Source organism: Priestia sp. SRI_019 (assembly GCF_057586255.1).
On sequence record NZ_JBYCZN010000001.1, the window covers coordinates 173,014 to 634,386 of the forward strand.

Annotated in this window: 481 protein-coding genes, 6 tRNA genes, 1 other RNA gene, 2 pseudogenes, 3 riboswitches and 6 other annotated features (2 of these 499 cut by a window edge); of the genes and pseudogenes, 435 read left to right on the forward strand and 55 right to left on the reverse strand. The window is 38.9% G+C overall.

Annotated elements, in window-relative coordinates:
- The 8 genes from AC2YJL_RS00845 to AC2YJL_RS00880 form a co-directional block, all read left to right on the forward strand.
- Positions 1-317: the 3' portion of an AMP-binding protein gene (locus AC2YJL_RS00845; RefSeq protein WP_195695837.1), read on the forward strand. The gene continues 1,381 nt to the left of window position 1, outside the view; the window shows 317 of its 1,698 coding nt (coding positions 1,382-1,698); its start codon lies beyond the left edge, outside the window; it ends in the stop codon at positions 315-317.
- Positions 318-429: 112 nt separating this feature from the next.
- Positions 430-1,014, forward strand: coding sequence for a fatty acid metabolism transcriptional regulator FadR (fadR, locus tag AC2YJL_RS00850; RefSeq protein WP_013059408.1), 585 nt, complete (start codon positions 430-432; stop codon positions 1,012-1,014).
- An 80-nt stretch (positions 1,015-1,094) separates the two neighbouring features.
- Positions 1,095-1,868, forward strand: coding sequence for an enoyl-CoA hydratase (locus AC2YJL_RS00855; RefSeq protein WP_195695838.1), 774 nt, complete (start codon positions 1,095-1,097; stop codon positions 1,866-1,868).
- 18 nt (positions 1,869-1,886) lie between these two features.
- On the forward strand, positions 1,887-2,660 hold the full coding sequence (locus tag AC2YJL_RS00860; protein ID WP_016765685.1) for an electron transfer flavoprotein subunit beta/FixA family protein: 774 nt from the start codon (positions 1,887-1,889) through the stop codon (positions 2,658-2,660).
- A gap of 26 nt (positions 2,661-2,686) precedes the next feature.
- Positions 2,687-3,667, forward strand: coding sequence for an electron transfer flavoprotein subunit alpha/FixB family protein (locus AC2YJL_RS00865; RefSeq protein ID WP_050688591.1), 981 nt, complete (start codon positions 2,687-2,689; stop codon positions 3,665-3,667).
- Between the two features lie 409 nt (positions 3,668-4,076).
- Positions 4,077-4,391 (forward strand): thioredoxin, encoded by a 315-nt coding sequence (gene trxA, locus AC2YJL_RS00870; RefSeq protein ID WP_013059404.1) that lies wholly within the window; start codon positions 4,077-4,079, stop codon positions 4,389-4,391.
- A 224-nt stretch (positions 4,392-4,615) separates the two neighbouring features.
- Complete coding sequence (gene uvrC / locus AC2YJL_RS00875; protein WP_060745466.1) at positions 4,616-6,382, forward strand: excinuclease ABC subunit UvrC; 1,767 nt, start codon at positions 4,616-4,618, stop codon at positions 6,380-6,382.
- A 65-nt stretch (positions 6,383-6,447) separates the two neighbouring features.
- A riboswitch (Lysine riboswitch) is annotated at positions 6,448-6,625 on the forward strand.
- 141 nt (positions 6,626-6,766) lie between these two features.
- On the forward strand, positions 6,767-7,999 hold the full coding sequence (locus AC2YJL_RS00880; RefSeq protein WP_251568864.1) for an aspartate kinase: 1,233 nt from the start codon (positions 6,767-6,769) through the stop codon (positions 7,997-7,999).
- A gap of 50 nt (positions 8,000-8,049) precedes the next feature.
- Here the strand turns inward: AC2YJL_RS00880 and AC2YJL_RS00885 are convergent, their stop codons facing one another.
- On the reverse strand, positions 8,050-8,577 hold the full coding sequence (locus tag AC2YJL_RS00885; protein WP_013059401.1) for a YslB family protein: 528 nt from the start codon (positions 8,575-8,577) through the stop codon (positions 8,050-8,052).
- A 489-nt stretch (positions 8,578-9,066) separates the two neighbouring features.
- On the opposite strand from AC2YJL_RS00885, the gene AC2YJL_RS00890 reads away from it, so the two are divergent.
- The 13 genes from AC2YJL_RS00890 to ssuD all read left to right on the forward strand — a co-directional run bounded on the left by AC2YJL_RS00890 (position 9,067) and on the right by ssuD (position 20,135).
- Positions 9,067-9,675 carry a succinate dehydrogenase cytochrome b558 subunit gene (locus tag AC2YJL_RS00890; RefSeq protein ID WP_013059400.1) on the forward strand — a complete coding sequence of 203 codons (609 nt, stop codon included), beginning with the start codon at positions 9,067-9,069 and terminating at the stop codon, positions 9,673-9,675.
- Between the two features lie 29 nt (positions 9,676-9,704).
- Positions 9,705-11,492, forward strand: a complete 1,788-nt coding sequence (gene sdhA / locus AC2YJL_RS00895) for a succinate dehydrogenase flavoprotein subunit (RefSeq protein ID WP_013059399.1) — start codon at positions 9,705-9,707, stop codon at positions 11,490-11,492.
- Between the two features lie 3 nt (positions 11,493-11,495).
- Entirely contained in the window at positions 11,496-12,269 is a 774-nt protein-coding gene (sdhB, locus tag AC2YJL_RS00900; protein WP_013059398.1) for a succinate dehydrogenase iron-sulfur subunit, read from the forward strand.
- Between the two features lie 63 nt (positions 12,270-12,332).
- Positions 12,333-12,782: an acyl-CoA thioesterase gene (locus AC2YJL_RS00905; protein WP_251568863.1), complete on the forward strand. Its 450-nt coding sequence runs from the start codon at positions 12,333-12,335 to the stop codon at positions 12,780-12,782.
- A gap of 173 nt (positions 12,783-12,955) precedes the next feature.
- On the forward strand, positions 12,956-13,180 hold the full coding sequence (gene gerE / locus AC2YJL_RS00910) for a spore germination transcription factor GerE (RefSeq protein WP_013059396.1): 225 nt from the start codon (positions 12,956-12,958) through the stop codon (positions 13,178-13,180).
- 200 nt (positions 13,181-13,380) lie between these two features.
- Complete coding sequence (locus tag AC2YJL_RS00915; RefSeq protein WP_230933660.1) at positions 13,381-13,710, forward strand: hypothetical protein; 330 nt, start codon at positions 13,381-13,383, stop codon at positions 13,708-13,710.
- 148 nt (positions 13,711-13,858) lie between these two features.
- Positions 13,859-14,359: a cation:proton antiporter regulatory subunit gene (locus AC2YJL_RS00920; RefSeq protein WP_050688587.1), complete on the forward strand. Its 501-nt coding sequence runs from the start codon at positions 13,859-13,861 to the stop codon at positions 14,357-14,359.
- Complete coding sequence (locus tag AC2YJL_RS00925) at positions 14,360-15,571, forward strand: cation:proton antiporter (protein WP_025750630.1); 1,212 nt, start codon at positions 14,360-14,362, stop codon at positions 15,569-15,571.
- 136 nt (positions 15,572-15,707) lie between these two features.
- The gene (locus tag AC2YJL_RS00930) at positions 15,708-16,505 is read left to right on the forward strand and encodes an ABC transporter ATP-binding protein (RefSeq protein WP_407818571.1); all 798 of its coding nucleotides are present in this window, start codon (positions 15,708-15,710) and stop codon (positions 16,503-16,505) included.
- 33 nt (positions 16,506-16,538) lie between these two features.
- Positions 16,539-17,525 carry an aliphatic sulfonate ABC transporter substrate-binding protein gene (locus AC2YJL_RS00935; protein WP_251568861.1) on the forward strand — a complete coding sequence of 329 codons (987 nt, stop codon included), beginning with the start codon at positions 16,539-16,541 and terminating at the stop codon, positions 17,523-17,525.
- Between the two features lie 10 nt (positions 17,526-17,535).
- A complete protein-coding gene (locus tag AC2YJL_RS00940) occupies positions 17,536-18,390 on the forward strand; it encodes an ABC transporter permease (protein ID WP_153254661.1) in 855 nt (284 codons plus the stop codon).
- A 69-nt stretch (positions 18,391-18,459) separates the two neighbouring features.
- A complete protein-coding gene (gene ssuE / locus AC2YJL_RS00945) occupies positions 18,460-19,014 on the forward strand; it encodes an NADPH-dependent FMN reductase (RefSeq protein ID WP_251568859.1) in 555 nt (184 codons plus the stop codon).
- Positions 19,011-20,135, forward strand: a complete 1,125-nt coding sequence (gene ssuD, locus AC2YJL_RS00950; protein ID WP_251568857.1) for an FMNH2-dependent alkanesulfonate monooxygenase — start codon at positions 19,011-19,013, stop codon at positions 20,133-20,135. Before ssuE ends, ssuD begins: the two co-directional genes overlap by 4 nt.
- Before the next feature lie 66 nt (positions 20,136-20,201).
- On the opposite strand, the gene AC2YJL_RS00955 is transcribed toward ssuD, so the two are convergent.
- Entirely contained in the window at positions 20,202-20,408 is a 207-nt protein-coding gene (locus AC2YJL_RS00955; RefSeq protein ID WP_013059387.1) for a hypothetical protein, read from the reverse strand.
- A gap of 240 nt (positions 20,409-20,648) precedes the next feature.
- Here AC2YJL_RS00955 and AC2YJL_RS00960 point away from each other — a divergent pair, with 240 nt between their 5' ends.
- The 24 genes from AC2YJL_RS00960 (at position 20,649) to yihA (ending at position 48,280) form a co-directional block, all read left to right on the forward strand.
- Positions 20,649-22,667, forward strand: a complete 2,019-nt coding sequence (locus tag AC2YJL_RS00960) for a penicillin-binding transpeptidase domain-containing protein (protein WP_195695846.1) — start codon at positions 20,649-20,651, stop codon at positions 22,665-22,667.
- Positions 22,668-23,109: 442 nt separating this feature from the next.
- On the forward strand, positions 23,110-23,742 hold the full coding sequence (locus AC2YJL_RS00965) for a DUF47 domain-containing protein (RefSeq protein WP_218039679.1): 633 nt from the start codon (positions 23,110-23,112) through the stop codon (positions 23,740-23,742).
- 15 nt (positions 23,743-23,757) lie between these two features.
- Complete coding sequence (locus tag AC2YJL_RS00970; RefSeq protein WP_050688581.1) at positions 23,758-24,756, forward strand: inorganic phosphate transporter; 999 nt, start codon at positions 23,758-23,760, stop codon at positions 24,754-24,756.
- Between the two features lie 113 nt (positions 24,757-24,869).
- Positions 24,870-25,484 carry a PH domain-containing protein gene (locus AC2YJL_RS00975; protein WP_487374613.1) on the forward strand — a complete coding sequence of 205 codons (615 nt, stop codon included), beginning with the start codon at positions 24,870-24,872 and terminating at the stop codon, positions 25,482-25,484.
- Between the two features lie 186 nt (positions 25,485-25,670).
- On the forward strand, positions 25,671-26,114 hold the full coding sequence (locus AC2YJL_RS00980; RefSeq protein WP_013059382.1) for a MarR family winged helix-turn-helix transcriptional regulator: 444 nt from the start codon (positions 25,671-25,673) through the stop codon (positions 26,112-26,114).
- Between the two features lie 10 nt (positions 26,115-26,124).
- Positions 26,125-26,919, forward strand: a complete 795-nt coding sequence (gene racE / locus AC2YJL_RS00985) for a glutamate racemase (protein WP_013085145.1) — start codon at positions 26,125-26,127, stop codon at positions 26,917-26,919.
- Between the two features lie 113 nt (positions 26,920-27,032).
- Positions 27,033-28,118, forward strand: coding sequence for a GerMN domain-containing protein (locus tag AC2YJL_RS00990; protein WP_487374614.1), 1,086 nt, complete (start codon positions 27,033-27,035; stop codon positions 28,116-28,118).
- A gap of 134 nt (positions 28,119-28,252) precedes the next feature.
- A complete protein-coding gene (gene rph, locus AC2YJL_RS00995) occupies positions 28,253-28,999 on the forward strand; it encodes a ribonuclease PH (RefSeq protein ID WP_013059379.1) in 747 nt (248 codons plus the stop codon).
- A gap of 9 nt (positions 29,000-29,008) precedes the next feature.
- Positions 29,009-29,602 (forward strand): XTP/dITP diphosphatase, encoded by a 594-nt coding sequence (locus AC2YJL_RS01000; RefSeq protein ID WP_195695847.1) that lies wholly within the window; start codon positions 29,009-29,011, stop codon positions 29,600-29,602.
- Between the two features lie 15 nt (positions 29,603-29,617).
- On the forward strand, positions 29,618-30,130 hold the full coding sequence (locus AC2YJL_RS01005) for a metallophosphoesterase (RefSeq protein WP_013059377.1): 513 nt from the start codon (positions 29,618-29,620) through the stop codon (positions 30,128-30,130).
- 125 nt (positions 30,131-30,255) lie between these two features.
- A tRNA-Arg gene (locus AC2YJL_RS01010) sits at positions 30,256-30,329 on the forward strand.
- A 323-nt stretch (positions 30,330-30,652) separates the two neighbouring features.
- Positions 30,653-30,906: a binding site (T-box leader), on the forward strand.
- A gap of 68 nt (positions 30,907-30,974) precedes the next feature.
- Positions 30,975-32,702 (forward strand): acetolactate synthase large subunit, encoded by a 1,728-nt coding sequence (ilvB, locus tag AC2YJL_RS01015; protein WP_153254654.1) that lies wholly within the window; start codon positions 30,975-30,977, stop codon positions 32,700-32,702.
- Positions 32,699-33,211, forward strand: a complete 513-nt coding sequence (gene ilvN, locus AC2YJL_RS01020) for an acetolactate synthase small subunit (protein WP_195695848.1) — start codon at positions 32,699-32,701, stop codon at positions 33,209-33,211. The genes ilvB and ilvN overlap by 4 nt, the downstream gene beginning before the upstream one ends.
- 64 nt (positions 33,212-33,275) lie before the next feature.
- Complete coding sequence (gene ilvC, locus AC2YJL_RS01025; protein WP_013085141.1) at positions 33,276-34,301, forward strand: ketol-acid reductoisomerase; 1,026 nt, start codon at positions 33,276-33,278, stop codon at positions 34,299-34,301.
- Complete coding sequence (locus AC2YJL_RS01030; RefSeq protein ID WP_230933654.1) at positions 34,288-35,823, forward strand: 2-isopropylmalate synthase; 1,536 nt, start codon at positions 34,288-34,290, stop codon at positions 35,821-35,823. The genes ilvC and AC2YJL_RS01030 overlap by 14 nt, the downstream gene beginning before the upstream one ends.
- A gap of 19 nt (positions 35,824-35,842) precedes the next feature.
- Positions 35,843-36,952, forward strand: coding sequence for a 3-isopropylmalate dehydrogenase (gene leuB, locus AC2YJL_RS01035; protein WP_013059372.1), 1,110 nt, complete (start codon positions 35,843-35,845; stop codon positions 36,950-36,952).
- A 58-nt stretch (positions 36,953-37,010) separates the two neighbouring features.
- Positions 37,011-38,426, forward strand: coding sequence for a 3-isopropylmalate dehydratase large subunit (gene leuC / locus AC2YJL_RS01040; protein WP_195695850.1), 1,416 nt, complete (start codon positions 37,011-37,013; stop codon positions 38,424-38,426).
- Positions 38,427-38,440: 14 nt separating this feature from the next.
- The gene (gene leuD, locus AC2YJL_RS01045) at positions 38,441-39,031 is read left to right on the forward strand and encodes a 3-isopropylmalate dehydratase small subunit (RefSeq protein WP_013059370.1); all 591 of its coding nucleotides are present in this window, start codon (positions 38,441-38,443) and stop codon (positions 39,029-39,031) included.
- Positions 39,032-39,132: 101 nt separating this feature from the next.
- Positions 39,133-40,134, forward strand: coding sequence for a tetratricopeptide repeat protein (locus AC2YJL_RS01050; RefSeq protein WP_195695851.1), 1,002 nt, complete (start codon positions 39,133-39,135; stop codon positions 40,132-40,134).
- A gap of 221 nt (positions 40,135-40,355) precedes the next feature.
- Complete coding sequence (tig, locus tag AC2YJL_RS01055; RefSeq protein WP_121946049.1) at positions 40,356-41,642, forward strand: trigger factor; 1,287 nt, start codon at positions 40,356-40,358, stop codon at positions 41,640-41,642.
- A gap of 384 nt (positions 41,643-42,026) precedes the next feature.
- On the forward strand, positions 42,027-43,292 hold the full coding sequence (clpX, locus tag AC2YJL_RS01060) for an ATP-dependent protease ATP-binding subunit ClpX (RefSeq protein ID WP_013059367.1): 1,266 nt from the start codon (positions 42,027-42,029) through the stop codon (positions 43,290-43,292).
- Positions 43,293-43,444: 152 nt separating this feature from the next.
- On the forward strand, positions 43,445-45,112 hold the full coding sequence (gene lonB / locus AC2YJL_RS01065; RefSeq protein ID WP_013085136.1) for an ATP-dependent protease LonB: 1,668 nt from the start codon (positions 43,445-43,447) through the stop codon (positions 45,110-45,112).
- 259 nt (positions 45,113-45,371) lie between these two features.
- Positions 45,372-47,696 carry an endopeptidase La gene (gene lon / locus AC2YJL_RS01070; protein WP_195695852.1) on the forward strand — a complete coding sequence of 775 codons (2,325 nt, stop codon included), beginning with the start codon at positions 45,372-45,374 and terminating at the stop codon, positions 47,694-47,696.
- Positions 47,693-48,280, forward strand: a complete 588-nt coding sequence (gene yihA, locus AC2YJL_RS01075) for a ribosome biogenesis GTP-binding protein YihA/YsxC (protein WP_013059364.1) — start codon at positions 47,693-47,695, stop codon at positions 48,278-48,280. Before lon ends, yihA begins: the two co-directional genes overlap by 4 nt.
- 93 nt (positions 48,281-48,373) lie before the next feature.
- Here the strand turns inward: yihA and AC2YJL_RS01080 are convergent, their stop codons facing one another.
- Entirely contained in the window at positions 48,374-48,859 is a 486-nt protein-coding gene (locus AC2YJL_RS01080; protein WP_013059363.1) for a LiaF transmembrane domain-containing protein, read from the reverse strand.
- A 329-nt stretch (positions 48,860-49,188) separates the two neighbouring features.
- Between AC2YJL_RS01080 and hemA the strand changes: the two genes are divergently transcribed.
- The 8 genes from hemA to ysxE all read left to right on the forward strand — a co-directional run bounded on the left by hemA (position 49,189) and on the right by ysxE (position 57,850).
- Entirely contained in the window at positions 49,189-50,529 is a 1,341-nt protein-coding gene (gene hemA / locus AC2YJL_RS01085) for a glutamyl-tRNA reductase (RefSeq protein WP_195695853.1), read from the forward strand.
- A 14-nt stretch (positions 50,530-50,543) separates the two neighbouring features.
- Positions 50,544-51,377, forward strand: a complete 834-nt coding sequence (locus AC2YJL_RS01090; protein ID WP_025750612.1) for a cytochrome C assembly family protein — start codon at positions 50,544-50,546, stop codon at positions 51,375-51,377.
- 13 nt (positions 51,378-51,390) lie between these two features.
- A complete protein-coding gene (gene hemC / locus AC2YJL_RS01095) occupies positions 51,391-52,323 on the forward strand; it encodes a hydroxymethylbilane synthase (protein WP_016765662.1) in 933 nt (310 codons plus the stop codon).
- The gene (locus AC2YJL_RS01100; protein WP_251568855.1) at positions 52,323-53,096 is read left to right on the forward strand and encodes a uroporphyrinogen-III synthase; all 774 of its coding nucleotides are present in this window, start codon (positions 52,323-52,325) and stop codon (positions 53,094-53,096) included. Before hemC ends, AC2YJL_RS01100 begins: the two co-directional genes overlap by 1 nt.
- A gap of 17 nt (positions 53,097-53,113) precedes the next feature.
- Positions 53,114-54,094 (forward strand): porphobilinogen synthase, encoded by a 981-nt coding sequence (gene hemB, locus AC2YJL_RS01105; RefSeq protein WP_050688573.1) that lies wholly within the window; start codon positions 53,114-53,116, stop codon positions 54,092-54,094.
- 16 nt (positions 54,095-54,110) lie between these two features.
- Entirely contained in the window at positions 54,111-55,400 is a 1,290-nt protein-coding gene (gene hemL / locus AC2YJL_RS01110; RefSeq protein WP_251568853.1) for a glutamate-1-semialdehyde 2,1-aminomutase, read from the forward strand.
- A 147-nt stretch (positions 55,401-55,547) separates the two neighbouring features.
- Positions 55,548-56,723 carry a stage VI sporulation protein D gene (spoVID, locus tag AC2YJL_RS01115; protein ID WP_487374615.1) on the forward strand — a complete coding sequence of 392 codons (1,176 nt, stop codon included), beginning with the start codon at positions 55,548-55,550 and terminating at the stop codon, positions 56,721-56,723.
- A 77-nt stretch (positions 56,724-56,800) separates the two neighbouring features.
- Positions 56,801-57,850 (forward strand): spore coat protein YsxE, encoded by a 1,050-nt coding sequence (gene ysxE, locus AC2YJL_RS01120; RefSeq protein WP_195695857.1) that lies wholly within the window; start codon positions 56,801-56,803, stop codon positions 57,848-57,850.
- 11 nt (positions 57,851-57,861) lie between these two features.
- Here ysxE and AC2YJL_RS01125 read toward each other — a convergent pair whose 3' ends face one another.
- On the reverse strand, positions 57,862-58,059 hold the full coding sequence (locus AC2YJL_RS01125; protein WP_013059354.1) for a hypothetical protein: 198 nt from the start codon (positions 58,057-58,059) through the stop codon (positions 57,862-57,864).
- A 230-nt stretch (positions 58,060-58,289) separates the two neighbouring features.
- Positions 58,290-58,534 (forward strand) — a binding site (T-box leader).
- A gap of 82 nt (positions 58,535-58,616) precedes the next feature.
- Here AC2YJL_RS01125 and AC2YJL_RS01130 point away from each other — a divergent pair.
- From AC2YJL_RS01130 to pheA, 23 genes are all read left to right on the forward strand, one after another.
- A complete protein-coding gene (locus tag AC2YJL_RS01130; protein WP_013059353.1) occupies positions 58,617-61,259 on the forward strand; it encodes a valine--tRNA ligase in 2,643 nt (880 codons plus the stop codon).
- 96 nt (positions 61,260-61,355) lie between these two features.
- Complete coding sequence (locus tag AC2YJL_RS01135; RefSeq protein WP_195695859.1) at positions 61,356-62,654, forward strand: bifunctional folylpolyglutamate synthase/dihydrofolate synthase; 1,299 nt, start codon at positions 61,356-61,358, stop codon at positions 62,652-62,654.
- A 156-nt stretch (positions 62,655-62,810) separates the two neighbouring features.
- Positions 62,811-63,368 (forward strand): DUF420 domain-containing protein, encoded by a 558-nt coding sequence (locus tag AC2YJL_RS01140; protein ID WP_013059351.1) that lies wholly within the window; start codon positions 62,811-62,813, stop codon positions 63,366-63,368.
- A gap of 187 nt (positions 63,369-63,555) precedes the next feature.
- Positions 63,556-63,750, forward strand: a complete 195-nt coding sequence (locus AC2YJL_RS01145) for a hypothetical protein (RefSeq protein ID WP_153254643.1) — start codon at positions 63,556-63,558, stop codon at positions 63,748-63,750.
- Positions 63,747-64,502, forward strand: a complete 756-nt coding sequence (locus tag AC2YJL_RS01150) for a prepilin peptidase (protein WP_050688568.1) — start codon at positions 63,747-63,749, stop codon at positions 64,500-64,502. Before AC2YJL_RS01145 ends, AC2YJL_RS01150 begins: the two co-directional genes overlap by 4 nt.
- A 118-nt stretch (positions 64,503-64,620) precedes the next feature.
- A complete protein-coding gene (locus tag AC2YJL_RS01155; RefSeq protein ID WP_230933648.1) occupies positions 64,621-65,694 on the forward strand; it encodes an SPOR domain-containing protein in 1,074 nt (357 codons plus the stop codon).
- 110 nt (positions 65,695-65,804) lie between these two features.
- Positions 65,805-66,374 carry a Maf family protein gene (locus AC2YJL_RS01160; protein WP_251568852.1) on the forward strand — a complete coding sequence of 190 codons (570 nt, stop codon included), beginning with the start codon at positions 65,805-65,807 and terminating at the stop codon, positions 66,372-66,374.
- 15 nt (positions 66,375-66,389) lie between these two features.
- On the forward strand, positions 66,390-67,076 hold the full coding sequence (radC, locus tag AC2YJL_RS01165; RefSeq protein WP_013059346.1) for a RadC family protein: 687 nt from the start codon (positions 66,390-66,392) through the stop codon (positions 67,074-67,076).
- A 229-nt stretch (positions 67,077-67,305) separates the two neighbouring features.
- A complete protein-coding gene (locus AC2YJL_RS01170) occupies positions 67,306-68,331 on the forward strand; it encodes a rod shape-determining protein (RefSeq protein ID WP_013059345.1) in 1,026 nt (341 codons plus the stop codon).
- A gap of 19 nt (positions 68,332-68,350) precedes the next feature.
- On the forward strand, positions 68,351-69,232 hold the full coding sequence (gene mreC, locus AC2YJL_RS01175; RefSeq protein ID WP_013059344.1) for a rod shape-determining protein MreC: 882 nt from the start codon (positions 68,351-68,353) through the stop codon (positions 69,230-69,232).
- Positions 69,232-69,750: a rod shape-determining protein MreD gene (gene mreD / locus AC2YJL_RS01180; protein ID WP_013059343.1), complete on the forward strand. Its 519-nt coding sequence runs from the start codon at positions 69,232-69,234 to the stop codon at positions 69,748-69,750. Before mreC ends, mreD begins: the two co-directional genes overlap by 1 nt.
- 116 nt (positions 69,751-69,866) lie before the next feature.
- On the forward strand, positions 69,867-70,550 hold the full coding sequence (minC, locus tag AC2YJL_RS01185; RefSeq protein WP_013059342.1) for a septum site-determining protein MinC: 684 nt from the start codon (positions 69,867-69,869) through the stop codon (positions 70,548-70,550).
- A gap of 2 nt (positions 70,551-70,552) precedes the next feature.
- Positions 70,553-71,353: a septum site-determining protein MinD gene (gene minD / locus AC2YJL_RS01190; RefSeq protein WP_013059341.1), complete on the forward strand. Its 801-nt coding sequence runs from the start codon at positions 70,553-70,555 to the stop codon at positions 71,351-71,353.
- Between the two features lie 120 nt (positions 71,354-71,473).
- The gene (locus AC2YJL_RS01195; protein WP_028410565.1) at positions 71,474-72,256 is read left to right on the forward strand and encodes a M23 family metallopeptidase; all 783 of its coding nucleotides are present in this window, start codon (positions 71,474-71,476) and stop codon (positions 72,254-72,256) included.
- Positions 72,249-73,115 carry a M50 family metallopeptidase gene (locus AC2YJL_RS01200; RefSeq protein ID WP_050688563.1) on the forward strand — a complete coding sequence of 289 codons (867 nt, stop codon included), beginning with the start codon at positions 72,249-72,251 and terminating at the stop codon, positions 73,113-73,115. Before AC2YJL_RS01195 ends, AC2YJL_RS01200 begins: the two co-directional genes overlap by 8 nt.
- 83 nt (positions 73,116-73,198) lie before the next feature.
- Complete coding sequence (locus tag AC2YJL_RS01205) at positions 73,199-74,668, forward strand: Rne/Rng family ribonuclease (RefSeq protein WP_251568851.1); 1,470 nt, start codon at positions 73,199-73,201, stop codon at positions 74,666-74,668.
- Between the two features lie 78 nt (positions 74,669-74,746).
- Positions 74,747-74,818, forward strand: a sequence feature (ribosomal protein L21 leader region).
- A 14-nt stretch (positions 74,819-74,832) separates the two neighbouring features.
- On the forward strand, positions 74,833-75,141 hold the full coding sequence (gene rplU / locus AC2YJL_RS01210; RefSeq protein ID WP_013059337.1) for a 50S ribosomal protein L21: 309 nt from the start codon (positions 74,833-74,835) through the stop codon (positions 75,139-75,141).
- 9 nt (positions 75,142-75,150) lie between these two features.
- The gene (locus AC2YJL_RS01215) at positions 75,151-75,483 is read left to right on the forward strand and encodes a ribosomal-processing cysteine protease Prp (protein ID WP_013059336.1); all 333 of its coding nucleotides are present in this window, start codon (positions 75,151-75,153) and stop codon (positions 75,481-75,483) included.
- A 16-nt stretch (positions 75,484-75,499) separates the two neighbouring features.
- Positions 75,500-75,793 (forward strand): 50S ribosomal protein L27, encoded by a 294-nt coding sequence (rpmA, locus tag AC2YJL_RS01220; RefSeq protein ID WP_013059335.1) that lies wholly within the window; start codon positions 75,500-75,502, stop codon positions 75,791-75,793.
- Positions 75,794-75,964: 171 nt separating this feature from the next.
- Complete coding sequence (locus AC2YJL_RS01225) at positions 75,965-76,489, forward strand: Spo0B C-terminal domain-containing protein (protein WP_336072750.1); 525 nt, start codon at positions 75,965-75,967, stop codon at positions 76,487-76,489.
- Positions 76,490-76,540: 51 nt separating this feature from the next.
- Positions 76,541-77,827: a GTPase ObgE gene (gene obgE / locus AC2YJL_RS01230; protein ID WP_013085117.1), complete on the forward strand. Its 1,287-nt coding sequence runs from the start codon at positions 76,541-76,543 to the stop codon at positions 77,825-77,827.
- Between the two features lie 33 nt (positions 77,828-77,860).
- On the forward strand, positions 77,861-78,310 hold the full coding sequence (locus tag AC2YJL_RS01235; protein ID WP_013059332.1) for an ACT domain-containing protein: 450 nt from the start codon (positions 77,861-77,863) through the stop codon (positions 78,308-78,310).
- Positions 78,311-78,338: 28 nt separating this feature from the next.
- Positions 78,339-79,211, forward strand: coding sequence for a prephenate dehydratase (pheA, locus tag AC2YJL_RS01240; protein ID WP_230933645.1), 873 nt, complete (start codon positions 78,339-78,341; stop codon positions 79,209-79,211).
- A 28-nt stretch (positions 79,212-79,239) separates the two neighbouring features.
- Here pheA and AC2YJL_RS01245 read toward each other — a convergent pair whose 3' ends face one another.
- Together AC2YJL_RS01245 and AC2YJL_RS01250 are read right to left on the reverse strand one after the other, a co-directional pair.
- Positions 79,240-79,785: a transcription repressor NadR gene (locus AC2YJL_RS01245; RefSeq protein ID WP_251568850.1), complete on the reverse strand. Its 546-nt coding sequence runs from the start codon at positions 79,783-79,785 to the stop codon at positions 79,240-79,242.
- A 15-nt stretch (positions 79,786-79,800) separates the two neighbouring features.
- On the reverse strand, positions 79,801-80,937 hold the full coding sequence (locus tag AC2YJL_RS01250; protein WP_195695861.1) for an IscS subfamily cysteine desulfurase: 1,137 nt from the start codon (positions 80,935-80,937) through the stop codon (positions 79,801-79,803).
- An 89-nt stretch (positions 80,938-81,026) separates the two neighbouring features.
- Between AC2YJL_RS01250 and nadB the strand changes: the two genes are divergently transcribed.
- The 6 genes from nadB to AC2YJL_RS01280 all read left to right on the forward strand — a co-directional run bounded on the left by nadB (position 81,027) and on the right by AC2YJL_RS01280 (position 87,780).
- Positions 81,027-82,571 carry an L-aspartate oxidase gene (nadB, locus tag AC2YJL_RS01255; protein WP_251568849.1) on the forward strand — a complete coding sequence of 515 codons (1,545 nt, stop codon included), beginning with the start codon at positions 81,027-81,029 and terminating at the stop codon, positions 82,569-82,571.
- Positions 82,572-82,607: 36 nt separating this feature from the next.
- Positions 82,608-83,501, forward strand: a complete 894-nt coding sequence (gene nadC / locus AC2YJL_RS01260; protein ID WP_195695863.1) for a carboxylating nicotinate-nucleotide diphosphorylase — start codon at positions 82,608-82,610, stop codon at positions 83,499-83,501.
- Positions 83,458-84,558: a quinolinate synthase NadA gene (gene nadA / locus AC2YJL_RS01265; protein ID WP_195695864.1), complete on the forward strand. Its 1,101-nt coding sequence runs from the start codon at positions 83,458-83,460 to the stop codon at positions 84,556-84,558. The genes nadC and nadA overlap by 44 nt, the downstream gene beginning before the upstream one ends.
- A 214-nt stretch (positions 84,559-84,772) precedes the next feature.
- Positions 84,773-86,071: a SafA/ExsA family spore coat assembly protein gene (safA, locus tag AC2YJL_RS01270; RefSeq protein WP_369361640.1), complete on the forward strand. Its 1,299-nt coding sequence runs from the start codon at positions 84,773-84,775 to the stop codon at positions 86,069-86,071.
- Positions 86,061-87,026, forward strand: coding sequence for a phosphotransferase (locus tag AC2YJL_RS01275; RefSeq protein WP_251568847.1), 966 nt, complete (start codon positions 86,061-86,063; stop codon positions 87,024-87,026). The genes safA and AC2YJL_RS01275 overlap by 11 nt, the downstream gene beginning before the upstream one ends.
- A gap of 94 nt (positions 87,027-87,120) precedes the next feature.
- Positions 87,121-87,780, forward strand: a complete 660-nt coding sequence (locus AC2YJL_RS01280) for a YhcN/YlaJ family sporulation lipoprotein (protein WP_013059324.1) — start codon at positions 87,121-87,123, stop codon at positions 87,778-87,780.
- Positions 87,781-87,883: 103 nt separating this feature from the next.
- Here the strand turns inward: AC2YJL_RS01280 and AC2YJL_RS01285 are convergent, their stop codons facing one another.
- Entirely contained in the window at positions 87,884-88,963 is a 1,080-nt protein-coding gene (locus tag AC2YJL_RS01285; RefSeq protein WP_251568846.1) for a YsnF/AvaK domain-containing protein, read from the reverse strand.
- A 290-nt stretch (positions 88,964-89,253) separates the two neighbouring features.
- Between AC2YJL_RS01285 and AC2YJL_RS01290 the strand changes: the two genes are divergently transcribed.
- The 7 genes from AC2YJL_RS01290 to yajC all read left to right on the forward strand — a co-directional run bounded on the left by AC2YJL_RS01290 (position 89,254) and on the right by yajC (position 94,465).
- The gene (locus AC2YJL_RS01290) at positions 89,254-89,790 is read left to right on the forward strand and encodes a BofC C-terminal domain-containing protein (protein WP_050688554.1); all 537 of its coding nucleotides are present in this window, start codon (positions 89,254-89,256) and stop codon (positions 89,788-89,790) included.
- A 297-nt stretch (positions 89,791-90,087) separates the two neighbouring features.
- Positions 90,088-90,699, forward strand: coding sequence for a Holliday junction branch migration protein RuvA (gene ruvA / locus AC2YJL_RS01295; RefSeq protein ID WP_251568845.1), 612 nt, complete (start codon positions 90,088-90,090; stop codon positions 90,697-90,699).
- A gap of 16 nt (positions 90,700-90,715) precedes the next feature.
- Complete coding sequence (ruvB, locus tag AC2YJL_RS01300) at positions 90,716-91,717, forward strand: Holliday junction branch migration DNA helicase RuvB (protein ID WP_013059320.1); 1,002 nt, start codon at positions 90,716-90,718, stop codon at positions 91,715-91,717.
- Positions 91,714-91,914, forward strand: a complete 201-nt coding sequence (locus tag AC2YJL_RS01305; protein ID WP_251568844.1) for a DUF2905 domain-containing protein — start codon at positions 91,714-91,716, stop codon at positions 91,912-91,914. Before ruvB ends, AC2YJL_RS01305 begins: the two co-directional genes overlap by 4 nt.
- A 23-nt stretch (positions 91,915-91,937) precedes the next feature.
- Positions 91,938-92,966, forward strand: coding sequence for a tRNA preQ1(34) S-adenosylmethionine ribosyltransferase-isomerase QueA (gene queA / locus AC2YJL_RS01310; protein ID WP_025750588.1), 1,029 nt, complete (start codon positions 91,938-91,940; stop codon positions 92,964-92,966).
- Between the two features lie 23 nt (positions 92,967-92,989).
- Positions 92,990-94,129: a tRNA guanosine(34) transglycosylase Tgt gene (gene tgt / locus AC2YJL_RS01315; RefSeq protein ID WP_013059317.1), complete on the forward strand. Its 1,140-nt coding sequence runs from the start codon at positions 92,990-92,992 to the stop codon at positions 94,127-94,129.
- 72 nt (positions 94,130-94,201) lie between these two features.
- On the forward strand, positions 94,202-94,465 hold the full coding sequence (gene yajC, locus AC2YJL_RS01320) for a preprotein translocase subunit YajC (RefSeq protein WP_013059316.1): 264 nt from the start codon (positions 94,202-94,204) through the stop codon (positions 94,463-94,465).
- 37 nt (positions 94,466-94,502) lie between these two features.
- Here the strand turns inward: yajC and AC2YJL_RS01325 are convergent, their stop codons facing one another.
- On the reverse strand, positions 94,503-94,886 hold the full coding sequence (locus AC2YJL_RS01325; RefSeq protein WP_013085105.1) for a TIGR04086 family membrane protein: 384 nt from the start codon (positions 94,884-94,886) through the stop codon (positions 94,503-94,505).
- A gap of 146 nt (positions 94,887-95,032) precedes the next feature.
- On the opposite strand from AC2YJL_RS01325, the gene AC2YJL_RS01330 reads away from it, so the two are divergent.
- The gene (locus AC2YJL_RS01330; RefSeq protein WP_407818572.1) at positions 95,033-95,686 is read left to right on the forward strand and encodes a DUF421 domain-containing protein; all 654 of its coding nucleotides are present in this window, start codon (positions 95,033-95,035) and stop codon (positions 95,684-95,686) included.
- Positions 95,687-95,706: 20 nt separating this feature from the next.
- On the opposite strand, the gene spoVB is transcribed toward AC2YJL_RS01330, so the two are convergent.
- Positions 95,707-97,317, reverse strand: a complete 1,611-nt coding sequence (gene spoVB, locus AC2YJL_RS01335; protein WP_230933639.1) for a stage V sporulation protein B — start codon at positions 97,315-97,317, stop codon at positions 95,707-95,709.
- A 64-nt stretch (positions 97,318-97,381) separates the two neighbouring features.
- Between spoVB and AC2YJL_RS01340 the strand changes: the two genes are divergently transcribed.
- The 6 genes from AC2YJL_RS01340 to dtd all read left to right on the forward strand — a co-directional run bounded on the left by AC2YJL_RS01340 (position 97,382) and on the right by dtd (position 105,922).
- Positions 97,382-97,675 carry a post-transcriptional regulator gene (locus tag AC2YJL_RS01340; RefSeq protein ID WP_025750585.1) on the forward strand — a complete coding sequence of 98 codons (294 nt, stop codon included), beginning with the start codon at positions 97,382-97,384 and terminating at the stop codon, positions 97,673-97,675.
- A 137-nt stretch (positions 97,676-97,812) separates the two neighbouring features.
- Entirely contained in the window at positions 97,813-100,050 is a 2,238-nt protein-coding gene (gene secDF, locus AC2YJL_RS01345; protein ID WP_028410582.1) for a protein translocase subunit SecDF, read from the forward strand.
- A 140-nt stretch (positions 100,051-100,190) separates the two neighbouring features.
- Positions 100,191-102,533 (forward strand): single-stranded-DNA-specific exonuclease RecJ, encoded by a 2,343-nt coding sequence (recJ, locus tag AC2YJL_RS01350; RefSeq protein WP_251568843.1) that lies wholly within the window; start codon positions 100,191-100,193, stop codon positions 102,531-102,533.
- A gap of 15 nt (positions 102,534-102,548) precedes the next feature.
- Entirely contained in the window at positions 102,549-103,061 is a 513-nt protein-coding gene (locus AC2YJL_RS01355; protein WP_013059309.1) for an adenine phosphoribosyltransferase, read from the forward strand.
- Between the two features lie 185 nt (positions 103,062-103,246).
- Positions 103,247-105,445, forward strand: coding sequence for a RelA/SpoT family protein (locus AC2YJL_RS01360; RefSeq protein WP_013059308.1), 2,199 nt, complete (start codon positions 103,247-103,249; stop codon positions 105,443-105,445).
- A gap of 15 nt (positions 105,446-105,460) precedes the next feature.
- A complete protein-coding gene (dtd, locus tag AC2YJL_RS01365; RefSeq protein ID WP_043976137.1) occupies positions 105,461-105,922 on the forward strand; it encodes a D-aminoacyl-tRNA deacylase in 462 nt (153 codons plus the stop codon).
- On the opposite strand, the gene AC2YJL_RS01370 is transcribed toward dtd, so the two are convergent.
- Positions 105,913-106,797, reverse strand: coding sequence for an N-acetylmuramoyl-L-alanine amidase family protein (locus tag AC2YJL_RS01370; protein ID WP_230933636.1), 885 nt, complete (start codon positions 106,795-106,797; stop codon positions 105,913-105,915). The genes dtd and AC2YJL_RS01370 overlap by 10 nt on opposite strands.
- 166 nt (positions 106,798-106,963) lie before the next feature.
- On the opposite strand from AC2YJL_RS01370, the gene AC2YJL_RS01375 reads away from it, so the two are divergent.
- The 8 genes from AC2YJL_RS01375 to pstA all read left to right on the forward strand — a co-directional run bounded on the left by AC2YJL_RS01375 (position 106,964) and on the right by pstA (position 115,060).
- Positions 106,964-107,140 (forward strand): hypothetical protein, encoded by a 177-nt coding sequence (locus AC2YJL_RS01375; RefSeq protein ID WP_013059305.1) that lies wholly within the window; start codon positions 106,964-106,966, stop codon positions 107,138-107,140.
- Between the two features lie 87 nt (positions 107,141-107,227).
- Positions 107,228-107,460 (forward strand) — a binding site (T-box leader).
- 68 nt (positions 107,461-107,528) lie between these two features.
- Positions 107,529-108,797, forward strand: a complete 1,269-nt coding sequence (hisS, locus tag AC2YJL_RS01380; protein WP_487374616.1) for a histidine--tRNA ligase — start codon at positions 107,529-107,531, stop codon at positions 108,795-108,797.
- 12 nt (positions 108,798-108,809) lie between these two features.
- Positions 108,810-110,588 (forward strand): aspartate--tRNA ligase, encoded by a 1,779-nt coding sequence (gene aspS, locus AC2YJL_RS01385; protein ID WP_251568841.1) that lies wholly within the window; start codon positions 108,810-108,812, stop codon positions 110,586-110,588.
- 118 nt (positions 110,589-110,706) lie between these two features.
- Positions 110,707-110,888: non-coding RNA, 6S RNA (ssrS, locus tag AC2YJL_RS01390), on the forward strand.
- A gap of 162 nt (positions 110,889-111,050) precedes the next feature.
- A complete protein-coding gene (locus tag AC2YJL_RS01395; RefSeq protein ID WP_121946033.1) occupies positions 111,051-111,815 on the forward strand; it encodes a tRNA threonylcarbamoyladenosine dehydratase in 765 nt (254 codons plus the stop codon).
- Between the two features lie 422 nt (positions 111,816-112,237).
- Positions 112,238-113,122 (forward strand): phosphate ABC transporter substrate-binding protein PstS family protein, encoded by an 885-nt coding sequence (locus AC2YJL_RS01400; RefSeq protein ID WP_251568840.1) that lies wholly within the window; start codon positions 112,238-112,240, stop codon positions 113,120-113,122.
- Between the two features lie 124 nt (positions 113,123-113,246).
- Entirely contained in the window at positions 113,247-114,134 is an 888-nt protein-coding gene (pstC, locus tag AC2YJL_RS01405) for a phosphate ABC transporter permease subunit PstC (RefSeq protein WP_013059300.1), read from the forward strand.
- On the forward strand, positions 114,131-115,060 hold the full coding sequence (gene pstA / locus AC2YJL_RS01410; RefSeq protein ID WP_014458145.1) for a phosphate ABC transporter permease PstA: 930 nt from the start codon (positions 114,131-114,133) through the stop codon (positions 115,058-115,060). Before pstC ends, pstA begins: the two co-directional genes overlap by 4 nt.
- Before the next feature lie 46 nt (positions 115,061-115,106).
- On the opposite strand, the gene AC2YJL_RS01415 is transcribed toward pstA, so the two are convergent.
- The gene (locus tag AC2YJL_RS01415; RefSeq protein ID WP_251568839.1) at positions 115,107-116,384 is read right to left on the reverse strand and encodes a replication-associated recombination protein A; all 1,278 of its coding nucleotides are present in this window, start codon (positions 116,382-116,384) and stop codon (positions 115,107-115,109) included.
- Between the two features lie 226 nt (positions 116,385-116,610).
- Here AC2YJL_RS01415 and cymR point away from each other — a divergent pair, with 226 nt between their 5' ends.
- The 21 genes from cymR (at position 116,611) to AC2YJL_RS01520 (ending at position 137,781) form a co-directional block, all read left to right on the forward strand.
- Positions 116,611-117,027, forward strand: coding sequence for a cysteine metabolism transcriptional regulator CymR (gene cymR, locus AC2YJL_RS01420; RefSeq protein WP_013059297.1), 417 nt, complete (start codon positions 116,611-116,613; stop codon positions 117,025-117,027).
- A 23-nt stretch (positions 117,028-117,050) separates the two neighbouring features.
- Positions 117,051-118,193 (forward strand): cysteine desulfurase family protein, encoded by a 1,143-nt coding sequence (locus AC2YJL_RS01425; RefSeq protein WP_230933633.1) that lies wholly within the window; start codon positions 117,051-117,053, stop codon positions 118,191-118,193.
- Positions 118,194-118,299: 106 nt separating this feature from the next.
- Positions 118,300-119,412: a tRNA 2-thiouridine(34) synthase MnmA gene (gene mnmA, locus AC2YJL_RS01430; RefSeq protein WP_050688543.1), complete on the forward strand. Its 1,113-nt coding sequence runs from the start codon at positions 118,300-118,302 to the stop codon at positions 119,410-119,412.
- A gap of 157 nt (positions 119,413-119,569) precedes the next feature.
- Positions 119,570-120,229: a tetratricopeptide repeat protein gene (locus AC2YJL_RS01435; protein ID WP_013085089.1), complete on the forward strand. Its 660-nt coding sequence runs from the start codon at positions 119,570-119,572 to the stop codon at positions 120,227-120,229.
- 24 nt (positions 120,230-120,253) lie between these two features.
- The gene (gene recD2 / locus AC2YJL_RS01440; protein WP_251568838.1) at positions 120,254-122,611 is read left to right on the forward strand and encodes an SF1B family DNA helicase RecD2; all 2,358 of its coding nucleotides are present in this window, start codon (positions 120,254-120,256) and stop codon (positions 122,609-122,611) included.
- 141 nt (positions 122,612-122,752) lie between these two features.
- Positions 122,753-122,944 (forward strand): hypothetical protein, encoded by a 192-nt coding sequence (locus AC2YJL_RS01445; RefSeq protein ID WP_013059292.1) that lies wholly within the window; start codon positions 122,753-122,755, stop codon positions 122,942-122,944.
- Positions 122,945-122,969: 25 nt separating this feature from the next.
- Positions 122,970-123,104 (forward strand): YrzQ family protein, encoded by a 135-nt coding sequence (locus tag AC2YJL_RS01450; RefSeq protein WP_013059291.1) that lies wholly within the window; start codon positions 122,970-122,972, stop codon positions 123,102-123,104.
- Positions 123,105-123,218: 114 nt separating this feature from the next.
- On the forward strand, positions 123,219-124,280 hold the full coding sequence (locus tag AC2YJL_RS01455) for an AI-2E family transporter (protein ID WP_487374617.1): 1,062 nt from the start codon (positions 123,219-123,221) through the stop codon (positions 124,278-124,280).
- 51 nt (positions 124,281-124,331) lie between these two features.
- Positions 124,332-124,543, forward strand: a binding site (T-box leader).
- Between the two features lie 125 nt (positions 124,544-124,668).
- Complete coding sequence (alaS, locus tag AC2YJL_RS01460; protein ID WP_230933631.1) at positions 124,669-127,302, forward strand: alanine--tRNA ligase; 2,634 nt, start codon at positions 124,669-124,671, stop codon at positions 127,300-127,302.
- 84 nt (positions 127,303-127,386) lie between these two features.
- Entirely contained in the window at positions 127,387-127,656 is a 270-nt protein-coding gene (locus tag AC2YJL_RS01465; RefSeq protein ID WP_013059287.1) for an IreB family regulatory phosphoprotein, read from the forward strand.
- Entirely contained in the window at positions 127,657-128,073 is a 417-nt protein-coding gene (ruvX, locus tag AC2YJL_RS01470) for a Holliday junction resolvase RuvX (RefSeq protein ID WP_013059286.1), read from the forward strand.
- A 154-nt stretch (positions 128,074-128,227) separates the two neighbouring features.
- Positions 128,228-128,512 (forward strand): DUF1292 domain-containing protein, encoded by a 285-nt coding sequence (locus AC2YJL_RS01475; protein ID WP_013059285.1) that lies wholly within the window; start codon positions 128,228-128,230, stop codon positions 128,510-128,512.
- Between the two features lie 412 nt (positions 128,513-128,924).
- Positions 128,925-130,028: an endolytic transglycosylase MltG gene (mltG, locus tag AC2YJL_RS01480; RefSeq protein ID WP_230933629.1), complete on the forward strand. Its 1,104-nt coding sequence runs from the start codon at positions 128,925-128,927 to the stop codon at positions 130,026-130,028.
- Positions 130,029-130,209: 181 nt separating this feature from the next.
- A complete protein-coding gene (locus tag AC2YJL_RS01485) occupies positions 130,210-130,866 on the forward strand; it encodes an O-methyltransferase (protein ID WP_050688538.1) in 657 nt (218 codons plus the stop codon).
- Positions 130,863-131,792, forward strand: a complete 930-nt coding sequence (locus AC2YJL_RS01490) for a peptidase U32 family protein (RefSeq protein ID WP_014458158.1) — start codon at positions 130,863-130,865, stop codon at positions 131,790-131,792. Before AC2YJL_RS01485 ends, AC2YJL_RS01490 begins: the two co-directional genes overlap by 4 nt.
- 39 nt (positions 131,793-131,831) lie before the next feature.
- Positions 131,832-133,094 (forward strand): peptidase U32 family protein, encoded by a 1,263-nt coding sequence (locus AC2YJL_RS01495; RefSeq protein WP_013059281.1) that lies wholly within the window; start codon positions 131,832-131,834, stop codon positions 133,092-133,094.
- A 7-nt stretch (positions 133,095-133,101) separates the two neighbouring features.
- Positions 133,102-133,737, forward strand: coding sequence for a uridine kinase (gene udk, locus AC2YJL_RS01500; RefSeq protein WP_028411675.1), 636 nt, complete (start codon positions 133,102-133,104; stop codon positions 133,735-133,737).
- A 218-nt stretch (positions 133,738-133,955) separates the two neighbouring features.
- Complete coding sequence (greA, locus tag AC2YJL_RS01505; protein WP_098626978.1) at positions 133,956-134,432, forward strand: transcription elongation factor GreA; 477 nt, start codon at positions 133,956-133,958, stop codon at positions 134,430-134,432.
- A gap of 119 nt (positions 134,433-134,551) precedes the next feature.
- On the forward strand, positions 134,552-135,109 hold the full coding sequence (locus AC2YJL_RS01510; protein ID WP_372586385.1) for an isochorismatase family protein: 558 nt from the start codon (positions 134,552-134,554) through the stop codon (positions 135,107-135,109).
- 122 nt (positions 135,110-135,231) lie between these two features.
- Positions 135,232-136,998: a peptidoglycan D,D-transpeptidase FtsI family protein gene (locus AC2YJL_RS01515; protein WP_251568836.1), complete on the forward strand. Its 1,767-nt coding sequence runs from the start codon at positions 135,232-135,234 to the stop codon at positions 136,996-136,998.
- 117 nt (positions 136,999-137,115) lie between these two features.
- Complete coding sequence (locus AC2YJL_RS01520; protein WP_013059276.1) at positions 137,116-137,781, forward strand: YrrS family protein; 666 nt, start codon at positions 137,116-137,118, stop codon at positions 137,779-137,781.
- 13 nt (positions 137,782-137,794) lie between these two features.
- On the opposite strand, the gene AC2YJL_RS01525 is transcribed toward AC2YJL_RS01520, so the two are convergent.
- The gene (locus AC2YJL_RS01525; RefSeq protein ID WP_230933627.1) at positions 137,795-138,010 is read right to left on the reverse strand and encodes a DUF2536 family protein; all 216 of its coding nucleotides are present in this window, start codon (positions 138,008-138,010) and stop codon (positions 137,795-137,797) included.
- A gap of 138 nt (positions 138,011-138,148) precedes the next feature.
- Here AC2YJL_RS01525 and AC2YJL_RS01530 point away from each other — a divergent pair, with 138 nt between their 5' ends.
- From AC2YJL_RS01530 to AC2YJL_RS01555, 6 genes are all read left to right on the forward strand, one after another.
- The gene (locus AC2YJL_RS01530; RefSeq protein WP_230933626.1) at positions 138,149-138,790 is read left to right on the forward strand and encodes a class I SAM-dependent methyltransferase; all 642 of its coding nucleotides are present in this window, start codon (positions 138,149-138,151) and stop codon (positions 138,788-138,790) included.
- A 17-nt stretch (positions 138,791-138,807) separates the two neighbouring features.
- Positions 138,808-139,503: a 5'-methylthioadenosine/S-adenosylhomocysteine nucleosidase gene (mtnN, locus tag AC2YJL_RS01535; RefSeq protein ID WP_013059273.1), complete on the forward strand. Its 696-nt coding sequence runs from the start codon at positions 138,808-138,810 to the stop codon at positions 139,501-139,503.
- Positions 139,504-139,645: 142 nt separating this feature from the next.
- Entirely contained in the window at positions 139,646-140,569 is a 924-nt protein-coding gene (locus tag AC2YJL_RS01540) for a PLP-dependent cysteine synthase family protein (protein ID WP_050688529.1), read from the forward strand.
- 1 nt (position 140,570) lies between these two features.
- Positions 140,571-141,704: a bifunctional cystathionine gamma-lyase/homocysteine desulfhydrase gene (locus AC2YJL_RS01545; protein ID WP_230933625.1), complete on the forward strand. Its 1,134-nt coding sequence runs from the start codon at positions 140,571-140,573 to the stop codon at positions 141,702-141,704.
- A gap of 81 nt (positions 141,705-141,785) precedes the next feature.
- Positions 141,786-142,016 carry a YrhC family protein gene (locus AC2YJL_RS01550; RefSeq protein ID WP_050688527.1) on the forward strand — a complete coding sequence of 77 codons (231 nt, stop codon included), beginning with the start codon at positions 141,786-141,788 and terminating at the stop codon, positions 142,014-142,016.
- Between the two features lie 391 nt (positions 142,017-142,407).
- Positions 142,408-142,548, forward strand: coding sequence for a YrzI family small protein (locus AC2YJL_RS01555; protein WP_013059269.1), 141 nt, complete (start codon positions 142,408-142,410; stop codon positions 142,546-142,548).
- Positions 142,549-142,717: 169 nt separating this feature from the next.
- Here the strand turns inward: AC2YJL_RS01555 and sigK are convergent, their stop codons facing one another.
- Complete coding sequence (gene sigK, locus AC2YJL_RS01560; protein WP_013059268.1) at positions 142,718-143,446, reverse strand: RNA polymerase sporulation sigma factor SigK; 729 nt, start codon at positions 143,444-143,446, stop codon at positions 142,718-142,720.
- A gap of 216 nt (positions 143,447-143,662) precedes the next feature.
- On the opposite strand from sigK, the gene AC2YJL_RS01565 reads away from it, so the two are divergent.
- Positions 143,663-143,812 (forward strand): hypothetical protein, encoded by a 150-nt coding sequence (locus AC2YJL_RS01565; protein ID WP_014458166.1) that lies wholly within the window; start codon positions 143,663-143,665, stop codon positions 143,810-143,812.
- Positions 143,813-143,987: 175 nt separating this feature from the next.
- Here AC2YJL_RS01565 and pssA read toward each other — a convergent pair whose 3' ends face one another.
- Positions 143,988-144,527 (reverse strand): CDP-diacylglycerol--serine O-phosphatidyltransferase, encoded by a 540-nt coding sequence (gene pssA / locus AC2YJL_RS01570; protein ID WP_013059266.1) that lies wholly within the window; start codon positions 144,525-144,527, stop codon positions 143,988-143,990.
- 114 nt (positions 144,528-144,641) lie between these two features.
- On the opposite strand from pssA, the gene AC2YJL_RS01575 reads away from it, so the two are divergent.
- Complete coding sequence (locus AC2YJL_RS01575) at positions 144,642-145,424, forward strand: phosphatidylserine decarboxylase (protein WP_230933624.1); 783 nt, start codon at positions 144,642-144,644, stop codon at positions 145,422-145,424.
- 73 nt (positions 145,425-145,497) lie between these two features.
- Here the strand turns inward: AC2YJL_RS01575 and AC2YJL_RS01580 are convergent, their stop codons facing one another.
- The gene (locus AC2YJL_RS01580) at positions 145,498-145,638 is read right to left on the reverse strand and encodes a sporulation histidine kinase inhibitor Sda (protein ID WP_013059264.1); all 141 of its coding nucleotides are present in this window, start codon (positions 145,636-145,638) and stop codon (positions 145,498-145,500) included.
- 549 nt (positions 145,639-146,187) lie between these two features.
- On the opposite strand from AC2YJL_RS01580, the gene AC2YJL_RS01585 reads away from it, so the two are divergent.
- Genes AC2YJL_RS01585 through AC2YJL_RS01620 form a run of 8 tightly spaced genes read left to right on the forward strand, consistent with a single transcriptional unit; the run spans position 146,188 to position 151,280 of the window.
- Positions 146,188-146,700, forward strand: coding sequence for a YqeG family HAD IIIA-type phosphatase (locus tag AC2YJL_RS01585; protein WP_013059263.1), 513 nt, complete (start codon positions 146,188-146,190; stop codon positions 146,698-146,700).
- Between the two features lie 3 nt (positions 146,701-146,703).
- Positions 146,704-147,810, forward strand: a complete 1,107-nt coding sequence (gene yqeH, locus AC2YJL_RS01590) for a ribosome biogenesis GTPase YqeH (protein ID WP_230933623.1) — start codon at positions 146,704-146,706, stop codon at positions 147,808-147,810.
- 19 nt (positions 147,811-147,829) lie between these two features.
- Positions 147,830-148,669, forward strand: a complete 840-nt coding sequence (aroE, locus tag AC2YJL_RS01595; protein ID WP_251568834.1) for a shikimate dehydrogenase — start codon at positions 147,830-147,832, stop codon at positions 148,667-148,669.
- An 18-nt stretch (positions 148,670-148,687) separates the two neighbouring features.
- On the forward strand, positions 148,688-148,987 hold the full coding sequence (gene yhbY / locus AC2YJL_RS01600; protein WP_013059260.1) for a ribosome assembly RNA-binding protein YhbY: 300 nt from the start codon (positions 148,688-148,690) through the stop codon (positions 148,985-148,987).
- 60 nt (positions 148,988-149,047) lie between these two features.
- Positions 149,048-149,620 (forward strand): nicotinate-nucleotide adenylyltransferase, encoded by a 573-nt coding sequence (locus tag AC2YJL_RS01605; RefSeq protein WP_025750563.1) that lies wholly within the window; start codon positions 149,048-149,050, stop codon positions 149,618-149,620.
- Entirely contained in the window at positions 149,607-150,179 is a 573-nt protein-coding gene (gene yqeK, locus AC2YJL_RS01610) for a bis(5'-nucleosyl)-tetraphosphatase (symmetrical) YqeK (protein ID WP_251568833.1), read from the forward strand. The genes AC2YJL_RS01605 and yqeK overlap by 14 nt, the downstream gene beginning before the upstream one ends.
- Positions 150,172-150,525, forward strand: a complete 354-nt coding sequence (rsfS, locus tag AC2YJL_RS01615) for a ribosome silencing factor (protein ID WP_013085071.1) — start codon at positions 150,172-150,174, stop codon at positions 150,523-150,525. Before yqeK ends, rsfS begins: the two co-directional genes overlap by 8 nt.
- Entirely contained in the window at positions 150,522-151,280 is a 759-nt protein-coding gene (locus AC2YJL_RS01620; RefSeq protein WP_251568832.1) for a class I SAM-dependent DNA methyltransferase, read from the forward strand. The genes rsfS and AC2YJL_RS01620 overlap by 4 nt, the downstream gene beginning before the upstream one ends.
- A 41-nt stretch (positions 151,281-151,321) precedes the next feature.
- Here AC2YJL_RS01620 and comER read toward each other — a convergent pair whose 3' ends face one another.
- Positions 151,322-152,152, reverse strand: a complete 831-nt coding sequence (gene comER, locus AC2YJL_RS01625) for a late competence protein ComER (protein WP_230933620.1) — start codon at positions 152,150-152,152, stop codon at positions 151,322-151,324.
- Between the two features lie 96 nt (positions 152,153-152,248).
- Between comER and AC2YJL_RS01630 the strand changes: the two genes are divergently transcribed.
- The 3 genes from AC2YJL_RS01630 to AC2YJL_RS01640 all read left to right on the forward strand — a co-directional run bounded on the left by AC2YJL_RS01630 (position 152,249) and on the right by AC2YJL_RS01640 (position 155,907).
- Positions 152,249-152,884, forward strand: a complete 636-nt coding sequence (locus AC2YJL_RS01630; protein ID WP_285852900.1) for a helix-hairpin-helix domain-containing protein — start codon at positions 152,249-152,251, stop codon at positions 152,882-152,884.
- Between the two features lie 96 nt (positions 152,885-152,980).
- Positions 152,981-153,547: a ComE operon protein 2 gene (locus tag AC2YJL_RS01635; protein WP_025750557.1), complete on the forward strand. Its 567-nt coding sequence runs from the start codon at positions 152,981-152,983 to the stop codon at positions 153,545-153,547.
- 68 nt (positions 153,548-153,615) lie between these two features.
- Positions 153,616-155,907 (forward strand): DNA internalization-related competence protein ComEC/Rec2, encoded by a 2,292-nt coding sequence (locus tag AC2YJL_RS01640; protein WP_251568830.1) that lies wholly within the window; start codon positions 153,616-153,618, stop codon positions 155,905-155,907.
- Between the two features lie 57 nt (positions 155,908-155,964).
- Here the strand turns inward: AC2YJL_RS01640 and AC2YJL_RS01645 are convergent, their stop codons facing one another.
- Positions 155,965-156,099: a YqzM family protein gene (locus tag AC2YJL_RS01645; protein ID WP_013059251.1), complete on the reverse strand. Its 135-nt coding sequence runs from the start codon at positions 156,097-156,099 to the stop codon at positions 155,965-155,967.
- Positions 156,100-156,426: 327 nt separating this feature from the next.
- Here AC2YJL_RS01645 and holA point away from each other — a divergent pair, with 327 nt between their 5' ends.
- The gene (gene holA, locus AC2YJL_RS01650; protein ID WP_230933617.1) at positions 156,427-157,443 is read left to right on the forward strand and encodes a DNA polymerase III subunit delta; all 1,017 of its coding nucleotides are present in this window, start codon (positions 156,427-156,429) and stop codon (positions 157,441-157,443) included.
- Between the two features lie 34 nt (positions 157,444-157,477).
- On the opposite strand, the gene rpsT is transcribed toward holA, so the two are convergent.
- Positions 157,478-157,744 carry a 30S ribosomal protein S20 gene (gene rpsT, locus AC2YJL_RS01655; protein ID WP_013059249.1) on the reverse strand — a complete coding sequence of 89 codons (267 nt, stop codon included), beginning with the start codon at positions 157,742-157,744 and terminating at the stop codon, positions 157,478-157,480.
- A 256-nt stretch (positions 157,745-158,000) separates the two neighbouring features.
- On the opposite strand from rpsT, the gene gpr reads away from it, so the two are divergent.
- The 35 genes from gpr (at position 158,001) to AC2YJL_RS01830 (ending at position 192,410) form a co-directional block, all read left to right on the forward strand.
- The gene (gene gpr / locus AC2YJL_RS01660) at positions 158,001-159,113 is read left to right on the forward strand and encodes a GPR endopeptidase (RefSeq protein ID WP_013059248.1); all 1,113 of its coding nucleotides are present in this window, start codon (positions 158,001-158,003) and stop codon (positions 159,111-159,113) included.
- Between the two features lie 84 nt (positions 159,114-159,197).
- Entirely contained in the window at positions 159,198-159,533 is a 336-nt protein-coding gene (locus tag AC2YJL_RS01665; RefSeq protein WP_013085063.1) for a DUF3679 domain-containing protein, read from the forward strand.
- A 128-nt stretch (positions 159,534-159,661) separates the two neighbouring features.
- Positions 159,662-161,485, forward strand: coding sequence for a translation elongation factor 4 (gene lepA, locus AC2YJL_RS01670; RefSeq protein WP_013059246.1), 1,824 nt, complete (start codon positions 159,662-159,664; stop codon positions 161,483-161,485).
- A gap of 175 nt (positions 161,486-161,660) precedes the next feature.
- Positions 161,661-162,800, forward strand: a complete 1,140-nt coding sequence (gene hemW, locus AC2YJL_RS01675; RefSeq protein WP_251568828.1) for a radical SAM family heme chaperone HemW — start codon at positions 161,661-161,663, stop codon at positions 162,798-162,800.
- Positions 162,801-162,891: 91 nt separating this feature from the next.
- Positions 162,892-163,920, forward strand: a complete 1,029-nt coding sequence (hrcA, locus tag AC2YJL_RS01680; RefSeq protein ID WP_013059244.1) for a heat-inducible transcriptional repressor HrcA — start codon at positions 162,892-162,894, stop codon at positions 163,918-163,920.
- 105 nt (positions 163,921-164,025) lie between these two features.
- Complete coding sequence (gene grpE, locus AC2YJL_RS01685) at positions 164,026-164,586, forward strand: nucleotide exchange factor GrpE (RefSeq protein WP_251568827.1); 561 nt, start codon at positions 164,026-164,028, stop codon at positions 164,584-164,586.
- Positions 164,587-164,616: 30 nt separating this feature from the next.
- Positions 164,617-166,434: a molecular chaperone DnaK gene (gene dnaK, locus AC2YJL_RS01690; protein WP_013059242.1), complete on the forward strand. Its 1,818-nt coding sequence runs from the start codon at positions 164,617-164,619 to the stop codon at positions 166,432-166,434.
- A 235-nt stretch (positions 166,435-166,669) separates the two neighbouring features.
- The gene (dnaJ, locus tag AC2YJL_RS01695; RefSeq protein WP_013059241.1) at positions 166,670-167,800 is read left to right on the forward strand and encodes a molecular chaperone DnaJ; all 1,131 of its coding nucleotides are present in this window, start codon (positions 166,670-166,672) and stop codon (positions 167,798-167,800) included.
- Positions 167,801-167,917: 117 nt separating this feature from the next.
- Positions 167,918-168,859 (forward strand): 50S ribosomal protein L11 methyltransferase, encoded by a 942-nt coding sequence (gene prmA / locus AC2YJL_RS01700; protein ID WP_230933740.1) that lies wholly within the window; start codon positions 167,918-167,920, stop codon positions 168,857-168,859.
- 19 nt (positions 168,860-168,878) lie between these two features.
- Positions 168,879-169,631 carry a 16S rRNA (uracil(1498)-N(3))-methyltransferase gene (locus AC2YJL_RS01705; RefSeq protein ID WP_043976188.1) on the forward strand — a complete coding sequence of 251 codons (753 nt, stop codon included), beginning with the start codon at positions 168,879-168,881 and terminating at the stop codon, positions 169,629-169,631.
- Positions 169,632-169,636: 5 nt separating this feature from the next.
- Positions 169,637-170,995: a tRNA (N(6)-L-threonylcarbamoyladenosine(37)-C(2))-methylthiotransferase MtaB gene (gene mtaB, locus AC2YJL_RS01710; protein ID WP_251568826.1), complete on the forward strand. Its 1,359-nt coding sequence runs from the start codon at positions 169,637-169,639 to the stop codon at positions 170,993-170,995.
- A gap of 226 nt (positions 170,996-171,221) precedes the next feature.
- Entirely contained in the window at positions 171,222-171,395 is a 174-nt protein-coding gene (gene rpsU, locus AC2YJL_RS01715; RefSeq protein ID WP_013059237.1) for a 30S ribosomal protein S21, read from the forward strand.
- A 15-nt stretch (positions 171,396-171,410) separates the two neighbouring features.
- Positions 171,411-171,854 carry a GatB/YqeY domain-containing protein gene (locus AC2YJL_RS01720; RefSeq protein ID WP_013059236.1) on the forward strand — a complete coding sequence of 148 codons (444 nt, stop codon included), beginning with the start codon at positions 171,411-171,413 and terminating at the stop codon, positions 171,852-171,854.
- A gap of 178 nt (positions 171,855-172,032) precedes the next feature.
- A complete protein-coding gene (locus tag AC2YJL_RS01725) occupies positions 172,033-173,364 on the forward strand; it encodes an NfeD family protein (RefSeq protein WP_050688516.1) in 1,332 nt (443 codons plus the stop codon).
- Positions 173,364-174,347: a flotillin-like protein FloA gene (floA, locus tag AC2YJL_RS01730; RefSeq protein ID WP_013059234.1), complete on the forward strand. Its 984-nt coding sequence runs from the start codon at positions 173,364-173,366 to the stop codon at positions 174,345-174,347. The genes AC2YJL_RS01725 and floA overlap by 1 nt, the downstream gene beginning before the upstream one ends.
- 31 nt (positions 174,348-174,378) lie before the next feature.
- Positions 174,379-174,840: a hypothetical protein gene (locus AC2YJL_RS01735; protein WP_028410622.1), complete on the forward strand. Its 462-nt coding sequence runs from the start codon at positions 174,379-174,381 to the stop codon at positions 174,838-174,840.
- Positions 174,841-174,899: 59 nt separating this feature from the next.
- Positions 174,900-175,184 (forward strand): sporulation protein YqfC, encoded by a 285-nt coding sequence (gene yqfC / locus AC2YJL_RS01740; protein WP_013059232.1) that lies wholly within the window; start codon positions 174,900-174,902, stop codon positions 175,182-175,184.
- A gap of 16 nt (positions 175,185-175,200) precedes the next feature.
- A complete protein-coding gene (gene yqfD, locus AC2YJL_RS01745; RefSeq protein ID WP_230933612.1) occupies positions 175,201-176,388 on the forward strand; it encodes a sporulation protein YqfD in 1,188 nt (395 codons plus the stop codon).
- Positions 176,389-176,391: 3 nt separating this feature from the next.
- Positions 176,392-177,366: a PhoH family protein gene (locus AC2YJL_RS01750; protein ID WP_028410624.1), complete on the forward strand. Its 975-nt coding sequence runs from the start codon at positions 176,392-176,394 to the stop codon at positions 177,364-177,366.
- A 63-nt stretch (positions 177,367-177,429) separates the two neighbouring features.
- Positions 177,430-179,538 carry an HD family phosphohydrolase gene (locus AC2YJL_RS01755; RefSeq protein ID WP_372586390.1) on the forward strand — a complete coding sequence of 703 codons (2,109 nt, stop codon included), beginning with the start codon at positions 177,430-177,432 and terminating at the stop codon, positions 179,536-179,538.
- Positions 179,535-180,005, forward strand: coding sequence for an rRNA maturation RNase YbeY (gene ybeY / locus AC2YJL_RS01760; protein ID WP_025750544.1), 471 nt, complete (start codon positions 179,535-179,537; stop codon positions 180,003-180,005). The genes AC2YJL_RS01755 and ybeY overlap by 4 nt, the downstream gene beginning before the upstream one ends.
- Positions 179,989-180,360: a diacylglycerol kinase family protein gene (locus AC2YJL_RS01765; RefSeq protein WP_025750543.1), complete on the forward strand. Its 372-nt coding sequence runs from the start codon at positions 179,989-179,991 to the stop codon at positions 180,358-180,360. The genes ybeY and AC2YJL_RS01765 overlap by 17 nt, the downstream gene beginning before the upstream one ends.
- Before the next feature lie 91 nt (positions 180,361-180,451).
- Positions 180,452-180,850 (forward strand): cytidine deaminase, encoded by a 399-nt coding sequence (locus AC2YJL_RS01770; protein ID WP_013059226.1) that lies wholly within the window; start codon positions 180,452-180,454, stop codon positions 180,848-180,850.
- Entirely contained in the window at positions 180,843-181,748 is a 906-nt protein-coding gene (gene era / locus AC2YJL_RS01775) for a GTPase Era (protein WP_013059225.1), read from the forward strand. Before AC2YJL_RS01770 ends, era begins: the two co-directional genes overlap by 8 nt.
- A 155-nt stretch (positions 181,749-181,903) precedes the next feature.
- Complete coding sequence (locus AC2YJL_RS01780) at positions 181,904-182,047, forward strand: YqzL family protein (protein ID WP_014458193.1); 144 nt, start codon at positions 181,904-181,906, stop codon at positions 182,045-182,047.
- Positions 182,048-182,074: 27 nt separating this feature from the next.
- Positions 182,075-182,839, forward strand: coding sequence for a DNA repair protein RecO (gene recO, locus AC2YJL_RS01785; protein WP_013059224.1), 765 nt, complete (start codon positions 182,075-182,077; stop codon positions 182,837-182,839).
- A gap of 258 nt (positions 182,840-183,097) precedes the next feature.
- Positions 183,098-183,736, forward strand: coding sequence for a transcriptional regulator CcpN (gene ccpN, locus AC2YJL_RS01790; protein ID WP_025750542.1), 639 nt, complete (start codon positions 183,098-183,100; stop codon positions 183,734-183,736).
- Between the two features lie 33 nt (positions 183,737-183,769).
- Positions 183,770-184,573, forward strand: coding sequence for a pyruvate, water dikinase regulatory protein (locus tag AC2YJL_RS01795; protein WP_230933611.1), 804 nt, complete (start codon positions 183,770-183,772; stop codon positions 184,571-184,573).
- Positions 184,574-184,884: 311 nt separating this feature from the next.
- Complete coding sequence (locus AC2YJL_RS01800) at positions 184,885-185,355, forward strand: YaiI/YqxD family protein (RefSeq protein ID WP_080564741.1); 471 nt, start codon at positions 184,885-184,887, stop codon at positions 185,353-185,355.
- A gap of 41 nt (positions 185,356-185,396) precedes the next feature.
- Entirely contained in the window at positions 185,397-187,205 is a 1,809-nt protein-coding gene (gene dnaG / locus AC2YJL_RS01805) for a DNA primase (protein ID WP_016765586.1), read from the forward strand.
- Positions 187,206-187,270: 65 nt separating this feature from the next.
- Positions 187,271-188,404: an RNA polymerase sigma factor RpoD gene (rpoD, locus tag AC2YJL_RS01810; RefSeq protein WP_014458197.1), complete on the forward strand. Its 1,134-nt coding sequence runs from the start codon at positions 187,271-187,273 to the stop codon at positions 188,402-188,404.
- Positions 188,405-188,788: 384 nt separating this feature from the next.
- Complete coding sequence (locus tag AC2YJL_RS01815; protein WP_251568825.1) at positions 188,789-189,928, forward strand: acyl-CoA dehydrogenase family protein; 1,140 nt, start codon at positions 188,789-188,791, stop codon at positions 189,926-189,928.
- 131 nt (positions 189,929-190,059) lie between these two features.
- Positions 190,060-190,419, forward strand: coding sequence for a cytochrome c550 (cccA, locus tag AC2YJL_RS01820; protein ID WP_013085044.1), 360 nt, complete (start codon positions 190,060-190,062; stop codon positions 190,417-190,419).
- Positions 190,420-190,587: 168 nt separating this feature from the next.
- Positions 190,588-191,292 carry a tRNA (adenine(22)-N(1))-methyltransferase gene (locus AC2YJL_RS01825; RefSeq protein WP_251568824.1) on the forward strand — a complete coding sequence of 235 codons (705 nt, stop codon included), beginning with the start codon at positions 190,588-190,590 and terminating at the stop codon, positions 191,290-191,292.
- Positions 191,289-192,410: a Nif3-like dinuclear metal center hexameric protein gene (locus AC2YJL_RS01830; RefSeq protein WP_230933609.1), complete on the forward strand. Its 1,122-nt coding sequence runs from the start codon at positions 191,289-191,291 to the stop codon at positions 192,408-192,410. The genes AC2YJL_RS01825 and AC2YJL_RS01830 overlap by 4 nt, the downstream gene beginning before the upstream one ends.
- 43 nt (positions 192,411-192,453) lie before the next feature.
- Here AC2YJL_RS01830 and AC2YJL_RS01835 read toward each other — a convergent pair whose 3' ends face one another.
- Together AC2YJL_RS01835 and AC2YJL_RS01840 are read right to left on the reverse strand one after the other, a co-directional pair.
- On the reverse strand, positions 192,454-193,404 hold the full coding sequence (locus tag AC2YJL_RS01835; protein WP_114896763.1) for a 4-hydroxy-3-methylbut-2-enyl diphosphate reductase: 951 nt from the start codon (positions 193,402-193,404) through the stop codon (positions 192,454-192,456).
- A gap of 128 nt (positions 193,405-193,532) precedes the next feature.
- A complete protein-coding gene (locus AC2YJL_RS01840; RefSeq protein WP_013059213.1) occupies positions 193,533-194,237 on the reverse strand; it encodes a YqfQ family protein in 705 nt (234 codons plus the stop codon).
- A gap of 185 nt (positions 194,238-194,422) precedes the next feature.
- Here AC2YJL_RS01840 and AC2YJL_RS01845 point away from each other — a divergent pair, with 185 nt between their 5' ends.
- On the forward strand, positions 194,423-195,742 hold the full coding sequence (locus AC2YJL_RS01845; RefSeq protein WP_013059212.1) for a DEAD/DEAH box helicase: 1,320 nt from the start codon (positions 194,423-194,425) through the stop codon (positions 195,740-195,742).
- Positions 195,743-195,770: 28 nt separating this feature from the next.
- The gene (locus AC2YJL_RS01850; RefSeq protein WP_251568823.1) at positions 195,771-196,658 is read left to right on the forward strand and encodes a deoxyribonuclease IV; all 888 of its coding nucleotides are present in this window, start codon (positions 195,771-195,773) and stop codon (positions 196,656-196,658) included.
- 49 nt (positions 196,659-196,707) lie between these two features.
- Here the strand turns inward: AC2YJL_RS01850 and AC2YJL_RS01855 are convergent, their stop codons facing one another.
- The gene (locus tag AC2YJL_RS01855; RefSeq protein WP_230933607.1) at positions 196,708-196,959 is read right to left on the reverse strand and encodes a DUF2624 domain-containing protein; all 252 of its coding nucleotides are present in this window, start codon (positions 196,957-196,959) and stop codon (positions 196,708-196,710) included.
- Positions 196,960-197,232: 273 nt separating this feature from the next.
- Here AC2YJL_RS01855 and AC2YJL_RS01860 point away from each other — a divergent pair, with 273 nt between their 5' ends.
- From AC2YJL_RS01860 to AC2YJL_RS01870, 3 genes are read left to right on the forward strand one after another with little or no spacing between them, the layout of a single operon-like run.
- Complete coding sequence (locus AC2YJL_RS01860) at positions 197,233-198,012, forward strand: metal ABC transporter ATP-binding protein (protein ID WP_230933606.1); 780 nt, start codon at positions 197,233-197,235, stop codon at positions 198,010-198,012.
- The gene (locus tag AC2YJL_RS01865; protein ID WP_013059208.1) at positions 198,009-198,851 is read left to right on the forward strand and encodes a metal ABC transporter permease; all 843 of its coding nucleotides are present in this window, start codon (positions 198,009-198,011) and stop codon (positions 198,849-198,851) included. The genes AC2YJL_RS01860 and AC2YJL_RS01865 overlap by 4 nt, the downstream gene beginning before the upstream one ends.
- Positions 198,848-199,261, forward strand: a complete 414-nt coding sequence (locus AC2YJL_RS01870; protein ID WP_013059207.1) for a Fur family transcriptional regulator — start codon at positions 198,848-198,850, stop codon at positions 199,259-199,261. Before AC2YJL_RS01865 ends, AC2YJL_RS01870 begins: the two co-directional genes overlap by 4 nt.
- Before the next feature lie 30 nt (positions 199,262-199,291).
- Here AC2YJL_RS01870 and AC2YJL_RS01875 read toward each other — a convergent pair whose 3' ends face one another.
- Positions 199,292-199,867: a 5' nucleotidase, NT5C type gene (locus tag AC2YJL_RS01875; RefSeq protein ID WP_251568821.1), complete on the reverse strand. Its 576-nt coding sequence runs from the start codon at positions 199,865-199,867 to the stop codon at positions 199,292-199,294.
- Positions 199,868-200,126: 259 nt separating this feature from the next.
- Here AC2YJL_RS01875 and AC2YJL_RS01880 point away from each other — a divergent pair, with 259 nt between their 5' ends.
- Positions 200,127-200,492: a G protein-coupled receptor family protein gene (locus tag AC2YJL_RS01880; RefSeq protein ID WP_050688510.1), complete on the forward strand. Its 366-nt coding sequence runs from the start codon at positions 200,127-200,129 to the stop codon at positions 200,490-200,492.
- 37 nt (positions 200,493-200,529) lie between these two features.
- On the opposite strand, the gene ispG is transcribed toward AC2YJL_RS01880, so the two are convergent.
- Together ispG and AC2YJL_RS01890 are read right to left on the reverse strand one after the other, a co-directional pair.
- A complete protein-coding gene (ispG, locus tag AC2YJL_RS01885) occupies positions 200,530-201,633 on the reverse strand; it encodes a flavodoxin-dependent (E)-4-hydroxy-3-methylbut-2-enyl-diphosphate synthase (protein ID WP_201763664.1) in 1,104 nt (367 codons plus the stop codon).
- Positions 201,634-201,784: 151 nt separating this feature from the next.
- A complete protein-coding gene (locus AC2YJL_RS01890) occupies positions 201,785-202,117 on the reverse strand; it encodes a hypothetical protein (RefSeq protein ID WP_195695893.1) in 333 nt (110 codons plus the stop codon).
- A 76-nt stretch (positions 202,118-202,193) separates the two neighbouring features.
- Here AC2YJL_RS01890 and AC2YJL_RS01895 point away from each other — a divergent pair, with 76 nt between their 5' ends.
- Positions 202,194-203,405, forward strand: a complete 1,212-nt coding sequence (locus AC2YJL_RS01895; RefSeq protein WP_251568819.1) for an MFS transporter — start codon at positions 202,194-202,196, stop codon at positions 203,403-203,405.
- Positions 203,406-203,692: 287 nt separating this feature from the next.
- Here the strand turns inward: AC2YJL_RS01895 and AC2YJL_RS01900 are convergent, their stop codons facing one another.
- Positions 203,693-204,484, reverse strand: coding sequence for a DUF1189 domain-containing protein (locus AC2YJL_RS01900; protein WP_230933604.1), 792 nt, complete (start codon positions 204,482-204,484; stop codon positions 203,693-203,695).
- A 114-nt stretch (positions 204,485-204,598) separates the two neighbouring features.
- Here AC2YJL_RS01900 and AC2YJL_RS01905 point away from each other — a divergent pair, with 114 nt between their 5' ends.
- The 23 genes from AC2YJL_RS01905 (at position 204,599) to AC2YJL_RS02015 (ending at position 223,761) form a co-directional block, all read left to right on the forward strand.
- Positions 204,599-204,730, forward strand: coding sequence for a hypothetical protein (locus AC2YJL_RS01905; RefSeq protein ID WP_269067684.1), 132 nt, complete (start codon positions 204,599-204,601; stop codon positions 204,728-204,730).
- A gap of 85 nt (positions 204,731-204,815) precedes the next feature.
- A complete protein-coding gene (locus AC2YJL_RS01910) occupies positions 204,816-205,301 on the forward strand; it encodes a DUF456 domain-containing protein (RefSeq protein WP_013059199.1) in 486 nt (161 codons plus the stop codon).
- Between the two features lie 62 nt (positions 205,302-205,363).
- A tRNA-Asn gene (locus AC2YJL_RS01915) sits at positions 205,364-205,438 on the forward strand.
- A gap of 1 nt (position 205,439) precedes the next feature.
- Positions 205,440-205,513, forward strand: a tRNA-Met gene (locus tag AC2YJL_RS01920).
- Between the two features lie 40 nt (positions 205,514-205,553).
- Positions 205,554-205,628 (forward strand) — tRNA-Asn (locus AC2YJL_RS01925).
- A gap of 3 nt (positions 205,629-205,631) precedes the next feature.
- Positions 205,632-205,708 (forward strand) — tRNA-Ile (locus AC2YJL_RS01930).
- 11 nt (positions 205,709-205,719) lie between these two features.
- Positions 205,720-205,812 (forward strand) — tRNA-Ser (locus tag AC2YJL_RS01935).
- Positions 205,813-206,009: 197 nt separating this feature from the next.
- Positions 206,010-206,618: a superoxide dismutase SodA gene (sodA, locus tag AC2YJL_RS01940; protein WP_013059198.1), complete on the forward strand. Its 609-nt coding sequence runs from the start codon at positions 206,010-206,012 to the stop codon at positions 206,616-206,618.
- Positions 206,619-206,747: 129 nt separating this feature from the next.
- The gene (locus AC2YJL_RS01945; RefSeq protein ID WP_050689133.1) at positions 206,748-208,025 is read left to right on the forward strand and encodes an MFS transporter; all 1,278 of its coding nucleotides are present in this window, start codon (positions 206,748-206,750) and stop codon (positions 208,023-208,025) included.
- 161 nt (positions 208,026-208,186) lie between these two features.
- The gene (locus AC2YJL_RS01950) at positions 208,187-210,364 is read left to right on the forward strand and encodes a peptidoglycan D,D-transpeptidase FtsI family protein (RefSeq protein WP_230933602.1); all 2,178 of its coding nucleotides are present in this window, start codon (positions 208,187-208,189) and stop codon (positions 210,362-210,364) included.
- A gap of 596 nt (positions 210,365-210,960) precedes the next feature.
- Positions 210,961-211,758 carry a phosphate ABC transporter ATP-binding protein PstB gene (gene pstB / locus AC2YJL_RS01955; protein ID WP_370506071.1) on the forward strand — a complete coding sequence of 266 codons (798 nt, stop codon included), beginning with the start codon at positions 210,961-210,963 and terminating at the stop codon, positions 211,756-211,758.
- Positions 211,759-211,780: 22 nt separating this feature from the next.
- The gene (gene phoU / locus AC2YJL_RS01960; RefSeq protein ID WP_013059193.1) at positions 211,781-212,440 is read left to right on the forward strand and encodes a phosphate signaling complex protein PhoU; all 660 of its coding nucleotides are present in this window, start codon (positions 211,781-211,783) and stop codon (positions 212,438-212,440) included.
- 193 nt (positions 212,441-212,633) lie between these two features.
- Complete coding sequence (locus tag AC2YJL_RS01965; protein WP_025750525.1) at positions 212,634-213,128, forward strand: DUF4912 domain-containing protein; 495 nt, start codon at positions 212,634-212,636, stop codon at positions 213,126-213,128.
- Entirely contained in the window at positions 213,121-215,439 is a 2,319-nt protein-coding gene (locus tag AC2YJL_RS01970; protein ID WP_230933601.1) for a glycosyltransferase, read from the forward strand. Before AC2YJL_RS01965 ends, AC2YJL_RS01970 begins: the two co-directional genes overlap by 8 nt.
- Positions 215,436-217,715: a sugar phosphate nucleotidyltransferase gene (locus tag AC2YJL_RS01975; RefSeq protein WP_230933600.1), complete on the forward strand. Its 2,280-nt coding sequence runs from the start codon at positions 215,436-215,438 to the stop codon at positions 217,713-217,715. The genes AC2YJL_RS01970 and AC2YJL_RS01975 overlap by 4 nt, the downstream gene beginning before the upstream one ends.
- Before the next feature lie 242 nt (positions 217,716-217,957).
- Positions 217,958-218,107: a 50S ribosomal protein L33 gene (gene rpmG / locus AC2YJL_RS01980; RefSeq protein WP_013059189.1), complete on the forward strand. Its 150-nt coding sequence runs from the start codon at positions 217,958-217,960 to the stop codon at positions 218,105-218,107.
- Between the two features lie 46 nt (positions 218,108-218,153).
- Positions 218,154-218,720, forward strand: a complete 567-nt coding sequence (locus tag AC2YJL_RS01985; RefSeq protein WP_195695898.1) for a 5-formyltetrahydrofolate cyclo-ligase — start codon at positions 218,154-218,156, stop codon at positions 218,718-218,720.
- Positions 218,707-219,504, forward strand: coding sequence for a DUF92 domain-containing protein (locus AC2YJL_RS01990; protein WP_230933599.1), 798 nt, complete (start codon positions 218,707-218,709; stop codon positions 219,502-219,504). The genes AC2YJL_RS01985 and AC2YJL_RS01990 overlap by 14 nt, the downstream gene beginning before the upstream one ends.
- 51 nt (positions 219,505-219,555) lie before the next feature.
- The gene (locus AC2YJL_RS01995) at positions 219,556-219,732 is read left to right on the forward strand and encodes a hypothetical protein (RefSeq protein WP_013059186.1); all 177 of its coding nucleotides are present in this window, start codon (positions 219,556-219,558) and stop codon (positions 219,730-219,732) included.
- A gap of 135 nt (positions 219,733-219,867) precedes the next feature.
- Positions 219,868-221,388 carry a rhomboid family intramembrane serine protease gene (locus AC2YJL_RS02000; RefSeq protein ID WP_230933597.1) on the forward strand — a complete coding sequence of 507 codons (1,521 nt, stop codon included), beginning with the start codon at positions 219,868-219,870 and terminating at the stop codon, positions 221,386-221,388.
- A gap of 181 nt (positions 221,389-221,569) precedes the next feature.
- Positions 221,570-221,776 carry a YqgQ family protein gene (locus AC2YJL_RS02005; protein WP_195695901.1) on the forward strand — a complete coding sequence of 69 codons (207 nt, stop codon included), beginning with the start codon at positions 221,570-221,572 and terminating at the stop codon, positions 221,774-221,776.
- Positions 221,777-221,778: 2 nt separating this feature from the next.
- Entirely contained in the window at positions 221,779-222,747 is a 969-nt protein-coding gene (locus tag AC2YJL_RS02010; RefSeq protein ID WP_013059183.1) for an ROK family glucokinase, read from the forward strand.
- A gap of 111 nt (positions 222,748-222,858) precedes the next feature.
- Positions 222,859-223,761 (forward strand): M14 family metallopeptidase, encoded by a 903-nt coding sequence (locus AC2YJL_RS02015; protein WP_230933596.1) that lies wholly within the window; start codon positions 222,859-222,861, stop codon positions 223,759-223,761.
- A 35-nt stretch (positions 223,762-223,796) separates the two neighbouring features.
- On the opposite strand, the gene AC2YJL_RS02020 is transcribed toward AC2YJL_RS02015, so the two are convergent.
- The gene (locus AC2YJL_RS02020) at positions 223,797-223,973 is read right to left on the reverse strand and encodes a DUF2759 domain-containing protein (protein WP_013059181.1); all 177 of its coding nucleotides are present in this window, start codon (positions 223,971-223,973) and stop codon (positions 223,797-223,799) included.
- A gap of 208 nt (positions 223,974-224,181) precedes the next feature.
- On the opposite strand from AC2YJL_RS02020, the gene AC2YJL_RS02025 reads away from it, so the two are divergent.
- Positions 224,182-224,814 carry an MBL fold metallo-hydrolase gene (locus AC2YJL_RS02025; RefSeq protein WP_195695903.1) on the forward strand — a complete coding sequence of 211 codons (633 nt, stop codon included), beginning with the start codon at positions 224,182-224,184 and terminating at the stop codon, positions 224,812-224,814.
- 37 nt (positions 224,815-224,851) lie between these two features.
- Here AC2YJL_RS02025 and AC2YJL_RS02030 read toward each other — a convergent pair whose 3' ends face one another.
- The gene (locus AC2YJL_RS02030) at positions 224,852-225,088 is read right to left on the reverse strand and encodes a DUF2626 domain-containing protein (RefSeq protein ID WP_013059179.1); all 237 of its coding nucleotides are present in this window, start codon (positions 225,086-225,088) and stop codon (positions 224,852-224,854) included.
- Positions 225,089-225,349: 261 nt separating this feature from the next.
- Between AC2YJL_RS02030 and AC2YJL_RS02035 the strand changes: the two genes are divergently transcribed.
- The 9 genes from AC2YJL_RS02035 to AC2YJL_RS02075 all read left to right on the forward strand — a co-directional run bounded on the left by AC2YJL_RS02035 (position 225,350) and on the right by AC2YJL_RS02075 (position 230,191).
- On the forward strand, positions 225,350-225,733 hold the full coding sequence (locus AC2YJL_RS02035; RefSeq protein WP_013059178.1) for a Spx/MgsR family RNA polymerase-binding regulatory protein: 384 nt from the start codon (positions 225,350-225,352) through the stop codon (positions 225,731-225,733).
- A gap of 269 nt (positions 225,734-226,002) precedes the next feature.
- Positions 226,003-227,055, forward strand: a complete 1,053-nt coding sequence (gene comGA / locus AC2YJL_RS02040; protein ID WP_013059177.1) for a competence type IV pilus ATPase ComGA — start codon at positions 226,003-226,005, stop codon at positions 227,053-227,055.
- A complete protein-coding gene (gene comGB / locus AC2YJL_RS02045; RefSeq protein WP_487374618.1) occupies positions 227,046-228,092 on the forward strand; it encodes a competence type IV pilus assembly protein ComGB in 1,047 nt (348 codons plus the stop codon). Before comGA ends, comGB begins: the two co-directional genes overlap by 10 nt.
- A 14-nt stretch (positions 228,093-228,106) precedes the next feature.
- Positions 228,107-228,418: a competence type IV pilus major pilin ComGC gene (comGC, locus tag AC2YJL_RS02050; RefSeq protein WP_013059175.1), complete on the forward strand. Its 312-nt coding sequence runs from the start codon at positions 228,107-228,109 to the stop codon at positions 228,416-228,418.
- Complete coding sequence (comGD, locus tag AC2YJL_RS02055) at positions 228,360-228,842, forward strand: competence type IV pilus minor pilin ComGD (protein WP_230933593.1); 483 nt, start codon at positions 228,360-228,362, stop codon at positions 228,840-228,842. Before comGC ends, comGD begins: the two co-directional genes overlap by 59 nt.
- The gene (locus tag AC2YJL_RS02060) at positions 228,826-229,164 is read left to right on the forward strand and encodes a type II secretion system protein (protein WP_116514861.1); all 339 of its coding nucleotides are present in this window, start codon (positions 228,826-228,828) and stop codon (positions 229,162-229,164) included. Before comGD ends, AC2YJL_RS02060 begins: the two co-directional genes overlap by 17 nt.
- Positions 229,161-229,598, forward strand: coding sequence for a competence type IV pilus minor pilin ComGF (comGF, locus tag AC2YJL_RS02065; protein ID WP_251568818.1), 438 nt, complete (start codon positions 229,161-229,163; stop codon positions 229,596-229,598). Before AC2YJL_RS02060 ends, comGF begins: the two co-directional genes overlap by 4 nt.
- Positions 229,588-229,962: a competence type IV pilus minor pilin ComGG gene (comGG, locus tag AC2YJL_RS02070; RefSeq protein WP_195695906.1), complete on the forward strand. Its 375-nt coding sequence runs from the start codon at positions 229,588-229,590 to the stop codon at positions 229,960-229,962. The genes comGF and comGG overlap by 11 nt, the downstream gene beginning before the upstream one ends.
- Before the next feature lie 43 nt (positions 229,963-230,005).
- Positions 230,006-230,191 carry a YqzE family protein gene (locus AC2YJL_RS02075; RefSeq protein ID WP_013059170.1) on the forward strand — a complete coding sequence of 62 codons (186 nt, stop codon included), beginning with the start codon at positions 230,006-230,008 and terminating at the stop codon, positions 230,189-230,191.
- A gap of 24 nt (positions 230,192-230,215) precedes the next feature.
- On the opposite strand, the gene AC2YJL_RS02080 is transcribed toward AC2YJL_RS02075, so the two are convergent.
- Positions 230,216-231,040, reverse strand: a complete 825-nt coding sequence (locus AC2YJL_RS02080) for a YqhG family protein (protein WP_195695907.1) — start codon at positions 231,038-231,040, stop codon at positions 230,216-230,218.
- Positions 231,027-232,700 (reverse strand): DEAD/DEAH box helicase, encoded by a 1,674-nt coding sequence (locus AC2YJL_RS02085; protein ID WP_195695908.1) that lies wholly within the window; start codon positions 232,698-232,700, stop codon positions 231,027-231,029. The genes AC2YJL_RS02080 and AC2YJL_RS02085 overlap by 14 nt, the downstream gene beginning before the upstream one ends.
- Positions 232,701-232,880: 180 nt before the next feature.
- A riboswitch (glycine riboswitch) is annotated at positions 232,881-232,973 on the forward strand.
- Between the two features lie 212 nt (positions 232,974-233,185).
- Between AC2YJL_RS02085 and gcvT the strand changes: the two genes are divergently transcribed.
- Genes gcvT through gcvPB form a run of 3 tightly spaced genes read left to right on the forward strand, consistent with a single transcriptional unit; the run spans position 233,186 to position 237,124 of the window.
- Complete coding sequence (gene gcvT / locus AC2YJL_RS02090) at positions 233,186-234,286, forward strand: glycine cleavage system aminomethyltransferase GcvT (RefSeq protein WP_251568817.1); 1,101 nt, start codon at positions 233,186-233,188, stop codon at positions 234,284-234,286.
- A gap of 20 nt (positions 234,287-234,306) precedes the next feature.
- Positions 234,307-235,653, forward strand: coding sequence for an aminomethyl-transferring glycine dehydrogenase subunit GcvPA (gcvPA, locus tag AC2YJL_RS02095; RefSeq protein ID WP_251568816.1), 1,347 nt, complete (start codon positions 234,307-234,309; stop codon positions 235,651-235,653).
- Positions 235,646-237,124 (forward strand): aminomethyl-transferring glycine dehydrogenase subunit GcvPB, encoded by a 1,479-nt coding sequence (gcvPB, locus tag AC2YJL_RS02100; protein ID WP_230933590.1) that lies wholly within the window; start codon positions 235,646-235,648, stop codon positions 237,122-237,124. The genes gcvPA and gcvPB overlap by 8 nt, the downstream gene beginning before the upstream one ends.
- Before the next feature lie 44 nt (positions 237,125-237,168).
- Here the strand turns inward: gcvPB and AC2YJL_RS02105 are convergent, their stop codons facing one another.
- Positions 237,169-237,552 carry a rhodanese-like domain-containing protein gene (locus tag AC2YJL_RS02105; protein ID WP_013085006.1) on the reverse strand — a complete coding sequence of 128 codons (384 nt, stop codon included), beginning with the start codon at positions 237,550-237,552 and terminating at the stop codon, positions 237,169-237,171.
- 230 nt (positions 237,553-237,782) lie between these two features.
- Between AC2YJL_RS02105 and AC2YJL_RS02110 the strand changes: the two genes are divergently transcribed.
- From AC2YJL_RS02110 to AC2YJL_RS02135, 6 genes and pseudogenes are all read left to right on the forward strand, one after another.
- On the forward strand, positions 237,783-238,616 hold the full coding sequence (locus tag AC2YJL_RS02110) for a lipoate--protein ligase family protein (protein ID WP_013085005.1): 834 nt from the start codon (positions 237,783-237,785) through the stop codon (positions 238,614-238,616).
- A 312-nt stretch (positions 238,617-238,928) separates the two neighbouring features.
- A pseudogene (locus tag AC2YJL_RS02115) lies at positions 238,929-239,717 on the forward strand (ribonucleotide reductase N-terminal alpha domain-containing protein); the annotation flags it as partial.
- 218 nt (positions 239,718-239,935) lie between these two features.
- Positions 239,936-240,811 (forward strand): LAGLIDADG family homing endonuclease, encoded by an 876-nt coding sequence (locus tag AC2YJL_RS02120; RefSeq protein WP_230933589.1) that lies wholly within the window; start codon positions 239,936-239,938, stop codon positions 240,809-240,811.
- Positions 240,812-240,874: 63 nt separating this feature from the next.
- Positions 240,875-242,653, forward strand: a pseudogene (locus AC2YJL_RS02125) (vitamin B12-dependent ribonucleotide reductase); the annotation flags it as partial.
- A 285-nt stretch (positions 242,654-242,938) separates the two neighbouring features.
- Positions 242,939-243,370 (forward strand): transcriptional regulator MntR, encoded by a 432-nt coding sequence (gene mntR / locus AC2YJL_RS02130; protein WP_013085004.1) that lies wholly within the window; start codon positions 242,939-242,941, stop codon positions 243,368-243,370.
- A 102-nt stretch (positions 243,371-243,472) separates the two neighbouring features.
- Positions 243,473-244,354 (forward strand): patatin-like phospholipase family protein, encoded by an 882-nt coding sequence (locus tag AC2YJL_RS02135; protein WP_016765549.1) that lies wholly within the window; start codon positions 243,473-243,475, stop codon positions 244,352-244,354.
- A gap of 30 nt (positions 244,355-244,384) precedes the next feature.
- On the opposite strand, the gene AC2YJL_RS02140 is transcribed toward AC2YJL_RS02135, so the two are convergent.
- Together AC2YJL_RS02140 and AC2YJL_RS02145 are read right to left on the reverse strand one after the other, a co-directional pair.
- Positions 244,385-244,783, reverse strand: coding sequence for an SA1362 family protein (locus tag AC2YJL_RS02140; RefSeq protein WP_013059160.1), 399 nt, complete (start codon positions 244,781-244,783; stop codon positions 244,385-244,387).
- A gap of 48 nt (positions 244,784-244,831) precedes the next feature.
- Positions 244,832-245,788, reverse strand: coding sequence for a DUF1385 domain-containing protein (locus AC2YJL_RS02145; RefSeq protein ID WP_013085002.1), 957 nt, complete (start codon positions 245,786-245,788; stop codon positions 244,832-244,834).
- A 298-nt stretch (positions 245,789-246,086) separates the two neighbouring features.
- Here AC2YJL_RS02145 and AC2YJL_RS02150 point away from each other — a divergent pair, with 298 nt between their 5' ends.
- The 29 genes from AC2YJL_RS02150 (at position 246,087) to AC2YJL_RS02290 (ending at position 269,928) form a co-directional block, all read left to right on the forward strand.
- Complete coding sequence (locus AC2YJL_RS02150; RefSeq protein WP_050689215.1) at positions 246,087-246,623, forward strand: YqhR family membrane protein; 537 nt, start codon at positions 246,087-246,089, stop codon at positions 246,621-246,623.
- A gap of 121 nt (positions 246,624-246,744) precedes the next feature.
- Entirely contained in the window at positions 246,745-247,182 is a 438-nt protein-coding gene (gene aroQ / locus AC2YJL_RS02155) for a type II 3-dehydroquinate dehydratase (protein WP_013059157.1), read from the forward strand.
- A 1-nt stretch (position 247,183) separates the two neighbouring features.
- Positions 247,184-248,242 (forward strand): M24 family metallopeptidase, encoded by a 1,059-nt coding sequence (locus tag AC2YJL_RS02160; protein ID WP_028410654.1) that lies wholly within the window; start codon positions 247,184-247,186, stop codon positions 248,240-248,242.
- Between the two features lie 19 nt (positions 248,243-248,261).
- Entirely contained in the window at positions 248,262-248,819 is a 558-nt protein-coding gene (gene efp, locus AC2YJL_RS02165; RefSeq protein WP_013059155.1) for an elongation factor P, read from the forward strand.
- 138 nt (positions 248,820-248,957) lie between these two features.
- Positions 248,958-249,239 (forward strand): YqhV family protein, encoded by a 282-nt coding sequence (locus tag AC2YJL_RS02170; RefSeq protein ID WP_013059154.1) that lies wholly within the window; start codon positions 248,958-248,960, stop codon positions 249,237-249,239.
- A gap of 65 nt (positions 249,240-249,304) precedes the next feature.
- Positions 249,305-250,252, forward strand: a complete 948-nt coding sequence (gene spoIIIAA, locus AC2YJL_RS02175) for a stage III sporulation protein AA (RefSeq protein WP_230933585.1) — start codon at positions 249,305-249,307, stop codon at positions 250,250-250,252.
- A 6-nt stretch (positions 250,253-250,258) separates the two neighbouring features.
- Positions 250,259-250,771, forward strand: coding sequence for a stage III sporulation protein SpoIIIAB (gene spoIIIAB, locus AC2YJL_RS02180; protein WP_230933584.1), 513 nt, complete (start codon positions 250,259-250,261; stop codon positions 250,769-250,771).
- A gap of 19 nt (positions 250,772-250,790) precedes the next feature.
- Positions 250,791-250,997 (forward strand): stage III sporulation protein AC, encoded by a 207-nt coding sequence (gene spoIIIAC / locus AC2YJL_RS02185; protein WP_013059151.1) that lies wholly within the window; start codon positions 250,791-250,793, stop codon positions 250,995-250,997.
- 20 nt (positions 250,998-251,017) lie between these two features.
- Positions 251,018-251,401 carry a stage III sporulation protein AD gene (gene spoIIIAD, locus AC2YJL_RS02190; protein WP_013059150.1) on the forward strand — a complete coding sequence of 128 codons (384 nt, stop codon included), beginning with the start codon at positions 251,018-251,020 and terminating at the stop codon, positions 251,399-251,401.
- 24 nt (positions 251,402-251,425) lie between these two features.
- Positions 251,426-252,610 (forward strand): stage III sporulation protein AE, encoded by a 1,185-nt coding sequence (spoIIIAE, locus tag AC2YJL_RS02195; RefSeq protein WP_230933583.1) that lies wholly within the window; start codon positions 251,426-251,428, stop codon positions 252,608-252,610.
- The gene (spoIIIAF, locus tag AC2YJL_RS02200; RefSeq protein WP_369361631.1) at positions 252,607-253,236 is read left to right on the forward strand and encodes a stage III sporulation protein AF; all 630 of its coding nucleotides are present in this window, start codon (positions 252,607-252,609) and stop codon (positions 253,234-253,236) included. The genes spoIIIAE and spoIIIAF overlap by 4 nt, the downstream gene beginning before the upstream one ends.
- Positions 253,233-253,895, forward strand: a complete 663-nt coding sequence (gene spoIIIAG / locus AC2YJL_RS02205; RefSeq protein ID WP_251568815.1) for a stage III sporulation protein AG — start codon at positions 253,233-253,235, stop codon at positions 253,893-253,895. Before spoIIIAF ends, spoIIIAG begins: the two co-directional genes overlap by 4 nt.
- A gap of 7 nt (positions 253,896-253,902) precedes the next feature.
- Positions 253,903-254,553: a SpoIIIAH-like family protein gene (locus AC2YJL_RS02210; RefSeq protein ID WP_285852898.1), complete on the forward strand. Its 651-nt coding sequence runs from the start codon at positions 253,903-253,905 to the stop codon at positions 254,551-254,553.
- Between the two features lie 352 nt (positions 254,554-254,905).
- Complete coding sequence (gene accB / locus AC2YJL_RS02215) at positions 254,906-255,412, forward strand: acetyl-CoA carboxylase biotin carboxyl carrier protein (protein ID WP_028410660.1); 507 nt, start codon at positions 254,906-254,908, stop codon at positions 255,410-255,412.
- Positions 255,413-255,424: 12 nt separating this feature from the next.
- Positions 255,425-256,777, forward strand: a complete 1,353-nt coding sequence (gene accC, locus AC2YJL_RS02220) for an acetyl-CoA carboxylase biotin carboxylase subunit (RefSeq protein ID WP_013084993.1) — start codon at positions 255,425-255,427, stop codon at positions 256,775-256,777.
- Positions 256,778-256,806: 29 nt separating this feature from the next.
- The gene (locus AC2YJL_RS02225; RefSeq protein WP_251568814.1) at positions 256,807-257,208 is read left to right on the forward strand and encodes an Asp23/Gls24 family envelope stress response protein; all 402 of its coding nucleotides are present in this window, start codon (positions 256,807-256,809) and stop codon (positions 257,206-257,208) included.
- 221 nt (positions 257,209-257,429) lie between these two features.
- A complete protein-coding gene (nusB, locus tag AC2YJL_RS02230) occupies positions 257,430-257,822 on the forward strand; it encodes a transcription antitermination factor NusB (protein ID WP_013059142.1) in 393 nt (130 codons plus the stop codon).
- A gap of 84 nt (positions 257,823-257,906) precedes the next feature.
- On the forward strand, positions 257,907-259,247 hold the full coding sequence (xseA, locus tag AC2YJL_RS02235) for an exodeoxyribonuclease VII large subunit (protein ID WP_251568813.1): 1,341 nt from the start codon (positions 257,907-257,909) through the stop codon (positions 259,245-259,247).
- Positions 259,248-259,250: 3 nt separating this feature from the next.
- The gene (locus AC2YJL_RS02240; RefSeq protein WP_013059140.1) at positions 259,251-259,484 is read left to right on the forward strand and encodes an exodeoxyribonuclease VII small subunit; all 234 of its coding nucleotides are present in this window, start codon (positions 259,251-259,253) and stop codon (positions 259,482-259,484) included.
- The gene (locus AC2YJL_RS02245) at positions 259,484-260,380 is read left to right on the forward strand and encodes a polyprenyl synthetase family protein (RefSeq protein WP_251568811.1); all 897 of its coding nucleotides are present in this window, start codon (positions 259,484-259,486) and stop codon (positions 260,378-260,380) included. Before AC2YJL_RS02240 ends, AC2YJL_RS02245 begins: the two co-directional genes overlap by 1 nt.
- A 320-nt stretch (positions 260,381-260,700) precedes the next feature.
- On the forward strand, positions 260,701-262,602 hold the full coding sequence (dxs, locus tag AC2YJL_RS02250; protein WP_028410662.1) for a 1-deoxy-D-xylulose-5-phosphate synthase: 1,902 nt from the start codon (positions 260,701-260,703) through the stop codon (positions 262,600-262,602).
- A complete protein-coding gene (locus AC2YJL_RS02255; RefSeq protein ID WP_014458249.1) occupies positions 262,599-263,426 on the forward strand; it encodes a TlyA family RNA methyltransferase in 828 nt (275 codons plus the stop codon). Before dxs ends, AC2YJL_RS02255 begins: the two co-directional genes overlap by 4 nt.
- 161 nt (positions 263,427-263,587) lie before the next feature.
- The gene (ahrC, locus tag AC2YJL_RS02260; RefSeq protein WP_013059136.1) at positions 263,588-264,037 is read left to right on the forward strand and encodes a transcriptional regulator AhrC/ArgR; all 450 of its coding nucleotides are present in this window, start codon (positions 263,588-263,590) and stop codon (positions 264,035-264,037) included.
- A 16-nt stretch (positions 264,038-264,053) separates the two neighbouring features.
- A complete protein-coding gene (gene recN, locus AC2YJL_RS02265; protein ID WP_230933578.1) occupies positions 264,054-265,781 on the forward strand; it encodes a DNA repair protein RecN in 1,728 nt (575 codons plus the stop codon).
- 182 nt (positions 265,782-265,963) lie between these two features.
- On the forward strand, positions 265,964-267,244 hold the full coding sequence (gene spoIVB, locus AC2YJL_RS02270) for a SpoIVB peptidase (RefSeq protein ID WP_230933577.1): 1,281 nt from the start codon (positions 265,964-265,966) through the stop codon (positions 267,242-267,244).
- A 227-nt stretch (positions 267,245-267,471) separates the two neighbouring features.
- Positions 267,472-268,260, forward strand: a complete 789-nt coding sequence (gene spo0A / locus AC2YJL_RS02275; RefSeq protein WP_013084985.1) for a sporulation transcription factor Spo0A — start codon at positions 267,472-267,474, stop codon at positions 268,258-268,260.
- Between the two features lie 367 nt (positions 268,261-268,627).
- Positions 268,628-269,161, forward strand: a complete 534-nt coding sequence (locus AC2YJL_RS02280) for a DUF2247 family protein (RefSeq protein WP_230933576.1) — start codon at positions 268,628-268,630, stop codon at positions 269,159-269,161.
- 24 nt (positions 269,162-269,185) lie between these two features.
- The gene (locus tag AC2YJL_RS02285) at positions 269,186-269,560 is read left to right on the forward strand and encodes a hypothetical protein (RefSeq protein WP_230933575.1); all 375 of its coding nucleotides are present in this window, start codon (positions 269,186-269,188) and stop codon (positions 269,558-269,560) included.
- Positions 269,561-269,604: 44 nt separating this feature from the next.
- The gene (locus AC2YJL_RS02290) at positions 269,605-269,928 is read left to right on the forward strand and encodes an Imm8 family immunity protein (protein WP_251568809.1); all 324 of its coding nucleotides are present in this window, start codon (positions 269,605-269,607) and stop codon (positions 269,926-269,928) included.
- A gap of 37 nt (positions 269,929-269,965) precedes the next feature.
- Here AC2YJL_RS02290 and AC2YJL_RS02295 read toward each other — a convergent pair whose 3' ends face one another.
- Complete coding sequence (locus AC2YJL_RS02295) at positions 269,966-271,297, reverse strand: peptide MFS transporter (RefSeq protein WP_013084983.1); 1,332 nt, start codon at positions 271,295-271,297, stop codon at positions 269,966-269,968.
- A 312-nt stretch (positions 271,298-271,609) separates the two neighbouring features.
- Positions 271,610-271,762: a YycC family protein gene (locus tag AC2YJL_RS02300; protein WP_013059130.1), complete on the reverse strand. Its 153-nt coding sequence runs from the start codon at positions 271,760-271,762 to the stop codon at positions 271,610-271,612.
- Positions 271,763-271,886: 124 nt separating this feature from the next.
- On the opposite strand from AC2YJL_RS02300, the gene AC2YJL_RS02305 reads away from it, so the two are divergent.
- Positions 271,887-272,615 (forward strand): glycerophosphodiester phosphodiesterase, encoded by a 729-nt coding sequence (locus AC2YJL_RS02305; RefSeq protein ID WP_251568808.1) that lies wholly within the window; start codon positions 271,887-271,889, stop codon positions 272,613-272,615.
- Between the two features lie 12 nt (positions 272,616-272,627).
- Here AC2YJL_RS02305 and AC2YJL_RS02310 read toward each other — a convergent pair whose 3' ends face one another.
- Positions 272,628-272,879, reverse strand: coding sequence for a DUF2627 domain-containing protein (locus AC2YJL_RS02310; protein WP_230933573.1), 252 nt, complete (start codon positions 272,877-272,879; stop codon positions 272,628-272,630).
- A gap of 175 nt (positions 272,880-273,054) precedes the next feature.
- Here AC2YJL_RS02310 and AC2YJL_RS02315 point away from each other — a divergent pair, with 175 nt between their 5' ends.
- From AC2YJL_RS02315 to AC2YJL_RS02395, 17 genes are all read left to right on the forward strand, one after another.
- On the forward strand, positions 273,055-275,124 hold the full coding sequence (locus AC2YJL_RS02315) for a sigma-54 interaction domain-containing protein (protein WP_251568807.1): 2,070 nt from the start codon (positions 273,055-273,057) through the stop codon (positions 275,122-275,124).
- A gap of 238 nt (positions 275,125-275,362) precedes the next feature.
- Positions 275,363-276,274 (forward strand): phosphate butyryltransferase, encoded by a 912-nt coding sequence (gene yqiS, locus AC2YJL_RS02320; protein WP_028410667.1) that lies wholly within the window; start codon positions 275,363-275,365, stop codon positions 276,272-276,274.
- A 12-nt stretch (positions 276,275-276,286) separates the two neighbouring features.
- On the forward strand, positions 276,287-277,390 hold the full coding sequence (bcd, locus tag AC2YJL_RS02325; RefSeq protein WP_013059125.1) for a branched-chain amino acid dehydrogenase: 1,104 nt from the start codon (positions 276,287-276,289) through the stop codon (positions 277,388-277,390).
- A gap of 96 nt (positions 277,391-277,486) precedes the next feature.
- Positions 277,487-278,566, forward strand: coding sequence for a butyrate kinase (gene buk, locus AC2YJL_RS02330; RefSeq protein WP_372586389.1), 1,080 nt, complete (start codon positions 277,487-277,489; stop codon positions 278,564-278,566).
- Between the two features lie 28 nt (positions 278,567-278,594).
- Entirely contained in the window at positions 278,595-280,016 is a 1,422-nt protein-coding gene (lpdA, locus tag AC2YJL_RS02335; protein WP_028410669.1) for a dihydrolipoyl dehydrogenase, read from the forward strand.
- Positions 280,017-280,036: 20 nt separating this feature from the next.
- On the forward strand, positions 280,037-281,029 hold the full coding sequence (locus AC2YJL_RS02340; protein WP_013084976.1) for a thiamine pyrophosphate-dependent dehydrogenase E1 component subunit alpha: 993 nt from the start codon (positions 280,037-280,039) through the stop codon (positions 281,027-281,029).
- 12 nt (positions 281,030-281,041) lie between these two features.
- The gene (locus AC2YJL_RS02345; protein WP_013084975.1) at positions 281,042-282,025 is read left to right on the forward strand and encodes an alpha-ketoacid dehydrogenase subunit beta; all 984 of its coding nucleotides are present in this window, start codon (positions 281,042-281,044) and stop codon (positions 282,023-282,025) included.
- Between the two features lie 15 nt (positions 282,026-282,040).
- Positions 282,041-283,300: a dihydrolipoamide acetyltransferase family protein gene (locus AC2YJL_RS02350; protein WP_251568805.1), complete on the forward strand. Its 1,260-nt coding sequence runs from the start codon at positions 282,041-282,043 to the stop codon at positions 283,298-283,300.
- 278 nt (positions 283,301-283,578) lie between these two features.
- Entirely contained in the window at positions 283,579-285,615 is a 2,037-nt protein-coding gene (locus AC2YJL_RS02355) for an acyl-CoA mutase large subunit family protein (RefSeq protein WP_251568804.1), read from the forward strand.
- Positions 285,608-287,758, forward strand: a complete 2,151-nt coding sequence (gene scpA / locus AC2YJL_RS02360) for a methylmalonyl-CoA mutase (protein WP_230933568.1) — start codon at positions 285,608-285,610, stop codon at positions 287,756-287,758. Before AC2YJL_RS02355 ends, scpA begins: the two co-directional genes overlap by 8 nt.
- Positions 287,759-287,774: 16 nt before the next feature.
- The gene (meaB, locus tag AC2YJL_RS02365) at positions 287,775-288,770 is read left to right on the forward strand and encodes a methylmalonyl Co-A mutase-associated GTPase MeaB (protein WP_251568803.1); all 996 of its coding nucleotides are present in this window, start codon (positions 287,775-287,777) and stop codon (positions 288,768-288,770) included.
- A 193-nt stretch (positions 288,771-288,963) separates the two neighbouring features.
- On the forward strand, positions 288,964-289,401 hold the full coding sequence (locus AC2YJL_RS02370; protein ID WP_028410674.1) for a BrxA/BrxB family bacilliredoxin: 438 nt from the start codon (positions 288,964-288,966) through the stop codon (positions 289,399-289,401).
- A gap of 281 nt (positions 289,402-289,682) precedes the next feature.
- The gene (locus AC2YJL_RS02375) at positions 289,683-290,486 is read left to right on the forward strand and encodes a transporter substrate-binding domain-containing protein (protein ID WP_372586388.1); all 804 of its coding nucleotides are present in this window, start codon (positions 289,683-289,685) and stop codon (positions 290,484-290,486) included.
- 31 nt (positions 290,487-290,517) lie between these two features.
- On the forward strand, positions 290,518-291,177 hold the full coding sequence (locus AC2YJL_RS02380) for an amino acid ABC transporter permease (RefSeq protein ID WP_013059114.1): 660 nt from the start codon (positions 290,518-290,520) through the stop codon (positions 291,175-291,177).
- On the forward strand, positions 291,170-291,892 hold the full coding sequence (locus AC2YJL_RS02385; protein ID WP_230933566.1) for an amino acid ABC transporter ATP-binding protein: 723 nt from the start codon (positions 291,170-291,172) through the stop codon (positions 291,890-291,892). The genes AC2YJL_RS02380 and AC2YJL_RS02385 overlap by 8 nt, the downstream gene beginning before the upstream one ends.
- Before the next feature lie 160 nt (positions 291,893-292,052).
- The gene (locus AC2YJL_RS02390) at positions 292,053-293,003 is read left to right on the forward strand and encodes an aromatic acid exporter family protein (RefSeq protein ID WP_013059112.1); all 951 of its coding nucleotides are present in this window, start codon (positions 292,053-292,055) and stop codon (positions 293,001-293,003) included.
- Positions 293,004-293,099: 96 nt separating this feature from the next.
- Positions 293,100-293,624: a L,D-transpeptidase gene (locus AC2YJL_RS02395; protein ID WP_251568802.1), complete on the forward strand. Its 525-nt coding sequence runs from the start codon at positions 293,100-293,102 to the stop codon at positions 293,622-293,624.
- 75 nt (positions 293,625-293,699) lie between these two features.
- Here AC2YJL_RS02395 and prli42 read toward each other — a convergent pair whose 3' ends face one another.
- Positions 293,700-293,795: a stressosome-associated protein Prli42 gene (gene prli42, locus AC2YJL_RS02400; RefSeq protein WP_149917156.1), complete on the reverse strand. Its 96-nt coding sequence runs from the start codon at positions 293,793-293,795 to the stop codon at positions 293,700-293,702.
- Between the two features lie 148 nt (positions 293,796-293,943).
- On the opposite strand from prli42, the gene mce reads away from it, so the two are divergent.
- The 12 genes from mce to rnz all read left to right on the forward strand — a co-directional run bounded on the left by mce (position 293,944) and on the right by rnz (position 308,113).
- Entirely contained in the window at positions 293,944-294,369 is a 426-nt protein-coding gene (mce, locus tag AC2YJL_RS02405; protein WP_028411573.1) for a methylmalonyl-CoA epimerase, read from the forward strand.
- Positions 294,362-295,912, forward strand: a complete 1,551-nt coding sequence (locus AC2YJL_RS02410; protein WP_251568801.1) for an acyl-CoA carboxylase subunit beta — start codon at positions 294,362-294,364, stop codon at positions 295,910-295,912. Before mce ends, AC2YJL_RS02410 begins: the two co-directional genes overlap by 8 nt.
- 25 nt (positions 295,913-295,937) lie before the next feature.
- Complete coding sequence (locus AC2YJL_RS02415) at positions 295,938-297,056, forward strand: tripeptidase T (protein ID WP_050688173.1); 1,119 nt, start codon at positions 295,938-295,940, stop codon at positions 297,054-297,056.
- 225 nt (positions 297,057-297,281) lie between these two features.
- Positions 297,282-298,643, forward strand: a complete 1,362-nt coding sequence (locus AC2YJL_RS02420) for an NAD(P)-dependent oxidoreductase (RefSeq protein WP_230933563.1) — start codon at positions 297,282-297,284, stop codon at positions 298,641-298,643.
- 21 nt (positions 298,644-298,664) lie between these two features.
- A complete protein-coding gene (gene preA, locus AC2YJL_RS02425) occupies positions 298,665-299,945 on the forward strand; it encodes an NAD-dependent dihydropyrimidine dehydrogenase subunit PreA (RefSeq protein WP_164796470.1) in 1,281 nt (426 codons plus the stop codon).
- A gap of 19 nt (positions 299,946-299,964) precedes the next feature.
- Positions 299,965-301,383 carry a dihydropyrimidinase gene (hydA, locus tag AC2YJL_RS02430; RefSeq protein ID WP_251568800.1) on the forward strand — a complete coding sequence of 473 codons (1,419 nt, stop codon included), beginning with the start codon at positions 299,965-299,967 and terminating at the stop codon, positions 301,381-301,383.
- Positions 301,384-301,416: 33 nt separating this feature from the next.
- Positions 301,417-301,629 (forward strand): hypothetical protein, encoded by a 213-nt coding sequence (locus AC2YJL_RS02435; protein ID WP_013084958.1) that lies wholly within the window; start codon positions 301,417-301,419, stop codon positions 301,627-301,629.
- Between the two features lie 394 nt (positions 301,630-302,023).
- Positions 302,024-302,215: a hypothetical protein gene (locus tag AC2YJL_RS02440; RefSeq protein ID WP_098249282.1), complete on the forward strand. Its 192-nt coding sequence runs from the start codon at positions 302,024-302,026 to the stop codon at positions 302,213-302,215.
- 139 nt (positions 302,216-302,354) lie between these two features.
- Entirely contained in the window at positions 302,355-303,986 is a 1,632-nt protein-coding gene (locus AC2YJL_RS02445) for a PucR family transcriptional regulator (RefSeq protein WP_195695923.1), read from the forward strand.
- A 207-nt stretch (positions 303,987-304,193) separates the two neighbouring features.
- The gene (locus tag AC2YJL_RS02450; RefSeq protein ID WP_195695924.1) at positions 304,194-305,663 is read left to right on the forward strand and encodes a CoA-acylating methylmalonate-semialdehyde dehydrogenase; all 1,470 of its coding nucleotides are present in this window, start codon (positions 304,194-304,196) and stop codon (positions 305,661-305,663) included.
- Positions 305,664-305,756: 93 nt separating this feature from the next.
- Positions 305,757-307,115, forward strand: a complete 1,359-nt coding sequence (locus AC2YJL_RS02455) for an aspartate aminotransferase family protein (protein ID WP_195695925.1) — start codon at positions 305,757-305,759, stop codon at positions 307,113-307,115.
- 68 nt (positions 307,116-307,183) lie between these two features.
- A complete protein-coding gene (rnz, locus tag AC2YJL_RS02460) occupies positions 307,184-308,113 on the forward strand; it encodes a ribonuclease Z (protein ID WP_195695926.1) in 930 nt (309 codons plus the stop codon).
- 28 nt (positions 308,114-308,141) lie between these two features.
- Here the strand turns inward: rnz and namA are convergent, their stop codons facing one another.
- Both namA and proI read right to left on the reverse strand, forming a co-directional pair.
- Positions 308,142-309,158 (reverse strand): NADPH dehydrogenase NamA, encoded by a 1,017-nt coding sequence (gene namA / locus AC2YJL_RS02465; RefSeq protein ID WP_230933560.1) that lies wholly within the window; start codon positions 309,156-309,158, stop codon positions 308,142-308,144.
- Positions 309,159-309,294: 136 nt separating this feature from the next.
- Complete coding sequence (gene proI / locus AC2YJL_RS02470; protein ID WP_251568797.1) at positions 309,295-310,143, reverse strand: pyrroline-5-carboxylate reductase ProI; 849 nt, start codon at positions 310,141-310,143, stop codon at positions 309,295-309,297.
- Between the two features lie 268 nt (positions 310,144-310,411).
- Here proI and AC2YJL_RS02475 point away from each other — a divergent pair, with 268 nt between their 5' ends.
- Positions 310,412-311,368, forward strand: a complete 957-nt coding sequence (locus AC2YJL_RS02475; protein ID WP_016765515.1) for an MBL fold metallo-hydrolase — start codon at positions 310,412-310,414, stop codon at positions 311,366-311,368.
- 23 nt (positions 311,369-311,391) lie between these two features.
- Complete coding sequence (locus AC2YJL_RS02480; protein WP_251568795.1) at positions 311,392-312,186, forward strand: SDR family NAD(P)-dependent oxidoreductase; 795 nt, start codon at positions 311,392-311,394, stop codon at positions 312,184-312,186.
- 73 nt (positions 312,187-312,259) lie between these two features.
- Here the strand turns inward: AC2YJL_RS02480 and AC2YJL_RS02485 are convergent, their stop codons facing one another.
- A complete protein-coding gene (locus AC2YJL_RS02485; RefSeq protein WP_013059094.1) occupies positions 312,260-312,475 on the reverse strand; it encodes a CDGSH iron-sulfur domain-containing protein in 216 nt (71 codons plus the stop codon).
- Positions 312,476-312,605: 130 nt separating this feature from the next.
- Between AC2YJL_RS02485 and AC2YJL_RS02490 the strand changes: the two genes are divergently transcribed.
- Positions 312,606-312,944, forward strand: coding sequence for an iron-sulfur cluster biosynthesis family protein (locus AC2YJL_RS02490; RefSeq protein WP_028410692.1), 339 nt, complete (start codon positions 312,606-312,608; stop codon positions 312,942-312,944).
- Here AC2YJL_RS02490 and AC2YJL_RS02495 read toward each other — a convergent pair.
- Both AC2YJL_RS02495 and AC2YJL_RS02500 read right to left on the reverse strand, forming a co-directional pair.
- Positions 312,941-313,852, reverse strand: coding sequence for an alpha/beta hydrolase (locus AC2YJL_RS02495; RefSeq protein ID WP_153255366.1), 912 nt, complete (start codon positions 313,850-313,852; stop codon positions 312,941-312,943). The genes AC2YJL_RS02490 and AC2YJL_RS02495 overlap by 4 nt on opposite strands.
- A gap of 68 nt (positions 313,853-313,920) precedes the next feature.
- On the reverse strand, positions 313,921-314,817 hold the full coding sequence (locus tag AC2YJL_RS02500) for a hydroxymethylglutaryl-CoA lyase (RefSeq protein ID WP_115654891.1): 897 nt from the start codon (positions 314,815-314,817) through the stop codon (positions 313,921-313,923).
- Between the two features lie 177 nt (positions 314,818-314,994).
- On the opposite strand from AC2YJL_RS02500, the gene AC2YJL_RS02505 reads away from it, so the two are divergent.
- From AC2YJL_RS02505 to AC2YJL_RS02520, 4 genes are all read left to right on the forward strand, one after another.
- The gene (locus AC2YJL_RS02505; protein ID WP_028410695.1) at positions 314,995-316,182 is read left to right on the forward strand and encodes an acetyl-CoA C-acetyltransferase; all 1,188 of its coding nucleotides are present in this window, start codon (positions 314,995-314,997) and stop codon (positions 316,180-316,182) included.
- A 235-nt stretch (positions 316,183-316,417) separates the two neighbouring features.
- Entirely contained in the window at positions 316,418-317,107 is a 690-nt protein-coding gene (locus AC2YJL_RS02510; RefSeq protein ID WP_251568794.1) for a CoA transferase subunit A, read from the forward strand.
- A 20-nt stretch (positions 317,108-317,127) separates the two neighbouring features.
- Positions 317,128-317,796 carry a 3-oxoacid CoA-transferase subunit B gene (locus AC2YJL_RS02515; RefSeq protein WP_016765510.1) on the forward strand — a complete coding sequence of 223 codons (669 nt, stop codon included), beginning with the start codon at positions 317,128-317,130 and terminating at the stop codon, positions 317,794-317,796.
- 64 nt (positions 317,797-317,860) lie between these two features.
- A complete protein-coding gene (locus AC2YJL_RS02520) occupies positions 317,861-318,118 on the forward strand; it encodes a YqkE family protein (RefSeq protein WP_050688188.1) in 258 nt (85 codons plus the stop codon).
- Between the two features lie 27 nt (positions 318,119-318,145).
- Here the strand turns inward: AC2YJL_RS02520 and AC2YJL_RS02525 are convergent, their stop codons facing one another.
- A complete protein-coding gene (locus AC2YJL_RS02525; RefSeq protein ID WP_251568793.1) occupies positions 318,146-319,063 on the reverse strand; it encodes an aldo/keto reductase in 918 nt (305 codons plus the stop codon).
- Between the two features lie 92 nt (positions 319,064-319,155).
- Positions 319,156-319,320, reverse strand: a complete 165-nt coding sequence (gene mciZ, locus AC2YJL_RS02530) for a Z-ring formation inhibitor MciZ (RefSeq protein WP_013059085.1) — start codon at positions 319,318-319,320, stop codon at positions 319,156-319,158.
- Positions 319,321-319,391: 71 nt separating this feature from the next.
- Between mciZ and AC2YJL_RS02535 the strand changes: the two genes are divergently transcribed.
- From AC2YJL_RS02535 to lysA, 19 genes are all read left to right on the forward strand, one after another.
- Entirely contained in the window at positions 319,392-319,943 is a 552-nt protein-coding gene (locus AC2YJL_RS02535) for an NUDIX hydrolase (RefSeq protein ID WP_013059084.1), read from the forward strand.
- 327 nt (positions 319,944-320,270) lie between these two features.
- Positions 320,271-320,915 (forward strand): stage II sporulation protein M, encoded by a 645-nt coding sequence (gene spoIIM, locus AC2YJL_RS02540; RefSeq protein ID WP_251568792.1) that lies wholly within the window; start codon positions 320,271-320,273, stop codon positions 320,913-320,915.
- Between the two features lie 112 nt (positions 320,916-321,027).
- A complete protein-coding gene (gene fur / locus AC2YJL_RS02545) occupies positions 321,028-321,480 on the forward strand; it encodes a ferric iron uptake transcriptional regulator (protein ID WP_013059082.1) in 453 nt (150 codons plus the stop codon).
- Positions 321,481-321,675: 195 nt separating this feature from the next.
- Positions 321,676-321,903, forward strand: a complete 228-nt coding sequence (locus AC2YJL_RS02550; protein ID WP_013059081.1) for a YqzK family protein — start codon at positions 321,676-321,678, stop codon at positions 321,901-321,903.
- 6 nt (positions 321,904-321,909) lie between these two features.
- Positions 321,910-322,803: a site-specific tyrosine recombinase XerD gene (gene xerD, locus AC2YJL_RS02555; protein WP_028411550.1), complete on the forward strand. Its 894-nt coding sequence runs from the start codon at positions 321,910-321,912 to the stop codon at positions 322,801-322,803.
- Between the two features lie 197 nt (positions 322,804-323,000).
- Positions 323,001-324,182 (forward strand): phosphopentomutase, encoded by a 1,182-nt coding sequence (gene deoB, locus AC2YJL_RS02560; protein WP_025750449.1) that lies wholly within the window; start codon positions 323,001-323,003, stop codon positions 324,180-324,182.
- 16 nt (positions 324,183-324,198) lie between these two features.
- Positions 324,199-325,029 carry a purine-nucleoside phosphorylase gene (locus AC2YJL_RS02565; RefSeq protein WP_230933559.1) on the forward strand — a complete coding sequence of 277 codons (831 nt, stop codon included), beginning with the start codon at positions 324,199-324,201 and terminating at the stop codon, positions 325,027-325,029.
- A 116-nt stretch (positions 325,030-325,145) separates the two neighbouring features.
- Entirely contained in the window at positions 325,146-326,312 is a 1,167-nt protein-coding gene (locus AC2YJL_RS02570; protein ID WP_025750447.1) for a D-alanyl-D-alanine carboxypeptidase family protein, read from the forward strand.
- A 102-nt stretch (positions 326,313-326,414) separates the two neighbouring features.
- Positions 326,415-326,765, forward strand: a complete 351-nt coding sequence (gene spoIIAA / locus AC2YJL_RS02575) for an anti-sigma F factor antagonist (RefSeq protein WP_116514821.1) — start codon at positions 326,415-326,417, stop codon at positions 326,763-326,765.
- The gene (gene spoIIAB, locus AC2YJL_RS02580) at positions 326,765-327,208 is read left to right on the forward strand and encodes an anti-sigma F factor (protein ID WP_013084935.1); all 444 of its coding nucleotides are present in this window, start codon (positions 326,765-326,767) and stop codon (positions 327,206-327,208) included. The genes spoIIAA and spoIIAB overlap by 1 nt, the downstream gene beginning before the upstream one ends.
- A 12-nt stretch (positions 327,209-327,220) precedes the next feature.
- The gene (sigF, locus tag AC2YJL_RS02585) at positions 327,221-327,982 is read left to right on the forward strand and encodes an RNA polymerase sporulation sigma factor SigF (protein WP_013059074.1); all 762 of its coding nucleotides are present in this window, start codon (positions 327,221-327,223) and stop codon (positions 327,980-327,982) included.
- A 161-nt stretch (positions 327,983-328,143) separates the two neighbouring features.
- The gene (locus tag AC2YJL_RS02590; protein ID WP_045292952.1) at positions 328,144-328,764 is read left to right on the forward strand and encodes a stage V sporulation protein AA; all 621 of its coding nucleotides are present in this window, start codon (positions 328,144-328,146) and stop codon (positions 328,762-328,764) included.
- Positions 328,754-329,176, forward strand: a complete 423-nt coding sequence (locus AC2YJL_RS02595; protein WP_014458301.1) for a stage V sporulation protein AB — start codon at positions 328,754-328,756, stop codon at positions 329,174-329,176. The genes AC2YJL_RS02590 and AC2YJL_RS02595 overlap by 11 nt, the downstream gene beginning before the upstream one ends.
- An 18-nt stretch (positions 329,177-329,194) precedes the next feature.
- The gene (spoVAC, locus tag AC2YJL_RS02600; RefSeq protein ID WP_028411545.1) at positions 329,195-329,656 is read left to right on the forward strand and encodes a stage V sporulation protein AC; all 462 of its coding nucleotides are present in this window, start codon (positions 329,195-329,197) and stop codon (positions 329,654-329,656) included.
- 13 nt (positions 329,657-329,669) lie between these two features.
- On the forward strand, positions 329,670-330,686 hold the full coding sequence (gene spoVAD, locus AC2YJL_RS02605) for a stage V sporulation protein AD (protein ID WP_043976324.1): 1,017 nt from the start codon (positions 329,670-329,672) through the stop codon (positions 330,684-330,686).
- 3 nt (positions 330,687-330,689) lie between these two features.
- A complete protein-coding gene (spoVAE, locus tag AC2YJL_RS02610; protein WP_013059069.1) occupies positions 330,690-331,040 on the forward strand; it encodes a stage V sporulation protein AE in 351 nt (116 codons plus the stop codon).
- A gap of 6 nt (positions 331,041-331,046) precedes the next feature.
- Positions 331,047-331,613 carry a stage V sporulation protein SpoVABEA gene (spoVAEA, locus tag AC2YJL_RS02615; protein ID WP_071270796.1) on the forward strand — a complete coding sequence of 189 codons (567 nt, stop codon included), beginning with the start codon at positions 331,047-331,049 and terminating at the stop codon, positions 331,611-331,613.
- Positions 331,606-333,087, forward strand: a complete 1,482-nt coding sequence (locus AC2YJL_RS02620; protein ID WP_045292948.1) for a spore germination protein — start codon at positions 331,606-331,608, stop codon at positions 333,085-333,087. Before spoVAEA ends, AC2YJL_RS02620 begins: the two co-directional genes overlap by 8 nt.
- A 138-nt stretch (positions 333,088-333,225) precedes the next feature.
- On the forward strand, positions 333,226-334,545 hold the full coding sequence (gene lysA / locus AC2YJL_RS02625; protein WP_071270802.1) for a diaminopimelate decarboxylase: 1,320 nt from the start codon (positions 333,226-333,228) through the stop codon (positions 334,543-334,545).
- A 49-nt stretch (positions 334,546-334,594) separates the two neighbouring features.
- Here lysA and AC2YJL_RS02630 read toward each other — a convergent pair whose 3' ends face one another.
- The gene (locus AC2YJL_RS02630) at positions 334,595-335,470 is read right to left on the reverse strand and encodes a DUF1002 domain-containing protein (protein ID WP_230933557.1); all 876 of its coding nucleotides are present in this window, start codon (positions 335,468-335,470) and stop codon (positions 334,595-334,597) included.
- 390 nt (positions 335,471-335,860) lie between these two features.
- On the opposite strand from AC2YJL_RS02630, the gene AC2YJL_RS02635 reads away from it, so the two are divergent.
- Together AC2YJL_RS02635 and AC2YJL_RS02640 are read left to right on the forward strand one after the other, a co-directional pair.
- Positions 335,861-336,295, forward strand: coding sequence for a peptidylprolyl isomerase (locus AC2YJL_RS02635; RefSeq protein WP_013059064.1), 435 nt, complete (start codon positions 335,861-335,863; stop codon positions 336,293-336,295).
- Positions 336,296-336,539: 244 nt separating this feature from the next.
- Positions 336,540-336,893, forward strand: a complete 354-nt coding sequence (locus AC2YJL_RS02640; RefSeq protein ID WP_013059063.1) for a GNAT family N-acetyltransferase — start codon at positions 336,540-336,542, stop codon at positions 336,891-336,893.
- Between the two features lie 74 nt (positions 336,894-336,967).
- On the opposite strand, the gene AC2YJL_RS02645 is transcribed toward AC2YJL_RS02640, so the two are convergent.
- Positions 336,968-337,489: a DUF309 domain-containing protein gene (locus AC2YJL_RS02645; RefSeq protein WP_230933555.1), complete on the reverse strand. Its 522-nt coding sequence runs from the start codon at positions 337,487-337,489 to the stop codon at positions 336,968-336,970.
- A 132-nt stretch (positions 337,490-337,621) separates the two neighbouring features.
- Positions 337,622-337,720: a YjcZ family sporulation protein gene (locus tag AC2YJL_RS02650; RefSeq protein ID WP_170836726.1), complete on the reverse strand. Its 99-nt coding sequence runs from the start codon at positions 337,718-337,720 to the stop codon at positions 337,622-337,624.
- Between the two features lie 198 nt (positions 337,721-337,918).
- On the opposite strand from AC2YJL_RS02650, the gene AC2YJL_RS02655 reads away from it, so the two are divergent.
- The 13 genes from AC2YJL_RS02655 to AC2YJL_RS02715 all read left to right on the forward strand — a co-directional run bounded on the left by AC2YJL_RS02655 (position 337,919) and on the right by AC2YJL_RS02715 (position 349,732).
- Entirely contained in the window at positions 337,919-338,674 is a 756-nt protein-coding gene (locus AC2YJL_RS02655) for a segregation/condensation protein A (protein WP_251568791.1), read from the forward strand.
- Positions 338,671-339,243: an SMC-Scp complex subunit ScpB gene (gene scpB / locus AC2YJL_RS02660; protein ID WP_013059059.1), complete on the forward strand. Its 573-nt coding sequence runs from the start codon at positions 338,671-338,673 to the stop codon at positions 339,241-339,243. Before AC2YJL_RS02655 ends, scpB begins: the two co-directional genes overlap by 4 nt.
- 117 nt (positions 339,244-339,360) lie before the next feature.
- Positions 339,361-340,509: a D-alanyl-D-alanine carboxypeptidase family protein gene (locus AC2YJL_RS02665; RefSeq protein ID WP_043976335.1), complete on the forward strand. Its 1,149-nt coding sequence runs from the start codon at positions 339,361-339,363 to the stop codon at positions 340,507-340,509.
- Positions 340,502-341,101, forward strand: coding sequence for a nucleoside recognition domain-containing protein (locus tag AC2YJL_RS02670; protein ID WP_050688201.1), 600 nt, complete (start codon positions 340,502-340,504; stop codon positions 341,099-341,101). The genes AC2YJL_RS02665 and AC2YJL_RS02670 overlap by 8 nt, the downstream gene beginning before the upstream one ends.
- On the forward strand, positions 341,098-341,631 hold the full coding sequence (locus AC2YJL_RS02675; RefSeq protein WP_013084923.1) for a spore maturation protein: 534 nt from the start codon (positions 341,098-341,100) through the stop codon (positions 341,629-341,631). Before AC2YJL_RS02670 ends, AC2YJL_RS02675 begins: the two co-directional genes overlap by 4 nt.
- A gap of 86 nt (positions 341,632-341,717) precedes the next feature.
- Positions 341,718-342,443 carry a pseudouridine synthase gene (locus AC2YJL_RS02680; RefSeq protein ID WP_034649024.1) on the forward strand — a complete coding sequence of 242 codons (726 nt, stop codon included), beginning with the start codon at positions 341,718-341,720 and terminating at the stop codon, positions 342,441-342,443.
- Between the two features lie 197 nt (positions 342,444-342,640).
- Positions 342,641-343,162 (forward strand): thiol-disulfide oxidoreductase ResA, encoded by a 522-nt coding sequence (resA, locus tag AC2YJL_RS02685; protein ID WP_014458314.1) that lies wholly within the window; start codon positions 342,641-342,643, stop codon positions 343,160-343,162.
- A 12-nt stretch (positions 343,163-343,174) separates the two neighbouring features.
- Complete coding sequence (gene resB / locus AC2YJL_RS02690; protein WP_230933551.1) at positions 343,175-344,797, forward strand: cytochrome c biogenesis protein ResB; 1,623 nt, start codon at positions 343,175-343,177, stop codon at positions 344,795-344,797.
- Positions 344,798-344,808: 11 nt separating this feature from the next.
- Complete coding sequence (ccsB, locus tag AC2YJL_RS02695) at positions 344,809-345,987, forward strand: c-type cytochrome biogenesis protein CcsB (protein ID WP_487374619.1); 1,179 nt, start codon at positions 344,809-344,811, stop codon at positions 345,985-345,987.
- A gap of 153 nt (positions 345,988-346,140) precedes the next feature.
- Positions 346,141-346,275 (forward strand): hypothetical protein, encoded by a 135-nt coding sequence (locus AC2YJL_RS02700; RefSeq protein ID WP_369361623.1) that lies wholly within the window; start codon positions 346,141-346,143, stop codon positions 346,273-346,275.
- Positions 346,276-346,384: 109 nt separating this feature from the next.
- Positions 346,385-347,101 (forward strand): response regulator transcription factor, encoded by a 717-nt coding sequence (locus AC2YJL_RS02705; RefSeq protein WP_013059051.1) that lies wholly within the window; start codon positions 346,385-346,387, stop codon positions 347,099-347,101.
- The gene (locus tag AC2YJL_RS02710) at positions 347,101-348,873 is read left to right on the forward strand and encodes an ATP-binding protein (protein WP_071270826.1); all 1,773 of its coding nucleotides are present in this window, start codon (positions 347,101-347,103) and stop codon (positions 348,871-348,873) included. Before AC2YJL_RS02705 ends, AC2YJL_RS02710 begins: the two co-directional genes overlap by 1 nt.
- Positions 348,874-349,042: 169 nt before the next feature.
- On the forward strand, positions 349,043-349,732 hold the full coding sequence (locus tag AC2YJL_RS02715) for a peptidoglycan DD-metalloendopeptidase family protein (protein WP_050688206.1): 690 nt from the start codon (positions 349,043-349,045) through the stop codon (positions 349,730-349,732).
- A 31-nt stretch (positions 349,733-349,763) separates the two neighbouring features.
- Here the strand turns inward: AC2YJL_RS02715 and serA are convergent, their stop codons facing one another.
- On the reverse strand, positions 349,764-351,338 hold the full coding sequence (gene serA, locus AC2YJL_RS02720; RefSeq protein ID WP_251568790.1) for a phosphoglycerate dehydrogenase: 1,575 nt from the start codon (positions 351,336-351,338) through the stop codon (positions 349,764-349,766).
- A 299-nt stretch (positions 351,339-351,637) separates the two neighbouring features.
- Positions 351,638-351,780, forward strand: a riboswitch (FMN riboswitch).
- Positions 351,781-351,934: 154 nt separating this feature from the next.
- Here serA and AC2YJL_RS02725 point away from each other — a divergent pair.
- Complete coding sequence (locus AC2YJL_RS02725; RefSeq protein WP_013084915.1) at positions 351,935-352,510, forward strand: ECF transporter S component; 576 nt, start codon at positions 351,935-351,937, stop codon at positions 352,508-352,510.
- A gap of 78 nt (positions 352,511-352,588) precedes the next feature.
- Here the strand turns inward: AC2YJL_RS02725 and AC2YJL_RS02730 are convergent, their stop codons facing one another.
- Positions 352,589-352,837, reverse strand: a complete 249-nt coding sequence (locus AC2YJL_RS02730; RefSeq protein WP_013059046.1) for a ferredoxin — start codon at positions 352,835-352,837, stop codon at positions 352,589-352,591.
- Positions 352,838-353,094: 257 nt separating this feature from the next.
- Here AC2YJL_RS02730 and AC2YJL_RS02735 point away from each other — a divergent pair, with 257 nt between their 5' ends.
- The 10 genes from AC2YJL_RS02735 (at position 353,095) to AC2YJL_RS02780 (ending at position 362,519) form a co-directional block, all read left to right on the forward strand.
- Entirely contained in the window at positions 353,095-354,144 is a 1,050-nt protein-coding gene (locus AC2YJL_RS02735; protein WP_230933548.1) for a YpbB family protein, read from the forward strand.
- Positions 354,145-354,167: 23 nt separating this feature from the next.
- Positions 354,168-355,685, forward strand: coding sequence for a RecQ family ATP-dependent DNA helicase (locus AC2YJL_RS02740; protein ID WP_230933547.1), 1,518 nt, complete (start codon positions 354,168-354,170; stop codon positions 355,683-355,685).
- Positions 355,685-356,290, forward strand: a complete 606-nt coding sequence (locus AC2YJL_RS02745; protein ID WP_230933546.1) for a CPBP family intramembrane glutamic endopeptidase — start codon at positions 355,685-355,687, stop codon at positions 356,288-356,290. The genes AC2YJL_RS02740 and AC2YJL_RS02745 overlap by 1 nt, the downstream gene beginning before the upstream one ends.
- Before the next feature lie 89 nt (positions 356,291-356,379).
- Positions 356,380-356,835, forward strand: coding sequence for a DUF2663 family protein (locus tag AC2YJL_RS02750; protein ID WP_050688211.1), 456 nt, complete (start codon positions 356,380-356,382; stop codon positions 356,833-356,835).
- A gap of 54 nt (positions 356,836-356,889) precedes the next feature.
- Positions 356,890-357,264 (forward strand): hypothetical protein, encoded by a 375-nt coding sequence (locus AC2YJL_RS02755; protein ID WP_230933545.1) that lies wholly within the window; start codon positions 356,890-356,892, stop codon positions 357,262-357,264.
- A gap of 20 nt (positions 357,265-357,284) precedes the next feature.
- Positions 357,285-358,052, forward strand: a complete 768-nt coding sequence (locus AC2YJL_RS02760) for a metallophosphoesterase (RefSeq protein WP_230933544.1) — start codon at positions 357,285-357,287, stop codon at positions 358,050-358,052.
- Between the two features lie 107 nt (positions 358,053-358,159).
- Positions 358,160-359,071, forward strand: coding sequence for a MerR family transcriptional regulator (locus AC2YJL_RS02765; protein WP_230933543.1), 912 nt, complete (start codon positions 358,160-358,162; stop codon positions 359,069-359,071).
- A 127-nt stretch (positions 359,072-359,198) separates the two neighbouring features.
- A complete protein-coding gene (locus AC2YJL_RS02770; protein WP_013084906.1) occupies positions 359,199-359,801 on the forward strand; it encodes a genetic competence negative regulator in 603 nt (200 codons plus the stop codon).
- A gap of 357 nt (positions 359,802-360,158) precedes the next feature.
- Positions 360,159-361,424, forward strand: a complete 1,266-nt coding sequence (locus AC2YJL_RS02775) for a Glu/Leu/Phe/Val family dehydrogenase (RefSeq protein WP_372586387.1) — start codon at positions 360,159-360,161, stop codon at positions 361,422-361,424.
- Positions 361,425-361,547: 123 nt separating this feature from the next.
- Positions 361,548-362,519 carry a YpdA family putative bacillithiol disulfide reductase gene (locus AC2YJL_RS02780; RefSeq protein ID WP_251568788.1) on the forward strand — a complete coding sequence of 324 codons (972 nt, stop codon included), beginning with the start codon at positions 361,548-361,550 and terminating at the stop codon, positions 362,517-362,519.
- A gap of 19 nt (positions 362,520-362,538) precedes the next feature.
- Here the strand turns inward: AC2YJL_RS02780 and AC2YJL_RS02785 are convergent, their stop codons facing one another.
- On the reverse strand, positions 362,539-363,510 hold the full coding sequence (locus tag AC2YJL_RS02785; protein WP_230933540.1) for an asparaginase: 972 nt from the start codon (positions 363,508-363,510) through the stop codon (positions 362,539-362,541).
- A gap of 198 nt (positions 363,511-363,708) precedes the next feature.
- On the opposite strand from AC2YJL_RS02785, the gene prsW reads away from it, so the two are divergent.
- From prsW to AC2YJL_RS02835, 10 genes are all read left to right on the forward strand, one after another.
- The gene (prsW, locus tag AC2YJL_RS02790; RefSeq protein ID WP_230933539.1) at positions 363,709-364,359 is read left to right on the forward strand and encodes a glutamic-type intramembrane protease PrsW; all 651 of its coding nucleotides are present in this window, start codon (positions 363,709-363,711) and stop codon (positions 364,357-364,359) included.
- Positions 364,360-364,505: 146 nt separating this feature from the next.
- On the forward strand, positions 364,506-365,435 hold the full coding sequence (sleB, locus tag AC2YJL_RS02795) for a spore cortex-lytic enzyme (RefSeq protein WP_230933538.1): 930 nt from the start codon (positions 364,506-364,508) through the stop codon (positions 365,433-365,435).
- A 17-nt stretch (positions 365,436-365,452) separates the two neighbouring features.
- The gene (gene ypeB / locus AC2YJL_RS02800; RefSeq protein WP_014458333.1) at positions 365,453-366,802 is read left to right on the forward strand and encodes a germination protein YpeB; all 1,350 of its coding nucleotides are present in this window, start codon (positions 365,453-365,455) and stop codon (positions 366,800-366,802) included.
- A gap of 155 nt (positions 366,803-366,957) precedes the next feature.
- Positions 366,958-367,623, forward strand: a complete 666-nt coding sequence (locus tag AC2YJL_RS02805) for a flagellar brake protein (protein ID WP_047930819.1) — start codon at positions 366,958-366,960, stop codon at positions 367,621-367,623.
- A gap of 69 nt (positions 367,624-367,692) precedes the next feature.
- On the forward strand, positions 367,693-367,869 hold the full coding sequence (locus AC2YJL_RS02810; protein WP_013059030.1) for a YpfB family protein: 177 nt from the start codon (positions 367,693-367,695) through the stop codon (positions 367,867-367,869).
- A 162-nt stretch (positions 367,870-368,031) separates the two neighbouring features.
- Positions 368,032-368,706: a (d)CMP kinase gene (gene cmk / locus AC2YJL_RS02815; protein WP_251568787.1), complete on the forward strand. Its 675-nt coding sequence runs from the start codon at positions 368,032-368,034 to the stop codon at positions 368,704-368,706.
- Positions 368,703-369,290 carry a lysophospholipid acyltransferase family protein gene (locus AC2YJL_RS02820; protein WP_057233610.1) on the forward strand — a complete coding sequence of 196 codons (588 nt, stop codon included), beginning with the start codon at positions 368,703-368,705 and terminating at the stop codon, positions 369,288-369,290. The genes cmk and AC2YJL_RS02820 overlap by 4 nt, the downstream gene beginning before the upstream one ends.
- A 162-nt stretch (positions 369,291-369,452) precedes the next feature.
- Positions 369,453-370,589, forward strand: a complete 1,137-nt coding sequence (rpsA, locus tag AC2YJL_RS02825) for a 30S ribosomal protein S1 (protein ID WP_153255014.1) — start codon at positions 369,453-369,455, stop codon at positions 370,587-370,589.
- Positions 370,590-370,605: 16 nt separating this feature from the next.
- Positions 370,606-371,655 (forward strand): type 2 isopentenyl-diphosphate Delta-isomerase, encoded by a 1,050-nt coding sequence (gene fni / locus AC2YJL_RS02830; protein ID WP_230933536.1) that lies wholly within the window; start codon positions 370,606-370,608, stop codon positions 371,653-371,655.
- 178 nt (positions 371,656-371,833) lie between these two features.
- A complete protein-coding gene (locus tag AC2YJL_RS02835) occupies positions 371,834-373,048 on the forward strand; it encodes an MFS transporter (RefSeq protein ID WP_230933535.1) in 1,215 nt (404 codons plus the stop codon).
- Positions 373,049-373,079: 31 nt separating this feature from the next.
- Here AC2YJL_RS02835 and AC2YJL_RS02840 read toward each other — a convergent pair whose 3' ends face one another.
- Positions 373,080-373,217, reverse strand: a complete 138-nt coding sequence (locus AC2YJL_RS02840) for a YpzI family protein (protein ID WP_016765475.1) — start codon at positions 373,215-373,217, stop codon at positions 373,080-373,082.
- A gap of 120 nt (positions 373,218-373,337) precedes the next feature.
- On the opposite strand from AC2YJL_RS02840, the gene AC2YJL_RS02845 reads away from it, so the two are divergent.
- The 36 genes from AC2YJL_RS02845 (at position 373,338) to AC2YJL_RS03020 (ending at position 405,242) form a co-directional block, all read left to right on the forward strand.
- Positions 373,338-373,943, forward strand: a complete 606-nt coding sequence (locus AC2YJL_RS02845) for a YphA family membrane protein (protein ID WP_230933534.1) — start codon at positions 373,338-373,340, stop codon at positions 373,941-373,943.
- Between the two features lie 297 nt (positions 373,944-374,240).
- A complete protein-coding gene (gene der, locus AC2YJL_RS02850) occupies positions 374,241-375,551 on the forward strand; it encodes a ribosome biogenesis GTPase Der (protein ID WP_014458340.1) in 1,311 nt (436 codons plus the stop codon).
- Between the two features lie 17 nt (positions 375,552-375,568).
- Positions 375,569-376,600: an NAD(P)H-dependent glycerol-3-phosphate dehydrogenase gene (locus AC2YJL_RS02855; RefSeq protein ID WP_050689707.1), complete on the forward strand. Its 1,032-nt coding sequence runs from the start codon at positions 375,569-375,571 to the stop codon at positions 376,598-376,600.
- 315 nt (positions 376,601-376,915) lie between these two features.
- Positions 376,916-377,119: a DUF2768 domain-containing protein gene (locus AC2YJL_RS02860; RefSeq protein ID WP_195695946.1), complete on the forward strand. Its 204-nt coding sequence runs from the start codon at positions 376,916-376,918 to the stop codon at positions 377,117-377,119.
- A 24-nt stretch (positions 377,120-377,143) separates the two neighbouring features.
- Positions 377,144-377,866 (forward strand): hypothetical protein, encoded by a 723-nt coding sequence (locus AC2YJL_RS02865; RefSeq protein WP_028410737.1) that lies wholly within the window; start codon positions 377,144-377,146, stop codon positions 377,864-377,866.
- Between the two features lie 229 nt (positions 377,867-378,095).
- A complete protein-coding gene (gene spoIVA / locus AC2YJL_RS02870) occupies positions 378,096-379,574 on the forward strand; it encodes a stage IV sporulation protein A (protein WP_013059017.1) in 1,479 nt (492 codons plus the stop codon).
- Between the two features lie 373 nt (positions 379,575-379,947).
- The gene (locus AC2YJL_RS02875) at positions 379,948-380,220 is read left to right on the forward strand and encodes an HU family DNA-binding protein (protein ID WP_013059016.1); all 273 of its coding nucleotides are present in this window, start codon (positions 379,948-379,950) and stop codon (positions 380,218-380,220) included.
- Between the two features lie 148 nt (positions 380,221-380,368).
- The gene (gene folE / locus AC2YJL_RS02880) at positions 380,369-380,935 is read left to right on the forward strand and encodes a GTP cyclohydrolase I FolE (RefSeq protein WP_013059015.1); all 567 of its coding nucleotides are present in this window, start codon (positions 380,369-380,371) and stop codon (positions 380,933-380,935) included.
- 25 nt (positions 380,936-380,960) lie between these two features.
- A complete protein-coding gene (gene mtrB / locus AC2YJL_RS02885; protein ID WP_013059014.1) occupies positions 380,961-381,191 on the forward strand; it encodes a trp RNA-binding attenuation protein MtrB in 231 nt (76 codons plus the stop codon).
- Between the two features lie 278 nt (positions 381,192-381,469).
- On the forward strand, positions 381,470-382,264 hold the full coding sequence (locus tag AC2YJL_RS02890; RefSeq protein ID WP_014458346.1) for a heptaprenyl diphosphate synthase component 1: 795 nt from the start codon (positions 381,470-381,472) through the stop codon (positions 382,262-382,264).
- 4 nt (positions 382,265-382,268) lie between these two features.
- Positions 382,269-382,973 (forward strand): demethylmenaquinone methyltransferase, encoded by a 705-nt coding sequence (locus tag AC2YJL_RS02895; RefSeq protein WP_251568786.1) that lies wholly within the window; start codon positions 382,269-382,271, stop codon positions 382,971-382,973.
- Positions 382,974-383,054: 81 nt separating this feature from the next.
- Positions 383,055-384,020, forward strand: coding sequence for a heptaprenyl diphosphate synthase component II (hepT, locus tag AC2YJL_RS02900; RefSeq protein ID WP_013084891.1), 966 nt, complete (start codon positions 383,055-383,057; stop codon positions 384,018-384,020).
- Positions 384,021-384,135: 115 nt separating this feature from the next.
- Positions 384,136-384,585: a nucleoside-diphosphate kinase gene (gene ndk, locus AC2YJL_RS02905; protein WP_028410739.1), complete on the forward strand. Its 450-nt coding sequence runs from the start codon at positions 384,136-384,138 to the stop codon at positions 384,583-384,585.
- 206 nt (positions 384,586-384,791) lie between these two features.
- Positions 384,792-385,574 (forward strand): CheR family methyltransferase, encoded by a 783-nt coding sequence (locus tag AC2YJL_RS02910; RefSeq protein ID WP_230933533.1) that lies wholly within the window; start codon positions 384,792-384,794, stop codon positions 385,572-385,574.
- A gap of 134 nt (positions 385,575-385,708) precedes the next feature.
- Positions 385,709-386,881, forward strand: a complete 1,173-nt coding sequence (gene aroC, locus AC2YJL_RS02915; RefSeq protein WP_251568785.1) for a chorismate synthase — start codon at positions 385,709-385,711, stop codon at positions 386,879-386,881.
- Entirely contained in the window at positions 386,881-387,963 is a 1,083-nt protein-coding gene (aroB, locus tag AC2YJL_RS02920) for a 3-dehydroquinate synthase (RefSeq protein WP_230933532.1), read from the forward strand. Before aroC ends, aroB begins: the two co-directional genes overlap by 1 nt.
- Positions 387,964-388,246: 283 nt before the next feature.
- The gene (trpE, locus tag AC2YJL_RS02925) at positions 388,247-389,761 is read left to right on the forward strand and encodes an anthranilate synthase component I (RefSeq protein WP_251568784.1); all 1,515 of its coding nucleotides are present in this window, start codon (positions 388,247-388,249) and stop codon (positions 389,759-389,761) included.
- Positions 389,754-390,779 (forward strand): anthranilate phosphoribosyltransferase, encoded by a 1,026-nt coding sequence (gene trpD, locus AC2YJL_RS02930; protein WP_251568782.1) that lies wholly within the window; start codon positions 389,754-389,756, stop codon positions 390,777-390,779. The genes trpE and trpD overlap by 8 nt, the downstream gene beginning before the upstream one ends.
- Positions 390,769-391,536, forward strand: a complete 768-nt coding sequence (trpC, locus tag AC2YJL_RS02935) for an indole-3-glycerol phosphate synthase TrpC (protein WP_014458352.1) — start codon at positions 390,769-390,771, stop codon at positions 391,534-391,536. The genes trpD and trpC overlap by 11 nt, the downstream gene beginning before the upstream one ends.
- Positions 391,526-392,152, forward strand: a complete 627-nt coding sequence (locus tag AC2YJL_RS02940) for a phosphoribosylanthranilate isomerase (RefSeq protein ID WP_487374620.1) — start codon at positions 391,526-391,528, stop codon at positions 392,150-392,152. Before trpC ends, AC2YJL_RS02940 begins: the two co-directional genes overlap by 11 nt.
- Positions 392,149-393,363 (forward strand): tryptophan synthase subunit beta, encoded by a 1,215-nt coding sequence (gene trpB, locus AC2YJL_RS02945; protein WP_013059002.1) that lies wholly within the window; start codon positions 392,149-392,151, stop codon positions 393,361-393,363. The genes AC2YJL_RS02940 and trpB overlap by 4 nt, the downstream gene beginning before the upstream one ends.
- Positions 393,350-394,165 (forward strand): tryptophan synthase subunit alpha, encoded by an 816-nt coding sequence (gene trpA, locus AC2YJL_RS02950; RefSeq protein ID WP_042991910.1) that lies wholly within the window; start codon positions 393,350-393,352, stop codon positions 394,163-394,165. The genes trpB and trpA overlap by 14 nt, the downstream gene beginning before the upstream one ends.
- A 4-nt stretch (positions 394,166-394,169) precedes the next feature.
- Entirely contained in the window at positions 394,170-395,273 is a 1,104-nt protein-coding gene (hisC, locus tag AC2YJL_RS02955) for a histidinol-phosphate transaminase (protein WP_230933529.1), read from the forward strand.
- Positions 395,274-395,345: 72 nt separating this feature from the next.
- Entirely contained in the window at positions 395,346-396,446 is a 1,101-nt protein-coding gene (locus AC2YJL_RS02960; RefSeq protein WP_195695952.1) for a prephenate dehydrogenase, read from the forward strand.
- 21 nt (positions 396,447-396,467) lie between these two features.
- Entirely contained in the window at positions 396,468-397,757 is a 1,290-nt protein-coding gene (aroA, locus tag AC2YJL_RS02965) for a 3-phosphoshikimate 1-carboxyvinyltransferase (protein WP_230933528.1), read from the forward strand.
- A 258-nt stretch (positions 397,758-398,015) separates the two neighbouring features.
- The gene (locus tag AC2YJL_RS02970) at positions 398,016-399,272 is read left to right on the forward strand and encodes a tetratricopeptide repeat protein (RefSeq protein ID WP_251568780.1); all 1,257 of its coding nucleotides are present in this window, start codon (positions 398,016-398,018) and stop codon (positions 399,270-399,272) included.
- Between the two features lie 97 nt (positions 399,273-399,369).
- The gene (locus tag AC2YJL_RS02975) at positions 399,370-399,915 is read left to right on the forward strand and encodes a ReoY family proteolytic degradation factor (RefSeq protein ID WP_013058996.1); all 546 of its coding nucleotides are present in this window, start codon (positions 399,370-399,372) and stop codon (positions 399,913-399,915) included.
- A gap of 117 nt (positions 399,916-400,032) precedes the next feature.
- Entirely contained in the window at positions 400,033-400,491 is a 459-nt protein-coding gene (locus tag AC2YJL_RS02980; RefSeq protein WP_230933527.1) for a YpiF family protein, read from the forward strand.
- 204 nt (positions 400,492-400,695) lie between these two features.
- Complete coding sequence (locus tag AC2YJL_RS02985; protein WP_013058993.1) at positions 400,696-401,196, forward strand: QcrA and Rieske domain-containing protein; 501 nt, start codon at positions 400,696-400,698, stop codon at positions 401,194-401,196.
- Between the two features lie 3 nt (positions 401,197-401,199).
- Entirely contained in the window at positions 401,200-401,874 is a 675-nt protein-coding gene (gene qcrB / locus AC2YJL_RS02990) for a menaquinol-cytochrome c reductase cytochrome b subunit (protein WP_013058992.1), read from the forward strand.
- Between the two features lie 110 nt (positions 401,875-401,984).
- The gene (locus tag AC2YJL_RS02995; protein WP_013058991.1) at positions 401,985-402,752 is read left to right on the forward strand and encodes a menaquinol-cytochrome c reductase cytochrome b/c subunit; all 768 of its coding nucleotides are present in this window, start codon (positions 401,985-401,987) and stop codon (positions 402,750-402,752) included.
- A gap of 135 nt (positions 402,753-402,887) precedes the next feature.
- Positions 402,888-403,475 carry a lipoprotein heptaprenylglyceryl N-acetyltransferase LhaT gene (lhaT, locus tag AC2YJL_RS03000; protein WP_050689693.1) on the forward strand — a complete coding sequence of 196 codons (588 nt, stop codon included), beginning with the start codon at positions 402,888-402,890 and terminating at the stop codon, positions 403,473-403,475.
- Positions 403,476-403,556: 81 nt separating this feature from the next.
- Positions 403,557-403,967: a YlbD family protein gene (gene ylbD / locus AC2YJL_RS03005; protein ID WP_013058989.1), complete on the forward strand. Its 411-nt coding sequence runs from the start codon at positions 403,557-403,559 to the stop codon at positions 403,965-403,967.
- A 5-nt stretch (positions 403,968-403,972) separates the two neighbouring features.
- A complete protein-coding gene (locus AC2YJL_RS03010) occupies positions 403,973-404,209 on the forward strand; it encodes a YlbE-like family protein (RefSeq protein WP_013058988.1) in 237 nt (78 codons plus the stop codon).
- Between the two features lie 99 nt (positions 404,210-404,308).
- Positions 404,309-404,695: a hypothetical protein gene (locus tag AC2YJL_RS03015; protein ID WP_230933526.1), complete on the forward strand. Its 387-nt coding sequence runs from the start codon at positions 404,309-404,311 to the stop codon at positions 404,693-404,695.
- 100 nt (positions 404,696-404,795) lie between these two features.
- Complete coding sequence (locus AC2YJL_RS03020) at positions 404,796-405,242, forward strand: YlbF/YmcA family competence regulator (protein WP_028410752.1); 447 nt, start codon at positions 404,796-404,798, stop codon at positions 405,240-405,242.
- 5 nt (positions 405,243-405,247) lie between these two features.
- Here AC2YJL_RS03020 and AC2YJL_RS03025 read toward each other — a convergent pair whose 3' ends face one another.
- Positions 405,248-405,562, reverse strand: coding sequence for a hypothetical protein (locus tag AC2YJL_RS03025; protein ID WP_028410753.1), 315 nt, complete (start codon positions 405,560-405,562; stop codon positions 405,248-405,250).
- Positions 405,563-405,639: 77 nt separating this feature from the next.
- On the opposite strand from AC2YJL_RS03025, the gene AC2YJL_RS03030 reads away from it, so the two are divergent.
- On the forward strand, positions 405,640-405,915 hold the full coding sequence (locus AC2YJL_RS03030; RefSeq protein ID WP_013058985.1) for a YlbG family protein: 276 nt from the start codon (positions 405,640-405,642) through the stop codon (positions 405,913-405,915).
- Positions 405,916-405,989: 74 nt separating this feature from the next.
- Here AC2YJL_RS03030 and AC2YJL_RS03035 read toward each other — a convergent pair whose 3' ends face one another.
- Positions 405,990-406,376 carry a DUF7147 family protein gene (locus AC2YJL_RS03035; protein WP_195695954.1) on the reverse strand — a complete coding sequence of 129 codons (387 nt, stop codon included), beginning with the start codon at positions 406,374-406,376 and terminating at the stop codon, positions 405,990-405,992.
- Between the two features lie 612 nt (positions 406,377-406,988).
- Here AC2YJL_RS03035 and rsmD point away from each other — a divergent pair.
- Both rsmD and coaD read left to right on the forward strand, forming a co-directional pair.
- On the forward strand, positions 406,989-407,558 hold the full coding sequence (rsmD, locus tag AC2YJL_RS03040) for a 16S rRNA (guanine(966)-N(2))-methyltransferase RsmD (RefSeq protein WP_074677375.1): 570 nt from the start codon (positions 406,989-406,991) through the stop codon (positions 407,556-407,558).
- A gap of 35 nt (positions 407,559-407,593) precedes the next feature.
- Positions 407,594-408,088: a pantetheine-phosphate adenylyltransferase gene (coaD, locus tag AC2YJL_RS03045; RefSeq protein WP_013058982.1), complete on the forward strand. Its 495-nt coding sequence runs from the start codon at positions 407,594-407,596 to the stop codon at positions 408,086-408,088.
- Between the two features lie 59 nt (positions 408,089-408,147).
- Here the strand turns inward: coaD and ylbJ are convergent, their stop codons facing one another.
- On the reverse strand, positions 408,148-409,356 hold the full coding sequence (gene ylbJ, locus AC2YJL_RS03050) for a sporulation integral membrane protein YlbJ (RefSeq protein WP_195695955.1): 1,209 nt from the start codon (positions 409,354-409,356) through the stop codon (positions 408,148-408,150).
- A 466-nt stretch (positions 409,357-409,822) separates the two neighbouring features.
- On the opposite strand from ylbJ, the gene AC2YJL_RS03055 reads away from it, so the two are divergent.
- Positions 409,823-410,620: a patatin-like phospholipase family protein gene (locus tag AC2YJL_RS03055; RefSeq protein ID WP_013058980.1), complete on the forward strand. Its 798-nt coding sequence runs from the start codon at positions 409,823-409,825 to the stop codon at positions 410,618-410,620.
- Positions 410,610-411,626, forward strand: a complete 1,017-nt coding sequence (locus tag AC2YJL_RS03060; RefSeq protein WP_028410756.1) for a SepM family pheromone-processing serine protease — start codon at positions 410,610-410,612, stop codon at positions 411,624-411,626. The genes AC2YJL_RS03055 and AC2YJL_RS03060 overlap by 11 nt, the downstream gene beginning before the upstream one ends.
- A gap of 27 nt (positions 411,627-411,653) precedes the next feature.
- Here AC2YJL_RS03060 and AC2YJL_RS03065 read toward each other — a convergent pair whose 3' ends face one another.
- The gene (locus AC2YJL_RS03065) at positions 411,654-412,853 is read right to left on the reverse strand and encodes a nucleotidyltransferase (protein WP_251568779.1); all 1,200 of its coding nucleotides are present in this window, start codon (positions 412,851-412,853) and stop codon (positions 411,654-411,656) included.
- A 179-nt stretch (positions 412,854-413,032) separates the two neighbouring features.
- Between AC2YJL_RS03065 and AC2YJL_RS03070 the strand changes: the two genes are divergently transcribed.
- The 4 genes from AC2YJL_RS03070 (at position 413,033) to AC2YJL_RS03085 (ending at position 415,508) form a co-directional block, all read left to right on the forward strand.
- Positions 413,033-413,551, forward strand: a complete 519-nt coding sequence (locus AC2YJL_RS03070; protein WP_014458367.1) for a YceD family protein — start codon at positions 413,033-413,035, stop codon at positions 413,549-413,551.
- 65 nt (positions 413,552-413,616) lie between these two features.
- Entirely contained in the window at positions 413,617-413,790 is a 174-nt protein-coding gene (gene rpmF, locus AC2YJL_RS03075) for a 50S ribosomal protein L32 (RefSeq protein WP_013058976.1), read from the forward strand.
- A 169-nt stretch (positions 413,791-413,959) separates the two neighbouring features.
- Positions 413,960-414,727: an enoyl-CoA hydratase/isomerase family protein gene (locus AC2YJL_RS03080; RefSeq protein WP_013084864.1), complete on the forward strand. Its 768-nt coding sequence runs from the start codon at positions 413,960-413,962 to the stop codon at positions 414,725-414,727.
- 178 nt (positions 414,728-414,905) lie between these two features.
- Positions 414,906-415,508 carry an RsfA family transcriptional regulator gene (locus AC2YJL_RS03085; RefSeq protein WP_230933522.1) on the forward strand — a complete coding sequence of 201 codons (603 nt, stop codon included), beginning with the start codon at positions 414,906-414,908 and terminating at the stop codon, positions 415,506-415,508.
- Positions 415,509-415,589: 81 nt separating this feature from the next.
- Here AC2YJL_RS03085 and AC2YJL_RS03090 read toward each other — a convergent pair whose 3' ends face one another.
- Positions 415,590-416,060, reverse strand: a complete 471-nt coding sequence (locus tag AC2YJL_RS03090; RefSeq protein ID WP_251568778.1) for an N-acetyltransferase — start codon at positions 416,058-416,060, stop codon at positions 415,590-415,592.
- Between the two features lie 313 nt (positions 416,061-416,373).
- Here AC2YJL_RS03090 and AC2YJL_RS03095 point away from each other — a divergent pair, with 313 nt between their 5' ends.
- The 40 genes from AC2YJL_RS03095 to AC2YJL_RS03290 all read left to right on the forward strand — a co-directional run.
- Positions 416,374-417,726, forward strand: coding sequence for an acetyl-CoA carboxylase biotin carboxylase subunit (locus tag AC2YJL_RS03095; RefSeq protein ID WP_057243122.1), 1,353 nt, complete (start codon positions 416,374-416,376; stop codon positions 417,724-417,726).
- The gene (locus tag AC2YJL_RS03100; protein WP_013058971.1) at positions 417,723-417,935 is read left to right on the forward strand and encodes a biotin/lipoyl-containing protein; all 213 of its coding nucleotides are present in this window, start codon (positions 417,723-417,725) and stop codon (positions 417,933-417,935) included. Before AC2YJL_RS03095 ends, AC2YJL_RS03100 begins: the two co-directional genes overlap by 4 nt.
- Before the next feature lie 19 nt (positions 417,936-417,954).
- On the forward strand, positions 417,955-419,496 hold the full coding sequence (locus AC2YJL_RS03105; RefSeq protein WP_195695958.1) for an acyl-CoA carboxylase subunit beta: 1,542 nt from the start codon (positions 417,955-417,957) through the stop codon (positions 419,494-419,496).
- A 158-nt stretch (positions 419,497-419,654) separates the two neighbouring features.
- A complete protein-coding gene (locus AC2YJL_RS03110) occupies positions 419,655-420,536 on the forward strand; it encodes a 2-dehydropantoate 2-reductase (protein ID WP_230933521.1) in 882 nt (293 codons plus the stop codon).
- A gap of 1 nt (position 420,537) precedes the next feature.
- The gene (locus AC2YJL_RS03115) at positions 420,538-420,921 is read left to right on the forward strand and encodes a DUF3397 domain-containing protein (protein ID WP_013058968.1); all 384 of its coding nucleotides are present in this window, start codon (positions 420,538-420,540) and stop codon (positions 420,919-420,921) included.
- Between the two features lie 90 nt (positions 420,922-421,011).
- Positions 421,012-422,637 (forward strand): bacillithiol biosynthesis cysteine-adding enzyme BshC, encoded by a 1,626-nt coding sequence (bshC, locus tag AC2YJL_RS03120; protein WP_251568777.1) that lies wholly within the window; start codon positions 421,012-421,014, stop codon positions 422,635-422,637.
- A 334-nt stretch (positions 422,638-422,971) separates the two neighbouring features.
- A complete protein-coding gene (rsmH, locus tag AC2YJL_RS03125) occupies positions 422,972-423,907 on the forward strand; it encodes a 16S rRNA (cytosine(1402)-N(4))-methyltransferase RsmH (RefSeq protein WP_050689682.1) in 936 nt (311 codons plus the stop codon).
- A 33-nt stretch (positions 423,908-423,940) separates the two neighbouring features.
- Positions 423,941-424,300, forward strand: a complete 360-nt coding sequence (gene ftsL, locus AC2YJL_RS03130; RefSeq protein ID WP_251568776.1) for a cell division protein FtsL — start codon at positions 423,941-423,943, stop codon at positions 424,298-424,300.
- A gap of 5 nt (positions 424,301-424,305) precedes the next feature.
- Positions 424,306-426,552 (forward strand): penicillin-binding protein, encoded by a 2,247-nt coding sequence (locus AC2YJL_RS03135; RefSeq protein ID WP_195695960.1) that lies wholly within the window; start codon positions 424,306-424,308, stop codon positions 426,550-426,552.
- Between the two features lie 69 nt (positions 426,553-426,621).
- Positions 426,622-428,538 carry a stage V sporulation protein D gene (locus AC2YJL_RS03140; protein WP_013084856.1) on the forward strand — a complete coding sequence of 639 codons (1,917 nt, stop codon included), beginning with the start codon at positions 426,622-426,624 and terminating at the stop codon, positions 428,536-428,538.
- A gap of 211 nt (positions 428,539-428,749) precedes the next feature.
- Positions 428,750-430,213: a UDP-N-acetylmuramoyl-L-alanyl-D-glutamate--2,6-diaminopimelate ligase gene (locus tag AC2YJL_RS03145; protein WP_050689679.1), complete on the forward strand. Its 1,464-nt coding sequence runs from the start codon at positions 428,750-428,752 to the stop codon at positions 430,211-430,213.
- Positions 430,214-430,274: 61 nt separating this feature from the next.
- A complete protein-coding gene (mraY, locus tag AC2YJL_RS03150; RefSeq protein ID WP_013058961.1) occupies positions 430,275-431,249 on the forward strand; it encodes a phospho-N-acetylmuramoyl-pentapeptide-transferase in 975 nt (324 codons plus the stop codon).
- Entirely contained in the window at positions 431,250-432,599 is a 1,350-nt protein-coding gene (gene murD, locus AC2YJL_RS03155) for a UDP-N-acetylmuramoyl-L-alanine--D-glutamate ligase (RefSeq protein ID WP_013058960.1), read from the forward strand.
- A 61-nt stretch (positions 432,600-432,660) separates the two neighbouring features.
- The gene (gene spoVE, locus AC2YJL_RS03160; protein ID WP_050689678.1) at positions 432,661-433,761 is read left to right on the forward strand and encodes a stage V sporulation protein E; all 1,101 of its coding nucleotides are present in this window, start codon (positions 432,661-432,663) and stop codon (positions 433,759-433,761) included.
- A 540-nt stretch (positions 433,762-434,301) separates the two neighbouring features.
- Positions 434,302-435,207, forward strand: coding sequence for a UDP-N-acetylmuramate dehydrogenase (murB, locus tag AC2YJL_RS03165; protein WP_013058958.1), 906 nt, complete (start codon positions 434,302-434,304; stop codon positions 435,205-435,207).
- A gap of 153 nt (positions 435,208-435,360) precedes the next feature.
- Positions 435,361-436,119 carry a cell division protein FtsQ/DivIB gene (locus AC2YJL_RS03170; protein WP_050689676.1) on the forward strand — a complete coding sequence of 253 codons (759 nt, stop codon included), beginning with the start codon at positions 435,361-435,363 and terminating at the stop codon, positions 436,117-436,119.
- Between the two features lie 426 nt (positions 436,120-436,545).
- The gene (gene ftsA / locus AC2YJL_RS03175) at positions 436,546-437,841 is read left to right on the forward strand and encodes a cell division protein FtsA (RefSeq protein ID WP_013058956.1); all 1,296 of its coding nucleotides are present in this window, start codon (positions 436,546-436,548) and stop codon (positions 437,839-437,841) included.
- 41 nt (positions 437,842-437,882) lie between these two features.
- Positions 437,883-439,040, forward strand: a complete 1,158-nt coding sequence (gene ftsZ, locus AC2YJL_RS03180; protein ID WP_013058955.1) for a cell division protein FtsZ — start codon at positions 437,883-437,885, stop codon at positions 439,038-439,040.
- A 276-nt stretch (positions 439,041-439,316) separates the two neighbouring features.
- Positions 439,317-440,240: a sigma-E processing peptidase SpoIIGA gene (gene spoIIGA / locus AC2YJL_RS03185; protein ID WP_013084851.1), complete on the forward strand. Its 924-nt coding sequence runs from the start codon at positions 439,317-439,319 to the stop codon at positions 440,238-440,240.
- A gap of 30 nt (positions 440,241-440,270) precedes the next feature.
- Entirely contained in the window at positions 440,271-440,990 is a 720-nt protein-coding gene (sigE, locus tag AC2YJL_RS03190; RefSeq protein ID WP_013058953.1) for an RNA polymerase sporulation sigma factor SigE, read from the forward strand.
- Positions 440,991-441,138: 148 nt separating this feature from the next.
- Positions 441,139-441,918: an RNA polymerase sporulation sigma factor SigG gene (sigG, locus tag AC2YJL_RS03195; RefSeq protein ID WP_013058952.1), complete on the forward strand. Its 780-nt coding sequence runs from the start codon at positions 441,139-441,141 to the stop codon at positions 441,916-441,918.
- Between the two features lie 348 nt (positions 441,919-442,266).
- Positions 442,267-442,521: a YlmC/YmxH family sporulation protein gene (locus AC2YJL_RS03200; protein ID WP_013058951.1), complete on the forward strand. Its 255-nt coding sequence runs from the start codon at positions 442,267-442,269 to the stop codon at positions 442,519-442,521.
- A 74-nt stretch (positions 442,522-442,595) separates the two neighbouring features.
- Positions 442,596-443,417, forward strand: coding sequence for a peptidoglycan editing factor PgeF (gene pgeF / locus AC2YJL_RS03205; protein WP_195695962.1), 822 nt, complete (start codon positions 442,596-442,598; stop codon positions 443,415-443,417).
- Positions 443,418-443,424: 7 nt separating this feature from the next.
- Positions 443,425-444,108 (forward strand): YggS family pyridoxal phosphate-dependent enzyme, encoded by a 684-nt coding sequence (locus tag AC2YJL_RS03210; RefSeq protein WP_195695963.1) that lies wholly within the window; start codon positions 443,425-443,427, stop codon positions 444,106-444,108.
- A 16-nt stretch (positions 444,109-444,124) separates the two neighbouring features.
- Positions 444,125-444,592 carry a cell division protein SepF gene (locus AC2YJL_RS03215; protein ID WP_195695964.1) on the forward strand — a complete coding sequence of 156 codons (468 nt, stop codon included), beginning with the start codon at positions 444,125-444,127 and terminating at the stop codon, positions 444,590-444,592.
- Positions 444,593-444,595: 3 nt separating this feature from the next.
- Positions 444,596-444,865 (forward strand): YggT family protein, encoded by a 270-nt coding sequence (locus AC2YJL_RS03220; protein WP_014458382.1) that lies wholly within the window; start codon positions 444,596-444,598, stop codon positions 444,863-444,865.
- Between the two features lie 50 nt (positions 444,866-444,915).
- A complete protein-coding gene (locus tag AC2YJL_RS03225) occupies positions 444,916-445,689 on the forward strand; it encodes a YlmH family RNA-binding protein (RefSeq protein ID WP_251568775.1) in 774 nt (257 codons plus the stop codon).
- Between the two features lie 84 nt (positions 445,690-445,773).
- A complete protein-coding gene (locus AC2YJL_RS03230; protein WP_013058945.1) occupies positions 445,774-446,268 on the forward strand; it encodes a DivIVA domain-containing protein in 495 nt (164 codons plus the stop codon).
- A 69-nt stretch (positions 446,269-446,337) separates the two neighbouring features.
- Positions 446,338-446,558: a binding site (T-box leader), on the forward strand.
- Between the two features lie 71 nt (positions 446,559-446,629).
- Positions 446,630-449,395: an isoleucine--tRNA ligase gene (ileS, locus tag AC2YJL_RS03235; protein WP_028410772.1), complete on the forward strand. Its 2,766-nt coding sequence runs from the start codon at positions 446,630-446,632 to the stop codon at positions 449,393-449,395.
- A 170-nt stretch (positions 449,396-449,565) separates the two neighbouring features.
- Complete coding sequence (locus AC2YJL_RS03240; protein ID WP_013084845.1) at positions 449,566-449,853, forward strand: conjugal transfer protein TraR; 288 nt, start codon at positions 449,566-449,568, stop codon at positions 449,851-449,853.
- Positions 449,854-449,933: 80 nt separating this feature from the next.
- Positions 449,934-450,401 carry a signal peptidase II gene (lspA, locus tag AC2YJL_RS03245; RefSeq protein WP_013084844.1) on the forward strand — a complete coding sequence of 156 codons (468 nt, stop codon included), beginning with the start codon at positions 449,934-449,936 and terminating at the stop codon, positions 450,399-450,401.
- A complete protein-coding gene (locus tag AC2YJL_RS03250) occupies positions 450,398-451,312 on the forward strand; it encodes an RluA family pseudouridine synthase (protein ID WP_028410773.1) in 915 nt (304 codons plus the stop codon). Before lspA ends, AC2YJL_RS03250 begins: the two co-directional genes overlap by 4 nt.
- A 190-nt stretch (positions 451,313-451,502) precedes the next feature.
- Complete coding sequence (gene pyrR, locus AC2YJL_RS03255) at positions 451,503-452,045, forward strand: bifunctional pyr operon transcriptional regulator/uracil phosphoribosyltransferase PyrR (protein ID WP_013058940.1); 543 nt, start codon at positions 451,503-451,505, stop codon at positions 452,043-452,045.
- A gap of 156 nt (positions 452,046-452,201) precedes the next feature.
- Entirely contained in the window at positions 452,202-453,509 is a 1,308-nt protein-coding gene (locus AC2YJL_RS03260) for a uracil-xanthine permease family protein (protein ID WP_034649161.1), read from the forward strand.
- Positions 453,510-453,657: 148 nt separating this feature from the next.
- Complete coding sequence (locus AC2YJL_RS03265) at positions 453,658-454,596, forward strand: aspartate carbamoyltransferase catalytic subunit (protein WP_251568774.1); 939 nt, start codon at positions 453,658-453,660, stop codon at positions 454,594-454,596.
- Positions 454,559-455,848: a dihydroorotase gene (locus AC2YJL_RS03270; RefSeq protein ID WP_251568771.1), complete on the forward strand. Its 1,290-nt coding sequence runs from the start codon at positions 454,559-454,561 to the stop codon at positions 455,846-455,848. The genes AC2YJL_RS03265 and AC2YJL_RS03270 overlap by 38 nt, the downstream gene beginning before the upstream one ends.
- Positions 455,833-456,918: a carbamoyl phosphate synthase small subunit gene (locus AC2YJL_RS03275; protein ID WP_025750361.1), complete on the forward strand. Its 1,086-nt coding sequence runs from the start codon at positions 455,833-455,835 to the stop codon at positions 456,916-456,918. Before AC2YJL_RS03270 ends, AC2YJL_RS03275 begins: the two co-directional genes overlap by 16 nt.
- Positions 456,918-460,130, forward strand: a complete 3,213-nt coding sequence (carB, locus tag AC2YJL_RS03280) for a carbamoyl-phosphate synthase large subunit (protein WP_025750359.1) — start codon at positions 456,918-456,920, stop codon at positions 460,128-460,130. Before AC2YJL_RS03275 ends, carB begins: the two co-directional genes overlap by 1 nt.
- On the forward strand, positions 460,127-460,900 hold the full coding sequence (locus AC2YJL_RS03285; RefSeq protein WP_013084838.1) for a dihydroorotate dehydrogenase electron transfer subunit: 774 nt from the start codon (positions 460,127-460,129) through the stop codon (positions 460,898-460,900). Before carB ends, AC2YJL_RS03285 begins: the two co-directional genes overlap by 4 nt.
- Positions 460,897-461,373, forward strand: partial view of a dihydroorotate dehydrogenase gene (locus AC2YJL_RS03290; protein WP_251568770.1) — the 5' portion only. It continues 465 nt past the right edge of the window; the window shows 477 of its 942 coding nt (coding positions 1-477); the start codon lies at positions 460,897-460,899; its stop codon lies beyond the right edge, outside the window. Before AC2YJL_RS03285 ends, AC2YJL_RS03290 begins: the two co-directional genes overlap by 4 nt.

Here is a 461,373-nt window from a genome sequence, read left to right on the forward strand (position 1 = left end):
TTATTGCCGGGGGATATAATATCTATCCTCGAGAAGTTGAAGAAGTATTATATGAGCATGAAAAAATTCAAGAAGCTGTAGTAGTAGGTGTTCCTGACCCATATAGAGGAGAAACGGTGAAGGCTTACATTGTATTAAAAAATGGTGTAAGATGTACTGAAGAAGAGCTAAATGAGTTTTCCAGAAAGTATTTAGCTGCTTATAAAGTTCCGCGCCTTTATGAATTTCGAAATGAGCTTCCGAAAACAGCGGTCGGTAAGATTCTGCGACGAGCGCTGATTGATGAAGAAAATGAAAAGCATAAAAAGGCGACGTAATCGATCGTCGCCTTTGATTTTTTTCCTGAAACATAATTGACAGATACTTGCGGTTTCTTTATTATAAAGATATGAATGAATAATCATTCATATTTTAAAGGAGCGTATAAGATTGAGAAGAAATAAGCCAAAGTATAAACAGATTATCGATGCAGCTGTAGTAGTAATAGCAGAAAACGGATACCACAATGCTCAGGTTTCTAAAATTGCTAAGCAGGCTGGAGTTGCAGACGGTACGATATATTTATATTTTAAAAACAAAGAAGATGTCTTAATTTCTTTGTTTCAAGAGAAGATGGGACAATTTGTAGAAAAAATTTATGAAGAACTGGCGGGAATTGAAACCGCGGCAGAAAAACTTCATGTGTTAATTGACAAACATTTTTCGTTTCTAGCAGAGGATCATCATTTAGCTACAGTGACACAGCTCGAACTGCGTCAATCGAACAAAGATTTAAGATTGAAAATTAATGATGTATTAAAAGATTATCTGACTCTCATTGATTCTATTTTGCAGACAGGAATCGAAACGGGTGAGTTTTCTGAAAATATAGATATTCGTCTTGCGCGACAGATGATTTTTGGAACGATTGATGAAACTGTCACAACATGGGTAATGAACGATCATCGATATGGTCTAATAGAATCGGTAGATAAAGTCCATTCCCTGCTGTTAAACGGCTGCAGCGGCTCATAATCGTAAGTGAGCCTGCTGCTCCCCTGCGAGGGGAAAAAGCGCAAGGTAATGAAAATAGAAAGAAAGGGTGGCGTAAACAAATGGAGATTATCCAGGTTGAAACTGTTGATGCAATAAGCTTCATTACGTTAAATAGACAACCTGCTAACGCTTTGTCTCAAGCTTTATTAAAAGATCTTTCAAGTGTTTTGAAACATTTGGAAGATAGTAAAGAGACAAGGGTTATCGTTATTAAAGGTGAAGGGAAATTTTTTTGTGCCGGAGCTGATATAAAAGAATTCACATCACTTCAGCAGGAAAAAGAATACGAGAAGCTTGCTGTTAACGGTCAAGAGCTCTTTGAGTATATTGAAAATTACCCAAAACCAGTGATTGCAGCTATTCATGGAGCTGCTTTAGGCGGAGGATTGGAGCTTGCTATGAGCTGCCATATCCGTTTGGTAACAGAAAACGCTAAGCTGGGCCTGCCTGAGCTTCAGTTAGGAATTATACCAGGGTTTGGAGGAACTCAGCGATTGCCTCGTTATGTAGGAGTTCATAAGGCTTGTGAGATGATGCTGACAAGTGATCCAATATCCGGAAGCGAGGCAGTGGAGTTAGGATTGGCAAATGCAGCTTTTGAAGAAAGTCAGCTTATCAATGAAACATTTTTACTTGCTAGAAAAATTGCCAAAAAAAGCCCAATCTCTGTTAAAGCTACCTTGCAGCTGCTTCAGCATGTAAAAACAGATGCTTACTACAGCGGCATTAAAAAAGAAGCGCAGTTTTTTGGAAGCGTATTCAAAAGCCGGGATGCTCAAGAAGGCGTAGCCGCTTTTATTGAAAAGCGCCAGCCTAAATTTTTAGGAAAATAAGCTTAGGAGGGGAATTGAATGAATATTTACGTGTTAGTAAAAAGAACATTCGATACAGAGGAGAAACTTTCATTAAAAAATGGTCAAATTGTTGAAGATGGGGCTGAATTCATTATTAATCCTTACGATGAGTATGCAGTTGAAGAAGCTATTCAGCTAAAGGAAAAGCATGGCGGGGAGATTACGGTCGTGAGTGTAGGAGGGGAAGAATCAGAAAAAGAACTCCGAACAGCTTTGGCTATGGGAGCAGATAAAGCGGTTTTAATCAATACGGAAGATGACATAGAAGATGGCGATCAGTACACGACTTCTAGGCTGCTGGCACAGTACTTAAAAGAACAATCTCCTGACTTGATTTTGGCAGGAAACGTAGCGATTGACGGAGGTTCGGGCCAAGTGGGACCGCGCGTAGCAGAACAGTTAGAAATCCCTTATATCACGACCATTACAAAATTGGATATCGAAGGTGAAAAAGTAACTGTTGTACGCGATGTGGAAGGTGATTCCGAGGTTATTGAAACGTCGCTTCCTCTTTTAGTAACAGCTCAGCAGGGACTTAACGAACCTCGCTATCCATCTCTTCCAGGGATTATGAAAGCGAAGAAGAAACCGTTGGTTGAAGTGGAATTGGATGATTTAGATTTAGATGAAGATGATGTAGAAGCAAAAACAAAGACAATTGAAATTTATTTGCCTCCGAAAAAAGACGCAGGACGCGTATTACAAGGAGATATAAAAGATCAAGTGACAGAACTGGTCAATTTACTGCATAAAGAAGCAAAAGTCATTTAATAAGTCAAAACAATGGGGGTATTGCAATGGGACGCAAAGTGTTAGTTCTAGGAGAAGCACGTGATGGGGGATTACGAAACGTATCGTTTGAAGCGATTTCCGCAGCATCTACTGTAGCTGACGGTGGAGAAATTGTTGCAGCGTTAGTAGGAAAGAACGTAAAAGCTTTAAGTGAAGAGCTTATTGCGTACGGAGCAAATAAAGTTGTTGTGACGGAGCATGAAGATTTAGCTGCTTATACATCAGATGGTTACGCTCAGGCGTTATTAGCCATCATTGAAAGTGAACAGCCTGAAGCTATCGTATTTGGCCATACGGCTCTTGGCAAAGACCTAGCGCCAAAACTGGCAGCTCGCTTAGACAAAGGACTTATCTCCGATGTGACGGATGTAGAAGTTGGAGGGGATCAAGTAGTCTTTACCCGCCCAATTTATTCTGGTAAAGCATTTGAAAAGAAAATCATGACCGATGCTTTTACGTTTGTCACGATTCGTCCAAATAATATTTCACCGCTTGCAAAAGAAGAGGGACGTACAGGCGATGTAGAGGATTTAAATGTTGAAATCAAAAACCTGCGTACAGTTGTAAAAGAAGTTGTACGGAAAGCAACGCAAGGGGTTGATTTATCCGAAGCAAAAGTCGTGATTGCAGGTGGTCGAGGTGTAAAAAGCACGGAAGGTTTTGGACCTCTCCAAGAACTAGCGGACGTGTTAAATGGAGCTGTTGGGGCATCTCGCGGAGCGTGCGATGCAGATTACTGCGACTATTCTCTTCAGATCGGTCAGACGGGCAAAGTAGTCACACCAGATTTATACATTGCCTGCGGAATCTCAGGAGCCATTCAGCATTTGGCCGGCATGTCAAATTCAAAAATTATTGTTGCCATTAACAAAGATCCTGAAGCGAATATTTTTAAAGTAGCTGATTACGGAATCGTTGGAGATTTATTTGAAGTGGTGCCTCTACTAACGGAAGAATTTAAAAAGCTGAAAGTACAGTCTGCGTAAGAGGCTGGGACAAAAGGATTTTAGACGAAGTGAAAAACGAACCATTGATCAAGATGTTTGATTAGTGGTTCGTTTTTTTGTTGGGGTAAACTTTATGTGTGTGGGTCTTTCTAGCAGTTGATTTCTGTGCCAGACTCCCGGGGAAAGCGAAGTCTTGCATAGAAATCAACTGCGGTGGCACAAGCGGTTCAGCCTTTGTATACTATTTGTTCACCTTTAGATGGAATTCATTTCGTTATGTCTCAACCTCACGGAAAACGAAATTTTCTACGTATGTTTTTATGTGAATTGTACAAACTAGAGCGGAGAATAAACAGTATAAATGTAAGCAAAAAGTTAGCAAACCTTATTTGAAGGTGATATACTGTGAGTAGAATTTGGATATTGCATATATTTAGGAGGAATTAAAATGGCTATTGCACATGCTACAGATAAAAACTTTACAGATGAAATTAAATCAGGCCTAGTGCTTGTTGACTTTTGGGCACCATGGTGCGGACCTTGTAAAATGATTGCTCCAGTTCTTGAAGAAATTGATGGCGAACTTAACGATAAAGTTAAAATCGTGAAAGTAGACGTTGATGAAAACCAAGAAACAGCTGGAAAATTTGGTGTTATGAGTATCCCAACTTTAGTATTATTTAAAGATGGAGAGAAAGTTGACCAAGTAGTTGGTTTCCAACCAAAAGAAGCATTAACAGAATTAATTAATAAACACGCGTAAGTCAAAACCTAGCTCAGGCTAGGTTTTTTCTTTTTCTCCACTTTTTCTCTTTTGGGAATACTTTTATTTAGCGAATATGCGTTCGTTTGTTTTATACTAGATGTAAGGAACACCGTCATAAATCCGGCTTATGTGCATGTATTGTAAAGCAGGAAAGAATGTAGGTTACGCTTCATAAGCGAATGTATAGATGGACAGAGTAAGAGAAGAGGAAGGAGAAAAGTATGAATGATTATTTAAAAGAAAAGCTGGCTATTTTACCGGATCAGCCCGGCTGCTACTTGATGAAAGATAAATATGGAACGGTCATTTACGTAGGAAAAGCAAAAGTATTAAAAAATCGAGTGCGCTCCTACTTTACCGGATCTCATGACGGAAAGACGCTTCGACTTGTAAACGACATTGTCGACTTTGAATATATCGTCACATCTTCTAATTTAGAAGCGCTTATTTTAGAAATGAATTTAATTAAAAAGCATGATCCAAAATACAATATTATGCTTAAAGATGATAAGGGCTATCCCTTTATTAAGATTACAGCTGAAAAACAGCCCCGCCTTGTTATTACAAGAAAAATAAAAAAAGATAAAGGGAAATACTTCGGTCCTTATCCTAACGTCCAAGCTGCAAATGAAACCAAGCGGCTTCTTGATCGCATTTATCCACTAAGAAAGTGCTCTACCATGCCAGACAGACCTTGTTTGTATTACCATATCGGGCAATGTCTAGCTCCTTGCGTAAAAGAAGTAAAAGAAGAGCAAAACAAACAAATTATTGAAAATATCACGCGGTTTTTAAATGGTGGATATGAGCATGTCAAAACAGAGTTAACTGAAAAAATGTTAAAAGCTTCAGAAGAACTTGACTTTGAACGGGCTAAAGAATATCGAGATCAAATTGCTCATATTGAAGCGACAATGGAAAAGCAAAAAGTAACGTTTAATGATTTTGTTAATCGAGATGTGTTTGGCTATTCTTATGATAAAGGCTGGATGTGTGTTCAAGTTTTCTTTATTCGCCAAGGGAAATTAATTGAGCGAGAAGTTTCTATGTTTCCTTTTTATAAAGAGCCAGAAGAAGATTTCTTAACTTTTATCGGTCAGTTTTATGCCAAAAATATTAAGCCAAAAGAAGTGCTGGTTCCAGCAACGATTGATGCAGAGTTAGCTGAGAAATTAGTAGAAGTAGAGGTTCAGCATCCAAAGCGAGGCAAAAAGAAAGAATTAGTAGAACTTGCGTGTAAAAATGCAAAAATTGCGCTCGGTGAAAAATTCTATTTAATTGAACGAGATGAAGAGCGCACGGTCGGCGCAGTTGAACGGTTAGGAGAAGAGCTTGGAATTGCAGCGCCTTACCGGATTGAAGCATTTGATAACTCAAATATTCAAGGGACAGATCCCGTTTCTGCGATGATTGTTTTTGTTGATGGGAAACCGGAAAAGAAAGAATATCGCAAATATAAAATTAAGACCGTAAAGGGACCAGATGATTACAGTTCCATGAGAGAAGTCGTTCGCAGACGGTATTCCAGAGCGTTAAAAGAAGGTCTTCCGCTTCCAGATTTAATTGTTGTAGATGGAGGCAAAGGGCATTTAGCTGCAGTACAGGACGTTCTCGAAAATGAATTGGGACTTTTAGTGCCTACAGCAGGTCTTGTCAAAGATGATAAGCACAGAACCTCCAACCTGATGATTGGTGAGCCTCCTCAAATCATACCGCTTGAACGCAATAGTCAAGAATTTTATTTGCTTCAGCGAATTCAAGATGAAGTTCACCGCTTTGCGATTACCTTCCACCGTCAAGTGCGCTCTAAGTCCGCTTTTCAGTCTGTTCTGGACGACATTCCGGGAGTGGGAGAAAAGCGTAAAAAAGCTTTGTTAAAGTATTTTGGTTCGGTGAAAAAATTGAAAGAAGCAACGGTTGATGATATTCGAAATTCAGGTGTTCCTCAAAACATCGCTGAAAAAATTTATGAAACATTGCAAAAATAGTCTTGAAATAATAGAAAATATTTGATAAGCTATTAACTAATTTCATACGACACTTCATCAAATGAAGTGAAGATAGAGGTGCAAATTTAATCAGTACGTATCAGGAAGGGTATGAGCTCTTATGAATGATGCGGAAAGGGAAATTTGCCGAAGTGAACATTACCTCATAGTAATGATTGCTGGTTCTGCGTTGAATAAACGTAGGATTGTCAAGATGTAGATTCTTGGAGAGCTATCTCACGGCAGTGGACGGTTATGTTTTATAATTTTCGTTCGTTAAGCAATGAGAGCTCATCTCATTGCTTTTTTTATTGTCTGAGTAAAAAAATTTAGCTTCTCATCATCCTGCATATGCAAATTTATTGAAAAGGAATGAACAAAATTATGGCATTAATCGTTCAAAAATTTGGTGGAACATCTGTTGGTTCTGTTGAACGTATCCAACATGTAGCAAACCGTGTTATTCAAGAAGCAGAGCGCGGTAACCAAGTAGTTGTTGTTGTATCGGCAATGGGCAAAACTACAGATGCACTGGTGAAATTAGCAAGTGATATTACGGACAGTCCAAGCAAACGCGAAATGGATATGCTTCTTACAACTGGAGAACAAGTAACGATTTCCCTGTTAACAATGGCTCTTCAATATAAAGGGTATGAAGCAACTTCGCTAACAGGTTGGCAAGCTGGTATCCAGACGGAAGCAGTTCACAGCAATGCACGAATCCAGCACATTGACACGACTCGTATTCAAAGCCAATTAGATAGAGGTCGAATCGTAGTAGTAGCTGGATTCCAAGGCTGTTCAGAAGATGGAAGCATTACAACATTAGGTCGAGGCGGCTCTGACACGACGGCAGTAGCTCTTGCCGCAGCATTAAAAGCTGCAAAATGTGATATTTATACAGACGTAACAGGAGTGTTTACGACAGATCCGCGCTATGTAGAAGATGCTCGTAAGCTTCACTCTATTTCATATGACGAAATGTTAGAATTAGCTAATTTGGGAGCAGGGGTGCTGCATCCGCGCGCCGTTGAGTTTGCAAAAAATTATCAGGTACCGCTAGAAGTGCGTTCAAGCTTAGAAAACGAGAATGGAACGATTGTTGAGGAGGAAGTTTCAATGGAACAAAACTTAGTCGTAAGAGGAATTGCGTTTGAAGATAATATTTCACGAGTGACAATTGAAGGGTTAAACAACGAGTTGCAAACTCTTTCTACTATTTTTACAGCATTAGCAAAAGAACAGTTAAATGTGGACATTATTATTCAAAACGTAACGGCTAATAATCGTCTTTCTATCTCATTTTCTATTAAAACTGTAGACGTAGATGCCGCTCTTGCCGTCTTAAAAGAGTATAAATCTACTTTAGGATATACGCGTATTGAACATGAAAGCAGTCTGGCTAAAGTATCAATTGTCGGCTCTGGCATGATTTCTAATCCAGGCGTTGCAGCCGAAATGTTTGAAGTGCTGGCAGGAGAGAAAATTGAAGTGAAGATGGTCAGCACGTCTGAAATTAAAGTATCTACAGTTGTACCGCACGCTGATATGGTAAAAGCTGTTGAGACGCTTCACGTAGCATTTGAATTAGAAGAGCAGCAAGCAGTGCAAGTATAAAGAAGAGAAAAAGACGTGGTATTTCCACGTCTTTTATATATACATATTTCCTATTTTTTATAACGCTCCGCACGCGTTTCGGTAGGTAAGATATCTTTTCGGTCCCACTGTACCGAAATCAGCACTTTTCCGTTCTTTTCTTTATGTGTTAAGTAGGCTTCTGTTAGGCAGTTGTTTTGACGCTGAATCTGTTCAGCTACAAATCCTGACTCAAGATGAAACGAACAAGTTTCCTGCTGAAATCTTTTGCTGACCACATCACCTGATAACTCAAGCTCTAGTGAATATTTATCTTTTTTTGCAAGCGTCAGTGTTCCCCAGGAAGCTGCTTTAAAAAAAGCGACGATTTCATCCATTGTATTTAACGGGTATTTCCGCGCAAGGTGTTTTCCTGCCCAGTATGAAATGGTATTTGTTTCGTCTCCAAGAAGCTCTGGAATTAACACGTCACGCAAAAGGCTGTATCCGAAATATGAAACGTGATCAAGAGTTCTCTCTGTTTCAGCTGTGACATTAGGTTCTGATGTTTCCATCGTCTCTTCAAGTTCTTGCTGTGATTCTGTTTGTAAATTGCTCATGCTTTCCCCTCTTTCTTTACTACTATTATATACAAATCTAAAAAACCTCTCACGCATTTTTTTAATAAAATGTAAGAGGATCTTTATTATGGTAAAAAGAGTTAGATGTAAAGATAAAAAATCCATAATATACCTTTTAAAAGGGTACTTTTACCTGTGTAAATGTTTTGTGAACTTGTTTACAATAAAAGTATAAAGTAAACGCTTACTTAGTTGTGGCAAGCAATATTATAATAGAAAGAAAAAATCTGTAACATCAGTATAGTAAGCGGTAACAAATATAAAATTTTATAAATTTATATTTTATAGAAGATTTAAACATCTTGCCTTGACGCTCTTAATCGATGGGAGTAAAATTAACCTGTCACATACTTTATTAGGAAATGCAAAGGTTTTCATTTCCTGTATTCACGATTAATCTATTTGTCTAGTGGGAGTAAGAAAGTTCTTCACAAACTATGTTCATTTAACTAAGGGGGGTCTACGCAGATGGCGGCAAACAGAGAGTTTCAATATCGGAGAATCCATTCATTACTTGGGGTAATACCAATCGGGATTTTCTTAACACAGCATTTAGTTGTGAATCATTTCGCGACAAAGGGAGAAGAATCATTTAATCAAGCAGCTCACTTCATGGAGAGCTTACCTTTCCGCTATGCTCTAGAAATTTTCATTATTTTCTTACCAATCGTTTTTCACGCAATATACGGTCTTTACATCGCATTCACTGCTAAAACAAACGTTAACAACTACGGTTTTTTCCGTAACTGGATGTTTATCCTTCAGCGTGTTTCAGGTGTAATCACACTTATCTTCATCACATGGCACGTATGGGAAACCAGAATACAAGCTGCGCTTGGAAAAGAAGTAGATTTTCAAATGATGGAACGAATTTTAAGCAACCCGGCAATGCTTGCATTCTACATAGTTGGTGTTGTATCTACGATCTTCCACTTTGCAAACGGTCTATGGTCATTTGGAGTTAGCTGGGGGTTAACTGTAACACCACGTTCTCAAAGAATTTCAACTTATGTGACATTAGCAATCTTCTTAGCACTTACATTTGTAGGTGTTCGTACATTATTCGCATTTGCATAAAATTAAGGTTTTGAAGGAGTGGGGTTCCGATGAGTAACGGAAAAATCATCGTAGTCGGTGGCGGTTTAGCTGGCTTGATGGCAACAATAAAAATTGCTGAGTCTGGCAAGCAAGTAGATTTATTTTCACTAGTTCCGGTAAAAAGATCTCACTCAGTTTGCGCGCAAGGTGGAATCAACGGAGCCGTAAATACGAAAGGTGAAGGGGATTCACCATGGGAACACTTTGATGACACAGTGTACGGCGGAGACTTTTTAGCCAACCAGCCACCTGTAAAAGCAATGTGTGAAGCAGCTCCTGGTATTATTCACTTACTTGACCGCATGGGTGTTATGTTTAACCGTACTCCTGAGGGTTTGTTAGACTTCAGACGATTTGGCGGGACGCAGCATCACCGTACGGCTTTTGCTGGGGCAACAACGGGTCAACAATTATTGTATGCATTAGATGAGCAGGTTCGTCGCTATGAAGTTGCCGGACTTGTGACAAAGTACGAAGGATGGGAATTCTTAGGTGCTGTTCTTGATGATGAGCGCAGCTGTCGCGGAATTTCTGCACAGAATTTAAAATCAATGGAAATTAAAACGTTCCCAGCTGACGCGGTTATTATGGCTACAGGTGGACCTGGAATTGTTTTTGGAAAATCGACGAACTCAGTTATTAATACCGGTTCAGCGGCATCTATCGTGTATCAGCAAGGTGCATACTATTCAAACGGAGAGTTTATTCAAATTCATCCAACTGCTATCCCAGGAGATGATAAGCTTCGTCTTATGAGTGAATCTGCTCGTGGAGAAGGCGGACGCGTTTGGACATATAAAGACGGTAAACCTTGGTATTTCTTAGAGGAAAAATATCCTGCATACGGTAACTTAGTACCTCGTGATATTGCAACTCGTGAAATTTTTGACGTCTGCGTAGCGCAGAAGTTAGGAATTAACGGAGAGAACATGGTTTATCTGGACCTTTCACATAAAGATCCAAAAGAGCTAGACATTAAACTTGGAGGTATCATCGAAATCTATGAAAAATTCATGGGCGATGATCCGCGCAAGGTGCCAATGAAAATTTTCCCAGCCGTACACTATTCAATGGGCGGTTTATGGGTGGATTACGATCAAATGACAAATATTCCTGGCTTATTCGCAGCTGGTGAGTGTGATTATTCACAGCACGGAGCGAACCGTTTAGGAGCAAACTCATTATTATCAGCTATTTATGGTGGGATGGTTGCTGGTCCTAAAGCGGTTGAATACATCAATGGTTTAGAAAAGAGCGCAGATGCTATTTCTTCAAGCGTATATGATCGTCATGTGAAAGAAGAAGAAGAGAAATGGAACAATATCATGAATCTTCAAGGTACAGAAAATGCATATGTTCTTCATAAAGAGCTAGGGGAATGGATGACTGACAACGTGACAGTCGTACGATACAATGACAAACTGTTAAAAACAGATGAAAAAATTCAAGAATTAATTGAACGCTATGATCGTATTAACATTAATGATACGGCTAAATGGAGTAATCAAGCGGCAACATTTACTCGTCAGCTGCAAAACATGCTTCAGCTTTCACGTGTTGTAACGCTAGGAGCTTACAACCGTAACGAAAGTCGCGGTGCTCATTATAAGCCAGATTTCCCTGATCGTAACGATGAAGAATTCTTAAAAACAACAATGGCATCTTTTGTGGATAAGAAAACGGCTCCTTCTTTCCATTATGAAGAGGTAGACGTATCGTTAATCAAACCGCGTAAGCGCGACTACACAAAGAAAAAAGATGAAAAACCAAAAAAACAACAAGAGGGGGTTCGTTAATCAATGAGTGAACAACAAACAGTCCAAAAGACAGTGCGCTTCATTATTACACGTCAAGATTCAGCTGAATCTGCTCCTTACAATCAGGAGTTTGAAATTCCGTATCGTCCGAATATGAACGTTATTTCAGCACTGATGGAAATCAGACGTAACCCTGTTGATGCTTCAGGTAAAGAGGTTGCTCCGATAAACTGGGAGATGAACTGTTTAGAGGAAGTATGCGGAGCCTGTTCAATGGTCATCAACGGTAAACCTCGTCAGTCATGTACGGCTCTTGTTGATAAACTAGAACAGCCAATTCGCTTACAGCCAATGAAAACATTTCCTGTGGTTCGTGACTTGCAAGTAGACCGCAGCCGTATGTTTGATTCACTGAAAAAAGTAAAAGCCTGGGTTCCAATCGATGGCACATACGATCTAGGGCCAGGACCGCGTATGCCTGAAAAGAAACGTCAGTGGGCGTATGAGTTATCCAAATGTATGACATGTGGCGTTTGCTTAGAAGCTTGTCCAAACGTAAACGACAAGTCAAACTTCATCGGTCCAGCACCGCTTTCTCAAGTTCGCTTGTTTAATGCCCATCCAACCGGTGCGTTAAATAAAGGAGAACGTTTAGAGACGATTATGGGTGATGGAGGACTAGCGAACTGCGGGAACTCTCAAAACTGCGTTCAATCATGTCCAAAAGGAATTCCATTGACTACTTCAATCGCAGCTTTGAACCGCGATACAACAATTCAAGCATTCAGAAGTTTCTTTGGTAGCGATCAAGTATAATCACTCAAAACCTCTCCACGCGGAGAGGTTTTATTTTGTCTATGACGAACGGAGGAAATACAGATGAATAATATTTCGTATATTGAAGACATAGATCATTGGAAAGAGTCATTTTCGTTTAAGAAGGAGATCAAGGTAAGATTTTCAGAAACAGATATGTTTGGGCATTTAAATAATACGGTTCCTTTTGTTTATTTTGAACAAATACGTACGGAATTTTTTCACCATATTGGCTTTATGCAAAAGTGGACGAGTAAGCATGAGGGAACGATACCGGTGGTGGCTGATTTGCAGTGCGATTATGCCAAACAAGTGTATTTTGGCAACGTGCTATCTGTTTTTGTAAAAACTCATAGAATTGGACGTTCGTCGGTTGATTTACACTATATGATTCAAAATGAGCAAAAAGAGGTTGTGCTCACCGGGAGAGGAACAATGGTGCAAATTTCTAAAGAAACAGGAAAAAGCGTGCCTTGGGATGAAGAGATGAAAAGGTGTTTATCAACTATATGAAAATGGCTTGAAGGCTCTTTCTTCAGGCTTTTTTCTTTTTTAAAGGTAAAAAAGAGTTTTTTGCATATTTTTTCTAAAACTAGTAACCGCGTAGGCATACCGCACATAAGATATGTTGACTAAATTTACACCCATCCGATAGTTCAACTCAGGATCAGGCAAGGAGGGTTACATTGAAAGAAAAAGAGTTTCAACCTAAACCGCTACTTACAAAGCGTGAACGAGAAGTATTCGAGCTTTTAGTACAGGACAAAACAACAAAAGAAATCGCGAGTGAACTATTCATTAGCGAAAAAACAGTTCGAAATCATATTTCTAATGCGATGCAAAAGCTTGGAGTCAAGGGGCGTTCTCAAGCAGTCGTAGAACTCCTTCGAATGGGAGAACTTGAACTATAACATGAGCTGGCTTTCTTCTTAGAAAGCCAGCTTTTTGTATATTTTTTCAGGTGTCGCATACATATCTAAAAAGAATGACGTTAAGAAAATATTATAAAAAAGGTAAATCTTTATAAAAAAAACTTATTGCTTGAAATTGAATTTCAGAGTACGTATACTTTTAAGTAAGGAGATACTAGTTCAGAAGAAAGAGAGGTGAGATGATGAAAAATGTATGGATGAGCTTATTGTTATGCATGATATTCTGTTTGCCTTTTGCGAGTTTGCCAGATAAATTTATTGATAACGACTTTGAAAAAGTGAAGGTCACAAAAAGTTCGGTTCAGCATTACACCGATATTGTGCACATGTCTCCAGGAGCTAAGCACAGCGTTAAACAAATAGGATCCCTCATACAAAGCGTGATAGTAACTTTTGCTTTAGTATGGACGAGTGCCAAACTCATCATTCCAACGCATCAAATTGCGTATTTTATCCTCAAGAAAACACTTTTTTATCCAAAAATCTTTCAATCAAGTTACCTCAATTAAATAAAAAAGGTTGAAATTTCAACAGCCTTTTCTTCAAACCTAAAATTACCAACTATTCTTAGGCTTATTTGCTATGCGGATTTTCTAGGCAAATAACGGGGCAAAATTAAAAAATTCTTTTTAAAAACTTTATAGGAGTGATCATTCAATGATGATTAAAGAAACGGAGTTACCAGGAATCGGCCGTAAATTTGAAATTGAGACAAGCGGAGGAAGCCGCGTAGTCGTTATCATTCATGATGATGGAAGACGTGAAATCTACCACTTCGATCAAAAAGATTTAGAAGAAAGCATTTTTGACATTACGTTAACAGATACAGAATCAAGACAGCTAGCTGCAATTTTAGGCGGCATGATTTACAAGCCAAAAGCAATGGAAACCATTGAAGTGGCATTCAATGACTTAGTTATTGAATGGTACAAAGTTGAAAAACAAGCGAAAGCTCACAGTAAAACAATTGGTGAAATTGACGTTCGCAGCAACTATGATGTCACTATCATCGCCGTCATTAAAAACACGCAAAAAAAATTATCAACTCCAGGACCAGATACGTTAATTGAAGAAGGAGATACGCTTGTTATCTCTGGAGAACGAGGGAATTTAAAAACGCTCATTAAAGAATTGCTTTCACAAGGAGGTAGTTCATAATTGGATCATTTAGTATTTGAAGTTGGGACAGCTTTGTTACTAGTGGCTTTAGCGGCTATACTAGCACATAAATTTAAATTTACGATTATTCCATTCCTCATTCTGCTGGGCATGGCGGTCGGTCCCCATGCTCCTGAGTTTGGCTCATTCAGTTTAAAGTTTATTGAAAGCCAAGAGATTATTGAATTTATGGGGAGAATTGGAGTTCTCTTTTTACTGTTTTATTTAGGATTAGAATTTTCAGTTGGAAAGCTAATTAAATCAGGTAGGTCCATCGCGGTGGGAGGGTCTATTTATATTTTAATTAACTTCACTTTAGGATTATTGTATGGATACCTGACAGGAAATCCTCTTCTTGAAGTGCTGATTATCGCTGGAATTATTACGATTTCGTCCAGCGCAATTGTCGCAAAAGTATTGGTTGATTTAAAACGAACAGCGAATCCAGAAACGGAACTGATATTAGGGATTATCATGTTTGAAGATATTTTCTTAGCGGTTTATCTTTCTGTCGTTTCAGGGTTGGTGCTTGGAGACCACGGATCGCTTGCTGGATCTTTAACATCTATTTTAATTGCGTTTGGCTATATGATGCTGTTCTTTATCATTGCTCGAAAAGCCACGCCGCTACTAAATAAACTTTTAAATATTTCATCAAACGAAATCTTTATAATCGTCGTTTTTGCGGTATTGTTTTTTGTGGCAGGCTTCTCAGAAACAATTCACGTGGCAGAAGCAATTGGCGCGTTATTGCTTGGACTTGTCTTTTCTGAAACGGAACATCGCGATCGTATTGAACATCTTGTCGTACCGTTTCGTGATTTCTTTGGAGCCATCTTTTTCTTCAGCTTCGGGTTAAGTATTGATCCTCTCACGCTATGGGATGCGGGCTGGCTTGCGCTTGGTGCAGTTGCGCTTACGATTATTGGTAACTTTACAGCCGGTATGATCTCAGGAAGAAAAAGCGGGCTGTCACACAAGGCTTCGACCAACATTGGGTTAACGATTATGTCACGAGGCGAGTTTTCAATTATTATGGCTAACATTGGAATTGAAGGAGGATTATCCGCAATTCTTCAGCCATTCGCTGCGCTTTATGTATTGATCCTAGCTATTATTGGCCCTTTGTTAACGAAGGAGTCTAAGCATATATATGGGTTTTTAAACTCGGTATTTAAATGGAAAAAACCAAATCCTCAAGAATCAAAGTGATAATATATATAAAACACAGTTGACAAATCGGATTAATATGATAAAATTCAAAATAATCCAATAACAAATCAGTTAAATATAGCAACGGGCTGATCGGTCAACCGAAAGCTCCTACCTTTTTCAGGTAGGAGCTTTTGTGTTTTTAGATGAACGAGCTTTTGATTTGAAAATTCAAGGAGGAGGAACTGCTGTGAGTGTTGTCATTCAATCTGTTAACCGATCATTTCAAAAAGGAGAACAAGTAACTCAAGCATTGCGAAATGTAAATCTTACGATTAATAAAGGTGAATTTATTACCGTTATTGGTCCGAGCGGATGCGGAAAAAGTACGCTGCTTAAAATGATTGCAGGACTTGATATGGATTATGAAGGGCGTATTGAAATCAACGGGAAGCACATAGCCGGACCTAGCATTAAACAGGGAATGATCTTTCAAGAACACCGCTTGTTCCCATGGCTTAATGTGGAACAAAATATAGCGGCTGACTTATCGCTGAAAGATTCGAACGTTCGGCGCCGCGTAGATGAGTTAATTGATATTGTCAGGCTGAAAGGATTTGAAAAAGCTTATCCTCGAGAATTATCCGGAGGGATGTCTCAACGAGTCGCTATTGCGCGTGCTCTTTTAAGAAATCCAGAAGTTTTATTATTAGATGAGCCGTTCGGTGCGTTAGATGCTTTTACTCGCACTCATTTGCAAGATGTGCTGCTAGACATATGGAAAAAAGAAAAAACAACCATGATTTTTGTTACGCATGATTTAGATGAATCCATTTACTTGGGGACTAAAATTGTGATTATGAGTGCCAGGCCAGGAGAAATTAGCCGGGTCGTTCCAGTAGAAATTAGTCATCCGCGAAAAAAGACAGAGTTACCATTTCAGCAGCTAAGGCAGCAAGTACTGAAAGAATTTGAAGAAGCAGGAGAACATTAAAGATTCAATAAGACAGAGAAGGAGACAGAACAGATGAAAAAGCTACTTTTAACTGCATCTATTGTACTTGTTCTCGCATTGGCTGGATGCGGGACAAAAGAAAAAGCGAGCGGAGAAGATTCAAAAGACGTTACGATCAACATTGGGATCCAACAAAGCTTAGGCCCTTTAATGCTGGCACAAAACCAAAAATGGTTTGAAAAAGAATTTAGAAAAATAGGTGTAAATGTTAAATGGACAGAGTTTCAAAGCGGACCTCCGCAATTTGAAGGTTTAGCATCTGGACATTTGGATTTCGGCCAAGTTGGAAATTCACCGGTTATTTCTGGTCAAGGCGCAGACATTCCGTTTTTAGAAATTGCTAATTCCAGCGACGGGTTGAAAGGAAATGCCATTTTAGTAGGGAAAAACAGCAAGATTAAAAGCGTAAAAGATTTAAAAGGTAAAAAGATTGCGGTTGCGAAAGGAAGCAGCGGTTTTAATTTATTATACAGAGCTCTTGACCAAAATGGGTTGAAGCCAAGTGATGTAAAGATTATTCAGCTTCAGCCAGACGAAGCTCAGCCAGCATTTGAAAATGGGTCAGTGGATGCATGGTCAATCTGGGAACCGTTTATCTCACTGCAAAACTTAAAAAATGAAGCTCGTATTTTAGCAGACGGCGATTCATTAAAGGTTGCTTCACCAGGTTTTACTATTGTAAGAGAAGGCTTTGCAAAAGATCATCCAGAGTTAGTCGTTAAGTTTTTACAAGTTTATCAAAAAGCGCTTGAATGGCAAAACGAACATTTTGAAGAATCTGTGGATATTTTAGCAAAGCAAAAAAATCTAGATAAAGACGTAGTAAGACAAGTGTTAAAAAATAATCCTGCCTATAATCGTCCAACCTCTAAAGAAATTATTGCAGAACAACAGCGAACAGCTGATTTTCAACAATCTTTAGGTGTTATTAAAAAGAAAATTGATACTGGAGATGTTGTTGATAATTCATTTATTGAAAAAGCATTAAAAGAAAAATGAGGTGATGAAAATGAGTAAAACATCTGTGGTTTCAGGACATGTCCAGTCTTCAGCAGCTCACTTGCAAAAAGTGAAAAAAAGAAAGGAAGAAGCGAAAAATAAGCAGGGGATTTTCCTTCGTTCTCTTGTCGTGCCACTTCTGCTTATCACGGTGTGGCAAATTATTGGTTCTGCGGGCTATGTATCCAAAACTGTTCTTCCTACACCTGTTGATATTGTACTTTCTTTTAAACAGCTCATCGTATCCGGGGAACTCGGAGCTAATCTTCAAATCAGTATTTTGCGTGCTGCCATAGGTTTTGCCGTTGGAGCTGGACTAGGGTTGCTATTTGGTGTAATTGTCGGTTTCTCAAAGAAAACAGAGCACTATATGGATCCATCTATTCAAATGCTTAGAACTGTTCCACACCTTGCATTGGCGCCTTTATTTATCTTATGGTTTGGCTTTGGTGAAATTTCAAAGATATTGCTAATTGCAAATGGTGCATTTTTTCCAATCTATGTGAATACGTATCTAGGCATTCGCGGGGTTGATTCGAAATTATTTGATGTTGCTCGCGTTCTTCAATTTAGTAAATGGAAACAAATCACAAAACTCATTTTACCAGCTGCTCTTCCTAATATTTTACTTGGTGTCCGATTGTCTTTAGGTATTGCATGGCTCGGACTGGTAGTTGCTGAATTAATGGGAGCAAGTGAAGGTGTAGGATACATGATTATGGATGCTAGACAGTTTTCTCAAACGGACGTAGTTTTTGTCGGAATTATCATTTTTGCTGTTGTAGGCAAATTAACCGATTCATTTGTCCGAGTATTAGAAAAGCGTCTTCTTAAATGGAGAGACAGCTACGCAGGTGAAAAATAAAAGAAGGATTTATACACGTATTAATCCTTGTAAATCTATCAGTTTTATAAGTGAAAAGGAGAGATGATAATGAGCCAGGTTACAATTATTACAGGAAGCCCTTCAAAGCAATCAAGGTCAGCTGCTTTAAGCGAGTATATTGCAGCATATCTACAAGATGAAAAATATGAAGTGAAAACCGTGCATGTCCGTGACTTGCCCGCTGAAGACTTAGTATATGCTAACTTTTCTAGCCCTGCGATTCAAGAAGCTCAAAAGAAAGTCGCAGATGCTGATGCCGTTATTATTGTCAGCCCAATCTATAAAGCTAGCTACACAGGAATTTTAAAAACATTTTTAGATTTAATACCTGAAAAAGGTTTTCACAATAAAACCGTGCTGCCGATAGCTACAGGGGGAACCATTGCTCACCTACTGACTCTTGATTATGTATTTAAGCCGACTTTATCAGTTTTAGGGGCTACTGCTCTTATTCATGGAGTTTATATTGTTGATTCTGAGGTGGCTTATACGAAAGAAAATGAAATTGAGTTTATTACGGAAGAAGCAGAAGCGAGAATTAAACGTTCATTAAAAGAGCTGGGATATCATCTAGAACAAACGAAAAGGAGTGTTGAATCATGAAAATACTATGGTTTATTCCTTCCCATGGAGATGGAAGATATTTAGGGACAAATCGAGGAGGTCGTTCAGCAGACTATTCATATTTTCGGCAAGTTGCTCAAGCAGCTGACCGTTTAGGGTTTGAAGGAGTTTTGATTCCAACGGGGAAATCATGCGAAGACCCTTGGCTATTGGCTGCTTCACTTATACCTGAAACAGAGCGTTTGAAATTTTTAGTAGCTGTACGTCCCGGCATTATGGCCCCTTCCGTGGCAGCGCGCATGACCTCGACTCTTGATCGAATTTCAAACGGTCGTTTACTAGTTAATGTAGTAGCAGGAGGAGATCCGGCCGAATTAGCGGGAGATGGCCTTTTCTTATCACATGATGAACGTTATGAAGCTGCGGATGAATTTTTAGATGTGTGGAAAGGGTTATTGGCTGGAGATACGGTTAATTATGAAGGAAAACATATTCATGTAGAGAACAGTGAGCTGTTGTATCCACCTGTTCAAAAACCTTCTCCACCTATTTATTTTGGCGGATCTTCACCCTCAGGACAAAAAGTTGCAGCAAAACATTCTGACGTGTATTTAACGTGGGGCGAACCTCCTGAACAAGTAAGAGAAAAAATAACGGCTGTGAGAAAGCAAGCAGAAGCAGAAGGCAGAACCGTTAAGTTTGGGATTCGTTTGCATATTATTGTAAGGGAAACGGAAGAAGAAGCTTGGCAAGCAGCCGATCGATTAATTCAGCATTTGGACGACGACACGATTCAAGCAGCACAGCGTACTTTTGCTAGGTATGACTCGGTCGGGCAGCAGCGAATGGCGAGCCTTCATAGAGGAACCAGAGAGGAACTTACGATTAGCCCTAACTTATGGGCAGGTGTAGGGCTTGTCCGGGGAGGTGCAGGAACTGCACTAGTAGGCAGTGCTGAAAATGTAGCGAAACGAATAAAAGAATATGAAGCTTTAGGAATTGAATCTTTTATTTTATCAGGCTATCCGCATTTAGAAGAAGCTTATCACGTAGGCGAGTTATTGTTTCCGCTTTTAAATATTGATGAGGGTGAAGGAAAGAGTGAAAGCATCGGTGAGATTATTGCAAACGATAGGTTTCCAAAAGCTTCAACGTCATAAAAGAAGAACCGGTGAAAAATTCACCGGTTCTTCTTTTACATTCATCTCAGCCGAGAGACGAGTTCGTTAAATTGTTGGTTTAGGTTTTTCAGGTGCAGCTTGTTTATCTTTTCGACTTTCTTGAATATATACTTTAAAGAGAAAAATATTTAAACAGCCCAGTGTGAGGAATAACGGTGCAAAATAATATTCTTGAGACATAAGTAGGACGAAAACGCTTCCAAAACAGAACAGAGAACTAAACATAAAGTAAAACTGTAAGAATCTTCTCATTTTAGTCGCCTCCTATTCTTTTTCTTCTTACAATTATTATATCAAATACTTTCCAAAAAAGACACAAAATATTCACAAAATGTTCAATTTTTTTCTTTTTTGCCTATTGATTTTTTTGTCGATATGTAAATTTAGTGGGTTGTAATACCAATTAATTCCTGATTGTAACTTTCCGATGGAAAGTTTATGTAAAATTTTATATGATAGAGAAATGCTATTGAAAAAAGGGGGAAAATCATCATGAGACGAATTGGGTGGCTATTTTTTACTATGGCAATTCTTTTATTAATAACTGCCGGTTGCTCAAATGATCAACAGAAAGCACAGGATCGATTTGATAAATATGTAGCCATGTGGAATAAAGAAGATTTTAAAGGCATGTATGGATACTTGTCTAAAGATGCTAAAAAGACGATTTCAGAAAAAGACTTTGTAAATCGATATAAAAATATCTATGCTGCAATTGAAGCGGACAAGCTTAAAGTGAAGGCAAGTAAAATAGAAAACTTAGAAATAAAAGACCATAAAGCTGTTTTACCTTTTGAAGTAAACATGAACTCTGTAGCCGGTAAAATCTCATTTAAAGAAAATGCTGCTGTAGTTCAAGAAAAACAAGGGGATACAGAGAATTGGTATATTAATTGGAAGCCTAACATGATTTTTAAAGGACTTAAGCAAGAAGAGCAAGTAAGAGTAGCTGCTCAGTCAGCTGTGCGTGGAGAAATTATGGATCGTTCAGGGAAATATTTAGCTCAAAATGGAGAAGCGATTCAAATTGGAGTTGTTCCCCAGCAGTTTTCTAAAGGCGGCGAGCACGCTATACAACAATTAAGCAAGACTCTTGCTCTTTCAGAAAAAAGTATTAATCAAGCACTGAGCGCTTCTTGGGTGAAAAAGAATCAATTTGTTCCTATTAAAACAGTTAGTCAAAAAGACGCCTCTAATTTAGAGAATTCTTTGAAAAAAGTAGAAGGCATTCAACAAAAAAAAGTAAATGCGCGCGTATATCCTTGTGAAGAAGCGTGTGCCCATTTAGTTGGATACGTTGCGCCTGTCACAGCGGAATATTTAAAAAAGCATAAAGATGAAGGCTATAATGCTCAGTCTAAAGCTGGAATGATTGGGTTGGAGTCTTTATATGAAGATAAGCTTCGTGCTCGAGACGGCGTCACGATTTATACTGTAGATAAAGATGGTAATAAAAAGAATGAAATTGCAAAAGTGAATCCAAAAGATGGGGAAAGCATTCAAGTTACAGTAGACACGAATGTTCAAAAATCCCTTTATGAACAGTTAAAAGATGAAAAAGGAGTAGCTACTGCTCTTCAACCTAAAACTGGAGAAATATTAGGTCTTGTAAGCACGCCAGCTTTTGATCCGAATTCTTTTTCTTTTGGAATCGATGCTAATACGTATCAATCCCTTTCAACGAATCCCGATAAGCCGTTAATGAACCGCTTTACCAAAACGTATTCTCCGGGATCTACATTTAAGTTAGTCACGGGAGCTTTAGCGGTTGATGAAGGTGTGGTAAATCCAAACGAAAGTGTATCAATCAGCGGGAAGAAGTGGCAAAAAGATAAAAGCTGGGGGAATTTCTACGTAACACGAGTGGGAAGCAAGCCGAATGTTAATTTACGTGATGCTTATGTTACATCTGATAATATTTATTTTGCGCAGACTGCTTTGAAGTTAGGTTTAGACAAATTTAACAGTGGTTTAAAACAGTTTGGGTTCAATCAAAAAATGCCTGTTAATTATCCTTTTGAAACATCTAAAATTGCAGGTGATCAAGATATTAAAGATGAGGGAGTATTAGCAAACTCTGGCTATGGCCAGGGGAAACTGCAAGTGAATCCTCTCCACTTGGCATTGATGTATACATCGATTGTAAACGATGGAAACATAGTAAAGCCTATTCTTATGAACGGTGATGAGAGTGGAATATGGAAAAAACAAGTAATATCTAAAGAAACGGCACAATTAATTCAAAATGATTTAGTTGATGTCATTGAAGATAAAAATGGTACGGGTCATGCTGCAAAAATAGATGGGTTAACCCTGGCTGGAAAAACTGGAACGGCAGAATTAAAGAAAACTCAAGGTGAAAAAGGGCAGGAAAACGGCTGGTTTGTAGCTGTGGATACAAAACAGAAAAACCTACTCGTTTCAATGATGATTGAAGGAGTAGAAGATAAAGGCGGAAGTCATTACGTCGTGCCGAAAGTAAAAAATGTATTTCAGCAATATAATAAGTAAATAATAAAAGCCAGTTCTAAAGGAGCTGGCTTGTATTATTTACACAAGGGGAGTAATGTTAAGTTTTTGTAAATCCCAGTTTTATACAAACTCTGAAAACCCTTGTTTTAAAAGGAATGAACGTATTATTGTTAATGTATTGTAAAGAGACCTAAAAAAATGTGTTTGAAAAGTTATTGACAATTAACAATAATAGGAGTAATTTTTGACTTGGCGTAAAAAAATGAATCGCATAACCTATAAGTAAAAGAACCATCTTTTGGGACTTTTGCTCTGGTAAACGTTTGTTTTTTTCGAATTTTTTGATACACAAGAGAGGTGGTTTCTCTCGTTATAGTAATGAACAGATAAGTTTTATCCATTACTTTAAATGAAAAAAGAAACTAGAACACATATAAAAAGATAGAGAGAAAAAACGAGTGGTAAAGTTTCGATAAATTGGATGGAGGATTGCAACGTGATCAAAAGAAAAAAAGACAAGTTTTCTGAAATGTTAATGGACATTGCCCAAAATATTAAGGACTCAGCAGATTTTTTAGGCAGCTTTGAACTTCAAAATGTATCTGACCTAAAGGAATTTGCCAATGTTTTAAAAGCGTATGAATCAAAAGGTGATAAATACGTGCATACAGTGATTACTGAGTTGAACAAAGCATTTATTACTCCAATTGAGCGTGAAGATATTTTACAGCTAGCAATGAGCATGGATGATGTACTTGATGGCATCGACAGCTTTGCTGCTTTAATGGAAATTCATTCAATTACGACATTTGATGAATATGTAGCTGAATTTGTTAAAAATATTCAAGGCTGTGCTGAAGAGATTTTAATTACTATTAATTTGTTGTCTGAGAAAAAGCTTCTTCAAATTAGTGAACATGCAATTAAAATTAAAGAGTATGAGTCACATTGTGATACATTATATCGTCGTGCGCTAAAACAATTATTTGCAACATGTAAAGATCCAATTAAAGTTATTCAATATAAAGAAATTTATGAAACGCTAGAAGAAATCGCGGATTATTGTCAAACGGTTGCGAACAACTTAGAATCAGTTATTATGAAGAATGCGTAACGGGGCTATATTATAATGGATTCGATGTTAATATTAACCATTCTAATTGTAGTTGGTGCACTTGGTTTTGACTTTATCAACGGATTTCACGATACAGCTAATGCCATTGCGACTTCTGTTTCAACCAAAGCTTTAAAACCGCGACATGCAATTCTTTTAGCCGCAACTATGAACTTTGTCGGTGCTATGACGTTTACGGGCGTAGCCAAAACGATTACAAAGGATATCGTTGATCCTTATACGCTTCAAAATGGTTCTATCGTTATTTTAGCAGCATTAATTTCTGCTATCGCGTGGAACCTAATCACATGGTATTTCGGTATCCCGAGTAGTTCTTCTCATGCAATTATTGGATCGATTGCAGGAGCAGCTATTGCAGCTGCTGGATTTGGTGCTTTAAATTACAAAGGTTTCATCAAAATCATTGAAGCCCTTCTAATTTCACCAGTTCTAGCCTTTGTAGTAGGTTATATTGTCTATACGATTATCAAACTAACGTTTAAAAACCATAACTTGACGAAAACGAATAAGCGTTTTCGACGCGTTCAAATCCTGACTGCAGCCCTACAATCTTACACACACGGTACGAATGATGCGCAAAAAGCAATGGGTATCATTACGCTAGCGCTTATTGCTAACAATATGCAAAGCGGTACTGAGATTCAGTGGTGGGTCCAGCTGGCTTGTGCGGTGGCAATGGGGCTTGGAACGTCAATTGGTGGATGGAAAATCATTAAAACCGTTGGCGGTAAAATTATGAAAATTCGTCCTGTTAATGGAGTAGCTGCGGACTTAACAGGTGCTGCCATTATCTTTGGAGCAACGTTTATTCATCTACCTGTCAGTACTACTCATGTTATTTCATCTTCTATCTTAGGTGTAGGTTCTGCTCACCGAGTGAAAGGTGTAAAATGGGGAACTGCACAGCGCATGGTGATTACATGGATTATCACATTGCCAATTTCAGCTTCATTAGCTGCACTTATCTATATGATTTTAAATTTGTTCTTTTAATAAATGTGGAGCTTCTTTTTAAGAAGCTCCTTTTTTTATTTACATCCCCTCATTTGCACAGTACACTTAAAACATGAAAATAATACAATTGTTTTTAAAAGGGAGATGGAGAAATGTTTGGAAAAGTAGCTGCTGATGTATTAGGGCTAAGTGATATTGGTTCTGTTATTAAGCCGGTTGATTATGACAAGGTAGATGCAGATGATTACGTTATGCATAAAGAACAAGAAAAAATTTATTTTCTAATCAAATCAAAGTCAGATGAATATTGCTTTACCAATAAAGCGCTCATTCACCTTGATGGAACAAGTGCTACAAGCAAAAAGCGCATGCTTCGCCGCTATAACTACAGCACAAATCACATTTCAAACGTGATGCTAGAAACGGCTGGAACTGTCGATTTAGATGTGGAAATTAAATTTAAAATTGGCTCGGAGACTTTTTCTATCGATGTACACAAAAAGCATATAGAAGAGGTAAAAGATTTATATAAAGCGCTGTTTAAAATGTCTGAAATAACGCGTGAAAATGAAATTGCGCTCGATTTTGCTAAACAAAGTATTCAGCTAGCTTCTTCTACGCTAAGCAGTACAAGAAATACAAGTGGAAGTGTTGCTGGTGAATTTAAAGAAATTAACGAAGCTGCGTTTTCTTGGTTATTAGATAAAAAAACAGCCTACACAACAAAAGATTTCAGCTCAGTTTTCGAGCTGTATATCAATAATTAATAGAAACAGCTGCTCCTTTTATGGAGCAGCTGTTTTTTGATGCTGAACGTTGTAGAATCCTCATGTTAACCTTGAAAAATCACCGAAAAAAGAGCACAATATAAAATAGAAAAGAGAAACAGTAGAGACGGGTTTAACTGAAAGAAATAATAGAAAATAAGACTTATAGGTGGAAAGGATTACGGTATGACAGCAAAAAATAATGAGGATACAGTGGCAGAATTAGAAAAGTCACTTCGACATATTGCAGCGATTGTAAAGCAAAAAGGAAGAGAAATTTTAGAAGACTATACGATTACGCCACCTCAGTTTATTGCTTTGCAGTGGCTGTTTGAACGTGGAGATATGACGATTGGCGATTTATCAAATCGTATTTTTCTCGCTTGTAGTACAACGACAGATTTAGTAGATCGTATGGAAAAAAACAAGTTGGTGGTTCGGGTGAAAGATCCAAAAGACCGCCGCGTAGTACGTATTCATTTGCTTCCTGAAGGAGCACGTGTTATCGAAGAAGTAATTGAAAAGAGACAAACGTATTTAAATGGCGTACTGGCAAACTTCTCTCCGAGTGAAACGGAAGTTTTACGAGTAACGTTACGAAAATTGCATGATGAAATGAAAGAAAAATGAGGCGATTGTTTTGAGTAGACCAATTGGTGTTATAGATTCGGGTGTGGGTGGATTAACGGTAGCAAAGGAAATTATGAGACAGCTTCCGAAAGAACAAATTATGTACATTGGAGATACAGCCCGCTGCCCATACGGTCCTCGTCCTAGTGAAGAAGTACGAGCTTTCACATGGGAGATGACTAATTATTTAATAGCTAAAGATATTAAAATGCTTGTTATTGCGTGCAATACGGCTACGGCAGTTGTATTGGATGAAATTCAAGAACAGCTCGATATTCCGGTTATAGGGGTCATTGAACCAGGATCACGCGCTGCGCTTAAAGTAACTAAAAATCATAAAATAGGCGTAATCGGCACAAACGGAACCGTGAAAAGTCAAGCCTATACACATGCACTCCGCGCTCTTCACACGAGAGTGGAAGTGGAAAATTTGGCATGCCCTTTGTTTGTACCTCTTGTAGAGAGCGGTAATTATGAAGGACCGGAAGCGCAGCGGATTGTAAAAGAAACATTAAAACCTTTTTATCATACAGATATGGATACCCTTATTTTAGGATGTACGCATTATCCGTTATTAAAGCCAGTTATTCAAGAAGCAATTGGGCCTCGAGTTCAGTTAATCAGTTCTGGGGAAGAAACGGCAATAGAGGTAAGTGCCATTCTTTCTTATAGCAATTTACTAGCTCCTAGAAACATGGAGCCTGAACACTACTTCTTTACAACAGGATCAACAGAACTGTTTCAATCTATTGCATCTAAATGGTTTGAGCACCCTGTATATAATGTTGAACATATCAAGCTTTAAAACCGTGCATATTATGCTCGGTTTTTTTTGTGGACAAAAACTTTTTTGAGCTGGTCTAAAATGCAAAAAAGCTCGTATACATAGTAGTACAAACAGTCTGAGGAGGGAAAGGAATGTCTAAAAAGACCCAACTTGTTCTCATATCCGCCGTGGTGACCACATCTGTATTGTTATCCGGCTGTGGACTTTTCGGAGGGGATAACGCAGCAAAGGAAATTGATCCGCCAAAGGATGTCACCTATGTGAAAGATGAAAAATCATTAGCGACTGAAGCGAAAGTAACGGAAGCTAATAAAAAACAAAGTAAAGCGGCAGAAACGTCTGCGCCTACCAAAAGAGAACTCTACTTAATTGATAAAAACGGGTACGTTGTTCCCCAGACGCTTGAAATTCCTAAATCAAAAGGTGTCGCTAAACAGTCTCTTGAATATTTAGTAGAGGGTGGACCGGTCACAAACTTATTGCCAAATAATTTCCGAGCGGTTCTTCCTGCTGATACAAGAGTTTTAGGGACAAAGCTGGAAAGTGACGGCACGATGGTAGCAGATTTTTCACCTGAATTTGCTGAATATAAAAAAGAAGATGAACTCCGTATCCTGCAGGCCGTCACTTGGACGCTGACGCAGTTTGAAGGCGTAAATAAAGTTAAAATTCGCATTAACGGCTATGATAAAGATGAGATGCCTGTAAATCATACGCCAATCAGTAAAGGGTTGAGCAGAGCAGATGGCATTAACTTTGATAATACTGGAGTAGTTGACGTAACTCAAACAAAGCCAGTTACGATTTATTACTTAGCTCAAGAGGACAAACAAACTTACTATGTTCCTGTCACAAAACGAATTGCTTCTGATGACAAAGATATGTACACTGCAATTGTGAACGAACTTGTAGAAGGACCTGCGCCTGCATCAGGTTTAGTGACAGATTTTAATCCCGATGCAAAGCTCGTAGCAGCTCCAAAGTATGCGGACGGTGAGTTAACGCTTAACTTTAATAAAAACATCTTTGGAAATTTAAAAGGCACGGAAATTTCTCAGCGTGTTCTCGACTCCTTGGTGTTATCGCTGACAGAGCAAAAAGCCGTAGACAGCGTTGCCATTAAGGTGAATGGCAAAAAAACGCTAAAAGATGAAAAAGGGAAAAAATTAACGGAACCAGTTTCAAGACCTAAAAATGTGAACACAGGTAGTTTTTAAAAACAAATTTTTGTTATACTAGTAAAGGACTAAGTAGAAAGAGGTCTGCTGAAATAGCGACCTCTTTCCGCTGTTTCATAGTTAAAATGGAAGAGACTATTACATATAAATGAATTTATAGGAGGACATGCTTAATGCGTTTGGACGGCAGGGAATTTAATGAATTGAGACCTGTATCTCTTCATACTTCATACTTAAAGCATCCAGAAGGATCTGTATTAATCTCGGTGGGAGACACAAAGGTTATTTGTACAGCAAGCATAGACGACAGAGTGCCTCCTTTTATGCGTGGACAAGGAAAAGGATGGATTACAGCTGAATATTCTATGCTGCCTCGAGCTACGGCACAAAGAAATATACGTGAATCATCAAAAGGTAAAGTCACAGGACGAACAATGGAAATTCAGCGTCTAATCGGACGAGCTCTTCGTTCTGTAGTCGATCTGGAAAAGGTCGGAGAAAAGACAATTTGGATTGATTGTGATGTTATTCAAGCTGACGGAGGCACAAGAACAGCATCGATTACAGGTGCTTTTGTGGCTATGGTTTTAGCGTTTGGAAAGCTGGTTGAAGAGAACAAGCTAACAGAAATTCCTATTCGTGACTACTTAGCTGCGACTTCAGTAGGTATTCATGGAGAAAATTCGATTTTAGATTTAAATTATGAAGAAGATTCGACAGCGGAAGTTGACATGAATATTGTGATGACAGGAAGCGGACAGTTTGTAGAATTACAGGGAACGGGAGAGGAATCGACGTTTTCGAGAGAACAGTTAAACCATCTTCTAGATTTAGGGGAAAAGGGTGTTTATCAATTGATTGAACAGCAAAAGGAAGTTCTTGATCACCTGGCTGCCTACATTCCGGTTAAAGAAAGGTAAGGGATTAATGTGCGTGAAATCATTATTGCAACTAAAAATGCAGGCAAAGTAAAAGATTTTGAAACACTTTTCTCACCAAAGGGATTTAAAGTAAAATCGCTTCTTGATTTTCCTGAGATTGAAGACGTGGAAGAAACGGGCGTTACATTTGCAGAGAATGCCACGCTAAAAGCAGAGGCCATTTCATCCGCATTAAATAAGCCGGTCATTGCCGATGACTCCGGGCTTGCTATTGACGCCTTAAACGGGGAGCCGGGCGTTTATTCCGCGCGTTATGCTGGTGAAAATAAAGATGATAATGCTAATATAGAGAAGGTACTTCAAAAGTTAAATGACGTGCCGTTTGAAAAGCGCACGGCACGCTTTCACTGTTCTCTTGCCATTGCAGTGCCCGGAAAGAGAACCGAAATTGTAGAAGGCACGTGTAAAGGGCACATCTTGGAAGAAAAAAGAGGGGAAAACGGTTTTGGGTACGATCCCATTTTCTTTGTAGAAAAATGGAGATGCTCCATGGCAGAATTGACCAAAGAGCAAAAAAATCAGATTAGTCACCGAGCAAATGCGTTACAAAAACTAGCACCGCTAATTGATGCGCAATTTTAGAAGGAGTGATGACGTGTGAAACTATTAATTGTAAGCGATAGCCACGGGTTACAAGAAGAACTGCTCACTATCAGAGAGAGACATGCTGATGTAGATAAGATGATCCATTGTGGGGACTCTGAGTTGCCGCAAGACAGCAAAGAAATGTCTGCGTTTTTAGGCGTTCGAGGAAATTGTGACTACGATGCATCTTACGTTAATGATCGAGTAGAGTCGCTTGGAGAAGCTACGTGTCTGGTTACACACGGTCACTTATATAATGTTAAAATGTCTATGATGAATCTGCATTATAAAGCGAGAGAAGTCGGGGCAAACGTTGTTTGTTTTGGGCATTCTCACATAGCGGGAGCTGAGCTCATGGACGGAGTTTTATTTATCAATCCAGGAAGTATGTTACTTCCTCGTATGAGAAAAGAACGTACGTATGCTATACTAGTAATGGATGGTACAGAAGCTACCGTGCAGTTTTACGATATAAGCGGTAAACATATTCCTAGCATGCAGTTAACCTGTACACTTTCAGCATAATATAGCCAAATATAGGGAGAAGAGAAGGTTTTTTACCTCTCTTCTCATAAAATTTCAAAAAAACGTTGACTTTTAAATTATATTTGAATATAATAAGTATTGTCTTTGATACACTTTAATATTATGTCCCAGTAGCTCAGCAGGATAGAGCAACGGCCTTCTAAGCCGTCGGTCGGGAGTTCGAATCTCTCCTGGGACGTCCGGAAAAAACCGGCTTTTACTTTTTAGTAAAAGCCGGTTTTTTATTTATCTTAAAAGTGAATGTTTGTTCATTCAGTGTGTACAAATGAACGTTTCACAAAAACTTTTTGAACTGCTGTAAACCCTTATTACATCAATAATGAAAACGCATTCAAATATTCTGTTTAGTCTAAATTGTCTAAAAAAATCTTGAAAAGTGGTTGACTATGCATAGAAATGGGCGTAAGATAGTCCTCAAATATAAGTTTTCTAAAAATTTTAATTAATTGTAATTAATTTAAAATATGATGTGTAAAGCATTGTTCAAAAAGCATATAGCGTTTTAAAACGTTGAAGAGGATAAGTAGTTTTGATGTTTAGGTATCAACAGAGAGTCGGGTTGCTGGAAGCCGACGTTACCAACTCAAAATGAACTCACCTCAGAGTGTCACCCTGAAATTCAGTAAGGGCGACCGAGTGTACTTCCAAAGCACTCGTTATCAAAAAGAATGTACAGTATACATTCATAAGGTAATCATTACGATTACAAACGAGGGTGGTACCGCGTAAAGTACAAAAGACTTTTCGCCCCTTGACCTATATCATTTGATAGGGTCTATTTAGGGGTGAGAAGTCTTTTTTCTTTTATCTAGAAAACGAAAGGATGAGAAAAGTGGGAGCCAATATGCAAACGAAAGAACCTGTAAGCACTGGGGCACAAATGAATGGAGCTGACATGTTGATTGAATCTCTAAGAAGAGAAAATGTTGACGTCATCTTCGGTTACCCAGGGGGAGCCGTTTTACCGATTTACGATAAGCTATATGGTTCAGGAATGTTTCACGTACTTGCTCGTCACGAACAAGGTGGAATTCACGCAGCAGAAGGGTACGCACGAATTTCAGGCAAACCCGGTGTAGTTATCGCAACAAGTGGTCCTGGTGCAACAAATATCGTAACAGGTTTGGCAGATGCGATGATTGACTCACTTCCTTTAGTTGTTTTTACTGGTCAAGTAGCTTCAAGTGTAATTGGTTCTGACGCGTTCCAAGAAGCAGATGTATTAGGGATCACAATGCCAATTACAAAACATAGCTATCAAGTACGCAATATCAGCGATATGCCGAGAATCATCAAAGAGGCATTTCATATTGCGACAACAGGAAGACCTGGTCCAGTCTTAATCGACATTCCAAAAGATATGGCACAGGGTGATGGAACATTTAATTACGAAGGAGAAATTGATTTACCTGGCTATCAGCCAACTTATTTTCCAAATCAGCTGCAGGTTAAAAAATTAACAGACGCAGTAGCAGCTGCAAAACAACCTGTTATTCTAGCAGGTGCGGGAGTGTTATTGAGTAAAGGTTCAGAAGAATTAAAAAATTATGCTGAACGTCAAAATATTCCGGTTATTAATACGCTTTTAGGGTTGGGCTGTTTTCCTGCAGATCATCCGCTTCATTTAGGAATGGCTGGCATGCACGGAACCTACACAGCAAACATGGCAATTTATGAGAGTGATCTTCTCATTAGTATCGGTGCACGCTTTGATGACCGAGTAACAGGTAACTTGAAGCATTTTGCACCAAATGCAAAAATTGCTCACATTGACATCGACCCAGCGGAAATTGGAAAGAATGTTCCAACCAAGATTCCAATTGTTGGAGATGCGAAAGAAGTATTGAAGCAATTGCTTCTGCAAGAAGGAGAAGTTGGAGATTATACGAAATGGCATGAGAAATTAGCGGCGTGGAAGCAAGAATATCCACTATGGTATCAGAACTCAGGGGATGTGTTAAAACCACAAAAAGTAGTTGAGTTGCTTCACAAGTATACAAATGGAGATGCCGTTGTTACAACGGACGTTGGGCAACATCAAATGTGGGTAGCTCAATACTACACATTTAATAATCCAGATCGATGGGTAACTTCAGGTGGTCTTGGCACTATGGGCTTTGGATTACCTTCTGCAATCGGCGCTCAGCTGGCAAACAAAGATAAAACAGTTGTAGCAGTCGTTGGTGACGGTGGATTTCAAATGACGCTTCAAGAATTAGGAGTTATTAGAGAATTAAATTTACCTGTAAAAGTGGTTGTACTTAACAATCAGTCGCTTGGTATGGTTCGTCAGTGGCAGGAAATCTTCTATGAAGAACGCTACTCACACTCTTTAATTCCGAATCAGCCTAATTTAATGAAGCTTGCAGAAGCTTATGATATCAAAGGTTTACAAGCTTCTACTGAAGAAGAAGCGCATGCGGCTTTGAAAGAAGCAATGGAAACAGATGGACCTGTTCTACTAAATTTCTTTGTCGCACCTAAAGAAAACGTATATCCAATGGTTGCACCTGGAAAAGGATTACATGAAATGGTAGGGGTGAAACCATGAAGCGAATTATTACAGCAACTGTATTAAACCATGCGGGCGTATTAAATCGCGTGACGGGGTTATTCACAAAAAGAAATTTCAATATTGAGAGTATTTCGGTAGGTCACACTGAATCTGAAGATGTATCACGCATGACGTTTGTTGTGAACGTAGAGCATGATAACGCTGCTGAACAAGTGATCAAGCAGTTAAATAAGCAGATCGATGTGTTGAAAGTTCAAGATATTACGGATCAAGCTGTGGTGTCAAGAGAGCTTGCTTTAATGAAAGTAGCCTCTACGCCAGCAAGCCGTAACGAACTTTATGCAGTAATTGAGCCTTTCCGTGCAACCATCATTGATGTAAGCCGCGACAGCTTAATTATTCAAGTAACAGGTGAATCCAGCAAGATTGAAGCGATGATTGATCTGCTTCAGCCTTATGGATTAAAAGAAGTAACGCGCACGGGCACAGTAGCTGTTCCGCGCGGTACGCAAAAAGCCGCAGCCAAACTTTCATCAATCATTTAATTCTAGCTAGTTACTAACCAAGTAAACTATATAAAACTATATAAACTAAGAGGAGAGATTTATTATGACAAAGGTATATTATAACGGAGATGCAAAGGATCAATTATTACAAGGTAAAACAGTAGCAATCGTAGGCTATGGTTCACAAGGTCACGCTCATGCACAAAACTTACGCGACAGCGGAGTAAACGTGGTAGTAGGATTACGTAAAGGTAAATCATGGGACCAAGCAGAGCAAGACGGTTTCACTGTATTATCTGTAAAAGATGCAGTTCAACAAGCGGAAGTAGTAATGGTATTACTTCCAGATGAGTATCAGCCAAAAGTTTATAACGAAGAAATTCTTCCAGGACTAAAACCAGGAAAATCTTTAGTATTTGCTCACGGTTTCAACATTCACTTTAACCAAATCGTAGCACCTGAATTCGTTGACGTATTCTTAGTAGCTCCAAAAGGCCCTGGTCACCTTGTAAGAAGAACGTATGAAGAAGGAGCTGGCGTACCGGCGTTATTCGCAGTATTCCAAGATGTAACTGGCGAAGCAAAAGACGTAGCGTTAGCTTATGCTAAAGCAATCGGTTCAGCTCGTGCGGGTGTGTTAGAAACAACATTTAAAGAAGAAACAGAAACAGATCTTTTCGGTGAGCAAGCAGTACTTTGCGGTGGTTTAACTTCATTAGTTAAAGCTGGTTTTGAAACGCTTGTAGAAGCTGGCTACCAACCGGAAGTTGCATATTTTGAGTGTTTACACGAATTAAAATTAATTGTTGACCTTATGTATGAAGGCGGAATGGAAGGCATGCGTTATTCAATCTCTGATACAGCTCAATGGGGTGACTTCGTTTCAGGACCACGCGTTGTAGATGAGCGTTCAAAAGAACAAATGAAAAAAGTGCTTGAAGATATCCAAACAGGTAAATTTGCAAAAGGCTGGATCTTAGAAAACCAAGCAAATCGTCCGGAATTTACAGCTATCAATAACCGTGAAAACGAACATTTAATTGAAAAAGTTGGCGCTCAATTACGTGAAATGATGCCATTTGTTAAAAAACAAAAGAAAGAAGCGGTGATCGCTAGTGCAAAAAATTAAACTATTTGACACGACGCTACGCGATGGTGAACAGTCACCTGGAGTCAATTTGAACCTACAAGAAAAGCTTGAAATTGCTAAGCAGTTAGAGCGATTAGGTATCGACATCATTGAAGCCGGATTTCCCGCTTCTTCAAAAGGTGATTTTCAATCCGTAAAAGAAATTGCGTCTATTGTCAAAAATTCTTCTGTAACAGGCCTTGCAAGGTCTGTTACAAAAGATATTGACATTGCATGGGAAGCGTTAAAAGAAAGTGCAGAACCAAGACTGCATGTTTTTATCGCTACTTCCGAAATTCATATGCAGCATAAATTGAAAAAAACACCTGATGAAGTACTTGAAACAGCAGTGGAAATGGTGAAGTACGCAAGTGAAAAATTCCCGGTTGTTCAATGGTCTGCTGAAGATGCATGTCGAACAGATTTACCGTTTTTAGCTAGAATTGTAGAAGCCGTTATTGATGCTGGTGCAAAAGTCGTTAATATTCCAGATACAGTAGGATTTATCACTCCTGGTGACTATCAATCAGTATTTAATTACTTAAAAGAACATGTGTCAAATATTCATAAAGTTGATTTGTCAGCTCACTGTCACGATGACTTAGGGCTAGCTGTGGCCAATTCAATGGCTGCGATTGAAGCAGGAGCTACTCAAATTGAAGGAACGATTAACGGAATCGGAGAACGTGCGGGTAACGCAGCTCTTGAAGAAGTAGCACTTGCGCTTCATGTCCGTCAAGATTTCTATCAAGCGAACACAGGTCTTATCTTGCCTGAAATTAAGCGTACGAGTGACATTATCAGTAAGCTTACCGGAATGAATATTGCACCAAATAAAGCAATTGTCGGAAAAAATGCTTTTGCTCATGAATCAGGTATTCACCAAGATGGCGTCTTAAAAAATCCGTTAACATATGAGATTATTTCCCCAGAACTTGTGGGTGTTAAACAAAATCCAATTGTGCTAGGTAAACACTCAGGCCGTCATGCGTTCCGTACACGCTTAGTAGAGCTTGGATTCACATTGGAAGATACAGAAGCAAACGTGCTTTTTGAGAAGTTTAAAGACTTAGCAGATAAGAAAAAAGACATTACCGATGATGATTTATTGGCATTAGTCATTCAAAAGCAAGTTAGCAAAGACAGTGAATATAAGCTTGAAAGTCTGCAAGTTCAGTATGGTACGAACAATATTCCAACGGCTACGATTACGCTTCGCAAAGAAAACGGAGAAGAGATTCAAGAAGCAGCTACGGGATCTGGAAGCGTGGAAGCTATCTATAATACGCTGCAGCGCTGTGTTGAACAAGATGTAAAACTATTAGACTATCGTATTCAGTCTATTAACGGTGGGCCGGACGCACTGGCTGAAGTATTTGTGAAGGTTGAAAGCGAAGGAACTGAAGCAAGCGGACGCGGAGTAGCATTTGACGTATTAGAATCGTCAGCGAAAGCATATCTGAACGCCATTAATCGTTTAATTGCTATTCAGCAGCATCGTACAAAGCAAGAAGTAATGTGAACTGAAGGGAGAGACCACCATGACAAAAAAAGTTGCTGTATTACCGGGTGACGGCGTAGGAACAGAAGTAACCAAGGGCGCTGTTGCCGTTTTAAAAGCAATTGGAGAGCGCTTTGATCATCAATTTGAGTTTACGTATGGACTAATTGGCGGAGCTGCAATTGATGAGGCCGGCACACCTCTTCCAGAAAGTACAATTGAGACTTGTAAGCAGGCAGATGCTGTATTACTTGGATCGGTTGGAGGGCCAAAATGGGATCGTAACCCTTCACATTTGCGACCGGAAAAAGGTTTGCTAGCTATTCGAAAAGAACTGGATTTATATGCTAATCTTCGTCCGGTGACGTTTTATGATAGCTTAGCGGATGCCTCTCCTCTGAAAAAAGAATACATTGAAGGTGTTGACTTCATTATCGTCCGTGAGCTAACAGGAGGCTTATATTTTGGTAAGCCTAGCGAGCGCCGAACAGAAGGAAATGAAGAAACAGTTGTCGACACATTATTTTATAAGCGTACAGAAATAGAAAGAATTATTCGCCAAGCATTTGACACGGCTGTAAATCGACGTAAAAAAGTAACGTCTGTTGATAAAGCGAATGTGCTTGAGTCTAGTAGAGTGTGGCGTGAAGTAGCTGAAGAAGTAGCAAAAGACTACCCGGATGTAGAGCTTGAGCATATGCTTGTAGATTCAGCTGCTATGCAGTTGATTCGTAATCCGAAGTATTTTGATGTAGTGGTAACTGAAAATATGTTTGGTGATATTTTGAGTGATGAGGCTTCTATGCTGACAGGATCGTTAGGAATGTTGCCATCTGCCAGCTTAACGGCTGATGGTCCATCTTTATACGAACCGGTTCACGGTTCTGCACCAGATATTGCTGGTCAAAACAAAGCTAATCCCATTGCTGCTATTTTATCTGCAGCAATGTTGCTTAGACATTCATTTGGATTAGAAAAAGAAGCAGCAGTGATTGAACAAGCGGTTGAAAGTGTATTACATGCAGGTCATCGAACAGCTGACTTAGCAGACGGTAATCATTATTTAGGTACCGATAAAATGGTGGAGGCGATAACTGCGGTAATTGCCAATGATTCTGCCATTTCAAGCATTATGACAGCTTACAGTTAATCATGCGTTTCTCACGTTTTGTGAGAAACGTTTTTCATAATCAGAAAGGAGGAGCAGTATGAAACCAAAAACAATTATTGATAAGCTTTGGGAACAACATGTTGTACGTCGAGAAGAGGGGAAGCCGGACTTATTATATATCGATCTTCATCTTATTCATGAAGTAACGTCTCCTCAAGCATTTGAAGGTCTTCGCGTGGCAAATCGCCAAGTGAAGCGTCCAGACTTAACGTTTGCTACAATGGATCACAACATTCCAACGGTTGACCGTTTTAATATTAAAGATCCGATTGCAAAGAAACAAGTAGACAAACTATCTGAAAACTGTCATGAGTTTGGTGTGAAGCTTTTAGATTTAACAAGTGAAGAGCAAGGAATTGTGCATATCATTGGACCGGAATTAGGATTAACTCAGCCTGGAAAAACCATTGTGTGCGGAGATAGTCATACATCTACTCACGGTGCATTTGGAGCGCTTGCTTTTGGGATAGGAACTAGTGAGGTAGAGCATGTTTTAGCAACACAAACGCTATGGCAAGCGAAACCAAAAACGCTACAAGTGAAAGTAAATGGCAAAAAGCAGCCTGGCGTTTATGCTAAGGACATTGTGTTAGCAATAATTCAAAAATTCGGCGTGAATTTTGGAACGGGTTCAATCGTGGAATTTACGGGCGAATGTATTCGCGATCTTTCAATGGAAGAGCGCATGACCATTTGTAATATGTCTATTGAAGCCGGTGCAAAAGCTGGTTTAATCAGTCCAGACGATGTCACGTTCTCTTATATTAAAGGACGTCAGTATGCTCCTAAAGGAGAACAGTTTGAAAAAGCAGTGGAAGCTTGGGCAGCTTTGGCAACAGATGAAGGTGCAACGTACGATGAAACGCTGGAAATTGATGCAGATACAATTGAACCTGTTGTAACATGGGGAACAAACCCGGCGATGAGTTCTTATGTTAGCAAGCAAGTTCCTACATTAGAAGAGTGTAAAACAGAAGCTGAGAGAAAGTCTTTGTCACGAGCACTTGAGTATATGGGCTTACAGCCTGGCATGGCAATAGAAGAGATTCCAGTTCAGCATGTATTTATCGGTTCATGTACAAATGCTCGTTTGTCTGATCTTCGTGACGTGGCAGCCTTTATTAAAGGAAAGAAAGTGTCACCAGATGTGCGAGCGATCATTGTACCAGGTTCTCAAAAAGTAAAGCGAATGGCTGAAGAAGAAGGTTTATCTGCTATTTTTATTGAAGCAGGTTTTGATTGGAGAGACTCAGGCTGCAGCATGTGTCTAGGCATGAACTCTGACTTAGTTCCACAAGGCGAACACTGTGCGTCCACTTCTAACCGGAATTTTGAAGGACGTCAAGGAAAAGGCGCCAGAACGCATTTAGTAAGCCCGGTAATGGCAGCAGCGGCAGCGGTATATGGACATTTTGTTGATGTACGCAAACTACAAGAACAAGCGGTGCGATAAGGAGGAGAACACAGATGAATGCTTTTACAATCCATACAGGGAAAGTAGCAGGTCTCGACCGAGCAAACGTAGATACTGATCAAATTATCCCAAAGCAATTTTTGAAAAGAATTGAGCGTACTGGCTTTGGCCAATTTCTATTTTTTGATTGGCGATATAATGAAGATGAAACGTTAAATGAAACGTTTGAATTAAATCAGCCTCAAAATCAAGGAGCAACAATTCTTGTAGCTGACGAGAACTTCGGATGTGGTTCGTCACGTGAACACGCTCCATGGGCGCTTTTAGACTACGGGTTTCGTGCTATTATCGCACCTTCATTTGCGGATATTTTTAAACAAAACTGTCTGAAAAATGGTATTTTACCTATTGTTTTACCAAAAGAAGATGTTTCCTATTTGATGAAAGAGTCTCAAAGTGCTTCTTACGCCTGTACAATCGATCTTCATCAGCAAAAAATTACCGATGAAGCAGGTTTTGAACGTACGTTTGATATCAATGGCCATTGGAAATATATGCTTGTTAACGGATATGATGAAATTGGCTATACGCTTTCTTTTGAAGACGACATTTCTGCTTATGAAGCAAAAACGGTGAGATATTAACCAAAAATCGAGCAAAATGATGATTTTGCTCGATTTTTTTGCGTTCCGTTAATTCAATTGCTAAACTGTAAAGCAAATGGACCGCGAAGTGGGGAGAAAACATGTCGAATGAACAACAAAACAAAATTGTAGCTTTTCCTCTATTAAAAGAACGGTTGGTTGAAAAAGCTACAGATCATATGCAGCACAAGCAATTTCAAGAAGCACTTCCTTTATTTGAGCAGGCCTACGAACTTGATAATAAGCATCATGAAATTTTGCTTGGCCTTGTTATTTGTCACGTGGAGCTCGGTGATGCAGGCATAGCTAAGGAATTATGTGAGCAAATGCTGAAAGAAGATATTGGCGATTATTATCATAATTTGCAAATGTACCTCATGGTGTTAATTCAGCTTGGTCACTATCATGAAGGATATGTCACTCTACAAGCAGTTATTCAAGAACACAAACTCCCTTCTGAACATGCTGAACAGCTTTATCAGCTATTGGAGTTCTGCAAGAATAGAATGAATCAAGAACAAGTCATAGAAGAACAAACAGAAGAAGAACAGCTAGAGCAGTTTAAATCATTCACAGCTCTAGACAATATTCAAGATCAGCTTGAATGGGTTCATTCATTAAAAACAAAGAGAATTGAAAAGCAGCGCTTCTTTCTGGAACAGCTATTTTCATCCGAAGCTGTTCACCCTATCGTAAAAACAGTCGCTTTAAAAACAATCATGGAAGAAGAAGTAGACATTGATTTTATGATTACCAAGTTTGGAGAGACGAAAAAAGTAAATGCGCTTCAGCTTCAACGAACAACACCGTATTTGTTTGCTGAGCAAGTAGAAGCGCAGCTGACGGAAAAGCTGGAGCATGAAAATCCTACATTGCTGCAGGTTGCCGTTGAGATATGGCAGCGTCATTTATTTATTACATTTCCATTTTTACCGGGTGATAATGTAAAACTTTGGACAGAAGCGGTGTATGCTGTTAGTCTGATGATGCAAGGAGAAGAGTCAGATGCAGCTGTAGCAGAGAAAGACGGAAGTTTCTCCGCAGCTGAAATAAGAAAGGCAATTAAAGAGCTAAAAGAAATTGAAGAAATTTCTTTTATATAAAATGTGGTGTTTAGTTGAAACGTTATTGTTGTATGTTATAATATAATGGTTGTAAAATGCACTTAAATACGTATAGTAGAATTTCATCTTTACATTACATTCCTACTTACTTTAAAGTAATAGGGAGTTAAATAGATAATGATTGAGGGTTGAACTGATAGGCTATCTGCATTATCTAGTTTAGAAATCACTACTTAAAATGATTTTGGAGGGAAACATTCATGTCTGCAAAATGGGAAAAACAAGAAGGAAATCAAGGCGTTTTAACAGTAGAAGTTGAAGCTGCTGAGTTTGATAAAGCCTTAGATAAAGCATTCACAAAAGTTGTAAAACAAGTAAACGTACCAGGGTTCCGTAAAGGTAAAATGCCTCGTCCACTTTTCGAAAAACGTTTTGGCGTAGAATCTTTATACCAAGATGCACTAGACATCTTATTACCTGAAGCTTACGGCAATGCAATTGTTGAAGCTGGTATCGAACCGGTTGATCGTCCAGAAATCGATGTTGAAACAATCGAAAAAGGACAACCTCTAGTTTTCACTGCTAAAGTAACTGTTAAGCCTGAAGTTAAATTAGGCGAATACAAAAACTTAGAAGTAGAAAAAGTAGATACAACTGTAACAGATGAAGACGTTGAAGCTGAATTAAAAACACTTCAAGAGCGTCACGCTGAACTAGTTGTTAAAGAAGAAGGAACTGTAGCTGAAGGTGATACAGCTGTAATCGACTTTGAAGGTTTCGTTGATGGCGAAGCATTCGAAGGCGGAAAAGGCGAAAACTATTCTTTAGAAATCGGTTCTAACACATTCATCCCTGGCTTTGAAGAGCAACTAGTTGGTCTTGAAGTAGGCGCTGAAAAAGAAGTGGAAGTAACATTCCCTGAAGAGTATCACGCTGAAGAGCTAGCTGGTAAAGCTGCTAAATTCAAAGTGAAATTACACGAAATCAAATCTAAAGAGCTTCCAGCTTTAGACGATGAGTTTGCAAAAGACGTAGATGAAGAAGTAGAAACTTTAGAAGCGTTAAAAGCAAAAACAAAAGAAAAATTACAAAGCGATAAAGAGAATCAAGCGGAATCAGCTCTTCGCGACACTTTAGTAGAAAAAGCTGCTGAAAACGCTGAAGTAGAAATTCCAGAAGCAATGTTCAATACTGAAATGGATCGTATGATGCAAGAGTTTGAACAACGTTTACAAATGCAAGGTCTTAACCTTGAACTTTACTTCCAATTCTCAGGTCAAGATGAAAAAGCTCTTCGCGACCAAATGCGTCCGGATGCTGAAAAGCGTGTGAAAATCAACTTAACGCTAGAAGCTATTTCAAAAGCTGAAAATCTTGAAGTAAGCGAAGAAGAAGTAGAAAAAGAATTAGAAAACATGGCAGGAATGTACAACATGCCTGTCGAAGAAATTAAGAAAGTGCTTGGCAGTCTTGATAGCATTAAAGAAGACATGAAAGTACGTAAAGCAGTTGAATTTCTTGTAGAAAACAGCAAAGCTGTTGCATAATAGTAAGTAAGAAACAAGGCGCGACTTGATCGTGCCTTGTTTTATAAACTTCAATAGTTTTTTTATATCATAACCAACACCGTAGAAGCAGCTTTAACCCATTGTTTGAAATCCGTGGTTATGAAATAGGCCCAATAAGAGGACACTATATAATAGCAGATCTCCATTCTGTTATGCTCATCAACAACATATACATAAAACGTTTTAGTATCTATTCAAGAAAATGTATGGTAAAATGCAATACAAATCTTTTCATAGCGCTTTTACTATGTAATAAAGAGGGGCATTTACCTACAAATAGATGAGTTGTTCATGTTGTTGGGCTATAGCGCGGATAGAAATCAGCTTCGAGCACTTTAGTAAATACTACAAGGGGTGAAAATTATGTTTAAATTTAACGATGAAAAAGGGCAGTTAAAATGCTCATTTTGTGGTAAAACACAAGAACAAGTACGCAAGTTAGTTGCGGGTCCAGGTGTTTACATATGCGATGAATGTATTGAACTTTGCACGGAAATCGTAGAAGAAGAGTTAGGTACAGAAGAAGAAGTAGAATTTAAAGATGTACCAAAACCAAAAGAAATTCGTGACATTTTAGATGAGTATGTAATTGGTCAAGAGGATGCGAAAAAATCGTTATCCGTTGCGGTATACAACCATTACAAACGAATCAATTCAAACAGTAAAATTGATGACGTTGAGTTATCAAAAAGTAATATTGCATTAATTGGACCTACAGGAAGTGGTAAAACTTTACTAGCTCAAACATTGGCTCGTATTTTAAACGTACCGTTTGCGATTGCAGATGCAACATCTCTAACAGAAGCGGGTTATGTAGGAGAAGATGTTGAAAACATCTTATTAAAATTAATTCAATCAGCTGATTACGATGTGGAGAAAGCTGAAAAAGGTATCATCTACATCGATGAAATTGATAAAGTAGCGCGTAAGTCTGAAAACCCATCTATTACACGTGATGTATCAGGTGAAGGTGTGCAGCAGGCTCTTCTTAAAATCTTAGAAGGTACTGTAGCAAGCGTTCCTCCTCAAGGTGGACGTAAACACCCTCATCAAGAATTTATTCAAATTGATACAACAAATATCTTATTTATTTGCGGTGGTGCATTTGACGGAATCGAACCTATTATTAAGCGTCGTCTAGGTAAAAAAGTAATTGGTTTCGGTTCAGAAACAAAACAACAAGACTTTACAGAAAAAGAGTTACTAGCAAAAGTATTACCGGAAGATTTATTAAAATTTGGTTTAATTCCAGAGTTTATTGGTCGTTTACCGGTTACTGCTAGCTTAGTGCCTCTTGATGAAGAAGCGCTAGTTGAGATTTTAACAAAACCGAAAAATGCACTAGTGAAACAATATCAAAAAATGCTTGAACTTGATGACGTTGAACTTGAGTTCGAAGACGAGGCTTTAGTAGAAATTTCTAAAAAAGCAATCGAGCGTAAAACAGGTGCTCGTGGTCTACGTTCAATCATTGAAGGTATTATGTTAGATGTAATGTTTGATCTTCCTTCACGTGATGATATTACAAAATGTATTATCACAGGTGAAACTGTTCGTGATCAAGCGGCTCCTAAGTTCGTATTAGAAGACGGATCTACTATTCAAGAAGGCAGCAAAACATCAGCATAAAAAAAGCCGGGTACTCAATTTGAGTACCCGGCTTTTTTCTGGTGATGAAGCACAACTAAATTTTACTTTTTACTAGAATCTTGTTTATTCCTACTGCTGCAGGGAGATAATAACTGATAATTATCTTACTAAACTGCGCAGGAGGTTTATCTATGAACTGGACGAATATTGCCTTAATGGTCCAACTCTTTTTTGGTATCATCATTGGCTTATATTTTTGGAATTTATTACGCAATCAGCGTACGCAAAAAGTCTCAATTGACCGGGATTCAAAGAAAGAAATGGAGCAATTGCAGAAAATGAGAGCCATCTCTTTAACTGAGCCGCTTGCCGAACGTGTAAGGCCGTCTAGCTTCTCCGATATTGTCGGACAAGAGGATGGAATTCGGTCACTAAAGGCTGCCCTTTGCGGTCCTAATCCACAGCACGTGATTGTATACGGGCCGCCTGGAGTAGGAAAAACGGCAGCAGCACGTTTAGTGTTAGAAGAAGCAAAAAAAAATAAAAAATCACCTTTTAAACAATCGGCTGTATTTGTAGAGTTAGATGCAACTACGGCGCGTTTTGATGAGCGAGGCATTGCTGATCCTTTGATTGGGTCAGTTCATGATCCTATTTACCAAGGAGCAGGTGCCATGGGTCAAGCTGGAATTCCGCAGCCAAAACAAGGAGCGGTTACAGATGCACACGGGGGAATTTTATTTATTGATGAAATTGGAGAGCTCCATCCTATTCAGATGAATAAGCTGTTAAAGGTTCTAGAAGATCGAAAAGTGTTTATGGAAAGCGCCTATTACAGCGAAGAAAACACACAAATCCCGACACATATTCACGATATTTTTCAAAATGGGTTGCCAGCAGACTTTCGTTTGATTGGTGCGACGACTAGAACACCTAATGAAATTCCGCCTGCCATTCGTTCCAGATGCGTAGAGGTATTTTTCCGTGAGCTTGATCGCGACGAAATTATTACAGTTGCAAAAAAAGCAGCAAATAAAGTAAGAATGGATATATCAGAAGAAGGTTTATCTCTGTTTTCTACATATGCACGCAATGGACGTGAAACGGTTAATATGATGCAAATTGCGGCTGGATTAGCGATATCAGAGGAACGAACGGATATTAAAAATGAAGATATTGAATGGATTGTTCATTCTAGTCAACTATCTCCAAGACACGATCCGAAAATTGCAGATGAGGAAAAAGTGGGACTTATTAATGGATTAGCCGTTTACGGGCCCAACTCTGGAGCACTTTTAGAAATTGAAGTCAAAGCGATTCCTGCAAAAGAGAAAGGGAACATTATTATTACGGGTATCGTTGAAGAGGAAAGTATAGGGACTCAAGGGAAGTCTATTCGCCGTAAAAGTATGGCTAAAAGCTCAATTGAAAATGTCATAACGGTTCTTCGCTCAATGGATGTTCCTGCCGATGAGTATGATATTCATGTAAACTTTCCGGGAGGCGTTCCGATTGATGGACCTTCTGCGGGTATTGCTATGGCAACAGGTATCTACTCAGCGATTTATGAAGTGCCAATTAAACATACGGTAGCAATGACAGGAGAAATTGGTCTGCATGGTAACGTAAAGCCAATTGGCGGCGTGATTCCAAAAATCAAGGCAGCCAAACAAGCAGGCGTTCAGACGGTGATTGTGCCAAAAGAAAATATGAATGCAATGGTAGAAAAGGTAAAAGGTATCGACATTATTCCTGTCCATCATTTAACGGAGGTGTTTGAACAAGCGCTATTGTCTGTACATGAGCATGTTGCACATTTGTCGGTAGATCCAGCTATTTCAACTAGAGAATCTAGCTAATTCTATCATGATAATTAAAAATTAATGGTCAGATGAATATTCATCGCCTTTTTCGCGTATAAAACCTTTATACACAGCCAACGAAAAAGGCGTTTTTTTATGAAAAGAGCTTAAAAAGATATATTTTGCCTTTTAATTCTTTCTCATGGTACAATTAGTAATTACTATTGTTAGACATGTGTATACAAATGAGATAAAATTGTTAAAAGAATTCACACTTTACATACTTTAATTGACGAGCATTGGAGGTGTTCATTGCATGGCAGAAAAAGAAAAATTGACAATGCCGCTATTGCCTTTACGAGGTTTGATCGTCTATCCGACAATGGTGCTTCATTTAGATGTTGGGCGAGATAAATCTGTGCAAGCATTAGAAAAAGCAATGATGGATGATCACTTAGTTTGTTTAGTATCACAAAAAGATATGGGTATTGATGAACCAACAAAAGAGGATTTATATAGAACCGGTACGTTAGCAAAAATTAAACAAATGCTAAAGCTGCCGAATGGAACGATGCGTGTCTTAGTAGAAGGACTAAATCGCGTAAACGTTACAGAATTTGAAGACAGCGAAGAATATTTTGTTGTGCACGTGGAAAAGCAAAACGAAGAACATCAGGTTGATGTAGAAGATAAAGCGCTGATGCGCACGCTTTTAGACTATTTCGAACAATACATAAAACTTTCCAAAAAGGTGTCCGTTGAAACTCTTTCAACCGTAAGCGACATTGAAGAACCAGGAAGATTAGCGGATATTGTAGCCTCTCATTTACCAATAAAAATTCAGCTTAAACAAGAAATTTTAGAAATAACTGATGTGAAGGAAAGATTAAATACGATCATTTCTCATATTCAAGACGAGCAAGAAGTTTTGCAGCTGGAGAAAAAAATTGGACAGCGTGTAAAGAAATCGATGGAACGCACTCAGAAAGAGTATTATCTTCGTGAGCAAATGAAGGCGATTCAAAAAGAGCTTGGAGACAAAGAAGGAAAGACGGGAGAAGTAGCAACACTTCGCGAAAAAATTGAAGCAAGTGGGATGACGGACCATGTCAAACAAGTGGCGTTTAAAGAATTGGATCGCTATGAAAAAATTCCTGCTACCTCCGCTGAAAGCTCAGTCATTCGAAATTATATCGAGTGGTTGATTGCGCTACCTTGGACAAATGAAACGGAAGATACGCTCAATATTCATAATGCTGAACAAGTGCTGAACGATGAGCACTATGGCCTTGAAAAAGTGAAGGAACGCGTATTGGAATATCTAGCTGTGCAGCAGTTGACAAAATCTCTTAAAGGCCCTATTTTATGTTTAGCAGGACCTCCTGGCGTAGGGAAAACATCCCTAGCCCGTTCAATTGCCACGTCTCTAGATCGTCATTTTGTACGAGTGTCTCTAGGCGGCGTGAGAGATGAGTCAGAAATCCGCGGTCATCGTCGCACGTACGTGGGAGCTATGCCTGGACGCATTATTCAAGGAATGAAAAAAGCAGGAACGATTAATCCGGTATTTCTGCTTGATGAAATCGATAAAATGTCAAATGATTTCCGAGGAGACCCGTCTTCTGCTTTGTTAGAAGTATTGGATCCTGAACAAAACTATAATTTCAGCGATCACTATATAGAAGAAACGTATGATTTATCAAAAGTGATGTTCGTGGCTACAGCTAATAACTTAGCTACGATTCCGGGGCCCCTGCGTGATCGAATGGAAATTATTCAAATTGCTGGTTACACGGAGCTGGAAAAGCTTGAAATCGCGAAGCGTCACCTATTGCTGCGTCAGCTAGAAAATCACGGACTGCAAAAGGGCAATTTGCAGATTCGCGATGACGCGTTAACAGCAATCATCCGTTTATATACGAGAGAAGCTGGTGTTCGTAACCTTGAACGCGAAATTGCTTCCATTTGTCGAAAAGCAGCTCGCATCGTAGTCTCTGGCGAGAAAAAACGCGTGGTGGTGACGGCCAAAACGCTTGAAGAATTCCTTGGTAAGCCTAGGTTCCGTTACGGACAGGCTGAGACGGAAGATCAAGTCGGCGTTGCTACAGGTCTTGCTTACACAACTGTAGGAGGAGACACGCTAGCCATTGAAGTAAGCTTGTCCCCTGGTAAAGGAAGACTAGTGCTAACTGGAAAGCTTGGAGACGTGATGAAAGAATCAGCTCAGGCAGCATTTAGCTACGTGCGTTCAAATGCAGAGAAACTCGGAATTGATGAAAAGTTTTATGAAAAACATGATATTCATATCCATGTTCCAGAAGGAGCTGTACCAAAGGATGGACCTTCTGCAGGAATTACCATTGCCACTGCTCTAGTATCAGCACTAACGGGTAAACCAGTGCGTAGAGAAGTAGGAATGACAGGAGAAATTACACTAAGAGGTCGCGTATTACCAATCGGCGGTTTAAAAGAAAAGTCACTTAGTGCACATCGTGCCGGATTAACTAAAATATTAATCCCTCATGATAATGAACGTGATATTGAAGATATCCCTGACAGTGTACAAGAGGAATTAGACATCGTTCTTGTGTCACATGTGGACCAAGTATTGGAACATGCGCTAGTAGGAGAGGTAAAATGAAAGTAACTCAAGCCGATATTGTTATCAGTGCCGTACGCCCTGAACAATATCCTAAAGAAAACCTGCCAGAGTTTGCGTTAGCAGGCCGTTCAAATGTAGGAAAATCATCTTTTATTAATAAGATGCTCAATCGCAAAAGCTTAGCGCGTACGTCGTCTAAGCCTGGAAAAACTCAAACGCTTAACTTCTTTTTAATTAATGAAATCCTTCACTTTGTAGACGTACCTGGCTACGGATTTGCAAAAGTGTCTAAAAAAGAGCGTGAAGCATGGGGGAAAATGATTGAAACGTATTTAACAAATCGTGAGCAGCTTAAAGCTGTGTTAATGATTGTTGATCTACGCCATGCCCCTTCAAAGGATGACGTTATGATGTATGAGTTTTTGAAGCACCATGACCTTCCCGTTATGGTTATTGCAACGAAAGCTGATAAAATTCCCAAAGGAAAATGGCAAAAGCACTTAAAAGTAGTGAGAGAAACGCTGGACTTGGATCCAAATGATGAATTAATTCATTTCTCATCTGAAACAGGTGAAGGAAAAGATAAAGCGTGGAAATCTTTGCAGTATCGCATGACTCACTAAACAAAGGAATAGAATCTAAAAAAATGGAACGTTTATCATCACTCTAACAGGAAGTGAGTCAAACGTTCCATTTTTTTAACTTGTTTACATAGATTACTTTCGTTTGAAAAATAATAAATATAGCCCAACTAGTAACAATAAAATAGGCCAGAAGGTTGTTAAATAATTTACGCCGTCTTCAACTTTTGGCAAAAATAGTTTAAGACGGTCTGAAAACATCATTAAAATGGCAATAATTAAAAGGGTGCCGCCTTGGAAAAAGCCTGATTTGGCTTTTCTAGCACTAAGTAAAAAGCTAATGGCCACCATAAAAACGACCATGCTAATATTCGTAGGCCAAAAGGGAATTTGTTCACTTACATAGAAATGAATACCTAAAGTGATTAATATGTAGCTTGCAAGCAAGTTTGAATGATCTTGAGATAAAGCAGACTCAGTTAACAGGGCTGCTCCTATTAAAATTAACAGTACAGGCCACGTGTATACCTTTGCTGCAATGCTCATATGTAGTTCATTCAGTAAGAAAAAGATTCCAAATCCAACTAGTAAGACACCAAAAAACATTGATTGCTTTTTCATAGTAACCTCCAGGTGTTTCAAAACAGAAAACGTGATAAAACGCTGCTTTTTTGATACAATTTATTACGGAATAACAGTTAATATCTTAACACATGTTTTCAAAGACTGTTCACATTTTTTTTTCGAATGACTTATAGAACATGTTATAATAGTTAGAGATAAGGCGAAGCTTACACTTGTGTAATGTCCGCCGTTTTTTACGAATAGTAGAATGAAGAACGCCGGATTTTACGGGCAGTTATCTCACTGTAGCTCTTTGGAAATTTAGGGGTTACTGCCCGTCAAATTCGGATAAATAAGCACATTTCAATTATAGGGGGTATGTACAAATGCATATTATAGCAGTCGGCTTAAACTTTCGAACAGCCCCTGTTGAAATAAGAGAAAAGCTGAGTTTTAATGAGCAAGAACTAGCATCTGCCATGAAAACGTTAAGCGGCCAAAAAAGTATTTTGGAAAACATCATTGTTTCAACATGCAATCGTACGGAAATTTATGCTGTTGTTGATCAATTACACACGGGCCGTTATTATGTAAAAGCATTTTTAGCTGAATGGTTCGGAATAGATAAAGAAGAGTTTTCGCCTTATTTAACCATCTATGAAAATGATGGAGCCATCGAACATTTATACCGAGTAGCATGTGGATTAGATTCAATGGTGATTGGTGAAACACAAATTCTTGGACAAGTGCGTTCAAGCTTTTTGCTTGCTCAAGAAGAAGAAACAATTGGAACGGTTTTTAATCAGCTGTTTAAACAAGCTGTGACATTAGCCAAAAAAGCTCATCATGAAACAGAAATTGGTGCGAATGCAGTTTCTGTCAGCTATGCAGCCGTAGAGCTTGCTAAAAAGATTTTTGGAGACTTATCATCCAAACATGTGTTGATTCTTGGTGCGGGAAAAATGGGTCAGCTTGCCGTACAGAATTTATATGGCAGCGGAGCTAAAAAAGTAACGGTAGTGAATCGAACATTTGAAAAGGCACAAGAGCTAGCAAACCGTTTTGCTGGAGAAGCGAAACCATTTGCTGATCTTCAACATGCTTTAAGCGAAGCAGATATCTTAATTAGTTCAACAGGAGCTAATGACTATGTAGTAACGAAACAAATGATGAGTGAAGCCGAGCGTACGCGTAAAGGTCGTCCATTGTTTATGGTAGACATCGCCGTTCCGCGTGACTTAGATCCAGAACTAGATGAGCTAGAGACGGTCTTTTTATACGATATCGACGATTTAAACGGGATTGTAGAATCCAATTTGCAAGAGCGTCAAAAAGCTGCGGATGAAATTGAAATTATGCTTGAAGCTGAAATTGTTGCTTTCAAGTCTTGGCTTGGTACATTAGGCGTTGTGCCTGTTATTTCTGCACTTCGTCAAAAAGCACTTGCCATTCAAGCTGAAACGATGAAAAGCATTGATCGTAAGCTTCCAGATTTATCTGAGCGTGAGCGCAAAGTTTTAAATAAACATACAAAAAGTATAATTAATCAACTTCTTCGCGATCCAATTTTACACGCGAAAGAATTGGCTGGAGAGAAACATGCTGAAGAGTCTTTAGAGCTGTTCATGAAGATTTTTAATATTGAACAGGAAGTTGCTTTGCAAAAAGAAAAAGAAGAGCAGCTTCGTACATCGATTACGTCTCATTCAGTAGCTTATCAGTCTTAAGTGAGGATGGAATAATGGTTGATATGGAATTAACCAGAATCTATGAATTGATTGTGATTTTATACGCCGCGAGCGTTTTATTATATTTTATTGATTTTGTACAAAATAACCGGAAGGCAAACTCGATAGCCTTCTGGTTACTTTCTATTGTGTGGGTTTTGCAAACAGCCTTTTTAATTTTACGAATGTTTGAGACGGGAAGGTTTCCTATTCTTACCGTTTCTGAAGGGCTGTATTTTTACGCGTGGGTGTTAATTACTCTTTCACTTGTGATTAATCGCCTGTTCCGCGTTGATTTTATGGTGTTTTTTACAAATGTGATTGGTTTCTTAATTATGGCTATTCATACGTTTGCTCCACTTGAAACATACACTGCTGTCCAGTCGGAGCGCCTTGTGTCAGAATTATTAATCATTCATATTACTATGGCTATTTTATCTTACGGCGCTTTTTCAGTCTCTTTTGTTTTTTCCGCTCTGTATCTTGTTCAGTATAATTTATTGAAAAAGAAGAAATGGGGCAAGCGCTTGCTAAGAATTGAAGATTTAACAAAGCTAGATTACATGTCCTATGTATTAATTTTAATTGGTGTACCGCTGTTATTGCTTTCGTTAATCTTAGGAATCATATGGGCTTATATTAAATACGTAGATTTTCATTGGTACGATACAAAAGTGTTAGGTTCATTTTTAATGTTTGTTGCATACAGCGCTTACTTGTATGCTAGACTGCGTAGAGGTATTCAAGGAAAGGCAATCGCAATGTGGAATATTGGATTGTTCTTAGTCTTACTTATTAATTTCTTTTTATTTGGCAGTTTATCGAATTTTCACTTTTGGGGTTCGTAATTAGGAGGACAACATGCGAAAAATTATTGTCGGCTCTCGTCGAAGCAAACTTGCGTTAACACAGACCAAGTGGGTCATTGAACAGTTAAAAAAACAAGGTCTTCCTTTTGAATTTGAAATTAAAGAAATGGTTACAAAAGGGGACCAAATTTTAAATGTAACGCTGTCCAAAGTAGGCGGTAAAGGTCTTTTTGTGAAAGAAATTGAACAAGCCATGTTAGATGAAGAAATTGATATGGCCGTTCATAGTATGAAAGATATGCCAGCTGTTTTGCCAGAAGGATTAACGATTGGATGTATTCCTTTACGAGAAGATCATCGTGATGCGCTTATTTCAAAAAATGGTGAACGATTTGAGGAGCTGCCAAGCGGTGCTGTGATTGGAACAAGCAGCTTGCGTCGAGGGGCACAGCTTCTATCTATGCGTTCAGATATCGAAATTAAATGGATTCGAGGAAATATCGACACACGCTTAGAGAAATTAAAAAATGAAGATTACGATGCGATTATCTTGGCCGCTGCAGGATTATCTCGTATGGGCTGGTCGAGAGATACGGTCACTCAGTACCTAGAGCCGGAAATAAGCGTTCCCGCTGTAGGACAAGGAGCTTTAGCTATCGAATGCCGAGAAAATGACCATGAATTATTATCGCTTCTTCAAGCTCTAAATCATGATGAAACCGCTCGTGCTGTTAGAGCTGAGCGCGTATTTTTAAAAGAGATGGAAGGCGGATGCCAAGTGCCGATTGCGGGTTATGGGCGTATATTGGACGGCGGAAACATTGAGCTAACGTCGCTAGTCGCGTCTCCTGATGGCAAAACGATTTACAAAGAGCAAATTACGGGAAAAGACCCCGTTGCTATCGGTTCAGAAGCTGCTGAGCGCTTAACATCTCAAGGAGCTAAGCTTTTAATTGACCGTGTAAAAGAGGAGCTGGACAAATAATGAGTCATGAGGCTCCTCTTTTTTTAAAAAAAGTTTTGATTACAAGAGAAGCGAAGCAGGCTCATTCATTTGCAGCACAGATTAAAAAGCTTGGAGGCATACCTTTAAGCTTACCAGTCCTCACGTTCGCACGTTCTAACAATGAAAAAGAAGTGGAAGATGTCCTGCTGTCGATTGACTGTTTTGATTGGGTTGTTTTTACAAGTCAAAACGGCATTTCTTTTTTCTTTGAATGGCTAAAAGAGTTAAATATCAGTGCGAGTGCCTTAAAAAGATTAAAAGTGGCTGCGGTTGGAGAAAAAACCGCAAAATTGCTAGAAAAACATGATGTTAATGTGCAACTTGTTCCAAAAGAATACGTTGCGGAATCACTTCTTGAGTTGTTAAAAGCAAATGTGTCACGTCACGAGCGAGTTCTCCTTGTACGAGGACAATTAGCCCGCTCTGTTTTAAAAGATGGGTTAAAAGAGTGTGAGGTAACGGATTTAGTTGTATATCAGACCATTCGAAATCAAGACTCTGAACGCTTGATTAAGCAACATGTAGAAACAGGAATTGATGCCATTACTTTTACAAGTTCTTCTACAGTTAGATTTTTTGTCGAGTCAGTTAAAGATATTCCGAATTGGCTTGAGCTTATAAATAGAACCAAAGTTGTTTGCATCGGCCCTATTACGAGTCAGACAGCGAGCGAATATGGAATTAAGCATCTTGTTCCTAACACATACACAATAAATGGTATGATAGACATGTTGGTTAGTTGTTTTGAATAATAAAGGAGGATTTTAACATGAAAGATTTACAATTTACACGTCATCGTCGTCTTCGTAATTCTGTAAATATGCGTGCGCTTGTACGTGAAACACATTTACATTCTGAAGACTTTATATATCCTATTTTTATTGTAGAAGGTGAACAAAAAAGAAATGCTGTAAAATCAATGCCAGGTGTGGATCAAATTTCTTTAGACTACTTGAATGATGAAATCCAAGAGTTAGTTGATTTAGGAATCAAGTCAGCTATGGTATTTGGTGTTCCCGCTGAAAAAGATGCGGTCGGATCACAGGCATACCATGACCACGGAATTGTTCAAAAAGGTATTCGTCAAATTAAAGAAAATTTTCCAGACTTTGTTGTTATCGCAGATACATGCTTATGTCAATACACAGATCATGGCCACTGTGGTGTAATTGAAGACGGAAAAATCCTAAACGATCCTAGCCTTGACTTATTAGCGCGTACAGCGGTTAGTCAAGCTAAAGCAGGAGCGGATATTATTGCGCCTTCAAACATGATGGACGGTTTTGTGGCAGCTATTCGCCACGGTCTAGACGAAGCTGGATTTGAAGATGTGCCTGTGATGTCTTATGCTGTTAAATATGCGTCTGCTTTTTACGGACCATTCCGCGATGCAGCGCATTCTTCTCCTCAATTTGGAGACCGTAAAACATATCAAATGGACCCAGCCAATCGCTTAGAAGCACTTCGAGAAGCAGAATCTGATGTAGAAGAAGGAGCAGATTTCTTAATTGTAAAACCAGCTCTATCTTATTTAGATATTATGCGCGATGTGAAAAATACGTTTAATTTACCGGTAGTGGCTTATAATGTGAGCGGTGAATATTCGATGATTAAAGCGGCAGCTCAAAATGGCTGGGTAAATGAAAAAGAGATTGTTCTTGAAAAATTAATTAGCATGAAGCGTGCAGGAGCGGATTTAATTGTAACGTATCATGCTAAAGACGCAGCACGCTGGTTATCTGACAAGTAATTAAGGAGGCTTACACATGAGAAGTTATGAAAAGTCAAAAGCAGCTTTTTTAGAAGCGCAGCAATTAATGCCGGGTGGAGTAAACAGTCCTGTTCGTGCATTTAAATCAGTAGATATGGATCCTATTTTTATGGAACGAGGAAAAGGCGCTACGATTTACGATATTGACGGCAACAAATATATTGACTACGTCTTATCATGGGGACCTTTAATTCACGGACATTCCAACGATCAAGTAGTTGAAGCAGTAAAAAAAGTAACGGAATCTGGTACAAGCTTTGGTGCACCAACATTAATTGAAAATGAGCTTGCTAAGGTTGTGATTAAGCGCGTTCCTTCAATCGAAATCGTCCGTATGGTGAGTTCAGGTACGGAAGCAACGATGAGCGCACTGCGTTTAGCACGTGGCTATACGGGCCGCAACAAAATTTTAAAATTTGAAGGCTGTTACCATGGACACGGTGACTCTCTTCTAATTAAAGCTGGCTCAGGCGTTGCAACGTTAGGTCTACCAGATAGTCCGGGAGTGCCTGAAGGAATCGCTAAAAACACGATTACAGTGCCGTACAATGATCTAGAAAGCGTACAATATGCTTTTAAAGAATTCGGAGATGACATTGCCGGAGTAATCGTTGAACCGGTAGCAGGAAATATGGGTGTGGTACCGCCTCAGCCAGGTTTCTTACAAGGGCTTCGTGATATCACATCAGAATATGGCTCACTGCTCATCTTTGATGAAGTAATGACAGGGTTCCGCGTAGCGTACAACTGTGCACAGGGATACTACAACATTACGCCTGACTTAACTTGCTTAGGAAAGGTAATCGGTGGCGGTTTACCAGTAGGTGCTTATGGCGGTAAAGCTGAAATTATGGAGCGAGTTGCACCAAGCGGCCCGATTTATCAAGCAGGTACATTATCAGGTAATCCGCTTGCGATGACAGCTGGATACGAGACGTTAACGCAGCTGACACCTCAATCCTACGATGAGTTCATTCGTAAAGCAGATCGCTTAGAAGAAGGATTGATGGCAGCAGCTGAAAAATATGATGTGCCGTTTACGGTAAACCGAGCTGGTTCAATGATCGGTTTCTTCTTTACAAACGAACAGGTAATAAATTACGAAACAGCGAAAACATCGAATTTAGATTGTTTTGCAGCTTACTATCGTGAAATGGCTAATGAAGGCGTGTTTTTACCTCCTTCTCAATTCGAAGGAATGTTTTTATCAACTTCTCATACAGATGCAGACATTGAACATACAATTGCAGCAGCTGAAAAAGCTTTTTCAAAGTTGCGTGGATAAACAGCTAAATAAGATTGTCTTTTATATCAAAGCTTACGGAGTATTCCGTAAGCTTTTTTAGTTTTAAAGACATATTTTAATTTATTTGTTCATACATCTTTAATGACCGCGCTATTACCTGGCGGGTGTTGGAAGGGGGAGAACAATTTGTCGCAGGATAATTTATCATGTCTGCGTTTTTCCGTAGAAGAATCAGTATGGTTTCAAAAAGGACAGGAAGTCTCACAACTTTTGTCTATCTCCTTAGAGCCTCAAGTATCTATTCAAGAATATGACCAATACGTGTCTATTCGAGGAGCATTACAATTAACAGGTGAATACGAAACGTACGAGGGAGAGCACTCGTTACGCGAATATACAAATGAGAATCAAGTGCAATCTATCTCTGTCCGTGAAGACGGAACGGCTGAATTATCACATCAATTTCCTGTTGATATTACCATTCCTAAAAATCGTATTCAAAGTATTGAAGACGTATATGTATCTATTGATTTATTTGATTATGAATTGCCAGGCACAAATCAGCTGCAGCTAATGGCTGACTTGTCCATCACAGGATTGTACGGAGAACAGCATGAAGAACGAGAAGAAGAGGAAGAGGAAGAGTTTTCGGAGGAACAGCACATCGTCTCCTATGAAGAAGTGGACGATGCTGAAGAGGTATATACTGAAAACGTTGCTCAAGAAGAACAAGAAGAACAAGAAGAACAAGAAGAACAAGAAGAACAAGAGTTTGACGTAAGCTATCGTGAAGCTCCCGCACTTTTAGAGGCAGAGGCTATTGAAGAAGATCATTCAGAAGAGCCCCCTAGTTATTTTTCATCTGTATTTAAAAAAGAATCTCGTGCTGAGCAGGTCGTGGAATATGAAGAGGAAGCATATGAACCATTTGAAGTCGAAGTGAAAAAAGAAGCCCAAATCGAGGAAGAAAGAGAAGACAACGTGATTGAACTGTTTCAGCTTCGTCAAGAGCAAGAAAGCTTCGAAGAATCGCAAGCTAGTGAATTGAATACGTATGCTGACGTTCAACAAGAGGCTGAGCAAGAAGAAGTTGAACAAGAAAAGGAAAAGATTATTGTTGAATTTCGGAAAGAAGAAAATGAAAGCGGCCGAAATGAAAACGCCCTTTATTTAACAAAGCTCTTTTCGCGGGAAGAAGAAGCTTTTTCAACGTGGAAGCTTTGTATTGTTCAAGACGGAGATTCGCTTGATACGATAGCAAACCGCTATAATACGAATGTACAAAACATTTTACGAGTAAATAATTTAGAAGATGAATATGAGCTGGAAGAAGGAAGCATCTTAAATATTCCCGTTCGTTAAAGTCGGAAAGAAAACAGTTTTGACGCATATAATGTCTTAACTGTTTTCTTTATTTTTTACGAGGAAGGAGAATATAGATGCAGCGGACAGTAGCAGACTATAAAGTATTGTTAAAAGAATATGACTTAGATGTTGACTTTATCGAAGACTACGGAAAAGTAAAAAAAGTCTATACGAAAACCGGCGTGTTTGCGTTTAAAGAAATGGCGAATCATCAAGAACGAAATCAAAACTTCATTCAAAAGCTGCAGAACGTGTATCAAAAAGGATGGATGGGATTTGTCCCTATTTATCAAACGAAGCGTTCTCAGCCCATTGTTTCAGATGAAAGCGGCTCGTATTACTTAATGCCGTGGCTCCCAAATAATCCGGCCGAAGAGCGTGATATTCGATATCATAAATTATTTCAAGAGCTTGCTAAGCTTCACGGCGCTTCGGCGCAGGAAGTAGAAGTGAAAAAAGAAGATATAGAAAATCATTATACATCGATGAAAGAAACGTGGGAAAAACGTCAGGAAGAGCTGAAGCAGTATGTAGTAGAATGTGAGAAGAAAGTTTATATGTCCCCGTTTGAATTGCATTACTGTACGTTTTATTATGAAATGACAAGAGCGCTTGAATTTGGTTTTGGAAAGCTCGATCAGTGGAACGATGAAATGGAAGAAAAGGAAAAGATCCGGCTGGTTACTTCTCATGGAAAGCTATCGGCTAAACATTTTATCTATGACGAGCGGGGAAATGGTTTTTTTATTAATTTTGAACATGCAAAAGATGCTTCACCTATTTATGATTTAGTCTCATTTTATTTCCGGACTCTTCGCACATACCCAGTAACGACTTATGACAGCTATGAGTGGTTTAGTACGTATGAAAAACATTTTGCTCTCAGAGAAGAGGAACGGCTGCTTTTACACAGTTATTTGGCGTTTCCAGAGCCCCTGTATCAGTGTATCGTTCAATATAGGCAGCATAAAGAAAGTAAAACAGAGCTTGAACATATGCAGTCATTTATTCGAGCATACTGGCTGACGAAAAACATTGAACAGCTCAATATTAAAATATTTGAAGTAGATCAGCAAAAAAAAATGGCAGCGGAAGCAGCTGCACAAGCCCAAGCGAACGAATAGCGCTTGGGTTTTTAAATCCAGTCGGAATATAAAGCAACCGCTAGTATGGCAAGCAGTGCCAACAACAGTACATCAAAGGTTGTAGGGAAAAATAGTGTACGTATACCTTGAAAAATTGTTAAAGGAACAATAAACTGTCCACAAGCTGCTCCTGCTGTTTTGAGCCACCGCTGCAGTTGATACGAATTTACATTTATTCGTTTCTTCATTTGTACATGCCCCTTTCAATCCACGTGCCCAGGTTAAAGTAAGTATATGAAAAAAGAAAGAAATGGTGCCATTTTTTTAAGTGGGCTCTTCATTTTATTTCCAAAATTAGCGAGCGAATGAAAAAATAAAGAGCAGAACAAAAAAATTATGAATATAATCATAAAAAAATGGAGAAGATTATTGACGATTCAACATTTTTTCATATAGTATAATTAAGAGAAATTCATACATAAATACAGTGAATAGGAAGAGTACGGGATGTTCGTCTTTCAGAGAGAGAAATCAGTTGCTGTGAGATTTCTTAAGAATGTGCACTCGGAATGTCGCCTATGAGTAGCTTTTTTGAACAGCTGCATAGTTCAGTAGAAAAAGCCGGTTAATCAACCGTTATGAAATGAAGTGTATAGGCTTATCAAACGGGATACGTCTATAAAAAAAGGTGGTACCGCGAAATCAACTCCTTTCGTCCTTTTATTAGGAAAGGAGTTTTTTTATGTTTATAAAAGCTTTACACAGTTTCTAAAGACTGAAACTTTATATTATGGAGGTATACATTATGTCTGAAAAAGAAGTGACTCTTCCAACGAAGTATGATCCAAAAGCCGTTGAAGAAAATCGTTATCAGTATTGGTTAGACGGGAAGTTTTTTGAAGCAACAAATGACCCTGAAAAAGAGCCATATACAATTGTAATTCCACCCCCAAACGTAACGGGTAAGCTGCATTTAGGCCACGCTTGGGATACAACGTTACAAGACATCTTAACGCGTATGAAACGCATGCAAGGCTATGACGTTTTATGGCTTCCTGGCATGGACCATGCGGGGATTGCAACGCAGGCAAAAGTAGAAGAAAAGCTTCGCAGCGAAGGGAAAAGCCGCTACGATCTAGGTCGCGAAAATTTTGTAGCCGAAACGTGGAAATGGAAAGAAGAATATGCAAGCTTTATTCGCCAGCAGTGGTCGAAGCTAGGACTTGGCTTAGACTATTCACGCGAGCGCTTCACGCTTGATGAAGGCCTTTCTAAAGCAGTGCGCGAAGTATTCGTAACGCTTTACAAAAAAGGGTTAATCTATCGCGGAGAATATATTATTAACTGGGATCCAGCTACGAAAACAGCTCTTTCAGACATCGAGGTTATTTACAAAGATGTACAAGGTGCGTTTTATCATATGCGCTATCCGTTGGCAGATGGTTCTGGACATATTGAAATCGCAACAACTCGTCCTGAAACAATGCTAGGAGATACGGCTGTAGCTGTTCACCCTGAAGATGATCGCTATAAGCACTTAATCGGCAAAAAGGTTGTCCTTCCGATTGTAGGTCGTGAAATTCCAATCGTAGGCGATGATTATGTAGATATGGAATTCGGTTCTGGTGCGGTGAAAATTACGCCTGCTCATGACCCGAACGATTTTGAAATTGGAAACCGCCATAATTTAGAGCGTATTTTAGTGATGAATCAAGACGGTACGATGAATGACAAAGCAGGTAAATATGAAGGAATGGATCGTTTTGCTTGCCGTAAGCAAATTGTTAAAGACCTTCAAGAAGACGGTGTATTGTTCAACATTGAAGACCACATGCATTCAGTAGGTCACAGTGAACGAAGCGGCGCCGTTGTTGAACCTTATTTATCAACTCAGTGGTTTGTAAAAATGCAGCCTTTAGCAGATAAAGCAGTAGATCTTCAAAAACAAGAAGAAAAAGTAAACTTTGTGCCTGATCGTTTTGAAAAGACATACTTACACTGGATGGAAAATATTCGCGACTGGTGTATTTCGCGTCAGCTTTGGTGGGGACACCGCATTCCAGCTTGGTATCATAAAGAAACTGGAGAAGTATACGTAGATCATGAGGCTCCAGCAGATATCGAAAACTGGGAACAAGATTCAGATGTATTAGACACATGGTTCAGTTCAGCGCTATGGCCATTCTCAACAATGGGCTGGCCTGATGTGGATGCAGCTGATTTCAAACGCTACTACCCAACAAACGTGCTTGTAACGGGCTACGATATTATTTTCTTCTGGGTATCTCGCATGATTTTCCAAGGTCTTGAATTTACGGGTAAACGTCCGTTTGACGATGTACTCATTCACGGTCTTGTACGAGATGCTGAAGGTCGTAAAATGAGTAAATCACTTGGTAACGGTGTAGATCCAATGGAAGTAATCGAGAAATACGGTGCAGATTCTCTTCGCTACTTCTTATCTACAGGAAGCTCACCAGGACAAGATTTACGCTTCAGCTTTGAAAAAGTCGAAGCGACGTGGAACTTTGCAAATAAAATTTGGAATGCTTCTCGTTTTGCATTAATGAATATGGACGGCATCACATTTGAAGAGCTTGATTTATCAGGCGAAAAGTCTGTTGCTGATAAATGGATTTTAACGCGCTTAAATGAAACGATTGAGCACGTAACAAAATTAGCTGACAAATATGAATTCGGTGAAGTTGGACGTATTCTCTATAACTTTATTTGGGATGATTTCTGCGATTGGTACATTGAAATGGCTAAACTTCCTCTTTACGGAGAAGATGAAGCAGCTAAAAAGACAACTCGCTCAATTTTAGCTTATGTACTTGATAACACAATGCGACTTTTACATCCATTCATGCCGTTTATTACCGAAGAAATTTGGCAAAGCTTGCCGCATGAAGGCGAATCAATTACAGTAGCTAAATGGCCGGAAGTACGCCCTGAGCTTTCTGATAAAGAAGCAGCTAACGATATGCGTTTACTTGTAGATATTATCCGTGCTGTTCGTAACATTCGTGCTGAAGTGAACACGCCGATGAGCAAACAAGTAAAATTATTTATCAAAGCTAAAGATGAAAATATTCAAAGCCAGCTCGAAAAGAACCGTGCGTATGTAGAACGTTTCTGTAATCCAAGTGAGCTTGTGATTTCAACAGATGTTTCATTAGATGAAAAAGCAATGACTGCTGTTGTAACAGGCGCAGAATTAATTTTACCTCTTGAAGGTTTAATTAATATCGAAGAGGAAATCGCGCGTTTAGAAAAAGAATACGACAAGTTAAACAAAGAAGTAGAACGTGTACAAAAGAAATTAAACAACCAAGGCTTTATTGCAAAAGCGCCTGCTAAAGTAGTAGAAGAAGAGCGTGCAAAAGAGCAGGATTATGTTGAAAAACGCGAAGCTGTTCAGTCTCGTATTGCTGAATTACGCGGATAATCAACGGGTTAATGAACCAACAGAAAAAGCGTGGCTTGTATAGCGACGCTTTTTCTCTACATAATAATAGCGATGGAAAAGAAAGGTGAATAAAAGATGATAACGACATATGAAGAAGCGCTTGATTGGATTCATAACAGACTTCGCTTTGGAATCAAGCCGGGGTTAGAACGAATGGAATGGATGCTAGAGCAGCTTGATTTTCCGCAGCAAAATCTAAATGCTATCCATGTTGCTGGGACCAATGGTAAAGGTTCTACCGTTTCATATTTGCGAAACATGTTAGAAGAAGCAGGGTATAAAGTTGGAACCTTTACTTCTCCTTATATCGAAACATTTAATGAGCGGATCAGCGTGAATGGACAGCCTATTTCAAATGAAGCAATGACCGCTCTTGTTCAGGAAATAAAGCCTGTTGTGGAGCGACTAGAACATACAAGTTTAGGATCAGCAACGGAATTTGAAGTGATTACAGTCATGGCTTTTCTTTATTTCGGCTATCATGAGTCAGTTGACTATGCTGTGTTTGAAACAGGGCTTGGAGGACGGTATGACTCAACAAACATTGTGAATCCTATGGTGAGTATTATTACAAACATTGGATTTGATCACATGGCAATACTAGGTGATACGGTAGAAGAAATTGCATCAGAAAAAGCGGGGATTATTAAAAAAGAAGTCCCTATTATTACTGGTGCAGAGCAAGTAAAGGCGCTTGATGTCATTACTGAAGAAGCAAAGTCAAAGCAGGCTTCGTTATTTGTGTTAGGAAAAGATTTCGACATTAAAAACTATGAGCCCTTAGCAAACGGGGAAGGCTTTGCGTTAAACACGCCGTATGGCATATTTGAAGACGTGAAATTAAATATGCTTGGCTATCATCAAGTGAAAAATGCAGCTTTGGCTCTCATGGCCGTTTGTTATTTAAAAGAAAAGAAAAAGCTTTCTATCTCCAATGAGCAAATGATAAAAGGGATTCAGCATACAAAGTGGAACGGCCGCTTTGAGATAGTGAATGAGCATCCTTTAACGATTATTGATGGGGCTCATAATGCAGAAGGCATTGATAGCTTGTTATCTACTTTACGCCTTCATTATGAAGATCGAGACATTCATTTAGTTTTCAGCTGCTTAAATGATAAAAGCGCTGATCGAATGGTCCAAGAGCTTGAAACAATCGCTGCAAGTATTACATTTACGTCGTTTGACTTTCCTCGTGCTCGCGCAGCTGGGGAGCTTTATGAGATGAGTACTCATCATAATAAGCATATGGACGAGGAGTGGAAAAAAGCAATTGCTTACGTAAAGGAAAAGGCGACAGGGGAACAAGACATGGTCGTGATTACGGGCTCTCTGTATTTTATATCAGAAGTGCGGGCTTTTCTTCTAAAATGAGCAAAAGCAGCAAGTGAAATCTTGCTGCTTTTAACATAATGTGAGGAAAGGATACGGATAATAAGGAAGCACTAAGTTCAAAGTATTGTCACTTTCACCCCCTAGGTAAGTGATATATAATAAACATGTACATCACTAAATAAGGAGATTGTTAACATGAGTAAGAATAATGAAAAAATTGTACCGAAAAGTAATAAAAACTTTACCGGTATTATTCTTACCTTTTCAGTGATAGCGAATGTTATTATTTTACTGCTATTCTTTTCGAATATTGGCTATCAAGGAAAAGTAAGTTTTGATTTGACTATCTTTCCACGGTTAAATGCTATTTTGAATAGTTTTACATTTATTTTTTTAGTTGCAGCGTTGATTTCAATTTTTAGGAAAAATATCAATGCTCATAAAGGTTTTATTTTAGCAGCATTCACTTCCACACTGCTCTTTTTAGTTTCATATTTAACGTTCCACTACATTTCTACAGAAACAGCTACGTTCGGTGGAGAAGGAATCGTTCGTCCCATTTACTTCTTCATTTTGATCACACACAGTTTCCTAGCAGCGATTATTGTTCCGCTGGCACTGTTTGCACTTGTGTGGGGCTGGACAATGCAAGTTGAAAAACATAAAAAAATTGTGCGATGGACAATGCCAATCTGGCTTTATGTAAGTCTTACAGGTGTAATTGTCTACTTATTTATGGCTCCTTACTATTAAAAGACGTCTGCTTTTGCAGACGTTTTTTTTTATGCTGTTTTTGGTTTTTAATGGTATAATCCTTATTACCTATAAAAAGTGTGTTTTAAGGAAGGAGGCATACAGAATATGACTTTTATGGGTATTATGATTCAGTTTATTAATAACGGAGCTGTTTGATACTAATCAATAAAGGAGAGATATTGAAATGAATAAACTGTCAGCGAGGAATAAAGGAATTTCTCTAATGAACGTGATCATACTGGTTATCATAATAGGTCTTCTAGCAGCTTTTCTCATTCCGTTTATTGGAAACTATTTAAAGGAAAAAGATACGTTCCTTCACTCAAAAGAACATCTACAATTAGTAAACAAGACGCCTGATATGGAAGAAATAGTATGAGTTTAATTTATCTCTATGCATTTGTTTCAGGCATCACGTTAGGTTCATTTTATAACGTAGCAGGCCTTAGAATTCCTCAGAAAAAATCTATTTTGTCTCCAAGATCTCATTGTCCACACTGTTTATATGTTCTTTCTCCACAACAATTAATTCCCATAGTCTCCTACATCAAAAATGCAGGAAAATGTAGTATGTGTCGCAAAAAAATCTCCTTCATCTACCCATTCATAGAATTTTCGACAGGAAGTTTATTTGTATATGCTGTTTTTAGATTGAATACGACGTTAGAACTGATTGTCATATTAACCTTTGTTTCTTTTTTAACAATTATAGTTGTCTCAGATATAGCCTATATGATTGTCCCAAATAAGGTGCTGCTTTTCTTTTTGCCTATCTTTCTTCTTGAGCGTCTTTTCATTCCATTAACTTCGTGGAGTGATTCTTTAATGGGAGGAGGAATCGCATTTTTTCTCCTTTTTCTAATCGCATTTCTCAGCAGAGGAGGGCTTGGAGAAGGAGACATTAAATTGTATGGTCTGATTGGTATTGTGCTTGGAGTGAAGCTTGTTTTGCTATCGCTTTTTTTAGCTATATTAATAGGCGGAACCGTTAGTATAGGAGGGTTATTAATGAAAAAGGCAAAGGTAGGTGTACCAATTCCTTTCGTTCCTTTTATTTTTATAGGGACAATCGCTGCTTATTTTCATGGAAACGAATTGATAGATTGGTATGTTAGCAACTATTTTTATTGAGCTTCAAGTCTTCGACAAATTTAAAATTTCTGTAACTAAATAGCGAAAACCTTTTGTAACAAGACGACAAATGTCTTGTTATTTTTTTTTTCTTCTATGATAGCATGGAAAAAAGTGTATGTTTTATGTCGGTTTACCTCAGCTTGCAACCGGTACTAAGACTACGTTAACTAAAGGCGGTGGGGCAGTGGACAAGCAGGAACGAAAGATTTCAATTAAAATCAATGGTCAATCCAAGGAAGAACAAGCGCCAGAAAAAGACGAATTTACGTGGGTTCTTCCGGAACCGTCATCCAAAGATTCTCATGTGGAAGAAAATAAAGTGGTGTTTATTGAAGATGTAAGAAATGAAAAAAAGAAAAAGCCGCGATTACATCCTAAAAATGTTTCGATTAAAACGGTAAACGGCGGTGTGATCAAACGAACAGCTGTGATTGTACTGCTAGCAGTCGGAATAGGCAGCGGCATTGGTATGGTCGGTGTGAAAATGATGACAGGAAGTGAACAGCCTGTAAGCAAAGCACAAACAAGTGAGCAAACGAAAGAAGAAAAAGCTGCTCAAACAGCCTCTACCAATGAAAGTGTTGGTAAAGCTGAAAAGAAAAGCGAACAGGAATCGAAGGGGACGTCAGCTGCTGCTTCTACTTTAGAACCTTTTTCCTTTTACATTGTACAAGCAGGTGCCTTTTCATCAAAAGCTGCTGCGAACAAAGCAATGGATAAATGGAAAGAAGAGAACCAAGCAGGCGAGATCTTTTCACCTAAAACCTATTCTCTGGTCGTTGGTGCTGCCACTGGAGAAGAAAAAGCGGAGGCGCTTAGTAAAACGTATAAACAACAAGGTAAAGATGTATATGTAAAGTCTTATGAAATTAAGCCCACTAGCGAATTAGGGGAAAAAGATCAAACGGTTATAACAACAGCGCAGCCGTTTATGGCTAATCTTTTAGATCAATCTGTTAAAGCGATTGAAGGAGAGCGGGTAGCGGATATCAAATCTCTGAAAAAAGAGCTGACAAAAGTTCAGAAAGAAGCGTCAAATGAAGACATTAAAACCATGGTGAGCACCCTTCAAAAAGCTGCGGCTTCTCTTTCTTCATATGAAGACAATAAAAGCAGTAAAGATGCTTGGCTTGCTCAGCGATACGTGTTAAAAGCTCTTCAGCAGTATGAAAGCCTTGTAACGTCTTAACGAGTGAGGTAGTGTAATGCTGCCTCACTTGTTTATTGTCATTTGGAGATGAAATTGCTAAAATAACGGTGTGTCCTTCTTTTTTAAATCAAAATGCAAAGGTGAGATGTATGAAACAAACATTAATTTTAGCCTCAGGCTCTCCTCGTCGAAAAGAATTACTTCAGCAGCTTCACATTCCCTTTACCGTTCACGTTAGTACAATTGAAGAAATCGTCAATCCATCATACACTCCGTCCGAGGTAGTAATGGATTTAGCTAGGCAAAAAGCAGTGGACGTCGCTTCGCATCATAAAGAGGATATGGTCCTAGGTGCCGATACAGTTGTGGTATATGGCAATCGTATTTTAGGAAAGCCAAAAACGAAACAAGAAGCGATTGAAACACTTACGATGCTGTCAGGTCAAAAACACCAGGTATTAACTGGAGTAGCGTTCGTATCAAATGCAAAAGTTCATACGTTCTATGAACAAACAGATGTAGAGTTTTGGCCGATTGAACAAGATGAAATCGTACAGTACGTAGAGTCAGGAGAGCCTATGGATAAGGCTGGTTCTTATGGAATTCAAGGTCTCGGTGCTGCGCTAGTTAAAAGAATCGAAGGAGACTATTTCTCCGTGGTGGGCTTGCCGCTCTCCCGAACAATACGTGAGCTAAAACAATACGGTTTCGTCTACTAAAAAGGAGTGGCGAAATTGGATCAATCATTGTTAATTAAAGATTTTCCTCAAGATGAAAGACCTCGAGAGCGCCTTGTGTCAATGGGTGCTTCTAGTCTTTCTAACCACGAGCTTATTGCTATTTTACTGCGCACTGGAACCAAAGATGAATCTGTTCTTCAGCTCTCCAATCGCATATTAACGCATTTTGAAGGTCTTCAACTTTTGCAGCATGCATCGCTTGATGAAATGATGAATATTAAAGGTATTGGACCTGCAAAAGCGATTCAAATTATAGCGGCTATTGAAATAGGTAAGAGGATTGTACAGCGGAAATCTAGTCAGCGATATACCATTCATGGTCCTGAAGACGGAGCTAATTATGTGATGGAAGAAATGCGCGTGCTGTCTCAAGAGCATTTCGTCTGTTTATACCTCAACACGAAAAATCAAGTTCTCCACAAGCAAACCATTTTTATCGGAAGTCTCAATTCATCTATTGTCCATCCAAGGGAAGTATTTAAAGAAGCCTTTCGCCGTTCAGCTGCATCTCTTATTTGTATTCATAATCATCCCTCCGGCGACCCTACCCCCAGCAGAGAAGATATAGAGGTAACGAAGCGCTTAAAAGAGTGCGGATTTATCATAGGAATTGAATTGTTAGATCATTTAATTATCGGAGATCGAAAATATATTAGTTTAAAAGAAAAAGGATACATGTAAGGCTATGCTTTTTAAAATCCTTGGGTTATAATAGTAGTCATGATTTTAAATGACAAGTTCTTTACAATCATTCGTTATTAATAGACAAAGTATGACTTTTTATCATACAATATTTGGCGTTGACATCTATGAAAAAAGTATAGAAAATAAAAAATGTTACTTATGAAATGAAGAAATTGAATTATGGAATTTTTACCTTTGCATTTTGGTAAGAGAAAGGAAGAGACACATGTTTGGAATCGGTACTAGAGACCTTGGAATAGATTTGGGTACTGCAAATACGCTCGTTTATGTAAAAGGAAAAGGAATTGTTGTGCGTGAGCCGTCTGTTGTGGCTTTGCAAACTGATACAAAACAAATCGTTGCGGTAGGTAACGATGCAAAAAATATGATTGGTCGTACACCTGGGAACGTAGTAGCCCTTCGTCCAATGAAAGATGGAGTTATTGCAGATTACGAAACAACTGCGACGATGATGAAATATTACATCAATCAAGCTCAAAAAACAAAAAGTTTGTTTGCGGGTAAGCCGTATGTAATGGTTTGTGTACCTTCTGGCATTACAGCTGTTGAGAAACGTGCCGTTATTGATGCGACTCGTCAGGCTGGCGCGCGTGATGCGTATACAATTGAAGAACCGTTTGCTGCAGCAATCGGCGCCAATCTACCGGTTTGGGAGCCAACGGGAAGTATGGTAGTAGATATTGGCGGAGGAACAACAGAAGTTGCGATTATTTCTTTAGGAGGAATCGTAACGTGTCAGTCAATCCGTATCGCTGGGGACGAGATGGATGAAGCGATTATTCAATATATTCGCAAGAATTACAATTTAATGATCGGTGAGCGTACGTCAGAAGCATTAAAAGTAGAAGTCGGTTCTGCCGGAATTCCAGAAGGTATTGAAAACATGGAAATTCGCGGACGTGACTTACTAACAGGTCTACCGAAAACAATCGAAATTTCAGCAGAAGAAATTGCAGAAGCGCTAAAAGACACAGTGGCTTCTATTGTAGATTCAGTAAAAAGTACATTAGAAAAAACACCACCTGAACTTGCGGCAGATATTATGGATCGCGGTATTGTATTAACAGGCGGTGGCGCATTGCTACGTAATTTAGATAAAGTTATTAGTGAAGAAACAAATATGCCGGTTGTCATCGCAGAAGATCCGCTTGACTGTGTTGCAATTGGAACTGGTAAAGCGTTAGAACACATTGATTTATTTAAAAATCGTACAAGCGATTCATATCGCTAAATATTAAGAGGTGTAGATCGTGCCACAATTTTTCTTAAATAAACGTTTAGTTATTTTATTAGTCAGTATTATTGTATTAGTGGCATTGATTGGTTTTTCGTTAAATGGTCGTAAAAATGTAACGTGGCCTGAACAGTTTGTCAAAGATACGGTTGGTCTTGTTCAGGCTACCTTTAATGAACCCGCACAATTTGTAGCGGGTTTCTTTCAGAATGTAGGTGACTTAAAGCGTACATACGAAGAAAACGAGGTATTAAAAGCCCGTTTAGACGAACGCATGCAATTAGAAACGAAAGCCAACGCTTTGCAGCAAGAAAATAAAAAATTAAGAGCACAGCTCGACAAAAAAACGGATTTAAGTCAATACAACCCAATCGAAGCAACAGTTATTGCTCGTAATCCAGACCGTTGGCATGAGGTAATTGCCATTGATAAAGGGACGGTTCATAATGTGCAGGAAAATATGGCTGTTATGACTCCTGAAGGGCTGATTGGTAAAGTGAAGCATGCATCTAAGTTCACATCTACTGTGCAGTTAATTAGTTCATCAGATCGTACAAACCGTGTATCTGCTAAAATACAGGCTAAAAAAGAAGTGTTTGGTTTAATTGAAGGCTATGATGATAAAGAACAGGCGCTTGTTATGCGTCGTATTCCATTTGATGCTGATATTAAAGAAAAGCAAAAAGTAGTAACGTCCGGTTTAGGACAAGAAGACGGCATTTTCCCTAGCAATCTTCCAATTGGCGTTATCACAAAAATTGAGCCTGATGAATACGGATTAACGAAAAAAGCTTATATCAAACCTGCTGCTGACTTGTATGACTTAGATAACGTAGTTGTAGCTAAAAGAAGTGCGCCCGCTGCTGAAGACGATTTAGGGGCGGAGGAGGCTAACTGATGAAACGGTTTGTCCTTCCTATTCTCGTGCTTGTCGTTTTTATGTTTGAAAGTATCTTTGTTAATTTTGTCGCCATGGCATCACCATGGCGAGACTGGATTCTATCGCCTCACTTTGTTGTAGTGGTACTGGCTTTTATGTCAGTGTATTATCATCCAAAGCAAGCGATGCTATATGGGGTAATCCTTGGATTCATGTATGATATTGCCTTTACGGATGTCTTAGGAGTATACGCGCTTGGATTGCCGGCCGTATGCTATATCGTATCAAAACTAATGAAGATTTTTCAGCAAAATACGCTTATCGTAATCTGCATGTCGCTATTAGCTGTAGCCATTATTGAGTTTTATGTATATGGAATTAATAGCATTATTAATATATCCGATATGACCATTGGTCGCTTCTTGCAAGAGCGATTTTACGCAACCATCATTTTAAATGCCATATTTGCACTCATTTTTGCATTTCCGCTTCAAAGATGTTTTCAATATTTTGCTAAATTTATCGATGAACGCTGATCGGAACATACATTACGCTTCTCGTTCATGATAGGATAAAAATGCTGATTGAAGAAACGAAAAAAAGGAATTGAGTAAGTCTCTGTCGAAATTATATATTCGTTGAGGTGAGCGTCTTGAATAAACAAAAGCAACAAAATGTGACAATTAAAGGAACAAAAGATGGATTAACGTTGCATCTCAATGATACATGTTCATTTGCAGAGCTTTTGACGGAACTTAAGACGAAGCTTTTGACAAATAAGCATGGCGATGCCGATCAAATCGTCACAGTGTATGTCAAAATCGGAAATCGTTATTTAACTACAGAGCAGGAAACCGAATTGAAGGCGCTCATAGAAGAAAATCAGTATTTAGTAGTTAAACAAATTGATAGTAACGTTATTTTAAAGCAAGATGCAGTCCGCGTAAGAGAAGAAAGTGAATTAGTATCTGTTACAAAGGTAGTTCGTTCAGGACAGGTTCTCCATGTAGAAGGCGATTTGCTTCTAGTCGGAGACGTAAATCCCGGAGGAACCGTTGTAGCTGGAGGAAATTTATTTGTATTAGGTGCTTTAAAAGGGATTGCTCATGCAGGATATCGCGGCAATAAAAACGCCGTTATTGCTGCATCGTTAATGAAACCTTCACAGCTGCGCATTGCTGATATCATTACCCGATCAGAAGAAGAGCGCAGTGAGAAGGAAGAGAATATAATGGAATGTGCATACTTAGATGATAATGATCAAATGGTGATAGATCGCGTGCAAACTTTACCGCATCTAAGACCGAATTTGACCAGGGTAGAAAGGAGAATTTGACAGTGGGAGAGGCTATTGTTGTTACGTCTGGTAAAGGTGGAGTTGGAAAAACAACGACATCAGCCAATTTAGGTACTGCTCTAGCATTAGCTGGAAAGCGCGTGTGTCTAGTAGACACTGATATCGGCTTACGCAACTTGGATGTTGTAATGGGGCTTGAAAATCGTATTATTTATGATCTTGTAGACGTGGTAGAAGGTCGATGCCAACCGCAAAAAGCCTTGATTAAGGACAAGCGTTTTGAATGTTTGTACTTACTTCCTGCTGCTCAAACGAGTGACAAAACAGCTGTTCAACCAGAACAAATGCGAGAGTTAGTTCTTCAGTTAAAGCAAGACTATGACTATGTGGTTATTGATTGCCCAGCTGGTATTGAACAAGGCTATAAGAACGCCGTAGCTGGCGCTGATAAGGCACTCGTTGTGACAACACCGGAAGTTTCAGCTGTTCGTGATGCTGACCGTATTATTGGATTATTGGAGCAAGAGGATATCGAGTCTCCAAAACTGGTTATTAACCGAATCCGTAGTCATATGATGAAAAATGGAGACATGCTGGACGTGGAAGAAATTTCTCAGCTTCTGGCTGTTGATTTAATTGGAATCGTTGCTGACGATGAAAATGTTATTCGTGCTTCTAACAACGGTGAACCAATTGTCATGGATCCATCAAGCAAAGCATCAATTGCATATCGCAATATTGCAAGACGTATTCTAGGTGAAACGGTTCCTCTTCAATCGTTAGATGAAGAAGATAAGGGAATGTTTGCACGTATTAAACGATTCTTTGGCGTTCGTTCTTAAAAAGCTTCCGATAGAGGAAGCTTTTTTTATTTGTTTGATTTTGTAGAGTCAAGCTGTCATAAGCTCCACGGACAAGTCATATAGTTGATTATACGATAAGAACAAGGAGAATGATGAATCATGAATCGACGTGCTGATGAAATCCGTAAACGAATTGCTGAGCGTAAGCGAAAACAATTAAATACAACGAAGCGTCTTCCTCAAGAACCTCTTCATACGTCCTTAATGAGTGAAGAAGAAAAGTATGGATCGATGGATTATTCTACGGTTGAATACACACCATCAGCAAAGGAATATCACCCGTTATTTCGAAAAGAACGCTTTTTATTTAAAATTTTAGCTTCAGCCTGCTTAGTGTTAATTGTAGGGATTATGTTCAAGAACGCTTCTCCTACTTTTGAACAGGCCAGAGTGGTGGTTCAACAAACAATGGATAAAGAATTTCAGTTTGCAGCTGTTTCCTCCTGGTACGAAGATAAGTTTGGAAAGCCGTTAACGCTACTGCCGAATAAAGAGTCTAGCAAAACGGAGCAAAGTGTAAGCGGAGAATATGCTACTCCAGCTTCAGGGAAAGTAACGGAAACATTTGCTCAAAGTAAGCAAGGTGTGACGGTTCAAACAGGAGTGGATTCTGTTGTAGAAGCAATGAGTGAAGGTATTGTAAGGTATGTAGGAAAACGTGATGATACTGGGAATACGGTTATTATTCAACATGCGGATGGAACCGAAACTTGGTATGGACAGCTCAAAAAAATCAATGTTAGTATGTATGATTTCGTGAATAAAGGCAAAGAAGTAGGAATTGTGGAAAACAGTAAAAAAGGCGATGCTGGAACATTCTATTTTGCTATTAAAAAAGGTGATAAGTTTGTGGATCCTAGTCAGGTGATTCAATTTGAATAGTGCTTTTTCGTTATTGATGAAAATTCACATTCATCCATTGTTTTGGGGGATTTTCGTAATTGGTATCTTAACGGCTACGGTAAAGCAGCTTTTTTTGTTATTTATTATTGTAATTATTCATGAACTGGGCCACGCCGTAGCGGCTCAGTGTTTTTCTTGGCGGATTCGCAGAATTATGCTCTTACCTTTTGGGGGAGTAGCAGAAGTAGATGAACATGGGAATCGTCCATTTCGAGAAGAGTTTATTGTGACAATAAGTGGACCTCTTCAGCATCTCTGGATGTTTGGAGCTGCTTTCTTATTAATGAAAATAAATGTGTTGTCTTTGGAAACGTATGAGCAATTTATGTTTCAATGCACGGTGATTTTACTGTTTAATCTTTTGCCCATTTGGCCATTGGACGGAGGGAAGCTGCTTTTTTTAATTTGCAGTCGGTCTTTACCATTTTTAGAAGCGCATAAGCTTGCGCTCCGGTTATCAACGTTTTTTTTAGCTGTCGGTATTATTTACGCCGTTATTATGCATCCTTTTCAGCTGCACTTATGGATTGTTATTTCATTTTTAATTATATCTGGATATTTGGAATGGAAGAGCAGACAATTTGTCTACATGCGCTTTTTGTTGGAGAGATATCATGGCAAAGAGCATCCAATTGGAGCTTTAAAAACACTAAGTGTATCAACCAGTGAGACGCTCCATCAAGTTCTGCAAAAATTCCAAAGAGGTTGTAAGCATATGATTATTGCTACATCTCAAACAGGCGAGCATGTACAAATTGATGAAAATGAACTTTTACACGCTTACTTTGTAGAAAAAAGAACAAATAGCCAACTAGACGAACTTGTAACAGTTTACTGATTTCTAGTAACATAGAATAGAATGAAAAAAGTTCGGTTGCACTGACCGAACTTTTTCCTATGAATTTAGATTAAAGTGAGGCAATGTATGTGAAGGCATGTATTATTAACGCGGCTACTTCTTCAAAACGTATAGCCGTGATAAACGATAAAGCACTAGAAAAAATCTATTTACAAGAACAAAGCGAGAATCAAATTATTGGTGATATATATTGGGGTAAAGTAGTAAAAGTACTGCCTAATATGCAAGCAGCCTTTATCGATATCGGTTTATCAATGAACGGATTTATTCATCGAAATGAACTTGTATCCTATCAGCAGTCAGAGAATCCTCACAAAGATCAGCAGCCGATGTCTGCTTTTATTCGTGAAGGAGAAAAAGTATTGGTTCAAGTTGTAAAAGAAGGCATTGGGACAAAAGGGCCGAAGCTGACGGGTATCATTGAATTTTCTTCTGATGAGCTTGTATATTTACCGCACGGAAACTATGTCGCTGTATCCAAAAAAATAGCTGAGCCAAAACGACAACAGTGGAAACAGCTTGGTGAGCGGTTAAAACAAGGGATGGAAGGCTTTTTATTTCGAACAGCGATTGCAGAAAAATCAGAAGCTGCGGTCCAACATAAAATAAAAGAGCTACAGAAAAAATATGAGCGCCTTGAACGACAGACACAGGGGATGAAAGCTCCTGCCCTAGTCAGCAAAGGACAAGATTTTCTCGAAACAAGAGTGCAAGCTGCACTTCAACAAGGAGTTGATGGGATAGTAGTAGATGACTTCGACCTATATCAGCATCTTCAAACTACCTACCCTAACTCGTCAATAGAGTACTATAAAGGGAATGAAAATATTTTCTCTTTTTACGATGTAGAACGGCAAATAGAGAAGCTTTTAAAGCGAATCGTGTGGCTCAAAAGCGGAGGCTATATCGTTATTGACGAAACGGAAGCGATGACGGTCGTGGACGTGAACACGGGGAAGTTTTCAGGAAAAGATAATATTCGAAAGACGATGCTTCAAACAAATATGGAAGCTGCCTATGAACTGTCCAAACAGATGCAATTACGTCACTTAGGCGGCATGATCTTAATTGATTTTATAAATATGCCTCATAAAGAAGATCGGACAGAAGTAGAAAGGTACATGAAAAAGCTATGTGAACAAGATGAAGTGCGGACGAATGTAGTTGGCTTTACAGAGCTCGGCATATTGCAATTAACGCGGAAGAAAGTGCGCAATAGTATTGGATCGACATTAACTATGCCTTGTGAAGTATGTGAAGGAACCGGTAAAATGATTGATTCCAAAACGGCTGCTTTTCAAATTGAACGTGTAATTTGGGAACATCGCGGCGCGGAAGAAGAGGCTATTTGGATTGAGACGCGAAGTGATGTTATAAATGAAATGAAGGCACAAGGATTTCTCAACGCTTTAGAGAAAATGGTAAAAAAAACCGTATATCTTACGCCAAGCGATGATTATACAAACACATTTGTTTTGCGTCAATTGGGGTCGAATGAGCAGATCCAAAAAAGGGTCTCTGCTTCTATATAAAATTTTAGAAGAAAACATGAATTCCAATTGACACTAACCTTTGATTTGTAGTAAGATTTAATATGTTGGTTTGTAGCACCTGTGCTACAACCGCTCAGAACAGGTTTTAAGTTCACTTGAACACCTGTGATGGCGAGTCTTAGTTTTTAGAGGAGGTGCAGAGAATGTACGCAATTATTGAAACTGGTGGTAAGCAAATTAAAGTAGAGGCTGGTCAAGCAATCTACGTTGAAAAACTTGCTGGTGAACAAGGCGAAACAGTTACTTTTGACAAAGTATTATTTGTAGGTGGCGACAGCGTGAAAGTTGGTGTTCCTTTCGTAGAAGGTGCAACAGTTACGGCTAAAGTTGAAAAACAAGGTCGCGCTAAAAAGATCACTGTATTTAAATACAAAGCAAAGAAAAACTATCGTCGTAAGCAAGGTCACCGTCAACCTTACACAAAAGTTGTAATCGACGCTATCAACGCGTAATTATAACAAATGATTAAGGTGACGATTTCTCGTGATGCAAATAAGAAAGTTGACGGGTTCACGATGAGTGGACATGCTGACTTTTCCGAACACGGAAAAGATCTTGTTTGTGCGGGAGCATCTGCAGTTTCATTTGGAACAATTAATGCTATCTTTTCAATAAGTGGGGTTGAACCGCACTTAGAGCAAGGTGGAGATGGTGGGTATCTCCGTTGTGAGATTCCAAAAGATGTGGATTCCTTCACATTGGAACAGATTCAATTGCTATTAGAAGGTATGGTTGTTTCACTGAAAACGATCGAATTAGATTACAGTAATTATATAAAAATTAACGACAACTAAACAGGAGGTGGATGTCATGTTAGTAAGATTAGACCTTCAATTCTTCGCTTCTAAAAAAGGAGTAGGTAGTACTAAAAACGGTCGTGATTCAATCTCGAAACGTCTTGGTGCTAAACGTGCTGATGGCCAATTCGTATCTGGTGGTTCAATTTTATACCGTCAACGCGGTACTAAAATTTACCCAGGTGCAAACGTAGGTCGTGGTGGAGATGATACTTTATTCGCTCAAATCGACGGTATCGTTAAATTTGAACGTTTCGGTCGTGACCGTAAAAAAGTATCTGTATACCCTGTTGCTCAAGAAGCATAAGATACAAAAAGAAAACTCTAACCCAAGTAGGTTAGAGTTTTCTTTTTGTAGAATATTTCACCTATTACCCATTGGAATTTGTTATAATCGAACATATCTAAGAAGATTGATACGAGATGTTTGTCAGCGTTGTGAAATACTTATGCTCGAGTCAAAGTTAGGAGTGCTAAGATGGAAAAAGAATGGGATGTCGTAGAGGTATTAAGATACGCGCGGCATGATTGGTTAAATAAGCTGCAATTAATCAAAGGCAATCTAGCGTTGAATCGGCTTGATCGAGCGAATGAAATCATTGAAGAAATTGTAAATGAATCCAAGTTAACAAACATCAATATGCGACTGTTTGCGGGCTTTGTTATGACCTATCATTGGAATAACCATGCTGTTCGCTTAGATGTGGAAGTGCTCGGAGAATTGAAGGATTTATCACAATACGATGAGTTCGTATACAACTGGTGTTGCTATTTGACAGAAGCACTCGAAAAATATGTTGATTATCATGCAGAAAACTATTTGAGTATTTCAGTATGCATTGAAGAACAGGGAATTCGTTTCTTTTTTGACTTTAGTGGAATACTAACAGATATACAGAAGCTACAAAACAAGCTACAATGTTATGAGTGCGCTCAAGGAGTTGCATTGGTTGAACAGCATATGTCTGAAGATGAATTTAGCCTTATGCTAACAATAAGTTAACAGCGCTTTTGCTATTGCAGGAGCTAAGATATAGAACGGAGTGAAAAAGAAATGTTTGTAGATCAGGTCAAGGTATATGTAAAAGGTGGCGACGGGGGAAATGGAATGGTTGCCTTTCGTCGCGAAAAGTACGTACCAAAAGGAGGTCCTGCAGGTGGTGACGGTGGTCACGGTGCAGATGTCATCTTTGAAGTAGAAGAAGGATTGCGTACGCTGATGGATTTCCGCTATAAGCGTCACTTTAAAGCAAGCCGCGGTGAACATGGAATGTCAAAAGGACAGCACGGACGTAACGCTGAGCCGATGGTTGTAAAAGTTCCACCAGGTACGGTTGTGTTAGATGAAGATACGAACGAAACGATCGCTGATTTAGTTGAGCACGGCCAGCGCGCAGTGATTGCTAAAGGTGGACGCGGAGGGCGTGGGAATACGCGTTTTGCTACACCTGCAAATCCAGCACCGGAGCTTTCAGAAAATGGAGAGCCAGGTAAAGAGAGAAATGTAATTCTTGAATTAAAAGTATTGGCCGATGTAGGATTAGTTGGTTTTCCAAGTGTTGGAAAGTCAACGTTATTATCCGTAACGTCTGCTGCAAAGCCAAAAATTGCTGAATATCATTTTACAACAATTAATCCGAATTTAGGAGTAGTTGAAACAGAAGATAATCGCAGTTTTGTGATGGCAGATTTACCAGGGCTAATCGAAGGTGCACATGAAGGTGTAGGATTAGGTCATCAGTTTTTACGTCACATTGAACGTACCCGCGTTATTGTCCATGTAATCGATATGTCAGGTTTAGAAGGCCGTGATCCATATGAAGATTACTTAACCATTAATGAAGAGCTGCGTCAATATAATATGCGTTTAACCGAACGTCCGCAAGTAGTGGTAGCAAATAAAATGGATATCCCGCAAGCCGAAGAGAATCTAGCTGCATTCAAAGAAAAAGTAGGAGACGAAGTGAAAGTCTTTCCAATTTCTGCAGCAACGCGTAATGGAATCCGCGAACTGTTATTTACAGTAGCTGATCTTGTAGAAACTACGCCGGAATTCCCAATGCAAGAAGAGGAAGATCTATCTATGCACCGCGTATTGTACAAGCATGAAAAGAAAGAAGTGGAATTTGTTATTACGCGTGATAGCGATGGCTCATACGTATTAAGCGGTGAAAAAATCGAAAAATTATTCAAGATGACTGACTTCTCACGTGAAGAATCCGTTCGTCGATTTGCGCGTCAGCTTCGAGGCATGGGCGTCGATGAAGCCCTTCGTGAACGAGGAGCAAAAGATGGCGATATTGTAAAGCTGTTTGAATATGAATTTGAATTTATTGACTAATTGTTGTTCATAGGATAAGGGGAGGGGCTTTACTTGCATAAGAGCGATAAGCAGTTTTATTTAGTTCGCGAAGATGTATTACCAGAAGCGATGAAAAAAACATTGGATGCGAAGCTGTTAATTGAACGGGGAAAAGCTGAATCGGTAGCAGATGCTGTACAAGCCGTAGACTTGAGTCGCAGTGCTTTTTATAAGTACCGCGACACGGTCTTTCCGTTTCAGACGGTTGTCAAACAGCGAATTATTTCACTATTTTTTCATATTGAAGATCGATCAGGAACTTTATCACATTTATTGAGCACCGTTGCATCATCGGGATGCAATGTGTTAACGATTCACCAAACCATCCCTTTACAAGGGCGTGCCAACGTAACTCTTTCATTAGATACAGCAAGCATGAATGTTGAATTAAATGAAATGCTGCGAAGACTGAAAAGCTTAGAGTTTGTAGATAAAGTGGACGTGCTTGGTTCAGGGGCATAATGGCAAACAGATATAGATAAGGAGAGGCATGATTGTGGGGAAAGTAGGATATTTAGGACCAAAGGCAACATTTACACATGTAGCCGTCCAAGGCGTATTTAAGCAGCACGACCATATTCCATACAAAACAATTCCAGCATGCATTGATGCAGTGGATAACGGAGAAATTGAGTATGGAATTGTACCGTTAGAAAATGCACTTGAAGGATCTGTAAATTTAACACTTGATTATCTTATTCATGAACGTCGTCTGCCGATTGTTGGGGAAATTGTGCTTCCGATTCGTCAGCATTTAATGGTTCATCCATCTCGTGCAGAACAGTGGAAAAACATTGAAACGATTTATTCTCATCCTCATGCAATTGCGCAGTGTCATAAATTTTTACACGGAGAATGTACGTCAACTGCAGTAGAAGAGATGACATCAACGGCGTTTGCTGCGAAGTATGTAAGCGAACACCCTGAGCTTAATATTGGAGCTATTGCGAATGGGTTAGCAGCCCATGAATATGGATTACATATTGCCTGCCCGAACATTCATGATTATGATCATAATACAACAAGATTTGTTATTTTGCATAAAGATGGAGCGCAAGAGGTGCCATTTTTAGCTGGAAACGGGTGTAAGACAACGTTAATGATTACACTTCCATCTGATCAGGCAGGAGCGCTTCATCAAGTGCTTTCAGCCTTCTCCTGGCGCAAGCTAAATCTGTCTAAAATTGAATCCCGTCCTATGAAAACAGGGCTTGGAAACTATTTCTTTATCATTGATATTGAACAAAAAATGGATGAAGTATTAATCCCTGGGGCTATGGCTGAACTTGAGGCACTAGGCTGTAGCGTAGAGCTTTTAGGAAGCTATCCCCATACACTACTTGAAACAGAAATCCCGCTTTAAAGCGGGATTTTTTTGTTATAGCACCTTTTTATTCATTCGAAACTAAATAACCTTCCGCTTCAAGAGCTAAGCAGGCAGCATTCAGTTTTTCAATTGTATCTGCTTCAATCGTATGAAGGTGAATCCCATCTGTTAGCTGAGATAAATAAGTTGCGTTTGTTTCTTGAATTTTTTCTATGAACGTTTCTACTTCTTTTCGGGTTTGAATCATAACGGAAGCCGTTAATTCACCATACACAGGGTGTTCAACGGTTACATCTTTTACGAGAACGCCGTGGTCAACAAGCAGAAGAAGCTCTTTTTCAGCATCTTCTGGCGTATGCTGACAGGCAATAATTCGCTGATGCACGGTAGTTTGAGATGGATTTTGAATATAAATATATCCTTGGCTTGTTGCGATAATGGGCTCATTTTTAGCTTTAAGCAGCGAAATATCTTGTACAATGACTTGGCGGCTAACGTTCGTTCGTTTCGAAAGCTCACTGCCTGTCATTGGTTTATTCTCTGTTTTTAACCATTGTAGAATAAGTTCTCTTCTTTCTTCTCCAAGAATTTTCCTTTGAGTTCCTGGCACCTTTAATCCCTCCTTTTACACTGTCATAAATTCTTGCTGTAATAAATGAAAAACGGATATGAGTCGATCAATATGCTTAAACGTTGAATGTTGACTGAATGAAATACGGACAAAATTCTTAGCATTCGCAGTCGATTTGCCAATCGCAAGTAGAGAAGCTAATGGTTCCTGCTGATTTACATGACAGGCACTTCCCGTAGAGATAGCAATTCCGTGACGATTACATTGTAACATAACATATTGACCCTGTATGTTTGAAAACGTCAGTCCAATAATTCCAGGAAAATGAGAGTTCCCAAGGCCTTCTACTTCTATAAAAGGAGCAAGAGGCTCTAGGTTTTCTAGTAAGTACGATTTTAAGCGCTCATAATGGCTTTGAGCGGTCTTCATTTCTGCATATGCGTATTCAGCTGCTGCAGTAAAGGCAGCAATGCCCGCTGTATTTACAGTCCCAGGGCGAAAGCCTTTTTCATGAGTTGCTTTATGATAAATAGGCTTCCAAGAAGAACTTGAATTCATGTATACCATTCCTACACCTTTTGGTCCGTAAATTTTATGACTAGAGACTGAGATGCTATCAGCTTTCAGCTTTTTAACATCAATAGGAAGCTTACCAAAAGATTGAACACAATCACAGTGAAAGAGAATTTCTTTTTTAGATAAAAAATGGCCAATATCTTCAACTGGCTGAATTGTACCCAGCTCATGATTGATGTGCTGAATGGCTACTAGCACAGTGTCAGGTCGAATCGTCTTCTTTAAGTCGTCTACAGACACAACTCCGTTTTGATCTACAGGTACGTAAGATAGGGAAAATCCTTCTTTTTCAAGCTGCTGCAACGTATGAAGCACCGAAGAATGTTCAAGTTTCGTTGTCACTATATGTTTTCTTTCATCATTTTTTCCTTTTAAAAGAGAACGAATAGCTAAGTAATTAGCTTCTGTTCCCCCGCTTGTAAAAAAAAGATCATCCTCTCGACAATTTACTAACAGGCTTAATTTTTTTCTGCATAGCGTAAGTAAATTTTCTGCTTGTGTTCCAAGTGTGTGAAGACTGCTGGAGTTTCCATAATAGCTTGTTGCCGCTTCAGTATATACTTCAATTGCTTCTTGTCTCATTGGCGTTGTTGCCGCATAGTCCAGATAAATCATTTTCTCCCTCCGATAAAAAAACTTCTTGTCTTTCATTTAATAATATGTAAATATAGGTGTCAAGACACATGTAAATAAAGAGGTGTAAAATGTTAGAGACGGATGTTTTAATTATTGGAAGCGGATTAGCAGCGTTTTCTGCAGCTTATGAACTGTGTCGTCATAACAGAGTTGTAATGGTAACGAAAGGGAAAATTGACCGCAATAACTCAGTTCTTGCTCAAGGCGGAGTAGCAGCTGCTATTGGAAGCAGCGATCACTGGAGTGAACATCTCTATGATACGTTGGTTGCGGGCAATAAGCATTGCAATGAACAAGCGGTACGCACTTTAGTGGAAGAAGGTGCGGCTGTAGTAAATGAATTGATTCATAAAGGAATGAAGTTTGATAAAAATCCAGATGGTACGCTGCATTTTGGAAAAGAAGGAGCCCATCGTACGAATCGTATTCTGCATGCAGGCGGGGATGCAACAGGACAAGCGCTGTTCGCTTTTTTGAAAAAAGAAGTACTGCCATATATTACAGTTATTGAAAACGAAATGATTCAGCATTTAATAACTGTAGATGGAACGTGCAGAGGTGCTATCGGACAAGGTGAAAACAACAAAATTACTATATATCATGCTCGTCAAACGGTTATTGCTACCGGAGGAATCGGCGCTTTGTACAAGCATACCTCTAACCAGCCGCTTGCGACGGGAGATGGGTTAGCGCTTGCGTACAGGGCTGGAGCAAAATTAGCGGACTTAGAATTTGTTCAGTTTCATCCGACGCTTTTGTATCAAAATGAAGCGAAAGGTCTAGTATCCGAAGCGGTTCGAGGTGAAGGTGGCGTACTGGTAAATGAATGGAATGAACGCATAATGGAAGGCGTTCATCCCTTTAAGGATTTAGCACCGCGAGATGTTGTAGCAAGGACAATTTTTAATGAAATGAAAGAAGGAAGATCCGTATTTTTAGACATTGAAAAAGTGGCTCATTTCCAACAAAAATTTCCTACGATTACGGCACTGTGTCGGAAGTATAAAATTCAACTGGACAAAAAACGAATACCTGTTACTCCAGGCGCACATTTTTTAATGGGTGGAATTGAAGTAGATGGTTACGGACAAACAAGCGTTGAAGGATTGTATGCCGTGGGGGAAGTTTCTTTTACAGGCGTTCATGGAGCAAATCGTCTAGCAAGCAATTCATTGTTAGAGTGTCTTGTATTTGGAAAACGGACAGGGCGTCATATTTTACATAAAGCGAGAACGATATCTCATTATCCCCCCGTCCGTTACGTCTATAAAGACATGCCTAAAACACTGCCTGCCACAAGACAAATTCAGCATAAAATGATGGATTGTGTAGGAATCATTCGTCATGAAAACGAATTGGCTACTATTGTGCATGAATTCACAAATTACTTGGAGGGAATACCTCTTGACCAAGAAGTTATATATTCGAGGAAAGCTGCGGCCATCTGCAATATGCTAACGGCAGGTCTGCTTATTGCCGAGTCCTCTCTTGCAAGAAAAGAAAGTAGAGGAGGTCATTACCGAAGTGACTTTCCGCATGAAAACCAAGAATGGGAGCATAAGCGAATTATTAAGCAGTCTGCTGCTTCAACAAAACAATCATTAATTTTATAAGCAAGAAAATCTAAAAAGAAAGGTGAAGGTAGCACAATGAACACGTTGAAATTACAAAAACTATTGCAGTCTTTTTTTATAGAAGACATTGGAGATGGAGATATAACCTGTGAAGCTATTTTTTCTCCGTCTGACCAAGGGGAAGCTGTGTTCACGGCAAAGCAATCAGGTATTATCGCAGGAGTGGAATTGATTAAAGAAGGATTTCATTTAATAGACCCTGACGTGAAAGTGAATTTGGAGAAAAAAGATGGAGATGTTCTTAAGCCTGGAGATAAAATAGCTACCGTTTCAGGACCCGTGCGATCTATTTTGACCGGTGAACGGGTAATCTTAAACTTACTTCAAAGAATGAGTGGCATTGCCACGATGACGCACAAAGCCGTCGCGCTGCTTGGCAGCTCACATACGCGTATATGTGACACGCGAAAAACAACGCCTGGTATGCGAATGTTAGAGAAGTATGCCGTTCGTGCTGGAGGTGGTTATAATCATCGTTTTGGATTGTACGATGGCGTCATGTTGAAAGATAACCATATTGCACATGCAGGATCTATTCTAGACGCTGTTGTGAAAGTAAGAGAGCAGGTTGGACATATGGTTAAGGTGGAAGTGGAAATTGAAAACAAAAGTCAGTTGCTAGAAGCAATAGAGGCAGGAGCAGATGTCATTATGTTCGATAACTGTTCTCCAGAAGTCATTAAAGATTGGATACCACTGGTTCCCGCTCATATTGTCACAGAAGCATCGGGTGGAATTACGCTTGGCACGCTTCATTCTTTTAGAGACAGCGGAGTGGACTATATTTCACTTGGAGCTTTAACGCATTCAGCAGGGGCTATCGATATCAGCTTGGACTTATTAACAGAAAGGGGAACAGGAAATCATGAGTTTATTACAAACGCTTCAGCAGCAAACGCTGCCCGCTAAATATATAGAGCTCACAGAAAATGAAATGAAAAGAAGGGTACTAGAAATCAAGAAAAAGCTCGGAAGCAAATTGTTTCTGCTCGGCCATCATTATCAAAAAGATGAAGTGTACGAATTTGCAGATGCGGTAGGAGACTCCTTACAGCTGGCTCAAATAGCAGCTGAAAATAGAGAAGCTGAGCATATTGTGTTTTGCGGCGTTCACTTCATGGCAGAAACAGCTGATATTTTAACAGCTGAAAATCAAAAAGTCATTTTACCCGATATGCGAGCTGGCTGTTCAATGGCTGATATGGCTACTATTCAGCAAACAGAAAAGGCATGGCCTGTCTTACAGGATCTTTTCGGAGATACAATTATTCCGCTTACGTATGTGAATTCTACAGCTGCAATTAAATCTTTTGTAGGCGAACATGATGGGGCAACTGTAACATCTTCAAATGCAAAAAATATGGTGGAGTGGGCATTTTCTAAAAAAGAGCGCATTCTCTTTTTACCAGACCAGCATTTGGGCAGAAACACAGCTTATGATTTAGGTGTTGGACTAGATGAAATGGCCATTTGGAATCCTATTGAAGAAATGCTTGAATATGAAGGGGATATAAACAATATCAAGGTGATTCTGTGGAAAGGTCACTGTTCTGTGCATGAAAATTTCACGGTTAAAAATATTGATTATTTACGCGAGAAGCAGCCTGAGATGAATATTATTGTTCATCCGGAATGTTCTTATGAAGTGGTGCAAAAATCAGATTATGCAGGTTCTACAAAATATATTATTGATACAATTGAAAAAGCCCCTTCAGGCTCTAAATGGGCCATTGGCACGGAAATGAACTTAGTAAAACGGATTATCAACAGTCATCCGGATAAAGAAATTGTTTCGCTTAATCCCTATATGTGTCCTTGTTTGACGATGAACCGAATTGATTTGCCTCACTTGCTGTGGGCTTTAGAAAGCATCGAAGAAGGAACAGAAGTGAATCAAATCAAGGTGGATGAACATACAGCACAAGGGGCGATCAAAGCGCTAACGAATATGTTAGAACGAGCATAAAGATTTTTAAGACAATTAAAAAGAGAAGGTCTAAAAGAAGACTTATTGACATATTGTTTGTGTTGATAAGTCTTTTTTTCTTTATCATAAAAACTTGAACCAAACTGTGGGCAAAATGAATAAAAAAATGGTTCAAGGCATATCTTGTGATGAACAAACAGAACTTACTTTGATTTTGCACATATAGATGGCAGAGACTCTACTCGGGAGGGGAATGACGTTGAAAATCCATATCGTTCAAAAAGGGGATACCCTTTGGAAAATCGCTGAAAAGTATGGGGTTAATTTTGAAGAGTTAAAAAAAGCGAATTCTCAATTAAGCAATCCAGACATGATCATGCCTGGAATGAAAATTAAAGTGCCGACAAGCGGAGTGCCTGTTCAAAAAGAAGGAGCTCCTTCACCTGGTATAAAAGAAATGCCTAAAGTTCAACACCCTTATAGTGACCAATCCACAAAAGCTTATCCAGTAACGGAAATTGATGAAAGTCCGGATGAGAAAAAGTCAGCTAATCAGCCTGCTCAAACACCGTTTATGCAACCGATAAAAGAAGCACCAATCGCACAGCCAAAGAAAGAAGCACCGATTGCTCAACCGAAAAAGGAAGCGCCGATTGCGCAGCCAAAGAAAGAAGCGCCGGTCGCGCAGCCTAAAAAAGAAGCACCAATTGCGCAGCCTAAAAAAGAAATGCCAGTTGCGCCAAAGCTTCCTAAATTAAAGCCAATTGCACCTGAGATTGATATTAACAATTATTACACCGTTAATATGGCGATGCAGGCTCCAAAAAAAGAAGCACCAAAAGAACTACCTAAGCATGAATCGCCAGAAAGTCCTGAGATGGAGAGTATAGAAATGCCTCCTCAAATGCCATGTTACCCAATCATGCCGATATCGCCTGTAATGCCAGGCTGCGGGTTTAATTACATGCCGTGTCCTCCGCCAATGTATGCACCGCAGCCATATCCAATGCCAATGTATCAACAGGCTCCAATGTATCAACAGGCTCCAATGTATCATCACGGTTATGAAAACGAATCGTTTGAAGAACATGCGATGGGCGCTCACATGGCACCGATGCCAATGTATCCAATGATGCCACACAGCTGCTATGGACCGGTACAATGTTCTCCTTGTCCGCCTCCATGGGGATATCAGCAGCCCGTTTATCCGGCCTATCATCAAGCACCGATGTATCCACAAGTACAAGGAGCTATGACAGGTGGCCATTATGAAAGTTCTTCCGATGGTTATGGAAACGCGCCTTATCATTATGGGCAGCACTATGCGCCACAGCAGCAAGGAGACTGCGGCTGCGGTGAACCAAGACCTGACGACTATGCACCACAGCAGCCTTATCCACAGTACCAACAGCAGGTACCTTATGGCTTTCAGGACCCAAGGGCACCCTATCCAGCCCCATATGGCATGATTGGTGTACCTCCGTATCCTGCGTTTGATCCAAATGCATTTAGTATTCCAGAATACGATGAGTACGACGAAGATGAAGATTGATTATTATACACGAGACGATTTTAATTTAAATCGTCTCTTTCTCTATTTGAAAAAAAGAGATATTCACGTTGAGACCTATCGTATGAAAAAGCCTCATGTTATCATAGCGGATACGAATAAAGGAAAAAAAGTAATAAAAGCATACAGAGACAAAGGTAAAATTGAACATGTTTATCATTTTTTATCTCAGATTCAACAAGGGTATGCTGTTAATTTTGAAGCTTACCCAGAAGGTGAACTTTATATAAAGGACCGTCATTTGTACTGGGCGATGATGCCTTTTGTTAAGCAAGTAAAAGAGGTAACGTATGAAAGTTTTCAGGGTCGGGAAGAAGTATTACAAACATTGATTCGCTATCATGGAGAAATTCATAAAAAGAAACTAGCCGCGTATACAAAGCTTTCTGAGTATGATCTTATTTTAAAATGGAAAAAGCGGCTTTCTTCTTTTCGAGAAACATCACATGTATTTAGGGAATTTAATCAATTTCATGTATATAAAGACATTGCGACTTGGGGAGAAAAAGCTTTAGTCTTAATGGAGCGCTTCAAAGATAGTGGGTTAAACTGTTCCATTATTCACGGTGACGTTGCTTCACATAATTTCTTGAAAACAAACCATTTGGGTATTGTTATGATTGATTTTGACTTATCGGCTAAAGCTCCTGCTCTTTATGACTATGTCCAGCTTGCCCAGCGCTTTTTGCCTTACGTCCAGTGGTCGATGAAAGAACTACTTCAACACTCGAAAATAAAAGAATTAAGCAAGCAGCGTTTTTTTCTTGCTTCTTTGCTATTTCCATCGATGCTGATGAGAAACTGGAATATAAATGCCTCTACTTTATCATGGGCAAACCGTCAAAGATTAATGCAGCAATCGGTTGAAGAATGGTCCCAGCGTACACGTTTTTATCGAGTGATTTACCAGCACTTACAAAACCTACATGACATGTAAAGAGTTTATAAACACTTCATCGAATAAGAAACGGCTCGTCTTTTAATCCTAATAGTAAGCTCAGAGTAAGTAGAGCTTAAATTAGGGGGCGATTATGTTGAATAGGTATGTAGCAACTTCTTTAGCTTTTGCATGTATGATGGGACTTGGCGCTTGCAATAACAAAGACCAAGGTATGGAACAGCGCTATACAGATACGACACAGCCTGTTGGCTATCATACAAATGAAAAAGCGAATGAACATCGCGTAGATAATCCGAAAGGTCCAATGACTGAAGTTTTAGATGGGAATGGAACACCTAATTATCCGTTAAACGTAAGTGATGGACGTTTTGACAATCCGACAAACCCTTATGGAAACATCAATAATACAAATGATCGTACAAATGGCGTTGCTAATATGTATTATGGTGAAGATTATCCAAGAGACTTTACGGAAAAAGTGGCTGATCGAGCTGCAAGCGTTAAAGGTGTAGAAAATAGCCGCGCCGTTGTCCGTGGAGATCAGCTATTAGTTGCTGTAGATCCGGCCAAAGACATAAATAACGGCCGTTTAAAACAAAACGTGCTCGATAAAGTAAAGCCTATTGCAAAGGACTACAATGTTCAAGTAAAAGTAGATCATGATGTATTTATGAACGCTCGTTCTCTTGATGACGATATTCGAAATGGAAAAGACCGAAATACGATTCAAACTAATTTCAATGGTCTATTTGAATCAGTTGATGAGAATGTCAATCATAAACATCGTTAAATGAAGAAGCAGCTGTCTGTGAAGGACGGCTGTTTTTTTGATGAGAAGACATATAAAAAAGCTGCCATTGAAGCCAGGCAGCTATTCCCCGAACATGTAACTATTAATTTTTCTTGTTAGAAGAAGATTTGCTTGTTGTTTTGGATTCTGCTTCTTCCTTTTGAGCATTAGTTTCATTTTGTTTGAGGCGACCTTCTCTTTTTTTCGTATCTGCTGGTGCCGTAGCGACACTCTTTGTATTTTTTACATTTTTTGCAGAAGAGCTTGTCTCATTAGCTTGTGTGTTTGGCTTCTCGTTGTTAGTTGTCTGACTATTATCGTATTCAGCTTCCACGTCGCTTGCTAGAGCTGCAGAAACTTGAGCGTAAGTATGGTCTGTATAGTTCATCATATTTTCGTATACTTCAGGGCTCGCGAGTCCATCAGGTTCTACGCTTGCTTCTTCTTTCTTAATCGTTTCAGTCCATTCTTTTGTTTCTTGAATAAGTTTTTTTCCTATAATTACTTCTTCAACAATAACTGGTCTTTTGGTTATTTCTACGCGTTCTTCCATGATTGGAATACGAATAATTTCATCTTCTGTAAGTGGCCCAGCGTTATAGTCTCCGTCAACTACAGGGCGGCGTTCAATATAAAACTCTTCTCTCGTAACAGGAACGTGTACAGTTCTTTCTTCCTCTATTACTTTTTTGTGGAGTTTTACTTCACCGACTTGGACGCGTTCTTTTAAGACATCTAATTTTTCTTCACGTAGTTGGACGGCTCTATGCTCGTTGTGTTCCGTATAGGTTCCGTACGCTGGAGTTTGTTCAGAGCTTACGGCATCTATCAAGATTAAAATTTTACCAGCGGCTACATCTGTCTCGCACTGCACGGCTGAGAAGTCTGGTACGCCCATGCGGATTAATTTTGACTTCAAGCCGTTTCCTTGTTTGAGCCCCATGCCGCCTGTCATCATGGTAAAAAAGTTATCCATCATGACGCCAGCTAATGAACTTACGGCAGGTGAACCAGCTTCAATAATTACATTTGTATCGTGACCTATTTGAAATGTATTACTTTTACTGTTAGAAATAACCATAATGTCTGTTTCTCGATAACCTTGACGCTTTAAATTATGGATAACATCTAAAGCTTCTTTCTCTGAAAAAAAAGTTCCGACTACACTTTTATTCATTCTCATTACTTCAGCTCCCTTTTTTATGAAAATAGATATAGAAGTCCTTACAATTACTTCCACTATGTACATACCCTGCGAAAATTTAATTAAAACGTTTAAGAGAAAATTTTACAAATAGTGTGCAAATATAACAAATACCCCATGTTTTCTTACCATAATATCGCAAAAGGGACTTGCTTCATAAAATAAGAGGATAAAAGAAAATAAGTAGGTCAAACTATTAGTGTAGATTTTCACAAAACCTTTTTAGATAATACTAAAAAGAGTATGATTAACGTGTGAGGTGAAGGTGAGTGAAGAAAGTCATTCATCAAGCAGCTTTTTTAATGCTAGTAAGTGTTGTGCTTTGTATAATGCCATACCGTGCAGATGCGAATGAAAAGGAGCCGATGACATTATTTCTTGAGCGCGTGTATGTGGATGGAGTCGTAAGTCAAGAAATGATCAAAAGCCCTTCTATGACGAAAAAACAATTAATGAAAAAATATAAAAATTGGCGACTGCTTAAAGAAACGGATCAAGAGCTAGTTTTTAGAACAAGCATAGACGATATTTCACCTATTTTAAAAGAAAACGGTTATGTAGGGCTTTCTGTTAACGGTATTCTCTCAGCATTTGAAGGCAAACCAGCTTCGTCGCAGCACATTATACAATCGTTTTTTCAAATTGACATCAAAAGGCTTGAGAGCTATCAGCATGAACAATTAAAGAAAGGTATTCGTGTTCAATCAAAAGATGAATATCTTTCCCTCATTAATTTCTATAAAATCTATCAGCTTCAGCAGCGGCCGCTTTCAATCAAGCAGCCGTTTTTTAGTATGGTAAAATAATTATTGAATTCAACATTCTAAATTGCTTCTATTTGCTTTTGGCGATATGTTAAAATGGTATTCAGCAGTCTAGTATTGTATATATTTTAAAAGGTCATTCATCAATAAAAGTGTGCGGTTCTATTTTTTACAGCTATTGTAAAAATAGGTTGAGAAAGATGAAAAGAGGCAAACGTTCTCTTGGACGTCTTTTAAAAAAGCAGCTTTAAAGGAAAATAGAGAACGATGCGGGCAGGATTCTTCGTAGGCAAAGTTGAAGGTCACTGCCCGCGCGTACGTGATTAAGGAGAGAGCTTATTGTTTGATTATATCAAAGGCACTGTTACATATATAAATCCTGAGTATGTAGTAATCGAAAACAACGGGATAGGCTATCAAGTCTTTACGCCGAATCCATATGTATTTTCAATTGATGAACAACCAAAGACGGTTTACACCTATCAATATGTAAGAGAAGACTTAATTGCACTTTACGGGTTTGCTTCCCGAGAACAAAAGGATTTATTTATGAAGTTAATTAGCGTGTCAGGAATCGGCCCAAAAGGCGGTTTAGCTATTTTAGCGTCAGGTAATCCAGCACAGGTTGTCCAAGCTGTGGAAGAGGAAGACGAGAAGTTTTTAGTTAAGTTTCCAGGAGTAGGTAAAAAAACAGCTCGACAGATGATTCTAGATTTAAAAGGAAAGCTGCATGATATTGTACCAGATGCCGTTCCTTCTTTATTTGCAGATTTGGACGCACAAGAAGTCAAGTCTCAAAGTTCAGAAGCACTCGATGAAGCGATTGAAGCACTTAAAGTATTAGGTTATGCAGAAAGAGAAATCAAAAAAATTGTTCCGGCTTTAATGAAGGAAACGATGACAACGGATCAGTATATTAAAGAAGCGTTAAAACGATTATTGAAACAATAAGTAAGGGAGGAGTAAAATGGACGATCGTATTGTAACGGGAGATGTTCTTGGTGAAGAAGAAATCATCGAGCAAAGTTTGCGGCCGCAAACCTTACAGCAGTATATTGGTCAGCATAAAGTAAAATCCCATCTGGATATTTTTATTAAAGCTGCCAAAATGCGAAGCGAAACGTTAGATCACGTGCTTTTATATGGTCCTCCAGGATTGGGGAAAACAACTCTTGCTACTATTATCGCTAATGAAATGGGCGTGCAAATCCGAACGACCTCAGGGCCAGCCATTGAGCGTCCAGGCGACTTAGCCGCAGTTTTAACCAGCTTAGAGCCTGGAGATGTGCTTTTTATTGATGAAATTCATCGATTAAATCGTTCAGTTGAAGAAGTACTATACCCAGCAATGGAAGATTTCTGTTTGGATATTGTTATTGGAAAAGGACCGAGTGCACGTTCCGTCCGTCTGGATTTGCCTCCGTTTACGCTAGTAGGTGCAACGACAAGAGCAGGGCTTTTATCTTCTCCTTTGCGTGATCGCTTCGGCGTTTTAAGCCGTTTAGAATATTACCAAGAAGAAGATCTTGCTTCGATAGTAGAAAGAACAGCCGCTATTTTAGATGTAGAGATTGATGAGAAAGCTACGTTTGAGATGGCTAGGCGTGCTAGGGGAACTCCGCGTATTGCAAATCGCTTGCTTCGAAGAGTCAGAGATTTTGCTCAGGTCAAAGGAGACGGAGCCATAACCGAAAGGCTTGCCAACGAAGCATTAGAAATGTTGCAGGTGGACCGTTTAGGTCTTGATCATATTGACCATAAATTATTAAGAGGGATTATCGAAAAATTTAGGGGCGGCCCTGTAGGGTTAGACACCATATCGGCTACTATTGGTGAAGAGTCTCACACAATTGAAGACGTATACGAGCCGTATCTATTGCAAATCGGCTTTTTGCAGCGAACGCCTCGAGGACGAATTGTGACGCCTTTGGTCTATGATCATTTTCAGCTGGAGGTGCCTGATCAGTGAATGATATGCCTAAGATGCTTATCACATTAGGGGGCATTTTAGTCGTCATTGGGCTGTTATGGCAGTTCGTTGGCAAGCTTCCTGGCGATATTTTTATCAAAAAAGGAAATACAACCTTTTATTTCTCGATTGTGACATGTATTCTAGTAAGCGTTGTGTTATCACTTATTTTTTATGTAATTGGCAAATTTAAATAATTAAGTAGAAACAGGTGAACATTTTGAAAGTAGATTTATTTGATTTTCATTTACCAGAAGAATTGATTGCCCAAACGCCGCTTGAGCAGCGAGATGCGTCAAGACTCATGGTATTAAACAAAGAAACAGGAAATGTGAAGCATCATATGTTTCACGACCTTCTTGATTATGTGCAAGAAGGAGATTGTTTAGTGTTAAACGACACGCGTGTTCTTCCTGCACGATTATTTGGGACAAAAGAAGATACAGGTGCTAATATTGAAGTATTGCTTTTAAAACAAACGCAAGGCGATACGTGGGAGACGCTTGTAAAACCGGCTAAACGAGTAAAAGAAGGCACGGTTATTTCGTTTGGTGACGGACGTCTGACAGCTGTATGTAAAGAAACGAGCGACCAAGGCGGACGTTTGTTAGAATTCAACTATGAAGGCATCTTTTATGAGGTTCTAGAACAACTGGGAGAAATGCCGCTGCCGCCTTATATTAAAGAGCGCTTGGATGATCAAGAGCGCTACCAAACGGTTTTTGCTCGCGAACAAGGTTCTGCAGCAGCGCCAACAGCAGGTCTTCACTTTACAGAAGAGATGCTTGAACAGTTAAAAGAAAAAGGTGTGCATATTGCATTTTTAACGCTTCATGTTGGATTGGGTACATTCCGTCCAGTCAGTGTTGACGACTTAGAAGAGCACGATATGCACTCAGAGTTTTATCAAGTGAGTGAAGGAACCGCTGCTTTACTAAACAGCGTACGTGAAAAAGGCGGTCGTATTATTTCAGTAGGCACAACTTCTACCCGTACCCTTGAAACGATTGCAACTGAGCATAACGGCAAATTTGTTGCTTCTTCAGGCTGGACCAATATTTTTATCTTCCCAGGGTATGAATTTAAAGCAATTGATGGAATGATTACAAATTTCCATCTTCCAAAATCTACGCTCATTATGCTTGTAAGTGCCTTAGCAGGAAGAGAAAACGTTATTTCTGCCTATGAACAAGCTGTAGCAGAGAAGTATCGTTTTTTCAGCTTCGGCGACGCGATGCTAATTTTGTAATTTAACATGAAAGGAATACATCAATGACAGCAATTCGTTACGAACATATAAAAACTTGTAAACAAACAGGAGCGCGTTTAGGGATTGTCCATACGCCTCACGGCTCATTTGAAACGCCTATTTTCATGCCAGTAGGCACATTAGCTACAGTAAAAACAATGTCTCCGGAAGATTTAAAAGCAATGGGGGCAGGCATTATTTTAAGTAATACGTATCATTTATGGCTTCGTCCAGGTCATGAAATTGTTAAAAAAGCGGGTGGCCTTCATAAATTTATGAACTGGGATCGTCCCATCTTAACGGATTCAGGCGGCTTCCAAGTTTTTAGCTTAAGTGATTTGCGCCGTATCGAAGAAGAAGGCGTTCATTTCCGCAACCATTTGAATGGAGACAAGCTTTTCTTATCTCCAGAAAAAGCGATGGACATTCAAAATGCGCTTGGGTCTGATATTATGATGGCATTTGATGAATGCCCACCTTATCCAGCAGAATATGACTACTTAAAACGTTCAGTTGAACGCACAAGCCGCTGGGCAGAGCGATGCCTTGAGGCTCACAGCCGCCCTCAAGACCAAGGTCTTTTTGGGATTGTTCAAGGCGGAGAGTTTGAAGATTTACGCCGTCAAAGTGCAGCAGATTTAGTTTCAATGGACTTCCCAGGTTATGCTGTGGGAGGGCTGTCAGTTGGAGAACCAAAAGATGTAATGAATCGTGTGCTTGAGTTTACGACGCCGTATTTACCAACCGACAAACCACGTTACTTAATGGGAGTGGGATCACCTGACTCGTTAATTGATGGAGCGATTCGCGGGATTGATATGTTTGATTGCGTATTACCAACGCGTATTGCACGTAACGGAACGCTTATGACAAGCGAAGGTCGTCTTGTTGTTAAAAATGCAAAATATGCAGAAGACTTCGGTCCGATTGATCCAAACTGTGACTGCTACACGTGTCAAAATTATTCAAGAGCGTATATTCGCCACTTAATTCGTTGTAATGAAACGTTTGGAATTCGTTTAACATCTTACCATAACTTATATTTTCTGCTAAACTTAATGGAGCAAGTCCGTGAAGCCATTCGCGAAGACCGACTTGGCGATTTCCGCGATGAGTTCTTTGAAAAATATGGGTTTAACGGCCCGGACGCAAAGAATTTCTAGGTCACTACAGGAATTTTCATCAAATTTATGAATGAGTACCTGTTGATAATATAAATAAAAGGAGGAGTTTTCATGGGAGTTTTACAAAATATTTGGCCATTACTTTTAATGTTTGTCATTTTCTATTTCTTGTTAATCCGTCCACAGCAAAAACGTCAAAAAAACGTACAGCAAATGCAATCAGCACTTAAAAAAGGTGATAAGGTTGTTACAATTGGCGGTATGCACGGTTTGGTAGACGCAATTGATGAGTCACAAGTTGTGGTTCGCAGCACTGACGGTTCAAAATTAACGTTTGACCGCAATGCTATTCGTGAAGTAAGAAGCGTAGATTAATAAAGAAAACGTCACGTATATGTACGTGACGTTTTTTTTATGCTTCTCGTGAACCGGCAATGTTTACGCCAACAATTCCCCCTAGAATAGCGACTCCAATAAATCCAGCGTGAAATAAGAGCTGCTGTGCAGAAAACAGGTGACTATAGCCGAGGAATTGTAGTAAAAACATTAAAAAAGAATAAGAAACACCAGTGGCTCCTCCAACGAGAAGTCCCTTTGAACCGTTTCGACCTCCCGCGATAAATCCTCCGATAAACAGTGTAATAAATGAGAGAATAAGTAAAAATAAACGTACGGATTGTTCTTCAAGCGATGTGAATTTTAAAATAAGAGAAAAGATAATGCTAATCGCTAAAGCCATCACTAAGATTGTTGCTACTCCTGCAAATACAGCGTTGCTCATTCGTTTTGCACCCAACTTGTTTCCCCCTCATGAAATAAAAAGATAGGTGAACCCTTAGTACGAGCATATTCGAGAGACCTTCAAAATAGACGCATAAAAGTAAGGCTATTTTAAAATAAATGGTACAAACTACAAGGGAATACATAAAGGAGGTCTTTGCAGTGGAGTTGTTCATCATGGTTGCGCGAACCGTTCTTTTATATGTAGTCGTTTTGATTATTTTTCGCGTTATGGGAAAAAGGGAGATAGGTGAGCTAAGCATATTGGATTTAGTGGTCTTTATTATGATTGCTGAAATGGCAGTAATGGCGATTGAAAACCCAAAAGATCCTTTACTGTATTCAATTCTTCCAATGCTAACGCTTCTTATTATTCAAATTGGCTTAGCTATATGGTCTCTTAAAAGCAATCGAATGCGAAATTTTATTGATGGCAAACCTAGCATTATTATTGAGAATGGAAAAATAAATGAACATGAAATGAAAAGGCAGCGATATAACTTCAATGACTTGCTCGTGCAGCTGCGTGATAAAAATATAAAAAATGTAGCTGATGTTGAATTTGCTATTTTAGAATCTTCAGGAAGGCTATCCGTGTTTGAAAAAGATCAGCAATCAGGTGAAAAAGGCAATTTGAATTTGCCTTTTATCATTGACGGCGTTATTCAAGAAGAGCATCTGCTGCATGAACATAAAACAACGGAATGGTTAAGGGCAGAGCTGGAAAAGCGAGGGTATTCAAACTTAGATAAGATTTCATATTGCAGCTACGACAACGGGAAATTTTTTATAGATTTGGTAGATGTGAAACAATAAAACGCGGATTGCTCCGCGTTTTATTTTCGTTTAAAATAGCGTAAAACAGAAAAACGGTTTAATTCTTCCTTTGTTATCAGTCTAAAAAGCAGCAAAAACAGTACGTATACAATGCTTGTAAGTGCAATCGATAAAACGGTTCGTAAGCTCAAAGGGATGGAAGTGAAAAGGTTCATATAAGCGAAGTGTCCAATAAAGCCTGATATGCCCATTACAGCAAAGCTGCGAAGGTACTCAAACACATGAAGCTTATACGTGATTTTTTTCATAACCGTAGACAGATGTAAAAGAGTGACAAGCATCATCCCAACAACAATTGCAAGACCAGCTCCCATAATGCCTAGATTTGGCTGAGTTGCGAGTAAGAAGATAAGAGATGTTTTGACCGCTGCTCCTATAAAACTGTTAATCATGGCGGCTTTTGCAAGGTCTAGCGCCTGCAGAACAGCTTGAAGCGGCCCTTGAAAGTAATAAAAGATAAAGAAAGGCGCCATGACTTTGACAAAAATAGCAGCTTTGTCAGAACCATACATCAATTCCATTACCGGATTAGCAAATACATAAAGAACAACAACGGCCAGTCCGCCTGTTACAAACGACAAGCGGAGAGCTTGATGAAGCCGATATTCGATTTGTTTCATTTGATTCTGTGCAAGAGATTCACTGATTGCGGGAACCAAAGAAGTGGATAGAGACACCGTTACAAAAGAAGGCAACATCAGGAGCGGGAGTGCAAAGCCTGTTAATTCTCCGTACTGCTTCGTTGCTACCGCTGTCGCTACTCCTGCGATTGCTAAACTTTGAGCTACTACAATCGGCTCTAAAAACCAAGAAATTGACCCAATCATGCGGCTTCCTGTCGTGGGAAGAGCGATTCGCATTAAGTCAAGGAACGTATCTTTGCCCGCATGTAAAGAAGCAAAAAATTTTCGTCTTACCGTTATTTTCTTCTTTCGCTTGAACATAAACACCATATAAAACAGTGAAGCTAGTTCTCCAAATACGGAAGAGAGCATAGCACCAGCCGCAGCGTACTCAATTCCATAAGGCAAAAATGCTTTTGTACATACGGCAATTAACGTAATCCGCACCACTTGTTCGATAATTTGAGAATAAGCGGCAGGCTTCATTTGCTGCTTTCCTTGAAAATATCCGCGGATGACAGACGAGACGGCGATGATTGGAATAACTGGAATAATCGCAAGCAGCGGATAGATCGTACGTGAATCTGTAAAGAAGGTTTTTGCTACAACGGGAGCGAATAATATTAGTCCGAGCGTAAATAAAACGCTCAGCGTACACGTAATACTTAAAGAGACGACAAGTATTTTTTTTATTTTATGCCTGTCACCTAAAGCTTCTGCTTCTGCCACTAACTTGGATATGGCAACCGGTAGCCCAAGCTGTGTTAAGGTGATTACTAATACCAGCGTGGGGACCGCCATCATATAAAGTCCCACACCTTCGTCTCCAATCATTCGAGCCACCACAATTCGATTGACAAACCCGAGTACACGTGTAATTAAGCCAGCAATTATTAAAATAATAGTTCCCTGTAAAAATTTAGACATATACTCACTGCTTTCTTGAGGTTTATACAGTGAATATATGCGCCCCCGGTGTCCAAGCATGACAAGTATTCCTCATACGAGAAAGAAATTTTACGCAAAATGTCAAACGGAAAGGAGGATCGATATGACACATCCATTTATTTCAGCTTCGAAAGAACTTATACAGCCTGTCTTATCGAGCAAAATGGAAGAATTTCATATGCTTGGATATGAAGAAGTAACGGAGAACGATTTATTGAGTTATTTAGAAATGAAAAAATGGAAAAAAGAAAAGGAGCTATCTCTCCATCAAGTGGTAAATGATATTTTATCTGTTAAGATCACGCAGGTAATGAGCTATGTAACAATTGAATCTTATAAATCTGATATGTTCTCAAGTGTTAATAATGGAGAAGACTGGAAAGAATTATTAAAGTAGAGCTTGTAAAATACATGTAGTAAAATTTGATAAGGTCTTTATTTGACAGACATTAGGTTATGAATGATAATTAGATTGGTCATTTATCTATTGTTATCATTTCATGTTTTTTACATAAGAAGGAGGATTTTCTGTCGATGGTTAAAAGAGGACGTATCGTTGCCTTTTTCCTCTTAGTACTGCTTGTGTTTAGTACAATCGGAACAACGATGACTGGAATTACAAAAGATATTAAACTTGGCCTCGACCTTCAAGGTGGATTTGAAATTTTATATAAAGTCAGTCCAGCTAAAAAAGGCGATGTCATTGACAAAAAGGCACTTAACAGCACGGTTGAAGCGCTGCGTCAACGTGTCGATGTACTGGGAGTTAGTGAGCCCAGCATTCAAATTGAAGGAAACGACCGCATCCGCGTTCAGCTAGCTGGTGTCACGAATCAAAAGCAAGCCAGGGATCTGTTATCAACTCAAGCAAACTTAACGTTCCGTGACGTGAACGATAAGGTGCTGATGGATGGTACAGACTTAGCGCAAGGCGGAGCAAAGCAATCGTTTGACCAAAGCAATCAGCCTAGCGTCTCACTAAAGTTAAAAAATGCGAAAAAATTTGAAAAAATCACGCGAGAGCTTTCTCAAAAACCAGCACCTAACAATTTAATTGTCATTTGGCTGGATTATGAAGAAGGAAAAGACTCATACCAAAAAGAAGCGACAAAACAAAATCCGAAGTATCTATCTGCAGCCTCTGTTAGCAGCGTGTTAACACAGCCAGATGTTGAGATTTCAGGTGGAAACTTCACAGTGAAAAGTGCAACGCAGCTGGCGGAATTGCTAAATGCCGGGTCGCTGCCGGTTAAATTGGATGAGCTATACTCTACATCCGTTGGAGCACAGTTCGGAGAAGAAGCTCTTCATACCACTATATTAGCGGGTATTATCGGCATCGGAATTATCTTCCTTTACATGCTGTTTTTCTACCGTTTACCGGGGCTTATTGCCATTATTACACTCAGTTTCTATATCTACTTGAACTTAGTTGTATTTGACTGGATGCACGTAGTTATGACGCTTCCAGGTATTGCGGCTCTTATTCTCGGCGTAGGTATGGCAGTAGATGCAAATATTATTACTTACGAGCGGATTAAAGATGAGCTGAAAACAGGAAGGTCTGTTATATCGGCATACCGGGCAGGAAATCGTCGCTCTCTTGCCACCATTTTTGATGCCAATATTACAACGATGTTAGCGGCTCTTGTACTGTTCTTTTACGGTACAAGCTCAGTAAAAGGATTTGCTACGACGTTAATGATCGGGATTGTGCTAAGCTTTGTAACTGCTGTTTATGGTACTCGTTTACTAATGAGTCTTTTAGTAAACAGCCGCTGGTTTGATAAAAAACCAGGCTACTTTGGCGTGAAGAAAGAGCAAATTCACGATTTAAGCAAAGATGACGGCACAACCGTTTTACCTACGCGTTGGGATAAAATTGACTTTGTTAAATACCGTAAAGCGTTCTTCACGTTTTCAAGTGTGCTCGTGATTATCGGTATTATCTCGGTTGCCGTGTTCAGGCTGAACCTCGGTATTGACTTTACAAGTGGAACTCGCATAGAGATTCCGGCAAATCATACCGTTACGCAGGCTGAGATACAGCGTGAAATGAAGTCTCTTGATATCGAAACGGATGACGTAGTTATTACAGGAAAAAGTAATGATACGGGTGTCGTACGTGTAGTTGGGGTTTTGAATAAAAAAGAAATTGCCAATTTAAAAGATCACTTTAAAGACAAATATGGTTCTGAACCAAATGTAAGCACCGTTTCGCCGACAGTTGGAAAAGAACTGGCGAAAAATGCGATGCTTGCGATTTTAATTGCTTCAATTGGAATTATCATTTATGTAACGATTCGATTTGAATTTTACATGGCGCTTGCAGCTGTGCTTGCTCTGCTGCATGATGCGTTCTTTATCGTTACGGTCTTTAGCTTAACGAGATTAGAAGTTGATTTAACGTTTATCGCTGCTGTCTTGACGATTGTTGGTTACTCAATTAACGATACGATCGTTACGTTTGACCGCATTCGTGAAAATATGCAGAAATTTAAATCCAAAACGTTTGACGACTTGGCGTTTATCGTAAATCTAAGTTTGCGTGAAACGTTTACTCGTTCGATGAATACCGTGTTAACAGTTGTAATTGCAGTTGTAGCACTTCTTCTATTCGGAAGTGAATCGATTCAAAACTTCTCAATTGCTCTGTTAGTAGGTTTAATCCTTGGTGCATATTCATCTGTGTTTATTGCTGCTCAGCTATGGCTTGTGTGGAAAGGAAAACAGTTGAAGCGTGAGGAACAAAAAGAAGTAGAAAGCAAGTAATTCAAAAACGTGCGAAGTATTCGCACGTTTTTTTGTGCGTGAAAATTCAAGACGTACTGTCAGAAAAATGTGCTTATTTTCTTTCGTTGCTCCATTTCATCCACTCTAGTATAATAATGTGGGTTAAGGGGTGAAGAGACATGTTACAGTCAAAAAAACGTTGGAATGTTCAAGAATGTGATGAACAACTTGTTAATGAATTTGTAGAAAACCTCAATATTACACCTCTAGTAGCTTCGTTATTACTTAATAGAGGCATGACAACAGTAGAAGCGGCGCGTGAGTTTTTACACGTTGATGCACAAACGTTCCACGATCCGTTTTTGTTGCACGATATGGACAAAGCAGTAGCTCGTATTCAGCAAGCAATTGATCATAATGAAAAAATTATGATCTATGGAGATTACGATGCTGACGGCGTCAGCAGCACTTCTGTTATGTTATCTGCTTTACAGCAGCTTGGCGCTGATGTTGATTTTTATATTCCTAATCGCTTTACAGAAGGTTATGGGCCGAATAAGGCGGCATTTGATAAAATAAGCGCAGGCGGCTATCAGCTGGTGATTACGGTAGACACAGGTATTTCGGCAGTCGAAGAAACTGCGTATGCACGTGAATTAAACTTTGATTTAATTATTACTGATCACCACGAGCCGGGGCCGGTTTTACCGGATGCTTATGCAATTATTCATCCAAAGCTGCCGGGAAGTACATATCCATTTAAAGAACTGGCAGGTGTAGGAGTGGCTTTTAAACTCGCTCATGCGCTGTTAGGGGAGCTTCCGGAACATTTGTTAGAACTAGCAGTAATTGGGACGATTGCTGACTTAGTTCCTTTAGTGGACGAAAACCGCTTAATTGCTCGCAAAGGTCTTGATTATCTCAAGCTCACGAAGCGCACGGGAATTGAAGCGCTGCTGAGCGTATGCGGAGTAAAACGTGAAGAAATTAATGAGGATACAATTGGATTTGCGATGGCTCCTCGCATTAATGCAGTAGGACGTCTTCAAGATGCTGATCCAGCTGTTCATTTACTTATGACGACAAATGCTGAAGAGGCAAAAGGTTTAGCTAAAGAAATTGATGCGTTAAACAAGGAAAGGCAGCAAATCGTAAACGATATTACAGAAGAAGCCGTTGAATTTGTTGAGAGTATGTATCCTCCGGATGAAAACAGCGTTCTTATTGTAGAGGGAGAAGGATGGAATGCAGGCGTTGTTGGAATTGTCGCTTCTAGGCTCGTAGAAAAATTCTATAGACCAACAATTGTACTAAGTATTGACTCTGAAAACCGTATTGCCAAAGGTTCAGCAAGAAGTATCGAAGGTTTTGACTTATTCGCGAACTTATCTAAGTGCCGTGACATTTTGCCGCATTTTGGAGGGCATCCAATGGCAGCCGGCATGACATTAAACAGCGATGATGTAGAAGAGCTGCGCAGACGTCTTAATGAACAAGCAAGCAACGTGTTGACCGAACAGGATTTTATTCCAATTACATCAGTTGATACAGTATGCAGAACAGAGGAAATTACGCTGGAAAACATTGAACAAATGAGTGCGCTTGCTCCATTTGGTATGCATAACCCGAAGCCAAAAGTTCTCATTAAAGATGTTCATACAACATCTATGCGGAAAATTGGTGCTAATAAAAATCATTTAAAACTCGTATTTGAAGACAGCGGTGTATCGGTTGATGCAGTAGGATTTGGGTTAGGCTATATATTAGATGAAGTATCTCCTATAGCTAAAGTATCATTAGTAGGTGAACTATCTATTAATGAGTGGAATAATATGCGCAAGCCGCAGCTGATGGTGGAAGATATTTCTGTAGATGAATGGCAGATGTTTGATTATCGCAGTGCAGTTGATGTCAAACGTTTCTTTGAGCAGGTATTTACGGATCAAATGAAAGTTGTTGCTTTTCACGCTTCAACAATTGATAAATACAAGTCGTTGCTGCCGATGGAGCATGTTGTTCTTATTCAAGATGAAGAACAGGCAAAAGCATGTATGTTTGCAGGGGAACAGATCGTTTTATTAGATTTGCCTCCTTCACAGAAATGGCTTGAATGTTTGTTTGTCCAAGGTATCCCTTCTAGAATATACGCTATTTTCTTAACGGAAGAAGACCATTATTTTGATACAATTCCAACTCGCGATCATTTTAAATGGTTTTACGGCTTTTTAGCGAAAAAGGGTCCATTTGATTTAAAACGCTACAAAGAAGATGTAGCGATTCATAAGGGCTGGTCAAAAGAAACGATTGATTTTATGGCAAAGGTGTTTTTTGAGTTAGAATTTGTTACAATAAACAATGGCTTAATTTCGTTAGTGAAAAATTCTGCGAAACGTGATTTAATAGAATCTGCGACTTATCGCCAAAAGCAGCAGCAGATTGAAATAGAAAAAAACTTTATTTATACGTCATATGTACAGCTTAAAAATCAATTTCAAGATATTTTTAAGCGTTCGATTGAATGAGGAGGCAACATTAGAATGAATTTTAAAGATTATATTACAATTGTACCTGACTGGCCAAAACCAGGTATTACATTTAAAGATATCTCAACATTAATGGACAATGGTGATGCATACCGTGCCGCAACGGATGAGATTGTAAAATATGCCAATGATAAACAAGTTGATATTATCGTAGGGCCAGAAGCTCGCGGATTTATCGTTGGTTGTCCAGTAGCATATGCGTTAGGTATCGGTTTTGCACCTGTTCGTAAAGAAGGAAAATTACCGCGTGAAGTAATCAAAGTAGATTACGGTTTAGAATACGGTAAAGACGTATTAACGATTCACAAAGATGCAATTAAGCCAGGTCAGCGCGTGTTGATTACAGATGATTTATTAGCAACAGGCGGTACAATTGAAGCGACAATTAAGCTTGTCGAAGAATTAGGCGGAATTGTTGTTGGAGCTGCGTTCTTAATTGAACTTTCTTACCTTGACGGCCGTGACAAACTAGACGGTTATGATGTATTCACATTAATGACGTATTAAGAAGAACGATCACATAAAAAAGAGTACCTGATACGGGTGCTCTTTTTTCGTTAAAAAACGTTAATACGTAAAATGGAAATGATGTAAATTTGATAAATTAAACGCAAAGGCTTTACATCCTTGGATTTTTTCAAGATAATAGTTACAATATGAATTAAAAATGCTAGTTGATAAAAGGTGATTTCATGGCAAATGAGCAAGTCCTAACAGCGGAACAGGTCATTGACAATACGAAGCGATATTTAAATGAAGAAGACGTGGCTTTTGTACAAAAAGCATATGATTTTGCAAAAGAAGCTCACAAAGAACAATATCGCAAGTCGGGTGAACCATATATTATCCACCCGATTCAAGTCGCAGGAATTTTAGTTGATCTAGATATGGATCCAGCAACAATTGCAGCTGGATTTCTACATGATGTGGTTGAAGATACAGAGATAACACTAAAAGATTTAGAAAAAGCTTTCAATGAAGAAGTAGCAATGTTAGTAGACGGCGTAACGAAACTGGGAAAAATTAAATATAAGTCTAAAGAAGAGCAGCAGGCTGAAAATCACCGCAAGATGTTTGTAGCAATGGCTCAAGATATTCGAGTCATACTGATCAAACTTGCGGATCGTCTTCATAACATGCGTACGCTAAAGCATTTACCGCAGGAAAAACAGCGACGCATTTCAAATGAAACGCTTGAAATTTTTGCTCCTCTTGCTCATCGTCTTGGTATTTCAAAAATTAAGTGGGAGCTTGAAGATACAGCTTTACGTTACTTAAATCCTCAGCAATATTATCGCATTGTAAATTTGATGAAGAAAAAGCGTGCGGAACGCGAGCAGTATTTGGCTGAAGTTATCGATGAAGTTCGAGAGCAAGTAGATGAAGTGTCGATTAAAGTTGAAATTTCAGGACGTCCAAAACATATTTATTCCATCTATCGTAAAATGGCACTGCAAAACAAGCAGTTTAATGAAATTTACGATTTACTAGCTGTGCGCATTATTGTAAATAGCATTAAAGACTGCTATGCTGTGTTAGGAATTATTCACACGTGCTGGAAGCCAATGCCAGGACGGTTCAAAGATTATATTGCAATGCCAAAACAAAATATGTACCAGTCTCTTCATACGACGGTTATCGGACCAAAAGGTGATCCGTTAGAAGTTCAAATTCGAACGTTTGACATGCACCAAATTGCTGAGTATGGAATTGCTGCTCACTGGGCTTACAAAGAGGGAAAAACAGCTGAGCATGCTTCATTTGAAGAAAAGTTGACGTGGTTTAGAGAAATTTTAGAATTTCAAAATGATGCAAACGATGCAGAAGAGTTTATGGAATCTCTAAAAGTTGATTTGTTTTCTGACATGGTTTACATTTTTACGCCAAAAGGCGACGTCATTGAGCTTCCTTCGGGTTCTGTTCCAATTGATTTTTCCTATCGTATTCATTCTGAAATCGGAAATAAAACCATTGGAGCAAAAGTCAACGGCAAGATGGTTACGCTTGATTACCGTTTGAAAACGGGGGACATTATCGAAATTTTGACGTCTAAGCATTCGTATGGTCCAAGCAAGGACTGGTTAAAGCTTGCTCAAACGTCTCAAGCCAAAAATAAAATTCGCCAATTCTTTAAAAAGCAAAGCCGCGATGAAAATATTGAAAAAGGCAAAGAGCTGGTTGAAAAAGAAATTCGTCAAATGGAGTTTGACTTAAAAGAAGTATTAACAGCTGATAATATCAAACGAGTAGCGGAGAAGTTTAATTTCTCAAACGAAGATGATATGTATGCAGCTATTGGATATAACGGATTAACTGCGGCTCAAGTAGCTAATCGTTTAACCGAGAAGTGGAGAAAGCAGCGCGATCAAGAACAAGAGATCCAAATTGATGATATTGCACGCGACACTGCGGCCAAGCGTGTTCGCCAGCATAAGCGAAAAGATTCCGGGGTTATCGTACCCGGTGTAGAGAACATGCTGATTCGCTTGTCTAAATGCTGTAATCCAGTTCCTGGAGATGAGATTGTTGGTTTTATTACAAAGGGACGGGGAGTATCTGTTCATAGAGCAGATTGTTTAAACGTTCACACAGATGATGCTGAAAGCCGTCTTATTCCTGTAGAGTGGGAAACACATATTAAAGAAGGCAAAGAGTTTAACGTGGAAATTGAAATTTCAGGATACGACCGCAGAGGCTTACTAAATGAAGTTCTGCAGGTTGTAAACGAGACTAAAACGAATATTTCAGCCGTTTCAGGAAAATCGGACCGAAACAAAATGGCTACGATTCATATGTCAATTTCTATTCATAACATCAGTCACCTTCATAAAGTGGTTGAGCGCATTAAGCAGCTTCGAGATATTTATTCAGTTCGCCGAATTATGCATTAAGAAAGGTCGTTATACATGAGAGTGGTCGTACAAAGAGCAAAGAATGCAAAAGTAACTGTTGCAGGTGAGACGGTCGGTGAGATTAAGCACGGATATATGCTTTTAGTGGGCATTACCCATGACGATACTGAAGCTGATGCAGAGTATGTAGCAGATAAAATTGTGAATTTGCGAGTGTTTGATGATGAGTCTGGCAAAATGAATTTGTCGCTTCTAGATGTAGAAGGAGAAATTTTATCGGTATCTCAATTTACGCTTTACGGAGATTGCCGAAAAGGCAGAAGACCAAACTTTATGGGAGCTGCTAGGCCAGATCATGCTGTAACGCTTTACAACTATTTTAATAAAGTATTATCAGAAAAAAATGTTCGAGTAGAGACTGGGGCATTTGGTGAAATGATGGACGTATCATTTACAAATGACGGACCGGTCACACTTATTGTAGAAAGCAAAGAAAAAACGCAGACTCACAGATGAGCCTGCGTTTTTTCTTTGCTTTGAAAGTAATGATTTAACCCTTCAGCGATAGCGGACGTCATCATTTGCTGATAACTGATGGAATTAATATACGTTTCTTCCCGTTCGTTGCTTAAAAAGCCCAGTTCAATTAATGTACTTGGACGTGTATTTTCGCGAAGAACATAATAGTTTCCAAAACGTTCTCCTTTGTCTTTCAATTTTGCATGATTAATAAGGGACTGATGAATAGAATGTGTGAGTGGACTGTCCTGATGCTGATGGTAATAATACGTCATAAGGCCAGTTAGCTGTGAGCTGTTCGTACTGTTGTAGTGAATGCTTATAAAAGCATCTGCTTTAGTCGATTGCAGCGTGCGCTGTGAAAGTAGAAGGTACTCATCATGGGTGCGGGTTAAAATGACGTGTGCGCCTTCTTTTTGAAGTTTGTTTTGTAAAATAAGTGCTGTTCGGAGAGTGAGGTCTTTTTCATATGTGCCCTGTGTGCCGATGGCTCCTTTGTCTTTTCCTCCATGGCCTGCATCAATAATAATTGTTTTGCCCTTTAGGTGCCGCAAGCTTTTACTCAGCGTATAAACAGGCTGGCGCTGCGCTACCTGCATGCTAGGCTGAACGCTGCTGAGCGCTACGGTTTTCGTGAATTTTTTAAACACCCATCCTTGAATATCCGAGCTTTCTACATAATACCAATCTCCTTGACGGTCTGAAACGGATAGTCTTGTATTCTTCGTCAATTTATTTGTAATTGAAAATGAACGTCCTGGACCGCTGCGTACATGAAGAGAGTCAGCTGTTACAATAATGGGTTGATGCACCGGTACATTTGGGCGCTCAAATGAGGACGAGCACAGTAACAAAAGGATACTTGCAGTCAAAACAGATACAGACTTCATGTTAAGATGGCGAATAGATAGACCTCCTTTTTATAACAAAATAGAGTATTCGATGAAAATAAAAAAAATCCTTTCTCTTATGTAAAAACATCTTTTTTGGGCAATGCTAATAAAAGGATAAGTAAGTGTAGGCAGGGAGGAAGAAACAATGAAGTTTAGTGAAAAAGGTGAACAATCATTTCAGCAGGTAAATCCGGTATTTGGCATTCATTTTCATGATTTTATTGACAGAGAAAGTGAAGCTTCATCCCTTGAATTGGCTTCTGAATTTGGTTTAACGCTTCGAGATATTCAGAAACTAAGAAAACAATTAGACCGCTCTTAACATGAAAGGTGCTTGACAACTGCTCATTTCATTCGTAATATAGAAAGCAATTGCTAAATTAAAATGAATGTATAACATTTTTATATTGATAAGCCAAAGATCGAGAAAAGTAGTAAAGATGACACATGGCTAGAGAGGAAATGTCTTAGGCTGAAAGCATTTCTACATGATGACTTTATGAAAGAACACTCAGGAGGCTTCACTCTGAAAAGGGAAACTTAGTAGGAGATGAACGTGTTCGTGCGTTAACGAAATGAGTGGAAACATGTCATATGTTTCAATTAGGGTGGTACCACGTGAGATCAACTCTCGTCCCTACTATGGAAAAATAGTAGAGGCGAGAGTTTTTTTGTATTGTAAATTTTAAATATAGGAGGCATATCACGTTATGTCAGTTCAAATACCTAGAGGCACACAAGATATTTTACCGGGCAAAGTAGAATATTGGCAGTTTGTTGAACAGCGAGCAAGAGAAATCTGCCGTGCGTTCAACTACCAAGAAATTCGTACACCAATGTTTGAACACACTGAATTATTTTTGCGCGGAGTGGGAGAAACAACAGATATCGTGCAAAAAGAAATGTACACATTTAAAGATCGAGGTGACCGCAGCTTAACGCTTCGCCCAGAAGGAACAGCTGCAGTTGGACGATCATTTGTGTCAAATAAGATGTTTGGAAATCCAACGCAGCCAACCAAGCTGTTTTATATTGGCCCTATGTTTCGCTATGAACGACCTCAAGCGGGACGTTTCCGTCAATTCGTTCAGTTTGGTGTAGAAGCATTAGGGGTAAATGATCCAGCTATTGATGCTGAAGTTCTTGCCCTGTTAATGAGCTTTTACCAATCGCTTGGATTGAAAAAATTAAAGTTGGTTGTTAACAGTTTAGGAGATACAGAAAGTCGTCAAGCTCACCGTCAAGCGCTTATTGACCACTTTGCACCTCGCATTGGAGAGTTTTGCAGCGACTGCCAAAGCAGATTGGAGAAAAATCCTCTTCGTATTTTAGACTGTAAAAAAGATCGGGACCATGAACTGATGGCTACAGCGCCGTCTATTCTTGATTATTTAAATGACTATTCAAAAGAATATTTTGAAAAAGTACAGCAGTACTTAACCGATTTAGACATTGACTATGTTGTAGATCCGACGCTAGTACGCGGGTTAGATTATTATAATCACACAGCATTTGAACTAATGAGTGAAGCAGAAGGATTTGGCGCCATTACAACTCTTTGTGGCGGAGGCCGTTATAATGGGCTGATTCAAGAAATCGGCGGACCTGAAACACCGGGTATCGGATTCGCTTTAAGTATCGAACGCTTATTATCTGCATTGGAAGCAGAAGGAATTGAGCTTCCGATAGAAACAGGCGTAGATTGCTATGTAGTAACTATGGGCGATGAAGCAAAAGAAAAATCCGTTTCAATTGTGAATACGCTTCGACGTGCAGGCTTTGTAGCCGATAAAGATTATCAAGATAAAAAAATGAAAGCTCAGTTTAAAGCAGCTGATCGTGTACAAGCAAAATTTGTTGTTGTTCTAGGTGAAGATGAGCTAGCAAAACAAGTTGTAAACGTAAAGAATATGGAATCTGGCGAACAGCAAGAAGTATCAATTGATCAATTGGTCAGCTATTTGCAAGAACAAGTATAAGGGGGAACCATGATGACAAAACGTTCATACTACTGTGGTGATGTAACAGAACAAGCAACTGGCGAAACAGTTCTATTAAAAGGATGGGTTCAAAAACGCCGTGATTTAGGGGGATTAATCTTTATTGATTTACGCGACCGCGGCGGAGTTGTACAGGTTGTATTTAATCCTGAAAAATCTGCTGAAGCGCTAAAAATTGCTGAAGATGTACGTAATGAATTCGTACTGGAAGTGGAAGGAACTGTTGTAGCTCGTGAAGAGGGAACCGTTAACCCGAACTTAAAAACAGGTAAAATTGAAGTTCACGCTGAGCAGATTACGGTATTAAACAAAGCCAAAACACCTCCTTTTGCTATTGCGGATCAAACGGAAGTATCAGAAGATGTTCGATTAAAATATCGTTATTTAGATCTTCGACGTTCTGAGATGTTTAACACGCTTAAAATGCGCAATGACATTACAAAAACAATTCGTGACTTCTTAGATCAAAATGACTTTTTAGATGTTGAAACACCTATTTTAACGAAAAGTACGCCAGAAGGCGCACGTGATTATCTTGTACCAAGCCGCGTGCACGAAGGGGAGTTTTATGCTCTTCCTCAATCACCGCAAATCTTCAAGCAGCTGCTAATGGTAAGCGGAGTTGAGCGTTATTATCAAATCGCTCGCTGCTTCCGTGATGAAGACTTGCGTGCAGATCGTCAGCCTGAATTTACTCAAATCGATATTGAAACATCATTTTTATCTCAAGAGGACATCATGACAATGACGGAAGAAATGATGTCTAAAGTAATGAAGCGCGTAAAAGATTTAGATATAACGACCCCTTTCCCGCGCATGTCATATGATGAAGCGATGAGTCGCTACGGTTCAGATAAGCCGGATACACGTTTTGAAATGGAGCTAGTCAACTTATCAGAGCTTGTGAAAGACTGCGGGTTCAAAGTATTTAGCGCAGCAGTTGAAAACGGCGGAGAAGTAAAAGCCATTAACGTAAAAGGTGCCGCTTCTAGCTATTCACGTAAAGATATCGATGCTCTAACAGAGTTCGTGAAAATTTACGGTGCTAAAGGGTTAGCATGGCTGAAAGTTGAAGCTGACGGCTTAAAAGGACCGATTGCAAAATTCTTCAATGAAGATGAGCAAAAGCAATTTGCGGAAGCTCTTCAAACGGAAGAAGGAGATTTACTTTTATTTGTAGCTGATAAAAAGTCAGTTGTAGCAGATGCACTTGGCGCTCTTCGCCTAAAGCTTGCAAAAGAACAAGGAATTATTGATGAAACGAAATTTAACTTCCTATGGGTAACAGATTGGCCTCTTCTTGAGCATGACGAAGAAGACAACCGTTACTACGCGGCTCATCATCCATTCACAATGCCAGTTCGTGAAGATTTACCAATGTTAGAAAGCGATCCTGGACAAGTCCGTGCACAAGCATATGACTTAGTATTGAATGGCTACGAACTTGGCGGAGGATCTTTACGTATTTACGAGCGTGATATTCAAGAAAAAATGTTTAAAACGCTTGGATTTACATTAGAAGAAGCATATGAGCAGTTTGGTTTCTTACTTGAAGCATTTGAATACGGTACTCCTCCTCACGGCGGAATTGCGTTAGGTCTTGACCGTTTAGTTATGCTTCTAGCAGGACGCACAAACTTGCGTGATACAATTGCCTTCCCTAAAACAGCAAGTGCAAGCTGTCTATTAACAAATGCACCTGGTGAAGTAAGTGAAGCGCAATTAGACGAGCTGCATTTGCAGGTAAAAAAGCAAAAAACAGAAGCGTAATCGATTGAACCGTCTGTTAAATCGAGCCTTTCACGTTCCAGTGACAGGCTCGATTTTTTTGTTTTACTTATTAATTGCAAAGTGATTTTTTCTGTGATAAGATACTTTCAAGAACTAAATAGTCCTGATGTGTTCGTCCTTAATCCAGTTTTGACCGAACAATTTTTTGCTTGGGAGCTCGGAGTTTTTAACGAGCGTACATGCCTCATCTCGAGGACTTACAATGGTTAAAGCAGAGCACCCACCTGCCGAGAGCGGGTTCAAAACGAAGGCACTCGAGACGGCACGATCGGGACTAGCATACATATAAAAAATCCTCTATGTAATTATTTGCATAGAGTTTTTTTATGGATAAATAACGAATGCTCATGTTCGTTTTGCTAAAAATATGGTATAGTCAATTTCGTTGTTTATTTGAATTATTCATACACGTTAGTGTATTTAATAGAGGAGTGTTTTAACATGTTGCATCAGTTTTCGCGTAATGAACTGGCGATAGGAAAAGAAGGGCTAGCTACTTTAAAAGGCAGCACAGTTGCTATTTTAGGGATAGGAGGAGTAGGGTCGTTTTCTGCTGAGGCTTTGGCTCGGTCAGGAGTAGGTCGTTTAATTCTTGTAGACAAAGACGACGTTGATATTACCAATGTAAATCGTCAAATTCACGCGCTGCTTTCTACGGTAGGTCAGCCCAAGACAGAATTAATGAAACAGCGTATTTTAGATATTAACCCAGACTGTGACGTCGTTTCTCTTCAAATGTTTTATACGGAAGAAACATATGAAGAGTTCTTTAGTTACAAACCGGACTTCGTAGTGGATGCATCCGATACGATTTCGTATAAAATTCATTTAATGAAAGAATGTTTAAAACGTGATATTCCGATTATTTCAAGTATGGGTGCTGCGAATAAAATGGATCCAACACGTTTTAAAATTGCAGACATTTCAAAGACACATACAGATCCAATTGCAAAAGTGGTTCGTACTCGTCTGCGTAAAGAAGGAATTCGCAAAGGGATTAACGTCGTTTTTTCTGATGAACGTCCAATCGTTATTCGCGAAGAAGTTCGCAAAGAAGTAGGAAACGATCAAGCGCAAATTCGAAAAGCAAAAATGCCCCCATCTTCTAATGCTTTTGTTCCATCTGTAGCAGGATTAATTATGGGCGGTCATGTTATCAATGAATTATTAAGCGATATTAAGATTCGCCGCGTAGGTGATCAATAAAAAGAAGGCTATCGCAGCCTTCTTTTTTTTATGGAAATATCTGTTCTATTTATGCTTTGGATGGAATCTTCTGTTTGATATGTATAAAAAGTACTAATAAATTGAAAAATATGGCTTGATGGTGAATTTACACTGTATTAAAAAAAGAGATTTATGTAAATTTATTTAACGCTTTATTTACATAAAATTTACGTTTTCGCTTTCTTTCTTTTTTATCTTCTACAGTAATATTCAGAAAGTCTTATATATCAAGGGTTTTGATAGAAATAAGAAAAAATAAACCCCAAATAAGTAAGTTTACAGTAACTTAAAATTCACTTCATATAAAGACAACAATCTACTCGTATAATGTGTCTTGTACCTGTTGTTCGAGTACAAAGGACTAGTACTAATTACACATATATTTATTGGAGGGTAATGTAATGAAAACAAAGGGTTTTAAAGTAACATTAGCAGCTTTTTTAATGGTAGGAGCACTAGCAGCATGTGGTAAAGACGGAGCAAGCAACGACAGTGGTTCGGGCAACAAAGAAGAAGTATCAGGTACGTTAACAGCGGCGGGATCTACGGCTTTACAACCACTTGCAGAAGAAGCAGCGAATGGAATTACTGAAAAATATCCAAACCTTTCAGTAACGGTACAAGGTGGAGGTAGTGGAACTGGTGTTAACCAAGTAGCATCAGGAGCAGTTGACATTGGAAACTCTGACGTTCCAGCAGCCGATAAAATCGAAGATAAATCAAAAGCAGATAAACTTGTCGATACGAAAGTAGCGGGCATTGGGTTCGCACTTGTTGTAAATAAAGATGTAAAAGTAGAATCGTTAACAAAAGAGCAAATTCAAAAGATTTTCTCTGGCGAAATTAAAAACTGGAAAGAAGTTGGCGGAAACGACGAAAAAATTAACGTAATCAACCGTCCAGCATCATCTGGTACACGTGCTACATTCGACAAAACATTAATGGGTGACGCAAAAGTAAATGACAGCGTTGGTACAGCTCAAGATTCAAACGGAGCGGTTGAGCAATCAGTAAACTCAACGCCAGGAGCAGTAAGTTACCTTGCTATGTCGTATTTAATTGGCGATAAAAAAGAAAGTTTAAAAATGCTTAATATTGATGGTGTGGAGCCAACAACAGAAAATATTGTTTCTAAAAAATATCCGTTCTGGTCTTATGAGTACATGATTACAAATGGTGAACCAAAAGATGGTGCAAAAGAGTACATTGACTATGTAGCTGGTAAAGACTTTGCTAAGCAAGTAGAAGATATGGGATATATTCCAATGACTGAGTTCAAAAAATAAGAGTGTTTTTAAAAAGAATAGGGCTGACTAACACAGTCAGTCTTATTCTATTTGAATGTTAATAAAGTATATAGCAAATAAAAAGAAAAGCGAATATATACTGAATATGTAAGGAGACAGAGCGATGAAGGGGAAAAAATCCATTAATTATGTAAAAAGCGAATACATTGGCCGTACGCTTTCTACATTTTGCGGTATTTTAATTGTACTGGTTACGTTAGCTATTATCGTATTTATTTGTGAAAAAGGCATACAGTCATTTTTACAAAGCAATATATCAATCGGTGAAATGTTGACTTCAACAAAATGGAGCCCAAACAATAAAGAATACGGGGCACTTGTGTTTATTCTGGGTTCCATGCTTGTATCAATCGGAGCCGTTATTATAAGTGCTCCAATTGGAATTGCTATCGCCATTTTTAACAACTATATTTCGCCTAAATTTGGTTCAACGGTTTTACGACCGGTTTTAGAACTTTTGGTCGGAGTTCCTTCAGTGGTATACGGTCTTTTAGGCGTTACCATTTTAGTACCGCTTCTTCGCGATAATTTCGGCGGAGTGGGCTTTAGTTTGATTGCTGGAATTATTGTCTTAAGCGTCATGATTCTTCCGACAATTGCAAGTATTGCTGACGATGCAATTCGAAGTGTAGCACCTGAATATTTAGAAGCTTCTTATGGACTAGGTTCAACAAGATGGCAGGCAATTAGCCGAGTCATTATTCCATCTGCTAAAACAGGTATTTTAACAGGTATCGTGTTAGGGCTTGCCCGTGCATTCGGAGAAGCGCTAGCTGTTCAAATGGTTATCGGAAACACGGTTAAGCTTCCTGAAAGCTTATATAGCCCAACGGCAACATTAACAGGTATTTTAACAATGGATATGTCTAATACGTTAAACGGAACGGCATGGAATAACGCATTGTGGACGTTAGCCATGATTTTACTGCTTATTTCTTTCGTGTTCATTTTAATTATCCGAGCAATTGGGAAACGAGGTGCTCATCAATGAGAAACAAAAATGCACGCACAGTAAATAATATATGGACAGGTATTTTTTATGGCATTGCCGCTCTAGTTGTGGCGCTATTAGTGTATTTAGTTGTTGAAATTATCGCTAAAGGCTGGGGATTTTGGGATCCAAACTTTTTATTTGGAAAGCCAAGCAATACGATGGCAGGAGGCGGTATCGGCCCCCAGCTGTTTAACTCGTTCTACATGCTTGTTTTAACGCTGATCATTTCTATTCCTCTTGGTTTAGGAGCCGGAATTTACTTAGCGGAGTACGCGAAGCAAGGTCGTTTCTTAAATTTCGTCCGCTTATGTATTGAAACAATGGCGTCATTACCGTCCATTGTAGTTGGTTTATTTGGATTATTAATTTTTGTCACATTTTCGGGCTGGGGCTATACGCTTATCGGGGGAGCACTTGTGATTACAATTTTAAATTTACCGGGTTTAACGCGCGTATGTGAAAGTGCGATTGCATCTGTTCCTGCGAGTGTAAAAGAAGCGAGTTTAGGGTTGGGAGCGACTAAATGGCAAACAATTGTCAAAGTCGTCATTCCATCAGCGATTCAACAAATTATCACAGGTGTTATTTTAACAGCGGGACGAATCTTTGGAGAGGCAGCTGCGTTGATTTATACGGCTGGCCTAACGACGCCGATGTTAAATTCAAATGCTGACTTAACGAGTCCTGTAAACCCGTTTAATATTTTTCGACCAGCAGAGACGCTTGCCGTCCACATTTGGAAATTAAACTCTGAAGGAATTGTACCTGATGCAAGATTGATTGCAACAAAGTCAGCTGCTATTCTAATCATTATGGTTCTGTTGTTCAACATAGTCGCTCGTTTAGTCGCTAAACTTTTAGACAGCTACTTTAAAGGTTCAACAAAAACGAAAAAACGAAAAGACGTTAAAAGTGCAGCTTAATAGATAAAGACAAAAAAGAAAATGGCTTTGAAACTGAGCAACAGTTTCAGCCATTTTCTTTTTTTAATGTCTCTAAACGATTGAAAACTTTTGAAAAGTATTTTTCTTGTCCATTTTGTTTAGGATGAAAATATTGTTTGTTTTTGATGCGATCCGGTAAATACTGTTGAAGGACCCATCCGTTATCAAAATCATGCGGATATTGATATTCAACGCCTCGGCCAAGGTTCTCTGCTCCTTTGTAATGAGCATCCTTCAAATGAGGGGGAACGTCGCCGGACAACCCTTTTTTAATATCACTTATCGCTTCATCTAATGCTTTGTAAGCAGCGTTGGACTTTGGTGATAGGCAAAGCTCAATAACGGCATTTGCAAGCGGGATACGTGCTTCTGGGAGCCCTAATCGCTCAGTTGCTTGAATAGCTGCGAGAGTTCTTATGCCGGCATCCGGATCAGCTAGTCCAATGTCTTCATAGGCAATGACTAAAAGGCGACGATTGATGCTGATCAAGTCTCCTGCTTCAATTAGCCGTCCTAAATAATGAAGAGCGGCATTTACGTCGCTGCCCCGAATCGATTTTTGAAAAGCCGATAATACATCATAGTGAGCGTCACCATTTTTATCATGTGAAAAATATTTTTGCTGCAGACATTCTTCTGCCGTTTGTAAGGTAATAACGATTTTACCATCGCTTTCACCTGTTGATAAAACAGCCAGTTCCAGAGCATTCAAAGCCGAGCGCACGTCACCGTTACAGCTATTGGCAAAGTGGTTCATGGCGTCATCTTCTACGATAATTTTTCTATCCCCAAATCCGTTGGATGAGTCGTTGAGTGCTCTTGTTAGCGCCATTTTGATATCATCTGGCGTAAGAGATTTTAATTCGAAGATTTGGCATCTGCTTCGAATAGCAGGATTAATTGCGTGATAAGGATTGCTTGTTGTCGCTCCGATTAGAATGATCATGCCATTTTCTAAATAAGGAAGCAAAAAGTCTTGCTTGGCTTTGTCAAGGCGATGAACTTCATCTAACAGCAGAATTACTTTGCCTGACATTTTGGCTTCTTCGGCGACAATTTCCATATCTTTTTTATTGTTTACAACGGCATTTAACTGACGAAACGCCGTGTTGGTTGTTTTTGCAATAGCTGTGGCAATTGTTGTTTTTCCAACGCCTGGAGGTCCATATAAAATCATCGAGCTTAAGTGATTTGCTTTTACCATTCGATAAATCATTTTATCTTTGCCAACTAAATGCTGCTGTCCGATAACGTCATCTAAATGAGTCGGACGCATTCGAAATGCGAGAGGTTTTGTAGTCATGTTTTTCTCCTTTCTTTTCTTTCACTGTATCACAAGAGGTGAATAGGTGGTGGAAATTTATCTTATAGGCATAGTATGTTATAATATCAACAGTTGCATTTGCAAGAAATGCGTATAGAGAAGTTCATATAGCTTAGTAAAAAACGACTCATCACAGCATTCAGTGACAACGTGAGGGTCTTATTTTTTTCATAAATAAAAAAAGTGTATTGAAGGAGTGTATCGTATGAAAATTTCAACAAAAGGACGCTACGGTTTAACGATTATGATTGAGCTTGCGAAGCGCTTTGGCGAAGGTCCTATCTCGCTTAAAACTATTGCTCAAACGCATGACTTATCTGAGCATTATTTAGAGCAGCTTATTTCACCGTTGCGTAACGCTGGGCTTGTAAAAAGCGTGCGCGGAGCTTATGGAGGTTACATCTTAGCACATGAACCTGCTAACATTACTTCTGGCGATATTATTTCTGTTTTAGAAGGTCCTATTAGTCCTGTAGAAGGAATTGAAGATGAAGAGCCTGCAAAACGCGAGCTGTGGATTCGTATTCGAGATGCAGTTAAAGAAGTGCTAGATAGTACAACGCTTGAAGATTTAGCAAATCATTCTGATGATGATCAAGCGTCTTATATGTTTTATATTTAATAATGAGCTAGGAGGCGTTTATTTTGGAACGTATTTATGTTGATCATGCAGCAACGTCTCCAATACATCCAGCAGTCGTTGAGAAAATGACGACTTTTATGCATGAGTACTTTGGAAATCCATCTAGTATTCATCACTACGGGCGGGAAAGTCGACGCTATTTAGACGAAGCTCGCCAAACGATTGCAGCAAGTATTGGAGCACACGAAAATGAACTGATTTTTACAAGTGGTGGGACAGAAGCAGATAATATGGCACTGATCGGAGTCGCTCTTGCAAACCGCCATAAAGGAAATCATATTATTACCACGCAAATTGAACACCACGCTGTGCTTCATACGTGTCAATATTTAGAAACACAGGGCTTTGAAGTGACTTACTTGCCAGTTAATGAGTACGGACAAGTATCTGTGGATGACATAAAATCAGCCCTAACCGATCAAACAATTCTTGTGTCGGTGATGTTTGGAAATAATGAAGTAGGTGCTATTCAGCCAATTGGAGAAATTGGCGTTCTATTAAAAGAGCATGGAGCATATTTCCACACGGATGCAGTGCAAGCTTATGGATTAATTCCGTTAAATGTGCAACAATTAGGTGTCGATCTTTTATCCGTTTCTGCTCATAAAATTAACGGACCAAAAGGGATGGGCTTTTTATATGCAGCTGCTCACGTTTCACTGTCTCCTTTGCTATTTGGAGGAGAACAAGAGCGCAAACGACGAGCTGGAACTGAGAACATGACAAGTATTGTCGGGTTTGAAGAAGCTGTGAAAATTTCGCAACAAACGCTGCAAACACGTGCAGATGAATATAGAAGATACAAAGAAACAATGGTAGCTGTATTGAAGGAAGAAGGTATTTCGTTTGAAATTAACGGACATCTTGAAAATGCTCTGCCACATGTGTTAAATTTATCATTTCCAAAAACAAATGTTGAATCGATGCTCGTAAATTTAGACTTAGCAGGAATTGCGGCATCGAGCGGTTCAGCTTGCACAGCGGGAGCAATCGATCCTTCTCATGTGCTTGTAGCTATGTTTGGAAAAGGGTCTGAACGTTTAACAACTTCTATTCGATTTAGCTTTGGCTTAGGAAACTCAGCTGAGCAAATTGAAAAAACCGCACGTCAAACAGCAAACATCGTTAAGCGACTAACGATGTAAATAGCAGCCATCAGTAGGGTCTTCATCCCTCACTGATGGTTTGTGTCGTTTCTTTCGCTTTTTAGCGAACAATTTAATTAAAATGAAGAAAACGGAGGTGGCGAAGTTGACAAAATCACCTAAAGATACACGTGTAGTAGTCGGAATGAGCGGAGGCGTTGATTCATCTGTAGCAGCTCTTTTATTAAAACAACAAGGATACGATGTGATCGGAATCTTTATGAAAAACTGGGACGATACGGATGAAAACGGCGTTTGTACTGCGACTGAAGATTATAACGATGTTATTCGCGTATGTAATCAAATTGGTATTCCCTACTATGCAGTCAACTTTGAAAAACAATATTGGGATAAAGTATTTACCTACTTTTTAGATGAATATAAAGCAGGTCGTACACCGAATCCTGATGTAATGTGTAATAAAGAAATTAAATTCAAAGCCTTTTTAGAGCATGCAATGACGCTAGGAGCAGATTATCTAGCGACAGGACATTATGCACGCGTTGCGTACCGCGACGGGGAGTATAAAATGCTTCGAGGCGTAGATGGAAATAAAGATCAAACGTATTTCTTAAATCAATTAGGACAAGATCAGCTTTCCAAAGTAATGTTCCCGATTGGTGAAATTGAGAAATCAAAAGTGCGTGAAATTGCGAAAGAAGCAGGCCTTGCTACAGCAACGAAAAAAGACAGCACAGGTATTTGCTTTATTGGAGAACGCAACTTCAAAGAATTTTTAAGTCAGTATCTTCCTGCTCAGCCAGGCGTAATGCAAACGCTTGACGGCGAAGTGAAAGGCAAGCATGACGGTCTCATGTATTATACAATTGGCCAACGCCATGGTTTAGGTATTGGAGGCAGCGGTGAACCTTGGTTTGTAGTCGGAAAAGATTTAGAAAAAAATGTTTTGTACGTCGATCAAGGCTTTCACAATGAGTTGCTCTATTCTACATCTCTTACAGCAACCAATATTAGCTGGGTAAGCGACCTTGACTGGTCGTCACCAATGACGTGTACAGCAAAATTCCGCTATCGCCAAACCGATTCAGCAGTAACTGTTGAAAAAGTCGATGATGATACAATTAAAGTTATTTTTGCTGAGCCTGTTCGCGCAATTACGCCAGGTCAAGCAGTTGTGTTTTATAAAGACGATGAATGTCTTGGCGGAGCAACAATTGACAAAGTATTTCAAGAAGAAGAGCAAATCTGGTACGTATAATTCATATAAGCAAGAACGAAAAACCTCGGCCGTATATAGCTGAGGTTTTTCTATGATATACTTTACTTATTGGGTAAACTAATAACTTACATATTGTAGATTTTCATGATGTGAAAATCTTTTAAATCATAACTAAAACAGTGGAGTGAACGAAAAAATGACAGATAAAAATCAGCTAGGAATTCAGTATATGCAGGAAGGGAAATTTGAAGAGGCTGCTAAAACATTTTCAGAAGCAATTGAAGATAATCCAAAAGATCCAATTGTGTATGTGAATTTTGGCAATTTGTTAGCGGCTGTTAGTGAGATGGATCGTGCTTTGAAATTTTATGAACGTGCGATTGAATTAGATGAAGAAACGGCAACAGCGTATTACGGAGCAGGAAATATTTATTTTAATGCAGAGCAGCTTGAGCAGGCAAAGCACTACTTTGATTTAGCAATCAAAAAAGGCTTAGATTCATCCGATGCGTACTTTATGCTTGGTTTAACGCTGTTTCATATGGAAGAAATTCGTTTCGCGATGCCTTATCTTCAGCGGGCGGTAGAACTAAACGAACATGATGTAGAAGCAAAATTTCAGTACGGTCTTTGTTTAGCACAGCTCGAAATGGTAGATGAAGCAATTGCTGAATTTCTTAAGGTAGTCAATCAAGAGCCAGAACATGCCGATGCTTTTTATAATTTAGGCGTAGCTTATGCTATGAAAGATGACAAAGACAAGGCGATTGAGATGTTAGATGAAGCTTTAAACGTGCAGCCAGATCACGTAATGGCAGCAAATGCCAAACAAGTTCTGTCTACATTAGAACATTAAGAAAGCGGGTAAAGGAAGGATAACATGAACGAAGAACAAGTGAACCCTTCACAGCCAGAACGTCATTATATAAGCGGCACGTCGATTGTAACCGTCTTTCATAACGAAGAAAACTTATATAACGTTACGCGGATACGGATCAAAAAAACAAATTTAGAGATTGAAGATAAAGAAACGGTCGTCACAGGTTATTTTCCTAAGCTCAATGAAGATGAAGTATACACGTTTTACGGAGACTTCAAAGAGCATCCAAAGTTTGGCCTGCAGTTTCATGTTGAACAGTTCAAAAAAGAACTTCCGCAATCAAGGCAAGGGGTTGTTCAGTACCTGTCTAGCGATTTATTTCACGGAATCGGTAAAAAAACCGCTGAAAACATTGTGGACGCCCTAGGAGAACGCGCTATTTTTCGTATTTTGCAAAATGAGTCTGTGCTAAAAGAGGTTCCGAGGCTTTCAGCTGACAAGGCAGAAGCTTTAGTCACGCAGCTTCGTGAACATCAAGGGTTAGAAGAAGTAATGGTAAAGCTGACAGACCTCGGGTTTGGACCGCAGCTTTCGATGAAGATTTTCCAAGCGTACAAACAAGAAGCGCTTGAAATTGTGCAAAATAATCCTTACCAGCTCGTAGAAGATATTCAAGGTATTGGTTTTAGCAGGGCCGATGAACTTGGAAAGAGGCTTGGTATGGCAACTAATCATCCTGATCGTTTGCGTGCAGGTATTTTATACGTCATTGAGCAAGAATGCAATCAAATGGGGCATGTATACGTTACGGCAGAACAGCTGTATGGAAAAACAGCAGAGCTTCTTCGGAAAAGCAGGCATGAGAATCTGTCTGAAATGGATCTTACAAGAGAAGTGGACGCATTAAAAGCAGATAAAAAGCTTATCATTCAAGACGAAAAAATTTATTTTCCTCCCCTTTTCTATGCTGAAAAAGGGTTGGTTAAAGCTATTCAAAAAATTATGGCTCAAACGCAGTACGAAGAGCAGTTTCCGGAATCAGAATTCTTATTGGCTCTGGGTGAACTAGAAGAGCGGTTAGACGTCCAATATGCACCGTCTCAGCGCAAGGGTATACAAACCGCTTTAATGTCTCCAATGCTTCTTTTAACAGGGGGACCAGGTACAGGGAAAACAACGGTTATTAAAGGAATAGTCGAACTTTATGCGGAACTTCACGGATGTTCGTTAAATCCAGGGGACTATAAAAAAGATGAGGCTTTTCCTGTTTTACTTGTGGCACCTACGGGACGAGCTGCTAAACGAATGAGCGAAGCGACGGGACTTCCGGCAGTTACGATTCACCGATTATTAAAATGGAACGGACAAGAAGGATTTGATCATAATGAGGAAAATCCAATTGACGGAAAATTACTGATTGTAGATGAAGTATCAATGGTAGATTTGTGGCTTGCTCATCAGCTGTTTAAATCTCTTCCTGCTAATTTACAGGTTATTTTAGTTGGAGATGAAGATCAGCTTCCTTCAGTAGGTCCGGGCCAGGTGTTAAAAGATTTGCTGAGTTCAGAAGTAGTTCCTACCGTCCGTCTGACAGATGTATACAGGCAAGCGGAAGGATCGTCAATTATTGATTTGGCTCATGAAATAAAAAAAGGAAAGCTTCCGGAAGACTTATCGAGGCAGCAAGGAGATCGTTCCTTTATTCGTTGTCAAGGACAGCACATTACGAACGTTGTGCAACAAGTTTGCGGGAATGCGTTAAAAAAAGGCTATACGGCTAAAGATATTCAAGTTTTAGCTCCTATGTATAAAGGTCCTGCAGGGATTGATAAACTGAATGAAGTTCTTCAGGAATTATTTAACCCGGCTTCTGAGCAAAGAAGAGAGCTTAAGCACGGAGATATTACGTACCGAGTCGGAGATAAAGTGCTGCAGCTTGTAAATCAGCCGGATAGCAACGTATTTAACGGAGATATGGGAGAAATCGTTTCGGTTTTCTTTGCCAAAGAAAATACGGAAAAACAGGATATGCTGGTTATTTCATATGAAGGAAATGAAGTAACTTACACAAAGCAAGACTTTAATCAAATAACTCATGCATACTGCTGTTCCATTCATAAATCACAGGGAAGTGAATTTCCCATTGTTGTGCTTCCAATTGTTAAAAGCTATTACCGGATGCTGCGACGCAATTTACTTTATACCGCCGTTACGCGAAGCAAACAGTTTTTAATTTTATGCGGAGAAGACGAAGCGTTTCAGCTTGGAGTTAGCCGAAATGAAGACAGCGTTCGCCAAACGAATTTACAGCCGCTGCTTCGAGAAAGCTTGGATAACGACATAGAAGATCCTGAAATTCCATTTATGAAAGATGCAAATATTGGGATGGAAAACGTTACGCCGTATGATTTCATGTAACCTTTCGCATGCTAACAAAGAGTTAAATAAACTCCTTTGTTGCCATCCTTCTTTGCTAATTGTCAGAAAATAAAGTATGGACATGGAAAGAAGTGGACATAATGCGTTTATATAAGTAGAACGTATAAAGAGGTGTCGACTTTGTTTAAATGTCCAAACTGTAAAAGTATTGACGTTGGCAAAATTGGTGTAAATCAGTATTACTGCTGGAATTGTTTTATTGAAATGACTATTTCAAAAGGACAAATTAATACTCACCAAGTAGAAGAAGATGGAACATTGAGCTCGCTTGATGATTTATTCTCAGACGACGAGCGCACAATCAATTTCTAATTCTTTTTTACCGGGAGGAAGAGCAATGGGCAGAATCATTCCGTCAGTAGTCGCTTTCGGTCTTGGAGCTTATGCATTTAAAATGGCAGATGATCGAGAGATGTTTACAAAAAGAAATATGAAAAAAATGCGTAAACGTATGATGAAAGCTATTCACTAATAAAAAAAGCACTATTGCACTGAGCTGCAATAGTGCTTTTTTGCAGGCAGAAGAGACAACTGCATGTATAAACTCCTTTCTTTATCAAAAAATAGAAGAGAGGAGGAGTTTACGTTGAAAGATAGTTCATTCAAATGGTTCTATAGATTCGGACTGCTGTTATTAGCGCTGCTGTGCATATTAGTCTTTTTTAAAGTCCAGTTTTTATGGCTTCCTGTTATTTACATGTTTTTAAAAGCACTGCTGCCTTTTTTTATTGCAGCATTCATTACATATTTACTTCATCCGCTTATTGAAAAAACGCATGATAAAGGCGTGCCTCGTCCTCTAGCTATTTTACTGATCTACATCATCTTTTTTGGAGGAATCGGGTTTGGAGCCTATAAGTCGTACCCTATTTTTGTGGAACAAGTAAAAGATTTAAACGAACAGCTGCCTCATTTTACGAATACATATAGACATTGGGTAGAATCGATTCATGATCGTACAACTTCACTTCCAAACGGTGTACATGAGAAAATTGAAGGCAGCATTGATGATGTAGAGGCTACGCTCAACGTGTGGCTTACAAAAGTGGCGGAAGGATTAAAGTCATTGATTACCTCTTTTTTGATTTTAATCATTATTCCATTTATTGTTTTTTATATGCTGAAGGATTTTTCCTCTATTAAGAAAGCAACAGCTTATGTCACGCCTAAAAAGTGGCACAAACCAGGTGAACGTTTTTTATCGGATGTGAATGAATCACTCGGCAATTACATTAGAGGGCAATTTTTTGTTTGTCTCATTATTGGTGTGATTGCCACAGCGGCACTGTGGTTCTTTCATGTACCTTATGCACTTCTTTTAGGCTTCATTATTGGCGTAACGAATATCATCCCTTATTTTGGCCCGATTATTGGTGCGGTTCCAGCGGCTATTATTTCAGCCACAATCTCGATAAAGTTGGTTATTACCATTGTCATTATAATCTTTGTGCTGCAGTTTCTAGAGGGAAATGTGCTGTCTCCGCTTATCGTAGGAAAGAGCCTTCATATTCATCCTTTGTTTATCATGCTTGCGCTCCTTTTAGGAGGAGAATTTGGAGGAGTATTGGGTCTCATTTTGGCTGTGCCAATTTTAGCAGTCATTAAAATATCTATTTTGCATATCCGCTCTTATACGCTCAAACATTGACAAAGAGCGGTTAATTTGTCATAATATCGCCATAAGAAAACGCTACATATTTTAAACACAATGATGGATCGAGTACGTTGCACACTGGTTTTTAGAGAAGGGCTTCCTTGGCTGAAAGAAGCGCTAAATAAAGAGCAGCGGAACGCTAGTCCAGAGTGCAGGCTAAAACCTGCCGTGTCAGCAACGTTAACGCTATGAAGGTGATAAATGCTTTTGGCATTTATAATCAGGGTGGTACCGCGAGTTCAACTCTCGTCCCTGCTACAGGGATGAGAGTTTTTTTGTGTGCAAATAACTAGCAATTGCTTTTGTACACAGAGAAAATAGATGCTTTTATGTCATCATTTTTTTGTCTATAAATAAGAAGAGTATTAAAGGAGGACCAATCATGAAAAAACTGACGTCAGCACAAGTTCGTCAAATGTATTTAGATTTCTTTAAAGAAAAAGGCCATGATGTAGAACCAAGCGCATCTTTAGTTCCGCATGAAGATCCATCTTTATTATGGATTAACAGTGGAGTAGCTACATTAAAAAAATATTTTGATGGTCGTGTTATTCCTCAAAATCCGCGTATTTGTAACGCACAAAAATCCATTCGTACAAACGATATCGAAAACGTGGGTAAAACGGCTCGCCATCATACGTTTTTTGAAATGCTTGGTAATTTCTCTATCGGTGATTATTTCAAAGAAGAAGCCATCCAATGGGCATGGGAATTCTTAACGAGCGATAAATGGATTGGGTTCGACGCAGATAAGCTATCTGTAACAGTTCATCCCGAGGATGAAGAAGCATTTAAGATTTGGAATGAAAAAATGGGCGTGCCTAAAGAGCGCATCATTCGTTTAGAAGGTAATTTCTGGGATATTGGAGAAGGTCCGAGTGGTCCAAATACAGAGATCTTTTATGATCGCGGAGAAGCATATGGAAATGACCTAACTGATCCGGAATTATATCCAGGTGGAGAAAATGAGCGTTATTTAGAAATTTGGAACCTTGTATTTTCTCAATTTAATCACAATCCTGATGGCACGTACACGCCGCTTCCAAAGAAAAACATCGATACGGGAATGGGCTTAGAGCGTATGGTTTCTGTTATTCAAGACGTGCAAACAAACTTTGATACAGATTTGTTTATGCCGATTATTGAAGCAACAGAAAACATTTCAGGCGCTAAATATCGTACAAACGATGAACAAGATACGGCATTTAAAGTTATTGCTGACCATATTCGTACGGTAACATTTGCTGTAGGTGATGGTGCGCTTCCTTCAAATGAAGGCCGTGGGTATGTGCTGCGCCGTTTGTTACGCCGAGCAGTTCGCTATGCTAAAAAGCTAAACATTAATCGTCCGTTCATGTACGAACTAGTGCCGGTAGTAGGTGAAATCATGGTTGATTTCTATCCGGAAGTAAAGGAAAAAACGGATTTTATCCAGCGCGTAGTAAAAAATGAAGAAGAGCGTTTTCACGAAACGTTAAATGACGGACTAGCTATTTTGGCAACCGTTATTAAAAAAGAAAAAGCGCAAAACAGTGATATGGTACAAGGCGAAGATGTTTTCCGTTTATATGACACGTATGGATTCCCTGTTGAATTAACGGAAGAATATGCAGAAGATGAGAACATGAAAATTGATCATGCAGGTTTTGAACGCGAAATGGAAGCACAGCGTGAGCGTGCGCGTGCTGCTCGTCAAGATTCTAGCTCTATGCAAGTTCAAGGCGGCGTACTTGGTGAAGTAACCGTTGCAAGTGAGTTTGTTGGTTATGATAAAAATGAAGTAGAAACAGTTGTTGAAGCAATTATTGTAGACGGTGAGCTTGTTGACCGCGCTGAAGCTGGAACAGAAGCGCAAGTCATCTTAAGCCGCACGCCATTCTACTCAGAAAGCGGCGGTCAAATTGCGGACCAAGGTACGATTCAAAGTGCTTCAGGAACAGCTGAAGTAAAAGACGTTCAAAAAGCGCCAAACGGCCAAAATGTCCAAACGGTAGCTGTAACAAACGGTGAGCTTGTAAAAGGTGAAACATATACGGCGGCGCTTGATGAAGAAAACCGCAGTGCTATTGTGAAAAACCATACGGCAACGCATTTATTGCATCAAGCATTAAAAGATACGTTAGGAACGCATGTTAATCAAGCGGGTTCTTTAGTAACAGCGGATCGCTTGCGCTTTGACTTCTCTCACTTTGGTCAAGTGACACAGGAAGAGCTTGAGAAAATTGAACAAATCGTTAATGAAAAGATTTGGGACAGCATCTCTGTACAAATTGAAAACAAAGCAATTGACGAAGCAAAAGCGATGGGTGCAATGGCGCTATTTGGTGAGAAATACGGAGATGTCGTGCGCGTAGTACAAGTAGGCGACTACAGCTTAGAATTATGTGGTGGATGTCACGTACCAAATACGTCTGTTATCGGTTTATTTAAAATTGTATCAGAATCCGGAATCGGTGCAGGTACTCGACGCATTGAAGCTGTAACTGGAAAAGCTGCCTATCAGTTAATGAACGATCAAGTAGGCTTACTAAAAGAAGCTGCGGCAAAAGTAAAATCCAACCCGCGTGATTTAGTAGGGCGAGTTGAAGGATTGCTAGAAGAAATTCGTAATCTTCAGCGTGAAAATGATTCACTATCTACAAAGCTTGGCAATATTGAAGCTGGCAATCTCGTTGACCGCGTACAAAACATTAATGGTGTGAATGTCCTAGCAGCGAAAGTGAATGCAACGGATATGAATAACCTTCGTGCAATGGTTGACGATTTAAAACAAAAATTAGAATCCGCTGTGATCGTATTAGCTTCTCCACAAGGTGAAAAGGTAAATATTATTGCAGGTGTAACAAAAGATTTAATTGCTAAAGGCCATCACGCTGGCAAACTTGTTAAAGAAGTAGCGACGATTTGCGGCGGAGGCGGAGGCGGACGCCCTGACATGGCGCAAGCTGGAGGAAAAGACGCTAGCCAAATTGAAAAAGCACTTGGCACTGTAGAAGAATGGGTTAAATCCGTTTAATTCTCCTCTTTCTTGGTGTACAATATAAATAAGACTTAGCATAGTGCACAATGTGTTCACAAATTAAGAGAGTGAGGTGGGACCGTGAGTTCATTTGATAAAACCATGCAATTTAATTTTCAAGATGAGCCAGCTGAAACAAACGTACATGAAGTATTGTTTACGGTTTATGACGCACTGCAAGAAAAAGGCTACAACCCAATCAACCAAATCGTTGGGTATTTGTTATCAGGAGACCCTGCTTACATTCCTCGTCATAACGATGCGAGAAATACAATTCGCCAGTTAGAGCGAGACGAGCTCATTGAAGAACTTGTTAAATCTTATTTACAACAGCATCGAAAGGATTCATAAATGCGCGTATTAGGATTAGATGTAGGAACCAAAACAATTGGCGTGGCAGTTAGTGATGAAATGGGATGGACAGCGCAAGGAATTGAAACAATTAAAATTGCAGATGAGCAGATGGAGCAATCATATCCTCGTTTACAGCAGCTAATTGACGAATATTCCGTAGAGAAAATCGTAGTGGGTCTTCCTAAAAATATGAATGGTACGATTGGCCCTCGAGGCGAAGCGTGCATTGAGTTTGCTGACAACGTCAAAGAAAAACTTAACATTGAAACGATGATGTGGGACGAGCGCTTGTCGACGATGGCAGCAGAGCGAGTACTGCTGTCTGCCGATGTAAGCCGTAAGAAACGCAAAAAAGTAATCGATAAAATGGCAGCTGTTATGATTCTTCAAGGATACTTAGACAGCAAGCAGTAAGAAAAGCAGCAGGCTTTGCCTCAGCTGAAAAGTTATGAATTTCCCTTTTGCATATTCTTTTGTACGTAAAAGGGAAGTGAAATAACTGAACGGCTTGCTTTTCGCTGAAGAAAAAGTTAAGCTAAGAGCTTACAATATAAAATGAGGTGCAAACATGAGCGTAGAAGAAAATAAAATTACAATCGTCGATGAGAATGGAAATGAGCAGCTATGCGAAATTTTATTCACATTTGATTCTGATCAATATAACAAATCATATGTAATTTACTATCCAATCGGAGCAGACCAAGATGATGAAGAGGAAATTGAAATTCATGCATCTGCTTTCACACCAAGTGAAGATGGTCAAGACGGTGAGCTTCAACCGATTGAAACAGAAGAAGAGTGGGACATGGTTGAGGAAATGGTTAATACATTCCTTGACGAAGAAGGCGAATAATTATAGTGAAAAAGCTGATGACAATCGTTATCAGCTTTTTTTTACATAGCGGCTGTTCTATTTAGATATAAAAAGGTTTTTCCTTGCATTCTTAGGGCAGATTGTATGATAATGACGAAAAATAAGATAAATTGTAGTATAATAATTCCTGCGTGTGAGAGTGCATTTTAATAAAAGAATTCATTGTTTGAACGGATGAAACTAGACTTTGGGCAGACAATAACATAAATCATGGAAAAATTTTAGAAGAGGCGAGAATTTAAGGAAGCGATACCATCTCACACCTATAGGCGATACGAATGAATCGCAATCTCATGTCTCCTCTCTGTTTATACTTATAAAAAATCAAGAAGAAAAGAGGTGAAACTGGTTGTATCTTCTTTTACAGAAGTAGATTTAACCAGGAAGCTGCTTGTCGCAACAAACATTTTTACCACCTAATCGTTCAAGAAAAAAACGAGTTATTTTTATTACAATTATCGTACTTCTTTTACTAGTTGGCGGTGCATTTTTCTATGCTCAATCCCGCTTAACGCCCGTGGATCGAAACAGCAATAAAAAAGTAAATGTGACCATTCCACAAGGTTCTTCCGTCCAATCGATTGGTACGGTATTGAAAAAAGAAGATTTAATTAAAAGCAAAAGTGCATTTCGCTATTACGTAAAATTAACCCATGTGTCTGGATTTCAAGCTGGAACGTATTTATTTTCTCCTTCCATGAGTTTAGGGGAAATGGTTGAAAAAATGGAAAAAGGCGAGGTTTCAAAACAACCTGATATTCGTGTCACCATTCCAGAAGGACGCCAGCTTGTGGAAATTGCTGATATCATTGCTGAAAATACAAAGTTTACAAAAGACGAAGTCATGAAAAAGCTAGACGATAAGGCATTCGTCAATAAAATGAAAGAAAAATATCCAGATTTAGTAACGGATGAAGTGATGCAAAAAGATATTAAACATCCGCTAGAAGGTTATTTATATCCCGTTACGTATGATTTTTATGATAAAAATGTGTCGTTAGATGAAATATTGGATAAAATGGTAGGGAAAACAAATAATGTATTAGGTCAGTACAGTGGGCAAATGGAGAAGAAAAAATTCAGTGCACATAAATTGTTAACAATGTCTTCTCTGATTGAAGAGGAAGCAACTGCAAAAGTCGACCGAGAAAAAATTGCCAGCGTCTTTTATAATCGCCTTGAAAAAAATATGCCTCTTCAAACGGATCCAACCGTCTTATATGCCTTAGGAGAGCATAAAGACCGCGTGTTCTATAAGCATTTAGAAGTGGACTCTCCTTACAATACGTATAAAGTAAAAGGGTTGCCTCCAGGACCAATTGCCAGCTCTGGTTTGATGTCAATCAAAGCTGCGTTACATCCAGCCAATACAGATTATTTATACTTCTTGGCCACACCTGAAGGAAAAGTTATTTTTACCAAAACCTTAGAAGAACATAACAAAGAAAAAGCCAAGCATATTACAGGTAAAGAAAAGCAAAATACCGAAAAATAATTGGAAATTTAAAATTGGGGAATCGCGATACTTCGCATTCCCCATCTTTTATGTTAAAATATATCGGGTTTACGTAAAAACGAAAAAAACTTATAATAGACTAGTTGTCTTACTATTTTGCAGTAATAAAACGTTATGAAAACATAATGTAAAATGTACTTCTGAGAACGGAGGAAGTGTTTTGCTTTTACAAAACGTAGAGCAGTATGTGGAAAAGCTTATTCCTAAGCGCCAGGAGCTTATTGAAGAAATGGAAGCTTATGCAAAAGAACATCACGTTCCGATTATGGAATTGATTGGTGTTGAAACGCTATTGCAAATTCTTCGTCTTCATCAGCCAAAACATATATTAGAAATTGGAACAGCGATTGCATATTCGTCTATTCGAATGACCCATGCGCTTCCAGAGGCACGAGTGGTTACGGTAGAACGAAATGAAGAGCGTTACCAAAAAGCGCAAGAATTTATTGAACGGGCGGGAAAACAAGATAAAATTGTGTCGTTGCTTGGAGATGCACTAGAGCTTAGAGATGAGATTGAACGTCATGGTCCTTATGATGCAGTGTTTATTGATGCAGCTAAAGGTCAGTATCAGCGTTTTTTTGAACATTATGAGCCGATGCTATCTTCTAAAGGAATGATTATTTCGGATAACGTACTATTTAAAGGTCACGTAGCGACCGATTTGGCCGAAGTAGAAACACGTCGACGCCGCAGCTTAATTAAAAAAATTCAGGCATACAATACGTGGCTGATGAATCATCCCGATTATTATACAACTATTCTCCCTATTGGAGACGGAATCGCGATTAGTATTAAAAGAGGTGACCAAGAATGAAAAAACCAGAACTATTAGTGACACCAACTGCAGTTTCAGAAATCGAATCATTACTACAAGCTGGAGCAACAGCTATTATGGTTGGTGAACAGCGCTACGGTTTGCGTTTAGCAGGTGAATTCAAACGTGAAGATATCGTAGAAGCTGTAAATATTGCTCATCAGCATAATGCAAAAGTCTACGTAGCGATGAACGGATTATTTCACAATGATAAAATCGCCGAACTAAATGAATATATTTTATTCTTAAAAGAAGCAAGCGTGGATGCGATTGTCTTTGGAGACCCTGCTGTATTGATGGCAGTGCGTGAAACAGCTCCAGAAATGAAGATGCACTGGAGTACTGAGACAACGGGCACAAACTGGTATTCATGTAACTACTGGGGGCGTAAAGGAGCTAAGCGTGCAGTTCTTGCTCGTGAGTTAAGCATGGATAGCATCATTGATATCAAAGAAAAAGCCGAGGTAGAAATTGAAGTTCAGGTGCATGGCATGACGTGTATGTTCCAATCAAAACGTTCACTTCTTGGCAACTACTTTGAGTATCAAGGAAAAGTCATGGAAATTGAAAATCGTAAAGTAGAAAAAGATATGTTTTTACTTGATAATGAGCGAAACAATAAGTATCCAATTTTCGAAGATGAAAATGGAACGCACATTATGAGTCCAAATGATATGTGCATTATCGACGAGCTTTCCGAGATGATTGACGCTGAAGTAGATGTATTCAAAATTGACGGCGTATTAAAGTCACCGCAATATATTTTAGAAGTAACAAAAAAATATCGTCAAGCGATTGATTTATGTGTAGATGACCGTGAAGAATACGAAAATGTTAAAGACGATTTGTTAGAAGAAATTGAAAGCTTGCAGCCAATTAACCGCCCGTTGGACACAGGGTTTTTCTTTAAAGAAACGGTATATTAAAAAGCTTGCAAAGAAAGATAAACAAAGGAGGTACAAACGATGGCTGTTCAAATCGATACTGTAGTAGAAGGTAAACGAGTTATTACTAAGAAGCCTGAGTTGTTAGCTCCAGCCGGTAACCTTGAAAAATTAAAAGTTGCCGTACACTATGGAGCAGATGCTGTGTTTATCGGAGGAAAAGAGTTTGGCCTTCGTTCAAATGCAGATAACTTTACATTTGAAGAAATGGCAGAAGGTGTTCAGTTTGCGAACAAATACGGCGCACGTATTTATGTTACAACAAACATTTTTGCTCATAATGAAAATATGGACGGACTTGAAGATTATTTAATGGGATTAGAGCGCGCTGGTGTTTCTGGAATCATCGTAGCTGATCCGTTAATTATCGAAACCTGTCGACGCGTTGCACCTAAGCTTGAAGTACATTTAAGTACGCAGCAATCACTTTCAAACTGGAAAGCCGTTCAGTTCTGGAAAGAAGAAGGATTAGAACGTGTTGTACTTGCTCGTGAAACGGGTGCTGAAGAAATGCGCGAAATGAAAGAAAAAGTGGATATTGAAATTGAAGCTTTTATTCACGGAGCGATGTGTATTGCTTATTCAGGCCGCTGCGTGCTAAGTAATCATATGACAGCGCGTGATTCAAACCGCGGAGGCTGCTGTCAATCATGTCGTTGGGACTATGATTTATTTAAAGTAGAAGACGGTAAAACGGAAACGGCTTTATTTGATGAGCAAGACGATCCGTTTGCAATGAGTCCAAAAGACTTAAATTTAATTCAATCTATCCCTCAAATGATTGAGCTGGGTATTGATAGCTTAAAAATTGAAGGACGTATGAAGTCGATTCACTATATCGCAACAGTGGTGAGCGTATATCGCAAGGTGATTGACGCATACTGTGCAGATCCTGAGAATTTTGTGATTCAAAAAGAATGGCTTGATGAGCTAGACAAATGTGCAAATCGCGATACGGCTCCTGCCTTTTTTGAAGGAGTTCCTGGAGTGGATGAGCAAATGTTTGGCGTACACGGCAAGAAAACAAAATTTGATTTTGCTGGTTTAGTATTGAATTATGATGAAGAAACAAGCATCGTGACATTGCAACAGCGTAACTATTTTAAACCGGGAGAAGAAGTGGAATTTTTCGGTCCGGAAATTAAAAACTTTACGCAAAAAATAGATAAAATTTGGGACGAAGATGGCAATGAACTAGATGCTGCGCGTCATCCGCTGCAAATTGTGAAATTTAAAGTGGACCAACCTCTATTTTCATATAACATGATGCGAAAGGGGATTTAAATATAAAATGGGGAAAAAGCCCGTTGTAATCGGTATCGCTGGTGGATCCGGTTCTGGTAAAACAACTGTAACCAAAGCTATTTATGAGTATTTTAAAGGGCATTCTATTATGCTTCTTGAGCAAGACTATTATTATAAAGATCAAAGCGATGTACCGTTTGAACAGCGTTTGCAAACAAACTACGATCATCCTTTAGCATTTGATAATGATTTGCTGATTGAACACTTGCAAAACTTATTAAATTATGAGAGCATTGACAAACCGGTATATGATTACGCAATTCATACGCGTTCTGAGAAGGTAATTAAAGAAGAACCAAAAGATGTTATTATCTTAGAAGGTATTCTTGTACTAGAAGATCAGCGCTTGCGTAATTTAATGGATATCAAGCTATACGTGGATACAGATGCGGATCTTCGTATCATTCGTCGCATGCTTCGTGATATTAAAGAACGAGAGCGTACGCTTGAGTCAGTTGTTGATCAATACGTATCTGTCGTTCGCCCGATGCATAATCAGTTTGTTGAACCAACAAAACGCTATGCAGATATTATCATTCCTGAAGGCGGTCAAAACCACGTAGCGATTGACTTGATGGTCACTAAAATTCAAACAATTCTTGAACAAAATGCCATTTTATAATAACATAGCATAGATGCAGGAATTTTTTTGAAGACAATGCAGACATATTCTGCTAACTAAACACAAACATTATAAAGAATAGAGAAACGAGCAGCTTCTATTTTGAAGCTGTCATTTCTCTATTAACTGATTTTTCCACAGAGTGGAAAATTTTTTGTACATACAGAAATGGACTGTATACACTAGAGATTTTGAGTTCAAGAAGGAGTGAAGGTATTATGGCACAAGAAAAAGTATTTCCAATGACAGAAGAAGGAAAGCTAAAGCTAGAGCAAGAGCTAGAATATTTAAAAACAGTAAAACGTAAAGAAGTTGTAGAGCGTATCAAAATTGCCCGCAGTTTTGGAGATTTATCGGAGAACTCTGAGTACGATTCTGCAAAAGACGAGCAGGCTTTCGTAGAAGGCCGTATTACAACGCTTGAAAATATGATTCGCAATGCGAAAATTATTGAAGAAGATGCAGAGAACTCTTCTATTGTATCATTAGGTAAATCTGTAACATTTGTAGAGTTGCCAGATGGTGACGAAGAAACGTATACAATTGTAGGTAGTGCAGAAGCAGATCCGTTTGAAGGGAAAATTTCAAATGATTCGCCAATTGCTAAAAGTCTAATGGGCAAACAAATTGGAGATCAAGTAACTGTTCAAACTCCTGGTGGAGATATGTCAGTGAAAATTGTATCTGTTAAGTAAAACATACGGTTGGAAGCGTTCTACTGAATGCTCGTAAGTAAAAAAGCTGACACGCGTCAGCTTTTTTTATATGATTTTAAAAAACAGAGAGAATAGAAAAGATATGTAAGAAAGGAAAGATGAAGATGAAAGACATCGATTTTACTAAAACAGCGCTTGTTTTAATTGATTTACAAAAAGGGATTGTTCCAATTGGAGGAGACGAAATTGTGGAGAAATCTGTTCAGCTTGTGAATCGTTTCCGCGAACAAAATGGATTTATTAGTTTTGTACGAGTAGATTTTCAAGATGGAAAAGATGCGTTGACGCCAGAAACGGATCAAAAGCCATCTGCTCCTCAAGAAAAACCTGCAGACTGGGCGGAATTCGATCCAAGACTTAATGTTCAAGAGAATGATTACATTGTGACAAAACGTCGGTGGGGAGCCTTTTTTGGGACAGATTTAGACCTTCAGCTTCGCCGAAGAGGAATTGATACAATTGTCCTTTGCGGAATTGCAACAAATATTGGTGTGGAAAGCACAGCTCGTGAAGCATTTCAGTATGGGTATAACCAAATTTTTATCACGGATGCCATGGCGACATTTACAAAAGAAGAGCATGAAGCAACTCTTTCTTACATCTTTCCGAAAATAGGAAAGCTAAGAACAACTCAACAATTTTTAACAGAAAATTAATAATAAAAACTTGCTGAATCAGCAAGTTTTTTTGTGAAATGAAAAAAAGAATGAATATTTCTTAAGATAATGGTTTTAAAAGTAATGGCAACGTCGACACTTGTAAAGAGTGAGGTGTAGTCATGAAAATAATTCACAAGCGAATTTATATTACTCTTATTTTTATTTTATTATTAATTAGCGGACTGGGAGCACGGCTTGTTCAACTTCAGCTTGTCAGCACAGAATCTTTTACTGACAAAAAGATTAACTTAATTGAAGGAAGCGTAAAACAGCGTACGCAGGAAATGGTGGTAGATGACGGGCGAGGGAAATTTGAAGATAAAAATGGACAGTCTTTAACATCTATCACGCACAATCGCTTAGTCCTGTTTCCATTTTTAGAAAAAATGAAGTGGCCTGTTCAGCAAGTAAGTGAAATCGTGGGAATGCAACCAAAGGAACTAACGAAAAGACTAGCGAATGCTAAAACACCGGTTGTTATTACAAAAGAATTGTCCCATGCACAAGTCGAAAAAATAAATGCATTAAAGGTGCCTGGCGTATTTGGAATTCCTCTAAAAGATGAGCGTCCAGTTCCTCTTGCTGAACATTTAATCGGACTAGAGGCACAAAGCAAACAGATAATTGAAGAGAAGTATAGTGACAAATTGAAAAATGGAGCAATTAAATCAACTACGCCTGTGGGTATCTCAGGGATGCAGAGAGCTTTTGACGAGTTTTTGCTGCCTGAACAGGAGTCTAAGCTTCTTTATCATGTTGATCGCCTAGGTGGGCCTATGTTTGGCATCGATGTAAAGTACACGGGCACAGCTAACCCTTATTATCCAGTCAGTGTGCGTACGACGCTTGATTTGTCTGCTCAGGAGCTAGTGGAGAATACATTAAATCATTATAAGTTAAAAGACGGAGGAGCCGTCTTAATTGATATAAAAAACAATAAAGTAATTGCGATGGCCAGCAGGCCTTCGATTAATAAGAAAGATCCATTTAAAAAGCAAAATGGTTCAGACAGCGTAGAAAATCGTTTGCTGACGCCACAAACTCCTGGATCTATATTTAAAACCGTAACAGCAGCTGCAGCGCTTGAACAAAATAAAATTCAGCCTTCTTTTACCTATAACTGCGATAAAAGTATTTATGGCAATAATGTAGAAGAAGATCATCAAAAAGGGCAGCTGACGTTTGAAGAAAGCTTCGCGCAAAGTTGTAATGCAACGTTTGCCCAGCTAGCAAAAGAAATGATAATACCTAATCCGAATATCCTTGAACAATATGCTGACAAGTTAGGGCTTATTCAGCCTGTAGGATGGACGGGTGATGTGTTTCACTTTGAACATTTCAAGCAGTTTTTAGGAGAGAAATCGGGAAGAGTTTGGACAAATGCAAGAGAAAAAAAAGTACCAAATGCTGTAGCGCAAACGGCAATTGGACAGCTTGATGTAAAAGTGACTCCGCTTGCAGTAGCAAATATGATGGCGACAATTGCACGCGGAGGAGAAAAGAAACAGGTAAAAGCTGTAGATGCGCTAGAGTATAAAAACAACACGTCATTGTATACGTTTAAAGAGCATGAGTTAAAAGGAGATGCCATTAATAAAGCCACAGCTGCTTCTATGCAGCAGCTTTTAAAAGGTGTCGTACAGAGCGAAAAAGGAACAGGAAGAAGATTTCAAACGCTTCCTTATGAAGTGGCAGGAAAGTCAGGAACTGCTGAAATCAATGTGAAAGACGATATCGTCAATAAATGGTTTGCGGGTTACTTTCCTGCAGATGATCCAAAATATGCAATGGTAGTAGTGGATTTAAATACAAAAAGTGCGATATCTCCCACAAACAGCGTATTTTATGATATTGTTAAAGGGATGTATGACTTAAATACACGTTAAAATAAGAAGAATTTGTAAAAAATATTACAAATATACTTCAAATAAATTTTGATGCTTCATCTATAAGAAAACACATGTTAGAATAAAGCATTATAAAAGTTGGAGGAAATTGTAGCAATGAATAACAATCGTTCTTCAAGACACGAAAACAAAGAAAAAAAAGTAAACCGATTATATAATCTGTTAATTGCTGTCGTAGCTGTTTTAATTGTATTTGTCGGTGGTACGATGATTCTTGGAAACAAGGATAAATCGGATAACCAAGCGGAAACAACTCAAAATAATCCGCAAACAAATGACCAAAAAACGGACAAGACGGCTAAAAAAGACGATGATTCTTCGAAAGATGATCAAGCGACAGATGATCAAGCAACGGACGATCAAAGTTCTGAAGATGACCAAAGCTCTGAAGATGATCAAGCAACAGATGAAGAATCAAACGACTCAGATTCACAGGCTGAAGTAGAGAAAAATCCAGAGCCTGGCGTGGCAGAACGCAAGGTAGATCCTTCATGGGATTCAGTAGGTACGTCACAAGATGCACCTGCAGCAACATATAAAAAAGGATCAACGGATTGGAACGAAATGCTAAAAGCTGTAGGCGAAGGGTCAGGCATTAGTCCAAGCAATATGACCGTATGGCGTTTAGGGAATAACGGTGGCGTAGGTAAAGCCGTAGCTACGGTTAGTCCTAAAGGCAACTCCTCAACAAAATACCGCGTTCAAATTGAATGGGTAGATGGAGAAGGCTGGAAGCCCGCAGTAGTGGATAAGCTTCAATAAAAAAAGCAGTGCGCTAGCGCTGCTTTTTTATTTTGAAATGAACAACTGCAGAGTACAGTTTTTTACCTTGTTCATAGTCCACAGACATTTGATGAGATACGCTGTGCACCTCAAGTAAAATCGCTTTATTTTGATCAATTTTTTCAGCGATTTGTTTCTCAAGTATTTTAACATCAGCCGCTTCAAAAAATTCTATTTTATCTTCAATCATTTCAAATTCAAAGTTCATCTTACGCCCTCCTTACCTCATTACTATAGTATAGCAAATAGAAAGTTAAAAGCTTAAAATATTTGTAAATGAAGAACAAACGATAGCTAAAAACATACTATATCCATAAGAATTATTAGTTATGAGGAGGCGTTTTTTATGGGGCTAGAGTTTTTAGATATCTTTGAAAAGTGGGCGAATGAGTATGATGCATCGGTAAGCGGGAAAGATGAACAGTATAGAGAAGTGTTTCGCAATTATAATGAAATCTTAGAATATGTAGCAGATCGTTCAATAGGGCATGTGATAGAATTTGGAACAGGGACTGGAAACTTAACAAAAAAACTGTTAGAAAAAGAACTAACCGTAGTAGGAATTGAACCTTCAGTACCAATGAGACAATTGGCACAACAGAAATTAGGGGCAGATGTTTTAGTCACACCAGGAGACTTTTTACAATTTGATACATCATTGTTTCCAGCAGAGAGCTTAGTTAGTACGTATGCTTTTCATCATTTAACAGATAAAGAAAAAGAAGAAGCTGTGATAAACTATGGAAAGTTACTTCAAACCGGTGGTAAAATAGTGTTTGCTGATACAATGTTTGAAACAGCGGATTCATTTGCTGATACCATTGTTCAGGCAAAACAAAAAGGATATACGCAACTAGCAGAAGATCTAGAGAGGGAATACTATACAACGATTCCCGTCTTAAAGCAAATCTTTGAAATCAATGGTTTTCACATAACCTTTACACAATTTAATCACTTTGTGTGGGTATTGGAGGCAACGAAACAATAGTAGAAAGAGGTTTTAAAATGAAAGTAGCAATCATTGGAGCAATGGAAGAAGAAGTGACGATTTTACGCGATAAAATTGAGAATCGTCAAGAAACAGTAATCGCAGGATGTGAATACTCAACAGGAACAATCAGCGGTGTGGAGGTTGTATTATTAAAATCAGGTATTGGAAAAGTAAATGCTGCGTTATCTACAGCCATCTTACTAGAGAAGTTCAAACCTGATTACGTTATTAACACAGGATCAGCAGGCGGCTTCCATCCAGAGTTAAACGTAGGGGATGCGGTTATTTCAACAGAAGTTCGTCATCATGATGTAGATGTAACGGTATTCAACTATGAATACGGTCAAGTGCCAAACTTGCCTGCAGCTTTTAAAGCAGATGACAAACTAGTTCGTCTTGCTGAAGAAAGTGCTCTTGAAGTAACCGATATGAAAATTGTAAAAGGACTAATTGCTACAGGAGATTCGTTCATGAACGATCCTGTGCGCGTAGAGTTTGTTCGCTCTAAGTTTCCAGACCTGTATGCAGCTGAAATGGAAGCGGCGGCTGTCGCTCAAGTATGCTATCAATTTGGCGTACCATTTGTTATTCTTCGTGCTCTTTCTGACATCGCCGGCAAAGAATCAAATGTTTCTTTTGAGCAATTTTTAGAAAAAGCGGCTGTTAACTCAACGAAATTAGTATTGAATTTTATTACAAAATTAAAATAAGCTGTTCGTAAAATATAGAGTTTGTTTTCGTCTACACTCTGCATCGTTTATCATAACATGGGGTGTAGACTATATTTTTATTTTAATTCCCACTTAATATATAGGTTAAGTTATATTATTTGATAGCGAGGTGTTCAAGATTATGAAGGTAACCAAAAACGTTCATGAATTGATTGGAAACACACCTATGATTGAGATTACACAATTTGATTTACCTAGAGAAATCAGGATATTTGCTAAACTAGAATATGTTAATCCAGGAGGAAGTGTAAAAGATCGCTTAGGAAAAGAACTGCTGCAAGAAGCTCTTAGCTCTGGAAGACTGAAGCGAGGCGGGACGGTGGTTGAGCCTACTGCTGGGAATACGGGGATTGGGCTGGCTTTAGCTGCTCTTCAGCACGAAATAAACGTTATACTATGTGTTCCAGAAAAATTCAGTATTGAAAAACAGCAGCTTATGAAGGCTTTGGGGGCAACGGTGGTTCAAACGCCTACTGAAGCTGGTATGAAAGGTGCTATAAACAAGGCTCAAGAGCTGCTGCGTGAAATACCTGATTCTTATTGTCCTCAGCAGTTTGCTAATCCGGCCAATCCTATGACTTATTACAAAACCTTAGGACCAGAAATATATGAACAGCTTGATGGAAAAATCGACGTGTTTGTAGCTGGAGCAGGTACGGGTGGAACATTTATGGGGACAGCAAAATTTTTGAAAGAAAAAAATCCTTTTCTAAAAACAGTCATTGTTGAGCCAGAAGGTTCGATTTTAAACGGAGGGAAATCCGGCCCTCACTTAACTGAAGGAATTGGAATGGAGTTCATCCCTGATTATATGGAGCGGTCTTATTTTAATGCTATTCATACTGTTGAAGATGTTTATGCTTTTCAAAGAGTAAAAGAGCTGGCTTTAAAAGAAGGTTTACTAGTAGGAAGTTCTTCAGGAGCAGCCTTCGAAGCAGCCCTGCTCGAAGCAAAAAATGCAGAAAAGGGCGCTCATATTGTTACCATTTTTCCCGATAGCAGCGAACGGTACTTAAGTAAAAATATTTACGGTGGAGGAAGATAAGATGAAACGTAAAACACAGTTGATTCATGGTGGAATTGTTGGCGATGAACAGACGGGTGCTGTCTCTGTTCCTATTTATCAAGTGAGCACTTACAAACAAGAGGGAGCTGGAAAACATACGGGATACGAATATTCGAGAACCGGTAACCCTACACGACACGCCTTAGAAGAACTTATTAAAGAAATTGAAGGAGGGTATGCTGGGTTTGCGTTTGGATCTGGTATGGCAGCTACTACTGCTGTATTCATGCTGTTTAACAGCGGAGATCATGTGTTGATTACAGATGACGTATACGGAGGAACGTACAGAGTGATTACAAAAGTACTGAGCCGTATTGGCATTGAAGCTACTTTTATTGATACGAGCGACATCGAAAATATTAAGAAAGAAATTCGCCCCAACACAAAAGCTATTTATATCGAGACTCCCACAAATCCTCTCCTAAAAATAACTGACTTGCAGAAGGCTTCTTCAGTAGCTAAACAGCATCATTTACTTACCATCATTGATAACACATTCAGTACCCCGTATTGGCAAAATCCTATCGAAAAAGGAGCGGATATTGTTCTGCACAGTGCAACTAAGTATCTAGGCGGTCACAGTGACGTTGTAGCAGGGCTAGCCGTTGTGAATTCGCCTAAATTGGCAGAAGACCTTCATTTTATTCAAAATGCGACTGGAGGCATTTTAGGACCCCAAGATTCTTGGCTTTTAATGAGGGGGATTAAAACATTAGGAATACGAATGGAAGAACATGAATTCAACACTGGGAAAATAGTAGAATTTTTACTTGCTCATCCTGCTGTTACAAAAGTATATTATCCAGGATTAAAAACCCATCCAAACCACCTCATTGCTAAAAAGCAGGCAAGAGGTTTTGGGGGAATGGTTTCTTTTGATGTGGGAAGCGAAGAAAAAGCGGAACAAGTACTGAGCAAAGTGAAGTACTTTACATTAGCAGAAAGTTTAGGAGCCATTGAAAGCCTCATTTCCATTCCTGCCAAAATGACTCACGCTTCTATACCGAGCGACCGACGTAAAGAGCTAGGAATTACAGATGGATTAATTCGTATTTCTGTAGGTCTTGAAGATGTAGAAGATTTAATTGAAGACTTAGAAGAGGCATTGAAATAAGGGTGGTAAAAATAGGATTTTCGTAGACCTATAGATCTATGATAAAGTAGAGTTATAACATTCTACTGAGAAGGTGATTGTATGAAAGCTCAACACATCAAAGCAAAAATTGAAGATTACAGCCGCTTTATTTACGTCCTTCTAGCCGTAAGTACATTCTTGTACATTGGTGTTATGATTGGCCAAGGTGAAAAAAGTGGTATGCAGCTTGGAATAATGGAAGCCATCGTTATTCTGTTTGCCGCCCTTGCCTTTTATTTTAGTTATCAAACTAAAAAACTGAAAAAAGAACTAATGAAAGAAAAAGAATAATAGATATAAAAAGGCGATCATACATCGTCTTTTTTTTTATGAGGGTTAAAAAAATAAAAAAATTCCCTATTTTTCAAAAAAACAGTTTACTTTTTGTGAGTCCGTGGATATAATTACCATTGTAAGGAAAATACTTTATTAAAAGGAGGTCGAGTCATATGTTAAGACGTTTATCAGTTATGGATCATCCAGCTTCAGCTATGTCCAAAAATCGTCTATATACGTATACTATTCGGCCGTGTTCCTGTATCAAGTAACTTTCTTACCTTGATCATTAAAACACGTTAATTCACCACAGGTGCGAATAGTATCCCTGTGGTTTTTATTATTTTTCAGCCACAGGATGCTTATGCATTACTGTGGCTTTTTTGTGTATAAGGAGGTGATTGTAATGACACTGAACATTTTCTTTTTAACTATTACCATAAAGTCCCGTCAATACTCAGAGGCAGAAATTAAGCATGAACAGTATGTAAGACAATTAGAAGAAGAAATAAAAGACCGCAAGTATGAGTTTTATCGTCATTTCTAATTTGAACAGTGGAAAGGAGTGGATGAATGATGATTAATCAAAAAGGATATATCGTTGTATGGCTGCTTGTGGAGAAAGATTCCACCTAAATGATTAGTAGGGGGAGTAATGATGTGTTTGCTACGGATTATTATTTGGAAATTATTTTAAAAAAGAGCGAAAAGAAGGATTAATTCTCCTTCTTTCCGCTCTTTTTTTTCTCTTTTTCGGCTCTGTAAAATTCGTGAAACATTTTCATCAGCGCTCGCTTTTCAATTCGCGAAACGTAACTTCTTGAAATATTTAATTCCTTTGCAATTTCTCGCTGGGTTTTTTCATCCTGCAGATCCAAACCGAAGCGGCCAACAATTACTTCCTTTTCTCGATCATCGAGGATATCGATGTATTCTTTTATTTTTTCTAATTCCATATTTAGTTGAATCATATCAATTACATCGTCTGATTCTGATTTTAATACATCAATCAAACTGATTTCATTTCCTTCTTTATCCTGGCCAATTGGATCATGCAGCGACACATCTTTTTTTGTTTTTTTGAGCGCTCGCAAGTGCATCAATATTTCATTTTCAATACAGCGTGCGGCGTAAGTAGCTAATTTTGTTCCTTTTCCTTGCGAATAACTTTCGATTGCTTTAATTAAACCGATTGTCCCAATTGAAATTAAATCCTCCGCATCCTCTCCCGTGTTTTCAAACTTTTTAACAATATGCGCAACGAGTCGGAGATTGTGTTCAATAAGAAGGTTTCGCGCTTCTTGGTCTCCTTGTTCCATTAAAGATAAATATCTCTTTTCTTCAGCAGCAGACAAGGGTTGAGGAAACGCATTGTTTTTTACGTAGGAAACAAGGAAAACCAATTCTTTAAAGAAATAGCCTAGTGCGGTAAATAATGCAGACATCTCTTCACCTCCATAAGGGGATATCAACCTGTGAGAGACTAACATTACACTATATGTAAAAAGAAGGATGTCTTTGCCTGTACGTTTAAAATTCCCCCCGGGGACAAGAGAGTTTGAAAAAGTCCACAGATTTTTCTTTAGAGATAGTTACCAGCCTATACAGGAAAAAAGTATGTACATACGCTAGTAGTAGTTCATAGTGTAAGGAGGGAGAGTATGTACGGTTACGGAGGCTGCTGTTATCCTAATTATCCAGCATACCCATGTGGAGGAGGCTTCGGCTGGGGACTTGGATTGTTGATTGTTCTGTTTGTCCTGTTATTAATTTTCGGAAGCTTCTATTGGTTTTTTAGCTGCTGGTGTTAAAAAAAACTCATGCATGCGCATGAGTTTTTTTAGATGACATATCCTACCGAATAGAACCATTCATTTTTAAGAATTCTTAAGGAATTTTCGCTTTGTTTCTTAAAGAAGATGATTTATTCTATAATTAAGAAAAGAAGCAAGATGATGATATTCCTCTGTAAAAGTAAATGGAGCTCTATACTTTTTTTAGCTTGAAAGTACTAATCATCAAGCAAGCGAGTACGATAATTAAAAACATATAAAAGTGTGAAGGCAAATAAGGGACGCCCAAGTAGCTAAGAGTTAATAAACAACCTGCTGCGGTAATAGGGAGCCCTGTAAAATACCCAGTATTTTCTGTGATGTTAAAGCGGGCAAGACGAAGTGCTCCGCAAGCAATGTAACAGATGGTAACAATTGAACCTGCAGCACCAAAGTGAGACAAAATACTTTGATAAAGTAGTAGAGCTGGAGCGATGCCAAATGATATAATATCGCACATGGAGTCCAGTTGTTTTCCAAGTTCAGATTCAATTTGCAGCTTTCTGGCTACCATGCCGTCGAATCGGTCTGCTAACGCTGCTAAAAAAATTAGTAATAAACTTAAATTCAATTCATTTTTCATGACAAATAAAATAGCAAAGCTTCCTAAACTTAAATTAACAATCGTTAAGGAGTTTGCCGCTTGGGATCTCAGCTTTTTAATTGTATGATCTAGATAGTCTAATAAAAACAATTTCCTCACTCCTTTAAAGGATGGAATGAACTAAAGGTAAAAATAATGGTAATTTCATTGTAGACGCAAACCTTATTCTAGTAAAGAACTATTCAGTATGTGGAGGTAAAATTATTGTTGCAGCACCTGTATCGAACGTTTATTGAGCTTACGAATCATCAAGGATCATCGAAGCTCATTCGAAAATTCACTTTCTCTAAATGGAGCCGGTTTATTATACCCTCCTATACAAAAGTTTTTAAAGTAAATAAAGAAGAAATGGACAAGCCTCTGCATCACTATCAAACCTTACACGAGCTATTTATTCGCCGTTTGAATCCTTCTGCCCGTCCGGTCGATCAGCAGAAAGACAGCGTTGTCAGTCCTGTAGATGCAAAGATAGAAGCATATGGAGTCATTACGCCTCAAAAAGAAATGATTGTAAAAAACAAACCTTATTCTATACAGGAAATGGTTTCAAATGATCTCATTCTTGAAAAATATGTAGAGGGACAGTTTATTATTCTCTATCTTAGTCCGAAAGACTATCATCGCATTCACAGTCCTCTTAAAGCCCAAGTGGGGAATACGTGGACCGTTGGACAAAAGTCTTATCCAGTAAATTCATTAGGAATCAAATATGGGAAAGAACCGCTGGTGAAAAATTTCCGGAAGCTCACGGAGTTAACATTTGAAAATGGTCACATGCTGATGGTAAAAGTAGGAGCCATGTTTATCAACAGCATTGAAGCGGTTTCTAAAAAAGAAGTAGTCGAAAAAGGGGAAGAAATGGCTTACTTCACGTTTGGTTCGACTGTCATTTTATTATTTGAGAAGAACTCAATCACTTTTGATTCTAACGTTCACTCAGGTTCTTATGTAAAGTATGGAGAACCAATTGCTCATTTGAAAAAATAGAGCCCATATAATAAAAGAGTAGATAGATAAATGAAGATGCAGCTTTCTTTTATTAAGAAGGCTCTTTTATTCGTTAAGAAGGAATTTGTATGCTAATCTTTAATGATCTTCTTTCAATTTCCTCTTCAATTAATTTTATAAAATCAGGGCTTAATTGCAGTTCGGTTGCTTTGCTGTATGATTCAATAAGCAGCTCATCTGATAATTTTCTCATAAGATTGCCGCCACCTCCTACTAAAATAAATATCCTAAAAAGTTATATTTAAATGCTAATAAATTCCTTATTTATAATCTAACATGAATCAAATAAAGGAACAATCGTTCTGTTATCCACAGCTTTCGGTGGATAAAATGTGGGTATGTTGTTTATAATTACCATTAATTGCTGAACTATAACAGAGGATAATGTGCATAACCTTATCCACATAATTAGGCTTATCAATTTTTGTCGAAAACTTTTAACGGAATTTGTTTACCACTTACCCTATTTGATAAGTAATAAACGTTTTTTGCACTATTTTTTATTTTAAGTTTGCAGTGGGTGAATATATCGTAAGCTCACGAACAAATGGAGTTTTACTACCTTTTGTCAATAACTTTCTGTATAAAGTTAAAGCATTCATAAGGCATATCCTTTATACTAAGAAAAGGCCTGTTTTTGAAGAGAATAAAATTTTAGGTTGGAAAATAACAAGAAGTCGTTATAATGATAGACGGCGTTAATTTTAGTATGTAACTATATATTCGAGGTGCATGATACGTGTTGAAACTTTTTTTACCAAATGAACATGTGAAAAACGTGTTTCAAATTAAGCCAGACGATTTGAAAGAGCGCGGAATAAAAGGAATTATTACCGACTTAGATAACACGTTGGTGGAATGGGATCGCCCTGATGCCACTCCGGAATTAATTGAGTGGTTTCAGTTAATGAAAGATAGTGGAATTAAAATTACGATTGTATCGAATAATGTGGAGAAACGAGTCAAGCTGTTTTCAGATCCAGTTGGACTTCCATTTGTATATAAAGCACGCAAACCGATGCGTAAAGCATTTAGAAGAGCTCTTCGTGATATGGAGCTGCAAAAAGATGAGGTTGTAGTTATTGGCGACCAGCTTTTAACGGATGTATTAGGAGGAAATCGTCTCGGCGTATATACAGTTTTGGTTGTACCAGTTGCGCAAACAGATGGATTTGTAACGAAATTTAACCGTAAAATGGAACGAAGAATTCTAGGTTGGATGAAACGAAAAGGTATGATTAACTGGGAGGATTAAAACGTGAGTGAAGAAAAATTACAGTGCGTAGGATGCGGAGTGGAGATTCAAACAGAACAACCGGATGAACTTGGCTATGCTCCAAAATCAGCACTAGAAAAAGAAGCTATTATTTGCCAGCGATGCTTTCGCTTGAAGCATTATAATGAAGTACAAGATGTTTCCTTAACAGATGATGATTTTTTAAAAATCTTAAATGGAATTGGTCAAACGGACGGTTTAGTTGTAAAAGTTGTAGATATCTTTGACTTTAACGGCAGCTGGTTACCTGGTTTGCATCGATTTGTTGGAAATAACAAGGTTCTTTTAGTGGGAAATAAAGCAGATTTACTGCCAAAGTCTATAAAGAAAAATAAACTCATTCATTGGATGAAGCGAGAAGCGAAAGAACTTGGGCTAAAATCAGTGGATGTGTTCCTCATGAGCGCGCAAAAAGGACAAGGAATTCGCGAAATTGCCGAAGCCATTGAACATTATCGCGAAGGTAAAGATGTATATGTTGTGGGATGTACAAACGTTGGTAAATCAACATTTATTAATGCCATTATTAAAGAAGTAACGGGAGAAAAAGATATTATTACGACATCTCAATATCCGGGTACAACGCTGGATATGATTGATATCCCGCTTGATAACGGAGCGTCTTTATATGATACGCCTGGTATTATTAATCACCATCAAATGGCTCATTATGTAGATAAACGAGACTTAAAGTTAATTTCTCCTAAAAAAGAAATAAAGCCGAAGGTTTATCAGCTAAATGAAGGGCAAACGTTATACTTTGGAGGACTGGCGCGCTTAGATTATGTACAGGGAGGCCGCAAGTCATTAACATGTTATGTATCGAACGATTTGCATATCCATCGTACGAAGCTTGAAAAAGCAGATGAGTTGTATGAAAAGCAAGCAGGTGAACTGCTTCAGCCGCCGCGCCCAGAACAAATGGATGAGTTTCCTGAACTGGTTGCACATGAATTTACAATAAAAAATGAAAAAACGGATATTGTTTTTTCAGGCCTTGGCTGGGTGACGGTTAATGAGTCAGGTTCAAAAGTTGTGGCGCATGCACCAAAAGGAGTCGGCGTATTTGTGCGCGATTCTTTAATTTAAACAAAAAGGGGAAAAAATCTTGAGTACATTATATGGGCTAGTTGGTTATCCGCTTGGGCATTCACTATCGCCATTGATGCAAAATGATGCCTTTAAACGTCTGAATATGGATGCTCATTATGAAGCTTTTCCAATTGAACCTGTTCATTTTGAGTCAGCCATTGGAGAGCTAAAAGATAAAAACATTCAAGGATTTAATGTTACGATTCCTTATAAAGTTGATATTATGAAGCATTTGGATGAAGTCGATCCATTAGCAAAGGCAATTGGCGCTGTAAATACAGTTGTTAATCAAGATGGCCGTTATATTGGATACAATACCGACGGAGAGGGGTATGTGACGTCTTTACTCAAAGCAGTAGAAGGAAGCTTATCCCAAAAAAGAATTTTAATTATTGGAGCTGGAGGGGCTGCAAAAGCTATTTTTTATACAATTGCAGCTCAGCATGCTCCCGACGTAATTGCGATATGCAATCGTACCGTCGAAAAAGCAGCTGTATTAGCTAACGAGCTGCCTTTTTCGACGAAAACGGCGGCGATGTCTATTTCTGATGCAGAAAAACAATTAGATACATTTGATATTATTATTAATACCACTTCAGTGGGAATGTATCCTAATGTTGATGAGCTGCCTTTAGCACTTACTTTCTTGCAAAAAGAAGCCGTAGTCAGCGATATTATTTACAACCCTTTAAAAACAAAGCTTTTAAAAGAGGCTGAAGTAAAAGGGGCAGGCACTCATAACGGTGTCGGTATGTTTGTACTGCAAGGTGCACTTGCATTTGAAAAGTGGACGAACGTCCGTCCTGACGAAGAGGCAATGGAACACATTGTTCTTTCAACACTAACTAAGAGATAAGATACAACGGAGGTTTTTATGTTAACAGGTAAACAAAAACGTTTTTTACGTTCAAAAGCACATCATTTAAATCCAATTTTCCAAGTAGGGAAAGGTGGAGTCAACGAGAATATGATTGGTCAAATTGCTGATGCATTAGAAGCAAGAGAATTATTAAAAGTAAGCATTCTGCAAAACTGTGACGAAGATCGTGACACGGTTGCTGCTCGATTAACAAAAGGAACAAAAGCAGAGCTTGTACAAGTGATTGGAAATACAATTGTATTATATAAAGAATCACGCGAAAATAAGCAGTTAATGCTTCCAAAAGTGAAATGAAATAGAGCGGGGAAACCCGCTCTATTTAGAAATGAAGTAAATTAAAGGAGTCGGGGATTGTTGAAGAGTATTGGAATTTTAGGTGGAACATTCAATCCGCCTCATTTGGGGCATTTAATGATGGCAAATGAGGTTTTGCATGCCTTGAAATTAGATGAGATATGGTTCATGCCGTCGTATATTCCACCTCATAAAACAATCAAAGAGCCTATTGAGCCATATCATCGTTTACAAATGCTAAAGCTAGCTATTGAAGAACATGATCAATTTACCCTGCAGCCGATTGAATTTGAGCGCAAAGAGCCTTCATATACATATGATACGATGAGAATACTAACGGAGAAATATCCAACGTATCAGTTTCATTTCATCATTGGTGCTGATATGGTAGAATATTTGCCGAAGTGGTATGAAATTGATGAATTAGTCAATTTGGTTACATTTGTAGGTGTAAAACGCCCGGGGTATACCATTACGTCCCCTTACCCGATAAAAGAAGTAGAAGTTCCGCAGTTTGATGTCTCCTCTTCCTTTATTCGCGAACGAGTAGTAAAGAAAGAAACCATTCGTTATTTTATACCTGCTGGTGTTAAACAATATATCGAGGAGAATCAATTATATGAATCGAACTGAGGCATTAGAAATCGTAAAGAAACAGTTAACAGAACGTCGTTATATTCATACTGTCGGGGTAATGGAAACAGTAATTGAATTAGCTAAGCGTTTTGAAGCAGACGAAAAAAAAGCAGAACTGGCTGCTATTTTTCATGACTACGCCAAGTTTCGTCCAAAGGAAGAGATGAAGCAAATTATTATTGATCAAAACATGAGCCCTTCTTTATTGGAATACAATACCGAATTATGGCATGCTCCAGTAGGCGCGTTTTTAGTGAGAAATGAAGTAGGGATTACAGATAAGGAAGTATTGGATGCAATTGCTTACCATACATCCGGAAGACCTGGCATGACGTTACTTGAAAAAATTGTGTACGTTGCTGATTACATTGAACCCGGAAGGAGATTTCCAGGTGTTGATGAAGTGCGGGAGTTAGCTAAAACGGACTTAAATGCAGCACTTATTCAATCACTGAAAAACACCATTTCTTTTTTAATGACTAAACATCAGGCCGTTTATCCCGATACGATGATGACATATAATGATTTAATCTTAGGAGGTCAAACACATGACTGAACGTGAATTGCTATCTCTTGTTGTAGAAGCAGCAGACGATAAAAAAGCAATCGATATCGTAGCGTTAAATATGGAAGGAATCTCACTTGTGGCAGATTATTTTGTTATTTGTCACGGTAACTCAGATAAACAAGTGCAGGCAATCGCTCGTGAAATTAAAGAAAAAGCACACGAACAAGGCATTTCTGTGAAGCGTTTAGAAGGATTTGAGCAGGCTAAGTGGGTTCTTGTTGATCTTGGAGATGTTGTGGTTCACATTTTCCATAAAGATGAGCGCGGATATTATAACTTAGAACGCTTATGGGGAGATGCACCATTTGTAAGTTCAGAAGAGCTACAGCTATGAGCAGGTACGGAGAATTTGCCTACGTATATGATCAGCTAATGGCAGACGTTCCGTATGACGATTGGGCTGAATTTTTTAATCAGCAGGTGGCAAAAGCGAAAACAAAGCCTGACAGTATATTAGACCTTGCCTGCGGCACGGGAGAACTCTCCGTTCGATTTGCACAAGAAGGTTTCTCCGTAGTAGGCGTTGATTTGTCTGATAATATGCTTATGGTGGCCCAGGAAAAGGCGGCAGAAGCAGGGGTAACGCTATCTCTTTTTCAGCAAAACATGGCGGAACTTGAGTTATTGAAAGAGTTTGACTGTGTAGTAATCTTTTGTGATTCTTTGAACTATTTGCAAAGTGATAAAGAAGTTCAAGAAACCATTCAACGTGTATATAAGCACTTAAAACCAGGTGGGCTCTTTATATTTGATGTTCATTCAGTGCACAAGATGAAGGACGTATTTGGAAATCAATCTTTTTCTTATGTAGATGAAGACGTGTCATATATTTGGAACTGCACCTATGACGATACAGACATGCGCGTAGAGCATGATATTACGTTTTTTGCTTATGATGAAGAAATCGATGCATATCATCGCTTTGATGAGGTGCATGCTCAGCGCACTTGGTCGATTGACCATTACCAATCATGGCTGCGCGAAGCTGGCTTTATAAATATAGAAGTAAGTGCAGATTTCAAAATGAGTGAGCCTACTTCAAACAGTGAGCGCATCTTTTTCTCTGCGCAAAAAAAAGAAGCCGAGTAGAGGCTTCTTTTTTTTGGTTCAAAGCAGGATTTCTACAGAAATTATGGAATAAGACTATCAAACTGATTGTGAACAAGCTCAATGTCTTCGTCAAATTTTTCATGTGTTTTTTGAAATACGTGCACAAACATCTCTCCGAGTTCAGCTTCTAAAACTTTAATACCTTCTCCGGTTACACCGCCTTTTACGCATACTTTATTCTGCAAGGTAGGAAGTGTAAATATTTCTTTTTCCAACAGTTTTCCCATTCCAATAATCATATCACTGGCCATGACGGTAGCTTCTTCTTCAGAAATATTGGTTTCTTGAACTGCTGCATCAATAAAGCGTTGAAGCAAAAAGCTGAAGAATGCAGGACCGCAGCTTACGATATCGGATGATACGCGCGTAATCGTTTGATCAATAGCCACAGGCTTTGACATAGATGAAAATAATTCATGTAAATAATTTTGGTAAAAAGGCGTACATCTTTCTCCAAACGTGAAAAGAGAAACACCTGCTAATGCCCGATTCGTAATGCTAGGAATAATTCTAGCTGCTTGACTCGGAATGAGGCGTTCGATTTGTTCTACGCTAATTGGACTGGTAATGGATACAATGCAATGATCTTTCGTCAGCAGTGGTTCTAATTTTATTAAAAGGGGGTGAATATCCAATGGCTTAACACAAATAAAAATGACTTTGGATGCGTGAACAACTTCTTCAGCTGTATCAGCAACATGAATTTTTTTATGCTGCTGTTGAATCTCTTTGGCTCTTTTTTTTGTGCGATTCATAATAGTAATTTTAGAAGGACGTACGGCTTTTGATTCAATAAACGCATCAATTAATATTTTCCCCATGTTTCCTGTTCCGATAAACCCTATGTTCACTGATTCATTCCCTCCTTCAAAAGCCTTTTCTTCTAAACACTATGAAGACATAATGGAGTTTATGACGTTACTTCAAAATTCAAAGGAGTGTACAATTTGACTTTTTCAAAAAAACAATGGCTAATCGGGTGTATTTGCTTAGCAGTTGGCTTGGCTTTTTATATCTATCGCACAGGCGGAGAGAAACCGGAAAGTTCTCTTCAAACCTCAGATATGATAAGGGCAGAATCTTCTGCTGCAAAAAAAGAAAGAGAGTCGTCTGATCAAGTAATTTCGAGCCAAGATTCTCCGTTTGTGATGGTGGATATTAAAGGAGCTGTTCAGAAGCCTGGTGTATACCAGCTTCCGAAAGATGCAAGGGTAAAAGATGCTCTAGCACAAGCCGGAGGCGCTACGAAAGAAGCGGACTTAAGACAGCTCAATTTAGCTAGCAAGCTACAAGATGAAATGGCAGTTTACATTCCAGCTGCTGGAGAAGAAATCCCGCCTTCATCTCCTGTTTCTTCAATCTCTTCCTCAGGAACTTCAAACGATCAGCCCCTTGTTAATATCAATACAGCGAACACTGATGAACTGCAAACGTTAAATGGCATTGGACCTTCAAAAGCGAGTGCCATCGTTTCATATCGAGAGGAAAATGGCTTGTTTCAAACAGTAGAGGATTTGGGGCAAGTATCAGGTATTGGCGAGAAGTCGCTAGAAAAAATCAAAGCTCAAATTACGGTACAGTAGAGACTTATTGACGAAAAAGGAAAAGAAACGCTACACTATGAAAGAGACAAGTATAATGATAATTATTCAGTTTTAAATAAAAAGGTAGGGAATGAGATGAACCGGATTTCATGGGATCAATATTTTATGGCACAAAGCCATTTGCTAGCTTTAAGAAGCACTTGTGAACGTCTGGCTGTTGGGGCTACAGTGGTACGTGATAAACGTATTATAGCTGGAGGATACAACGGCTCGATCAGCGGAGGGGTGCATTGTGCTGACGAAGGCTGTTATGTGATTGATGGACACTGTGTAAGAACTGTCCATGCAGAAGTGAATGCACTCTTGCAGTGTGCTAAGTTTGGTGTGAAAACAGAAGATGCGGAAGTATACGTCACGCATTTTCCGTGTTTAAACTGCTGTAAAGCCCTTATTCAAGCGGGAATTAAAACAGTATATTACGCTAATGATTACAAAAATCATCCGTATGCTGTTGAGTTATTTCAACAGGCGGGAGTGAAAACAGCAAAAGTTGAACTTGATGAAGCAATCATTGACTTAAAAAGTAAAGAGAAGCTTCAATTTGTGACGGATGTTCTCGCTCGTTTAGAAAAAAGCGGAGCGGACGAAGCAGAAGTGATGAATTTACAGCGTGAAGCTCTCGCTTTGTTTACGGCAAATTAAAGATAAAAGAGGTTTTTTACTTGGTAACAGTAAGAAGCCTCTTTCTTTTAAGAAGAAAGGAGCTAAAAGTGAAAGGATATTATATTTATTGTGCTTTTAGCATGATGATAGCTTTATATGTATATGATAACTATTCCGCTGTAAGCCTGTTTTTGCTAATCGTGCTTTTCATTTTTCAATGGCTACAATGTCCGAGGAAAGTGGTTATTGCTTCTGCACTGTTGAGTGTTTTGTGCGTCTACCTATTAGCTGAGACAAATAAGCATAACAAAACGGTTCTTTTAACTGAATCTTCTTCTTTTACAGGCGAAATTTCATCTGTGCCGCATAGTGACGGCGACAAGCTTACTTTTAAGTTTACGGTTCAAAATGAAGAGGTCATGGCTTTTTATAAACTAAAAACGTTGGAAGAGAAACAGCAGCTCGAAAAGCTAACGATTCATCAAGTTTGTCAACTGGCGGGGCAATTAACTTCTCCTTCACCTGCCCGCAACCTTCATGCATTTGATTATCAACAGTATTTGTACCATCAGTCTATTCATTGGCAGCTTAACGTTAAGAGACTTGATTTGGTAAAATGCCAGCTCCCCACTTTAACTCCACTTACGTACCTTACCTTTATTCGTCAAAAAGGAATTAATTATATTCAACAAAATATGTCGGATCCAGGCGCTGGGTTTATGCAGGCACTAATTTACGGCGAGCGCACCGGCATCGAAGAAGAGAGTATCAAGCGCTATCAGCAATTTGGTTTAATACACTTGCTTGCCATATCAGGTCTTCATGTTGGACTGCTGACAGCGATGTGTTTTTATTTGCTCATTCGGATTGGAATAACGCGCGAGCGAGCCATTACGCTTTTACTTTTGCTTCTTCCTGTATATATGGTTTTGGCCGGTGGCAGCGCTTCAGTTGTCCGAGCTGTTTTTATGAGTATGCTGATGCTTATATCGATAAAAATACAAAGAAAAATTCTTTTAGTTGATAGCATCAGCCTTGCTTTTATGGCCATGCTGCTTTTTAAGCCTTACTATTTATTTGATGTAGGATTTCAGCTTTCTTTTGCCGTTAGTTTTGCATTGATTTTATCGAGTCAGACGATTTTACCTCGTTTTCATTCTTCTTTCAGCCAGCTCATGGCTGTTTCAGCGATTGCACAAATCAGTTCACTTCCTTTATTGCTGTACTATTTTTATGGAGTATCTCTCCTCAGTTTGCCATTAAATATGGTGTTTGTACCGCTGTTTTCTCTTGTTATATTACCTCTTTGTTTGCTCATTCTTTTTGTTCGTATCCTCTTGCCGGGAGTGAGTGAACTGCTGGAGCAAATTCTTCATGTTCTTTTACTTTTTTGTGAAAAATTGCTTGGCTTTTTTGAGTGGATTCCCGCTGATTTTGTAACGGGAAAACCCCACATTGTGCTGTTTTTGGGCATGTACGTATGCATTTATGCTTTATTTGTGGCGGTCGAAGAAGGAGAATTTTTCGTTCGCTATATGTTTCTTCTCGTGGCATTGTTAGCTGTACAATGTATGTACCCTTATTTGAATCCAAAAGGAACGGTCACAATGGTCGATATAGGACAAGGAGACTGCTTTATCATAGAGCTTCCTTATCGAAAAGGTGTGTATATGATCGATACCGGAGGAACCGTTTCATTTCCAACAGAACCATGGCAAAAACGTCGTTCTTCTTTTGACGTGGGAGAAGACGTACTTGTTCCCTTTTTGCATTCAAAAGGAATAACAAGGGTAGATAAAATGATTATTACACACGGCGATTATGATCACGCAGGGGCGGCACAGCATTTATTTTCACAAGTGGCTGTCGGAGAGCTGGTGCTTGGGAAAAAAGCTGAATTAAATGATGTAGAGACTGGCTTGGTGCTCACTGCTCAAAAACAAAGCGTGCCTGTTCAAATTGTTCAACAAGGAGATAGCTGGCAAGAAGGAGGTGTGTTATTTCAGATTATTTCTCCGACAGGTTTCGAAGAAACGAGCAACAACGGCTCAATTGTAATAGACGCTAAGTTAGGAAATTTAAGATGGCTATTCACCGGAGATTTAGAAAAGGAAGGAGAACAAAGAATATTGAAAGACTTTCCAAACCTTAAAGCAGATGTATTAAAAGTTGGGCATCATGGCAGTAAAACTTCAACTTCAGAAGAGTTTGTTCAACATTTAAATCCTAAAGTAGCGCTTGTTTCAGCGGGACAAAAAAATCGTTATGGCCATCCTCATCAAGAAATATTAGAGCTTCTGAAAAGCTACGGAGTGTATATTTATCGAACGGATGAAGATGGTGGGGTAATGTATGAATTTACAAAAAAGTCAGGAACGTTTTCGCAGCAACTTCCATAGTCTATAGTAAGAAAAACGAACTAAAAAAGACTGCTAAGAAGCAGCCTTGAAGCAATTTTACGAACCCAAGTAGTGAATCACAGTTGCAATAACAAATAAGGCAGTGAAAAAGCCAAATGAAACACCAAATCCTACGGCAGAATCGACAGCGTCGTTGCGTTTACTTTGGACACTTTCTTCAAATTGGTTCATTAACACCCCTCCTGTTTACAGTATAATCTAACTTTTTTTAAAAATCTAGACAATTCAAAAGCGTTTTCACAAACTGACAACAGTTAACAACTATACTTTATGGACATGAGGAGAAAATAGAGATAAGGGTTTAATCATTAACAAATAAGTAACCTAGGGCTTATATTGTTGATGTTTATCATAAACTGAGGAATTGTCGTTTTAAGACAATTCCTTTTGTATTGTTGCCAAAAACTCATAACACCTTTACGATAGAAATTGTATTTTGTTTATCAATAACTATACATAATCAATATAGATGAATAAAAAAAGAGGAGCGTATATACGTTGGCAGTTGATAGCTTAAAAAGTATTACCAAAAATAATATAGCCCCCGTTTATTTAATACACGGGGTTAATGCATTTATGAGTAAAAAGATTAGAGATAAAATCGTCGACTATACGTTGAATGAAGAAGATAAAGAATTTAACTTGTCACTATACGATTTAGAAGAGACATCGATTGATCAAGTTCTAGAAGATGCTGAAACGCTTCCTTTTTTAGGAGACAAGCGTGTAGTGGTCGCGAAAAATGCAGCATTTTTAACGGCTGAAAAATCAAAAGATAAAGTCGAACATGACCTGGCAAAACTTCAGCAATATGTCGAACAGCCCCCGTCTTTTTCTACGTTAATTCTTCTAGCCCCTTATGAAAAGCTGGATGAAAGAAAAAAAATAACAAAATTATTAAAAAAACAAGCAGCTTACATCGAAGCGAACGAATTTGGTGAAAAAGAAATGAAGCAGTGGATTCATAATTTACTTTCAAAAGATGGAGTAAATATGGATGAAGATGCTGTGACGCTGCTTATTCAGCTTGTGGGTCTTAATGTAACGCTTGTGACAAATGAAATTGAAAAAATGGCGTTATACGTTGGACAAGACGGAGTCATTACAAAAGAAGTGGTGCTTAAGCTTGTGGCAAAAACGCTTGAACAAAATGTATTTACGCTTATTGACGCTGTTATTCAGCGAAAGGTTTCTACTGCTTTAAATATGTATCAGGATTTACTGCGTAATAACGAAGAGCCTATTAAAATTTTATCTTTGTTAGCGACGCAGTTTCGTTTGATTTATCATACGAAGCAGCTGTCTAGTCAAGGGTACGGTCAGCAGCAAATTGCTCAAACGATTAAGGTTCATCCGTTTCGTGTGAAAATTGCTTTGCAGCAGAGCAGAAGTTTTGAGGAACAGCAGCTTAAAGAAATTTTAAAGGATTTAGCAGAGGCAGATTATGAAATGAAGACGGGGAAAATGGATAAAGCGCTTATTTTACAGCTTTTTTTATTAAAAAGAGCGCAATAAAAAAACGATCCTAATGGGATCGTTTTTGTCTCAATTATGCAGATAAACCGTTAAGTTTTACTGCTAAGCGAGATTTTTGACGAGCTGCAGCATTTTTGTGGATAATACCAGATTGTGCAGCTTTGTCTAATTTTTTAGAAGCAACAGCAAATGCTGCTTTTGCGTTATCTACATCGTTGTTTTCAACTAAAGCTTCAAAGTTTTTGATTGCAGTACGCATAGCTGATTTAGCTTGAATGTTATGAGCACGGCGAGCTTCAGTAGTTTTTACACGTTTGATAGCTGATTTAATGTTTGGCATCCGTTTCACCTCCCGAAATGATAACAATCGAGATTATATAGAACTCGACATTCTTCACAATAAGAACAAAAGATATTTTATCAAACACAAGGACAGAATGCAATAGCCTTGACAAGGAATTTTATATGACAGACCTCTCTTCAAAAGCTTGTAGCTGATATTGCGCCTTTCTTTCCACTTTTCATTTCTTAAATGCATGAATCTGCCAGTCCTCGGTGACAATAATTCCAACAAAGATTGTCTAGGAGGTTAAGAAGTGGAAAAAGAACTTGATTTAAGTCAATATAGCGTGCGCACGGATTTAGCTGTCGAAGCAAAAGACATAGCGTTAGAAAACCAGCCTAAACCGAATAACCAGTCAGAAATCAAAGGCGTAATTGTAAAAGAAAAAGAAGAACAAGGTGTCAAAATTTCAATGGTAGAAATTACGGAAGAAGGCGCAGAAGCAATCGGTAAGAAAAAAGGCCGATATGTAACCCTTGAATCGGTAGGCATTCGCGAGCAGGATACTGAAAAGCAAGAGGCCATGGAAGAAGTATTTGCTAAAGAGCTGAATTTTTTTATTAAAAGCCTCAACATTCCAGATGATGCTAGCTGTCTTGTAGTGGGTCTTGGAAACTTAAGTGTTACACCAGATGCGCTTGGACCAAAGGCAGTAGATAATTTGTTGATTACAAGACATTTGTTTGAGCTACAGCCTGAAAGCGTGCAAGATGGCTTTAGACCCGTTAGCGCCATTGTTCCGGGAGTAATGGGAATGACGGGTATTGAGACAAGTGATATTATCTTTGGCGTTGTAAAGAAAGTGAATCCAGATTTTATCATTGCAATCGATGCGCTGGCCGCTCGTTCGATTGAACGGGTAAATGCTACCATTCAAATTTCAGATTCAGGTATTCATCCGGGGTCTGGGGTTGGAAACAAGCGCAAAGAAATAAGTTATGAAACACTTGGCATTCCAGTTATTGCAATAGGTATTCCAACGGTAGTGGATGCGGTTTCCATTACAAGCGATACAATTGACTTTATCTTAAAACATTTCGGCCGAGAAATGAAAGAGCAGGGAAAGCCGTCTAAGTCGCTGCTTCCGTCCGGTATGACGTTTGGAGAAAAAAAGAAGCTCACCGAGGATGACTTACCCAACGAAGAGCAGCGTCAAACGTATCTCGGTATGATTGGCACCCTTCCCGATGAAGAAAAAAGACGTCTTATTCATGAAGTGCTTGCACCTTTAGGCCATAATTTGATGGTTACGCCAAAAGAAGTGGATATGTTTATTGAAGATATGGCTAATGTAGTTGCAGGAGGACTTAACGCTGCTTTGCATCATGAAGTGGATCAAGAGAACTTTGGGGCATATACTCATTAATACGCTTTTAGATGAATGAGTTCTTCACAATATAGTCATAATGGTTAGTACTACAGAAGATAAAGAAGTAAGGGGCCTAATAATATGATTAAATTTACTTTAAAATCAGTAGTGCTAACCATTTTTTTACTGTGCATCGTATTTTTAGGGATGCAGACGGCTCAGCAAGGGTTGATTAAAATGAAGGGATATAATGATCCTTCGATTGAACATGTTATTAATGTGTCTAAAACGTCAGATGGTCAGGTGGAAGCTGCTGTTTTAGGTTCAAAAAAAGTCGTGAATATTGATGAAAAACAGCAGTTTCTAGAAAAACGAAAGGCTTTTAACTTTTTCTCCTCGCTAGGTCAAAGTTTAGCGGAAGGCGTGAAAAGTACAATAGGAAAAGCTTTTAAGGCTATCCATCATCTTCTTAATTAAAAGCAGAATCTCTTTCTGCTTTTTTGTATGGAAAAATCCTCAATGGAATGCTTATTGAATGTTGACGAATGTGTTGTTATAATTTAGTTTAGTGTATTTTGCCGATTTTCAGTAGGAGTGAAAAAAATATGGATAGAGAAGCAAGATTGAAACGACAATCGAAAATTAGAAACTTTTCGATTATTGCTCATATAGACCACGGTAAGTCAACATTAGCAGACCGTATTTTAGAAAAAACAAATGCGTTAACACAGCGAGAAATGAAAGCTCAGCTTTTAGATTCGATGGATTTAGAACGTGAACGTGGAATTACCATAAAATTAAATGCTGTGCAGCTTCAATACAAAGCAAAAGATGGAGAAGAGTATACTTTTCATCTAATTGATACACCGGGACACGTCGATTTTACATATGAAGTGTCGCGAAGTTTAGCCGCGTGTGAAGGTGCTATTCTAGTAGTAGATGCAGCTCAAGGTATTGAAGCTCAAACACTAGCAAACGTGTATTTAGCACTTGATAACAACCTTGAAATTTTACCTGTCATTAATAAGATTGACCTGCCGAGTGCAGAGCCAGAGCGAGTGCGCCAAGAAGTTGAAGACGTAATTGGATTAGATGCGTCGGAAGCTGTATTAGCTTCAGCTAAAGCAGGAATTGGTATCGAAGAAATTTTAGAACAAATTGTTGAAAAAGTCCCTGCTCCTGAAGGGGATCCAGATGCACCGCTTCAAGCGCTGATCTTTGATTCATTTTATGATGCATACCGAGGTGTAGTTGCATCTATTCGTATCGTACAGGGACGAGTAAAAGTAGGCGACAAAATTAAAATGATGGCAACAGGAAAAGAGTTTGAGGTAACGGAGCTAGGTGTGTTAACGCCAAAAGCCGTTGCTAAAGATGAACTTTCTGTTGGCGACGTAGGGTTTTTAACAGCAGCTATTAAAAACGTTGGAGATACGCGAGTAGGGGACACGATTACTCTTGCTAAAAACGGAGCAAGTGAACCTCTTCCTGGTTATCGTCGTCTGAATCCAATGGTATACTGCGGACTGTATCCAATTGATACAGCGAAGTATAACGATCTTCGTGAAGCACTAGAAAAGTTAGAGCTAAATGACTCTGCACTTCAGTTTGAACCAGAGACGTCTCAGGCCTTAGGGTTTGGTTTCCGATGTGGATTCTTAGGGTTGCTTCACATGGAAATTATCCAAGAGCGTATTGAGCGCGAATTTAAAATTGATTTAATTACAACAGCTCCGAGCGTTATTTATGACGTGTATTTAACAGACGAGACTCATCTGTCTGTAGATAACCCGTCTAATATGCCGGACCCACAAAAGATTGAACGCGTGGAAGAACCGTATGTAAAGGCAACGATGATGGTACCAAACGATTATGTTGGTGCTGTGATGGAGCTTTGTCAGAAGAAGCGAGGCAACTTTATTGATATGCAGTACTTGGATGCTAATCGCGTGAGTATTGTATACGAAATTCCGCTAGCTGAAATTGTATATGATTTCTTTGATCAATTAAAATCAAATACAAAAGGCTACGCGTCGTTTGATTACGAGCTTATCGGATACCAGCCTTCGAAGCTTGTGAAGATGGATATTCTCTTAAACGGCGAAACGGTCGATGCACTGTCCTTTATCGTGCACAGAGATTCAGCTTACGATCGTGGTAAAGTCATTGTAGAAAAGCTTAAAGAGCTTATTCCACGTCAACAGTTCGAAGTGCCGATTCAAGCGGCAATCGGTCAAAAAATTGTAGCGCGTTCAACAATTAAAGCCATTCGTAAAAACGTTTTAGCAAAATGTTACGGAGGAGATATCTCTCGTAAACGTAAACTTCTTGAAAAACAAAAAGAAGGTAAAAAACGTATGAAGCAGGTTGGTTCTGTTGAAGTACCGCAGGAAGCATTTATGGCTGTGCTTCGCATGGACGAAGATTAATAGCTGAAATTCTATTATTTAACATGTCAAATTAGTTTTGAAAATCAAGCTAATCTGATACGATAGTAAAGAGTTTTGAGCGCTGTAAATAAGTGTGAACGAACATAGATAAAAATACCGCAGAGAGACTCTGCGGTATTTTTATCATTTATAAATGTGATTGAGGTGAAAGTCCATGGTGAAGGCAGCATATCTGCATATCCCGTTTTGTCATCATATTTGTCACTATTGTGACTTTAATAAAGTGTTTTTTAAAAATCAGCCCGTTATGCCGTATTTGGAAAGCATGCGAGAAGAAATGAAACAAACAGTCGAACGTTATCCAACGACCAATTTAAACACGATATTCGTTGGGGGTGGGACGCCCACAGCGTTAGATGAACAGCAGCTAGAGTATTTTTTAGAATCCATTCGTATGTATCTTCCTTATGACGAAAAAGGTGAGTTTACATTTGAAGCGAATCCGAATGAATTAACAAAAGAAAAGCTTCAGCTTCTTCATGATTATGGCGTGAATCGTTTAAGCATTGGTGTACAAACGTTTAATGAAAGATTATTGGATAAAATTGGACGTGTGCATTCAAATAGACAGGTATTTGATTGTGTTGAGCAAGCGAGAAAGATTGGAATGTCGAATATAAGCTTAGACTTAATTTATAGCCTGCCGGAACAAACGGTAGCTGATTTCTCTTCTACGCTTCAAACCGCTTTTTCATTAGAGGTAGAGCACATGTCTGCCTATTCGTTAATTATTGAACCTAAAACGGTATTTTATAATTTAATGAACAAAGGGAAGCTGCCTCTGCCTGCTCAAGAAGAAGAAGCAGCTATGTATGAGCTGCTCATGAAAGAAATGGACAAACAAGGTTTTCATCAATATGAAATCAGTAATTTCGCAAAGCCAGGCTACGAGAGTATTCATAATCTAACCTATTGGCACAACGACGATTATTACGGAATTGGCGCAGGCGCACATAGCTATATAGACGGAATAAGACGAGCAAATATTGGACCATTAAAAAAGTACATTGATTCGGTCGAGCAAAACGGAAATGCATATCTCAATGAAGTGAGCGTGACCGAGGCTGAAAAAATGGAAGAAGAAATGTTTTTGGGCCTTCGTAAAACGAAAGGAGTCTCAAAAGAGGAGTTTAAGAAAAAATTCAATCGAGAATTAAAAGATGTATTTGGAGAACCTATTCAAGAATACAAAGAGAAAGGACTTTTGGGTGAAGATAATAGCTCAGTCTTTTTAACACACAATGGTCGATTTTTGGGGAATGAAGTTTTTCAAGCCTTTATTGGGATAATCTAATATCAAATCGTTGACATCGCTATAGTGATTTGGTAATTTATTATTAGATTTAGCACTCAGAGTTTTAGAGTGCTAACAGAGGTGATGAAGCGTGCTTACTGATCGACAGTTATTAATTTTACAAGTCATTATTGATGATTTCATTCGATCTGCGCAGCCGGTAGGCTCTCGAACATTATCTAAGAAAGAAGAGTTTAATTTTAGTTCGGCTACGATTCGTAATGAGATGTCAGACCTAGAAGAACTTGGATTTATTGAAAAAACTCATACTTCTTCAGGGCGCGTTCCGTCTGAGAAAGGTTATCGTTATTATGTTGATCATCTAGTGTCCCCGCAGCACTTGAAAGCAAGCGACGTTTCGACGGTACGTTCGGTATTCGCTGAACGCATTGTAGAACTGGAGCAGCTCGTTCAAAAGTCAGCGCAAATTTTATCTGATTTAACGAGTTTAACGTCTATTGTGCTAGGACCAAAAGCGGTCAGCCATAAGTTAAAACAGCTGCAGATTTTACCTTTAACAGCTCAGTCAGCTGTTGCCATTATTGTGACTGATACAGGACACGTTGAAAGTCGGACTATTACGCTGCCGAGCAGTATTCAACCTTCCGATATTGAAAAAATGGTTAACATTTTAAATGAAAAGCTCATCGGCGTTCGTATTACTGATTTACATGATAAAATGTACAAAGAAGTAGCGACGCTCTTAAAAAGCCACATTCAAGGGTATGAGCAGACGATGGATATACTCAATGATGCATTAAAGCTCAACATGAATGGCAAATTAGTAGTTGGCGGCAAAACGAATATGTTTGCTCAGCCGGAATTTCATGATCTTAATAAAATTCGCGGGCTGTTTAACATCATTGAACATGAACAGCAGTTTTATAAGCTGTTAAGCCCAAATGAGGCTGGCATACATGTGAAAATTGGTCATGAAAATAAATTGAATGAAATGGTAGGGTGCAGCTTAATTACAGCTAGTTATTCCTTTGGTCACGAACAGCTTGGCACAATTGCTATACTGGGACCGACCCGCATGGAATATGCGCGTGTGATTAGTTTGCTTACACTGCTGTCATCAGATATGTCTCAAGTATTAACAAACTTGTATAAAGAATAAAGGAATCGGGTGGAATATATTACTTCCATCCTTTCCCTGTGATAAAATAAAAAACGTTGTTTAAAATGTGAAAATGTGTGTAAACATTTAAGGGAGGTGAATGAATTGTCAAACGAAAAGCAAGTAGAAGAACAAAACGAAGAAGTGGTTGAAGAAGTTCAAACAGACTCTGCTGAAGCAACTGAAGCTGAAGCGTCTGAGGAAGTAAACCCTCTTCAACAAGAAAATGATCAATTAAAGCAACAGCTTGAAGAAGAAGAGAATCGCTACTTACGTCTACAAGCTGATTTCGATAATTTCCGTCGTCGTTCACGTCTCGATGCAGAAGCTGCTCAAAAATACCGTGCTCAATCATTAGTTTCGGATATTTTACCAGCACTTGATAACTTTGAACGTGCATTACAAGTTAACACAGCGGACGAACAAACTAAATCCGTGCTGCAAGGTGTAGAAATGGTATACCGTCAATTAGTAGAGGCACTTCAAAAAGAAGGTGTTGAAGCAATTGAATCAGTCGGGAAAACATTCGATCCATACGAGCACCAAGCAGTGATGCAAGTAGAAGACGATAAATACGAACCGAACACGGTAGTAGAAGAGCTTCAAAAAGGTTACAAATTAAAAGATAAAATCATCCGCCCTGCGATGGTTAAAGTGAATCAATAACACTACATATTATGAAGGAGGTCATTGTCAATGAGTAAGATCATTGGTATCGATTTAGGTACAACTAACTCTTGTGTCGCTGTATTAGAAGGCGGCGAACCAAAAGTAATTCCAAATCCAGAAGGAAACCGTACAACGCCATCAGTTGTGGCATTCAAAAACGGTGAGCGTCAAGTTGGGGAAGTAGCGAAACGTCAAGCTATTACAAACCCTAACACAATTATTTCAGTTAAACGTCATATGGGTACAGACCATAAGGTGGAAGCTGAAGGCAAGCAATACACGCCTCAAGAAATGTCAGCTATCATTCTTCAACATTTAAAAGGTTATGCTGAAGAGTATTTAGGTGAGCCTGTAACAAAAGCTGTTATCACAGTTCCTGCTTACTTTAATGATGCTGAGCGTCAAGCAACAAAAGATGCTGGTAAAATTGCTGGTTTAGAAGTAGAGCGTATTATTAACGAGCCTACTGCAGCAGCACTTGCGTACGGATTAGAAAAAACAGATGAAGATCAAACAGTTTTAGTTTATGACCTTGGTGGCGGTACGTTTGACGTATCTATTCTAGAACTTGGCGATGGCGTATTTGAAGTTCGCGCAACTGCAGGTGACAACCGCCTTGGTGGTGACGACTTTGACCAAGTAATCATCGACTATTTAGTCGCTGAATTCAAAAAAGAAAACGGCGTTGATTTAAGCAAAGATAAAATGGCGCTTCAACGTTTAAAAGATGCGGCTGAAAAAGCGAAAAAAGATTTATCAGGCGTAACATCTACACAAATTTCTTTACCATTTATCACTGCTGGAGAAGCTGGCCCTCTTCACTTAGAGGTATCTTTATCACGTGCTAAATTTGACGAGTTATCAGCAGGCCTTGTAGAGCGTACAATGGCTCCTGTGCGTCAAGCTTTAAAAGATGCAGGCCTTTCTGCAAGCGAACTTGATAAAGTAATCTTAGTTGGTGGTTCAACTCGTATCCCAGCGGTACAAGATGCGATCAAAAAAGAAACTGGTCAAGATCCTCACAAAGGTGTAAACCCTGATGAAGTAGTTGCACTTGGTGCAGCAATTCAAGGTGGCGTATTAACTGGTGATGTAAAAGACGTTGTATTACTAGACGTAACGCCTTTATCACTAGGTATCGAAACAATGGGTGGCGTATTTACAAAGCTAATTGAGCGTAATACGACGATTCCAACAAGTAAATCACAAGTATTCTCAACGGCTGCAGATAGCCAAACAGCTGTAGATATTCATGTTCTTCAAGGTGAGCGTCCAATGTCTGCGGACAACAAAACTCTAGGTCGTTTCCAGTTAACTGATATTCCACCTGCGCCACGCGGAGTACCTCAAATCGAAGTATCATTCGATATTGACAAAAACGGTATCGTAAACGTTCGTGCAAAAGATTTAGGTACAAACAAAGAGCAAGCTATTACAATTAAATCTTCAACAGGTTTATCAGATGACGAAATCGACCGCATGGTAAAAGAAGCGGAAGAAAACGCAGATGCTGATAAGCAACGTAAAGAAGAAGTGGAACTACGCAATGAAGCAGATCAATTAGTGTTTACAACTGAAAAAACACTAAAAGATCTTGAAGGAAAAGTAGAAGAAGCTGAAGTAACAAAAGCTAACGAAGCAAAAGATGCTTTAAAAGCAGCGATTGAAAAGAATGACCTTGAAGAAATCAAAGCGAAAAAAGATGAACTTCAAGAAATCGTTCAAGCGTTAACTGTAAAATTGTATGAGCAAGCTCAACAAGCTCAGCAAGCAGGTGAACAAGGCGCTCAAAATGATGATGTTGTAGATGCAGAGTTTGAAGAAGTAAACGACGACAAAAAATAATGCATCTTGACGACTAACGTGAATGACGCCATGGTGCGATTCACATCTTTTTAAAAAGTCAAAGTCAAGCTTATTTCTTGGCTTTGACTTTTTTAACGTGGAAAAGCGAAAGGGAAAGTTTTTCACTTGGCTCTCTGCGTGCACGGGAGCAATAGAAAGTAACTTTTATGTTGCTATGGAATTATTAATAATGATACAATTACGTTTATGTGAAACGATTCGGGAGTGAGTATTGATGAGTAAGCGAGATTACTATGAAGTACTCGGTATCAGTAAGAGCGCTACAAAAGATGAAATAAAAAAAGCATACCGCAAGCTTTCTAAACAATATCATCCAGATATTAACAAAGCGGAAGATGCTGCTGACAAATTTAAAGAAGTAAAAGAAGCATATGAAGTATTGAGTGATGACCAAAAAAAAGCACAATACGATCAATTTGGTCATACTGATCCAAATCAAGGCTTTGGCGGCTTTGGTGGAGGCGGCTCAGACTTTGGCGGCTTCGGCTTTGAAGATATTTTCAGCTCGATCTTTGGTGGTGGTGGTCGCAGACGTGACCCTAATGCTCCGAGACAAGGTGCCGATTTACAATACACGATGACACTTTCTTTTGAAGAAGCTGTTTTCGGAAAAGAAACAACAATTGAAATTCCACGTGAAGAAACGTGTGAAACATGTCACGGTTCAGGTGCAAAACCTGGAACAAAAGTCGATACATGTTCGCACTGTAATGGTTCAGGTCAGTTAAACGTTGAACAAAACACGCCGTTTGGCCGCGTGGTAAATCGACGTGCATGTCATCATTGTAATGGTACGGGAAAAATCATTAAAGACAAATGTGCAACGTGCCACGGTGACGGTAAAGTAACAAAACGACGTAAGATTAATGTTAAAATTCCAGCTGGTGTAGATGATGGTCAACAGCTGCGCGTAAGTGCTCAAGGAGAACCAGGGGTAAATGGTGGTCCTCCGGGAGATTTATACGTAGTGTTCCACGTGCGCACTCATGAATTCTTTGAACGTGATGGAGACGATATCTACTGCGAAATGCCTTTAACGTTTGCTCAGGCAGCGCTAGGTGATGAAGTAGAAGTACCAACTCTACACGGCAAGGTGAAGCTGAAGATTCCTGCTGGTACACAAACGGGAACGAAATTCCGTTTAAAAGGAAAAGGTGTGGCAAACGTACGAGGATATGGTCAAGGAGATCAGCATATTCACGTTCGAGTTGTAACTCCAACAAAAATATCAGAAAAACAAAAACAATTATTGCGTGAGTTCGCTGAACTGAGCGGTCAAGAAGCCGTTGATGAGCAGCATGATTCCTTTTTTGCAAAAGTAAAACGAGCAATTAAAGGAGAATAATTGTCTTTCATAGTAAACAGAGACAGGTTGGTAAAGGTACTTTGCCAACCTGTCATCTGTCATGTTCATATTTAAAATCCTATATTACTGAAGGCAGAAAGGATGAAGTTGGTAGCAATGAAATGGTCTGAAATTTGTATTCATACAGCGCAAGAAGCAATTGAACCCATCTCTCATATTTTACATGAATCAGGAGCTAGCGGGGTAGTCATTGAAGATCCTGCTGATTTAGTGAAAGACAGAGATACAACTTTTGGTGAAATCTACGATTTAAACGTAGAAGACTACCCAGAAGAAGGTGTAGTGATTAAAGCATATCTTCCAGTTAACAGCTTTTTAGCAGAAACTGTGGATGGTATCAAAAAAGAAATTAATGGACTGCTTGTTTACGACTTTGATTTAGGAGCTAACAAAGTTACGATCAGTGAAGTGAACGAGGAAGAGTGGGCCACTGCTTGGAAAAAATATTATCATCCAGTGAAAATTTCAGAGCGTTTTACGATTGTACCAACTTGGGAAAACTATGAAAAAGTAAGCACAGATGAATTGATTATCGAGCTTGATCCCGGAATGGCTTTTGGGACAGGTACGCATCCAACAACGGTTATGTCTCTTCAAGCATTGGAAAGAACAGTGAAAGCAGGAGATAGTGTTATTGACGTGGGTACAGGTTCAGGAGTGCTAAGCATTGGCGCAGCTCTGTTAGGAGCAAGTAATGTACAAGCTCTAGACCTTGATGAAGTAGCCGTGCGTTCTGCTCGCGAAAATATTGAACTGAATCAAGTTGGGAACGTCGTAACAGTAGGTCAAAACAACTTATTGCAAGGTATAGAAGGACCGGTTGACATTGTTGTGGCGAATATTCTAGCTGAAGTAATCGTTCGTTTTGTAGACGATGCTGCAAAGGTATTAAAGCCAGGAGGCATGTTCATTACATCAGGTATTATTAGTGCGAAAAAAGAAGATGTCAAAAAAGCGTTAACGGGAGCGGGCTTTGTTATTCAAGAAGTAACGCTTATGGAAGACTGGGTAGCAATTATTGCGCAAAAACAAGCTTAACAAGTGAGAAGGTGTCAAGATGCAACGTTATTTTCTGCCAAATGATCAATTTCAAGAGCAAAGTGTCATAGTGACACAAGATGATGCCCATCATATCTCACGCGTCATGAGAATGAATGAAGGATCACAGTTTATTGCCTGTAATGAACAGGGGCAAGCTGCTTTGTGTGAAATTGAAAATATTTCCGCTAACGAAGTGAAAGCATCTATTATAGAATGGATAAGCGAAGAAAAAGAGCTTCCAGTCCATGTTACAATTGTGAACGGTCTGCCTAAAGGGGATAAGCTCGAGCTTATTATCCAAAAAGGGACAGAACTTGGGGCGTATAAGTTTATCCCTTTTATTGCGGCTCGTTCAGTTGTTAAATGGGATGATAAAAAGAGTCAAAAAAAAGTAGATCGCTGGAACAAGATTGCTAAAGAGGCTGCAGAACAATCTCATCGTACGATTGTACCAGCAGTAGAAGCCCCAATTTCTTTTAAAAAACTAGTAGAAATTAGCGGTGACTATACTCATAAAGTTGTAGCCTATGAAGAAAGAGCAAAGCAAGGAGAAACATCTCATCTGCACGCTGTTCTTTCGGCTTTAAAACCCGGCCATTCCGTGCTTGTGGTTGTAGGCCCCGAGGGTGGTTTGACCGAGCAGGAAGTAGAAGTATTAGAAGAAAATGAATTTACAATAAGCGGATTTGGTCCGCGAATTTTACGAGCAGAAACAGCTCCTTTATATGCGCTGTCTGCTATATCTTATCAAACTGAGTTAATGAGGTGACGATTATGTCAACAGTTGCTTTTCACACGCTAGGGTGTAAAGTAAATCACTATGAAACAGAAGCAATTTGGCAATTGTTCAAAGGCCAAGGCTATGAGCGTGTTGAATATGAACAAACTGCCGATGTATATGTAATTAATACATGTACGGTAACAAATACAGGAGATAAAAAAAGCCGTCAAGTTATTCGCAGAGCTGTGCGGAAAAATCCAGATGCGGTTATTTGTGTAACTGGGTGTTATGCTCAAACTTCGCCAGCTGAAATTATGGCCATTCCTGGTGTTGATATCGTAGTAGGTACACAAGATCGCGTTAAGATGCTTGATTATATTGAACAATTTAAAAAAGAGCGTCAGCCGATTAACGGCGTAGGAAACATTATGAAAACACGCGTATATGAAGAGCTAGATGTACCGGCTTTTACAGACCGTACGCGTGCTTCGTTAAAGATTCAAGAAGGCTGTAACAACTTCTGTACATTCTGTATTATTCCATGGGCGCGCGGTTTAATGCGATCTCGTGATCCTAAAGAAGTAGTAGCACAAGCACAGCAGCTAGTGGATGCGGGCTATAAAGAAATCGTGTTAACAGGTATTCACACTGGCGGATACGGAGAAGACATGAAAGATTACAATCTTGCCCAGCTTCTTCGTGATTTAGAGTCTCAAGTAAAAGGATTAAAACGCATTCGTATTTCGTCAATTGAAGCAAGTCAAATTACGGACGAAGTGATTGAGGTACTAGATCAATCAGAAATGGTTGTACGTCATTTGCATATTCCTCTTCAATCAGGTTCAAATACGGTATTGAAGCGCATGCGTCGTAAGTATACAATGGAGTTCTTTGGTGAGCGCTTAAACCGTCTGAAAGAAGCTCTTCCTGGATTAGCGATTACATCAGATGTTATTGTTGGTTTCCCAGGTGAAACAGAAGAAGAGTTTATGGAGACGTATAACTTTATTAAAGAGCACGGTTTTTCAGAGCTTCATGTATTCCCGTATTCTAAACGTACAGGTACGCCAGCGGCTCGTATGACCGACCAAATTGATGAAGAAGTAAAAAATCAACGTGTGCATCGTTTAATCGAACTTTCAAATCAATTGGCAAAAGAATATGCTTCAACGTTTGAAGGAGAAGTACTAGAAGTAATTCCGGAAGAAAAATATAAAGAAGATCCTGAAAGTGGTTTATATGTAGGGTATGCTGATAACTACTTAAAGGTTGTGTTTAAAGCGTCTGAAGAAATGGTTGGAAAGCTTGTAAAAGTGAAAATTTCAAAAGCTGGATATCCTTATAATGAAGGTGAGTTTGTTCGCGTGCTAGATGAGGTTCATCTTCAAGATCAGGTGAAAATGAGCTCATAACACTTATTGGAAAGCTGCGTGTATACGCAGCTTTTTTCATACGTGTAAAAAAGCTGAACGAGTAATGTTTTATCAAGAAAGTTCATAAAATAAAGGGGTAATAACTGCATTACTTTATGTAAAGCGGTTGACCTTAAGGAATCATTATATTATAATTGCAAAAGACATGTCTAACATGTCATTTCATTATGATGTTAGTGGTTTTGTTCGGAGGGAGGGAATTAGAATGTCAAGAACAGTTGTTCGTAAAAACGAATCGCTTGAAGATGCTCTTCGTCGCTTCAAACGTTCAGTTTCAAAAACTGGTACGTTACAAGAAGCAAGAAAGCGCGAATTCTATGAAAAGCCTAGCGTAAAGCGTAAGAAGAAATCTGAAGCTGCTAGAAAACGCAAGTTCTAATAAGAGGGTGGATTTATGAGTCTTCTCGAGCGTTTAAATAGTGATATGAAACAAGCGATGAAAAACAAAGAGAAAGAGAAGCTTGGGGTCATTCGTATGGTCAAAGCATCTCTTCAAAACGAAGCCATTAAGTTAGGAACCGACCTAACTGAAGCAGACGAGTTGACGGTTATTTCTCGCGAATTCAAACAACGTAAAGACTCCCTCCATGAATTTGAGAAAGCAGGTCGTCAAGATCTTGTTGATAAAATTCATTCTGAATTAGCGGTTTTAGAAGTTTACGCTCCTAAACAGCTAACTGAAGAAGAGTTATCTGAAATTATTAAAACGACGATTGAAGAAACGCAGTCTTCCTCTAAAGCTGATATGGGGAAAGTTATGGGAGCGCTTATGCCGAAAGTAAAAGGCAAAGCGGATGGCTCTCTTGTTAATAAGCTTGTCCTTCAACACTTATCATAAAAAACACCTTACCTTGTGTAAGGTGTTTTTTATATGGATAATAACCGAACGTATGTTTTGTTTTTCTTGTGCAAAGAATAAAATAGATAAATTTTAAAAAATTTGAAACTATTGTTAAAGTTATTCGTATATACAGATACATGCTCATACTATCTATGGAAGGAGGGAAGTGTATTCGGTGAAAACCTTATTTTCTTTCATGTGCTTTCTTATCTTAGCCACTGGGTTATTCCCCACTATTAGCACCGCTGACGTGAAGCGTGTACACGTTATTCCTGTCAATAAAACGGTAGAAAATGGACTGCTTTCTTTTCTAAACAGATCCATTGAAGATGCGGAAAATGACGGTGCAGATTTGATTATATTGGACATAGATACTCCTGGAGGAGCTGTAGATGCAGCTTCTGAAATAGCTAAAAGCTTAACCTCAACACCTATTCCTACCGCTGCTTTTGTCGATAAAAAAGCATTATCAGCCGGAGCGTATATTGCACTTAACGCCGATCAAATTTATATGACACCCGGTTCTACAATGGGATCGGCAGCTGTGATTGACCAACAGGGAAATGCCGCAGGAAAAAAAGCTCAGTCCTACTGGTTATCGGCTATGAAGAGCGCAGCAGAACAAAATAACCGAAACCCTAAATATGCAGAAGCGATGGCAAATACCAAGATGGTAATACCTGAGCTCAACTTAAAAGGAAACGAATTGCTGACGCTCACTCCGAAGCAAGCCGAGCAAGTTGGTTATTCAGAAGGGACTGTAAAAAATTTAGACGATCTCCTAAGCGTACTTGGCTATGAAGATGCTAAACTGACGTATGCGAAAATGAGTGTAAGTGAACAAATTGCTCGTTTTCTTACCCATCCGCTTGTTGTTCCCATTTTATTATCTATTGGTGCTTTAGGAATTGTAATTGAATTGTTTACGCCTTCATTTGGTATTGCGGGCTCTATTGGAATAGCTTCACTTCTTTTATTTTTTTATGGTCATATGGTAGCAGGATTAGCTGGCATGGAAGCGCTCGTTTTATTTATAGCAGGAATTATATTGCTTCTGTTAGAGATTGTAGTACCAGGCGGAGTTTTAGGACTACTAGGACTTGGAGCTATCATTTTAAGTTTTTTTATGTCAACAGATAATAATGTCGAAATGGGAATTTCTCTTGTAATTGCAATAGTGGTGGCACTGGGAGGTGCGTTTGTGATGATGAAATTTTTTAAAAGAAAGCTTACACCTTTCAAAAAAATGGTGCTTAATGATTCACTTAATACTGAATCTGGCTATGTGTCGAATCAAAATCGTTATGAATTAATAGGAAAACAAGGTAAAACAACAACACCGCTGCGTCCTTCAGGTACCGTGCTCATCGATGAAGAGTATGTGGATGTAGTCACTGAAGGCGGATATTTAGACAAAGATGTGTTAGTAAATATTATAAAAGTAGAGGGATCAAGGGTTGTGGTGCGGAAGCTTACAGAGCCTTTGAAAAAGGAGGATCTTAATTAATGGAAGTAGGTAGCGTATTGTTTTTTGTAGTTATTGGTCTAGCAATTATTGCTTTAGCTGTTTTTTTCACTTTTGTACCGATTATGCTATGGATTTCAGCATTAGCAGCAGGCGTTCGTATTAGTATTTTCACACTGGTCGGAATGAGACTTCGTCGAGTGATACCATCTCGCGTTGTGAACCCGTTAATTAAAGCAAGTAAAGCAGGTTTAGGCATTACCATTAATCAATTAGAAAGCCACTATTTAGCAGGCGGTAACGTTGATCGCGTGGTAAATGCGTTGATTGCAGCGCACCGAGCAAATATTGAGTTAACATTTGAGCGCGGAGCAGCGATCGACTTAGCGGGCCGTGATGTGCTAGAAGCTGTACAAATGAGCGTTAATCCAAAAGTTATTGAAACACCTTTTATTGCAGGGGTGGCTATGGATGGAATCGAAGTCAAAGCAAAAGCCCGAATTACCGTTCGTGCAAACATTGATCGACTAGTAGGGGGAGCTGGAGAAGAAACGATTATTGCCCGTGTTGGCGAGGGGATTGTTTCTACAATCGGTTCGCAAAAAGATCACAAAAAAGTATTGGAAAATCCTGATATGATTTCTCAAACGGTGTTAGGAAAAGGGTTGGATTCAGGAACAGCGTTTGAAATTTTATCCATTGATATTGCTGACATCGATATTGGTAAAAATATTGGGGCAGTTCTTCAAACAGACCAAGCGGAAGCAGATAAAAATATTGCACAAGCAAAAGCCGAAGAACGTCGTGCCATGGCCGTTGCTCAAGAACAAGAAATGCGTGCAAAAGTAGAAGAAATGCGTGCAAAAGTAGTAGAAGCAGAAGCAGAAGTGCCGTTAGCGATGGCAGAAGCACTGCGCTCTGGCAATATTGGCGTCATGGATTATATGAACATTCAAAACTTGACTGCTGATACGGATATGCGTGATTCAATTGGAAAAATGTCTAAAGAAGACGATGAGAAATAATGAATGAGCTTAACAAGGAGGTTTTCTCCTAATGAATATCGTTGAAACGCTTATTAAACTAATTATTAATAATGCTTTCATTTTTGTCATCATTGGAGGGATTATTTTTAACGTTGTGCAGCGTTTTATGGCTCAGTCAAAAGAGGAAGAACAGCAGCGTTCTAAAAGAGCTCCTATGCCTCCTGTAAACAATCCTTCAAGGCGGGAAAGACCTAGATATCGACCTGTCAAAGAAGAGCCAAAAACAGCTCGTATGGAGCCGGAAACTGTTCCTTCAGCAGAAACAAATCCTTTGCAAGAAAAATTGGAAGAGCTAAAAAATCGTCCGTATCATGAACCGTCTATTCAAAAGAAAATCACGGTTGACAAACCAAAAATCACGGGTGAGAAAAACGTTTTCAAGCCCATTTCTCGTAAAGAAGCTGTTCAAGGAGTGGTATGGTCCGAAATTCTAGGGCCGCCAAAATCGAAACAACGTAAATATAAACGATAAATAGATGTGATACATTAACCCCCTTTCTCATAAACATGAGATGAAAGGGGGTTCTTTTTATGAGCAAAAAGTGGAGACACCAAATGAAAAGATGGATGACAAAAACAATGGAACTACCCGCTGATGTATTAATGGATCTTCCCCGTATTACGTTAGTTGGACAAATACACATTTATATTGAAAACCATAAAGGTTTATTAGCCTTTTCTGATACTGAAATACGCGTGTTACTAAAACAGGGACAAATGTTAATTCGAGGTGAAGGACTGGTCATTAAAGTAATACTGCCAGAAGAACTGGTTTTAGAAGGTAAAATCAATCAAGTTCTTTATTTAGAACAATAACACAAGGAGGAAAAAAATGAAGAATGGATGGACAAACTTTGTTATTGGTACCGTACGTATTCGAATTGTTGGAAAAGGAATTGAACGTTTCTTAAATAATTGTGTGAGACAACAGATTATGATTTCGAATGTCCATAAAGTTGACGGTCAGCTAGCGACAGCAACGATATTATTGAAAGATGTAAAGAAAATTCGTATACTAATTCGCAACGCAGATTGTAAAATTTACTTTATAAGAGGCAGAGGTTTTCCTTTTTTAACAAAACGAGTGATCAAAAATAGTGGATTTGCTTTAGGTTTTCTTTCTTTTTTTATTATTCTTGGTTTGCTTTCCAACATGGTGTGGAAAGTGGAAATTAGCGGTGCAGAACCACAAACAGAACATCAAATGACTAAGCAGCTCGCCAAAATAGGTGTAAAAAGAGGAGAGTTTCAATTTCTGTTAGAGAGTCCTGAAAAAATCCAGCGCTATTTAACGGATAATATGAACAATATTACCTGGGTGGGAGTAGAAGTGCGCGGCACTTCTTATCACTTCCAAGTGGTTGAAAAAAATGAGCCCAAGCCTCAGCAAAAAACACCTTACCAACATTTAATTGCTAAAAAGAAAGCCATTATTACGAATTTGTTTGTCGAAAAAGGACAACCTTTAGTCAAGGTTAATGATTTTGTCAATGAAGGCGAGGTCTTAGTTTCCGGTATTATTGGAAACGAAAAAAATAAAAAAGTAGTAGCTGCTAAAGGGAAAGTCTACGGTGAAACATGGTATAAGTCTGAGGTGGAAGTGCCTTTAAAAACTGATTTTCAGGTATTAACGGGTAATGGATATACGAAGCACTATTTAGATTTTCAAGCTTTTAAAATGCCTCTTTGGGCTTTTAACAAAGAAAAATACAGCTCAAAGGTGACAGAAAAAGTGGAGCATCCACTCTATTTTTTAAAATGGAAGTTACCTCTGTCGTATGAGAAAGTTGCTGTACGAGAAGAACAGAACTCGCAGCGCGTCTATTCTAAACAAGAGGCGGTGGAAAAAGCTTTGGAAATCGGTCGAAAAAAATTACTATCAACTTTAGGTGAGGATGCTAAAATAAAAGGTGAAAAAGTTTTGCACCAAGAACAGGACAATGGTAAAGTTAGATTATCAATACATTACCAAGTTATAGAAAATATTGCGAACACTCAACCAATTATTCAAGGAGATTGATGAATGTCAGAACAGCTAGTAACAATTAACGTACAACTTGATGATTCAAACGAAGCCATTTCATTATTTGGCGTACAAGATGCGAATTTAAAGCGAATTGAAGAAGAAATGCAGGTCTCTATCATTTCAAGAGGTGAGACTGTTGTAGTCTCCGGAAGTACAGAAAATGTTCAGCTAGTGGAAGAAATGCTTAAAAAGTTACTGAACATTATCCGAAAAAATATTTCCATATCTGAACGAGATGTTGTATATGCGATTCAATTAGCTAAGAAAAATTCTCTCGAGTTTTTTGAAGATGTATATGAAGAAGAGATTGGTAAAAATGTAAAAGGTAAGACTATTCGTGTTAAGACATTAGGACAAAGTCAATACATTTCGGCTATTAAGAAAAATGATTTGGTATTTGGAATTGGGCCTGCTGGTACCGGTAAAACGTATTTAGCCGTTGTCATGGCCGTTAATGCTCTTAAAAATGGTCACGTGCAGCGTATTATTTTAACACGTCCTGCTGTTGAAGCAGGTGAAAGTCTTGGCTTCTTGCCAGGAGATCTGAAAGAAAAAGTAGATCCGTACTTGCGGCCTCTGTACGATGCATTACATGATGTATTAGGAACAGAACATACGCAGCGCCTAATCGAACGCGGAGTTATTGAAATAGCACCCCTTGCTTATATGCGAGGTCGTACACTAGATGATGCGTTTGTTATCTTAGACGAAGCGCAAAACACCACGATGGCGCAAATGAAGATGTTTTTAACACGACTAGGATTTGGGTCTAAAATGGTGATTACAGGAGATATTTCACAAATTGATTTACCAAAAGGAGCTCAGTCTGGTCTAGCGGCTGTCTCGAAAATCCTGACCAATGTTAAAGGTATTTCGTTTATTCATCTAGAACAGTCAGATGTTGTGCGCCATCCACTTGTGGGACGCATCGTTCAAGCGTACGAACAAGCTGACCAAAAGACCCTTTCTTAATAGGGTCTATTTTTTGTAAAAGGGGGTACGTTTGTGTCAACGTTTCGGATAATCAAGCAAACAATGGCACAGATCGAGCGATTACGGTTAATTCAAATTGGGTTATATGCCTTGTTAGGTGTAATGATGTTTGCGTCTATGTATAGCAATGTAAAGCCGCAGGAATTAGATCTCAGATTACTATCTATTTCCCCGCAAACCATTTACTCACCCGTTACCATTGAAGATAAAGAGAGCACAGAGAAAAAACGGGCAGAGGCAGAACAAGCCGTTGAAGATGTGTATACACAAAAAACAGAATACGCACAGAACCAAGTCGATCTTGTTGCATCTATTTTTGATGCGATGATGGAAGTTAATACAGAATATGAAAAAGAAGATCATGAAGATGACAGTATCGATGCCGTATTAAAAACCAAACAAAAAATGCTAGAGGACAAGCTTCCTGAAGACATCCAAAAAAACTTGCCAAAAGATACCATTAAGCAGCTGCTTCAGTCTTCTAACAGTGATTTATCGATTGCGAAAGATGCTGTAGTCACGGCCGTTCATCATGTGATGAAAGATCAAGTGAAGATTAGCGATGTAGAAGAGAAAAAAGATCAAGTAGAAAGTCAGCTTGTTTACACCAATGTCAGCAATTCTCTAAAGGATTCAATGAATGCAATTGCTAAATTCGCTATCATTCCAAACGTGATTTATGATCCACAAAAAACAGCTGAAAACCGTCAAGCAGCTGTGGAAAAAGTGGAGCCTGTCCGAATCAAACAAGGCCAGATTATTGTAGAAGAAAATCAGCTTATTAATCCTGATATATATCGTCAGCTCCAGCTCGCGGGATTGTTGAATAATAAGGGATCTATTCAGCCTTTTGCGGGGTTAGCTTTGCTGATTGTAATGATGATAGCGGGCCTCATTTACTATTTGCGTGAATTTCACACCAAGACATATCAGCCCTTGCTGTTGTATGTATTGGTAGCAGCCATTACGATTGGCCTCATGAAAATCTTAAGCTTGTTTCAGCAAATTGATTTATCAGAAATTGGTTTCTTAGCTCCTGTTGCGGTGGGAGGTTTGCTGATTCGAATTTTAATGGATGAACGCATTGCTATTTTATCAAGCATTGTATTTGCTATTTGTGGAAGCATTATTTTTAATGGTGAATTGACAACCTCGTTTAATATGAACATTGGGATCTACTTTTTAATTAGCAATATTGCTGCTATTTTATTTTTAAGCAGGCAGCACAGACGTTCACGGATTTTGCAGGCAGGTCTATTTGTGGCTATGGTAAACGTAATTATCAGCTTTGCTATTATTTTTATTAAAAATGGCCAAATCGGCACTGTAGAGCTTGGCTATTACAGCATGATGTCAATCGCATCTGGTGTTATTGCTTCCGTTTTAACTATAGGTTTGCTGCCGTTTTTTGAAAGTGGATTTGGCATTTTATCTACGATGAAGCTGATTGAATTATCGAGTCCTACTCATCCGCTATTACGCAAAATCTTAACCGAAACACCTGGAACATACCATCACAGCGTAATGGTGGCAAACTTATCTGAAGCGGCGTGCGAAACGATAGGAGCTAACGGTTTATTAGCGAGAGTCGGGGCTTATTACCACGATATTGGTAAAACGAAGCGACCGCAGTATTTTATTGAAAATCAAATGAATATTACTAATCCGCATGATAAACTAAGTCCTAAGACTAGTAAAAATATTATAATCGCACATGCTACAGATGGAGCTACCATTTTGCGGAATCACAAGTTTCCAAAAGAGATTGTAGATATTGCAGAGCAGCATCACGGAACAACTCTTCTTAAGTTTTTCTATCATAAGGCACTTGAACAAACAGAAGAAAAAATTGATGAAAAAGAATATCGCTATCCTGGACCAAAGCCTCAGTCGAAAGAAGCAGCGGTTATTTGCATAGCTGATAGTGTAGAAGCAGCCGTAAGGTCAATGTCCAATCCCACTCCGGAAAAAATTGAGAACTTGGTTCGAAATATTATTAAAGATCGCTTGCAGGATGAACAGCTTAGCGAGTGTAACGTAACGCTCAAAGAGCTAGAGTTAATTCGTCAAGCACTATGTGAAACTTTAAATGGGATTTTTCATTCCCGAATCGAATATCCAGAGATAAAAAAAGAGAAGGTGAAGGTATGAGTTTAGTTATTGATTTTATTGATGAAACAAACGAAGTAAGTGAAGAACAGCAAAAAGAGCTTGAAAAGCTGCTTGAAGCCGCTGCTATATATGAAAATCTGCAAGAGGATGCAGAAGTATCCGTTACATTTGTGGATAATGATCGAATTCAAGAAATCAATCATCAATACCGCCATAAAAATCAGCCAACGGATGTAATATCGTTTGCGCTAGAAGAAATGGGCGAAGATGAAATGCAAATTATCGGAGATGAGATGCCAAGAGTCCTAGGGGACATTGTCATTTCGATTCCAAAAGCTCATGAGCAAGCAGAAGAATACAATCACTCGTTTATGAGAGAGCTAGGATTCTTAACGGTTCACGGTTTCTTGCACTTGCTTGGATATGACCATGAAACATCAGAAGATGAAAAAGAGATGTTTACACGTCAAAAAGATATTTTAGAACAATATGGACTCTCGCGATAAAAAAGGGATAGCTAAAGTTGTCAGTAGCTTTGGCTATGCAATAGAAGGGTTTATTTATGTTTGTAAAACACAGAGAAATATGCAAATTCACGTAGCAGCTTCTTTCATCGTCCTTTTCTTAGGCGCCGTGCTGTCAATTACAGCTGGTGAATGGACGGTTGTGCTGCTTCTGATTGCAGGCATGTTCAGCTTGGAGTTAATGAATACAGCGGTTGAAAAAGTTGTCGATTTAGTTTCTCCTGAATATCACATACTAGCAAAACACGCAAAAGATGCAGCCGCAGCCGCGGTGTTGGTCTATGCGTGTTTTGCTGTCCTTATAGGAGGAATTATTTTCTTAAAGTATTTGTTTTAAAAAGGATTCTTTTTGGTTCTTTACACCCCCGTGGTATAATAAAAAAGGACAAGTTAAAAGACATGTAGAAGCGCAAAAGGAGAGCGGATAAATGGATAAGACCGGACTGATTGATGAGGCGAAAAAAGCTCGTGAAATGGCTTATGTACCGTATTCAAAATTTAAAGTTGGTGCAGCTTTATTGACGAAGGATGGAAAGGTTTATCGCGGCTGCAATATTGAAAATGCAGCTTATAGCATGTGCAATTGTGCTGAGCGTACGGCTTTATTTAAAGCCTATTCAGAAGGAGATAAAGAGTATGCAGCACTTGCTGTAGTAGCTGATACTGATCGTCCTGTTTCTCCGTGTGGAGCATGCAGACAAGTAATCTCTGAGCTTTGTCCAAAAGAAATGAAAGTTATATTAACCAATTTAAAAAATGACATACAAGAATTAACTGTGGAAGAATTACTTCCAGGAGCATTTTCATCGGAGGATTTACATGAGTAATAATGAATTTAAGTCAGGTTTTGTTTCAATTATTGGAAGACCAAACGTAGGGAAATCAACTTTTTTGAACCGAGTAATTGGTCAAAAGATCGCGATTATGAGTGACAAACCGCAAACAACTAGAAATAAAATTCAGGGTGTGTACACGGAAGATCAGGCGCAGATTGTGTTTATTGATACACCAGGAATTCATAAACCAAAGCATAAATTAGGCGACTTTATGATGAAGGTAGCGCAAAATACGCTTAAAGAAGTAGATTTAATTTTATTTATGATTAACGCAACAGAAGGCTTAGGTCGAGGCGATGAATTTATTATCGAGCGTTTAAAGGACACAAAAACGCCTGTTTTCCTTGTGATTAATAAAATTGATGAAATTCATCCAGACGAATTGTTTTCAATTATCACGAATTATAAAGACTTATATCCTTTTGCTGAAATTGTGCCAATTTCAGCTTTACAAGGAAATAACGTGGAGCGTTTGCTTGATCAAATTAAGCAGCGATTGCCGGAAGGTCCGCAATATTATCCGGCAGATCAAGTAACTGATCACCCGGAGCGCTTTATTATTACGGAATTAATTCGTGAAAAAGTACTGCATGCAACGAGGGAAGAAATACCTCATTCTATTGCCGTTGTGATGGATTCTATGCAAAGACGAGATAATGGTGCTGTTTACGTGGGCGCTACAATTATCGTCGAAAGAGATTCACAAAAAGGCATCGTAATTGGAAAGCAAGGAAAGATGTTAAAAGAGGTAGGAAGAAAAGCAAGAGCAGACATTGAAGCCCTTTTAGGTTCAAAAGTATTTTTAGAACTATGGGTAAAAGTGCAAAAAGATTGGCGAAACCGAGCGTCGCATCTCCGTGACTTTGGATTTAGAGAAGACGAATATTAATCATTTGAGTTCTTGTTTGCGTCGATTTATATCTCTTCATAAAAGAAGGTAATTTGTAAAAAATTGTGTTACATGATTTTACGTCGGAAGGCTATTCTAAACATAAGGAATTGAAATATGTATCTGATCTTTATGGTTAGAAAGGTGGGAGTTCTATGTTGAATTTTACTTGGAACATTTTTTCACAAACAGGTAGCATTGATACTTATCTCATTTTTAAGGAACTTGAAAATGAAGTGAAAGAAAGACCCGAAACATATGAGGACAACAGCGAAAGTCTCAATTCTCCCTTGTCTTAGCCTTCTGTAAGATGGCGGTGATGATGATTGTTTAAAAAGTGTGAAGGAATTGTGATTCGAACGAATGATTACGGTGAATCAAATAAAATTGTCACCATTTATTCACGTGAACTTGGAAAAGTGGGTCTCATGGCAAGAGGGGCAAAAAAGCCCAGTAGTCGCTTAGCTTCCGTCACACAATTATTTACGTATGGATACTTTTTTATACAAGCAGGTTCAGGAATGGGTACTCTCCATCAAGGAGAAGTTATCTCATCTATGAGAAGCATACGCGAAGATATCTTCACAACAGCGTATGCTTCTTATATTCTTGAATTAACGGATAAAGCTACTGAGAACAATAAGCCAAATCCATTTCTATTTGAACTGCTGCACCAAACCATTCATTATATGAACGAAGAGTATGATGCAGAGATCTTAACATTTATTTATGAAATGAAAATGTTAAACGTTCTAGGTCTTCATCCTACATTAAATGAATGTGCAGTCTGCCACCAAGGTGAAGGAACTTTTCATTTTTCCATTCGAGAAGGTGGGTTTATTTGTCATCGATGCTTAGAAAAAGATCCTTATCATTTGAAAATTAGTCCGATGACGGTTAAACTATTAAGGCTATTTTATTACATTGATTTAAAGCGGTTAGGTTCTATTTCTGTTAAGCCCGAAACAAAAAAACAATTAAAGTTCGTAATTGATCAATATTACGAAGAATATTCAGGATTGTTTTTAAAAACAAAGCGGTTTTTGAATCAGATGGAGTCTTTAAAACAATCGCTCTCTGATGAGAAGTAGAAAAGATAATCAGTGATATGCAAGGAATTGCTGTCGCTAGGGTGCCTCGTAGTGTGTAGGGGACACCCTTTTTACTGTGGAGCGAAGGGGTAGCTTCGCTTATTGTAAGCGTAATGCCTGCTTTTTTTGAGAAGCCGTGGTAAAATAAACGGCATTCTAAAAAGATAAAATGCTAAAATTAATAAGTTATAGCTTTTACTTTTGCTTAAAAAGTATATAATGTTTTATAAATAGTATGTCACATTTAATGATTAGGTGGTGAGTACAATCGAACTGAACAAACGACAAGAACAAATTTTGCAAATTGTCAAAGACGAAGGCCCTATTACAGGTGAGCATATTGCAGATCAGCTTAGCCTTACGAGGGCAACGCTAAGACCGGACTTGGCTATTTTAACAATGGCCGGTTATTTAGAAGCGCGACCGCGCGTAGGTTACTTTTACACAGGTAAAACAGGAGCACAGCTTCTTACAGATAAAATAAAAAAAATACAGGTGCAAGAATATCAGTCTATCCCGGTAGTCGTGAACGAAAATGTGTCGGTATATGATGCTATTTGTACAATGTTTCTAGAAGACGTGGGGACCCTTTTTGTAGTGGATGAGAAATCCCAGCTAGTGGGAGTACTGTCGCGTAAAGATTTATTGCGCGCGAGTATCGGAAAGCAAGAGCTCACATCTATTCCTGTTCATATTATCATGACGAGAATGCCCAACATTACATATTGCTATCGCGAAGATTTGTTAATTGATATTGCTAAGATCTTAATTGAAAAACAGATTGATGCTATGCCCGTTATTAAAGAGGGAGACGGCAATTTTGAAGTGGTGGGACGCATTACCAAAACAAATATTACAAAATTACTAGTAGCATTAGCAAATGATGAAGTATTATAAGTGAAAAAGGATTAAAAAGGGGATGCACAAAATATGAACAACCCATGTCTTTATGTCATTTCGGATTCTGTAGGTGAGACAGCTGAACTAGTTGTAAAGGCTGCATCAAGTCAGTTCAATATGACGGACTTTGTAATTAAAAGAGTACCTTACGTAGAGGACATCGCAACACTTTCAGAAGTGGTTTCAGTAGCGAAGATGAACAACGCTATTATTGGCTTTACGCTAGTAAAGCCCGAAATGAGAGAATTTTTAATTCAAGAAGCGTTCAAGAACGGTGTAGAGGTATTTGATATTATTGGACCTTTAATTGATAAAATTCAATCTTCTTATCAACTTTCTCCTCGCTATGAGCCAGGAATGGCTAGAAAATTAGACGAAGATTATTTTAAGAAAGTAGAAGCGATTGAATTTGCAGTGAAATATGATGATGGGCGTGATCCGAGAGGCATTCTTAGAGCGGATATCGTATTAATCGGAGTATCAAGAACATCTAAAACACCTCTTTCTCAATTTTTAGCACACAAGCGTTTGAAAGTAGCTAACGTTCCAATTGTACCTGAGGTAGATCCACCAGAAGAGCTGTTTCATGTATCACCTGAGAAGTGTATAGGGCTTACTATTAGTCCTGAAAAATTAAACGATATTCGTAAAGAGCGTTTAAAGTCTCTTGGACTAAACGATAAAGCAATTTATGCTAATATTGGCCGTATTAAAGAAGAACTTGAATTTTTCCAAGGGATTGTAGATAAGATTGGCTGTGAAGTGGTGGACGTATCCAACAGAGCCGTAGAAGAAACAGCTGGTATCATTCTCAATACCATCAAAAAGAAATAAACGATGGATCTCCTCTGTGCGTGACAGAAAGGAGATTGCTTGCTTATGTTTGTATGCTGTAAGCCTAAGAAAATATACCAAAGATGAATATGACAGAACTTTTAAAAACAAGTGACTTTGGTATAGAAAATATAGGTTGTTTATATTATAATAAAAAATTGTGATAAAAAAGAATAGTTTTAGGTTTAGACTTTGTTAAGAACGAATAAACTATTTATATAAAAGTCAAGTCAAAATCGAAAAAAGTATTCGACAAATGCCATCTACAGGAAATAACAAATTGTTAGAAGGAATCTCTGGAGGGATGTAGAATACAGAGTTATAGCAAAAGAAAAAGTAAAGTTTTTGTCGATGCTGATGCATGCCCTGTTAAAGCAGAAATCGTTGAACTTACACATACATATGACATCGAGCTTGTATTTGTTGCTTCATATGCTCACATGCAAACAAATCCTACACCAGGAAAATGGGTCTATGTGGATGCAGAAAAGGAAGCCGCAGATTTATATATTTTAAATCACGCAGTCAAGCAGGATATTGTCGTAACTCAAGATACTGGCTTAGCAAGCATGTTAGTAAGTCGAGGGGTTTACGCACTGTCTCCTCGTGGAAAGTACTATAATGACGACGAAATGAATACGGTGCTTTTCTTTCGCTATGTTTCTGCAAAAGAGCGACGGTCAGGCCGTCATACTAAAGGCCCAAAGGCATTTAGTGAAGAAGATCGTCAGCATTTCATTCAAGCTTTTGAAAAAATGTTGTCGAAACTTGCAGGAATTTAGCACTTAGTGAAGAATATTATATGAAATACGGAGCTGTTACTATGGCAAATCGAATTCCTGATGAAGTAATCGACCGTATTCGGCATTCAGTAGATATTGTCGACGTCATAAGCGATTATGTACAACTAAAAAAACAAGGGCGCAATTATTTTGGACTCTGTCCGTTTCATGGGGAAAGCACACCGTCTTTTTCAGTATCGCCTGATAAACAAATTTATCATTGCTTTGGATGCGGTGCAGGAGGGAATTCATTTTCATTCATAATGGAATTAGAAGGACTGTCCTTCACGGAAGCAGCTCAGCAGCTTGCTGAAAAAGGAGATATTCCTTTCGAACATGAGATACATCCTCATGAAGAAGATAATCAAAAGCCTAGCAATAAAATGATTGAAGCACACGAGCTTTTAAAGAAATTTTACCATCATTTATTGGTAAATACAAAAGAAGGCCAAGATGCTTATGATTATTTAATAAATCGAGGGTTTTCACGAGAAATTATCGATGAATTTGAGATAGGTTTTGCTTTAGATTCGTGGGAATTTGTAAGTAAGTTCTTAACAAAACGTGGGTTTAATCCGCAAGAGATGGAACATGCAGGTTTAATCATTAAACGCAACCAAGATGAAACGTACTTTGATCGTTTTCGTGATCGAATTATGTTTCCTATTGCTGACTTGCAAGGCAAAACAATTGCATTTTCAGGGCGCCTGCTAAAAGAGATAAAAGGGCAGCCTAAATATTTAAACAGTCCCGAAACTTCTATTTTTAACAAAAGTCGCACACTCTACAACTTTCACCGCGCTAAAAAACATATACGCAAAAATCAGCAGGTTATTTTATTTGAAGGATTTGCAGATGTTATTTCGGCTGTTAAAGCGGGTTGCCCGAACGCAATTGCAACAATGGGAACTGCCTTAACAGAAGAACAAGCCAAGATTATTCGCCGAAATGTAGAGTCCGTTATCATTTGCTACGATGCAGATTCTGCCGGAATTGAAGCAGCGCACAAAGCAACTGCTATCTTAACAAATGTGGGTTGTACCGTTAAGATTGCTGTGATGCCGGATGGTTATGACCCGGATGATTATATTAAAGAATACGGGGCAGAGAAGTTTCAAAATGATGTTATTAATAGCAGCTTGACCTTTATGGCATTTCAAATGAGGTATCTTCGCCGAAAACGAAATCTACAAAATGAATCTGAACGTATGCAATACATTGAAGACGTTTTGAAAGAAATAAGTCTCCTTACGAAAGCCGTAGAGCGAGATCATTATTTACGCCAATTGGCACAAGAGTTTTCCATTTCATTAGATGCGCTTAAAGAACAGCAGTATCAAGTGTATCGAACTGAAAAAAAGAAAAAGGATAATGATTCTCCAAATCGAAATAATATAAATAGACAACCAGTCGTAAAGAGAAGCTTATTACCGGCTTATCAAAATGCAGAACGTTTTTTGATTGCTCATATGTTGAAAGATAAGGATGTAGCATTTAGAATTCAAGACCGACTTCAAGGTCAGTTCAATGTCGAGGAACATCGTGCGCTTGTTCTATATTTGTATGCTTATTACGAGGAAGGACACGAGCCTAATCCGAGCGGATTTATCGAGCGGTTGCCCGAGTCTTCGTTGTCTAGTCTAGCTTCAGAATTGGCGATGATGTCAATCAATGATGAATTGTCGGAGCAAGCTTTGAATGATTATATCCAAACGATATTGATTTACCCACAAAGGGTAGCGATAGAAAAAAAAGAAGCAGAAAAGCAAGAAGCAGAGCGTCAAAAAGATTATTTAAAAGCTGCGACAATAGCAATGGAAATTTTACAGTTGAAAAAAACGTTAAAATAAACGATATTGCGTATTAGTCCCACTTTTAGAAGGTTTTCCTTAAAATTTTGGAAGGAGGGGATCTGATGGCTGAAAAATCAGCTCAATCAAAACAACTTGATTCAGATTTAACAATTGAACAAGTAAAAGATCAATTGACCGAAATCGGAAAAAAACGTGGTGTACTCACATACGAAGAAATTGCAGAGCGTATGTCGAACTTCGAAATTGAATCCGATCAAATGGATGAATATTATGAATACCTTGGAGAACAAGGTGTTGAAGTAATGAGTGAATCTGAAGCAAATGATGACGATGCCGATCCCGATATTCAAGAACTGTCAAAAGAAGAAGAGTTTGATTTAAATGATTTAAGTGTACCTCCTGGTGTGAAAATTAATGATCCAGTTCGTATGTACTTAAAAGAAATCGGACGCGTTGACCTATTGTCAGCAGAGGAAGAAATCAATTTAGCAAAACGTATTGAAGAAGGCGATGAAGAAGCGAAACGTCGTCTTGCTGAAGCAAACTTACGTCTTGTTGTAAGTATTGCAAAACGCTATGTTGGACGCGGTATGCTGTTTCTTGATTTAATTCAAGAAGGAAACATGGGTCTTATTAAAGCGGTAGAAAAATTCGATTATCGCAAAGGTTATAAATTCAGTACGTATGCGACATGGTGGATTCGTCAAGCTATTACTCGTGCAATTGCTGACCAAGCAAGAACGATTCGTATTCCCGTTCATATGGTTGAAACGATTAACAAGCTAATTCGTGTTCAACGTCAGCTTCTACAAGATTTAGGTCGCGAACCATCTCCTGAAGAAATTGCAGAAGATATGGACTTAACACCTGAAAAAGTTCGTGAAATCTTAAAAATTGCTCAAGAACCGGTTTCTCTTGAAACACCAATTGGTGAGGAAGATGATTCTCATTTAGGTGACTTCATTGAAGACCAGGATGCAACATCACCTTCTGAACATGCTGCATATGAATTATTAAAAGAGCAGTTAGAAGACGTCCTTGATACGTTAACAGATCGCGAAGAAAATGTTCTTAGACTCCGCTTTGGTCTGGACGATGGACGTACGCGTACGCTTGAAGAAGTAGGAAAAGTATTTGGCGTAACGCGTGAGCGTATTCGTCAAATTGAAGCTAAAGCGCTTCGTAAGCTTCGTCACCCTAGCCGAAGCAAACGTTTAAAAGATTTCTTAGAATAGATAAAAGCGTAAATAACGCTTATGAGATAGCTTCTTTCCTAGAGGAAAGGGGCTATCTATTTTTTTATGGAATAAATTTCATAAAAACGCATTTTGAAGAAGTATATTGATTTTTTTACCAACTTTTCTTCTTTCATATATTTTACTGAATTGTCCTTCGTTTTGCAAATGCTCCTTTGTATTCTTTTGTCACAGAGCGTAAGCTGTTCAAATTCCTTTTAAACATCCGAAAAATGGAATCGCTATCATTTTATTCATGCTTTGATTAGTACCCTTATATTATAACACGAAAAAATTAAAACGTTTTAAAAGTTGAGAAAATTTACAAAAATGAATTATAATTAAATAATGTAAGCGTATACATTTTTTTTAGGGGGAATAAAAATGAATTTTGAATTAACCAATGAACAAAAGATGATTCAACGGACGCTGAGAGAGTTTTCAGAGGCGGAAGTAGCACCGAATGCACTAGAGCGCGATCGAAGTAAGCAATTTCCACTTGATGTTTTTAAAAAGTTAAGTGAGCTTGGTGTAATGGGTCTTCCTTTTCCTGAAGAGTATGGAGGCGGAGGAGCAGATACGGTTAGTTTTGCTATTGTCGTAGAGGAATTAAGTAAAGCTTGTGGCTCTACAGGAATTACATACTCAGCTCATGTTTCGCTCGGGGGCGCACCTATTTATTTATTCGGAACAAAGGAGCAAAAAGAACAGTACCTACCTGCTTTATGCTCCGGGGAATCTTTTGGAGCGTTTGGTTTAACCGAACCGAACGCAGGAAGTGACGCGGGGGGCACGGAGACAGAAGCAGTGTTGAAGGATGGAACATTTAGGATTAATGGAAGTAAATGCTATATTACGAATGCCAGCTATGCAAAGTTTTTAGCTTTAACGGCTGTTACAAATCGTACAGAAGGGAAAAAAGAAATTTCAGCTATTATCGTGCCTACAGAAGCTCGAGGTTTTACTGTAATAGACAATTACGAGAAAATGGGTCTACATGCTTCAAATACAACTGAACTCGTTTTAGAGGATGTTGAAGTGCCTGAAGAGAATTTACTCGGTGTAAGAGGAGAAGGCTTTAAACAATTTCTAATGACGCTTGACGGGGGAAGAATTGGAATTGGCGCAATGGCCGTTGGAATCGCTCAAGCGGCTTATGAAAAAGCACTGTCATATGCGCAGGAAAGAAAGCAATTTGGGAAAGCTATTTCATCGTTTCAAGCGATTCAGTTTAAATTAGCTGATATGACAATGAAAATTGAGTTAGCAAGAAATATGGTGTATAAAGCGGCGTGGTTAAAAGACCAAGGAAAGCCATTTACGAAAGAAGCTGCTATGTGTAAACTGTATGCTTCTGAAATTTGTATGGAAGTAGCCAGTCAAGCTGTTCAGATTCATGGAGGATACGGCTACATGAAGGAGTATCACGTGGAGCGGTATTTACGAGATGCCAAGCTTTTAGAAATTGGAGAAGGAACTTCAGAAATTCAGCGCTCGGTTATTGCAAGACAAATTGGCTGTTAAGATACGCAATAAGAAATTAGTTAATTATGTAAATAAAACCCTTTCACTTATGAGCATTTTCAAGTAAAATAAAAGTGCTTATACTATTTTGTTATTTCTAGGGATGGGAATACATAAAGGGGGTATAGTGAGTGAAGCGAAATCCGCTAATACCATTTTTATTAATTGCGGTAATTGGGATTGCTTTAATGTTAACGCTTTCGTTCAACGGATTGAACAATGCAAAAGAAATCGCGGCTGAAAAAGAAGGCGGTGGCGCGGAACAGCAGGCTTCAGCTAAACCAGAAGAAATTTATCAAAAAACTTGTATTGGTTGTCACGGTGATCAGTATCAAGGTGGAGTAGGTCCTTCGTTAAAAGGAATTGGGAAAAAAGTTTCTCAAGACGAAATTGCAGATATTGTTGTAAACGGTAAAGGAAACATGCCGGCCGGGCTGGTTCCTCCAGAAAAAGCGAAGGAAATGGCTAAATGGGTATCAGAAATTAAATAGAGTTCAGAAACATGATTTTCTGGAAAGCCGCTCATTTATAAAGCAGGCTTTTTTTTTGTGATTTTTTATAAGCATTCAGCTAAAAGGAAAACATGAAGAGAAATAGGAATCATGCAGCTATCTATGTTAAAATAATGAACAGTAATCACATAGAGAATAGGTGACAAAATGAATGAATTAAACTTATCAATAAGACTTGAAGAAGTAGTAAAGTCGATTCCTTTGGGAGCAAAGATAGCAGACATTGGCTCAGATCATGCATACTTGCCGTGTTTTGCTTATTTAAATGGATATATTAGCGGTGCCGTAGCAGGAGAAATTACAGAAGGTCCTCTTCAATCTGCTATTCAGCAGGTGAAAAAAACAAGCTTAACGGACGTTATTGACGTTCGAAAAGGAAACGGCCTAGAAGTAATATCACCGAATGAAGTAGACTGTATTACAATCTGCGGAATGGGCGGAACGCTTATTACGATGATTTTAGAAGAAGGAAAAGCGAAGTTAGAAGGAGTAAAAAGGCTTGTACTTCAGCCGAATATTGGTTCACATCATATTCGCAGCTGGCTGATTCAACACAGCTGGGAAATCATTGATGAAAAAATCATCGAAGAAGACGGTCGTATGTATGAAGTCATCGTCGCTGAACCTGGAAACGCCTTAGCTCCTTATAACGGTGAAGTGGAAGCCGGTGTGTTAATGGGCCCTATTTTAAAAGAAAAGCGATCTGCTGCTTTTATGACAAAGTGGACGTATGAGCTAAATCATCTTAAACAAATTGTCAGCCAAATGGAGCAGGCTCAGTCCGAGGAAAGCAAAGCAAAACTTCAAAAACTTACCCAAGACATCTCATTAATTGAGGAGGCGTTAAAATGAGTAAAATCCCTAACGGATTTCAAGTAATTGAAGCATTTGAATCATTTTCTCCCAAGCATTTAGCGGTTGAAGGAGATAAAATTGGTTTGCAGATTGGAACGTTAAACAAGCCTGTAAAAAAAGTAATGATAACGTTAGATGTTCTTGAAACGGTCGTAGACGAAGCAATTGAAAAACAAGTGGATTTGATTATTGCTCATCATCCTCCTATTTTTAGACCTCTAAAACAAGTGGTTACAGATCGTCCTGAAGGGCGTATTTTAGAGAAATGCATCAAGCATGATATTGCTGTATATGCTGCTCATACAAATTTAGATATAGCTAAAGGCGGAGTAAATGACCTGTTAGCCGAAGCATTGGGGCTACAAGAGACAAAAGTGCTGGTTCCGACAACGTCTATTCAGCTGAAAAAGCTGGCTGTATTTGTTCCTTCAAATCATGCTGAAGCAGTGCGCACAGCTATTTGTGATGCGGGAGCTGGACATGTGGGTCTTTACAGCGACTGTACGTTTTCAACTGAAGGGGAAGGCACATTTAAACCTTCTTCAGAAGCCAATCCATACATTGGCTCAAAAGGAGAGTTAGAACGTGTAAATGAAACAAAAGTTGAAACTATTTTTGAAGCAGGTCAACAAAATAAAATTATTCGTGCCATGCTCAGTGCTCATCCTTACGAAGAAGTAGCCTATGACATTTATCCAGTGGAACAAACGGGCGAGACGCTTGGACTTGGACGAATTGGGAAGTTAAAAGAAGAGATGACGTTAAAACAGTTTGCCGCTCATGTTAAACAAGCATTGGATGTGGATGGTGTTAGAGTAGTAGGGTCTATGGATGCCACAGTGAAAAAAGTAGCTGTTCTTGGCGGAGATGGAAACAAATATATTACAAACGCAAAATTTAGCGGAGCAGATGCCTATGTAACAGGTGATTTGTATTTCCACGTTGCGCATGATGCAATGGCAATGGGATTAAACGTTGTAGATCCTGGTCATCATGTTGAAAAAGTTATGAGACAAGGTGTAACGCGTGTATTAACCAGTCTTTTTGATGCGAAAAACTTTGAGTGTGAAGTATTTGATTCAAAAGTAGACACAAACCCATTTACGTTTATGTAATAAAGAAGGTGTTGACGAATGTCAACACCTTCTTTTGCGTCTATTAAGACGATTTTTTTGTTCGAACTTTTGGTAAAATCTTCGAAAGAGGCACGCTTTTTTCACGTGTCCAAGTTGTTTCATCTTTCGGATCGAACTGATCTAGAAAATTGATGACCTCTTTTGTGATTGGAGTAGGGGTAGATGCGCCTGCCGTAACAGCTACGGTTTTCGCGTTCATCAACCATTCGATCTGAAGCTCTGAGATGTCACCGATACGATATGCCTCAGTGCCGGCAATCTCCATTGATACTTGAGCTAAACGGTTTGAATTGTTACTTTTAGGATCTCCTACTACAATTGTAACATCTGCTTCACCTGCTTGCTCGGCTACAGCTTCTTGGCGAACTTGTGTAGCTAAACAAATTTCTTTGTGAACTTCAGCGTGCGGATATTTTTCTTTTACCTTTTCCATTACTTCTGCAACGTCCCACTGACTCATTGTTGTCTGATTTGTTACAATAATTTTCTCGCGTTGAATATTTAAATGGGCTACGTCTTCTGCTTTTTCAATTAAATGAACGATATCTGGCGCGATACCAAGTGCACCTTCTGGCTCAGGGTGATTTCGTTTTCCGATATAAATAACGTCATAACCTTCTTTTTCTTTTTGGCGAATAAGGTCATGGGTTTTTGTAACATCCGGACATGTAGCATCGATTGTTGTTAAGCCTTTTTCTTTTGCTCGTTCTTTTACTTCTGGAGATACTCCGTGTGCAGTAAAAATAACGGTTCCTTCATTTATCTGGTCTAAGATTTCCAGGCGATTAGCACCGTCCAGTGTGATAATGCCGTCCTCTTCAAACGCATCTGTAACGTGTTTATTATGAACAATCATTCCTAAGATATAGATTGGTCGAGGCAATGATTTATCTAAAGCGGCGTTTCGTGCAATGACCATTGCGTCTACTACACCATAACAATAGCCGCGCGGTGCAATTTTAATAACTTTCATTTCAATTTCCTCCTCATCATAATCCTGACGAGCAATTCAACTCGCTTCTATTATATAAAAGAGAAAGGAAGAATACAAAGATATTCTTTTTTTACTCACTGTATTTCCTTAAGGAATCAGCAGATTTATCAAATATAAAGTTTTGGTTTAGACACCCGATCTCTGGATGAATGTTCAATTTCTTCTTCAAAGAAATCCAGCTCATCATCGGATGAATCCGTGCTTTCTGCGCCTGCTGATAAAACCTTACTGTCTTTGCTTTCATCAGTTTCAGAAACCTCTGTTCCTTCTGCTTCGAGTACTTCATCTGTGTCATCACTTGAGCGCAAGGCCTGATAGATTTTCCATAGAGAAGGAGCATTTTTGACAAGAGGTCCGTATTGTTGAATCATAGGTCCCATCGTTTCCGCTGCTTTTAGTACTCGCTGAACATTCCCCATCATGGAGCTCAAGTTAGCAGGGTTCGTTAATCCTTGCAAACCTCCAAGCAGGGAAGAAGAGTTAGTCGCTCCTGCAGCACCTTGGGCTCCTGAAAGGCCAGAAAACAAAGAACCTCGAGGAGCAGCCGCAGCCGCTTGTTGAAATGGTATGTTTCTATTTCCGCCTCTTCGGAATAGGCGAGTTAAGAAGTTACCTCCTCCACGGTTCAGGCCTTGCTGATTCGGGTAAAATGATTGTTGAGCATTTGTTTGCTGGGCAAAGTTACGAAACTGCTGTAATGGATTAAATTGGCCAAAGTTACCAGGTTGTTGCCCAAAGCCGTTTTGTGGTGGCATTCCTGGCATCATTCTTCTTTGCATACCGGGTGGAAATGGTGGTCTTCGCTGTAGCAAAGGACGCACCTCCTTTAGTAAAGTAGATTTTCTTTTACTATCGTATGCAACTCGCGATAAAATGTTTTTGAAACAGGTAATAAGTTTTAGTAATATGAATGAGAAGTAGTCACAGAAGGAAAAATCGATTATAATCATATATTGTGCCTTAAAAGATGAACGTGAATGTAAAAAAGGAGACTATTATGGAAAAAACAAACTTTGAACGTTTTGAGTTTCAACCATTTTTAATAGAAGCAATTAAACAATTAGGTTTTTATCAGCCTACAGAGATTCAGGAGCGCTTAATTCCTTCCGTTTTAAAAGGGGAAAGTGTAATTGGTCAGTCGCAAACAGGGACCGGCAAAACACACGCTTATTTATTGCCTTTACTTGAAAAGGTAGACCCTAAAAAAGAAGAAGTACAAGTTGTAATCACCGCTCCAACTCGTGAGCTTGCTTCTCAAATTTATCAAGAAGTATTAAAGCTAACAAAACACAGTGCTGAAGGAGAAGAAATTTCAGCAAAATGTTTTATCGGCGGTACAGATAAGCAGCGTACAATCGACAAATTAAAGAAGCAGCCTCAAGTTGTTGTAGGAACACCGGCTCGTTTGTTTGATTTAGTAAATGAAAAAGCGTTAGTTGTGTATACAACAAAGGCGTTAGTAGTAGACGAAGCTGATTTAATGCTTGATATGGGATTTTTAGAAGATGTGGACCGTTTGGCAAGCAACATGCCTGAAAAATTACAGATGCTTGTTTTTTCAGCAACTATTCCTGAAAAATTAAAGCCATTCTTAAAAAAATACATGGAAAATCCAAAATTTACGCATGTTTCGCCGAAGCAAGCAGCAGCAGCTAAATTAGAGCATGTATTAGTTCCACTGCGTCATCGTAACAAGTTTAAGCTCCTGCATGATATGCTTATTTCGTATAATCCTTATTTAGCTATCGTCTTTACAAATACAAAGAAAATGGCGGACGAAGTAGCAGATGACCTACTGTCTAAAGGCTTAAAGGTAGGAAGAATTCACGGAGACTTATCTCCTCGTGACCGTAAGAAAATGATGAAGCAAATTAATAATTTAGAATTTCAATACGTAGTAGCGACAGATTTAGCAGCTCGCGGTATTGATATTGAAGGGATTTCACACGTCATTAACTTTGAGCTTCCTTCAGATCTAGATTTCTACATTCACCGCGTAGGACGTACAGCTCGTGCCGGTCATTCTGGAATTGCTGCTACCATCTTCGATGTGGAAGATGAAGATGCAGTAAATAAGCTGGAGAAAATGGGAATCGAGTTTGTAAACAAAGATCTTCAAAAGCAAGAATGGGTTTCCATCGATGACCGTAACCGTCGTAAAAAGCGTGTGAAGAAAGCGGATGAAGTGGGAGAAGAGGCACATCGCTTCATTCAAAAGCCGAAGAAAGTAAAGCCTGGCTACAAGAAAAAACGTGCTCGTGAAATTACAAAGTATGTGCAAAAGAAAAAGCGTAGTGAAAGACGCAACAATCGTTAATCGCAATAGGTTAGAGGTGTAAAAAGTAATGTTGAAAATTGGTTCTCACGTATCAATGAGCGGCAAAAAAATGCTTTTAGGAGCGAGTGAAGAGGCAGCTTCTTACGGAGCAAATACGTTTATGATCTATACAGGCGCTCCACAAAATACTCGTCGCAAAAAGATTGAAGAGCTTAATATTGAAGCTGGTCTTTTGCATATGAAAGAGCATGGAATGACAGATATTGTTGTACATGCTCCCTATATCATTAATCTAGGAAATACAACAAAGCCCGAAACATTTGAGCTTGGAGTAGATTTCTTAACGTCTGAAATTCAGCGCACCCATGCTCTTGGCGCAAAGCAAATTGTTCTTCACCCAGGAGCTCACGTGGGCGCTGGAGCAGATGCCGGTATTCAGCAAATTATCAAAGGTCTAAACGAAGTGTTGACGGCTGATCAAGAAGTTCAAATTGCGCTTGAGACAATGGCTGGAAAAGGAACAGAGTGTGGAAGAAGCTTTGAAGAAATTGCCCAAATTATTGATGGCGTGACGCACAATGAAAAGCTCTCTGTTTGTTTTGACACATGTCACGTACATGATGCTGGTTATGATATCGTTCAAGACTTTGACGGTGTATTAAATGAATTTGACAAAACCGTAGGAATACAGCGAATTAAAGTGCTTCACATCAATGATAGTAAAAATGTATGCGGCGCTCGAAAAGACCGCCATGAAAATATTGGATTTGGTGAAATCGGATTTGGTGCACTGAATTGTATTGTTCATCACCCAGCGTTTACAGAAGTTCCTAAAATTCTAGAAACTCCTTATGTAGGAGAAGATAAGAAAAATAAAAAAGCCCCATATCAGTTGGAAATTGATATGATTCGTGCACAAAGCTTTGATTCAGAGCTAAAACAAAAGCTTATGTAATTTCATATGTTGTTGAAAGAGGTCATGTCTATAGACATGACCTCTTCTTTTACATTAACTGCTGAAATAATTCATTCACTCGTCTGGCAGTTTCACGGTCTGTTACTTGAGCAATTTGTTTGATTAAATTTCGGCGCTCTTCAAGGTTATAAATATTTACGGGCTGCTGTCTAATGACGGATACAAGGGTTTGTGCCTGCTGATCTGTAATGGGGATGTTGTATTGTTTGCTATACTTTAAAAGCTCTTTCGGGGTAATGTTGTTTACTTTCTTATTGACAATCTGCTGTACAATTTTCATATGATTACCTCCTCGTCATATATAGTTTATGAATAAAAAAGAAAGATGTGACTATATTGTGTAATAAAACAACATTTCGAGTCGGATGAACTTACGGAGGCAAGAAAGCGAAGGAGTGAACCGGCTTAGTTTACAAATAAAAGACAATCCTGTATACTACATTAATGACTAAATCGTAATGATTCTGAGAAAGTAAATGGGTAACGGAGTATACGATAGAAACCGTGCCCTCTTTTGTATGGAGAAATATAAAAAAAGAATGGTGAGGCGCATATGAATACACCTGATATCATTGAAATTGATCATTTATCATTTCAATATGATGGAGTGAATGTATTAGAAGATATAAGTTTTTCAATTCCAAAAGGAGCTTTTTTGGGTCTCGTTGGTCCAAATGGTTCTGGGAAATCAACGCTAATCAAATGTTTGCTTGGTTTGCAAAAACCATCTCAAGGGGCAATTCGTTTATTTGGAAAAGATCAGAGAAGGTTTAAAGAACGAAGTAAAATTGGATATGTATCGCAAAAAGCGAATAGTTTCAACAGCGGCTTTCCTGCTACCGTTTTTGAAGTGGTTTCCACGGGTCTTACTTCAAAATTAGGTTTGTTTCGCTTTATGAATGCTTCTCATAAACAAAAAGTGAAAGAAGCGGTAGAAGCAGTGGGGATGAGCGAATTTTTAAATCGAAACATAGGAGAACTATCCGGTGGTCAGCAGCAGCGAATTTTTATTGCGCGCGCGCTTGTAAGCGAACCCGAGCTGTTAATTTTAGATGAGCCAACAGTCGGAGTGGATGCACAAAATGTGTACACCTTTTATGAGCTTCTTGAAAAGTTAAATAAAGAAAAAGGCATTACGCTTGTGCTTGTTACTCACGATATTGGCACTGTCTCAGAAAAAGTAACCCACGTTGCTTGTTTAAATAAATTTCTACACTTTCATGGGGATGCCAAAGAATTCGAACAGCTTTGTGAACATGACGTATCTATGTTTTATGGTCATAATGTTCATGTGTTAACCCATGATCATCATCATGGAGGGCAGCACGTATGATAAGCAGTTTATTTCAATTTGAGTTTTTACGAAATGCATTTTTAACCGGTATGATTATTGGCGTCTTAGCTCCTTTATTGGGCACGTTCATCGTAGTAAGACGTCTTTCTTTAATTGCAGACGCGTTAAGTCATGTAACGCTAGCGGGGATTTCTGCGAGCTTGCTTCTTAGTCAGAAAATAGGGTTTATGCAAGGAGTGAACCCCGTCTATTTAGGGATGGTATCTTCCGTTACAGGCGCTCTTTTTATTGAAAAACTTCGAAGCGTCTACAAGCATTACCAAGAGCTGGCCATTCCGATTATTTTATCGGGCGGAATTGGTATTAGTGCAATTTGTATCTCGCTGGCGGACGGTTTTAATAATGATTTAATGAACTATTTGTTTGGAAGCGTAAGTGCGGTGAGTCGTTCGGATCTTTGGACAGTTGTTGTCATAGCCGTATTTGTTATAGCTATTGTCTTTTTCTTATATAAAGAATTGTTTATTTTATCTTTTGACGAGGAGCACGCTTCTGCTTCTGGGATTAAATCGAAGTGGATGCACTTTTTATTTATTGTGATGGTTGCTCTTGTCATTGCTGTATCGATGCGTATCGTCGGTATCTTATTAGTGTCATCTCTTATGACTCTTCCTGTAGCAGCAAGCATTCGCTTAGCTAGAGGCTTTAAACAAACGATTTTGCTTTCGGTGATTTTTGGTGAAATATCTGTTTTAGGCGGATTATTTTCAGCGTACTACTTGGATTTAGCGCCAGGCGGTACAATTGTTGTCATTGCTGTTGTTATTTTAATCATATCTATTATGATTAATAAAGGACGGAAGGGGAAACAAAAATGAATTTAACTGAAGCCATTCATTTATTAAAAGATCAAGGATATAAACATACAGGAAAGCGTGAAGAAATGCTTGCCCTGTTTTCAAAATCAAATAAGTACTTAACGGCAAAAGATGTATTAGAATACATGAAGCCTGATTATCCTGGTCTGAGTTTTGATACAATTTACCGTAATTTATCATTGTTTGTGGAGTTAGGCGTACTTGAAATGACGGAGCTTTCGAGCGAAAAGCACTTTCGATTTAAATGTGCGACCGCCCATCATCATCACCACTTCATTTGTTTAGATTGTGGGAAAACAAAAGAAATTGAAGCTTGTCCGATGGAGTATGTAGACGAGGATTTGCGAGGGTACAATATTACAGGCCATAAATTTGAAATTTACGGTCAATGTATAGAATGTAATCAATAAAAAAGAGAGGGCGTTATGCACCTCTCTTTTTTATTTTTGCTGTTCTTTTAACCAGCTGGCTACCCACTGATCTGCTTCTAGCCAATTGTATACGCGAACCACTCCTTTTGGAACAGGTAAGCGATTATAAGGAGTATCAAATAAGATAACAGGGATATTGCATTCTTCACTGATTTCACAAGCATTATCATGTTTGTCTTCAAAAAAGATATCAACATTATATCGTTTTGCTGTCTCAACTTTAAAATGAGAACCGACTAACTCAATGTGATGAAACGATAGTTCATTTTTTTGAAACCATTCTTCCGTGACGTCCAATAGCTTATCGTGCCTTGCACTAATAAAGAATAATTCGTGCTTTTGATGCCATTTTTGCAAAACCGCTTTTGCATCGTCTGCAAGTGGAGAGGTTTCGTAAATAGAGCGTTCATTTGCTTTAAACCATTTCCCGAGTTCTGCAGGTGATACATTTACAAAAGGGCTGAAATCATATTCTGTAATGTCTTCAAGTGTTAAATTTAAGTTAAAGGCTTTATTTAAATGAGGAACAAAAGTTTCAGGAGAAGTAACAGTTCCATCAATGTCAATTCCAAACTTTTTCGTCAACTACGTGCACTCCTTTAATACGTTTATTCTATCTAGGTGCTTGATTATTCTTGTCTAGTGTAACATAAAGCCCAAAGAGAAACAGTAATACTTTTTATATGCCTTTGACAAAACGTAATGATCACTGCACGGCCTGGTGATTGCGTCTGTACCTATTTCTTATAAGAGAATGAGTAGCTGTATAAGATTGACACTTATAATTTTTTCTCGCATTCAGATACTATAAATGCTCCTTATTTACGAAAGCGAGGGATTAAGCATGGAGAATGAAGAACAAAGGCGTAGAAAAGATGTATATGAAGCTGATTTCATGGAAGAAACTGCAGCTGAAGTGGGCGTTCCTTACCGAGTAGGAGAGCCTCATGCAGAGCGTGAAGTTATAGATATTGATCGCGATCGCAATCATGAAGTCGCTGGACGAGGAGAAGGAACGGGATACGGTCGTTTCGCACTCGTGCTTTCGATTCTTTCACTATTCTTTTTACCAATTATTCTTGGTGCCGCTGGGATTATTCTAGGGTTTATCGCACGCCGAAAAGGAGCACTTACGCTAGGAGCATGGGCAATAGGGATCGGAGTTGTATCGATTATTGTCGGTACGTTTATATTACCGTTCTTTTCATAAAAAAAAGCGAGGCGCATATGCGCCTCGCTTTTTTTAGTTATGATTTAGCCGCAGCTTTTTCAGCTTCTTGCTTTGCGTGATATTCAGCAGCAATTTTATCAATTTCTTTTTTTAGTTCCTCAACCATTGTTTCTTCAGGAACTTTGCGTACGATTTCACCTTTGCGGAATAGCAGACCTTCACCGCGTGCTCCCGCAATCCCGATATCAGCTTCACGAGCTTCACCAGGACCGTTTACAGCGCAGCCAAGTACCGCTACTTTAATCGGTGCTTTTACAGTTGAAATATACTCTTCAACTTCATTAGCAATGCTGATTAAATCAATTTCAATACGTCCGCAAGTTGGGCAAGAAATAAGAGTGGCAGCATTGGAAGCTAAACCGAATGATTTTAGCAATTCGCGCGCAACTTTTACTTCTTCTACAGGATCCGCACTTAAAGAAATACGTAATGTATTTCCGATTCCTTTAGATAAAATAGCGCCAAGACCTGCTGCACTTTTTACAGTTCCTGCAAATAATGTACCCGATTCTGTAATTCCTAAGTGAAGAGGGTAGTCAAATGCTTGAGCAGCTTTTTCATAAGCTTCAATTGCTAAGTTAACATCCGATGCTTTCATTGAAACGATGATGTCATGGAAATCAAGGTCTTCTAAAATTTTAATGTGATGAAGTGCACTTTCTACCATGCCATCTGCTGTCGGATAGCCGTATTTATCTAAAATACGTTTTTCAAGTGAACCAGCGTTAACTCCAATACGAATTGGAATATTTTTAGCTTTTGCAGCATTTACAACAGCTTCCACTTTTTCACGGCGACCGATATTACCAGGGTTGATACGGATTTTATCCGCTCCGCCTTCAATTGCTTTTAATGCTAAGCGGTAGTCAAAATGAATATCCACAACTAATGGAATGTTAATGCGTTTTTTGATTTCAGGGATTGCATCTGCTGCGCGCTCGTCTGGACAAGCAACACGAACAACTTGGCATCCTGCTTCTTCTAAACGTTTAATTTCTGCAACCGTTGCTTCAACATCATGTGTCTTAGTGGTTGTCATACTTTGAATAACTAACTCGTTGCTGCCTCCGATTGTTAAATCTCCAACTTTAACCGGGCGTGTTTTTGTACGATGTATAATTTCACTCACGTGATAATCTCTCCTTCAAAATGAAATCAAGAATTTGAATTCATTAATAGAATAACTCTTTATGAACAAAATAACTAGTAGAAAGTACTACCTTAGCTATTTTAACAATGACTATCCCATCTTGACAAGAAGAATGCTGTCATTACTTGTAAATAGGGAACTTATACGTTTTTCCAATTTGAATATCCTCAGGCGCTGTACCGTTATTTAACTTTTTGAAGTCTCTAATCATTTGGTTCATAGAAACCGGTATCGATTTTTTTGTAAGCTCCTCAATGACGGACAAAACTGTATCGCCTGGCTTAATTTTTATTTTTGTATAGGTGGAAGAAGAGCTGGCGGCTTTTGTTTCTGCAGGCTGCGCTTTGCTGACTTGAACTGCTTCAGTAGCAGTGGGAATGGTCCCGTATTTAATGTCGTAGTGACAAATATATCCGATAAAAGCGAAAGCGGCTAATGCACATAGCTTTTTCATTATGCTCCTCCTTCATTCTTTTGCTTATGTGTAAAGCCTATGCTTGTCTTACTTAAATATGATTGGAGAACGAAAATTGAAAGAAAAATTAATGATTGTTTCATTAGGCTTATTGCCTTTAATCATGGTGCTGGGAAATTCCATGCTCATTCCTCTGCTGCCAAGCATTCAAAAGTCACTTCACTTAAGCGGAGTTAAAACCAGTTTGATACTGAGTGCATTTTCGATTCCAGCCGCATTGTGTATTCCTGCTGTAGGGATTTTATCAGACCGGTATGGGCGTAAAAAGTTAATCATATATTCACTCGTCATGATGATAATAGGTAGTGTCATCGCTGCTAGTAGTGCTTCATTCTCTTCTGGAAGCTTTACTGTGTTGATGGCAGGCAGAGTCATTCAAGGGATTGGAGCTGCAGGTACTACAACGTTGGCAATGGCATTAACTGGAGATGTATTTACAGGGGAAAAAAGAGCAAAAGTCCTCGGGATTTTAGAAGTGTATAACGGAGTTGGAAAAGTGGTTGCGCCGATAATTGGAGCATCGGCAGCACTCGTCGTATGGTATGCCGCGTTTTTTGTCTATCCTTTAGCTGCAGGTGCTGCTTTAGTAGGTATATTAATGTATGTGAGAGAAGGGAAAACAGGTTCGGATTCAGTATCTGTTCAAGAATATTTAAAGAGAGCCATTGGGATTGTCTATGATAAAAGAAAATCGCTTTTTCCTTTATTCTTTGTCGGGGGATTGGGGTTGTTTTTATTATTTGGCATTTTATATTACTTATCTTTTCTAATAGAGGAAACGTATCATATAGACGGTTTTTTTAAAGGAACCGCTTTTTTATTTCCTCTTGGTGCGATGACGCTCGTTTCTTATTGGACCGGGCAACGCATCAAAACAGATGTAGAGCTCATGAAAAAATTAATGATAGTAGGGATAACTCTTTTATTCCTGATGTTTGGAGTATTAACGATTATTTATACGCTTCCTGTGCTGATGTTTTGTTTGACAGTCGCCTTTGGCGGCTTAGGATTTGTTCTTCCGTGTATTAATATGATGATTACTTCAGCGGCTTCAGACGAAGAAAGAGGGTTTATTGTATCCATTTATGGAACGGTGAGATTTTTAGGGGTAGCGTTGGGACCTGTTGTTTTTGAAGTATGGATGCATACTGAAAGGCTGATGTTTGTTTACAGCTTTATTCTGCTCACAGCAGGAGGTTTGTGGGTTTTGTATCAGTTGAAAATTCTTCCTTGTGCAATGGGAAGAAGAAAAGTTGTACCGAAATAAAGAGGCTGAGACTTAACTACATCACGCCAATCCAAAGGCGAGCAAATGAAATAAATGATTTAGTATGGATCGTTGTTGATATCGCTGTTGATTTCTGTGCCAGACGTCGCTTTCCACGGGCGGTGATCTTCCTCGTCGCATACGCTCCTGCTGGGTCTTACCTGTTCCGTTTCCCCCTCAGGAGCCTGTGGTTTTTTCAAAAATCACCATATATAAGCAGCCGCATACATGAAAACTGCGTTCACCATATCAATAAAAAAATCCGATCGAGTTGGATTTTCTATCAACTAAAATACGTGGGTCCCAGCATCTTTATTAGGTTTTACCTTTTTTCTTATAGGAACCCTTGTGACGAGCAACAAGTAAATAAAGAATGTTCCTATCCAGTAAAGAGAGCTATGTGTTGCTAGAGACAAAGAAAAAGCTTCAAAAAGCGTATACAGCAGCGTGAAGGCTACCGTACTATAAGCGCTCAGTGCCCATAGCTGCTTGAAAGGAAGCTGCTTTTTAGCAATGAGTCCAATCAGTTTTCCAAGATAAGCAAGGCAGGTAATAGAAAGGAAGTTTAGTCCAGATGTTAATACGTACAGTAAAAGCATAGCGATAGGGACAAGTATGTATAAAGAAAATTTTTGTTCGTGCAGCAAGTTTAGCAGTTCATTTTTATCTTTATGATGCCAGTTTAGCAACTCATATGAATAAGTTTGTGTTTGTGAATTAGTCGTGATGTAAATTCCATCCTTTAAAAAACCAATGGCATGAGCAGGGGAATGAAACCGTTCAATAGACTGTGAGGGGTTTAAGATAAAAGCGGTACCGTTTACTTTTTTTGTGAAAGGTTGACTTGACGTAAGCTGTGAGTTTGAAATAGAAAAAGAAGAAACAGATTTCGGAAGATCTGTAGTAGCGATATGATAGCCGTTTACAATCGTCAAAGTCATAAAGAAAAATGTAGGCAGCAAAGAAATAAATGTTAAAAACAGCACAAAGCCAATTGTTTTATTCGTATGCTCAAAACGAAGCGACCTTATTTTTTTGAAGGAAGTAAAACTCCATGCCATCTTTTTCAGCATGCTCATTGTAAAGCCTCCTTTTAGTGAAGATTCTAATTATATCTTATTTTATAGCGAAAATTTAAGGTTTACAATAGATTTTAGAAACCGTTACCAATTACAATGATGCGGTGGAGCGTTTTGTCACAAGCACATCTTATGCGTGTATGTACAGGTTTTGCCGTCATTGTTTTTGGGGATATTACGGGCAGCTGGACGGTGCTGTTAATATTGCAGAGGTACACTCGAAAATCGTATTTGAAAGTAAAATAAAGGAAGGTCTAGTGGTGCAAGGTCTTTCTTTATAGGAGTGGTTATTGTATGATAAATAGTAATAATAAAAAGGATAGGTGCAGGCATGGCTATTTTATGTTGGGCATTAATTATCATTAGCTTTGTTGTATCGTTTGTTGGGTTGGTTTATCCCATCATTCCAAGCGTGCTATTTGTAGCTCTAGGATTTGTTATATACGGTTTATTTTATGATTTTAGCTCCTATAGCTGGTTATTTTGGGTGATACAAGGATTGTTAGTTGTCGCACTTTTTTTAGCAGACTATATAGCTAATATTATTGGTGTGAAAAAATTCGGAGGCACTAAAGCAGGTGTTTGGGGAAGTACAGTTGGGCTGCTTGTGGGTCCGTTTGTTATTCCGGGATTTGGAATTATTTTAGGTCCGTTTATCGGAGCGATTGTAGGAGAACTGATTGTTCATCGGACCACAATTAGTAACGCAGTAAAAATTGGAGTAGGTTCGGTTATTGGCTTTTTTAGTGGCGCTATTTCAAAAGGATTTATTCAACTTCTGATGATTGCCTATTTTTTATACGCTGTTTTAAAATAATATATTGACTTTAGGCTAGAAACATGTTAAATTTTTAATGTCGCTAGTAAATGTTATATTGTTCCACAGTAGCTCAGTGGTAGAGCTATCGGCTGTTAACCGATCGGTCGTAGGTTCGAGTCCTACCTGTGGAGCCATGGCGGTGTAGCTCAGCTGGCTAGAGCGTACGGTTCATACCCGTGAGGTCGGGGGTTCGATCCCCTCCGCCGCTATTTTCCAATTTACGTTTGTGACATACATAACTCATATTGTTCCACAGTAGCTCAGTGGTAGAGCTATCGGCTGTTAACCGATCGGTCGTAGGTTCGAGTCCTACCTGTGGAGCCATGTGGACCCTTAGCTCAGCTGGTTAGAGCAGACGGCTCATAACCGTCCGGTCGCAGGTTCGAGTCCTGCAGGGTCCACCATTTATAGGGTTGGAGGAATACCCAAGTCCGGCTGAAGGGATCGGTCTTGAAAACCGACAGGGGTGTTAAAGCCCGCGGGGGTTCGAATCCCTCTTCCTCCGCCATACTATTGTCTATTCAAAGCTTCTTTTGAGAAAAAGAAGCTTTTTTTATGTTTAAAAGAATAGCGAATGGGAATTAGGTAAATATAAATCATGGATTAGGAACTTTTTATTTGAAACAGTAGGGTAAATTTGCTAATCTAAACGTATATGGTGCTTTTGCGCCAAAATGCTTACATATTTTGAAGGAGGAATTATTCATGGCTTACAAATTACCAGAACTACCTTATGCATACGATGCACTGGAACCACATATCGACAAAGAAACAATGAATATTCACCACACAAAACATCACAACACATATGTTACAAATCTAAACGCTGCTGTTGAAGGCAAAGCGGATCTAGAAAGCAAAAGTATTGAAGAGTTAATTTCAAACTTAGATGCTGTTCCTGAAGATATCCGTACAGCAGTACGCAATAACGGCGGCGGTCATGCGAACCACTCATTATTTTGGACAATCCTTTGCCCTAACGGCGGCGGTGCTCCAACTGGTGAATTAGCAGACGCTATCGCTAGCAAATTCGGAAGCTTTGATCAATTCAAAGAAGAATTTGCAAATGCAGCTAAAACTCGCTTCGGTTCTGGCTGGGCTTGGTTAGTTGTAAACAACGGCGAATTAGAAGTAACAAGCACACCAAACCAAGATAGCCCATTAATGGAAGGCAAAACGCCAATTCTTGGTCTAGACGTTTGGGAGCATGCTTACTACCTAAATTACCAAAACCGCCGTCCAGATTACATTTCAGCATTCTTTAATGTTGTAAAATGGGACGAAGTTGCTAAACGTTACGACGCTGCAAAATAAGCTGAAGACGTATTTAAGAGCCAGTAAAGTAATTATTACCTTTACTGGCTTTTTTGTTTTCCAATTCTTTTACATATCTCCTTTTCTTTTTCACACACTAGGTGTAGAAGAGAAAAGGAGTTTTTTGATATGCCTTTATTAAAAAAAGTAGTTGGAGATGTAGAAGTTAGTAAAGATTTACTTTTGCTTTTAATTATAGGCGGTCTTTATGCCTTGGCTATTTCAATTTCCAATTCGTTTGTTAACATTTATCTGTGGAAACAATCAGGCGAATTTTCGGATCTCGCTATTTATAATTTAGCGGTAGTGGTGCTTCAGCCGCTTACGTTTATTTTAGCAGGTAAATGGGCCAAACGAATTGACCGGGTTGTGGTTTTAAGGTTAGGTGTATCTTTTTTAGCTGTTTTTTATATCGCTGTATTAATCAGTGGAGCTAACGCAGCGGAGTATTTAGTATTGCTTGGTGGACTGCTGGGTATAGGATACGGCTTTTATTGGCTAGCTTTTAATGTGCTAACTTTTGAAATTACAGAACCTGATACAAGAGACTTTTTTAACGGATTTTTAGGGATTTTAAACTCTTTTGCAGGGATGATTGGTCCTTTAGGAGCGGGCTTCGTTATCTCCGCTTTGTATGAATCACTTGGGTATAAAATTGTGTTTGGTGTATCGTTGCTATTGTTTATCGGTGCCGTTGTGCTTAGTTTTTTTATTACAAGACGCGCAGCGGAAGGAGTATACAAATTTAAAGAAGTATGGGCTGAACGAAAAGTCAATAAAGACTGGAATCGAATATTGCAGGCTCATTTCTTTCAAGGGTTGCGTGAAGGTACGTTCATTTTTGTTGTATCCGTCATGGTGTTTATTACGACGGGAAGTGAATTAGCTTTAGGAACATATGGACTGGTGAATTCAGCGGTTGCGTTTGTAGGATACTATGTTGCCTCAAGGTTTATTAAGCAAAAAAATCGCCTTCGGTTTATCTTCACAGGAGGCCTCCTTCTCTATGGAGCAGTCTTTTTGCTTATCTTTAACTTATCGTATCCAAAGTTAATTATATATGCTGTTTGTATTGCCATTGCCTATCCTATTTTGTTGGTTCCATTTATTTCTCTAACATACGATGTGATTGGACGAGCAAAAGACGTTGTTTCAAAAAGAATTGAATACATTGTTGTCAGAGAAGTATTTCTGAATATCGGGCGCGTCGTTTCCATATCTTTATTTTTAATAGCTGTACTATTTTTTGATGAAGCAAAAAGTATTCCCATTTTATTAGCTATTGTTGGAGCAGGGCATACGATCATTTATTTTTGTGTGAGACATATCTCACAGCCTCTTCACAAAAAAGAAACGACTGTTACGCCTCCGGTATTAAATGAAGGAGACGGAGAGTCTCCAGCTTAGAGTGTTGTCAGCTCCTTCATTTGTACTATGGAAAATGCTGCGCTTTTCTTTTAGAATAAATACGTTGTGTAAATAGGCACCTGCCAGGTGTCTATTTATTTGCTAAATGGCTGATTTTATGGTGTTATGGTATATATGTTTTATAAAGTGTAGGTGTTGGTATGAAAAAGAAAAAAAGAAGAAAAAGTCACGTGCCTTTTCGTGTGAACTTACTTTTCTTGACCGTATTTGCCCTATTTTCCGTATTAATTTTGCGGTTGGGACTTGTTCAAATTGTATACGGTGAGAATTACGAACGAGAAGTCGAAAAAACACAGGACGTTACGGTCAGTACGCCTGTTCCTCGAGGGAAAATGTACGACCGTTATAACCGCGTAATTGTAGATAATACCTCTTTAAATACGATTACATATACTCGTTTTCAAGGAAATACAGCTGAAGAAAGGCTGCGCATCGCTAAAAAATTAGCCACTATGATCGATGTTCCTTACACCACAAATGTGATTGATATTCCAGAAAATAAAAAGAATAAAGATGCTAAAAATGTGGTAAAAATTACAGAACGCGATATGAAGGATTATTGGATTATGCTTCATCCTAAAGAAGCGGAACAGAAAATTACGCAAGCTGATCGCAAAAAAGTTCAAGATGGTGAAATGACTGATGACGAACTGTATCAACGTCAGTTAGACCGCATCTCTAAAAAAGATTTAGAAACTCTAAAGAGTGATTTAGAAGTTCTGGCTATTAAGCGCCAAATGGAGGCAGGTTACTCTAACACCCCGCAAATTGTTAAGAGCGGTGTGACAAATGAAGAGTATGCCGTTGTAAGTGAGCACTTAGATGAGCTTCCAGGTGTTGATACAACAACGTATTGGGATCGCTCATACCCAGAAAACAGTACTCTCCGTACTTTGCTTGGAAATGTATCATCTGCCAACGAAGGACTGCCTAAAGATAAAGTACAGTATTACTTGTCAAGAGGCTATAGCCGAAATGACCAAGTTGGGACGAGCTATTTAGAGAAGCAATACGAAGCTCAGCTCAGCGGTCAAAAAGAAAAAGTTCAATATGTAACAGATAAAAAAGGAAATCTCCTTGATACAATTCAAGTGTCTAAAGGTGAACGCGGCAGTGATTTGGTTTTAACTATTGATATGGAGCTTCAAAAAGCGGTAGAAAAACAAATTACGGACCAGCTTTTAGCCAAAAAGCAAATGAAAGGAACGCAATTTTTAGACCGTGCTTTTGTTATTATGATGGATCCTCACACAGGAGAAATTTTAACAATGGCAGGTAAAAAATACACCATTGATAAGAAGACTGGAGCGCCTAAAATAGAAGATTTTGCATTAGGAAATATTTCAACATCTTATACAATGGGCTCTGTTGTAAAAGGAGCAACGGTTTTAGCCGGCTTAGATTCAGGAGCTATTAAGCCAAACACAGTGTTCGTTGATGAACCCTTAAAAATTAAAGGAACACCGGTTAAAAAATCAGCTGAGGCTGAAGGGCTAGGACCCTTAACGTATTCAGCTGCGTTAAAATATTCATCCAACGTATTTATGTTTAAAACGGTAATGGCTATGGCTGGGTTACAGTATCATAAAAACATGACTTTACCGATTAAACCTGATACATTCAGCGAACTGCGTTCTTACTACAGTCAGTTCGGCTTAGGCGTATCAACAGGCATAGACCTTGATAACGAATCAACAGGTGTCCAAGGCGGAAGCGATGTTCCAGGTACGGCGCTTGATTTAGGAATTGGTCAGTATGATACGTACACGCCGCTGCAGCTTGTTCAATATACTTCTGCAATAGCTAATGGAGGGTATCGCATTAAGCCGCAGCTAGTAAAAGAAATCCGAAAACCAACGATTAAAACCGATGAAATTGGCGGTACGCAGCATTCATTTGAACCTGATGTGTTAAATCGTATCACGATGAAAGAAGAATACATTAAAGATGTTCAAAATGGTTTTAAACGCGTTACGCAAGAACAAGGCGGTACAGGGTATGCAGCTTTCCATACAGCGAACTATAATCCTGCTGGTAAATCAGGAACGGCACAAGCCTATGAGAAAAACCCAAGCGGAAAGGACCCGATTAAAGTTAATAATTCAAACTTTGTGGCCTTTGCTCCGGCGAATGATCCTGAAATTGCAGTAGCTGTCGTGGTACCATCGGCATTTGTGCCAAGTGCACCAAATACCATTACAAAAGAGCTTGCTCGTTCTGCGCTCGATACGTATTTTGATTTAAAGAAAAAAGGTGAACAAGAAGTAAAAGACCAAGAAGAGAATCAACAGGCTGTCATTGCAAACGACGCCAATTAAAGAGGCTGGAATAAAAGTATATTAGTTAAAGTAAGATCCGAACGAAGTTGATTAAGAATCAGCTTCGTTCGGATTTTTTTATTGGTAGAGTGAACGTAGATTTCGTGTAGATAGGCCCTTTTAGCGGTTGATTGGAGAGCAAGGTGAAGACTCCTCCAGGAAAAGCGAAGCCTTTCACAAAAATCAACAGCGGGGTCGGAAGTGGTTCTTACTAGCTTATTTATCCAATTTACCCATCTTTAGATTGAATTAATTTAGTTATGTCTTTACCTCTTCTTTTTTTTATTAGAAATCTTTACATATATGGTTTTTTATTGAATTTAAGGGTCGTAAGAACTAGTTTTTTACCTAAAAAACACACAGATAGACCTTCGTTTACAAAAGCTTTACATTGAGTTAAAACACAATTAATAGTCGGCTATTATTCTGTAAGTGTAAGGGTTAATAGAAATGATCAAAATAAGGGGAAGCGTTTCGGCTTCTCGTATTTATTTACACTGATAGTAAACAATAGATATTAAATAGACATAGAGAGACTTTTATTGTGCTCAAAACGGTTAAAGACGATGAAGGAGGATTATCCAATGGCAATAACAATGGAATTGACTAACAAAGAAAAAGTAAATACTCCGCAAACAAAAGAAATTGTATATAAAACAAAAGGTTTGAATTTATGGTATGGCAACACACATGCCTTAAAAAATATTGATTTAGACATTCATGCTAACGAAGTTACTGCGATCATCGGTCCATCAGGCTGCGGAAAATCAACATATATTAAAACGTTAAATCGTATGGTAGAAATGACTCCAATTGTCCGTACATCAGGTGAAATTGAGTATAGAGGGAAAAATATTTTTGATAAATCGTACCACGTGGAAGAGCTGCGCACGCAAGTAGGAATGGTTTTTCAAAAGCCAAATCCGTTCCCAAAATCTATTTATGATAATATTGCGTACGGCCCAAGAATTCATGGCGTTCGCAATAAGAAAAAACTAGATGAAATTGTTGAAAAAAGTTTACGAGGAGCAGCTATTTGGGACGAAGTTAAAGATCGTTTGAATCAAAATGCGAATGGGTTGTCAGGTGGACAACAGCAGCGTATCTGTATTGCGCGCTGCTTGGCTATTGAACCCGACGTTATTTTAATGGATGAGCCTACTTCTGCACTCGATCCAATTTCAACATTAAAAGTAGAAGAGTTAGTACAAGAATTAAAGAAAGACTTCAGCATTATTATTGTTACACATAATATGCAGCAAGCGGCACGTATTTCAGATAAAACAGCATTTTTCTTAAATGGAGAAGTGGTAGAGTACGCAGAAACAGATAAAATCTTCTCAATGCCATCTGATAAACGCACAGAAGATTATATTACAGGTCGTTTCGGTTAAGACATACAAGGAGATGGGATGAGTGGTTGTACGCGAAAAGTTTCATGGTGATTTAAAGATATTACGTGAAAAATTATTAGAAATAGGGCGTTTAACGCATGAGGCGCTATCAAAATCAATTGAAGCGTTGCAAACAAGCAACGTTGAGCTGGCGCTAGAAATTATCGACGGCGATTCATACGTGGATGACTTAGAAGAAGAAATTAATGACCTAGCTATCTTACTGATTGCAAAGCAGCAGCCCGTGGCTATCGATTTAAGACGTATCATTGTGGCAATTAAAATTGCTTCGGATGTTGAGCGTATGGCAGATTTTGCGGTTAACGTAGCAAAATCAGCTATACGAATTGGAAACGAAGAATTAATTAAGCCGTTAGAACACGTAAAGAAAATGCACGATATTTCGATTGAAATGTTGAGCCTTTCGTTAAAAGCTTATCACGAGGAAGATCTTGTGCTGGCTAAAAAAGTAGCGGAAATGGACGATCAAGTGGATGAGCTCTACGGAATAACAATCAAAGAACTTTTAAGTCTTGCTAAAGAAAAGCAGGAGGCTATGAACCAAATTACGCAGCTTTTATTTGTAGCCCGCTATTTAGAGCGTATGGCTGATCATACCACTAACGTAGCAGAAAGCGTATTTTACCTTGTAAAAGGCAAACGCTACGACTTAAACGAATAGTAGAAAAACCTCTTCTAATAAGCGAAGAGGTTTTTTTGTTAGTAAATTATAATTACTATGTTAACCTGAATTTTTAACACAAATCGACAAATTGCGTTTATTGTGGCAACTTTTTCTGAATGGTAAGATGTTAATAAGTTTATACGGCATTTATATGTAGAAAAAACATTCTAAGAAACGAAGTGATAAAACAGTGGCTGCTAATCTTATTCAAAACTTAAATGTGTGTATAGCTACTCAGCTTGACTCATCTCGTATTTATGTTCACTGGTCGTTTTCTGAGCATATTCGAGAGATGGTAGAAAGTATGTTTTCGACACGGTGGGAAGAATTGAACCTAGCTATGTGTACGTATGATATAACAGGTCTTCATTTTAACGGCCATGAATCAAACCGCTATTATATGAAGGGTCTTACTCCTAAGCAAGACTTCATGTTTATGAACAGCTTGGAAAGTGAGCGCACGTATGTAATAGATATTGGTATTCAAGATAAAGAAGGAAGTTTTTTTTCCCTTCTTCGTTCCAATCCGGTTTATTTGATGAAAGAAAAATATGAACAAGTAAATGTAACTTCGTTGAGCTGGATGTACGAACCTGTAAAAGTTCACCAGGGTGTTCAAAATGAATTTAGCACATATTCCTTATATTCAAATGACTTGGAGCAGGTGAAGAAGCAATATGAATAGTGATGACTGTATTCTTTTAACTTATATGCATTATCCCTTGCTACATGTACTTCAAACAGAGAGTGAGTATCTGCTGTTTGAACAAGTAACGAACGAGTTCATCCCTTTTTTAGATCAAATTGAGTCTAAGAAATTGATAGGTGCAACAGCTGTGATGTCTTGTGTGTTTTTGAACGCATTAAACGACGAGGAGTTTAACACTCGTTACGCGCGGTATTTACACCAGTTTTCAAGCCGGCAGCATCAGAGAGCACTCACTTTTTTTAAAAAGTGGAACGGGAGCTTGTTCTCAGCCTGCAAATATTTTTTTCAGCATGACATGATGGAGTGTATTCCTACTACCGTAACGAACGCGTTCGTTTCCACCCTTAAAACCGAACAAACATTAAATCTCCAAATTACAGAAGCAATACGTGTTTTTCAACAGTTTTTTGAAAAAAAGCCCGTCGGTTTTTTTATACAGCAAGGAGAGTATACTCATCAAGTAGATATGCTCCTAAATTCTCATGAAATGCGCTATACCTTTGTGAAGTCATCAACAGATGAACTAAAAAAGTCGCCTGCTGGCATTATCTTGTTTCCATATCCTAAGCAAGGAAAACAAGTTGAGGAAGGAACAATCAATAAAGCGAGCGTTTTTTTGGATTTGAAGGCTAAGGACACGCTTGGCTTTCAGCGAATGCAAGCAGCAAGCGGTACATTTCAATATCCTTTAGATTACGCGAGGGATATAGAGTTTCATCAAAACGAAACTCTTGCACTCTACGGTGCAACAAAAAGCGCCGAATTTGTCAGTGAGAACAATCAATTGTTTATTTCAACCGTACAGAAGTCAGAGGCGATGCTAGATGTTATCGATTCTAAACATCCTAGCGTGGTGAATACTATCTACCGACAGTGGCTTCTTTTAAGTAGCAGCGATTGGCTTTATAATTTTGAAAAAGTCAAAGATGAATACGAAAGGCAAGTAAAACTATTTGATTTTCTCTGTCACGAAGAGAATCCAAGGATGGATAGCGAAAACAGTTTTCTTTCAGGCAGTTCTTTTTTATACCCTACAAAAGAGATAGAGCCAGCGGCTTTATCAGTAAATCAATATAAAGGCGGTCTCTCCATTTTAATGCTTGCATGGGAATTCCCTCCTCTAGTTATCGGAGGACTTGCACGACATGTATTTGATTTATCCAGAGCGTTAGCAAAGGCAGGCCATCACGTTAGTGTATTAACAACGTATGTAGAGGGGCTGCCGGAATATGAGCGTTTATACGGTGTTCACGTTTACCGAGTTAAAAGCCTGCAGCCTCATCATCCGGATTTTTTGACATGGGTAAACAGCTTGAACGTGGCTATGGCTCTTAGAGGACTGCAATTAGGCTACAAGCTGTCTTTTGACGTTATTCATGCTCATGACTGGCTTGTTGCATCCGCTGCAAAATGTTTAGCAGATAAAACGGATAGACCGCTAATTACGACCATTCATGCGACAGAACATGGGCGCAATAATGGTATTCATAATGACATGCAGCAAAAAATTCACTTGCAAGAAGAGGAGCTGATTCGACAATCAAGCTCAATCATTGTCTGCAGCGACTATATGAAGAAGGAATTAATCACTTTATTTCACGTAGAGCAAGATAAAATTGCTATATTTCCAAATGGAATTGACAAGCAGCTGGTAGTCGACGCAGTAAATGAGCGGTTAAAAGAAAGTTTACAAAAGAAATATAATTTTAGAAAGGCCCCTATTATTTTTTCAATTGGACGAATTGTATATGAAAAAGGATTTCAGCTATTTATTGAAGCAGCGGAACTATTTAAGAAAAAACAAATAGATGTTCAATTCGTTGTAGCAGGAAAAGGGCCTTTACTTCATGAGTTTCGAACACAGGTAAGTGAAAAGCAACTAGACAAATACGTGTATTTTATTGGATACATTACCGATAACGAACGAAATCAGCTTCTTCAAGCTTGCAAAATGGTTGTTTTTCCAAGTTTATATGAACCTTTTGGAATTGTGGCTTTAGAGGGGATGGTAGCCAAGAAGCCAACTATCGTTGCCGATACAGGAGGTCTAAGCGATATTGTTTCACATTTTGACACGGGCCTGACGTTTGCCCGAGGAGATACGCTCGAATTAATCAACTGTATTGAATTTTTGTTAAAAAATGAAAAAACGGCTGCAAAAATCAGCGAAAATGGGTATAGAAAAGCAACAACTATGTTTAGCTGGGAAAAAATCGCTATTGATACAAGTAAGCTGTTTCAACATCAGATTTGCCAGGATAAAAAAAGAAGGGAGGCAAAAAATTGAAAGCCATTATACTTGCTGGCGGTAAAGGAACAAGACTGCAGCCCTTGACCTATACGATTCCAAAGCCTATGCTACCGCTTTACGATAAACCTGTGATGGAATATAGCATTGAACTGCTTAAGAAACATGGAATTACAGAGATTGGGATTACGCTGCAGTATAGGCATGAACAAATTATTGAATACTTTGGGGATGGCTCTCAGTGGGGAGTGACGCTTACTTATTTTATCGAAAAAGAGCCTCTTGGAACGGCGGGCGGAATTAAGCGAGCAGAGGCCTTTATTGAGGAAGACTGTATTATTATTAGTGGAGATGCCTTAACAGAAATTAATCTTCAAGACGTTATTCATTTTCATTATGAACAAAAAAGCGAAATGACCATTGTTACAAAAGAAGTAAACGACGTGCGGGGCTATGGAGTGGTGACGATAGATGAAGGGTATCGAGTCACTGGGTTTGTAGAGAAACCGACCTACGAACAGGCCAATAGCCGATTGATTAATACGGGAGTGTATGTGATCAAAAAATCCGTTCTTGATTACGTGAATTCTTATGGTCCTACAGATTTTAGCTTTGACATTATCCCGCTTCTTTTGGAATATAATCATACTGTGTGCAGCTTTGTAACGGAAGATTATTGGATTGATATTGGGCAAATCCACCATTATCGTCAAGCACACTATGATTTGTGGAGCAAGTGGTTTGGCAATAGACAGGAAAGTATTGTCTCAGATGACGCGCTCATAGAAGAAGGGGTGACTGTTTACGATCCGGTTTACGTAGGAGAAAATGTGGTGATTAAAAAAGGTGCTTCAATTGGTCCTTACACGATTATTGGAACCAATAGCATCATAGAAGCACATGCTGCAATCGATAAAACGATTTTGCTTCAAAACGTAACGGTGGGGGCAGAATCGTTTTTATACAACGCTACGATAGGTCCCTATGTAAATGTTCAAGCAATGACTACGTATGTCCAAGATACAGTAGCTGGAAATCAAGTGCTACCCCAACTTTCTGTAAAGCCAGATGTTTCTATCTTCAAAAACGGTCGCCTGTATGTACATTCATCTGTTGATCGAGAAAGACTATACAATGCGTTATTACTTGTATGCAAACATCAAGGGTCGTTCTGTCTAGCAAGCGATGATGACGGAGAAGCCACTCAGCTTCGCAAAGAATGCTTTTCTTTTTTACGAAGTAATCATTCAGCTGTGTATGATATTAAAAAAGAAGCTCTTCCGGTATTTCGATATTACATGATGACTTCACAAGCGAGCATTGGTATTTATATTGGTGTGGATAGCAAAAACAGCGGCCTGTTTTTAGAAATATATGATAATAAAGGGCAATTAGTTAATCAGCTTATTGAAAAAAAGATTGAGCGGATGTACCTTCAAGCTAAAAAAGCAAACGTAACGACTTCTGTTTCATTTAAAGAAACAAGCATAGGAAATATCAGGGGAGAATATTGTGCTGCTTTAGTAAAATCAATTAATCAGTATGCTTTATTAGAAGACAATATGCGGATTGGCGTGATTTGTTCGCCGCTTATACAGGAAGTTGTCGAACTATTATGTAAGCGTCTTCGTGTCCATGTTTTATTTTTAAACAAATGGGAGAAAGCAGAAGAAATCAAACGAATAATTAAACGAAATAAGCTGTCTTTTTGTATTCAGATTAAAGAAGATGGAGAAACATTTGCTCTATATGATGAAAAAGGCTGCAGCGTAAATGACTCAGAAATTATGTCGCTTTATATTTATAGCGTATACATGACAAAAAAAGTAGCCTTCGTTCCTATTCCTATACACTATTCATCCACACTAGAAACATTTGCTCAATCTCTCAATCAATCATTTATGAGGACAAAAGCAAAAAAACGTGATTTACTTAGTCTTTTGGGGCCCGTTCAATTTCAGTTAGATGCCATGTATGCTTTATGTCAGCTGATCGAATTAATTATGGTGCAACAGCGAAAAATTTCTGAAATGATTCAATATGTCCCGCACGCTTATATGAACTGGCGGTATATTTCATGTCCGCTAGAAATTCAAGAACAAGTCATGAAGAAACTATTAGAAGAAGCAATCGGTAAACAAGTGTATGTCATTGATGGCTTAAAGATTTACCATGATCCCCATGAATGGACGCTTATTTTGCCCGATGGTCACTTGCCTGTATTAAATATTTATTCAGAGGCGTTAAACACTCAGACTGCCAAGAAGCTGTCGGCATATTTTGTAGAAAAAATACAAGAGTATCAAAGAGTGTAAATAATGGATTTTATTTAAAAGAAAGGAAGTGCGCCTCTCGTAAAAAGAGTTCCGCTTATTTCAAGACACTTCATCTATAGATAAGGCGTAGGAGAGAAGGAGCTCAGGGCTCTAAGAGGAAAGAAAAAGTGAAGAAATGAAATTAAATGACTTTCTTCAAAAAAACAGACTGGCATTTCCTTTCGAAAAATGATATTATATTAAAGTCTGATTTATGTTTATAATGTTTGGAGGGAAAATAGATGCGCGTAAACGTTACATTAGCTTGCACTGAAACTGGTGACCGTAATTACATTACAACTAAAAACAAGCGTAATAACCCAGATCGTCTTGAGTTAAAAAAATACAGCCCAAGACTTAAAAAAGTTACACTTCATCGCGAAACAAAGTAAGCAGTAGGAGTACAATCCTGCTGTTTTTTTTATAGGGGGAATTCAAATGAAATCTCATCTGCGCAAAGAGATGAAGCGCGTTCTTAATTTAATTTCTGAAGATCAGCACGAGGCACATTCAACAAGCATAGCAAATGCACTGTATGAAACTTGTTTATGGAAAGAAGCTAGAGTCATTGCAGCTACGGTTTCAAGAAATAAAGAAGTTAATACGAAAGCCATCATTGAACGTGCTTGGAAAGATGGAAAGAAAGTAGCTGTTCCAAAATGCAACCCCACAACATCTCAAATGGTTTTCTACGAGATCATGAATTTTTCACAGCTTGAAACAGTGTACTACGGGTTAGCGGAGCCAATTGTTGAAGAAACTGTTCCCGTTTCAAAATCTTCAATTGATTTACTCCTTGTGCCTGGCGTGGTATATAGCAAAAATGGATATCGTATCGGCTATGGAGGCGGCTATTACGATCGTTATCTAACAGATTATAGCGGACAGAAGCTAAGCCTTGCGTTTGATTGTCAAGTCGTTTCAGAGGTCCCATATGAATCTCATGATATTCCCGTTGAATATATTTTGACAGAGAAGGAGCTTATTTGCTGTGAATCCGTTTGATGCTGTCATGATAATTGTAATATTACTCATGGCAGGAGCAGGCTACATAGCAAAAGCACTGACAGTATCGGGAGCCTGCATGTCTTTTATCGTAGGAGCGAGCGTTTATATCGGTTTTTCGCTGCAAGGTTTTTTACTCTTACTCTTATTTTTTAGCACTTCTACGTTGTGTAGTAAGTACAAAAAAGAAAAAAAACGCGCATTAGAAGAAAAGCTAGAGAAGCACGACAGGCGAGATTATATTCAAGTCCTTGCTAATGGAGGTGTAGCTGCTGCTTGCGGTTTGTTATATGCTGCAACAGCTTTTCCTGTTTACATGTGGATGTTTATGATCAGTATCTCAGCTGCTAATGCGGACACATGGGCATCTGAAATAGGGTCTCTTAGTAAGAAGCAGCCGTTTTACCTTTGGACATTAAAGAGAGTAGAAGCGGGTACCTCAGGAGCCGTTTCACTTTTAGGTACAGCAGCCGGAGCAGCCGGAGCTTTTCTTATTGCTGCCGCTTGTTATTTTGCTTTTCCATCCGTATCGCTAAGTAGTATATTGCTAGTCGGGTGCTTTGGTTTTATTGGAAACGCTATAGACACTCTTCTTGGAGCAAGTGTGCAAGTTCGCTTTCGCTGTCAAAGCTGCGGTATTGAAACGGAACGGAAAGATCATTGCCGTAAGCCAACGATAAAAGAGAAAGGAATAACTTTCTTTAACAATGATGTTGTAAATCTTGCCGCTATTTTGCTTGCTGCTTTTACAGGCGGAACCCTTATCCTGCTTTTACCTATATAAGAGCATAAAATGTTCGTCATAGGAGCAAAGTAAACGTAAGGAGGCTTGAAAATGAGACATATTGTATTGGTACTTACGCTTTTAGTTGTTGGAACGCTGGGCTATCAAATGAGATACCGTGTTTTAAATTCGCTGTTTGGAAATTCATTTATCCGCAGTCTAGCTGTTCGTTCATTTTTTAATTTGCCATTTGTTCGGGATCGTTTAATGAAGCAGGTCTTCCGCTGAGAGCGAAAGATACATAAAAAAACACCTTACAGACCCGTAAGGTGTTTTTTTGTAGAAAAAGAAAAAGGGAAAATCGTTGCTTTTTTCCTGGCTTTCTGCCATCTTTACATATAGAGAGCATGAGGAGGTGACTATTTGTCTAGGCAAGATTTTTATTATTTGCAGCTGGCACAGCAATTGCTTGGCCATTCTTCATATGAGTTGATTTCGATGAAAGCTGATGCTTCAGAGCTATGGTTTCAATCTTCGCATCGCAAAGATAAGTCAATTGTCCGCATAGTCCGCCGGAATTTTAAATCAGCCGTTGAGCAGCAAAAAGATGTATTGTATGCATTACAAAGAGCTGAAAATGTGCGAAAGCAGAGAGGTAAATCAACGCTTACTCTTAACACGATTTACTTTGCTGATTTTGATCCTTTTTATACAGAGCAGTCCTTAGAAAGTGCGCCAAGTCCCTCTAAAGTGAATAGTTACGTTGAACAATTAACGGCAGAGAAAGCAAGCGCTTATGAACCTCTATTCGAACGGTTGGGTCTTACATTAGAAAGCGCAGACAATTTCTCTTCCCAAGAAGAAGCACAGCGAATAGAACAGTGGAAACATAAAATTGTGCTTTTTGTACAGAAAAAACAAAGCGAAGAACAGCAAATAGCTGGATACGGGAAGCCTATTTTTACATATATATTTTTGGCGCTGCAAATCTTAATGTTTCTGTTTCTGGAGTGGAAGAGCAGTACACAAAATACGCTCACTCTGATTCAATACGGAGCTAAATACAACCCCTTAATTATTGAAGGCGAATGGTGGCGTTTTTTTACACCTATAATTTTGCATATAGGATTTCTGCATTTGCTTATGAATAGTGTAGCCCTGTATTATTTAGGAACGCTTGTAGAGAGGATATATGGCAGCGGGCGTTTTGTCTTTATTTATATATTTGCCGGGTTTGCAGGATCTCTAGGAAGTTTTATATGGAATACGTCTATTTCCGCAGGAGCCTCAGGGGCCATTTTCGGTTGCTTTGGAGCTTTACTGTTTTTAGCAAGAACAAATCCACGTTTCTTTTTTCGAACAATAGGATCGAGTTTCATTGTAATCATTGTGATTAACTTGATTTTTGGATTTGTTGCGCCGAACGTCGATAATGCAGGGCATATTGGCGGTTTGGTTGGCGGATTTTTAGCTGCGAGCATCGTCAGTTTACCGAAACAAAAAAAGCTGTATATTCAGATTCCGGCTTTCATTTGCACGCTTTTATTAGTAGGAAGTCTGCTTTTTTATGGATATCATGAGCGTTCTGTTTATCAAGATGAGCCCTATGCACTCAGCGTAGCGGCTACGTATCTTCAGCAGAAGCAGTATGAAGAAGCAAAAGATGCCATTAAGCTTTTTGTTGAAAAAGGAACAGGAAATAGTAACGTGTATTTCGTCAGTGCTAACGCAGAATTTTATCTTGAAAATTATAAAGAAGCTAAACAGCAATTGAATCAGGCTGTAAAGTATGATTCAACTTTTCATGAGGCGTATTACAATTTAGCTCTGGTGAATATGAAACTGAATGATATTCCAGCGGCCACACAAAATATCGATAAAGCAATTGCGCTTGAACCGCAAAATGAAAAATACGAAAAGCTGAAGCGAGAGCTAGGAAATTAAAACTGTTGAATGACGAATTTAATATTTTATACTTTACTATTGTGAGAACGTTTACTAGAATATTAATATGTAGACCTAGCAGTGGGCGTTAAATACGGCCGCTGTTTATGACTGAATGACTGTTGAGTTATCTCAAAATAAATGAATCATATCACCTAGAAAATAGGATAAAGGTGACAGAATGAATACGTTATATGATGTACAACAATTATTAAAGTCCTTCGGCATTTTTATATACGTGGGCAATCGTATTGCTGATTTAGAGCTGATGGAAGCGGAAGTAAAAGAGTTATATCAGTCTAACTTGATTGATGTACGTGATTACCAAATGGCAATTCTTTTGCTTCGTCGAGAGTTAAAACAACAAAAAGAGAAAAAGGATGAATGAACATGGATGACAAATGGTTAGTTGGAGTTGATTTAGGCGGTACAACAATAAAAATGGCCTTTATTAATCATTATGGAGAAATCATTCACAAGTGGGAAATTAATACGGATGTGAGCGAGCAAGGCCGTAAAATTCCAACGGATATTGCAAAAGCAATTGATAAAAAGTTAAACGATCTTGGAGAAGTAAAATCAAGGTTAGTAGGAATTGGTATTGGTGCACCGGGGCCTGTCAACTTTGCAAACGGTTCGATTGAAGTAGCTGTCAATTTAGGTTGGGAAAAATTCCCTATCAAAGATATCTTGGAAGTAGAAACTTCTCTTCCTGTTGTAGTAGACAATGATGCAAACATTGCAGCGATTGGAGAAATGTGGAAGGGTGCTGGAGACGGAGCAAAAGATTTACTTTGCGTTACGCTTGGCACAGGCGTTGGCGGTGGCGTCATTGCAAACGGTGAAATTGTACAAGGCGTAAATGGAGCCGCTGGTGAGATCGGGCACATTACTTCTATTCCTGAAGGCGGGGCACCGTGTAACTGCGGCAAAACCGGCTGTTTAGAAACAATTGCTTCAGCAACTGGAATTGTACGTTTAACAATGGAAGAATTAACGGAAACGGACAAACCAAGTGAGCTTCGCACAGTGTTAGAACAAAATGGACAAGTTACCTCTAAAGATGTATTTGATGCAGCTCGTTCAAAAGACGAGTTAGCTATGCATGTTGTAGATAAAGTTGCTTTTCATTTAGGTCTAGCACTAGCAAACTCTGCTAATGCATTAAACCCTGAGAAGATCGTTCTAGGCGGCGGTGTGTCTCGTGCAGGCGAGGTATTACTTGCACCGGTAAGAGATTATTTCAAACGTTTTGCATTTCCTCGCGTAGCGCAAGGTGCTGAACTAGCAATCGCTACTTTAGGAAACGATGCGGGAATTATTGGAGGAGCTTGGTTAGTTAAATCTTATTTTGAATAATAAGCAAGAATCTAACTGAGATAAAAAAGCGCTTTGACATTTAGTCAAAGTGCTTTTTTATCATGCATCTTTTCAATCTTTACATATACATAGTGTAAAGGAGTGAAGATTATGCAAATTGTAGATATCCAAAAGCCCTACGATTACACGCGAACAATACAAGATATCCAAACACTTTTAACGTACTATCCCTATGGTTCTCTTGAATGGATAGGGTGCAGCGTGCTTGGAAAGCCGATTCCTCATATTTTAATTGGAAACGGAGAAAGAAAAGTTCATATTAATGCGTCTTTTCATGCCAATGAATGGATTACGACAAATGTTCTTCTACAGTTTGTTGAAGATTATTTAGCTGCTCTTCATTACGATCAGGCGTTGAACGGGCAGGAAGCAAGAGCTCTTTTTAATCAAATTACGCTTTCTGCGGTTCCAATTGTTAATCCAGACGGAGTAGATCTGGTCTTAAAAGGTCCTGCTGTAAGTGAACCTTATGCGTCTTTTCTTTCTAAAATAGGAAGAGATTTTCCTGATTTTCAAAGCTGGAAAGCAAATATCCGAGGGGTAGACTTAAACAATCAGTTTCCGGCTTATTGGGAAATTGAAAAAAAGCGCAAAGAACCTAAAGCTCCGCATTATCGGGACTTTCCAGGCTATGAATCTCTGTCTGAACCTGAAGCGCAGGCAATGGTAAAACTCGTTGAGCGTCATGATTTTGATTGTGTGATAGCTTTACATACCCAAGGAGAAGAATTTTACTGGGGGTATATGAATGAAGAGCCGAAGGAAGCGGAGGAAATAGCCAGTTATTTTGAAAGGGTAAGCGGTTATAAAGCAGTCAAAACGATTGATAGTCACGCTGGATTTAAGGATTGGTTTATTTTAGAAAAGAAAAAGCTAGGGTTCACTTTAGAACTGGGGAAAGGAATTAATCCGCTGCCTTTATCTCAAATATCGCGCGTATATAATCCGACCAAGGCTATTTTAGTTGCGGCAATGGAATATCTATCTATTTGAAAAGCCACGCAAAGCATATGCTTTGCGTGGCTTTTTTAATGATGTACCGCCGGATAACCGTGATGTATAATGGTCATCACGGTAAACCATCCGAACACACCGAATGTTAGTACCGAAAAACCAATGCCTAATATGTTTTTATTTCTAAAAGATGAAATAGCTGCAAATACGCCTAGCAATGTTGTTAGTGCAAAAATAATCATAAGACCCACTCGAAGAAACCTCCTTTAGGCAACTTAAAATTAAAGCGCTATCATTAGCTTATCCCTTTAATTGTAAAACTTTTCTAACCGTTTGTCGAGATGAAAACCAATCTTTCTTTCGCCTTATTAGCTTAGAAAGGTCCTTACTTTCATTTATAAGATGATGTGTGTATGATAATGCATATAACGAAAATAAATTTTACAAGGAGGATACATTATGAACTATCATCGTATACCGCTAGGACCGATTCAAACGAATTGTTATGTCGTTGCTAACGAAAAAAAAGAATGTTTAGTTTTTGACCCGGGAGCTCAGGGAAAACAGCTCGTTGAATTTCTAGAAAAACAAACGTATAAACCGTTAGCTATTTTGCTGACACACGCTCATTTTGATCACATTGGAGGAGTGGATGAAGTGATGAATCACTACTCTATCCCGCTTTATGTACATAAAAATGAAAAAGAATGGCTTCATAATAGTGATTTAAACGGGTCGAAATTTTTTGATTTAGGAGAAATTACGGCTCCAGATGCAACCGATATTATTTCAGTCGAAGGCAATTTAACAATTGGTTCATTCCAATTTGAGGTGTGCGAAACGCCTGGCCATTCTCCTGGCAGCGTTTCATATTATTTCAAACCGGGTAACTTTGTAGTATCTGGTGACGCGCTTTTTGCAGGCGGCATTGGACGCACAGATTTACCTGGAGGCAATCAAGCTCAGCTGTTAGAAAGCATCGAATCGAAATTGCTGTCCCTTCCAGAAGATACGCTTGTACTAAGCGGTCACGGACCTGAAACAACTGTGGGACACGAAATGGATCAAAATCCTTTCCTGAATGGTTTTTAAGAATACAAAAAGCGATGGAAGCCCATCGCTTTTCTCTTTACTGTCCTGGTGTCATCATAAAAGTTGACCAGTACGTGAACCCCACAAAAAAGACGGTCAAATATGCTCCGAAAACGTAAATGTACATTCTTTCAGACAGCTTTAAATAACTAAGAATTACAAAAAAGCCTGTTTGAGCTAAAAAGAGTAAAGAAGTCTTATGCATGTGACCGAGGTAAAACATTACAGTGAAAATTGCTGTCCAGAACCCCATTACACGGTACATTCGTTCCACGTCCATTTCCTCCTTTATCAAACTTAGTTAGTGTCATGATGAATGTCATCGCTGTGTAAGCACTAGAAAGCACTTATGAAACTATATCGATACTTTTCCATTATAATACATCCTTTCTTTCCTGAAAACGCTATCTTTTCCTTGAAATACGACAGAAGAAAAAAAGTTATATAAAACATGTGCAAAATACTATACAAAAGTTATACAAAACGTGTACAATGTATATAAACAACCTATAACTAAAAAACGGGAGGGTTTCATATGGAAGAAATTAAATTTTATACGTACCCGAGCTGTACATCTTGTCGTAAAACGAAAAAGTGGCTAGTGAAGGAAGATGTAAATTTTAAAGAGCGTCATTTATTCAGAGAAACACCTACTCATAAAGAAATGCTTGAACTTCTTTCTATGACCACAGAAGGGATGGATGAACTTCTGGCTAAAAGAAGTCAAGAATATAAAAAGTTAAATGTTGATGTGGATAGCATGACACTATCAGAAGTGGTCAATCTATTAATTGAACATCCTCGTTTGCTTCGCCGACCCATTTTAACAGATGGCAAAAAGCTTGTAGTAGGCTATAACGAATCTGCTCTTAAAAATTTAGTCAAGAAAAAAACAAGTCTTGCTTCTCTAGTTGTCTAAGCGTACATGATGAAGAAGCTCAATTCAGTAAATAACGAATAAAACGACAGCGTAGAGTTTTACATCACGTTGTCTTTTTTTATGTAGTCGTTTAGAGGTGTACAGAAGTTGTACATCGTGTACAAGGACTGAAGCGAAGAAAAGAAACGTATACTAAAAAAATTATAAAAAATGAAAAAAGAAGAAGGAAAATCTCGAAAAAGGTCGAAATTACTGTTTCTAGATGTTTTGACAATCATCTTTATTACAAATAAAGGAGCGATGATCGTTTGACCGAAATTGAACAGTTTGCGACTTACATTATACGAGATGCATGTGAGTGCCGAAGTTCTGATGTGCATATTGTGCCCCGAAAGAAAGATGCTGTGATTCAGCTGCGAATTGACCAAGAGCTTATTTTAAAGAGGGTTATTTCAAAGGAAATGTCTGAACGGCTCATTTCGCATTTTAAATTTTTAGGGGGAATGGATATTGGCGAACGAAGAAAACCTCAAAATGGTGCATTGACCACTTCCATTGATCACTATCAAGTAAATTTACGTTTATCAACTCTTCCTACTTCTCATGATGAAAGTCTTGTTATTCGGCTTTTGCCTCATCAACAATCTACATCTCTCAAACATTTATCTCTTTTTCCTGAACATACTAAAAAGCTTATTTCTCTCTTGAAATTCTCTCATGGATTAATTATTTTTACCGGTCCTACAGGATCAGGTAAAACCACTACTCTATATACTCTTTTACACGAAGTAAAGCATCTTTTTAATCGAAATGTTATTACACTAGAAGACCCTATTGAAAAACCGAGTGAAACCGTGCTTCAAGTACAGGTAAATGAACGGGCGGGGATTACGTACACGACTGGTTTAAAAGCTATATTGCGCCATGACCCAGACATTATCATGGTGGGAGAAATAAGAGATAGTGAGACTGCCAAAATTGCTGTGAGAGCAGCGCTTACCGGACACTTGGTTTTGACAACGATGCATACTAAAGATACAAAAGGATCTTTGTACAGGCTGCTTGAATTTGGCGTTAGCTTTCAAGAAATGGAACAGACTCTTGTAGCAGTAGCTGCACAGCGCCTTGTAGAAATTCGCTGTCCGCTGTGTTCCGGAAAATGCCATCCCGCTTGTAAAAAAATGAGAAAGCATCGTCAGTCCAGCATATACGAATTGCTTTATGGCAAGGAGCTTAGCGCAGTGATGAGAGAAGTGAAAGGAGAAAATGCGGATTATGATTATAAGACGCTCCGAGATGTTATTCTAAAAGGAATCGCGCTAGGCTATTTATATCCGCATTCGCTAGACGGATGGGGATAAAGACAAATAGACAAAAAAGGTGGTCTCTTGCTCAGCAAGCGAAAATTCTTAAGCAGGTCTCTAAGCTCTTGGAAAAAGGCTATACTCTTTCTCAAGCTCTTTCGTTTTTGACGTTTCAAGTATCTAACAAAGAAAAAACGGATATTGAAAAATGTCTTGAGCAGTTAAAACGTGGAGAATCTTTGCACGCTGCTTTTGTTAAACTTCAGTTTCACCGTGATATTTTAAGCTATTTATATTTTGCGGAACAGCATGGAAATCTTCAGTTTGCTTTAAAAGAAAGCAGCTCAATGATTGAAGAAAAAGTAAGGCATCGTAAAAAATTTCAAAAGCTTGTTCAATATCCCGTATTGCTACTTCTGTTTATTCTTTCCATTTTATTTGTTTTAAGTACGGTTTTACTTCCACAGTTTGAAGCTCTGTACTTATCCTTTGGAAACAAGCAGTCTTCGTTTATCCTCTTATTTATGCAGGCGATGTCATTCTTTCCTTTTGTGTTACCTGCAGTCATCAGTATGCCAATTATCCTGTATTTGTTTTATGTGATTTACATTAAAAAATTGCCTCCAGTAGTTCAAATGCAGCTCTTTATGAGAGTTCCCGTTATCCGAACGTTCACACGGCTATTTAACTCGTACTTTTTTTCTGTTCATATGAGCAATTTACTAAATGGTGGTTTATCTATTTATGAATGCTTTGCTCTTTTTCAAAAGCAAGAGCATCATCCGTTTTTTCAAGTGGAAGCTTTTGCTTTTACAGATCAACTTTCCTCAGGAATGCGATTAGATCAGATCATTTCAGGTAAATCTCATTATGAAAAAGACTTGGCTCACGTTATTGTGCATGGCCAGCAGAACGGTGAGCTTTCTCAAGAACTGTATGATTACAGTCTATTTATGATGGAAAGAATGGAACAATTTATTTTTCGTATTTTAAAATATGTACAGCCGCTTACATTCTTATTCATCGGAATCGTCATTCTGCTTATGTATATGTCCGTTATGCTTCCGATGTTAGAAGTGATGTCGAGCTTGTAGAAAGGTGAAAGAATATGATTCTAAAAGGTGATAAAGGATTTACCCTTATTGAAATGCTCATTGTTATGCTCGTTATTACCGTGCTTTTGCTCATTATGATTCCAAATGTATTAAAGCATAATACGGTTATTAACAACAAAGGCTGCTCAGCTCTTGTCAAAACCGTAGAGGCTGAGGTACAAGTATACGAACTTGAAAATGGCGAAAAACCAAGTCTAGAAGAGCTTGAAGCAGGAGGCTACTTAAAAGAAGGCACCGTGTGTCCAAATGGTCAAGCTATTCAAATTGACGGTACCGGAAAGGTTACAGCTAGTGGTTCTTCTTAAGCAAAAAGGATTTACCCTCATTGAGATGCTGATGGTTTTATTTATTGTGCAAGTGATGATGTTTTCCATTATTGTAGCCATTCGGCCGCTTGTGGAATATTACAAAATCACATTATTTTTGCGACAGCTGCAAAGCGACACGTTTTATGTGCAGCAGACAGCCATGAACCGAGAATCCCCAATTAAAATTAACTTCGCACCGAAGGGAACAGAATATATTGTTTCTGATTCTCGTGCCGTTCTTTATAAGCGCGCCTATGACTCCACCATTCAAATCACGTTTGGAAGCGGCAATTCCACGATACAATACAACAAAAACGGCAATATTTCTCAAGCGAAGACCATTTTTATCAGCAATCAAAAATTTAAATATAAAGTTACTTTTCAAATAGGCAGAGGGCGTTTTTATGTGGACAAGATGTAAGGGTCAGCAGGGCTACACCTTGTTAGAAATGCTTGTTTCATTTAGCATGCTTTTACTCCTAACCGGTACAATTATTCCTTTGTATGTTCAGATGAAGGAAGCGGAAAAGAAGCAATATGTTTCGTATCAAGCTGACGCTATCTTGCACGAAGAGCTATTGAAATATAAATATGAAGCAGGATATAAACGGCGAGAAAAAATCGTAAAAGAAAACGTTGCGTTTTATCTGAAGTGGAACGGAGAAAGTGCTCAAAAGCTTTGTGTAGAATGGAAAGATTCTGCTGAGAAAATGAAAAAGAAGTGTGATGTGATGTTGAAGTGAAAAGGGAAAAAGGCTTTACGCTTGTAGAGATGTTAGTCAGTTTTACTCTTTTTTTGATCATTGTTTCATTTTTCCCCATTATCATTCCGCTAGCGAAGCAAACATATAATCCGGATTTTAGTATGAATGAAATGGAGTGGGAAATTTTTGTGAATCAACTTGCTATGGAATATCGAGAAGCAAAAGAAGTGGGAATTCATGCGACTACGCTTACGTTGAAAATGGAAAATAATCAGGTCATCACTTATGAACGCTACGAAGACAAGATAAGAAGACGAGTGGATGAAAGCGGTCATGAAGTTGTGCTGCAGCACATTAAGAATATTATGTATGAACAGCAAAAAGAAAGGCTGTTGATTCGTTCAACAGACGGTGTTAACAAAGTTAGAGAAGAAACCATTACGACGTTTTTGATGCTTGCTCATGAAACATAATGAGCAAGGATTTATTCTTCCGGTTGTTTTGGCATTTTGTGCTCTTTTTCTTCTGTTAGTAGCTCAGCAAACCACTTATTTTGTGACGAAAAGTTCATTTTATCAAGAAGTAGAGCAGAAAAATCGTCTGCAGCATCTTTTAGAAAACGCAGTTGTACATGTGAAAAAGGAAATAAGAGAACATAATAAATCTCCATCTGCATCTTTAGTATTAGAAACTGGTATGGTTTCATACGAAGTAGTAAGTGAAGATGAACAGATGATTATTCTGAAAATAAAGTGTCAAACATTGCAAGGAAGAGCATTGACGGAAACGGCATATATTCAAAAAAAGGATCAGCACATTGTGAAATGGACGGATTAAGTCTCTTTCTCTCCGGATATAATAGTGCTGAGGAGATGATTATATGAAAACGAATGATTATGTAAAATATATGACTCAGCAATTTGTACAATATATGGATCAGCCAAAAGAAGAGAGGAAAACGAAAAAGATTCAAAAAAAAGAAGAGCGAGCACCTTTTGCAAACAGATGGTTTGGAATGATTCCGCTGTCGTTTATGCTGTGGTATCGAAAGAAAAAAGAAAGATGAGCATATCATATGCTCATCTTTTTTTTAACCGGCTTGTGTTTTATTAAATTGACGAGACATCGTTTCAGGCGATATGTAAAATAAGCCACCGTTTATAAACTTAAACAAGATAGTCGGCTCGTACAGTTCTTGAAGCGCTGTTTTTTCGGTCATATATATTTCTGGCAGCTCTTCTGCTGTTTCGTAAAAATGATCAAGAAGCGCTAAGTCTTCATACCATCTTTCTTGCGCTTTTTCAGCCCATTCAGTTGGCTGAGTTTTAACATAGTCAGTCACATATGATGTGAGTCGTGCGATGGCACTTTTAGGTTTAATAAAAGGTGAGAGAGTAAAGCAATAGTCTGAGATTTTAGATGACAGATTTTGATTAACGATTAATTCATGAAATGATTCAATAATTTGTCCATTTATTAAATTAATGCCAAGCGACAAGAGCTCATCTTTTTTACGATCACATTTGTACGAGACTTTAATATTTAATGCAAGCCAAGGGTGTAAAGGTTGATTTGTTGGCTGAGCTGATGCAACTTGTTCATACAAGTGAATAAACCCGCCTAGTTTTTGAGTAGAAGCGAAAATTTGGTGCAGTCTAGGTGAACCAAAATGAATTCGTTCTCCTTGAACGGAATCGTCTTCAAATGCTGGGTCTGTAATGAAAGTGAGCGAAGCAGGAGTTGCTTCTCCTCCCGTCTTTTCGATATAGTGCCAATAAAATGGACGATTCATCAATTCTTTATCGAGTTCAATCGTTAATTGAACCGTCAGGTAAGACGGTGTTTCTGTGACAATAGAACAATTATTAGCTAGAAAATAACGCTTTAAAAATTGATGAATATCAGTTTGCTGCATGCTGATCCTCCTCGCTGTCTTCGTATTGAATAATAGACGTCAAGTTCTCCATCTTGATTTTTATTTCTCCTTCACTCCGTGAATGAAATAAGATATCCTGAATATGCTCTTCGATATTTTTTAAATCAAGCTTTGTTAAAATATCATCTAGCTCTCCAACAACTCGTTCAAAAAGGTTTATTTTTTCGTACAGTAATTTTAAAATATGTTCTTCGACCGTATGTTGAATGGCTAAATTGTAAATGTGAACATCATGTTTTTGACCTAAACGATGGACCCTTCCAATTCGCTGTTCTAGACGCATTGGATTCCACGGTAGATCATAGTTAATGATATGATGACAAAACTGAAGGTTGATTCCTTCTCCGCCTGCTTCAGTGGCAATAAATACTTGCGCGTGGCTTTCAAAAAGCTGCTTCATCCAGTCTTTTTTACCTCGCTTAAATCCGCCTCTAAAAGGTACAGAGGTAATTCCATGCTGTTTTAAATACCACTGTAAATACAGTTGAGTTGCTCTGTACTCAGTAAAAATAATGACTTTATCATCAATTTTCTGAACTAGCTCTAGCACTTTTTCTGCTTTTGCATTTTGAGGCACTTGCTGAAGTAGTTCCATTAACGGCGTAATCATATGTTCCGTTAATGCGCTGTTTTGATCTTCCTGACGTTCCAGCATGTTTTTTAATGTCATATACACTGCTTCACGGCTGCTGCAGGCCTCTCGCTGCAGAGTTAAAATTGAAAAAGCGCTTGAAGGGTGGAATCCGTTTCCTTTAAAAGATGTAATCGCATCGTACAGCTCCCGTTCTTTTGGCGAGAATTCAACAGGAATGGTTTGAACAATTCGCTTCGTCCATTCGATACCCGTATCGTGGCGGCGATTTCGAATCATAACTTTGTTAACAAGCTCTTTTAAGTGTTCATCGTTTTGCAAAGAGCGTTTTTTAGCGGAAAATAATTCTTCGAAATAGTCTTTATTGCCGAGATGGCCAGGCTTTAAAAGAGAGACTAAGTTAAAAATTTCTTCAATTCGATTTTGAATCGGTGTTGCGGTTAGCAACAGACAAAATTTCTTTTTTAGACTTTGCACAAATTCATAGTTTTTTGTTTTGTTGTTTTTAAGTTTATGAGCTTCATCAATGATGATGAGATCGTAGTCTTGTTCAAGCACAATTTCTCGATGAGGAGAACGTTTTGCTGTATCAATTGAAGATACAACGATGTCGCACTGATCCCACACATATGATTTTCTTTGAGGAACTGCGGGAATATAAAATTTTTGATTCAATTCCATAGCCCACTGTGAAACAAGCGAAGCTGGAACTAAAATGAGAACTTTTTTAACAAGTCCGCGAATCATATATTCCTTCAAAATTAACCCTGCTTCAATCGTTTTTCCCAGTCCTACTTCATCTGCTAAAATGGCTTTCCCATTCATTGTTTCAACTACTTGTTTGGCTACTTCGAGCTGATGAGGAAGCGGCGTTAAATCAGCTAGATGTTTTGGGCTTTGCAGTCCTTCAAATTCTGAGATAAGCGTTTGGTCTTCTATTTCATAGGCAAGTTTATACAAATCCCATACAGACCAAGGGCCGTCTTGCTCCAATTTAGTTGAGAAGGCTGCTTCCCATGTTTCATCGATGTTTAATTTCACTTTCATGATAAAAATGCTCCTTTGTAAAAAATTTTTATTGAACAAATGATAAGAATCAGGTAGGATAAAAATATATTTAGAAAATTTGAAAAAGAAAATAGATTAGCACTTTACAAATGATTGTGTGAATAAAGATAGATACATCTTTCAGTAGTATGCCCAACTTTACCAACTTTATAGAAGCGAATGACGACACGGGGAGAGACTACTTGAATGTAGCGCCGAAGGAGCAAGCAATAAGATTGTGAATCTCTCAGGCAAAAAGACTCTTGTTTGACGCAGCTCTGGAGAGTGTCTATGCGTTTATAGACCACCCACGAGGCAAACCTATTCGTTTATAGGTAAACTTTCAGGTGAAAAGGACAGAGACTTCCTACTAAATACAGTAGGGGGTTTTCTGTCCTTTTTTGTTTGGATACATAGTGATCCCCACACTATTTGAAAACTCCCCGTTATGAAAAGTTTCACGTGAAAAAGAGGAGGACATAAATATGACAACAGAATTACACAAAACGCCGCTTTATGATACCTATCAAAAATATGGTGCCAAAACAATTGATTTTGGCGGATGGGCTCTTCCCGTTCAATTTTCTTCTATTAAAGAAGAGCATGAAGCTGTACGTACAAAGGCAGGTCTTTTTGATGTCTCTCATATGGGAGAAATTCTTGTAACAGGAGCTGATAGCTTAGCTTTTCTTCAGCACACGATGACAAATGACGTTTCTACCCTCGTCGATGGAAAAGCGCAGTATACGGCTATGTGTTATGAAGACGGAGGCACGGTAGATGATTTGCTGATTTATAAAAAAGCAGATCAAGAGTATTTGCTAGTCGTAAACGCTGCTAATATTCAAAAAGACTATGAGTGGCTGGTGTCTCACAAACAAGGAGATGTAACGCTCGTTAATCAATCTGATGAAACTGCGCAGCTAGCTTTACAAGGTCCTTTAGCAGAAAAAGTTTTACAAACGTTAACGAACGAAAATTTAGCTTTGTTAAAGCCATTTACATTTGCTGATGATGTAGAAGTAGCGAATGTAAAAGCTCTCGTTTCACGTACTGGGTACACCGGGGAAGATGGCTTTGAAATTTATTGTTCTTCAGCTGACGCCGCTCACTTGTGGACGGCTATTTTAGAAGCAGGCAGTGATGAAGGTGTGTTGCCTTGCGGATTAGGAGCTCGCGATACGCTTCGTTTTGAAGCTACTTTGGCTTTATATGGCCAAGAGCTTTCAAAAGATATTACGCCGATTGAAGCTCGAATTGGATTTGCAGTAAAAACGAACAAAGACAGCTTTATTGGAAAAGAAGTGTTAAAAGAACAGCGTGAAAGCGGGGCACCTCGTAAGCTGGTAGGAATTGAAATGATTGATAAAGGTATACCACGACACGGTTACGAAGTATTTGCAGATGAAGAACAAATTGGATTTGTGACAACAGGTACACAGTCACCGACATTAAAGAAAAACATCGGTCTAGCACTATTGTCAGCAGAGTATACAGAGCTTGGTCAAGAAGTGGAAGTGCAGGTTCGGAAGAAACGCTTAAAAGCAAAAGTGGTTTCAACACCTTTTTATAAACGTTCAAAGTAAGCTTTGGGGAGGAATTTAACATGTTACATCGCTATTTACCAATGACAGAACAAGATCAGCAGCAAATGTTAGCAGCAATTGGCGTTTCATCTGTTGATGATCTATTTTCAGATATTCCGCAGCGCGTTCGTTTTCAAGGAGAATACAATATTAAAAAAGCGGCCTCAGAGCCTCAGCTGTTAAAAGAATTAAATAGTATGGCTGCTAAAAATGCTCATTTAAAAGACTATGCTTCTTTTCTAGGAGCAGGAGTTTACGATCATTACATGCCGGTTATTGTTGATCATGTTATTTCTCGTTCGGAATTTTATACGGCCTATACTCCGTATCAACCAGAAATTTCTCAAGGAGAACTTCAGGCCATCTTTGAATTTCAAACAATGATTTGTGAGTTAACGGGGATGGACGTGGCTAATTCTTCTATGTATGACGGAGGAACTGCTTTAGCAGAAGCCGCTATGCTCAGTGCCGGTCAAACAAAAAAGAAAAAAGTACTTGTCTCTGCGGCTGTTCACCCTGAGTCAAAAGATGTTTTAAAAACGTATGCGAAGGGTCAGTACATTGAAGTGGTAGAAATCCCTGCAGCAGACGGAGTAACAGATATGATTGCATTAGAAAAAGAGATGGGGAGTGACGTGGCAGCTGTTATTGTCCAGTATCCAAATTTCTACGGACAAATCGAGCCGTTAAAAGAAATTGAAGAAATTACTCATCAAGAAAAATGCATGTTTGTGGTTTCAAGCAATCCTTTATCATTAGGTTTACTTACGCCTCCTGGAGAATTCGGAGCTGATATTGTCATTGGAGATGCACAGCCATTTGGTATTCTAAGTCAATTTGGAGGCCCGCACTGCGGATACTTTGCAACTACGTCTAAGCTTATGCGAAAAATCCCAGGACGATTAGTAGGGCAAACGGTAGATGAAAACGGTAAGCGAGGGTTTGTTTTAACCCTTCAAGCACGTGAACAGCATATACGCCGCGATAAAGCGACTTCTAACATTTGTTCAAATCAAGCGTTAAATGCTTTAGCGGCATCAGTTGCCATGACAGCTTTAGGCAAGCAAGGTGTAAAAGAAATGGCACTGCAAAATTTATCAAAAGCGCATTATGCATATGAAGCGTTAAAGGCAAAAGGGGTAAATGTGGCATTTGAAGGACCGTTTTTTAATGAATTAGTCGTGAAGCTTCCTGTTTCGGTAACAGAAGCAAACAGTCAGTTATTAGCTTCAAAAATAATTGGCGGTTATGATCTTAGCCGTGATAACCAAGAGCTTGAAAATCACATGCTGCTTGCTTTTACAGAGCTCCGTACAAAAGAGGAAATTGACCAACTTGTAAATGAATTGGGGGATCTTCATGCTTAATCAAAATCAATCACTTATTTTTGAAAGCAGTAAAGAAGGACGAATCGGCTATTCATTGCCTGAGTTAGACGTGCCAAAAGTTAATGCTGAAGAACTGCTTGGAAAAGCGTATGTGCGTACCGAAGCGCCTGAGCTTCCTGAAGTATCAGAACTCGATATTATGCGTCATTACACCGCGCTTTCAAAACGAAATCACGGAGTGGATTCAGGATTTTATCCGCTTGGTTCATGTACGATGAAATATAATCCAAAAGTGAACGAACAAGCAGCACGCATTGCTGGTTTTGCGCACATCCATCCGCTTCAAGATGAGCAAACGGTTCAAGGTGCTCTCGAACTTTTATATGATTTACAAGAGCATTTAACGGAAATCACAGGAATGGATGAAGTAACGCTTCAGCCAGCAGCAGGTGCTCACGGCGAGTGGACCGGGCTTATGATGATTCGTGCCTATCACGAAGCAAATGGTGAGGCGCAGCGAACAAAAGTCATTGTTCCAGACTCAGCTCACGGAACGAACCCGGCTTCGGCAACAGTTGCGGGATTTGAAACGGTAACGGTAAAATCAAACGAACATGGTTTAGTGGACTTAGAGGATTTACGCCGCGTAGTAGGAGAAGATACAGCCGCTTTAATGTTAACAAATCCAAATACGCTGGGGTTATTTGAAGAAGATATTTTAGAAATGGCTGAAATTGTTCACGCAGCAGGTGGAAAGCTTTATTATGACGGTGCAAATTTAAACGCAGTATTAAGTAAAGCCCGTCCTGGAGATATGGGGTTTGACGTGGTTCATTTAAACCTTCATAAAACGTTTACAGGCCCTCATGGAGGAGGCGGTCCTGGTTCTGGTCCGGTAGGGGTAAAAGCAGATTTAATTCCTTATTTGCCTAAACCAGTGCTTGTGAAAACAGAACAAGGCTATCACTTTGACTATAACCGTCCTCAGTCAATTGGACGCGTAAAGCCGTTTTACGGAAACTTCGGCATCAACGTTCGCGCTTATACGTACATTCGTTCAATGGGTCCAGACGGCTTAAAAGCCGTAACGGAAAATGCCGTGTTAAATGCCAACTATATGATGCGTCGTTTAGCAGAGCACTATGAGCTGCCGTTTGACCGTCACTGTAAGCACGAATTTGTTTTATCAGGAAAACGTCAGAAAAAGCTTGGCGTACGCACATTGGATATCGCGAAACGACTGCTTGATTTTGGCTATCATCCGCCGACTATCTACTTCCCGCTTATCGTAGAAGAGTGCATGATGATCGAACCAACGGAAACGGAGTCGAAAGAAACGCTGGATGCGTTTATCGATGCGATGATTCAAATTGCAAAAGAAGCAGAAGAAACGCCTGAAGTTGTACAGGAAGCTCCCCATACAACGGTTGTGAAGCGCCTTGACGAAACGCTCGCAGCGAGAAAGCCAGTTCTTCGCTATCAGAAAGAACAGGCTGTTCAAAACGTCTAACAAAAAACCTCGCCCAAAGGCGAGGTTTTTCTATATACATACCATTATTTTTTCTTTTTCACTTTACCGTTCCACATTTTGAAGCCGCCTTTTAAATCATAGATTTCTTGAACACCGTGGCGACGAAGCATTTGTGCTGCGCGTCCTGTGCGCATTCCGCTTTGACAATAGATGTATACAGGCTGATCTGGACGAAATTCTTTAATGCGCATACGGAACTGTGAAAGAGGAATATTTCGTGCGCCTAAAATATGTCCGTTTTCGAATTCATTCGGTTCACGAATATCAACTAGCTGTGCCTTGCGGTAGCCGCTGCGGAATTCTTCTTCAGTTAACGTTTTCATAATGCGACGTTGGACAAAGAACATAACGACAGAGTATATGATGATTACTCCAAGTAAAATGAGTACTGCTGTAATTGCTGACATGCTGATTCTTCCTTTCTTCGACAAAATCCATACTCTTATTATATAAGTGAATGAAATTAGAAGTAAAGCGATTTCGCCTTGAATCTAGCGGATTTCTTCCCGAAAATGAAAAAACTACCACATTTGAATTCGCAGTTTTATGTTGCTCTTTGCTTTTCCTTAGCTCAATCTTTTGGTAGACTAAAAAACGGATTTATTTTTTATATTACATATAGCTGAGGATGAGGTAGATGAAAGCAAAGTGGAGATTTATTGATTCCAACAACCGTTCGCCTTATTACAATATGGCGTTAGATGAAGCGTTATTAGAATGGCATAGTAAAGGAGAAATTCCACCTACGATTCGTTTTTATGGATGGAACCCTCCAACGCTGTCAATCGGTTATTTTCAAAAAGCTGAAAAAGAAATTAACTTTGATAAAGTAAAAGAATTAGGACTAGGCTTTGTAAGACGTCCAACGGGCGGCAGGGGCGTGCTTCACGATGAAGAGCTTACTTACAGCGTCATTGTATCTGAAGAGTATCCTAACATGCCTAAGACAGTTACAGAGGCATATCGCGTAATCTCTGAAGGTTTACTGGAAGGATTTCGTTCGTTAGGACTCGAGGCTTATTTTGCTATTCCTCGTTCAGAAGAAGAAAAAAATAGCTTAAAAAACCCTCGTTCGTCCGTGTGCTTTGATGCTCCTTCTTGGTATGAACTAGTTGTAGAGGGCCGCAAGATTGCTGGAAGTGCCCAAACTAGACAAAAAGGAGTTATTCTACAGCACGGCTCTATTCTGTTAGAGATTGATGAAGATAAATTATTCAGCGTGTTTAATTATCCAAATGATCGCGTGAAAGAAAGAATGCAGCGCGCATTTCGTTCTAAAGCGGTAGCCATCAATGCAATTGCGGGCCGCAAAATCTCTATTGAAGAAGCAAAAGAAGCGTTTTATAAAGGATTTGCTTCTGCTCTTGATATCGATTTAGAACCGTATACACTGTCTGAAGAAGAGGAAGCATATGTAGAAGAACTAGCGCGCACAAAGTACGGATCGGATGAATGGAACTTTAAGCGCTAAACGGATGCCCATGGGAAATAGATAAAAGTGCAACTTCTTATAAGTTGCACTTTTTATTGGGATTTTTAGAAACAATGCTTGGCTAATAGAATACATAGGGAAGAAAAGTCAAACACTTTTTTTACGAAAAAAAAAATATTTCACTTGACACCCTTTTATATGTAGATGTTTGGAGGAGTGTCAAATACTATATATTGAATTCGTCCAAGCCGTGTGGTAAGTTATTGATAGTTGATTGAAAAACTATATTTCCTTTAAAAGGAAATATAGTTAATAAATTTATAGATGTTCGATAGGTAAGGAGTTGTGAGAATGACTGTTTTGTTAAATCAAAAAGTGAATATGAATGTTGAAAAGCTCAATTCAGATATTGAACGCTTTCCGCAAGTACATCCGATTACACCGGATATGAAGTTGACTCATAAAGGTGTTTCAAGATTGGTAATGTTAGACCGCTATGCGTTTAAAGATACGGAAAAATTAACGTTATCAGAAGGAGATTTTGTTGTTCTAACCGTAAAGGAAGATCCAAAATTTCCAGCACGAGGACTTGGCTATGTGGAAAGCATTAATTTTGAGCAAAAAACCGCTGTTGTCAAGGTAGAAGATGAGTTTAGAGGAGCTTTATCGCCTGAAGAAGCAGAAAACGGATTAATTACTCGTTCTTTAGATGTCATTGAAAAACCTCTAGAAGTCTTCTATGAGCAAATTGCAAAACGTAATGCAACAGGCTTAGCTTCCGTGGAAAAAACAGAAGAAAAGCGCAAAGAGTGGTTTGAAAAGTTCTATCAAGAGCTTGTTCAGCTAAACTTTGTACCAGCTGGCCGCGTTCTTTACGGTGCAGGTGCTGATACGGACGTAACGTACTTCAACTGTTATGTAATGCCTTATGTAAAAGATTCACGTGAAGGTATTTCAGAACACCGCAAACAAGTAATGGAAATCATGAGCCGTGGAGGCGGTGTTGGAACGAATGGTTCAACTCTTCGCCCGCGCAACACGCTGGCTCGCGGTGTAAACGGCAAATCATCTGGTTCGGTTTCATGGTTAGATGATATTGCTAAACTGACGCATCTTGTTGAGCAAGGTGGGTCGCGTCGTTAACAAACCGGCGACGTAATCTCGTGAATTGCTGGAACACCCTTAGAGCTTTCTTCACCACAACGTGATCGGCAACGATGAGCGTGATGGTTAGAAAAGAGGAAAGATTGGGCAATCAGCAGCCAAGTGTCTTTGGAAACGAAGATAAAGGTTCAACGACTATTGAAACTTCCTAAAAGTTCTAATGTAATAAAACTTTAGTGAATAAAGTAGGTGTTATGATGGAAGCAAAGGAAGGAGTAAACCATAGCAAACGGCAACGTCGCTATGGGGCACGAGACAAAGAAGAAATCATAAAATCAGTTATCAAGTTACATGATCAAGGTTATAGCCAAGTAGATATATCAAAAATGTTAGGTATAGCACGAAATACAATTAAAAGATGGAATGATGAACTTCACTTTTTTGAAGCTAGAACACCAGGCGAAGCAGGGAAATTAAAAAATAAAATCTATAGATATAATGAAGATTATTTTGAAAGTATACTCACGCCTAATCAAGCTTATGTAGTAGGTTACATCACTGGAGATGGAACAGTTTTCGACAGAAAGAGGTCGAAAAGGTTGGTCCTAGTTCTAGCGGAGCAAGATAAACAATTACTACAGGATATCAGTGAAGAATTGAATATAGAGGATGCTATCAAATTCAGAAAAAGAAATGCTAGCAACGAACAGAATAAATATTCATTAACCATCAATTCAACTAAAATGTGTAATGACTTAATAATGCTAGGAGTCGGCCCTCGAAAAACAGGCTTTGAAAAGTGGATCGATTTTGAAAATGAGGAATTACAATGGGCATACTTAAGAGGATTCTTTGATGCAGATGGTCATATCAGAGTTTATGAAAGAAATGGCTATCAAAAAGCGAGAATAGGCTTCACAGGAAACTCTAAGATGTTAAAAGAAATCCTAGTATTTCTTAAGTCAAAGGGATTTGCAGTAAATGTTAACTGTATTACACAAAAACAGGGCTGTTGTGACTTATACCTTAGCAGTATCAAAGAAATTAAACTACTTGGAAAAGAACTATACAAACATGGAACCATTAAACTGAATCGAAAATATGAGAAATTTTCTTCTTTGATGATATAGTCTGATCTTACATGAAAGTGTAAGAGTACGGCAGAAATGACCGTACCCTTCTTAACGAAGAGTAACAAATTGGGGGCCCAAATGATCATGCTTGCCGACTGGCATCCTGACATTGTAGAGTTTATTATTTCTAAAATGCAAAACCCTCGCATTTTACGTTTCTTAATTGAAAACACAAATGACGAAATGATTAAAAAGCATGCACAAGATAAATTGAAGTTCACGCCGCTAACAGAGTCTGAAGAAGCGATGTACCAAGGAATCATTAACTATAAACAAATTCCTGGTCTTGGTGGGTTCAGTGAAAAAATCATTAAAGATGCAGAAGAAAAGCTGCAAACAGGCGGAACGTACAGCGTTCATAACTCAGAGTTTTTAACAGGAGCAAACATCTCTGTATGCTTAACAAAAGATTTCATGGATGCTGTTGAAAACGACGGAGAATACGAACTTCGCTTCCCAGACGTAGAAAGCTATTCAAAAGAAGAAATGGCTAATTACAATGAGAACTGGCACGAAGTAGGCGATGTGCGCGAATGGGCAAAACAAGGAAACAAAGTTCGTACGTATCGTACTATCCGTGCAAAAGAGCTATGGAACTTAATTAATATTTGTGCAACGTACTCAGCTGAACCAGGCATTTTCTTCTTCGACAATGCTAATGACATGACAAATGCTCAAGCATATGGTCAGCACGTTGTTGCAACAAATCCATGTGGTGAACAACCACTTGCACCATTCTCTGTCTGCAACTTAGCTGCTGTTAACTTAGCGCAAATGGCAGATAAAGAAACGAAAACTGTTAACTTTGAAAAGTTACGTCAAACGGTTGAAACAGGCGTTAGAATGCAAGATAACGTTATTGATGCAACTCCTTATTTCTTAGAAGAAAACCAAAAACAAGCGCTTGGCGAACGCCGCGTTGGCCTTGGTGTAATGGGTCTTCACGATCTTCTTATTTACTGTGAGACAGAGTACGGCTCTGACAAAGGCAATGAGTTAGTAGATAAAGTGTTTGAAACAATTGCAACGACAGCTTACCGCGCGTCTGTAGAGCTTGGAAAAGAAAAAGGAAGCTTCCCGTTCTTAGTGGGGGAAACAGATGCTGAAACGGCTTCTTTACGTGAAGCATTTACAAATACAGGCTTCATGAAAAAAATGCCTGAAGATATTCGTGAAAACATTAAAGAGAACGGTATCCGAAACTCTCATTTATTAACAGTAGCGCCAACAGGCAGTACTGGAACAATGGTTGGAGTATCAACGGGTCTTGAACCTTATTTCTCATTCTCATACTTCCGAAGCGGCCGTTTAGGTAAATTTATTGAAGTAAAAGCTGATATCGTTCAAGAGTATTTAGATCAGCATCCAGATGCAGATCCAAACAACCTTCCTGAATGGTTCATTTCAGCTATGGAACTTGCACCACAAGCTCACGCGGACGTGCAATGTGTGATTCAGCGCTGGATTGACAGTTCAATTAGTAAAACAGTAAACGCTCCTCGTGGTTACACAGTAGAGCAAGTTCAAAAAGTGTACGAGCGTCTGTATAAAGGCGGAGCAAAAGGCGGTACGGTGTACGTAGACGGCAGCCGTGATGCACAAGTCTTAACGCTAAAAGCAGAAGAAAATACGTTTGATGAAGAAATTGAAGCGCCAAAAGAAGAAACGAAACCGCACGTTGTGTTAGTTGATACAATTAATGAAATTCGTTCAACTGATGTAACAATTGGTTCTGAAGTAGGTAATACTTGTCCGGTTTGCCGTCAAGGAACGGTAGAAGAAATGGGCGGATGCAACACATGTACAAACTGTGGTGCACAGCTGAAATGCGGCCTTTAATTTTTAATCATCATTGACTAGTAAAAGCTGACTCAAGTGAGTCGGCTTTTATTATGTATGAAAATGGGGCATAAATAAGAAGCGGGAACGAGCGGTTCTTGTATTTGAATAAGCATTGTAGTATGATTTTAATTGAATGTCTTTTATCCGGTTTTATCTTATGACATCGCTTTATTTACACGTTTTTTTCACATAGATTCTTAAACATGAACACGATATCACTATAAGAAACAGACATTTATGACTTATTATTAGCAATACATAATATTAATTGGGGGAGATTTCATGCCTACACCGAGTATGGAAGATTATATTGAACAAATATATATGCTAATTGAAGATAAAGGATACGCTCGAGTGTCTGATATTGCTGATGCATTGGCGGTTCACCCCTCATCTGTAACGAAGATGGTTCAAAAACTAGACAAAGATGAGTACTTAATTTATGAAAAATATCGAGGCCTTGTTTTAACAGCTAAGGGACAGAAGATTGGAAAGCGTCTTGTTTATCGCCACGAGCTTTTAGAGCAGCTGCTGCGCATCATTGGCGTAGATGAGAAAAATATTTATGATGACGTAGAAGGAATTGAACATCATTTAAGCTGGAATTCCATTGATCGCATTGGAGATTTAGTTCAATACTTTGAAGAAAATCATAACCGTATTCAAGATCTTCGCAATGTACAAAAACGAAATGAAGAAGAGCAAAAATTATAAGAAAAAAGCAGCGGCCAATAGCGTCACTGCTTTTTTTCTTTTTATCATAACTTGTTGCTGAGTTGACTACAAATGTAGAGTGGGTAGTTTGGAGGAGAGGCTGTGTACGTCGACGGAGTGTTTTCAGGTGGCGGTATTAAAGGGCTTGCACTGATTGGTGCGTTACAAGCTCTAGAAGAAAAAGGCTTGATCTTTCGGCGGTTAGCCGGAACGAGTGCGGGTTCCATTATTTGTGCATTTGTAGCAGCCGGTTATACAAGTGAAGAAATTGTTGAAATGATGAATGAAATTGAGTTATCGTCTTTTTTAGATCAAAGAATGTCTTTTTTACCATCAAGCTTGACAAAGTGGCTGTTTTTATATTGGAAAATGGGATTATATAAAGGAGAAAGGCTTGAAAAGTGGATTGCTGAGAAATTGCGGAGCAGAGGAATTCGTACATTTGCTGATTTGCCTGATCAGTCGCTGCGTATTATTGCGTCAGATTTGACCAACAGTACGATGCTTGTTCTTCCAGATGATTTGCCTAAATATCAAATCGACCCGAATCGCTTTTCTGTAGCAAGAGCCGTTCGAATGAGCTGCAGCATTCCATATTTTTTTGAGCCGGTTAAATTAAAATCTACCCCAAGCAGTTTAATAGTCGACGGGGGCGTGTTAAGCAACTTTCCAATTTTTCTATTTGATGATGATAAAAGTCTTAAGAAACGACCGGTAATTGGTGTGAAGCTGAGCCCGAAGGACGAAGAAAGAGAACGGAATAAAATTAAGAATGCCGTTGGTTTATTCAGTGCGCTTTTTGAGACGATGAAAGATGCGCACGATGCAAGACATATTTCAAAACGTCACGAAAAAAATATTATCTTTTTACCTGTTAATCAAGTTTTTGCGACAGAATTTACCCTCACAGAAGAACGGAAGGAAGAGCTGATTGCGTTTGGCAAAAAGCGTACAAGGGCATTTTTGAAAAAGTGGTGCTATTAAAAAAACAAGGAGGTTTTTCTCCTTGTTTTTTTAAAAGAATGCTCTATTTTTCTTTTTTCCTTTTTTACCTTCGATGACGGTCAAGTGTGAGTTGTTTTTCTTTTTCTTTAGCGGTTTCGTTGACTTGGATACCGGGCGCTTATTTGAGCTTCGGTACGTATGCATATCAACTTTGTTGCTTCCTCGCTCTTTTTCTTTTTGACGCAGTTTTGATTGTTTTACTGCGCGCACATACCCTCTATCTTGACCTTTTGTCTGAGAAGGGCGGAGAATAAACCGATAAACTAAGTAAAACAAAATGATAAACAGAAAAATATAACCTGCTTGACGTAATAAAACAGCTGGATCTGTAATCAACGTAAATGCAAAGCCAATGACTCCTAACCCGATTAGACCATATACAAGTGGTTTCACGAATGGACGTCTCATTTTGTTCACCTCCTAAAATAGTAAAAAAAGAAAGCAAAACGGTGTGGATTAGACAACTTGTTCGTCAGTGGTAGAAGAAAGTTCATTTTCAACGCGTAAAAGTTCTTTAAATGAAGCAATCGCAACTTCAACTTGATCATCTTTTGGTTCTTTGGTTGTTAAAAGTTGAAGCCATAAACCGGGATAACCTAAAAAGCGAAGAAGAGGGACATGACGAACTTTATTGGTTAACTGTAACACTTCAAATGATAAACCAAGGACAACTGGGATTAATGCAAGGCGATCCACAATTCGTAACCAAAGAGGATCCGTTGGAACGAGTAGGTAGACAAACATTCCTACAACTACGGTAAAGAGGATAAAGCTACTTCCGCAGCGATAATGAAGTCGAGATTGTGCTTGCACGGCTTCTACCGTAAGTTCAGCATTGTTTTCATATGCATTAATGACCTTGTGTTCTGCTCCATGATATTGAAACACCCGTTTAATAAGTGGCGTTTGTGAAATCACATAAATATAGCCAAGGAGCAATAATAGTTTAAATACTCCTTCAATAAAAACCTGAGCTACACTTGAAGTGAAAACAGGACGTGTCAATTGTGCTAAAAACACAGGAATCAATGTAAATAGTACTTTCCCGAAAAGAAAGGATATTACACCAATAGTTGCAACGCCAAATATTAAAGATAGTTTTGATTCTTTTTTCTCTTTTTGTTGTTCTTCTGCTACTTGAGCATCATCTTCTGGATTCACGTCATAGCGTTCAGAGGAAAAGTTCAAGTGCTGCGTACCGTTTGCACTGGCTTCAACAATAGCAGCAATTCCTCGTAAAAAAGGAATTTTTTTTAAAGCAGTGAGTACGGAATTTGATTTTCTTTTTGAATGAAAATAATCAATAGATTGATCTTTGCGGCGAATAGCCGTCACCATCATACGTTTGCCACCGAACATGACGCCTTCTATAACGGCTTGACCACCATACGCAGGTTTTTGTAATTTAGACATTTCAGGCACCAACCTAACTTAACTAGACTAGACTTCTTAGTATTTTATATTCTACAGCAAAATCAAATAAACCTCTAGGCGGATGCATGTTATCTAGTTTAGCCAATATTTTTCATCTCCACACCCTTGTTATGAATTTTTTTCCTTTCACTTATAAAATTTGTTTATGAAACTCTGTGCGAAGTAGTTTTAAAATGTCTCTTTGATATCAGGCTCCCTTCTTGCGTATAGGAAGAGTAATAAACGTAAAAACTTAGAAATGAGAAAAAAGTTCATACTACATCAAGAGGTGATTAATATGTCAGAACCTAAAGAACAGCATGAAAAAAAACAGGATAACCACCCTACGCATAAACAGGAAATGTCTTTTTTATTTAAAGCCGTCTTTATTTCCTTTTTTGGAGGGATTTTCTGGAGCTTTATTGGCTATTTAAATTATCTGTTCAGCTTTAGTGTTATCAATCCAAATATGCTTTTAGATCCATGGGCATTAGGTGATTGGAAGGATAAAGGAATAGGTGTTATCGTCAGTATTTTTCTTATAGGGGTATTATCTATTGTTGTCGGGTTGTTATACTACGTCCTATTAAAGAAGTTTAAAACAATTTGGATAGGTTTTGCTTACGGCTTATTATGGTGGGCAATTGTATTCGTTGTTTTGAATCCGCTCTTTCCCAATTTAAAAACAATTGGAGAGCTTCCAGCTAACACGATTATTTCATCCCTCTGTATTTATATTTTATATGGTGTATTCATCGGATATTCCATTTCTTTTGAAGCTGCAGAGCTTCAAACAAAAGATGAATCTACAGATTTTCAAACGGCGAATAAGTAGTGTGAATGTTCCAACGTATGCTAATATATTCTATATAATGATTTAAAAAGAAAAATAAAGTGCAAATTCACATAAGTGAGCTGCATAAAGGGTTCGTAGTAGGGGAGAGTGTTGAATTAAGATGAATAAGATTTTAGTAATAAACGGTCCTAATTTAAATCGTTTAGGCGTACGCGAACCAGCGGTATATGGGACAGATAATCTTCAAAATCTTGAAGAGAAGCTTCAGCGAGCAGGCAGAGACCATGGGGTAGAAGTTGAGTGCGTACAGTCTAATCACGAAGGTGTAATTATCGACTGGATTCATGAAGCGGATGAGAAATTTGATGGAATTATGATCAATCCTGGTGCTTTTACTCACTACAGTTATGCCATTCGAGATGCGATTGCCAGTATATCTGTTCCTGTTATTGAAGTGCATATTTCAAACGTACATAAGCGTGAAGAGTTTCGCCACCATTCAGTGACGGCACCTGTTACACATGGTCAAATTGTCGGGTTAGGTTTATACGGATACGAGCTTGCCCTGCAGGCACTTTTACAATTAAGGGGGAAATAAAATGAAAATCGAAAAACTACGCGAACAGTTTTCAAAGTTGAATGTGGACGGTGTTGTAATTACAAGTGAATATAACAGACGCTATATGACCAATTTCACAGGATCTGCTGGTGTCGTTATCATTTCTGAAGACAAAGCGGCATTTGTAACAGATTTTCGTTATGTTGAACAAGCAACTAGTCAAACAGAAGGTTTTGATATCGTTCAGCACAAGGGTCCTATTGTAGAAGAAGTAGCGAATGTAGTGAAACAATTTGGAATTAAAAAGCTTGGTTTTGAACAGAATTATGTTACATATGGACAGCATCAATTATTTGATAAGCATATCGGCGCGGAACTTGTTCCAATCTCGCACGCAATCGAAAACTTACGCTTGATAAAGAGTGACTCAGAGATTAAGATATTAAAGGAAGCTGCAAAAATAGCAGATGCAGCATATGAACATATTTTAACCTTTGTTCGTCCTGGTTTAACAGAGCTTCAAGTATCTAATGAGCTGGAGTTCTTTATGAGAAAACAAGGCGCAACATCTTCATCCTTTGATACAATTGTTGCTTCAGGGCATCGCGGGGCTTTACCGCATGGTGTTGCTTCTGAAAAAGTCATTGAAAAAGGGGAACTTGTAACGCTTGATTTTGGCGCATACTATAATGGTTACTGTTCAGATATCACACGAACATTTGCCGTCGGTGAAGTAAGTGATAAGCTAAAAGAAATTTATAATGTCGTACTGCAAGCGCAGCTTAATGGAATGAGCGGCATTAAAGCAGGTATGACGGGTAAAGAAGCAGATGCGTTAACGCGTGATTATATTACAGAACACGGATACGGCCAGTATTTTGGACATTCGACCGGTCACGGCGTAGGGTTAGAAGTACACGAAGGCCCCTCACTTTCTGTGAAATCTACAGATGTACTGCAGCCAGGTATGATTGTAACCGTTGAACCAGGTATTTACATACCAGACTTAGGGGGCGTTCGTATTGAAGATGATACGATCGTCACAGCAGAAGGTAATGAGGCATTATCGCACTCATCAAAAGAGTTCATTATTTTATAAAATGTAGGAGGATTTCTTCATGATTTCAGTAAATGATTTTCGTACAGGTTTGACAGTAGAAGTAGACGGAGGTATTTGGCGTGTAATGGATTTCCAACACGTAAAGCCTGGTAAAGGCGCTGCATTCGTTCGCTCAAAACTACGTAACCTTCGTACAGGAGCTGTGCAAGAAAAAACGTTCCGTGCAGGTGAAAAAGTAGGGAAAGCCCAAATTGATAACCGTAAAATGCAATATCTATATGCAAGCGGCGATCAGCACGTATTCATGGACAACCAGTCTTATGAGCAATTAGAGCTTCCAGCAAGTGCAATTGAATATGAGCTAAAATTCTTAAAAGAGAATATGGAAGTAGCAATTATGATGTACCAAGGTGAGACATTAGGTGTTGAACTTCCAAACACAGTTGAGCTTAAAGTAACAGAAACTGAACCTGGTATTAAAGGTGACACAGCTTCTGGCGGTACAAAACCGGCAACTGTGGAAACTGGCTTAACAGTAAACGTTCCGTTCTTCGTAAACGAAGGCGACGTATTAATTATCAACACAACAGACAGCAGCTACGTATCACGCGCGTAATTGGATCGTGTAAGCAAGATGCAAACATACAAAAAAGGCAGAGAATCATTCTCTGCCTTTTTTGTATGTTTTTTTGTGCTAACTCTTCCTTATTTTGCATAGGTTGTACTAAACAACGCAGAGATATAGGAGGGGCTTATGAAGCAGTGGTTGGATCATTTAAACGGTACGGTATTAACGATGGCGTGCCTTCGATTTATTTCTTCATTTATTGAGTTTATTGCCGCTATTTTAATTGTCACAAACAATGATGTGAAAAAAGCGTTAATGATTAATGGAATGTTAGCGCTTGTTGGTCCGATTGTAATGGTGAGTTCTTTTACCATAGGTTTAGTGTCCGTAGCCGATCAATTATCTTTTGGGAAATTAATCATGATTGTAGTAGGGGTGCTCTTCATTTTAATCGGTGTTTTTAAATAAAAGGTAGGCATAAAATGGTCAAGCTTATAATACATTGAAGTGAGTTCAAATATGAGGGGATGAATATGTTAAACGAAATACTTGCAATCTTTCCGCCTAATTTAAAAAAGACTGTTGAATTTTATGTTACAAACCATTCTCATGTACTAGAAGAAATTCGAGTGCGCGTAGGAAGACCTGTCGAATTTACAATCAACAATCAGCCATATTTCGAATCGTATCTTCCAAGTGCAGAAGATGCTTTATTTATCTTAAATAAATTAAGCCAGTTTTCGATTTATATGATTGAAGAAGAATTGAAAAAAGGATATGTCACCATTGAAGGCGGGCACCGGGTTGGACTAGCGGGAAAAGTTGTAACGGAAAATGGACAGGTTCGTGTGATTCGAGATGTATCATCCTTTAATATCCGGATTGCTAAACAAAAGATTGGTATTTCGAATCAGCTTATTCCTTTTTTATACACTGGCTATTGGCAAAGTACGGTCATCATAGGACCTCCTCAAACAGGAAAAACAACCATGATTCGCGATTTAGCCAGAGTAATAAGTACTGGCATAGAGCCCTCTAAGATTCCTCCGTTTAAAGTGGGAATTGTAGATGAACGATCAGAAATTGCTGGGGCTGTTAAAGGGGTTCCTCAGCATACATTCGGATCTAGAATGGATTTATTAGACAGCTGTCCAAAAGCTGAAGGCATGATGATGATGATTCGCTCCATGAGCCCCGATGTGCTGATCGTGGATGAAGTGGGAAGTGAAGAAGATTGTAAGGCCGTACTTGAAGCGGTTAATGCTGGCGTTCGTGTCATTATGACTGTTCATGGCTATGACATTGAAGATTTAATGAAGCGTCCCACTTTGCAAGCTTTAATGAAACTTCACGTATTCAAAAGGTATGTTGTGCTATCGAACAGCCGAGGTCCTGGAACACTTCAGGCTATCTACGATGAGCACTATAATTCCATGAAAACGTCCGCTGAAAAGTCGCTTATTGAAAATAGTAAAGGGTGATGGTGTATGAAACTGTTTGGTGCCATCTTTATCTTATTTGCTTCCACTTACACAGGATTTGAGTTTGCAAAGCAGCTTAGTGCAAGACCTAGGCAGCTCAGGCAATTAAAAACGGCTCTGAGGTCGTTAGAAGCAGAAATTATGTACAGCAATCGGCCTCTTCAAGAAGTTGCTCATTTGTTATCTCTACAGCTTCCTAATCCTTTGGCTTCTTTGTTTAATGAGTTTTCAATAAAATTACAAGAAGGTACTGAAAGTGTCAAGGAAGCTTGGGAAAAGACCTTGGACCAATTTTGGAAACAAACCGCCCTTAAAACGGGAGAACTAGAAATCTTAAAACAATTTGGTGAAACGCTTGGTCAGCATGATCGTTATTCGCAGCAAAAGCATATCTTACTGACGCTGAACCATCTTGAACGCGAAGAACAAGATGCAGTTGATAAGCAGAATCGCTATGAAAAAATGGTTAAAAGTTTAGGCTTTCTATCTGGGTTGCTACTGGTCATTCTATTGATGTAGCGATAGAGGAGGATTAAATGTGGGAATTGATATGAACACCATTTTTCAGATTGCTGGGATTGGTATCGTCGTAGCTTTTTTAGTCACCGTACTCGAACAGATGGGAAAAAAAGATTACGCGAACTGGGTTACCCTTATCGGCTTTATTTATATTTTATTTATGGTTGCTTCGATTGTAGAGGACTTATTTCAAAAAATCAAATCGGTTTTTTTATTTCAAGGGTAGAGGGGTGAGTTGCCATTGAAATGCTTCAAATTGTGGGCTTAGGGTTAGTAGCTACGTTTTTGGCTCTTATTTTAAAAGAACATAAATCACCTATTGCTTTTTTACTTGTTGTGTTCGTGGGATCCGTGATCTTTCTTTTTTTAATTGATCAAATCTACGAAATTATTAAGATGGTCGAGCGGCTGTCAATTAATGCCCACGTTAACATGATTTATGTGGAAACCATCTTGAAAATTATTGGTATCGCCTATATCGCCGAATTTGGTGCTCAAATTACGAAAGATGCAGGGCAGGGTGCCATTGCTTCTAAAATTGAATTAGGTGGAAAAGTGCTGATTCTCTCCATGGCAATTCCTATTTTAACGGTCATTATTGAAACGATTATTTCAATGCTGCCCAATTAATTTTACTTAATATGAGGTGACGAAATGAAGCGGTGGACGTTTAAATTGAATATACTCGCTCTTCTTTTGTTCCTCTTTTTTTTCTTTCCAGAAAATGTACAAGCTTCCGAACCCCCGAAGCAGCAAGAACTTGTCAATGAACAAATTGATAAGCTCGGTATCGATGAAGTCAAACAGTTTTGGGACGATATTATTACCCAATACGGCGGCTTTTTACCCGAGAGTCAGAAGGGAAGTTTAGTCGATTTTTTAAAAGGAGAAAAAGAGTTCTCTCTTAAAGAATGGCTAGGAGGTCTTGTAAAGTTTTTATTTCATGAAGTATTAGCGAATGGAAAGCTCCTCGGTACGCTCATTATGCTAACGGTTTTTAGCGTGTTTTTACAAACGCTTCAAAGTGCGTTTAATCAGCAAACCGTAAGTAAAGTAGCGTATGCGCTTGTATATATGGTTTTGATCATCATTGCTCTTAATAGTTTTCAAATTGCTATCTCTTATGCAACGGGAGCGATTGAGACCATGACCAAATTCATTTTAGCTCTGGTGCCGCTGCTGCTTGCCCTAATGGCATCATCAGGAGGAGTTGTATCGGCAGCCTTTTTTCATCCGATGATTTTGTTTTTAATGAACACAAGCGGTTTGCTTATTCAATACGTAGTGATGCCGCTGCTTTTTCTTTCAGCACTGCTTAGCATTGTGAGTACGATTTCAGATGAACATAAGGTTACACAGCTTGCTCAGCTGTTGAGAAATATAAGCATTGGCGTGCTTGGAATATTCCTAACTGTTTTTTTAGGGGTGCTGTCCGTTCAAGGGGCCACCTCAGCTGTTGCCGACGGTATTACAATTCGAACGGCAAAGTTTGTCACAGGGAACTTTATACCTGTTGTAGGACGTGTATTCACAGATGCGGCTGACACAGTCATCAGTGCCTCGCTTCTATTAAAGAATTCAGTAGGGATTGCTGGAGTAGCAGTCTTACTGTTAATCGTCGCGTTTCCGGCTATTAAAGTGTTAACGCTCGCTTTTATCTATAAGCTGGCAGCAGCTCTTCTTCAACCTATTGGAGGAGGACCGGTTATTTCCTGCTTGAGCATTATCAGCAAAAGCGTCATCTATATTTTCGCGGCGCTTGCGGTTGTCTCGCTTATGTTTTTCTTATGTTTAACGGTCATCATTACAGCGAGCAACGTCACAATGATGGTGAGGTGAAGAAATTGCAGGCCTTAACGACGTGGATTACTAATATCATTCTTTTTATCTTATTAGCTACCATTATTAATTTACTGTTGCCCAATTCTAGTTTTCAAAAATATACAAAGCTGGTGGTTGGACTTCTTTTAATGCTGATTATTATTACACCCGTTTTTCAAATTTTTAAAGTGGATGTTAATCAAATGTTGAAATCACTTAGCTTATCATCTATTCGATCCGATCAGCAGGTAGAAAATTCAATAGAAAATCAGAAAAAAGAAATACAAGCTTCACAACGTGCATATATTTTAGAACAAATGGCTGTCCAAATGGAGACAGATGTAAAAGAGGAGTTGATGGATCAGTATGGTGTAGCAATTGATCGAATTCACATTGAAACAAAAAAGCCGAACGACGAACCTACCGCTGATAATATTAAATCCATTTCAGTTGCCGTAAGTAAAAAAGCATCGGATGATTCCGAGGTTGTTTCAGCTGTGAAAGTTATTTCTATTGATACCTCCACACCGATCGAAACAAACAAACCAACAGAATCCAAGAAATTATCCAACTATTTAGCAGCAAAATGGGATGTAAAACAAGGCCAAGTTGTTGTGAATATGGAGGAGGGAGACACGAAATGAGTCAAAAGCCAGAAAAAGGTGACCCATCATTTTTTCAGCGGTTCTTTTCACTTAAACAGTCATCAACTATGAAGAAACCTTCAAAGTTAATGTATATAGGCATTTTACTAGCTGCAGGCGTTATCTTTATGGTATTTAGCAACTCACTCACAACATCTATGAATTCAGGCGGATTACTAAAGAGTGCAAGCAAAGAAACCAGCGCACCACCGGTATCACAGGATGTTCCCGCTTTTAGCTCTAAAAAGACAACAACGATGACAGGTTATGAAGAGCGGTATGAGGAAGAATTGAAAGATATTTTGGATCAAGTTAGAGGCGTAAGTAAGGTAAAAGTAATTGTGAACCTAGATGCAACAGAATCCAAAATATATGAAAAAAACAGCGTCACAAAATCGCAAACGACCGACGAAACGGACCGTGAAGGAGGGACTCGTAAAGTTGAAGATTCCTCAACAGACGAACAGCTGGTCATTGTAAGAAGCGGAGAACAAGAAAAGCCTGTTGTAGTTAAAACCGAAAAACCAAAAGTAAGAGGCGTGTTAGTTGTCGCTAAAGGAGCTGATAATATCGAGGTAAAGAAATCTATTATTGAAGCCGTGACAAGAGCGCTCGATATACCAAGTCATAGAGTAGCAGTATTAGCGAAAAAAGGATGAGGGGGAAATGAATATGTTATTAAAAAAGCAAACGGTTTGGTTATTAACAATGCTAAGTTTAGTGGTTGTGTTATCGGTGTATTATATGACAACGCCAGAAAATCCTCAGAGTAATGTTGCGTTAGTAGACAATGAAAAGCAAAGCGAAAAGCAAGCTGATGACAAGGCTCCTGCAGAAGATACAAAACAACAGACAGATGAGGAATCAGGAACAAAAGAAGATTCAAAAACTGAAGGCTCAGCAGAAGATGTAAAGAAGGAAACGGCTAAAAATGCAAAAGAATCAGCGGTTGTATCAAGCACGGACAGCGATGAGCTATTTACGGCGCTTCGTTTGGAATTAAACGATGAAAGAAGTCAATTAAAAGAAGAGTATCAAGAAGTAGCGGCATCAAAAAATGTGACGCCTGCGGAAGTAAGCAAGGCGATGGATAAAATTGATGAATTATCAAAGCTAGGGGAAAAAGAAGCCACGCTGGAAACATTAATTAAAGCAAAAGGATACAGTGACGCGCTAGTAAGAGCAGACGGAAAGCAAGTACAAATTACGGTTAAGACAGAAAAACACTCAAAAACAAAAGCAAATCAAATCATTCAGCTAGTCAAAAAAGAAATGGGTCCAAAAGAAGTAGCGGTAGAGTTTCAGCCAACTAAATAAAGGGAATAAAAGAAGTGTGAAACAGCCTTAAATTGGGGTTGTTTACACTTCTTTTTTTATGAAATGACTAAAATCTAAGCAAGACGGTAAAAATTTTAACATGGCTTTCTTTTTTTACTTCGGTTATAATAGGTTTCATAATCTTATATTAGTACTAGGTGACAAATGTTTTCATACGTATTGTCATCTGTAAAGCTATGTTTCCATTTATAAAACGATAACGCTAAAAAGTTATTATAGAGTAAGTGGAACTTCTTTTTAATGTTTGCCAAACGAATTGAATGGCTGTAGCCATCTATCGTATTATTAACATTGTAGAGAATTCTATTTTCATGAGGTAGGAGTGTTCAATATGTTAAAAATTCAAGAGATCCGTGAGATCATTAAACTAGTTGATCAATCATCAATCGAGGAGTTCACCTATGAGCACGAAGGCTCCAAAATCAAGATGAAGAAAAAAGACGCAATTGTTTCCAAACAAGCGCAGCAAGTAGTGGTTTCGGCACCTGAACAAGTGGCAGCACCTGCACCGCAGGCAGCAGCGGCTCCAGCGCCAGCCCCAGCAGCACAGTCTGCTCAACCAAAAGAAGAACAAGCGGCCCCAGCGGTTGATGAGAGTTTACATAAAATTACATCTCCGATGGTAGGGACATTCTATGCGTCATCATCGCCAGAATCAGATGTATACGTAACTCCTGGAGATAAAGTACAAAAAGATTCGGTTGTATGTATCGTAGAAGCAATGAAATTATTCAATGAAATCGAAGCAGAAGTTAAAGGTGAAATCGTTGACGTATTAGTTGAAAATGGACAACTTGTAGAATACGGTCAACCTCTTTTCTTAGTAAAGCCTGAATAAGGAGCGGTAAATATGATTAAAAAGCTATTAATTGCGAATCGAGGAGAAATTGCGGTTCGAATTATTCGAGCGTGTAAAGAATTAGGTGTAGAATCAGTAGCTGTTCATTCTCAAGCTGATCGTGACTCTTTGCATGTACAATTAGCAGACGAAGCGTATTGTATTGGACCAACGTCATCTAAAGACAGCTATTTAAACTTTACAAACATTATGAGCGTTGCGATGCTAACGGGCTGTGACGCCATTCACCCTGGATACGGCTTTTTAGCTGAAAACGCTGATTTTGCAGAACTATGCAGAGAGTGTAACGTTACATTTGTAGGACCAAGTCCTGAAGCCATTAACAAAATGGGAACAAAAGACGTAGCGAGAGAAACGATGCGTGAAGCGGGTGTCCCAATTGTTCCTGGTTCAACTGGAATTGTAGAGTCAGTGGAAGACGGTATGTCAATCGCTAATGATATTGGCTATCCTGTTATTATTAAAGCAACGGCAGGAGGCGGAGGAAAAGGAATCCGCGTTGCCAAAAATGAACAAGAGCTTATCAAAGGTATTACAATTACACAGCAAGAAGCTGCTACAGCTTTCGGTAACCCTGGTGTGTACATTGAAAAGTTCATTGAGGATTTCCGTCACGTTGAGATCCAAGTGTTGGCTGATTCTCATGGGAATACTGTACATTTAGGAGAGCGTGATTGCTCGATTCAACGCCGTCTTCAAAAATTAATTGAAGAAACGCCTTCTCCAGCGTTAGACGAAAAAACGCGTGAATTAATGGGTGACGCTGCTGTTAAAGCTGCTCAAGCCGTTAATTACACAGGAGCCGGAACAGTGGAATTCATTTATGATTACCGTGAAAACAAATTTTACTTCATGGAAATGAATACGCGTATCCAAGTAGAACACCCTGTTACAGAGATGGTGACAGGAGTTGACTTAATTAAAGAACAAATCAAAGTGGCAAATGGTGAAACTTTACCGTTTACGCAAGAAGAAGTGACATTTAATGGATGGGCAATTGAGTGCCGAATTAACGCGGAAAACCCAGAGAAGAACTTTATGCCTTCACCAGGTACGATTCAAATGTACTTGCCGCCAGGTGGCTACGGAGTGCGCGTAGACTCTGCTGCATACCCGGGCTATGCAATCCCGCCTTACTATGATTCAATGGTGGCTAAATTGATTGTTCATGCTCCAACTCGTGAGGAAGCTATTGAACGAATGAAGCGCGCGTTAGATGAATTTGTTATCGACGGCGTTGCAACCACTATTCCTTTTCACCAAAAACTATTAAATCATGAAAAATTTGTTAGCGGTGAATTCAACACGAAGTTTCTTGAGCTATATGACGTAATGAATTCCTAGTATAATATAAACTATAGGAGGTGCTGTACATGAATGAAAATCATGTATTAGAAATGGAAGAACACCCAAATTCTCTTGGCAAAGTAGAAATTGCTCCTGAGGTTATTGAAGTCATTGCGGGTATTGCTGCTTCTGAAGTAGAAGGCGTTTCTGCAATGAGAGGAAATTTTGCAGCTGGCGTTGTGGAGAAACTAGGAAAGAAAAACCACGGTAAAGGTGTAAAAGTGGACTTAACAGAAAACGGGATAAAAGTAGACGTATTTTGTATGATGAAGTTTGGAGTGTCTATTCCAAGCGTAGCGCAACAAGTACAAGATAACATTCGTCAAGCCCTTAAAAATATGACAGCTATTGATCTCGATGAAGTAAACATTCATATCGTAGGGATTCAGTTTGATACGCAAAAAACTGATATTGAAGAAGTTGAATAAAACAAACGTTTACCTAACGGCTGTTGCTAAAATGGAATAACGTATGATTACTTGTTCCTTTTCAACACAAGCTATGGTAAAGTGAAAAAGACTGTCTCGTCATAAAGACGGTCTTTTTCGTGTTCTACAAACTTCGTATAAGAACAATGAAGTATCGTTTCATAAACTATGCTATTATCTAGGTATACTAGTTGAAGAAGATAAATAAAGGAGCAAAAATAATGAAAAGACATACAGCACGCCAAAAAGCATTACAAGCACTATTTCAGCATGATTTAGGGCAGACCGAGCCAATGGAGGCAATCGGAAATGTTGTACAAAATGAAAAGTCTGATCAATTTTTAGAAAGTCTCGTGCTAGGTGTGGTTGAACATCAGCAAGAAATTGATGAACTTTTACGCAATCATTTAGAAAAATGGACGTTAGATCGTGTAGCTACTGTAGACCGCGTTATCCTGCGTATTGCCGTATACGAAATGAAGTATGAAGAAGAAATTCCTACGAGCGTTACGTTAAATGAAGCGATTGAATTAGCGAAAACGTTTGGCGATGATCAATCAAGCAAGTTTATCAATGGCGTATTGTCTAAAGTGTTAACAACTTTATCTAAATAAAGGTTCATCTTGCCAAATCAAGTGACCAAAATGCTTCTCTCCTTTATATAAAGGGGAGAGGGTGACTGCAAAGGAGGCAAAACGATGAGTGAAGTGCGTTATCTAACCGTTACGGCTCTTACACGATACATTAAGCGCAAGTTTGATGTAGACCCTCACATGCAAGATGTATGGATTAAAGGAGAAATTTCTAACTTTAAACGTCATAGTCGGGGACATATGTATTTCACCTTGAAAGATCAAAATGCTCGTATCGCAGCCGTTATGTTTGCTGGGCATAACCGGCAGCTTAATTTTCAGCCTGAAGAAGGAATGAATGTACTCATTCGAGCTGAAATTTCGGTTTATGAACCAAGCGGAAATTATCAAATGTACGTAAAAGAAATGCAGCCTGACGGCGTGGGAAACCTATACTTGGCCTACGAACAGCTGAAAAAAAAGCTGGAAAAAGAAGGCTTATTTAATCCTGCTAGGAAACGAAAGCTGCCGAAGTATCCAACAACAATAGGTGTGATTACGTCTCCGACTGGAGCAGCCGTACGTGATATTATTACGACATTAAAGCGCAGATATAACGCGAACATTATTGTTATGCCCGCTCTTGTTCAAGGAGTGAATGCGGCACCGTCTATCATTAAGGCAATTGAAGAAGCAAACCGTCGTAAAGAAGCAGACGTATTAATTGTTGGGCGCGGTGGTGGGTCAATTGAGGAGCTTTGGGCTTTTAACGAAGAAAGCGTTGCTCGTGCAATTTTCACTTCTACTATTCCTGTTATTTCAGCGGTGGGACATGAAACCGATTTTACAATTGCAGATTTTGTAGCAGATCTTCGCGCTCCTACTCCAACGGGTGCCGCGGAATTGGCTGTACCTCATATCAGTGAAATTACAGAAAGATTGACTCAGCGAAATATCCGTCTTCTTCGTTCGATGAAAGAAATGCTTCAGTCTAGTAGCCGCAGGCTTGAACGATCCCAGAAATCATATGCTTTTCGTTATCCTCAAAAGTTGGTCGAGCAAAAAGAGCAGCAGTTAGATCAGTTGATGGAGCGTTTTTATCGTGAAGGTAGAAGGTACATTGAACATAAACGGACGAACTACGAGCAGCTAACAGCCGCTTTGTTGCGCAATCACCCTGAGCATCAGTTAACGAAAGCAGCGGAGCGTCAACAGCAGCTGACGAAAATGCTGACAAAAGAGATGCAGCAGCTGCTAAAGCAAAAACAGCTTTTATTTGCAACGGCAACGTCAAAATTACATACGCTTAGTCCATTAAAAACAATGGAAAGAGGCTACAGCTTAGTATACGATAAAGAAAAAGAGCTAATTAAATCAACCAAACAAGTATCCAAAGGCGATGTGGTAAACGTTCGTTTGACCGATGGACAGTTGCAGTGTGAAGTTTCGAAAATAGAGGAGCGATGAAAAATGGCGACAAACAAAGAGTATACGTTTGAAGAGGCGATGGAGCAGTTAGAAACCATCGTAAACAAGCTAGAAGAAGGCGACGTGCCTTTAGAAGAAGCAATTCAACAATTCCAAGAAGGAATGACTCTTTCAAAATTCTGTCACGATCGTCTTCAGCATATTGAAAAGCAAATGGAAACTATTTTACGTGAAGACGGAACGCTTGAGCCATTCTCGGTGCAGGAGGAAGAGTGATGGTGAATGAAATGAATTTAAAAGAGTATATTTCTTTTACAAAAGATCGAGTAGAAACACGCTTGCCTGAAGTGGTAAAAGCATTACATGCTCCGGTTAACTTAAAGGAATCCATGCTTTACTCTCTTACGGCAGGAGGAAAGCGACTTCGCCCAGTGCTGTTATTCGCCACGCTACATGCGTTTGGAAAAGACGAGAGCATGGGATTAGAAACAGCATGTGCAGTGGAAATGATTCATACATATTCTCTCATTCACGATGATTTACCTAGCATGGATGATGACGACTTAAGAAGAGGTAAACCGACGAATCACAAGGTGTACGGCGAAGCAACGGCTATATTAGCTGGAGATGCTCTTTTAACAAATAGCTTTCAGCTCATTTCTGAAGCGGCACATCCTGAGATGACATCACATATGAAGCTTCAGCTCATTACAGAACTGGTAAAAGCAAGCGGAACAGAAGGTATGATCAGCGGACAGGTTGCGGATATGGAAGGCGAAAAAAAGCAGCTCACGCTAGATGAGCTTGAATATATTCACCTTCACAAAACGGGGAAGCTGCTAGGTTTTTGTGTAAAAGCAGGAGCTATTCTTGCAAAAGCTACGCCTCTACAGCAAGAATTATTAGAAGAATTCAGTAAGCATGTAGGGTTAGCGTTTCAAATTCAAGATGACATCTTGGATGTGGAAGGGTCTGAAGAAAAATTAGGAAAGCCAATTGGCAGTGATACAGAAAATGAAAAAACGACATATCCTTCTTTGTTAGGTATGGAAGCGGCCAAAGAAAAGTTACAGTATCATGTTGAACAAGCACTTCTTTCGTTACGTCAAGCTCAAATTAAGCACGGATTACTAGAAGAAATTTGTTTATATATAGCAAAACGTGATAGCTAATGACGAGTTCTGTCAGGTTTTTTGAGTGATACAGTAAAATAAGATTGAGTCCCAATAGGGGCTATGCTATAATGATTTTACTACTGTATAAAAGCGTAGTGCATAGGTTTGAAAGACATATACAATATCTTGGTGGCCGTTATCACATTTGTGTTAGCGGCTATTTTTTCACTGTTTTCCTTTGAATATCACTGGTTTACTGATAGAATATCAAAGGTATTGTAAGTAATAAGGAAATACTAAAAATTGACTATACGTATAAAACAATAGACAATGTATTAAGGTAACTTTATAACAAGTACGAAAGTGAGTGATCCACCTTGGATCTTACAACGATAAAAAATCCTGAGTTTTTAAAGAAAATGTCAGTAACACAATTAGAAGAACTAAGTGAAGAGATTCGTCGTTTTTTAATTACAAAGCTTTCTGCAACTGGTGGTCATATAGGGCCAAACTTGGGGGTTGTTGAGTTAACGCTTGCACTCCATAAAGTATTTGACAGCCCAAAAGATAAATTTTTATGGGACGTGGGGCATCAGTCGTATGTCCATAAAATTTTAACAGGACGAGCGGGAGAGTTTGATACAATCCGTCAATATAAAGGATTATGCGGTTTTCCAAAGCGTGACGAAAGTGAGCATGATGTATGGGAAACGGGACATAGTTCTACATCTCTTTCAGCCGCAATGGGAATGGCTGCTGCAAGAGATTTGCAAAAAACAAAAGCTCATATTGTTCCTATCATTGGGGATGGAGCTTTAACAGGTGGTATGGCTCTTGAAGCGCTTAACCACATCGGGCACGAGCAAACGGATATGACCGTTATTTTAAATGACAATGAAATGTCTATCGCTCCTAACGTGGGTGCTGTACACAGTATTCTAGGACGTTTGCGCACGGCGGGCAAATATAACTGGGTAAAAGATGAGCTTGAAGTCTTGCTGAAAAAAGTGCCTGCAGTAGGCGGGAAGCTTGCAGCAACGGCAGAACGTGTAAAAGATGGCCTAAAGTACATGGTCGTGTCAGGCATGTTCTTTGAAGATCTTGGCTTTACGTATTTAGGCCCGGTTGATGGCCATAGCTATGACGATTTATTGGAAACGTTACAATATGCAAAGAAAACAAAAGGACCGGTACTGATTCACGTTATTACGAAAAAAGGGAAAGGGTACTTGCCAGCGGAAAGCGATAAAAGCGGAGCATGGCATGGTACAGGCCCTTACAAAATTGAGTCTGGTGACTTTATTAAAGACAAAAATGTTCCGATTGCTTGGAGTAAATTAGTAAGTGATACGGTATTGAAGATGGCTAGAGAAGATGATCGCATTGTAGCCGTAACGCCAGCAATGCCTGTAGGTTCAAAACTCGAAGCATTTCAAAAAGAGTTTCCACATCGTATGTTTGATGTTGGGATTGCAGAGCAGCATGCAACAACAATGGCCGCTGGTCTTGCAACTCAAAATATGAAGCCCTTTTTAGCTATTTATTCTACGTTTTTACAGCGTGCATACGATCAGGTGGTTCATGATATTTGCCGCCAGAAGCTAAATGTATTTATTGGAATTGATCGCGCTGGGCTAGTAGGTGCTGATGGTGAAACGCATCAAGGCGTGTTTGATATTGCATTCTTACGTCATTTGCCTAACCTTGTTATTATGATGCCAAAAGACGAGAATGAAGGCCAGCACATGGTTCATACTGCTTTGACTTATGAAGAAGGTCCGATTGCTATGCGCTACGCTAGAGGAAACGGATTAGGTGTTGAACTAGATTCAGAACTGAAAAACATTCCGATCGGTACATGGGACGTATTAAAAGAAGGTTCAGATACAACCATTTTAACGTTTGGTACAACGATTTCAATGGCGATGGATGCAGCAGCAGAACTTGAGAAGCAAGGAATCAGCGTCAAAGTGGTCAATGCTCGTTTTATTAAACCGCTGGATGAAAAAATGCTTCATGAGATTTTCCAAACGAATAAGCCTGTGATTACGGTAGAAGAAGCGGTACTTCAAGGCGGTTTTGGAAGTGCGGTGTTAGAGTTTGCATCAGAGCACGGCTATTATGATACGCGCGTTGAACGTATGGGGATTCCAGATCGCTTTATCGAGCACGGCAGCGTAACAAAACTTTTAGAAGAAATTGGCTTAACCAAAGAAGAGATTATAAATCGAGTTAAAAAACTCGTAACACCAACACAAAAGAGGCTTGAAGTTAAGTGACAAAAAAAGAACGAGTAGATGTATTATTAGTAGAACGAGGTTTGATTGAAACAAGAGAAAAAGCAAAGCGTACAGTGATGGCAGGACTTGTTTATGCGAATGAAGTCCGTTTGGATAAGCCGGGAGAGAAAATTGAACGCGATACGCCGCTGACAATTAAAGGTGCAGTAATGCCTTACGTCAGCAGAGGCGGCTTTAAGCTTGAAAAAGCAATTAAAGAATTTAATGTCCATGTAGCGGATAAAATCATGATTGATATTGGTTCTTCTACTGGAGGCTTTACCGATTGTGCGCTTCAAAATGGAGCGAAGATGTCCTATGCGCTAGACGTAGGCTATAATCAGCTAGCTTGGAAGCTTCGTCAAGATGAGCGAGTAGAAGTAATGGAACGAACAAATTTCCGTTACGTGACGCCAGCTGATTTATCAAGAGGCTTGCCTGAATTCGCTTCTATTGATGTATCATTTATTTCCTTAAGACTCATTCTTCCTGTGTTAAAAACACTTCTTGTTCCACACAGCGATGTTGTTGCGCTCGTTAAGCCACAGTTTGAGGCTGGAAGAGAGCAAGTTGGGAAAAAAGGAATCGTGCGTGATTCAAAAGTGCATGAAGAAGTCCTTCAAGGCATGGTGGATTTCTCGCTTCGTCAAGGATACGATGTATATAACATGTCGTATTCACCGATAACGGGAGGAGATGGAAATATCGAATTTCTTCTCCACCTGCGCTGGAAAGGCGAGCGTGAACTTGGTGAAAATCAAGCTCCGCTTACTGTGCATGAAGTAGTCGAAGAAGCACATAAGACGTTAAAAGAGAAAAAGTAATAATGGCCAATGTTAAGCAAAGACTTAGCATTGGCGATTTGATTATGACTCTTTATACAAAAGGTGCATAATCAAGTTGAACACATTATGCTACTTAATTAGTGAAAGACTTATAAACAACAAAACAAAAAGAAGATTACATATTAATGTGAGGTGCCAACATGAATAAAGGGCAAAGACATATTAAAATTCGTGATATTATCACGAATAATGATATTGAAACACAGGATGAATTGGTAGATATTTTAAAAAACCAAGGTTTTAATGTAACACAGGCAACAATCTCTCGTGATATTAAAGAATTGCACTTAGTCAAAGTGCCTTTGATGGACGGTCGATACAAATACAGCTTGCCTGCAGATCAGCGTTTTAATCCCTTACAAAAGTTAAAGCGCTCTCTTATGGACGCATTTGTAAAAATTGATTCAGCTGGGCATATGTTGGTGATGAAAACATTACCGGGAAACGCAAATGCGATTGGCGCATTAATTGATCATTTGGACTGGGATGAAATATTAGGAACAATTTGTGGAGACGATACATGTTTGATTATTTGCCGTACTCCTGAAGATACGCAAATTATATCAGACCGATTCTTAGAAATGTTATAAAGGTGAGTGAAGCAGGTTGTTAGCTGAATTATCCATTAAAAACTTTGCGATTATTGATGAACTTTCTGTTTCATTTGAAAAAGGCTTAACGGTATTAACAGGCGAAACAGGAGCGGGGAAATCGATTATTATTGATGCCATTTCATTGTTAGTAGGTGGAAGAGGCTCTTCGGAGTTTGTCCGCCACGGAACAGACAGGGCCGAAATTGAAGGACTTTTCTTATTTGATGAAGAACAGCATCCAAGTCATGAAAAAGCTAAACAAGTCGGTTTAGAAGTGGAAGATGGAATGATTGTGCTTCGCCGAGATATCACTACAAATGGGAAAAGTATTTGCCGGATCAACGGTAAGCTCGTAACGTTAGCTATCCTACGTGAAGTTGGACAGACTTTAATTGATATACATGGACAGCACGAGCACCAAGATTTAATGAACCAAGATCGTCACTTAACTCTTCTTGATCAATATGGAGGAGAAAAAGTAGAAGAGGCTTTGACGGAGTATCGTGAGGTATTTTCTAGGTATACATCGCTAAAAAAGCAGCTCGATCAATTAACTGAAAATGAACAGCAGATGGCACATCGCCTCGATCTTATTCAATTTCAATTAGATGAAATCAAAGCGGCAAATTTGCAGCTGAACGAAGACGAGGAACTAAATGAAGAGCGTTTGAAGATTTCTAACTTTGAAAAGATCTATACGTCGCTAAACGATGCGTACAATGCGCTGCACGGTGAACACCAAGGTTTAGATTGGGTAGGCGTAGCCATGAATCATACGGAGGATATTTCGTCACTGGAAAAAAACTATGCCGAAATTTCTGAGATCATTTCATCGAGCTTCTATCAGCTAGAAGACGCATCTTATAAAATTCGTCAGCAGCTTGATTTATTAGAATTTGATCCCAAACGCTTAGATTTTATTGAAGCGCGTTTAAATGAAATTAATCACTTAAAGCGTAAATACGGTCAAAGTGTAGATGAAATTCTAGAATATGCTGCACAAATTGAAGATGAAATTGATCGTATTGAAAATCGAGATACGCATGTGAGCAAGATCAAAGAACAGTTAAACAGCGTAGCGCAGGATTTATTAGTAGAAGCTAATAATGTTTCAGCTATTCGAAAAAAACTTGCTCAAGAGTTAACGGACAGCATCCATCATGAGCTTCAAGAACTGTATATGGCTAAGACTGTATTTCAAATTAAATTCTCTGTTGTAAATGCAGGTAAAAATGACGTTGAAGTAAATGGAGAAAGAATAAAATTCACCAAAGACGGCATTGACAACGTAGAGTTTTATATTTCTACCAACCCTGGTGAACCGTTAAAACCTCTTGCAAAAGTAGCATCAGGAGGAGAACTGTCAAGAATTATGCTGGCGTTAAAAAGCATCTTCTCTAAGCATCAAGGCGTGACGTCCATTATCTTTGATGAAGTTGATACAGGCGTAAGTGGAAGAGTAGCTCAATCGATCGGTGAAAAAATACATGCTATTTCTGTTGATTCACAAGTTCTCTGTATATCTCATCTGCCTCAGGTAGCAGCAATGGCAGATACTCATCTCTTTATTGCTAAAGAGATAAAAGGTGATCGTACAACGACGTCTGTTCTTCCATTAACTCTTGATGAAAAAGTAAAAGAAATTGGTCGAATGATTGCAGGAGCTGAAATTACAAGCTTAACAAAGGAGCATGCCAAAGAGCTTTTAGATTTAGCGGATAAGATGAAGCACACCATTTAATAAAACACCTTTTAACACGTAACAGTATGTGTTAAAGGTGTTTTTTTATACAAAATGGAGGAACTGAAAATGTTTCCTTGCACTTCTTTTCATTTTTCTCTGAACTTCTGTTATAAATGCGCTCTAAGAAGGCTAAATTAAATGTGTAGCCATTTAGGCGAGGAAGCGAGGAGAGTGAAAACATGCAAAATCGATACAGACATATAATTGGTGCGATTCTCCTTGTTTCGTTCATTTTTGTAGGATTTATTCCAGTTGTGCAACAATATATACACATTCCAAAACAAATCGTCTTATTTGAACAGCAAAAAGAAAAAATTAATACGACATTACCGCTTAGCGTAGAAGCTTCATCACCTGTTTACGATGTAACAAGTAACAAGGCGAAGCTGACCATAGCAGGCAAACAGGTAGGCAAAGAAGAGTTGATGCTTCATTTGGCCGGTATTCCTGTAAAGCGTGTAGACGTGCAGGTATTATCTGATTTTAAAGTCATTCCAGGTGGACAGTCAATCGGTGTGAAATTAAATTCAAAAGGTGTTCTTGTTGTAGGCTATCATCAGGTAGATACAGCAAAAGGTAAAAAATCTCCTGGCGAAATTGCGGGTATTCAAGTTGGAGATATGATTACGAAGATTAATGGTAAAACCATTGAAAAAATGAGTGATATTACACCGTTTATTCAGCAGGCAGGAAAAACGGGTGAACCATTAAATCTGCATATTTTAAGAGAAAAAAAGCAGTTTGATACTAAGCTGTATCCGTTAAAAGATAAGCAAGATTATGCGTACAGAATTGGTTTATACATCCGTGATTCAGCTGCAGGAATTGGCACAATGACTTTTTATGATCCAAAATCTAAAAAATACGGCGCTTTAGGCCACGTTATTTCGGATATGGATACAAAAAAGCCAATCGTAGTAGAAGATGGACAAATTGTCCGTTCGACCGTTACATCAATTGAGAAAGGTTCTAACGGCGTTCCCGGTGAAAAGCTAGCAAGGTTTTCTGAAGATAGACAAATCATTGGAAATATTACACGAAATAGTCCTTTTGGTATTTTTGGAAAATTGTCTTCAACGATGGAAAACGGAATAATGGATAAAGCAATGCCAATTGCCCTATCTCATCAAGTAAAAGAAGGACCGGCTAAAATTCTAACGGTAGTAGATGATGATCAAGTGGAAGAATTTGATATTGAAATTATGAGTACTATACCTCAAAAGTTTCCGGCTACTAAAGGAATGGTTATTAAAATTACAGATCCTAAATTGTTAAAGAAAACAGGTGGAATTGTTCAAGGAATGAGCGGGAGCCCGATTATTCAAAACGGTAAAGTCGTTGGAGCGGTTACCCATGTTTTTGTAAATGATCCTACCTCGGGTTATGGTGTCCATATTGAATGGATGCTTAACGAAGCAGGAATTGATATTTATAAAAATAATCGAAAAAAAGCGAGCTAATGTTGTCATTAGTTCGCTTTTTTTGATAAAAATTATTGTCGTAAATGTACGAGAAAAACGTCGAAAAACAAAGAAAATAAGAGAAAATCGAATAAATTCCATTTAAAAGACTTTTTTCTAAAAAAATAAAGGAAATAATGTTGCATTGTCGAATTTGTCCTTTAGAATAAAGAATAGAGACACGTAGGAAACGACGTATAACATAAAGGACTGAGGAGGAAGCTGCATTGAAAAAAATTAAAGTATGCTTGGTTGATGATAATCGGGAACTAATTGGTTTGCTTGAAGATTATATTTCAGAGCAAGAAGACATGGAAGTAATCGGAGTAGCTTACAATGGACAAGAGTGTTTATCCATTTTAAAAGATAAAGATCCGGATGTTCTTGTATTAGACATTATTATGCCGCATCTAGATGGATTAGCAGTTTTAGGTCAGTTAAAAGAAATGAAAAAAGAAAATTATCCAAATGTCATTATGCTAACGGCATTTGGTCAAGAAGACGTAACGAAAAAAGCGGTCGATTTAGGAGCTGCTTATTTTATTCTAAAGCCGTTTGATATGGAAAACTTAGTGAATCATATTCGTCAAGTTAGCGGACAAACATCTTCATTTATGCAACGTTCATCTTCTTCCATGCGTTCACATCGCGACAGCAAACCAGCAAATTTAGATGCAAGCATTACGAGCATCATTCACGAAATTGGTGTACCTGCTCACATCAAAGGCTATTTATATTTGAGAGAAGCCATTTCAATGGTATACAAGGATATTGAGCTGCTTGGGTCAATTACAAAAGTACTGTATCCTGATATTGCAAAAAAATATAATACAACGGCAAGCCGCGTTGAGCGCGCCATTCGTCATGCCATTGAAGTAGCATGGAGCCGAGGAAACATTGATTCCATTTCTTCATTATTCGGATATACTGTCAGCATGTCAAAAGCGAAGCCGACGAATTCGGAGTTTATTGCAATGGTTGCGGATAAATTACGCCTTGAGCATAAAGCGAGTTGAAAGGGATAGGACTGCTGGAATTACGGGGTTTTGAGTGAGTTTATACCTTTTGTAATACAGAGTACATGCCGATAAACTTTTGGAATTTACACTAGATAGTAAACTGAAAACCAATAAACTTTTTACGGCAGGGCCGATGGATTTTAAGAATTCATTGGTCCTTTTATTTTGTTTTAAGAGGGGGAAATATTGAGGGGAGTGGATCCTCCTTCTTGTTTCCCTTCATATTCACTGTAGGACTGTAGGACGTTAAAATAATTTATATAAATGGTATGATGGTCTAAGGTTTGCAATAAGATAAAAATTTATAGCGTTTCATACACATTAACCAAATCAATTAACTGATAAAGCTCCTGAAGGTGATTACATGAAATATAATATTGATGTATTAAAACAACAAAACATAGCTTATAGTTGGGGTACTTTGTATGTAGGTTTGGAACTAGGGGTAATAGATCATAGCCATCTAACTCATTATGCAATTGAATACTTAGAGATGTTTCCCGATGTAGAAGATGCTAACATTCTTGAGCTTGCATGGGGATCTGAAGAAATAAATTATAAAAGAGTATTAATCGAAATACTAGAAGAATTTAATATGGAAGAGCTTTTAGAAGAAGGAGACAAATTTGAATACGAAACAAGAAAATGGAGATATGGGATATTAGAGTCATTGAAAAAAGCCTATAGAGATGATGGGTCGGCATTCCTTGAAGCTGTTGCTGAAGTATATGCTGATTTTCAATACCCTCGTGAGCTGGAAAGTTTTATCTACTATCTTCCTTCAAGTGATGATAAATATCGTCCAGAAGAGCACTCTGCAGAAGAAAATAGTAACAGATTAGTATCTGATTTAAAACACTTTTTGGATAATGAAAAGGAGTATTTTAAAAACTCTTAAGTTTTGAGCTCATGAGGTGATTAAATGAACTATTTTGCTAAAGTAACGAACCTAAATAAAAAGTTGGAAAGAGAAGTTACGTTAGATATAAATGGTATAGTATTTACAGCGTTTATTGATATTTGTTCGTATGAAATTAAGGAAGGGCAGCGTTATCCAGTGCGTATAAGTTTTACAATGATCAATGATTTACTTGTCTGCTTGATTGAAAAAAGACTCAAAGAGCTAGAGAGAATTGGGGAAGCATATGCGTATGTGGTTCGAGGAATTGTTTGGGACGGTTTTATTGATGCGGGTTTACATGTGATAGATGAAGACGGTTATTTAGATGATTATCCAGAGGTCATGGGTAAATATGCAGAAATTATAGTAGATCGACTTAGCGTGGAGTTTTTATAACGAACAGCCGTGTATTATGTGCGACTTAGGAGTTGAATAACATAATGATTGTCAAAGCCCTTACTATCATTCATGAAGATTGGGGAGAAACCTTCGAAGATTTTTGTATTTATTATCAATTAGATGTTGGCTTAAAAGGTGTTGAAGGCGCTTCAGATATGTTTTCATTTGAAGTTATAAGTCCTACAAGGCTTTACAGTACAATTGAAGATATTGAAATTGGTCGTGGATATCTGATCATGAAAGACTATGACCAAAATAAAGTAGAACAAAGGGTGAAAAGACTTGTAGAAATGAACAGAGAGGAAGATTTTGAAGATGCATTAAAAAATTTATCTACATATTTTAGATGGGATATGGATAAGTGAATTATAAAAAAGCAGCCTTCAGAAAAGGCTGCTTTTTTTAATCCATTAATTTAGCAATCGGTTTTGAAAGGAACAGAACAATAATTCCTAGTACAATTGTTACAGCTCCGATTAAGCTGAAGATATCGAAATAACCTAAAGACTGTGTATAAGATGCAAGAACACCCGCTAGCTTATTAGCAACAGCAGAGCTTGCCATCCATACCCCCATTAAAAGAGAAGCAAGCTTTAATGGAGCCAGTCTACTTACCATAGACAGCCCTACTGGTGAAATCATAAGCTCAGCTAGCGTGTGCAGGAAGTAAGTGAAAATCATGAACAGGATATTTACTTTTAAAGCTGGATCATTACCAGTATACATAACGGCTGGAATTAAAATTAAGAATCCTAATCCCACTGTTACAAGTCCCATACCCATTTTTGTTGGTGTTTTGAAATCACCGCGTTTTGAATTTCCGAGCTTGTACCAAACTAGTGACATAATTGGTGCTAAAATCATGATAAACAGCGGATTCAATGATTGGAACCACTCTGTTGGAACCGTGAAACTACCTATTTGACGATTAATTTGATCTTGAGCATATAGCGTTAAAGAACTTCCGGCCTGTTCAAAAGCTGTCCAGAAAGCAATAACAACGAAGGCTAGAATAACGATAGCAACCGTTCTTTTCTTTTCTCGTGCTGACAGCGGAGCAGTTGATGTTTGAGATGCCGCTGCGTGAACTTTTCCTGTAGGCTCTTTCCCGATATCACCTAAGTAGCGATTAGCCAGTAGGTTAAATAAAATTTGTCCAACAACCATTCCGATAGCTGCTGTTAAAAATCCGTATTTGTAACTCATTAATCCAACAACTAACGGTGCGAAAAATGCACCAAAGTTAATACCCATATAAAAAATGGTAAAAGCACCGTCACGGCGAGGATCATTTTCTTCATAAAGATCTCCGACCAATGTGGAGATATTTGGTTTGAAAAATCCGTTTCCGATAATTAATAAAGCAAGTCCGATATACAAAGCGGCTACACTTTGATGAATGAAGATGGAAAAATTCCCGAGTGCCATAATCACACCACCGATAGTGATGGCTAGCCTTCTTCCGAGGAAGCGGTCTGTTAAATATCCGCCAATCATCGGCGTAATGTAAACAGCACTAGTGAATGTTCCATATAAGCTCAGTGCTGTTGCTTTATCTACCCCGAGTCCACCTTGAGCAGCGGTAGCAGTTAAATAAAGAACCAGAATGGCTCTCATTCCATAATAACTAAATCTTTCCCATGCCTCAGTAGCGAATAATAAGTACAGTCCAGGAGGGTGTTTTTTCCTAGACCCATTTGGCTGCTGATTTTCGTGTTGTACAGCTGCTTGCATAATGAAGTCCTCCTAAATTTTTCTCATACTATTTAATCCTTTTGTTTGAATTGATAAAAAAATCAGAATATAAGTACTGGAATAAATATAATGTCTTTTTATTTTAGTAGAAAAATAATAATTTCGTCAATGAAATTATATGGAAAAATCAAAAAATAATTAAATATACACAAGAAAGTATTAAATTACTTATTTAAAAGCATTTTTAAAAATACATTTATATTATTAAATATTCTAATATATGTTATAGGGAATGAAATGAGAGGGTAATACTATTTTTGGAAATGAAAATTCAAAAGAAAAAAGGATCTGTTATTCAGATCCTTTTTTATCTTCGCTCGCATTTAATTCAGCAAGTTTCTGCAGCAAAATATGCTGAGGCATATGCATTAATTGCTCGAGGGGGATATTCAATTGTTCCGCTAATTTTACGGCTGTATCCGGTGAAATTTGCAGTGGTCTCATACACAACGACCTCCTTTTGCATATAAAGTAATGAAAGTGAAAAAGTATAAACAGTAAATTCGTGCTTTCACTATTAAGTAATGCTAAAGTTAATAATAAGTGATAATAGAGGAGTTGAGCAAGTATGTTTGTAATAGGTCATCGCGGCGCAGCTGGAACGTTTCCTGAAAATACGATGATTTCCTTCAAAGAAGCAGCGAGAGTCGGAGCACACGGAATTGAACTTGATGTGCATATGACAAAGGATGGAGAACTTGCTGTAATTCATGATGAAAAAGTAGATCGAACGACGAATGGAAAAGGGTATGTAAAAGATTTTACGTATCAAGATTTACAAAAATTAGATGCGAGCTATAAGTTCAAAAAAAAGTATGGAGTATGTAAAATCCCCACGTTAAATGAAGTAATGGAGTGGGCTTCAAGTGAAGGAATTAGCGTAAACATCGAGTTGAAAAACAATATATTTGACTATCCATACTTGGAAATGAAAGTCTTGGATTTAATTTATTTATACAAGATGAAGGATCGAACGATGATTTCGTCTTTTAATCATAACAGCTTAGCCCGAATTAGTTCCCTGGATTCTACGATTGAAACAGCTATTTTATACTCTTATCCGATGTATGAGCCTTGGGTATATGCGCAGCATCTTGGCGCAAAAGCTCTTCACCCTAATCAGCGTACCGTTAATGAAGTAAATGTAGCCGCTTCAAAAGATTGTCAAATTCCAGTGCGACCTTACACAGTAAATGATGTAAAAGTAGCTGAGCAGCTTCGGAAATATGGATGTGAATCCGTTATTACTGATTATCCAGAAAAATTGGTGAAGCAATTTGGAGGGCGCTTTTCGTAAAAAAACATCGCATTAATGCGATGTTTTTTTATCTTTTTGAAATCGGTTTTGAACTTTGTTTCGCTTGCGGTCTCTGTGCAGAATAAAGCCAGCAACAAATCCAAGGCCGATTAAAAATAATAGAAGCCCGACTGAAAATTGCGAAAATAAAGAAGGGAACGGGGATTGCAGGATGCCAAAAATCATATCTCTCATAAGTTTAATGCCATAGCCAGCGAGTATACCGGGAATAAGTAAGATTAGCAGTGCGATAATTCGAACCATAATTGCTCCTTTCGCTTCTCTTTTTTAAAATGAATGCGTTTACATTATGAAACCGTTATACTTGAATCATAAAAGAACTAAATAAATTGTCAAGAGCGTTTCTTTTTTTATATGATAGGTATATGCAATATTTTGCACGGGATATGTACATATTAAGTAGAAAAGGTGAAAAAATATGCAAAATGTGTTGATCGTTGGAGGAGGAAAAGGCGGATTAGCTATTCTGAAAATCTTGTTGGAAACAGAATTTATGAAAGTGATTGGTGTAGTAGACGTACGAGCTAACGCGCCGGCTGTTTTGCATGCGCAAGAACAAGATATTTCAACCGGAATGAATTGGGAGCCTTATATGACAAAGCAGCTCGATGTCATTGTTGAAACAACAGGTAAACAAGGCGTCTTTCAACAATTGCAAAGAAGCAAACCCGCTGATGCACTGGTAGTGCCGGGATTGGTTGCTGAAATTATGGCCAATCTGATGGAGGAAAAAGAAGAGTTAATTCAACGGTTAAAGCAAGAATCGTATAAATATGATCTTATTTTTAACGCAGCTCATGATGCGATGGTCGTGATTGATAGGAATGGATATATTACGCTATTTAATCAAAGTGCCGAGCGCTTGACGAACTTTTCACACAGAGATGTAATTGGTAAGCATCTTCATGAAGTTATTCCAAATAGTAAACTTGTTGATGTTCTTCATACAAAAACGATTGATCAAAATAGTGAATTTGTGTTAGATAGGGGACGGAAGGTAATTACGACTAGAATACCAATACTCGACGAGAATGGAGAGCTGTTTGGGGCCTTTTCGATTTTTAAAGATATTACGGACGTTGTCGGATTGGCAGAAGAAGTTACGAACTTAAAAGAAGTACAAACTATGCTTCAAGCAATTATTCAATCTTCTGAAGAAGCTATTTCAGTTGTCGATGAAGAAGGAAGAGGGATTTTAATTAATCCTGCTTATACGAGAATTACGGGTTTAAAAAAGACGGATATTATTGGTCAGCCCGCGACTGCCGATATCTCTGAAGGAGACAGTATGCACATGAAGGTGCTGCAAACAAGGCGTCCTGTTCGAGGTGTAAGAATGAGGCTCGGTCCGAGTAAAAGAGACGTGGTTGTCAATGTTGCACCCGTTATTGTCGACGGGAAATTAAAAGGAAGCGTTGGCGTTATTCATGATATGTCTGAAATTCAAGAGCTTACAAATGAACTCAAGAGAGCGCGTCAAATTATCCGAACGCTGGAAGCGAAATATTCATTTGCTGATATCATTGGTCAATCTGAAGAGTTTCAGTTAGCAATTGAGCAGGCTAGACTTGCTGCTAAAACACCAGCTACTGTTTTGCTGAGAGGTGAATCTGGGACGGGTAAAGAGTTGTTTGCACATGCGATTCATAATGCGAGCAGCCGAAAGTTTAATAAATTCGTCCGGATTAACTGTGCTGCGCTTTCCGAGTCTTTGCTTGAAAGCGAACTTTTTGGGTACGAAGAAGGAGCTTTTTCCGGGGCAAAAAGAGGCGGGAAACGCGGCGTTTTTGAAGAAGCCAATAACGGTAGCATCTTTTTAGATGAAATCGGGGAGCTCTCAGCTCATATGCAGGCTAAGCTGCTTCGGGTGCTTCAAGAAAAAGAGCTTATTCGCGTTGGAGGAACGACTCCTATTCCGGTGAATGTTCGCGTTATTGCAGCTACGAATGTGAATTTAGAAAAAGGAATGGCTGATGGAAGCATCAGACAGGACTTGTATTATCGGCTAAACAAAATTCCGATTCACATACCTCCTCTTCGGAAGAGAAAAGAGGATATTGGTGCGCTTGTTACACACTTAATTACAAAAATTAATCAAGATTACGGCCGGCATGTTGAAGGAGTAACAGAGCGGGCTTTACAGTCATTAAGATCATACGACTGGCCAGGAAACGTCAGAGAGCTTGAAAACATATTAGGCAGAGCGATTATTTATATGCACTATACAGAAACAATGATTGATTCTGTTCATCTCCCTTCACTTGAAGGCAAGGGCAAAAAAGAAAAAAATCAGGTGAAGGAAGAGGTAGTATTCGAAGGGAAGACTTTAGCGCACATGATGGAAAATTACGAAGGGGAACTTATTCAAAAAGTGCTGCTTGCAAACGAATATAACCGAACGAAAACAGCAAAACAGCTCAATATTTCCCTGCGTTCTTTGTATTATAAGTTGGAAAAATACAATCTTGCAAATAACAGCATGCAATAAAATGCATGGTGTGCAATTTATTGCATATAAATAGAGAGGTATTCTTTTTTTCTATTTGGTGTTAGAATCAATAAAAAAATTTTTTTGTGCGTAAGAACGGATATAAGCAGCTATATTATGTAATATATGCAGTGGATGGCACAAATCTTGCATGTATTTTAGGTGACTGCATAAACGCGCAGTATGCTCTTTAAAACGGAGCAAAAGAAAGAATGAAAAAGGAGAGGTCGAACATTCCATGACTCTTGCTACCATCTTATCTCGGGTTGCTAAGCAGTCTTCTTTGACTGTTGCTGTTGCTGCAGCTGAAGACTTAGAAACAATTGAGGCAGTGTATGAAGCTGTGTCAAGGGAAGTTTCTGAATTTATTTTGTTTGGCAACGAAACGACAATTAATGAATTATTCAGGCAGTACCGCCCATCCTTACTCACTCATAAGGCTGTGACGGTCGTACATACGGAGTCCGTTTTAGAAGCGGCTCAATTGGCTGTGCGTTCAGTTCAGCAAGGTCAAGCTCATATCGTAATGAAAGGGAATTTATCCACATCGCTTATTTTAAAAGCTGTGTTAAATAAAGAGCATGGTTTGCGTACGGGAAATGTTTTATCACATGTAGCTGTGTTTGACGTTCCTCACTATGACCGTCCGATTCTTGTAACAGATGCAGCTATGAATATTACGCCGTCTCTGGAAGAGAAAGTTCAAATCATTCAAAATGCGGTGAACGTTGCCCACTCGATTGGGATCGAGATGCCAAAGGTAGCTCCTATTGCAGCGGTTGAAGTTGTGAACCCTTTGATGCCTGCAACAGTAGAGGCTGCACTTCTTACACAGATGAACCGCAGAGGACAAATTAAAGGCTGCGTTATTGATGGACCTTTAGCACTCGACAATGCCATTAATATAGAAGCAGCCAAGCAAAAAGGTATTCAAAGTGAAGTTGCCGGTCAAGCAGATATATTACTCGTTCCAGCAATTGAAACAGGGAACGTCTTATATAAATCCCTCATTTATTTTGCTAAAGCAAAAGTTGGAGCTATTCTAGCGGGAGCAAAAGCTCCGGTCGTCTTAACGTCCAGAGCAGATTCATCAGAAAGTAAATTATACTCACTGGCGCTTGCTATCAGCGTCGCTCAACAGAATTCTTAGGAGGCACTAACAATGAAAATTTTTGACTATATGGAAACATACGATTATGAGCAGTTATTATTTTGCCAAGATAAAGATTCAGGCTTAAAAGCCATTATTGCGATTCACGATACAACAATTGGACCAGCCCTAGGCGGTACGAGAATGTGGACATATGAATCAGAAGAGGCTGCAATTGAAGATGCGCTTCGTCTATCACGCGGAATGACTTATAAAAATGCAGCAGCAGGCTTGAATTTAGGCGGAGGGAAAACGGTTATTATCGGAGATCCTCGCAAAGACAAAAATGAAGCGATGTTCCGTGCATTTGGTCGCTTTATTCAAGGATTAAATGGTCGATATATTACAGCAGAAGATGTGGGCACAACGGTAGAGGATATGGATATTGTATATGAGGAAACGGATTATGTAACGGGTGTATCTCCTGCTTTTGGTTCATCAGGCAATCCATCACCGGTCACAGCCTACGGTGTATACCGAGGAATTAAAGCAGCAGCAAAAGAAGCATTTGGAACAGATATGCTTGAAGGAAAAGTAGTAGCTGTCCAAGGCGTAGGAAACGTAGCATATAATTTATGCCGCCACCTTCACGAAGAAGGAGCGAAACTTATTGTAACGGATATTAATAAAGAAGCTGTTCAGCGTGCGGTAGAAGAATTTGGTGCGCAAGCAGTAGACCCGAATGATATTTATGGTGTAGAATGTGATATCTATGCTCCTTGTGCACTCGGAGCAACGATTAACGACGAAACGATCCCTCAAATAAAAGCAAAAGTTATTGCAGGGGCAGCTAATAATCAATTAAAAGAAACGCGTCATGGTGATTTAATCCATGAATTAGGCATTGTATATGCACCGGACTATGTTATTAATGCAGGAGGCGTTATTAACGTAGCTGATGAGCTAGTTGGATATAACCGTGAGCGTGCGCTGAAAAAAGTTGAAGGTATTTATGATAATATTGAAAAGGTAGTTGAAATCTCAAAACGAGATGGCATTCCAACCTATCTAGCAGCAGATCGCTTAGCTGAAGAAAGAATTGAAAAGCTGCGTCGTTCACGCAGTCAATTTTTACAAAATGGACAGCATATTTTAAGTAGACGTCATACGCGCTAATGTTTGAGCTGAAGGCTAGGCAAAAGGAATAAATGAAATCCTTTCGACCTAGCCTTCGTTTATGAGAATGATAAGGTAGGAGGACATTTGTTGGATATGCACGAATATCGAATGCTGATAATAAATCCGGGTTCAACGTCCACGAAAATTGGCGTATTTCACAACGATAAACCAATTTTTGATCGAACAATCCGCTACGATTCACAGCAAATGAATCAGTTTGAGACGATATATGCACAGTATGAGTTCCGTAAAAACTCGATTTTAGAGGCACTTGATGAAGAAGGGATTAATTTATCTAAATTAAGTGCAGTATGTGGAAGAGGAGGGCTTTTACGCCCGATTGAAGGCGGCACATACCAAGTAAATCAAGCCATGCTCAAAGATTTAAAAGACGGTTATGCCGGCCATCATGCTTCAAATTTAGGCGGGATTTTAGCGTTTGAGATTGCGTCTGGATTAAATATTCCAGCGTACATTGTTGATCCAGTGGTGGTAGATGAGCTAAGTGACATCGCTCGTATCTCAGGAACTCCTTTTATGGAAAGGAAAAGCATCTTTCACGCGCTGAATCAAAAATCGGTTGCTCGAAAAGTGGCTAAAGAAATGAATAGCACGTATGAACAAATGAACGTTATTGTTACCCATATGGGCGGAGGCATTACAGTCGGAGTTCATCAACGCGGAAAAGTAATTGATGTGAACAATGGCCTGCACGGTGACGGTCCTTTTAGTCCAGAGCGCGCTGGCGGTGTACCGGTTGGTGAATTAGTTCGTCTTTGCTTTTCAGGTCAGTATTACCGCGATGAGATTATGAAAATGCTTGTAGGAAAAGGCGGGCTTGTCGGTTATTTGGGCACATCTGACGTGCAGAAAGTCGAAGCGCTAGTGAAAAATGGAAACGAAAAAGCTAAGCTTATCTACGAAGCAATGGCTTATCAAATTTCGAAGGAAATTGGAGCTGCCAGTACAGTATTGCATGGAAAAGTAGATGCCATTATTTTAACAGGAGGCATTGCTTATTCAAAAGCGTTTGTTGAGCTGATTATTAATCATGTAAAGTGGATCGCAGATGTCATTGTTTATCCTGGAGAAAATGAGCTTCAAGCGCTAGCTGAAGGGGCTCTCCGAGTGCTTACAGGTGAAGAAGAAGTGAAGGAATATAAAGGCGCTTAATAGCGTTTGCAGAAAGGTGTGAAGCAGTGTGGCAAAAGAATATGATTTGGTCATTCTCGGCGGTGGAACCGGAGGGTACGTAGCAGCTATTCGTGCCTCTCAGTTAGGTCTATCAGTAGCGGTTGTGGAAAAAAATAAGTTAGGCGGCACATGCCTGCACGCGGGGTGTATCCCAAGCAAAGCTTTACTAAGAAGTGCAGAAGTCTACCAAACGGCTAAGAAAAGCAGTGAATTTGGCGTAGAAACGTCCAATGTACTATTGAACTATGCGCGTGTACAAGAGCGAAAGTCAGAAATTGTTTCACAGTTACATAATGGTGTTAAACAGCTAATGAAAAAAGGTAAAATTGACGTATATGAAGGAATTGGACGTATTTTAGGACCTTCTATTTTTTCTCCTATGCCAGGAACTATCTCCGTCGAATTAAAAAGCGGTGAAGAAAACGAAATGCTTATTCCAAAGAATGTAATTGTCGCAACCGGGTCTCGTCCTAGAACATTACCTGGTTTAACGATTGACGGAGAGAAAGTAATCACTTCAGATGAAGCATTAAAGATGGAAACACTTCCTGCTTCTATTATTATTGTGGGAGGCGGCGTCATTGGAATTGAATGGGCGTCAATGCTCACAGATTTTGATGTTGATGTAACGGTTGTGGAATACAGCGATCGAATTTTACCAACAGAAGATCAAGATATCTCCCGTGAAATGACGAAGCTTTTAAAAGCAAAAGGAGTTACCATTATTACTTCTGCTAAAGTAATGGCTGATACACTGTCTATTGATGGTCAGGTGAAAATTTCCGCTCAAGTAGGAGACGATATGCAAGAATATGAAGCAGAAAAGCTGCTTGTATCTGTAGGGCGTCAAGCGAATGTCGAAGGAATTGGTCTCGAGAATACTGATATTGTAGTAGAAAACGGTGTGATTGCCACGAATGATTTTTATCAAACGAAAGAATCTCATATCTACGCAATTGGAGATGTGATTGGCGGACTGCAGCTTGCACATGTAGCTTCTCACGAAGGAATTGTAGCTGTGGAGCATTTACATGGTGACAAGCCTTTGAAGATTGATTATACAACAATCTCTAAATGCGTATACAGCAGCCCTGAGGCAGCAAGTGTAGGATTAACAGAACAAGAAGCAAAACAGCAAGGATTTCAGCTGAAGGTTGGAAAGTTTCCGTTTAAGGCCGTTGGAAAAGCTCTTGTATATGGAGAGGCAGAGGGATTTGTTAAAATTATTGCCGATGCCGACACAAATGATGTTCTTGGTGTGCATATGATTGGACCTCATGTGACGGATATGATTTCTGAAGCGGGTCTTGCAAAGGTATTGGATGCTACACCATGGGAAATTGCTCATACCATTCATCCTCATCCTAGCCTTTCAGAAGCGATGGGAGAAGCTTCATTAGCTGTAGATGGAAAAGCGATTCATTTTTGATGATTAAAGGAGGTTTAAACATGACAAAAAACCGTCATGAATCATTAGGATTAACTGATGAACAAGTACTTGAAATGTACCGAACTATGCTGCTTGCACGAAAAATTGATGAGCGTATGTGGCTATTAAACCGTGCAGGGAAGGTGCCTTTTGTTATTTCATGTCAAGGTCAAGAAGCCGCTCAGGTTGGGGCAGCTTTTGCCTTAAACAGAGAGAATGATTACATATTACCTTATTACCGGGATCTGGGTGTTGTGCTGGCATTTGGAATGACTGCGCGCGATTTAATGCTTTCTGGGTTTGCTAAAGCAGAAGATCCAAACTCAGGAGGTCGTCAAATGCCAGGTCACTTTGGCCATAAGGAAAAGCGAATTGTAACAGGATCTTCTCCAGTTACAACACAGGTGCCTCATGCAGTAGGAATCGCTTTAGCAGGACGATTGGAGAAAAAAGACTTAGTAACGTTTGTTACGTTTGGAGAAGGATCTTCTAACCAAGGAGATTTCCACGAAGGCGCGAACTTTGCAGGTGTTCATAAGCTTCCTGTTATCTTTATGTGTGAAAATAACAAGTATGCGATTTCTGTTCCGGTTGAAAAGCAGCTAGGGTGCGCAAAAGTATCTGATCGTGCGATTGGATATGGTATGCCAGGCTACACAATTGATGGAAACGATGTCCTTGAAGTATACCGAGTGGTAAAAGAAGCAAGAGATCGTGCATCCAGAGGAGAAGGGCCTACTCTTATTGAAACTGTTTCAGAGCGTTTGACTGCCCATTCAAGTGATGATGATGATCGTGCATATCGCGGCGCAGAAGAATTGTCTGAAGCTAAAAAGAGCGATCCGCTTGCGTACTTTGCGACTTATTTAAAAGAGGTTAACGTGTTAACCGATGAACGAGAAAAACAAATGCTTGATGATATTATGAACATCGTTAATGATGCAACAGATTATGCTGAAAACGCTCCTTATGCAGAAGCGGAATCGGCTTTAAAATACGTGTACGGTGAGTAAGGAGGAGAACATATGCCGGTTATTTCATATATTGATGCAGTAACAATGGCCATTCGTGAAGAAATGGAAAGAGATTCCCGCGTGTTTGTATTAGGAGAAGACGTAGGGAAAAAAGGCGGCGTATTTAAAGCAACTAACGGACTGTACGAACAGTTCGGGGAAGAAAGAGTTATTGACACACCTCTTGCAGAGTCTGCTATTGCAGGCGTAGGAATCGGAGCAGCAATGTACGGCATGCGTCCGATTGCTGAAATGCAATTTGCTGATTTTATTATGCCTGCAGTCAACCAAATTGTGTCAGAAGCAGCAAAAATTCGCTATCGTTCTAATAATGATTGGAGTTGTCCAATTACAATTCGAGCTCCTTACGGCGGCGGAGTTCACGGCGCTCTTTATCATTCTCAATCTGTTGAAGCACTGTTTGCCAATACGCCAGGGTTAAAGATTGTAATGCCTTCTACGCCTTATGACGTAAAAGGATTATTAAAAGCAGCTATTCGTGATGATGATCCAGTTCTTTTCTTTGAGCATAAGCGTGCGTACCGTTTGATTAAAGGAGAAGTCCCTGAAGATGATTATGTACTTCCGATTGGCAAAGCAGATGTAAAGAGAGAAGGAGACGACATCACGGTTATTACATATGGTCTTTGTGTACACTTTGCTCTTCAAGCTGCTGAAAAACTGGAAGCAGACGGCATTTCAGCACACATCTTAGATTTAAGAACGGTCTATCCTCTTGATAAAGAAGCTATTATAGAAGCAGCATCTAAAACAGGTAAGGTTCTGCTTTTAACGGAAGACAACAAAGAAGGCAGCATTATGAGCGAAGTAGCAGCTATTATTGCTGAACACTGCTTATTTGATTTAGATGCGCCAATTCAGCGCCTTGCTGGCCCCGATGTTCCAGCTATGCCGTATGCACCAACAATGGAAAAATATTTTATGGTGAATCCAGATAAAGTAGAAAAAGCAATGAGAGAATTAGCTCAATTTTAAAAGGAGTTGTATCAATTGGCTATTGAAAAAATTACGATGCCTCAGCTCGGTGAAAGTGTAACAGAGGGTACAATTAGCAAATGGCTCGTTTCTGTTGGAGATCACGTAAATAAGTACGACCCGTTAGCTGAAGTCATGACGGATAAAGTAAATGCTGAAGTGCCTTCTTCTTTTAGCGGAACAATTAAAGAGTTAATTGCAGGTGAAGATGATACTTTGCCTGTAGGAGAAGTGATTTGTTTAATTGAAGTAGAAGGAACTGTACCTCAAAAAGAACAGAAAACGTCTGATAAGACTGTAGAAGAATCAGCGCCAAAAACAGCGGACAGTCAATCCAATAAAAGCCGATACTCTCCAGCTGTTATGCGTCTGTCACAAGAGCATAATATTAATTTAGATACCGTGACAGGCACAGGAGCGGGCGGCCGCATTACGAGAAAAGATATTTTAGCTGTTATCGAAAAAGGCGGAGCTGCTGAAGTGAAAGAAACACCTGCATCAACAGTTCAGCCAGCAGCACCTGTAGCAGCAGCTGCTCCAAAAACGCAGCAGCCCGCGCCTGTTGTGTCTGCTGCAGGAGATCAAGAAATACCTGTTACAGGCGTGCGCAAAGCTATTGCAGCAAATATGCTTCGCAGCAAGCATGAAATTCCGCATGCATGGACAATGGTTGAAGTTGATGTAACGAACTTAGTTTCTTATCGTGATGCATTAAAGACGGAGTTCAAACAAAAAGAAGGTTTTAACTTAACGTATTTTGCGTTCTTCGTAAAAGCAGTGGCTCAAGCTTTAAAAGAATTCCCTCAAATGAATTCAATGTGGGCAGGAGACCGTATTGTTCAGAAAAAGGACATTAATGTATCCATTGCTGTTGCAACAGACGATGCTTTATTTGTGCCGGTTATTAAACAAGCCGATGAAAAGACAATCAAAGGCATTGCGCGTGAAATTACAGAGCTCGCGCAAAAAGTTCGTACAGGTTCATTGAAGTCTGAAGACATGCAGGGCGGAACATTTACTGTTAACAACACAGGCTCATTTGGTTCCGTGCAATCAATGGGGATTATTAATTACCCGCAAGCGGCTATTTTACAAGTAGAATCTATTGTAAAACGTCCGGTTATTATTGATAACATGATTGCTGTTCGAGATATGGTTAACTTATGTTTATCACTTGATCACCGCGTGTTAGACGGCTTGGTGTGCGGCAGATTCTTGGCAAGAGTTAAAGAGATTTTAGAATCTACGTCTAAAGAGAATACGTCCGTCTATTAAAAAAGAGGCTGGCGCTAAAAAAGAGGCTGGCGCAAAACTATTTTAGCTGAAGGAAGATCCGAACGATGAATTGAGATTCTTGATAGAGAATCCCACTCGTTCGGATTTTTTTATCGTGATGGTAAATGTAGGGTGATCATGTCCCCGTCTTGTTTTATTTTGAAGCAATGATTGAACAATTTGTAAAAGATGTATTAAAATAAAAGAAGAATCATCAAACTTCAAAGTGTAATCATCTCGGTTTAGCAGGCAGCTATTAACTGTAAAGGGGCATGGAAATGAAAACAAATACATTATCATTTCATGAATTTACACGTACACCTAAAGAAGATTGGGCACAGGAAGTTAGCAAAAATACCGCGCTCCGCTCAAAAGAAACGTTAGAAAACATCTTTTTGAAACCGCTTTATTTTGAAAGTGATACGGCACATTTAGACTACTTGCAGCAGAGTCCGGCGGAAATAGATTGTTTAAGAGGAGCCGGTAAAGAATCATACATACTAGGGGAATGGGAAATTACCCAAAAAATCGACTTGCCTTCTATTAAAGAAAGCAATAAACTTCTTTTACACAGTTTGAGAAATGGACAAAATACGGCCGCTTTTACGTGCAGTGAAGCAATGAGGCAAGGAAAAGACGTTGATGAAGCAACTGAAGCTGAAGTAGCCTCAGGCGCTACAATTTCCACTTTAGAGGATGTTGCTCATTTGTTTCAGCATGTAGCTCTTGAAGCTGTGCCTTTATTTTTAAATACGGGATGTACATCCGTTCCACTTCTTTCGTTCCTAAAAGCATACTGTGCTGATCATAACTTTGATATGAGACAGCTGACAGGTACGGTTGGAATGGATCCGCTCGGCACCCTTGCTGAATATGGAAGAGTTCCACTTTCTACTCGAGATTTATACGATCATTTAGCTTACGCAACGCGTTTGGCTCACAGTAATGTTCCAGAGCTCAAAACGATCATTGTATCAAGTATTCCTTACCATAACAGCGGTGCAAATGCTGTTCAAGAACTAGCTTATATGCTTGCTACAGGGGTGCAGTATATTGATGAATGCATAAAACGCGGTTTGTCCTTACATCAAGTTTTACCTCACATGACCTTTTCTTTTTCAGTTAGCTCACATTTATTTATGGAAATATCAAAACTTCGTGCTTTTCGCATGCTTTGGGCAAATGTGGTTCGTGCTTTTGATGACACGGCCGTTTCAGTGCCGTTTATCCATACGGAAACGTCACATCTTACACAGTCTAAAGAAGACATGTATACAAATGCATTAAGGAGCACGGTTCAAGCATTTGCTTCTATTGTAGGAGGAGCCGATAGTCTGCATATTGAACCGTATGATTCCGTCACATCTTCATCTTCTCAGTTCGCTCATCGCCTTGCCCGTAACACTCACTTAATTTTACAGCACGAAACACATATATCAAAAGTAATGGATCCTGCCGGAGGCTCTTGGTACGTTGAAGCTTACACACATGAATTAATGACAAAAGCTTGGGAGTTATTTGGCAACATTGAAGACCACGGCGGAATGGAAGAAGCTTTAAAACAAGGGCGAATTCAAGATGAAGTTGAACAAATGAAAGTAAAAAGACAAGAGGATATAGAGTGCCGAATTGAGCGCTTGATCGGAGTCACACACTATGCTCCTAAGCAACAGGATGTATCTCAAGAGATAAAAAGCACGCCGTTTAAAAAAGTAGAAATAAAAATGGATAAATACAGTGATCAGACCGCTTCGGAATTTTCATCAAATCTTTCGCTAGAGGACTATACAAAGCTAGCATCTAAAGGGGTAACAGCAGGGTGGATGCTAAAACAAATGGCGAAGCAGACACAGCCTGACAGTATTGTGCCGCTCACTAAGTGGAGAGCAGCAGAGAAGTTTGAAAAAATACGGGTTTATACAAAGGGGATGAGCATTGGCATTATGGAGCTCACCGATCCTACCAGCCGTAAAAAAGCTGAGATTGCCCGGTCTTTATTTGAAAGCGCAGGCTTTGCGTGTGAAACAATTAAAAACATAGATTCCTATGTGGAGATAGCAGATTGGATGAATGAACAAGAGCACGAAGCATATGTGATCTGTGGAAGTGATGAACTCGTGGAAAAGCTCTTAACAAAAGCGATGACTTATTTTGAGGAAGATTCCGTTTATGTGTACGTAGTAGGGGAAGAACATGTATCACGCAAAACGCAGTGGCAGCAAAAAGGTGTAATGAGCGTCATACATCCTAAGACGAATGTTATTCAATGCGTTAAGAAGTTATTATGTGCATTGGAGGTAGAAGTTCATGTATAAAAAGCCTTCTTTTTCTAATATTCCATTATCATTTTCAAAGCAGCAAAGGGAAGATGACGTGACTCAAAGTTCATTCACTGCTTTTCAAACAAATGAACAAATTGAATTAAAATCAGTATATACAAAAAAAGACAGAGATAGCCTCGACTTTATTCACTTTGCACCTGGCGTCCCACCGTTTGTGAGAGGACCGTATGCAACGATGTATGTGAATCGGCCTTGGACGATTAGACAGTACGCAGGATACTCAACGGCGGAGGAAAGCAATGCCTTTTACCGCCGAAACCTAGCTGCTGGACAGAAAGGGCTGTCTGTTGCTTTTGACCTCGCTACCCACCGCGGCTATGACTCTGATCATCCAAGAGTTGTTGGAGATGTAGGGAAAGCAGGCGTGGCAATTGATTCAATGATGGATATGAAGCAGCTGTTTGAAGGGATTCCGCTTGATCAAATGTCCGTGTCGATGACGATGAACGGGGCCGTGCTTCCTATTTTGGCCTTTTACATCGTAACAGCTGAAGAACAAGGGGTAAAAAAAGAAAAGCTGGCTGGAACGATTCAAAACGATATTTTAAAAGAATATATGGTGCGCAATACGTATATTTATCCTCCTGAAATGTCAATGCGAATCATTGCGGATATTTTTAAATATACAGCGGAGTACATGCCGAAATTTAACAGTATCAGTATATCAGGCTATCATATGCAAGAAGCAGGCGCTCCAGCAGACTTAGAGCTTGCTTATACGCTTGCAGACGGACTTGAATATGTACGAACCGGCTTGAAAGCAGGAATTACAATTGACGCATTTGCTCCGAGGCTATCCTTTTTCTGGGCAATTGGAATGAACTATTTTATGGAAGTAGCGAAAATGAGAGCAGGAAGGCTGCTATGGGCAAAACTAATGAAGCAGTTTGAGCCGGATAATCCTAAATCTTTAGCTCTTAGAACGCATTCTCAAACGTCCGGCTGGAGCTTAACGGAGCAGGATCCATTTAATAATGTTATTAGAACATGCGTCGAAGCTCTGGCTGCAGTATCAGGACATACGCAGTCGCTTCATACAAACGCACTGGATGAGGCGATTGCTCTTCCAACTGATTTTTCAGCTAGAATTGCCCGAAATACGCAGCTTTATTTACAAAATGAAACGGAGATTTGTTCCGTTATTGATCCTTGGGGAGGCTCTTATTATGTGGAATCATTAACGAATGAATTAATGATAAAAGCGTGGAAGCATCTTGAAGAAATAGAGCAGCTCGGCGGAATGACAAAAGCAATAGAAGCAGGCGTACCTAAAATGAAGATAGAAGAAGCCGCTGCGCGCAGACAAGCAAGAATAGACTCGCAGGCAGAAATTATTGTAGGTGTGAATCAGTTTCAGCCGGAGCAAGAAGAACCGCTTGATATTCTGGATATTGATAACACAGCAGTTCGAATGAAGCAGTTGGAAAAGTTAAAGAAAATACGCAGTGAACGTGACGAACAAGCGGTAATCGAAGCGCTTAATCGACTGACCAATTGTGCCAAAACAGGTGAAGGTAATCTCCTTGCTTTTGCGGTTGAAGCTGCGAGAGCGAGAGCTACACTAGGTGAAATTTCAGAAGCTATTGAGAAAGTGGCTGGAAGACACCAGGCTACTTCTAAGTCAGTCAGCGGGGTATACAGTGCGGAGTTTGTGCATCGAGATCAAATCGAAGAAGTTCGAAAGCTCACGGCTGAATTTTTAGAGGAAGAAGGAAGACGTCCAAGAATTTTAGTCGCAAAAATGGGGCAAGACGGTCACGACAGAGGATCGAAAGTGATTTCAACAGCCTTTGCTGACCTTGGATTTGATGTTGATATCGGCCCTTTATTTCAAACGCCTCAAGAAACAGCAAGGCAAGCTGTAGAAAACGACGTACATGCGATTGGCATAAGCTCTTTGGCAGCCGGGCATAAAACGTTACTGCCGCAGCTTGTTGAGGAATTAAAGAAATTAGAGCGCGACGATATCGTTGTTATTGTCGGAGGCGTTATTCCTAAACAAGACTACTCATTTCTTTTAGAACACGGCGCTTCTGCAATCTTTGGACCTGGAACAGTAATCCCAAAAGCGGCCGTTTCCGTTTTATATGAAATAAAGAAACGGTTAGAAGAATAGTTGGTGAAGACAATTGGTGAAATTAAAAACGGTACAAGATTATAAACAAGGGCTGCTTGAAGGAAAAAGAACAGCGTTAGCTCAAGCCATTACTTTAATTGAAAGTAAAGCGCCGAAGCATAAAGTACTAGCACAACAGCTGATTAAAGAAATCTATCCTCATACGGGGCATTCAGTGCGCATTGGTTTTACAGGGGTACCCGGAGCAGGAAAAAGTACGCTGATTGACAAATTTGGTTCGTACCTATGCAAAAATGGCCATTCCGTTGCAGTTTTGGCAGTCGATCCAAGCAGTACCTTGTCTGGAGGAAGTATTTTAGGAGATAAAACGAGAATGGAGCTGCTTACCAAACAAGAGAATGCTTTTGTCCGTCCTTCACCTTCTCAAGGAACGCTTGGAGGTGTTCATCTTAAAACGAGAGAAGCCATTTTTCTTTGCGAAGCGGCTGGGTATAACATCATATTTGTCGAAACGATGGGCGTTGGCCAAGGTGAAATGATTGTAAAAGAGATGGTAGACTTCTTTGTTCTGCTTGCTTTAACCGGAGCAGGAGATGATTTGCAAGGAATTAAAAAAGGGCTGCTTGAGTGGGTTAATTTGATTTGTGTAAATAAAGCAGACGGGGATAACCGGCTAAAAGCAGAAGTGACTGCAAAAGAATACGAAAGCATCATCGGTTTCCTTCACGGTCATTCTGGAGGATGGAACTCACAGGTCATCACAACTTCTGCTTATGAAGAAGCATCATTTCAAGACTTGTGGAAGATAATTTGTGACTATAAGGAATGGATGAATAAAAAGGATCTGTTTTATACAGTAAGGCAAAAGCAAATGAGGGCATGGTTACAAGCAAGTGTTAATGAATATTTACAAGAATCATTTTATGAACATCCTTTAGTTAAGCAAACGTTAGGGGATGTTGAAAAACAAATGATGACGGGAGATGTCACAATGGCTGAAGCTCTCGAACACTTGATTAAAACCTACCAGCAGGCGATGAAGGAAATATAAAAAAGGATCCTGCATTTTATGCGGATCCTTCTACACTAGGGAGTTAAGAGTATGGTTTACTAGCTGTAAAAATAGTATCACCATTTCTTTTCTTGTTTAATCTTGATTACCTAGAAAAAATGAGTCAAAGCAATCGCCTTTTTAGTTTTCGTTTGCTATGATAAAGAATAGATAGCAAAAGGGAGGTATGAAAATGAATATCGATTTTAACTTGTTTATGAACGACGTTGTTCGTCAAGCCCGCAAAGAAATTACAGCTGCTGGTTATACAGAATTAACGACGGCTGAAGCGGTAGATGAAACCTTTAAAAAGCCTGGTACAACGCTTGTAATGGTGAATTCAGTTTGTGGTTGTGCAGGAGGTATTGCAAGACCTGCTGCAGCGCACTCTGTACATTATGATAAACGTCCAACAAACTTGGTTACAGTATTTGCTGGGCAAGATAAAGAAGCAACTGCACGTGCACGCGAATACTTTGAAGGTTATCCGCCTTCATCTCCATCTTTCGCTTTATTAAAAGACGGAAAAATTATCACAATGGTAGAGCGTCACGAAATTGAAGGCCATGAGCCAATGTCAGTTGTGATGAAGCTGCAAGAAGCATTCGAACAGCACTGTGAAGAAGTGTAAGAGAGAAGCCGTTTTGAACGGCTTCTTTTTTTATGCGTTTTTTTACCTATCTGTATGCAGGCCTTCTAACGAGTGGAAAATGTTGAGAAAAGGTATTTTCAAATAGTGAAACTTATATTTAAAAAAGATATTGCATATTTATAATGTTGTGTTAAAATACATTTATATGAATATATATTTAAATTTCGACATTTACTTGCAATAGTAAAAAACTTATTTCATAATATTATTAATTTTTAAAAAATAATGTAAGGAATAAACTAGGGGGAACGAAGATGAAATTGAAGAAGTGGTTATCGGTAACGGCAATTGGTCTTTTAACAGCAGGCGTTTTAGCTGCATGCGGAGCAGGAGATGGAACGTCTAATGGCGGAGCAAGCAGCGACGACAAAGATAAAAAAGTACTAGTAATGGGAACATCAGCAGATTACCCACCATTTGAATATATTGATACGGCAAAAGGTGATAGTGAAGCAATCGGATTTGACGTAGATTTAGCAAAAGCAATCGGTAAAAAGTTAGGGTATGACGTACAGGTGAAGGATATGGAATTTGGCGGATTAATTCCAGCTTTACAATCTAATAAAGTCGATTTAGTTTTAGCTGGTATGACGCCAACTGAAAAGCGTAAAAAGAACGTGGACTTCTCGGACGTATACTATGAAGCAAAAAACATGATTGTATCGAAGAAAGATGCGCCAATTAAAAATGCAGAAGAACTAAAAGGAAAAACAGTCGGTGTACAAACTTCTTCTATTCAAGCAGACGAAGCAAAAGAAATTGCAAAAGAAGTTGACGGAGTAAATGTAACAACGCGTGACCGTATTCCAGAACTAATTCAAGAAATGAAATCAAATCGTATCGATGCAGCGATTATTGAAGATACAGTAGCTAAAGGGTATGTGAACAAAGACAAAAGCTTGCAAATGTCTGATACCGGACGTCCAGATTCAAGTAAAGGATCAGCAATCGCATTTCCTAAAGACAGCAAGCTAACGAATGACTTTAACCGTGAATTAAAGAAAATGAAAGAAAACGGTGAATTAGATAAATTAATCGTTAAGTGGTTTGACGACCAAAAATAAGAATGATAGTTAGAGAGGAATGGAACTAGGCATGAATTTGGATTTTTCGCAAATCGTGCCTTCTATGCCTTATATTTTAAAAGGGATAGGGGTAACGATACAGATAGTCCTAGCTTCAGCAATTTTAGGGTTTGTGCTGGGAGTTATTTTATCTTTATGTAAAATCAGCCGCAATAAACCTCTTCAATGGTTTGCGGATGCATATACGTCCGTGTTTCGCGGAACACCGCTAGTACTGCAATTATTATTAATATACTTTGGATTACCTCAGCTGCTCGGGTTTGATATTGCCCCGTTTCCAGCAGCCGTTGCTGCGTTCGGGCTAAACTCTGCAGCATATATATCTGAAATTATTCGCGCTGGTATTTTAGCTGTTGACAAAGGACAGCGTGAAGCGGCATTAGCGTTAGGAATTCCTTATCGCCGCATGATGGGACAAATTATTTTGCCACAGGCACTTAAAAATATTTTACCTGCTTTAATGAATGAGTTCATTACATTAACAAAGGAATCAGCTATCGTTACAGTTATTGGAGCACTCGACATTATGCGCCGTGCTTACATTGTAGGGGGAGAAAAGTTCGCCTACCTTGAACCGTTAATTTTTGCAGGGTTGATTTATTATGTAATGGTAATGGGCTTAACGCTCCTTGGTAAAGCAGTCGAGAGGAGAATGAGAAAAGGTGATTAACGTTGAAAATTTACACAAATCATTTGGTAAAAATGAAGTTTTAAAAGGTATTTCAACTAAGATTAAAGAAAAAGAAGTCGTGGCTGTTATTGGCCCTTCTGGTTCTGGTAAATCTACTTTTTTACGCTGTATGAACCTGCTTGAAGAACCGACGAGCGGAGTCGTTTCAATTAACGGTCAAGTGATTACAGATAAAAAAACAAACATTATGCGTGTGCGTGAAAACGTAGGAATGGTATTTCAGCATTTTCACTTGTTTCCACATATGACAGTGCTTGAAAATTTGACGTATGCTCCGATGACGGTAAAAGGCGTGTCAAGAGAAACGGCTGTTGCTAAAGGCAAAGAATTACTCCAAAAAGTGGGGCTAGCTCAAAAAGCCAACGAGTTTCCAAGTCGCTTATCGGGCGGTCAAAAGCAGCGTGTAGCTATTGCCAGAGCACTGGCAATGGAACCGAAAGTGATGCTGTTTGACGAACCAACCTCAGCATTGGATCCAGAGATGGTAAAAGAAGTACTCGACGTAATGAAGTCGCTAACAGAAACAGGAATGACGATGGTCATTGTAACGCATGAAATGGGATTTGCACGAGAAGTAGCGGATCGCGTGCTGTTTTTAGACGGCGGTGTGCTTGTTGAAGATGCGCCTCCGGCTGAATTTTTCTCAGCGCCTAAAAGCAAGCGTGCTAAAGATTTCTTAGAAAAGATTTTATAATAAAAAAAGTGCAGGAAGAGTACGATCTTTTCTGCACTTTTTTTATTGGAATTTATACGGTACAGCAGGGTTTAAGGTTGTGTTATTTTTCTATTCATGTTAATAAAGAATAGAGTATTTTATCACACTAAAAAGAAACCAACATGTAGGAGTCTAGAAAATGAAATTTAAAATTGGGTACCGGACAATTAAAACAGCCGTCGGTACATCACTGGCTATTATTATAGCTCAGTTCTTTCACCTCGAGTTTTTTGTATCAGCTGGAATTATCACCATTTTGTGCATTCAAAATTCAAAGAAAAAATCGTTGCGAAGTGCAAGCGATCGTTTTATTGCTTGTTCTTTGTCCATTCTGTTTTCGTTTATATTCTTTGAAGGGATTGCTTATCATCCACTTGTTATAGGACTGATGCTGCTTTTGTTTATCCCGGTTACGGTTATATTCAAAGTTAATGCAGGCATTGTTACAAGCTCCGTTATTTTGCTTCATATTTACTCCAAAGGCAATATGACATGGGGAATCGTCTTTAATGAACTTGGCTTAATTGTAATTGGGATAGGTGTTGCCCTGCTTGTGAATTTATACATGCCAAGTTTAGATCAAGAGCTTCGCACGTATCAGCAAGAAATTGAAGAGAATTTCCGGTCGATGTTAAAAGAAATTGCCCTGTATCTCAGAACCAATGACAGCAGTTGGGACGGTAAGGAAATTGCAGATACGGTAAAAATTTTAGAAAAAGCAAAAAGCCTTGCGTTTCGTGATGTAGAAAATCATTTTGTGCGTGGGGAAAACTATTATTACCGCTATTTTAAAATTCGTGAAAAACAGCTTGAAATTATTGAGCGAACGCTTCCTCTCATTACCGCTATTGATTTGGTGGTAGAACAGCGCTACATGATTGCCGATTTCATTGAAGAATTAAGTCTATCCATCCACCCCGGTAATACAGCAAAATTATTTTTAGCCAAACTTCAGCATTTACGAGAAGCGTTTGCAGAGATGCCACTTCCAAAAACGCGGGAAGAGTTTGAAGCGCGTGCCGATTTACTGCACGTAGTCAAAGAAATTGAACAATATTTAGTTATTAAACAAACCTTAAAAATAAGTTAAACAGCATGCATGTTGTTTATCTTGCTTACGAACACTAAATAAGACAAGAGATATCTCTCTCGTCTTATTTAGGACTAACGTAAGGTGGTGGATTACGTGCATGTGTTTGCTTTTATCCTTTTACTACTATCTCCGGTTTGGCCATTAGGAGAAAATCCGTTGCCAAATGATCCTTATATTATTATTAATAAACAAAGCAATGAGCTTGCTTATATTCAAAATAAAGAAATTAAACAAATTATTAAAGTAGCAACGGGGAAAACAGTTAATCTGACGCCCGAAGGGGAGTTCACCGTAACAATAAAAGCTGTTAATCCTTATTATCGGAGAAGTAATATCGAAGGAGGCGCTCCTCAAAATCCTCTAGGTGTAAGGTGGATTGGGTTTGATGCAAGAGAGACTGACGGACGTATTTATGGCATTCACGGTACAAATCAGCCGGATTCCATCGGTAAATATGTATCGAATGGCTGCATTCGCGTAGAAAATCGTGAAGTAAGCCATTTATATGACCAAGTCCCGTTAGGTACAAAAGTATGGATTGTATCTACAGATCAATCTTTTGAAGAGTTAGCCGCTCAAAAAGGCATTGTGAATATACAGCAAAAGACTGGTGACTAGTCACCAGTCTTTTTTATATGTTTGCACTGCACACAGAAACAGCAGTGCAGCTATGTTTTTAGTCATCGGTTCCGATTAAAACCACATGGCAAGTCCAGCTAAAAGCGTAGATATTAACATGACAAGAAGCATTAAAAACACAATGGTTTTTTGGATTTTCTTATTAGACATACAACCAAAGTCCTCCTACACGTTTTTTTCTTATTTTACATGTCTTCCGCTGCTTAGACAAGCAACTTTCTGTAGATACGCGAGCAGGAGATTTCTTTTGTTTTCAAGAATATGTGTAAATGAAAACGCTTTTTTAAGAGGTGAGAAAGTGATAAAAGGAATTGATCACATAGGAATAGCTGTAAAATCAATTGAAGGCAGCCTCCCGTTTTATGAAAAGGTATTAGGACTGTCTCTATTAAAAGTAGAAGAAGTAGAAGAACAAGGAGTAAAAGTTGCTTTTATTCAGTGCGGCAACGTAAAAATTGAATTATTAGAGCCGCTCTTTGAAGACAGTGCGGTCGGCGCGTTTATCAAAAAGAGAGGTGAAGGTCTTCATCATGTTGCTTTAGGTGTGCGCACGATTGAAGAACGGATTAACGAGTTAAAGGAGAAGGGTGTACAAATGATTGACGATGTTCCGCGAAAAGGCGCAGGGGAAGCATCCATTGCTTTTTTGCATCCAAAGTCAGCAAACGGTGTTCTTTATGAGCTCTGTGAAAAAACACTAGAGGAGGAGAAGAAACATGGTTGACATTTATGATAAATTAAATGAATTGTACGATAAGCGCCGAAAGATCGAGTTAGGCGGTGGAGACGAAAAAATTGAAAAACAGCACCATAAAGGAAAACTAACGGCACGCGAACGAATTGAAATTCTTTTGGATGAACATACATTTGTCGAATTAAATCCGTTTATTGAACATCGGTGTGCGGATTTCAGTATGAATAATCAAGTAGGACCAGGAGACGGGGTAGTAACAGGTTACGGCAAGGTAAACGGTCGCTCAGTCTACTTGTTTTCGCAAGATTTTACAGTATTCGGAGGTGCGTTAGGTGAAATGCATGCTAAAAAAATTGCGCACGTAATGGACTTAGCGGCTAAAACAGGCGTGCCGTTTATTGGCTTAAATGATTCAGGCGGAGCTCGTATTCAAGAGGGCGTCATGTCTCTTGATGGATACGGTCATATTTTTTATCGAAATGCCATTTATTCGGGTGTCATGCCTCAAATATCTGTTATTATGGGTCCTTGTGCAGGCGGAGCCGTGTATTCACCGGCGATTACAGACTTTGTTTTTATGGTAGAAGAAACAAGTCAAATGTTCATTACAGGACCAAAAGTAATTGAAACGGTAACGGGAGAAAGCATTTCCTCTGAAAATCTTGGAGGAGCAGCTGTTCATAACGAAATTAGCGGTAATGCCCATTTTAGAGGTGCAACAGAACAAGAGGTGCTAGAACAAGTACGAACGCTCTTAAGCTATCTTCCTCAGTCTAGCCAAGAGCAGCCTCCTTTAGCTTCAAAGGCAGAGTGTGATCATTATCGTCCGGATTTATTAGACGTTGTCCCGTTTGATGCCGTGCGCCCTTACGATGTGCGTCAAGTCATTCACCAAGTAGTGGACGAGCACTCATTTTTTGAAGTGCAAAAAGACTTTGCAAGAAATATTGTCATTGGTTTTGCCCGCATAGATGGAAAAGTTGTCGGACTTGTGTGTAACCAGCCTAAAGTAATGGCAGGCAGTTTAGATATTAACTCCTCAGATAAAGCAGCAAGGTTTATTCGATTTTGCGATTCATTTAATATCCCACTTATTACATTTGAAGATGTTACAGGTTTCTTCCCAGGTATCAAGCAGGAACATGGCGGAATTATACGTCATGGTGCTAAAATTTTATATGCATACTCCGAAGCTACCGTTCCGAAAATCACGGTGATTTTGCGAAAGGCATACGGCGGTGCATACGTAGCTTTAAATAGTAAATCGATTGGAGCGGACCTTGTGTATTCGTGGCCGAATGCAGAAATCGCTGTTATGGGTCCTCAAGGTGCTGCAAATATTATCTTTGCAAACGACATTCGAGGTAGCGAAAACCCAGATGAAACAAGACACGAAAAAATTGAACAGTATCGCGAGAAATTTGCTAATCCTTACGTAGCGGCAAGCGCTGGAATGGTTGATGATGTTATTGATCCTAGGGAAACGCGAATAAAATTAATACAAGCACTTGAAATGTTGCACAATAAAAAGGAAGAGCGTCCAGCAAAGAAACATGGTAACATACCATTGTAGGTTATTTTTGGAGGGATTACATATTATGATTAATGAACAACGAATCGTTGATTTATTTATTGAATTAGTACAAGTAGACTCAGAAACAAAGCATGAAGAAAAAATTGCTGTTGTACTAAAAGAAAAATTTACCGCATTAGGCGTCGAAGTAGTAGAAGATGATGCTAAAGAAAAAACGGGCCACGGAGCTAACAACTTAATCTGCACACTGCCAGCTACAAAAGAAGGCGTAGACACAATCTACTTTACTTCTCATATGGATACAGTCGTACCTGGAAACGGTATTAAACCATCTATTGAAGATGGGTATATTAAAAGTGACGGCACGACAATTCTTGGAGCGGATGATAAAGCAGGCTTAGCAGCAATGCTAGAAGCCATCACCGTATTAAAAGAAGAAAACATCGCGCACGGCAAAATTGAATTTATTATTACAGTAGGAGAAGAATCTGGCTTAGTGGGCGCTAAAGCTCTTGATTCTAGTCTTGTAACGGCAAAATTCGGCTATGCTTTAGATAGCGATGGCAAAGTGGGAGACATTATTGTTGCTGCGCCGACGCAAGCAAAAGTGAATGCAACAATTTATGGAAAAACAGCTCATGCAGGTGTAGCTCCTGAACGAGGTGTTTCTGCTATTACGATTGCTTCAAGAGCCATTTCTAAAATGCCGCTTGGACGTATTGATGAAGAGACTACAGCGAATATTGGACGTTTTGAAGGTGGAACGCAAACGAATATCGTGTGTGACCGCGTCGATATTTTAGCAGAAGCTCGTTCATTAATTCCGGAAAAAATGGAAGCACAAGTAGCGAAAATGAAAGAAGCGTTTGAAACAGCTGCACAAGAAATGGGCGGACGTGCAGAAGTTGATATTAAAGTGATGTATCCAGGCTTTAAATTCGGTGAGGGAGATCATGTTGTCGAAGTTGCTAAAAAAGCCGTGGCTAATATCGATCGTCCTTCACGCCTGCTTCAAAGCGGAGGCGGAAGCGATGCAAATGTAATCGCAGGCTTTGATATTCCAACAGTAAATTTAGCAGTTGGTTATGAAGACATTCATACAACAAATGAAAAAATTCCGGTAGAAGAACTGGTGAAGACATCTGAACTAGTAGTGTCGATTATTAAAGAAGTAGCAAAATAATAGTTGCAGCCTTGCTTTTATATAAAAGCAAGGCTTTTTACATAGTGAATAGTAAATAGTCTGAATTTTTTAACATAATGTATAATGAAGAAAAGACGGTCGTTTTGTACAATAAAGTTAGTAATACATTTTACCAAAGTAGAAGTTGAAAATAACGTATATAAAAAATATGTAAGCGCTTTCAATTTGAGCTTTATCAACAGATATCCTTGGGAGGTTGATGCAATGCGGTCACAGGAAAGTTTGCAGTCCATCATTCAAAACTTTAATGAAGTAGAAAAAGGGTTGTCAAATAGAGAAGCAGTCGAAGAATCTAATCGATGTTTGTACTGTTATGATGCACCCTGTATTCAGGCATGCCCTACAGGAATTGACATCCCGACGTTTATTAAAAAAATTGCATCGGGCAATTTAAAAGGGTCTGCCGAAACGATTATGTCTTCTAATCCCGTAGGAGCAAGCTGTTCGAGAGTCTGTCCGACTGATGAACTATGCGAAGGAGCGTGCGTGCTTAATCATTCAACCAAACCAATTATGATTGGAGATTTGCAGCGCTACGCAACGGATTGGGCTATTCAAAATGAACAGGTGCTGTTTGAAAAAGGAAAAGCAAACGGCAAAAAGGTAGCAATTGTTGGCGGAGGTCCGGCTGGTCTCTCTGCAGCAAGAGAACTGGCGCGATTTGGGTATGACGTAACCATTTTTGAAGCGGAAAAACAAGCAGGAGGGTTAAATACATATGGAATCGTGTCGTTTCGTCTTCCTCAAGCGATTTCATTCTGGGAAGTTGAACAAGTAAAAAGCTTAGATGTGAAAATTAAAACAAACGTAAGAATTGGAGAAGATATTCTTCCAAGCGAATTGCTGCAGTCGTATGATGCTGTTGTATTAGCTATTGGTATGAGCAAGGTGCCTTCTCTACATGTTGAAGGTGAAGAGCTAGACGGTGTGTATGACGCGATTGATTTTGTGAAAAAAACGAAGTCAGAAGCGTTATCAACAGAATTTGTGGGTAAGCGTGTTGCTGTCATTGGTGCGGGAAATACTGCGATTGATGGTGCTACGTGTTCCGTGCGCTTGGGGGCTGAAAATGTTCAAATTTTATACCGTCGTACACGAGAAGAAATGACGGCTTATGATTTTGAATTTGAATTTGCAAAACAAGATGGTGTGGAATTCCGCTGGTTAACGGCTCCTATACGAATTATTGGAGATGAAAATGGTAAGGTGAGCGGAATTGAATGTGTAAAAATGACCCTAACAGATCCAGATGCAGACGGCCGAAGAAAGCCTGTTCCTATTGAAGGTTCAACGTTTACCATTCCAGTCGATGCTGTTGTTAAAGCAATTGGTCAAGAACGGTACCTGTCTTTAATTCAACAATTTCAGCTGCATCATGAAGACGGAGTTGTCTTAATTAATCAAGAGACGTTTCAAACATCCAATCCAAAAGTATTTGCTTGCGGAGACGTTATTTTTGGTAAAGGGCAAGGAGAAGCAATGGTTGTGACCGCTGCTCAGCAAGGAAAACAAACGGCGTTAAATATTCATATGCAGTTAACAAAAGAAACAATGGAAACAGCTTAAAATCAGGAGGAGGAGAAATCTATGGCAGATTTAACAACAAATTTAGCAGGTATTCAATCACCAAATCCGTTTTGGCTGGCATCCGCACCGCCAACCAATTCAGGTTATCAAGTGCAGCGTGCATTTGAAGCAGGATGGGGAGGCGCAGTTTGGAAAACGCTTGGTGATCCGATTTTAAATGTTTCCTCTCGATTTGCTGCCGTTGGCTTCAACGGTCAGCGCGTAGCCGGCTTTAATAATATTGAGTTAATCACCGATCGTCCGCTTGAAGTTAATTTGAAGGAAATCTATGAAACGAAAAAGAAGTTTCCTAACCACGCAATTATTGCTTCTCTTATGGTAGAGCCTCAGCAAGAAAAATGGCATGAGATTGTCAAAAAAGTAGAAGACGTAGGAGTGGATGGATTAGAGCTGAACTTTGGCTGTCCGCATGGAATGGCAGAACGAGGGATGGGTGCTGCCTCTGGGCAAGTCCCTGATTTGGTTGAAAAACAAACGTATTGGGCTAAAGAAGTTGCCCAAACGCCGGTTATTGTTAAATTAACCCCAAATATCACAGATATCACCGTTACAGCAGAAGCAGCGGTTCGAGGCGGTGCTGACGCTGTGAGCATGATTAACACTATTAATAGTTTAGCAGGAGTAGACATTCATTCATGGAATACGATTCCACACGTAGCAGGAAAAGGCGCTCACGGAGGTTATTGCGGCCCGGCTGTTAAGCCGATTGCATTAAACATGGTTGCTGAATGTGCAAGAAGTCCGTTTATTAACGTTCCAATATCAGGTATGGGAGGCGTTTCGAACTGGCAGGAAGCCGTCGAATTTATGCTCATGGGTGCTACAGGTGTGCAAGTATGTACAGCGGCTATGCATCACGGGTTCCGCATTGTAGAGGATATGATTCAAGGTCTCAATTATTATTTGGATGAAAGAGGAATCGAAAAAGTAAGTGATATTGTAGGGAAAGCCGTTTCAAAATATTCCGACTGGGGCAACTTAGATCTCAATTATAAAGTAGTGGCTCGCATCGATCCGGATACGTGTATTAACTGCAACAAGTGTCATATTTCTTGTGAAGATACTTCTCACCAATGTATTGATATGCTGAAAGATCCTTCAGGGAAATCTTATTTAAAAGTACGAGAAGAAGATTGTGTAGGCTGTAATTTATGTTCGATTGTATGTCCGGTGGACGGGGCTATATCCATGGTTGAATTACCAAATGAACAGCCTCCAATGACGTGGAATGAACGCCAAGCTGTTTTACAAGCGACGGCTGCACAGCGATTAGACGTATAAAGACAAAGGGGATGAAGAAATGAAGAAAATCGTTAAAAATGGTGTGGTAGTCACAGCAACAGATACGTATAAAGCCGATATTTTAATTGAAAATGGAGTTATTTCGGCAATTGGCTCGGCATTTGAAGAGCAGGGCTGTGAAGTGATTGATGCAAAAGGCAACTATGTATTTCCGGGAGGGATCGATCCTCATACTCATTTAGATATGCCATTTGGAGGCACCGTTACAAAAGATGACTTTGAAACAGGTACAAGAGCAGCAGCTTTTGGAGGTACGACAACTGTTATTGATTTTTGCTTAACCAATAAAGGCGAACCGCTGCAAAAAGCGATCGGCACATGGCATGAAAAATCAAAAGGGAAAGCGGCTATCGATTATAGCTTTCATCTAATGATTGGCGAAATCACGGAAGATGTATTAAATGAACTTCCTACAATTATTGAAAAAGAAGGAATTACTTCTTTTAAAGTATTCATGGCCTATAAAAATGTTTTTCAAGCAGACGATGCTACCCTTTATCAAACGCTAGTGCAAGCTAAAAAACTAGGGGCGCTTGTGATGGTACATGCTGAAAATGGAGATGTTATTGAGTATTTAACGGCAAAAGCACTAGAACAAGGACAAACCGATCCTATCTATCATGCACTGACTCGCCCTCCAGAAATAGAAGGAGAAGCTACGGGAAGAGCCGCGGTGCTAACGGAACTGGCTGACTCACAGCTCTATGTTGTTCACGTGTCGTGCGCTGAAGCGGTTAAAAAGATTGCTGAAGCAAGGGAAAAAGGCGTAAATATCTGGGGTGAAACGTGTCCGCAGTATTTGACGCTTGACCAAACCTATTTAGAGAAACCGAATTTTGAAGGAGCAAAATACGTATGGTCACCGCCTTTACGTGAAAAATGGAACCAAGATGTTTTGTGGAATGCTTTGCGTAATGGCGACTTGCAAACGATTGGATCTGATCAGTGTTCATTTGATTTTAACGGTCAAAAAGATCTGGGGAAAGGAGATTTTACGAAGATTCCAAACGGAGGACCTATTATCGAGGATCGCATGAGTATTTTATTTTCAGAAGGAGTAGTGAAGAAACGAATTAATATCAATCAGTTTGTTGATATAACATCAACAAAAATTGCTAAGCTGTTCGGACTGTACCCGAAAAAAGGAACAATAGCGGTTGGCGCAGACGCGGATCTGCTTATATTTGATCCATCTGTTGAACGTACGATTTCAGCAAACACGCATCATATGGCAGTCGATTATAGCGCATTTGAGGGAATGAAAGTCACAGGTGAGCCGGTTTCAGTACTTTGCCGCGGGGCATTTGTCGTAAAAGATAAGCAGTTTGTCGGTCAAAAAGGCTACGGACAATTTACAAAACGAGCAAAGTTTAATGAGTTAAACACGGCTAACGAAGCTGAAAAATTAATGTTATAAAAACAGATGCAAAAATAGATCGGAGGCAGGGAAATGTCAAGTTACCATGAATATATGGCAGAGCGAGAAAAGATTGATTTTTTGCTGCAAAAAGGATTCAAAATAACGGCCGTAACAGAGAATCTAAGCGGGGCGTTTGTGACGTTTGAACGCACCGAAAATAACCAAACCGAACAAGAAACACTTCATATATTGACGGCGGATGCTAGAAAATATTTTTCATCCGTACTGATTCAACAAGTATAAAAATGGAGGCTAGGACAAAATTATTTTAGCTGAAGGAAGATCCGAACGATGAATCGTTCGGATTTTTTATTGGTAGAGTGAACGTAGATTTCATATATATAAGCGCTTTCAGATGTTGATTGGAGTAATTTAATTATGTTTCAATCTCTTTATTTGTTTACTAATACCTATAAGTTTTTTACTATATTGGCTGACAAAAGTGATCCGTTTGTGTGTTTTTTTCGTTTTGGATGTGAAACAAAATAACTAGATATTATCCATTCACTGTATTACAGTTGTTACATTTCGTTTACATCGAAAGAGAAAAGGTTTAGTTATCTAGTAAATTGTAGTAAATATTAGAGTAGAACGTTTTCAAACTAAATCTATTAAATACGAAAAGGGTGTGACACGGATGGATCAAGCTATGCAGTGTATGACACAGGAAGAAACAAAAATTATTGATAAATTAAAAATGGAAATGTTAAATGCAGTGTCACTACAAGATTTGCGGTTTTATAAAAAAGAAATTCACCGAATTAAAGAACAAGCGGTTAAACGCCACGGTTTTTTTAATAAATTACAGCAAACAGCTCAGAAGCTGTAACGATCCATTATCGTTACGGCTTTTTTCGTTTCTTTTATTAAATATTTTATTTCTTCTAAATATTTAATATAATGTAAGAAGATATAGCTTTTGTTCTACACATATGCGAAATACGCGTTAATGATCCAGGAGACATGATGTGAAATTCGCTAGGGGCGGTGTTGACTTGAAATCATATTTAACAGTAACAGAGATTTTAACAAGGAAACATTTTGTAAACTGTGAAGTAATAGCTGGAGAGAAAGGGCTTACTAATTCTGTGAAGTGGGTGCACGTGATGGAAGTGACGCGCATCAATGAGCTGCTAAAAGGAAACGAGCTCATTTTATCAACAGGGGTAGGCTGGGGAGAAGATTCTCAATCTTGTTTATCATTTCTTCGGCAATTAATTTCTTGTAAGGCATCAGGACTGTGTATTGAACTTGGCACTTATACTTCTAAGATTCCGCAAATTGTCATCGATAAAGCGAACGAATGTGATTTTCCGATTATTTTATTTCACGAGGAAGTTCCGTTCGTTGAAATTACGCAAGATGTTCACTCGCTTTTAATTAATCAGCACTATCAAATGATTTCCGACTTAGAACAGTATTCTCATAGGCTAAATCAGCTGCTGTTAACAGTTAATGATCCGGCCCTCATCTTACAGTGTTTATATGAATCTACGGGGCTTCTTGTCGGCCTTAAAGTTTCAAATGAATTACTTACCTTTGCTCCGGAGATGGACTTGCTCAAACAGCAGCTTCTACTTCATTATATAAGCAGGGAAAATGGAAGTCCGCATTTTACTGAGCAGCCTATTCATTTATTAGGACAAGATTATGCTCAGCTGTATGTCGCTTCTATAAATGAAGCATTAACAGAACTTGAAGTGCTCACCGTTGACCGAACGGCGACTGCACTTGCTCAGCATTTTTTGAAGGACCTGTATGTCGAAGAGAAAAAAAGAGTAGATGAAACCGAATGGATGACGAAATGGATGAACGGAGAGTTAACTCTTGAACAAATAAAAGACTCTATGCACGAAGTGTGTTCAGATTCTCCTATCCGCGGAGGTGTCGTTGTTTGCTGTAAGTGGCAAAGGCGGGAGAAGTTTGATCGAACGTATTTTAAGCTGATCTTGCGAAGCATTTTTGAACAAGAAGGCTTTCACTTATTAGTCTCCGAGCGAAATCGCGAAGTATTATTTATTCTTTTGAACAAACGAATGGTTAGCACGTGGAGAGAGAGACTAGAAAACAGCCTTCATCGCTGGATGAATCAATATGAATCGGATGAAAATTCAAAGAGGAACGCCATTAGCTTTATCGGAATTGGCCAATACTGTGAACAGCTTGACTGCATGCATAAAAGCTATGAAACGGCTAAAGAAACGATTTCGATTCAAGAAATGCTGCAAAAACAAACCATTATTCATTTTTATGATGATTTGCATATGTACCGGATTATTTCGCTTTTACATCAGCATGAAGACTTACAGGAAGTGGTGTTTGAATATCTGCAGCCCGTTATTACATATGATGAAACGTATAATGCAAAACTCATGGAAACATTAAAAATTTATTTAGCATGCAACGGATCTAAACAAGAGACGGCTAAGCGTTTATACATTGTCCGGCAAACGCTGTATCACCGTATTGAAAAATTAGAAAAGCTGTTGGGTGAAGACTTTATGGAGCCGGAAAAACGACTGGCAATCGAGTTTATGATCATGGCATATGAATATTTGTTTATGATGAAAAAGTCGCGTGCGGAATTTATAAACGGATAAGTAAGCAGCTGGAAACAGCTGTTTTTTTATGTTGAGGAGGATTTTACTATATGTTCATTTTAGTTCATGCTTTCTCCTAGTTCACTGCGCAAAATGTGAAACGAGAATCTAGAGTTGTTTCACATTTTGTCTAATGCAACCACCATTTATTTATTCAATAATAAAGGTAGATTTGTCATTTCTTATTTTTTGAGGAGGCCAAGCGATATGTCAGTTGTGAATAATGATACGCAAGTTTTAAAAAATTACGTGGGCGGAAAATGGGTTGATACGGGAGGGGGAAAATTTGGAGAGGTAATTAATCCATCGACGGGCGAAGTCATTGCAAAAGTACCGCTTTCTACAAAAGAAGACGTAGCCAATGCGGTGGAAACAGCTCAAAAAACATTTGAAACATGGCGTAACGTTCCTGCTCCAAAACGAGCAAGATTAATGTTTGCGTTTCAGCATTTACTCGTTAAGCATCATGAAGAGTTAGCTAAATTAGTTGTACAAGAAAACGGCAAGGCTTTCAAAGAAGCTTACGGTGAAGTACAGCGCGGTATTGAATGCGTGGAGTTTGCCGCGGGTGCTCCTACTTTATTAATGGGAGAATCATTAAATAACATAGCGGAAGAAATCGATTCTGAGATGTTCCGTTTTCCACTGGGTGTCGTTGGCGGCATCACACCTTTTAACTTTCCGATGATGGTACCGCTTTGGATGTTTCCTCTCGCCATTGTATGTGGAAATGCGTTTGTATTAAAACCGTCTGAGCGAACGCCGCTTTTAGCAACGCGACTTGCTGAACTTTTTACAGAAGCAGGAGCACCGGATGGATTATTAAATATTGTGCACGGGGCACACGATGTCGTGAACGGATTAATAGAGCATGAAAAAGTTAAAGCGATTTCATTCGTCGGATCGCAGCCGGTAGCAAAATATGTTTATGAACAAGCTGCTGCTCAAGGGAAACGAGTTCAGGCTTTATCTGGAGCTAAAAATCACCATGTTGTGATGCCAGACTGCGATATGGATAAAGCGGTATCACATATTATCAGCTCGGCTTATGGAAGTGCCGGCCAGCGCTGCATGGCGTGCAGCGCCGTGATCGTGGTTGGTGAAAAAGGCGATGAATTCGTCGCAAAATTAAAACAAAAAGCAGATGAATTAATTATGGGAAGCGGATTTGATGATGAAGTGCTTCTAACGCCTGTGATTCGAAAAGAGCACCGTGATAAGGTGCTGGATTATATTGAACTTGGCATGAAAGAAGGAGCGGAACTCATTCGTGACGGACGTAAAGAAATGGATGAGCATACGGAAGGCAACTTCTTAGGGGCAACAATTTTTGACCGCGTAACTCCTGATATGACCATTGCTAAAGAAGAAATTTTTGCACCTGTACTCAGCTTGCTTCGCGCTGACACATTAGATGAAGCACTTCGCTATATGGAAAAATCCCGTTTTGGAAATGGAGCAACGATTTATACAAAAGATGCAAAAGCGGTGCGTCAATTTAGAGAAGAAGCAGATGCGGGTATGCTCGGTATTAACGTAGGAGTACCTGCTACAATGGCTTTCTTCCCATTCTCCGGTTGGAAAGACTCTTTTTACGGAGATTTGCATGTCAACGGCAAAGACGGTTTGAACTTCTTTACACGTAAAAAGATGGTTACATCACGCTTTGACTTTTAACATATAGATGAATATAGCAAGTGGCTTCGGCATTTTGTCGAAGTCTTTTCATACAGAAAAAAATACCGCGCTAGCGATTTGGGAGTGGATAAGATGGTACAGGTCAGTCAAAATGAAAAAGATCTGCGTGCAAAAGATGAGCAGTATGTATGGCATGGAATGAAACCATACAGTCCGGATGCAACAATGGTTGCTACAAAAGCAAAAGGTGCTTGGATTACAGATGAACAAGGAAATCGTTATTTAGATGCAATGGCAGGGCTTTGGTGTGTAAATACCGGGTATGGACGGGATGAGTTAGCGCTCGCAGCCTATGAGCAGCTAAAAGAACTGGCTTATTTTCCACTCACTCAATCGCACGTACCTGCTATCAAACTGGCAGAGAAGCTAAATGAAATGCTAGGTGATGACTATGTTATCTTCTTTTCAAATAGCGGATCTGAAGCAAATGAAACGGCTTTTAAAATTGTGCGTCAGTACCATCAGCAAAAAGGAGAGCATTCTCGCTACAAATTTATTTCGCGTTACCGAGGGTATCACGGAAATTCAATGGGCGCACTAGCAGCAACCGGTCAAGCTCAGCGTAAATATAAATATGAACCGCTTGCCCCTGGCTTTATTCACGTTGCCCCGCCTGATTCGTACCGAGGGCAAGATGACTACGATGCACCGAAAGAAAATCTTCAATCTGTAAAAGATATTGACAACGTTATGACGTGGGAGCTAAGTGAAACGATTGCCGCTGTTATTATGGAGCCAATTATTACAGGAGGAGGAATTCTTTTACCGCCTCAAAATTATATGAAAGGCGTAAAAGAAACGTGTGAAAAACACGGTGCACTTTTAATTGCAGATGAAGTTATTTGCGGCTTTGGACGTACAGGAGAAGCCTTTGGTTTTATGAATTACGATGTAAAACCAGATATCATTACCATGGCAAAAGGAATTACAAGCGCATATCTTCCGCTCTCTGCAACTGCTGTTAAAAAAGAAATTTATGAAGCGTTCAAAGATAGCGATCAGTACGAGTATTTTCGCCATGTTAATACATTTGGAGGAAGCCCGGCTGCGTGTGCACTGGCATTAAAGAATTTAGAAATTATGGAAAGAGAAAATCTTTTTGACCGTTCTAAACAGCTCGGAGCTTACGTATTAAGTGAGCTAAAGCCGCTTATCGATAGCCACCCATACGTTGGAGACGTAAGGGGTAAAGGGCTTTTAATTGGAATTGAACTTGTAGCTGATAAACAAACGAAGGAACCGTTAGACGTTAATCTTGTAAATGAAGTGATTGCTAAATGCAAAAGCAAAGGAGTGATTATTGGGAAAAATGGAGCAACGGTGGCCGGCTATAATAATGTTCTCACGCTCTCACCGCCGCTTAACATTGAGGAAAGTGATATTGAGCTGTTATTAGCTACTATTACGTATGCGCTTGACAGCATCAAATAGGTAAGTTTGCAAAAAGCCTGTATAATATACTTACAGGCTTTTTGTGCGTGTGAAGGAGGAAGTAGAAAATGGAATTGTTATTTTTAGGGACGGGTGCAGGAGTACCGGCGAAACAGCGGAATGTTTCATCTCTTGCGCTCGAACTTTTGCAAGAAAGAGGGGCGGTGTGGCTTTTTGATTGTGGAGAAGCAACGCAGCATCAAATTTTACATACAACCGTTAAACCGAGGCGGATTGAGAAAATTTTTATTACGCACCTTCACGGTGATCATATTTACGGATTGCCTGGACTCCTTGGAAGCCGTTCCTTTCAAGGTGGAGAATCGCAGCTTACTGTATACGGGCCAAAAGGAATTAAAGAATTTATTGAAGTCACGCTGGCTGTAAGTCAAACTCATCTGCAATATCCTCTAGAGGTTGTTGAAATAGAAGAGGACAGTGAAAGTGGAACGATTTTTGAAGATGAAACTTTTTCAGTGGAGTTTGGCAAGCTTGAACATGGCATTTTATCTTATGGATATCGAGTTGTCGAAAAAGATTTGCCAGGATCACTGGATGTTCAGCGTTTAAAAGAGATGAATATTCCCCCGGGGCCTCATTATCAGCAGTTAAAAGAAGGGAAAGAAGTAGTATTAAAAGATGGGCGTATAATCAATGGTCAAGAATTTGTAGGAGAGCCTAAAAAAGGGAAGGTCATCACGGTTTTAGGAGATACAAGAAAGTGCATGCAAAGTGTTCAGCTTGCTATGGATGCGAATGTATTAGTCCATGAAGCTACTTTTTCAGCGGGAGACGAGGAGCTTGCTTACAACTATTTTCATTCTACTGCAAAAGAAGCTGCTGAAATTGCTAAAACAGCATCGGCCGAGCATCTTATTTTATCTCATATTAGTTCGCGTTACCAAGGAGACGCAGTCAGCCAGCTAGCAGAAGGAGCAAAAGAAATTTTTCCGAATACCGACATAGCAGAAGACTTGAAGCGGTTTACGATTTCATAAAAAAAGACGAGGATATCCTCGTCTTTTTTTACCATCCGCGTTCGTACTGAACGGGTGCTGAAATTGTTTCATTTAGCTCTTTTGCCGCCGTGCGCGGGAAGTATGGATCGCGCAGAAGTTCGCGCGCAACAAAAATTAAATCAGCGCGTTCGCTTTGTAAAATCTCTTCTGCTTGTCGTCCAGTTGTAATTAGCCCAACAGCGCCTGTATCAATATTAGCTTGCTGCTTGATTTTATCTGCAAACGGCACTTGATAGCCAGGGTATACGTTGATTGGAGCGTGTACCAGAGCACCGGAACTAACGTCAATTAAGTCGACGCCTTGTTCTTTCATCCATTTTGCAAATACAACGTGATCATCGACTGTTAATCCGCCTTCTGTATAGTCAGAAGCAGAAACACGGACAAATAAAGGGCCGTCCCACTCTGTTTTCACAGCTTCAATAATTTCCTTTAAGAAACGATAGCGGTTTTCAGCGCTGCCGCCATATTCGTCGCTGCGCTTATTGCTTAGCGGCGATAGAAATTGATGTACTAAATAACCGTGTGCCGCATGAAGTTCGATAATATCAAATCCAGCTTCTTTTGAACGTCGAGCGCTTTCTTTAAAGGCAGAAATCGTTTCATGAATTTGTTCTGTGGTCATTTCCACAGGTTTTTTACTTTTATCATCAAAAGCAATAGCGGAAGGAGCATAAATATCGCCTTCAACAGTTGCTTTACGTCCTGCGTGTGCAAGTTGAATAGCTGTTTTTGCACCGTTTTCTTTTAGCTGTGTCACAAGTTTCGTTAATCCATCTTTTTGCTCATCATTCCAAATTCCCAAGTCTTGAGCTGAAATACGACCTTGTGGCACGACAGCTGAGGCTTCAACCATAATGAGACCTACTTGTCCAAACGCACGAGTTGTGTAGTGAACCATATGAAAGTCAGTTATTACGCCGTCTTCCTTTTCGCATGAATACATGCACATTGGTGACATTACAATTCGGTTTTTTAATGTTACATCTTTCACTGTATAAGGTGAAAATAGTTTTGTTGTCATTCGGTTTAACCTCCAATTATTTCGATACTCTAAACAAAAGTTATTATATCACCGCATTGAATTTTCTTTCACATAATCTGCTTATCCATTTTTAATCATAAAAAACCTCTTTCTTTTTTTAGAAAGAGGTGAACCTTTACGAACGTTTACTCGAGATTTTTTCGTCAATCGTATCTCCTAAATATTTGGAGCGAATTGTAGCTTGTTCAATACACTGCATCAGGGCTTCTTGGAAGTTATGAGAAATAAGCTGTTCGATTCCTGCTTCTGTTGTGCCGCCCGGACTCATCACTTCTTTTCGAAGTACGGCTGGCGTTTTAGGTGACTGTTTTAGCATTTCTGCAGCACCGATAAGAGTTTGAAGAATTAGTTCATTTGACACTGACGTATCCAAGCCTTGTTTTTCAGCTGCTTTTTCCATTGCTTCTACTAGATAGTAAACATACGCTGGGCCGCTTCCAGATAGTCCTGTTACAGCGTGAAGCTGCTCTTCCTCTACAGTTGTAACCGTACCAATCGTTTCAAATAAAGCAGTAGTAACGTTCATATGCTCTGCTGTAGCAAACTTGCCGGGTGCAATGGCTGTAGCCGATAATCCAATAGAGGCCGATGTATTTGGCATAGCTCTTACAACCGCTACTTCTTGGTCAAACAAGTTTACAATTGTGGCAGTCGATACACCTGCTAAAACAGAGAGAACGAGGTGGTGCGGACGAATATAAGACTTAATCGTATCGATGCTTTCCGCTACGTCTTTTGGTTTAATAGCAAGCACGACGATATCGCTTTTTTCGATTAACAAGGCATGATTACGCGTAATGTTAATTTCATAGGCGTTTCGAAGTTCGTGAAGTCTTTTATCGTTGCTATGATTTGTTACGGTGATTTGATTGGGGCGAAGCTTTTTATCTGACAGCAGCCCTGAGATCATAGCTTCAGCCATTGATCCAGCTCCAATAAAGGCGATGTTTAGATCCGTTTTCATTAAAAGTTCCTCCAGTCATTTGCTATCCAATGAAAACAGATACTGAGATTTCAGTATCTGTTAAAGGTTTGTGTTTGTGTATCTCTTCTTTATAAAATGCATAGTTATCTAAAGATATGAATAAAACTTCACTATATTTCTGTCATTATGCAATGAAAAAGAGAAGGATGTCAATGTAATTTTCAGAAAACGAATGCAATTGTATAAATAACAGGAAAAATCGTGTAAACTTAAAAGAAAATGCGATGGTAAAGGAGCAAAAATACAGATGAATGAGCAATTATATAAAATTGTGCTGCCTACTCCTTTTGCGGTAGGAGATGTGAATGTTTTTGTTATAAAAGGTCAGACCGTTACGCTAATCGATGCTGGTATTAAAACGGAGGCGGCGTGGTCTGTATTTAAAGAAAAGCTTAATGAAATAGGATTAAAACCAGATGATATTAAGCAAGTTGTCCTAACTCATCACCATCCTGATCACGTAGGAATGCTTGATTTTTTTGATAAAGATATCGCCATAGTCGGTCATGCGAAAAATCAGCCTTGGATCTCCCAAAATCCAGATTTTTTTGAGTGGTACGATGCGTTTTTTGAAGACCACTTTATGAAAGCCGGCGTAGATGAAAGGTTTCGCCCTTATTTAAAACGTTTAAAAGCATCAATGAAGTATTCATGTCACCGTTCTCTTACAACTTCTGTGCAGGAAGGAGACTACATTCCGGGCCTAGAGAGTTGGAAAGTACTTGAAGTACCCGGTCATGCTCAAAGCCATATTGCATTATACAATGAAAGAACAGCGGTTATGATTGGAGGAGATTTACTGTTAAAGCATATTTCATCTAATCCGCTTATTGAACCTCCTATGAAACCAAGCGGCGAGCGACCTAAAACGCTTCTTCAATATAATCATTCATTAAGACGTCTGCTTGACTTAGAGATAAACTGTATTTATACAGGTCATGGAGATGAAGTGTTACATGTTCGCGAACTTGTACAAGAGAGGTTACAAAAGCAGAGCGACCGAGCGGATAAAGTGCTTAGCATGATAAAAGAACGCCCTCAAACAGCGTTTGATATTTGTAAACAGCTATTTCCTACTATTTATGAAAAAGAACTAGGGCTAACTCTTTCTGAAACAATTGGTCAGCTCGATTTTTTAGAAGATGCAAATAAAATCAGTACACATGAAAAAGAAAGTACGCTTATTTATTCTGTGTGCTCTTAACTTATGAAAAAGGTGTGTTATATTTGAAATCCTCGTTAAAGAACCAACATGTCGTGATTACAGGCGCTTCAGGAGGTCTTGGAGAACATTTAGCTTATGAAGTGGCCAAAAGAGGGGGCGTCCCCGTTTTACTTGCACGTACAGAAGAAAAGCTGCACCGAGTAGCCGAGCAAATTAGTCAAAAGCATGGGATTACCTCTTACATATATAAAGCTGACGTAGCGAACGTAGAGGAAGTCAAAAGAGTTGTTCAGAAAATGATGAGTGAAATTAAGCGTGTGGATGTCCTGATTAATAATGCAGGTTTTGGTGTATTTGAAGAAGTGAAAGAAGCATCGATTACGACAATTGCCTCAATGTTTCAAGTCAATGTTATTGGATTAATTGCATGTACACAAGAAATTTTAGCTTATATGCTAAAAGAAAACAAAGGACATATTATTAACATTGCTTCTCAAGCAGGCAAACTTGCAACGCCTAAATCCAGTGGCTATTCAGCTTCTAAACATGCCGTGCTAGGGTTTACCAACAGCCTGCGAATGGAATTAGCGAAAACACATATCTATGTAACGGCAGTGAATCCAGGTCCTATTCAAACCAACTTCTTTTCAATAGCAGATCAATCAGGAAACTATGAAAAAAGCGTAGAAAAGTTTATGTTAACCCCTCAATACGTAGCTAAAAAAACGGTCAATATTATTGGGAAACCAAAACGAGAAGTCAACTTGCCTAAGTGGATGAATATAGGTTCGAAGGTGTATCAGCTTGCCCCGGGGCTCGTAGAAAAATTGGCAGGGGATGCGTTTAATAGAAAGTAACCTGTGCTTTAACCACAGGTTACCAATGTTTTTCGTTAACGATTTCGTTCAGTAAGGCTGTATTTGTATGAATCTACTGCTCGTCTAAAATTTTTGCAGCGCGCACACAAGAGTCGAATTTCCCTTTATGGTTTCCGTCGCAAAAGGGCATCTTTTGCGACTGGCCACATCGGCATAGTGAAAATGTCGGCTTTGTTTCAAATTTGTTGCCGTCTGCATCAATTAATTCAACGTCTCCAGTGACACGGAAAGAGCCGTTATCCATTACTTTAATTTGTACTTTTGACATAAAAAAACCTCCTTTTTGTACACATCTATATGAAGCGCCAGAGTTTAATGAAAGCGAGATGTGTATTATACTCATTATATAAGCAATTTTCGTTTGTTTATACAATTAGTTTAAAAGGAGTTAAAGGAAAATGAATATTACCTTTACTGATAAAGCGATAGCAAAAGTACAAGAAAAGTACGGGAAAGATTCTTCACTATATTTAAAATTAAAATACGATACGGATGGATGCGGCTGTGTTGTGAGCGGCGTAACGACGCTATGGATTGTTGATGAAAAAGAGAGCGATGATGTAACCATTGAGACGAATTTTGTTCCTGTTCTTGTCGAAAAAACAAAGCAAGTATTTTTAGATGATAATATGACGATTGACTACAATGAAAGTGCATATGCGTTTATGCTAAAATGTCCTTCTCAAATTTTAAATCCGCGCATGTCATTTATCGATAAAACAAAAGAAGCGCTTTAAAGCGCTTCTTTTTGTGTTTTTTCTAAGAATTCTTCAATAACATGTTCATATTCCACTGGATTATCAGCATACGAGCGGGCGTGAGTGCCTATAGGTGCTAAGTACATCCGTTTTGCTCCCATTTTTTTGGCATGCAGCTGCTCCGTCATTTTAGGAAGAATATAGTCATCTTCTTTGCTGTGAATAAATAGAACAGGATGTTTGATTTGATCTACGACTGAAATGGGTGATACGTCTTTGAATGAGTAGCCTTCTCGCCATTTTAAAATAATATTAGCTGCTGGCATCACAAGCTGTTTTGGTAAGTGGAAATCTTGTTTTAAGCGATAGGCAAGAAGTTCTTCCAAGTCAGAGAAAGGACAGTCGACAATATAAAAATCAGCTCCGTCTTCCATTCCAGCATACAAAAGAGTGGTCGCAGCTCCCATAGACTCCCCGTGAATCCCGAGGGAAATAGTTGGACCGAATTGTTCTTTTACCCAGTGAACAACGGATTGAAGGTCCAGTTTTTCATAATAGCCGTAGCTCGTTGTTTTCCCTTCAGACTTGCCGTGTCGGCGATGATCATAAAGAACGACGTTCCATCCAAGCTTTAGAAAAAGCCGAGCATATTTCATAGAGTTCAGTGAATGAACTGTAACTCCGTGCGAAAGAATCATAAATCGGTTGTTTTCGTGTTGTTTAATAACGGTCCCAGCTATGTTATAGCCTAGAGAAGAAGGAAGCACAAATGCTTCTTTAGGAAGAGTGCTATAGACTTTCTCATCATAAAAGCCATCTTCCGTATCGCGGTCAATAATAACTTTGTCGGTCTTTTTACGGATGTACATCATTTGATTTGTAAAAAAGATGCCAAGAGCGGCAAATGCTCCGAAAACACTTCCTATTAATAATAGCCATTTTTTCATGATTAGCGGCTCCTTTTGTTAATATAGCTATTATTTATTATAGCGTCGCTCTCATAAAAACCTAATTTTTAACGCTGTGCAAATAAAGAGTATTGCTTGCTTTCAATCGGTCTTGAAATGTGAGGAGCGATAAAAGCGACCGCTTCGAGCAGCTTTTCTTCATTAATAGAAGTGGAAATACCCATTTCATGAAGCATAAAGACGAGATCTTCTGTAGCTACGTTTCCCGTTGCTCCCTTAGCGAATGGACATCCGCCTAACCCGCCAGCGGATGAATCGAACCTGTTAATACCGGCTTGCAGAGCTGCATAGATATTTGCAATGGCTAATCCTCTCGTATCGTGAAAGTGCGCAGCAAGTAGCGTGTGGGGAAAGTTTTGTTTTAATTTCGAGAAAAGTGAAAATACATCTTTAGGGTTTGCCATACCAATTGTATCGGCAACACTTAGCTCATTCACTCCAGCTTCCACAAAGCTTTCGCAAAGGGCCAGCACGTCGCGTTCATGTATTTTTCCTTCATACGGGCAATAAAAGGCGGTGGAAATGCAAGTTCGAATAAAACATTCTTGCTGCTTGAGCTGCTGAATGAGAGGAAGCAGCGTTTGTACAGCTTCTTTGGTGTTTTTGTTAATATTTTTTTGATTAAAAGTATCGCTTACGCCAATAAACAGCGCAACGGAGCGGCAATTAGCTTGCAGTGCTTTTTCCAAGCCTTTTTGGTTTGGCACAAGTACAATGTTTCGACACGTATCAGACTGAAATGTATTTGCAACAGTAGAAGCATCTTTCATTTGAGGAACCCATTTTGGAGAAACAAAGGATGTAATTTCGATTTCGGATAGTCCAGCTTCTTTTAATTTTTTGATAAAATTAATTTTTTTTTCAGTTGGAACAAAATTTTTTTCATTTTGAAGTCCATCTCGTGGACCAACTTCTATAATTGTTACTTTTTCAGGAAATCCCATAAACCGCTCTCCTTCCACATTGTAAACGCTTACTAATATTCATTTTAATTCTAAAAAATTAAAATTCAATAAAAATTATAAATTTTTACAAAAAAAGAGGAATTTCGCAAGCGATGTCGAAATTAATACAGGTGACAGTTAATCACAGTAATCAAACAGTAAGGAGAGGTTTTCGACATGGGTCAAACAGAAGTAGTCATTGTAAGCGCTGTACGTACAGCAATCGGCAGCTTTGGGGGAAGCTTACAAAATGTATCCGCAACAACTTTAGGTGGTACTGTAATTAAAGAAGCTTTAAACAAAGTAGGGGTATCAGCAAACGAAGTAGATGAAGTTATCATGGGAAATGTCCTACAAGCAGGTTTAGGACAAAATCCAGCACGACAAGCAACTTTAGCAGCAGGTTTACCTGAAACTGTTTCAGCATTAACCATCAATAAAGTATGCGGATCAGGACTAAAAGCAGTACATCTCGCTACACAAGCGATTCTTGCTGGGGATGCTGATGTGATTGTTGCTGGTGGAATGGAAAACATGAGCCAAGCACCATACTTATTAAAAAATGCACGCAACGGGTTTAAAATGGGCGACCAAAAAGTAGTTGACAGCATGATTCAAGATGGATTATGGTGTGCATTTAACGACTACCATATGGGCGTTACAGCTGAAAATCTGTGTGATAAATATGAAATTACTCGTGACGAACAAGATGCGTTTGCAGCTTCAAGTCAGCAAAAAGCAGAAGCAGCTATTCAATCTGGTCGTTTCAAAGATGAAATCGTGCCAGTAGAAGTGCCTGGAAGAAAAGGTCAAGTAACTGTTTTTGAACAAGATGAGTTCCCACGTGCAGGCACAACGGCTGAAAGCTTAGGGAAACTACGTCCAGCCTTCAAAAAAGACGGTTCTGTAACAGCTGGTAATGCATCTGGTATCAATGACGGTGCAGCGGCAGTAGTGGTAATGAGCCGTAAAAAAGCAGACGAGTTAGGCCTAACACCATTAGTGTCAATTAAAGGTAATGCAACTGCCGGAGTAGACCCAAGCATTATGGGAATCGGTCCTGTAAGCGCAGTGAAAAAGGCGCTTGAAAAAGCTGCTGTTTCATTAGAAGATGTTCAATTAGTAGAAGCAAACGAAGCATTCGCTGCACAGTCAATCGCTGTGGATCGTGAACTTCAATTTAATCATGATATTTTAAATGTAAACGGTGGAGCAATTGCGCTTGGACATCCTATTGGTGCAAGTGGTGCACGTGTCCTAGTTTCACTTATTCATGAAATGCAAAAACGCGACGCAAAACTTGGGTTAGCAACGTTATGTATTGGCGGAGGCCAAGGCGTTGCAACAATCGTTGAACGTCCTTAATTTGATATAGTTTTAACAAACATTAAAGCTATATCACAACGCCACAGATTCCAAACATACAGCTTTGGAACTCGTGGCGTTTTTGTTTTTTCTTTAATTTGTCTAGTAATATAACTTTTTTGACAAAAAAATGATTAAATTATAATTTTCAGTTATATATATATTTAAAAAGAAATAAAAATCTTTTATAATAGATTAGAAAGCGTTTTCAAAAATAACGAAGGGGTGGTTATGTATGAAACAAGTACATACGTCGTTTAAAGAAGCGGTGGAAGATGTTCACGACGGTGCTACGATTATGGTCGGTGGTTTTGGTTTATGTGGAATTCCGGAGAATTTGATTTTAGCGTTAGTTGAAACAGGGGTAAAAGATCTAACCGTAATTTCAAATAACTGCGGCGTAGACGACTGGGGACTTGGACTGCTTCTGAAAAACAAACAAATTAAAAAGATGATTGGTTCTTACGTGGGAGAAAATAAAGAGTTTGAAAGACAAGTATTGTCAGGAGAAATTGAAGTAGAATTGCTGCCTCAAGGCACGCTAGCTGAAAAGATTCGCGCCGGCGGAGCAGGCATACCTGCATTTTATACACCAGCGGGAGTGGGAACACCCATTGCTGAAGGAAAAGAAGTTCGTGTGTTTGATGGAAAAGAATATTTACTAGAAGAGGCGTTAAAAGCTGATTTTAGTTTGGTTAGAGCTTGGAAAGCCGATCATATGGGGAACTTAGTGTATAACAAGACAGCGCGCAATTTTAGCCCAATGATTGCAGCAGCAGGAAAAGTGACGATAGCAGAAGTGGAGGAACTTCATTCAACAGGCTCACTTGATCCAAATATTATCCACACACCTAGTGTATATGTTCAATCGTTAATTATTGGTGAACAAGAAAAACGTATTGAGCGTTTAACCGTTCAAAAATAACAAAAGGGGAGAGATTTTTCATGATTGAAAACGGCGTGAACGTGAGAGAGCGAATTGCAAAACGTGCTGAAAAAGAAATTTTGGACGGATTTTATGTAAACCTTGGAATTGGTATTCCAACGCTTGTGGCTAATCATATCTCAGATAATAAAACGGTGGTACTTCAGTCCGAAAACGGTCTGTTAGGCATTGGACCATATCCGAAAGAAGGAGAAGTAGATCCTGATTTAATTAATGCAGGTAAAGAAACCGTAACGGCGACAAAAGGCGCCTCTTATTTCGATAGTGCTGAATCATTTGGAATGATTCGCGGAGGGCACATTAATATTGCGATTTTAGGAGGAATGGAAGTCTCAAAAACTGGTGACTTGGCAAACTGGATGATTCCTGGAAAAATGATTAAAGGAATGGGCGGTGCAATGGATTTAGTTCACGGAGCACAGCGCATCATTGTTATTATGGAACACGTGACGAGAAAAGATGAGCCTAAAATCTTAAATGAGTGCAGCCTCCCTCTGACAGGAAAAGAGGTAGTGGATCGTATTATTACAGATCGAGCGGTCATTGATATTACGGCAGAAGGCCTAAAGCTTGTTGAAGTAGCGAAAGGCTATACGGTAGAAGATATTCAACAATCTACAGAGCCAACTTTAATCATTGATGAACATGTAAAACTAGATGCATTTTGATTTTTGGTAACAAAAGCAAGAATATGATACAATATCTCTCAATTAAAGTAGCGGGGGAATTGTGATGGCTAAAAAAAAGCAAAAACAATCAGCACAAACAGCACAAAAACAAAATGATCAGCTCAGTATCAAAGATCAGCTAAATGATAGCTTATTAAAACAGCTTCAAGCTAAAAAACAGGCGCTTTCTTTAAAAGAAGAAGAGCAGAAAGAAACAGAGCGTAAAGAAGCTGCTCGAATTCGAAAAGAAAAAGAAAAAAATAAGTCGTTTGAAGAACTGTTAAATGAAAGTGATTTGAACTGGTCTGAATTTAAAAAATAAAAGCGCCGATAAAGGCGCTTTTATTTTTTAACGGTGAGCTTCGTATTGATTTGCTTTAAAGATCGATTGCAGCTTGCTAATTTCAGTGGGCTGAAGCGTGGAAGCCTCGACAGCTTTGACGTTTTCACGAAGCTGTGAAGAAGAGCTTGCTCCTGCTACAACCGAGGCTACCCTAGGATTAGATAAACAGTATTGAAGTGCCGTTGAGTTTAGAGAGTGAGTTGGTCGTACGTGACGAAATTCTTCTATCGTTTTTGCTAATTCCGTACCGCTATAATCTAAGTAGCCCTTGCCCTCGAATGCAGCAAGCTTTTGCTCTCCTTTATCGGTTAGCAGCCCTTTGGCTACTGGACCTCTCGCTACAACGCTAATGCCGTTGTCATGTAAAAGAGGAAGTGCACTTTCTTCAGGACGTCTGTCTAACAAGCTGTATTGCATCATGACGCTGACAATAGAAGAATTTTGCACATACTCTCGAATCACATTTGGGCGGATAGATGAAATACCATAGTAGCGAATGACGCCTTCTTGTTTTAATTCTTCAAATGCTTCAATCGTTTCCTCAATATTGTCTTCAACGGTTCCTCCGTGCAGTTGATATAAATCGATGTAATCTGTTTGAAGACGGCGCAGGCTTTCTTTTACTTCGTCTTTTATGTAAGCTTTAGACGGATCCCACGTCCAGCTGTCTTTTGCATCATTCCAGCGATTCCCCACTTTTGTGGCTAAAATAATATCATTTCTGCGTTTTTTTAGGGCTTGTCCCACAAACTCCTCGTTTAAGCCAAAATCATATAAATCTGCTGTATCGAAATAGTTAATGCCATATTCGAGAGCTTCATCAATCATATTGACAGCGTGTTTTTGTTCCGTTCCAAGAGACATGCACCCTAAACCTAATGTACTGACAAGCAAGTCTGAAGTACCTAAGCGTCTTTTTTCCATATATGTCACTCCTTATTTTTACTTGTTTCTATCTATTGTAGCGCTATGATAGAGGGAAACTCAAATAAGAAGATTAGAAAACTGCAGCACAATTAGTGTCTGCAGTCTGCTTGTTTGTAAGAATTGAAATTTTGAGAGATAGCGTTCGTCCATTCATCAACATACTGAAATTGTTCACCGTATTCTTTTAACTTTTGTTTGATTTCCCATGCTTTACCGACCAAAATGATTTGCTTCTCGTGAACATAAACTTTCATTTTTTCTACCTCCCAAGATTCGTATGATAGAATATATGTAAGAGTCAAAAAAATAGAACGAGGTGTAGAAAATGGATCATTTAACAGAAAAAATGCTGTCTTCTGAAAAGCTGTTTGGAGGCAGAGTGATTGATTTGTACTTAGAAGAAGTAGAGCTTCCAAACGGAAAAACGAGTACAAGAGAAGTAGTTAAGCACCCTGGAGCCGTAGCTGTCATTGCGTTAACAAGCGATCATAAAATGGTTATGGTCAAACAGTATCGCAGGCCGATGGATCGTATTTTAGTCGAAATTCCAGCCGGCAAGCTAGAAAAAGGAGAAGAGCCGATTGTGACGGCAAAACGTGAGTTAGAAGAAGAAACGGGCTATACGACAGATTCGCTTAGCCATATTATTTCTTTTTATACATCACCAGGTTTTGCGGATGAGTTGGTGCACCTTTATTTAGCGGAAGATTTAAAAGTGATGACCACCAAAGCGGAATTAGACGAAGATGAATTTGTTGAAGTGATGGAAGTTACGGTAGATGAGGCCCTTACTCTTATTCAAAACAAGGAAATTTATGATGCAAAAACAGCCTATGCTGTGCAGTACTTACAGTTAAAAAGCGGCTTAGGAGAGTAAGAGAGTTTTTTCTTTTACATACGAACGGCAATCTAGCAATTTAGAGGTTTACATTGAAACGTCATTTGATGTGAGAAAAAACAGGCATGCGTGTATCTTTAGCTTAAAAAAATGTGTGACAACTATATTTTAGTTGAAGGAACATCCGAACGATGAATAGAGATTCTTGATGAAGAATCAAATTCGTTCGGATTTTTTTAAGGTGATTGTGAATGTAGATTTCATTATGTCTCATTCTCTTTTTTTATTTGATAGATTCAAAAGATTCTTGGCATAGTTTTTGTACTCTATCATACACTCTATTAAGCGATTAATAGGAGGAAGACGATGAGAAAAAAACAATTGCCATTATCGTATGCAAGACATTTTCAAGAAAACAGTTCTATTTATTTGTTTGTGAACGTGCTGTTTTTAATGGGAATCATTTTTGGGGCTATTGTTGTAAATAGTTTGACGCTTGATCAAAAAGAAGACCTGTACTTCTATTTAAACCGGTTTTTCGGACAGGTAAAGAGTGGAGAAGTAGCAAGCAGCGTTGAAATGTTTCAGCAAAGTTTTTTTCATAATGTCAAATACTTAGGGCTCATTTGGATATTAGGAATCGCCATTATTGGTTTGCCTGTAGTGTTAATTCTGCTGTTTTTAAAAGGAATGGTGATTGGTTTTACCGTAGGCTTTTTAGTCAATCAAATGGGACTCTCTGGTTTTGCGCTATCTTTTGTATCTGTTATGCCGCAAAATATCTTTCTCATCCCGGCGTTTCTGATCTTGTCTGCAGCTTCCGTTGCCTTTTCTTTGAAGCTTGTGCGGCAGCAATTCTTTAAAAAAGCAGCGGAGCCAATTTCCGCATCCTTTTTACGCTATAGCGGCACGATGATTGCAATGATATGTTTGGTTGCCTGTGCGGCTACAGTTGAAGCCTACGTATCACCTACTTTAATGAAAAGTGTAATGGCTCTATTAAATAAGTAAGAATAAGTATTAAGTAAAAAGAATTCTTTTTTCTTATTAATAATAACTTTATTTTGACACCCTCGACACATCTGATATAATGGATTAGTGAATGGCGAGGGAGGGAATAATTATGGAAAGTCGAATTGAGCGAATTAAGCAGCAGTTGCACTCAGCTAGCTATAAATTGACACCTCAACGTGAGGCGACTGTAAGAGTACTTCTTGAACATGAAGAGGATCATTTAAGTGCCGAAGATGTATATCTCCTCGTCAAGGAAAAGTCTCCGGAAATTGGATTGGCAACTGTTTATCGTACGTTAGAATTGTTAACTGAACTTAAAATTGTTGATAAAATAAACTTTGGCGATGGTGTTTCTCGCTACGATTTAAGACAAGAAGGAGCCGCACACTTTCATCATCACCTTGTGTGTATGGAATGTGGATCTGTGGACGAAATTCAAGAAGATTTGCTTGAAGACGTTGAAGAAATTGTGGAAAAGCAATGGAATTTTAAAATTAAAGATCACCGCTTGACGTTTCATGGCATTTGCCATCGCTGTCAGGATAAAGAAGACAAGCAGTAAAAGCCTTTTCCCTAATGGAGAAGGTTTTTTGTTGTACATAAATAGAAAAAATAACGAGGTTACAAGCTACATGGTTTTATAGAAAGGAAGGAAATGACCAGGAGAGAACTCAGCGTATAAAGGCAAGAAACATGTATAAAACCTGTCCCAGTTGGCATATCTTCTAATAGAATCAAAAATTGGAGGAATTGTTTCATGAAATCATGGGCTGAAATGGTATATAATACATGTAAAGTATTTATCTTATTTACCGGGTTTACTCTTTTGTTTTATTTTGGAATGATATGGGTATCTCAAGAGTATCAAAATTATAAACGTTATGATGAGCCGTCGGGTTCAGCAGTTAAAGTCATGCAAGCAAGTGTGAACAAAGATCAGACGTGGCTGGAGCGTTTATTTATGTTTTATCAAAACGGGGAGTAGAGGCTATTGAATGATCAAATTCAAGATTTTATTCATTATTTAGTAGTAGAGCGGGGACTGGCGAAAAATACGATCGATTCGTATGAACGAGATTTAAAAAAGTATGCTCAATATTTAGAGCATGTAGAGCAGCTGAAATCATTTAATGAAGTAACAAGACTCCACATCGTTAATTTCCTGAAATATTTAAGTGATCAGCAAAAGTCATCTAAAACGATTGCGAGACATGTGGCTTCAACTAGATCTTTTCATCAATTCTTACTAAGAGAAAAAGCAGCGGATACAGATCCATCCGTTCATATTGATACTCCGCAGCTTGAGCGCAAGCTGCCAAAAGTGCTAAATGCAGAGGAAGTAGAGGCGCTGTTAAATGTGTTTGATACTTCGACACCTTTTGGCATACGAGACAAAGCGATGCTTGAGTTGCTTTATGCTACTGGAATTCGTGTGTCTGAACTCGTTAACTTAAATATTGATGATGCACATTTGACGATGGGATTTATTCGCTGCATCGGAAAAGGGAATAAAGAAAGAATTGTCCCCATCGGAAGGTTGGCAACGGAGGCGATTGAAGAGTACTTACAGCATGGCCGGAGTATTTTAACAAAGCAAAAGGAACAGGACAAAGCACTCTTTGTTAATCATCACGGAAGGCGTTTAACAAGGCAGGGGTTTTGGAAAATATTAAAAAAGTTAGCTTCTGAAGCAAAAATTGAAAAAGAATTAACTCCACATACTTTACGGCATTCGTTTGCTACTCATTTGTTAGAGAACGGCGCGGACTTGAGAGCCGTTCAAGAAATGCTCGGGCATGCGGATATTTCGACCACTCAAATTTATACACATGTCACAAAAGCGCGTTTAAAAGATGTATACAATCAGTTTCATCCGCGAGCTTAGGAAGATTCCAATGTCCAGTGAGTTTATAGACATTGGTTTTTTTGATTGAAAACACTTTCATTCATGTGTACAAAAAAATAAAAAGCGTCTATACTAATAGAGAGGTCAGACTTCTGACCAATAAGAGAAGATGGTTAAATTATTTCCAAACGGGAATTTTATAGAGAATAAATAAATTTATATTTGGAGGGAATAAAATGGCGCATACATATAAACGCGTATTTTTAATTGTCATGGATTCAGTAGGTATCGGTGAATCACCGGATGCTGAAAAATACAATGATAAAGGTGCCGATACGTTTGGTCATATTGCAGAGCACTGCAACGGTCTTCATATGCCTAATATGGCTAAGCTGGGTCTAAGCAATATCCGTGAAATTAAAGGAATTGATAAAGCCGAAAAACCGTTGGCTTACTATACAAAAATGCAGGAAGCTTCTGCGGGAAAAGATACAATGACAGGACATTGGGAAATCATGGGTCTTAATATTGATACGCCTTTTAATGTGTTTCCAGACGGATTTCCAGAAGAGCTGATTTCACAACTAGAAGAAAAAACAGGTCGAAAAATCATTGGGAACAAACCAGCATCTGGTACAGAAATTTTAGATGAGCTAGGAAAACAGCATATGGAAACAGGTGACTTAATCGTCTATACATCAGCAGATTCTGTTTTGCAAATTGCTGCTCATGAAGAAATTGTTCCAATTGATGAATTGTACAAAATTTGTGAGATTGCTCGTGAATTAACGCTTGATGATCCATATATGATTGGACGTGTTATCGCTCGCCCGTTTTTAGGTGAACCAGGTAACTTCACGCGTACATCCAATCGTCATGACTATGCATTAAAGCCTTTTGGACGTACAGTAATGAATGAATTAAAAGACAATGACATCGATGTTATTGCTATCGGTAAAATTTCTGATATTTACGACGGAGAAGGGGTCACAAAATCTCTTCGTACCAAATCGAATATGGACGGTATGGATAAGCTAGTTGATACATTAAACATGGACTTCACAGGCTTAAGCTTCTTAAATTTAGTTGATTTCGATGCTCTCTATGGTCATCGCCGCGATCCACAAGGATATGGGCAAGCGCTTGAAGAATATGATGCACGCTTAGAAGAAGTATTTGATTTATTAAAAGAAGATGATTTATTGATTATTACAGCTGATCATGGAAATGACCCTGTTCATCATGGGACAGACCATACGCGTGAATACGTGCCGCTTCTTGTGTACAATAAAGGCATGCAAGAAGGAAAAGAACTTTCTATTCGTCAAACGTTTGCAGATATTGGCGCAACGGTAGCAGAAAATTTTGGCGTAGCAATGCCTAAGCATGGAAAAAGTTTTTTAAAAGAGTTGAATTAAGCAGGGGGAATGGAGTATGAAAAAAGAATATATTGAAAAAGCAGCAGCATATATTAAAAATCAATCAGCTGTTACACCAACAATTGGGCTTATTTTAGGTTCTGGACTAGGGGTATTAGCTGACGAAATTGAAGGTGCGGTAAAAATTCCGTATAACGACATTCCTGAGTTCCCGGTTTCAACAGTTGAAGGTCACGCAGGTCAATTAGTAATAGGTACCATTTATGACGTACCGGTTGTAGCTATGCAAGGACGTTTTCACTTTTATGAAGGGTACGCCCTTGATAAAGTAACATTTCCAGTGCGCGTAATGAAAGAAATCGGTGTAGAAACGTTGATTGTAACGAATGCAGCAGGCGGAGTGAACGAATCCTTTAATGCAGGAGACTTAATGATTATTTCTGATCATATTAATAACTTTGGAACCAACCCTTTGATTGGACCTAATGACTCTGATTTTGGAGTGAGGTTCCCGGATATGTCAACTGCTTACTGCAAGGATCTTCGTCAATTAGCGAAGAAAGTAGGAGCTGATTTAAATATCGCCTTACAAGAAGGTGTATATGTAGGAAATACAGGTCCAACATACGAAACGCCTGCTGAAGTGCGCATGCTTCGCATTATCGGGGGAGACGCGGTCGGTATGTCTACAGTGCCAGAAGTTATTGTGGCACGCCATGCAGGTATGAAAGTACTAGGTATTTCTTGTATTTCTAATATGGCAGCTGGTATTTTAGATCAGCCGTTAAATCATGAAGAAGTGATTGAAACGACTGAAAAAGTAAAACAGCAGTTTTTATCGCTTGTAAAAGAAGTAGTAAAGCAGCTTCCAGCTTATCAAAAATAAGAAGAAAATATGGCTTCAAGCATCGAGAATTTCTCGATGCTTTTTTTATTTCCCTTAGTATAAATCGATTATACCTTGGAAAAAATAGGTTGTATAAAGAATGGAGGTTTGTGGAGATGAAGCGAACTATTGTAAAGTTACTCGTTGTCATATTTTTATTTCCACTTATGACGCAACCTGTTTTAGCCGCAGAAAAAAAGAATTCTGAGCTCGCTGACAGTGCTAGGTCAGCTATTTTAATTGAACGGGATACAGGAAAAATTCTATACGAAAAAAATAGTAATCAAGAACTTCCCCCTGCCAGTATGACTAAAATTATGACAATGATTTTAATTATGGAGGCTTTGGATAAAGGGAAAATTACCTTAAAAGATAAAGTGCGGGCAAGTGAATATGCCGCTTCAATGGGAGGCTCACAAATCTTTTTAGAGCCCGGTGAAGAAATGACGGTAAATGATTTGCTAAAAGGAATTGCAATAGGTTCTGGTAACGATGCTTCTATGGCAATGGCTGAATATTTAGCTGGATCAGAAGAAAAATTTGTAGCAAAGATGAACCAAAAAGCGAAAGAGCTTGGTTTGACTCATACAAAATTTCAAAATCCGACAGGCCTGCCCGTAGAAAATCACTATAGTACAGCTCATGATATGGCCATGATGGGCAGAGAGCTGCTAAAGTATGAAAAAATTATTAACTATACAAGTAAATACGAAGCTTATTTGCGCACGGATACAGATAAGAAGTTTTGGTTAGTAAATACAAATCGCTTAGTGAAGTTTTATCCCGGCGTTGATGGACTCAAAACTGGATTTACAGGTCAAGCTAAGTATTGTCTGACAGCTACCGCTAAAAAAGGAAATATGCGTGTCTTAGCCGTTGTATTCGGTGCAAGCACGCCAAAAGATCGCAATAATCAAGTAACCAAAATGTTAGACTACGCATTCAGTCAATATACAACGAAGCCTTTATACAAAAAAGGAGACGTTATTACTAAGATAGATGTAAATAAGGGTAGCGAAGATCAGGTAACAGCTGTTACGTCCGAGCCTATTTCTGTTTTATTGAAAAAAGGAAATGCAGCCAAAGACGTTAAAACAGAAGTGAAAATGAACGAGAAGCTAAATGCGCCTATTCAAAAAGGCGACAAAATTGGTATGTTGACCATTAAGAAGGATAACAAAGTAGTTAGTTCTTCACCGCTTCTTGCAAAAGAAGATATCGATGCTGCTTCTTGGTGGAAGATATTCAAACGTACATTCTCTATTTTCTCTCAAACATCGTAAACAGCTAAATGTGACGAAATAGAACTAGTTTTGTCGGTGAGAAGGATTCTATTCTGTCGGCAGCGAAAGACTGACTATAAGATTTCCGAGGAGGTTTGTATAGTGAGTCTTTCGATTGAATTGGAATTCAAACAAGATGTCTTGTTGGTTCGATTAACAGGAGAATTAGATCATCATACGGCAGAAGAGCTAAGAAGCAAAATCACCGAAGCGATAGAGAGGGAATCTATCAGCCATTTGATTTTAAATTTACAGCATTTAACCTTTATGGACAGCTCTGGCTTGGGGGTTATTTTAGGGAGATATAAACAGGTTCATAATAACGGCGGGGAAATGGTTGTATGCGCTATTTCTCCTGCCGTAGAACGTTTGTTTAATATGTCAGGCTTATTTAAAATTATTCGTTTTGAACCTAATGAAGAAAATGCGCTTCAAAAATTGGGGGTGGCATAATGAAAAATCAAATGAACCTCCAATTTTCCGCGCTTAGTCAAAATGAATCGTTTGCCCGCGTCACGGTAGCATCATTTATTACGCAGTTAGATCCAACAATGGATGAGTTAACAGAAATTAAAACAGTCGTATCTGAAGCAGTAACAAATGCTATTATTCACGGCTATGAAAGCAATCCGGATGGTGTGGTATATATTTCTGTGACGCTTCATGAAGACGGTGTAGTCGAGCTGATGATTCGTGATGAAGGAATTGGTATCGATAACGTAGATGAAGCCAAGCAGCCTTTATACACAACGAAACCAGATCTAGAACGTTCTGGGATGGGTTTTACCATAATGGAAAACTTTATGGACGAAATTCGAGTGGAGTCTACTGTATTAGAAGGTACGACCTTATATTTAAAAAAGCACTTAACAAATAGTAAAGCGCTATGTAATTAAGGAGACTTGCCAATGGATGTGGAGGTCAAAAAAAATAAAAACGAACCGTATTTAAAGGATCATGAAGTTAAAGACCTCATCAAGCGCAGTCAGCAAGGTGATCAAATTGCACGAGATACAATCGTCCAAAAAAATATGCGGCTCGTTTGGTCGGTTGTTCAACGTTTTATTAACCGTGGTTATGAGCCCGATGATTTATTTCAAATTGGATGTATAGGGCTATTAAAGTCCGTTGATAAATTTGACTTATCGTATGATGTTAAATTTTCAACATATGCTGTTCCAATGATTATTGGTGAAATTCAGCGATTTATTCGTGATGATGGCACGGTAAAGGTTAGCCGCTCTCTAAAAGAAATGAGCAATAAAATACGTAAAGCCAAAGACGAGCTTTCCAAATTACTTGGACGCGTCCCTACAGTCGCTGAGGTTGCAGAACATTTGGATCTCACTCCTGAAGAAGTAGTGCTAGCTCAAGAAGCTAATCGTGCTCCTTCGTCTATTCACGAGACCGTCTATGAAAATGATGGAGATCCAATTACCCTTCTTGACCAAATTGCTGATCATACGGAAGCGAAGTGGTTTGATAAAATTGCCTTAAAAGAAGCAATTGAAGAACTTGATGAGCGTGAAAAGCTCATTGTCTATTTGAGGTATTACAAAGATCAAACTCAGTCCGAAGTGGCCGCAAGGCTGGGAATTTCCCAGGTTCAGGTATCGAGGCTTGAGAAGAAAATCTTAAAACAAATGAAGCTGCATATGAATGATACGTAATACTTAAGAAGCAATCCGTTTTGCTATTCAAAGAAGAATAGTGAAACGGATTGCTTTTTTTATTTGGTAATTAATGGTCTGTTCAGAAACGTGAATTAGAAAATTTAAGAAAATCCATACTACACGTACAGGGAGATAATGAATCGTAAGGTGTGATATGAATGGAAAACGTTCTTTATCTTAAAATGAGGCATCGTATTCAAGTAAAACCTGATGAGGCTGTAAATATTGGACAATTAGCAATGGTTATAGCAGGAGATTCTGTTCAAAAGCAAATTGAAAAGCTCATTGTATACCAAGTAAGTATGAGTGATCGAAATATTATCATTGTTGATTTAATGAAGGTAATTGAAAAAGTTGCCTCTCAGTATCCGCATTTAGACATTCAGACGATTGGACCCGCTCAAACGATTGTAGAGGTCGTGTATAAAAAGAAACAATATTCCTTTTTGTTTTTTCTAGCTGTTTGGTTTCTTCTCTTCATCGGAGCTGCTTTAGCAATTATGAACTTTCACGAAGATGTGAGTATGAGACAAGTACATCAAAAATTGTTCTATATGCTGACCGGTCTGAGAGATAAGCAGCCTTTGCTGATTCAAGTGCCTTACTCTATCGGTTTAGGCCTGGGAATGATTCTGTTTTTTAACCACGTCTTTAGAAAACGAATTAATGAAGAGCCTAGTCCTCTCGAAGTCGAAATGTTTAATTACCAGCAAGACTTAGATCAATACGTCATTATGCACGAGAATAAAGAAAGTATGAAAAAAATTGATGATCATTAACATTGTGATGACCATTGTAATTGGACTTGCGGGAGGACTGGCTGCAGGTGCTGGGTTTGTAGCATTTTTAACGGTGCTGGGCATTATTCCGCGTTTGATGCAGCTGACCAAAACCATGAAATACATTCAAGCATATGAATGGGGAGTGGTGGGTGGTGCTGTTACAGGCGGTTGGTGCAGTCTTCATCAATACACGTGGCAGTTTCCTGCGGTGCTTATTATGATCATAGGTCTAACGAGCGGTATTTTTATTGGGATGCTGGCAGCAGCGTTAACAGAAGTGCTTAATGTATTGCCGACGTTAACGAAACGGATAGGGATGGAAGGCAAGCTTATTTTATTGCTAATGGCCATTGTACTAGGCAAAGTATGCGGATCATTATTTCATTGGATTTATTTTGTTAATCAATAAGAAAAGGATGTATGTAACGTGGCAAATAATCAAAAATTAAAAGATAACTATCAAGAAAGTATTAAACCATTTCAGCCTAAACCTTCATATGTGGCAAATTGCCTAAAAGCCTTTTTGGTAGGGGGGATCATTTGTACATTAGGACAGGCAATTCAAAATTTCTATATTGCATTTTTTGACTTTAATGAAAAAAATGCAGGTAATCCTACCGTTGCAACCCTTATTTTAATATCTGCGCTCTTAACCGGGTTTGGGATATACGATCGTATCGGTCAATTCGCAGGCGCAGGTTCAGCCGTTCCTGTTACGGGTTTTGCCAATTCCATGACGAGTGCAGCGCTGGAACATCGAAGTGAAGGAATTGTTCTCGGAGTTGCGACCAACATGTTCAAGCTGGCTGGAAACGTCATTGTATTTGGAACGGTTTCGGCTTACGTTGTAGGAATCATTCGCTACCTTTTTAAAACTTATTTGCTATGAAAAGAGGGGGATTATGAGAAAAACTGGAAAGCAAACGTGGGTTTATGAAAATCCTATTTACATTAATGCTACAGGAACAGCAGTAGGGCCAAAAGAAGCAGATGGACCGTTGGGAGAAACATTTGATATTACACATAAAGATTTGCACTGTGAAGAAGACAACTGGGAGTTAGCTGAAAGAAGACTGATGACGGAGTCCATTGATTCCTGCTTGCAAAAAATAAATTTATCCTATGAAGACGTTGATTTGTTTTTGGCTGGAGATTTATTAAATCAAAACGTAACGGCTAATTTTGTAGCCCGACATAACCAAATTCCATTTCTATGCATGTTTGGCGCTTGTTCCACATCGATGGAAACATTAGCAACGGGAGCAGCTCTTGTAGATGCTGGGTTTGCTAATCGTGTTATTGCATCAGCGAGCAGTCATAACGCAACAGCTGAGCGTCAATTTCGAAATCCTACCGAGTACGGAGGACAAAAACCAGATACAGCAACGGCAACCATTACGGGAGCGGGGGCAGCGCTAGTCTCGAAAGAAAAAGGTATTGTGCGTCTCACGTCTGCAACGATTGGTCGGGTAATGGATTACGGGATTAAAAATGCAAACGATATGGGTTCTGCTATGGCACCAGCTGCTGCAGATACCATTCAAAGGCATTTGGAAGACTTAAACATCGCTCCAAGCGAGTATGATCTTATTTTAACAGGAGATTTATCTGGTGTAGGCAGTCCAATCTTAAAACAGCTGCTCAAAGACGAAGGCTACGATATATCAACCAATCATAATGATTGCGGATTAATGGTATACCGCCCTGATCAAAATGTATTTGCAGGAGGAAGCGGCTGCGGCTGCTCGGCTATTGTCACATATGGGCATATTTTAAATGAATTAAAATCAGGAAACTTAAAGAAAGTGTTTATGGTGGCAACAGGAGCTCTTTTAAGTCCAACGATGATTCAGCAAAAAGAGTCAATTCCAACAATTGCTCATGGCGTCGTCTTAGAACATATTGGGGAGGGGGGATGATCAATGGAGTATGTAATAGCTTTTGCTGTAGGAGGAATCATTTGCGTTATTGGGCAGCTGCTGCTTGATCTTGCTAAGCTTACTCCAGCGCATGTTATGAGTTCGTTTGTAGTTGCAGGAGCGATTTTAGATGGATTTGGTCTTTATGATAAGTTAATTGAATTTGCTGGCGCCGGAGCGACGGTTCCAATTACAAGCTTTGGTCATTCTTTGCTGCACGGAGCGATGAAGCAAGCCGATGACCACGGATTTATTGGGATTGGGATTGGGATTTTTGAACTTACCTCGGCTGGAATTTCAGCAGCTATTTTATTTGCTTTTATTATTGCGTTAATCTTTAAACCGAAAGGATAAAAGGTTATGAAAAAAAGAAGGGTCATTATTGTAACCGATGGGGATGAATATGCGCGCAAAGCCATTGAGCATGTAGCCAAATCGGTTGGTGGCAGATGCATTTCGAGGTCATATGGAAACCCTACTACGTTAACAGGCAGTCAAACAGTAGATTTAATTCTTCAAGCACCATATGACCCCGTCTTTGTGATGTTTGACGATAGCGGTTTCTTAGAGGAAGGACCTGGGGAAATTGCTTTGCTCCATGTAGCAAAGCATCCTCAAGTAGAAGTTCTTGGAGTGATTGCTGTTGCATCACGTACTCATCAAAGCGAATGGACAAGAGTGGATGTGACCATTGATCGTTTTGGGGAAATATCGCATTACGGCGTGGATAAAAGCGGAATTCAAGAGTTAGAAGTCGGACGAATTAATGGAGATACAGTTTACTGCTTGGATCAGCTCGATATTCCCTTAGTTGTAGGAATAGGCGATATCGGCAAAATGGCTAGGATGGATGATGTTAAACTGGGATGTCCTATTACAGAAAAAGCAGCAAGACTTATTTTAGAAAGGAGCGGTTCGTTTGGATAAGCTAGCAGAGCAGAAAACAGCTATTTTTTCGAAAGTACAAAAAAACGATCAGTGGTTCAAAGAAAACGCTAGTATGAACACAAGTTTTGATGTGGGCGTGCGTAAACTACTTATTTTGGATCGAGAAGTTCACGTTTACTATGTAACAGGACTGTGCGATAGTTCATTTATTATTGAAATTACCAAAGTCCTCGTTCAAATTAATGATAATGAAGTTGAACGGGCAAAGCTAAAGGATATTGTTGAAAACCGTCTTATTCATCAGCAAGTCAAGCCTTTAAAGACGCTGGATGATGGAATGGTGTCGGTTTTATCAGGACTGCTATTCGTTTTAATTGACGGTGAAGAAGTTGGCTTTGAAGTCGATGTGCGTACATATCCTGGCAGATCCCCTGAAGAAGCGGATACAGAGAAAGTAATTCGCGGAGCAAGAGATGGATACACTGAAAACATCATTATCAATACTGCGTTAACAAGAAGACGAATTCGTGACGGAAGATTTCGTTTTGAAATTATGAAGGTAGGCGAACGATCAAAACTGGACGTAGCGATTGGGTACATAAATGGCGTAGCTGATCCAGGGCTGGTTAAACTGATAAAAGATGAACTGGAAGCAATTGATATAGATGGTTTGCCGATGGCTGACAAATCAATTGAAGAGTTTTTAGTCAAACAAGGAATTAATCCTTTTCCAATGGTACGCTATACAGAACGTCCGGACACAGCAGCAGCTCATGTACTAGAAGGGCATGTGATCATTATTACCGATACGTCTCCAAGCGTTATTATTACGCCAACTACTTTGTTTCATCACGTGCAGCATGCAGAAGAATACAGGCAGGCTCCTTCTGTCGGTACGTTTATACGCTGGATACGGTTTTTAGGAATTCTTGCTTCTCTTTTCTTATTACCGTTATGGCTGTTATTTGTACTTGAGCCAGACTTGCTGCCGTCAAAATTGCAGTTTATTGGACCAAACGAAGCAACAAATATTCCAACTGTTGTTCAAATTTTCCTAGCTGATTTTGGGATTGAATTTCTGAGGATGGCGGCGATTCATACGCCGACGCCGCTCGCCACGGCGATGGGCTTGATTGCCGCCGCGCTTATTGGACAAATTGCTATTGATGTAGGTCTCTTTGTTCCGGAGGTTATTTTGTATGTAGCTATTGCAGCAATTGGTTCATTCGCAACGCCAAGCTATGAGTTAGCAGTAGCAAATAAAATGCTGCGATTATTTTTGTTAATTTTTGTGGCGGCCTTTCATACTCCAGGGTTTCTTATTGCAACAACGTGTATCATTCTCTATATGGCGCGACTAAAATCGTTGAATACGCCCTATTTGTGGCCGTTTCTTCCATTCAATCCGCAGGCTTTATGGCAGATTCTCATTCGCACACCGGTTCCTGGAGCAAATCCGCGTCCTAGTATTGTACATCCGCAGGACAAAGACCGCCAGCCTGCAAAACCTTAAACAAAATATGTGGTTGAAACCTGTATGAAGATGTGATAGATTTGTTTTAAATATGGAAAATAATAAATATTTAGACAGTTAGCAGCGAATTGCCGTTAACTGTCTTTTTTACACTATACACAGGAACGGGGTCTAAACATGTTTTTACACGGAACAAGTCGCATAAATAAGCAGGGTCATCTTGAAATTGGTGGAGTTGATACGGTTGAATTAGCATCAAATTTTGGGACACCTCTTTACGTATATGACGTGGCTTTAATTCGGCAGCGTGCTAGAGGATTTAAAGAAACATTTGAAAAGCATGGGGTAAAAGCACAGGTCGCTTATGCAAGCAAAGCTTTTTCTACAATTGCCATGGTCCAAGTTGTTCATGAAGAAGGTCTTTCGTTAGACGTTGTTTCGGGAGGAGAACTGTATACCGCTTTAGCAGCTGACTTTCCGAAAGAACGGATTCATTTTCATGGAAACAATAAAAGCCGAGCAGAACTAGAAATGGCCGTCAAAGAAGATGTAGGATGCATTGTAGTTGATAATTTTTATGAAATTGCATTGCTTCAGGAAATAACGGAAAAGTATCAAAAAAAGATGCCTGTTCTTCTCAGATTAACACCCGGAATCGAAGCTCATACACATGATTATATTTTGACAGGGCAGGAAGATTCTAAGTTCGGATTTGACCTTCAAAACGGTCAGGCAGACGAAGCAGTTCGTCTCGTGCAGAAAAGCAAAGGGCTAGAACTTTTAGGTATTCACTGTCATATAGGATCGCAAATTTTTGAAACAACCGGATTTATTATGGCGACTCAAAAGCTTTTTGCAAAAATGAAAGAGTGGAAACAACGTATAGAATTTGTTCCGCAAGTATTAAATTTAGGCGGCGGCTTTGGCATTCGGTATACGGAAGAAGATCAGCCTATTCCTGTTTCGCAGTATGTGGAAGTTATTATAGAAGAGGTCAAAAAGCAGTCCAAACAGTTAGAGGTAGAAATTCCTGAAATTTGGATTGAGCCCGGCCGCTCTCTTGTAGGAGATGCTGGAACGACCCTGTATTCAATCGGTTCTCGTAAACATGTACCTAATGTACGCGAATATGTAGCGATTGATGGAGGAATGAACGACAATATCCGTCCGGCGCTGTATCAAGCGAAATATGAAGCAGTCATTGCCAACCGAATGAATGATGAGAGTGATGAGCTCGTATCCATCGCGGGTAAGTGCTGCGAATCGGGGGATATGCTGATGTGGGATGTACACCTTCCAAAAGCAAACCCAGATGATTTATTAGCGATGTTTTGTACAGGCGCATACGGTTATTCTATGGCAAGTCACTATAACCGTTTGCCAAAGCCAGCTGTCGTGTTCGTAGAAGATGGAGAAGCACAGCTAGTCGTAAAACGCGAAACGTATGAAGACATTGTAAAAAATGACGTGAAATACAAAGTGACGGTAAAAAAGTAACGAGTGATTAACGTAAAAAAAAGAGCCTCTTGTTCAAGAGGCTCTTTTTTTATGAGAATAACGATTTAATAGCATTAATAATATCAACAAAGAATTGCTTTAATTTATCAAGAAATGATTGGCCTTCTTCTGACTGAAGAAATGTTGTTACTTTTTCCTTTGTCGCGGAAAGTTGGTCTTTTACTTGATTCCAATCGATGTTCATATCTTTTAAACGATTGAAAAAATCAACAAGTGTATTAAGCTCTGAATCTGTTAATTTAATACCTAAATCATCAGCCACTCGCTGAATTAACGTGCGTAAATCATCCTTTGTTTGAGGATTTTCTTTGGCAATTTCTTCTTTAATCGTTGCCATAAACTGCGCTGCTTTTTCTTTACCGATTTTTTCACCAAGCTCAGATGTCTGGACCATCTCTTCATTGGCTGCTTTTTTTACTTCTTCTGGGATTTTTTGATCTGTTTGAACTTCATATGCTTTCATAATACCTGTTAAAGCAGCTGTACCAGATACTTCAAATGGAGCGGTAATCTGGATTTTTGCATCTTTAACGCCGGCGGTCATCAAAGCATTAATATACATGTCGTCTGTAATACCATTAATATTTTGAGTTGCTACGCTTAAACCTGAATCTTTTGAACCAAGGGTAATACTAGAAGATGAAATAGCACGAGATCCAATAGTAGCCTTTGGAATAAAGTCACCTAAATATTCATGCTCTTCTTGGTTTGTCACGGTTACTGTTTGAGCATTGCTTGGTGCATCAAGGTCATTTAATACCTGTTGCTTCTGAGAGCTGGTTAAGTCCTGACCTAATGTAATAATCACATCGCCAGGAGCAGCATCTGCAAAACTTTTTAAGGGTGCGGTTAGGAATAGAAGAAGACCTAATGTCACCATCATTGCTTTTATCGTTAATTTCAAACCTTTTTCCTCCTTTAATCCCATACTTGCCCTATTATAATACGGGCAGGTCTGAAGTAACAGAGTCAATTCATCATTTTCCCATAAATCAGTCTAGAGGCGTAGATTTCTATATAAAATGAAATCTATGTATCTCCATCACTGTATTAGACGGATGATACTATAAAAAGTTTCATCTCACAACTACTATTTTTTATTTAGAGCCCTACGAGAAGAAAGTGAAAAAGTGCATTCATTGAATTCATGAGCTTGTTTGTAGTAGAATAGAGTGAGTTTATAAATGTAAGTGTTCTGCCTCTAGGTGGCACTTACAACTTTTACGTTTTGCCGCTTTGATAGGGAAAAACAGAGCCTATAGCGGTACTAATACATATATTGGAGGTCATTTATATGAAAAAAGCAAGTATTTTAATGGAAAATGGCGAAAAAATTCTAATCGATTTATTTCCGAACGAAGCACCAGGAACAGTAGAAAACTTTGAAAAGTTAGCTAATGAAGGATTCTACAACGGCGTAACGTTCCACCGCGTTATCCCTGGATTTGTTTCTCAAGGAGGAGATCCAACTGGTACAGGTGCTGGCGGCCCTGGCTACTCAATTAAATGTGAAACAGAAGGAAACCCTCACAAACATGAAGCGGGTTCTCTATCAATGGCACATGCTGGTAAAGACACAGGCGGCAGCCAGTTCTTTCTTGTTCACGAGCCACAGCCTCATTTGAACGGTGTTCACACTGTATTTGGGAAAGTAACAGAAGGACTTGATACAGTGTTAAAAATGAAAAATGGCGACGTAATGAAAGAAGTAAAAGTCTGGGAAGAATAAGAGCATACTGCTATAAATGGATATTAGCTGATAAAACGTCATAACAACCTTTTACAGGGGGTTACGGCGTTTTTTCTTCGCGCAACAGCTCAAAAAGCGTAATAGATTAGGTTTCTCATACACGCATGACATAGGACAAGCTTTTGTGTAATATTGCTATTTACTTATAAATTTTGTATGATAAAAGCAGTAAAAAACGCAGCGCATTAATTTGTAGGAAAGTTTGAGGACGAGGGAGAATCGTATGCTTATTCGCTATAAACGAAACTATGAAAAAATTGCCATGGGTCTTCTATCGTTTGTACCTACGGAAAAAGATTTAAAAAAACTTCAACAAACGATGAAAGAATATGAGCAAAACGAACATTGGCAGCTGTATCTTTGGAAACAAGAAGAAGATATTATTGGGATTGTTGGCATTTCCATGCTCGATAAAAGTTTGATTGAGGTTCAACACGTCAGTGTAAACCCTTCACACCGCCAACAGGGCATTGGCAAAAAAATGATTAAAGCTCTTAAAGAAATGTATACGACTGCACAAATTAAGCCGAGTGAAATCATCGCTCCGTTTTATGAAAAGTGTCAGGCGGATGAATAAAGAAAAGCATGATTAGGTAAGGTGCAAAAGCTTCTTTCACATCTTAGTCATCATAAAACAACAGGTAGCTTCCGCTACCTGTTGTTTTGTTTTGCCAATAAGTTCGCTTGTCTTTCCGCAATCACATCTGACCGATCTCGCGTGCTGTGACGATGAACAATCGCATCATTTTGCAGATTAGAAGCTGATAACCAGACAAGCTGTTTATCAGTGCTTCTTTGTTTGCAAGCTCGTAATAATGCTGGATCTTCAATGGGTAAGTTAATACTTTTATATGGCTGATAGGTATCGATTAAAGCTAATTGTTTGCGAAGAAGTTTAAGCATTGAACTATAATTAAGTCCAAGCTGTGCAATATTTTCTTCTTCCTTTGTTAAAATTGCCAGCGCCTTTTGCATCGTTCTTTCGGCTCCGGTGAAATTTTGGCGTCGATGATGATAGAGTGAAACAGCAATTTGAATAAGACCAACCCAAATAATATTGCGGTGTCCTCTTTCGTCTTTTTTCCAGTGTTCTTCTAGCAGTTCATGACATTCAAAGTAATCCCGGTCGCCATGAAAATGAACTAAATAATCAATATAAGCTTGTGAATACAATCTTGTTCCCTCCTGGTAAGACTCTATATGTAGTGTATCACAAAAGTTAGCTATTCATCAGCGCGGTGCCTTTAAAGAGACAAACGTGCTCAAGGTATGGAGAACACGTTTGTTTTTATTCAATATGTGTGGTTAGAAGCGTAAGCAAGAACAACCAACAATAATTAATAAAATAAACAGTACAACAATTAAAGCGAAACCGCTACCGTATCCACAAGATTTTTCACCCATGCGAGTTCCTCCTTCAGTCATTCCAAAATGTTATTACCTTGACATCATATGTATGTTTAAACTTTTTGTATGGGCAAATGACCTATTTTTACGTTAATTTGTATTGGACATGTGTCTATAATCCTCTATACTAATGATAGTAACGTTATATAAAGCAGCAGAAATGATAAGCAATTGAAAAGTGTTGGTGAGATAAAAGTGGAGTATAGTGTAAAAGTAGATGCGTTTGAAGGACCTTTAGATCTTCTTCTGCATTTGATTAACCGATTTGAAATTGATATTTACGATATCCCAGTAGCGACAATTACTGAGCAATATATGATGTTTATACATACTATGAATGAGCTTCAGCTAGACGTTGCCAGTGAATATCTAGTCATGGCAGCAACTTTGCTTCAAATTAAAAGTAAAATGCTTCTGCCTACGTATGAAGAAGATATGGACGAAATTGAAATGGTCGATGAAGAAGATCCGCGTGAAGAATTGATGCAGCGCTTAATTGAATATCGAAAGTTTAAAGAAGCGGCGGTAGAGCTTCAAAAGCTGGAAGAAGACCAAAGTCATGTGTATACAAAACCTCCAAGTAATGTGCAAATAAATGCAGAAGAACGTACGCAGCCTCACGATGAAGGGTTGGATATATCACTTTATGATATGCTAAGTGCTTTTCAAAAGTTGATGAAACGAAAGCAAAACAAAAAGCCTATGCAGACGAAAATAGCAAGGCAAGACATTCCAATTGACAAGCGCATGAGTGAAATTGTGAATGAATTAAAAGCCTTTAAAGGAAAAAAAAGTTTTTATCAGCTGTTTCCTTATCAAGAGCGTGATCATATTGTTGTAACGTTTTTAGCTGTGCTGGAATTAATGAAAGAAAATGAAATCGTTGTGGAACAGCAGCACAATCTAGACGAGCTTTATGTATCGTATCGAGAAAGGAATGAAGAGGAATGACAACGAATAATCTACAGGCTATTATTGAGAGCTTACTTTTTGTTTCTGGTGATGAAGGTCTATCCATTAGCCGGTTAGCTGAGATTATAGAAAAGCCTCATGAAGACATTCAAGGTGCTTTGGAGAGCTTAGAGCAGGAGTGTAAGTTCAGAGGAGTTACACTTGTTGAAATAGGAGGGGCCTATCAGCTTGTCACCAAAAAAGAGTATGCACCATATATTGAGAAGCTCGTAGAAGCTCCCGCTAATCAATCATTATCACAAGCAGCACTTGAAACGTTAGCTATTGTAGCGTATAAGCAGCCAATTACAAGAGCTGAAATCGAAGAGATTCGCGGAGTGAAAACGGAAAGGCCTCTTCAAACTTTAATTGGAAAGGTTTTATTAAAGGAAGTGGGACGAGCGGAAGGCGCAGGGCGGGCCATCTTATACGGAACGACAAAAGAATTTTTAGGCTATTTTGGCCTTAAAAGTATCGAAGAGTTGCCGCCGCTTCCAGAAGATTTATTACAAGAAGGAACCGATCAAGAAGCAGATTTGTTTTTTCAATCGTTTCAAGAAATGAAGTGAAAATGTAAAAGAACATAGAGTTTTTTCTATGTTCTTTTTGTATGGACAAATCTTTTCATTCATAACCAAAAAAGACGAGCATAAACTTGTACAAACAGGTAGAGGGACGGGGATGACATGAAAAGAAGCAAAAAAAGTATCATCTATCTATTTATTGTATTGCTATGTCTCAGCGGTTGGCCTTCCATATCATCTGCAGCGGGGAGCGTAAGTGCTCATAGTGCTATTTTGATGGAACAGAAATCAGGGAGAGTGTTATATGCTAAAAATGCAGATCAAGTTAGCCGAATTGCTAGCATTACAAAAATTATGACAGCAATACTGGCGATTGAATCTGGCAAAATAAATAAAACAGTTACCGTGAGCCACAGCGCAGTTGGTGTTGAAGGTTCTTCTGTGTATTTAGTTGAAGGTGAAAAAATAAAATTAAAAGATTTAGTATATGGATTGATGCTTCGTTCAGGTAATGATGCTGCTGTAGCTATCGCAGAAGCCGTTGGAGGAAGCGAAGATGGATTTGTTTATTTGATGAATAAAAAAGCAGAAGAAATTGGCATGACAAATACAACATTTCAAAATCCGCATGGATTAGACGATCATGAAAATCATCGCTCAACCGCGCACGATATGGCTCTGCTCATGCGCTATGCAATGAATAATAAAATTTTCAAAGAGATTTCAGGAACAAAAGTCTATCGAATGAAGCACCCTGAAGAGAAATGGGATCGAGTGTGGAAAAACAAAAATAAACTGCTTACAACACTATATGCATACTGTACTGGCGGAAAAACAGGATATACAAAATTAGCAAAACGAACGCTTGTGACAACTGCTACAAAAGATGGAATGGATTTAATCGCCGTAACGATTAATGCGCCAGATGATTGGAACGATCACATTTCCATGTATGAAAATGCATTTGATAAATATGATATGACCAGTTTGGCTGCAAAAGGCGAATTGGCAGATATAAAGGATTCTTTCTATAAAGATCAGCTGTATATTAAACGGAATGTCGTCTATCCGCTCACCAAGAAAGAACAAAGCTCTGTAGAAGTAAAAACAACGTTAATTCAGCCTAAAAAGCAGTGGAAAGAAACAGGGGAAGTTCCAAATGTGGTAGGAAAGCTCGATATTTATAGAAGTGGAGAGACGATTGACAGTGTTCCAATTTATTTCGAAAAGCAGTCCGAGCAGCAAAAAGGTTTTTTTGATAAGGTGAAGCGATTAATGTTTATTCAGTCTGGAGCCAAAACAGATGGTTAATATTATTTGGATGCTGCTGACCATTATTGGAATTGTTTTTGCGATTATAAATGGAAAAATTGGTGATGTAAACAAAGCAATTTTTCAAGGAGCTGGCGAAGCAGTGACCATCAGCATTGGGTTAATCAGCGTGCTGGTCTTTTGGTTAGGGATGATGAATATTGCTCAAAGTGCAGGGCTTCTCGACAAGTTAGCGAAACTGTTTCGACCCATCATTACAAGACTTTTTCCTGATGTTCCAAAAGATCATCCGGCCCTAGGGTACATATTGTCCAATATGATGGCGAATATGTTTGGACTTGGGAATGCGGCAACTCCTCTTGGCATTAAAGCGATGGAGCAGCTTAAAAAGCTAAACGACGATAGAGACGAAGCAAGCCGTTCTATGATCACACTTTTAGCACTTAACACAACCAGTTTAACACTTATACCAACCACAGTTATTGCCATTCGAATTACGTATAACTCGGCTAATCCTACTGAAATTGTCGGTACCACGCTTTTAGCAACTGTTGTAGCTACGATAGGAGCTATCATCATTGATCGCTTCTTTTATTATCGACGTACACGAAAAGGGGGGAAACGAAAATGACTATGCTTAATCAAGTATCATTGATGTTTATTCCTCTTATCGTAGGATGTATTTTACTTTATGGAACCTATAAAAAAATTCCTACGTATGAAAAGTTTGTAGAGGGAGGGAAAGACGGATTACAAATTGCTTTTTCCATCATTCCTTACTTAGTCGGCATGTTAGTGAGCATCTCTATTTTTCGAGCTTCAGGAGCCCTTGATTTTTTCTTATCTGTTTTAAAACCTATGCTGCAAGCAGTCGGCGTTCCGGCTGAAATTGTACCTTTAGCTCTTATCAAACCGATATCTGGAACGGCTGCTCTTGGTATAACGACGGATCTAATTTCTACATACGGACCTGATTCTTTTATCGGTCGTTTGGCATCGACCATGCAGGGAAGTACAGATACCACATTTTATATTTTAACGGTTTATTTTGGAGCGGTTGGCATTAAAAAAATGGGAGATGCACTGAAGGTTGGTTTACTGGCAGATTTGGTAGGAATTATTGCCTCAGTTGTCATTGTAATCCTTGTGTTTGGTCGGTAAGAAATCGAAAATTCTACCTCTGAGTGGCAAATACACTTGTGTATTACTTCGTAAACAAGTAAGATGTTACAAGAGGTGAAGTGTTAATGGAACGATTACAAAAAGTAATTGCTCACGCAGGTGTAGCATCAAGACGTAAAGCTGAAGAATTAATCGGCCAAGGCCGAGTGAAAGTAAATGGAAAAGTTGTAAGAGAATTGGGCACGAAAGTAGGTCCTAACGATAAAATTGAAGTAGACGAAGTGCCGGTAGAAAGCGAAGCGCCCGTTTATTTTATGTTATACAAACCAAGAGGCATCATTTCAGCTGCTAACGACGACAAGGGAAGAAAAACAGTCGTTGACTTCTTTCCACATGTAGAAGAAAGAATTTATCCCATTGGACGTCTGGACTATGATACGTCGGGTTTACTTCTTTTAACAAACGACGGTGAATTTGCTAATCAGCTAATGCACCCTAAATTTGAAGTGGACAAAGTGTACGTGGCTAAAATTAAAGGAATTCCAAGTCGTGAAAAAATCAGACAGCTGCAGCGCGGTGTGATGCTTGAGGACGGAAAAACAGCACCAGCTCGTGCAAAAGTTCTTTCTATTGATAAAAGCAAGCAGACGGCAATTGTAGAATTGACGATTCACGAAGGGAAAAATCGTCAAGTACGTCGCATGTTCGATGCAATTGGGCATTCTGTCTTAAAATTAAAACGTGAACGCTACGGACCTTTAGATTTACGCGGATTAAATGCAGGAGAAGCTCGTGAGCTTACAGCGCATGAAGTCAAACAATTATATTCAATGTCTCAAACAGGTAAGTAATTTTCACTTACCTGTTTTTTTTATGAAAAATGTCGTGAATTAGAAAAACAAGCAAGGTTTTTTGAAAAAATGTCGAACTTGTAGAATGAGAGGAAGACTTCACAAAAACGTCGAAATATTATTGGAAAGCCACTACCACAAAAATGGTATAATGGTAGAAAAAAGCGTATTGAAAGCGGTTAAAAGGAGTTCGTGCCATGAAAAAAAAGCGCTTGATTATTCGAACAGTTATATTGGCAGTTTTGCTGTGCGCGGTTGGATATACCCTTTATGCTCAATTTTTTGCTGATAAACAAAAGGTATCGGTAGGAGATAAGGCACCTGACTTTATATTAAGAGATGTTAATGGAGAAACTCATCAGCTATCAGATTACAAAGGCAAAGGAGTTTTTTTGAATTTTTGGGGAACATGGTGCAAGCCCTGTAAACAAGAGATGCCGGCGATGGAAAAGCAGTATGCCTCATATAAAAAGCAAGGTGTTGAAATTCTAGCTGTTAACGTTGCAGAAACGAATATAGCAGTAGAGCAGTTTGCTAAACAGTATGGGCTATCTTTTCCAATTTTGATGGATAAAGATTCACAAGTTTTGGGTGCATACGGAATAGATCCTCTGCCGACTACATTTTTAATTGATAAAAACGGAAAGATTGTAGACAGTTTTATTGGGGGATTGGAAGAGTCTAAAATAAAAGAATATATGGAAGAAATTAAACCATAGGGAGTGTTGACAATGAAACACGTAAAATGTGAATGTGGACACGTTAACCCGCATGGTACGATTTTGTGTGAAGCCTGTGGTAAGCCTATTGCAGAAGAAGCAACTGATAAATTAGTGGATATGCGTTATGAAGGAAGCGCAAGGCGATCGCAAACGTACAATAAAACAGTTATCGATAAAATATGGAATTTTTTCTCTTCTGTAAAAGTAGGTATTTGGATCATTATTGTAACGCTTGTTGCGTCTGCAGTCGGAACCATTTATCCTCAAGAAGCTTACATACCTCCTAATATGACAGCAGATGAGTATTACCAAAAGGAATATGGATGGACAGGAGAGCTTTATTATAAGTTAGGTTTTCATCATCTCTACGAATCGTGGTGGTACTTGCTTTTAATTGCTGCTTTAGGAATGTCGTTAGTCATTTGCAGTTTAGATCGAGTAGTGCCTTTGTACCGAGCTCTAAAAAAGCAGAGTGTAACAAAACATCCAAACTTCTTAAAAAAACAGCGTTTATATAGCACTTCATCATCGTGGACGGATCAAGATTATGAACATGTAAAAAGCATGATCAAAAAAAGAAGATACTCTATTCGTGAAGAAAACGGCAATCTGCTGGCTGAAAAAGGACGCTTTTCAAGATGGGGTCCATACGTTAATCATATCGGTCTCATTATCTTTTTACTAGGTGCTATGCTTAGATTTGTACCAGGTATGTATATAGATGAAGTTCTTTGGATCCGTGAAGGTGAAACAAAAGTTATTCCTGGGACGAACGGAGAGTATTTTTTGAAAAACCATCGTTTTACTGTTGAAACGTATGATAAAGATAGCGAAAGCGCCGTGTTTCAAGAAGCAATTGATCGTGCAGGGAATAATAAAGTAGCCAAAAAATATGAAGCGGATGTTAGTTTGTATAAGCGTGAAGGAAAGCTTATACCGGGAGCAGATCCAAAGTTAAAGAAAATAAAAGATTCAGAGATTCGTGTGAATCAGCCGCTTAAGTTTGAAGGATATGCCATGTATCAAGTGGACTTCAAGTTAAATGAGTTTAGCTCTATGTCTTTCCATTTAACAGATAAAAATGCAAATAGAAACGTTGGTTCACTTACAGTAGATTTACATAATCCCAAAGAAACATATGATTTAAAAAACGGATATAAAGTCAAGCTCATGAGTTACTTTCCAGATTTTTTCTTTGATGATGAAGGAAATCCAAATACAAAGACCAGAGTGCCTAACAATCCGGCTTTTGTATTTAAAATGATTACGCCTCAGCATAAAAAAGGGGAAGTTGCTTTTGTTGGAATTAGAGAGAACTTGGAGCCGCTAGGAAATAACGATTATAAAATGACCTTTGCTGGTGTGGAGACGAAAAATGTAACGGGATTAACCGTTCGCAGAGACTATACGCTTTGGTTTTTAGGAATTGGCGGAGCCATCTTTATGATTGGTGTGATTCAAGGGATGTATTGGAATCATCGCCGCATGTGGATTCAAAAAGTCAATAACGAGATATGGTTGGCCGCACATACAAATAAAAACTGGTATGGTCTTAAAAAAGAACTAAATGGTTTATTAGAATCAACATCTCTTACACAGTTAAAGGACCAAAATGATAAAGAAACAAAATAGGAGGAAAAAGCATGAATTACGCGAGTATAAGTAGTAATTTACTGTATGTGGCGTTTATTGCTTATTTAGTTGCAACCTTTTTTTTCGGAGGGGCTATTCGAGATAAGCGAGCAGCTCAAAAGAAAACAAAGTGGGCAACGTTTGGAATTGCGGTTACCATCATCGGCTTTATTGCACAGATTGGCTACTTCATTACAAGATGGATTGCATCAGGCCACGCTCCTGTTAGTAATTTATTTGAATTTACGACGTTTTTTGGCATGATGCTTGTTGGCGCATTTATTGTTATTTACTTTATTTATCGTCTTAGCATGCTTGGACTTTTTGCATTGCCGGTGGCTCTTTTGATCATTGCTTATGCAAGCATGTTTCCAACTGAAATTACGCCGCTGATACCGGCTCTCCAAACGAATTGGCTGCATATTCATGTTACAACCGCAGCTACGGGTGAAGCTGTGCTTTCCATTAGCTTTGTTGCAGGATTGATTTATTTAATCAAAACGATTGACCAATCCAAGCGAAATAAAAAAGCATTTTGGCTGGAATTCATCCTGTATACGCTTATTAGTACGCTTGGGTTTGTAGCGGTGACGCTGGCTTTTAATGCGGCTCACTACGAATCATCATTTAATTGGGTTAATAAAAGTGGAGAACAAGAGCAAGTCGTATATCATATGGTTCCGCTAGTGGGGCCGCATCAAAGTGAGTGGACAGACGGGAACGATATACAGCCGCTTATTGATATGCCGGCTATTATCAATGCTAAAAAATTAAATACGGTCATTTGGTCGTTAGCCAGTGGATTCGTCTTATATTGGCTGATTCGTCTTATTTTACGGAAGCGAATTGGAGCTGCGCTGCAGCCGCTTGTGAAGCAGGTAAACAGCGACTTGCTTGATGAAGTAAGCTACAGAGCAGTGGCGATTGGATTTCCTATTTTCACACTAGGAGCACTTATTTTCGCTATGATTTGGGCTCAGATGGCCTGGACGCGCTTTTGGGGGTGGGACCCTAAAGAGGTGTGGGCGCTGATCACCTTTTTATTTTACGCTGCTTTTCTTCATCTTCGGCTGTCGAAAGGGTGGCACGGTGAAAAATCAGCTTGGCTGGCAGTTGGCGGGTTTGCCATCATTATGTTCAACTTAGTGGCTGTGAACCTAATTATTGCAGGTTTACATTCATATGCGTAACCTTTAATAATAGAATAGAGGCTGAAACGAAGATATTTTAGTTGAAGAAAGATCCGAACGATGAGTTGAGATTCTTGATGAAGAATCTCATTCGTTCGGATTTTTTATTGGAATGGTGAACGTAGAGTTCATGTATGTAGGGGCTTCTAGCGGTTGATTGGAGGGCAAGGCCAAGACTTGCACGGAAATCAACAGCGGTGGAACAAGCGATCTCTACTAGCTTCTTTATTTTATTTGTTTGTCTGTAGGCTAGATGGATTTCGTTGCGTCTCAACCTCTTTTTGGTAAAAACAGCTGTTTTTCGTAAAGGTGTTCACGAATTGTCACATTGTTTGGGTATCATAAGTAGAACTCGCCGGTTTTTTTTTGTACACTAAGACTAGGAGGTTGAAAATACATGCAAAACGAACAAAGATTACTGCTAGTAGACGATGAAGATCGCATTAGACGATTGTTAAAAATGTACTTGGAAAAAGAAGGATACATCATTGAAGAAGCAGCAGATGGGCATGAAGCAATCGAAAAAGCGTTACACATAGATTATGATTTGATTGTATTAGATTTAATGATGCCCGGCATAGATGGTATTGAGGTTTGTAAACAAATTCGGGAGAAAAAAGCAACTCCTATTATCATGCTTACAGCTAAAGGGGAAGAAGTAAACAGAGTCCAAGGGTTTGAAGTAGGTACAGATGATTATATCGTTAAGCCGTTTAGCCCAAGAGAAGTGGTTCTTCGCGTAAAAGCACTGCTTCGACGTTCTTCTCAAGCAACGTTTATTCAACCAGAAACAAGCGTGAAAAATCTTATTGTCTTTGATCACTTAACGATTGATAATGATGCACATCGCGTTACAGCAGACGGAAAAGAAGTTAACTTAACTCCAAAAGAATATGAATTATTATGCTATCTCGCAAAAACGCCAGATAAAGTATACGACAGAGAGCAGCTGCTGCGTGAAGTATGGCATTATGATTTCTTTGGAGATCTTCGTACGGTAGATACGCACGTCAAGCGTTTGCGTGAAAAGTTAAATCGTGTATCGTCACAAGCGGCGAAAATGATTGTAACCGTATGGGGAGTAGGGTATAAATTTGAGGTTGAAAATAACTGATGTTTTGGAGAAGTGTAGTTGGTAAACTATGGTTTACTATCCTATTGCTCGTCACGCTTGTTTTATTTATTTTGACTATTTTATTGCTTCAGTTTTTTGAAAATTATCATGTTGTAGATGCAGAAAACCGTTTAACTAAAACGGCTGCTAAAATCTCTACCATTGTGCAGGAAACGGACGATGAAAAATTAGGACTATCCATTGCTCGTGAACTTGCAGACCAAGCAAGTGTAGTTATTGTTCAAGATAACGATTTTTATTGGCATTCCACACATCCTGATAAAGAAAATAAGAAAGCTATTTCGGCCATTGTGAAGCAAAACGATCAGCTAAATCAAGTGGTTGAAAAAGGTAAAGTAATACGGGAAAAAATGTACATGACCACAAAGAAAGACACGAGTGATGAGCCTTTAATGTTTGTTGTCGGCGTACCTTTAATGAAAGATAACAAACCGACAGGCGGCGTTTATTTGTATCAATCTCTTTCTGAAATTGAAGAGCCCGCTCAATATACGACTAAGTTCATTTTATTGGCTGCAGGTATTGCTATTATTTTAACTACTATCTTTGCTTTTTTCTTATCTACTCGAATTACAGCGCCTCTTAGAAAAATGAGGCAGGCGGCATTTGAAGTAACAAAAGGCAACTTTGATACAAAAGTACCTATTTTAACTCACGATGAAATTGGAGAGTTAGCGATTGCTTTTAATCAAATGGGCAGGCAGTTAAAGTTTAACCTCAATGCGCTTAATCAGGAAAAAGAGCAGCTTTCAAGTATTTTAAGCAGTATGGCAGACGGTGTTATTACGTTTAGTAGAGACGGATCGATTTTAATTACCAACCCCCCAGCGGAGCATTTTCTTCAGACTTGGTATTACGAGCAGGATGTCAACAACCAGCAGGTGCCTGAACTTCCAGCAAACGTCGTCCATTTGTTTCAAACGGTAGTAGAGACTGAAACAGAGCGAAGTGCAGAATTAAAAATTCAAGGGAAAACGTGGGTCATTTTAATGTCACCGCTCTATAATCAAACGAAAATTCGCGGTGCTGTAGCTGTACTACGGGATATGTCTGAAGAGCGTAAACTTGATAAATCGAGAAAAGATTTTATTGCAAATGTATCTCATGAATTACGTACACCTATTTCTATGCTTCAAGGTTATAGTGAAGCTATTATTGACGATATTGCAAGTACGGATGAAGAAAAGAAAGAAATTGCACAGGTGATTTATGATGAATCACTCCGTATGGGCCGGCTTGTAAATGAACTTTTAGATTTGGCGCGAATGGAAGCGGGACATGTGCAGCTTCACTTAGAATCTGTAGCAATGGTTGAATTTACAGAACGTGTTTTGCGTAAGTTTCAAGGGTTAGCTAAAGAAAAACATATTAAACTGTCTCTTAATGGAAAAATAGAAGATGAATTTGAAGCGATGATTGATTCAGACCGTATGGAACAAGTGCTGACAAACTTAATTGATAATGCTATTCGTCATACGGATGACTACGGAGAAGTAAAGCTGCATCTTGATAAAAGTCAATCCGAAATCCATCTTTCTGTTCAAGATACAGGAGCAGGCATTCCGAAAGAAGATCTTCCATTTGTATTTGAACGATTTTATAAAGCGGATAAAGCCAGAACGAGAGGGAAGTCAGGAACTGGTCTTGGGCTTGCAATCGCCAAAAATATCGTGGAGGCACATCAAGGGATCATTGCGGTTGAAAGTGAATTAAATGAAGGAACAACTTTCTTTATCAAACTGCCAAAGTAAACACATGCTAAATAACAGTTTGTTCGGCTGAAATAATAAGAATAACAAAGAGATGTGATTCAGTGGAGAATCACATCTCTTTATTTTTTCTATAAACAAGTCTAAAAGAGAAGGAATTGGCATATAGTATGTTTTGTGTGCAATGATCTACATAGGAGGTTCTTTCTTCATGATTGACGTGTTAAGAAGAATATTGGTTGTATTAGTGATGGGATTGTGTATAGGTCTTTTATTTTTGGGCGGGCAAATGGTAAAAGCAGAAGAGAAGCAGTGGGAGTGGCCGGTTGAAGGAGTCTTAACTGATATATTTGGTTCACGTCACGCCAAGCACTTTGGAATTGATATAGCAGCACCTGTTGGTACACAGGTGTATGCTGTTGCAAAAGGAGTGGTGAGCCGCTCTTATTATTCAAATACATATGGACAGGTTGTTTTTATCAAACAAACAAATGGATACGAAACGGTCTATGCTCATCTAGAGGAACGTTTTGTTACAGAAGGAAATCGTGTAGCGGCAGGTCAAAACATTGGACGAGTTGGCAATACAGGGCGATCTTCAGGTGCACATTTGCATTTTGAAGTTCATCAAGGAAGTTGGAATCCGGATAAAACCAATGCAGTAAACCCACTTGCCAAATTGGACAAGCAAAAACTATCGGCATACGTAAAAAGCGATTTAGCTGCCACGGTTTTTCAGCAGTTACATCAGACTTCTGATAACTGTATTCTTATCCATCAAGGAGATACATTATCTGAGCTCGCAGTCAAATATGAAGTAGATATGGATCAGCTAAGAAAGTGGAATCATTTAGAAAATACGATGCTAAATGCAGGACAAGTGTTAAAAATAAGTCCATAAAAAAAGAGCCGCTAAGGCTCTTTTTTTAATGTCACAATTCAATACGCTGTATGGTCACAATTTCGCTTGTTTGTTTTAACGAAGAGATGACAGAGTCATCTAAAAGTTTATCAAACGTAAGCATCATAATAGCTTCTCCGCCTTTTTGCTTACGGCCTACCTGCATGGTAGCAATGTTAATACGTAAATCTCCAAGTACTTTTCCTACATTTCCAATAACTCCGGGCTGATCACTGTGACGGATATAAAGAAGATGTCCTTCCGGATAAAAATCAATATCAAACGAATCAATATTAACAATTCGAGGTCCATAGCCTGCTATATAGGTGCCCGTAATGGTAAATGTACGCTGTTCGCCTGTTACGGTAACGTCAATCATATTGGAATATCCTTGCGTATCTTCCGATGTTTTTTCACCAAATGTAATTCCTCGTTCTTTGGCAATCATAGAAGCGTTGACTTCGTTAACAGGTGAGTCGATACGATGAGTTAAAAAGCCTGATAATAAGCTCCGTGTAATATAAGTGGTTTCCAAATCCGTCACTGTGCCTCCGTAGGAGATAGAGATATGCTGAACAGGTTCTCGCATGCATTGAGATAAAATAGCTCCCATTTGTTTAGTAAGGCTCGTAAACGGCTGAATTTTTTCAAAAACTTCTTTAGAAAGCGTCGGTAAATTAATGGATGAGCTTACAGGATTACCTTCTAGAAAACGCAAAACATCATGTGCCACGTCTTCAGCAACGTTAAGCTGGGCTTCTTTTGTAGAAGCTCCTAAATGGGGAGTTGTAATAACTTGATCAAAATGTAACAAAGGGTTATCAATCGGCGGCTCAACTTCAAATACGTCAATAGCTGCACCTTGAACATGGCCAATTTCTAGATAATGAACTAGGGCTTTTTCATCAATGATCCCGCCGCGTGCACAGTTTAATAAAAACACGCCCTTCTTTGTTTTGGCTAACGTGTCATGATTCAGCAATCCCTTTGTTTCTTTCGTAAGGGGAGTGTGCACGGTAATAACATCCGCTGCTGCTAGTAATTCATCCAGGGATAATAGTTCTACGCCTAGCTTTTCAGCTCGGGAAGATGTTAAAAAAGGATCGTAAACGTGAACGCTCATATTGAAGGCTTTTGCGCGTTTGGCAAGCTCTGAGCCAATTCGTCCAAATCCGATAATGCCCAGGTGTTTGCGATTAAGCTCTGTTCCAACAAATGCTGAGCGGTTCCATTCGCGCGCTTTAACTGAAGCATTTCCTTGGGGAATATGCCGAAGCAAGCTAGCCATCATAGCAAATGTATGTTCCGCCGTTGAAATGGTATTTCCGTTCGGCGCATTAATAACGACAACCCCTCGTTTGGTTGAGGCTTCAATATCAATATTATCGACACCTACTCCAGCACGGGCAACAATTTTTAAATTCGGCATTTTTGCCAGCAAATCCTCTGTAACCGTCGTAGCACTCCGTACTAAAAGCGCATCGTACGTATGCAAATCATTCTCAACTTCTTCAACTTTTTTTCGCGTAAGATTCACATGAGGAGCTTCAAGTAGTGGAGCAAGACCTTCATTGCTAATTGAATCAGCTACTAATACATTATACATGACGTGAACATCTCCCTTGGATTTTACTATCATCAAATATTTGATAATTTACCATGTTAAAAAAATTCTGTCAATTATATTTTTCAAACTTTACGATTAGTTATCAAATACGCCATTATAAACGTAAAATTGAAACTATAAATATGTCATATTGCTGTTTGTTATGCACTTATTTCCTTATTTTACATATAAAAACAGAAATGAAGTTTATAAAATACATCAAATTAATAGGAATTAAAGAACTTCTTTATTTACTTTTAATTCGAGATAACATATAATAAATTCATAATTAAATATTGGTCTATCTTCGGGGCAGGGTGAAATTCCCGACCGGCGGTAAAAAACAAATTGTTTTGAGCCCGCGAGCTTATATGTAATACATACGAGCAGATTTGGTGAAATTCCAAAGCCGACAGTACAGTCTGGATGGGAGAAGGTGGAGGTTCAGCGTTCAAAACCTAATGTGATGAACGTTTATTAAATATGCCTGCCATGTCTCCTCTCAACGAATCATTTGTTGGGAGGTTTTTGCGTGGGGATATAAAGTTGAACCTTTCTTCTTTGAAGAGTGGATCACAAAGAAGGAGAGAGGCAAGATGCAACAAAGTAAGAAAACTCAAAAGCTGGTCATACTAGGAATGTTAAGTAGTATTGCTTATATTTTAATGATGATTAATTTTCCAATTCCTGGATTGCCTCCGTTTTTAACAATTGATTTTAGCGAAATTCCTGCACTCGTAGCAGCACTTGTATTTGGACCGATGGCTGCTGTTATAGTAGAAGGAATAAAAAATTTATTGAATTATTTAATTCAAGGAAGTGCTACAGGGGTTCCAGTTGGTCAAGTGGCGAACTTTGTGGCTGGTTTGCTGTTCGTTCTTCCTGTATCATATATGTTCAACCGATTTAAAACGGCTAAAGGCGTAACGATAGGTTTGGTTACGGGTACGGTGGTAATGACGGTACTCATGGCTGTCTTAAATTATTATGTCTTCTTACCAGCGTATACAATCTTCTTGCAATCGCCAGAAATGTCTAGTGAACAAGCACGTCAATATATCGTTGCAGGTATTTTGCCGTTTAACTTAATAAAAGGAGCAGCAACAGGGGTTATCTTTGTCTTATTGTTTTCAAAAATGAAGCAATGGATCACACGTCGCATTGCTGTTTAATTCAATCGCTCTCCCGGTGAGAGCGATTTTTATATATAAAAAAACCTGCAGCATGTACACTACAGGTTTGCTCAATACTTATTCGAATTTATTAGCGTCGCCTTCGAATTTTTCATCCGCTACGCGAATTGAATCCGTAGGGCAGCCTTCCATTGCATCCATCATATCATCTTCTAGATCTTCTGGAATTTCTACTACACCTTGGTTATCATCTAATGTTACGAATGCAATACCTTCATCATCATAATCATAAATGTCTGGTGCTGCTGCTCCGCAAGCGCCGCATGCGATGCAAGTATCTTTATCAACAATTGTATATTTTGGCATAACAAGACCTCCTGTAAAGTGTTCGAAAATTTCTCATTATATAATCTCTTCGCGAATCAAGAGTGAAATTTCTCCTTATTCATTGTAAAATGATTTATAAAACTTTTCAATAGAAAAGTCACTGAGAATGCTTATCAAATCAAGGTTTCTTCACTTACCCAAACGTTTTGATACATAAAGGAAAGAGCTGAAAAGCCTTTATCTCACATGCTATTGGTCACTTTTGGTACAATGAATGAGAAAGGAAGTTGACACCTTTGAATTATATTCAAGTTAGCATTTTATTTTGTATAAAACAGTTAAAAGGTGAGCGAACCGCCTATGGTATTTATCATTTATTAACAGGTAAAAAGTCAGCTCAAACGATTCAAGACGGAAAATTTTTTGGAATTTCGTTTCTTTTTCAGTCATTTGTTTACTTAGATAAACGGTCTTTTGAAACCTGCGTTGCATATTTAAAAGAACAGCAGTATATTGAAGAAACTGAAAATCAAAAGTATGTGATGACAGATAAGGGACAAGCACGCCTTGAAGATGAACTGACGGCTCGACCCTTTCATCCAGCTTTAGACGGATGGAAATTCGCAAGCAGTACTCAATTATTTTTAGCAAGAATCACTTTGTTCATTCAGACCTTATCAAACCTACAGTATTTTCAAAAAGGGTTTTTACCCATCTCCAAAAATCCTGAGGTCATTCAATGGGTCAAAACGTATATTATGTCTCAAAAGCAAACGCGTCAAGAGTTAGCCGCCGAGCTATTCAAGGAGCTCCGAACGTGCTTGAAAGATTGTACGGAACGGGATGCGTCTCTTTTTGTTTTGCAGCTGACTGGATACCAAAGAGTCGGCTTTACAAAAAATCAGTTAGCATATCAATATGAACTCGATGAGCATTATGTTCATATTCAACTTTTAGGGGTTATTCACCATATCATTGAAAAAGTGAGTAAAAATAATGAAAGCTTTCACGTGCTTTCTTCTTTTTTACGTGATCTATATTTAGAATTGCCTTTGACAAGCTCGACGTTAAAAACGTATAGCTGGCTTCAAAAAGGCAAGACGCTTGAAGAAATTGCTTATATAAGGCGTTTAAAAGAAAGTACCATTGAAGATCATATTGCAGAATTAGCTCTGTTTGTTCCATCTTTTTCAATCGATGCATACGTATCGCCTAAGCAGCAGGAAAAAATTATCGCAGCCTTTGAAGGTTTGCGGACAAATAAATTAAAGGTGATAAAAGAAGAAGTAAAAGACGACGTTACCTATTTTCAGATTCGTCTCGTATTAGCAAAACATTTTACCTGATACTAAAAAAAGTGGTGTTTGATGTGAAGATAGAACAACTTCTACAGAAACAATTTGGCTATAGCCAATTTCGACTAGGACAAAAAGAGATTATTCAAGATATTTTAACAGGTCATAATGTGTTAGCGGTTCTTCCTACAGGAACAGGGAAATCATTGTGCTATCAGCTCCCAGCTTATTTGTTGAACCGACCGGTGCTGATTGTATCTCCTTTAATTTCACTGATGGAAGATCAAGTTCAACAACTAAAGGCAAGCGGAGAAAAGCGAGTTATTGCCTTAAATAGTTTCCTACAACAAGAAGAAAAACAACGAGCGCTAAAAAATTTAGCTTTTTATCGTTTTATTTATGCATCTCCTGAAATTTTGCAAAATGGTTTTGTAGTAGAAGCATTAAAGCAGGCAAAGGTAGGCCTTTTCGTTGTGGACGAGGCGCACTGTATTTCTCAGTGGGGACATGATTTTCGTTTAGATTATCTACAGCTAGGAGATATATGGAAGGAACTTGGCAGTCCGCTATGTCTGGCACTAACGGGAACTGCGACTAGGGAAGTAGTGGAAGATATTAAGCGCTACTTATCGCTTCCTGCTGTCAACGAGCACATCTATTCCATGAATCGAAGTAATATTGCGATGAAAGTTGATTTTGTTGCAAGTATTGAAGAAAAAAAAGAGAAGTTACTGATGTACGTTAGTGAACTGCAAGGTCCGGGAATTATCTATTGTTCCAGCCGATCTTGGACAGAAGCATTAACACAGCTTCTAAAGGAAAATGGGATACAGCGAGTGCAGTATTACCACGGAGGAATGGAACCGAATGAAAGAATGCTTGTTCAACAGCAATTTTTAGAAAATCAGCTTGATATCATTTGCTGTACAAGTGCATTTGGAATGGGGGTTAACAAATCGAATGTTCGCTTTGTTATTCATTTTCATACACCTACGCAGCTAGAAGCATATGTACAGGAAATTGGAAGAAGTGGACGCGATCAGCGAAACAGTATTGCGATCTTGCTTTATGCTGAAGGAGACGATGATTTTGCTCATTCTTTACTTGAAATTGAGCTTCCTTCTTCAGATACCATCTTATACTGCTTGTCGTATTTACGAAACCATGATCAGGCCATTCCTTTAAAACAAGTAGAGTCTCACTTTCTTTATACAGTGGGTGTTCAAGAAACACATTGGCGATTTATTCGTTATTATTTGTACAGAGAAAATGTAGTGAAAAATGAACATGTTGAACCCTGGAAAATTCCTGAATCGATGTATGAAACGATTGTTGCAGCTGTAAATAAACGTCTTCGAAACAAATATGACAAGTATCGTGCGATGAAGGGGTTTATTGAGACAAAAGAATGCCGTCGTCACGTGCTGCTTGGCTATTTCGATGAAACGGGAAAATCAGAGCTTGAGAATTGTTGCGATTGCTGCGGTTTGAATTTAGAAAACTATAAAAAAACAAATGGTGAGCAGGAGCAATGGACATTTCAAGGCTGGGAATTAGAATTAGCTCGTTTGCTTCGTCAAGGAGAGATATAATGGCAAAATCACAGCAAGAGCTTATTTCATCCATGACAGATGCAGAGCTAGTTAAAAATTTATATGTAACACAGCTGCTCATCTGCTTCATTGCTTTAGGCATCGGTTTTTTTACATTCGATTCATGGAATTCCTTTTCGCAGTTTTTTCAGCTGGATTGGTCTTCTATTTTATTGTACGGGGGAGGAACAGCTCTCTTGGTAGTAGGAGGAGATATACTTCTAATGAAATGCGTACCTGAGCATTTATACGATGACGGAGGGATCAATGAACGTTTATTTGCTAATCGTTCTGTTCCTCATCTGATCCTTATTTGCCTAATCGTTGCATGTTCAGAAGAAATATTATTTCGAGGGATTATACAAGTTCAGTTTGGCCTCTTTTGGGCGAGTATTGTATTTGCACTCGTTCACATTCGATATTTAAAAAAGTGGTTTCTTTTTATTTCGGTTGTGTTTTTAAGCTTTTTAATAGGGTTACTTTTTTGGTGGACTGAAAATTTGTATGTCACGATTTTTACTCATTTTCTCATTGATTTTTTATTGGGCCTGCAGATACGAAAATCAAAAGGGGAATCTGCACAGCCAGAAGAACTAATGCAGTAAAGGTTAAGGAAACAGCCATTATTTTCAGTGCTACCCACATAATCTTTTATGTTCCCTCATATGTTGTACTAGCATACGAGGGGGGTGGAATGATGGAAAACAAAGTGACAGACTTTGAGAGCGATGAAACACTTCAATATATATTAGCGAGCGTTATTAAAAGAAAAGAGACAGTCAATAAGCTGAAAGCTAAAGAGAAAAAATGGAAGCTTTTGTTTTTAGCCAGTGTAACGGCTGTTATCAGCTACTTTTTTTTCCTATTTCAAAGCGGTTTTTTTACGACGTTTAGCGAATTTTTTTCGTTTTTGTTAGGCAACATGGGACATTTGATGTTTCTATTGCTTACCGTCTCACTTTACTTTTATACTGTACAGCTGCAGAAAAAAAGCGAGAAAGCAGAAAAGACTTTCCAAGATTTGCGCTGTGAGATTATTAAAAGAAGCAAAGAGCTATGGGCGACGCCTGAAACATGGGAGCACCGAAAAGAAACGTTCCGCTGGATGCAGTCAACCTATGGAATTAATTTATATCATGAAAACAAATAGAATCGCATGAAAAAGCCTCTTTTTACATAGAAGTTTAGTGAAGGGGGTTTTTTTGTGAGGGATTGGTTTAACTTGCTGGCTGCGTGGTTATGCAGTTATTATATCAGCAGTTTAACGGCTGTAGGCTCAAAAGCTTCGTTAACCTATTTACTTATTCAAATGATTTTACATCCGTTAGATGTGTTTAGTATTATAATCTTGTTTTTCACGGCTCTTTTTTGTCTGTCAGCGGCAGTTCGTAAAGTGTTTCTGCAAAGTCGGTTGCTTCTAAAAGGCTATAAGGTAAATTGGCATGAATACCTTGTTTCATGTCTATGTGTGATAGGAATTTTATGGTTAAGTGCAATTGCGCTTTATCAAGTAGTAGGTTTGTTAACAATTGCGATAATTTATGCCCTTTCTTCTTTAACAGAAACACATCGGGTATAAAATGAAAAGAAGGAGAATATATGGTTATTCTTTTAATGGTTTTAGCGTTAGGCATAGGCTTGCTGATTTTTATGTTTTCAGAAGCTCATCGTACATATGTGGAAGAAAGAACGATTCATTTATCAAGATTTCCTGAAAATCAGCAGCCTTTGCGCCTGTTTTTTATATCGGATATACATAAGCGAACAGTTTCGTCGAAGCTGTTGGAAAAAATACCGGGCGAAGTAGATTTTGTGATCATAGGCGGTGATTTACTAGAAGGAGGAGTCCCTTTATTGCGGGCTCGTCAAAATATTCAACAGCTTAAAACGCTAGGACCCGTCTATTTTGTGTGGGGAAATAATGATTACGAAGTAGATCAATTGCAATTGAAGCAGATGCTTAAAGATGAAGGAGTTATTGCCCTTAAAAATGAGCATGTCTTTGCCGTTTCTAAAGATGGTACTACATGCCACTTTGCAGGGGTAGATGATTTATCAGAAGGTCAGATGAATCTAAAGAGAGCTGTTTCTTCCATTGAACCTGAGCAGCTTACCATTCTTCTAAGCCATAATCCTGATGTTATCTATTATGTAGATGAAGAATTAAAAGTAGATTTAATTTTGAGCGGGCATACACACGGGGGACAGATACGCTTATTTAATTTGGGTATGTATGAATTAGGAGGGCTGAAAGAAAAAAGAAAGATTCCTCTTTTTGTGAGTAACGGATATGGTACAACCTCTTTGCCTCTCCGTTTACAAGCTAGAGCTCAAACGCATTATATCACTTTAAAAAGGAAAGAATAGCCTTGAACAAACTCTTTACATAGCATATACAAATTTTACACACAGGATAACTTATCCTATAATTCAATTAATAGATACAGTTCACGAAGAGTAGTTGGAGGTTACGTATGGCTCACGAAGGGAAGTATAATATTAAAGCCATCTCAAATATGGTCGGAATCCAGCCGGGAACTTTGCGTGCATGGGAACGACGCTATCAAATTTTAAATCCTGTCCGCAATGAATCCGGGCATCGGTTATATACAGAAGAAGACTTGCGGAAATTAAAATGGCTCACGGAAAAAGTGAGCGGAGGTTTTACCATCAGTCAAGCGGTTTCGTTATTAGAAACGGAAAGCAGTACAGTAGGAACCTTTGAAGAAGAAGGAGAAGTAGATTCCCCTCAAAAAATTAGGGATGAGCTGTTAACGATGCTTTTATCTTTTGAAGAAGGAAAAGCACAGGATTTAATTAATCATGCTTTTAGCCTGTATTCGGTAGAAAAAGTGGTTATTGATATTTTGGGTTCTCTACTCGTGACGGTTGGAGATATGTGGGAAAAAGGGCAAATTACAAGTGCTCATGAGCATTATACGACCCAAGTATTAAAAACGCGTATCAGCATGATTTTTTATTCGCTGCCTTCAAATGGCTTATTGCCTAAAGCGATTGCTGTATGCGGACCTAATGAGACACATGAAGTGGGACTCCTAGTCTTCACGCTATTTTTACGCCGTAAAGGGTTTGAGGTTATTTATTTAGGAAGCAGCATTGAAGATAAAGATGTTGAGTTAATTGTTAAAGAAGTAGACCCAACGTTTTTATTTATGTCATGCACAATGATGGAAAATGCCGAGAAAACACTAAATTTGACGAACCAAATGATAAAGAAATTCCCGCATCTCAAAGTAGGATTAGGCGGTTATGTGTTTGATGGTTTAGATAGCAAAAGAAAAGACGAGGCTCAGCCGTTTATTTTAGGAAATACGAAAGAAGAGTGGAACAGCTGGCTAACAAAAAAATTAGCAGAAATTGATTGAGAATAGCTTGTCTTTCCTATCATAAACCTGTAAACTCGTAAGTAAACATCACGAACCGTTTTCCAAAAAATACATATACTGTATTATCGAACCATGTGGTTATGAGTGCAAGCGGGGAGGGACGCTAATGAGGCTTGAACGATTAAACTATAATAAGCTAAAAGTTTTTTTGACCTACGATGATTTAAAAGAAAGAGGGTTAACAAAAGAAGATCTATGGACAGATACATTCAAAGTAAAACAGCTTTTTCGTGAGATGATAGAGCAAGCTTCTCAAGAACTGAACTTTGAACCTACAAATTCTCTTTCGGTAGAAGTTTTTTCACTTCAAGCACAGGGAATGGTTGTATTTGTGACGAAGCAGTATGAAGAAGAAACCAGCTACGGTGAGTTCGATGAAGACGAGTTCGAGGACTTCATTGAAATGCAGGTCATGCTAGATGAAAGCGAAGACATGTTTTTTGAGTTTGATTCATTTGAAGATGTCATTCAGCTGACCAAACGCATGTCAAACTTTTACGATACGGATAGCGTGCTCTATTCATTTGAAAAACGTTTTTACGTGCTGTTGGATTATCACATGCTGTCACCGGCTGAAGTTGGGAATATGATTGCGGTTTTGGCGGAGTATGGAAATCCCTCTACAATTACAAAGCACCGCGTAAATGAATATGGAAAAATGTTAGTAGAAAAGAGAGCTCTGGAGTATATTAACTCTGTCTTTTCTTAACTGTTTAATTGAAATAATTACACCCGTGAAGGATAAAACACTTTTATTAAAATAAGAGTGGCTGCACTTTCAGCTTGTACAAAGTTGTTGAAAGTGCTCTTTATCACCGGGTGTTTTTTATTTTTTTAAGACGATTAAAGCATACTAGAAAAGAGGCAGACTTAAAACATTGTAGCATACCTTGTAAAGTTATTGGAAGCGTTTTCTTGGAAGAACACAAAAAATACTAAAAGTTCGATATTTTCCTTTGCAATGTAAAACTAAGGGTGTATACTATGTCATGAAAGAAGCACCATTCAATTAAAAACGAATAATTTTCGATACATTTTAGGAGGTTTACAGATGGTAGCCGACAAGATGCAAGACAGTAAAAATAGTCAAGAAGAGAAGCATGATGTTTTAAAATCTACACAAACAGTGATACATAAAGCGTTAGAAAAACTAGGCTATCCTGATGAAGTGTATGAACTATTAAAAGAGCCATTACGAATGATGACAGTAAAAATTCCTGTTCGTATGGATGACGGATCAGTTAAGATTTTTACAGGTCACCGAGCGCAGCATAACGATGCAGTTGGTCCTACGAAAGGTGGAATTCGTTTTCACCCAAACGTAACTGAAAAAGAAGTAAAAGCTCTATCTATATGGATGAGTTTAAAATGTGGAATCGTTGACCTTCCTTACGGTGGAGGAAAAGGTGGAATTGTTTGTGATCCTCGAAATATGTCTTTTGGAGAATTAGAGCGTTTAAGCCGCGGATATGTTCGTGCGATTAGCCAAATTGTTGGACCAACAAAGGATATTCCAGCGCCGGATGTGTTTACAAATTCACAAATTATGGCTTGGATGATGGATGAATACAGCCGGATTGATGAATTTAACTCACCGGGCTTTATTACTGGAAAGCCCCTTGTCTTAGGTGGTTCGCACGGACGTGAAACAGCGACTGCAAAAGGAGTAACTATTTGTATTCGTGAGGCAGCGAAAAAACAAGGCATTGAATTACAAGGTGCACGGGTAGTAGTACAAGGGTTTGGAAATGCAGGAAGCTTTTTAGCTAAGTTCATGCACGACGCTGGCGCTAAAATTGTAGGGATATCCGATGCGTACGGAGCGCTGCATGACCCTAACGGTTTAGACATTGATTATTTATTAGATCGACGCGATAGCTTTGGTACAGTAACGAAATTATTCAATAATACAATCAGCAATAAAGAGCTGCTTGAACTTGACTGTGATATCCTAGTTCCAGCTGCGATTGAAAATCAAATTACAGAAGAAAATGCCCATAACATTCAAGCGAGTATTGTAGTAGAAGCAGCAAATGGACCAACAACTCTTGAAGCAACGCGCATCTTGTCAGAGAGAGGAATTTTATTAGTTCCAGACGTTTTGGCAAGTGCCGGCGGTGTAACAGTCTCTTATTTTGAATGGGTGCAAAATAACCAAGGTTATTATTGGACGGAAGAAGAAGTAGAAGAAAAGCTTGAAAAAGTAATGGTTAAATCATTTAATAACATCTACGAAACCTCTACAACTCGAAAAGTCGACATGCGTCTAGCTGCTTATATGATAGGCGTAAGAAAAATGGCGGAAGGCTCTCGTTTCAGAGGCTGGATTTAAAAACAGAACAGCAGAACAATTGCGTAAATAGAAAAAATCTCCTATCATTAATGAGGAGATTTTTTTGTTTTACACTGCGTTAAAATAAAAAAAGGTGCGTTTACAACTGAAGGAGTGACAGGCATGAAGAAAGAAAAAGTAATTATTGTTGGCGGAGGACCATGCGGCCTTTCAGCAGCTATTGAGCTTCAACATACAGGTATTGATGCCCTTGTAATTGAAAAAGGAAATATCGTGAATGCCATTTATAACTATCCGACCCACCAAACGTTTTTTAGTTCGAGTGAAAAACTAGAAATTGGGGATGTCCCTTTTATTACGGAAAATCGTAAGCCTGTGCGCAACCAAGCTCTTGCTTACTACCGAGAAGTGGTGAAGCGCAAGCAAGTTCGAATTCAGCCGTTTGAACGTGTCTTGCAAGTAGACAAACAAGCGGAAAACCAATTTAATGTCACAACATCTAAAGAGACGTATGAAGCGGAGAATGTCATTATAGCTACGGGCTATTACGATCATCCTAATTATATGAATGTTCCTGGTGAAGAGTTATCAAAGGTATTTCATTATTTCAAAGAAGCGCATCCGTACTTTGATAAAGATGTAGTCGTTATAGGCGGAAAAAACTCTAGCGTCGATGCAGCTCTGGAATTGGTGAAGTGTGATGCAAGGGTGACGGTTATTTATCGTGGCTCAGATTACTCCCCTAGCGTAAAACCTTGGATATTGCCTGAATTTGAGGCGCTGGTTCGAAATGGAACAATTGGGATGCATTTTAATGCTCATGTAACAAAGATAACGGATGAAACGGTAACATATGAGCAGGAAGGGAAAGAATCTACGATTCGTAACGATTTCGTTTTTGCAATGACTGGCTATCATCCTGATCATTCTTTCTTAACAAAAATGGGTGTGGAATTAGATGCTGAAACAGGCCGCCCTTCTTTCAACGAAGAGACGATGGAAACAAACGTGGAAGGAATTTATATCGCTGGTGTGATTGCTGCAGGAAACAATGCTAATGAGATTTTTATCGAAAATGGACGTTTTCATGGGAAATCCATTGCTTCTCATATTATCAATAAAAACAACGCATAGGCTTCTATGCGTTGTTTTACTAATGATTAAATAGCTGCTGCAGCTCATCATGATTCGTTGTTACTTGGAGAGCAACTAACAGTTTAATGCGTGCTTTAGGACCATTTAAGCCATTTGAAAAAATAACGCCCATCTCTTTCAACTGCTTGCCACCGCCTTCATATCCATATACATCTTGAGCAATTCCATTAAAACAGCGAGAAACGAGCACGATGGGTATCTTTCGCTTCAAAAGCAATTGAATGCCTGGAATTGTGAGAGGAGGTAGATTTCCTTGACCGAGGGCTTCAATTACAAGTCCATCAACATTCATTGAAGCCACTGCTTGAAACAAGTGGTCGTCCATTCCTGCATAAGCTTTTAATAAAGTGATTTGTTTATCTATTTGATTAACAGGATAAAATTCATGTTCTGTAGGCATGTGGTGAAAAGATACGCCGCGTTTTGTAATTAATCCTATTGGCCCATACTGGGGACTTTGAAATGTCGCCACGTTGCTTGTGTGGGTTTTGGTCACATTTTCAGCGGTATGAATTTCATCGTTCATCACAACTAAGACACCTTTTCCTTTTGCACCGTCACTAATAGCCACCCGAACCGCAGATATAAAATTATAAGGACCGTCTGAACCAATTTCATTGCTTGATCTCATGGCTCCAGTTAAGACAATTGGAATATCTGTATGCACTGTTAAATCTAAAAAATAAGCGGTTTCTTCCAGCGTATCCGTACCGTGAGTTAACACGACTGCATCAATCTTGCCTTCATTAATTTTATCGCGTATTTTCTTTGAAAGTATAAGCATTTCCTTAGGAGTAATGTGAGGAGAAGGCAGATGAAATGCTTCTTCTACGATTACATTGGCCATACTTGAAACAGATGATGTGGAGCGGTGAAGCGGATTTTGAATATCTGGTGTTACCGATCCAGTTGCCATGTCTTCTTTCATAGAGATTGTGCCGCCGGTGTGAAGAATATAAACAGTTTTCATAGAGAGCTCCTTTCAATTTTTCATATAAGTATGATACATTTTTTGGTATACTTGTTTAAGGTCTTTGTTAGGCTTTGTAAATCGACAGCAAGTTATGTGAGCATTTACATATAAAGATAAGGACATTATAGACGGAGATTTTCATCCTAAAGATAACATGTTACTATTAAAAAAAATAGAGGAGATGAGGCGCTATTTATGTTGGCGATTGTATCTGCAGGCATTGCGCCAGGATTGGCATTGTTAAGTTTTTTTTATTTGAAAGATGAATATGAAACTGAGCCTATTTCAATGGTATTAAAAACATTTATTTTTGGAGCAATGCTTGTTTTGCCAATTATGTTTATTCAATATGTATTTGGTGAAGAACACGTTTTTCAATCACCTTTTCTTCAAGCATTTTTTACGACAAGCTTTTTAGAAGAATTTTTCAAATGGTTCATTTTATATTTCACGATTTATCAGCATGTGGAATTTGATGAGCATTATGATGGAATTGTTTACGGGGCAGCTGTTTCATTAGGTTTTGCTACCGTTGAAAATATTTTATATTTATTTGCAAATGGTTTAGAATCAGCGCTAGGAAGAGCCTTTTTACCCGTATCTAGTCATGCTTTATTCGGCGTCATTATGGGGTATTATTTAGGGAAAGCAAAGTTTTCTGAAGGAAAGGAAAAAACGAAGTGGACGCTGTACTCCGTATTTGCGCCGCTCGTTTTACATGGAACATATGATTATATTTTAAAAACAATGGATCATTGGGTATTTATTATTATTCCATTTATGATTTATTTATGGTGGCTGGCATTAAGAAAAGTAAAAAAGGCCAAACAGCCATCGATTGTCTAGGCTCAGCTTGTAAATCTTTTTTGAGAGATTTACGAGCTGAGTTTTTTTCATTTCGGTAAATTTTGCGCATCTTGTATAAAAAAACAACCTTTACAAAAAATACTCCTATCATCTTATCAGTTACATACGATGTAGGAGGTTTTGTCATGTTATCATTTCGATGTTTTAAAAAGTATGCATGTCTCATATGCATATGTTCATTTATTGCAGCGTCCGTTGTGAGTCCAAAGGCCGCTCACGCGTTTTCAAATCAAGTCATTCAACACGGAGCAGTTGGAGATGACGTTATTGAGCTGCAGTCGAGACTTCAGTATTTAGGTTATTATAATGGGAAAATTGACGGTGTATTTGGATGGAGCACATACTGGGCACTGCGCAATTTTCAATATGAATTTGGCATTAAAAAGATTGACGGTTTAGCAGGCTGGCAAACAAAGATTAAATTAGCCAACGCGACAAAATATCACGAAAACTATGTGAAAAATCAAATTAGAAAAGGGAATAAGTTTACGCACTATGGCGGTCAGCCTCTTGATCAACAGTCTAAAGGAAGCCGTAGTGGGAAAAGCAGCGGGAACAATGGCCAGAAAAAAGCACAAAGCGGATCTTCTCAGGCAAAAAAACCTGCCAGTCAGCCGCAGCGTAATACGTCTAAAGGAAATTCTGAGCAACAGAAAGAAAAAGCACAAAAGCCAACAGCGGTGAATGTACCGAGCGGTTTTTCACAAAATGATATTCAGCTCATGGCAAATGCCGTGCATGGTGAAGCACGGGGTGAACCATATAATGGCCAAGTAGCCGTAGCGGCCGTTATTTTGAACCGAGTTAACAGTCCGTCATTTCCAAATACAGTCGCTGGAGTTATTTTTGAACCGCGTGCATTTACTGCCGTAGCAGATGGGCAAATCTGGCTTGAACCCAATCCAACATCTAAAAAAGCGGTTATGGATGCGATTAACGGATGGGATCCTACTGGGAATGCTATTTATTACTTTAATCCGGATACAGCAACAAGCGCATGGATTTGGTCACGTCCTCAAATTAAGCAAATTGGGAAACACATTTTCTGTCGATAAAGAGAGGTGAAGGAAACATGATTCGAACAATTTTAATTGTATTATTAGCTATTGGTGTTGTAGGTGTAGGGTATTGGGGGTACAGCGAACATCAAGAAAAAGATGCTGTGCTGCTTCAAGCCGAGAATACGTATCAACGAGCATTTCATGATCTGTCATATCAGCTAGATTTATTAAATGATAAAATCGGTGGCACGCTCGCCATGAGTTCGAGAGATCAGCTTTCGCCCGCGCTTGCAGAAGTATGGCGTTTAACTTCTGAAGCTCATAATAATGTAGGACAGCTGCCTTTATCGCTTTTACCGTTCAATAAAACAGAAGAGTTTCTTTCAGATGTTGGTGACTTTACGTATAAAGTGGCGGTAAGGGATTTAAGCAAATCCCCCCTAACAGATAAAGAGTATAAAACGTTAAATTCGCTTTATGATCAGTCAGGCGAAATTCAAAATGAAATGCGCCAAGTACAGCATCTAGTCATTGATAATAACTTGCGCTGGATGGATGTTGAGCTAGCCTTAGCTACAAAAGAAAAGCAAGGGGACAATACGATTATTGACGGATTAAAAACCGTTGAAAAAAGTATGGATTCTTTTGCCGAAACAGATTTAGGCGTTATGAATGCAACGAATGAGCAGGAAAAAAATGCTTTTCATCAATTAAAAGGCAGAGAAGTTAGTGAAGATGTTGCAAAACAAGTGGCGCGTTCGTTTTTGAATTTAAAAGGAAATGAACAAATTCATATTGTAAAGAGCGGAAAAGATGCCGATTATGAGGTGTACAGCTTAACCATTACAGATCCAAAGACTAAACAAGAGACGTATATGGATATTACACAAAAAGGTGGATATCCGCTTTGGGTGCTCGAAGATCGAGATATTAAAAAACAAAATATTAGTTTAAACGATGCTATGAACAAAGCGACTAAGTTTTTAAAAGATCATCGTTTTGAAAGCCTAGTAATGGCTGAAAGCGCTCAATATGATAACATGGGAGTTTTTACATTCGTAGAGCAAACGGAAAGTGGAGTTCGGATTTATCCGGATTCAGTTAAAATGAAAATGTCTTTAGAAGATGGATCTGTGATTGGTTTCTCAGCTAAAGACTTCTTATTAAAACATCGTACAAGAGATATTCCAAAACCTAAAATTTCGAAAGAACAGGCAAAAACCAAGCTGAACTCGAATGTAAAAGTGATGGAAGACCGCTTGGCAATCATTACGAATGATTTAAACGAAGAAGTGCTATGCTATGAGTTTTTAGGGACAATAAAAAATGATACGTATCGTATTTTCATCAATGCTGATACGGGTTTTGAAGAAAAAGTTGAAAAACTGCAAAACTCAGAACCTTTATATAATGAAGTGTAAAGTTGATAAAAACCGGTGTCTATAGACACCGGTTTTTGTGTTTTGTGATATTTTATTGAGTCTAAATGACTAATTTATATTTACAAAATAAATATATTTGACTATGTTTAAATAAAGGGAAAAAGTGTATATAGTGGAACTGAAGGAGAGAGAAGATGATAAAAGCGGGAATGAGGTTGACGTTAGAGAGCGGGCACAGAGAGTCTATATTACAACAAACATATCGATGTAAAGTAGTTGAGTTTACGGAAGACGTGATTTATATTAGCTATCCGCTAAATGAAGAAACGCAGCGAAGTGCTTTTTTACTAAAAGGTACAAAATTGCTTGCTACGTTTATTGGATATGATCAAAATGTATATACCTTTCCAACTGAAGTAACAGGGCGTGAAATAAAAGGCATGCCTGTTGTGAAGCTCTTTTACCCGGGCGATAAAAAGTTGAAATCTATCCAAAGAAGAAATTTTTTCCGTGTGCCGCTTACAGTGAAGGCGGTGATAGAAAGTGAACAAGAACAGCAGGACGTAATGGAAATCATGACTAAAAACATCAGTGCAGGTGGAATAGCCGGCTCCTTCCATCACTCGCTGCTTTTTAATGAAAAAGATTCGGTTGTTGTACGATTAAGTCTTCCTAATCGTGAGGGAGCTTTGCAGCATCTTGAATTAAAAGGGGAAGTTGTACGAATTACCGCCCCGACTTCTTGTAAAGTAGGTCAGCTATCTATTAAATTTATGGATATGGAAAAACAAACGAAGGAAATGATGATTCGTTATACCTTAAAGCGTCAGCTTGACCTAAGAAGAAAAGGTCTTCTTTAGCGTATAAAAAAAACTTCTCTTTCCTAAACTGTAAGCAAAGATATTACTTCTTACAAAAGGAGAAAAAAGGTGAATCGAATAGAACGAATTTTAATTAAATTAGTGGTTATTCAATTTGTGTTTTTAATAATTGCCCAATGTATTTTATTATCTAGCAGTCACAGTACATATTTCTCAAAGGTTATTCAGTATGAGGGAGTGAGCAAAAATAATTTTAATAAAATTATTGAAACATTCGACCAGTAGTCGGACGTATGGTAGAATAACTAGGAAAGAAGCATGCAGTGAACACCAGGCAGGAGAAGACCCCCTGCTCTTTTTTTCGTTTATAAACGTTTCATATAAAATGGCTCATTGTATAAAAGATGAAAGTGGTTTGTTCCTGTTTTGAAATTAAGGGAGGCACTTATGGAAAAACAAATTTCAATCGCAATTGACGGTCCTGCAGCTGCTGGGAAAAGTACAGTGGCAAAGATTATAGCAGAAACCTTATCATATATTTATGTTGATACAGGAGCGATGTATCGTGCTCTAACGTATCAAGCGCAGAAAAACCAGGTAGATTTGCAAAATGAAGCAGAGCTATTGCATTTGCTTAACGAAACAGTAATCGATTTAAAACCGTCTGAATCTGGACAGGTAGTCATCTTAAATGGACAGAATGTTACAAATGAAATTCGTTCCGCAGAAGTAACTAACTCTGTATCCATCGTAGCAAAACATCGTGCAGTTCGCGAAGAGATGGTAGTGAGACAGCAGGGCCTTGCTAAAGATGGAGGCGTTGTAATGGATGGACGTGATATCGGTACACACGTGCTTCCTCACGCAGAAGTTAAAATCTTTTTATTAGCGTCTGTGGATGAAAGAGCACAGCGACGCCATGACGAAAACATAAAAAAAGGTTTTGAATCAAATTTAGAGCGTTTAAAAGAAGAAATTGCCCGCAGAGACAAGTTGGATTCTGAGCGCGAAGTAGCACCTCTTAAAAAAGCTGAAGATGCAATTGAAATCGATACAACTTCTTTATCGATTGAAGGAGTTGTAGAAAAAATCCTTTCTATTACAAAAGAAAGGATTGGATGATTTTGAGCTTTTATATGTTTGCACGTGCCATTGTAAAAGGCATTTTAACACCAGTTTATCGTTATGAAGTAATCGGTGCAGAAAATATCCCTTCAGAAGGCGGAGTTTTGCTTTGTTCAAATCATATTGACAACTTAGATCCGCCTACTGTAGGTGTGACATGTCCAAGGCCTATTTCGTTTATGGCAAAAGCAGAGCTGTTTAAAGCACCTTTTCTGAAGACTGTTCTGCCAAAGTTAGAAACATTTCCTGTAAAGCGCGGGATGGCAGATCGCGAAGCTTTGCGGCAAGGGTTAAAGATTTTAAAAGAAGGGAAAGTACTTGGATTATTTCCCGAAGGAACAAGAAGTAAAGATGGGAAATTAGGAAAAGGGATGGCTGGAGTAGGCTTTTTTGCTTTGCGTTCAAAAGCAGCTGTTGTGCCTTGCGCTGTTATTGGTCCATATAAGCGTTTTGCAAGGTTAAAAGTAGTGTACGGACCGCCAATTCAGATGGATGAGCTTCGCGAACGAAAAGCATCAGCTGACGAAGTAACCGAAGTTATTATGAAAAGCATTGGTGAATTAATTGAAAAATATCAATAGTTTGTAACCTTATGACTTGACAAAAGATTCTATTTATTAGAAGTTAGTAACAAAGAGAGTTTTTTCTATACAGAGCTATATACAATAATGATGAGCTAAAAGAGTGAAGAACTCTTACAAGGGAATACATATTGTAGATGCATATTGGAGGAGGAAAAGACGATGACAGAAGATATGAATCAAGTAGAGGTAACGTCATTAGAAGTAGGGGAAACAGTAAAAGGTACTATTACAAAAGTAGAAGAAAAGCAAGTGTATGTAGATGTACCTAACAGCAAACTAGACGGTATTATTCCAATTAGTGAATTAGCGAGCTTACATATTGAAAAAGCAGGCGATGTAATCCAAGAAGGTGCCGAAGTCGAAGCGAAAGTAATTAAAGTGGAAGACGATTTGCTTGTGCTATCTAAACGGGCTGTAGATGCTGAAAAAGCATGGGATGGTTTAGAAGCAAAACTTTCTTCAGGTGAAGTGTTTGAAGCGGTAGTCAAGGAAATTGTCAAAGGCGGATTAGTAGTAGATATTGGTGTAAGAGGGTTCATTCCAGCTTCTCTTGTTGAAACTCATTTCGTTGATGATTTTGCAGAGTATCAAGATCAAACTCTTACAGTCAAAGTAGTAGAATTAGATAAAGAAAAAAACCGCGTGATCCTTTCGCATCGTGCAGTTGTAGAAGAAGAGCTTGTACAACAAAAAGAAAATGTTCTTGAGTCATTAAAAGAAGGTCAGGTTTTAGAAGGAACCGTTCAGCGCTTAACAGACTTTGGAGCATTTGTAGATGTAGGCGGAGTAGATGGGTTAGTGCACATTTCTCAGCTTTCACATACGCGTGTAGAAAAACCTTCAGACGTAGTAGCTGAGGGAGATACTGTGAAAGTCAAAGTATTGTCTGTTGACAAATCAACGGGGCGTGTTTCATTATCTATTAAAGATACGTTAGAAGGTCCATGGTCCAACATTTCTACGAAGCTTCGCCAAGGTGATGTAGTAGATGGAACCGTTAGAAGACTTGTATCTTTTGGAGCTTTTGTGGAAGTTCTACCTGGAGTAGAAGGGCTTGTACACATTTCTCAAATTTCCCATAAGCATATCGGGACACCGCATGAAGTACTTTCTGAAGGTGAAAAAGTGACGGTAAAAGTACTTGATGTGAATGAACAAGAACGACGCGTTTCGTTGAGCATTCGTGATCTTGAGGAAGAAGAACAAGAAGATTATGGTGACTATGAATTACAAGAAGAGTCCAAAGGTTTCCAATTAGGTGATATGATTGGGGATCAATTAAAAAAATTAAGATAAGTAATGGTGATGATTTGTGAGCAGAGCAAAACGTAAAATTGATCACATTCATCATGCGATTCAAACGGGACAGCATAGGCTGCACGGGCTAGATGATATTCGCTTCGTTCATAATAGCTTACCAAATACAGGCGTGCACGATGTTCATATTGATACAAAAATTGGCGAACTTTTGTTAAGTTCGCCAATTTTTATAAATGCTATGACGGGTGGAGGCGGACAAGAAACGGAACGGATTAACCGTTCGTTTGCTCAAATTGCTCATCATGGTGAATTAGCAATGGCCGTTGGATCGCAGATGGCTGCGATTAAAGATGAAAAGGAAGAACAATCATACAGAGTAGTGCGTCAAGAAAACCCTAACGGAATTATTTTTGCCAACCTAGGCAGTGAAGCTACAGTGGAACAAGCTAAAAAAGCGGTTGATATGCTTGAAGCAAATGGACTTCAAATTCATTTAAATGTTATACAAGAACTGGTTATGCCCGAGGGAGATCGTGATTTTACCGATGCATTACGTCGTATTGAACGCATTGTAAGGGAAGTAACCGTTCCTGTAATTGTCAAAGAAGTAGGTTTTGGGATGAGCGCTCAAGCAGTGCAAAAACTTAAAGATGTTGGTGTTGAAATCGTTGATATTGGTGGGTACGGCGGTACCAATTTTTCGAAAATCGAAAATGAAAGACGAGCAAAACATTTTCACTTCTTTAATGATTGGGGAATTTCCACAGCAGCTTCTTTAGCGGAAGTATCTCAGCACGTAGAAGGTATGTCCATTATTGGTTCAGGAGGTATTCAAACCTCTATGGATATTGCTAAGTCTATTGCGTTAGGAGCTTCTGCAACGGGAATGGCAGGATATTTTCTATCCATTTTAATGAAGTCTGGTTTAGAAGCAGTCGTAGAAGAGATAGCCAAGCTGCATGAGGAGTTAACGTTTATCATGGCTGCGCTAGGAGCAACTTCTATTGCTAAGCTTCAGCAAATGCCTCTAGTTATTACAGGGGACACCCATAGCTGGCTGACTCAGCGAAATGTTTCCATAGATACATTTAATAACAGATGATAAAAAAGCATGCAGTTAACTGCATGCTTTTTTATTTCTTTAAAAGATGAATGATCGCGTTTTCATTTAAAAAACAAAAAATGTTGGCAGAAGAAGTGACAAAAAGCATGAAATCCCAAACGTTAGCCACTTATAATAAGTTAAATAAACAGAAAAATCAGAAAAAAGAGGTGGCATAATGAAAAAGGGACATCCTATATTTACAATTTTTCTTTTCTTTTTAGGCTGGGTTTTCATGTATGCAGATCGTAATATTTTATCTCCAGTTATGGGAGATATCGGTGCACAGTGGGATCTTAATAAAGCTGAACTTGGGCTAATGTCTACCGTATTTTTTGCAGCGTATGCAGCTATGCAAATTCCAACGGGTTTTTTGGCAGATCGATTTGGGCGCGTTAAGATCTTAGTGGCTGGATACATTTTGTTTGGAGTTGCCACATTTTTCACAGGACTTACGACTACTTTCGGTATGTTCTTACTCATGCGGGCGCTGACAGGACTTGGAGAAGGAACGTATTATGGCTCACAATACGGAATTTCTTCAAGCATCACGTCCGAACGATACCGAGGTCTAGTATCTGCGCTCATCAATAGTGGAATGGCTTTTGGTATATCACTTGGTTTTATCGGTTCTACATACATTACATATACGTTAGAAAAAAACTGGCAGTTTACTTTTTACTTATTTGCTATTCCGACTATAGTAATAGCTATTTTAATAGCTTTCTTTGTAAAAGATAAGCAAAGGGATCAAGAAAAAAATTCGCCAAATAAAGAAACAAAGCAGTCGCTAAAAGTATTATTTACAAGAAATCATATTTTCGTATACATTTTAATCTTCTGCTCTCTTTACGGATTTTTTGGGATGCTGACGTGGCTTCCTTATTATTTGCAGCACTCGCGAGGCTTAGAAGGGTCTCAAACAGGCATTATAGCATCTTTAGTACCGTGGGCGTCTATTCCAGGAGCAATCTTCTTTGGATATATATCTGATCGAATTGCAAATAAAAAAGCATTAATTGTGAGTTTGTCAGTAGCGGGCGCTTTATGTCAATTTTTTATTCCCTATACAGAGAGTTATTCTTGGCTATTAATCGGCTTAATTGTGTACGGTCTGATAGGGAAATTAGCATTAGATCCGATTTTGATTTCGTATATGGCGGATATTACTCCATCGTCCATGTACTCTAAAGTGTACGGTTTTTTCAACTTCAGCGGTATGCTGTCATCGATCTTTGCACCTTACATTACCGGATATTTTGCAGATAAACTTGGAAGTATGGAATTCGGATTTTATTTGTCAGGAGCACTATTGTTAGTGGGAGGAGTTCTCTTTTTGTTTACAGGAAAGAAAGAACGTTCCTATTCTATTTCACATCCAGTTTTAAAATAAAAAAATGCGCTGACTTAGTCAGCGCATTTTTTTATTTATGATCATTTAACTCGCGCGCTTCTTCAGGACTTTGCAAGCTTGTCGCTCCCGGATAGTGAAGTCCTTGATCACGGTCAGATTCAACTCGTTTTGATTCCTTTAATTTTTTCTCTTGACGATCTTTTCCCATTTTATATTCCCTCCTTTTTTCTGATAGGTTGTCCAAAATAAGGGGTTCTATTCTAAAACTCCGATTAAGTTTTCCAAAATTGATACATACTGATGACAGGTAGAGGAGGTGCCATATTCAGTGGACGGAATTTTCTTTTATTGGCTTTCGTGGATGGGATGGATTGTTGCGACTTTTCTTATGCCCAAAACACCTAGGCGTTGGAAGGTAGCAGCCATTATATTAATCAGTATACTCCTAAGCGGAATGAACATGCATACGGCTCAGTTTTCATGTAGCTACACCGCTTTGTTTTTAGTGGGGGTAGCGTGTATTTATGCTTCAGGCTACAGCAGGTTTCAGCAGTTATATTATGTTATGGTATGCGGCATTATAATAATTGCCTATGCTGGTTTTTGTTTACTTGAGCTCTATGATCCTGTGTGGATTTTTATTGATCGTAAGTGGATTTTGACTGGACTTATCTTATATATTTGCTTTATGGTGATTAAAGATGCTGAAAAAAGATTCGCAGCGATCATTTTAGGTGTAGTTGGAGGAGATTTTTTATACGCAGTTGTCATTCGAGATATTGCATCTTATGAAGTAGGGTCTCTTCGGACACTCGACGTTTTAGCAACAGCAGTAGGATCTATGTTTATTTGGGAGATGCTGGTTTATTTCTCTGCTTATTTAGATTTGTACGTGCTGAAGTCTCACAGGCAAAAGCAAAGTACTTACAAATAGAAGAAGAGATTTCGTAAAATTATATTGTTGTTACCGGTGATTTTTGATAAAATTGTTTGATTGAAAGAGTAATGCTTATTCAGCGGATAGGCAGTTAATCAGCTTGGTGTAAAATAGAGCTGATAAAAAGCCTGCTTTATCGCTTATGATCGATTAGTAGAGGTCATGCCACGCTGCATGGCCTCAATTTTTGAAAAACGAATGATCTTATTTATTTGTACATGTAGATAAATACCTTTAGTCGATTAAAGACTGGTTGCCTATACATAAAAAAGATCAAGGAAAGGGAAGAATCGTATGCCAAAACCAATTATTGCGATTGTTGGTCGTCCCAACGTAGGAAAATCAACAATTTTCAACCGAATTGTAGGAGAGCGAGTATCTATTGTAGAAGATATTCCGGGTGTAACTCGTGATCGTATCTATAGTTCAGGTGAGTGGCTGAATTTGGACTTTAACATTATTGATACTGGCGGTATTGATATTGGAGATGAACCATTTTTAGAACAGATCAAACAGCAGGCAGAAATTGCAATTGATGAAGCGGACGTAATCATTTTTCTAGTGAATGGACGCGATGGAATTACTGCGGCTGATGAAGAAGTGGCGAAAATTTTATATAAATCCAAAAAGCCCGTTGTCCTAGCTGTTAATAAAGTAGATAATCCTGAAATGAGAGAATTAATCTATGATTTCTACGCACTAGGATATGGAGAACCGTTCCCAATCTCAGGAACGCATGGTTTAGGTTTAGGTGACCTGCTAGACGAGGCAGCTAAGCACTTTCCAAAAGAAAAAGACGAAGATTACGGAGAAGAAGTCATTAAATTTTCATTGATTGGTCGTCCTAACGTAGGAAAATCTTCATTAGTTAATGCTCTTCTAGGTGAAGACCGTGTTATTGTCAGTGATCTTGCCGGCACGACACGCGATGCCATTGATACAAAGTTTACAAAAGAAGATCAAGAATATGTTGTTATTGATACAGCTGGAATGAGAAAACGTGGAAAAGTGTACGAGAGTACGGAAAAATACAGCGTACTGCGCGCATTAAAGGCAATTGAACGCTCAGATGTTGTCTTAATTGTATTAAATGCTGAAGAAGGTATTATTGAACAAGATAAGAAAATTGCTGGTTATGCACAAGAAGCTGGAAAAGCTGTTGTCATCGTTGTGAACAAATGGGATACAGTAGAAAAAGATGAGAAAACAATGAAAAAATTTGAAGAAAATATACGTGAGCATTTTCAGTTCTTAACATATGCTCCAATTGTATTCCTTTCAGCTAAAACGAAAAAACGTACGCATACGCTATTGCCAATGATTGATCTTGCAAGCGAAAGCCATGCGGTGCGTGTAGAAACAAGCATCTTAAACGATGTGATTATGGATGCAGTAGCAATGAACCCTACGCCTACTCACAACGGCAACCGCTTAAAAATCTATTACACAACTCAAGTAGCGATCAAGCCGCCAACTTTTGTTGTGTTTGTAAATGATCCTGAGCTAATGCATTTTTCATATAAGCGTTTCTTAGAAAATAAGCTTCGTGAAGCTTTTGGATTCGAAGGAACTCCAATTAAAATTATTGCAAGACCAAGAAAATAACAGAGGATGTGATCGGCGTGGAAAGAATAGCTGTACTAGGAGCAGGAAGCTGGGGAACTGCATTAGCTTTCGTATTGGCGGAAAATGGACACGATGTTCGCATTTGGGGACATAGACAACAAGTCATTGATCAAATTAACGAGACGCATCAGAATGAAAAATATTTGCCTGGTGTAGAGCTTCCTCATCAGATTAAAGGTTTTACGTCATTAGAAAAGGCAATAGAAGGTGTTGAAACCCTTATTTTAGCTGTTCCAACGAAGGCCATTCGTGAAGTGTTGCAGCAGCTAAAATCCCTTACCGATGAACTGTTTACAATTGTTCATGTAAGTAAAGGAATTGAACCGGATTCTCTTTTACGTATATCTCAAATGATTCAAGAAGAAATTGATACAAAAGACATCGTTGTCTTATCAGGTCCGAGTCATGCTGAAGAAGTAAGTAGAAGGCAGCCGACAACCGTGACGTCAGCTTCAACAAATATACAAGCAGCAGAAAAAGTGCAGGATTTATTTAATAATCAGCAGTACTTCCGTGTTTATACAAATCCTGACGTGATTGGTGTGGAAATTGGGGGAGCGTTAAAAAATATTATTGCTCTTGCTGCTGGTATCACGGATGGACTTGGATATGGTGACAATGCGAAGGCTGCTCTTATGACTCGTGGCTTAGCTGAAATCGCTCGCTTAGGTACTGTGCTTGGTGCCAATCCTCTGACGTTTTCAGGTTTGACCGGGATTGGAGACTTAATTGTAACGTGTACAAGCGTTCATTCTCGAAATTGGCGCGCTGGTAATCTTCTTGGAAAAGGCAAAAATTTAGACGAAGTATTAGAAAATATGGGAATGGTTGTAGAAGGTGTACGCACGACGAAAGCAGCTTACCAGCTATCTCAAAAATATGACGTGAAAATGCCGATTGCTGATGCTTTATATAATGTACTGTTTAATGATGTGAAGGCAAAAGATGCAGTAGACGCCCTTATGTCTCGTACTAAAACACATGAAATGGAAGATTTAGCGAATGTTTTAGGAGAAAAATTAAATTAAGTGCAAAGAAATATGAAAAAATAGGCAATTGGTGATACCCAAAATCATTTACTTGCATAAAATAACGTGTAAATAAAGATGAGTAGAACTGTTAGTATGGGAATATTTAGTTATGATCGAAGCGAAGAGCCCCCTTCGCTTCGATTTTTTTTATGTGAAAAAGCAGGAATTTGTCAATTTAATAGGAAAGTAATTACTATAGAGCTTGAGTTACTGGAAGGTAAATAAATAGTGAATTTAGAAAGTTCTATCAATATTCATCTTAACTATAAGTCCTTATGTTATAATAACGGTGAAAAAAGGAGTGGATGCAATTTGTCGCCAGGTTTGTTAAAGATGTGGATTTCATTGGGTTCCATTGTATTTATGTTCATTTCGGTATTTTCTATTTACTTTAGTCGTTATAAAATTACAAACCGCATTGGTAAAATTGTACTCGCTTTCATTGCCTATTCGCTTATGATTGTAGCAGGTCTTATTATGGTAATTGTTGTATTGAGCGGGCCGACAGATGCTTAATGTACATATGGTAGGGTGAGGAAAATGAAAAAATTCATGCTAACGTCTATTGTTGGGTTAACCATTTTTGTATTATCCGGTTGTTTGTACCCGGCGGAAAGAATGTCTCAAAATCAAGTTCCTTATAAAGATCAAGTTGCTTCCGTGCAAACGGCGGTTGATCAATTTAAACAAGAAAGCGGAGGCTTATTGCCAATAAAAACGAAAGATATGGACACGCCGATTTATCAAAAATATCCAATTGACTTTACGAAAATAGTTCCTAGATACATGCAAGACGCACCTGGGAATTCGTATGAAAGCGGAGGGATATTTGCGTACGTACTTGTGGATGCAGAAACAAACCCCACGGTTAAATTATTAGACTTACGGATGGCGGATACGATTCAAGATGTTAACGTACATTTGAATATATACCGTCAAAATCATAAAGGGTACGTACCGTTTAAAGACGTCATCGCTCCCGGCGTATTCTCTATTAATTATAAAAAATTGAATATGAAAGAGCCTCCTGTCGTTACTAGCCCATATACAGGGAATAGTCTTTCTTTAATTGTTAATGGACAGGGAGATGTATTTGTAGACTATCGTCCTGATTTGTATGATGCCATTCAAAAGCATAAAAGCTCCTACAAACCTGGTGAAGATATACGAAAGCTCCTTGTGGAAAACAGTGATTTTGTACCTGCTTACTCTCTTCCTTATACAGTCAACGATAAGAATGAACCAATATTTTTTAAAAAATAAGTCATGAACCCCTTCTCCTTGAATAATATTCAGAGAGAAGGGGTTTTCTCTTTCTTGTACACCAATAATGATAATCAGAATGACTAAGTCAGCATGTGCATGAAAAAAATCATAAATTTTTCTATCAAAAGTCATATTTTAATAGGACAACGTCATAACTATATAGTGTCCTAATTTACTCTCGCAATGGATGTCATATTCCATGAACTCATAGATCGGAGGGGATCTTTTGGAAAAGGTGGATGTATTTAAAGATATCGCTGAACGTACAGGAGGCGATATATATTTAGGTGTGGTGGGAGCAGTTCGAACAGGGAAATCTACATTTATTAAAAAATTTATGGAGCTGGTGGTCCTGCCTCACATCGAGAACGAGGCAGAAAGAGCTCGCACACAAGATGAACTACCACAAAGTGCAGCTGGGAAAACGATTATGACAACTGAGCCGAAATTCGTACCGAATCAAGCAGTTAATGTTTTGGTAGATGACGGGCTAGAAGTTAACATACGGTTAGTAGATTGTGTAGGATATACGGTGCCTGGGGCTAAAGGGTACGAAGATGAAAACGGACCTCGAATGATCAATACGCCTTGGTATGAAGAACCAATTCCATTTCACGAAGCGGCTGAAATTGGAACGAGAAAGGTAATTCAAGAACACTCAACGATTGGTGTCGTCATTACAACAGATGGCTCAATTGGAGATATACCTCGTCAAGATTACGTCGAAGCAGAAGAGCGCGTCATTAATGAGTTAAAAGAAGTAGGCAAACCATTTATCATGGTTATTAATACCGTACAGCCATATCATCCTGATACAGAAAAGCTTCGTGCAAAGCTTAATGAAAAATATGATATTCCAGTATTAGCGATGAGTGTGGAAAGCATGCGCGATACTGATGTGATGAACGTATTAAGAGAAGCACTCTACGAGTTCCCTGTATTAGAAGTTAACGTTAATCTACCAAGCTGGGTAATGGTTTTAAAAGATAAACATTGGCTGCGTGAAAGCTATCAAGAAGCCGTTAAAGAAACGGTAAAAGATATTAAGAGGCTGAGAGACGTTGAACGGGTAGTAGAGCAATTTAGCCAGTTTGAGTTCATCGATCAGGCTCGATTAGCCGGAATTGAGATGGGGCAGGGAATTGCCGAAATTGACTTATACGCTCCAGATGACTTATACGACCAGATTTTGAAAGAAATCGTGGGAGTAGAAATTCGCGGAAGAGATCATTTGCTGCAGTTAATGCAAGACTTTGTTCATGCAAAAACCGAGTACGATCAAGTCTCTGATGCCCTTCGTATGGTTAAACAAACGGGTTATGGTGTAGCTGCACCTTCGCTTTCGGATATGAGCCTTGATGAGCCTGAAATTATTCGCCAAGGATCGCGTTTTGGAGTTCGTTTAAAAGCAGTGGCACCTTCTATACACATGATTAAAGTGGATGTAGAATCAGAATTTGCGCCGATTATCGGAACGGAGAAGCAAAGCGAAGAATTAGTTCGTTATTTGATGCAAGACTTTGAAGATGATCCGCTTTCAATTTGGAATTCAGATATATTTGGCCGCTCTCTAAGTTCAATCGTAAGAGAAGGGATTCAAGGAAAGCTGTCGCTGATGCCTGAAAATGCGCGATATAAGTTAAAAGAAACGCTAGAACGGATTATTAACGAAGGATCCGGAGGTTTAATCGCGATTATTTTATAAGAATATAACGTTAGGCTCCTCATAAAGGAGCCTCTTCTTTTTGGATAGATCATACAAAACTTTACATATATTGTGATAGATCGCGTGGTTATCCTATTCCTGCGTTATTTTCTGCTTGCTATGCCTTGTTCAATATGTTAATCTTTTAACAGAAATCGATCGATCATACTGTTTTCACTACATACATACGGCAGATGAATGAAAAACATTGAATTATTTAGTTCAATCGTTTATGATTAGGCTTGTCGATACATAGGTTATGTATAATATCCATTTGTTTTGTTAAAGAATGAGATATAACGAATTACTAGATTCCTTTTCTAACAAGGTTTTTAGTTATTATATGATCCGATTTTGGGAGGAGGTGAATGGCATGAACAAGACAGAATTAATTAATGCTGTTGCAGAAGCAAGTGAGCTTTCAAAAAAGGATGCTACAAAAGCAGTTGATGCTGTTTTCGATACAATTTTAGAAGCTTTAAAAGCTGAGGACAAAGTTCAACTTATCGGTTTTGGTAACTTCGAAGTACGTGAACGTGCTGCTCGTAAAGGACGCAATCCACAAACTGGCGAAGAAATCGAAATTCCTGCTAGCAAAGTTCCTGCATTCAAACCAGGTAAAGCTCTTAAAGATGCTGTAAAATAATATCTACATAAAATGGCTTTATTCATAGCCGTTGATGAAGAGCTTTGAAAGGTCGCACATTTGCGACCTTTCTTTTTTGCCTTTGGTATATACATATGCTAGAATTTTTTTCATAAAGTCGTAATGCAACGAATTGGAGGGCAACAACATGTCATCTGTAAATAAACCACAGATCGAACAAGCCGTGAGACTAATTTTAGAAGCAATTGGCGAAGATCCAAACCGTGAAGGATTATTAGATACACCAAAGCGAGTAGCTAAAATGTATGAGGAAGTCTTTTCCGGGTTGAATGAAGATCCAAAAGAGCATTTTAAAACAGTTTTTGGAGAAGACCATGAAGAGCTAGTGCTTGTAAAAGATATTCCTTTTTACTCTATGTGTGAACACCACTTAGTGCCTTTTTACGGAAAAGCTCATGTTGCGTATATTCCAAAAGGCGGACGAGTGACCGGTTTAAGTAAGCTGGCAAGAGCGGTAGAAGCTGTTGCGAAACGTCCTCAGCTTCAGGAGAGAATTACATCTACAGTGGCGGATTCTATTGTAGAAACATTAGAGCCGCACGGGGTCATGGTAGTAGTGGAAGCAGAGCACATGTGTATGACCATGCGAGGCATTAAAAAGCCTGGAGCTATGACAATCACTTCTGCTGTACGCGGAGTGTTAGAACACGATGCAAGTTCTAGAGCTGAAGTTTTATCACTGATTAAATCATAATGTGGATGATGAAGGAGAAGAGAATATGACACAAAAAGGAACGCCGGAGTATATTGTCATTAAAGCGGTCGAAGATGGAGTTAACGTAATTGGCTTAACGCGAGGAGCAGATACGCGATTTCATCATTCAGAAAAACTAGATAAAGGCGAAGTAATGATTGCGCAGTTTACTGAGCATACATCCGCAATTAAAATTCGTGGCAAAGCCGTCATTCAGACTGTTCACGGAGAAATTGAATCCGATACGAAAAAATAAGCAGGGATTTTCCTGCTTTTATTTATATTTAAAATAAATGAATAAGAACAGGAAAAACATGGTGAAACTAAAAGCAATATCTTAAATTACTGTCTAAGGAATCCAGATGGTATGTAGATGAACGGTATTCAAGCGGATGAGCAGCTAAATGATTTAAACCGTGAAAAAGCTTCAAAAGAATTTAAAGGATATTTTATAATGTAATTATGTTATAATTGACACTATCGATTTGGAGTTAAAAGAACTTTAAACAAATAGTGATGGAAAGGGAGACAAGGATGATGAGCGTAAAAACCATCTATGATATTGTGGCCAACATGAAAGAACAGCTTCATGTTGAATTAAGTCATCCATATGTAAAAAAATATATTCATCATCCGCGTATTGATGAAAATAGATTACTGTACATGTGTTCGTTCTTAGATACTCTTTCAATGGAAGAAGAAAAAAAGAACAGCTCTGTGCTATCTGTGATGCTCGTTCAAACCGCACTTGATACCCACGATCTAGTCTCCACTCAAAATGTTAGCGGAAATGAAGGAAAGCTGCATGAGCGGCAGCTGGTAGTTTTGGCCGGAGATTATTACAGCGGCCTGTACTATTACTATTTAGCTCAAAGCAACCAGCTGAATTTAATGAAAGTTATAGCATCTGCTATTAAAGAAATTAATATCGCTAAGATACACATTTATAACAATCGCTCTACTAATCCACACGACGTTATGAATAGTTTTTTAGCAGCAGAATCATCGTTTGTAAGATGCTTATGTGACTATTTTGAACGTGAAGAGTGGAAAGAACTTTTAAAACATGCAGCGTATTTGAACGGGATATTAAAGCAATTAAAGTCATTACAGCATAAAGAGCCTACTCTCTTGCTAAACTATTGCAAACAAATTGGTATGAATCAAGAACAAATAAAAGAATACCTTTATTCGTATACTCAACAGTCTGTAAACATTGTTAGAGGATACTTACGAAGTGAATTTGTGATGAATGAGTTTTTAAGAGAGCACTTAGATGAACTTACATCTAGCTTAGAAGTGCTGAAAAATGTCGTAGGAGAAGGATAGAGATATGCAGCAATCAAAAGAACAGCGTGTCCATGGCGTATTTGAAAAAATATATAAAAATTATGATCAAATGAATTCTGTTATTAGTTTTCAGCGTCATAAGGCATGGCGCAAAGATACGATGAAGCGAATGAATGTTCAAAAAGGAACAAAAGCTTTAGATGTTTGTTGCGGAACTGCGGATTGGACGCTAGCTATGGCGGAAGCAGTTGGAGAAACAGGAGAGGCAGTTGGCCTGGATTTTAGTCAGAATATGCTAAAGATTGGTGAAGAGAAAGTAAAAAACTCACCTTTTTCAAATATTACCTTACTACATGGCAATGCAATGGAACTTCCTTTTGAAGATAATTTATTTGACTATGTAACGATTGGATTCGGACTGCGCAACGTGCCCGATTACCTTCAAGTGTTAAAGGAAATGCAGCGCGTCGTGAAACCTGGCGGAAAAGTGGTTTGCCTTGAAACGTCTCAGCCCACGATGATCGGCTACCGACAAATGTACTTGCTTTATTTTAAGTATATTATGCCTGCGCTTGGAAAGATGGTCGCTAAAAGCTATGATGAATATTCATGGCTTCAAGAGTCAGCTAGGGACTTTCCAGGTCAAAAGCAATTGGCTGATATGTTCCGTGAAGCCGGTTTGACAGATGTTGAAGTGAAATCTTACACAGGTGGAGTAGCAGCGATGCATCTAGGGTACAAACGATAAAAGAGAAAAAGCTTGTCCTACAGGTGCAACAGCCTGTAGGATAAGGAGTAAAGAATGAATATATAATGCAAGGTGAGTCCAATGAAACTAAAAATGATGTACGCTTTTTTGAATACGGATATTACCCTTATTGAGAAAGAACTTGAACAAACTGTTCATACCGATGAAACACTTATCACAGATGCTTCTCTTCACCTTTTACAAGCAGGGGGGAAACGAATTCGCCCTGTATTTGTTTTGTTGGCAGCTAAATTTGGGCATTACAACATCGACCAAATCAAACACGTGGCAGTAGCGCTTGAGCTGATTCATATGGCGTCTCTTGTTCATGATGATGTTATTGATGACGCTGATAAGAGACGCGGAAAACCAACAATTAAGGCAAAATGGGACAATCGTATTGCTATGTATACAGGGGATTACATCTTTGCTCGTGCGCTTGAAGTTATGAGTGAGGTTAAAGATGTGGAAGCACATAAAATTTTATCTAATACGATGGTGGAATTAACGCTCGGTGAAATTGAACAGATTAAGGACAAATACAACCTAAACCAAAACTTACGCGTGTATCTGCGTAGAATTAAACGTAAAACGGCACTGCTAATTGCTGCAAGCTGTCAGTTAGGTGCAATTGCAGCGGGAGCCCCTGAAGATATACATAAACGTTTATTTTGGTTTGGATATTACGTGGGAATGTCATTTCAAATTACCGATGACATTTTAGATTTTATCTCATCAGAAGAACAGCTTGGGAAACCAGTTGGCAGCGACTTACTGCAAGGAAATATTACGCTGCCAGTTTTGTATGCCATTGAAAATGCTGAGTTTCGAGATAAAGTAGAACAGCTTTTCGAGAGGGAATATGAGCAAGAGCTGATCAATGAAATTATTTCTGATATTAAATCTTCTAACGCCATTGAACGTTCATTTGAGATGAGCGATCGTTATCTGCAAAAAGCGATGAGCATTTTAGAAGAACTGCCGCCAAACAAGGCGAAAAAAACGCTGCATCAAATTGCGAAGTACATTGGAAAACGGAAATTTTGATTTATTTACTTTCATAAGTTGTAAACTGCTCGAAACAATGTTAATATCTTCATGAGGTGTGATTGCGCTTTCAAAACTTGTTTACATATCATGAACTTCAGGGGTGGAGAGTAAAATGATACAAAAAACGTTTTTAATGGTCAAACCAGATGGGGTACAAAGAAGCATTATTGGTGAGGTTATTTCTCGCTTTGAGAAAAAAGGTTTTCAATTAGTCGGAGCTAAGCTTATGCATATTTCGCAGGAATTAGCTGAAACACACTACGGTGAACATAAAGAGAAAGCTTTTTTCGGTGAGTTAGTGAAATTTATCACATCAGGTCCAGTTTTTGCTATGGTATGGGAAGGTGAAAACGTGATTTCAGTATCACGTCAAATGGTGGGGAAAACTAACCCTCAAGAAGCGCTTCCTGGAACTATTCGAGGTGATTATGGACTGATTGTCGATAAGAATATTATTCACGGCTCAGATTCACCAGAAAGTGCGGAGCGTGAAATCAGCTTATTCTTTGAAAGTGAAGAGCTGACTTTCTATAAAAAAGACGCAGACGCTTGGATTTACTAATTTAGATAGCGCAAGGAGACGAATGAATTTTCATTCGTCTTTTTTATTGTTTTTATAAATAGGTCCTAGGCTATTGATTGCGAATATCTCTCTACATAAACATTTTCACAATGTATTCCGATATATTAGTAAGAAGATAAGCATATATAAAGGTTTTATTTCTTTATATAGCATCAACGTATAGAAATAAGAAAGGAGAGTCAAAAATGATAGATGAATACGACGCGTTTGTGGAGAAAATAAAAATAAAAACAGGCATTGATTTATCACTATATAAGCAGTCTCAAATGCAACGCCGCCTTACCTCCCTATATGAAAAAAAGGGTTTTTCTAGTTTTTTTGAATATTACCGAGCAATGAACAGTAATAACGAACTGCTTGAGGAGTTTTTAGATCGGATGACGATTAACGTGTCAGAGTTTTATCGCAACTATCAGCGGTGGGATATATTGGAGCAAAAAATTTTACCGACTCTTGTAAAAGGAAAAACAGACCTGAAAGTGTGGAGCGCTGCCTGTTCAACAGGGGAAGAGCCATATACACTAGCGATGGTTTTATCAACATTTTTTCCTCTTTCGCGTATTTCTATATTGGCGACTGATTTGGATGAAAAAGTGATCGAAAAAGCAAAAATAGGCTTTTATGATGAACGTTCACTTCAGGAAATGCCTGTTTCGATGAAAAATAAGTACTTTCAACAAAGAGGAACCGGGTACTTATTAGATGAAAAAATCAAAAAAACAGTTGTTTTTCAGAAACATAACTTACTGTCAGACTCTTTTCCAAAAAACGTTGACTTGATTGTTTGTCGAAATGTGCTTATTTATTTTACAGATGAAGCAAAGCATGCTTTATATGAAAAATTTAGCAGATCTTTAGCACCTGGCGGCATCTTATTTGTAGGTAGCACAGAACAGGTTTTTACTCCGCAAAAGTATGGATTTGAAACGGCTGATACGTTTTTTTACAGAAAAGTAAAGACCATTTAATCGAGACAACCAGAAGCGGTTTCTTAAAAGCTGAGGTGAAACTTTTTGTACATTCTTATGTTATAGTATGGTATAGTCATATTTAAAAATGGAAAAATTCTGACGAATAATACATATTAAGCGGAGGTACGATTATGCGATATTTAACAGCAGGAGAATCACATGGTCCACAATTGACTACTATTTTAGAGGGTGTTCCGGCAGGGCTTCCTTTAACAGTCGAAGACATCAATACAGATTTAGCGCGAAGACAAAAAGGTCATGGTCGCGGAAGACGTATGCAAATTGAAAAAGATCAAGCGGAAATTTTAAGCGGTGTCCGCCACGGCTATACGCTAGGATCTCCTATTACGTTAGCGGTAGAAAATAACGACTGGAAACACTGGACAAAAATTATGGGCATCGAGCCAATTTCTGAAGAAGAGTCAGAAGAAGTAAAGCGTAAAATCTCGAGACCAAGACCAGGGCATGCCGATTTAAACGGCGCTATTAAATATGGTCATCGCGATATGAGAAATGTATTAGAACGTTCTTCAGCTCGCGAAACAACTGTAAGGGTAGCAGCAGGTGCTGTGGCTCGTCAAATTCTTGCTCAGTTCGGGATTTCTGTAGCTGGACATGTATTAGAAATTGGCGGCGTACAGGCAAATCCGCCTCAATACAAAAGCTTAGAGGAACTTCAAGAAGTCACTGAAGCTTCCCCAGTAAGATGTTTTGACTCAGATGTTGAGAAAGACATGATGCAAGCAATCGATGATGCTAAGAAAAATGGCGATTCTATCGGAGGCGTAGTAGAAGTTATTATTGAAGGCGTGCCAGCAGGAGTAGGCAGCTATGTTCATTACGATCGTAAATTAGATGCGAAGATTGCTGCAGCTGTTATGAGCATTAATGCATTTAAAGGCGTTGAGTTTGGGATTGGCTTTGAAGCGGCTCGCAGACCAGGAAGCGAAGTTCATGACGAAATTCTATGGGATGAAAAGAACGGGTATACCCGTAAAACAAACAACTTAGGCGGCTTTGAAGGCGGCATGACAACAGGTATGCCAATTGTAGTACGCGGTGTAATGAAACCTATTCCAACGCTTTACAAGCCGTTAAAAAGTGTTGATATTGAAACAAAAGAAGCCTTCGAGGCAAGCATCGAACGTTCAGACAGCTGCGCTGTGCCGGCGGCAAGCGTTGTCGCAGAAGCCGTTGTAGCTTGGGAATTGGCTGATGCGCTAATCGAACAGTTTGGACAAGACCGAATTGATTTAATTGCTGAAAATATTGAGAAAATGCGTGCACATGCGAGGGAGTTTTAATGTTGCAAATTGATATTCAAACTTTATCCAAAACATATCCTCTTTATTTAGGAAATGGATTAATTGAAAAGCTGCCTTCTATTATCGAGAGTGTAAAACCTAATCTGTCGTCCGTGTTAATCATCACCGATTCAGCCGTAGATTCATATTATGGAGAAGCGGTTGTAAAAGCGATTGAGACGCAGTTTAAAGTGGCTAAATACGTAGTGCCAAGCGGTGAACATGCAAAGTCATTTCAACATTACTACGATTGTCAGACATTTGCGCTCGAGCAGCAGCTTGATCGAAATGCGCTCGTTATTGCTTTTGGCGGAGGGGTAGTAGGCGATTTAGCTGGATTTGTAGCCGCTACTTATATGAGAGGTGTTTCTTTTATTCAAGTGCCAACGACGCTTCTTGCTCACGATAGTGCTGTAGGCGGTAAAGTAGCCATTAATCATGAGCTTGGGAAAAATATGATTGGTGCTTTTTATCAGCCTGAAGCGGTTGTTTATGATATTGATCTTCTTAAAACGCTTCCCGAAAGAGAATGGCGTTCCGGTTTTGCAGAAGTGATTAAACACGCTTTTATTCACGATGAAGCATTTTATAAATGGCTTCAGCAAAATATACAATCGCTGACTGATTTACAAGATGAAAAATTAATTTATGCTATTCAAAGCGGTATTTTAGTCAAAGCATCTGTTGTAAAAGAAGATGAGACAGAAGCTGGCGTTCGCGCCCATCTGAACTTTGGACATACGCTAGGTCATGCGATCGAAGCAGAGTGCGGCTATGGACAAATCAGCCACGGAGAAGGCGTAGCGATTGGTATGCTGTTTGCTATGAAAGTCAGCAATGTTCTTGGAAAAAGTCAGTTCCCTGTGGACGACATTGCGAAATGGTTTGAAAAATTTGGCTACAAGACGTCTGTCCCAAACCATCTTTCAGCTGAAAAACTGCTCGTAAGAATGAAAGCGGACAAGAAGTCTAAATCAAGCAATGTTCACATGGTACTGCTTGAAGGCATAGGCAAGCCTTTTGTTCAGCAAGTAGAAGATGAAGTGATTCTTAAACTGCTGAATGAAGAGCTTAAAGCTTAGTTTCGTCTAAAGCCAAGTAGATAGTAGTTGACAAATGAATTTGAAACGTACTACAATTGGTAACAAGTTAGTTTAGAGATTTTAGTTATGAGAAAACAATAGACAGTTTAGTTGAGATTAGGGTAGACGAGAATGAGACAGTTGAGCAGAGTTTAGTTGAGTGAATTTTACCATTCGTATACCCAAAGGCCCATTTTTGATGTGTCTTTGGGTTTATTTATTATATCCTCTTTTATATAACCTCATCTATTCTCATTCTCCATGAAATGGAGGATTGAAAGATATGACGAACACGTATACTTCTTTTTTAGAAGACTCTACAGAGTATTTAACCATTCCAATTATAAAAAAAATATTTATCGATAGCATGACACCTGTTGATCTTTTTCAACAAGTAAAAGATGAAGCCGTATATTTGCTTGAAAGTAATGATGAATCATCACCATGGTCCAATTATTCTTTTATTGGCTTAAATCCATTTTTGTATGTCGAGGAAGAAAACGGAACCTATCTAGCAAAAAACAAGCAGCTTCAGCCTATGCTGCAAGGAGACAGCTTTAAAGAGGTATTTTGTAAAATTCAGCAAGAGCTGAAAGTGAAAGTACCAGACCTTGCACTTCCTTTTAAAGGAGGAGCAGTAGGGTTTATCAGCTACGACGCAGTATCGCAAATTGAAAAAGTAAACGTACATGCCCAAAATGATTTGAACATGCCTACTTTTCACTTTATCTATTGTCAAACGATGCTTGCGTACAATCATCAAACAAAAGAGCTTATGGTGATTCATTACATTCAGCTTGATGAGCAAGACAAAGAGCAGCAGAAAAAAGAAAAATACGGTGAAGCTTTAGCAGAGATCAATCGATATGTTGAAAGAATAGCGCAGACGGTGAAAGAAAAGCCAATGATGTTTGAAAGCGAGCAGCGCGAAGTTAGCTTTGAAGGCGTGACATCGTCATACCAAAAAGATAAATTTGTGCAAGATGTGGAAAAAATTAAGGAATACATTAAAAGCGGAGATGTTTTTCAAGCCGTATTGTCACAGAGATTTCAAATTGATACGACCGTAGCTGGATTTGATATTTACAGAGTATTGCGATTAGTTAATCCGTCTCCTTATTTATTTTACGTGAAAGTAAAAGGCGTGGAGCTAATTGGAAGTTCTCCTGAGCGGTTGATTCAAATTGAAAACGGCCATTTAGAAATTCATCCGATTGCAGGAACGAGAAGACGTGGCAGGGATGCAGAAGAAGATGCGCGCTTATACGAAGACTTAATTAACGATGAAAAAGAGCGGGCAGAACACTATATGCTCGTGGACTTAGCAAGAAATGACATCGGCCGAGTTGCACAGTATGGAAGTGTCCAAACACCAGTATTAATGCAGCAGGTTAACTTTTCGCACGTCATGCACTTGATTTCTAAAGTGACAGGGCGCCTTGACGAAAAAGTACATCCCATTGATGCGCTGCTTTCTGCATTTCCAGCGGGTACCGTATCTGGCGCTCCAAAAGTGCGAGCGATGCAAATCTTAAATGAAATTGAACCAGTTGCGCGAAATGTATATGCAGGAACCGTAGCATATCTCGGATTTGATGGAAACATTGATTCGTGCATTGCGATTCGGACCATTCTTTTGAAAGACCAGACCGCTTATATCCAGGCTGGAGCAGGAGTGGTTGCTGACTCAAAACCGGAGCTTGAGTGGAAAGAAACCCGCAATAAAGCCAGCGCTTTAATCAAAACAATTCAATTGGCCCAAGACATCTACGATAAAAAGGAGGATGTATATGTTTAAAGAATTGTTAAAAAAGTGTTTGCGCGGTGAGTCACTTTCAGCGGAAGAAGCAGAAAAAATTATGAATGATATTATGAACGGTAAAGTCCCGGCAGCTCAAATCGCTAGCGTGCTAACCATCTTAACGTACCGAGGAGAAACCGTCGATGAAATTGTCGGTTTTGTCCGAGGTATGAAAAATAATATGAATGCTATTTCTCTAGAAGAATTAAACGTAGTAGATACATGCGGTACCGGAGGAGATGGGGCCTCTACGTTTAATATCTCGACGGCTAGTGCGATTGTGGCATCTGCTACCGGAGTAAAGGTTGCGAAACACGGGAACCGCGCCGTATCTTCTAAAAGCGGAAGTGCCGACGTGTTAGAACATCTGGATATATGGATTCAAGGAAATGAAAAAGAAGTGAAAAATGCGGTGGCTGACCTCAACATGTCCTTTTTGTTTGCGCCGCTTTATCATCCAGCTATGAAGCACGTTGCTGCTACTCGAAAGGAATTAGGATTTAGAACGGTTTTTAATGCATTAGGTCCATTAGCAAACCCTACTAACTGCACAAAGCAAGTAATTGGCGTTTATTCCATTGAGCTTGCACGAAAATTAGCAGAAGCGCTTGTTGTACTTGGAGCTAACCACGTCCTTCTGGTTGCAGGCAGAGACGGTTTGGATGAAATCAGTGCCACTGATGTAACGGACGTTGTAGAAGTACAGGGCAATGTCATTACAGAATATACGCTTGCACCAGAGGATGTACACTTACAGAGAGGGAAGCTTGAAGACTTAGTGGTAGAAGATGCAAAATCGAGTGCCGAGCTTATTGAATCGCTATTTTTAAATAAAAGCAATGTAACTGCTAAAAACGCAGTCGTGTTGAACTCTGCTGCAGCTATTTACGTTAGCGGAAACGTTTCTACTTTTGAAGAAGGAGTAGCTGTAGCTTTGGAAACAATTGAATCAGGTGCTGCATACACACAATTACAACGATTGAAATCGAAAAAGGTGGTTGAACATGCTCAATAAAATTATTGAAACAAAAAAAGAAGAAATTCAAAACCTACAGTTACCCGAACAGCAAAATGTTGCAAAACGATCATTTTTAGACGCTTTATCAAATCCGAATCGAGAGCTGGCTCTTATTGCAGAAGTGAAAAAAGCTTCTCCTTCCAAAGGATTAATAAAAGAGAATTTTCAGCCTGTGGAAATTGCTAAAGCCTACGAGAAAGGGAAAGCAGATGCTTTGTCTGTGTTAACAGATCAGCACTATTTTCAAGGACATCGAACGTTTTTAAGTGACATTAAACAGCATGTCTCTATCCCTGTGCTTCGCAAGGATTTCATCATTGATTCCATTCAAGTGGAAGAAAGTGCAAGAATCGGTGCTGATGCTATTTTACTCATTGGAGAAGCACTTGAACCATTAAAATTGCAAGAGCTTTATCTTCAAGCTGCCGAAAAAGAGTTAGATTGTTTAGTAGAAGTGCATTCTCTAGAAACGCTTGAAAAGCTGCTAGCTGTATTTACCCCGAAGATTATTGGAATTAATAATCGAAATCTTCATACGTTTGAAACCAGCTTGCAGCAGACCAAAGAAATCGCTAAACATGTTCCGAAAGATCAGCTGTTAGTGAGTGAAAGCGGCATTTACTTATACGAGGATGTTTCCTATGTAAAAGAAGCGGGAGCAAAAGCTATTTTAGTAGGGGAATCGCTTATGAGACAGGATAATCAAACCAAAGCGATTGAAAAGCTGTTTGGGGAAAGTGAATATGCTTATTAAGTATTGTGGGATTCGCTCAAAACAAGATATAGCTTTAATCGAAAAGTCGGCTGCTACTCACATTGGCTTTATTTTCTACCCAAAAAGTAAACGATATGTAAAGCCTGAACGAGTAAATGAGTTTGTAACGGATGAAATAAAAAAACAAGTCTCACTAGTAGGGGTATTTGTGAATACGCCGGTAGATCAAATACTTGAAATTGCCTTCGTAACAAATTTAGATGTAATTCAGTGCCACGGGCAAGAAACAGCTGCGGAGGTACGTCAGTTAAAGCAGCGTGGATATGAAGTGTGGAAAGCGCTCCCTCACAATAAAGAAACGCGGCAGCAAATGCATGTATATGAAGAAGCTGACGGGTATGTAATTGATAGCAAGGTTAAAGAACAATTTGGAGGAACGGGCGTCGCTTTTGATTGGAGCTTCGTTCCTCAGTATGAATCAGCTGCCCAAAGGTTAGGTAAAAAATGCTTTATTGCTGGAGGAATCAATGCTTGTAACATTGAGAACTTGTTACCCTATAAGCCTGGGGCGATTGATATTTCTGGCGGTATTGAAACAAATGGAACGAAGGACTATACAAAAATTATAGAGATTGAAAGGAAGATCATACTATGACATACAATCATCCTGATGAATTTGGCCGCTTTGGTGAATTTGGCGGAAAATACGTACCTGAAACATTAATGAAACCACTTGAAGAAGTAGAAGCAGCTTTGAATCAAGCAATGAAAGATCCGGCATTTAAAGATGAGTATCTATCTTTACTTGTTAACTACTCTGGGCGACCAACGGCTTTAACATATGCTGATAATATTACCGAAACGCTCGGCGGGGCAAAAATTTATTTAAAACGTGAAGACTTAAATCATACCGGTGCTCACAAAATCAATAATGCCATTGGACAGATTTTACTTGCTAAACGAATGGGCAAAACAAAAATTATTGCTGAAACAGGAGCGGGTCAGCACGGGGTAGCCACAGCTACAGTAGCTGCAAAGTTCGGAATGGAATGCAAAGTATTCATGGGAGAAGAAGATATTGAACGTCAGGCGTTGAACGTTTTTCGCATGAAGCTTCTAGGAGCGGAAGTCATTCCTGCAACTTCTGGAACAAAAACGCTAAAAGATGCAACAAATGAAGCAATTCGCTACTGGGTTCAACACTGTGAAGATCATTTTTACTTAATTGGTTCGGCCATTGGACCGCACCCTTATCCTAAAATGGTTCGAGATTTCCAAAAAATTATTGGAGAAGAAGCAAAAGAACAGTTTACAGCGGTAGAAGGAAAACTTCCGAATGCTGTCGTGGCATGCGTCGGAGGCGGCAGTAATGCAATCGGTATGTTCTATGATTTTATTAAAGAAGAGAATGTACGCTTGATTGGGGTAGAAGCAGGGGGGAAAGGACTAAATACAGCTCTTCATGCTGCTAAAATGGCTAAAGGTACAAAAGGTGTTATCCACGGAACGCTCACGTATTTACTTCAAGATGAAAATGGTCAAATTACAGAGCCTTATTCTATTTCAGCAGGTTTGGATTATCCAGGTATCGGTCCAGAGCATTCTCACCTTTCATCTATTGGACGAGTAGAATATGAAAGTGTAACGGATGATGAGTCAATTGAAGCTCTTCAGCTGCTGGCGAAAACAGAGGGAATCATTCCGGCTATTGAGTCCGCTCATGCGCTGGCAAAAGCATTTGAACTGGCTAAAAGCATGACGAAAGAAGAAACAATTTTAATTTGCTTGTCAGGTCGAGGAGATAAGGACGTTCATACATTAGTAAACTTGCTAGAAGGGAAGGAAGAAGAACATGAATACGTTTGAAGCGAGACTACCTAAACATGAAACATTGTTTATTCCATTTATTACAGCAGGAGATCCTCATGAAGATGCAACGGTGGATATTGCTTTGGCTTTGCAAAAGCAAGGTGCTTCTATTTTAGAGCTGGGCGTACCATATTCCGACCCTTTAGCAGATGGTCCAATTATTCAAGAGGCGTCCAAAAGAGCTTTATCTGGCGGTATGTCTATTTCAAAAGCCATTAAGCTTGTATCGGTGATGAGAAAAAAAGGTGTGAAAATACCGGTAATTCTCTTTACCTATTTTAATCCTGTGTTACAATTAGGTTTAGAATCCTTTTTCGCGTTAATGCGAGAAAATGAAATAGATGGAGTGCTAATTCCGGATTTACCGTACGAAGAGAGTGGCCGTATCCGGGAGCTTGCCGCTGAAAATAAAGTTGCGTACATTTCAATGGTTGCTCCTACATCTAAAGAGCGTATTCAAAAAATCGCTGCAGATGCAACGGGCTTCTTATACTGCGTGTCGTCTTTAGGCGTTACTGGGGTTCGCTCTACGTTGCCAGCTGATATTGGCACCTTTTTAGAAGATGTGAAAGCAGCAGCTTCTATACCGGTTGCCGTCGGCTTTGGAATTTCAACAAGTGAACAAGTAGAGGTGTTAAAAGAACATAGCGACGGCATTGTAATTGGAAGTGCAATTGTTAATAAAATTGGCCAGCTTGAACAAGTTCTTTTAAATAAGGATACACGCCGAGACGGATTAAATCAAATTGAGGAGTATGTTGCATCCATCGTTTCGCCTATACAAAAATGCGAGGTGTAACACGTTGAAGGTAAAAGAACAATTACTAACTTTATCTCCATATAAACCAGGTAAGCCAATTGAAGAAGTAAAGCGTGAATTTAATTTAGATCGCGTCGTAAAATTAGCGTCTAATGAAAATCCTTACGGCAGTTCTGCTTTAGTAAAAGAGGCGATTGCTACAGAAATCGAAAATATGGCGCTTTATCCAGACGGCTATGCAGCTGAACTGCGTGCAGCAGTAGCAAAGCACGTAGGCGTAGAGCAAGATCAGCTGATTTTTGGAAATGGGTCTGATGAAGTCATTCAAATTATTTGCCGAGCTTTGCTATCGGCTGATACAAATACTGTCATGCCGACGCCGTCATTTCCTCAATATAAGCACAATGCCGTAATTGAAGGTGCAGAAATCCGTGAAGTACCGCTGCGCGGCGGAGATCATGATTTAGATGCTATGCTTCGTGCAATTGATGAAAATACGACAATTGTGTGGGTATGCAGCCCTAATAACCCAACGGGAACGTATGTGAAGGGCGATGAGTTAATTTCTTTTATGAAACAAGTTCCTAAGCATACATTAATCGTTATGGATGAAGCCTATTTTGAGTATGCAGCAGATCAAGCCGACTATCCGAATACGGTAGAGTTTTTGAATGAATACGAAAACTTAATTGTACTTCGCACATTTTCAAAAGCATACGGCTTAGCTTCTTTGCGCATTGGTTACGGTATTGCAAACGAATCATTGCTACAAAAAATTGAGCCGGCTCGTGAACCTTTTAATACAAGCCGCATGGCTCAAAAAGCAGCAATCGTTGCTCTTGAAGACCAAGCGTTCATTGAAGAGTGTAAAAAGAAAAATGAAGAAGGCTTGCAGCAATATTATGCTTTCTGTGATAAGAACGGCTTAAACTATTATCCTTCTTTCACTAACTTTGTTCTAATTGATTTTGGCCGTCAAGGCGATGAAGTGTTTCAATTTTTATTGCAGCGCGGATTTATCGTCCGTTCAGGGAATGCATTAGGCTTCCCAACTTCCGTTCGTATTACGGTGGGAACGAAAGAACAAAATGAACAAATCATTGAATTGCTTCAGCAGTTTGTTAGTCAAGAAGCGGCGAAAGCTTAATACCCAATATAGTAAAAGATGAGAGTGTGATTTCACACTCTCATCTTCATATGTACAATGAGGTGAAGGAAAGTGACAGAAAATGTTTTTGTTATAGGCCTGGGGTTAATTGGAGGATCGCTGGCGCTTAATATAAAAAAGACGCATCATCATCTTGATGTAATAGGTTTTGACATTAATCAAGAGCAGCTGGAGCTTGCCAAAACCCTAGGTGTAATTGACCAAGCGGCTTCTTCTTTGCAACAAGGCGCTGAGCAAGCGGATTATATTGTTATTGCTATTCCGGTTACTCAAGCAGCGGAAGTGCTAAAACAGTTAGAACGTTTTACGCTCAAACAGTCTGTTATCGTCACAGACGTAGGAAGTACAAAAGAAGAGGTAGTGAAGACAGCGGAAGCTCTTATTGCTAAAGGCATTGAGTTTATCGGCGGCCACCCAATGGCTGGGTCTCATAAAAGCGGAGTAGCTGCTTCTAAAGCTCATTTGTTTGAAAATGCCATGTATGTATTAACACCTTCATCTTCTACTTCTTCGGAGGCTTTGGACAGTTTAAAGGAATTGCTAAGTGGTACAAAAGCTAAAATTATTGTGATGTCACCAAAAGAACATGATAAATTAGCGGGTGTCATCAGCCATTTTCCTCATATTATTGCTGCAAGCCTTGTTCATCAAGCAGAATATTACCAACAAGACAACCAGCTAGTTTCGCAGCTTGCAGCTGGAGGGTTTCGCGATATTACACGTATTGCTTCAAGCAGTCCAGCGATGTGGAGAGATATTTTGCTTCATAATCAGGATGCGCTTCTTTCAATGTTTGACCACTGGCTTGAAGAAATGAACGACGTGCGAAATATGATCGAACGAAAAGACGCGAACGATATCTATACATATTTTTCACAAGCAAAACAATTTAGAGATCAGCTTCCTGTACGAACCAAAGGAGCGATTCCATCCTTTTATGATCTCTATGTGGATGTTCCTGACTATCCGGGGATTATTTCAGAAGTAACGGGTTATTTAGCAGAAGATGAAATCAGTATTACAAACATTCGAATTTTAGAAACACGAGAAGACATATACGGAGTATTACGTTTGAGCTTTCAAACAGAGGAAGATAGAAAGCGGGCAAGAGCGTGTCTCCATCAGCATCAATATCAGACGTTTATTTCTTAATGTATGAAAGGCGTGAATGAAATGAGTGGAAAACAATTAAAAACGAATCTTTCATCTCTCCAAGGAGAAATTTCTATTCCTGGAGATAAATCGATTTCTCACAGAGCTGTGATGTTCGGAGCCATGGCAGAGGGGAAAACAACAATTAATCATTTTTTAGCAGGGGAAGATTGCTTAAGTACGATTTCGTGTTTTGAAAAGATGGGCGTATCGATTAAAAGAGAAGGCGAGTATGTCGAAGTCGAAGGTAAAGGTATCGAAGGGTTAAGTGAACCTGCTTCCATCCTAGATGTAGGAAATTCAGGAACGACTACTCGTTTAATGCTTGGAATTCTTGCAGGTGTGCCATTTCATACGTCTCTAATTGGAGATGAGTCGATTGCCAAGCGTCCTATGAGCCGCGTTACGGTGCCCCTGCGCTCTATGGGTGCAAAGATTGATGGGCGTGAGCACGGCCAATATACGCCTTTATCGACTCGAGGAGGCGCTTTAAAAGCAATTCATTACCATTCTCCTGTAGCAAGTGCACAAGTAAAATCAGCGATTTTACTAGCGGGACTTCATGCAGAAGGCACAACAAAAGTAACCGAGCCTTTTACATCACGTGACCATACAGAGCGTATGCTTCGCGCCTTTGGAGTAGACGTAGAGGTAGATGGAACGACTGTAAGCATTGAAGGAGGACAATCTCTGCGCGGAACGGATGTATACGTACCTGGTGACATTTCTTCAGCCGCGTTCTTTCTTGTTGCAGGAGCCATTGTTCCAAACAGCCGAATCGTTTTGAAAAACGTCGGACTCAATCCTACAAGAACAGGTATTATTGATGTGCTTCAGCAAATGGGTGCACGTCTTACAATTTCTAATGAACGTATTCAAAATGGAGAGCCTATTGGCGATTTGGCGATTGAAACGTCTCAGTTGAAAGGGATTGAAATTGGGGGGGATTTAATTCCTCGTTTAATTGATGAAATTCCAGTGATTGCTCTTTTGGCGACTCAGGCGAATGGGAAAACGGTTATTAAAGATGCCGAAGAATTAAAAGTAAAAGAAACGAACCGTATCGATACGGTTGCAACGGAGTTAAGCAAGCTCGGTGCCTCTGTTACTCCAACAGCTGATGGCCTCATCATTGAAGGTAAGACTGCTCTAAAAAGCGGTGAAGTAGACAGCTATGGAGATCATCGAATTGGAATGATGCTTGCGGTCGCAGCAGCCATTGCAACGGGAGAGGTAACACTAATGAGAAGTGAAGCTATTCACGTCTCCTATCCTACTTTCTTTGAAGATCTTGATAAACTAAGCGAATAAGAAAGAGGCTGGAACAAGCGCATTTTGGTTGAAGGAAAATCCGAACGATGAATTGATATTCTTGATAGAGAATCAAACTCGTTCGGATTTTTATTCGAAAAATGTAAGCGTATTCAAATTGATTTGTTGAACAAACGCTCAAACTATTTTATCATGGTGTATAGAAGCATGTGTTCTTGCTTCGGTTTGGAAAAATAGAAAATTAATTCGTTTTATTTTTATATAAAAAGTGAATGTAATAATAAAGGAGAATTGTGTGTGAAAGAACTAGACCGCGCGATAGGTTACGTAGAATCCAATGAAATTGAAAAAGGTCTTGCCCTTATTCATGAATTGAAAGACAAAGCTACAGACGAAGAAAAATTTTTAATAACTGAACAGCTTCAGGAGTGGGGACTAGTAAATGATGCGCTGCCTTTAATAGACGAGCTCATCGCTAAATACCCAGAAGAAGGCGAGCTGTATTTATTAAAAGCTGAAATGCTTATCGATTTAGAAGAAGAAGAAGAAGCGATTCATATTTTAAATCAAATTAGCAGCGAAGATGATAACTACGTGCCAGCTCTGCTTCTTGTAGCTGACTTATATCAAATGCAAGGCCTTAGTGAAGTAAGTGAGCAAAAGTTAATGGAAGCGAAAAAAATGCTTCCAAATGAGCCGGTTATAGATTTTGGGCTCGGTGAATTTTACAGCAGTCAAGGAATTTATCAAAAGGCGATTCCTTTTTATCAAACGCTGCTAAAAACAGAAAAAGAATTTAACGGCACGGATCTTCGTCAGCGATTAGCTGAAAGTTTAGCAGGTATCGGCCAGTTCGAAGAAGCTCTTCCTTACTTTGATCAAGCGCTAAAAGATAAGCTTGAGATTAACACACTATTTGAATATGCGATTTCAGCGTATCAAGCAGGTCATTATCAGACCGCTATTGAAAAGTTCACAGAACTAAAAGAGCTAGACCGTGAGTACCATTCTCTTTATTTATATTTAGCAAAATCATATGAACATGAAGAGATGCTAGAAGAGGCTGCGGTGGCTGTCAACGAAGGTATTGCGCAAGATGAATTTCAAAAAGAACTTTACTTTTTTAAAGGGAAGATAGCATTAAAGCGCGGTCTAGAAGAAGAGGCTGAATCGGCATTTCAACAAGCGATTGCACTAGATCCAGGGTATATTGAAGCCATTTTAACTCTCTCTAAACTTTATATGAGTCAAGAGAGATATGAAGATGTAGTGGAGAATATCGAGCACGCCAAAGAATATAATGAGCATGACCCTCATTTTGAATGGGATTTAGCAAAAGCTCACCAGGAATTAGAAAATTATGAAGAAGCGCTAAAATACTACGAATCTGCATACACTGTTTTTAAAGAAGAGTATGCGTTTTTAGAAGAGTATGGCTACTTCTTATTAGAAGAAGGACAGCGTTCGAAAGCGAAGGGGATTTTCCAAGCCTTATTAGCAATGGATCCAACAGTAGATGAAATTCAAGACATATTATTTCAATTAGAAGAATAAATAATAGTTCAGAGGATTTTATTGCTGCCGTGTGGAATAAATAACTGTAAAAGGTGTTTTAACTGAGAGTTTAAACACAGAGGAGGGAAGTGAGAATATGACGACCCCTGTTACTGTCAACGAGAAAAAAGAATTTGTTCGCTGGTTTTTAACGAATTATCAGCTGAAGCGCAGAGAATGTGTATGGATTTTAAATTATTTGATGAGCCATGATCAATTGATGAAACGAGTTCACTTCGTTGAGCAAGCACAGTTTTGTCCTCGCGGGATGGTGATGTCTACGCACTGTGTGGAAGACCCTCCATTTCGTTTTTATAAAGAAAATATCATGACAACCGATGCAGAAAAATCATTTCATGATATTCGTTTGAATCGAGAAGAAGACATTTATATTCAATTAAACTTCCGATCGTTGTATTCATCGCCTCAATATGTGGCTGTACTGGAAGACAATCCGTATATGCCAAAAGCTAATCAAACAAATGAAAAAGACAGAGTATTAGCTGAGCAAATATTGGAAGAATCTATTCAGAAGTTTCAGCGATCAAAAATCATGGAACTAATTGATAAAGCATTAGATGAAAATGACAAAGAGGAATTTCAGCGCTTAAGCGAATATTTAAATAACCATTATGTACAGTAGATAAACGAGGGATTGGCTAGCTTCTTAGAAAAAGGTCAATCTCTTTTTTTATCTTCTTATTCATTTTGGAATATAAATAAGACAAGCTTTAGGGAGCTTGCTGAGAGGAGAAGGAAGTTGAAGCTTCAGGCCAAGGAAATGGATGTGTATCTACAATCCAAAAGTTATGTTGATACCGTATTGGTTCCGCTCATTCCAATTGATTTCGGAGAAGATTTAAAGCTTACGGCATCTATGAGTGAATATACGACTGCTCTTACTGAAGAGTTAGAAAGGCAATTTAAAGGAAGAGTGATTTTAACACCTAGTTTTACATACTTAAAAAAAGATGGAGTAGCTGCTGTTTATGAAACATTACTTCGTTGGAATGAGCATATAAATGACAATGAAGTCAAACATCTTTTTGTGCTTACTAGCGACCGAGACTGGCTGCAGTATGAAAAAGAAATAGGGGCGTACTGCATTTGGATACCTGCTTTACCGCTTGAGCATATAGATGAGTCGCATAAGTATACGCTCATACATGAACAAGTTCAACAGCTCTTACCGATTTTTGTAGAAAAATGGAGTGTTTAAAAAGACTGTAGAATAAGTAATGGAAGCGCACACAAAATAATGACGAAAAATTTAGAAAAATAAAGATTATTTCCATGTTTTAGGTTTTTATTGTATTGACCTTCCAGAAATATTAATATATCATGATTATGTCCTAGTTTAATAGAATGGTCCATCATGTGTCCAAAATTCTCTGGACTGAACTTTTTTAAAGGGGGGAAAAGCATGGGTGATCGGGTATCAAGACGACAGTTTTTAAACTATACGCTCACTGGTGTAGGGGGATTCATGGCTGCTGGAATGTTAATGCCAATGGTGCGCTTTGCAGTAGATCCAATTTTAGAAAAAGAAGCGGGTCAGGATTTAGTAGCTGTAGCGCAGGTTAAAGACATTACAAAAGAGCCGAAACGTGTCGATTTTAAAATCAAGCAAGTGGATGCGTGGCATAAATCAGAAGAGCCAAGATCGGCTTGGGTGTACAAAACTGATAAAGGTGAAATCGTCGCGCTGTCACCAATTTGTAAGCATTTAGGCTGTACGGTTAACTGGGCTGGTGACAAAAACTATCCACACCGTTTCTACTGCCCTTGTCATGGGGGAATGTATGAAAAAAGCGGTAAAAATGTACCGGGGACACCACCGATGGGACCGTTAGATGTATACGTTCAAAAAGTAAAAGGCGGTACGTTATATCTAGGAAAAGCCAAACCACAAGGAGGGGCATAGAAAATGTTGAATAAAATCTATGACTGGGTGGATGAACGGCTAGATATTACTCCTTTATGGCGAGATGTGGCCGATCATGAAGTGCCAGAGCACGTAAATCCCGCACATCACTTTTCAGCATTTGTGTATTGTTTTGGTGGATTAACGTTTTTTGTTACCGTTATTCAAATTTTATCAGGCATGTTTTTAACCATGTATTATGTACCAGATATAAAAAATGCATGGGAATCCGTTTATTATCTGCAAAATGAAGTCGCTTTCGGACAAATTGTTCGAGGTATGCATCACTGGGGAGCAAGTTTGGTTATCGTCATGATGTTTTTACATACACTTCGTGTTTTCTTCCAAGGAGCATACAAAAAACCCCGCGAGTTAAACTGGATTGTGGGTGTGTTAATTTTCTTTGTTATGTTAGGTTTAGGTTTTACAGGTTATTTGTTGCCGTGGGATATGAAAGCGCTATTTGCAACGAAAGTAGGTTTGCAAATTGCCGAATCCACACCAATTATAGGCCAGCAAGTGAAGACATTACTCTCAGGACATCCAGACATCGTTGGTGCTCAAACACTAACTCGCTTTTTCGCCATTCACGTATTCTTTTTACCCGGAGCTCTACTTGGCTTAATGGGTGCCCACTTCTTAATGATTCGTAAACAAGGAATTTCAGGACCACTATAAAATTTTATACGCTTTATTCAAGTATTCAATCACACTAGTCATCATATGCATCAAGCACATACTCCGTTGTTAGTACTTTCACTAGAACAGTGAGAAAAAGGAGGGAGAACATGCATCGTGGTAAAGGGATGAAGTTTGTTGGAGATTCACGTGTTCCTGCAGAACGAAAACCCAATATTCCAAAAGATTACTCTGAATTTCCAGGGAAAACAGAAGCATTCTGGCCAAACTTTTTACTAAAAGAATGGATGGTAGGGGCAGTTTTTTTAATCGGTTATCTATGTTTAACCATCGCTCATCCATCTCCTCTTGAACGTATTGCCGATCCGACTGATACGGGGTACTTGCCTCTTCCTGACTGGTATTTTTTGTTCCTATATCAATTGCTTAAATATTCATTTGCTTCTGGTCCATATAATATTATAGGTGCATTTATTATTCCAGGCATTGCATTTGGCGCATTAATGCTTGCTCCGTTCATTGATCGAGGGCCAGAAAGAAGACCAGCTAAGAGGCCGTTTGCAACAGGATTCATGCTTTTGGCTATAGCAGCAGTCTTTTTCCTAACGTGGCAGTCAGCGACACAGGTGGATTGGAAAGCGCGTGAAGAGCAAGGGAAAATTAGAGAAGAAGTAGCGATTGACAAAAATTCAGAAGGCTACAAAATCATGCAAGAGCAAACGTGCTTGACCTGTCATGGTGATAACTTACAGGGAGGCCCTGCAGCTCCGGCTTTAACAGGCATTGATTTATCTCCTGAAGAAATCGCCAATATCGCAAAAAATGGTAAAGGCAATATGCCAAAAGGTGTTTTCAAAGGTTCAGATAAAGAATTGAAAACGCTCTCGGAATTTGTCGGCAACTTAGGGAAAGAATAGTGAAAATCAGCCAAAGGGCTGGTTTTTTTTTGAATTTATTTAATGCTGTGTTTTACATCAGTGAGATAGGTGCTTGCTATTGTTCAAAAACTGTACATAATAAAGAAGAGATTAAATGTAAAGGAGACTTTCTAAATGGCTTGGTTATGGTATACCTTAAAAGATAAGCGTTTTTTAACGCTTTTGCTGATTGTGAATATACTAGGAACAATCTACGGATATATTTGGTATGGAAGTCAATTAGCGGAAACGCCTAAGAAGTTTTTATTATTTGTGCCTGATAGTCCAACGGCAAGCTTGTTTTTTGTTATTGTACTTATCGGTCTTTTACTTGGAAAGCATTTTTCACTGTTTGAAGCTTTAGCGATGATCACGCTGTTTAAATACGGGATTTGGGCCGTCGTAATGAATGTATTGGTCTATGTGTTAACAGGATACATTGATTGGATGATGCTTATGTTAATGGCTTCTCATGCAGCAATGGCTTTTCAAGGGCTTTTATACGTACCGTTTTACCGGATTAAATTATGGCATATAGCTGTTGCCGCTGTATGGGCTGTACATAATGATATCATTGATTACGTTTTTTCTATGATGCCAAGATACAGCATGCTCAATGCGTATATGTCTGAAATTGGTTATTTTACATTTTGGCTAAGCATTTTATCTATTTTCATTACATACTGGTTCACAGTTCGTGCTTCTTCAAAAAAACAGCTATAAAAATTTTTGAAATAGGCGCACGAAACGAGCTCTCTTTTTCTAAGATATAGTAGGCTATATTTAAGTATGAGGTGAGTGACTGTGAAGGAAACCAAACGAGAGCTTCATCCGTCCGTTGTGGAATTTAAACAATTTGTAAAATCACATCCCAAATTAGTAGAACAGGTTCGAAAGCAGCAAAAAACGTGGAAAGAGCTTTATGAAGATTGGTATTTATTTGGTGCAGAAGATCCAATGTGGGAGGCATATCGTTCAGAAGAAAGTGCAAAGGCTGAACCAGCTGCTGCAACAGAAGAGAAAAAAGATATTATGGGTACAATTGTATCCTCGTTGAAAAACATGGACTTGAATCAAATGCAAAATCATATTACAAATGTAAATTCAGCTATTTCGAATATTCAACAAGTACTGCAGCAATTTCAGCCATCTAAGCCATCCGGTGGAGGAGCAGCTTCCGGGCCAGGGAATCCATTTGGCTTTAGGAAAGATTAAACGCAATGAGAAAAGATATATACGAGTATATGCAGTCTCGTCCTAAACTCAACGACTTCGTTCGTGAACAGCCAATGTGGTACCGGCGTTTATCTAGAAATCCTGAAGAACTCGAGAAATTTGAATTAGAATCCAAGCACTACTACAAACAAACGATTCCTCATAAAGTCGAAAAGTTTTCGAATTCGATTCAAATGGCAAACATGATGTTTCATATGTTTCAGTCCATGAAAAATCAATGATCTCTGCATACATAGCGATGCAGAGATTTTTGCACGTCATGAGTAAAAACGAAGAGTTTGTAAACACTATGGAGAAACGAATGATAAAGGAATGGTATTATGCGCTTACTATTAACGACGGCCTTATGTGTAGTTTCTCTACTAGGATGCAACCATGATAAACCAAAACCTGAAACTAAAATTCCCTCTCAACCGCGGGCAGCTGAAACGTTTGGTGCAATGAATACAAAACCTTCACTGATGGTACACCAGCATGTGAAAGGACAAAACGTATACGTCGAATGTATTCTAAGCGGGTTTTCATTTTCAACAGAGAGTGGATTCCTTCAAATCACAGTAGATGGAAAACCATTTAAAGAAGTGAAGCAAGCAGCCTTTGTTTTAAGTGATCTTCCAAAAGGATCTCATGCTGTTACGATTGAACTGATGAAATCTAAAGAAGAAAGTTATCAAGTGAGGAATACCTTTACGGTTGAAATTATATAGTTAAAAAGTAGAACTTGTAGTAAATCAGTGTAAGCTGTTTTAGCAAGTTCTTTTTCTTTAGATCCAAAACGTGATAAGATAAAAACGGAGGTGCACAGCCATGCTGACAACAATGAGAACTGTTGAATTACTCGATGAGTCTGATCACGTAGCGAACATGGTGTTACAATCAGACGTAGCCGAGAACTATCGTCAATGTTTATATAGATTAAATAAAGATTCACATGCACAGGCATTAATTGCTGAATTTGTGAAAATAAAGGAACAGTATGAGGATGTTCAGCGATTTGGAAAATATCATCCTGATTATAAAACGATTACGAGACAAGTACGTGATGTAAAGCGTCAAGTTGATTTACACGCGACAATCGCTGCGTTCAAAAAAGCAGAAAATGAATTACAAAAGCTGCTTGATGAAATTAGCGTTATCCTTGGTCAAGCTGTTTCAGAGCACGTGAAAGTACCGACGGGAAATCCGTTTTTTGATACGGGAAGCAGCTGCGGCGGTGGCTGCGGATCTGGTGGAAGCTGTGGGTGCAGCGCATAAGCCGTTCACTGTATAAATCGAACGCAATCAGCACAGGAATTTCCGCAGCAGGCCATTTTACGCTGTGGAACGTAAAACCTGTGCTGATAAACATAAGTAAGATGCTGACTTCTGACAAAGGTTGAGCGCCACGTAGCATTTGTATTGGATGTAGCAAAAATAGATGAAGCTTCTAGAAGCTCATCTATTTTTCTACGCTCAATTGATGTGTTTATATACAAAAAGGGTATATTTGTGATTTTTTTGAAAATGACTTGTTCAATAGCTCTCTGCTCGTTAAAATGAGTAAGAAAGAGCATCCAGATATCATCTAAATTCATACATAAAGCACCTACTTCATATAAAAGAATTTATGATAAAGAAAACCAATATAACGTATGCAAAAGGGGAACTAAATATGTTTGTTGAACGTCAAGGAATTGTGGCGTATGTGCATTCTGTTAAGCAAGCAAAAGCATTGCGAAAGTACGGAAATGTACATTACGTATCTAAAGAATTAAAGTATGTTGTCTTATATTGCAACCAAGATGGCATTGAAAAAACAATCCATAAACTTCAGTCTCTACCTTTTGTGAAGAAAGTAGATCCTTCTTATCGGCCGTTTTTAAAAACAGAATTCGAAAATTCAAAGCCGGATAAGGCGAAGGAATATGACTATAAGATAGGAATTTAAACAAAAAAGGAATGTGATGTACATTCCTTTTTTTATTTTACTTGCCCTTAGCAAATGAATAGGCAGGGATGAGATTATTGCATTGGCGGAATAAAGCGGTTCATTCGCAAAATGCCAATAAGGTGCTGATAGTATAGTGCTGTTTCTGGAAATGTAGTAGATGGTTTGACATCGAGTACCACAATTTCTTTTCCCGCTTCCTCAGCAGCTTGTTTAAATAACTCAACGCGCTTGCTGTCGTTTTGTTTTAAAACAATTCCTTCTCGGCAAACGTAAAGCGGTTGGAAATTCGCTTCAGCTGTTGGATGCAAGACAGCGACAAAAGAAGCTACTTGTCGATCTTCTTTTACTGTTCGCAGCATAATAAGATGAGCAAGACGGTGTTTGTTGCTTTTGACAATCTCTAACAGCTCATAAATATCTGAATACCCTTCTCCGAGCTCAATAAAACGCTGAATCATATGTATTTCCCCCTTTATGTATTAAAAAAGCAAACTCACGTAGTTTAATGTATCATTGAATATTTTAAGAGTAAATAAAAAAATCCCTACAACTACTCATTGTAGGGCCCTTCAATAAAAGGGTGTAATCACCTCTGCGATTACAAGCACCTTGATGAAGGCAAAGGGAGAGGAGAAACCGGAGGAAGAACTTATGGGGAAACGTAAGTCTTCTCCGCGGTTGGCAACAACATCGGTTAGATGATGTTGTTACTAGTCAGTATGTCCGTTTTAAACGTTCATATACCTGTCTTGTGAAATTCAATTTTTAATACATAAAAGACTGATAACATGACAGAGAAAAAGGGTAAATTTACGTTTATGATGACATATTAAAGTAAAGGAAATCTTCTATGAACGAAATGCCGAATGATCTTCATAGGTGTATCTTCTAGAAAAGAATCAGTGTATCTAAGGACACGGTCATAAAAGTCCAGCATAAAAGCAAGCTGCTGGGTTATTGCACAGAATGTATACAGCATTGAATAAATTGAGGATTTTTGCTAGTCTTTGTAATTCAAAATATGTTAGGATAATGAAGAATAAGGAAGTAAAAGTAAGGTAGTGATAAGGATGAGAGTAGTAGCAGGTTTATATAAAGGCCATGCGTTAAAGGCGGTTCCAGGATACTCAACCCGCCCTACAACAGATAAGGTGAAAGAAGCTATTTTTAATATGATTGGACCGTTTTTTGAAGGTGGAACAGCTCTTGATTTGTTCGGTGGAAGCGGTGGCTTGGGAATTGAAGCTCTAAGTCGAGGAATAGATAAAGTCATTTTTGTGGATCGGGATGGCAAAGCGATTCAGACGATTAAAGCAAACTTAGCATCCTGCCGGTTAGAAGACCGCGCTGAAGTGTATCGAAATGATGCAGAGCGTGCATTGAAAGCGATAAAAAAAAGGGAGCTGGCTGTCGATTTACTTTTGCTTGACCCACCGTATAAAGCACAAAAGTTGAAAGCGCTTATCGAAACGGTAAGTGAAGAAAACCTTCTAGCAAAAACAGGAATTATTGTAGCGGAGCATTCTCATGATGTACATTTAGATAATGAGATTGGTTTATTTGAAAAAATAAAAAGCGAAACGTACGGTATCATTGGTGTTTCTATTTATACATACAAAAAAGAAGAATCAGTTGAATAAATCAATGAGCTGTTAGATGTAGAAAGGGGATACGTATGGGCAGTATAGCTGTTTGTCCAGGAAGCTTTGATCCAGTTACAAATGGACATTTTGATATTATTAAACGAGGCGCAAATGTATTTGATACGATTTATGTGGTTGTTTTAAATAACTCCTCAAAAAGTCCTCTATTTACAGGGGAAGAGCGAGTAGCTTTGCTGAAAGAAGTAACAAAATCACTTCCTAATGTGGTAGTAGAGTCGTACAGTGGATTATTAATGGAATATGCAAAAGAAAAGCAGGCAAAGACCATTTTAAGAGGTTTGCGTGCAGTATCGGACTTTGAGTACGAAATGCAAATTACATCTGTAAATCGCGTATTAGATAAAGAAATCGAAACGTTATTTATGATGACAAATAATCAATACTCGTTTTTGAGTTCTAGTATTGTAAAAGAGGTAGCTAAATATGGCGGGAATATTTCTGAATTAGTTCCTCCCCCTGTTAGAGAAGCGCTTGCGGAAAAATTTGAACAGCTGTCTCAAAAATAAGATGAAAAAAGAACGTGATGTTTTCTTTGCCGATAAGAAAACGTCATGTTCTTTTTTTACTAGGAGCGATGAAGAAACGCTCGTTTTGAATATATATAAATATAGCAGCACAGCGTAAAAATCGTTAAGAGCGGACCGTACACGTTTAGCCACTGCGATAGAATCGTAACGGACTCCAAGTGAGAAAAAACCGGCAGTGCTCCTTCAGATGCTTGAAAAGTAGTAATGGATTCTCGAAGAGGACCCCATAGAAAGATAGTGAATACTACCGCAAAACACCCGTGGAAAATGCGTGCAATAAAAAACGGGAAAAATCGAATATCCGTTTCGGCGAGTATGCTAGCCACTTGTGCTTGAACGGAGAAACCGCTAAAGCCTAATACAAAGCTAACGATGATAATTTGATGAAACAGCAGCGTGTCCGGTGCTTCGCTTGCTAGACGGCTTCCTAGCGTGATTTCAAAAAGCCCTGAAATAAAGGGGAGGCTCAGTTCAGTCCCTATATGACAGAGGGAAAATAAATAAGCTAGACCGCTGCTTAAAACGGCCGTGATATGAGTAACATATAAAAGTTTGTTTAATACAGAAAATAAAATGATAAAACCGCCAATCATTAAGAGAGATTGAACAGCAGAAGTAACCGCATCTCCTAGAAGCTTCCCAATAGGACGCTTATCTTTTAAACGCGTTTTATGCATTTCATGAAAAGCTAACGATAAAGAAGGTTTTTGAGTTACTTGTCCTTTCGGTTTTGCTGATCCATAAAAACGCATCACCAATCCTACACAAATATTCCCTATGTAATGTGAGAGAGCTAATATGATACCGACAGCTGGATTGTGGAAGAAGCCAACTGCCACAGCTCCAAAAATAAAAATAGGGTTAGATGAGTTAGTAAATGATACGAGTCTTTCAGCTTCGATAGCTGTTAGCTGCTTTTCTTGACGCAGCCGGGAAGTGATTTTTGCACCTGAAGGAAACCCAGAAGCCATGCCCATTGCTAAAGCAAAACCCCCTACTCCAGGTACTCGAAATAAAGGCCTCATAAACGGCTCTAATAAGATCCCAATGAACTTCACTACGCCAAACCCAATAAGCATTTCTGAAACAATAAAAAAGGGCAGCAGAGAAGGAAAGACGACCTTCCACCATGTGTTGAGACCTCTTACTGAACCTTCTAGCGCTTCTTTTGGATATACAATAAGCGCAATAGCGAGAAGCGTTACGCTCGTCCCGAGCAGAAGTGTTTTCACCATCGATTTATTCAATGAACGATTCATCTCCTTTTCTAAGCTCACGTCATTTTGATATGAATGAAATGAGGAGTTTTAGGCAAATGTACAAGTTCTTCTATATATCAATATACGAAGCTATGCATCGACTTTATGCCTGTGAGTAAGGAGAAAATAAATTCATACTGAATAAAAAGGCGTCTTGTCACATTTGGAAATACAATTCATATACATAAATCAATGCACTTCTAAGATAGTCAAGGATTAAAAAAACGTATACGCAGCAAGCGAAGAGCAAGAATTTCTTAAAACAACCTTCAGTATAGTATAATGCTTAATAACCACCGTGCATTGAGCAAAACATATCTTTAGCTTCATACTAAATGAACAAATAGAAAATGAAGAATAGTCCTACCGAAGACAGGGCAACAATGATAGAGAAGCTCATCAAATGTTTTTACATTTTTGGAAGTCTATAAGGTAAAACGAGGGGGCAGGTAAAGTGGAAAGCCCAAAAATAGGAGTTGCGTTAGGCTCAGGTGGAGCTAGAGGTTTTGCACATTTAGGAGTAATCAAAACACTAACAGAAAATAACATTCCTATTGATTTTCTAGCTGGCAGCAGCATGGGAGCTTTAGTTGGTGCACTATATGCGTCAGGTATTGAACTGGCAACTCTTTATAAAATGGCGCTAACGTTCAAACGAAAGTATTATTTGGATTTTACCGTGCCTAAAATGGGATTTATTACGGGCAACAGAGTAAAATCGTTGGTTCGCACCTTTACGCAAAATAGAACTATTGAACAGCTATCTATACCGTTTGCCATTGTAGCGACAGATTTGAAAACAGGAGAGAAAGTGGTGTTTAAAAAAGGACCTATCGCTGAAGCGGTGAGAGCAAGCATTTCAATTCCAGGAATCTTTGCTCCCGAAGTAATTGATGGACGATTGCTTGTAGACGGCGGGGTAGTAGACCGTATTCCTGTGTCGGTTGTAAAAGAAATGGGATCTGATATTGTCATTGGAGTCGATGTATCAAAAGCGAAAGTGAATGCAGAAATCAGCTCTATTTTTGATGTCATTATGCAAAGTTTAGATATTTTGCAAGATGAGCTAGTAGCTCATCGGACCATTGCTTCAGACATTATGATTCGTCCTAATCTCGATACTTTTAGTTCCAGAGCGTTTACAAACATTCAAGAAATGATTTCAATTGGTGAACAAGCAGCACATGAGCAGTTGCCTTCTATCCTGCAAGCAATTGATCATTGGAAGGAGAACAAAAAAAGTGAAATCTAGAATTAGAATTTTGGTATATTTGGCTGTTATTGCAGTGGTGGCAATGCTTTGTTTTTATCCTTTGCCGTACTACATTACAAAGCCTGGAATGGCAGAAGAACTTGCGCCTATTATTAAAGTAGAAGATGGATACCATGAAAAAGGGACGTTTATGCTGACAACTGTAAGAATGGGCAGAGCAACTCCTCTTTCATATGGTCTTGCGAAAATACAGGACTTTCACGAAATTTTCCCTACAAAGCAAATTTTGCAGCAAGGTGAAAGCGATGAAGATTACTCGACAAGGCAATTACATATGATGGATACGTCAAAAAATGCCGCTATTTCAGTCGCATACGAAAAAGCTGGAAAGAGCGTTTCTTATCTCAATAAAGGCGTATATGTTACATATGTCGTAGAAAATATGCCTGCACATGGAAAACTTCATGTTGGAGATGTAGTGACGAAAGTAGACGAGAAAAAAATTCAAACTGCTGAGGACTTAATCAACTACGTATCGACTAAAAAAGCAGGAGATTCAGTATCAATTTATGTAAAAAGAGATGGCAAAGAAAGCAAACATACTCTAAAAGTTAAAGCATTCCCTGACGAGCCGAAGCGAGTAGGCCTAGGAATTGCCTTAGAAACGAACCAAGAACTAAAAGTTAAGCCCGATATACATATTGATACTGAAAAAATAGGAGGGCCTTCAGCGGGACTGATGTTCTCGCTTGAAATTTATAATCAGCTTGTTAAAGAGGACATGACAAAAGGCCATCGTGTTGCAGGTACAGGGACTATCAATGATAAAGGAGAGGTAGGACCAATCGGAGGTATTTCGCAAAAAATTGTAGCCGCAGATAAAGAAGGAGCAGAAATTTTCTTTGCACCAAATGAAAAAGGGGCTGCGGGCTCTAACTACCGGGAAGCAGTGAAGACAGCTAAAAAAATAGACAGTGATATGAAAATTGTACCCGTAGATTCATTTTCGGATGCCGTAACGTATTTAGAAAAGCTGAAACCATAAAAAAATCGTCTCTTGCAGACGATTTTTTTATGACCAAATGATAGGAGGCTGCGTGTATTCTTGTTTCATAAACTGAGAGCGCAGAGGTTCCTGAAACGGCATACTATAAACATGTGTCGCTTTAATATCGGTATCAATTTCTTTTAGTTTACATTGCGAGACAGTGGATACAATAGGAAGGGACAGCTTTTTCTTAATTGTTTTTAAATAGTCTTGTCCGGTCTTTGACATTCCCAATAAGCGAATGTAAGGATTAGCTTTTTGCATCTCACTTTTTGTTGTATTGGTTAAAAGGTGAACGCACATGCGCTGTAAACGGGTTCTCGTATATCGCTTCGTTTTAACCTTTGTTAAAAAATCTTCAAATGAAGTAGCTGAAGAAATATAAGATAGCAGCCGATGTTCAATACCTTCTTCTATTTCATAAATACGCTGTAAGTCATAAAGCGGAGTAGTTAATAATTTGTATTTCAAAAATGGGAAATAATGCTCCCAATGATGAAACTGTCCGTATGCTTGCTTGTAAGCTGCTAATTCATTTGCTGTACTAACTGGCATGTGCTTGCTCAGATCCCCATGGCTGCTGCTGTCAAAAATAGCTTTACGTATGCTCGTAGCGCTTGAAATAAAAGAGGAAGACAGGGAATTATCGTGATAATGTGATTGAATTCGAGTGATCGTATATGGTTTAATAGATGCATGCTGTTTTTTAATGGCAGCTACATAGCTCATTCCAAGCACATTATTTGGCTGAGATAGATCAATAGGAGCCTCCGTGAAAAGCTGTAAGAAAGCATTGGAAGCTGCTTTTGGATAACTGTTCCCTTTTTTCATCTCTTGTTGAATTAAAGCGGATAGTTCTGATTCGTGAGCTTCGAGCAAATCAGCGGTGCGGGTAAATGAGTCAATATTGCCATTTTCGCTGCCGAAGCATACAAAGTCAGCGTGAAGGGATTCTAAAATAGAAATAGCGCCGCTTGCGAATGTTTCAGCTTTTTGAGTAGAAAAAGCATAGGGTAATTCAACGACTAAGTCTGCACCAGCGGCTAAAGCCATTCTTGTGCGGGACCATTTCGACACGAGAGCAGGCTCTCCGCGCTGCAAAAAGTGCCCGCTCATCACAGCAATCACACAATCTGCTCCGGCTTGTTGTTTCGCTTGCTGCAGATGATAAGCGTGTCCATTATGAAAAGGATTATATTCGACAATTATTCCAACTGCTTGCATAATGTCTCCTTTTAATTTATTATTTTTAGTCTAGCTCTTTGTTTTAAAAACATTTTTTTATGAAAGTAAGAAATTTTTACAAAAAAGCATATTTAAGTACATTATAGTGTAAAGAAAAAATATTGACAAATAATCTTGTGAAAGCTATAATAACCTTTGTTGCCTTGAGGTGATTAACAATGAAATGGACAATACATCAATTGTATCAGTTGCAAAATAAAGGTCTAACATTTGACGAAGTGATTGACGGCAAAGAGTTTATGAATGCTGATCCTCAAATTCGTAGAATGTCAGATGTAAATGTGAAAGGAAGAGCCGACATTAGCTCTTCGAAAGTAACGTTTCACCTTAAAATCTCAGGAGAAATGACGTTGCCTTGTGCTCGTACATTAGTTGACGTTCCGTATCCGTTTGAAATTAACGCAACTGAAACGTTTTTATTGAATGTGAATGCTGATTATGAAGAAGATGCTGAAGTACGCATTGTAGAGGGAGAAACGGTTGATTTACAACCTTTGATTCAAGAGTTAATTATTGTTGAAATTCCTCTGCAGGTATTTAGTGAAAATCAGCAAGCGGCAGGAGCAGCTCCACAGTCAGGAAAAGACTGGGAAGTTGTTACCGAAGAAGAACAGCAGGAAAAAGTAGATCCCCGCTTAGCCGTACTCGAAAATTTCTTTAAAGACAAAAAGAAATAAAAATGCGAAGATCCGGCTTTCGGGCCTTCATATGATTTTAAAACTCTTTTAAGGAGGTGGGAATAATGGCTGTACCTTTTAGAAGAACATCTAAAATGAAGAAAAGAACGCGTCGTACGCACTTTAAATTACAAGTTCCTGGTATGGTAGAGTGCCCAAATTGTGGTGAAATGAAACTATCACACCGCGTATGTAAAGCTTGTGGTACTTACAAAGGAAATGACGTAGTAAGCAAATAATTGCTTATTTAAATAAAAGACCCTCTAAGAGGGTCTTTTATTTTTTTTGCCTTTTTTCCTTCTCTGCCCTTTGGGAGAGAAGGATTTTTCTTATAGAACAAGAACTCTTTTTAAATAAACAATTACTGTTGTAAAAGGATTCATACCTTGTCTATAAGGAGGAAAAAGCATGAAAAAAAGCGAGTTGTTTACTACAAGCCAAGGCATTGCTACGTTTGTGATTAATCGTCCTGAAAAGCGTAATGCTATTGATTATGATGTTATGAATGAACTGCAGCAAGCTGTAGATTATGTGAAACATGATCAGTTAGTAAAAGCTTTTGTAATTACAGGTGCTGGTTCAGATGCATTTTGCAGTGGAGGAGATTTAAGTGTATTTCATGAGCTAAAGACTTCGAAAGAGGCGTCTCAAATGTTAACGAAAATGGGGAAAATTCTTTATGAGATTTTAACACTCCCAAAACCCACAGTTGCCCTTTTGAATGGAACATCGGTTGGAGGAGGATGTGAACTTGCGATTGCATGTGACTTTCGTATAAGTGCAACACATAGCGAAATGGGCTTTATTCAAGGGAATTTAGGAATTACAACAGGCTGGGGAGGAGGAACCATTCTTCTTGAAAAGCTGCGTTATCAAGAAGCGATGGAAATGATCTACAGTGCTCAGCTGTATGGAGTAGAACGGGCAAAGCAAATTGGATTTCTTTCCTATGTCACGTCGTTTAAAGAGCTAACTATGAGGTGTGAGGAGTGGTTAGCCCCTATCACTCATAAACCGACCCAGGTATTGCAAGCTTACAAAGAAATCGCTATTGAGAAATGGGAGCAAAGCCGGGTTTGGAATCGGATGGAACAAGAAATTCATCGCTGCTCGATATTGTGGGAGTCGCCTGAGCATGAAGAAGCGGTTCAAAAGGTCATCGTTAAAAAAACATAGTTATGAACTGCATTTCCATAGCAATATAGTTAATAAGCGAAAGATGAAAGAATCACGGGTTTCCCATTTTGCTTCAAAGTATATGAAAGATTTTCTTGATTGAGAAGAGGAACAATAGTCTATCTTATCTAGTAGGTGCATATTCATTTAATAAGTACGGATAAGGAGGGATAGAAAAATGACTTCTTCTCGTCAAGATGCATGGACTCATGATGAAGATTTATTACTCGCAGAAATTGTACTGCGTCATATACGTGAAGGTGGCACTCAGCTAGCTGCATTTGAAGAAGTGGGGAAGAAACTTACACGAACATCAGCAGCTTGTGGCTTCCGCTGGAATTCTTTTGTGCGCAAACAATACAAGACTGGTATTGATCTTGCGAAAAAACAGAGAAAAGAATTAAAAGCAAGAACTCTTTCAAAAGATGACGAGCAGCCTGCACGCTTATCATATATGGAAGCAGAGAAACATATTTCGCTTAATGAGGTAATTAAATATTTAGAAAATGTAGATCAAGGGCAAAGGCACTCGTCAGAGCTTCTCGAAGCTAATGAAGAACTGCAGCAAAAGATTGAACGTTTACAAGAGAAAGTAACGATTTTGGAAAAAGAAAAAAAAGCTTTGCAAAACAACTTGTTAATTGTGGAAGATGACTATAAAGCTCTTATTGAAATTATGGAGAGGGCTCGTAAAATGGTTGTATTAAAAGAGGACGAAAAAAGTAGAAAAGTGAAATTTCAAGTGGATAAAAATTTAAATTTAGAAAAAGTTCAAAAGTAAAGCGACAGTTTGAATGCTCCCTACTTCATGTTGATTATATATACCACATAGATATAAAATAAACAGCTGGAAATCAGCTGTTTATTTTTGTTCGCTTACACCGTTTGGTAGCCAAATAAGAGGGTTTTCTCCCAAATCACGATCGATATCATATGTTACAGGTACGAACCCCATTTTTGACCAAAAATCATTCGATTTTACTCGTGGGCTTGTTTTGATAGGTAATTGAAAGGATTTGGCGTATTCAACGAGCGTTTGACCCAATCCTTTGCGCTGAAAATCGCTGAGCACTTCGAGTTTCCACACTTCAATATACGTTTGAGGCGGCTCGAAATATTGATCGTACTGTTTGTTTCGCTTATAGAGACTCATCCGAGCCACTAAGCTATTTCCAAAATAAATACCGTAAAACGGAGAATTTATTTCATTATCGGAAATTTTGGCATGTAATTCTTCTAGCATTGAAAGTTCTTGAATGCCATATTCTTTGAATTTCTTGAACTCTTCTAGCGTTTTAAAATTAATTTTTAAATGCTTCACTTCGTAATTCATCCCATATCCCCCTTGTTATGTCTCCTTGCTAGACAAACGAACTGGCTTGGTTCGTTCATCTAATATTATATAACAAAAATACAAAATATTCTGTTTTCATGATTGGTGAACGAATATTCAATGCGCATAAGGAAAAATGAATTCTTTCAGTTAAATATGAAGAATACATTACTATAAGCATCACTTTTTAGAAAGGAAGCAAAAGGAAAGCAAGATCCAAATAGAAAGCGTTTTCAAAAATTGTAGAGGAGTTTTAAAATTATTGTAGAATTATATGGGGGAAAGTAGAAATTTGAGGAAAGGGGAGAGAAAGGTGAAAAAAATACTGATTGCAAATCGAGGAGAAATTGCTCTTCGTATTATTCATACATGCAAACAAATGGGCATTGAAACGGTGGCTGTCTATTCCGATGCAGATGCAGAGCTTCCTTATGTTCAAGCAGCTACAAAAGCACGTCGAATTGGAGAGCCTCCTGTGCAAAAGTCATATTTGAATGTAGAAGAATTGCTGCGAATTAGTCATGAAGAAAAAGTAGATGCCATTCATCCTGGATATGGATTTTTATCGGAAAATAGTGCATTTGCTAAAAGAGCGATTGATGAAGGTTTTTGTTTTATCGGTCCTTCTCCCGAAATCATTTCGATGATGGGCGACAAAATTGCTGCTCGTGCCGCGATGAAAGAAGCGGGTGTACCTGTTGTCCCCGGCAGCGAAGGCGATGTGACGTCAGTTGAAGAGGCTTGTAAAGTAGCGAGTCTAATTGGATATCCCGTTATGTTAAAAGCAAGCGGAGGCGGCGGCGGAATTGGGATGGTGCGCTGCGATAACGAAGAAGCAGTAAAACAAGTGTATGCCTCCACAAAAGCAAGAGCAAAAGCATATTTTGGTCAAGAAGGAATGTTTATTGAAAAGCTTATCACAAACGCAAAACATATCGAAGTACAGGTGTTTGGAGATCAGCATGGTAATGTCGTTCATCTTTTTGAACGCGATTGTTCCGTACAAAGAAGAAATCAAAAAGTGATTGAAGAAGCCCCTGCGCTTTCTTTAAAAGAAAGTACGCGACAAGCCATGCAAAACCAAGCCGTTCAAGCGGCTAAAGCAATCGGATATTATAATGCAGGTACGGTGGAGTTTATTGTGGATGAAGACGAAAATTTTTATTTTCTTGAAATGAACACGCGGCTGCAAGTTGAGCATCCGATCACCGAGCAAATTGCAGGGGTCGATTTAGTTAAGTGGCAGATCTTAGCTGCGCGCGGAGAAAAGCTTCCACGTGTGCAAGAGGAAATAGCAGCAAATAACTATGCCATTGAATTTCGAATTTATGCAGAAGATCCGTTTACTTTTTTACCGGCTCCGGGAAAAATTACGGGTTATCACTTGCCCGAGCGAACCTATGCGCGCGTAGACAGCGGCTACAGTGATATGAATGCGGTTACACCTTTTTATGATCCAATGATTGCAAAAGTTATTATTACTGGTCGTACGCGTTCAAATGCAATTGAACTAGCTAAATCATATTTTACAGAAGCTGTTGTAGAGGGAATCAAAACGAATATTCCTCTATTTAAGCAGTTGTTAAATGAAGAGTTATATGAAAAAGGCACCTATAACACATCGTTATTATCAACCGTATTAAATAAAGGAGGAGCACCACAATGAGTGAAATCAAAGCGACAATGGCAGGCATGGTATTTAATGTGTTTGTTCAGCAAGGTGCAAGTGTAGCCAAAGGAGAAGTTGTTGTTGTATTAGAATCTATGAAAATGGAAATTCCTATTGAAAGCGATCAAGCTGGTATTGCAGAGACTGTCCATATAGCCGTGGGGGATTTTGTGAACGAAGGCGACGTTTTGGTGACTATTTCATAACTCATAAAGGAGAGATATCATGATACATACAGGTGAATCTCAGAAAAAATATGATGAAAATCGTCAAAAAGTAGAGCGTGGCAACGCGGAGAAGTACAAAGAGAAACTTGCAAAACAACAGAAGCTTTTTGTAAGAGATCGTTTAGCCCTTTTATTTGATGACGGGAAATATGAAGAAGACGGCATGTTTGCAAATAATAAAGCCGAAGGGTTGCCGGCAGACGGTGTTGTAACTGCAATTGGGAAAGTAAACGGTGAAACGGTTTGTGTAATGGCTAATGACTCTACTGTAAAAGCAGGATCTTGGGGGGCCAGAACAGTAGAGAAAATTATTCGGATTCAAGAAGTAGCAGAAAAACTGCATGTGCCTTTGCTCTACCTAGTGGATTCTGCAGGAGCGCGTATTACGGATCAATTAGATATGTTTCCAAACCGCCGAGGAGCTGGACGGATCTTTCACAATCAAGTAAAACTTTCCGGCGTCATTCCTCAAATTTGTTTGCTCTTCGGTCCGTCAGCAGCTGGAGGGGCTTATATCCCTGCATTTTGTGATATTGTTGTGATGGTAGATGGAAACGCTTCTATGTACTTAGGTTCGCCGCGTATGGCCGAAGCTGTTATTGGAGAAAAGGTTACGCTAGAAGAAATGGGAGGAGCACATATGCACTGCAGCGTTAGCGGATGTGGAGATGTGTTAGCTTATTCTGAAGAAGAAGCTATTTCCTATGCCAAATCTTATTTAACCTACTTTCCACAAAACTATCAAGAGAAGCCTAAAGTACAAAAAGCTAAAGAGCCTAAGGAGACAAAGGATTTAGTAGAACTAATTCCGGAGAATCAAAATGTTCCATTTGATATCTATGAAGCAATTGATACCCTTATTGACGAAGGGAGCTTCTTTGAAGTGAAAAAACTGTTTGCCGCCGAATTGGTAACAGGGCTTGCACGAATAGATGGAAAAGTAGTAGGGATTATTGCCAATCAGCCGAAGGTCAAAGGAGGAGTGCTGTTTGTAGATTCAGCAGATAAAGGAGCAAAATTTATTCAACTGTGCGATGCCTTCCATATTCCTTTGCTATTTTTAGCGGATGTACCTGGATTCATGATTGGAACCAAAGTAGAAAGAGCAGGCATCATTAGACATGGTGCAAAATTGATTGCAGCGATGAGTTCAGCTACAGTTCCTAAAATTTCCGTAGTCATGCGCAAAGCTTATGGCGCAGGGCTTTACGCTATGGCTGGTCCAGCTTTTGAACCGGATTGCTGCCTTGCATTACCTACTGCTCAAATTGCCGTAATGGGTCCTGAAGCGGCAGTAAATGCCGTCTATTCTAATAAAATTAATGAAATTGAAGATCCGAAAGAGCGGTTTATGTTTGTTAAACAGAAACAGCAGGAGTATAAAGAACACATCGATATCTATACGCTGGCTTCTGAACTTATTATTGACGACATCGTTCCTGCTAACGAACTGCGTCGAACTTTAATTGACCGCTTTCGATTATATGAAACAAAGAATGTGACCTTTAGCCGTCGTAAACATCCGGTGTATCCCGTATAATAAAAAAAAACGGGATCACTTTAAATAATTTACAATAAGCCCGGTGATTTTTAATCACACGGGCTATATGAATAGGTAAAATTTTAAGAATGCATTTAATTCAAAGCATTTTTTTGCTAAAATGAAACTCAATAATGGAAAGAGGAACAAAAAATACGATGAAAACTATAGGTATTATTGGAGGCGGATCATTAGGTCTGTTGTTTAGCGCGTATTTATCAGATTGTTATGATGTAACCTTGTATACGAAAACAAAAACTCAAGCAAAGTGTATTAACGATAATGGAATTACCTTACATAGACAAGAGGAACATCACACTAAAAAAGTCAGTGCTATCTCTCTGGAAAAACACATAAAAGAAGCAGATTTAATCATTATTACTGTAAAACAGTATCATTTAAAAGAGATTATTCCTTTTATCAAAACCCTTACTATACATACTCCCCTTTTGTTTATCCAAAACGGTATGAGCCATATTGAAATTCTTAAAAATCTCCCGCAGCGCACTCTCTATTTGGGTACAGTTGAACACGGGGCAATGCGTACCAATATGGATAGCGTCCATCATACAGGAATAGGAACAACCCGTATTGCTTCGTACAGAGGAGAAATGGAGTCTATCTTGCCAATTGTAAATTTTCCTTGGGTGATTGAAGCAGATTGGTATGCGATGCTGGTAAAGAAATTAGTTGTAAATGCGCTCATCAATCCTCTTACGGCGCTGTATCGGGTGAAAAATGGGCAGCTGATTCATAACAGCTACTTTTATAAAACGATGCGTCTATTGTTTGAAGAGATTGCCGCTGTGTTAAAACTGGATTCAGCTTTTAATTATTGGGAAAATGCGCTGGGGGTTTGTTCACGCACGAGTACAAATCAATCTTCTATGCTAAAAGATATACAGGAGGGGCGGCAAACAGAAATTGATGCTATTTTAGGCTATATTCAAACACAAGCTGCTGAAAAAAGAACGTCGACGCCTATTGTTGACTTTTTATATGGGTCAATAAAAGGAATCGAAGAAGAAAAGGGTGATTAACATGGGAAGTTTTATTGCTGGAGTTTTTGCGACGTTTGTCACTCTGCCGCTCGTTGGTTTTTTTATTCTATACATGCTTTTACGCAAACTGACGAAAAATAAAAGGAAATCTGTCCACATAGCAACGTACATTACTACGGTTTTTCTTATTTTGTCCGTGCATTATGCAGCTGTCGAAATTTTCGGGCACTCTTTTTTGTGGTTGATTGCGTTAGTCCTTTTAGTTGTAGCAATGATTATGATGTTTGTACATTGGAAGGTCAAACATGACTTAGAAATGAAGCTGATTGCGAAAGGGTTCTTTCGGATGAATTTTGTTTTGTTTCTTATTGCACATATTGTATTAAATATAGGTGGAATCGCTTTTCGTATTTCCTCTCTGTAAAGCATGTTACTAGACGTGAGCAGTTACATTATGGATAATGAAGCTATATGTAGAGAATATAAGTATTAGGAAAAGAAAGGAAGTTCTTTCATGGAGATTACAGACGTCTCTTTAAAGGCGGGAAACAAACTAACGAACGATTACATAAAAGGTGAAAAGCAAGCCATTTCCTTTTTTCATTATAATATACACGAAAAAGACGTATATGAAAAACGTTTAGCGGATGTTCAAAAGCAGTCTTATCCAAGAGAACAGCTTGCTGAGTATCTGCTTAATTTTAATAAGCGCTACGGAGCATCTTTTAAGACGATTGAAAATATTGAAAAGCTAAAAGATCCTAACAGCGTAGTGGTCGTTGGAGGTCAGCAAGCGGGGCTGCTTACGGGTCCTTTGTACACCATTCATAAAGTGATTTCAATTGTGCTCCTAGCTAAACAACAAGAGGAAGCTTTAAACGTGCCCGTGCTTCCGGTATTTTGGATTGCTGGAGAAGATCATGATTTTGCTGAGATCAACCATGTATACACAGAGCATAAAAACCAGCTTTTAAAGAAAACGTTAAAGCATTCTTTAAAGAAAAAGCAAATGGTTTCTCAAATCGAACTAGACCATGAAGCCTGTAGAAGCTGGGTTCGTGATGTATTTCAAACGTTTAACGAAACGGCGCATACAAACCAGGTATTACACCTTGTTTTAGAGGCGTTAGACAAATCACGTACCTATGTCGATTTCTTTGCTCATTTGGTTACCACAATGTTCGCAGAGTCAGGTCTTATTTTAATGGATGCAGCTTCTAAAGAAGTACGCAGCATTGAATCTTCTTTCTTTGTGACGTTAATTGAACAAAATGACAAATTATCGTCAGCCGTTATGGAACAGCAAACAGAGATTCAAAAACAATACGGACGAATGATTGAAGTGGGAGAAGAAACGGCTCATCTCTTTTATTCACACAACGAAAATAGAGTACTTTTAGAAAGAGATGCAGAACAAAAGCAGTTTGTTGGAAAGCAAAATGAACTCGTGCTGTCTAAAGAAGAGCTGGTTCAAATTGCTAAACAAACGCCGGAGCTTCTTAGTAACAACGTTGTGACTCGACCCCTTATGCAGGAGTACTTACTTCCTACCCTTGCGTTTATTGCAGGTCCGGGGGAAGTAGCGTATTGGGCAGAGCTTGAAAAAGCATTTTCTTTATTTAGCTTTAAAATGCCTCCCGTGGTCCCTAGGTTATCCTATGCAATCGTAGAAAGACATATCGAGAAGTATATGGATGAACTTCAGTTAGACCTTTCGAACGTAGTAAACGAAGGCGTAGATGCAGAGAGGGAGCACTGGCTTAAGACAGAAGTTCACAACCCATATGAAATGTATTTTGAAAAAGCGAAAGAAGATTTCGAAAAAATTCATAAAACTCTTCGTGAAAATATTCAAAAAGAAGACAAAACATTCGATGAAGTCATGCTTAAAAATCGAGCGATTATTCAAAAGCAGTTTGAAACCATTCAAAAGATTGTCGAATCCAAACAGCTAATTAAGCACGATGTGAAGCATTCAAAATATGCTCAAGTTGAACTTGCTCTTCGTCCCTACAACGCTCCACAAGAACGTATGTGGAATATTATGTATTATTTAAATGGTTATGGTATGCAATTTGTGTCAGATTTACTAAGTGCTGAAGTCGAATTAAATCACCAGTTAAAAGTCTGTTATGTCTAATAAAATCCTGCTGAAAAGCAGGATTTTTATTTTGGAAAAGAGAAAAAGTCTACAAGGTGAATATCAACCAATTGAATCCTTATAAGGTATTTATTTCTAATTGCGCAAAAAAACCTTATATTCCTTACATTTTATTCTACGAATATGTCCTACTTTTAACAAAATGACACTATTTGTGACAAAAAGACAAAATTCTACTTAATTCTTATATAAATAGCTGAAATAATGTTGAACTTTGATATATAATATAAACGTGTATATATATCAAAGAAAAACACCGTTTTTTGCTTTTTGTATACATAACTAAGTAGTTTAGAAAGAAGTAGGTGTCATAATGTTTAATCACACAACTGTTTTGCTTAAAGAAGCAGCGGAAGGCTTAAATATTAAGCCGGATGGAGTATATGTCGACTGCACGCTTGGCGGAGCAGGTCATAGTGAATATATCGTAAAACAGCTATCAGAAAAAGGGAAATTAATTGCGTTTGATCAAGACGATGTCGCTCTGGCAAATGCAAAAGAGAAATTGGCCCCGTATCTAGACAGAGTTATTCTAATCAAAAGTAATTTTCGCTATTTAAAAGAGCAGCTAATGAAACATGGAATTGAAGAAGTAGATGGAGTATTATTTGACCTCGGAGTCTCGTCTCCTCAGTTGGATACACCAGAGCGAGGGTTCAGCTTTCATCATGATGCCCCGCTTGATATGCGCATGGATCAAAACTCAATGTTTTCTGCGTACAACGTAGTAAATGAATGGCCTTATGAAAAACTTGTGAAAATCTTTTTCCAATACGGAGAAGAAAAGTTTTCGAAACAAATTGCCCGCAAAATTGAAGCATATCGAGAGTCTAAACCAATTGAAACAACGCTAGAGCTGGTTGATCTTATTAAAGATGGGATTCCAGCGCCAGCTAGAAGAACGGGTGGACATCCGGCAAAACGAATTTTCCAGGCTATTCGAATTGCTGTAAATGATGAGCTTCAAGTATTTGAAGATGCAATTGAACAGTCTATGGATGTGATCAAAAAAGGTGGACGTGTAAGTGTTATTACCTTCCACTCACTTGAAGACCGAATTTGTAAAGTTGCGTTTAAAAATGCAAGTACGGTTCCGCAGCTTCCGCATGGACTGCCAATTATTCCAGAAGAATTTAAACCTAAAATGAAAGTTATTACAAGAAAACCTATTTTACCTTCAGAAGAAGAGATAGAAGAAAATAAGCGCGCGCGCTCGGCAAAGCTTCGAATTGTTGAGAAATTAGTGTAATTAAAGGGTTTAATCAAAGAGGAGGGGACGAGAATGAACAATGTAGCATACAAAGTAAGAGAGCAAGATCAGCAGCAGAAGCAGCAAAAGACGGTACGTCAAGTTGTTCGGAAGACAAAAAGAAAAATCACGGTTGGTGAAAAAATTGTGTATTCGGGATTTTTCGCACTCATGCTGTTTGGGTCTGTGCAAATCATTTCAAATCAATCTTCGCTTTATAGCATCAGTGAAGAAGTGCAATCACTTGATGGAAAGATTGACAAGCAAGAAGCAAAAAACAATGAGTTAAAACTACAGGTAACAGAGTTAAGTGCATACGATCGTATTTGGACAAAAGCAAAAGAACTTGGACTAAAATTGAATGAAAATAACGTAAAAGTCGTTAACGATTAATTGCGATGACTACGCCAAGAAAAAATAGCAATATTAGTACAGGAGCAGCAATATTAATTTTAATATTTGCATTGCTCTTTTTTGTATTAGCCATCAGGTTCTTTTACATCCAAGCGACGGGTAAAGCAAATGGAGAAGCTTTAGCCGAAATTGCACAAAAACAGCACACGCGAACGTCCAAAATTGAAGGACAGCGCGGTACGATTTACGATCGAAACGGAGAAGCAATCGCCCAAGACACGGGTGCTTATACGGTTGTGGCGATTTTAGATAAAAAACAAACAAAAGACAAAGATCACCCGCAGCACGTAGTAGACCCTGAAAAAACGGCTGAAAAATTAGCCCCATTGTTGAAGATGGATGAGTCTAAACTTGAAAAAATGATGTCTAAAGACGTCTTCCAAGTCGAACTTGGCCCCGGAGGCCGTGACATTGATAACGTGCTAAAGCAAAAAATTGAAAAACTAAATCTCCCAGGCATCACGTTTTTACGCGATTCGAAGCGCTTCTATCCAAACGGTGTATTCGCCTCAAGTATTTTAGGATACGCACAAAAAGATGATACGGGTAAAATCGTAGGGAAAATGGGAATCGAAAAAGTATTTGATAAGCAGCTTTCTGAAGAAGATGGATATGTAAAATACGAAGCTGCTAAAAATGGAATTAAGCTTCCGGATCCAAAAGAGTCAATTGTAGCTCCGAAAAATGGAGACAGCGTCACGCTTACGATTGATGAAAAAATTCAAACGTTTTTAGAGGATGCAATGACAGCGGCCGCTAAAGAATATAAACCAGAAGAGCTAATGGCAACGGTAGTGAATCCCAAAACCGGTGAAATTTTGGCGATGTCAAACCGCCCTTCATTTGACCCAAATATTCGTGATATCACTTCTTACCGTAATCCGTTTGTTGAAAACAGCTATGAACTTGGTTCAACAATGAAAATCTTTACGCTAGCAGCCGCGATTGATGCAGGCGTCTATAACGGCGAAGACCGCTATCAGTCGGGATCTTATAAAGTAACGAAAAACAGCGTTCCGATTAATGACCACAACGGCGGAGTCGGCTGGGGAGCTATTACATTTAATGAAGGAATTCAAAGGTCTTCTAATGTAGCGGTTGCCATTTTAGCCAACGAAAAATTAGGTACCGACCGTTTGTATAAATACTTGGACAAGTTTGGCTTTATGGATAAAACAGGAATTGACTTGCCAAACGAAGCTTCTAGCAAGTTAGTGACGAAGTACCCGAGAGACCGCGTAACCACTGCGTTTGGACAGGCGTCTGCTTTTACGCCTATTCAAGAAATTCAAGCGGCTACTGCGATTGCAAATGACGGGAAAATGATGAAGCCTTACGTGATTAAACAAGTAGTCGATGAAACAAATAAGAGAACGATTAAGAAAACAAAACCTACCGTAGTAGGACAACCTATTTCTAAAAAAGCAGCGAACGAAACGCTAGATATTTTAGAAACCGTTGTTTCTTCTGATGACGGAACAGGGAAACCTTACGCAATTGAAGGATATGATGTCGCTGGAAAGACGGGAACAGCTCAAATTCCTGGTCCTAACGGAGGCTACTTGCATGGACACGGGAAAAATTTCATTTCCTTTATGGGCTTTGCACCTGCTAAAGATCCAAAGCTGCTTGTCTATGTAGCCGTTAAAAATCCAACTCTCACGCCTCAAGAGACGGGTACTGCACCGCTTACAGCCGTATTTAATCCGGTGATGAAAAACAGCCTGCAGTACTTAGGGGTGGAGCCTGAAAAAACAGACGAAGACGGAAAGAAAACAGAAGAGAAAAAGGTAGATTCAGAAATTACGCTTAAATCTTACGTTAACGAATCAGTTGACAGTGCTGTGAAAGACTTAAAACAAAAAGGACTTGTTCCTGTTGTAATAGGTAAAGGAGATACGGTAGAAAGCCAATCACCTACTTCCGATACCATTGTCACTGGTCAACGCGTGTTCATTAAGACAAATGGAAAAGCCACAATGCCTGATTTAACAGGTTTTTCACATCGTGATGTTATTCGCTTTAGTGAATTTGTCAACGTTCGACCTAGCGCACTTGAAAATGGTTATGTTGTAAGTCAAAGTATTAAAGCAGGCGATCCGTTAAAAGCAGGAACGTATCTGAAAGTGGAACTTGAAACGCCTAAAGAATTTTCAAGCACGTTAAATAAGTTAAAAGAAACGGAAAAAAGTGAGTCTGATAGTAAAAAAGACGATAAGCAACTTGACTAGAAATTAAGTTCTAGTGAATCCTGTACAAGCATATATTGGAACGAGCCGATTCAGAGGAGGTTCTAATATATGCGGGTATCAGGAGTCACAGTTCGTAAAAGGCTAGCCATTGTTTTGTTTGTCGGTTTTATTGTGTTTTTGATTATTGATACAAGGCTTGGATATGTACAGTTGCTGACTGGGGATACGCTAACTGAAAAAGCCAAAGACTTATGGAGTCGGAATATTCCTTTTGAACCTGAAAGAGGAAAGATACTAGATCGCAATGATGTGGCACTAGCTACAAATAAAAGTGCACCGACCGTTTTAGTTATGCCAAGACAAGTTGAAAATCCAGCTGTTACGGCTGAAAAGTTAGCAAAAGTGCTGGGAGCATCGAAAGAAAAAGTATATGAACAAATAACAAAAGCTTCTTCTAGCGTATATTTGCGTCCTGAAGGAAGAAAAATTTCACATGCGAAAGCAAATGAAGTGCGAAATTTAAATTTAAAAGGCGTATATATAGCTGAAGATTCGAAGCGGTACTATCCGTTTGGAAGTTATTTGTCGCATGTATTAGGCTTTGCGGGAGTAGATAATCAAGGGTTAACAGGCCTTGAATTATATTATGATAAAGAGCTAAAAGGACAAAAAGGTTCAGTTAAATTGTATTCGGATGCTAAAGGTAAAAAGATGCCCAATATAGCCGATGACTACACAGCACCTGTGGACGGGCTGGATTTGAGATTGACCATTGATTCACGTGTGCAAACGATCATGGAGCGTGAGTTGGATAATGCTCAGACAGCTTATAATCCAGATGGTATGATTGCCATTGCCATGAATCCTAAAAACGGTGAAATTTTAGGTATGTCAAGTCGTCCGGGCTTTGATCCTACGGATTTTAAAAATGTGAAGCCTGAGGTGTATAATCGCAATCTTCCAATCTGGAGCGTATATGAGCCCGGATCAACGTTTAAGATTATTACACTGGCAGCTGCTCTTGAAGAAAAGAAAGTGGATTTACTAAAAGATCAATTTTACGATGATGGAGCCGCGGAAGTTGGCGGAGCGAGACTTCGCTGCTGGAAAAAAGGCGGACATGGACAGCAGTCTTTTTTAGAAGTTGTACAGAACTCATGTAACCCTGGTTTTGTGGAGCTTGGGGAACGTTTAGGAAAAGAGAAATTGTTCAAATACATTAAAGAATTTGGCTTTGGTCAAAAAACAGGTATTGATTTACAAGGGGAAGCAAAAGGGATATTGTTCCCGCTTGAGCGCGTAGGTCCGGTTGAACAAGCTACAACAGCTTTTGGGCAAGGGGTTGCTGTTACGCCTATTCAACAGGTAGCTGCTGTTTCAGCAGCCGTAAACGGTGGAACGCTTTATGAACCTTATATTGCCAAAGAGTGGGTAGATCCAACTACCGGAAAAGTTGTAAGCAGTCATAAGCCGGTTGCTAAGCGAAAAGTTATTTCCGAGGAAACGTCTAAGCAAGTGCGTTTTGCTCTTGAAAGTGTAGTAGCACAAGGAAGCGGAAAAGGAGCTTTTGTGGAAGGGTACCGCGTTGGAGGAAAGACGGGTACTGCGCAGAAAGCTCAAAATGGAAAGTATTTGAAAAACAATCACATCGTTTCTTTTATCGGCGTTGCACCAGCAGATAACCCTGAAATTGTCGTGTATGTTGCGGTTGATAACCCAAAAGGCACCATTCAGTTTGGTGGAGTTGTAGCAGCTCCGATTGTAGGTAAAATGATTGAAGACAGTTTGCGTGTGATGGACGTTAAACCGCGTAAAGGACAAATTGAAAAAGAGTTAACGTGGCTGGACACACCAATGATAAAAGTACCAAATGTCGTAGGAATGTCAAAAAAAGAGTTACAAGAACAGCTACTTAATTTAAAATTAGATGTGAGCGGCGAAGGAGATAAAGTGGTCAAGCAGTCTCCTGCAGCCGGAACGAAAGTTAAAGAAGGCGAAACGGTTAGAATTTATATGGGAAAATAAAAATCTCTATAAACCATTATTCTTCCTTGCATGATAATCAGCAGGTTACTCTGCGTGTGAACATGAAATCAACAAATAAGCCTTGGGGGTGTTCCCTCCGGGCTTCTTTTTCTGTAAAATGTAATAGGTTAGGTGCTAGAAAAAGAAGAATAGTTGCCATAGCGTCTTATAACAAACGTTTCACTTTACAAATAGAGAGGACATGGTAGGAATGGATTTACGAGAACTACTAACACATTTACATGATTTTGTTCAGCTTCCTGAACAGAATATTGATATTACGTCAATTGAAATGGATTCAAGAGAAGTTAAGCCTGGAGCATTGTTCATTTGTATAGACGGCTATACAGTTGATGGCCATAGCTTTGCACAGATGGCTGTGGAAAAAGGGGCAGTAGCAATCTTAGCAGAGAAGCCTGTGGATGTAGAAGTGCCTGTTGTACGTGTGAAGAGTACAAAACGAGCAATGGCAGTGCTAGCGGATGCTTTCTACAATCAGCCCACACAAAAAATGCATTTAATTGGTGTAACAGGCACAAATGGAAAAACAACAATTACACATTTAATTGAGCATATCTTTAAATCACAACATAAAAAGACGGGTCTAATTGGAACGATCGAAATTCGTATTGGTGATACGTCTTATGATGTGAAAAACACAACGCCTGAATCGCTGACGCTCCAAAAAACATTTCACCAAATGGTGGAGGAGAATGTAGAAGTAGCGATGATGGAAGTATCATCTCATGCACTTGACTTAGGACGCGTACACGGGTGCGACTTTGATGTTGCGGTATTTAGTAACTTAACGCAAGATCACCTGGACTATCATCATACAATGGAAGATTATCGTCGTGCGAAAGGGTTGCTATTTGCACAGTTAGGAAACGCTTATAACCATAATCGTCCTAAATTTGCTGTTCTTAATGCTGATGATGCGGCAACCGAGGAATATATTAAAAACACGGCTGCTACAGTGATTACCTATGGCATTGACCGTGAAAGTGATATTCGTGCAACCAATATTCAAATTACAAACAGCGGCACAACGTTCGACTTGACAACACCGACAGAAACGGTTCGTGTAGAGATGAAGCTTATTGGGAAATTCAGCGTCTACAACGTATTAGCGGCTACGGCTTCATGTTTAGTATCAGGTATCCCTCTGTCAGTTATTGTCGAGGAAATAAAAGTGTTAGAAGGCGTGTCTGGGCGTTTTGAAGTGGTTGATGCGGAGCAAGATTTTACGGTTATCGTTGATTATGCCCACACGCCGGACAGCTTAGAGAACGTGTTAAAAACTGTAAAAGAATTCGCAAAACGCAATATATATGTTATTGTTGGTTGTGGCGGAGATCGAGATCGTACGAAACGACCAATCATGGCTCGAATTGCAGCTGAATACAGTACACAAGCTATTTTGACATCTGATAATCCACGAAGTGAAGATCCATTGGCTATTTTAAAAGATATGGAAGAAGGTTTGGATACAGATAACTATGTGACGATTGCTGATCGTGCAGAAGCTATTCGCTATGCAGTGGAAACAGCGCATGCAGATGATGTTATTGTCATTGCTGGAAAAGGGCACGAGACCTATCAAATTATTGGTAAAAAAGTATTCGATTTTGACGATCGAGAAGTAGCACGCAAAATGATTGAGGAGCGAAAGTAGTAATGAAATGGGTAGAGAACAAAATGAGTCGGAATGAGTTGGAAGTTAAGGAGGGAACATCGTGCTAGAACAATCAATTTTATTGACAATCGGCGTAGCCTTTTTGATTACGGTTGTATTGTCGCCGATTTTTATTCCCTTCTTAAGAAGATTAAAGTTTGGTCAAAGTATTCGTGATGAAGGCCCGAAATCTCACCAGAAAAAATCAGGTACACCTACAATGGGCGGTATCATGATTTTATTATCTATTATTGTGGCAACTCTTATTATGGTCAATCAGTATGCAGAACTTACATATAAGACGTTTCTATTATTATTTGTCACAATCGGATTTGGTTTATTAGGATTTCTAGATGATTTTATAAAAGTAGTGTTAAAGCGTAACCTTGGATTAACATCCAAACAAAAGTTTTTAGGTCAGGTTGTCATTTCAATTATTTTTTACTTTATTGCAAGACAGTTTGAGTTTTCAACTGAAGTGACGATTCCAGGAATTAAAGACCCAATCGATTTAGGTTGGTTTTATGTTGTTTTCCTTATCATCTGGCTTGTTGGTTTTTCAAATGCGGTTAACTTAACGGATGGATTAGACGGACTTGTATCTGGTACAAGTGCGATTGCTTTTGGTGCATTTGCAGTTCTTGCCTGGAATGCAGAGCAGTTTGAACTATCTATTTTCTCAGTTGCTGTAGTAGGAGCTGTGTTAGGATTTTTAGTGTTTAATGCCCATCCTGCAAAAGTATTTATGGGAGATACGGGTTCTTTAGCGCTAGGAGGAGCTATCGCTACGGTGGCTGTCTTAATGAAAATGGAATTCTTGCTTGTTATTATCGGTGGTGTGTTTGTTATTGAAACACTATCTGTTATTATTCAAGTCGCATCTTTCAAAACAACAGGAAAACGTGTGTTTAAAATGAGCCCGCTTCATCACCATTACGAGCTAAGCGGCTGGTCGGAATGGCGCGTAGTTATGACTTTTTGGGCTGTAGGACTATTATTTGCAATGCTTGGAATTTATATCGAGGTGTGGATTTAAATGAAATCAGTCAATACGTATCAAGGTAAACAAGTACTTATTTTAGGATTAGCCAAGAGCGGTTTAGCAGCCGCTCAGTTAGTTAAACAGCTTGGTGCTAAAGTAGTCGTTAATGATCAAAAACCGTACGAAGAGAACGTAGCAGCACAGGAATTAGAAAAAACGGGCATTGAAGTTGTCTGTGGACATCATCCGCTTGAGCTTTTAGACAAAGCGGATGTTATTGTAAAAAACCCTGGGATTCCGTATTCAAATGTTCTATTGCAAGAAGCATTAAAGCGAAATATTCCGATTTTAACAGAAGTAGAATTGGCTTATGAAATTAGCGAAGCGCCTTTTATCGGAATTACGGGAAGCAATGGGAAAACAACAACAACAACGCTAATTTATAAAATGTTAGAAGAAGATCAAAAGCAGCCGTTGATTGCTGGAAATATTGGAACAGTAGCTTGTGAAGTGGCGCAAAAAGCAACAAAGGACAATGTAATTGTAACGGAGCTTTCTTCTTTTCAGCTGATGGGAATTGAAAAATTCCGTCCGAAAATCTCTTTATTATTGAATTTGTTTGATGCTCACTTAGACTATCATGGTACCAAAGAGGAATATATCAAAGCGAAAGCAAATCTCTTTAACAATCAAACAAGTGAAGACTTTGCCGTTATTAATGCGGATGATGAGCTAGTGATGAAAGCTAGTGCAGATGTTAAAGCGACAAAAGTACCTTTTTCTGTTACAGCTCAAACGACAGAAGGAGCGTATATTAAAAACGAAACCATTTTCTTTAAAGATGAAGAAGTGATGTCCTTAAAAGATGTAGTGCTGCCAGGCAAACATAATCAAGAAAACATTTTAGCAGCTGTATCCGTTGTGAAGCTGTACGGCTGTTCAAATGAAGCTATTTACCGCGTGCTCACAACGTTTGCTGGTGTTAAACACCGCGTTCAATATGTCACGACAATCAACAAACGTAAGTTTTATAATGACTCTAAAGCTACGAATATGCTTGCTACAAAAGTAGCTCTTTCCGCTTTTTCGCAGCCGACGATTTTACTTGCAGGTGGACTCGATCGCGGCAATGAGTTTGATGATTTAAAAGAAGAGTTTAAAAATGTGAAAGCTGTTATTACGTTTGGTGAAACGGCTCCTAAAATTGAACGCGTAGCAAAAGAAGCGGGAATACAAATTGTAAAACGTGTCGATAATGTTAAACAAGCAGTTTCAGAAGCATATGCTTGTTCAGATGAAGAAGATGTTATTTTATTATCTCCTGCTTGTGCAAGCTGGGATCAATTTAAAACTTTTGAAGAACGTGGTGACATCTTTATTGAATCTGTGCATAAACTGAAATAAGGGCTTGTCTAAACACCTAGAAAATACACTAGCCCTAATCTATTTTTAGAGGTGTGTGACAGTGTCGACAAAAAGGTCTACCCCAGATTTTTTTCTCATAATCGTTACGCTTTCCTTGCTAACCATCGGCCTTATTATGGTATACAGCGCAAGTGCGGTATGGGCTACATACAAGTTTAATGATTCTTTTTTCTTTGCTAAACGCCAGCTCTTATTTGCAGGGCTTGGAGTATGCGCGATGTTTGTCATCATGAATATTGATTATTGGATGTGGCGTACGTGGGCAAAGCCAATTGTAATCATTTGCTTTGTTATGCTGGTACTTGTATTGATTCCGGGAGTAGGGCTAGTACGAAATGGGTCGCAAAGTTGGATAGGTGTTGGAGCGTTTTCGATTCAGCCTTCAGAATTTATGAAGTTTGCTATGATTATATTTTTAGCGAAATATTTATCAGAAAACCAGAAGAAAATTACATCCTTTAGAAAAGGAATGTTACCTGCATTATTATTGGTTTTCTTACCGTTTGGCATTATTATGATGCAGCCGGATTTAGGAACTGGAACGGTGCTTGTTGGAACTTGTTTAGTCATGATTTTTGTTTCAGGAGCAAAAGTAAGTCACTTTGCAGGTCTTGGGTTGCTTGGCGTTGCCGGTTTTGCAGGACTTGTTTTATCGGCTCCTTATCGGATTAAACGCATCACCTCATTTTTAAATCCTTGGGAAGATCCGCTTGGAAGCGGGTTTCAAATCATTCAATCTCTTTATGCAATTGGACCGGGGGGATTGCTTGGATTAGGGTTAGGGCAAAGTAGACAAAAGTTCTTTTATTTGCCGGAGCCTCAAACTGATTTTATTTTTGCTATTCTGGCAGAAGAGCTCGGTTTCATCGGTGGAACACTCGTTCTACTTTTGTTTAGCTTATTGCTTTGGAGAGGAATTAAAGTAGCGCTCGGAGCACCTGATCTTTACGGAACGTTTTTAGCCTTAGGAATTATTTCAATGGTTGCGATTCAAGTCATGATTAATATAGGCGTGGTAACAGGTCTTATGCCTGTTACGGGAATTACGCTTCCATTTTTAAGCTACGGCGGATCATCGCTGACGCTCATGCTGGCAGCAGTTGGAGTTTTGTTAAATGTTAGTAGATATTCTCGCTATTAATTGAAAAAAATTGTATAATGTCAAGTAGGCAATGGTCTACTGAAGTAAACCGTCATCTTAAATCCAAGTGCACGCCGGATTTTGTTGGCGGTTTATTTTCGATTTTTTACAGGTAGATGATATTTTTGTATGAAATGTTTTTAAAATGTAATGTTGTGATAACCAATTTTGAGTCCAACTATGGTATGATGTGTAAGGTTAAATGTTTTATCTTAGTGAGTAGGTGAACGTATGTGCACTTATGAGCGTAGCGTTTTTTTATGACTGTCAGCATGTGTTTAACTTCTAAATGAAAAACGATAAAAAAACAATCAAAATTACTTTATATAGCAGATGAACGTACATTCTATGGGTGAATGTCATACGATAAATAAAAATGATGAAATTGACAACAGAATAGAGTGCCTTCGTAGAAAAAATGTATCTTACAAGGTGCTGCTGCTTAGTTATGAATCTGTTCTTATTATTCTTATGCATTAGAAGTAAGGGCGCATTGACATGAAAGTTTTATAACAGCAAAGAGGGTTTTAGGAGGTTCTTATGGAAGCGTTAGTAAAAGAGTTAGTCGAAGCGAATATTGGAAAGGTTCGTGAAAATGAACCGCTAGCAAAACATACAACAATGAAAATTGGTGGTCCAGCAGATGTGCTTGTAGAACCTGATTCTGTTGATCACTTAAAAGTTACGATGGATATTATTAAAAAACACGGCGTGAAATGGAGAGCGATTGGTCGAGGATCTAATCTTCTTGTTTCTGATAAGGGAATTGAAGGCGTGGTCATTAAGCTCGGAGCCGGATTAGATGATTTAACAGTAGATGGAGAGACGGTTACTGTAGGTGGGGGATACCCTAGCATCAAGCTTGCAACAGTTATTACAAAACAAGGTCTGTCTGGACTGGAGTTTTCAAGTGGAATTCCTGGATCTGTGGGAGGCGCTGTTTATATGAATGCAGGTGCCCATGGTTCTGATATGTCTCATGTAGTCGAGAAAGCGCTGATTTTATTTGAAGATGGCACTCTTGAGTGGCTGACAAATGAAGAGCTTCAATTCTCGTATCGTCATTCAATTCTACAAAAAGACCGTCCTGGAGTATGTGTAGAAGCCGTGCTGCGTTTGAAAAAGGGAACGAAAGATGATATTGTGGCGGTCATGCAGAAAAATAAAGACTATCGCCGCGAAACACAGCCTTGGAATTTCCCTTGTGCGGGAAGTATTTTTAGAAATCCGCTTCCAAATTATGCAGGAGACTTAATCGAAAAGTCCAACTTAAAAGGTTTCTCAGTAGGCGGTGCGCAAATTAGTGAGCAGCATGCGAACTTCATTGTCAATACAGGAGATGCAACGGCTTCAGACGTGCTGAATTTAATTGCTCATGTTAAGAAAACAATTAAAGAGAAATTCGATATTGATATTCATACAGAAGTTGAGATTATCGGCCGCTAATTACTCAGCCTGTCGCTGTATGGTTATGCGTGAAAAGGTAGCTTTTATGTGTTTATTCTATGCTATAATGGGGATATTCTCATGAAGCAAAGATTGGAAATAAATAGATGGTAATTCTTCGTTTATTTTCTCAAATGGATAAGGGTGAAAAAAATGGAAAAAGGTAAGTTAATTGTTTTAGAAGATCGGGTACCGAAGCTGCAAGAACAGCGAAAGCAAAAAGCAAATAGACGGCTTATTTTGTATTTATCACTCTTTTTCATCCTTATTTTATTTATTGTATATTCTCAATCTTCTTTGAGTAATGTTTCTAACATTGAAGTACAAGGGAATAAACATGTAAGTGATAAGGATATTGTCAAAGCGAGTGGTCTGTCCAAAAAAACCAGCTACTGGAAAGCTGATGCTGATCGAATTCAAGAAAAAGTCGAAAAAAACCCTGAGGTAAAGGAAGCTGTCATTCACAAAACATTTCCTAATAAGGTCGTAATCGACGTAAAAGAGTACGCAAGAATTGCATATGTAACCTCGGGGAATAAATATTTCCCTGTGAATGAAAATGGAAAAGTTTTAAAAGAAGTAAGTGCTAAGAAAGTGTCATCCGACGCTCCGCTGCTAATTGACTGGAAAGACGGAGACGCTATACAAAGCATGGTTCAAGAATTAGCTAAAACGCCTAAGAGCATAAAAGGGGCTATTTCTGAGATTTACTACGCGCCGACAAAGTCAGAACCTCTTCACATCGAGGTGTTTATGAACGATACGCGTGAAGTAAGCGGGAAAATTAGCAACTTCTCTGATAAAATTGTTCATTACCCAGCTATTGCAAGTAAATTGAGTGATGATCAAAAAGGTATTATTGATTTAGAAGAAGGATATGCATTTAAACCTTATAAAAAGAGCAAGCAGTAATTATTTTTTATAAGTGTTAATTAAAGGAAATAGATGAGCTGAGACTGGCAAACTAGCCCTCGTACATTGTATAATCACATGCAAGTATTCTGCATACATATGATTTTCTTCTCCGTTGCTGTGAAATGGAAATGTAATATTTGTTCTAGGTAAGTTTCGCTTTTCTCAGTGTACATCTTAGTGTAGACTTGTAGTTAAATAGCTTTTTTTCAGTGGATTTTAGGCTTAAATCTAAAAAAAAGTCAAAACCAGAACGTTTTGTTCTTTGAAAGAGATAAAGTCTGTGAAAAACTTGAAAAAAATTGATTTTACAAAAGGGAAACAGATGTATTTGTTGAATATTTTCATATAATAAAAAATTAATATTGTTGTTCTTCTTAATTTATTAAGATGACATGTGCAGAAAGAAAAAGGAGGTGCCAAAGAATGAACAGCAATGAAATATACGTTAGTTTAGACATCGGTACATCCAGTGTGAAAGTAATCATCGGAGAGATGAGTAACGATTCATTGAATATCATTGGTGTAGGGAATGTTAAATCACACGGACTAAAAAAAGGTTCTATCGTTGATATAGATGCAACAGTTCAATCTATTAGAAAAGCAGTAGAACAAGCTGAACGAATGGTAGGCATTACAATTAAAAAGGTTGTAGTGGGCATAAGCGGAAATCATGTATTTTTACAGGATTGTCACGGAGTAGTAGCCGTGTCAAGCGAGAATCGTGAAATTACAAACGAAGATATTCATCGAGTAATTGATGCTGCTCAAGTCATGTCTATCCCACCAGATCGTGAAATCATTGATGTTATTCCAAAGCAATTTATTGTAGATGGCTTAGAAGGTATTAATGATCCTAGAGGTATGATTGGGGTACGTTTAGAAATGGAAGGCACAATCATAACGGGATCTAGAACGGTTTTACATAACTTATTACGCTGTGTAGAAAGAGCTGGTTTAGAAATCAGTGATATTTGTTTACAGCCTCTAGCCGCTGGTTCAATTGCATTATCTCGTGATGAAAAAAACTTAGGTGTCGCACTGGTAGATATCGGTGGAGGTTCAACAACCGTTGCGATCTTTGACCAAGGACATTTGAAAGTAACAAATGTACTAGCTGTTGGCGGAGAGCACATTACCAAGGATTTATCGATTGGCCTTCGCACATCGACTGAAGATGCGGAAAATATTAAGATAAAGCATGGACATGCTTTCTACGATCATGCTTCTGAAGAAGAAGTATTTAGTGTACCGATCATTGGAAGCGATCAGCATCAGCAGTTTAATCAGCTTGAAATCTCTGATATTATTGAAGCTAGATTAGAAGAGATTTTAGATATGATTACGCAGGAGGTAAATCGCCTAGGATACAAAGATATTCCAGGAGGATTTGTTTTAACAGGCGGAGTAGTAGCGATGCCTGGTATCCTTGAGCTAGCTCAAGTAATTTTAAAGAATAACGTGCGCATAGCAGTGCCTGATTATATTGGAGTACGTGAGCCGCATTATACAACAGGCGTAGGATTAATAAAATTTGCATACAAAAATGCTAAAATACAAGGCCGGGAAATTGGAGCGCCAGTTGTGGAAGAAGAGCCGATTGAGCAAGAAATGATCAAACCTAGCCCGAAACCACAGCAGCCGCAACAATCAGCTGAGCAGCCGAAAAAGAAAAATGACCAAAATTTAATGAAGAAGTTTTTTGGATACTTCTTTGATTAACGTTACGGATTGGTAATTTCGAAGAATTAGGAGGAACTATCATGTTGGAGTTTGATACAAGTGTAGACCAATTAGCGACGATTAAAGTAATCGGTGTCGGAGGCGGCGGTAACAACGCGGTTAACCGAATGATTGAACATGGCGTCCAAGGTGTAGAATTCATTGCAGTTAATACAGATGCACAAGCATTAAATTTATCAAAAGCTGAAACAAAAATGCAAATCGGCGCTAAATTAACAAGAGGATTAGGTGCAGGTGCTAATCCAGAAGTTGGTAAAAAAGCAGCTGAAGAAAGTAAGGAACAAATCCAAGAAGCACTAAAAGGTGCAGACATGGTTTTCGTAACAGCTGGTATGGGTGGAGGAACTGGAACTGGTGCAGCTCCAGTCATTGCCCAAATTGCTCGTGAGCTAGGAGCACTAACGGTAGGTGTTGTTACTCGTCCGTTTACGTTTGAAGGCCGTAAGCGTTCTACTCAAGCAGCAGGCGGTATTGCGTCAATGAAAGAAGCAGTGGATACGCTGATTGTTATCCCGAACGATCGCTTATTAGAAATCGTTGATAAAAACACGCCAATGCTAGAAGCGTTCCGTGAAGCGGATAACGTATTGCGACAAGGTGTGCAAGGTATTTCAGATTTAATCGCAGTTCCTGGATTAATTAACTTAGACTTCGCTGACGTGAAAACAATTATGTCTAACAAAGGATCTGCCCTTATGGGTATCGGTATTGCGACTGGTGAAAACCGTGCTGCTGAAGCGGCTAAAAAAGCTATTTCAAGTCCACTTCTTGAAACATCTATCGATGGAGCTCAAGGTGTATTAATGAACATCACAGGCGGTACAAACCTAAGTCTTTACGAAGTACAAGAAGCTGCAGATATCGTTGCTTCGGCTTCTGACCAAGAAGTGAACATGATCTTTGGATCTGTTATTAACGAAAACCTAAAAGACGAGATTGTTGTTACAGTTATTGCAACTGGCTTTAGTGACCAAGATTTATCACAGCCAAAACCAGGTCGTCCTTCGTTATCCGCGAATCGCATGCAGCAATCGACACAGCAGCCGGCTCCCCAGCCGAAGCGTGAAGTAAAGCGTGAAGAACCTGTACAGCAAGAATATACGCGTCCATCTCAGCCACAGTCTGAAGATGCGCTAGATATTCCAACATTCTTACGAAACCGTAATCGTAGACGCTAAGAAAATAAAAAGCCAAGACCTCTGTTTTATACAGAGGTCTTTTTTTATGCAATGAATCTAGAAAAATCAAAAAGAATATAAAAAACATTCGACATGGTCAATATGATGCCTTCAAAGGGTTTATGTTTTCTTTCTAAAAGTGGTGTGACAAATATCGAATGATTTCCTCAAAAATACTGCTTGTTTCTCGGCATGAACTGACAGACTTTCTAATAGGATGTACTATATACTAATTTTTAACAGAAAAATTCAGAAAGAATGGAGAGGTTATAAACATTGCCAATCTATTTAGATTTAATATGGATGCTGAATTTTGGGTTAGATACGATTTTACTAATGTTATGTGCAGTTGTACTTAAACGGAATTACAAGTGGTGGCGGCTTTTGCTTGGCGGCTTTATCGGTTCATTAATTGTCCTTCTTATGTTTACGCCTTTTTCTCATCTCATGGTTCATCCTGCTATTAAAATTTTATTCTCTTTTTTTATGGTATTGATGACGTTTGGTTACAAACGACTGCGCTTTTTCTTTGAGAATTTATTAACGTTTTATTTTGCAACCTTTGTTGTTGGTGGAGGGTTAATGGGCGTTCACTTTTTATTTCAAGATCAGTTTCTTGTTCTTAATCAAATGGTTGATACAAAATCTCCACAGTTTGGTGATCCTATTAGCTGGATATTTGTTCTTATCGGTTTTCCGCTATTATCTTATTTTTCAAAAGCACGAGTTGATGATTTGCGAATGAAAAACATTACATTTGATCAGCTGGTAGATGTGGAAGTTATTTTAAACGAACAGACGCTGTCGATGAAAGGACTTATTGATAGTGGAAACCAGCTTGTAGATCCACTGACGAAAACCCCGGTTATGATTGTTACAGCAGATTCTTTAAAAGAAATATTGCCTGAAGGCTTAATGGAATTAAGCAAAAATGTCCAATCCTTTTCACACAGCGAAGATATTGATCAAGAGTGGTATTCAAAAGTCCGCTTTGTCCCTTATCGAAGCGTGGGCCAAGCCAATCAGCTGCTGCTTGCTCTAAAGCCAGATATGGTAAGGCTGGTGCATCAGTCCAATACGATTGAAGTCACTAAAGTATTAGTAGGTATTAGTCATACAACGCTTTCAGTGGAGAAGCAATATGAATGTATTGTTCATCCGAAGCTCATTGTTATTGGCGAAGTAAGTTCCGCATCGTAAAAGGTGTGAACAAATAAAGGAGGATACAGAATGGCTACATATCGAATTCGATTTCAATTATGGTGGTACAAATTATTAATTAAACTTAAGCTAAAAACAGATGAAGTGTATTATATAGGAGGAAGTGAAGCTCTTCCACCACCTTTAACAAAAGATGAAGAAGAAGTTCTCTTAAAAAAACTCCCATCAGGAGATGAAGCAGCCCGTTCACTATTGATTGAGCGTAATTTGCGACTGGTTGTTTATATTGCCCGCAAGTTTGAAAATACGGGAATCAATATTGAGGATTTAATTAGCATCGGCACCATCGGTTTAATTAAAGCAGTAAACACGTTTAATCCTGAAAAGAAAATTAAGCTAGCGACGTACGCCTCTCGCTGTATTGAAAATGAAATTTTAATGTATTTGCGCCGCAACAATAAAATTCGATCTGAAGTTTCATTTGATGAGCCGTTAAATATTGATTGGGATGGAAACGAACTGTTATTATCTGACGTGATGGGAACCGAAGAAGATATCATCACAAAAGACCTGGAAGCCAATGTAGATCGAAAACTTTTGTTGAAAGCACTGCACCAATTAAATGATCGTGAAAAGCAAATTATGGAGCTTCGCTTTGGGCTAGCCGGCGGAGAAGAAAAAACACAAAAAGATGTAGCTGATATGCTAGGCATTTCTCAGTCTTATATTTCAAGGCTTGAAAAACGAATTATTAAACGGCTGCGAAAAGAATTTAATAAAATGGTTTAAGTAAAAAAGCTGATGGTATAAGGGCTGATAAGCATCTTATACCATCAGCTTTTTTAGTGTAGAATTGTCAGAATTGTAAAAGTGCATATTTTTTCCTTCGGAGGAGATACTGAATTCAGAACATCATCTCCTGTTAGGAGGGAAAGAGTTGACAAGAAATAAAGTAGAAATTTGTGGAGTAGATACTTCGAAACTTCCCGTGTTAAAAAATGAAGAAATGCGAAAGTTGTTTAAACAAATGCAGGCTGGGGATGGAACAGCAAGAGAAAAGCTAGTAAGCGGAAATTTACGTCTCGTACTCAGCGTGATTCAACGTTTTAACAATCGTGGAGAATTTGTTGATGACTTATTTCAGGTTGGGTGTATTGGATTAATGAAATCCATTGACAATTTTGATTTAAGTCAAAACGTGAAGTTTTCTACATATGCTGTCCCAATGATTATAGGGGAAATTCGCCGCTATTTACGTGACAATAATCCAATCCGTGTTTCTCGTTCCCTTCGTGATATTGCTTATAAAGCTCTTCAAGTTCGTGAAAGGCTTATGAGTGAAACATCTAAGGAACCTACAGCTGAGGAAATTTCAAAAGTCCTAGAAGTGCCCCATGAAGAAATTGTGTTTGCTTTAGATGCTATCCAAGATCCGGTTTCTCTATTTGAACCTATTTACAATGATGGTGGAGACCCAATCTATGTCATGGATCAGCTAAGTGATGAACGCAACCGTGATTCAACTTGGATTGAAGAAATTGCTTTGCAAGAAGGTATGAGAAGATTGAACGAGCGAGAAAAACTAATTTTACGAAAGCGCTTCTTTCAAGGTAAAACGCAGATGGAAGTGGCTGAAGAAATTGGTATTTCTCAAGCGCAGGTTTCTCGTTTAGAAAAAGCTGCTATTAAACAGATGAATAAAAATATTCAAAGTTAACAAAAGCTATTTAAACTGGCAGCTGCTGGCGTTCATACAATTAATACCATTCACTTTATTTGATGTTCAACTTAATAAGCATCGTGTCTATAAAAAAAGACGCGGTGCTTATTTTGTATGTGTCAATGTATAATACATGACCAAAAGATATTCATATCAGATTTCCTATTACTGTGAGGACTTTTAGCTACTCGTTGAGAATGTCTCTTGATGAAAAGCTGTGTAATTAGTGAAGAAAATGCCTATAGAACGAGAATGGCAGAGAAAAAATAAGCTTTTCCTTCATGAAATGAAAATTTGAAAATATATATAGGCTAAGGAATAAAGTTGGCTATAGGGGGAGAGAGCATGTTAAAGATTTCAGAATTCCAGCTGAAGGATGTAGTGAATGTAGCTGATGGCAAAAAACTTGGAAATGTAGGGGATATTGATATTGACTTAACAACGGGAAAAATACAGGCCGTCATTATCGGGGGCTCTCGTGTATTGGGCTTCTTTGGAAAAGATGATGAAATTGTTATTCCGTGGAAAAATATTGTGAAAATTGGTTCTGATGTCATTTTAGTACGTTATAAAGACGCATTTCAGCCTGAAGAGAATTAGTTTTTTGTCAACAGCACCTAGCAATCTGTGGTACAATATGTGAGAACAAATGAAACAAGGGATGTGTCACATACATGAATCCTGAGCCATTAAAAAAAAGTCATCACGACTCGTTTATGTGGCTGAGCCCTTGGGTAGAAAAGAATGATATGCTTGTTGCTGGTTTCACCACAAAAAATGGTGGTGTGAGTAAACCTCCATTTGCTTCTTTTAACCTAGGGCTTCACGTAAACGATAACGTAGAAGATGTTATTACAAATAGAAAAATTTTAGCAGCCGAACTAGACATGTCTTTTGAAAGCTTTGTATGTGCTGAACAAGTACATGAAGCAACTGTTCAAAAAGTAACAAAAGCCGACTGTGCAAAAGGAATCTACAAGTACGAAGAGGGCATAAAAGCAACGGATGGCATTTATACAAATGAATCTGATATTTTGTTAGCTTTATGTTATGCAGATTGTGTTCCGCTGTACTTCTATGCGCCTGATCACCATTTAGTTGGTCTAGCTCATGCCGGTTGGAAGGGAACAGTGAAAGATATTGCAGGAAATATGATTCGACGTTGGGTAGAGCAAGAAAATGTTCCGATTGAAGATATTTACGTGGCGATTGGACCTTCGATTGAAGATTGCTGTTATGTTGTCGATAACCGTGTCATTACGCAAGTAAACGAAGCAGTTGGCCAAAATGGATATCAAGAAGTAAGCCCTGGACAATACGCGCTTAATTTAAAAAAAGTCAATAAGCTGCTGATTCAAAACGCAGGCGTATTGCCGGAACGAATTTTAACATCGTCGTATTGTACAAGCTGTGAAGATGACCTGTTCTTCTCACATCGCCGCGACCAAGGGAAAACAGGACGCATGTTTAACTTCATAGGCTTTAAGGAGGAGTAATTACATAGTGACAGCTAGCGTAAGTGAAAATCTAGAAGCAGTTCAACAAACAATTGCTGAAGCGTGTAAAAAAGTTAATCGAAATCAAAAAGATGTAGAGCTGATTGCTGTAACAAAATACGTTTCCACGAAACGAGCAGCAGAAGCAGTGGATGCAGGCATTTTACATCTCGGAGAAAACAGGGATGAAGGTCTTCTAGAAAAGTATGAATCAATCGGTAAGAAAGCGACCTGGCATTTTATCGGAAGCTTACAAACAAGAAAAGTAAAAAATATGATTGATAAAGTTGACTATATTCATTCACTAGACCGATTATCTTTAGCAAAAGAAATTGATAAACGTGCAGGACATCGTATAAAATGTTTTGTACAAGTTAATGTTGCCGAAGAACAATCCAAGCATGGCCTTGCTGTAGAAGACGTAATTCCATTTATTCAATCACTTGAAGAATTTGCAAATATTCAAGTGGTCGGATTAATGACCATGGCTCCTCACACAGATGACGAGTCTACGCTTCGCAGCTGTTTTCAAGGTCTAAAAAAATTGCAGAGTCGTATACAAGAACTAAACTTGCCATATGCACCGTGTACAGAGCTATCAATGGGAATGTCAAACGATTATGCAATTGCAATTGAAGAAGGAGCGACATTCATTCGACTAGGAACCACGTTAGTTGGGAATGAACGTTAAGGAGGTGTAATTCAAGATGAGTATGAAAAATCGCTTTAGAAGTTTTTTTGCTCTTGATGACGATACTGAATATGTAGAAGAACATTACGAACAAGAAGAGTCGGTAGAAGAGCCTGTACAGCAATCGAGACCAGCAGCGAAAGCTAGTCAGCAGCTGAATCAGCAGCAAAATGTGATTAGCTTGCAAAGCGTTCAAAAATCATCAAAAATGATGCTTTGCGAACCTCGCGTCTATGCCGAAGCACAAGAAATTACGGATCATTTAAAAAATCGTAAAGTCGTAGTTGTTAATTTACAGCGCATTCAACGAGATCAAGCAGTGAGAATTGTCGACTTTTTAAGTGGTACAGTTTATGCTTTAGGCGGGGACATTCAAAAAATTGGAACCGACATCTTTTTATGTACACCTGATAATGTAGACGTAAGCGGAAGCATTTCAGATATGATGGGAGAACACGATACAACAAACGTAAAGAGGTGGTAGTTTTTGGACATCGTTTTTGGGATTCTTGGGCAATTAATTGGGCTTTACTCATGGGCACTGATTATTTACATTTTGATGTCTTGGGTACCCGATGTAAGGGCATCTAAGTTTGGTCAGCTGCTTGGCAGTATTTGTGAGCCTTACTTAGAGCCTTTTCGTAAAATCATTCCGCCTATTGGCATGATTGATATTTCACCTCTTGTTGCAATCTTTTTACTACGATTTGCGCAAGCAGGGGTACGTTCACTTCACAGTATGGTTGGATTTATTTAAAAAGGAATCGCTGGATTCCTTTTTTACATACCAATAGTAGGAGTAATAATATGTCTATTTATGAACATTTTAGGCAAGAAGAACATGGATTTATTGACCAGGTTCTTCAGTGGAAAGAAGATGTCCTACATCAATACAGCCCAAAATTAACGGACTTTTTAGATCCAAGAGAGCAGCAGATTGTGACGGCTATTGTCGGGACTGAAGGAGAGGTTCAAGTTTCATTTGATGGTGGACAACCGTTTGCTGAACGCAAGCGTGCGCTGCTATATCCGGATTACTATGTACCTCAAAGCGAAGATTTTCAGTTGCGTATGTACGAGCTCAATTATCCTAAAAAGTTTGTGACAATTGAACATCCTCAAGTTCTTGGTTCGGCGATGTCCTTAGGACTGCGCCGTTCAAAATTTGGAGATATTTTGGTCGCAGGAGACGATATTCAGCTTGTAGCTGCAGAGGAAATTTCTTCTTATATTGAGATGAATTTAACATCAATTGGAAAAGCCAAAGTTTCACTTTCTTCTATTCAAAGAGAGCAGCTGCATGTGGTAAAAGAAGAGCTGATTGAACACATTTATACAGTTTCTTCAATGAGGCTTGATGTTTTGCTGTCGACCATTCACAATTTATCAAGACAAAAAGTCCAGCCTTTTATTGCAAATGGAGCGGTAAAAGTGAATTTTAAAGTCGTTGAACAGCCTTCTTTTGAATGTCATGAAGGTGATATTTTGTCACTTCGTGGTCACGGCAGAAGTCGTATCGTTTCACTTGAAGGCAAAACCAAAAAAGAAAAATGGCGAATTGTTGTAGGAAAGCAGAAATAAAGAAATCTACTAGCAGGAAATTTTAAAAATATGTCGAATAAACCATTACTAATGACGTAATGAGACAACACGGAGGTGGCCTAGATGCCTTTAACCCCTTTGGATATTCATAACAAAGAGTTTAATCGCGGATTTCGCGGATATGATGAAGATGAAGTAAATGAGTTTCTTGACCAAGTAATTAAAGACTATGAGCTGGTCATGCGTGATAAAAAGGAGTTAGAAGGAAGAGTATCTGAATTAACAGATCGTCTTGGACATTTTACTAACATCGAAGAAACGTTAAATAAATCAATTTTAATTGCTCAAGAAGCAGCGGAAGATGTGAAGCGAAACGCTGAAAAAGAAGCGAAGCTCATTATAAAAGAAGCAGAAAAAAATGCGGACCGTATTATTAATGAAGCACTGTCTAAGTCTCGTAAAATTGCGATGGACATTGAGGAGACGAAAAAGCAGTCTAAAGTATTTAGAACTCGTTTCAAAATGTTAATCGAAGCACAGCTTGAAATGTTAAACAGCGACGACTGGGATCAGTTGATGGATTATGAGATGCCAGCGCTAGAAGAAAAAATTGACTAGTCAAGACATCATCTTGACTTCTCACGTTTTGTTGTCATATAATTTGGTAACAGATGAAATTTCATATCAAACAGTACGGAGACAGGGACAGTAGCTTTTTTAGTTTGTCAAAGCGAATCGAGGATGGTGCGAGCTCGATAACAAACAAAAAAGTGAAAATCACCCTAGAGTACCATTGCTGAACTGATGATAGTAAGCAGTGGCGGTTTATTCACGTTACGAATGCAAAGAGGATTTGCGTGCAGCAAATCTACTAGGGTGGTACCGCGGGAGGCCTTCTCGTCCCTTTTTGGGATGAGGAGGTCTTTTTGTTATGGTACAAAAAGATATGAAATTTACGTTTTTTTTTGGAGGGTAAAACATGGAATATAAAGATACATTATTGATGCCAAAAACTGAATTTCCGATGCGTGGAAATTTACCGAACCGCGAGCCTAAAATGCAAGAACAGTGGGCTGAAATGAATATTTATGAAAAAGTACAAAAACGTACGGAAGGCCGTCCGCTATTTGTCTTGCATGACGGACCTCCATATGCGAATGGCGATATTCACATGGGACATGCATTAAATAAAATTTTAAAAGATTTTATCGTTCGCTATAAGTCGATGTCAGGCTTCTGCGCACCTTATGTACCAGGCTGGGATACACACGGTTTGCCAATTGAAACAGCTTTAACAAAAAATAAAAAAGTAAACCGCAAAGAAATGACGGTAGCTGAGTTCCGTAAGCTTTGCGAACAGTATGCTTGGGAACAAGTAAACGGCCAGCGTGAGCAGTTCAAGCGTTTAGGCGTACGCGGAGATTGGGATAATCCATATGTAACGCTTCAGCCGCAGTACGAAGCGCAGCAAATCAAAGTGTTTGGTGACATGGCGAAAAAAGGCTACATCTACAAAGGGTTAAAACCTGTGTACTGGTCCCCTTCAAGTGAATCTGCTTTAGCAGAAGCGGAAATTGAGTACTATGATAAGCGTTCAGCTTCTATTTACGTAGCGTTTAACGTAAAAGATGGTAAAGGTGTGCTTGAACAAGATGAAAAATTCATCATTTGGACGACAACACCATGGACAATGCCAGCTAACCAAGGGATTGCTGTCAATCCTGAGCTTCAGTACAGCGTAGTTGAAGCAGATGGAGCAAAATATGTAGTAGCAACTGAACTGATTGAAACAGTTGCTAAAGAAATTGAATGGGCTGACTATAAGACGGTTCGTACGGTAAAAGGTTCAGAACTTGAGCGTGTAGTAGCTGAGCATCCAATCTACAAGCGTGATTCATTAGTTGTTCTTGGCGATCACGTAACAACGGATGCTGGTACTGGGTGTGTTCATACAGCACCGGGACACGGGGAAGACGACTTTATCGTTGGTCAAAAATACGGATTGGAAGTTCTTTGTCCAGTCGACAGTAAGGGTCATATGACGAATGAAGCACCAGGATTTGAAGGATTATTTTATGATAAAGCGAATAAACCGATTACAGACAAACTAGAAGAAGAAGGCGCGCTGTTAAAATTAAGTTTCATTACCCACTCATACCCACATGACTGGCGTACAAAGAAACCAACAATTTTCCGTGCAACGGCACAGTGGTTTGCGTCTATTAAAGATTTCCGTGAAGATTTATTAAAAGCAGTAGAAAAAACAAAATGGGTGCCTACTTGGGGTGAAACGCGACTTTATAACATGGTGCGTGACCGCGGCGACTGGTGTATTTCTCGCCAACGTGCATGGGGCGTTCCGATTCCAGTATTTTATGCTGAAAATGATGAGCCAATCATTACGGACGAAACAATCGAACACGTATCAAATCTATTTAGAGAACATGGATCAAACGTATGGTTTGAGCGTGAAGCAAAAGACTTGCTTCCGGAAGGCTTTACTCATGAAGGAAGCCCAAATGGCCGCTTCACAAAAGAAACAGACATCATGGACGTATGGTTTGACTCTGGTTCTTCACATCAAGCTGTTCTTGAAGAACGTGAAGACTTACAGCGTCCGGCTGATTTGTATTTAGAAGGTTCTGACCAATACCGCGGCTGGTTTAATTCAAGTCTTTCTACAAGCGTAGCTGTAACGGGTGAAGCACCTTATAAAGGGGTACTTAGCCACGGATTTGCTTTAGACGGTGAAGGTCGCAAAATGAGTAAGTCATTAGGAAACGTTGTAATTCCAGAAAAAGTAATGAAACAACTAGGTGCAGATATTTTACGTTTATGGGTAGCTTCTGTAGATTACCAAGCTGATGTTCGTGTATCTGATAACATTTTAAAACAAGTAGCAGAAGTATATCGTAAAATCCGCAACACGTTCCGTTTCTTACTAGGAAACTTAGCGGACTTTAATCCAACAACTGATGCTGTAGCTGTTGAAGACCTTCGTGAAGTAGACCGCTACATGCTTGTGAAGCTGAACAAATTAATTGATAAAGTGAAAAAATCTTATGATTCATATGAATTCTCAAGCATTTATCACGCAGTGCATAATTTCTGTACGATTGATATGAGTTCATTCTACTTGGACTTTGCAAAAGATGTATTGTACATCGAAGCAGAAAATAATGTAGAGCGCCGCAGCATTCAAACGGTCCTTTATGAAACGTTATTATCGTTAACGAAATTAGTGTCGCCAATTCTTTCTCATACAGCAGACGAAGTATGGGTTCACATTCCAAATGTAACGGAAGAAAGCGTGCAGCTAGTTGATATGCCAGAGGTTCAAGAAATCGAGGGAGCAGATCAATTAGTAGAGAAATGGGATGCATTCATGGAGCTTCGTGATGAAGTATTAAAAGCGCTAGAACAGGCTCGTAATGAAAAAGTAATCGGTAAGTCTTTAGAAGCAAAATTAACGCTGTATCCAACAGCAGATACGAAAGAACTGTTAGCATCTATTTCTGAAAATGTAGGTCAACTCTTCATCGTTTCAGATCTTGAGGTGGCAGAAGGTGAAGCGCCTGCTGAAGCACAAAAATTCAGCTATGCTTCAATTGTTGTAAGTAAAGCAGAAGGTGAGAAGTGTGAGCGCTGCTGGGTTGTATCACCAACAGTTGGCGAAGATCAAGATCACCCGACTTTATGTACACGCTGTGCGGATGTTGTAAAAAATCACTACGTTCAGCAGTAATTAACAAAAACACGTCCTTTTTGGGCGTGTTTTTTGCTGTACGAAATTCCCAAATACAATGGTATAAAGCATTTAAAGCCTTAGGAAAAACTTGTGTTGTAGATTCGATGGAAAACTCGGTAAACCTAACATCATTAATACTTCATCTTATCAGCACAGGAGGCGTTTGCATGTATGAAAATTATCTTTCCATTGGACAGGAATTAGCTCTTATTAAAGAAGAATTACAAGATCGCCTATTGAGATATGCTACAGAACAATCTGGTTATATAGATGAAAAGGAACGTTACGTAATAGAAATGATTAAAGCCGATTTAAAAGATGTAGAACACGCGTTAGCAAAGCTGGACGTTGGTGCGTTCGGAATTGATGAACTAACTGGCGAAGTGATGTCTATTCATAAATTAAAAGTAATGCCGACGGCCCGCACAAATGAAGATTTATTTGTTTTATGGTGAGAAGCGAGAAAAAAAATGAATTATGTGCTAAAATGCTTTAGTATGGATTCGTTTGATTTTATTGCGGGAGGAAAACGTTTGTGTTTTATTATCTTATCGCTTTAGCTGTTATACTTATTGATCAGGTAACAAAATGGATGATTGTAAAAGAAATGTATTATGGACAAAGCATCACCGTAATTGAAAACTTTCTTTACATTACCTCTCATCGTAACAGAGGAGCCGCGTGGGGGATTTTACAAGGACAGATGTGGTTCTTTTATCTCATTACGGTGGTTGTGGTAGTCGGTTTAATAATTTATATTCAAAAGCTCAAAAAACAAGATAAATGGTTCGGTATTGCGCTAGCATTAATGTTAGGCGGCGCCATTGGAAACTTTATTGATCGAGTGGTCCGTAAAGAAGTAGTTGATTTCGTAAATACATACATCTTTACGTATGATTTTCCGATTTTTAACGTAGCTGATTCGGCACTTGTCGTCGGAGTAATCATCATGTTTATTATGACGCTGTTTGAAGGGAAAATGAAGAAGGAGCACAAAGAATGAATGTAATTGAAACAGTTATAAATGAAGAACAAGCGGGAGAACGTATTGATAAAGTACTTTCGACTGTAAATGCAGAATGGTCACGTTCACAAGTGCAGCAATGGATTAAAGAAGGTCACGCAAAAGTGAACGATAAAACCGTTAAAGGAAACTATAAATGTAAAACAGGAGACGCTATTATTATTGAAGTGCCGGAACTAGAAGAGCTTGATGTGGTAGCGGAAGAAATGAATTTAGATATTTATTATGAAGATCAAGATGTGCTTGTTGTAAATAAACCTCGCGGTATGGTTGTACATCCAGCTCCTGGTCATCATAGCGGTACGCTTGTAAACGGCCTAATGGCTCACTGTAAAGATTTATCCGGTATTAACGGCGTTATGCGCCCTGGTATCGTTCATCGAATTGATAAAGATACATCCGGTTTACTTATGATCGCAAAAAATGATTTAGCTCATGAATCACTAGTTAGTCAGCTTGTAGCTAAAACAGTGACGCGTCGTTATAAAGCTATCGTTCACGGAGTAATTGCGCACGATCACGGTACAATTGATGCGCCAATCGGCCGAGATAAGCAAGATCGCCAAAGCATGACGGTGACTGATGAAAACAGCCGTGATGCAGTGACGCACTTTACTGTATTACAGCGTTTTAAAGATTTTTCACTGGTCGAATGTAAGCTAGAAACGGGGCGAACACACCAAATTCGCGTTCATATGAAGTATATTGGCTTTCCGCTTGCCGGGGATCCGAAGTACGGACCGAAAAAAACGCTTCCGATTGACGGACAAGCGCTTCATGCCGGTGTATTAGGCTTTATTCACCCTCGTACAAATGAATATATGGAATTTGAAGCACCGGCTCCAAAAGAGTTTAATGAGATGCTAGAGCTTATTGAAAAAAGAAGTTGACAACTGCCATAAGTGATGGCATACTTGTATTAACTTAATAAGAACCTTTAAGAACAGTCCAGAGAGGCTGAGAAGGAAACGGTGAAGAAAAGGCATACTTATAGCCTTTTTGAAGAAATATGTCTAAAACCAAATCCTCTTGCCTCAAGGCAAGAGGATTTTTTATGTCAACAACTTGAGGTGAAAAACAGTGAACGTAAAAGCTACCGTACTTGACGAACAGGCTATTCGCCGCGCTTTAACTCGAATTGCACATGAGATTATTGAAAAGAATAAAGGAATCGAAAATTGTGTGCTAGTGGGGATTAAAACGCGAGGTATTTATATCGCAAAACGTTTAGCAGAACGAATTGCACAAATTGAAGGAAATACATTGCCAGTCGGAGAACTAGACATCACGCTTTACCGAGATGATTTATCGAAAGTGACAAGCAATGATGAGCCTCTCGTAAAAGGATCAGATATTCCGACAGATATTGCAAATAAGAACGTCATCTTAGTAGACGATGTGTTATATACGGGCCGTACGGTTCGAGCAGCACTTGATGCACTGATTGATATCGGCAGACCTGAACTCATTCAGCTGGCTGTTTTAGTGGATAGAGGGCACCGCGAGCTGCCCATTCGAGCAGACTATGTTGGCAAAAACGTACCGACAGCTAAAAGTGAAAAAATTGCGGTGCATTTAATGGAAGTAGACGAAAAAGACCATGTGTCTATTTACGAAAAATAAATTATATACCCTTTTAAATGGTAGTCCCGTGAGGCTGCAAAAGGGGGGTCACTATACAAGGAAAACTATACTGCGGTATAGCGTCTTCCTTGTATACTGAAAACCTCTTTGCCTCTGCGTAAAGAGGTTTTTTAATAGTGATAGGAGGAAAAACATATGAGTCAACAACGAGATTTTGTACTTGATATACATGATAAACCAAAAGCAGTAAATTGGTTAACATTGAGTCTACAGCATTTGTTTGCAATGTTTGGGTCGACGGTATTAGTGCCGTTCCTAGTCGGGTTCAGCCCGGCAATTGCTTTGATTTCAAGCGGGGTAGGAACGCTTGCTTTCCTGCTCATTACAAGAGGTCAAATTCCTTCTTATCTTGGTTCATCGTTCGCATTCATCACGCCAATCATTTTCGCAAAAGCTTCGTTTGGACCTGAAGAAACGATGGTTGGCTGTTTCTTAGCCGGACTTGTTTATGGAATCGTCGCTTTGATTATAAAAGGAACAGGAATTAATTGGATTATGAAGCTTCTTCCTCCGGTTGTAGTAGGACCAGTTATTATGGTTATAGGCTTAGGACTAGCTAATACAGCAGTAGGCATGGCAATGAACGATGCAAAAGGAAATTACAGCTTAACTTACCTGATGGTTGCGCTTGTGACACTAGCGATAACAGTTGCTTGCTCAATCTTCTTTAAAAACATTATCAGCCTGATTCCGGTACTGATGGGAATTATCGGTGGATACATCTTCGCTTATACACAAGGATTGGTAGACTTTTCAAAGGTAGTGAAAGCAGAGTGGATTGAAGTACCTCACTTCTACGTGCCGTTTGTCACATACACGCCGTCCATTTCACTGGGGATTGTGCTTATCATGGTACCTGTAGCAGTCGTAACACTCTCAGAACATATCGGACACATTCTCGTCTTAAATAAGATTGTGGATCGAAACTATATTGAAAAGCCAGGGCTGCACAGATCGATTTTAGGAGACGGAGTAGCAACTATGCTTGCTGCGCTGATCGGCGGACCGCCAAATACAACATACGGTGAGAACATCGGAGTGTTAGCCATCACAAAGGTGCTTAGCGTATTTGTGATAGCAGGAGCAGCAGTCTTCGCGATTTTGTTCGGATTTGTCGGCAAAATCAACGCTCTTATTTCAAGTATACCAACGCCGGTCATGGGCGGGATTTCAATTCTCTTATTCGGAATCATTGCTTCATCAGGCTTGCGCATGATGGTGGATGCAAAGGTAGACCTTGGATCAAAACGAAACTTAATGATTGCTTCGATTATCTTAGTGTTAGGAATCGGAGGAGCACACTTAGATATCTCAGAACATGTAAAGGTTGATAGTATGGCACTGTCTGCTATCATGGGAGTTCTGCTGAATCTAGTTCTTCCGAAAGAGAAGATAAAAGAAGCAGAAAACGTTCAACAAACGTCAGCACGAAAAATTTCATAGAACGCCTTTTAATTGAAATCCAGAGAGGTTTCTAAGGGTGTGTGAAAAGCGCGTTATAGACGAAGCTTGTTTTCTTACACCCTTTCTAAGTTAGAAAGGGTGTTTTTTATAAAGAAATGCGAGGAAAGCAAAAATGGAGGGAATCGATATGAAACATTTAGTGACAGTCTCAACACTAGAAACAAATGAAATTCTAGAGATTTTAGACAGCGCTGAAAACTATCGAACGAATAAACAAGGATGGAAACCGGAAGAGAAAATGTTTGTTGCCAACTTATTTTTTGAAGCGAGCACGCGTACTCGATGCAGCTTTGAAATGGCAGAACAGCAGCTAGGATTAACAACAATTCCGTTTGAAGTAACAACTTCAAGCGTCCAAAAAGGAGAAACGCTTTATGACACGATTGAAACATTAGCTTCAATCGGCGTTCAGTCAGTTGTTATTCGCCACCCGCAAGATCGTTATTATGAAGCACTGCAGGAAAAAGTATCGATTCCCATCATTAATGCAGGAGACGGATGCGGTCAGCATCCAACCCAGTGTCTGCTTGATCTACTGACAATTCGCCAAGAGTTCGGCTCGTTTAAAGGAATAAAAGTCGCAATAGTCGGAGATTTGCGACATAGCCGCGTAGCGAGATCGAATGCTGAAATGCTGACAAAACTAGGGGCGACCGTATATTTTGCGGGACCTGAAGAATGGAAAGATGAAGAGAACAGACACGGTACATATCTTGATATCGATGAAGCAATCGAAACGGTCGATGTTGTGATGCTGCTGCGTATTCAATTTGAAAGGCATGAAGAGAGCACTTCAGAGCTTGCACAGAACTACCACAGCCGCTTCGGATTAACCGTTGAACGAGAGCGGAAAATGAAATCACATAGCATTATCCTTCATCCAGCTCCTGTAAACAGAGGAGTCGAAATTGCAGATGAGCTCGTTGAATGTGAACGCTCAAGAATTTTTAAACAAATGCAAAATGGCGTATATATTCGTATGGCAGTATTAGCAAGAGCGCTACAACCAATTGAAAGGGGACTTAATAATGACAACAATTATCAAAAATGCTACATGGTTAAATAAAGGGAAAATTGAAAAAGTCGAACTGAAAATTGAAAATGGTTTAATTGCTGAAATAGCTTCACACATCGACGTACAGAATGAAGAAGTCATTGATGCAGGCGGGAACTTCTTATCACCGGGTTTAATCGATGTCCACGTTCACTTGCGCGAGCCTGGAGGAGAAAAGAAAGAAACGATTGAAACGGGTACTTTAGCAGCGGCAAAGGGCGGTTTTACAGCAATTGCTGCAATGCCAAACACCCGTCCAGTTCCGGATACTGTTGAACAAATGGAGTGGGTAAACAAGCGTATTGAAGAAACAGCACATGTTCGCGTATTACCATACGCATCGATTACCACTCGCCAATTAGGAAAAGAACTAACGGACTTTGAAGGCTTAAAAGAAGCGGGCGCATTTGCTTTTACAGATGATGGAGTAGGCATTCAGTCAACAGGAATGATGCTGGAAGCGATGAAGAAAGCCGCTTCATTAAATAAAGCAATCGTTGCACACTGTGAAGATAATGATTTAATCAACAAAGGCTGCGTCCACGACGGAAAATTTGCAAAAGAACATGGACTAAACGGTATTCCTTCTATCTGCGAAGCCGTTCAAATTGCACGAGATGTCCTGCTTGCTGAAGCAGCAAACTGTCACTACCATGTGTGTCACGTAAGTACAAAAGAATCCATTCGCGCCATTCGGGATGCGAAAAAAGCAGGCATTCGCGTAACCGCAGAAGTAACGCCTCATCATTTACTGTTAAATGAGGAAGACATCCCTGGGCTTGATTCAAACTTTAAAATGAATCCGCCGCTTCGAGGAAAAGATGATCAACAGGCATTAATTGAAGCTTTATTAGACGGAACGCTTGATTTTATCGCCACTGATCACGCACCCCATACAGCGGACGAAAAAGCAGAAGGCATGGAGCTTGCGCCGTTTGGGATTGTAGGACTTGAAACAGCTTTCCCGCTTCTTTATACAAACTTGGTATTAAAAGAAGTAATAACGCTAGAGCAGCTAGTATCATATTTAACAAACAAGCCTGCTGACACGTTCAACCTTCCTTATGGCACCATCGAAGTAGGGAAACCAGCAGATTTGACTATCATTGATCTTGAAACAGAAAAAGCAATTAATTCAGAAGAATTTGTATCAAAAGGTAAAAATACGCCGTTTGCTAACTGGGTATGCAAAGGTTGGCCGGTAATGACATTAGTAGAAGGTAAACGAGTATGGGAGGATGTTAAAGCATGCAACGTCAACTAATTTTAGAAGATGGAACAGTATTTATCGGAAAAGGATTCGGCAGCGACAAAGAAATGACAGGAGAAGTTGTTTTCAACACGGGAATGACAGGATATCAAGAAATTCTATCTGATCCATCATACTGTGCACAAATTGTGACATTAACATATCCTTTAATCGGAAACTACGGTATTAACCGCGATGACTTTGAGTCGATTGAACCAGCTGTACACGGTTTGATTGTAAAAGAAGTTTGTGATGCTCCTTCAAACTTCAGAAGCGAACTATCAGTAGATGAATTTTTAAAACAAAAAGATATTCCAGGATTAGCTGGAATCGACACGAGAAAATTAACGCGAAAAATTCGTCAGCACGGTGCGCTTCGCGGACGCGTGTGCAACATGGAAGTCAATGTAGAAGAAGTGGTAGCACAGCTTCAAAATCATGAACTTCCGACTGATTCAGTTAAAAAAGTATCAACAGTGAAGCCTTACCCAAGCCCAGGCAGAGGTAAAAAAGTGGTACTCGTTGACTTTGGAATGAAACACGGAATTTTACGCGAATTAACAGCTCGTCAATGCGACGTGATTGTGGTTCCTTATAACGTAACTGCGCAAGAAATTCTTCAATTAAATCCAGATGGCATCATGTTGAGCAACGGACCTGGAGACCCAAAAGACGTACCTGAAGCAATCGAGATGATTCAAGGGGTTTTAGGAAAGGTTCCTCTTTTCGGAATTTGCTTAGGACATCAGCTGTTTGCGCTAGCATGCGGAGCAGATACAGAAAAAATGAAATTTGGTCATCGTGGATCCAACCATCCTGTAAAGGATCTAAAAACCAATAAAGTAGCTCTTACATCTCAAAATCACGGCTATACAGTATGTGAGCCATCTCTTGTCAACACGCCATTAGAAGTGACGCACGTTGCGCTTAACGATGGAACAGTTGAAGGAGTAAAGCATAAAGAATATCCGGCATTTACGGTTCAATATCACCCTGAAGCATCACCGGGACCTGAAGATGCAAACGGATTGTTCAACGAATTTATGGATCTTATGAAAAACAATCAGAAAGTAGGTAATTGCTAATGCCAAAACGTCAAGATATTAACACAATTCTCGTAATCGGATCAGGACCAATCGTCATCGGACAGGCGGCAGAGTTTGACTATGCAGGAGCGCAAGCGTGTATTGCGCTAAAAGAAGAAGGATACAAAGTTATTCTTGTGAACTCCAATCCTGCAACAATCATGACAGACTCAGAAATGGCAGATAAAGTATATATTGAACCTCTAACGGTTGAATTTGTAAGCTCAATTATTCGTAAAGAACGCCCGGATGCACTGCTTCCAACGCTTGGCGGTCAAACGGGACTGAACTTAGCGGTAGAATTACACGAAACGGGTATTTTAGAAGAATTGAATGTAGAAATTCTCGGGACAAAATTATCGGCGATTGAACAAGCTGAAGACCGTGAACAATTCCGTTCACTAATGAATGAACTAAATCAGCCTGTCCCAGCAAGTGAAATCATTCATTCGCTAGACGAAGCGTATGCGTTTGTTGAACAAGTAAACTATCCGGTAATCGTGCGTCCTGCTTATACGCTTGGCGGTACGGGAGGCGGAATTTGTAACAACGAGCAAGAGTTGATTGAAATTGTAACAAGTGGATTAAAACATAGTCCTGTAACACAGTGCTTACTTGAGAAAAGCATTGCAGGCTTTAAAGAAATTGAATATGAAGTAATGCGCGATGCAAACGATAATGCGATCGTAGTATGTAATATGGAAAACTTTGATCCGGTCGGTATTCATACGGGAGATTCAATTGTTGTAGCACCAAGCCAAACGCTAAGCGACCGTGAGTATCAGCTGCTTAGAAATGCGTCACTAACAATTATCCGAGCGCTTAAAATCGAAGGCGGATGTAACGTTCAGCTAGCACTAGACCCAGAAAGCTTCCAGTATTACGTAATTGAAGTAAACCCTCGTGTAAGCCGCTCGTCGGCTTTAGCATCAAAAGCAACAGGGTATCCAATTGCAAAATTAGCAGCAAAAATTGCGGTAGGCTTAACATTAGATGAAATGATGAACCCGGTAACTGGGAAGACATACGCATGTTTCGAACCGGCACTAGATTACATCGTATCTAAAATTCCACGCTGGCCGTTTGATAAATTTGAATCAGCCAACCGTAAACTCGGTACACAGATGAAAGCAACAGGTGAAGTAATGGCAATTGGCCGCACGTTCGAAGAGTCAATTTTAAAAGCCGTACGCTCACTAGAGTCAAACGTTCATCACTTAGAGCTGAAAGATGCGCATGAATTTGATGATGCCATTATTGAAAAACGTATTCGCAAAGCTGGCGATGAGCGATTATTCTACATCGCAGAAGCCATTCGCCGCGGCGTAACGATTCAGCAAATTCATGACTGGAGCAAAATCGATCTCTTCTTCTTAGTAAAACTTGAAAAAGTGATTGCTTTTGAAAATGTGTTAAAAGAAGAGATTCATAACGTAGAAGTTTTACAGGAAGCAAAAGAAATGGGATTTGCAGACTGCACGATTGCTAAGCTATGGAATCAAACAGAGCGTGAAGTATATGACTTCCGCAAACAAAATGGCGTGATGCCAGTATACAAAACGGTAGATACATGTGCAGCAGAATTTGAATCTACAACACCATATTTTTACGGCACGTTTGAAGATGAAAATGAATCGATTGTTACAGATCGTAAAAGCGTTGTAGTGTTAGGGTCTGGTCCGATCCGCATCGGACAAGGAATTGAGTTTGACTATGCAACAGTTCACTCCGTATGGGCGATTAAAGAAGCTGGATACGAGGCGATTATTGTCAATAACAATCCAGAAACAGTATCTACCGACTTCAGTATTTCAGATAAATTATACTTTGAGCCGCTGACGATTGAAGATGTGATGCATATCATCGATTTAGAAAAACCAGAAGGTGTGGTTGTACAGTTCGGTGGTCAAACAGCAATCAACTTAGCAGACGAGCTAGAAGCAAGAGGGGTCAAGATTTTAGGAACGTCGCTTGAAAGCTTAGATGCAGCGGAAGACCGTAAAAAATTCGAAGCGACGCTAGCGCGTTTAGAAGTACCTCAGCCTCTTGGAAAGACGGTTACATCCGTAGAAGAAGCAGTGGTTGTGGCAAAAGAAATTGGTTATCCGGTGCTTGTACGACCTTCATATGTACTAGGTGGACGCGCAATGGAAATTGTGTATAAAGAAGAAGAACTGCTTCACTATATGAAACACGCGGTAAAAGTACACGCAGATCACCCTGTGTTAATCGACCGCTACTTAACTGGAAAAGAAATTGAAGTCGATGCCATTTCAGACGGTGAAACAGTGGTTATTCCAGGGATTATGGAACATGTAGAGCGCGCGGGTGTACACTCAGGTGACTCCATTGCTGTATATCCACCGCAAACTCTGTCACAGGACGTGAAAGATACAATCATTGATTACACAACACGTATTGCCAAAGGCTTAAACATTATTGGACTGCTCAACATTCAGTTCGTCTTATCAAAAGGAGAAGTGTTTGTTCTTGAAGTAAATCCTCGTTCAAGCCGTACGGTGCCGTTCTTAAGTAAAATCACGCGTATTCCGATGGCGAATGTCGCAACAAAAGTTATTTTAGGAACAAGTTTGCGAGAGCTTGGCTATGAATCAGGCATGCACCCTGAAGAAGAAGGTGTCTACGTAAAAGTGCCGGTCTTCTCATTTGCAAAGCTGCGCCGCGTAGATATTACGCTTGGACCTGAAATGAAATCTACTGGAGAAGTAATGGGGCAAGATTCAACGTACGAAAAAGCATTATATAAAGGACTAATTGCGTCAGGTATGTCCATTAAGCCGTACGGTTCAGTACTTATGACAGTAGCGGATAAAGACAAAGAAGAGGCAACAGCGCTGGCGAAGCGTTTTGCTAACATCGGCTACCAGGTGATTGCAACGGAAGGAACAGCTTCAACGTTTACAAAAGAAGACATTCGCGTAAAAGTAGTAAATAAAATTCATCATGAAGATCACAATCTTTTAGATGTGATACGAAAAGGTGAAGCGCAGCTTGTCATCAACACGCTAACAAAAGGAAAACAGCCTGCGCGTGACGGATTTAAAATTCGCCGTGAAGCAGTTGAAAATGGTGTACCTTGCTTAACATCACTTGATACAGCAGAAGCGATTTTACGAGTGCTTGAAACGATCAGCTTCCATACAACACCAATGAAAAAAGTTCGTCCAACTAAAGAGGTGACAACCGTATGATCAAACATGAAATGATGCAAGTCGTCAGTCAGCGACCGTTAACACACAATGTATATGAATTAACCCTTCAAGGCGAGCTTGTTCGTTTCATGAATGAGCCGGGGCAGTTTGTGCATATCCGCGTCAACAACGACTATTTGCCACTGCTTCGCAGACCAATCAGTATTGCAGAAATTGACCAAACGCACGAACAGTTTACGATGATTTACCGTGCAGAAGGGGCGGGAACATCGCTGCTGGCCGAAAAACAAGCCGGACAGTCGATTGACGTGTTAGGTCCGCTTGGCCACGGTTTTCCATTAGAAGCGATAGAGTCAGGTCAAACGGCTTTATTAGTAGGGGGAGGCATTGGAGTGCCTCCGCTCTATGAGCTTTCAAAAAGACTTCGTGAAAAAGGCGTGCAGGTTATTCACGTCTTAGGCTTTCAATCAAAGGCAGACGTATTTTACGAGCGAGAGTTTTTAGCTTTAGGAGAAACATATATTGCAACGGTAGACGGCTCTTATGGAACAAAAGGGTTTGTCACAACGGTGATTGACGAGCAGCAGTTTTCATATGACGTTATGTTTTCATGCGGTCCAACTCCAATGTTAAAAGCATTAGAAAATAATTATACAAACAAGCCGCTTTACATTTCTTTAGAAGAAAGAATGGGCTGTGGAATCGGCGCTTGTTTTGCATGTGTATGCAGGGAAAGTGAAGATTCTACGGCTTATAAAAAAATCTGCAGCGACGGTCCCGTCTTTCAAGCAGGGGAGGTGCTTCTATGAGTATGCTAAAAACGACATTGCCAGGATTAGATTTAAAAAATCCAATTATGCCAGCATCCGGCTGTTTTGGATTTGGACGTGAGTATGCTCAATTTTATTCACTTGATGCACTTGGAGCCATTATGATTAAAGCGACTACTGCTGAAACTCGTTTTGGCAATCCAACTCCTCGCGTAGCGGAAACATCTGCAGGAATGTTAAATGCGATCGGATTACAAAATCCTGGGTTAGAGAAAGTAATGAATGAAGAGCTCGTTTGGCTTCAGCAATATGATGTGCCGATTATCGCGAACGTAGCCGGTGCTTCAATTGAAGAATATGTGCACGTGGCAAAAGAAATTTCAACCGTATCAAATGTAAAAGCACTTGAATTGAATATTTCATGCCCTAACGTAAAAGAAGGCGGAATTGCGTTTGGCGTAGATCCTGTCATTGCTGCTCGTTTAACAAAAGCAGTAAAAGATGTTTCAAAT

Bases quoted from the DNA above. Each gene is read 5' to 3' on its own strand.
- AC2YJL_RS02565 (WP_230933559.1), top strand. From the start codon at position 324,199: ATGAAAAAAGAATATATTGAAAAAGCAGCAGCATATATTAAAAATCAA.
- rnz (WP_195695926.1), top strand. From the start codon at position 307,184: ATGGAATTGTTATTTTTAGGGACGGGTGCAGGAGTACCGGCGAAACAG.
- AC2YJL_RS02475 (WP_016765515.1), top strand. From the start codon at position 310,412: ATGAATGAGCAATTATATAAAATTGTGCTGCCTACTCCTTTTGCGGTA.
- AC2YJL_RS00990 (WP_487374614.1), top strand. From the start codon at position 27,033: ATGTCTAAAAAGACCCAACTTGTTCTCATATCCGCCGTGGTGACCACA.
- AC2YJL_RS02245 (WP_251568811.1), top strand. From the start codon at position 259,484: ATGGTGAATGAAATGAATTTAAAAGAGTATATTTCTTTTACAAAAGAT.
- AC2YJL_RS03250 (WP_028410773.1), top strand. From the start codon at position 450,398: ATGAATGTAATTGAAACAGTTATAAATGAAGAACAAGCGGGAGAACGT.
- gcvPA (WP_251568816.1), top strand. From the start codon at position 234,307: ATGTTACATCGCTATTTACCAATGACAGAACAAGATCAGCAGCAAATG.
- accC (WP_013084993.1), top strand. From the start codon at position 255,425: ATGATTAAAAAGCTATTAATTGCGAATCGAGGAGAAATTGCGGTTCGA.
- spoVB (WP_230933639.1), bottom strand. From the start codon at position 97,317: ATGCTTGGACACCGGGGGCGCATATATTCACTGTATAAACCTCAAGAA.
- hemL (WP_251568853.1), top strand. From the start codon at position 54,111: ATGAGAAGTTATGAAAAGTCAAAAGCAGCTTTTTTAGAAGCGCAGCAA.
- preA (WP_164796470.1), top strand. From the start codon at position 298,665: ATGGCAGATTTAACAACAAATTTAGCAGGTATTCAATCACCAAATCCG.
- AC2YJL_RS02835 (WP_230933535.1), top strand. From the start codon at position 371,834: ATGAAAAAGGGACATCCTATATTTACAATTTTTCTTTTCTTTTTAGGC.
- AC2YJL_RS02105 (WP_013085006.1), bottom strand. From the start codon at position 237,552: ATGTCAGCAATTACAGCAGTACTCATTTTACTTGGAGTAATCATCATA.
- spoIVB (WP_230933577.1), top strand. From the start codon at position 265,964: ATGCAAAATCGATACAGACATATAATTGGTGCGATTCTCCTTGTTTCG.
- AC2YJL_RS02710 (WP_071270826.1), top strand. From the start codon at position 347,101: ATGTTTTGGAGAAGTGTAGTTGGTAAACTATGGTTTACTATCCTATTG.
- AC2YJL_RS02490 (WP_028410692.1), top strand. From the start codon at position 312,606: ATGAATATTACCTTTACTGATAAAGCGATAGCAAAAGTACAAGAAAAG.
- AC2YJL_RS01495 (WP_013059281.1), top strand. From the start codon at position 131,832: ATGGCTGTTCAAATCGATACTGTAGTAGAAGGTAAACGAGTTATTACT.
- trpD (WP_251568782.1), top strand. From the start codon at position 389,754: ATGTTTAAAGAATTGTTAAAAAAGTGTTTGCGCGGTGAGTCACTTTCA.
- AC2YJL_RS00975 (WP_487374613.1), top strand. From the start codon at position 24,870: ATGTTTGGAAAAGTAGCTGCTGATGTATTAGGGCTAAGTGATATTGGT.
- yqeK (WP_251568833.1), top strand. From the start codon at position 149,607: ATGAATCGAACTGAGGCATTAGAAATCGTAAAGAAACAGTTAACAGAA.
- comGD (WP_230933593.1), top strand. From the start codon at position 228,360: ATGGTCAAGCTATTCAAATTGACGGTACCGGAAAGGTTACAGCTAGTG.
- AC2YJL_RS02750 (WP_050688211.1), top strand. From the start codon at position 356,380: ATGATGGAAAACAAAGTGACAGACTTTGAGAGCGATGAAACACTTCAA.
- AC2YJL_RS03010 (WP_013058988.1), top strand. From the start codon at position 403,973: ATGAGAAAAGATATATACGAGTATATGCAGTCTCGTCCTAAACTCAAC.
- AC2YJL_RS01530 (WP_230933626.1), top strand. From the start codon at position 138,149: ATGGGGCTAGAGTTTTTAGATATCTTTGAAAAGTGGGCGAATGAGTAT.
- AC2YJL_RS03225 (WP_251568775.1), top strand. From the start codon at position 444,916: ATGTCTATTTATGAACATTTTAGGCAAGAAGAACATGGATTTATTGAC.
- pgeF (WP_195695962.1), top strand. From the start codon at position 442,596: ATGAATCCTGAGCCATTAAAAAAAAGTCATCACGACTCGTTTATGTGG.
- fur (WP_013059082.1), top strand. From the start codon at position 321,028: ATGGAAAGTCGAATTGAGCGAATTAAGCAGCAGTTGCACTCAGCTAGC.
- AC2YJL_RS01280 (WP_013059324.1), top strand. From the start codon at position 87,121: ATGTTGAATAGGTATGTAGCAACTTCTTTAGCTTTTGCATGTATGATG.
- hisS (WP_487374616.1), top strand. From the start codon at position 107,529: ATGTCAGTTCAAATACCTAGAGGCACACAAGATATTTTACCGGGCAAA.
- spoIIAB (WP_013084935.1), top strand. From the start codon at position 326,765: ATGAAAAATCAAATGAACCTCCAATTTTCCGCGCTTAGTCAAAATGAA.
- comGB (WP_487374618.1), top strand. From the start codon at position 227,046: ATGGGGATAAAGACAAATAGACAAAAAAGGTGGTCTCTTGCTCAGCAA.
- AC2YJL_RS01140 (WP_013059351.1), top strand. From the start codon at position 62,811: ATGAGTAAGAATAATGAAAAAATTGTACCGAAAAGTAATAAAAACTTT.
- AC2YJL_RS02550 (WP_013059081.1), top strand. From the start codon at position 321,676: ATGAAATCATGGGCTGAAATGGTATATAATACATGTAAAGTATTTATC.
- AC2YJL_RS01225 (WP_336072750.1), top strand. From the start codon at position 75,965: ATGGAAAAAGAATGGGATGTCGTAGAGGTATTAAGATACGCGCGGCAT.
- AC2YJL_RS03090 (WP_251568778.1), bottom strand. From the start codon at position 416,060: ATGAATTACGAAGTGAAGCATTTAAAAATTAATTTTAAAACGCTAGAA.
- AC2YJL_RS02150 (WP_050689215.1), top strand. From the start codon at position 246,087: ATGTCAGAACCTAAAGAACAGCATGAAAAAAAACAGGATAACCACCCT.
- AC2YJL_RS02085 (WP_195695908.1), bottom strand. From the start codon at position 232,700: ATGAAAGTGAAATTAAACATCGATGAAACATGGGAAGCAGCCTTCTCA.
- AC2YJL_RS02670 (WP_050688201.1), top strand. From the start codon at position 340,502: ATGGTTAATATTATTTGGATGCTGCTGACCATTATTGGAATTGTTTTT.
- aroA (WP_230933528.1), top strand. From the start codon at position 396,468: ATGAGTGGAAAACAATTAAAAACGAATCTTTCATCTCTCCAAGGAGAA.
- AC2YJL_RS01970 (WP_230933601.1), top strand. From the start codon at position 213,121: ATGAATAGTGATGACTGTATTCTTTTAACTTATATGCATTATCCCTTG.
- AC2YJL_RS01520 (WP_013059276.1), top strand. From the start codon at position 137,116: ATGAATAACAATCGTTCTTCAAGACACGAAAACAAAGAAAAAAAAGTA.
- AC2YJL_RS01995 (WP_013059186.1), top strand. From the start codon at position 219,556: ATGAGACATATTGTATTGGTACTTACGCTTTTAGTTGTTGGAACGCTG.
- AC2YJL_RS02865 (WP_028410737.1), top strand. From the start codon at position 377,144: ATGAAAAAATTCATGCTAACGTCTATTGTTGGGTTAACCATTTTTGTA.
- AC2YJL_RS02305 (WP_251568808.1), top strand. From the start codon at position 271,887: ATGTTTGTAATAGGTCATCGCGGCGCAGCTGGAACGTTTCCTGAAAAT.
- AC2YJL_RS03140 (WP_013084856.1), top strand. From the start codon at position 426,622: ATGCGGGTATCAGGAGTCACAGTTCGTAAAAGGCTAGCCATTGTTTTG.
- mtrB (WP_013059014.1), top strand. From the start codon at position 380,961: ATGACACAAAAAGGAACGCCGGAGTATATTGTCATTAAAGCGGTCGAA.
- rplU (WP_013059337.1), top strand. From the start codon at position 74,833: ATGTACGCAATTATTGAAACTGGTGGTAAGCAAATTAAAGTAGAGGCT.
- ahrC (WP_013059136.1), top strand. From the start codon at position 263,588: ATGAATAAAGGGCAAAGACATATTAAAATTCGTGATATTATCACGAAT.
- AC2YJL_RS02455 (WP_195695925.1), top strand. From the start codon at position 305,757: ATGGTACAGGTCAGTCAAAATGAAAAAGATCTGCGTGCAAAAGATGAG.
- hemC (WP_016765662.1), top strand. From the start codon at position 51,391: ATGCGAAAAATTATTGTCGGCTCTCGTCGAAGCAAACTTGCGTTAACA.
- AC2YJL_RS01755 (WP_372586390.1), top strand. From the start codon at position 177,430: ATGGCACAGATCGAGCGATTACGGTTAATTCAAATTGGGTTATATGCC.
- trpB (WP_013059002.1), top strand. From the start codon at position 392,149: ATGACATACAATCATCCTGATGAATTTGGCCGCTTTGGTGAATTTGGC.
- hydA (WP_251568800.1), top strand. From the start codon at position 299,965: ATGAAGAAAATCGTTAAAAATGGTGTGGTAGTCACAGCAACAGATACG.
- nadB (WP_251568849.1), top strand. From the start codon at position 81,027: ATGTTAGAGACGGATGTTTTAATTATTGGAAGCGGATTAGCAGCGTTT.
- AC2YJL_RS02500 (WP_115654891.1), bottom strand. From the start codon at position 314,817: ATGGGATTTCCTGAAAAAGTAACAATTATAGAAGTTGGTCCACGAGAT.
- AC2YJL_RS01515 (WP_251568836.1), top strand. From the start codon at position 135,232: ATGAAAATAATTCACAAGCGAATTTATATTACTCTTATTTTTATTTTA.
- AC2YJL_RS00935 (WP_251568861.1), top strand. From the start codon at position 16,539: ATGAAAAAGCTACTTTTAACTGCATCTATTGTACTTGTTCTCGCATTG.
- yqfD (WP_230933612.1), top strand. From the start codon at position 175,201: ATGAAGAATGGATGGACAAACTTTGTTATTGGTACCGTACGTATTCGA.
- AC2YJL_RS02285 (WP_230933575.1), top strand. From the start codon at position 269,186: ATGAACTATTTTGCTAAAGTAACGAACCTAAATAAAAAGTTGGAAAGA.
- serA (WP_251568790.1), bottom strand. From the start codon at position 351,338: ATGTATAATGTATTAGTAGCTGATTCAATTAGCAATGAAGGTCTTGCT.
- spoIIM (WP_251568792.1), top strand. From the start codon at position 320,271: ATGAGAAAAAAACAATTGCCATTATCGTATGCAAGACATTTTCAAGAA.
- AC2YJL_RS02280 (WP_230933576.1), top strand. From the start codon at position 268,628: ATGAAATATAATATTGATGTATTAAAACAACAAAACATAGCTTATAGT.
- AC2YJL_RS02525 (WP_251568793.1), bottom strand. From the start codon at position 319,063: ATGGAAAAAAGACGCTTAGGTACTTCAGACTTGCTTGTCAGTACATTA.
- AC2YJL_RS01435 (WP_013085089.1), top strand. From the start codon at position 119,570: ATGACAGATAAAAATCAGCTAGGAATTCAGTATATGCAGGAAGGGAAA.
- AC2YJL_RS03215 (WP_195695964.1), top strand. From the start codon at position 444,125: ATGAGTATGAAAAATCGCTTTAGAAGTTTTTTTGCTCTTGATGACGAT.
- AC2YJL_RS01860 (WP_230933606.1), top strand. From the start codon at position 197,233: ATGAATACACCTGATATCATTGAAATTGATCATTTATCATTTCAATAT.
- AC2YJL_RS01735 (WP_028410622.1), top strand. From the start codon at position 174,379: ATGAATATCGTTGAAACGCTTATTAAACTAATTATTAATAATGCTTTC.
- AC2YJL_RS02770 (WP_013084906.1), top strand. From the start codon at position 359,199: ATGAGGCTTGAACGATTAAACTATAATAAGCTAAAAGTTTTTTTGACC.
- secDF (WP_028410582.1), top strand. From the start codon at position 97,813: ATGGTTAAAAGAGGACGTATCGTTGCCTTTTTCCTCTTAGTACTGCTT.
- sigK (WP_013059268.1), bottom strand. From the start codon at position 143,446: ATGTCTGCATTATTTACCGCACTAGGCTATTTCTTTAAAGAATTGGTT.
- dtd (WP_043976137.1), top strand. From the start codon at position 105,461: ATGAGAGTGGTCGTACAAAGAGCAAAGAATGCAAAAGTAACTGTTGCA.
- nadA (WP_195695864.1), top strand. From the start codon at position 83,458: ATGAGTTTATTACAAACGCTTCAGCAGCAAACGCTGCCCGCTAAATAT.
- AC2YJL_RS01090 (WP_025750612.1), top strand. From the start codon at position 50,544: ATGGTTGATATGGAATTAACCAGAATCTATGAATTGATTGTGATTTTA.
- gcvPB (WP_230933590.1), top strand. From the start codon at position 235,646: ATGCTTAATCAAAATCAATCACTTATTTTTGAAAGCAGTAAAGAAGGA.
- AC2YJL_RS02380 (WP_013059114.1), top strand. From the start codon at position 290,518: ATGAATTTGGATTTTTCGCAAATCGTGCCTTCTATGCCTTATATTTTA.
- AC2YJL_RS00955 (WP_013059387.1), bottom strand. From the start codon at position 20,408: ATGAGAAGATTCTTACAGTTTTACTTTATGTTTAGTTCTCTGTTCTGT.
- alaS (WP_230933631.1), top strand. From the start codon at position 124,669: ATGAAAAAACTGACGTCAGCACAAGTTCGTCAAATGTATTTAGATTTC.
- ssuE (WP_251568859.1), top strand. From the start codon at position 18,460: ATGAGCCAGGTTACAATTATTACAGGAAGCCCTTCAAAGCAATCAAGG.
- AC2YJL_RS02665 (WP_043976335.1), top strand. From the start codon at position 339,361: ATGAAAAGAAGCAAAAAAAGTATCATCTATCTATTTATTGTATTGCTA.
- AC2YJL_RS02225 (WP_251568814.1), top strand. From the start codon at position 256,807: ATGAATGAAAATCATGTATTAGAAATGGAAGAACACCCAAATTCTCTT.
- ftsL (WP_251568776.1), top strand. From the start codon at position 423,941: ATGAACAATGTAGCATACAAAGTAAGAGAGCAAGATCAGCAGCAGAAG.
- hemA (WP_195695853.1), top strand. From the start codon at position 49,189: ATGCATATTATAGCAGTCGGCTTAAACTTTCGAACAGCCCCTGTTGAA.
- trxA (WP_013059404.1), top strand. From the start codon at position 4,077: ATGGCTATTGCACATGCTACAGATAAAAACTTTACAGATGAAATTAAA.
- rsfS (WP_013085071.1), top strand. From the start codon at position 150,172: ATGACTGAACGTGAATTGCTATCTCTTGTTGTAGAAGCAGCAGACGAT.
- AC2YJL_RS02355 (WP_251568804.1), top strand. From the start codon at position 283,579: ATGAAAACAAATACATTATCATTTCATGAATTTACACGTACACCTAAA.
- ilvB (WP_153254654.1), top strand. From the start codon at position 30,975: ATGAGAAAAGTGGGAGCCAATATGCAAACGAAAGAACCTGTAAGCACT.
- AC2YJL_RS01160 (WP_251568852.1), top strand. From the start codon at position 65,805: ATGAAACAAACATTAATTTTAGCCTCAGGCTCTCCTCGTCGAAAAGAA.
- ruvB (WP_013059320.1), top strand. From the start codon at position 90,716: ATGGACGATCGTATTGTAACGGGAGATGTTCTTGGTGAAGAAGAAATC.
- AC2YJL_RS02495 (WP_153255366.1), bottom strand. From the start codon at position 313,852: ATGAAAAAATGGCTATTATTAATAGGAAGTGTTTTCGGAGCATTTGCC.
- AC2YJL_RS01205 (WP_251568851.1), top strand. From the start codon at position 73,199: ATGTATGTGAAGGCATGTATTATTAACGCGGCTACTTCTTCAAAACGT.
- AC2YJL_RS01145 (WP_153254643.1), top strand. From the start codon at position 63,556: ATGAATAAACTGTCAGCGAGGAATAAAGGAATTTCTCTAATGAACGTG.
- AC2YJL_RS02635 (WP_013059064.1), top strand. From the start codon at position 335,861: ATGAAAAAAGCAAGTATTTTAATGGAAAATGGCGAAAAAATTCTAATC.
- AC2YJL_RS01540 (WP_050688529.1), top strand. From the start codon at position 139,646: ATGAAGGTAACCAAAAACGTTCATGAATTGATTGGAAACACACCTATG.
- AC2YJL_RS02785 (WP_230933540.1), bottom strand. From the start codon at position 363,510: ATGAAAACTGTTTATATTCTTCACACCGGCGGCACAATCTCTATGAAA.
- murB (WP_013058958.1), top strand. From the start codon at position 434,302: ATGGAAGCGTTAGTAAAAGAGTTAGTCGAAGCGAATATTGGAAAGGTT.
- AC2YJL_RS02730 (WP_013059046.1), bottom strand. From the start codon at position 352,837: ATGCCAAAATATACAATTGTTGATAAAGATACTTGCATCGCATGCGGC.
- AC2YJL_RS03030 (WP_013058985.1), top strand. From the start codon at position 405,640: ATGTTTGTTGAACGTCAAGGAATTGTGGCGTATGTGCATTCTGTTAAG.
- pstB (WP_370506071.1), top strand. From the start codon at position 210,961: ATGGAATTGACTAACAAAGAAAAAGTAAATACTCCGCAAACAAAAGAA.
- AC2YJL_RS03270 (WP_251568771.1), top strand. From the start codon at position 454,559: ATGACAACAATTATCAAAAATGCTACATGGTTAAATAAAGGGAAAATT.
- AC2YJL_RS02535 (WP_013059084.1), top strand. From the start codon at position 319,392: ATGGATCATTTAACAGAAAAAATGCTGTCTTCTGAAAAGCTGTTTGGA.
- aroQ (WP_013059157.1), top strand. From the start codon at position 246,745: ATGAATAAGATTTTAGTAATAAACGGTCCTAATTTAAATCGTTTAGGC.
- AC2YJL_RS01545 (WP_230933625.1), top strand. From the start codon at position 140,571: ATGAAACGTAAAACACAGTTGATTCATGGTGGAATTGTTGGCGATGAA.
- AC2YJL_RS01150 (WP_050688568.1), top strand. From the start codon at position 63,747: ATGAGTTTAATTTATCTCTATGCATTTGTTTCAGGCATCACGTTAGGT.
- sigE (WP_013058953.1), top strand. From the start codon at position 440,271: ATGGCTACATATCGAATTCGATTTCAATTATGGTGGTACAAATTATTA.
- AC2YJL_RS01490 (WP_014458158.1), top strand. From the start codon at position 130,863: ATGAAAAAACCAGAACTATTAGTGACACCAACTGCAGTTTCAGAAATC.
- AC2YJL_RS03260 (WP_034649161.1), top strand. From the start codon at position 452,202: ATGAGTCAACAACGAGATTTTGTACTTGATATACATGATAAACCAAAA.
- AC2YJL_RS01865 (WP_013059208.1), top strand. From the start codon at position 198,009: ATGATAAGCAGTTTATTTCAATTTGAGTTTTTACGAAATGCATTTTTA.
- resB (WP_230933551.1), top strand. From the start codon at position 343,175: ATGAAACACGTAAAATGTGAATGTGGACACGTTAACCCGCATGGTACG.
- lonB (WP_013085136.1), top strand. From the start codon at position 43,445: ATGAACTGGACGAATATTGCCTTAATGGTCCAACTCTTTTTTGGTATC.
- AC2YJL_RS03070 (WP_014458367.1), top strand. From the start codon at position 413,033: ATGAAATGGACAATACATCAATTGTATCAGTTGCAAAATAAAGGTCTA.
- AC2YJL_RS00865 (WP_050688591.1), top strand. From the start codon at position 2,687: ATGGGACGCAAAGTGTTAGTTCTAGGAGAAGCACGTGATGGGGGATTA.
- comGC (WP_013059175.1), top strand. From the start codon at position 228,107: ATGATTCTAAAAGGTGATAAAGGATTTACCCTTATTGAAATGCTCATT.
- folE (WP_013059015.1), top strand. From the start codon at position 380,369: ATGTCATCTGTAAATAAACCACAGATCGAACAAGCCGTGAGACTAATT.
- clpX (WP_013059367.1), top strand. From the start codon at position 42,027: ATGTTTAAATTTAACGATGAAAAAGGGCAGTTAAAATGCTCATTTTGT.
- AC2YJL_RS03240 (WP_013084845.1), top strand. From the start codon at position 449,566: ATGTATGAAAATTATCTTTCCATTGGACAGGAATTAGCTCTTATTAAA.
- AC2YJL_RS00920 (WP_050688587.1), top strand. From the start codon at position 13,859: ATGATGATTAAAGAAACGGAGTTACCAGGAATCGGCCGTAAATTTGAA.
- AC2YJL_RS01780 (WP_014458193.1), top strand. From the start codon at position 181,904: ATGTTGAATTTTACTTGGAACATTTTTTCACAAACAGGTAGCATTGAT.
- ftsA (WP_013058956.1), top strand. From the start codon at position 436,546: ATGAACAGCAATGAAATATACGTTAGTTTAGACATCGGTACATCCAGT.
- mtnN (WP_013059273.1), top strand. From the start codon at position 138,808: ATGAAAGTAGCAATCATTGGAGCAATGGAAGAAGAAGTGACGATTTTA.
- AC2YJL_RS01770 (WP_013059226.1), top strand. From the start codon at position 180,452: ATGGATAAGACCGGACTGATTGATGAGGCGAAAAAAGCTCGTGAAATG.
- comGG (WP_195695906.1), top strand. From the start codon at position 229,588: ATGAAACATAATGAGCAAGGATTTATTCTTCCGGTTGTTTTGGCATTT.
- AC2YJL_RS02075 (WP_013059170.1), top strand. From the start codon at position 230,006: ATGAAAACGAATGATTATGTAAAATATATGACTCAGCAATTTGTACAA.
- aroC (WP_251568785.1), top strand. From the start codon at position 385,709: ATGCGATATTTAACAGCAGGAGAATCACATGGTCCACAATTGACTACT.
- AC2YJL_RS03015 (WP_230933526.1), top strand. From the start codon at position 404,309: ATGCGCTTACTATTAACGACGGCCTTATGTGTAGTTTCTCTACTAGGA.
- AC2YJL_RS03105 (WP_195695958.1), top strand. From the start codon at position 417,955: ATGATACATACAGGTGAATCTCAGAAAAAATATGATGAAAATCGTCAA.
- dnaJ (WP_013059241.1), top strand. From the start codon at position 166,670: ATGAGTAAGCGAGATTACTATGAAGTACTCGGTATCAGTAAGAGCGCT.
- lhaT (WP_050689693.1), top strand. From the start codon at position 402,888: ATGGCTTGGTTATGGTATACCTTAAAAGATAAGCGTTTTTTAACGCTT.
- AC2YJL_RS02210 (WP_285852898.1), top strand. From the start codon at position 253,903: ATGAATATGTTATTAAAAAAGCAAACGGTTTGGTTATTAACAATGCTA.
- AC2YJL_RS01705 (WP_043976188.1), top strand. From the start codon at position 168,879: ATGCAACGTTATTTTCTGCCAAATGATCAATTTCAAGAGCAAAGTGTC.
- dnaK (WP_013059242.1), top strand. From the start codon at position 164,617: ATGAGTAAGATCATTGGTATCGATTTAGGTACAACTAACTCTTGTGTC.
- aroB (WP_230933532.1), top strand. From the start codon at position 386,881: ATGTTGCAAATTGATATTCAAACTTTATCCAAAACATATCCTCTTTAT.
- rpmA (WP_013059335.1), top strand. From the start codon at position 75,500: ATGTTAGTAAGATTAGACCTTCAATTCTTCGCTTCTAAAAAAGGAGTA.
- AC2YJL_RS01815 (WP_251568825.1), top strand. From the start codon at position 188,789: ATGAATTTTGAATTAACCAATGAACAAAAGATGATTCAACGGACGCTG.
- AC2YJL_RS01080 (WP_013059363.1), bottom strand. From the start codon at position 48,859: ATGAAAAAGCAATCAATGTTTTTTGGTGTCTTACTAGTTGGATTTGGA.
- AC2YJL_RS01550 (WP_050688527.1), top strand. From the start codon at position 141,786: ATGAAAGCTCAACACATCAAAGCAAAAATTGAAGATTACAGCCGCTTT.
- AC2YJL_RS02120 (WP_230933589.1), top strand. From the start codon at position 239,936: ATGATGGAAGCAAAGGAAGGAGTAAACCATAGCAAACGGCAACGTCGC.
- recJ (WP_251568843.1), top strand. From the start codon at position 100,191: ATGTTACAGTCAAAAAAACGTTGGAATGTTCAAGAATGTGATGAACAA.
- yihA (WP_013059364.1), top strand. From the start codon at position 47,693: ATGAAAGTAACTCAAGCCGATATTGTTATCAGTGCCGTACGCCCTGAA.
- AC2YJL_RS01250 (WP_195695861.1), bottom strand. From the start codon at position 80,937: ATGATTTATCTGGACTATGCGGCAACAACGCCAATGAGACAAGAAGCA.
- AC2YJL_RS02310 (WP_230933573.1), bottom strand. From the start codon at position 272,879: ATGGTTCGAATTATCGCACTGCTAATCTTACTTATTCCCGGTATACTC.
- bshC (WP_251568777.1), top strand. From the start codon at position 421,012: ATGGAGATTACAGACGTCTCTTTAAAGGCGGGAAACAAACTAACGAAC.
- AC2YJL_RS01620 (WP_251568832.1), top strand. From the start codon at position 150,522: ATGAGCAGGTACGGAGAATTTGCCTACGTATATGATCAGCTAATGGCA.
- AC2YJL_RS03275 (WP_025750361.1), top strand. From the start codon at position 455,833: ATGCAACGTCAACTAATTTTAGAAGATGGAACAGTATTTATCGGAAAA.
- trpC (WP_014458352.1), top strand. From the start codon at position 390,769: ATGCTCAATAAAATTATTGAAACAAAAAAAGAAGAAATTCAAAACCTA.
- AC2YJL_RS00980 (WP_013059382.1), top strand. From the start codon at position 25,671: ATGACAGCAAAAAATAATGAGGATACAGTGGCAGAATTAGAAAAGTCA.
- AC2YJL_RS02820 (WP_057233610.1), top strand. From the start codon at position 368,703: ATGATTTTGAGCTTTTATATGTTTGCACGTGCCATTGTAAAAGGCATT.
- spoIIIAE (WP_230933583.1), top strand. From the start codon at position 251,426: ATGAAGCGGTGGACGTTTAAATTGAATATACTCGCTCTTCTTTTGTTC.
- AC2YJL_RS02485 (WP_013059094.1), bottom strand. From the start codon at position 312,475: ATGTCAAAAGTACAAATTAAAGTAATGGATAACGGCTCTTTCCGTGTC.
- trpE (WP_251568784.1), top strand. From the start codon at position 388,247: ATGACGAACACGTATACTTCTTTTTTAGAAGACTCTACAGAGTATTTA.
- AC2YJL_RS01170 (WP_013059345.1), top strand. From the start codon at position 67,306: ATGTTTGGAATCGGTACTAGAGACCTTGGAATAGATTTGGGTACTGCA.
- AC2YJL_RS03080 (WP_013084864.1), top strand. From the start codon at position 413,960: ATGAAAAAAAGCGAGTTGTTTACTACAAGCCAAGGCATTGCTACGTTT.
- AC2YJL_RS02675 (WP_013084923.1), top strand. From the start codon at position 341,098: ATGACTATGCTTAATCAAGTATCATTGATGTTTATTCCTCTTATCGTA.
- pstC (WP_013059300.1), top strand. From the start codon at position 113,247: ATGAAGGGGAAAAAATCCATTAATTATGTAAAAAGCGAATACATTGGC.
- AC2YJL_RS02890 (WP_014458346.1), top strand. From the start codon at position 381,470: ATGATGAGCGTAAAAACCATCTATGATATTGTGGCCAACATGAAAGAA.
- AC2YJL_RS01195 (WP_028410565.1), top strand. From the start codon at position 71,474: ATGAATCGACGTGCTGATGAAATCCGTAAACGAATTGCTGAGCGTAAG.
- AC2YJL_RS02515 (WP_016765510.1), top strand. From the start codon at position 317,128: ATGATTGAAAACGGCGTGAACGTGAGAGAGCGAATTGCAAAACGTGCT.
- AC2YJL_RS02570 (WP_025750447.1), top strand. From the start codon at position 325,146: ATGAAGCGAACTATTGTAAAGTTACTCGTTGTCATATTTTTATTTCCA.
- lepA (WP_013059246.1), top strand. From the start codon at position 159,662: ATGGATAGAGAAGCAAGATTGAAACGACAATCGAAAATTAGAAACTTT.
- mntR (WP_013085004.1), top strand. From the start codon at position 242,939: ATGCCTACACCGAGTATGGAAGATTATATTGAACAAATATATATGCTA.
- AC2YJL_RS01985 (WP_195695898.1), top strand. From the start codon at position 218,154: ATGAAATCTCATCTGCGCAAAGAGATGAAGCGCGTTCTTAATTTAATT.
- lysA (WP_071270802.1), top strand. From the start codon at position 333,226: ATGTTTTTACACGGAACAAGTCGCATAAATAAGCAGGGTCATCTTGAA.
- AC2YJL_RS03285 (WP_013084838.1), top strand. From the start codon at position 460,127: ATGATCAAACATGAAATGATGCAAGTCGTCAGTCAGCGACCGTTAACA.
- AC2YJL_RS01795 (WP_230933611.1), top strand. From the start codon at position 183,770: ATGAACAACCCATGTCTTTATGTCATTTCGGATTCTGTAGGTGAGACA.
- prsW (WP_230933539.1), top strand. From the start codon at position 363,709: ATGTTGGCGATTGTATCTGCAGGCATTGCGCCAGGATTGGCATTGTTA.
- floA (WP_013059234.1), top strand. From the start codon at position 173,364: ATGGAAGTAGGTAGCGTATTGTTTTTTGTAGTTATTGGTCTAGCAATT.
- trpA (WP_042991910.1), top strand. From the start codon at position 393,350: ATGAATACGTTTGAAGCGAGACTACCTAAACATGAAACATTGTTTATT.
- AC2YJL_RS02715 (WP_050688206.1), top strand. From the start codon at position 349,043: ATGATTGACGTGTTAAGAAGAATATTGGTTGTATTAGTGATGGGATTG.
- xseA (WP_251568813.1), top strand. From the start codon at position 257,907: ATGAGTGAAGTGCGTTATCTAACCGTTACGGCTCTTACACGATACATT.
- spoIIIAG (WP_251568815.1), top strand. From the start codon at position 253,233: ATGAGTCAAAAGCCAGAAAAAGGTGACCCATCATTTTTTCAGCGGTTC.
- AC2YJL_RS02060 (WP_116514861.1), top strand. From the start codon at position 228,826: ATGTGGACAAGATGTAAGGGTCAGCAGGGCTACACCTTGTTAGAAATG.
- AC2YJL_RS02140 (WP_013059160.1), bottom strand. From the start codon at position 244,783: ATGAGACGTCCATTCGTGAAACCACTTGTATATGGTCTAATCGGGTTA.
- hepT (WP_013084891.1), top strand. From the start codon at position 383,055: ATGAAACTAAAAATGATGTACGCTTTTTTGAATACGGATATTACCCTT.
- AC2YJL_RS02170 (WP_013059154.1), top strand. From the start codon at position 248,958: ATGAAGCAGTGGTTGGATCATTTAAACGGTACGGTATTAACGATGGCG.
- AC2YJL_RS02435 (WP_013084958.1), top strand. From the start codon at position 301,417: ATGTCAAGTTACCATGAATATATGGCAGAGCGAGAAAAGATTGATTTT.
- proI (WP_251568797.1), bottom strand. From the start codon at position 310,143: ATGAAAACGGATCTAAACATCGCCTTTATTGGAGCTGGATCAATGGCT.
- AC2YJL_RS01565 (WP_014458166.1), top strand. From the start codon at position 143,663: ATGTACGGTTACGGAGGCTGCTGTTATCCTAATTATCCAGCATACCCA.
- scpA (WP_230933568.1), top strand. From the start codon at position 285,608: ATGTATAAAAAGCCTTCTTTTTCTAATATTCCATTATCATTTTCAAAG.
- AC2YJL_RS02985 (WP_013058993.1), top strand. From the start codon at position 400,696: ATGGGTGATCGGGTATCAAGACGACAGTTTTTAAACTATACGCTCACT.
- AC2YJL_RS02015 (WP_230933596.1), top strand. From the start codon at position 222,859: ATGCAAATTGTAGATATCCAAAAGCCCTACGATTACACGCGAACAATA.
- recD2 (WP_251568838.1), top strand. From the start codon at position 120,254: ATGAACGAAGAACAAGTGAACCCTTCACAGCCAGAACGTCATTATATA.
- AC2YJL_RS01100 (WP_251568855.1), top strand. From the start codon at position 52,323: ATGAGTCATGAGGCTCCTCTTTTTTTAAAAAAAGTTTTGATTACAAGA.
- AC2YJL_RS00890 (WP_013059400.1), top strand. From the start codon at position 9,067: ATGGCGGCAAACAGAGAGTTTCAATATCGGAGAATCCATTCATTACTT.
- pstA (WP_014458145.1), top strand. From the start codon at position 114,131: ATGAGAAACAAAAATGCACGCACAGTAAATAATATATGGACAGGTATT.
- AC2YJL_RS01890 (WP_195695893.1), bottom strand. From the start codon at position 202,117: ATGAAAAAGCTATGTGCATTAGCCGCTTTCGCTTTTATCGGATATATT.
- spoIIIAB (WP_230933584.1), top strand. From the start codon at position 250,259: ATGAAACTGTTTGGTGCCATCTTTATCTTATTTGCTTCCACTTACACA.
- AC2YJL_RS02510 (WP_251568794.1), top strand. From the start codon at position 316,418: ATGAAACAAGTACATACGTCGTTTAAAGAAGCGGTGGAAGATGTTCAC.
- AC2YJL_RS01845 (WP_013059212.1), top strand. From the start codon at position 194,423: ATGGAAAAAACAAACTTTGAACGTTTTGAGTTTCAACCATTTTTAATA.
- carB (WP_025750359.1), top strand. From the start codon at position 456,918: ATGCCAAAACGTCAAGATATTAACACAATTCTCGTAATCGGATCAGGA.
- accB (WP_028410660.1), top strand. From the start codon at position 254,906: ATGTTAAAAATTCAAGAGATCCGTGAGATCATTAAACTAGTTGATCAA.
- AC2YJL_RS02595 (WP_014458301.1), top strand. From the start codon at position 328,754: ATGATCATTAACATTGTGATGACCATTGTAATTGGACTTGCGGGAGGA.
- coaD (WP_013058982.1), top strand. From the start codon at position 407,594: ATGGGCAGTATAGCTGTTTGTCCAGGAAGCTTTGATCCAGTTACAAAT.
- AC2YJL_RS00970 (WP_050688581.1), top strand. From the start codon at position 23,758: ATGGATTCGATGTTAATATTAACCATTCTAATTGTAGTTGGTGCACTT.
- rpoD (WP_014458197.1), top strand. From the start codon at position 187,271: ATGGCTGAAAAATCAGCTCAATCAAAACAACTTGATTCAGATTTAACA.
- AC2YJL_RS02590 (WP_045292952.1), top strand. From the start codon at position 328,144: ATGGAAAACGTTCTTTATCTTAAAATGAGGCATCGTATTCAAGTAAAA.
- AC2YJL_RS01580 (WP_013059264.1), bottom strand. From the start codon at position 145,638: ATGAGAAAATTATCAGATGAGCTGCTTATTGAATCATACAGCAAAGCA.
- AC2YJL_RS01340 (WP_025750585.1), top strand. From the start codon at position 97,382: ATGACACATCCATTTATTTCAGCTTCGAAAGAACTTATACAGCCTGTC.
- deoB (WP_025750449.1), top strand. From the start codon at position 323,001: ATGGCGCATACATATAAACGCGTATTTTTAATTGTCATGGATTCAGTA.
- AC2YJL_RS02705 (WP_013059051.1), top strand. From the start codon at position 346,385: ATGCAAAACGAACAAAGATTACTGCTAGTAGACGATGAAGATCGCATT.
- nusB (WP_013059142.1), top strand. From the start codon at position 257,430: ATGAAAAGACATACAGCACGCCAAAAAGCATTACAAGCACTATTTCAG.
- cmk (WP_251568787.1), top strand. From the start codon at position 368,032: ATGGAAAAACAAATTTCAATCGCAATTGACGGTCCTGCAGCTGCTGGG.
- AC2YJL_RS01415 (WP_251568839.1), bottom strand. From the start codon at position 116,384: ATGACTACAAAACCTCTCGCATTTCGAATGCGTCCGACTCATTTAGAT.
- lon (WP_195695852.1), top strand. From the start codon at position 45,372: ATGGCAGAAAAAGAAAAATTGACAATGCCGCTATTGCCTTTACGAGGT.
- obgE (WP_013085117.1), top strand. From the start codon at position 76,541: ATGTTTGTAGATCAGGTCAAGGTATATGTAAAAGGTGGCGACGGGGGA.
- AC2YJL_RS01155 (WP_230933648.1), top strand. From the start codon at position 64,621: ATGTTTTATGTCGGTTTACCTCAGCTTGCAACCGGTACTAAGACTACG.
- AC2YJL_RS03170 (WP_050689676.1), top strand. From the start codon at position 435,361: ATGGAAAAAGGTAAGTTAATTGTTTTAGAAGATCGGGTACCGAAGCTG.
- mtaB (WP_251568826.1), top strand. From the start codon at position 169,637: ATGTCAACAGTTGCTTTTCACACGCTAGGGTGTAAAGTAAATCACTAT.
- AC2YJL_RS02315 (WP_251568807.1), top strand. From the start codon at position 273,055: ATGCAAAATGTGTTGATCGTTGGAGGAGGAAAAGGCGGATTAGCTATT.
- AC2YJL_RS02345 (WP_013084975.1), top strand. From the start codon at position 281,042: ATGCCGGTTATTTCATATATTGATGCAGTAACAATGGCCATTCGTGAA.
- rpsU (WP_013059237.1), top strand. From the start codon at position 171,222: ATGTCAAGAACAGTTGTTCGTAAAAACGAATCGCTTGAAGATGCTCTT.
- AC2YJL_RS02940 (WP_487374620.1), top strand. From the start codon at position 391,526: ATGCTTATTAAGTATTGTGGGATTCGCTCAAAACAAGATATAGCTTTA.
- AC2YJL_RS02290 (WP_251568809.1), top strand. From the start codon at position 269,605: ATGATTGTCAAAGCCCTTACTATCATTCATGAAGATTGGGGAGAAACC.
- spoVAE (WP_013059069.1), top strand. From the start codon at position 330,690: ATGGAGTATGTAATAGCTTTTGCTGTAGGAGGAATCATTTGCGTTATT.
- AC2YJL_RS01665 (WP_013085063.1), top strand. From the start codon at position 159,198: ATGATTAAATTTACTTTAAAATCAGTAGTGCTAACCATTTTTTTACTG.
- AC2YJL_RS02840 (WP_016765475.1), bottom strand. From the start codon at position 373,217: ATGGGAAAAGATCGTCAAGAGAAAAAATTAAAGGAATCAAAACGAGTT.
- AC2YJL_RS00855 (WP_195695838.1), top strand. From the start codon at position 1,095: ATGGAGATTATCCAGGTTGAAACTGTTGATGCAATAAGCTTCATTACG.
- rpmF (WP_013058976.1), top strand. From the start codon at position 413,617: ATGGCTGTACCTTTTAGAAGAACATCTAAAATGAAGAAAAGAACGCGT.
- bcd (WP_013059125.1), top strand. From the start codon at position 276,287: ATGAAAATTTTTGACTATATGGAAACATACGATTATGAGCAGTTATTA.
- AC2YJL_RS01750 (WP_028410624.1), top strand. From the start codon at position 176,392: ATGTCAGAACAGCTAGTAACAATTAACGTACAACTTGATGATTCAAAC.
- AC2YJL_RS02780 (WP_251568788.1), top strand. From the start codon at position 361,548: ATGAAGAAAGAAAAAGTAATTATTGTTGGCGGAGGACCATGCGGCCTT.
- aspS (WP_251568841.1), top strand. From the start codon at position 108,810: ATGACAAAACGTTCATACTACTGTGGTGATGTAACAGAACAAGCAACT.
- cymR (WP_013059297.1), top strand. From the start codon at position 116,611: ATGAAAATTTCAACAAAAGGACGCTACGGTTTAACGATTATGATTGAG.
- dnaG (WP_016765586.1), top strand. From the start codon at position 185,397: ATGGCAAATCGAATTCCTGATGAAGTAATCGACCGTATTCGGCATTCA.
- AC2YJL_RS01825 (WP_251568824.1), top strand. From the start codon at position 190,588: ATGAATGAATTAAACTTATCAATAAGACTTGAAGAAGTAGTAAAGTCG.
- AC2YJL_RS01375 (WP_013059305.1), top strand. From the start codon at position 106,964: ATGAAGTTTAGTGAAAAAGGTGAACAATCATTTCAGCAGGTAAATCCG.
- qcrB (WP_013058992.1), top strand. From the start codon at position 401,200: ATGTTGAATAAAATCTATGACTGGGTGGATGAACGGCTAGATATTACT.
- efp (WP_013059155.1), top strand. From the start codon at position 248,262: ATGATTTCAGTAAATGATTTTCGTACAGGTTTGACAGTAGAAGTAGAC.
- AC2YJL_RS03135 (WP_195695960.1), top strand. From the start codon at position 424,306: ATGACTACGCCAAGAAAAAATAGCAATATTAGTACAGGAGCAGCAATA.
- AC2YJL_RS01765 (WP_025750543.1), top strand. From the start codon at position 179,989: ATGGACTCTCGCGATAAAAAAGGGATAGCTAAAGTTGTCAGTAGCTTT.
- AC2YJL_RS01135 (WP_195695859.1), top strand. From the start codon at position 61,356: ATGATAACGACATATGAAGAAGCGCTTGATTGGATTCATAACAGACTT.
- AC2YJL_RS01395 (WP_121946033.1), top strand. From the start codon at position 111,051: ATGTTGCATCAGTTTTCGCGTAATGAACTGGCGATAGGAAAAGAAGGG.
- nadC (WP_195695863.1), top strand. From the start codon at position 82,608: ATGAACACGTTGAAATTACAAAAACTATTGCAGTCTTTTTTTATAGAA.
- era (WP_013059225.1), top strand. From the start codon at position 180,843: ATGAGTAATAATGAATTTAAGTCAGGTTTTGTTTCAATTATTGGAAGA.
- AC2YJL_RS01130 (WP_013059353.1), top strand. From the start codon at position 58,617: ATGTCTGAAAAAGAAGTGACTCTTCCAACGAAGTATGATCCAAAAGCC.
- AC2YJL_RS02160 (WP_028410654.1), top strand. From the start codon at position 247,184: ATGAAAATCGAAAAACTACGCGAACAGTTTTCAAAGTTGAATGTGGAC.
- AC2YJL_RS03065 (WP_251568779.1), bottom strand. From the start codon at position 412,853: ATGCAAGCAGTTGGAATAATTGTCGAATATAATCCTTTTCATAATGGA.
- spoIIIAD (WP_013059150.1), top strand. From the start codon at position 251,018: ATGCTTCAAATTGTGGGCTTAGGGTTAGTAGCTACGTTTTTGGCTCTT.
- AC2YJL_RS03110 (WP_230933521.1), top strand. From the start codon at position 419,655: ATGAAAACTATAGGTATTATTGGAGGCGGATCATTAGGTCTGTTGTTT.
- sleB (WP_230933538.1), top strand. From the start codon at position 364,506: ATGTTATCATTTCGATGTTTTAAAAAGTATGCATGTCTCATATGCATA.
- spoVAD (WP_043976324.1), top strand. From the start codon at position 329,670: ATGAGAAAAACTGGAAAGCAAACGTGGGTTTATGAAAATCCTATTTAC.
- AC2YJL_RS02410 (WP_251568801.1), top strand. From the start codon at position 294,362: ATGGTTGACATTTATGATAAATTAAATGAATTGTACGATAAGCGCCGA.
- der (WP_014458340.1), top strand. From the start codon at position 374,241: ATGCCAAAACCAATTATTGCGATTGTTGGTCGTCCCAACGTAGGAAAA.
- ypeB (WP_014458333.1), top strand. From the start codon at position 365,453: ATGATTCGAACAATTTTAATTGTATTATTAGCTATTGGTGTTGTAGGT.
- AC2YJL_RS02875 (WP_013059016.1), top strand. From the start codon at position 379,948: ATGAACAAGACAGAATTAATTAATGCTGTTGCAGAAGCAAGTGAGCTT.
- AC2YJL_RS01450 (WP_013059291.1), top strand. From the start codon at position 122,970: ATGGGCAGAATCATTCCGTCAGTAGTCGCTTTCGGTCTTGGAGCTTAT.
- AC2YJL_RS03100 (WP_013058971.1), top strand. From the start codon at position 417,723: ATGAGTGAAATCAAAGCGACAATGGCAGGCATGGTATTTAATGTGTTT.
- AC2YJL_RS01835 (WP_114896763.1), bottom strand. From the start codon at position 193,404: ATGAAAGTTATTAAAATTGCACCGCGCGGCTATTGTTATGGTGTAGTA.
- hemW (WP_251568828.1), top strand. From the start codon at position 161,661: ATGGTGAAGGCAGCATATCTGCATATCCCGTTTTGTCATCATATTTGT.
- leuD (WP_013059370.1), top strand. From the start codon at position 38,441: ATGAATGCTTTTACAATCCATACAGGGAAAGTAGCAGGTCTCGACCGA.
- AC2YJL_RS01830 (WP_230933609.1), top strand. From the start codon at position 191,289: ATGAGTAAAATCCCTAACGGATTTCAAGTAATTGAAGCATTTGAATCA.
- yqfC (WP_013059232.1), top strand. From the start codon at position 174,900: ATGAGCAAAAAGTGGAGACACCAAATGAAAAGATGGATGACAAAAACA.
- AC2YJL_RS03145 (WP_050689679.1), top strand. From the start codon at position 428,750: ATGGATTTACGAGAACTACTAACACATTTACATGATTTTGTTCAGCTT.
- tig (WP_121946049.1), top strand. From the start codon at position 40,356: ATGTCTGCAAAATGGGAAAAACAAGAAGGAAATCAAGGCGTTTTAACA.
- rpsT (WP_013059249.1), bottom strand. From the start codon at position 157,744: ATGCCAAACATTAAATCAGCTATCAAACGTGTAAAAACTACTGAAGCT.
- AC2YJL_RS01050 (WP_195695851.1), top strand. From the start codon at position 39,133: ATGTCGAATGAACAACAAAACAAAATTGTAGCTTTTCCTCTATTAAAA.
- mreD (WP_013059343.1), top strand. From the start codon at position 69,232: ATGAAACGGTTTGTCCTTCCTATTCTCGTGCTTGTCGTTTTTATGTTT.
- AC2YJL_RS03020 (WP_028410752.1), top strand. From the start codon at position 404,796: ATGCTGACAACAATGAGAACTGTTGAATTACTCGATGAGTCTGATCAC.
- AC2YJL_RS02370 (WP_028410674.1), top strand. From the start codon at position 288,964: ATGAATATCGATTTTAACTTGTTTATGAACGACGTTGTTCGTCAAGCC.
- AC2YJL_RS01275 (WP_251568847.1), top strand. From the start codon at position 86,061: ATGAAGATTGATTATTATACACGAGACGATTTTAATTTAAATCGTCTC.
- AC2YJL_RS02415 (WP_050688173.1), top strand. From the start codon at position 295,938: ATGATTAATGAACAACGAATCGTTGATTTATTTATTGAATTAGTACAA.
- AC2YJL_RS01635 (WP_025750557.1), top strand. From the start codon at position 152,981: ATGAACCGGATTTCATGGGATCAATATTTTATGGCACAAAGCCATTTG.
- rpmG (WP_013059189.1), top strand. From the start codon at position 217,958: ATGCGCGTAAACGTTACATTAGCTTGCACTGAAACTGGTGACCGTAAT.
- greA (WP_098626978.1), top strand. From the start codon at position 133,956: ATGGCACAAGAAAAAGTATTTCCAATGACAGAAGAAGGAAAGCTAAAG.
- sodA (WP_013059198.1), top strand. From the start codon at position 206,010: ATGGCTTACAAATTACCAGAACTACCTTATGCATACGATGCACTGGAA.
- AC2YJL_RS00960 (WP_195695846.1), top strand. From the start codon at position 20,649: ATGAGACGAATTGGGTGGCTATTTTTTACTATGGCAATTCTTTTATTA.
- AC2YJL_RS02110 (WP_013085005.1), top strand. From the start codon at position 237,783: ATGAAAGCAAAGTGGAGATTTATTGATTCCAACAACCGTTCGCCTTAT.
- AC2YJL_RS02450 (WP_195695924.1), top strand. From the start codon at position 304,194: ATGTCAGTTGTGAATAATGATACGCAAGTTTTAAAAAATTACGTGGGC.
- AC2YJL_RS02995 (WP_013058991.1), top strand. From the start codon at position 401,985: ATGCATCGTGGTAAAGGGATGAAGTTTGTTGGAGATTCACGTGTTCCT.
- AC2YJL_RS02760 (WP_230933544.1), top strand. From the start codon at position 357,285: ATGGTTATTCTTTTAATGGTTTTAGCGTTAGGCATAGGCTTGCTGATT.
- AC2YJL_RS02775 (WP_372586387.1), top strand. From the start codon at position 360,159: ATGCAAGACAGTAAAAATAGTCAAGAAGAGAAGCATGATGTTTTAAAA.
- gcvT (WP_251568817.1), top strand. From the start codon at position 233,186: ATGACAACAGAATTACACAAAACGCCGCTTTATGATACCTATCAAAAA.
- AC2YJL_RS02745 (WP_230933546.1), top strand. From the start codon at position 355,685: ATGGCAAAATCACAGCAAGAGCTTATTTCATCCATGACAGATGCAGAG.
- AC2YJL_RS02680 (WP_034649024.1), top strand. From the start codon at position 341,718: ATGGAACGATTACAAAAAGTAATTGCTCACGCAGGTGTAGCATCAAGA.
- AC2YJL_RS02390 (WP_013059112.1), top strand. From the start codon at position 292,053: ATGAAATTTAAAATTGGGTACCGGACAATTAAAACAGCCGTCGGTACA.
- mciZ (WP_013059085.1), bottom strand. From the start codon at position 319,320: ATGAAAGTTTATGTTCACGAGAAGCAAATCATTTTGGTCGGTAAAGCA.
- AC2YJL_RS02420 (WP_230933563.1), top strand. From the start codon at position 297,282: ATGCGGTCACAGGAAAGTTTGCAGTCCATCATTCAAAACTTTAATGAA.
- AC2YJL_RS01645 (WP_013059251.1), bottom strand. From the start codon at position 156,099: ATGAACCAATTTGAAGAAAGTGTCCAAAGTAAACGCAACGACGCTGTC.
- AC2YJL_RS02440 (WP_098249282.1), top strand. From the start codon at position 302,024: ATGGATCAAGCTATGCAGTGTATGACACAGGAAGAAACAAAAATTATT.
- AC2YJL_RS02080 (WP_195695907.1), bottom strand. From the start codon at position 231,040: ATGCAGCAAACTGATATTCATCAATTTTTAAAGCGTTATTTTCTAGCT.
- AC2YJL_RS03115 (WP_013058968.1), top strand. From the start codon at position 420,538: ATGGGAAGTTTTATTGCTGGAGTTTTTGCGACGTTTGTCACTCTGCCG.
- AC2YJL_RS02975 (WP_013058996.1), top strand. From the start codon at position 399,370: ATGACGACCCCTGTTACTGTCAACGAGAAAAAAGAATTTGTTCGCTGG.
- AC2YJL_RS01950 (WP_230933602.1), top strand. From the start codon at position 208,187: ATGAAAAAGAAAAAAAGAAGAAAAAGTCACGTGCCTTTTCGTGTGAAC.
- prmA (WP_230933740.1), top strand. From the start codon at position 167,918: ATGAAATGGTCTGAAATTTGTATTCATACAGCGCAAGAAGCAATTGAA.
- AC2YJL_RS02240 (WP_013059140.1), top strand. From the start codon at position 259,251: ATGGCGACAAACAAAGAGTATACGTTTGAAGAGGCGATGGAGCAGTTA.
- pheA (WP_230933645.1), top strand. From the start codon at position 78,339: ATGATTGTGGGGAAAGTAGGATATTTAGGACCAAAGGCAACATTTACA.
- AC2YJL_RS02010 (WP_013059183.1), top strand. From the start codon at position 221,779: ATGGATGACAAATGGTTAGTTGGAGTTGATTTAGGCGGTACAACAATA.
- AC2YJL_RS02725 (WP_013084915.1), top strand. From the start codon at position 351,935: ATGCAACAAAGTAAGAAAACTCAAAAGCTGGTCATACTAGGAATGTTA.
- yqiS (WP_028410667.1), top strand. From the start codon at position 275,363: ATGACTCTTGCTACCATCTTATCTCGGGTTGCTAAGCAGTCTTCTTTG.
- sigF (WP_013059074.1), top strand. From the start codon at position 327,221: ATGGATGTGGAGGTCAAAAAAAATAAAAACGAACCGTATTTAAAGGAT.
- ftsZ (WP_013058955.1), top strand. From the start codon at position 437,883: ATGTTGGAGTTTGATACAAGTGTAGACCAATTAGCGACGATTAAAGTA.
- rsmD (WP_074677375.1), top strand. From the start codon at position 406,989: ATGAGAGTAGTAGCAGGTTTATATAAAGGCCATGCGTTAAAGGCGGTT.
- buk (WP_372586389.1), top strand. From the start codon at position 277,487: ATGCACGAATATCGAATGCTGATAATAAATCCGGGTTCAACGTCCACG.
- scpB (WP_013059059.1), top strand. From the start codon at position 338,671: ATGACAACGAATAATCTACAGGCTATTATTGAGAGCTTACTTTTTGTT.
- spoVAEA (WP_071270796.1), top strand. From the start codon at position 331,047: ATGAAAAAAAGAAGGGTCATTATTGTAACCGATGGGGATGAATATGCG.
- ybeY (WP_025750544.1), top strand. From the start codon at position 179,535: ATGAGTTTAGTTATTGATTTTATTGATGAAACAAACGAAGTAAGTGAA.
- AC2YJL_RS01510 (WP_372586385.1), top strand. From the start codon at position 134,552: ATGAAGATGAAAGACATCGATTTTACTAAAACAGCGCTTGTTTTAATT.
- AC2YJL_RS01880 (WP_050688510.1), top strand. From the start codon at position 200,127: ATGGAGAATGAAGAACAAAGGCGTAGAAAAGATGTATATGAAGCTGAT.
- AC2YJL_RS01400 (WP_251568840.1), top strand. From the start codon at position 112,238: ATGAAAACAAAGGGTTTTAAAGTAACATTAGCAGCTTTTTTAATGGTA.
- AC2YJL_RS01285 (WP_251568846.1), bottom strand. From the start codon at position 88,963: ATGAGAATGAATAAAAGTGTAGTCGGAACTTTTTTTTCAGAGAAAGAA.
- resA (WP_014458314.1), top strand. From the start codon at position 342,641: ATGAAAAAAAAGCGCTTGATTATTCGAACAGTTATATTGGCAGTTTTG.
- AC2YJL_RS00885 (WP_013059401.1), bottom strand. From the start codon at position 8,577: ATGAGCAATTTACAAACAGAATCACAGCAAGAACTTGAAGAGACGATG.
- AC2YJL_RS02145 (WP_013085002.1), bottom strand. From the start codon at position 245,788: ATGTCTAAATTACAAAAACCTGCGTATGGTGGTCAAGCCGTTATAGAA.
- ileS (WP_028410772.1), top strand. From the start codon at position 446,630: ATGGAATATAAAGATACATTATTGATGCCAAAAACTGAATTTCCGATG.
- AC2YJL_RS00915 (WP_230933660.1), top strand. From the start codon at position 13,381: ATGATGAAAAATGTATGGATGAGCTTATTGTTATGCATGATATTCTGT.
- AC2YJL_RS02765 (WP_230933543.1), top strand. From the start codon at position 358,160: ATGGCTCACGAAGGGAAGTATAATATTAAAGCCATCTCAAATATGGTC.
- AC2YJL_RS02340 (WP_013084976.1), top strand. From the start codon at position 280,037: ATGACAAAAAACCGTCATGAATCATTAGGATTAACTGATGAACAAGTA.
- ilvC (WP_013085141.1), top strand. From the start codon at position 33,276: ATGACAAAGGTATATTATAACGGAGATGCAAAGGATCAATTATTACAA.
- AC2YJL_RS01475 (WP_013059285.1), top strand. From the start codon at position 128,228: ATGAGCGTAGAAGAAAATAAAATTACAATCGTCGATGAGAATGGAAAT.
- leuC (WP_195695850.1), top strand. From the start codon at position 37,011: ATGAAACCAAAAACAATTATTGATAAGCTTTGGGAACAACATGTTGTA.
- AC2YJL_RS01855 (WP_230933607.1), bottom strand. From the start codon at position 196,959: ATGAAAATTGTACAGCAGATTGTCAATAAGAAAGTAAACAACATTACC.
- AC2YJL_RS00860 (WP_016765685.1), top strand. From the start codon at position 1,887: ATGAATATTTACGTGTTAGTAAAAAGAACATTCGATACAGAGGAGAAA.
- udk (WP_028411675.1), top strand. From the start codon at position 133,102: ATGGGGAAAAAGCCCGTTGTAATCGGTATCGCTGGTGGATCCGGTTCT.
- uvrC (WP_060745466.1), top strand. From the start codon at position 4,616: ATGAATGATTATTTAAAAGAAAAGCTGGCTATTTTACCGGATCAGCCC.
- ilvN (WP_195695848.1), top strand. From the start codon at position 32,699: ATGAAGCGAATTATTACAGCAACTGTATTAAACCATGCGGGCGTATTA.
- tgt (WP_013059317.1), top strand. From the start codon at position 92,990: ATGACAGCAATTCGTTACGAACATATAAAAACTTGTAAACAAACAGGA.
- yhbY (WP_013059260.1), top strand. From the start codon at position 148,688: ATGTTAACAGGTAAACAAAAACGTTTTTTACGTTCAAAAGCACATCAT.
- safA (WP_369361640.1), top strand. From the start codon at position 84,773: ATGACGTTGAAAATCCATATCGTTCAAAAAGGGGATACCCTTTGGAAA.
- AC2YJL_RS00905 (WP_251568863.1), top strand. From the start codon at position 12,333: ATGAATAATATTTCGTATATTGAAGACATAGATCATTGGAAAGAGTCA.
- rpsA (WP_153255014.1), top strand. From the start codon at position 369,453: ATGACAGAAGATATGAATCAAGTAGAGGTAACGTCATTAGAAGTAGGG.
- AC2YJL_RS02640 (WP_013059063.1), top strand. From the start codon at position 336,540: ATGCTTATTCGCTATAAACGAAACTATGAAAAAATTGCCATGGGTCTT.
- ndk (WP_028410739.1), top strand. From the start codon at position 384,136: ATGATACAAAAAACGTTTTTAATGGTCAAACCAGATGGGGTACAAAGA.
- AC2YJL_RS01525 (WP_230933627.1), bottom strand. From the start codon at position 138,010: ATGAACTTTGAATTTGAAATGATTGAAGATAAAATAGAATTTTTTGAA.
- AC2YJL_RS03200 (WP_013058951.1), top strand. From the start codon at position 442,267: ATGTTAAAGATTTCAGAATTCCAGCTGAAGGATGTAGTGAATGTAGCT.
- AC2YJL_RS01720 (WP_013059236.1), top strand. From the start codon at position 171,411: ATGAGTCTTCTCGAGCGTTTAAATAGTGATATGAAACAAGCGATGAAA.
- ysxE (WP_195695857.1), top strand. From the start codon at position 56,801: ATGCAGCGGACAGTAGCAGACTATAAAGTATTGTTAAAAGAATATGAC.
- AC2YJL_RS00940 (WP_153254661.1), top strand. From the start codon at position 17,536: ATGAGTAAAACATCTGTGGTTTCAGGACATGTCCAGTCTTCAGCAGCT.
- AC2YJL_RS02520 (WP_050688188.1), top strand. From the start codon at position 317,861: ATGGCTAAAAAAAAGCAAAAACAATCAGCACAAACAGCACAAAAACAA.
- murD (WP_013058960.1), top strand. From the start codon at position 431,250: ATGAAATCAGTCAATACGTATCAAGGTAAACAAGTACTTATTTTAGGA.
- AC2YJL_RS02505 (WP_028410695.1), top strand. From the start codon at position 314,995: ATGGGTCAAACAGAAGTAGTCATTGTAAGCGCTGTACGTACAGCAATC.
- AC2YJL_RS01360 (WP_013059308.1), top strand. From the start codon at position 103,247: ATGGCAAATGAGCAAGTCCTAACAGCGGAACAGGTCATTGACAATACG.
- yajC (WP_013059316.1), top strand. From the start codon at position 94,202: ATGGGAGTTTTACAAAATATTTGGCCATTACTTTTAATGTTTGTCATT.
- AC2YJL_RS02005 (WP_195695901.1), top strand. From the start codon at position 221,570: ATGAATACGTTATATGATGTACAACAATTATTAAAGTCCTTCGGCATT.
- AC2YJL_RS03230 (WP_013058945.1), top strand. From the start codon at position 445,774: ATGCCTTTAACCCCTTTGGATATTCATAACAAAGAGTTTAATCGCGGA.
- AC2YJL_RS02295 (WP_013084983.1), bottom strand. From the start codon at position 271,297: ATGCAAGCAGCTGTACAACACGAAAATCAGCAGCCAAATGGGTCTAGG.
- AC2YJL_RS02025 (WP_195695903.1), top strand. From the start codon at position 224,182: ATGAACTATCATCGTATACCGCTAGGACCGATTCAAACGAATTGTTAT.
- sdhA (WP_013059399.1), top strand. From the start codon at position 9,705: ATGAGTAACGGAAAAATCATCGTAGTCGGTGGCGGTTTAGCTGGCTTG.
- AC2YJL_RS02805 (WP_047930819.1), top strand. From the start codon at position 366,958: ATGATAAAAGCGGGAATGAGGTTGACGTTAGAGAGCGGGCACAGAGAG.
- AC2YJL_RS01910 (WP_013059199.1), top strand. From the start codon at position 204,816: ATGGCTATTTTATGTTGGGCATTAATTATCATTAGCTTTGTTGTATCG.
- AC2YJL_RS03025 (WP_028410753.1), bottom strand. From the start codon at position 405,562: ATGAATTTAGATGATATCTGGATGCTCTTTCTTACTCATTTTAACGAG.
- spoIIIAA (WP_230933585.1), top strand. From the start codon at position 249,305: ATGTTAAACGAAATACTTGCAATCTTTCCGCCTAATTTAAAAAAGACT.
- AC2YJL_RS01850 (WP_251568823.1), top strand. From the start codon at position 195,771: ATGTTGAAAATTGGTTCTCACGTATCAATGAGCGGCAAAAAAATGCTT.
- AC2YJL_RS01125 (WP_013059354.1), bottom strand. From the start codon at position 58,059: ATGAAGAAACGAATAAATGTAAATTCGTATCAACTGCAGCGGTGGCTC.
- namA (WP_230933560.1), bottom strand. From the start codon at position 309,158: ATGACAACAAAACTATTTTCACCTTATACAGTGAAAGATGTAACATTA.
- AC2YJL_RS01870 (WP_013059207.1), top strand. From the start codon at position 198,848: ATGAATTTAACTGAAGCCATTCATTTATTAAAAGATCAAGGATATAAA.
- AC2YJL_RS01945 (WP_050689133.1), top strand. From the start codon at position 206,748: ATGCCTTTATTAAAAAAAGTAGTTGGAGATGTAGAAGTTAGTAAAGAT.
- sdhB (WP_013059398.1), top strand. From the start codon at position 11,496: ATGAGTGAACAACAAACAGTCCAAAAGACAGTGCGCTTCATTATTACA.
- AC2YJL_RS01355 (WP_013059309.1), top strand. From the start codon at position 102,549: ATGAATTTTAAAGATTATATTACAATTGTACCTGACTGGCCAAAACCA.
- AC2YJL_RS02895 (WP_251568786.1), top strand. From the start codon at position 382,269: ATGCAGCAATCAAAAGAACAGCGTGTCCATGGCGTATTTGAAAAAATA.
- AC2YJL_RS01555 (WP_013059269.1), top strand. From the start codon at position 142,408: ATGACACTGAACATTTTCTTTTTAACTATTACCATAAAGTCCCGTCAA.
- AC2YJL_RS01215 (WP_013059336.1), top strand. From the start codon at position 75,151: ATGATTAAGGTGACGATTTCTCGTGATGCAAATAAGAAAGTTGACGGG.
- AC2YJL_RS01900 (WP_230933604.1), bottom strand. From the start codon at position 204,484: ATGAGCATGCTGAAAAAGATGGCATGGAGTTTTACTTCCTTCAAAAAA.
- AC2YJL_RS00880 (WP_251568864.1), top strand. From the start codon at position 6,767: ATGGCATTAATCGTTCAAAAATTTGGTGGAACATCTGTTGGTTCTGTT.
- AC2YJL_RS02910 (WP_230933533.1), top strand. From the start codon at position 384,792: ATGATAGATGAATACGACGCGTTTGTGGAGAAAATAAAAATAAAAACA.
- ccsB (WP_487374619.1), top strand. From the start codon at position 344,809: ATGAATTACGCGAGTATAAGTAGTAATTTACTGTATGTGGCGTTTATT.
- AC2YJL_RS03265 (WP_251568774.1), top strand. From the start codon at position 453,658: ATGAAACATTTAGTGACAGTCTCAACACTAGAAACAAATGAAATTCTA.
- AC2YJL_RS02300 (WP_013059130.1), bottom strand. From the start codon at position 271,762: ATGAGACCACTGCAAATTTCACCGGATACAGCCGTAAAATTAGCGGAA.
- AC2YJL_RS03035 (WP_195695954.1), bottom strand. From the start codon at position 406,376: ATGATTCAGCGTTTTATTGAGCTCGGAGAAGGGTATTCAGATATTTAT.
- AC2YJL_RS02650 (WP_170836726.1), bottom strand. From the start codon at position 337,720: ATGGGTGAAAAATCTTGTGGATACGGTAGCGGTTTCGCTTTAATTGTT.
- ruvX (WP_013059286.1), top strand. From the start codon at position 127,657: ATGCGCGTATTAGGATTAGATGTAGGAACCAAAACAATTGGCGTGGCA.
- AC2YJL_RS00965 (WP_218039679.1), top strand. From the start codon at position 23,110: ATGGAGGATTGCAACGTGATCAAAAGAAAAAAAGACAAGTTTTCTGAA.
- hemB (WP_050688573.1), top strand. From the start codon at position 53,114: ATGAAAGATTTACAATTTACACGTCATCGTCGTCTTCGTAATTCTGTA.
- prli42 (WP_149917156.1), bottom strand. From the start codon at position 293,795: ATGTCTAATAAGAAAATCCAAAAAACCATTGTGTTTTTAATGCTTCTT.
- rsmH (WP_050689682.1), top strand. From the start codon at position 422,972: ATGTTTAATCACACAACTGTTTTGCTTAAAGAAGCAGCGGAAGGCTTA.
- AC2YJL_RS03085 (WP_230933522.1), top strand. From the start codon at position 414,906: ATGACTTCTTCTCGTCAAGATGCATGGACTCATGATGAAGATTTATTA.
- AC2YJL_RS02035 (WP_013059178.1), top strand. From the start codon at position 225,350: ATGGAAGAAATTAAATTTTATACGTACCCGAGCTGTACATCTTGTCGT.
- leuB (WP_013059372.1), top strand. From the start codon at position 35,843: ATGACAAAAAAAGTTGCTGTATTACCGGGTGACGGCGTAGGAACAGAA.
- rph (WP_013059379.1), top strand. From the start codon at position 28,253: ATGCGTTTGGACGGCAGGGAATTTAATGAATTGAGACCTGTATCTCTT.
- ssuD (WP_251568857.1), top strand. From the start codon at position 19,011: ATGAAAATACTATGGTTTATTCCTTCCCATGGAGATGGAAGATATTTA.